This window comes from Streptomyces sp. Inha503, assembly GCF_047215865.1.
Taxonomy (GTDB): Bacteria; Actinomycetota; Actinomycetes; order Streptomycetales; family Streptomycetaceae; genus Streptomyces; species Streptomyces lycopersici.
Map to the genome: position 1 here is coordinate 857,394 of NZ_CP178360.1, position 461,373 is coordinate 1,318,766.

Below are 461,373 nucleotides of genomic sequence, written 5' to 3' on the forward strand. Positions count from 1 at the left end.
TGGAGCGGAGTGTGACCAAGGCGGCGGAGCGCGTCGAGGTCACCCAGCCCTCGATGAGCACCTCGCTCGCCAAGCTCCGCCGCCACTTCAATGAGCCGCTGCTGGTCAGGGACGGCCGCCGCATGGTGCTGACTCCCTTCGCGGAGTCGCTGGTCCAGCCGGTCACGGAGATGCTGGAGGCGATCAGGGAGGTGGTGGGTGCCAACGCGGCCTTCGACCCGACCACCGACCGCCGGGTGTTCACCGTGACCGCGAGCGACTATGTGGCCATCGTTCTGCTGCGGCCGCTGCTGCGGGAGATCGACACCGCCTACCCCCATGTGCAGATCAAGGTCGCCCCGCTGAACCACGGCATGGTCGACCAACTCCGCAGAGGCCAGTGCGATCTGGTCATCTGGCCGCCCATGATCCAGGACAAGGAGCTGGAGACGTTCTCCAGCGCCACGTTGTTCACCGATGAGTTCGTGGCCGTGGTGGACCAGGACCACCCCGAGGTCGGTGACATCCTGACCTCCGATCAGCTCTGCACCCTGCCGTACGTCCAGATCGGGGGCCCGCAGCCCACGATCGCCGACACCGTACTCGCTCGACTCGGCCTGCCCCTCCGGGCCGTCGCCGCCACCGACAACTTCACCAACGCGGCCTGTCTGCTCCCCGGCACCCGTATGGTCGCGGTGATACAGCGGCGACTGTTCGACCAGCTCGGCCCGAGTATCGGGCTTCGGACCGTGACGCTCGACGTGCCGCTGCCACGGCTCGTCGAGTCGATGTACTGGCATCCCAGGAACACCATCGACCCCGCCCACCGATGGCTGCGCGAGCGGGTCCTGCGCCTGTGCGCCACGGACCTTCCGGACCGGCCGCACGACGACACCGGTTCCGCGCGCGGCTCGCGGCCCGACGGGTGATCACCTCGCGGGCGCGGCGAGGGCGGGGGGCCGGGTGGGGCTCCGGTCCGGCGCCCGGTCCCGTTCCACCGACATGCTCAGACCGATGCCGTTCATCTCCTCGAGGAAGCGCGGATAGGAGCCGCGGTAGGCGTTCGGGTAGGTGAGCCGGGTCTCACCGTCGGCCGCCGTGCCCGCGACGGCCAGCGACATCAGCACGCGGTGGTCGTTGAACGAGGACAGCTCGGCCCCGGTCAGCCGCTCGACACCGTGACAGAGCAGTCGCTGCCCGCGCTGCTCGATCCGGGCGCCCATCCTGGTGAGCTGAAGCATCGCCTCCACCCGGTCCGACTCCTTGAGCCTGACGTGGGCCACGTTGTCCAACACGGTGGTGCCGTCCGCCAGCGCCCCGAGCACGGACAGCGCGGGCAGGACGTCGGGCGCCGCCCGGCAGTCGACCCGGGCGGGGCGCAGTCTGATCCCGTCGTGGCGGACGCGCACCATGCCGGTCGCCGGGTCGGCCGTCATCGGCAGGCCCATCCCGGCGACGATGTTCAGCAGATCCGCCTCTGGGTGGTCCACCTGGTTCACGGGGAGCGCGGGCAGCCCCCGGAACAGCACATCGGCCGGGTGCAGCGCCGTCGCGGCCAGGCCGAACGCCGCCGCGCCGACATCGGGGGGAAGCACCACCGTTGTCGGAGTGGGGCATTGGCCGGGCTCGATGTCGAACCGCCGCCCGCTCTCGGAGACATCGACCCGCAGTCCGAACCGCCGCATCATCCGGACCGTCAGATCCACATAGGAGCGTTCGTTGAACTCGCCCTCCACGGTGATGGTGCTCGGCCCGGTCGCGAACGGCGCCACCATGAGCAATCCGGAGATCCACTGCGAAAGAATGCCCTCGATACGCGTATGGCCCCCTTTCGGGCGGCGCGGCCGTACGGAAATCGGCGGGCCGCCGGTGGGCGAATCGAGGTCGACTCCGAGATCGGACAGGGCCTGTAGCAGCGGGCCTATCAGACGCCGGGGGAAAGACTTCTGCCCCACGATGGTCACCGGCGCGCTCGCGAGAGAGGCGAGCCCGGTGAGGAAATACAGCGCCGAACCCGCACCGCCCACCGAGACCTGCGATCGCAGCGGACGGTACGGACCCCCGTGCACGAGGAAGTCGTCGCCGTCCACCTCGATACGCGTGCCGAGGCCGCGCAGCGCGGTGATGGTGTGCCGGATGTGCTGCGCGTTCGACAGCCCTACGATGCGGCTGGTCCCGGGAGCGAGCGACGCCAGGATCAGGGCGCGATGCGCGTGGTATTTCGAGGTGGGAACGGCGATCTGCCCTTTGACCTGATCGGATGACCGCTTCACGAGCAGCCGCATCCCCACTCCCCCGATCCACCCGCTTACTCGAATCCACCATTGGCGGCGTCGGGTTCACGCTAGCCACCGCACAGTGCGCTCGAAAATCCCGATGTGCTTATGCCTGGCATCTCCCTCCGGGATATAACTCATTCATCCCCAGAAGATGCCGAACCCGGCACATCGGCGCGGACGCGGTCCGAGCCCGGCTCCGCCCCCAAGCCCACCCCACGTGACGGACGTCACAGTATGCGAAGGCCGCGTCTTCAGGTCATCATATGACCCGATCGCCGCAGAACAGCCCGGGGCCGATCTCGCGCCCGGACAGCACCACAGCGAGCGGCGGCGCTCCCCCATAAACACAGCAAGGACGAGGAGGGGCATGAGCGACCAGGACAGGCCGGCGCGACCGCGCGTGGGCGTGGTGGGGCTCGGGGCCATGGGACTCGGCATGGCGCGCAGCCTGCGGACGGCGGGCTACGACGTCGGGGTCCACGATCTGCGGCCGGAAGTGGCCGAGGGCTTCGCCCGCGACGGCGGAACAGCGTACGCCTCCCCCGGCGACCTGGCGGCCGCGGTGGACGTCGTGGTCGGTGTCGTGGTCAACGCGGCGCAGGTGGAGTCGGTGCTGTTCGGCGCCGACGGGGCCGCCGACCGGCTCCGCCCGGGGGCCGTCTTCGTGATGTGCTCCACGGTCGACCCGGGCTGGTCGGCGGAGCTCGGGGGACGTCTGGCCGAGCGCGGTGCGCTCTACCTGGACGCCCCCATCTCCGGTGGCGCCGCGCGTGCGGCGGCCGGTGAGCTGACCATGATGACATCGGGCCCCGCCGCGGCGTACGCGGTCGCCGACCCGGTACTGGAGGCCATGAGCAGTACGGTCTACCGGCTGGGCGAGCAGGCAGGGCTCGGCTCGAAGGTCAAGATCGTGAACCAGCTGCTCGCGGGCGTGCACATCGCCGCGGCGGCCGAGGCGATGGCGCTGGGCCTGAAGGCCGGTGTCCCGGCCGAGGCGCTCTACGAGGTCATCACGCACAGCGCGGGCAACTCGTGGATGTTCGAGAACCGGATGGCGCATGTGCTCGCCGGTGATTACACGCCACTCTCCGCGGTCGACATCTTCGTCAAGGACCTGGGGCTCGTCCTCGATGCCGCACGTCCGGAGCGGTTCCCGCTCCCCCTGGCCGCCACCGCTCACCAGATGTTCCTCCAGGCGTCGGCGTCCGGCCTGGGCACCGAGGACGACAGCGCGGTCATCAAGATCTTCCCCGGGATCGATCTGCCCCAGCCGGCGGGGGCCTGATATGGGCATCCGACTCGGCTGCGTCGCCGACGACTTCACCGGCGCCACCGACCTGGCCAACAACCTGGTGCGGGCGGGTATGCGCGTGGTCCAGCTGATCGACGTACCGCCGCCCGGCGCCGAGCGGCCGGTGGACGCGGACGCCGTGGTCATCGCGCTCAAGTCACGGACGGTTCCGGCCACCGACGCCGTGGACGCGTCGCTGCGGGCCCTCGCCTGGCTGCGGTCCGCGGGTGCCGAGCAGATCTACTTCAAGTACTGCTCCACCTTCGACTCGACGCCCGCCGGCAATATCGGGCCGGTCACCGAGGCCCTGATGGACGCGCTCGGCACCGACTTCACCATCGCCACGCCCGCGTTCCCCGACAACGGGCGCACGGTCTTCAAGGGCCATCTCTTCGTCGGCGATGTGCTGCTCAGCGCGAGCGGTATGCGCCATCACCCGCTCACCCCGATGACCGACCCCGATCTGGTCTCGGTCCTCGGCGCGCAGACCACACGAGCGGTCGGCCTGATCGACCACACGGTGGTCGGCCGCGATGCCACGGCGATCCGGGCCCGCATCGACGAACTGCGCGAGCAGGGGGCCGGAATCGCCATCGTCGACGCCGTCTCCAACGACGACCTGGTGCGCCTCGGCGCGGCGGTCCAGGGGATGCCCCTGGTGACCGCCGGTTCGGGCCTGGCCATCGGGCTGCCCGCGAACTGGGGGTTCACACCGTCCCGCGCCGCCGCCCGGCTGCCGGCGCCCGGCGGCCACCGGGCCGTCATCTCCGGATCGGTCTCCACCGCCACCAACCGGCAGGTCCAGGAGTTCCTCCGCACCGGCCGTCCCGCGTACAGCCTGGATCCACTGCGGGTCGCGGCCGGTGCGGACGTGTCCGGCGAGGCGCTCGCCTTCGCCGAATCCCATCTGGCCGACGGGCCCGTCCTCTTCTACTCCACCGAGGCGCCCGAGGCGGTCCGTACCGTCCAGACCCGGCTCGGTGCCGCCGAGGCCGGCGAGCTGGTGGAGCGCGCCCTGGCCCGTGTGGCCGAGGGCCTGGTGGAGCGCGGTGTGCGTCAACTGGTCGTCGCGGGTGGCGAGACCTCCGGAGCGGTCGTCCGGGCGCTCGGCATCACCGGACTGCGCATCGGACCTCAGATCGACCCCGGTGTGCCCTGGTGCGCGGCGGCGCTGCCCGGCGGGGACACGCTCCACATCACGCTGAAGTCCGGCAACTTCGGTGGTCCCGGGTTCTTCACCGACTCCTTCGCCCTGCTCGACCGGGAGGTCTCATGACCGAGCTCCTCGACACCGCCGTGGACGAGGCACGCCACGAGATCGTCCGGGTGGGCACCAGCCTGTTCAACCGGGGCTATGTGCACGCCAGCGCCGGGAACATCAGCGCCCGGATCGGCGACGGCCATCTGATCACGCCCACCGACGCCGCCCTGGGCTTCCTCGAGCGCGACCGCCTCGCGCTGGTCGACGCCCAGGGCGAGCAGCGCGCGGGCGACCGCGCGAGCAAGACCCTGACGCTCCATCGGCGTATCTACGCGGCCGACCCCACGGCCCGGTTCATCATCCACACCCACTCCACCCACCTGGTCGCGCTCACCCTGGCCGGGGTGTGGAGCCAGGACGACGTACTCCCGCCCATCACGCCGTACTTCGTGATGAAGGTGGGGCACGTTCCGCTCATCCCCTACCACCGGCCCGGCGACCCGCGCGTGGCCGACCTGGTGACCGCCCGGATCGCCGACCACCTGGCGAGCCACACACCGATCAGGGCCGTCCTGCTCGACCGGCTCGGCCCCGTGGTCTGGGGTCCGAACGCGGCCGCCGCCCTCGCCGTCCTCGAAGAACTCGAGGAGACGGCACGTCTCTGGCTCCTGACCGACCGTCGACCGGGGCCGCTCACCACCGACGCTATCGACGAACTGAGGACCACGTTCGGCGCCGCTTGGTGACCTGCCGCTCACCCGTTCCCTTCCCCACCCCATCCCCGTCCCCGTCGCAGAATCCCTGAGCCGCTAAAGGATTCCGTCATGCCCATGCCCGCAGTGGCGGCCGAGACGCCCGCGCTTGCCCGCGAGAACACCGTCTACCGCAAGGTCGTACGCCGCATCGTCCCCTTCCTCATCCTGTGTTACGTGGCCTCCTACCTGGACCGGGTCAACGTCGGCTTCGCGAAGCTCCAGATGTCCGATGACCTCGGGTTCAGCGAGGCGGCCTACGGCCTGGGGGCGGGCCTGTTCTTCATCGGCTACTTCCTCCTGGAGGTGCCCTCGAACCTGATGCTGCAACGCGTCGGGGCCCGCACCTGGATCGCCCGCATCATGATCAGCTGGGGCCTGGTCTCGGCGGCGTTCATGTTCGTCACCAACGAGGCGACCTTCTATGTGCTGAGGTTTCTGCTCGGTGCCGCGGAGGCGGGGTTCTACCCCGGAGTGATCCTCTACTGCACCTACTGGTTCCCCTCGCACCGCCGGGCCCGGGTGATCGCGATGTTCATGTCGGCCATCCCGGTGGCGGGCATCTTCGGCAACCCGCTCTCCGGCTGGATCATGGACAGTTTCCAGGGTGTCAACGGGTGGCAGGGCTGGCAGTGGATGTTCCTGCTGGAGGCGGTCCCCGCGCTCCTCGTCGGTGTCATCACGCTCTTCTACCTGGACGACGGCGTGCGGGACGCGAAGTGGCTGACCGATGAGGAGAAGGCGGTCGTCGAGCGGGCGGTCGCCGACGACAGCGCGCACCGGACGGTGCACGGCCGGGTCCTGGACGCCTTCCGTGAGCCCAAGGTGTGGCTGATGTGCCTCATCTACTTCTGCTTTGTGATGGGCCAGTACGCCCTGACCTTCTGGATGCCCACGTTCGTCGAGTCCACCGGCATCGAGGGCAATGTGGCGATCGGCGTGCTCAGCGCCGTGCCGTTCCTGGCCGCGCTCGTCGCGATGAACCTGTTCGGCCGCTCGGCGGACAAGCACCGCGAGCGACGCTGGCACCTGGTCATCCCGAGCCTCATGGGCGCCGTCGGGTTCTCGCTGTCCGCCGTGTGGAACGGGTCGACCGCGCTGTCCCTGACCGCCCTGTCCGTGGCCGCGGCCGGGGTGCTGACCTGCGCTCCGCTGTTCTGGTCGCTCCCCACCGCGTTCCTGGGCGGCACCGCGGCCGCGGCGGGCCTCGCCATCATCAACTCGGTGGGCAACCTCGCCGGTTTCGTCAGCCCCTACATGATCGGCGCGCTCAAGGACGCCACCGGCTCGGCGTCGATCCCGATGTACGTCCTGGCGTTCACCCTGGTCGTGGGCGCCGCCGCGGTGCTCACCACCAAGAAGCAGGTCGTCAACCGCTGACCGGGACGTCCCGGCCCGAACGCAGGAGCCAGCATGCCGAGGTTCGCCGCGAACCTGTCCATGATGTACACCGAACACGACTTCCTCGACCGCTTCGCCGCCGCGTCGGCGGACGGCTTCGAGGCCGTCGAGTACCTCTTCCCCTACGCGTACGACGCCACCGAGCTGCGCCGCAGGCTTGACGACCACGGCCTGAGGCAGGTGCTCTTCAACGCACCCCCCGGCGCCTGGGAGTCCGGCGAGCGCGGGATCGCGGCGCTGCCCGGCCGCGAGGCGGAGGTGCGCTCCGGGATCGGCCGGGCCCTGGAGTACGCGGCGGAGCTCGGCTGCCCGCGAGTGCATGTGATGGCCGGGCTGGTGGGACCGGGCGATCCGGCCGAGCACCGCGACACCTATCTGGCCAACCTCGCCTGGGCCGCGGAACGGGCCGCCGCGGCGGGCGTCGCCATCCTGATCGAGCCGATCAACGGCCGTGACATGCCCGGCTACTTCCTGAACCGGCAGTCCGAAGCGCACACCGTGGTACGGGAGGTGGCGGCCCCGAACCTCAAGGTGCAGCTCGACCTCTACCACTGCCAGATCGTCGAGGGCGACCTCACCACGACCCTGCACCGTGATCTGCCGACCGGCCGGGTCGGCCATCTACAGATCGCGGGCGTACCCGATCGCCATGAGCCCGACCGGGGCGAGCTGAACATCCGCCATCTGTTCGCCGTCATCGACGACCTGGGCTTCGACGGGTGGATCGGCTGTGAGTACGTCCCCCGCGCCGGTACGAGCGAGGGGCTCGGCTGGCGCCACGACTACCGAGGAGACAACGCATGAGGATCGTCATCACGGGTGGCTTCGGCTTCCTGGGCCGGCGGGTCGCCGCCGCACTGCTCACGTCACGGACGTTCCGCGGTGCGCCGATCGACCGGCTGGTGCTCGCCGACCGCGTGGTGCCGCCCGGCTCGGCGGCGGACGACCCCCTCGTGGACATCGTCCAGGGCGATCTGGCCGACCGTCTTGACGAGGTGTTCGCGGAGCCGGTGGATGTGCTGATCCACCTCGCCTCCGCGGTGTCGGCCGAGTGCGAGGCCGACTTCGACCTCGGTATGAGCGCCAACGTGGACACCACACGCGCGGTGCTGGAGGCCGCGCGGGCCCAGTCGGCCGCCGGCGGTCCGGTGCCGCGGGTGGTGTTCTCCAGCAGCGTCGCCGTCTACGGTTCCGATCCGGCACTGCCGCTGCCGCCGGTCGTCAGCGAGTCCACCCTGCCCACACCGCGGTCGAGCTACGGGATCCAGAAGCTCGTCTGCGAGCAGCTGATCGCGGACTACACCCGCCGCGGTTTCCTGGACGGGCGCGTCGCCCGTCTGATGACCGTGTCGGTACGGCCGGGCAAGCCGAACGCGGCCGCCTCCGGCTTTCTGTCCGGCATCATCCGCGAACCGCTCGCGGGCCTCCCCGCCACCTGCCCGGTCCACCCCGGGCTGAAGGTGGCCCTGGCCTCGCCACGGCGCACCGTCGAGGGCCTCCTCCGCGTCGCGGAGGCCGAGCGCGGCGCCGGGCCGGGCCGGATCGACGGTGGGGTGCCGGTCAACCTTCCGGCGCTCACGGTCTCGGTCGCCGACATGCTGAGCACGCTGCGGCAGGTGGCCGGTGACGCCGTCGCCGACCTGGTGACGGTCGCGCCCGACCCCGGTGTGGAGGCCATCGTCGGCTCATGGCCCGCCGTGTTCGACAACGCACGTGCCGCCGCGCTCGGGCTGGCCCCCGACCCGGATTTCGCCTCGGTGGTGCGCGCCTACGCCGAAGACCACGCCGACGCGATCGTGGACGATGCGCACGCTTAAGGGTGTCCGGCGGATCTTGACGCCTGCGGCGGGCTGTCCCCTCCCCACCCCTTCCCACGCAGCGTCGATGTGCGGCTCCGCCGCGTGGGGCTTCGCCCCAGACCCCGAGGGTCCAGGGGCGAAGTCCCTGCCACGGGGCGGGGCCGCATGGTCCGCCGGATACCCCGTAGCGGCCGGGCGACCGGGGCGGTGCCGATAAGCTGAAGACCATGTTCTCCAAGGTGAGCGGTCCCGTGCGGCTCGCGGATCGGGTCGCGGCGATACTCTCGGAAGAGATCGAGTCCGGGCGGCTGGCCGAGGGCGACAAGCTCCCGACCGAAGTGGAGCTGGTCAAGCAGCTGGGCGTCAGCCGGACCGTCGTACGCGAGGCCGTGTCCCGGCTGCGCAACGCGGGCCTGGTCGAACCCCGTCAGGGGCTCGGCGTGTTCGTGATGCCGCGCCGCACCCGGCCACTGGATCTGGAGGCGGAGGCCGCCGAGGACACCAAGTCCAAGGTGCGGCAGATCGTGGAGGTGCGGCGCCCCATCGAGGGCGAGGCGGCGTACCTCGCGGCCACCCGGGCCACCACGGCCGACCTCGCCCGGATGCGGCAGGCCCTGGAGGCCATCGACACGGCGGTGGCGGCCGGTGGCGACGGTGTGGACGAGGATCTCGTCTTCCACCGCTCCATCGCCGAATCGACCGGAAACGCGGTGATGCTCTCCACGCTGCGCTACCTCGGCGAGGTGCTGCGCGGCGGAATCCGCGTCACGCGTGCGAACGAGGCGCGCCGCGGCGACTTCCTCGAAGCGGTCCGGCAGGAGCACCACGCCATCCTGGCCGCCATCGAGGCCCGTGACCCCGAGGCCGCCCGCGACGCGGCGCTGCTCCATCTGAGGCACGCGGCGTCCCGGCTTCAGGACGCGGACGACGGGTTCTGGTCCGAGACCGAGAACCTCGAGGTGGATCTCGACGCCGCACCCTGAGGCACGAGGGTGCGGCGCGCGTCGCTCAGCGGCTCGGGCGTGGCGTCGTGGATCCGGTGGGCACCTCGGCCGCCGCGTCGGCGAAGCGGCGGGCCAGGTGCGCGAAGGCTTCCCTCAGCTCGGGCGGCCCGATGACCTCGATACCGGCGTCGAACCTGCCGATGGTGGCGGCCAGTCCGGGCCATGACCACGCGCCCAGGACGAGTCGGCAGCGGTCCGGGCCGAGTTCCTCGACGACTCCGTCCCGGGTGTAGGTGGACACGACGGAGGCGGGCAGGGCGAGGATGACCTCGCCTCGGCACGGCCAGCCGCCCGAGCCGTCGGAGCCCTGGAACCTGCTCGCGACGAAGGCGGCCACATCCCCTCCGGGCACATCGCGCGGGGTGAAGCGGGGGCCCGTTGGGGTGCGCGGGGTGATCCGGTCGACCCGGAAGGTGCGCCAGTCGTCGCGGTCGAGGTCCCAGGCGACGAGATACCAGCGCCCGCCCCGGGTGACGAGGTGGTGTGGCTCCACCCGGCGCGGCGGAGTGGCGGCGGGGTCGGCGTCCGAGGCGTCCGAGGTGCCCGGTGCGGACACGGGGGCGTAGTCGAAGCGCAGCGTCTCGCGGGCGCGGACGGCCGCACCGAGGGTCATGAGCACCCGCGGGCCGACCCGCGGACCCGGCCGGCTGCCCGCGCCGTCGACGGCGGTGACCTGGAGGGCGTCGACGCGATGGCGCAGCCGTGCGGGCATCACCTGCCGGACGGTGCTCAGCGCACGGGCCGCCGCTTCCTCGATCCCCGCCCCGGTTGCGGTGGCGGTCTGTAGCGCCACGGTGAGTGCCACGGCCTGGTCGTCGTCGAACAGCAGCGGCGGCAGTTCCGTACCGGCGCCGAGCCGATAGCCCCCGTCGGGGCCCTTGGCGGCCGCGATGGGGTAGCCGAGCTCGCGCAGCCGGTCGACATCGCGGCGCACGGTGCGCGGGCTGACGTCCAGCCGCTCGGCCAGCAGCTGCCCCGGCCAGTCCCGGCGCGTCTGGAGCAGCGAGAGCAGTGAGAGCAGTCGCGCTGAGGTCTTCGGCATGACCCCCATTCTGCTCCGAGTAGCGGCCACAACCTGTCCGCTTCCCCTGCGACTGTTGTCTCCGTCAGAGCAACCGGTACGACCAGAAGGACCGATCACCGTGACCGCCACCACCATGCCCTCCTCCGAGCTCGACAGCGAGCGGGCCGATCTGCTCGCCGAGCTCGCCGCCGCGCGATCCGCCCTCATCAAGACGGTGCGCGGGCTCGCCGACGAGCGGGCCGGCGAGCGTCCGACGGCCAGCACACTGTGCCTGGGCGGGCTGATCAAGCACGTCGCGGCCATCGAGGAAGGATGGCTGCGCTTTGTACTGGAAGGCCCTTCGGCGCTCCGTTTCGACCTGCCCGACGGTGTCACCTGGGCCGACCTCGCGGCCGGTACCGCACATGAGATCCCGCAGTGGGCGATCGACAACCAGAACAACTTCCAGATGCTGCCCGGTGAGACGCTGGCCGGGATCCTCAAGCGCTATGAGGAGGTCGCCGCCCGGAGCGAGGAGATCATCACCGCCGTCCCCGATCTGTCGGCGACGCATCCGCTGCCGGAGGCGCCCTGGAACGAGCCGGGGGCGGTGCACAGCGTGCGCCGGGTGCTGATGCACGTCATCGCCGAGACCGCCCAGCACGCCGGGCACGCCGACATCATCCGCGAGTCGCTCGACGGACAGAAGTCCGGCTGACCACCGACCGGATCTCCTCGGAACCGTGCCGGTGACGGCCGTCACCGGCACGGTTCCAGACCCCAAGAGCCAAGGAACCGAAGGGAACGGCGCGACTGTGAAGACGCGTGAGCTGGGGCGGACCGGTATCCGGGTCAGCCCCTATTGCCTGGGCACGAGGATGTCCGGCCAGGTGGGCAACCCCAAGCACGACGACTGTGTCCGGATCATCCACCGGGCGCTGGACTCGGGGATCGGCTTCATCGACACCGCCGATGTGTACGGACCCCACGGGGAGTCCGACGAGTGCGCCGCGGTGGCACGATGACCGTGCTCGGCAACCGGGCGCTGGGCCGTGCGACGCTCGCCCGGCAGTTGCTGCTCGATCGCGCCGGCCTGCCGGTCCACGACGCCGTCGCGCATCTGTGTGGCATGCAGGCGCAGGAACCGCAGGAGCCGTTCACCGGGCTCTGGTCACGGCTGCGCGCCTTCGATCCGGGCGCCCTCTCCGACCTGCTGACCGGGCGGAGCGTGGTGCGCACCCACCTCATGCGCCGCACCGTCCACCTCCTCACCGCCGATGACATCGTGGCCTGGCGAGCCCGCCACGACGCCATGCTGCGCCAGCGGGTGCTCGGGACCTACCGCCGTGAGCTGGAGGGGATAGACCTGGACGAACTCGGCGCCGCGGGCCGGGCGGTGATGGCCGACGGCGAGCCCCGCTCGATGGCCGAGCTGGTGCGGGCGCTGGCCGGCCGCTGGCCCGCCCCGGCGCCGCGGGCACTGGGCGAGATGCTGATCGCCGCCCTCGTCCCAGTGGCGCAGACGCCGCCGCGCGGGCTGTGGCGTTCCCGGGGAGGGGTGCGCAACGTCCTGCTCTCCTCCTGGCTGGGCCGACAGGTGGACCCGCCCGCCCCCGACGGCTCCGACCCGGTCGGACAGGCGCTGGTACGGCGCTATCTGGCCGCCTTCGGCCCCGCGGCCCCGGCCGATCTGCGCGCCTGGTGCGGCCTCGCCGGGCTCCCGGCCGCGGTGGCGGCGATACGGGAGGAACTGGTCACCTTCCGCGATGAACGCGGCCGGGAGCTGTTCGACCTCCCCGACGCGCCACGCCCCGACCCGGATACCCCCGCGCCGGTGCGGTTCCTGCCCGCGTTCGACAACGCGATCCTCGGTTACCACGACCGCGGCCGGATCATCGACGACGCCCACCGCGGCCTGTCGGTCGCCGGGGAGCGCGTGGTGCTGGTGGACGGCCGGGGCGCCGCGACCTGGCGGGTCGACGACGCCACCGTGTGCGTCACGCCGCTGGGCCGTCTCTCCTCGGCCGACCGCACGGCCGTCGGAGAGGAGGGCCGGGAATTGGCGTCGTTCCTCTCCGACGGCGAAAGCCACCGCGTGCGCGTCGCCACTTCGTCGGGCTGAGCGACGTGAACGGGCATCTGGGTCATGGTGCGGGGTCCTGCTGACGCAGCGGTGCGGTCCGGTCGCCGGGCGCGGGGTCGGCGGCCGGTACGGAACGGCCGCGGGGGCGGGCGAAGTGGCGCATCATCGGCACCTCGACTCCGCGCCACAGCAGCAGCGACACCGCCACACAGAACGCCGACACCACCACGGACAACAGCGCGGCGGTCACCGTGTCGAACGTCCGCCGGTCCAGCAGCACCCGGATCTCGTACAGCAGCGGGAAGTGGACCATGTACAGCGCGAACGACGCCTCGCCGAGCAGCACCGGGCCACGGCGCCCGAGCAGGCTCTCCCGCCCTTCGATGTCGCGGGCGGCGATGGCCGGGATGAGGGCGGCCATCGGCAGACAGGTCGCGGCTCCCCACAGGTACTCCTCCGGCAGCTCGGTCCGCGCCGCGAAGACCCCGGCCAGGGCGAGCAGCGGCCACCGCGGACGCAGCGTCGGCCAGCGGTCGAGCTGGACCGCCCGGGCGAGCACCAGTCCGAGGACGAACTCCAGCAGCCGCACCGGCGGGAAGAAGTAGATCAGCCACCAGCGCTCCGTCGAGAGCGGCGACCAACTCCCGGGAGCGGCCTCGTCGGTGACGGCCGTCGCCACCAGCGGCATCGTCACCACCAGCGCCGCCACCAGGGCGATCACCGGCCAGAGCAGCCGTCCCGGGAGCGCGCGCACCGGCCGGATCAGCAGGGGGAAGAGGAGGTAGAAGAACGCCTCGCAGGAGATGGACCAGGTCACCGGATTGACGCTGCTGAAATCGGCCATGTCCGGCACCCAAGCGTGCACCAGCAGCAGATTCCGGACCGCCTCCCCCAGCCCCGGGTCCGGCACCGGAAGCAGCGCGGCGGTGCCCGTGGCCATGAGCAGACCCAGCATCAGTGACCAGGTCACCACATGGTTGGGGAAGATCTTCACCAGCCGACGGCGCCAGAACCGGACGGCGGTGTCGGCCGGAGAGGCGTTCCACGCCAGTACGAAACCGCTGAGCAGGAAGAACGAGGAGACCGCCGCCGCGCTCGCCATGGACGAGGCGTCGGCGGCCTCATAGACCCGCTGGTCCTCGAAGAATCTGCCCAGCGTCAGCACATGGCCCGCCAACACCACACCGGCCAGCAGAAAGCGAAGCCCGGTCAACGACGGCAGCCGACGCCCACGCGGCAACACACCGGCCACATCAGACCCCTCCCCATACGGAACAGGCACAGCACCCACGAGCCTGCCCGTCGCACCGCCCCGGCCCCAATACCGCCCCTACGGGAACATCCGGGCGAACACCACCACCCGCGGAGGGCGCGTCAGCGTGCGCCGGGGAGCACGGGCGAGAGCCGGTAGGCGTTCTCGTGGGTGATCACATGACCGGCGGTGGGCGGTGGGAAGTGGGTGCCGAGCAGGAGGGTGCCCGTGTCGGCGAGGGTGCCGAAGAGCTGGTGGCGGGTGGCCTCGGACTGCTCGGGGGCGATGTCGACGCACGAGCCGATGGCGGGGTGGGCGAGCTGGACGGGGTGGTGGACGCAGTCGCCGGTGATCAGCGCCCGCTCGTCGCGGCTGTCGAGCTGGACGGCGATATGGCCGGGGGTGTGCCCGGGCGTGGGAATCAGCCGCAGTCCGGGGATGACCTCGGTGCCCTCGTCCGGGACGTCGACCAGGTCGAGCCGTCCCGCGTCCTCGACCGGGATCACGGAGTCGAGGAACATCTGGGCGCGCGGCTCGTCCATGTCGTAGGCCGCCCAGAACTCCCGCTCGGTGCGGGAGGTGAGGTAGCGCGCATGGGGAAAGGTGGGCACCCATGCGCCGTCCACCTCATGGGTGTTCCAGCCGACGTGGTCGGTGTGCAGATGGGTGAGGATCACCAGGTCGATGGATTCCCGGGGGAACCCTGCGGCGGCCAGACGCTCCAGGTAATCGGTCCGCAGACCGTGCCAGGCCGGGTTGGCCCGCGTCTTGCCGTTGCCGATGCCGGTGTCGACCAGGACCCGCGCGCCACCCACCTCGAAGGCGAAGCTGTGGCTGGCGATGCGCAGGGTGCCGTCCTGGTCGGCGAAGTCGGGGCGCAGCCAGTCCTGTCGCGAAACCACGTCCGTGGTGGCGTCGGGCAGCAGCCATGGTCCGGTCCGCGGCGGCAGGAGCACCTCGTCGACGCGGTGGACGGCGATGTCGCCCACGGTCCAGAAGGGGATGTCGATGGCCTGGGGTGTGTGCATGGCCCGCTCTCTCTAAACGCAATCCGTTTGCCTTAAGCCATCGTAGGCCTTACAGTCGACTAACGCAAACAGTTAGCTTTTATCTCGATAAGACCTCGTTGAGGGAGACACACCTTGTCCGCCGCAGAACTCACCCCTCCGGAGGCGGCCCGCTGGGCCGCACGCGCCGGGCTCCCGCTGCCGGCCGAGCGCCACGCCGCCGCGGCGGCCACCGCCAACCACATCCACTCCGTCGTCGCCGTCCTGCGCGAGCTGGACTTCGGCGACACCCCGCCCGCCCCGGCCTACCGCGCGGAAGAGGAGCGGCACGATGCGCCCGTATGAGCTCTCCCTCACCGCGGCCGCCGACGCGATCCGGGCCGGTCTGCTGTCCCCCGTCGAGCTGGTGGACTCCGTCCTGGACCGCGTCGAGCGGCTGGAACCCCGGCTGAACGCCTACGCCACGGTGACGGCGGAGCGGGCGCGCCGGGCGGCGCGCGAGGCCGCGGACGACGCCGCGGCCGGCCGGCTCCGCGGCCCGCTGCACGGCATCCCGATGGGCCTGAAGGACCTGATCGACGTCGCGGGCGTGGCCACCACCGCGAGCTCCCGGGTCCGCGCCGACCACCGCGCGCGGGCGGACAGCACGGTCGCCGCCCGTCTGACAGCGTCCGGCGCGGTCCTGGTCGGCAAGACCCACACCCATGAGTTCGCCTACGGGCTGACCACCCCGCAGACCCGCAACGCCTGGGACACCGGCCGGGTCGCGGGCGGCTCCAGCGGCGGATCCGCCGTGGCCGTCGCCGCGGGCACCGCGGCCTTCGCCCTGGGCACCGACACCGGCGGATCCATCCGCGTCCCCGCCGCGCTCAACGGGGTCGTCGGCCTCAAGCCCACGTACGGCCTCGTCCCCCGCCACGGCGTCACCTCCCTGTCGTGGTCGCTGGACCACGTCGGCCCCCTCACCCGCACCGTCGAGGACCAGGCCCTGGTCCTGGCCGTCCTCGCCGGGCACGACCCCCGCGACCCCGCCTCCATGGCCTTCCCCGCGCGGGACCACCGGCCGGGCGCGGCCGAGGATCTGACCGGACTGCGCGTCGGCGTGCCGCGCAACTACTACTTCGAGCACGTCGACGCGGAGGTGGAGGCCGCGGTCCGGCGGGCCGTCGACCGGCTCGAGGCCCTCGGCGCCCGCCTCGTCGAGGTCGAGATCCCCATGACCCGCTACATCCAGGCCACTCAGTGGGGCCTGATGGTGCCGGAGGCCACCACCGCCTACCACGAGCGCACCCTGCGCGCGGCGCCGGAGCTGTACCAGACGGATGTGCGCACGCTGCTGGAGGCGGGCGAGCTGATGCCCGCCGGGGACTATCTGCGCGCCCAGCGCTCCCGGACCCTGATGCGGCGGGAGTGGGCGCGCATGCTGGAGGAGGTCGACGTGATCGCCGCCCCGACGGTCCCGGCGACCGCGGTGCCGTCCGGCCAGGAGACGATCACCTGGCCGGACGGCACCGTCGAAGCCGTCTCGGACGCCTATGTGCGCCTCTCGGCCCCCGCCAACCTCACCGGAGTGCCGTCGCTGTCCGTCCCGGTCGGCCACGACACGGCCGGTCTGCCGATCGGCATGCAGTTGCTCGGGCGGCCGCTCGGGGAGGGCGTGCTCCTGAGGGTCGGTCACGCCTACGAGCGGACGCGGCCCGTCCGCGAGCTGGCGCCCGCGGCCTGACGCGTCCACTGAACGCCCCCGGGGCGCCCCACCTGCCCAGAAGCAACGGATTTGCTTTAAGGTGGTACGAATGAGCAGGCAGATGGTGCGCCCCGGGGGGCGCAGCGCCCGGGTCCAGGCATCGGTGCACACCGCCGTGCGCGAACTGGAGGCGGAGGTGGGCCGCGACGGTCTCACGGTGCCGCTGATCGCCCAGCGCGCGGGCGTCACCCCCTCCACGATCTACCGCCGCTGGGGAGACCTCGCCCAACTGCTGTCGGACGTGGCGGTCGAGCGTCTGCGGCCCGACACCACGCCCCAGGACCACGGCGGTCTGGAGTCCGATCTGACGGCCTGGGCCGAGCAGTTCCTCGATGAGATGGCCTCCCCGGCCGGCCGTGCCTACATCCGCGACGCCCTGCTAGGCGACCCGGACGGCAGCAACGCCGGCCAGTGCTCGGCCTACGCCGCCGACCAGGTCGATGTCATCCTCACCCGCGCGGCCGGACGCGGGGAGGACACCCCCGGTGTCGAGACGGTCGTCGACCATGTCGTGGCGCCGCTGATGTACCGCATCCTCTTCCGCCCCGCCGGGCTCGACGCCGCGCATGCCCGCGGACTCGTGGCGGAACTCCTCGAAAGTGACGCCGCCGGGAAGTGAGACCGGCCCCTGAGTGCCATCGGGTGAGTGCCGGGGGTGAGTCAGCCGCGCGGGGCCGGAGTGCGCAGGAAGTCCGAAAGTGCCTCCAGCAGCCGGTCCACGTCCTCGGTGCTGGTGTAGGGGGCCAGGCCGATGCGCAGTCCCCCGGTGTCGCCCAGGCCCAGCCTGCGGGATGCCTCCACCGCGTAGAACGAACCGGAGGGGGCGTCGACGCCGCGGCCGGCGAGGTAGCGGTAGGCGTCGGTGGTGTCACGGCCGTCGATGGTCAGCAGCACGGTCGGGGTGCGGTCCACGGCCCGGGAGTGGATGGTGAGCCGGTCGAGGGCGGCCAGGCCCTCGTCGATGCGCCCGCGCAGCGTGGCCTCGTGCTCCTCGAGGGCCGCGAACGACGACGCCAGACGCTCCCTGCGGCTGCCTTCGGCGCCGGGGTCCAGGGTGGCGAGGAAGTCCACGGCGGCGCGGGTCCCGGCGAGGAATTCATAGGGCAGGGTGCCGAATTCGAAGCGCTCGGGAACGGCGTTCGTCGAGGGGAGCAGCTTGTCCGGGTTCAGGGTCTCCAGGAGCTCGGGTCCGGCTGCCAGCACGCCGAGGTGGGGGCCGAGGAACTTGTAGGGGGAGCAGACGAAGAAGTCCGCTCCGAGCCGCCGGATGTCGACATGGGCGTGGGCGGCGTAGTGCACGCCGTCCACGTGGAGCAGCGCCCCGGCCGCGTGCACCCGCCGGGAGATCTCCGGGATGTCCGGGCGGGTGCCGATCAGGTTCGAGGCGGCGGTGACCGCCACCAGCCGGGTACGGTCGCCGAGCTGGGCGCTGATGTCATCGGGGGTCAGCTCGCCGGTGGCGGGGTCGAAGTCGGCCCAGCGCACGGTGGCCCCGGCGGCCTCGGCGGCCTGGACCCAGGGGCGGATGTTGGAGTCGTGGTCCAGCCGGGACACCACCACCTCGTCACCCGGCGACCAGGTCTTGGCGAGAGTCCGGGAGAAGTCGTAGATGAGGGCGGTGGCGCTGCGCCCGAAGACGATCCCGGCCGGGTCGGCACCGAGCAGATCGGCCATGGCCCGCCGGGCCGACTGGACCAGGGCCTCGGCGTTGCGCTCCCCCGCGGTGAGGTGGCCGCGGTTGGCCAGGGGGTTGGCCAGCGCGTCGGAGACGGCCTCGATGACGGGGAGCGGGGTCTGGGTGCCTCCCGGGCCGTCGAAGTGGGCCGACCCGGCCTTCAGCGCGGGGAACTGTGCGCGGATGGCGGTGATGTCGTATGTCACGAGCGGCTCCTTGCGAAGTGCCTTGGCGAGCGGGTGACCAGGGCGATCTTAGGCAGGCACCGGTGCGGAACGGCAGGGGGCGAGGACGGCCGCCACGCCGGGGGAGGACGGCCGCCGCGCCGGGGGAGGACGGGCCGCCGCGCCGGGGAGAGTGTCCGGCGCCCGGACGGCCGCCCTGATTGAATCTGTACGTAGCGGGATGAATCACCCTCCTCTTCCGCCGCGCAGAACAGGGACGCAGAAGGCGGTGGCGCCGACGTGAGCAGCGACTCTCCTCCCCCGCCCGAGCGACCGGGAGGGCGGGGCGCACGCCCTCGGCGTGGCGTGACCGGCGGACCGGCGGGGCGGGCCTCGCGGGCGGTGGCGCGGGCCCGCCGCTCCGGCTCCGCGGCGCTGACGGCGGCGGTGCGCCGGGCGGGGGACGAGAACGGACGGGTCCATCCCGGGCTGCGGCTGGCCGCCGCGTACGCATGGCGTCTGATGGTCATCGGGGTGGCCGTCTACCTGGCGTTCACGGTGCTGGGGCGGTTCGAACTCGTCGCGATCGCGGTGTTCCTGGCGCTGGTGGCCACCGCCTTGCTGCGGCCGCTGGCCGATCTGCTGGCGCGGGTGTGCCCCAGGCCGCTGGCGGTGGCGCTGGCGGTGTTCGGCACCCTGTTCGCGGTGTTGGGGCTGCTGGCGCTGGTGGGTAACGCGGCGGCCGCGGAGGCGGGCCGGCTGGTGGGCGAGTTGCGCGGCGGGATCGGACGGATCGAGCGGTGGCTGGAGGGGCCGCCGTTCCATGTGCGGCACGGTGTGCTGTCGGGGGCCCACGACAAGGTCACCGCCTTTGTCTCACGGCATCGCGCGGCGCTGATCAGCAGGGCGCTCAGCAGTGCGGGGCGGGTTGTGGAGGCGGGCACGGCGGTGTTCCTGGCCCTGTTCTGTTCGATCTTCTTCATCCATTCCGGCGACCGGATGTGGCAGTGGTTCCGGGGTCAGCTCCCCGAGCGTGCCCGGTCCCCGTGGGAGCGCGCGGCGCGGGCGGCGTGGACCACCTTCGCCGGGTACACCCGGGGCATCATCGTCGTGGCGGCCTCCAACGCGACACTGGTCGGCATCGCCCTCTTCCTGCTGCGGGTGCCGCTGGCCCTGCCGCTGACGCTGCTGGTCTTCTTCGCGACGTTCGTCCCGCTGATCGGTTCGCCGATCGCGCTGGCCGTGGCGACGGTGGTGGCCCTGGCCGGGCGGGGTCCGGCCATCGCGGCCGTGGTGCTGTTGCTGATCGTGGCGGTCGGTCAGTTCGAGGGCCATGTGCTGCATCCGCTGGTGATGAGCTGGGCGGTGCGGCTCCATCCGGTGGTGGTGGCGATCTCGGTGATCGCCGGATCCATCGTGGCGGGGGTGGTCGGGGCGGTGGTGGCCGTGCCCATGGTGTCCGTCGCCTGGTCGGTGACGCGGGCGCTGCGCGGGCGGCCGCCCGGCGAAACCTGACCGACGCCGCACACACCCTCATAAATTGCATCTGAGATTCGCATTAACGTAATCTGCCGCCATGCGGCTGACGAAGTCAACGGACCTGGCGCTCCGCACGATCATGCGGCTGGCGGTCACCGGCCCCGAGCCCTGCACCGCCCGGCAGATCGCCGGGGAGATGCAGGTGCCGTACAGCCATCTGGCCAAGGTGGCGGCTCGGCTACAGCACCTGGGCCTGGTCGAGACACGGCGCGGACGGGGCGGCGGGCTGACGCTCACCGCGACCGGGCGCACCGCCTCGGTCGGCCAGCTGGTCCGGGAGTTCGAGGGGGTCGGCGATGTCGTCGACTGCGAGGGGGACGTGCCGTGTCCGCTGCGGCAGGGCTGCCGGCTGCGGATGGCGCTGCGCCGGGCGCAGGAGGCGTTCCTCACCTCGCTCGACCCCCTCACGGTCGACGATCTGGTGGCGTCCCCGACGGGCCCGGTGCTGCTGGGGCTGGTCGGGCGCGCGCCCGGACTGTCCCCATGAGGGCGTCGTCCGGGTTACGGAGCCCGGATCCCACCCCGCCGAGCCGTGCTGACGCGGAGGTCACCATGCCCGGTTCCCCCATGCCGCTGAATGCGAATCTGAGATACCAGTTAGGCCCGTCCATGCTCTCCCAGAAGTCCGCCGAGACCGTCCGCGCCACGCTTCCCGCCGTCGGTGAGGCCATCGGCACCATCACCGAGCTGTTCTACCGGAAGCTCTTCGAGGCCCACCCCGAACTGCTGCGGAATCTGTTCAACCGGGCCAACCAGGCCGCGGGCACTCAGCGGCAGGCCCTCGCGGGTGCCATCGCCGCGTTCGCCACCGCCCTGGTGGAGCGGCCGGGCACCCGCCCCGACGCCCTGCTGAGCCGGATCGCCCACAAGCACGCCTCGCTCGGGGTGAGCGCCGCGCAGTATCCGGTGGTGCACCGTCATCTGTCCGCCGCCATCGCCGAGGTGCTCGGCGACGCGGCCACCGAGGAGGTGACCGCCGCCTGGGACGAGGTCTACTGGCTGATGGCCAACGCCCTGATCGAGATCGAGCGGCGGCTGTACGCGGAGCAGGGCGTGCTGGTCGGCGGGACCTGGCGGCAGTGGGAGGTGGTCGAGCGGGTCCGGGAGACGGCCGATGTGGTCACCTTCCGGATCCGGCCGGCGGACGGCCGTCCCTCCCCGGCCTTCAAGGCGGGCCAGTATGTCTCGGTGCAGGTGGAACTGGCCGACGGGGCGCGGCAGATCCGCCAGTACAGCCTGACCAACGGCCCCGGCGCCACGGTGCGCTCCTTCTCCGTCAAGCGCGGGCACGCGGGCGATGGCCCGGCCGGTGAGGTCTCCGGCCATCTCCACGACCACGTCCGCGAGGGCGGCGAGCTCACCGTCTCCGCGCCCTACGGCGACGTCGTGCTCGACGCCACGGACACGCCGCTGCTGCTCGCCTCCGCCGGGATCGGCTGTACCCCGATGGTGGCCATGCTGGAGGAGCTGACGGCCCGCGGACACCAGGCCCCGGTCATCGCCGTCCACGCCGACCGCTCCCCCGCCGACCACGCGCTGCGCGCCGACCAGGAGCGGCTGGTCACCAAGCTGGCGCGGGGCAGCGCCCATACGTGGTACGAACGGCCCGAGGGCGACTGGCCGGCCGAGCGCACCGGCCTCGTCGACCTGTCCGGCATCGAGATCCCGGACGGGGTGCAGGCGTATCTGTGCGGGCCGATGCCCTTCATGCGGTCGGTACGGACCCAGCTGCTGGAGCGGGGGGTGAACCCCTCCGCGATCCACTACGAGGTCTTCGGCCCCGATCTGTGGCTGACGCGGGACGACGGCGAGGGCCACTGACGCCCACCGGCGCCCGTCCGCCCGATGTTGGCCGGATGAACTCGAATGGCCCAGAGGCCGGTCGCTTTTGCCGGGGGGAACGTGGGACCGTACGGACACGGGTTCTGCCCATTCCGTACGCAACCGTACGGAATGGTCCGTCCGGTACCCCCACATCGACGAGGAACCATGGATCGCGAAAAGATCACTCTCAGCGGCGCTCAGGAGACCTTGCTCGCCACGCTGTACGGCAGGGCGGTGGACAGCCGTTCACCGGACTCCATCCTGCACGACCACGCGGCCCGGGAGGCCGTGGAGCGCGTGGCCTACGACTTCGACAAAACGGGGATGACGGACACGACGGCCGTCGGCATCGCCCTGCGGGCGAAACAGCTCGACGACTGGGCCATGGAGTTCCTGGCCGAGCATCAGAAGGCGACCGTGCTCCATCTCGCGTGCGGTCTCGACACCCGGGTACAGCGCCTCGACCCGCCGCCGTCGGTGCGCTGGCTCGACATCGACTACCCCGAGGTGATCGATCTGCGCCGGCGGCTGCTTCCCGAGCCGTCGGGGAACTACGAGATGGTCGGCGCCTCGGTGACCGATGAGGCATGGCTGCGCGAGGTCCCGGACGACCGGCCCACCGTGGTCGTCGCCGAGGGGCTGACGATGTATCTGCGCAAGGAGGAGGGCAAGCGGCTGATCCAGCGGATCACCGAGCGGTTCCCCAGCGGCCAGCTGCTCTTCGACGTCTACGGGCCGCTGGGCATCCGGCTCCAGAAGATGGTCCCCGCGGTGCGCAACGCGGGCGCCACCCTCCACTGGGGTCTGGACGACCCCCATGAGGTCGAGAGCTGGCATCCCGGGCTGACCTGCCTCGACGCGGTGCGCAGCGTGGACATGCCGGGGGTGGAGAAGATGCCGGCCTCCGGCCGGATGAGCATGCGGGTGATGGCGCGTCTGCCCGGTTTCCGGGATGTGGGCCGGATTCTGCGCTACCGCTTCTAGTGGCTCCGGCCCGGCGCCGGGTCGGTTCCGGCGCCGGGCGGGGCGGTCAGATGACCGCTATTTGATGCCCACCAGCATGGAGTAGCCGCCCGTCAGCGGTTCGATCCGGCTGCCGCTGAACCCCGTCTCCGCCAGCCAGGCGCGGCCGTCGGCGGCGGTGTACTCGAAGCCGGACCGGGTCTCAATGAGCATGTTCAGGCTGGCCAGCAGGCCGAAGGTGTTCTCCTTGCGGTCGTCGTCGATGATGGCGTCGTAGACGAGGACCGCTCCCCCGTCGGGCAGCGCGTCATACGCCTTCTTCAGCAGCAGCCGCTTCTCCTCCAGGCCCCAGCCGTGCAGGATCTGGCCCAGTACGATCACATCGGCGCCGGGCAGGTCATCGGTGAAGAAATCGCCGCCGTGGAAGGTGAGCCGGTCCCCCAGGCCGAAGGACGCCACGTACTTCTCGAAGACGGGCCGCACCCGGGGCAGTTCGAAGACACCGCCGCTCATATGGGGGTGGCGCTGGGCCACCGCCACCGGGACGCACCCCACCGCTCCGCCGACGTCCAGCACGGTCCGGTAGTCGGCCCAGGGGAACCGCTGGGCTATCACCATCGCCTTGCCCATGCTGAGCCCGGTCATTCCGTGCAGGAATCGCTCAAGACCCTCCTGGTCGTGGTAGATGGCGTCGAACACCTCGCCGCCGTGCTTGTGCTCGTTCTGCGGTTTCCCCGTTCGCAGCGCCTCGGTGAGCGACCCCCAGAAGGGATACAGCCGGCTGTTGGCCATCTCCAGGATGCCGCCCGCATAGGTGGCCTTCCCACGGTCGAGAAAGGTGTCGGCGGACGGGCTGTTGCGGTACACGCCCTCGGATCGCTCCAGGAATCCGAGGGCCACCAGCGCGTCGAGGAAGTCGGCTGCGCCGCGCGGGTGCAGTCCGAGCGCCCCGGCCAGGTCACCGCCGGTACGGGGGCCTTCGGCAAGCCGGGAGAAGAGATCCAGCTCCACCGCGGTGAGCAGCGCCTTCGACGCCATGAAGCCGAGCCCGACCTCAAGGATGGGCTCGGGGCTGATCTCGTGCCGCATAGGGCTCCCTCACTGTTCCCGGATGTGCGCTCTCGCCGTACCTGGCCGTATTCGGACCTCCTTACGCTACCGTCCCGTTGCCCCCTACACGGGTCGCCGACCGGACGGCCGCGACGGACGGGCCGGACTCTTGACACCCCGCATGACAGCGCTTTCTATTCAACGAATGACATCTGGACGACGATCCGTCAGACGCGGCCGACGGCCGCTCGGCCTTCTCGCGGCCGCCGCCCTCGGCGCGGCCACGCTGGTCGCGCACCCCGCCGCCGCACACACCGCACCGGCCGCGCGGACCGTCCCGGCGGCCAAGGGCACCACCTACTACGTCGACTCCCGCTCCGGGGACGACGGGGCGCCGGGCACCAGCGCCGCCAGGGCCTGGCGCAGCCTCGACCGCGTCGGCCGGACCACCTTCCGGGCCGGGGACCGGATCCTGCTGAAGGCCGGTGGCTCCTGGAAGGGCCAACTGTGGCCGAAGGGCTCGGGCGAGAGGAACCGTCCGATCGTCATCGGCGGCTATGGCACGGGGCCCAAGCCGCGCATCCGCGGGGAGGGCACCGTCGATGACGCGGTGCGGCTGTTCAACCAGGAGTACTGGGAGATCCGTGATCTGGACGTCAGCAACGAGGCGCCCGCGACCGGGACTCCGGGCGGGAATCTGCGGGATCTGCGCGGTATCCATGTCTCGGGCGACGACTCGCGGCGGCTGGACCACTTCGTCATCGACGGCGTCGATGTCCATGATGTGACCGGTGAGGTCAACTGGATCGGCGGCGATGTCTCCGGCAACGCCCCGGGAGTGCGCTTCAAGACCGGATGGGACCGGTCGAAGCGCACCGGGGGCATCGTGTTCGACACGACCGTCCCCGACATCACCGCACCGCCGCCCGCCGCGACCGTGCTCCACGACGTCCAGGTGCGGAACTCCACGGTGCGCGACACCTCGTTCGCGGGCATCGTCGTCAAGCAGTACACCGGCGACGCGAAGGACGCGAACGACGCCCCCGTCGCGGTGCCGACCGGCTGGGGCACCCGGACCTCACCCGATGACACCGCCTTCACCCCGCATACGGACATCACGATCCGGAACAACTACATCTCCCAGGGCGGGACGGCTTACGGCTGCAACGCGATGTATCTGACCAATGTGCGCGGCGCCGTGGTCGACCACAATGTGGTGGACGAGGCGGGGACATCGGGCATCGAGGCGTACTACGCGGACGATGTGGTGATCCAGCGCAATGAGGTGTACCGGACGGAGCAGAAGGCCGGGGGCGCCGACTCCAACGGCATCGACGCCGACAAGGGCACCACGCGGGTGCGGATCCAGTACAACTTCGTACACGACAACGGCGATGGCATTCTGCTGTGCCAGTTCTCCTTCGGCGATGTCGTGGTGCGGTACAACATCCTCAGCGGGAATTCCCGGTATCCGCTCTATCTGCACTCCGACCGGGCCGCTTCGGCCGAGGTCTACAACAACACGGTGCACAATCCGGCGAGCCGGTATGTGGTCTACGGCTACGGCTCCTCCCTGAACGCACGCTACGACCTGCACGACAACGCCTTCTCCTCGAAGGTCGCCGGCGCGAGCCTGACCACCAGTCCGACCACCACTTACACCAACAACTTCTACGGCGGTGCCCCGTTGCCCGTCCCCGCCACCGACCCCACCGCGCGCACGGGCGATCCGCTGCTGGTGAACCCGGAGGCGTCCGGGCCGTACGGCACGGCCGACAGCGGACCGCGGCTGGGCACCGCGCTGGGCTTCGCTCCCCGGCCGGGCTCACCCCTGATCGGCACCGGCACCGTCATCCCGGACAACGGCGGCCGTGACTACCGTGGCACCCCGCTCTACCGCGGCCGCCCCGATGCCGGCGCCGTCGAGGGACCGCCGGGCGGACGCGCTTGACCTTGTCGCAGCGGCAGGGTTTCTACTGGCCACATGCGCATCGGAGAAATCGCCGCGCTCGTCGGGGTCACTTCCCGGACCGTGCGGCACTACCACCACATCGGTCTGCTGCCCGAGCCCAAGCGGCGCGCCAACGGATACCGGGTCTACACCCTCCGGGACGCCGTTCTGCTGGCCCGGATCCGGCGGCTGACCGAGCTCGGGCTCGCCCTGGACGAGGTGCGGGACGTCCTCGCGGACGACGCCGGGCGTGAGCTGGCCGAGGTGCTGGGCGAGCTGGACGCCGATCTCGCCCGTCAGGAACACGAGATCCAGCAGCGCCGCAAGGTGCTGGCGGCGCTGCTGCACGGCCCGCTCACAGCGGACGCACCGCTCTCCCCCGCGCTCGTGGAGCTCCTGAAGGTGGCGCCCGCCACCTCCTCGCCGACCGCCGTCAAGGACCGCGAGCACCTGATGCTGCTCGAGGGGATGATCGGCGGGGACGCGGTGTACGCGGCGCTGCGGCCGCTGGCCGGGGACCCCGCCGTGCTCCCGATGTACGAGCGGCTGGACGAACTGGATGAGGCCACGGCGGACGATCCCCGGATCGCGCCGCTGGCCGAGGAGCTGTCCGCCGCCGTACCGGACGAGGTGCTGGCGGCCATCCCGGACAGCGGCCCCACGGCGACCGGCTTCGAGCAGGCGCTGCTCGACGACTACTCGCCCGCCCAGGCCGAGGTGGTGCGCCGGGTGATGGAGCGGCTGACCGTCCGACGGGGCGGGAGGGCGTCATGAACCGGCCGTTCGCACGGGCGGCGGGGTGGGCGAAAGGCGTGGCGGAGACCCTGATCCCGCTGGTCGCGCGCCGGCTCCTGCTGCACGAGGCGCGGGCCCTGCACAGCCTCGGGCTGTGGGTGCTGCGCCGCCGCCACCAGGTCCCCGAGGGGGCGCTGGCCGTCGCCTACACCGGGCCCCAGACGGCCATGATGTACGGGATGATCTTCGTGTCGGTCATCGAGACGGTGGGGCTGGCCCTGGTGATCCCCTGGCCGGTGGTGCACGCGATCCTGCTCGTCATCGATGTGTACGGGGTGGTGCTGATCCTCGCCCTGCACGCGGCCTGTGTGGTCCGGCCGCATGTCGTGGGGTCCGACGGCTCGCTGCGCATCCGCTACGGCGCACTGTTCGACCTGCGGGTTCCGGCCGCCACCATCGCCACCGCCCGGGTCGACCGGCGCTATCCGGACGGGCGGCTGGTGCGGCTGGGCCCGGACGGGGTGCTCGACCTCGCGGTGGGCAGCCAGACCACGGTGACGGTGGAGCTGACGGAGCCGGTGCCGTTCGTACGGCCCCTCGGGCGGCGGGGCGTGGCCCGTACGCTCCGGTTCCACGCGGACGATCCACGGGCAGCGGTCGCCGCGCTCACCCGGGCCCGGACCGAGGTGGCGCCGGACCCGCCGGCGGCGCCGAGGTGACGGCGGTTTGGTCGCCGGGCCCCGCTCTGGCATCATAAGCAAACGGAACCTGGCTCCGGTAAAGGCACGGAACGCCGTTCCGCTTGACAGGTCCGGCAGTGGAGGGAGCGGCGCGGTGAACGACGGCGACAAGGGCGCGGGACCCTCGGCCCGGTCCAAGCGGGCGGACGCCCGGCGCAATCAGGAGACCCTTCTCGACGCGGCCGCCTCGGTCTTCGTCGCCTCGGGCGTGGAGGCGCCGGTGCGCGACATCGCGGCCAAGGCCGGTGTCGGGGTGGGCACGATCTACCGCCACTTCCCGACCCGGGCCGACCTGATCATCGCCGTCTACCGGCACCAGGTCGAGGCCTGCGCCGAGGCCGGTCCGGCCCTGCTGGCGAGCAGCGCGACCCCGCATGCCGCGCTGGGCCAGTGGATCAATCTCTTTGTCGACTTCCTGGTCACCAAGCACGGCCTCGCCGCCGTGCTGCGGTCCGACAACACGAGCTTCGACACGCTCCACTCGTACTTCATCGACCGCCTCCTGCCCGTGTGCACCCAGCTGCTCGACGCCGCGGCCGACGCCGGTGAGATCCGATCCGGCCTGAAGGCGTACGAGCTCATGCGCGGCGTCGGGAACCTCTGCATCGGCGCCGAGCACGACCCCGGCTATGACGCACGCCGACTGGTCGCCCTCCTCATCGAGGGGCTGCGCCAACCCCATTGACGGCACCCCGTGTCTGAGTACGTACCTGAGTATCCGGACGGATGCGGAGCCGACCGCATCCGCCCATCCTTGTCCGCATGAGTGAGACTCCGGTCAAGCAGCAGAGCACGGCCGCGTTCTACGGTCAGGCGATCGCCTCCTTCGCCGTCGCCATGGCCGCCACCGCCGTCGGCATCTTCCAGCTGAGCGCCGACGCCTGGGTGCGCGGTTTCCTCGGCATCTCCGTGCTCTACCTGGTGACCTCCGCCTTCACCCTGGCCAAGGTGATCCGGGACCGGCAGGAGGCCGGGCAGATCGTCAGCCGGGTCGATCAGGCGCGGGTGGAGAAGCTGCTCGCGAACCACGATCCCTTCGAGAAGCTGTAGACCTGCCCGCGCCGTCCGGCGCCACTCGTCGCGCACCACGTCTCCCGGGCGGACGATCTCGCCGCCGATCAGGACGGGTTCGGCCATCGGGCCCACGGTCTCCTTGACCGTGCCCTTCATGCAAGCGTCGCTCCAGCCCCGGGTGATCGGTGAGCTCGAATCGGTCCTGACCCTGGTCAGCGCCGTGGGCGCGGAACTCGGGGCGACGGTGCTGCCCTGGTCGGCGGCGCGCGCCATCCTCGATGTGCGGAACCTGGAGGTACGGCGGATCGTCGAGCCGGCCATCCAGGTCAAGCTGTCCCTCTGCACCTCCGACCACCAACCGCTGTCGGAGCCCGCCCATGCCGTGCACGACCTGTTCCACGAGCTGATCACCGACTTCGGCCAGCCCCTCGCGCGTTCACCCGCCCGGGGGCGGTCCGCTGGTGCCCCGCACCGTCAGCTTCGGGTCCAGCACCGCCTCCCTCGGCTCCGAGACCGCGTTCTCCAGCCGCTCCACGGCGAACCGCACCGCGTACTCGGCCATGAGCACCGCGTCCTGGCGGACCGTGGTCAGGCCGATCGGCATCAGATGGGAGAGGTGGCTGTCGTCGTAGCCCACGACCGACAGATCGCGCGGAACCTCGACGCCCGCCTGCGCCAGGGTCATCAACAGCCCCATGGCACAACGGTCGTTGCCCGCGAGGACCGCCGTCGGCAGGGGCCGGCCGTGGTCGCGCTCGGCCAGCAGCAACCGCCCCGCGTCGATGCCCGACTGCTCGGTGTGCTCACCCGGGATCACCCGTAGCTCACGCTCCAGGCCATGGCGGCGCATCGCGGCCCGGTAGGCGCGGCGGCGCTCGGCCGAGCCCGGTCCCCGGCCTCCGTCGATGTGCACGATCCCGCGGTGGCCCAGTTCCACGAGATGCTCCATGGCCTGCCGTACGCCCTTGCCCTCGGCCGTGTGCACGCTGTCGACGCGGGCGTGGGGCACCCGGCGGCCGACGGAGACGGCGACCGTGCGGTGTCCCAGTGCGTCGAGGTCCACGGGCTGTGCGTCGGTGCCGAGCAGGATCACCGCCTCGCAGCGGTGGCCGAGCAGCGCCTCGACGGCCTTGTCCTCGCCACGCCCCTGGGCGGTCGCGGAGAGCAGGACGTCGTAGCCGAGCCGCTCGGCCTCGGGGTAGATGCCCTCGACGAGGTCGGCGTGGAAGGGCTGGCGCACGGTGAACATCACGCCGAGCGTGCGGCTGCGGCCACGGGCCAGCAGCCGGGCAGCGCTGTCGGGCCGGTAGCCGATCTCGTCGGCGACGCGCAGCACCCGCTCGCGGGTCCGCGGGCTCGCCCCCGGCTGATCGCGGAAGACGATCGAGACCAGCGCCCGGGACACACCCGCCTTCTCGGCGACGTCCGCCATGGTGGGCCGCTGCCTGCCCGATGTTTCCACCTGTGACCACCCTCCGACGCGGCCCAACCTTACGGGCAGTCGTGAAATCCCCCGGCAACAAGCTATTGACATGACATTCGGACAGCGGCCATCGTACTCGACTAGAGCGCACTAGTAGAGCGCACTAGCCACCCCGTTCCCCCCGATCCGCGACTCCGTCCTCCCCCTCCGCAGAAGGACCACGCCATGGCAACGGCGCCATCCCCTCTCCGCACCACCGCGGGCAACCTGTGCCTGGGCTCCGCCCCCGACTCCTGGGGCATCTGGTTCCCCGAGGACGAGCACCAGGTGGCGTACACCCGCTTCCTCGACGAGCTCGCCGCGGCCGGCTACCAGTGGCTGGAGCTCGGCCCGTACGGCTACCTGCCCACCGACCCGCGGCGGCTGAAGGCCGAGCTCGACGCGCGCGGTCTGCGGGTCTCCGGCGGCACCGCGTTCGGAGCGCTGCACCGCCCCGGCGCCTGGGACGAGGTGGTCGCCCATGTGCGTGGAGTGGCCGAGCTGACCGCCGCCGCGGGGGCGCACCACCTGGTCCTGATCCCGCCCATGTTCCGGGACGAGAAGACCGGTGACTACACCGAGCCGCCCGAGCTGACCGCCGAGCAGTGGGCGGGCTTCGGCCGGTCGGCCGACCGGCCGGGCAGGCTCCTGCTGGACGAGTACGACATACGTCTGGTGATCCACCCGCACGCCGACAGCCACATCCAGACCCAGCCGGAGATCGAACGGCTGCTGAACGAGTCCGACGGCCGCTACACCAACCTCTGCCTGGACACCGGACACGTGGCCTACGGCGGCGGTGACAACCTCGATCTGACCCGCCGCTTCGGCGAGCGCGTCGGCTACGTCCACATCAAGCAGATGGATCCCGCCGTGCTCGCCCAAGTGGCCGCCGAGAACCTCTCCTTCGGTGAGGCCGTGAAGCGGGGCGTGTGCGTCTCCCCGCCCGCAGGGGTGCCGAACCCGGCCGATGTGGTGGGTGAACTCGCCGCCCTCGACGCCGAGTTGTTCGTCATCGTCGAGCAGGATCTGTATCCGTGCGCGCCCGATGTGCCGCTGCCCATCGCCGTCAGCACCCGTGAGCACCTGGCCGGCTGCGGCCTCACCGGAACCCGACGCCCGGCTCTCGACCGGTAGGGGGACGGCCATGGACGTCAGGGACGACGCGAACATCGGCCAGGCCCGCGCCACCGAGGTGGTCTCCCCTATCGGCGCCACCGCGCTGCCCACGGCGGCAACCTGATCCACTCCCCCGGCGTGGACGCCGTCCTCGTCACCTCCTGGGGTCCGACCCACGCGGAGGCCCGACCGTGCCGGACTCCTACGTCTCCGCGATGGCGGCCCAGGACACGGCCGTCCAACCGTCATCACCGACGCCGCCGTCCAGTCCCTGGAGTCGGGCGGCCAGGTCATCACCGTCGACATGAAGCCCCGACCCACGTTCTACGGAGCCACCTCGTGAAAATCGCACTCGACCCCTATATGCTCCGCGCGCTGCCGCTCGACGAGATGGTGCGCACGGTCGCCGAACTCGGCTACGAGTACATCGAGTTGTCCCCGCGCGACGACTTCATGCCGTTCTTCCTCCACCCGCGGGCGGATGTCGAGCGCGTCGCGGAGCTGAAGCGGGCCCTGCGCACGCACGGTGTCCAGCTCTCCTCCGTGCTGCCGCTGTACAAGTGGTCCTCGCCCGACGAGACCGAGCGGCAGACCGCCGTCCGCTACTGGAAGCGCATGATCGAGATCACCGCCGACCTCGAATGCCCGCTGATGAACTCGGAGTTCAACGGCCGCCCCGAGCGCGCCGCCGAAAGCGAGGCCGCCTTCTGGCGCTCGCTGGAGGAACTGCTGCCGCTCTTCGAACGCGAGGGCATCGCCCTCAACCTCGAGGCCCACCCGGACGACTTCTGCGAGGAGAACACCCCCGCGGTCGACCTGGTCCGCGCCATCAACAAGCCGTGGGTGAACTACCTCTACTGCGCTCCGCACACCTTCCACCTCTCCGGCGCCGAGCCGACGGCGGACATCGCGGCGATGATGGCTTACGCGGGCGACAAGCTCCAGCATGTGCACATCGCGGACTCCTTCAACCACAAGGGCTCCTCCGGGCTGCGTTACATCCTCAACCCGCCCGGCACCCCGGCCCGTATCCACCAGCACCTGGACATCGGCCAGGGCGAGGTCGACTGGGACACCTTCTTCGGCACCCTCCGCGAGCTGAACTTCGACGGTGTCGCCACGTCCTGCGTCTTCGCCTGGGAGGAACGGGCGCGGGAGTCCTCCGCCTTCATGCTGAACCGCATCCGCAAGGAACTCGCGGCGTGAGACACGGCGGCCGTGCCCGGGTGGAGCGCCGCCCGGGCCCGGCCGCCGCTCCGGGCCCGGAGCGGGCGGGCGGGTCAGCCGCGCAGCGCCCGCAAGTGGGCGCTGCGGACATCCGCGGTCTGGCCCTGCACCACCAGGAACAGGCCCTCCCGGGCCAGCCGCTGGGCGGGGCTGCCGAGGCCGAAGGCCCGGCCGCCGCCCGCCACGATCGCCGCGGTGGTGGCGGCGCGCAGCATGTCGTAGGCCCGGGTCTTCACCGCGAGCCGGTCCGCCAGGCGTTCGCCCGGGGGAACCTCGTCCACCAGCGCGTACGCCTCCCGGCGCACCTCGCGCAGCCGCTCGCCCAGCACCTGCGCCGTCTCCTTCGCCTCCGCGTCCCCGGCGGCCTCCAGCAGGTCCAGGGCGGCGCCGGCCACGCCGAAGACGGCCGGGTTGGGGTTGGTGTTCTTCGGCCGGTCCGCGACCGCCCACTCCGCGTAGGGGCGGCTCCAGACCACCGCCTCCTCGGGCACCACCAGGCCGTCCAGCTCCAGGCCGACCGTACGGGTGCCGGTCAGCGCGGCGAGTTCGAGCCGCGGTGTGGGCCGCAGACCGGGCCGCTCACGGGCGTCCGCGAAGGCGAACAGCGCCTCGCCGTCGTCGGTGACACCCGCGAGCAGCATCACATCGTTCAGCCCCCAGCCGGTGTACCACGGCACCCGGCCGTCGAAGCGCCTGCCGCCCGGGACCCGGGCGACCCGCACCGGTGTGCGGGGGAAGGCCCGCAGATGGGAGAAGGCGATACCGGACAGCAGCGTGCCGTCGCACAGCGGCCGCAGCAGCCGTTCGCGCGCCGGGGAGTCGGCGGCGGCGAGCATCCTGACCGGGCTGTGGTGCTGGGCCTGGACGAAGTAGGTGGAGCAGCACGCCCCGGCGAGGATTTCGGCGATCTCGCGGGCCACCGCGTCCGGCGCCTGCGCCCCGCCGTACGCCGCCGGGCCACTCACCCCGAGCACCCCGGACCTCTTGACCTCGCCGATCGCGGCCGGGGAGACCCCCTCGCGGTCGGCGGTCTCGGCGCCGGGCGCCAGCACCTCGTGGGCGAGGCGCCGGGCCGCCTCGACCAGCGTCGTAGCCGAGGCGGTCATGACCGCCCCTGGGCCTCGGGGGACGCCAGACCGGCCAGTAGCAGGCGCATACCGCGGTGGAAGTGGGCGTCCCAGTCGTCCTCCTCGAGGAGCGGGAAGTGTCCGGCGAGGGTGGGGTATTCGTCGATGTGGTCGCGGATGTGGGCGTCCACCGCCGAGCGGGTCGCCGCCTCGTCGGAGCGCTGCCGCCACACCGCTTCGGAGGAGGCGGAGCCGATCACATAGTGGGTGATGGTGGCCGCGGCGGACGACAGGTGGATCCCCGCGAAGCCGCCGGTGGTGAGCGCGGTGTAGGTGAACTCCGAGCAGCGCAGGGCGTTGGGCCCCATGAGGGGGCGGGAGTTGGCCAGGGCGCCGGCCCATGGGTGTCGCAGCAGGACCGAGCGCAGGCCGGTCATGAACGCCTCGATGTCGTCCTGCCATGAGGCGCCGTGCCGCTCGGGGAGGTCGAGTTCGGCGAAGACCGCGTCGAGAGCGAGGTCCAGGACGTCGTCCTTGGTGGCCACGTGCCAGTAGAGGCTGGTCGCGTGGGCGCCGAGCCGCTCGGCGAGCCGGCGCATGCTCAGCTTCCGCACACCGTCGCGGTCCAGCAGTTCGACGGCGGTGGCGATGATTCGCTCATGTGACAGCTGAGGCCGTGGGCGGGAGGTCTTCCCGGTGCGGAACCACACCGCTCCCGGTGCGCCGTCCAGCACCTTCTTCCCCTGGTCCGCGTCCGTTTCCTTGTTCCCGTCCGGGTTCTCGTCCGGCTTCGCGCTCACGAGCCCGCAGCCTACCCCTTTGCGGTCACCGCTCCACCGCTCATACAGTGCTGGGTGGAATCCAACAGTGTAGGAGAACGAGGGAGAGTCATGAGCGACGAGGAAAGCCATCCGCGCCGGTGGGCGATCCTGGTGGCCCTGTGTGCCGCCCTGCTCGTGATCGTCATCGACAACACCGTCCTGCATGTCGCGGTGCCCGCCGTCGGCGATGCCTTCGACGCCTCGACGGACCAGCTCCAGGCGGTGATCGACGCCTATGTCGTGGTCTTCGCCGGGCTCCTCATCACCGCGGGGGTGCTCTCCGACCGCTACGGCAGGAGGCGCGCCCTCGTCGTGGGGCTGCTGGTCTTCGGGACGGCGTCGGCGCTGGCCGCGGCGGCCCCGTCGGTGTGGTGGCTGATCGCGGCGCGGGCGCTCATGGGGGTGGGCGCGGCGCTGGTGATGCCCGCGACGCTCGCGGTGCTCGTCGCGGTCTTCCCCGAGCGGGAGCGCCCGCGCGCCTTCGCGGTGTGGAGCGCCGTCGCCTCCGTCGGCATGGCGGCGGGGCCCCTGCTCGGTGGCGCCCTGGTGGACGCGTGGAGCTGGGCGGGGGTCTTCCTGATCAACGTTCCCGTGGTGGCGGTGGCCCTGTTCGGGGTCGTACGGCTGGTGCCGGAGACCCGGGCGCCCGACGGCCGGGGGCTGGATCCGTACGGCACCGTCCTGGTCACCGCGGGCATGACCGGCCTGGTGTGGGCCCTGATCGGGGCCCCGGCGCACGGGTACACCGCGCCCGCGGTGGTGGCCGGGGCGGCGGTGGCGGTGGCGGCGCTGGTCGGCTTCGGCGTACGGCAGCGCCGCTCCGCGACCCCGATGGTCGATCTGCGGCTCTACCGCGACCGGCGGTTCTCCGGGGCGGGTTTCGCGGTGGCGGTGATGACGATCTCCACGGGCAGCACCCTCTTCGTGCTGAGCCAGTATCTGCAACTCGTCCTCGGCTACAGCGCGTTCGAGACCGGGCTCGCCGCGGTGCCGCTCGCCGCGGGGGTCGTCGCGGGCTCGGCGGTGGGCGGCCGGGCGCCGGCCGGATTCGGTGCACGGACCTGCATCGTCGCCGGATTCACCGTCACCGCGGCCGGATTCGCGGTGCTGGCCTCGCTCTCCGAGAGCGGCGGCTTTGGGGTGGTGTCCATCGGGCTGGGGCTGGCGGGCCTCGGATCCGGTATCGCTGGCCCCTCTGCGACCAGCACGGTGCTGGGGGCGGTGCCGCCCGAGCGGGCCGGTATGGGCTCCGCGCTCAACGACACCCACCAGCAACTCGGCATCGCCCTGGGCGTGGCCGGGCTGGGCGGCCTGCTCGCCACCGTCTACCGGGGCGAGCTGCCGGACGGTCTGCCCGAGGACGCGATGTCCTCGCTCGGCGCCACCCTGTCGCACGCCCGGGGCCGCGCGGACGGCGAGGCACTGGCCGAGGCGGCCCGCTCGGCCTTCACCCACGCCCAGTCCGTCACGATGAGCGTCGGCGTCGCGGCCGCCCTGACCGGCGCGGCCGTGGCACTGCTCGCCCTGCCGGGCCGCGCCTCCCGGGCGGTGGCACCCGAGCCGGAGTCCGAGAAGGTGGGGCAGCCGGGGTCACAGCGGGACACGGAGTGAGGAGCGGCCCTTCCGCCAGGCGTCCAGGACCTCATCGGCGAAGCGGTCTTCCAGGAAGACGGTGGCATCGACGCCGAACGCCACGTCCGCGGCGAGCCCGGGTTCGCGCTTCAGGAGGTCGTCGATCACCTCATGGCGTACGACCTGCTCGTGTACGGCGTCGGCCTCCACGTGTTCGGTGTAGAAGAACACCGCCGCCTCGCCCGCGCCCAGCCGTCGCAGGGCCCGGGCCAGCCGGTCGGAGGCGGGCGAGGAGGTGATCTCGACGGTGGCGAAGTGGCCCACCAGGGCACCGCGCAGCGCCCTGTGCAGTCCCAGCAGCGACATCATGTTGACCACCGCCAGCATCCGCGCCGACGTGGCGTCCAGGTAGTGGTTGTACGTCGGGTCCAGACCCAGGTCGGCCATCAGAGCGGCGAACAGCTCCGCGTGCACCCGGTCCCCGTGCCCGGCCCCGAACTCGTCGTACTCCACGGCCGCCATCGCCGCCTTGGCCCGGCCCCGCAGCCGTGGCAGGACCCACACATGCGGGTCGGCCTCCTTGAGCTGGTAGAGCGACCGCTGCGCGATGTACTCACGCAGTTGCCACAGCTCGCCCTCGTCCCGGAGGAAGTGCGACACGCCCGTCCCGTCGGCGGGCTCCACCAGCAGCCCGGACACGGCGGCATCCGGGTCGTCGTGCGTGGTGGCGTCGGAGCGCAGCGCGGCCAGGAAACGCCGCTCCAGCGTCTGCCGCGTCCGGAGCAGCTCGGGATCCCACTCCCATGCGTCGTCAACACCGGAGAAGCCCTGGTAGTGGAGTTCGTAGCACACATAGAGCGCGAGCTGGAGATCGTCGCCGTACGGGTCGGCCGTACGGAGCGACCGGCCGCCGGGCAGCGTCGCCCCGCCGGGCTCGCGTACGAGGGCGTCGACGAGCGCGCCGGACACCTCTCCCCGCGCCGTGGGCAAGGGCAGCGGCCGGGTCGTCGTCGCGGGGTGGGTGTCGCTCACCGTTCCTTCTGCTCCGTCCGCCTCTGTCGTGGTGACCTTCGGCTTCGGCTTCGCGCCCAGCTCGTGTCAGTCGGCTCCGGGCCCCTTGACCAGGACGCGAATGGTGTCCAGCCCGGGGTCGGCCGCGTCGGGGAGGTTCATCCCGGCCTTCAGCCCGGACCGCAGATAGTCCAGGACCGGCCGCTTCAGCACCTCGCCGGGCAGCACGGCCGGTATGCCCGGCGGGTAAGGCGTGATCATCTCGGCCGCCACCCGGCCCACCGCACGGGCCACGGGCAGATCCTCCGTGGCGCCGAAGTAGGCGTCCCGCGGCAGACAGGACTGTTCCATCCGCAACTCGTCCGGCGTCGGCACTGCCACCTCGGGGGCGGACCGCAGATCCTCCGCGTGGCCGGCCAGCTCGCGCAGCGCCGTCAGCAGCGCTCCGGTCGTCGAGGGGTCGTCGGCGTGGGTGAGCTGGGTGCTGATCCGCCGGTGGTCGGCCAGATGGGCGTTGACGTCGTGACGTTCCCGGAGCCAGTCGGCAGCGCGATAGCCACTGACCCCGAGGCCGGTCAGGTCGATGACGACCGGAAACGGATCGAAGTCACTGGCCAGACCGGGACCCACGTAGTCCGCGGGCCCGTCCACGTGCAGTCCGTCGATGGCCGCGATCTCGTCGCGCACCGCATGCGCCCGGCGCAGGGCCGCGCCGAGCAGTCGCTCGCCGTGCAGCGCCATCTGCCGACGCCATCCGTCCATTCCCGCGTAGAGGAGCACGGACGGACTCGTGGTGCCGAGCAGACCTGCGCAGGACTTCAGGACGGCCGGCTCGATCAGGTCGCCACGGAGATGGAACACCGAGCCCTGCTCCAGGCCGCTGCCCATCTTGTGGATGCTGGTCACGCAGACGTCGGCACCCGCGTCCATGGCCCAGCTCGGCAGCTCGGAGCAGAACGGCAGATGCGCTCCCCACGCCTCGTCGACGATCAGCGGACGGCCACGCCGATGGCAGACCTCGGCGATCCCCGCCAGGTCGGCGCAGGATCCGTACGGAGTGGGGCTGGTCACCAGGGCTCCCCTGACCTCCGGGTGGTCATCGAATGCCCGCTCGAACGACGCGGCCGACGGCGGATGCGCGATATGCCGGCCACCGTCCCATTCGGGTTCCACCCAGATCGGCCGGACACCGGAGATGATCAGGCCGGAGACCACCGATTTATGCGCGTCCCGGCCCACCAGCAGGGTCTCGTGCGGGCCGGCCACCGCCAGCATCGCCGCCTTGACCGAGAGCGAGCTGCCGCAGGTCGAGAAGAAGGTGTGCTCGGCGTGCACCGCGTCCGCCATCAGCTCCTCCGCGCGCTCCAGCACACGGCCCGACCCCAGCCGGTCGTCGAGGCCGCCGAAGGCGAGGAGGTCAGTGCGGAACACCTCGTCCCCCAGCACCTTGACCACCTCCGGGTCGGCACCCCTGCCCTGCTTGTGCCCGGGCGGAGTGAACGGGAGGGCCCCACGCTCGTGGTAGCGGGCCAGGGCCTCCAGAATCGGAGCCTGCGTATGATCCATGGCGGACGAGTCCCCTTCCACCTGCGGAGAAAACCGTTGCTCAGCGCTCCTTGCGCGAGCGGTGGAAAAGCCACGCCGCGGGTGCGAACCAGCAGATCACGAACCAGAGCAGGGCCGCGGCCGCCAGCCAGAACGCGGTGGGATCGGCCACGACGACACGCAGGATCAGCAGCAGCGCCGACGCCACCGTGCACAGCAGCAGCACCAGCCCGGCCAGGGTGAAGCGGGAGGCCCAGTCCACCGTTTCCGGCTTCAGCCGGCGGCCGGTGACGATCCGGTGCAAGGAGACGGGTGCGATCAACGCGCCGGTGGCCGCCGCCCCCAGAAGGACGGTCACGACGTAGATGGCCCGGTCCGCCTGGTCCAGTTCGCTGAAGCGCGGCGTGAAGGCCACCGTGAGCAGGAACGCGAACAGAATCTGCACGCCCGTCTGCGTCACCCTCACCTCCTGGAGCAACTCGGCCCACTTCCGGTCGGCCCGCTCCTCGCGGCTCTCCACACGGCCGGACCGGGCCTCACGGCCGCCGTTTCCGGCCGCTTCGTGGTCGTCGTGCATCAGCGTGACCTCCTTCGCGTCCACCCCCGTGTTCCCAGCCACTCCGAAAGGCGAACATCGCCGGCGATCAGCGGCGCGAGTGCGGCCGGTCCATGCATCACCCGGGCCGTCAGGGGCACTCGGCCCCAGTCAGTGGAAAGGAGAGAGACACCATGACCCACACCGCCGAGACCGGCGAGGCCACCGGCACGAAGGACAGGGACTACAACCTCGTCTGGTACGTCGAGGCATGCCTGAGCAACGCGCTGCGTATGGAGACCTACATCCAGGACGCGGAACGGGAGAACGACACCGAGGTCGCGGAACTGTTCCGCAAGGCCCAGGCGGACAGCCGCAAGGGAGCCGAGCTGGGCAAGCAGCTCCTGAAGGCCCGCTTCGGCAGCTGATCCGCTGACGGAAAGCTGATCCGCTGACGGAAAGACCGGAAAGATCTCCGACGGCCCCCGAGAGCCTCGCCCTCGGGGGCCGTGGCATGCCGCGACGCGGGCCGCCGGTCGCTTCACCCCAGCACGGCGACCGCGAACGCGATGCAGAAGGTCACGAACAGCGCCACAAAGAGCCAAATGACGATCGTGGGCCCCTTCGACCAGCCCTTCGTGGGGTTGTACGTCTCGCGGGGGCCCGCTTCCGACAGGCCGCCCTCGGCCGGCGGGGTCTCGCCCGGGGGCACGCCCACGCTCGGCCGAAGTCCGGGAGATCCGGGAGATCCGGGAGATCCGGGAGGCCCGGGAGTGCGGTCAGGGTGCGGGTTCTGCTGGTCCATGTCCGATGCGCTCCTTTCCGCCCGCGGCGCGCCGGCTCCCCCGGTCCGCCACCCCGCTCGAGGCGCCGTCCCCGGTGGACTCTTCCCACCATACGGCGGAAGGGCGGCCGGGCACGGCCCGGCGTCCGCGGCACACCGTGAGCGTCATGGTTGCCCGGCGTTCGAGGCGGTGTCGGTGTGGAACGCCAGCTGTCCGTCCGCGACCTCCACCCGGGCCCGGTCGCCGGACGAGATCTCGCCGTCCAGCAGCAGTCGCGACAGACGGTTGTCCACCTCCCGCTGGATGGTGCGGCGCAGCGGCCGGGCGCCGTACGCGGGTTCGTGACCGCGCCGCGCGATCCAGTCGACGGCCTCCGGGGCGAACTCCACGGTGACGTCCTGGGCGTGCAGCCGACGGCGGGTCTCCTCCAGCAGCAGATCGGTGATCTGGCGCAGATGCTCGTCCGTGAGCTGCCGGAAGACCACGATCTCGTCGACGCGGTTCAGGAACTCGGGGCGGAAGTGCTCGCGCAGCGGTCGCAGGACGCGCTCGCGCCGGGCCTGCTCGTCCGTCTCGGCGTCGGCGGTCCCGAAGCCGAGGGCGCCGCGCCCGCCGATGGCCTCGGAGCCGAGGTTGCTGGTCATCACGACGACCGTGTTGCGGAAGTCGACCGTACGGCCGTGGGCGTCGGTGAGCCGGCCGTCGTCGAGCACCTGGAGCAGTGTGTTGAACACGTCCGGATGCGCCTTCTCGATCTCGTCGAACAGCAGCAGCGCGTAGGGGCGGCGGCGCACCGCCTCGGTGAGCTGTCCGGCCTCCTCGTGGCCGACGTATCCGGGCGGGGCGCCGACCAGCCGGCTGACGGTGTGCCGCTCCTGGTACTCGCTCATGTCCAGCCGGACCATCAGGTCCTCGCTGCCGAACAGCGCCTCGGCCAGCGCCCGTGCGAGTTCGGTCTTGCCGACGCCGGTCGGGCCGAGGAAGAGGAAACTGCCGACGGGGCGGCCGGGGTCGGCGAGACCGGCGCGGGAGCGCAGCACCGCCTCGGCGACGGCGCCCACGGCCTCGTCCTGCCCGATCACCCGCTCGGACAGGTGTTCCTCCAGGCCGAGCAGGCGCTGCTTCTCCTCCTGGGTGAGGCTGCTGACCGGGATCCCGGTCTGGCGGGAGACCACCTCGGCGATGTCCTCGGCGGTGACCTCCAGGCCCTGCCCGTCGTCGGGCTCGGTGCCGCCGTCGGTCTCGATGCGGCGGTTCAACTCGCTTATGCGGTCGCGCAGTTCGGTGGCCCGCTCGTACTCCTCCGCGGCCACCGCCTGGTCCTTGTCCCGGGTCAGCTGCTCGACCTCGCGCTCCAGGGTGCGGGTGTCGGTGCCCTTGGTGCGCGAGCGCAGTCGCACCCGGGCACCGGCCTGGTCCACCAGGTCGATGGCCTTGTCGGGCAGGAACCGGTCGGTGAGGTAGCGGTCGGACAGCTCGACGGCGGCGAGCAGCGCCTCATCGGTGAAGCGGACCTGGTGGTGGGCCTCGTAGCGGTCGCGCAGACCGCGCAGGATCTCCACGGCGTCGGTGGCGGAGGGCTCCGGGACCAGGACGGGCTGGAAGCGCCGGGCCAGCGCCGCGTCCTTCTCGATGTGGCGGCGGTACTCCTCCAGCGTGGTGGCGCCGATGACATGGAGTTCGCCACGTGCCAGGGCGGGCTTGAGCATGTTGCCCGCGTCCATGGATCCGCCCTCGGCGCCGCTCGCGCCCGCGCCGACCACGGTGTGCAACTCGTCGATGAAGACGATCAGCTCCTCGGAGTGGGTGCGGATCTCGTCGATGATGCCGCTCAGCCGCTCCTCGAAGTCACCTCGGTAGCGGGTGCCGGCGACGACCGCGGACATGTCCAGGGCGACCACCCGGCGGCCCAGGAGGATGTCGGGGACGCCTCCCTCGGCCACACGCTGGGCGAGCCCTTCCACGATGGCGGTCTTGCCGACACCGGCGTCGCCGATCAGTACGGGGTTGTTCTTGCCCCGGCGGGACAGCACCTCGACGGTCTGCTCGATCTCCCCCGCGCGGCCGATGACCGGGTCGATCCGCCCCGCGTGGGCGAGGTCGGTCAGATCGCGGCTGAACTTGTCGAGGGTGGGCGTGTTCCGCGGTCGGCCGGACCGCTGCCCGGCCGCCCCGCTCACCGGCGGCTGGCCCGGTGCGCTCCGCGGTCCGCCCCGGCCCGCCGCGGGGTCGGAGGGCAGGGAGTTGAGGATGCGGCCGGCCGTGGAGTCGTGGTTGGCGGCCAGCGCCCCGAGCACGTGCTCGGGGCCGATGTAGGAGGCTCCATTCGTACGGGCCAGTTCGTGTGCGTCCAGCAGGGCGCGCTTGACCGCGGGGGTGACGGACAGCTGGGTGCGCCGCGGACCCTCGCCGCTCATCCGGTCGATCTCCGCGGCCAGCGCGTCGGTGTCGGCGCCCGCCCCCGCCAGCAGCCCCCGGGTCGGCTCGGTGGCCAGCGCCGCACGCAGCAGATGCTTGGTGTCCAGATCGGCACTGCCGTGCTCGGCGGCGTAGGTGGCCGCGTCGGCGACGAGTTGCCGGGCGGGGTCGCTCATCAGGCGGCCGATGTCGATGTGGCGGAGGCCGGGGCGCGGTCCGCCGCCGAGGAACCGTGCCATGAATTCCTCGAACGGGTCTGGACCGAAGTCCCCCGGACCCATGAAACCGCTGCTCATGGCCTTCCGTTCCGCGGTCCCGGCCAGGTGTCCGGACCGGGCCCGCTCTCTTGACAGGCGTGATCCTTATCGGGGCGCGGGTGCCCGAGGGGCGCCACCGTTACACCTGCGGTCGCCGGGACGCGGACGGCCGCGGACACGATGACGCCGACGCACGGTCAGTCATCGGCCAACGACACATCGTCACCGACCTCTCGCGGTGCGACGTCCGCCTTCTTGCGAGAGCCTGGGGGCAGGGAGCGTGCCCGGCAGTCGCGCCGCACATCCGGGGTGACACCTGCACCTAGTGAGGAAGGCGGGCCGTGATGAGCGCTTCGGATACGCACGCCATGAGGCGGGTCCAGGGCGAGATGGCCCCACCCTCGGCGATCAAGCTGAACATCAACGATCAGGTGCGGCAGCTCGAGGTGGATCCGCGGACCTCGCTGCTCGACGCGGTGCGGGAACATCTGCGCCTGAGCGGGACCAAGAAGGGGTGTGATCACGGGCAGTGCGGCGCCTGTACGGTGCTGATCAACGGTCGGCGCGTCCTCTCCTGCCTGACACTCGCCGTGATGCACGAGGACGACGAGATCGTGACGATCGAAGGCTTGGGCGACCCCGACCATCTGCACCCCATGCAACGGGCCTTCGTCGAGTGCGACGGCTTCCAGTGTGGCTACTGCACCCCCGGCCAGATCTGTTCGGCCGTCGGCATGCTCGCCGAGGTGGAGGCGGGCTGGCCCAGCCATGTCACCACCGATGTGTCCTCGCCCCGGGTCGCGTTGACCGATGACGAGATCCGCGAGCGGATGAGCGGCAACATCTGCCGGTGCGCCGCCTATCCGAACATCGTCGCGGCCATCCGCGGCAGCGCGGAGGGAGGCGCCACATGAGGTCCTTCACCTATGAGCGGGCGACGGACACGCGGGCCGCCGTCGCCGCGGCCGCCCAGCCGGGCGCGAAGTTCATCAGCGGCGGCACCAATCTGCTCGACCTGATGAAGCTCGACATCGAATACCCCAGCCATCTGGTGGACATCAGCCGGCTTCCGCTGCGGGACATCGAGGAGCTGCCGGACGGTGGACTGCGCATCGGCGCCCAGGCGCGGAACTCCGATGTGGCGGCCGATCCCCGCGTGCGCGCCCGCTATCCGGTGCTGTCGGAGGCGCTGGTGTCGGGCGCCTCGGGGCAGCTGCGCAACAAGGCGTCCACCGGGGGAAATCTGGTGCAGCGCACACGCTGCCCCTACTTCTACGACACGGCCGCCGACTGCAACAAGCGCAGCCCCGGATCGGGGTGCGCGGCGATCGGAGGGTTCAACCGGATCCACGCCATCCTCGGCGCGAGCGAGTCCTGTATCGCCACCCACCCCTCGGACATGGCCGTCGCGATGACCGCGCTCGACGCGGAGATCGAGCTGCTCCGGGCCGATGGGTCGGTACGGCGCGTCGCCATCACGGACTTCTACCGGCTGCCGGGCGATACGCCGCATATCGAGAACGTGCTGGGTGACGACGAGATGATCACAGCCGTTCTGCTGCCCCCGCCCCTGCCGGGCGGGCAGGTCTACCGCAAGGTGCGCGACCGGGCGTCGTACGAGTTCGCGCTGGTCTCGGTGGCGGCCGTCGTCTCGGTCGACCAGGGAACGATCCGAGAGGCGCGGGTGGCGTTCGGCGGTGTGGCGCACAAGCCATGGCGGTCCGTCGAGGCGGAGGACGCGCTGACCGACCGTCCGGCCAGGATGGACACCTATCGCGCCGCCGCCGAGGCGGCGCTGCGGGGCGCGGTCGGGCGGGGTGACAACGACTTCAAGATCGAGCTGGCCAAGCGCACACTGTGCCGCACGCTGACGCAAGCGGCCGGGGCGAGCTGAGGAGGCGAGATGATCGGGCAAGCTGTGAACCGCGTCGACGGCCCGCTGAAGGCCACCGGCCGGGCCACCTACGCCTACGAGCACTGGGAGGCCGGTCAGCCCCTCTACGGCTTCATCGTCGGCGCGACGATCGGCAAGGGCCGCATCACCCGCATCGACACCGAGGACGCGGAAGGCGCGCCCGGTGTCCAGCTGGTGATGACCCACCTCAACGCCCCGGCGCAAGGCCCCCGCGACGAGTCCATTCCCTTCGAATACTGGCGCGCCCAGCCGATGTTGACCGGACCGGACATCCACTTCTACGGCGAGCCGGTGGCATTGGTCGTCGCCGAGACCTTCGAGCAGGCGCGGGACGCGGCCGACCTGGTCGAGGTCGAATACCGCGCCGGGCGGGGCCGGTTCGACTTCGGCGAGTTCGAGGACGACACCTACATCCCCAAGACGGTCAACGCCGGTCTCCCCACCGACACCGCGGTCGGCGATTTCGACGCCGGGTTCGCCGCCGCGGAGGTCAAGGTCGACCAGCGGTACACGACCCCGTACGAGTTCTCGATGCCGATCGAACCGAACGCGTCCATGGTGGCACCGCGCGGCGAGGATCTGGTCGTCTACGTCAGCTGCCAGATCACCGACGCGGCGCGGGACTCGGTCGCGAGCACACTGATGATGGACCCGGAGCGGGTGCACATCGTCACCCCCTTCGTCGGCGGTGGCTTCGGCTCCAAGCTGGGCATCCACTCCGAGACGATCCTGGCGGCGCTCGCCGCCCGCACACTGGGCCGGCCGGTCAAGGTCACGATGACCCGCCAGCAGGTCTTCCAGCTCGTGGGCATGCGCCCCACGTCCGACCAGCGGGTCCGGCTGGGCGCGGGGCACGACGGACGGCTGGCCGCGATCGCCCACGACGTCACCATGCACACCAACCCCGACGTCGAGTACGCCGAACAGACCGCCGCCACCGTCCGCAGCCTCTACGCCGCGCCCCACCGGCTGACCAGCCACCGGCTGACGGCGCTCGACCTGCCGCGCGGGACGGACGTACGCGCGCCGGGCGAGGCACCGGGCATGCTCTCGGTCGAGTCGGCGATGGACGAGCTGGCCCAGGCGCTCGGGATGGACCCCGTAGAGCTGCGGATCCGCAACGAGCCCACCGTGGATCCCGAGCGGAACGTGCCGTACAGCGACCGGCACCTGGTGGAGTGCCTGCGCGAAGGCGCGCGCCGGTTCGGCTGGGAGAACCGCCCGGCCACGCCCGCGAGTGTGCGCGAGGGACGGTGGCTGATCGGCTACGGCATGTCGGCCGCCATCCGGGGCCACTTCCAGGGGCCGACGACGGTGCGGGTGCGGTTGGAGCCGGACGGCACCGCCGTGATCCAGACGGACATGACCGACATCGGCACGGGCACGTACACCATCCTCACCCAGGTCGGCGCCGAGGGACTCGGCCTCCCGCTGGAACGGGTGCGGATCGACCTCGGGCGTTCGGACCATCCCTCCAGCTGGGGGTCCGGCGGCTCATGGGGCGCGACCAATTCGTCCACGGCGGTGTACCGGGCGTGCGCGGCGCTGCGCTCGAAGCTGCTGGACGCGGCCTGCGGCGACACACGCTCCCCGCTGCACGGCCAGGACCCCTCGGCGGCGGTGTTCTCCGACGGCGACGTGGCCATCGGCGGCGCGTCCGAGGCACTGCGCGAGATCGTCGCGCGCCACCATCCCGACGGTCTGGAGGCGGAGGGCCAGACCCGATTCATGGGCGACGATCCGAACTACTCGGACTACTCGATCAACACCTACGGGGCCCATTTCGCCGAAGTGGGCGTCGACGCGGACACCGCCGAGATCCGGCTGCGGCGGATGCTCAGCGTGTTCTCGGTGGGCCGTGTGTTCAACCCGAAGACGGCCCGCTCGCAGCTGATCGGCGGCATGATCTGGGGAGTCGGCGCGGCCCTTGAGGAAGAGGCGGTCGTCGACCCGCGATCCGGTGCCTTCGTCAACCGGGACTTCGCGGGGTATCTGGTGCCGGTCCACGGCGACATTCCCCCCGACATCGAGGCCGTCGTCCTCGAGGGGTACGACGACAAGGCCAATGACCTCGGCGCGAAGGGCATCGGTGAAGTGGGCATCTGCGGATCCGGTGCGGCGGTGGCCAACGCGGTGTTCAACGCCACCGGAGTGCGCGTGCGGGACTTCCCCATCACACTCGAGAAGCTGTTGCCCGGTTTGCCGGCCATGGTCTGAGGAGCTGTACGCCCCGAACTTTCCGGTTCCCGGTTGCCCGCGGGACTGCCGGTCCCGGGCCGCGGGCTTCATTATGGCTATGCCGGGGGAGCCGAGTAGTAAGCCGGTGAGGCGGGGGGAGAGACCTTATGGACCAAGGACTCGCGGCGTTCTTCGCCAGCGTGGCCGCCCTCGTCGGAGCCCTCATCGGTGGGGGCTTCTCGGCGCGGGCCGCGCGTATCGGCGGTGAGAAGACCGTGGAGGCAGCGCGCGAGCAGGTGAGGGACCAGGCACGGGCGGAGTCGGAGCGATGGCTCATGCAGGCCCGCCACGACGCCTATCAGTTGATCCTGGGCGCCATCCACGCGTACGCGGGTGCCCTGGTCCTGCCCACGGCGGAGGCAACGGCCACGGAGGCGGCGAAGCAAAGTTTCCACTCGGCCGAGTTACGGGTCAAGGTGGTAGGCCCGGACGCGGTCCGAAACGCGGCCCGTGAGCTGTCGGTCACCTTCATCAATGTGCAACGTGTCCTCGATGACGGTCAGCCGATCGAGTCGTGGATGGCGAGCCTGATCGAGGAACGTCACAGCGCCTTCGTCGAGGCCGTCACCGCCGTGTACGCGTGGGAGACCGACGCAAGTACGCCTTGACAATTTCACTTTGTCAAGGCGTACTTGCCTCATGCCTCTTCCTGATCTGGACGACCTCATCGCGGAAGTGGACAGGACCTGCGATGCCGCACACCGCCCCGGTGGACAGGAGCAGCCCGACTGGCTCGCGCTGCTGTCGACGGCGGCGAACCTGGCGGGTCAACTCCAGGCCCTGGCCGATGACTTGGTGGAGGACTATGTCGAGCACTGCCGGATGCACGGCTCTTCCTGGACGGACATCGGGGCGGCGCTCGGTGTGACCCGGCAAGCGGTGCAGCAGCGCTTTCACGCCCCACACAAGCGCTACGGCCCCGAGACCATGTCCGAGGATCTACGCCAGGCCATGACGCACATCAAGCGGGCGGCGGTACAGCACCGCAACAACTACATCGGCACCGAACACCTGCTCTGGGGGCTGACCGCGGAGGACAACAACGCCGCACGGCTCCTGCGTGCCGCCGGTGTATCACCCGAAGACGTGCACAAGGCCGTCGGGAGCCGACTCAGCATGGGAGCGTCGCAGGCAGCGGAACGCATCGCCTGGACCCCCTACTCCCGCAAGGCCATCGCGATCGCGGAGGAGCGGGCCGAGACGGCGGGTTCGGCACACATCGACTGCGACCACCTGCTCCTGGGGCTCGCTCAGATCGCCCGCGGTGTGGCCGCCACGGTGCTCGACGACGCCGGACTGGATCTGGCGACCTTCGCCGGCACCTCTTCGCCGCTCCCGGACACGGCGGGCTGAGCCACGGCGTGCGCACACCTCACACCAGGGATACTGGACACGTGGCCCACTCGCTCGAGGATCCGCGGTCCGTCCCCACCGAACTGCGGCCCTATCTGGAAGAACTCGTCCGGCGCACCCGCACGGTGTGCGGGCGCCATCTGGTGAGTGTCCTCGCGGTCGGTTCCCTCGCGCTCGGGGACTACCGGCATGGGCGCAGCGACGTCGATGTGACGGTCGTCGTGGAGCCGTCGCTGCCCGGATCGGCCCCGCACGACCTGGCCGGGGCCCTCGCCCACCCACATCTGCCCTGCCCGGCGGCGGGGCTGGAACTGGTGGTCTACGGAACGGACTTCGTCAGCCAACCCTCCGGTGCGGCCGGGTACCTCATGGACCTCAACACCGGCCCGCTGCTGCCGGACCGGGCCGACGTCGACCCGGCGCGGTCCCCGGCGTTCTGGTACGTCATCGACCGCTCCGTCGCCCATCGGACCGGGCTGACGCTCTTCGGCCGCCCGGCCCGGGAGGTGATCGCCGCACCGGACCGCCCGGATCTGCTCCATGCGATCCGGGCCTCCGTCCGTGAGCACAGCGACGGCGAAGGTCACCTCGCGGACAACCGTGTGCTGAACGGCTGCCGCTCGGTGGTGTTCTGCCGTACGGGCCGCTGGCTCGCCAAGCGCGTGGCGGCGCGGGAGGTCGCCCTGGCCGAGGAGGGGTTCCGGCCGCTCATCGAGGCCGCGGTGGGCAGCTTCGAGCGCCCCCGCTCCTCCGCGATCCCACTGCCCGCCGCCGAGGTGCGGGCCTTCCTGGCCTGGGTACGCGAACGGGTCGACCAGACCGTCCGGGCGGCCGGGGCCTGAGCCGGGTCCGCGGCCTTCGGCCACCGCGGAGCCCGCAGCACCCGGTCGTTGACCAGCGTTCGCGCTCAGGGCCGCAGCAGGATGCGAATCGGGTTGCCCTCCCGCTCACGCAACCGCCGGATGCCCTCGTTCACTTCCTCCAGGGGCAGGATCGCGCTGACCGACCCGGAGATGTCCAGACGGCCCCGGGCGGTCAACTCGACCAGGTCCTCCAGATGCTCCATGCGATACCCGGTGTGTCCGATCACGGTGTGGCGGTTGCGCACGAAGTGGAGCTCCGGGCCCACGGCCAGAGGGTCGGGCGATATGCCGACGAGCACCAGCCGGCCGCGGTGGCCGAGGGCACGCTCCGCCTGGGTGAAGGAGGGCGTACGGCCGACGCAGTCGAAGGCGACGTCCAGTCCCTTGCCGCCCGTGATCTCCTTCAGCCTGGCCTTGGTGTCACCGTCCGTCGGGTCGAGCGCGAAGTCGGCGCCCAGGGCCAGGGCGCGCTCGCGGGCGGCGGGGAGGGGGTCGAGGGCGACGATCGGGGAGGCTCCGCAGATGCGGGTGAGCTGCACGAGGTGGGTGCCCAGACCTCCCAGCCCCCAGATGCCCACGGATTCGGCGGACCGCAGCTGGGCGGTGTCGATGGCGCCGTACGGGGTGGAGACGGCGTCGGCGAGCACGGCGGCGTGTTCCAGGGGTACGGACTCGGGCACGGCGATGAGCGTGGTGGCGTCGGTCAGGACGTACTCGGCCCAGGCCCCGTCGTAGTGGAAGGCCATCACCTGGAGCTCCTCACAGGTGTTCGTGCCACCGCCGAACCGGCAGGCCGGGCACGTTCCGCACGCCTTCCCAGCGCCCAGGACCACCCGGTCCCCCGCCTTCCAGTGCCCGGCGCCGTCGCCGACCGCCGCCACCACGCCCGACGCCTCGTGCCCGGGGGTGACCACCGGCAGCCGGGGCGGGATATGGCCGTCGAGCTGGCTCAGGTCCGACTGGCAGATGCCACACGCTGCCACCTTGACCACGACCTCGCCCGCTCCGGGCCGGGGCACGGACACGTCCTCGACCGTCAACGTGCCCGCCGCCGTGTCGAACCGCGCGGCGCGCATCGTGGCCGGGAGGTCATCCGCCACCGCGCCTGCCGTGGAGTCCGCGCCGGTGGGTATCGGTCGTGCGTCCAAGGTCATCCATGGTTCCTTTCACGTACTTGTCCACGTACTTGTCACGTACTTGGCCGGTCGGCGCGCCGATCTCCGAGCCGGTGCGGGAACGGCGAGTGATCATGATGCCGCACGCAGTCTGCCCCATGCGGCACACGCCGTGTGCCACGGACGGAGTCATCATCTCGCCGCTGGGGACTCCAGGTTGGGTACGTCGGCGCTCAACAGCTCAGAGGCAGTGGCATTCACCCGGATGTACCATCCAGCACCAAAGTGCAACGTGCCCAGATGAGGGAGCTCGTAATGGACACTCCTGCCGAAAGCGCCAGCCTGAAGTCCCAGTACGCGGCTAAGGTCGCGGCCGATCTGGAACGCAACTCCGCCGAGCACGAGCGTCTCAGCTCCGAAATCGCGGCGCTGCAAGGCCAGTTGGCGACGCTGGAAGACAACCGGGCGCTGCTGGTCAGCATGCGGCAGACCCTTGGTGGCGATGCCGCCGGTGGCGCGGCGGAGAACGGTGGCGTCAGTGGCTCCGGGGCTGGTTCGTCCGCGAAGCGAGAGGTCGCGACGGCGTCCGCCACGCGCAAGGCGAGGAAGAAGGCCGACGCGGCCGGTGGCAAGCGGAAGGGGGCGGAGTCGGGCGGGAGCCGTTCCAGTCGTCAGCGGGTGCGGGAAACGGGGGTGCCCACGCTTCGGGAGCTGGTGCGTGATGACCTCGCCCAGCACGGTGAGCCCCGCTCCGCGGCCGAGGTGACCGCAGAGCTGAGCCAGGCCTTTCCGAAGCGCGAGATCAAGCCCACGGTCGTGCGCGGTACCCTCGAATCGCTTGTCGCCAAGGGGCAAGCACACCGCACCAAGCAGAAGCGGTCCGTCTTCTATTCCGCTGTCACCACGGATGCGGCATCCGACGCGGGCGGGCCCAGCGAGGCGGGCGCTTCCTGAGGCGACCAGGTGTGGTGTTCAGCGCGGGTGACGCGCGCGGCGGCGCTCCCGGAGCAGTGCCCGCGCGGTGGCCGGTAGGGGCGGACGGGCGGGGGCGCGGAGGAGGCCGGGGCCCTTGGTGGCGGCTGCCGTGGTCGTGAGGAGCTCGATCTCGATCATGGCGCGGAAGAGCGGGCGGCCCTCGGGCGGTGCGAGGCCGACCAGGTTTCGGCTGGTGGCCAGGGACTCGCGGGCCTCGCCGAGCAGATGCGTCAGAAGGCTCCGGACCGCGGGGGTGTCACGGGCGTTCTCCAGGTCGGTGCGGGTGACACCGTGAGCGTCGAGCGTCTCCCGCACCAGATTCAGGCGGCCGTCGGCGAGATCTTCGGCCAGGTCGTTGACGAAGTCGAGGCGCTGGCTGCCATCGATGTACGTACGGCACGCCTCGCGGTAGCCCGTTGCCGGATGCTCCCCGGCGATCAGGCCCGCGATCAGCATGAACGCCGGGAGCGCATAGGCGTCGACATAGCGCTGGTAGTCCGCTTCGGTGGCGAATCCGGTGAACTCCAGCTCCATGGCGGCCGCGTCGAGGAAGTCCTCGACGCGGCAGCGCATCCCGGGGTGCGCCGAGACGGTGTGCAGCAGCGGCCGTACGGCGGCATGGTCGCTTTCGCCACCGGCCAGGCCGTCACGTACCTCCTTCACCCACTCCCCGCAGGCCCCGGCGCGCTCCGCGACGGGGCCGCTGTCGAGGAGGGTGTCGGTGCGATGCATGAAGGCGGTCGCCGCGATCACATGCGGGAGCAACGGCGGAGGCAGCAGCAGGCGCACCGCGAGGTAGGCGCTGCGCCGGTAGCGCTGCCGTGTGTAGTCCTCGCGCAGATTGGGATCGCCGACCCCCGCGGCGTCCAGCGCCCTATCCCACAGGCCCATGCCCGACCCTCCAGGTTCCTCGGTCTTCCGGCGGCTGAGTCGCGTCTTCATGTGATCTTGCCTGGTGCCGCGGGTGCCGCGGGTGCCAAGCGTGCCACCGGCGGTAGCGGTGAGTGCTGCGGCGAGGCTTGGAAGGCCTGGATCACGAGCGCGGCGAAGCGCCGGGACGCCGCGATCCGGGCGGCCTTCGATGTGGTGTGGATGCCCCTGTTCGCCATGAGCATCAGGACCAGGTCGTCCAGGACGAAGTCGGGGCGCAGATGGCCGGCGTCCTTGGCACGATGGGCCAGTTCGGCGATCGACCTCAGCGCGTATTCGCGCTCCGCGACGAAGTCCATCGCATCGGGGAAGGTCGACATGAAGGCTTCGGTGAAGCCCCGGCTGCGGGCGTGCAGCTCGCAGGTCTTCTCGATCACGAGGCAGAAGCCGCGCCACGGATCCGGCTCGGCACGCCCCTTGTCGACGATGGCGCGGCATGCGCGCATCTCGTCCGTGAAGGCCTCGGTGGCCAGCATCTGCTTGGTCGGGAAACGGCGGTACAGCGTGGCGGGGCCGACCCCGGCGTGCCGGGCGATCTCCCGCATCGGCACCTTCAGCCCTTCGGTGGCGAACAGCGCGCGGGCCGCGTCGAGGATGCGCTCCCGGTTGTCCGAGGCGTCGGAGCGCAGGGTGTGAGGCAAACGGTCGGTCACCGCTCTCACTTTAGCCAAAGTGGACGGGGGCGTCCGTTAGCGTCCCTCGGGCCGGTTCCGATCGATCACGTCGATCTCACCGATCACATCCATCCCAGAGCAAGGAGACGGCCTTGAAGGCAGTCGCGATCCAGGCGTTCGGACCTCCCGAAGGTCTGGCAGTGATCGACCTCCCCGTTCCGACCCCCGCCGCCGGACAGGTGCTGATCGCCAATGAGGCGATCGGTGTCGGTGGCTCCGACGCCGTGATCCGCCGCGGGACCCTCGCCGGCTACGGCTTCAAGGAAGGCCATATCCCCGGCAGCGAGGTGGCGGGCACCGTGACCGCGGTCGGCGACGGCGTCGATACGTCATGGGTCGGCCAGCGCGTGTGGGCGTTCACCGGCGTAAACGGTGGCTATGCCGAACAGGCGATCGCCGCGGTCGAGGAGATCCTCCCCCTCCCCGCGGGCCTCTCCGCTGTCGACGCGGTGACGCTGGGGAGCTCCGGAATCGTGGCCCACTTCGGCCTCTCCCATGCCCACTTCGCTCCCGGCGAGTCGGTGCTGGTGCGGGGCGCGGCCGGCAGCCTCGGCATCATGACGGTCCAGCTCGCGGCGCGTGGCGGGGCCGGGGCGGTGGCGGTCACGACCTCGTCGGCCGAGCGTGGCGATCGGCTGCGCGAGCTCGGCGCCACCCATGTGCTGGATCGCTCCGGCGAGGGCGGCGACGACGCTCCCTCCGGCTACGACGTCATCATCGACGTCATCGCCGGTGCGGACATGCCGTCCTTCTTCGCCAAGCTCAATCCGAACGGTCGCATGGTGGTCGTCGGCGTGGTCGGAGGGATGCCACCGGAGGACTTCGGTATGACGATGATGGCGGCGTTCCAGAAGTCGATGTCGATCGCCGCCTTCAGCGCCGCCACCGTGGCCGAGCCCGATCGACGTGCCGTGCGGACCGAGCAGTTCGCCGCCGCGAGCCGCGGCGAACTGCGTACGGTGGTGCACGAGCTGCTGCCGTTGGAGCAAGCCGTATTGGCGCACCGGAAGATGGACACCGGCGAGGTGTTCGGCAGGATCGTACTGACACCGTAACCCGCGATGCGATATCGGCGACCGTGGGACACGTGGCAGCGTACGTGCCCCGGGAATCTTCCCGGCCAGGTGCGGGGAGGGCACGTGAAATCGGTGAACGGGCAGAGCGACGGCGGCACGTGGCCCACGGGGCTGGACGAGGCGATTCGCGCCACCGCGGCCGACATCGCCGCCACGCTGCGCGACGCGTCCGACACCGGGGCTCCGGTACCCGGGTCGCGATGGACGGTCGGGGAGGCGGCGGCGCATCTGGCGCAGGCCAATGAGCTGATGGCACACCTCGCGGAAGGGAAGGAACGCGGCTACGGGGACGGCACACCGCAGGGGCTGGCGGAGGCGAACCAGCGCGCGCTCGCCGCGTTCGCCGAGCGCAGGGCCGAGCCACTGGCCACCATGATCGTGGAGCAGGCCGACGCCTTCCTCCGGGCCGCGGCCCGATCCACGTCAAATACGCCACACACGTCACACACGTCACACACGTCACATGTGTCACACGGCGAACTGGTCACGCCGATGGGCCCGATGAGTCTGGAGGTACTGGGGTCGTATCTGCTGACCCATATGCTCGGCCACGGCTATGACCTCGCCCGCGCGCTGGGCAGCCCCCATATGCTCACCCGGGCCCGGGTCGAGCTGACCCTGCCCTTCCTCACCACGGCCATGCCACGGGTGCTCGACACCACCGCCGCCACCGGGCTCACCGCCCGCTACGCCATCCACCTGAGGGGTGGCGTCCGCTTCGGCGCCACCTTCACCGACGGCGCGGTGACCGTCACACCGCGCCCGCCGAGCCGCCCGGACTGCACCATCCTCACCGAGCCCGTGGCCTTCCTCCTCATGGCGCTGGGCCGCCTCGGACCGTGGAGCGCCGTCGCCAGGGGCCGCGTCCTCACATGGGGCCGCAAGCCCTGGCTCGCGCCCCGCTTCCCCGCGCTCTTCTCCCCGCCCTGATCCGCCCCGCGGCTCAGGTGGCGCAGGACGGATGGCCCCAGCCGTCGGGGTTCTTGCTGATGCTCTCGCCCTTGGCGTAGGGCGTACCACAGCGGCACCGGCCGGGGAACTTCGCCTTGATGGAACCCTTGGAGCCGGTGCCCCTCTTCGAGCCGGTGCCACTCCCCCGCCCCTGTGCCGCCGCCGTACGCGGGCGCGCCGTGCCACCACGACCGGGCGAGCGCGTCCCGGTCCGGGCCTCGGGCGGTGGCAGGGCGGAGCCGAGCGAGGTGCCCACGGGCTGCTGGGTGCGGGCCGTGTGGCTGGCCGCCCGGTCGGCGGCCGCGTTGAACGGGTCGCCGTCGACCTGGTGCGCCGGAACGTAGACGAACTCCACCGTACGGCCGTCCAGCAGTTCGTCGATGCGCATCACCAGCTCGCGGTTGGCCACCGGCGACCCCGAGGCGGTCTTCCACCCCTTCTTCCGCCACCCGGGCAGCCATGTGGTGACCGCCTTCATCGCGTACTGGGAGTCCATGCGCACCTCCAGCGGCACACCCGCGTCGGTGGACTCCAGCAGCTCTCGCAGCGCGGTCAGCTCGGCGACATTGTTGGTCGCGGTGCCCAGCGGCCCGGCCTCCCAGCGCTCCACCTCGCCGTCGGTGCCCGCGATGACCCATGCCCAGGCCGCGGGCCCGGGGTTTCCCTTCGATGCCCCGTCACACGCGGCGATGATCTGTTCAGCCATACGCCGATACTGCCAGCTCCGCTGATCCGGCCCGACGGCAGACCCGTCGGTCGGCCCTCTCCTCGGCCCCAGGGCGTTCACCGAATTCACGCGGAACGGGCACATCGCGTACACGCGTTCGGGCGTCACACATGCGAGTCTCCGAGAGCTTGTGCCTTGAACGTCCGTACTCGCGGCTCCAGTTGGCGGCCCGGGTACTCGTCTCGGAGAGGACACCCCCCACATCATGTCCACTCATCGCGCGCGCCGGTCACGGCGCCTCCCCCTGCTGGCCGTCGTGGCCGCGGCCGGCGTGGCCGCCCCTTCGCTCGCCGCCGCCAACACACCGGCCACGGCGGACACCACCCGGCCCACATCCGTACAGGCCCCCGACGACTACTACCAGGACGCCACGGGCAAGAGCGGCCCGGAGCTGAAAGCGGCGCTGCACACGATCATCAGCGAGCAGACCAAGCTGTCCTACGACGAGGTGTGGGACGCGCTGAAGTCCACGGACGAGGACCCGGACAACCCGTCGAACGTCATCCTCCTCTACTCCGGCCGTTCCCAGGCCAAGGACGCGAACGGCGGCGACCCCGACGACTGGAACCGCGAGCACGTCTGGGCGAAGTCGCACGGCGACTTCGGCACGGCCACCGGGCCCGGCACCGATCTGCACCATCTGCGCCCGGCCAATGTGAAGGTGAACAGCGTCCGCGGCAACAAGGACTTCGACAACGGCGGCGAGGAGGTGCCCGACGCCCCGGGCAACCGCACCGACGACGACTCCTTCGAACCGCGTGACCAGGTCAAGGGCGATATCGCCCGGATGATCCTCTATATGGCCGTCCGTTACGACGGAGACGACGGCTTCCCCGACCTCGAGCCCAACGACAAGGTCGACAACGGCTCCGCGCCCAACATCGGCCGTCTCTCCGTGCTGAAGACGTGGAGCGCCGAGGACCCGCCCGACGACTTCGAGAAGAACCGCAACGAGGTCATCTACGACAGCTTCCAGCACAACCGGAACCCGTTCATCGACCACCCGGAGTGGGTCGACTCCATCTGGAAGTGATCCAGCGCCCGACCCGGCGCCCCTGCCCCGGCACGAAGACGCGCCGGGGCGGGGGTGCCGGTCCTGTGGTAGGCAGTCCTCGTGCGTATCCTCCTGCCCCTGCCCGACCGGGACTTCGACGTCACCGAGGTGGCCGTGCCCTGGAAGCTGCTGACCGACCTCGGCCATGAGGTGGTGTTCGCCACCGAAGGCGGCGACGGTCCACCCGCCGCCGATCCGCTGCTGCTCACCGGAGTGCTCTTCGGGCAACTCGGCGCGGAGCCCGAGCCCAAGGAGTTCTACGAGCAGCTGACCGGCGAGACCGCCTTCCGCCACCCCGTGGCGTGGGCGGGCCTCCGGCCCGAGGCGTACGACGGGCTGATCCTGCCCGGCGGCCACGCTCCCGGGATGCGCCAGTACCTCGGCTCCGGCCTCCTGCGCGAGAAGATCGCGGAGTTCTGGCGGCTGGACCGCCCGGTGGGCGCCATATGCCACGGCGTTCTCGCCCTGGCCCGCACCCACGACCCGGCCACCGGCCGCAGTGTCCTCGCCGACCGGCGCACCACCTGTCTGCCCGGCTACATGGAGCGGACCGCGTACTACCTCACGGCCTGGCGGCGTGGCCGCTACTACCGCACCTACCCGGCCTACGTCCAGGACGAGGTCGTCGCCGCCCTGGACGACCCCGCCCGGTTCGAACGCGGGCCCATCGAGCTGCGGCGGCGCGGCACGGCCACCGATGACACCCCCGCGTTCGTCGTAAGGGACGGCAACTACCTCTCCGCCCGCTGGCCCGGCGACGCCTATCTCTTCGCGCGGCGCTTCGCCACGATGCTCGCCTGACCGGCGCGCCCGTCAGGACGGGCCTCGCGTGGCCAGTCGAAGGAGGGTGGTGGCGAGCACGTCGACACCGTGGGCGCACGCTTCGGGGGTGGAGTACTCGCGGGGGTTGTGGCCGATGCCGTCGTACTCACCACGTACGAAGATCATGGCCGTGGGACAGAGCGCGGCGATCTCCTGGGCGTCGTGTCCGGCACCGGAGAGCAGGGAGATGTGTTCCAGGCCGTGGTCGTCGGCGGCCTGGGCGATGACCGCGAGATCCTCCTCGGCACGGGCCATCCGGGCATCGTCGGGGTTGCGCAGATCGACGGTGAGCTCGGCGCGGGCCGGGACGATATTGGTCAGGTCCGGGTGGACGACCGGATGGGCAACGTCTACGGCCGCCGCGAAGGCACCGACCCCACGGCGGCCCCCGTACTGACCGGGTCGCATATCGACAGCGTGGCCACCGCCGGTGCCTTCGACGGCTGTCTCGGTGTCCTGGGCGATCCGGACCGTCAGCCCGGCCTGCTCCATCCATGCGATGACCTGACGCCGCCCGGCGGCGTCAGCGTCGGTGAGGGCCAGCCGGTTCACCCCGCGCAGACCGGTGTGCTCGTCGTCGTACGCGCCGATCTCGGCGAGGTCCATCAGCGACCGCCAGAGTCGGTGGCCGTCGACGGTGATCGTGTCGGGGGTGGGGCCGGTCATGTTCGTTCTCCCATGGGTGGTCGGACGCGGATGGGTTTTCAGTTGTCCGCGGTGGTGGTGGCGGGGTTGGCCGCGCTGCCCTCCGTGCTCAGCAGCACCACGGTTGAGGCGGGGCCGAGGCCCAGTGCGGCGCGGCGCTCGTCGGCGCCGTCGCCGGTGAGCGCGGCGCGCGGTCCGGCCAGCGAGGCGGCGCCGCAGGGGCCGCTGGAGATGCCGAGCCGGGCGAGATCGCGGACCGCACGGGCGCTCGCGGCGTCGTGGACGGCGATGGCCGCGTCGAGCCCGTCGCGCAGGCAGGGCCAGGCGATGCTGGAGGGAGTGCCGCAGTTCAGTCCGGCCATGATGGTCTCGCCGGTGGTGACGCTGACCGGTTCGCCACGCATGAGGCTTTCGATGACGCACGGGGCGGCCGTGGGTTCCACCGACAGCAGCGCCGTGGGCGGCCCGGCCGGGCGACTGCGGTAGTGGGTGACGACGGCGTGGGCCAGCGACCCCACGCCCACCGGGATGGCGATGAGACCGGGCGTCCCCGCTCCGGCGGCCGCGAGTTGCTCGTCGATTTCGGCGCAGAGGGTGGAGTAGCCCTCCACGATCCAGCCCGGTATCCGTTCATAGCCGGGCCAGGCGGTGTCCTGGACCAGGAGCGCGCCCGGTGCGGCGGCCGCCCCGGCCGCCCGGCGCACGGCCTCGTCGTACGCGCCGATGACCCGGGAGACCTCCGCCCCCTCCGCGGCGATGGCCGCCACGGCCGCCGGATGGACACCTTGTGGCACGAAGATCCGGGCGCGGTGGCCGAGCAGACGTGCCGTCCGGGCCACGGCGCGGCCATGGTTGCCGTCGGTGGCACTCACCAGGGTGACGGGCACTGTGGCATCGCCGCGCGCGGCCCGCGCGGCGAGGGCGCGGTGCACGGCCCAGGACGCGCCCAGGGCCTTGAAGGCGGGCAGGCCCAGACGGCACGACTCGTCCTTGACGAAGACCCGCCCGACCCCCAACTCGGTGGCCAGTGCCGGGAGTTCGGTCAGCGAGGTGGGAGCGTAACCGGACAGGGCGGCGTGGAAATCCCGTACCCCGGTGGGGGCGGGCGGACAGGACCAGACCCGGGCGGCGGGGCGGGCGAACCACGGCGGCTCGGCGGTGGAGGAAGCGTATGCGGGCACGCAGCCAGCGTGCGGCCCGCCCCTCCCGTCGGTCCAGCGAATGTTTCCCATCTATATTCATCGGCAGAACCGACGAATGGCGATCCCTTCACAGCGAGGAGAGCGGGACCTCGTGTTCGACCTGCACCGACTGCGTCTGCTGCGCGAACTCAAGCACCGCGGCACCCTCGCGGCCGTCGCCGCCGCCCTCTCCTACAGCCCCTCGTCCGTCTCCCAGCAGCTGTCCCAACTGGAGGCGGAGGTCGGTGTCCGGCTGCTGGAGCCGGTGGGCCGACGGGTGCGGCTCACCGAGCAGGCGGAGATCCTCGTCGCCCATACCGAGGCGGTGCTGGAGCGCTTGGAGCACGCCGAGGCGGACATCGCCACCTCCCTCACCGATCTGACCGGCACCCTGCGCGTCGCCTCGTTCCAGACGGCCATCCTCGCCCTGGTGCCCGGCATGCTGAGCCTGCTGCGCGACCGGCACCCCGGCCTTCGGGTGCACGTCACTCAGATGCCACCCGAGACGGCCCTCCCCGCGCTCCAGGCCCGCGACTTCGACCTCGTCGTCGCCGAGGAGTACCCGGGCAATCCCAACCCCCGGCCGCCCGGCCTGGAGCAGGAGGATCTGCTCGACGACCCCCTCCACCTCGCACTGCCCGCGCCGGCCGGTGGGCGGAGCAGCACCGGGCCGGACCCCAAGGGCGGGGGCGGCCCCACGGCGTCGTTGCGCTCGCTCGCCGGTCATCCCTGGGCCATGGAGCCCGAGGGCACGGCCGCCCGCCACTGGGCCATGACCCTGTGCCGGAACGCCGGGTTCGAGCCCGATGTGCGGTTCGAGACCACGGACCTCCTGATCCATCTCCGCCTCGTCGAGCAGGGCCACGCCGCCGCCCTGCTCCCCGGCCTCGTATGGAACGGAGCGCCCACGACCGTCGCCGTGCGACAGCTCCCCCGCGGGCAGCGCACCCGCCGTGTCTTCACCGCGGTACGCCGGGGCCGCGGCCGCCACCCGGCGATCGCGGCCTGCCGCGACGCGCTGCGGCGGACGGCCACGGACGTGGCCACCCAGGCCGGCGTCTGAGACCAAAGCATCGTCGGCCCCTACCGCGGACGGTCGGGGCCGACGATGAGTACGCTCAGGCTCAATCGCCCTCAGTCGTCAACGCACTTGGGGTACTTCGAGCCACGGTTGCAGTCGTGGTAGTCGTACTTGCTGACCCGGAACTTCTTCTCCTCGCCGCCCTTGGCCGGATCGACGACCAGGTAGAACTTCTTCCCGTCCTTGACCTTGTCGCTGACTGTCCCGTCAGGGCCCCGGTCAAAGTCCTGCGCGCACCCGGCGAGTGCGAGGGCTGAACATGCCAGGAGGGCAAGGGCAAGGCGACGCATGTCGTGCTCCGATCAACGTGAGGATTGCGAGACAGTCTAGGGGGCACCGGATCATGGCCCGGCCAGGGGTGGCATTCGGCGCCCGGCGGCAGACGGGTCTGACCAGCGTACGGGCGGATCGCTGAGCGGTTGGCTAGGGGCGGACGTAGGGCCGGGTGATGATCTCCATGTTGTGGCCGCCGGGATCGTCGAAGTACGCGCCACGGCCGCCGAAGAGACGGTTGATCCGGCCGGGATCGGTGTGGCTGGGGTCGGCGTAGTAGGTGACGCCGACCGCTTCCAGACGTGCGATCATCGCGTCGAACTGCTCATCGGGCACGAGGAACGCGTAGTGCTGCGACTGTATGGGCTCGTCGCGCTTCTCGTAGTAGTCGAGCGTCACGCCGTTGCCGAGATCGACGGGCAGGAACGGGCCGAACGGCGCTCCGACCTCCACCCCCAGAATCGCGGCGATGAACTCGGCGGACAACTGCCGGTCGTGGGCGTAGACGGCGGTGTGATTCAGCTGAACGGCGGTGGCCGGGGGCTCGGAGTCGTGCTGGGGCTGGGCGTGGTGTGGCATCTGTGGTGGTGTCTCCGCATCGTGGAATCCGCTGGAACGGGCGCCGCGTTCGGGCGCCGCGAGGAAGGAAACGGAGGAAGGGGCGGGCCTCTGGCCCGCCTCGGGCTCACGCCGAGGCCGGGCGCCTCACTCGTGCGTGGCCCATGGCCGACCCGGCAGTCACCTTGCCGAATTTACCATCGGCGGTCCGACTGCGTACAACCGTCGCCGAGTGCGTTGGGGTGTCGAGTGCACTGAGGTCGAGTGCGCCGGAGTCGCCCCCGGCCCGCCCCCTGCCGCGGCCGCCGCGAGCGTCATGTCCGATTTCCGCCAGCGCGGCTCCCCTTCCAGGGCGCACAGTGGAGGTGTGATGAGCGACGACAGCAGGTACGAGGCGGTGTGCAGCCGCGACGCGCGGTTCGACGGCGAGTTCTTCTTCGGTGTCGCCACGACCGGGATCTACTGCCGGCCGAGCTGCCCCGCCACCACGCCCCGGCGCAAGAACGTCCGGTTCTTCCCGACCTCGGCCGCCGCGCAGGGCGCGGGGTTCCGGGCCTGCCGCCGCTGTAGGCCCGATGCCGTGCCCGGCTCCGCCGACTGGAACGCGCGGGCGGACGCCGTCGGCCGCGCCATGCGGATGATCGGGGACGGGGTGGTGGACCGGGAGGGGGTGTCCGGGCTCGCCTCGCGGCTCGGGTACAGCGCCCGGCAGGTGCAGCGGCAGCTGACCGCCGAACTCGGCGCCGGGCCGGTGGCGCTCGCCCGCGCCCAGCGCGCCCACACCGCGCGGATCCTGTTGCAGACCACCGCGCTGCGGGCCTCGGAGATCGCGTTCGCGGCCGGGTTCTCCAGCGTCCGGCAGTTCAATGACACGCTGCGCGAGATCTACGCCGCCACCCCCACCGAACTGCGCGCCGCCCGGCCGGGGAAGTCCTCCCTCTCCGGACCCGTGGGGTCGCCCGGTGGGGTGCTGGGGACCAACGGCGGGACCAACGGTGGAACGGCCGGGGTGCCGCTGCGGCTCGCCTACCGCGGTCCGTACGACACCACGCAGGTCTTCGACTATCTCGCCCGGCGTGCCCTCACCGGCCTGGAGGAGATGGTGGGCGCGCCGGGCGCCCGGACCTACCGCCGTACCCTGCGGCTGCCGTACGCCTGCGCCATCGTCGAGGTCGACGAGCGGCCCGGCGACGGCTGGCTGGAGTGCCGGCTGCGCCTGACCGAGCTGCGTGATCTGACCACCGCCATCCAGCGGATCCGGCGCCTGTTCGACCTGGACGCCGATCCGTACGCGGTGGCCGAGCGCCTCGGCGCCGATGCCGCGCTCGCGCCCCTGGTGGCCGCGCGGCCGGGGCTGCGTTCGCCGGGCACCGCCGACCCGCATGAGCTCGCCCTTCGCGCCGTGCTCGGCCAGCAGGTCTCGGTGGCCGCCGGGCGGGTGCTGGGCGATGGGCTGATCGCCGCGTACGGCAAGCCCCTGGAGCGGACCGACGGCGGGCTCACCCATCTCTTCCCGAGCGCGGAGGATCTCGCCGGGGCGCCGCTCGCCGAGCTCGGCATGCCGGAGAGCCGGCGCGCCACGCTGCGCACGCTCGCCGCCGCGCTCGCGGACGGCACCGTGCGGCTGGACGCGGGCGCCGACCGCGACCGGACCGAGAAGGAGCTGCTGGGGCTGCGCGGCATCGGTCCCTGGACGTCCGGTTACATCAGGATGCGCGCGCTGAGCGACCCCGATGTGCTGCTGGAGTCGGATGTCGCCGTACGGGCCGGGGCCAGCGGCGCCGGGGCCCATCTGGAGGACTCCGAGGGCTGGCGGCCCTGGCGCTCGTACGCCATGCACCACCTCTGGAACGCCCCGCGGCCCCGGCCCGCATGATCCCCGCCGGAGACACCCGCTGGGAGACACCGCCAGGCGGCACCGCGCCCGCCAACTCGTCGCCGGGAGCGTCCCGGTGACATCAGGGTGAGATCGATGACCCCGGCGTGAAGAACGACGACCCATTCTGAAACCCCGGTCCCCCGCCGCTTTACGGCCCCTTTATGCCGCTGAGAGCGTGCGCGGCGAGCACTCTCGACGAGCGCGAGACGAGCGCGAACTGGGGGAGATCGTCAATGGGACACAGGAGAACGGGACACAGAAGGGGGCGGGTTGTCCAAGGGATCCTCGGTGTCGGGGCCCTGCTGGGCGCGCTGCTCGGGATCCCGCAGCAGGCCCACGCCGATCCGGCGCCGCCTCAGCCGACCGTCTGCAAGCCGTGGGTGGTCATCTCCGCCTATGGCGCGGACGCCTCGGTCGGGCCGGGTGCTCCCTGGGGCAGCCCGGTCAACAGCCAGTACATCGGCGGGATCACCAACGCTCTGAAGGCGAAGGGCATCGGCACCGCCGCTCGTGATCCGGACGGCAATCCGCGGTCGGACGACGCGGTGGACATCCGCAATCTCTCCTACCCCGCGAACGCGTTGCAGTACTGGCCCTGGGAGCCGGGCTACAACGAATCGCTGAGGCTGGGGAAGGAGAAGCTCGCCCAGGAGGTGAGCTGGTACAACACCACCTGCGGCAAGGGCACCAACCTCATCCTGCTCGGGTACTCCATGGGTGCCCATCTGATGAAGCAGGCGATGCAGGATCCGCTGCTCCAGGCCAACCAGGAGGCCGTGGCCGCCGTCGTGAACGTCGCCGATCCCAGCCGGAGCAACGGCCAGGCCGGGATGGCGCAGAGCGGTCAGATGCGGACGGTGACGCCGGACTTCGCCCCGGCGGAGGCCCAGGCGGCCGACGGCGGGCTGTTGCAGCGGGCCACGGTGCCGGAGACCTTCTCCGGCTTCCTCGGCGACGGCCGGTACCACGACATCTGCCGCACGGACGACCAGTTCTGCAACCGCCCCGGTCAGACGCTGCCCGGGGACTGGGTGGACATCGCCAAACGGGCCGCGGACAGCGAAGGACCGCACGGCGACTACGCACGTGGCGCCGACTCCACCGGCGCCCGGGCGGTGGAGTCCGCGCTGACGCACCAGGCGGAACGGAACACCGTGCCACCGGGGCCGCCACCGGCCCCCGGGACCGGTGACACCAATCCGCCGGACACCCCACCGCCCCCGCAGGGACGGCCGGACGACCCCCCGGCGCCGCCGAACGACCCGAACGACAAGTCCTGCGCACCCCACGGCGACACCGACGCGACGGGAGCCGCGGCCATCAAGGAGGCGTGCGCGGTGGTCGGGGCCGACACCTGGTACACCTGGGGCGGCGGCCACGGGGTGAATCCGCCGGGGGCCACCTTCGGCCATGTGGACTCCTCGGACCCGGAGCGGAGCAGAAACGACCCGAACCGCGAGGGCTTCGACTGCTCGGGGTTCGTCCGCTACGCGTTCTACAAGGCCACCGGCTATGACGTGCTGGGCGACCGCACGGCGGAGCAGATGTACAACGCCTCGTGGCCGGTGCGGATGACGGCGGGGCAGGGCGAGGGCGCGCTGCGCCCCGGCGATCTGGTGTTCTTCGGCACCGAGGGCAATATCCACCACACCGCGATCTATCTGGGCAACGGGCAGATCGCCGAGGCCCCGCAGTCCGATGAGAAGATCCGGGTGGCCCCGCTGCGCAGCCATGACGACTACACCGGCGCCGTGCGGATCAGTGGCGCGGGTGGCGGCGGCGGTGGCGACGCGCCCCAGTCCACCTGGGGCACCAATGTGCGCACCCACACCGAACCGTCCATCGGCTCCGCGGTGCACTCCACCTTCCCCGGCCCGACGGGGATCCGTGTCGACTGCCAGCGGCGGGCCGAGCGGGTCACCTCCGAGGGCTACACCAGCGATGTGTGGTCGCATCTGCCGGACGACGGCGGCAGTTGGGTCAGCAACATCTATGTGAAGGGGCCGGAGTGGATTCCGGGTGTCCCGGAGTGTGAGGGGGATCCGGGCCAGGGCGGTCCGCCCGGTGACGGCGCCGGATCGCGGCGCCAGACGTGGGGCACCGATGTCACACTGCGCAGCGGTCCGTCCTCCAAGGCCCAGGCGACGGACGCGCTGGCGAAGCCGACGACGGTGCGCGTCGACTGCCAGGCGCGGGGCGAGGAGGTCACCGCGGACGGTGTCACCAACGACGCCTGGGCCCATCTGCCGGACCGCGACGCGTGGGTGTCCAACATCTACGTCCGGGGCGGCGCCTGGCTGGAGGGCATTCCCGAATGCGACACCGACCAGGGCGGGGGCTACGGCGACAACGTCGACTTCCGCAACACCTGGGGCGATGACGTACGGGTCCACCGGGACCCCGCGCAGGGCTCACCGGCCGTGACCACGCTTCAGGGGCCGAGCCAGGTGCGGGTCCGGTGCCAGGTCCACGCGGAGCAGGTGACCTCAGAGGGCTACACCAACGACGCCTGGAGCTATCTCTCCGACCGCCAGGGATGGATCAGCAACATCTATCTCAAGGGCGGTGCGTGGCAGGACGGTGTGCCGCTCTGCGCGCCGGGCAATCCGCCACCGGGGAGGTGAGCGGTGGCGGCCGCCGGGGAGGTCAACGGGCTCAGCCGGCGGCCGCCGGAGAGATGAGCGAGGTCAACGGGGAGCCAGGTCGCGCACCGTGCGCAGCCCGGCGGTGACATCGGCGATGGTCGCGCAGTCGCCCACCGCCGCCCCCGCGGGCAGGACGAGGTCCGTCGGGGGTCGGCGGGTGGCGACGGCGTCGGCCAGGTCGGACAGCGCGGCCCGCAGCCGGGCGGCGAGGGCCGGATCGGGCTGCGGGGCGCCCTGGTCGAGCCGTACGCCGCAGGCCGTGACCGCGTCCACGATCTTCTCCAGGGCCAGCACAACCGGCGCCCAGGCCGCCAGGTCCCGGCCGAACGGCGGGTGTTCCGCACTGGCCACCTCCACCGCGCGGCGGGCGTCGGCGAGCGCGCGGTAGGCCTCGCGGCGCAGCCGCAGCCGGGTGGCGTACGGCGCCTCGGCGGTGAGCACCCGGTCGAGGTGGTCGCGGGTGGCGCGGACCGCGAGCGACAGCCGCACCGACACCTGGGCGCGCGGGCCGCCGAGCCCGGGCAGCGCCCCGGCGGCCAGCACCACACCGCAGGCCAGCAGCGTGTCGGTGAGCCGGGTGAACCCGGGGTCGGTGTCGCCGCCGAGGTAGACCAGGGAGAGCAGCAGCGGGGTGAGCACGGCGGTCTGGAGGGCGAAGTGGCGTACGGAGACGGGGATCAGCGCGGAGCAGACCGCCGCGACGGCCACCGGCCAGATGCCGGGGGCGCCCGCGCCGGGGGCGAGCAGCGTGGCGAGGGCGCCGAAGACGGCCACGCCCACGGCCGTGCCGAGGGCGCGGGAGAGGGCCCGCGAGACCAGCGGGCCCATGTCGGGCTTGACCAGGAAGGCGGCCGTGGCGGGCAGCCAGTACCAGTGCGCGCCCGGCAGTTGCTGGGCGAGTGCGGTGCTGACGCCCACGCACAGGGCCACCCGGGCGGCGTACTCCCGGCCCGCCGGGCCGAGCGCGCGGCGCAGCCGCTGCCGGTGGCCGGGGACCACCGCGCCGACGGGCGGCGCCGGTTCGCCGTCGAAGACCCGGGCGGCGAGCAGCACGGCCCGGTGCATGGCCACATTGCCCGCGGTGTCGGGCACGGGGGCGGGCAGCCGGCCCGGTGGCAGTCCGGTCCGTACCGAGCGGGCCAGTTGGGCGGGGGTGCGCGCGATGCGCTCGGGTACGGGTTCGTCCTCCCACAGGAGGGTCAGGATGCCCTCGCTGAGCGCCCCGGCCACCGCCAGCCGGTCGCGCGAGCGCCGCTCCTCCGCGTCGACGCGGTGCAGGGGGAGCCGATGGGCGTAGAGGGCTTCGTACGCCGCGTCATAGGCGGCGGTCAGCTTGCGCCGGGCGGCCTGGCCGTCGTCGGTGCCGACCGCGGTCATCAGGTCGGCCAGGGCGTCGTACACGGCCGCCACCGCCTCCCGTTCACCGGAGGGCGCGGCCTGGCGCGAGGGGATGACGCGTGGCAGCAGCGCGGCCATGGCGATCACCCATGCGGCGCCGATCAGCAGCAGGCCCGCCCGGACCGGCGGGGACACCGGGAGGGGCATGCCCGCGCCGACGACGGCGAGCACCATCAGCTGCACCCCGGCGGAGGAGCAGACCGGGCCGATGGCGCTCATCGCGCCGGAAACCAGTCCGACGGCGGCGAGGGCGAGCGCGATCCAGATCCCGAGGCCGAGCGTGCCCAGCCAGGCCCCGGTGAGCAGCCCGAGGGCCCCGGCGAGGGCGGGCAGTCCGATGCGCACGACGCGGGTGGCGCGGGTGGCGGGGCGGTCGTTGATATGGGCGAACATCGCCCCGAGCCCGGCGAGCATCCCGAACGGGGTGTGTCCCGACGCCACGCCGACGGCCACCACCGGTCCCACGCCCAGGGCTCCGCGGACCACCGCCGCCCAGGGCACCGGGCCCCGTAGCGCCCGCACCCCGCGCAGGGGGTGCGTCAGCCAGTCGGGCGGTGTGCGGAGCGCGCGCAAGGATCCTCCGTGCGGTGGAAATCGTGGGGCTCTTGGAACCGTACGTGAGCAATGCGGAACTTTCGTAACCTGCGTATTTCCGCCATGTGAGCCGCTGATGCCCCATCCCGCGCAAAAGCGGTCCCCGGCCCGTGGACCCGGGTGTGACCTGGCCTTTTGCCCAGTCTTCCCGGACCCGTCGGTCGGCCCGTTCGGGGCGCACATGCCAGGCTCATATGTCCCGCTCCGTGGCCAGCTTCTTGCGGAGCGTGTTGTGCTGGGTACGCGGGGGAACTAGCCTCCGTTCCGCCCGTTACCGAACATTCGTCTGGTAACCGCCTTCCGTTGATCCCCAGCGCCGGAGAACGCCATGCAGGTGACCTTGCATCAGGACAAATGCGTCGCCTCGGGGCAGTGCGTCCTCGCCGCCCAGGACGTGTTCGATCAGCGCGACGAGGACGGTCTCGCCGTACTCCTCGACGACCGCCCGCTGGCGGAGCTGCACGACGACGTCCGTCACGCGGCCGCCGTCTGCCCCGCCCTGGCGATCGCCCTGGCCGACCAGTGAGCGCACCGCGGAACGTCGTGATCGTGGGTGCCTCGGTCGCGGGGCTCACCGCGGCCGTCACACTGCGCACCGAGGGGTACGACGGAAGGCTCACCCTCATCGGCGACGAGCCTCACACCCCCTACAACCGGCCGCCGTTGTCCAAGCAGATCCTGGCGGGCACCTGGGAGCCGGACCGGATCAAGCTGCGCACCAACGAGGAGCTGTCCGCCCTCGACGCGCGGCTGCTGTTCGGCAGATCCGCCACCGGTCTGGACACCGCCACCCGCCGGGTGGTGCTGGACGGCGGCGACAGCGTCTCCTACGACGCCCTGGTCATCGCCACCGGTGTCACCCCCAACAGCCTGCCCGGCGCCCACCATCTGGCCGGGGTGCATCTGCTGCGCACCCTCGACGACGCCCTCGCCCTGCGCGCCGATCTGCGCCGCGAACCCGATGTGAAGGTGGCGGTGGTCGGCGCGGGCTTCCTCGGCTCGGAGGCCGCGGCGGCGGCCCGCAGGATGCGGCTGGACGTCACGATGATCGACCCCCGGCCGGTGCCGATGCGGCGGCAGTTCGGCGACCGGATAGCCGCTCTGGTCGGGCGGTTGCACAAGAAGAACGGGGTGTCCATGCGCTGTGGCACCGGGGTGCGCCGGTTCTTCGAATCCGGCGGTCGGGTGACCGGTCTCGAACTCACCGACGGCACACTGCTGGACGCCGATGTCGTGGTGGTCGCCATCGGTGCCGCCCCGGCGATCGGCTGGCTGGCCGGATCCGGTCTCGAGCTGCGCAACGGTGTCGAATGCGATCCCACCTGCCGCGCGGCGCCCGGCGTATACGCGGCCGGCGATGTCGCCTCGTGGCACAACAACCACTTCGGCTGCCGGATGCGGCTGGAACACCGGCTGAACGCCACCGAACAGGCGCGGGCCGTCGCCCACAATGTGCTGGGCGAGAACCAGCCGTTCGCCCCCGTGCCGTACTTCTGGACCGATCAGTACGACGCCCATATCCAGGCGTACGGCATCTTTCCCGCCGACGCCGAACTCGCCGTGCTCCACGGCGAGCTGGAGGGTGGCCACTTCGTCGTCGCCTATGGACACCGGGGCCGGGTGGTCGGGGTGCTCGGCTGGAACAGCCCGTGCGAGCTGCGCAAACTGCGTCAACTCGTGGTTGACCGGGCACCGTGGGCCTCGATACTGCCCGCTCCCCAGGCGGTATGGCCCGGCCGACACCTCTCGGCCAGTCTCCGGTGACCGCGACGTCAATTTCCGGCCATGCGCTCTCGCGAGGCTGGCCGGGTGCTGGTACGTCGCCTTCTCCGCCAACGTGTCGCCGTCACTCCTGGTCACTGCCGGCTCCTCGGGCTCGCCGGGTCGGTGGCCCTGGCAGCGGGTGGGGCGACGGCCGGAGCGCTACCGGTGGGGGACGCCCTCACCCCTGACTCCGGCAGCGAGGCGCTCGGCCTGATCAGCACCTATTTCGGGCTTGTGCTGCTGATCGCGGCGTGGTGGCTGCTGGGGCGCGAGGTGCGCGGACCGAAGCCGCCCGGGCCCCGCTCCCTGCTGATCACGCTCGCCACCTGGGCGACTCCCCTGCTGCCCGGGCCGCCGCTGTTCAGCCGGGATGTGTACAGCTACCTCGCCCAGGGCGCGATGGTGCACGCCCGCATCGACGTCTACACCCACGGCCCCATCCGCCTCGGCGGGCCGCTGGCGGACGAGGTGGCGCCGGTGTGGCAGCACACCCCGACGCCGTACGGCCCGGTCTCGCTGGCCTTCGAATCCGCCGTCGCCCACGCCTCGCGCGCCGAGCCGTCGCTCGGGGTGATCGGGCTGCGGCTGATCGCGCTGCTCGGGGTGGCGCTGATGGTGCTCGCGCTGCCCGTCCTGGCCCGCCGCTGCGGTACCGACCCGAGCTCCGCCCTGTGGCTGGGCGGCCTCAACCCGCTCCTGCTGCTGCATCTGGTGGGCGGGGCGCACAATGATGCCGTGATGCTCGGGCTGCTCGGGGCCGGGCTGGTAGCCGCGACGGGCCGATGGCCGGCCTGTGGCGCGGTGCTGGTCACGCTCGCCGCCCTGGTCAAGGCCCCGGCGGCGCTGGGGCTGCTGGCGGTCGCCACGCTGTGGGCGCGCCGGGTGGAGGGCGGCGGGCGGCGCGTCGGCGCCGTGGCGGCCACCGCCGCGCTGTCCCTGGCCACCACGGGGGTGGCGACGGCCGTGACCGGCACCGGCTACGGCTGGATCTCCGCGCTCACCACCCCGGCCTCACCGGACAACTGGGCGCTGACCAGCACGCTCGGCCGCGCCACCGGCGCCCTGCTGGAGGCCGTCGGCAGCGGTCTGGCGCCACTTGCCGCGCCCGCGTGGCACGGTCTGGGGCTGCTGGCCACCGCCGCGGCCATCGGGGCCGCCTGGCTGCGCCCGCCCCGCCCCCGGCCGGTGTACGCGCTGGGGCTGAGCCTGATCGCGGTGGCCGTGCTGGGCCCGGCGATCCGGCCCTGGTACGTGCTGTGGGGGCTGTTCGTGATCGCCGCGGCCGGTCCGGGCGGAACGGTGCGCAGGGCGGTGGTGGCCGGGAGCGGGGTGCTCGCGCTGGCCGTGCTGCCCAATGGGTTCGCGCCGGATTCGCGGCAGCTGACGTACGCCGTGTGCGGGGGTGCGCTGGCGGTGTGCGCGCTGTGGTGCGTACGGCACGCGCCGGGGTTCGCCACCGGCGACGCGCTGCCCGCCGTCCCCGGCGGCCACCGATCGGAGCGTTCGGCATGACGGGGCCCACCACCTCACGCGGACGGCTGGTGCTGGCGCTGGCCCTCACGGTGGCGGTGGCGCTGTTCCTGGCCTTCGTCCCGCTGCACCGGCACTGGTTCGACCTCAATGTCTACTACGACGCCGTGGGCCACTGGACGCGCGACGGCCGCATCTACGACTTCACCATCCCCGGCGCGGACGGGGCGGACTACGGCTTCACCTATCCGCCCTTCGCCGCGCTGTGCATGCTGCCGATGGCCCTGTTCACCTGGCCGGCCGCGATCACCCTGAGCATGGTGCTCAACGTGGCCGCCTCGGCGACCCTGCTGACCTGGCTGATCGGGCCGATCGTCCGGCGGCACGGCTGGAACAAGTGGTTCGCCTTCGTGGTGGCGGCCTGTCTGTTCGTCCTACTGGAGCCGGTGCGGGACACCTTCAGCTTCGGGCAGGTCAATCTGCTGCTGCTGGTGCTGGTGTTCTTCGACGCCTGGCGGCTGTCCACGGGGCGTGGCCGGTTCGCCGGCTGCGGTATCGGGCTCGCCGCCGCCATCAAGCTCACTCCGGCGATCTTCATCGGCTATCTGCTGATCACCCGGCGGTGGCGCGCCGCCGCGACCGCCACGGGCACCGCGGCGGCCGCCACCCTGCTGGCCCTGGCGGTGGCGCCGGGGGCCTCGCGGGTCTACTGGACCGAGGCGCTGTGGGACACCGACCGGATCGGGGTGCTCTCCTACGTCTCCAACCAGTCGTGGGAAGGGGTGCTGGCCCGGCTGGTCGATCCGGTCCCGCCGAGCGGGGCGGTGTGGGCGGTCGGGGTGCTCGCCGTGCTGGCCGTCTGGGCGCACCGGGTGCGCTCCGCGGTGGCCGTCGGGGACGAGCGGGCCGGCTTCGCGCTGACCGGGGTGACCGCCTGTCTGATCAGCCCCATCACCTGGGTGCACCATCTGGTCTGGCTGATTCCGGCCCTGGCGGTGCTGGTCGACAGCGGGCTGCGGCCGGACACGCCACCGGCCCGGCGCAGGCTGCTGCTCCAGGTCGGTGCGGTGGTGTACGTGCTGCTGTGCAGCAGTGTGGTGTGGCTGTGGCGGTTCGACTCCACCGGGGTGGACGGCTTCCTCGGCAGCAACGCCTATGTGTGGATCTGCCTCGGCCTGCTGATCGCGCTCCCGCTGCGCGGCGCGCGTTCCGCGACGATGCTGGGCCAAGAGCCGTATCCGGCACGTATCCCATGACGACAGGAGTGTCCGGACCGATGCCTGAAGCGATGCCGCGCCCCGCGGAGCGGCCCCTGGACCGGACCGCGGGGCGGTCGGAGCGCCGGTCCCTGTACCGGCTGCTGCCGCTGCGCCAGATCCTGTGTCTGCTGCCGCTGCTCGTCGTGGCCGTCTGGGTGGTCCAGCACCGCTCGCTGATCGGCTCCGGCGCCCGTCAGATGTTCACCGCCAATCCGTACTGGCTGCTGACGGCGGTGGCGACCACCGGGCTCGGCTGGGTGGCGGTGTCGTTCGCCCGGCAGGGCACGGTGCTGGAGCGGCTGCCGGCCAGGCGGCTGTTCGCCACCCAGTTCGCCGCGGGGGCGGCCAACCATCTGCTGCCGTCGGGGATCGGCGCCGGCGCGGTCAACATCCGGTTCATGACGGGCTGCGGGCTGCCGCCCGCCCGCTCCTCGGCGGCGCTCGCCCTGTACTTCCTGGCGGAGGCCACGGCCCGGGTGGGGTTGCTGCTGGTGCTGCTCGTGGCGTTTCCCGAGGCGCTGCGGCTGGGCCCGCTGCTCCCGGAGTCGGTGAGCGGGACGGTGGTGGCCGGGGTGGTGGCGGCGGCCGGGGTGCTGGTGGCCGGGGCGGCCCTGATCCGTCCGGTGCGCCGGCTCGTGGTGACGTTCCTGCGCACCGCGCTGGCCGACGCCCGGTCGCTACACACGCGGCCGTCCAGGGCGCTGGCGCTGTGGGGTGGTTCGCTGGCGTTTCCGCTGCTCCAGGCGACGGGGCTGGTGGCGGTCGCGCTGGCGCTGGAGCTCGAGGTGCGTCCGGCGCATGTGATGCTCGCGTATCTGGCCGCCACGGCGGTGGCGGCCGTCGTCCCCGCCCCCGGTGGTATCGGCTCGGTCGACGCGGCGCTGGTCATCGCGCTGGTGGCGGCGGGGGCGCCGGTCGAGTCGGCCACGTCCACGGTGCTGGCGTACCGCTTCATCACGGTGTGGCTGCCGCTGATCCCGGGGGCGCTGGTGCTGGGCGGGCTGGTGCGCTGGAAGGTCGTCTGACCCGGCGGGGTCAAGGCCCGCGCGGGGTCAGGGCCCGCCCGGGGTCAGGGCCCGCGCGGGGTCAGGGGCCGCGCAGGGTCAGGGGCCGCGCAGGGTGAGGACGTCATCGGGCCGGACGTCGATGTGCGAGCCGAGGAAGGCCCCGACCCGGTCGAGGGTTCCGCCCAGCCATGCGGCGTCGTCGTGGCCGGTGCGCTCCAGCCGCATCCGCCGTGACCGCAGGGGCACCATGCGCAGGCTCACCAGGCGGCCGGTGTCCGGGTCGAGCTCGGGGAAGTAGAGCAGCCGCAGATCGTCGCGGTACCGCTCATAGCCGCCGATGCCCTCGTAGTCGTCGACCATGTCGCCGCAGCCGTAGAGGACCAGCTTGCCGCGGTACACCTCGAGGGGGCGGGGGTGGTGGGAGGAGTGGCCGTGGACGAGGTCCACACCGCCGTCGATCAGGGCGTGGGCGAAGTGGATCTGGTCCGGTGAGATGCCGTACCCCCAGTTGCCGCCCCAGTGGACCGAGGCGACGGCGAGGTCGCCGGGGCGCTTGAGCTGCCGTACGCGGTCGGTGATTCCGGTCGCGCAGGCGTCCGAGAGCTCGGGCAGGAAGTCGATGCCGGACCGGTTCTCGGCCGCGGCCCACCGGCCCGGGATCCCGCTGGAGGCCGCGCCGAACGAGAAGACCAGCACCCGGCGGTGGTCCCCGGCCGGGACGGCGGCGGGGCGCCGCGCGGCGGCCGCGTCACGGCCCGCTCCGGCCACCCGGAGCCCGGCGGCGGCCAGGGAGTCGAGCGTCTCGTCGAGCCCGCGCCGGCCGCCGTCGAGCACATGGTTGTTGGCGAGGACGCAGACATCGGGCCGGACCGCGGTCAGACAGGGGAGGTTGTCCGGGCTCATCCGGTAGTGGACGTCCTTCCCCGGGGCGAACTCATCGCTGCGGGTGACGCTCGTCTCCAGGTTGATCACCCGTACCTCGGGCGCCTCCTCGTCCAGCACCGCCAGGGCGTCGCCCCAGGGCCAGGAGAAGTCCACCGGGCGCGGGATCGGGCCGTTCGCCTCCTCGGCCAGCTCCACATAGGCCCGGGAGTCGCGGATGTAGGGCTCGTGGAGCTCCGGATCGCCCGGATGCGGCAGGATCTGGTCGACTCCGCGGGCGAGCATCACATCGCCGCAGAGGAACAGCGTCACCGCCGTGTCGGGCATATCTCAACGATAGGCGTGCGTCGCCATGAGTGACGGTGGCCGGGGCGGGGACCCGGAGGGGCGTACGCACGGGGAGGTGCGGCGGATGAGCGGAGCTCACGCGGCGCGGGCGCCGACCTCCTGGCCCAGACGGGCGCAGGTGCGATTGATGAGCCGGGAGACATGCATCTGGGAGATGCCGAGCCGATCGGCGATCCGGCTCTGGGTCTCGTCGCAGAAGAACCGCAGGTAGAGGATCTCCCGCTCGCGCGCGGGAAGCCTGCGCAGGCACGGCTTGAGGGATTCGCGCTGGACCACCCGCTCGTAGGAGGACTCGGTGGAGCCGAGGGTGTCCACCAGCGCGTAGCCGTCGTCCGCGCCACGCAGTGCGGCGTCCAGCGACAGTGTGCGGAAGCTGTCGAGCGCCTCCATGCCGACGAGGACGTCCTCCTCGGTCATGCCGGTGTGCCGGGCGATGTCCTTGACGCTGGGCGAACGGTCGTCCGGTGAGCGGGTCAGCTCCTGGATGGCGGTGCGGACCCGGTTGCGCAGCTCCTGGACCCGACGCGGGACGTGGAGGCCCCACATATGGTCGCGGAAGTGCCGCTTGACCTCTCCGACCACGGTCGGGACGGCGTAGCTCTCGAAGGCCGAACCCCGGTCCGGCTCATAGCGCTTGACCGCCTTGACCAGGCCGACCATGGCCACCTGCCGCAGATCCTCGGGGCTTTCGCCGCGGTTGCGGAACTGTGAGGCGATGCGCTCGGCCATCGGCATCCAGGCCCGTACGACATCCTGTCGCAGGGCCTCCCTCTCCTGACCGTCCGGCAGATCGGCGATCCGGCGGAAGTCGGCGGAGGTGTCGGGGGCGTCGTCGTGTGCGTGCTTGGGGTGTGTTCGGGGGTGTGCGCGTGTGGACGTCATGGGCGGTCTCCCTTGGGCTGTCGTCGGTGTCACCACAGGTTCTGGCAATCCGGACAACTCGGGCGACCGTGAGCACGCCTTGCGCAGCCGGGCTGCTCCCATGGCGTGCCTCCGGTCCGAAGCACACTGTGCGCGTGCCCTTCCTCGGCGCGGCGAAACGGAGTTCGTCTCCATGGATGCCGGTCCATCCGGTGCGTCGTACGTCACATCCATCCGGTTCATGGCCGTATGGGCATGCGGGACCCGCGGCAAGGATTCGGCCCACGATCAAGATTTACGGAGGCTTTCCCGCCGTTTCGCCCCAGTGCCGTTGTCCGTACCGTCTTGGCGGAAGAGACTGCACCGTTCCCCCCGCTTCCCTTCGAACGCCACAGGAGACCGGAGCGTCATGACCTCCATAGACCGTCGAAGATTCATGCAACTTGCCGGTACCGGCACGGCCATGTCCCTCCTCTCCGCCAGCATCGCGCGCGCCGCGGAGATTCCGGCGAACCGCCGGACCGGGAGCCTGCGGGACATCGAGCACATCGTCGTGCTGATGCAGGAGAACCGTTCCTTCGACCACTACTTCGGCACCCTGCGCGGGGTACGGGGATTCGGCGATCCGCGGCCGGTGCGGCTGCCCAGCGGCAAGCCGGTGTGGCACCAGTCCGACGGCTCCAAGGAAGTCCTGCCGTTCCGTCCCGAGGTGAACGACCTCGGGCTGCAATTCCTCCAGGACCTGCCGCACGGCTGGGGCGACGGCCATGTGGCGTTCAACGACGGCGCGTACGACAAGTGGGTGCCCTCGAAGTCGGCCACCACCATGGCGTATCTGACCCGCGAGGACATTCCGTTCCACTACGCGCTGGCCGACGCCTTCACCGTCTGCGACGCCTACCACTGCTCGTTCATCGGCTCCACGGACCCCAACCGCTACTACCTGTGGTCCGGTTACACCGGGAATGACGGCAAGGGCGGCGGCCCGGTGCTGGACAACGCGGAGGCCGGCTACGGCTGGACCACCTACCCCGAGCGCCTGGAGAAGGCCGGGGTCTCCTGGAAGATCTACCAGGACATCGGCGACGGGCTCGACGCCGAAGGCGGCTGGGGCTGGATCGACGACGCCTACCGCGGCAACTACGGCGACAACTCGCTGCTGTACTTCAACCAGTACCGCGACGCCAAGCCCGGCGACCCGCTGTACGACAAGGCCCGCACCGGTACCGACGCCAAGAACGGCGACGGATTCTTCGACGTCCTGCGGGCCGACGTGAAGGCCGGGAAGCTGCCGCAGATCTCCTGGATCGCGGCCCCCGAAGCCTTCACCGAGCACCCCAACTGGCCCGCCAACTACGGCGCCTGGTACCTCGCCCAGGTGCTGGACGCGCTCACCTCCAACCCCGAGGTGTGGAGCAGGACCGCGCTGCTCATCACCTACGACGAGAACGACGGATTCTTCGACCACGTGGTGCCGCCGTACGCGCCCGCCGCCGAGCGGGGCGCCTCGACCGTGGACACCACCGGGGAGCTGTACCCCGGCTCCTCCTCACAGCCCGCGGGCCCGTACGGGCTGGGGCAGCGGGTGCCGATGCTGGTGGTGTCGCCGTGGAGCAAGGGCGGCTGGGTGTGCTCGCAGACGCTGGACCACACCTCCGTCATCCGGCTCATGGAGCGGCGCTTCGGCGTCGAGGAGCCCAACATCTCGCCGTGGCGGCGGGCGGTGTGCGGCGACCTGACCGAGGCCTTCGACTTCTCCCGGACCGATGTGAAGGTCCCGGCCCTGCCGGACACCAGCGGCTACCGGCCCAAGGACAACGAGCGGCACCCGGACTACGTACCGGCGCTCCCGGCGAACCCCTCGCTGCCCCGGCAGGAGTCCGGGCTGCGCCCCGCCAGGCCGCTGCCGTACGACCTGTCGGCCGATGCCACGACCGGTGCCGACGGCGGTCTGCGGGTCGACTTCGTCCACCACGGCAAGGGCACCGCCGCACACTTCCACGTGACCTCCACGAGCCATGAGCGCGGGCCGTGGGGTTACACCGTCGAGGCGGGCAAGCGGCTGTCCGGCAGTTGGCGGCGCTCCTCGGCGGACAACGGCGCCTATGACCTCCAGGTGCACGGTCCGGCCGGTTTCCTGCGCCACTTCACCGGCCACGCCACCGGTGAGGGCCCCGAGGTGAGCGCCCGTCACGACCGGGCGACCGGGGAGGTCGAGCTCACCCTCGTCAACCAGGGCGACACGACGGTGCGGCTCACCGTCACGGACGGCTACCACAAGGAGAAGCCGGCGAACTACCGGCTCCGGCCGGGCGCGCGGGTGGTGCACACCGCGCGGACCGGGCGCAGCCACCAGTGGTACGACCTGTCGGTGGTCTCCGACCACGACAGCGGCTATCTGCGCCGGCTGGCCGGGCATGTGGAGACCGGCCGAGCGGGGATGAGCGACCCCGCGCTCTCGGCGGGCTGAGCCTCCGCCACCGGTCCCTCGTCGCGCGCCCGTCCGGCTCCCCGCCGGGCGGGCGCGCGGTGCCTCTCCCCACCAGATGTGGCGCTCGGGCCGCCAACATCGCATGCGGCGCTCGGGCCGTCAGCGCCGCGCGCCCGAGGCGCGGACGCGGAACCCGGCCGGGGTCTCGCCCGAGCGCCGCCGGAAGAACTTGGTGAACACGGTGGCGTCCGGGAAGCCCAGCCGCTCGCCGATGGCCGTGGCGGACAGATCGGTGTGCACCAGCAGCCGCTTGGCCTCGAGCAGCACCCGGTCGTCGATGAACCGCTTGGCGCCGCATCCCACGGTGGCGCGGGTGGCCCGGGTCAGCGTGCGGACGCTGTAGCCCAGCCGGTCCGCGTAGTCCTCCACCCGGTGGGTGCGGGTGTAGTCGCGCTCCACGGCCTGCTGGAAGCGGCGGAACGCCTCGCTGCCCGCCGTGTCCCCGCCCTGGGCGCCGGGCAGATGGGCCAGCCGCAGCACGAGGACGGCGACGAGGTGGCGCACCACCTCGACATGCGCCTCCAGCGGTCCGGACACCGTCCGGTACTCGCTCTCCAGCAGGTCCAGGACGCCACGGACGGCCTCGGCGTCGGCGCCCTCGGGCACCACCAGCGGGGAGCGCGACGCGGGCCGGTCCAGCTGGGCGACCGCGGCGGTGGCGGCGCCGAGATAACCGGGCGGGAAGAGCACGGCGGCGCCGTCCGCCGCGCCGAGGGCGGACCGGAACTGGTGGATCTGCCCGGGGCGCACCCACATCCAGCCGCCCTCGGTCAGCTCGTGTTCGGTGAAGTCCACCGAGCAGCGCAGCGTCCCGGAGCGCACGGTGATCAGCTGGTGGAAGGCGAGCCGCATCGGGGCGTGGACATCGAGGCCATGGCTCCGGGCGCGGGCGGCGAGCCCGGGGAAGTCCAGGACGGCCGCTCCCGGCGGGGCTCCCACGGAGGGCCGGAACGGAACCTCGGTGACATCACGGTGTCCGTTTCTGTCCATAGCGCGTCTTCAGTGTACGGCTGGTGTGCCCTGGTCCGCATCTAGCGTGGAGTGCGTTGTGGTGAACGGGTGACCGAAAGAGTCCCCATGATCACCGCTTCCCCTTTCATCGAGAGCATTCCGCTTTCATCGAGAGCATTCCGCCGAGAGCAGCCGAGGGAGCGCGCCGCCATGCGATTGATCGTGGGCATGACAGGAGCAACGGGTGCCGTGTTCGGCATCCGGCTGCTGGAGACGCTGGCCGGGCTGCCCGAGGTGGAGACCCATCTGGTGCTCAGCCGCTGGGCGCGCACCACGATCGAGCTGGAGACCGGCCGGTCCGCCCGCGAGGTGGCCGCGCTCGCCGATGTGACCCACTCCCCCGAGGACCAGGGCGCCACCATCTCCTCCGGCTCCTTCCGCACCGACGGCATGATCATCGCGCCGTGCTCGATGAAGACCCTCGCCGGGATCCGCGCCGGCTACGCCGACGGGCTGGTGGGCCGTGCCGCGGACGTGGTCCTCAAGGAGCGGCGCCGGCTCGTCCTCGTACCGAGGGAGACCCCGCTCAGCGAGATCCACCTCGAGAACATGCTGGCGCTCTCCCGGATGGGCGTGCGGATGGTCCCGCCCATGCCCGCCTTCTACAACCACCCCCGGTCGGTGGACGACATCGTCGACCACCTCACGGCCCGCCTCCTCGACCAGTTCGACCTGCCCGCGCCCGCCGCCGAGCGGTGGACGGGCATGCGCGCCGCCCGCGGCCCGAAGCCCACCGCCGCCTGATCCCCCCGCCCCTCCCCCACTTGGAGTTCCCATGGCCTACGACGACTTCCGCGGCTTCCTCGACGCCCTCCGGAAGGAGGGCCAGCTGCTGCACATCGACGACGAGGTGCTGCCCGAGCCGGACATCGCCGCCGCCGCGAACGCCGCCCCGCGCCTGGGCGGCCACGCCCCCGCCCTGTACTTCGACAACGTCAAGGGCTTCACCGACGCGCGGATCGCGCTCAATGTGCACGGCTCCTGGGCCAATCACGCGCTCGCGCTCGGCCTGCCCAAGGAGACCGGCACCAAGGAACAGGTGGAGGAGTTCATCCGCCGCTGGGACACCTTCCCGGTCGCCCCCGAGTGGCGCGAGAACCCGGTGTGGGCCGAGAACACCCTGGAGGGCGAGGACGCCGATCTCTTCCGGGTGCTTCCGCTGATCCGGCTCAACGACGGCGACGGCGGCTTCTACATCGACAAGGCGGCCGTGATCTCCAAGGACCCCGCCGATCCCGAGCACAGCGGCAAGCAGAACGTCGGCATCTACCGCATCGAGGTCAAGGGCAGGCGCACGCTCGCCATCCAGCCGGTGCCGATGCATGACATCGCCCAGCACCTGCACACCGCCGAGGAGCGGGGCGAGGACCTGCCCGTGGCCATCGCGCTCGGCAACGAGCCGGTGATCTCCATCGTGGCCTCCACCCCGATGGAGTACCAGCAGAACGAGTACGAGCTGGCCGGCGCCCTGCGCGGCGCCCCCGCCCCGGTCTCCCGGGCCCCGCTCACCGGGCTGCCCGTGCCGTGGGGCAGCGAGGTGGTCATCGAAGGCGTCATCGAGGGCCGCAAGCGGGAGATCGAGGGGCCGTTCGGCGAGTTCACCGGCCACTACTCCGGCGGCCGGAACATGCCGGTCATCCGCGTCGACCGGATCTCCCACCGCACGGCCCCGATCTTCGAGCACCTCTACCTCGGCATGCCGTGGACCGAGGTGGACTACCTGATCGCGGCCAACACCTGTGTGCCGCTGTACAAGCAGCTGCGCCGCGACTTCCCCGAGGTCCAAGCGGTCAACGCGATGTACACCCACGGGCTGGTGGTCATCGTGTCCACCAAGAAGCGCTACGGCGGCTTCGCCAAGGCCGTCGGCATGCGGGTGCTGACCACTCCGCACGGCCTCGGCTACGCCGCCACCGTGATCGTGGTGGACGAGGACGTCGACCCGTTCGACCTCCCCCAGGTGATGTGGGCGCTGTCCACGAAGATAAACCCGGCGGGCGATCTGGTGCGGATCCCCAATCTGTCGGTGCTGGAGCTGGCCCCGCAGGCCATCACGCCCGGTATCACCGACAAGCTCGTCATCGACGCCACCACCCCCGTCGCCCCCGACAACCGCGGCAACTACGGGACCCAGGTGCGCGATCTGCCCGAGACGGCCGAGTGGCTGGCCCGGCTGCGGCAGCTCACCTCCGCCCGCTGAGCACCCCACCCCGCCCCACACCACCTCATGGAAGGACTTCGGATGTCCGACACCACTCCCCCGCGCCCGGCCTCCCTGTGCCCGCGCTGTGCCCACGAGACGATCGAGCACATCACCGGCTCCCCCGTCCCCGGCGTCTGGGAGGTGCTCCAGTGCGCACGGTGCCTGTACATGTGGCGCACCAGCGAGCCCGCACGGCGCACCCGGCGCGACGCCTACCCCGAGGAGTTCATGCTGACGCCCGAGGACATCGGCACCGCGCCGGAGGTCCCGGCCGTTCCGCCGCTGCTCAAGGCCGGGAGCCGGAACGGCTACCAGGTGACGGGGAGTTCATACACTCCGTAGATCACCGCGTCGTACCGGGCCAGCGGCTGGCCGAGACAGTGGTGGGTGCCCGCGCCGAACGCCTGGTGGTGGCGGGCGTCCCGGCCGATGTCCAGCCGGTCCGGGTCCGGGAAGACGGCCGGGTCCCGGTTGGCCAGTTCGCCGAGGAGGATCACCCCTCACCGGCCCGGATGGTCCGGCCGGCGATCTCGATGACCTCCAGTGCCGTCCGGCGGCGTCCGAGGTGGACGACGGGCGAGCCCGGAGAGCAGATCGTCACCGGGCCGGGCCAGCTTCTCCCCCACCAACTGGTCCAGATACCCGTACAGATTGGTGTGCGCGGCGGCCCGCTCCTCGGGCGTGGCCACGGCGGAGACGAGGACCTGGAGATGACCAGCGACGGAAGCGGCAGCGCGAGCGCCTGGACCAGGTCGGCCGGTTTGGGTCCGGCCAGCATGCGGGTGATGAAGTCGTCCACCATCTGCCGCACGACCGGGCGCATCGCCTCGACCCGCTTGATGGTGAAGGCGCCGCTGACCATGCGGCGCAGCCGGGCGTGCTCCGGATCGTCCATGCCGACGAAGCTCAGGTCAGCGGGCCCCAGCTCGCCAGCCCGCGCAGCTCCGTCTTCCTCCGAGGGTCGGTCGGGCGTGGGCCGCCGTTGATCAGTCCGGAGATTCGCTCAGCTGGATCGCGGCGGCCGGGCAGACGCTCGCGGCCTCCTGGACGGCCGTGTGGTGGACGTCGGCGGGCTCGGCGTCGAGCAGCACGACGATGCCGTCCTCCTCGCGCTGGTCGAACACCTCGGACGCGATGAGCACACACTGGCCCGCGCCGCAGCACTTCTCCTCGTCGACGGTGATCTTCATGTCCGGGCCTCCTTGGCTGGGGAACGGCTGGTGACGGGGGCGAGCAGCAGACCGGTGATGGCGTCGGTGAGCGCGCCGGCCGTGTCGTCCCAGGACGGCTGGCGGGTACTGGTCCCCGCGGCGAGGGCGCGCTCCCGTTCGGCACAGGTATGGGTGATCAACTGGCGGGCCATGTCGCCGCGTTCGGCCCGCACCTCGGCGGGCAGCGCGTCCAGGCAGCCGCCCAGGCCGTGGAGGGTCTCCCGCAGCGGCTCCCGCGTAAGGGCCTCGTCGGTGACGATCGCCCGCAGCACGGGGTCGGTCATCACCTGGACGGCGAACCGGGCGTACCAGGAGGGGACGCCCAGGGTGGCCAGGTGCTCGGTGGCGGGGCGCACCAGGCAGGCGACCCAGTCCCGGACCTCCTCGCTGCCGCAGGTCTCCTCCACCATCCGCCGCCGGATCTCCTCGATCGTCTCGGAGTGCTTGCGCATGATGGCCCACACCAGATCCGCCCTGGTGCCGAAGTGATAGCCGACCGCGGCGACATTGCCCTGCCCGGCCGCCTCGCTGATCTGCCGGTTCGACACCGCGACCAGGCCGTGCTCGGCGTACAGCCGCTCCGCCGCGGCCATGATGGCCTCGCGGGTCCCGGCGGAGCGGACGGTGCGTGCGTCGGTCACCGTGGCCTCCAGTCTCCGTGGTTCCTGTGAGCTGTCGCGGCCACTCTAAAACGCGTGAATTAAATAAAGCAACTGACTGAAGAGCCCGGCGGGAGGCCGGGCCCTTGGGAGAACGGCGATCAGCCGGCCGTACCGGGCGCGGGCGGGCGGCAGCGCAGGGCGCTCACCGGCCCGGACAGCTCGGTGGGCCCCGCGGCGTACGGAATCAGCACGGTCTGCCCAGCGCTCACCGCCAGCGGACGGCCCCGCTCATGGCCGAGCGTCCCGGCGCCGTCGAGGACCACCAGTACCGAGAAGCCCGGGTCCAGCGCGGCCGTCGGCTCGCCCCGGCACAGCTCGGCCCGGAAGGAGCTCCCGGCCTCCGGTGGCAGCACACTGGCGCCGGAGGCCACGCCCGCGCCGGGTCCGCGCAGCCGGGCGAGCGCGGCGGCGTCCACACCCGTGCGGTCCACGGCGGCCAGCGCGCGGCCGAAGCCCAGTCCCAGATGGCCCTCGGTGGCGCCGTCGATCGCATAGCCCTCCCACTCCAGCAGGACGGAGAAGTCGGTGGGCTCCTGAAGCTCCACCAGCAGCACGCCCGCTCCGATGGCATGGGGCATCCCGGCGGGGCACAGCAGCGCGTCCCCCGCGGCCACCGGCACCCGGTGCACGGCCCCGTGCAGCGCCTCCGTATCGCCGCGCTCCACCCAGTCCGCCAGCTCATCGGCGGTGACATCGCGGGTGAAACCCATGCGGATCTCGGCGCCCGGGGCCGCGTCCACCACGAACCACGCCTCGGTCTTGCCGTGGGCGCTGCCCAGATGGGCCCGGGCGAAGGCGCGGTCGGGGTGGCTGTGCAGCGGCAGCCGCTGCCCGGCGTCCAGCAGCTTGACCAGCAGCGCGGTGTCCGCTCCGTACGCCCCGGTGTGCTCAGGGCCCAGCCAGGCGCCGGGATCGGCGGCCACGGCAGCGGCCAGTCGGGTGCCGTCCGGCAGCGTGGTCAGCCCGGCGGGGGCCTGGGCGAACCGCGGGGTGGTGGAGGCGACCCAGTCCTCGGGGCGATAGCCGTCGCCGTCCGGGGCGGTGCGCCGGAAGCGGGCGATGGCGCCGGAGTCGCGGTAGAAGGAGCGCGGCTGGTTCGGTGGCAGCGGGACCGGCTCGGCGGTCATCCGGGGTCCTCCCTGGTCGGACGGGGGCGGGCGGACAGGCGGGGGCGGGTGAACGGGCGGGGGCGAGCGGACGGGCGGGGATGGGTGGACGGCTGGCGAGGAGCGGTGGGCGGGTCAGGTCCGCCCACCGCCCCCGCCACGGGGCCACGACGGGCGTCAGACGGCCGGGTGCCAGTCGTGGAACCAACCCTCGGGCAGGCGGTCCAGCGCCTGGTCGAGGGAGCGTCCGGGCAGGAACGGCCTGCCGTGCTCACGGATGACCGCGTTCAGTTCGTCCAAACGGCCCCTGGCCTGCTCAATGCCCCTGGCCCGCCCCTCGGGGTCGTGGGTGGACACCGCGTCCCGCCAGATCGACCGGCCCGCCAGATAGCCGCACGCCCCGGCCTGCGCCGAGATCCGTACCTGGGTGCGGAAGTCCTCGTAGCCCACCCCCGCGGAGAGGATCACCCAGGGGACCCGTACCGAGGAGTCCAACTCCTTGCAGGCGGCCGCGGCACGCTCCCGCCCCTGCTCGGTGTCCACGTAGCCCGGGAACTCCACCTTGAGCATGTCGACGCCCAGCCGGTCGGCGTCCACGGCGGAGCGGATGATGCCCTCGACCCGCCGCTCCTTCCACTCCGCCGAGCCGGGGTCCTCCCCGGGCAGCGGATACCAGATGGGCTCCACGACCAGGGGCAGGCTCAGCTCGGCGCATTCGGCGACCAGGTCGCGCACCACCTGGCGCTGATGTTCGGCGGTGGCCGGGTCGCCGTCCGGGCGGTACCACCACAGCAGCTTGGCGACATCGGTACCGGCCAGCTTGATCTGCCGGGTGGACCACCCCTCGCGGTGCCGGGTGCGGCGCGGCCCCTCGGGGATGCTGTAGTCCTCGTCCTCGATGCTGGCCATCAGACCGACGTCGCGGGGCAGTGCGCCGCTCGCCGTCAGATGGCCGATGCCGTAGTGGGCGTCGAGGAGTACGGCGGTCACGCTGGGCGCGACGGCCCGGATCACGGCGTCCTTCGCCCGGACCACATCCGCGAAGCTCACCGTCCCGGGGTCCGGGGCCAGCAGCTCGGCGAAGTCCGAGAGATGGTCCAGGGCGCAGATCAGAAAGAAGCCGTCCGCGCTGGTCACCCGGGTCAGGCCGCGCAACTTGCCCGGATCGGTGGTCAGGTCGGAGGTGCTCATGAGGGTCCTCTCATCAAGGGGCGTCAAGGGATCGCCGGGCGGATGCCGGCAGCCTTCGGGGGTCAACGGGGCGGGAGGTCGGGAGGGTCGGTCGTGGTGGGGGTCGGTGGCCGGTGCGACGGATCGTCCGGCGGGAGCGAGCGGGCGAGCAGCAGCCCGCCCACGAAGGTGTCGCCGAGGCCGATGGTGGCCGCGGGCCGGCAGAGGTGGGGCGCGGGTACGCAGTCCGCCCGCAGCCCGTCCCCCAGCGAGCCGTCGGCCGGGCGGTCCTCGGCGTAGCCGGCCGCGGCCGGCGGTTCGAGGTCGGCGGTGGGCTCGCCGTGGGCGGCCCGCGCGGCGGCCAGCAGACTGCCGGTCATCAGCGCGGTCCGCTGCTCGGTGGGGTCGCCGCGGTGGACGGCGAGCACCCAGCCGTCGGCGTGCACACAGACCCGCTCCAGGCGGTACGCGGTGGCGAACCGGGCCGCGGCGGTGACGGGCGAGGCGCGGGCGGAGGGCCCGGCGAGCGCGGCGAGTTCGGACAGGCTCATGCCGACGGAGTCGGCCAGCGGGGCGTACTCGTCGCATCCCGCGCGCAGGGCGCGGACGGTGGCGAACTCGGCGAGTTCGAGGTGGAGCAGCGGCAGTCCGGCGTCCCGCCAGGTGCGGACGACCTCGGTGAGCCAGGCCCGGTCGGCAGGCCCGGTGCCGTCCTCGGGCAGCCCGTTCATGCCGGACAGCAGACCCGCCGCGGCGGTGCGGGCCAGTTCGCCGGAGCGGGCGGCGAACCACTCGTCGCGCTCGATCCCGTCGTCCACGAACCGCAGGATGATCCGGGAGGAGCGCGGCAGCCCCTCCGGCAGTCCGGGCACGGGGGTGCCCGCGGCGAACTCCAGGACGCCGTGCGGCTGTTTGGCCACGCGGGGGCGGCCAGGGCCGCCGAGACCACCCGGTCCGCCGGGGCCGCCCGGACCACCCGGTCCGCCGAGACCACCCGGACCACCGGGACCCCCAGGGCCACCCAGACCACCGGGGTCACGACCACTGGGCCCGCCCAGACCGCCCGAACCACCGGGATCGCCAGGGCCGCCAGGACCACCAGGGCCACCGAAACCACCGGAACCACCATGGCCGCCCAGACCACCGGAACCCCTGGGACCCCCGGGACCACCGGGACCACCAGGGCCACCCAGACCGCCGAGGCCGCCCGGACTACCCGGTCCGCCGGGGCCGCCCGGATCGCCCGGATCGCCCGGTCCGCCAGGACCGTACGCGCCGTCCGTGGTCCGGCCGCTGCGCGTGGCGGCGTGGGCCAGTTGTCCGGCCGCGACGGTGCCGGTGGGGGTGCACAGCCGCACCTCGGGGTGGAGCACCGCCAGTTGCTCGGCGCCGCGGTCGGCCAGCGGAACGACGCTGGGCGCGCCGAGAACGGCCAGCGCCCAGGACGCCTGGGGGCCGCTACCCCCGAGCTGCACCTGGTCGGGGGCGCCGAGCAGTGTGCTCACCCAGTCGGTGCCGCCCGGCCACAGCTCGACGATCTCCCCGCCACGGCCCTGGCGGATCCGCCGGTGGACCTCGGCGGCCACCCGGCCCGCCGGTCCGGACGCGCCCGTCCAGTCGACGAGTGCGGCGATCCGGGCGGGGTCCATCCGGTAGACGTGGTCGACGCAGGCGCTGAATCCGGCGAGGACAGGTGCGGCCGTACGGGCCCTGGCGCGGACCCGCGCGGCGAGGGCACGGTACCGGTCCGCCCAGACCTCGTCCCGGCTGACCGCCCGCAGCGGCCGCGCGGTGGCCCGCCGGGTCACTCCTTCACCGCCCCGGAGGTGATGCCCGCGACGATGCGGCGCTGGAAGAGCATGACGATCAGCACCAGCGGCACGGTGACCACGACGGAGGCGGCGGCCATGTCGCCCCAGGGCACGAAGTACTGGGACTGGAAGCCCGCGATGCCGACCGGCACGGTCTGGTGCTCGGGTGAGGAAGTGAAGGCCAGCGCGAGCATGAACTCGTTCCAGTTGGTGATGAAGCCGAGCATTCCGGCGGCCGCGATCCCGGGCAGCGCGAGCGGCAGGATCACACTGCGCAGGGTGCGCAGCAGCCCCGCCCCGTCGATGGCGGCGGCCTCGTCCAACTGCGTCGGCAGGGACCGGAAGTGCGCGTACAGCACGAAGATCATCAGCGGTAGGGCGAGCCCGACGTACGAACTGGACAGCCCCGTGTAGGTGTCGAGCAGCCCGAGGGTGTTGAGCACCAGATAGAGCGGGACGACGATCGAGATCTGCGGGAACATCGACAGGCCGAGGACGACGGCGAGCACCGCGCCCTTGCCCGGCACCGGCAGCCGGGCCAGCGCATAGGTGGCCAGCGCCGCCAGCAGCAGTCCGACGGCGGTCGCGGTGACCGTGACGATGACGCTGTTGACCAGGTACTTGCTGAACTCGTAGTCGTTGAAGACGGCCCGGTAATGCTCCAGCGTGCCCGGGATGGGCAGCCAGTGCGGGGTGACCGAGGACAGATCGCGGTCCCGCTGGAACGAGGTGCTGAGCTGCCACAGGAACGGTGCGACGGACCAGAGTACGACGGCGCCGACGGCGGCCCGGAACAGCACCCGGCGGGTCAGGGCCCGGCGGCGGGCCCGGATGGCGGCGGGCGCGGCGGGGACGGGCGCGGGGATGGCGGTCATGGCTCAGCCCTCCAGGGCGCGGTAGCGCCGGCTCAGGTAGTAGGCGAAGCCCGCGGCGATGAGCACTTCGGTGACGAAGGCGGCGGTGGCGATCATCGAGCCGTAGCCCAGTTCGAGGCCGGAGAAGAGGGTCTTGTAGCCGAAGGTGGACAGCGTCTCGGTGGAGTCCGCGGGGCCGCCGCCGGTGAGGACGTACGGCAGGTCGAAGACGCGGAAGGCGTCGAGGACCCGGATGAGCGCGGCGATCAGCAGGGCGGGCGCGATCACGGGCAGGGTGACGCAGCGGAAGGTGCACCAGGGCGAGGCGCCGTCGATCTTCGCGGACTCACCCAGCTCCCTGGGCACGGTCTGGAGCGCGGCGAGCACCAGCAGCGCCATGAACGGGGTGGTCTTCCATACGTCGGCGAGCCCGATGGTGGGCAGCGCGGTGTGCGGATCGCCGAGGAAGTTGACGTAGCCGTCGGTCAGCTGGAGCCGGGTCAGCAGGTAGTTGGCGACACCGGACTGCCCGTCGAAGATCCAGCCGAACATGCGCGAGGTGACGACGGTGGGGATGGCCCACGGGATGAGCACGGCGGCGCGGGCCCATCCGCGCCCTCGGAAGGACTGGTGCAGCACGAGCGCGAAGCCGATGCCGAGCGCGGTCTCCACGAGCGTGGTGCCGAAGGCGAAGGCCACGGTGCGCCACCAGGCGTTCCAGAACAGGTCGTCGCCGAGCAGCCGGGACAGATTGGCGGTTCCGGTGAAGTGCGATCCGGTGGAGAACCCCGCGTCGTGCAGGGACAGCCACAGGGTGCGCAGCACCGGGTAGAGGGAGACGGCGAGGACGGCGGCGAGCGCGGGGGCCAGCAGGACGATGCCCACCAGGCGCGGGCCCGCGGACGAGGACTCGCGCAGTGGGAGACGGCGGCGCGGGGCGTCGGGATCGGGCGTGAGCTGCGGCTGCTCCAGGGAGGGGGCGTGCTTGCCGCGCAGCGGCGTGTGTCCGGACGTTCTGTGGAAGAAGGCGAGGTGGCCCATCAGACGATCGCCTCCAGGTCGCGCCGGGCGGAGCGGAGTGTGCCGCGCACATCGCCGTAGACCAGGGCTCGGGAGACCGCGGACTGGAGGGCGAGGCTGACCCGGGAGTAGTGCGGGGTGACGGGGCGGGGCACGCCGTTGCCGAACGCCTCCTTCAGCTTGACCATCGCGGGCTGGCCCTCGGCCAGCTTCTTCTCGTCGTAGACCGAGACGCGGGAGGGGGCGTTGCCGAAGTCGAGCGCGAAGGCGAGCTGTGCCTCGGTGCCGGCGAGCCAGTGCAGGAAGTCCATGGCGCCTTCCTTGTTGCGGGAGCCTGCCGCGACGCCGAGCTGATAGCCGCCGAGGCAGGAGGAGGACGTGCCGCCGGGGAAACTGGGCAGCGGGGCGACGTCGACCTTGCCGACGACCTTGGACTGGTCCGGGTTCTGGGAGACGCCGTAGACATAGCTCCAGTGCCGCATCATCCCGACCCGGCCCGCGGTGAAGGGGCGGCGGCTGGGCTCCTCGTCCCACGAGAACACCTCCGACGGGCTGACCTTGTAGCGGTACACCAGGTCGCGCATGAACTGGACGGCCTCGACGCATGCGGGGCCGTCCACGCGCACCGCGCCCGAGGGGTCGATGATGTGGCCGCGGTTGGAGGCGATGAACTCGACCAGGTCGCACAGGAGGATCTCGGCCTGCTTGGCCTGCCACAGATAGCCCATGGGCACCCGGCGGTGTTGCATCTCGGCCGCGAGGTCGGCCAGTTCGTGCCAGTCGGTCGGCGGCTTGCGGCCGAGCGCCCGCATCAGGTCGGTGCGGTAGTAGAGGCCGCCCGCGTCCACGTACCAGGGCAGGGCGACGAGACGGCCCCGATAGGTGCACGCCTCGACCACGCCGGGGAAGAAGGAGCGCCGCAGCGCCGCGGAGACGTCCCCGTCCAGCGGGTGCACCCAGCCCGCCTCGGCCAGTTCGGCGATCCACACCACGTCCTGCGCGAAGACGTCGACCGTGCCGTCCTTGCGGGCCAGCAGCTGGGTGAGCTGCTGATGGCATTCGGTGCTCGAGCTGGGCGGCGGCAGGTTGCGCACGGTGACCCGATAGCGGGTCTGGGCGGCGTTGTAGCGGTCGGCGAACGACTGCATTCCAGCCGCGCCTCCGGTGAACGCCGCGCAGGCGAAGGTGAGTTCTCTTCTGCGGCCGCCGCCTCCGCCGACGCTGCGGCCGGGCTCATCGCCCCCGCAGGCGGTGAGCGCGGGGGCGGCGGCGAGGCCGCCGAGGGCGGCGGCGGCGACCCGGCGGCGGGTCCAGGGCGGCTCGGGGCGTATGGGTGGGTGGTGCGGCTCCACGGCGACTCCATTGACGCGCAGAAAGGCGTACAAAGCTGCGCTGGTTTATGCGGCTCTTTGCTGCAAGCTACGGCGGCAGCACCCCACGGTCAAGGGTCGTGCTGCGGCTTCTTGCGGTAAGGTGCAAGAATCTGCGGTATTACGCAGCGTCGAGAAGGGGGACCACACGATGACGTCAGCAGAGGGCACCCGGGCGGCGAACCTGCCCGCGCGCCGCCGCGCCGACCTCACCGCCTTCATCCAGCAGCGCGGCCAGGCCACCATCGCGGAGCTGGCGAAGGAGTTCGCCGTCTCGGTCGACACCGTACGGCGGGACCTGGACCATCTGGCGGCGCGCGGACTGGTGGCGCGCACCCATGGCGGGGCCGTGCCCGGGGGCGAACTGGCCACGGCGGACAGCCCGATGACGGACCGGATGAACGAGCGCCGGGAGGCCAAGGAGGCCATCGGAACCGCCGCCGCCCGTCTGGTGCGGGACAATGAGACGCTGCTCGTCAACGGCGGCACCACGGTGCTCTCGGCGGTGGCCGCGCTCGGCGGCCACCGGGGGCTGACGATCGTCACCAACAATCTGCGGGTGCCGGGGATGGTCCCGGTTCAGGCCCTTCGCGATCTGTTCGTCCTCGGCGGCGGCTGCCGGACCACCGCACTGGTCACCATCGGCCCGATCCGCTTCCCGGACACCGCCGGGGTGAGCGCGGACACCGCCCTCATCGCGGTGGGCGGGGTCAGCGCCTCGGGACTTTCGGTGTCCAACATCCCGGAGGCCCAGATGATCCAGGAGATGATGGACTCCGCGTCCCGGGTCGTGGTGCTGGCGGACTCGGCCAAGTTCGAGCGCCGGGCACTGGCCCTGATCTGCCCGCTCAGCCGCGTCGACGTGCTGGTCAGCGAGCGGCCCCCGGGCGATGAGCTGGCCCACGCCCTGGAACGGGCCGGCGTCACGCTCGCCGGCCCGTACCTCCCCGAGGACGGCTGACCACACACGGAAAGAGACATCGGACCTGTCTCATGGAATCCACGCATTCCTGACCTTGATTTCGCCTCCAGCCGTTGACGTCATCCGATGTTTCTCCTAGGTTTCGGTCGACCCTGAACACTGGAGGCGGTAGATGAGACCCACGCTCAGGCGCATATCCCTGGCCGTCGCCGCGGCGATGGCCGTCTTCACCGCGGCATTACCGGGCACCGCGACGGCGCAGGGCGGGCAGGGGCAGCAGGGGCGTACGTATCACGTCGCCACCTGGGGCGCCGACCACGACAGCGGCAGCTCGCGCCAGCCGTTCCGCACCATCGGCCGCTGCACCGAGCAGGTCGGGCCCGGGGACACCTGTCTGATCCACCGCGGGAACTACCGGGAGCGGGTCGCCCCGCCCTCGGGCCGCGCCGACGCCCCGGTCACCCTGGCGGCGTACGGGGACGGGCCGGTCACCGTGGACGGGACGCGAGCGGTGACCGGGTGGCGGGACGCGGGCGGCGGTCTGGTGGCCGCCGATGTGGACCTCCCGCTCGACCGCAGCGAGAACGCGCTGTTCCTGGACGGCGAGCGCGCCATGGAGGGCCGCTGGCCCAACTCGGGTTCCGATCCGCTCAATCCGTCCTGGGCGGTGGCCGAGCGCTCCTCCACCGATCAGCACATCGACGACCCGGATCTGCCGGACGGCGACTTCACCGGCGCCACCGTCCACCTGTGGGCCGGTTCCAACCCGTGGAGCCAGCAGACCGGCACCGTGACCACCACGTCGGACGGCGCCCTCGACTTCAAGGGCGGCAACTACCGCTGCACCCCGCTGTGCATGGGCGACCAGAACTACCGCAACTACTACCTGGTCGGCGCCAAGGCCACGCTGGACCAGCCCGGTGAGTGGTACTACGACAAGGACGCGGGCCGCCTCTATCTGGTCCCGCCCAAGGGCGGTATCGCGGGCCACACCGTGACCGCGAAGTACCAGAGCTGGGGCGTGGACCTCTCGCACAGCTCGCATGTCACCGTCCGCGGCCTCGATCTGTGGGGCACCTCGCTGCGTACCGGCGCCGACAGCACCGGTGTGCTGGTCGAAGGGCTCCGCGCCCGCTACATCTCGGAGTTCTCCACGCTCCCCATGCCACGCGACGACGAACTGGCCATCCCGCCCGGCGAGGGCCACATCGTCGCCTCGCGGGTGCTGAACTCCGGTGTCCAGATCCTCGGCCGGGGCAACACCCTGCGCGACAGCGACATCGGCTACTCCGCGGGCACGGGTGTGCTGCTGCGCGGCAGTGGCAACACCGTCACCGGCAACTACATCCACGACGTGGGCTGGATGGGCAGCTACACCCCCGGTATCGAGGTCAACGGCAATGGCCAGACCGTCACCCACAACACCATCCGCCGCACCGGGCGCGCCAGCATCGACACCGCCTGGCAGCTGAACGGTGTGCCCTTCCACGACAACCGGATCGCCTACAACGACCTCTCGGAGGCGATGCGCACCTCACGCGACGGCAGCCCGTTCTATGTGTGCTGCAACCTGGACGCCAAGGGCACCAGCGTCGACCACAACACCGTGCATGACGCGGACGGTCAGGTCGGCTACTACATCGACAACTCCTCCGGCAACTTCCTGCTGCACCACAACGTGGCGTACAACACCGGCACCCGAGGCACCTTCTTCAACGGCCACAGCAGCGTCAGCCTCGGCAACCGCGACCACAACTCCTCGTACGGCACGGGCATTTCCACCGCCGCCGTCCGGCTGAGCGGTGCGACCGACGCCACGGGGACGTATGTGAGCAACGACGTGGCACTCACGCCGATGGAGATCTCCGGTCCCGGCGACCCCGCCCCCGTCGTACGGAACAACCTGCTGCCGCCCACCGATCCGGGCTACACCGACGCGCGCAACGGCGAGCTCTGGCCGCGCGCGGACTCCCCCGCCATCGACGCGGGCGAGAAGGTCGACGGGGTGACCGGCGAGGTCCGGGGCGACGGACCGGACCAGGGCGCGTATGAGTACGGCGAGCCCATCTGGTCGTCCGGCTGCCGGCTGGCGGGCTGTGAGACCCGGGTCCGCAACGACGGCTGGAAGGCGACCGCCTCGGGTGGCGCCGATGCCTCGGCCGCCGTGGACGGGGTGCAGACCACCCAGTGGAAGGGGGACGCTCCCCAGGCCGCCGGTCAGTCCCTCACCGTGGATCTCGGCACCGCGAAGACCTTCGCCCGGCTGGCGATCGACGCCGGTCTCGACGCCACCGGACACCCCTCCGGCTTCACCGTCTCGGTCAGCCGCGACGGTGAACACTGGGGGACGCCGGTGGCCCGGGTCAGCGGCCGCTCCTTCACCCAGGACGCGGTCTTCGAACAGCGCACCGCCCGCTATCTGCGGATCGAGCTGACGCAGCCGGGTGAGAACCCATGGGCGGTGAACGAGATCCGGCTCTACGCCGACGGCCCCGACGCGACCGCCACTCTTCAGGCGGAGCGCGCCGAGGTGGTCCGGGGCGTCGAGCGCGGCGAGGCGGCCACCTCGGTCCTCGGATCGGGGGACGCGATCGGCTTCCGGGGCGTGCGCTTCGGTGCGGGCGCGGACACGCTGACGGTGCGGCTGGCGTCCGGCGGCTGCGGGGACTGCGCCCTGCGACTGCGCCTGGACTCACCCGAAGGACCGGTGGCGGCCACGCTTCCGGTGCGCGGGACCGGTGGCACGGACCAGTGGCGGGAGCGTTCGGTGCGTCTCCCCCGTACGGTGACCGGCTCCCATGACGTCTATCTCGTCGCCACGGGTGGCCACCGGGTGGCCGCCGTGGACTGGCTGACGTTGCGTTAGCCGCCAGGAGGTGGGGTCGTGGCCGCTCCCTGGCGGACCGCGCGCCCCACCTCCGTCCGCAGCGCGATGAACTCCGGCAGCCCGCGGGTGGCGATCTGGTCGCGTTCGGCGGGCAGCGCCACCGGCAGGTCCGCCCGCACCCGGCCCGGCCCCGGAGCCAGCACCACCACCCGGTCCGCCACATAGACACTTTCGTCGATGTCATGGGTGACCAGCAGAATCGTCATTCCCTCGGCCCGGTGCAGCCGCAGCAGCAGATCCTCCAGATCCTCCCTGGTCTGGGCGTCCAGCGCGCCGAAGGGCTCGTCCATCAGCAGCAGCGCGGGCCGGGCGGCCAGGGCGCGGGCGAGCGCGACACGCTGCTGCATACCGCCGGACAACTGCCAGGGGTGGTGGCGGGCGGCGTCGGCCAGGCCCACCTGCTCCAGCATGGCCACCGCCGCCGCATGGCGCTCCGCGCGGGGCAGTCCGCGCCGCCGCAGCGGTAGGGCGACGTTCTCCCGCACCGAGAGCCAGGGGAAGAGCGAGCGGCTGTAGTCCTGGAAGACCACTCCGAGCCGGTCCGGGACGCCGTCCACCGCCTCCCCGTCCAGGGTGATCCGCCCGGCGGAGGGGCGGAGGAGGCCGGCGACACAGCGCAGCAGGGTGGACTTGCCACAGCCGGACGGGCCGACGAGGGTGAGCAACTGCCCGTCGGGGACGGTGAGTTCGATGTCCCGGAGCACATCGGGGCCGTCGCCGTAGCGATGGCTGAGCCGGTCGATCCGCAGCATGTCCGCCTCACCGGGCCCAGGGCTCGTACGCCGGGGAGTCGTCGGCGGGGACCCGGACCTGGAGCAGCAGTGGGCCGTCGTCGCGGCCGAGGGCGAGGGCCCGGTCGAGGGCCTTGGGGAGGTGACCGGGGTGCTCCACACGTTCGGCCGGGCAGCCGAAGGACCCGGCGAGCGCGGCGAAGTCGACGCCGCCGATGTCGGTGCCCGGCACGGGTGCGATGCCGATGCGGTGGCCCAGCGCCTTGACCGCGCTGTAGCCGCCGTTGTCGAGCAGGACGTAGCTCACCGGGGCGCGGTGCCGGGCCGCGGTCCACAGGGCCTGCACCGAGTAGAGCGCCGAGCCGTCGCCGACCACGCACACCACACGTTCGCCGTCCGCGAGGGCGCGGCCGACCGCGAGCGGCAGCCCCCAGCCCAGCGCGCCGCTGCCGGTGGTGAGGAAGCGGCCCTCGCCGCTGACGGGGAGGCGGGCATGGAGGGCGTCGCGGTGACTGGGGGTCTCCTCCACCAGCACGGTGTCCCGGGGCAGCCGCTCGCGCAGCAGGTCCATCACCAGCTCGGGGGAGATCTCCTCCGCCGAAGTGGCCGGCAGCGGCTCGGGGGCGGGCCGCAGCGGTGGCACTGGCCGGTCGGCGGACCGGACGAGTTCGGTGAGGGTGCGCAGGGCGGGGCGGAGGGTGGTGACGATGCTGGTGCCCACCGGGAGCCACGCCGCCTGTGCCGGATCGCAGTCGAGGTGGTACAGCTCGGTGCCGTCGGCGAGCGGCGGGGCCTCGCTGTGCACGTGGTAGGTGAACAGCGGGGCGCCGAGCGCGACCACCACGTCATGGGCGGCCAGCCGCTCCGCCAGCTGGTCGGCGACGGGTGGCAGAAACCCCTGGAAGAGCGGGTGGCGTTCGTCGAAGCCGGAGCGTCCGGAGAGCGGGCTGATCCACACCGCGGCCCGCAGCCGCTCGGCCAGTTCGGCCACTTCCCGTACGGCGCGCTCGTCGTCCACGCCCGGCCCGACGACCAGCGCGGGGCGCGCCGAGGCGTCGAGTGCCCGGGCGAGGCCGGTGAGCGCGGCGGGGTCGGCGGTGTAGCCGCCGTGCACGGTGCGCGGGGCGACCGGCTCGGCGGGGCGGTCCCAGTCGTCCTCCGGTACGGAGAGGAAGACCGGGCCCCGGGGGTGGCTCATGGCGACGCGGTGGGCCTCGGCGAGCGCTGCGGGCACATCGGCGGCCCGCTCCGGCTGCCTGCTGAACTTCACATAAGGGCGCGGGAAGCGCGCCGGTTCGTCGGCGCCGAGGAAGGGCCGCAGCGGGAGCAGCGCACGGGACTGCTGCCCCGCGATGATCACCACCGGCACCCGGTCCCGGTAGGCGTTGAACACCGCTCCCAGGGAGTGGCCCACTCCCCCGGCGGAGTGCAGGCTGACCAGCGCCGCCCGCCCGGTGCCCAGGGCATGGCCCGCGGCCATGGCGACGGCGGTGGACTCGTGCAGACCGAGCACATAGCGGAAGTCCTCGGGCCAGTCGCGGAACATCCGCAGTTCGGTGGAGCCGGGGTTGCCGAAGACGGTCGTCATCCCGGTGGCGCGGCACAGTGCCAGCACCGCCTCTCGGACCGTGGTGGTCGGGGGGTGGGCGGTGGGCCCGGCCATGGGGGCCACCTCCTCTGCTGGGTGTGGGGGGGCGTGTCCTGCGTCTGCTGGATGGGGGCGTGTCCTGCGTACGGGTGGTCAGGTGCGGTGCGCCGCGCGGTGTCTGCCGAGGGCCAGGCGTTCGACGGCGAGCAGCGCGCTGTTGAGCAGATGCCCGAGCGCGCCGAGCAGCACCATCACCGCCCACACCGTGAGCAGATCGGAGCGGGTCTGCGCGTCGGTGAGCGAGAAGCCTATGCCGTCGGCGGTGCCGGGCAGCAGCTCCGAGAACACCATCAGGATGAGGGAGAGCGACAGGCTCAGCCGCAGCCCGGCGAAGACACGCGGAAGCGCGGCGGGCAGATAGAGCAGCACGATCCGCTCGGCGCGGCGCATCCGTACGGTGGCGGCGACGTCCAGCCGCAGCGGGTCGATACCGCGTACCCCCTCGGCCGTGTTGATCAGTACCGGCCAGATGGCGCCGAAGACGATGGAGGCGAGCTGCATCGGCGTGCCGAGGTCGAAGACCACCACGAAGACGGGCACCAGCGCGGGCGGGGGCACGGCGCGGGCGAACTGGAGCACCGGATCGCACAGCGCGTACACGGTGCGCGAGCGGCCCAGAGCGAGCCCCAGCACGATGCCACCGGCCGCGGCGAGGGCGAATCCGGCGAGCACCCGGCCGAGGCTGGGCAGCAGATCGCGGACCGCCGCGTCGGTGAGGAACGCCCGTCCGGCGGGGCCGGAGAACCACAGGTGGTAGCCGTGGTCGACGATCCGGGCGGGGGTCGGGAAGAACACGCTGCCGCGGGCCCGCGCGGCGAGTTGCCACAGCACCACCGCCACCACCGGGACGCCGAGCCGCAGCGCGAGGGCCCGGGGCAGCCGTCGCGCGGCCCCGAACGGGGTGCCCGGCGCGGTCATGCGCGGCTCCCGCGGTGCTCGGGTGCCCAGCGGAACAGCCGCCGTTCGACCGCGGTGAGCGCCAGATTGATGACGAGGCCGAGCGCTCCCGCCCACACCACTCCGGCCAGCACATCGCGGGTGCCGTCGGTGGCCATGCCCGCCTGGGCGATGAAGGTGCCAAGACCCTCGCCGAATCCGGCGAGGATCTCGCTGGCCACGGCGAGGATCAGGGCGGTGGCCGCCGCGATGCGCACCCCGGCGGCGATGAACGGGGCGGCCGAGGGCAGAGCGGCCATGAAGAGGACGGCGAACCGCCCGAAGCCGAAGGCCCGCAGCGTGTCCTTGGCCAGCGGATCGGTCTCGCCGAGCCCGTAGACGGTGTTGAACAGCACTGGCCAGACACATGCGTAGGTGACGAGGGCGACCGTGGTCCCGCTGCCGGCGCCGAGCAGCAGCGACACCAGGGGGATGAGGGCCACCGACGGCACCGGGCGCAGGAACTCGATCAGCACCCGCGTGGCCTGCGCGGCGGCCGGCACACTGCCCAGCAGCAGCCCGAGGGGGATCGCGAGGGCGCAGGCGAGGGCGAGCCCGGTGGCCCATGCCTCGAGGGTGGCGCCGACGCCGTTCAGGAAGGCGGTGTCGCCGCCGAGTTCGACGGCCCGTACCAGCACCTCGGAGGCGGGCGGCAGGAAGGCGCTCCGCACCATCCCGGAGCGGCCCAGGGCCTCACAGGCGGCGAAGGCCATGAGCACGCCGACGGCGCCGAGCAGCGCGTTCCTGGTCCGCCCGGTGCGCTTCCGCCTGGCCCGGCCGGCCGTCGCGGGGCTCACTCGGCGGGCTGGTAGAGGACGGCGGCGGGGTCGAGGTCCTTGGAGAGCAGCTTCTGCGTTCGCATCAGGGAGATGAGCCGCTTCAGCTGGGCGGCGCTGGACGTGGCCGGGTAGTTGGGCAGGCCGATGGCGGCGGCCTCCGCCGGCTTGATCTTCGTATAGCCGGGCAGCGCCTTCTCCACGGCGCCACGGTCCTTGGCGGCCACGGCCTGGGCGGCGGAGATGGCGCGCTGGAAGGCGGCGGCGGTCTTGGGGTACTTGTCGATGAAGGTAGCGGTGGTGACATAGCCGCTGAGCGGCAGTCCGGCGACGGGTGCCGAGTTGCCGTCGACCACCGTACGGGCCTTCAGTTCGCGCTTGAGCGCGGTGACGAAGGGCTCGGCGGCGTGCACGGCGTCCACCTGGCCCCGCTCCAGCACCGAGCCCATCTGCGGGAACGGCACCTGCCGGTACTCGGGCCGGCCGGCTCCGGCCTTGCCGAGGGTGGCGTTGAGGGTGAGCGACTGGATGTTGTTGAGGATATTGACCGCGACCTTCTTGCCCTCGAGGTCCCGCGGCTCCTTGATCTTGGAGTCGGCGGGCACCAGCACATCCATCATGTGCGGGGCGTTGCGCGCGCCCTCGGCCAGCACCCGGGTCGCCAGGGTGCCCTTCTCGCGGGCCTGGAGGAACGTCACGAAGTTGGCGCCGCCGATGACGTCCACCTGGCCGTGGGCGAGCGCGGGCAGCGCCTGGACGCTCTGCTGGACCGGCTGGACGCGGACGTTCAGCCCTTCCTTCTCGAAGAGCCCGCGGTCCATGGCGATGTGCAGGGCGGCCACATCCGCGAGCGGCAGTCCGGCGACCGTGATCGTCTTCTTCTCCGGCCCGCCCCCGCCGCCGGAGTCCTCGTCGGAGCCGCCGCATCCGGCGAGAAGCACGGCGGTGACCGTGGCCGCCGCGGCCAACTTTGCCGGGGGTAAGCGCAGTTGGTCTCTCATGGCATTTCACGATAGGGGCCGTGCGCTGTTCACACCACGGTCGGGAACACCGGGTTCGGCGGTCGGCACCGCGGCGATTCGGTCCGCCGACAGCGAAGGCGTACCGAGTGGCCGGGCGGTGTATGGCAGAGGTGGGCGCGGCCTGGCAGAGTGCGGCCCATGGACTATTCAGCCCATTTCCACCGTGAGATCGTGGCGTTCGAGCAGGCGGCCCGTGGCGCCGCCGACGGGGCGGACGCGCCGCTGATCCCCTCCTGCCCCGACTGGACCATGTCGGACCTGGTGCTGCACCTGGGCGGGGTGCATCGCCTGGTCGCCCGCGTCATCCGGGATCGGCTCGACCGGCAGCCGGACATCACCGACCCCGCCCTCTTCGAGCTTCCCGAGGACCGCGAGGGCTGGCCGGCCCCCACGGGCGGGCCGCATCACGGGCCGGTGCCGGTGAGTCTCGTCGACTGGTTCGCCGAGGGGGCCGCGCGGCTCGAGTCGCTGTTCCGGAGCGAGGATCCGGGGCTGGCGGTGTGGACGTGGTCGGCGGAGCGGACCGCGGGTTTCTGGCTGCGGATGCAGACCATCGAGGCGGCCCTGCACCGCTGGGACGCCGAGCAGGCGGCCGCCGGGCGGGCCCGGCCGGTCGAGCCCGACCTCGCGGCGGACGCCGTGGCCCAGACCTTCGAGGTGATGGCCCCGGCCCGGCGGGCGTGGCGGGAGGCCCCGCCCGGGGCGGGCGAGCTGTTCCGGTTCCGCCGGACCGACGGGCCGGGCCTGTGGACGGTCCGCTTCGACGGCGACGACGTACGGCTCACCACCGGCGCCCCGGACGAGGACACCGACACGGCGTCCGGCGATGTCGAGCTGGCCGGGGCCGCGTCGGATCTGATGCTGTTCCTGTGGCAGCGACTCCCCGCCGACCGGCTCGACAAGGTGACCGGCGACCAGGCGGTGCTCGACCGCTACTTCACCCTCGTCCCACCCGTGTGAACCGCGTCGTCCCGCCCGTGTGAACCGCGTCCGGCGAGTCGGCACCCCGCGGCCGGGGCCGCGGGGTGCGACCATGGCCGGAGCCGACCACGAGCGAGGGAGCCGCGAATGAACAGCGCCGATCTGCTGGCCGACGCCTTCGAACGGGTACGCGAGGAGGTGCGGTCGGCCGTGGACGGGCTATCGGCGGACGAGTTGGCCGTACGGCTGGACAGCGGGGCCAATTCGATCGCCTGGCTGGTGTGGCATCTGACCCGGGTCCAGGACGACCACATCGCCGACGCCGCGGGCACCGAGCAGCTGTGGACGTCCGAGGGCTGGGCCGAGCGGTTCGGACTGCCGTTCCCGCCCGAGGCCACCGGCTACGGCCACCGGAGCAAGGACGTGGCGGCGGTGCGGGCGGACGCCGAGCTGCTCACCGGGTACTACGACGCCGTCCACGAGAACACCCTGGCGTTCGTGCGCGGTCTGCGCGACTCCGATCTCGACCGGATCGTGGACGAGCGGTGGACCCCGGCGGTGACCCTCGGCGTCCGGCTGGTCAGCGTGGTCTCGGACGATCTCCAGCACGCCGGGCAGGCGGCGTTCATCCACGGCGCGATCCGCAGGCGATAGCGCGAAATCACCGGGAACGGGGGCCGTCGCACCGCCCGCATTGACATGCAGGCAATCACCTGCATAACGTTCGGTGTGAGCTCAGAGATGGACAAGGTCTTCAAGGCGCTGGCCGACCAGACCCGGCGGTATCTGCTGGACCGGCTGCATGAGCACAACGGCCAGACGCTGGGCGAGCTGTGCCGGCGGCTGGAGATGACCCGCCAGTCGGCGACCCAGCATCTGGCCGTCCTCGAGGCCGCCAATCTGGTCAGCACGGTCCGGCGGGGCCGCGAAAAACTCCACTACCTCAACCCCGTCCCCCTCAATGAGATCCAGGAGCGCTGGATCGACAAGTTCGAGCGCCCGCGACTGCGCGCGCTGAGCCTGGTGAAGCGACAAGCGGAGGAAGCGATGGCCGACAAGCCGGCATTCGTGTACGTCATCTATATCGAGAGCACACCGGAGAAGGTCTGGCACGCGCTGACCGACGCCGACCTCACGGCCGAGTACTGGGGCCACAGCAATGTGTCGGGCTGGCGGGTCGGCTCCCCGTGGGAGCATCAGCGGACGGACGGCTCCGGCACCGCCGACGTCGTCGGCACGGTCGTGGAGAGCGCACCGCCCACCCGGCTGGTGACCACCTGGGCCGCGCCCGACGCCGATGCCACCGCCGAACCCTCCCGGGTCACCTTCGACATCCAGCCGCACGGCGACATCGTCCGGCTGACCGTGACCCATGAGAACCTGGCCGACGAGGCCGAGCGGACCGCGGCGGCCGGTGGCTGGGCCGCGGTGCTGTCCAATCTGAAGTCGCTGATCGAAACGGGGAGCCCGCTGCCGCAGCAGCCCTGGCTGATCCCCCGGTGAACCTCGGTCACCGCGGGAGGTGGGGGCTCACCGTGCGGCCCCACCGTCCCGGACCGTGATCCCCAGGGCGTCGGCGAGCATCGGCGCGAGCTCCATCAACTGCCCGCTGTCGATGGTGGCGCCGCCCAGCGCGTCATGACCGTCGGCGATCTCCAGCCGGGTGGCACCTCGCAGATCGACCTTCGCCATCCGCGCCTTGCCGAACCGCACACCCTCCAGCGCCGACCCCGGGAACGCCACCTCCGTCAGACCCGCGCCACCGAGGTCCACATCGCGCAGCAGACAGTCCACGAAGGTGACGTTCCGCAGCGTGGCGGTGCGGAGGTTCACCGATTCCAGCTTGCACCGGTGGAAGGTCACCCGGTGCAGCCGCGCGGAGAACATCTCGAGACCGGCCAGCACACAGCCGCCCAGCTCGCCGTCCTGCCAGTCGGTGTCCGCCAGATCGGTGCCCACCCATCGCACCCCGTCCAGCCACACCTCATTGAACCGGGCCCCGCGGCCACGGCCCCCGGTGAAGGTCACCGAGGAGAACGCGGACTCGAGGAACCGCGCGTTGTCGCATACGGCCCCGTCGAAGGCGTCGCCGTCCAGATGAACGGTGTCGTAGTCGCCTCCCTCCGCCAAGTCCCCGTCGAACGGCCGCAGATGTTCCGCGAAGGGCAGATCGGCGAGTTCACGGGGGGACGACACCATGCGAGGGCTCACTTTCCGGGGGCGGACCGCGTACGAGGCCGATACTGCCATCCGCCACCGACAACCCCGGTGGGACCGCTCGGAGGGGACATACGAGGGCGGCACCCGCCTCAACTGACACTGGAGGGCGATTCCGTGCGCCGGATGGCCCATTCTCCGGTGTGCTGGGCACATTCCCCCGAGGCTCTCTCCGTTAAATCGGACCGTCAGATTATTCACTCTGCGACCCGACACGGAGGAATCCATGCAGATCGCGAAGAAGGCCGCCCTGCTGGCCGCGACCGCCGGCACCCTGGCGCTCCTCGGCACCGGCACCGCCGCCGCCCACGGCCACGGCTCGAACAGAAGCGCCGACATTCCCACCACCTTCGACATCAGCAGCTTCATCTTCCAGAGCAACGACTGCGACACCCTCACCGGTGCCACCACCGTCACCTCCGCGACCGCCCCGACCGGTGAACTCAACATCGGCAGCACCTGCGCCAACGTCATCGGCGGATAACGCCGGGACGGAGGCCGACGATCACCGGCCCACCACGCGCTCCTCTCACCCTCCAGGGGAGAGAGGAGCGCGCCTGTTGCAACCCGATCGCCTGGTACGCCGAACAGGGCACTCTCCGGTGCGCTTACCCGACTTCCCCCGGGCACCCTTCGTTAAATCTGATCGTCAGACACCTCGCTCCACGACCCGACACGGAGGAATCCATGCAGATCGCGAAGAAGGCCGCCCTGCTGGCCGCGACCGCCGGCACCCTGGCGCTCCTCGGCACCGGCACCGCGGCCGCCAACGGCCACGGCTCGAACAGAGGCGCCGACGTGCCCACCACCTTCAACCTGTCCAGCTTCATCTTCCAGACCAACGACTGTGACACCGCCACCGGTGCCACCGCCGTCACGTCCGCGGCCGCCCCGACCGGTGACGTCAGCATCGGCAGCACCTGTATCAACGCCATCGGCGGCTGACACGGGGGCAGGGGCTGAGGACCGCGGTCACCGGCCCACCGCGCTCCCCTCGGACCTCCGGGTCGAGGGGAGCGCACGCCTCACCGCCGTACCTGGATCAGCGCATGGGCGCCGCTGGTGCGCCAGTGGTCCTCGTGTGCGTCCAGCGCGGCCACGGTCCGCTCGTCGAGCCCGACGACGACATCCGACTTCAGGGTGCGCAGCGCGGCCACCGGACCCGGGAAGTACCCGGTGCGGTCGGCGAAGGAGGTGGTCGGGGGCCACAGCCGGTCGCCGACGAGTCGGCGGTAGTTCAGATCGCCCTTCATGACGGTGAGCGTGGCCCCGGCGAACTCGCTCCGCAGATCGCCGGGCATCTCCTCGTACGGCAGCGGGGCGCGGAAGAAGTCGTGGGCCCGCACCGTGAGCCGCCCGTCGCGCATGGCGGCCCACAGCCGTCCGCCGGTTCCGGCCGCGGCGCCCTCCGCCCGCACCAGACGGCGCAGACAGTCGACGACATCCTCGGTGGTGGCGTCGGAGACGTAGTACGGATACGGCTTCACCTGGAGCACCACCCGCTCGGCGCGCCCGTGGTGGAGCACATGGTCGATGAGGACGAGGTCGGGGAGCAGTTCCCGCCCGGCGTTGTCCGCCACCACGCACAGCGTGGCCGGGGAGCCGACGGGCAGCAGCGACCACAGCGCCTCGGAGTCGTCCGCGACCAACGGCGGAGTGTCGGCGCCGGGCCCGTCCGCGGCCGATGAGGAGATGCGGAAGCCCAGGTCCGCGCGGTTGCCCCAGAGTGAGCCGTGCACCAGCGCGTCCGCCTGCGCCGCGGCGGGCTTGCGCAGGATGTCGTCGAGCGTGGCCAGTTCGGCCTCGGCTTCGGGGGTGTCCAGCTCGGCCTGTTTGAAGGGGCGGAACGGGTCGACGCCCCGCCAGGGGCCGTCCGCGAAGTAGCCCACGGCCTCCAGGAGCCGGCGGTAGAAGTAGCTCTCCGCCCACAGGAACGGGACGTCGAACCAGGACCGGCCGAAGTGCTCCCGGCCCCACACCGCCCACCGGTCGTGGTCGTACGCGGTGGGCGGGAGCGGGGCGATGGTGCCCTCGGCGGCGTTTTCGCGCAGCGCGTCGAGGGCGCGGTGCTGCCCGGGGCCGTACGGAAAGGCGTCGCGCACCTTCTCGATCAGTGCGGGATGGCGCTCGGCCAGCACACTCCGGGCGAACGATCCGGGCTCATCGCTGCGGATCACGGGCGCGTCGACGGTGTCGGACATGGCAGCCAGGGTCGCACACCGCGCGCCGGCGCGGCGGGGTCACCAGTGGGCGGGGCGGGTGAGGGACGGCGGCAGCCGGGTGGCGGAGTCGCCCTTGGCCGCGTTCAGCTGGGCCTGGGTGAGGAAGACGGCTCCCCGCAGGTCGGCCGCGCTCAGATCGGCGTCCCGGAAGTCGGCCCCGATCAGATCGGCCGCCGTCAGATCGGCCCGGGTGAGGTTCGCCGCGATGAGACGGGCGCCGCGGAGGTTGGCGCCCCGCAGATCGGCGCCGCGCAGATCGGCGCCGATGAGATCGGCTCCCCTGCGGTTCTTCTTCTTGCCCGGGATCCGGGCCCGCACCAGCTCGCTCGTGCGCAGCAGCAGCTGATTGACCCGGTCGCGGTGGGCCGCCACATCGAGCTCCCGCAGCTCGGAGGCGCTGCCGAGGGTGAGGCGCTCGGTCTCCCGCAGCGCCTCGCGCAACGCACCGTGGACGGGCCGGGCGGCCGGCCGGGCCAGCGCCTCGGTGAGGTACCAGAGCAGCTCGTGCAGGTGGCGCATGACGGGGAAGGCGGCGAACATCTCGGAGGCCGTCCCCGGGTGCCGCCGCCAGTCGCGGCCCTCGAAGGTGAACTGGGAGACCTTCTGCCCGGCGCCGAAGCAGTCGTAGACCGTGCAGCCCGGGAAGCCCTCCGCGCGCAGCCGGGAGTGGATTCCGCAGCGGAAGTCGGCCCGGAGGTTGCGGCAGGGCTCCCCCGCGTCCTTGTCGATCGCGAAGTCCGTGGAGGCCGCGAAGGGCAGGGCGACACAGCACAGCCCGAAGCAGTTGGCGCAGTCGGCCCGCAGGGCGGGGCGGTCCGCGGCGGCCGGGCCGGCGGAGGGGGGTTCGGTGGTATCTGACACCGTGCGTGGTCTCCCGCGTGGACAGGAGCACCGCGGTGCGGGGCGGTGCTCGGTGGCGTTCCATTGTCGCAAGCGGAGTCAGCCGGAGATGATCAGGTCGATTCCATAGGCGGCGATCGCCAGGCACGCGGCGAAGCACACCACCGCCGCGGTCGCCGCCACCGTGTCGGGACGGCCGCGGCGGGCCCCGTGGCGCGGGGTGCCGCCACCGGCGCGGGCCCAGGCGGTGACGCCGAGGGAGAACAACACCACCACCAGGACGGTGACCCCGAGGCTGACCCCGAAGACCCCGCCGATCGTGCCCCAGGTGGTGCCCATACGGATCACCTCCTCCTCGGGGGTCGCAGCCGGTCAGACGGTCGTGTCCAGGGTGCGCCCGGCGGGCTCGGGGGCACCCGGCTCGTTGACGTTGTCCGGGTTCACCGGGCGCCGGCGCGAGAGCGCGTAGAAGCCCACCGCCGCCGCGACGGCGACGCCCGCCACCAGGGCCACCCCCGTGTTGCCCTGGCCCGCCACCCAGGCCGCCACCCCTCCCACGGCCGCCGCCGCGGGCAGGGTCAGCAGCCACGACACCGCGATCCGCCCGGCGATCCCCCAGCGCACATGGGCCAGCCTGCGGCCGAGCCCGGCACCCAGGATGCTGCCCGTGCACACCTGGGTGGTGGACAGCGGGAAGCCCAGGTGCGAGGAGGCCAGGATCACCGCGGTGGCGCTGGTCTCGGCGGCGAAGCCCTGCGGGGGCTGGATGTCGGTCAGCCCCTTGCCCATGGTCCGGATGATCCGCCACCCGCCGGCATAGGTTCCGAGGGAGATCGCCAGACCTGCGCTGAGCACCACCCACCACGGTGGCCCGGAGCCATGGCCGAGCACACCACCGGCGATGAGGGTGAGGGTGATGACCCCCATCGTCTTCTGCGCGTCATTGGTGCCGTGGGCGAGGGCCACCAGGGACGCGGATCCCGCCTGCCCCGCGCGGAAGCCCTTCCGCGCCGCGGGGGCGGCCGCGCGGTGGGTGATCACATACGCGAGATAGGTGGCCAGCATGGCCACCACACAGGCCACCAACGGTGAGGCGACCGCCGGAATCACGATCTTCTGGACGATCGCGGTGAAGCGCACCGCGGATTCCCCGGCGCCCACCCACACCGCGCCGATCAGCCCGCCGAACAGGGCGTGCGAGGAGCTCGACGGCAGCCCGGCGAGCCAGGTGATCATGTTCCACAGGATCGCCCCGATCAGCCCCGCGAAAATCATGACCGGGGAGACCTTGGCGTCGTCGACGATGCCGTTGGAGATGGTCTTGGCCACTTCCGTGGAGAGGAACGCCCCGGCCAGGTTGAGCACCGCGGCGACGAGGACGGCGAGCCGGGGCGACAGCGCCCCCGTGGCGATGGACGTGGCCATCGAATTGGCCGTGTCGTGGAAGCCGTTGGTGAAGTCGAAGGCCAGTGCCGTGAGGATGACGGCCACCAGAAGGAAGGAGACGGAGTCCATTCCCGACCTCCCGCACCAGGAGTGGCCCTGCACTTCGATCGCGTCGAACCGTCTCGTGAGGACCGCTGTCTGATGTCCACGCTAAGCGCGGTGCCAGACGGGCGCCAACGCTGATGTCCGGCCCAACGGCCGGGCCGGGTCGGCGCCGTGGAATACGGCCCCGCCCGGCTCAGGTGCCGTACCGCTCCCGCCGGTCGCGGGGCTCACCGGCAGCTCAGGGAGGGGCGGGCGTTGAGCGTGCGCACATCGCCTCCCGTGGTGTCCCGGTAGGTGTCGGTGACGCGGGCGAGCTCCTCGGGGGTCCGGGCACCGGCCCGGTTCATGGCCCGGTTCGCCCGTACGACGGCCGCCGTCGCCTCGCGGCGCTCGGTCTCGTAGCGGGCCAGCGCGGTGGGCACATCGTCCGCCCGCGCGAGTTCGCGGGCGAGGACGCGGGCGTCCACGACGGCCTGGGACGCGCCGTTGGCCCCCACCGGATACATCGGATGTGCGGCGTCGCCGAGCAGGGTCACCCGGCCGCTCCCCCACCACGGCAGCGGCTCCCGGTCGACCATCGGGTATTCCAGGATCTCGTCGCAGCCGGTCAGCAGACCGGGCACATCGAGCCAGCCGAGCCGCCAGTCCTCGAAGTACGGCAGCACATCGGCCAGCCGCCCCGCCCGGTTCCAGGCCGCGTCGCCGGTGAGCGGCCCGGGCTCGGACATCCGCACCTGGCAGACCCAGTTGACCCGGCCGCCGCCGATCGGATACGCGACCAGCTCGGCGTCCCCGTCGCGCACGATCACCATCGAGCGCCCGGTCAGAAACGGCTCGGCTCGTGTGGTGCCCCGCCACATCCGGATGCCCGACCACAGCAGCGGACCGTCCTGTGGATGCAGCGCGGCGCGGACCGCGGAGTGCAGCCCGTCGGCGCCGATCAGCGCCCGCGCGGCCGTCTCCTCGGCCGTCCCCGTGGCCCGGTCGAGGACGCGTACGCGCACGCTGTCCCGCTGCTCCGAGTCGTCGAATCCCACCACCCGCGCCCCGGTGCGGACCGCGTCCGCGCCCAGGCGCTCGCGGACCGCCGCGAGGAGCAGCCGCTGGAGCTCTCCGCGGTGGACCGAGTACTGCGGCCAGCGGTAGCCCTGGGCCAGGCCGCGCGGCTCGGTGAAGATCCGCCTGCCGAACCGGTCGCAGTACACGTTCTCGGCGGTGGCCACGCCGATGGCGGCGAGCTCGTCGCCGAGGCCGAGTTCGATGAGCTCGCGCACGGCGTGCGGCAGCAGATTGATCCCGACGCCGAGCGGCCGGATCTCGCGGGCGCTCTCGACGACCGCCGTCTCGACCCCGGCGGCGTGCAGGCTCAGGGCGGTGGCCGGCCCGCCGATCCCGCCCCCGGCGATGAGCACACCCATCACTCGGCTCCGGCCTCGGGGCGGGTGCCGGAGGGGGCCTCGGGACGGATCTCGGGGCGGTCCTCGGATCGGGCCTCGGGGCGGTCGATGACGCGCAGCCAGGTGCCGTCCGGCTGGCGGCGGGCCACCTGCACCCGGCCGCCGGTGTTGTCGGCGGGGCGGGTCGAGGTGAGGGCCAGATCGCCGTGGCGAACGGTCGGCAGCGCCTCCTCCACCTGGAAGGGGCGCGGGGCGTGCGCAAGCATCCGCTCGCAAACGGCGCGGATCGCCTCACGGCCGACGGTCGTGGCGCCCGGCGGGTAGGCGAGCACCGCGTCGGGCTCGTAGAGCTCGGCCAGCCCCTCGGCGTCCCCGGCGTTGGCACGCTCCACGAACAGCCGGGCCAGATCCTCGGGGGTGGTGGCGCGGGCACGGGTCTCGGTCATGGTCGACTCCTCATCTCCGTCTCTTGTCTCCGCCTCCACCCTCCGACGGGGGCTACCAGAAGTCCAAGAGATGGTTGGTCTGGTTGCTAGAATCATCGCTTATGGAACTGCGGCAGCTTGAGTACTTCGTGGCGGTGGCCGAGGAGCGGAACTTCACCCGGGCCGCGGAGAAGGTGCATGTGGCCCAGCCGGGGGTCAGCGCACAGATCCGCCGGCTGGAGCGCGAGCTGGGCGAGCAGCTGCTGGACCGCTCGGGCCGCTCGGTGCGGCTGACCGAGGCGGGCGCGGCGGTGCTCCCCTACGCGCGGGCCGCGCTCGCGGCGGTGGAGGGCGCCCGGCTCGCGGTGGACGAGCTGACCGGGCTGCTGCGCGGGCATGTGGCGGTCGGCACGGTCACCTCGCACAGCGTGGATCTGCCGGGGCTGCTGGCGGAGTTCCACGACGCCCATCCGGCGGTGGAGATCACCCTCACCGAGGCCACTTCGGACGAGCTGCTGGAGGGTCTGCGCACGGGACGGCTCGACGCGGCGATCGTCAGCGTGGGCGCCACGACCCCGGCCGGTGTCGAGCTGGAGGTGATCACGGATCAGCCGATCGTGGCCGCGGTCGCCCCCGACCATGAGCTCGCCGCGCACTCGGCCATCTCCCTGGACACCCTGCGGGGCCGTGCGCTGATCAGCCTGCCGCGCGGCACGGGGCTGCGCACCCGGGTCGACGAGGCGTGCGCGGCCGCCGGTTTCACCCCGCACATCGCCTTCGAGGCCAGCGATCCGGAGGTGCTGGCGCAGCTCGCCGAGCGGGGGCTGGGCGCGGCGATCCTGCCCGGCGCGTTCGCCGAGGCGCGGCCGGACCGGCTGCGGTCGGTCCGCATCGAGCGGCCGGCCCTGCGGGGGCGGCTGGCCTTCGCCTGGCGGGCGGACGGCCCGAGCGGTCCGGCCGGCCGGGCCCTGGTCGAGCGCGCCCGTACCGCCCTGGCGGCCGCCTCGGCCACCTGAGGGCGCCGCCGGGTGAGCACTCGTCCTCCCGCACACACCGCACTCCCCATTGACAGCTGACCAGGGCGGATCCCACAATTGCGCTCATGATCAGGCACCGGTTCGACGCGACGGGACTTCTACGCGCCCCGGACCGGACCGGGTGTGAGCGCTCGGGCCTCTAACCGGGATCTCCGCATCCCGCGGCCACCGCCCCCGCGCCCCCCGAAGCCACGCCGGTCATTCCTCTCGCGATCGCCGGTCATCCCCTGACGGTCCGGACATCGCGACGCTCAGGACGACACTCCCGTGGTCTCCCCCGCGGCACGAGGGCACCTCCCCACCCCCGCCTGCCCCCTGTTCCGCTGTCACGCATGAGGAGACGCCATGACCGTCGTCGACACTCCACCCACGACTCTGCGCGAGGCCACCATCCCGCCGGACGGCATGTACGAGGGCGCGCGCGTTCTGCGGCGGTTGCCCGAGGGGTGGGAGGAGCGTCCGTACGAGCGGTTCGAGATCGTGCCCCTCGGACGCGTCATAGGCGCCGAGATCCGCGGCCTGAACCTGTCCCGGCCGCTGGAGCCCGCGCTGCGCGAGGAGCTGAACCGCGCCCTGCTGGAGTGGAAGGTGCTCTTCTTCCGCGGTCAGCACCTCACCTCGGAACAGCAGCGCGGATTCGCCCGTAACTGGGGCGAGTTGGAGACCAATCCGCTGCTCGCCGCCGGGTCCAGCGAGGATGTGGTCCGCTTCGACAAGGCCTCAGGCGCCACGCCGACCTTCGAGAACATCTGGCACACCGACGTCACCTTCCGCACCCGGCCCGCGCTCGGCGCCGTGCTCCAGCTGCGCGAGGTGCCGCCGGTGGGCGGGGACACCATGTGGGCCGACATGGCGGCGGCTTACGACAACCTCCCGGCGGAGGTGAGGGAGCGCATCGACGGCGCCACCGCCGTCCACGACGTCATCCCCGGCTTCATCCGCTTCTACGGCCCGGAGCGGCTGGCCCCGTTCCAGGAGATGTTCCCGCCGGTGGAGCACCCGGTGGTGCGCACCCATCCGGAGACCGGCCGCCGGATGCTGTTCGTCAACACCTCCTTCACCACCCGGATCACCGGGATGGAGCGGGAGGAGAGCGACCGGCTGCTGAGCTTCCTGTGCCGGCAGGCGCACGTCCCGGAGTACCAGGTGCGCTTCCACTGGCAGCCGGGCGACATCGCGTTCTGGGACAACCGCGCCACACAGCACTACGCGGTCAACGACTACGCCCCGCACCGCCGGGTCGCCGAGCGCGTCGCCATCGAGGGCGACCGGCCGTTCTGACCCCGGCCGTTCCGCCACGGCCCCCGATGCGGCGATTTTCGGCCAGCCGCGCGAGCCCATACTCGGCGCGAGCTTGTTCCCGGCGGATGGAACGATGCACGGCAGTGGCCACATCGGAGGTATAACCATTGCGGAGTGGTCAGTTGACGAGCCGATGGAAGGGGACGGGTGCGATACCGGGTCCTGGGGGCGCTTGAGCTGCGCACCGGCGAGGGGTGGGCCCCCCTGGGGCCGGCCAAGTGGCGGACGCTGCTCGCGGTGCTGCTGTGCCACGCCAACCAGACCGTCTCCACCGAACGGCTCCTGGACGAGCTCTGGGGCGAGGACCGGGCGCCCCAGAGCGCCACCAAGCTGCTACAGACCTATGTCTCCCGGCTCCGCCAGACCCTGGGCGACGAGGCCGGGCAGACCCTGATCACCGAGAAGCAGGGCTACAAGGCACAGGGCTACCGGCTGGCGGTGGAGGCCGCCGAGTTCGACGCCCACCGCTTCGAGCAGCTGGTCGAGGAGGGGCGGCGGGCGCTCGACCGGGAGGCGCCCGAGACGGCGGCGGAGCGGCTGCGCGAGGCGCTGGCGATGTGGCGCGGCACCCCGTTCGCCGATGTGCCTCCGGCCCCGGCGGTGGCAGCGGAGGCCACCCGGCTCGAGGAGTGCCGGCTGCAAGCCGTGGACGCCCGGATCGACGCGGACCTGCGGTGCGGGCGCCATACGGCCGTCCTGGGCGAGCTGGAGGCGCTGACCGCCGAGTATCCGTTCCGCGAGGAGTTGCGCGGCCGGCTGATGCTGGCGCTGTACCGGTCCGGACGGCAGGCCGACGCCCTGGCCGCCTACCGCGATCTGCACCGGCTGCTGAGCGAGGAGCTGGGGGTCGAGCCGACCCCGCCGCTGCGCGACCTCCACGAGCGGATCCTGAACGCCGACGCCTCCCTGGTGGCCGCGCCCGCCCCGGAGGCGGACCGGCCCGACCCGGCCGCCGCTGCCGCCGCCGCTGCCCGTAGGGCCAACCGGGGGCCCCGCCAACTGCCGCCCGCCAGCCCCGCGTTCACCGGGCGCCACGGTGAGGTCGCGGTGATCCAGGCGCTGATGGACGCGGCCGGGGACCCGGAGGCGGGCGAGGGCGGCCGGTCGGTGGTGCTCGCGGCCATCGACGGCACCGGCGGGGTCGGCAAGTCGACCCTGGCCATCCACGCCGCGCACCAGCTCGCCGACCGCTTCCCCGACGGGCAGCTCTACGTGGATCTGTACGGGGCGACCGCCGGACAGTCGGCCCTGGACCCCGGTGAGGTGCTCGGCCGGTTCCTGCGCGCCCTCGGTGTGGACGGCTCCAACGTGCCGAGCGACACCGACGAGGCGTCCGCGCAGTTCCGTTCGCTGGCGGCGGGCCGGAGGCTGCTGGTGATCCTCGACAACGCCGCAGGTGTGGACCAGGTGCGGCCGCTGATCCCCGCCGGGCCGGGTTGCGCCGCGCTGGTCACCAGCCGGGAGATGCTGACCACCCTGGAGGGCGCCACCCATCTGCATCTGGATGTGCTCCCGCAGGACCAGGCGGTGGCGCTGCTGGAGCGGGTCGTGGGCGCGGAGCGGGTGCGGGCCGAGCCGGCGGAGGCGGAAGAGATCACCCGGCTGTGCGGCTGGCTGCCGCTGGCGCTGCGGATCGCCGGTGCCCGGCTGGCCGCCCGCCCCGCGTGGCCGCTGCGCACCCTCGTGACCAAGCTGACCGACGCCCGGGGCCGGCTGGACGAGCTGCGCTTCGGCGATCTGGCCGTCCGGGTCAGCTTCCAGGTGAGCTACGAGGGCTTCCGGCTCGGCCGCCGCTCCGACGACCTGGACGCGGTCCGCGCCTTCCGGCTGCTCAGCGTGGTGCACGGGCACGATGTGAGCCTGCCGGTGGCCGCGGCGCTGCTGGACCTGCCCACCGACCGCACCGAGAACGCGCTGGAGCGGCTGGTCGACGCCCAGCTCCTGGAAAGCAGGGACTCCGTCCGCTACCACATGCACGATCTGCTGCGGCTGTTCGCGTCGGAGCAGGCGGAGCAGGAGGAGCCCGAGGCGGAGCGCTCGGCGGCCCTGGAGCGGGTGCTGACCTGCTACGCGGCCACCGCCCAGCGGGCGGTCACCCTGCTCGATCCGCTCCGCCCCTGGCCCCGGCACCCGGTCGAGGGCCCGTCGGTGCCGCTGACCGGCCAGGACGAGGCCGAGAGCTGGCTGAAGGACGAGCTGCCCAATCTGCTGGCGGCCGTCGCCCACGCCGCCGAGCCCGCCCAGCCCGAGGCGATCGCGCGCCTGGGGCTGCGGCTGGCGCGGGCGCTCCAGTGGTTCCTCTTCCCCCGGGCCCACGCCCAGGATCTCCAGACGATCAACGAGCTGGCCGTCGAGACCGCCCGCCGCCTGGGCGACCCGGAGAGCGAGGCGTGGGCGCTGGACGGCCTCTCCGCCGCGTACTGGCTCCAGCACAGCTATGACGAGGTACGGACCACCCTGGAGTCGGCGCTGGAGATCTGGCGCGAACTGGACCATCGGGAGGGCGAGTTGCGCACCGCGTGCAATCTCGCGGACGCGCTGTGCGAACTGGGCCTGTACGAGGAGGCCATCACGGTGCAGGAGCGGCAGCTCACCCTCGCCCGGGAGGCCGGGGACCTGCCGGCCGAGGTGATCGGCCTGGGCAACCTCGGCCGGGCCCACCGGGGCCTGGGCCGCCCCGAGGATGCCCTGACCTGTTTCAAGGAGAGCCTGGAGTACGCCCGTCGCACGGGCAACATCCACCATGAGGGCTTCGCCCTCTACGAGATCGGGATCACCTATATGGAGCAGGGCAGGTTCCCCGAGGGCCGGGCCCATATGGACCAGGCCCTGCCGGTGTGGAAGCGCCCCGGTACGTACGAGAGTTGGCGCGGGCACACCTGGAGCGGGCTCTTCCCCGCCTGTATGACGCTACAGATCGGCCCCGGTCCGCGCTGAGGCGGGGTCCGGGGCGTGCGTCGGACACGGGGTCCGGGGCGGGCGTCGGGCGGAGGGGCTGCCGGGGCCGCGGCTGAAGGGACGGCCGGGGCTACGGCTTGCGGGCCACCCCGCCGTAGGCCCAGACCCGGCTCGGGTCGGACTCGGCGCCGATGCCCGGACGCCACGAGGGGAGTTGCACCAGGCCCGGGGCGAGCAGGTCGAGCCCGGCGAAGAACTCCATGATCCCGGCATGGTCGCGGGCGACCAGGGACACCGGGTCCTCGAAGCTGATGACCTCCCAGTCCCGGTCGGTGTCGACGGTGAAGTCACCGGTGGCGTGCGAGAGGACCAGACAGCTGCCCGGCGCGGCCCAGTCCATGAGCCGGCGGACGATGCCGACGGGGTTCGCCAGGTCCTCGATGTAGTCGAGGACGAGCGTCAGCAGGATCGCGACCGGCTGTGCGGGGTCCAGCAGCCGACGCAGCTCCTCATGGCCCAGAAGGTCCTCGGGCGAGCGGATGTCGGCCTTGACCATCGTGGTGCCGGAGACGGAGAGCCTGGCCTGGCCGTGGCTCGCCACGATGGGGTCGTTGTCGGCGTAGACCACCCGGGCCCGGGGATTCACGGCCTGGGCGATTTCATGCACATTCGGGGTCGCCGGCAATCCCGCGCCGATATCCAGGAATTGGCTGATTCCATTGGCGGCGAGATGACGGACGGCACGGTGCAGAAATCTCCGATTGGAGAGCGCGGTGTCACGGACTTCCGGTGCGACACCGAGAAATCGCTGAGCCTGCTCGTAATCGGCGAGGTAATTGTCCTTGCCGCCGACGAGATAGTTGTAGACCCTGGCCGGGTTCGCCTCGCTGACCGCAAGACGTCCGTGGTCGGCCGGCCGCCACTCCCTCGTCCTGAGCCCGATGCCGGGTCCACTGCTCTTCATCGTGATTCCCTTACCACTAGCACTGCCTCGCCTCACCGCCGACGGTTCCGGATCACTGCGGGTGCGGAGCCGCGCCCGGACGCCACGTGACCGTCTTCCTCGGCCCCGGTTCGGCCCAGGCGACCGGATCCCGCGCCCACAGGTGGAAGGGCAGGTCGACATCCGCGGACACCCGGCTGAGCTGGCCCCAGGAGTACGCCCCGGAGTGGGCCGCGGTGGCCTGGAGTGCCGCTTCGAGGCAGGCACGGGCGGTGCGTTCGGCCCGGCAGGTGCCGCTCGGGCCGGACCCCTCCACCCCGCCGCAGAGCTGGAAGGTGCTCCAGGCGTAGAGGGGTTCGTCCTCGACATGAGGCTGATGCTGCTGGTCGACGTTCACAGGCCCTCTCCAGACGCGTCCCTGCCGGGCGGCTGTAGCGATGCGTCCAGCATGGAAGAGGGCGGATCAGCGGCGGTATACCGGCGGTAAAGCGACGGCCACGGCGGCTCGACCGGGTCAGCCCCGGTCGGGGTCCCGCCGCGGCCGCATCGCGTTCCGCGTTGGAAAAGGCCCTGGTCACATGCCGTTTGACGGTATGGCGCGCGCCCGGGGCCGCCCGGTCACCCGGTCACTCGGCGAGCCAGGCCAGAACCTCCCGGCTGATCCGCTCGGGCCGCTCCAGGTGGAGGAAGTGCCCGGTGCCGTCGACCAGTTCCATCCGCGAGCCCGCGGGCAGGTGGTCCGGGGCCCCCTGGACGACATCGGCGCCGATGCAGCCGTCGTCGGTGCCGTGCAGATAGAGGATGGGGACCTCCCCGGTCCGGGTGATGGCCTCCTGTTCGGCCGCGTAAGCCGCCACATGGCGCGACGGGTCGAACAGCGCCCGGTAGTAGCCGATCGCGGCGGCGAGGTGGGCCGGGTCCCGCAGGCTCTCCTTGACGTGCGCGATGTCCTCGGCGGCGTCCTTGTACCCGGGCGACCAGTCGCGCCACAGACCGTCGATCAGGGCCATGTCGTGCGCCGCCGCCCCGGCCTCGGCCAGCGGCGTCTGGAACAGGAAGATGTAGAAGGAGCGCTTGAACTGGCCGTAGTCATAGTTGAAGAAGTCGGCCAGTACCCCGCCCAGCGGGGGCACCGACATCGTGACCGCGCGCCGCCAGCGCTCGGGGGCGCTGGCGGTGGCGCCGTACGCGGCGATGGCGCCCCAGTCGTGGCCGATGAGCACGGCGTCGCCGTCACCGCCGAACGCCTCGTGGAGCGCGTTGGCGTCCGCGGCGATCGCACCCGCCTGGTAGGCGCCGTCGGCGGGAATGCCGCTGGGCGCGTAGCCCCTCATGAAGGGCGCCACCGCGTGGTAGCCCGCGTCCGCGAGTGCGGGAAGCAGATGGCGCCAGGAGTGCGCGGAGTCCGGGAAGCCGTGCAAGCAGAGCGCCAATGGGGCGTCGGCCGGGCCCGCTTCGAAATACCCGAAATCAAGTCCATTTGCGTTGATGTTCTTCAGCTCTGTCACGCCCGAGGATGCTAATGCACCGTCAGGACGTCGTCCATGTACGGCCGGAACGGGCTGCGCACCGGGCCGGGGAAGTGGCAGACTGCGCTATACCGTCCGGAAATTCGATGACGCACCGCGTGTTTTCGCCGGCCGAGCCCCAGGGAGGCCCGATGACCAGCCCGAGCAGCCCCGTCGCGGACCACCGCGATGCGATGATGCACCGCGGATTCCTCTACCGCGACGAGGAGGAAGTGGTCGATATCTGCGTCCCGTTCCTCCGCGAAGGCCTGGAGGCGGACGACGCCGTGGCCGTCGTCGCGGCCACCTCCAACATCGACGCGCTGCGGGACGCGCTCGGGCAGGACGCCAAGGCGGTGCAGTTCGAGGAGGCGCTCAGCTGGTACCAGCACCCGGTGAAGACCATCGCCGCCTATGACTCCTTCGTGAAGGCCGAGAAGCCGCGCCGGGTCCGGGTGATCGCCGAACCGGTGTGGCAGGGCCGCACCCCGCTCGAGGTGGTGGAGTGGGCGCGCTACGAGTCGATCGTCAACGCGGCCTTCGCCCACTCCGGCGCCCGCGCCATCTGCTGCTACGACCGGCGTCTGCTGCACCCCGAGATCCTCGCCTACGCGCGCCAGACCCATCCCGAGATCATCGACGGCCATGGGCCGGAGAAGAGCGACGCCTACACCGACCCCGGCCCGTTCAGCGCCACCTGCGACCGGCGCCCCCTGCCGTCCGCCCCGCGCACGGCCGAGTCCGTGTCGATCGTCTCGACCGATCTGGACGCCGTGCGCACCTTCGTGGCCGAGCGGGCGAGCCGGCACGGCATGGGCCATGACGCGCTGCGCAACATGGTCGCGGCCGTGAGCGAGGTGTCCACCACCGCGATCCGGCACGGCGGGGCCCCGGCGCGGCTGAGCACCTGGGTAAACGACGGCGATCTGGTCTGCGAGATCTCCGGGCCCGGCCACTGGTACCCGGACGCGCTGTGGGGCTTCGCCCCACCGGCCGACTCCGAGCCCGGGTTCGGGCTGTGGGGCGTCCGCATGCTGTGCGACGTGGTGCAGATGCAGGCCGACGCGGACGGCACCCTGATCCGGCTGCGCACCCGGCTCTGAGGTCCCGGAGGGCTGGGCCGATGGCCGGGGAATCGGGGAATCTCCTGTGGACCGTCAGGTGACGGTGACGGCCCCGGTGAGGACGGCGAAGGCGATGTAGCCGAGGGAGACAAGCACGCCCCAGCGCAGGGCGTGCTTCTGGAAGTCGCCGAGTTCGGCCTTGACGAGGCCGAGGAGGACCCAGAGCGGGGCGCTGGTCGGGCCCATCATGTGGAGGATCTGGCCGATGGCGCCGGCGCGGGCGATCTGGTTGGCGTCGATCCCGTAGTGAGCGGCGGATTCCGCCAGTACGGGGACGACGCCGAACCAGTAGCCGTCGTTGGACATGAAGAAGCCCAGCGGCAGGGCGAGGATGGCGGTGAACAGCGGAATGAGGTTCCCCATGGAGTCGGGAACGACGGCGAGGGCCGCGTCCGCCATCGCCTTGATCATGCCCGAGTCGGTCATGATCCCGGTGAACACGCCTGCCGCCAGGACGAGGATCATCACGGGGACGGCGTTGGCGGCCTGACGCTTGATGAGCTCCTGCTGGTCGCCGATGGTGCGGACGTTGATGAGCAGGGCCGGCACGAACGCCACCATGAACAGCACCAGCAGGTCGGCGGCCTCCAGGACGAGCAGCACCATCAGCAGCACCGTGAGGGCGGCGTTGCACCACATCCGCCAGTCCGCCGTCACCGGCTCGAACGCCTCACCGGAGGCGATGTCGAGCTGGAAGGCGGCGAGCGTGCCGGAGTCGAGCTTCCGGCGTTCGCGCAGGCCGAGCCAGTAGGCCACGGCGATGATGGCCAGGCTGGTCAGCGCCATCGGCCCGAGCATATGGACGAAGTACTCGGTGGCGCTCAGATGCAGGACGCTGATGCCCCGGGTGGCCGCACCTCCCCAGGGAGTGGTGCCGGAGATGGTGCCCAGCGCCATGGCCGACACGGTGGCGAGGATGAGGGGGTTCATGCCCAGGCGGCGGTAGATGGGCAGGAACGCGGAGCAGACGATCATGTAGCTGGTGGTGCCGTCGCCGTCGAGGGCGACACACAGGGCAAGGACGGCCGTGCCGACACAGACGCGGACCGGGTCGCCCCTGGAGGCACGGACGATGGCCTGGCAGACGGGCTCGAAGAGCTTGGCCTCCATCATCAGACCGAAGTAGAGGACGGCGAACAGCAGCAGCGCGGCGGTGGGCGCGACCGTGTCCAGACCGTTCATGATCATGTCGCCGAGCCTGGCGCCCTTGCCCGCGACGAGGGCGGCGGCGATCGGCGTGAGCATGATGGCGGTGAACGCGGAGAGGTGCTTCCGCATCACGAGCAGCATGAAGCTGCCCAGAGTGGCGAAGCCGAGGAGGGCGAGCATCGTTGCTCCTAGGGGCAGGGCAGGGCTCATGGGCCGCCGACCGGGCGGCGGGGAGAAGAAGACGCGGCGCAACCGGATAACCGGTTTACCGGATCGCCGGTAGGTAACTAGAATCCAGCCATCACGTCAATATCGAAGTGAGGAATTCGATGGCCGAACTCGCCAGGATCACGGTCGAACCGCGGGAACCGCTGGCCGCAGAGGTCTCGCGTCGCCTGATCGACTATCTGATGTCCGGCGAGGTGCAACCCGGCGACCGGATCCCCTCCGAACGGCGGCTCACCGAGATGCTCGGAGTGAACCGGCCCACCGTGCGCGAGGCGATCAAGTCGCTGGGCCTGCTCGGCCTGCTGGAGATCCGCCAGTCCAGCGGGACGTACTTCCGCGGCACCGACTCCGATGTGCTCTACCGCCTGTTCGAACTGGGCCTGGTCCTCGGCGAGCGGGGCGCCCGGGACATGGTCCAGGCCCGCGCGGAGCTGGAGGTCGTCGTGGCAGGCCTGGCCGCACAGGCCCGCGACGAGGCGGGCGTCGAGCTGCTGCGCGCCCGGCTGGCGGCGATGAAGCAGTGTCCGGACGAGGAGTTCCCCGAGGCGGACACCGCCTTCCACGCGGCGTTGGGCGAGTTGGCGGGCAATACGGTGCTGCGGGACATGCTCAAGGGCATGCGGGCGATGATCCACCGGGGCTGGGTCGAGCGCACGGGCGCCGTACGGCCCCGCGAGGTGGCCTACGCCGACCATGTGCCGATCTTCGAAGCGGTGGCGCGGGGGGACGCCGAGGCGGCCCGCGCGGCGATGGCCCGGCACGTGGAGGGCGCCTCCCGGCGCCTGATGGAGGCCCTCGAACAGCGCGAGGCATAGCGGACCAGGGCCGCCGGGCGCGTCCCGGCGGCCCCCTGACCACCACAAGGGACCACCGCAAGGGACCACCACCATAAGGGAATCCGGTTGACCGGTTTACCGGTTGCTTCTACAGTGACGGCGCGGCAACGCTCCGCCGGTCCCCCGGCCCACCGGAACCGGCCCCTGCCTACCGGAAGAGGAAGGAACCCGGTGATCGAACCCCCTCCCCTGGTCGCCATGATCCACGCCGTGCCGACCGGGGCCCGTATCGCCCAGGAGGCGTTCGCTCAGGAGTTCCCGCAGGCCACGGTGTGGAATGTGCTGGACGACCGGCTGCTGGACGACGCCCTCGGCGCGGGTGGCCTCACCGACGCGCTGCGTCGGCGCATGCTGCGCCTCATCGCCCATGTGCTGGACGGCGGCGCCCAGGGGCTGCTGCTGACCTGCTCCTCCTACGGAGCGGTGGTGGACACCGCCCGCACGCTGTGGGACATGCCCGTGCTGAAGTCCGACGAGGCCATGTTCAAGGCCGCCCTGACCGGCCCGTTCGAGCGCATCGCCGTCGTCGCCTCCACACCGCCCGCCGTCCCCGCCGCCATGGCCCAACTCGAGGCGCTCATCCCGGCGGTGCGGGCCGACCGTCCGGTGGACATCGTGACCGCCCTGGCCGAGGCCGACGCCGACGCCGACAGCGCGGAAGCGACCGCCCGCCATCTGGCCGACGCCCTGGGCGCCGCCGGAGCGGCCGACGCCGATGCGGTGCTGCTGGCGCAGTACTCCCTCGCCCCGGCCCGGGGCCCGCTGGCCGAGCTGCTGGGCGTTCCGGTGCTGGACGGTGCCGGAGCCGCCGTCCGGGAACTGCGCGGTCTGCTCACCGGCGGGGGCGGGCGGACGGCCACCGCCGCGACGGTCGCGCCGTGACCGCGCGCCCGCCCTGGCCGGTGGCCTACACCGTCTCCGCCGACGACTGCCGTACGCCCATGCCGCTCGGCTTCGACGCACCGCTCGCCGAAGCCGTCCGGCGGCTGGCCGAACTCGGCTACGACGGTGTGGAGGTGCAGGTGCGCGAGGCCTCGGCCCGCGACGCCGACGCCCTGCTCCGCACCGTGGAGGGCGGCGGCCTGACGGTCCTCGGCGTGGGCACCGGCCCCGTCGCCGCGCGGGACCGGCTGACGCTGACCGACCCCGCGCCGGACGTACGCCGTCACGCCCTGGACCGGCTGCTGGGCGCGGCCCGTCTCGCCGGTGCGCTCGGTGTGCCGCTCACCCTCGGTCAGACCCGTGGCACCTTCTCGCCGGGTCTGGAGGAGGCGCAGCGGGGCTGGGCCCAAGGCGCCGTCCGGCAACTGGCCGAGGAGGCGGCCGCTCGCGGCAGCCGACTGCTGCTGGAGCCACAGTCGCGGGCCAACACCTCCTTGTGGCATACGCCCGAGGAAGCCCTCGCCGTCGTCCACGCGCTCGGCCCGCCCGCCGGGCTGGTCCTGGACACCCATCACCTCGAAGCCGAAGGCATCGATCCGGTCCGGGCGGCCACCGACCACACCCGGATGACCGGCTGCCTCCAGCTCGCGGCGCCGGGCGCACGCGGCCCGCTGGCGGTCGGCGACCCCCGGCTCCCCGCCCTGCTGCGGGCCCTGGAGCAGGGCGGCTTCACCGGCTGGCTGACGCTGGAACACACCCAGGGCGGGGACAGCCGCAAGGCCGCGGCCCGCTCCTGGACCGCGCTCACCGATGCCGCGGCCACCATGGGCTGACCCTCGTACTTCCGCTGCCACCCTCCCTGACACCCGTACAACCGCGGCCACTCCGACCTGGCCTCCGCGCTCCCCCCGCCCCCTGTGACTCACCTGCTGAAAGGAACCCGCCCCATGAGCACCACGTACCGCCTCGGCGTCCTGGAGGGCGACGGCATCGGCCCCGAGATCGTCCCGTCCGCCGTCGAGATCGCCACCGCCGCCGCCCGGACCACCGGGGTCTCCGTCGACTGGGTGACCCTGCCGCTCGGCGCCGCGGCGATCGAGTCCCACGGCACCCCGCTTCCCGAGGAGACCAAGGAAGCGCTGGCCGGTCTGGACGGCTGGTACCTGGGGCCGCATGACTCCGTCGGCTACCCCGAGCCGCACAACTCCGCCCTCAACCCCTCGGGCTCCCTGCGCAAGCACTTCCAGCTCTTCGCCAACATCCGCCCCGCCAAGAGCTTCCCCGGTGCGAAGGCCGTCTGCGACGGCGCCGACCTGGTCATCGTCCGCGAGAACACCGAGGGTTTCTACGCCGACCGCAACACCTTCGCGGGCACCGGCGAGTTCATGCCCACCGCCGACACGGCCATCATGATGGGCATCGTCACCCGGGCGGCCACCGAGCGGGTCGCCCGCGTCGCCTTCGAGCTGGCCCGCTCCCGCCGCAAGAAGCTCACCATCGTCCACAAGGCCAATGTCCTCAAGCTCACCACCGGGCTGTTCCGCACCGTGTGCCAGGAGGTCGCCCAGGACTACCCGGACGTGGCGGTGGACGACTTCCACATCGACGCCATGACCGTCCATCTGGTGCGCCGCGCCCAGGACTTCGACGTCATCGTCACCGAGAACATGTTCGGCGACATCCTCTCCGACCTCGCCGGGGAGATCTCCGGCTCGCTGGGCACCGCCCCCTCGATCAACGCCTCCGCCACCACCGCCATGGCCCAGGCGTCCCACGGCTCCGCCCCCGATATCGCCGGGCGGAACCTCGCCAACCCGGTCGCCATGATCCTCTCCGGGGCGATGCTCTTCGAATGGCTCGGCGCGCGCCACGGTGACGCGGCCCTGACCGCCACCGCCGCGGTCATCCAACGGGCCGTGGCCGACACCATCGCCGCCGGTGTCTCCACCCGCGACCTCGGCGGTACCGCCTCCACCACCGAGTTCACCACCGCCGTCAGCAAGGCCGTCCACGATGGCGCGGGCCAGGGCTGACGCCCGGATCGGCCGAACGCGGCGCTGCCCCGGCCGGATGCGGCCGGGGCGGCGCGGAGCGACACTGGCGGGGAGGGCCACAGCCGTGATGCGGAGTGTGCGTATGGATGGGCTGCCATCCGTCAGGGAGAGCACGCGATGAACACGCCCCACCGGCGCCGGGGCGCCCAGGGCACCCCGAGGGTGCGGCGGGACCTGCCCACCCGCATCGACGCCACCGGCATCCGACGGGAGACGGACGCGCTGGGGACCGTCGAGGTCCCGGCCGACCGGTACTGGGGCGCCCAGACCCAGCGGGCCCTGGTGCACTTCGCGATCGGTGACGACCGCATGCCCAAGGCGGTCTACCACGCGTACGGCTATGTGAAGAAGGCCGCCGCGCTGGTCAACGGCCGGGAGGGGCGGCTGGCGGGGTGGCAGGCGGATCTGATCGCGCATGTGGCCGACGAGGTGGTCTCCGGTGCGCTGGACGACCACTTCCCGCTGTATGTGTGGCAGGCCGGTTCCGGCACCCAGACCAATATGAACGTCAACGAGGTCATCAGCAATCGCGCGATCCAGCTGGTCGGCGGCGCCGTGGGCAGCAAGGAGCCCGTGCACCCCAATGACCACGTCAATCTGGGCCAGTCCTCCAACGACACCTTCCCCACGGCCATGCACATCGCCGCGGTGCGCGTCCTGCACGACCCGCTGCTGCCGCAGGTCAGCCTGCTCCAGGAGGCCATCGCCGCCAAGTCCCGGACCTGGTACGACATCGTCAAGACCGGCCGCACCCATCTGCGGGACGCGGTGCCCCTCTCCGTGGGGCAGGAGTGGTCCGGCTACGCCGCCCAGCTCTCCGACGCGCTGGAGCGGCTGCGGGCCACGCTGCCGGATCTGTACCAGCTCGCCATCGGCGGCACGGCGGTCGGCACCGGTCTGGGCGCCCCCGAGGGCTTCGGACCGGCGGTGGCGCGGGAGATCGCCGTGGCCACCGGCCATCCGTTCAAGGCGGCGTCCAACTCCTTCGCGGCGCAGAGCGGTGTGGACGCCATGGTGGCCGCCTCCGCCGGGCTGCGCGGTCTCGCCGTCCCCCTGATGAAGATCGCCGACGATATCCGCTGGCTCGCCTCCGGCCCGCACGGCGGGATCGGGGAGCTGACGCTGCCCGCGAACGAGCCCGGCAGCTCCAGCATGCCCGGCAAGGTCAACCCGACGCAGTGCGAGGCCATGATGATGGTGTGCGTCCAGGTGCTCTCCGACGACGCCGCCGTGGCACACGCGGGCACCCGGGGCAACTTCCAGCTCAACGCGGCACGGCCATTGGTCATCAGCGACTTCCTGCACTCCGCCCGCATCCTCGCCGACGCCTGCGAGAAGCTGCGCGCGTACTGTGTCGAGGGCATCGAGTTGAACCGCGAGCGGATCGACGAGTATCTGGCCCGCTCGCTGATGCTGGTCACCGCGCTGTCCCCGCGGATCGGCCACGACAAGGCCGCCGAGATCGCCCGTAAGGCCGCCGCCGAGGGAACGACCCTGCGCGAGGCGGCCATCGCCAGCGGCCACATCGGCGCCGAGGACTTCGACCGGATCGTGGACCCCCGGAAGATGGCCCGCCTGCGCGACGGCTGAGAGCCCGTGTCATATCCCGTGCTCGGCCAGCGGTCCCACCTCCAGCCCCGCGGCCCGGCACTCCGCCACCACCACGGGCAGCGCGGCCAGCGTGGCGCGCCAGCAGCCCGTGGCCGCGGCGCGGTCGGTGTCGTGCAGCAGAACGGTGGCCCCGCCGCGCAGATCGCGCCGTACGGCGGCGGCCACCGACCCCGGGGTGGCGTCCCCGGTCCAGTCGCGCCCCCAGGCCGACCAGAGGACCGGGGTGAGTCCGGCCCGGGCCGCCGCCAGCCAGCGGCCGCCGGTGAGGATGCCGAACGGCGGCCGGTACCACCGCGGCACCGCGCCGGTGGCCAGCCGGATCGCGCGGGCGGCCCGGGCCACCTCATGGGCGTCGCGGGACACCGTGGGCAGCCAGGGGCGGCTGTGGGTCCAGCCGTGGACGGCGAGTTCATGGCCCCGGCGGACGATCTCCAGGGTGGTGTGCGGGAAGCGCGTCACGCCGTCCCCCAGGACGAAGAAGGTGGCGCGGACGCCGAGCTCGTCGAGCACCTGGAGGAAGCGCGGGGTGGTGCCCGGATCGGGTCCGTCGTCGAAGGTGAGGGCCACATGGTCGCGCCGGCCACGGCCCGCCAGGGTGGGGAACAGGACGCGCCGGGGCCCGGGCAGCCAGGTACCGGCGGGGGCGATGTGCGCGGCCGCCGCGAGCAGCGCGGCGTTGCGCACCAGGACACCGGAGCGGTGGCGCACGCTCATGGTGTTCCCTCGCCGCCGGGGCCGCTCCGTCCGCCGGGGAGTGGTGTCCCGGTGTTCCGCGGTGGTTCGGGGACGGCCTGGTCCCAGGCGCCGGACATGGCGGGCGAGCGGGTCAGGCCCACGATTCCCGCCGCCATCAGCAGGATCCCGGCCACTTCGGGCACGATGCGCAGCCCCAGCTCGATGCGTTCGCCGAACAGCATCCAGCCCAGCGCGATGCTGACCAGGGCGTCGCCGAGGGTGAGCGCGGGCTGCGAGGCGGCCAGGGTGCCCGCGCGCAGGGTGCTCTGGAGCAGCAGGAAGCTCAGCAGTCCCACGGCGCACACCGCGTACAGCGGCCAGTCGGTGAGCACCGCCACCACCCCACCGGAGAACCGTCCGGTCAGCTCCTTGATCAGCGCCGCGGTGCAGGCGAAGCAGGCGGCGGTGGCGCTGCCGAGGGCGACGGCGCGCGCGGCCCCGCGCAGCACCCGGGCCACCGCGATCAGGGCGCCCACGACGACGGCCACCACCACACCCACGGGCAGCCAGCGGCCGTTGCGCGACGTGGGCGAACCACTGGAGGGGTCGGCCGCCACCAGGAAGAGCGCGAGCCCGGCGGCGAGCATCACGAACGACAGCCAGGTCCGGCCGTCCGGGCGGTGGCGGAACACCAGACTGCCGACCACCAGGGTGAACAGCAGCTCGCTGACCAGCAGCGGCTGGACCACCGAGAGCCGCCCGACCGCCAGCGCGCCCACCTGCGCCACCGCCGACACGATCATCGCGGCGAGACCGGCCAGCCAGAACGGGCGGCGCAGCAGCCGCGCCAGCCGCAGCAGGTTCCGCAGCGGCCCGCCGTCGCCCCGCTCCTCCCGGACCTGGTCCATCGCGGCCCGCCGCTGGAGTACCGAGGCCGCGCCGTTGCCCAGGGCGGACAGCAGGGCCAGTACGACGGTCAGGGCGCTCACCGAGGGTCACCCGAAGCGTGTGGCCAACCGGCGGTACAGCCGTGGGGCCAGCGCCCGGACCACCACCGGCAGCCGCATCCAGGCCGGTACGTACACCTCGTCCCGCCCGTGCTCGACCGCGTCCCAGACCGCGTCGGCGATCCGCTCGGGCGGCAGCGGACGGGGCAGCCGACGGGTGTACGGGGCGCCGCGCCGGGCGAAGAACGGGGTGTCCACCACGCCGGGGACCACATGGGTGACGCGGACACCGGCCCGGCCCAGCTCGTGGCGCAGGGCGTCGGCGAAGACGCCGAGCGCGGCCTTGGCCGCGGAGTACACCGCCTCGCCGCGCACCCCGACGGTCCCGGCCACCGAGCCGATCAGCACGATGTGCCCGCGCCGCTCGGCCTCCATCCGGGGGACGACCATGCGGACCAGGCGCATCGCGGCGAGCAGATCGACGCGTACCACCTGGTCGATGGCGGCGGGCGGCATGGTGGCGAAGGGGCCCGCCCAGCCCACGCCCGCCCCCGCGACCAGCAGATCCACCCGTCCGGCGGCACGGAGGGCGTCCTTGAAGAGCGTCTCCGGGCCCTCCGGCGCGGCCAGGTCGGCGGGGAGGGCGAGGGCCGACGTCCTGGCGGCCACGCCGTCGAGCCGTTCCCGGTGGCGGCCGCTGACCAGCAGCCGCCATCCGCCCTCGGCCGCGATCCGGTCGGCGATGGCGGCCCCGATGCCCGAGGAGGCGCCCGTCACCAGCGCGACCCTCGTCGCGGTGGCTGCCGGATGCCCGGTGTCCCGCACCCGGCCGCGATCCAGGGGGGTGTCCGGGAGGGGGCGGATCATGGCATCTCCCTGTCTCGCCGCCGACCGGCCGCTGGTCCTGGGTCACCGGCCGTCGGGCGCGCGGTTTGACGGCATGCGGAGCGGATACCTCCAGTGAGCCATGAGGAGCCGCGCCTCGCACCATCGGAGGTGGTCATGCACCCGCTGTCGGCACGCTTTCTCGTTGTCAGCGCCGGGATGGGAGCCGGACATGACGCGGTCGCCGCCGAGCTGGTCCGCAGGCTGGAGGAGCGGGGTCAGGGGGCCGGCCGGGTGGATGTGCTGGAGTTGTTGCCGCACCGGATCGGGGCGGGGCTGCGTTCGTTCTATCGGACGACCATCCGCCGCGCCCCGGTGGTGTACGAGGGCATCTACCGGGTGTTCTTCCGCCCCGGCAGGGGCCCCAGGCCGGGCAGCGCCCCGCTGGCCGCGCTCGCCGAGGACCGGCTGCTGGCGCTGGTGGAGCGGGAGCGGCCGGACGTCGTCGTCCCGGTGTTCCATCTGGCCGCGCAGCTGACCGGCAGGCTGCGGGCGCGCGGGGCCCTGGGGGTGCCCAGCGCGGTGGTGGTGACCGATTTCGCGGTGCACCGCCAGTGGCTGCACCCGGGCAACGATCTGCATCTGTGTGTTACCCCGGACGCCGCGGACACGGTGCGCCGGGCGCTGGGCCGCCCGTCGGTGGCCACCGGGCCGGTGGTGGCGGCGCGCTTCTTCGGCCCGGCGCGGGGGGCGGCGCGGTGGCGGCGGCACTTGGGCGCGCTCGCGCCCGGTCGGCCCCCGGTGCTGCTGTCCGTGGGCGCGTGGGGCGCGGGCACACGCGTGGCGGACACCGCGCGGCTGGTGTCGGGGGCGGGCTATCTGCCGGTGGTGCTGTGCGGCCGGGACGAGCGGCTGCGCGCCGAGCTGTCGCGCCACCCGGAGGTGGCGGCCCTCGGCTGGGAGCCGGACATGCCGGGTCTGCTGGCCGCCGTACGGGCCGTGGTGGACAACGCGGCCGGTCAGACCGCGCTGGAGGCGCTGGCCACCGGGGTACCCGTGATCGGCTACCGCCCCATCCCGGGCCATGGCCGCGAGGGCGTCCGGCGGATGGCCGCGCTGGGGCTCTCGGACCACGCGCGGGACCCGTGGGAGCTGGTGCGGCTGCTCGACGCGCTCACCGAGCCCTCCGCGTGGCGGGAGCGCCGTGTCGCGGCGGGCCGCGGGCTGTTCGCCGACGACGCGGCCGTCCGGCTGACCGACGCGGTCGCGGGAACGGCGGCGAGGTGAGTCGCTGGGGGACGGCCGCGCGGTGAGTCGCTGGGTGCTGGGGACGGCCGCGAGGCGAGTCGCTGGGGACGGCCTCGACGCGAGTCGCTGGGGACGCCGCAAGGTGAGCGCCACGGCCGCGCGGTGAGCGCCGGGACGGCCGCGAGGTGAATTTCCGCGCACACGACGCCGTCCGTGCCGACCGTCCGGCGGCGAGTGGTGGCATGCTCGGCCCCGACCCATCCGACCTCGGGAACGCCGCGTGGAGCACCGCCTCCCGCGCGGGGTTGCCCCCGTGCGGTCCCGCTGGAGTTCGTGCGGTCCCGCGGGAGTTCCCGAACGACTGACGGAGGCACCGCCCAATGGGAAGTCATCTCTTCGCCGAACTCGCCCGGCGCACCCTGGACGACGCGCGCCACGAAGTGGAGGTCTACGGACAGGAGATCCCCGAGTACCGGTTCGTGGAGCAAGACGGCCGGCGACGAGCCGAGGCGCTGGACTACGCGGTCTGGCTCAGACGCCGCACCCTGGACTTAGCCCCCGAGGGAATCCCCCTCGCCCAGGAGGACCTCGACCACATCGCGTCGATGGGCGCGTCGCGGGCCAGGACGGGGATGTCCGCCGCTTCCCGGCGGCGGGTCCTCGGTCTGCACACCAACCTCATGCTCCGGGAGATCCAGGAGGCGTCCGGCCCGGAGAACACCGATGAACTGATGCGGGTCATGGTCTGGTTCACCACTCAGGGCACCCGCGGCATCGACGCCTATACCCGCGGCCATGCGGCGGAGCAGAAGCGCCGCCTTCCCTTCGTCGCCCGGGTGCGCGCCCTCACCACGGCCCTCCTCGCCGACGACTCACTGGCCCCGGGCCTCGCCCGCGCCGTCGGCATGAGCCCGGCCGCGTCGTACGAGGTGGTGGTCGTCCGCGTCGCCGGACGTCCCGCCCCGACCGCCGGAGGGCGCGAGGCGATCGTCGAAGCCCTCCTGACCCACCACCGGATGCCGATCGCCTGGCCCCGGGCGGAGGAGCTGGTGGCCCTGGTGCCCGCAGGCCAGGACCGCGCCCCTGATACGCCCCGGCCGGCACACGACCGGCCGGCACACGACCGGTCGGCGCGGGACCGGGCGCTCGCCTTCGTGCGCGACGCGGGCGAGGCGGTGGCACGGCCCTGTGCGGTCGGCACCAGTACGGGCCGCGTCCGTGCGCTGGCCGACGCGTACGCCCGCGCCCGGCGCATCAGTCTGGCGGCTCCGCTCCAGCCCGTGCCCCGCCGCCCGCACACCCTGGCCGATGTCTTCGTCGAACTGGCCGTCGCCGAGGACCGCGACATCGACGGCTGGCTGTCCGGCATGGCCCGGACCCTCGCCCGCGGACCCGAGCTGCTCACCACCCTGGAGACGTACTACGCCCACGACATGCACCGCAGGAACACCGCCGCCGCGCTCAACATCCATCCGCGGACCCTGGACTACCGTCTCCAGCGCGTGCGCCGGCTCACCGATGTCGACCCCGGATCCGCCCGTGGCGTACGCATCCTGAGCACCGTGGTCGCCAGGGCCGCCTCCGGCGCCTGGACGGCATGAGCCGGGTGCGCTGACGGGACGTAGGCCGCCCGGGAATCCCCCCCCGGCGGCCTACGAGGCCCCCTGCCGCCCGTCCTCAGAGCTCGCAGTTGATCTCGACCTCGGCGTCACACCGGTCGATCCCCGGGCCGCCGTTGGCCACGTCGTAGCCGGGACCGCCGATCAGGGTGTCGTTGCCGGAGTGGGACGCGTTGTCGGGGCTGTCGCCGAAGAGGTAGTCGTTGCCGGTGCCCCCCGTGATGTTGTCGTTGCCGTTCTGGCCGCTCACGCCGAAGTACGTCCCCACCGACACATTGGTCGGGTCGCTGGGGTTGAAGTTGTCCGAGCCGTCACCGAGGCAGACCACGGCGGAGGTGCTGATCAGGTCGGAGAAGACCCAGTCGTCCCCGGAGAAGGCGTTGACGACACTGCCCGGGGTGCCCCAGATGGCATTGGCGTTCTTGTCCCCCTCGATCGTGGCGGTGAGCGGGACGCCGGTCTTGGGGTCGGTGCAGGTGGTCGCCGTCGGCGCCTTCGCCGGAGCCGCCGCCTGAGCGGCCCCACCGGTGCTGAGGGCGGCACCGGTGAGGGCCGCGGTACAGGCCAGCAGCGCGGTGACGCGTCTGCTTCCGTGTCGGGTCATGCGGTGTTCCTCCTCGGAAGGGATGCGGAGTGACGCCGCACAGCCTTCCGCCCGGCCACCCGGCGCGTCTTCGTGAACCAGGGAGAAAACACCGCCCGCCACGACCGCGGAACTGTCAATCCGCGCAACACCGGCATGCGGCTCCGCCACGAAACCCCTAGCCCGCCTTCTTCACGAACTCAGTCGTGTACGTCTTCTTCAGATCCACCGTGGCGTTCTTCAGATTGGGGTTGAACGACTTGAGGACGCGCTCGACGGTCGCCGGGCCGTCCGCCGGCATCACCCCGTCCTTGGTGAACATCGGCAGGGTGCTCTTGATGGCCTCCGCGTAGAGCTTGGCACCGCCCTGCGCGTAGTCGCTCGGCATCTTGGCGGCGATGTCCTCGGCCGAGTGGGTGGACATCCACTTGAGGGTCTTCACGAAGGCGTTGGCCAGCTTCTGCACCGTGTCCTTGTGGCCGTTCACCCAGTCGGCGTTCATGTACAGCGAGGAGGAGGGGTACAGGCCGCCGAGGGCCTGCTTGGATCCCTCCGGTGTGCGCATGTCGATCAGGACCTTGCCGATCTTCTGCTCCACGATCTGGGCGACCGTCGGATCGGTGGTCATTCCGCCCTGGATGGAGCCCTGCTTGAGGGCCGAGATGAAGGTCTGCCCCGCGCCGACCGCCACCGGGGTGAACTCGCTGGTCTTCACGCCGCTGTCGACCGCGAGGTACTTGGTCAGGAAGTCCGTGGAGGAGCCCAGCCCGGTGACACCGAGCTTCTTGCCCTTGAAGTCCTTGGGCGACTTCAGCTCACCCGCCGCCTTGTTGGAGACCACCTCGACCTCGCCGGGGGCCTGGGCGAGCTGGACGACGGACTCCACCTGCTTGCCCTTGACCTGTAGATCGAGGGTGTGGTCGTAGAAGCCGACGACGCCCTGGACATCGCCCGCGACCAGCGAGGTGGTGGCCTGCACCCCGGCGGGCTCGGTGAGCAGCTGGACCTTGAGGCCCTCCGCCTTGAAGTAGCCGAGCCGCTGGGTGAGCATCGCGGGCATGTAGATGACCTTGTCCAGGCCACCCACCATGATCTTGACCTTGCCGTCCTCGCCGCCGGAGGCACTGGAGTCGCCGCCGCAGGCGGTGAGGGTGGTCAGAGCGAGCGCCGCGGCGACGGCGGCCGCGGAGAACTTGGCACTGCTGCGCATGAGGTCACGTCCTTGTGAGCGGTGATGAGCGGGAAAAGGAGGGAGGCTGAAGCGGGGAAAGGAGGGGCCGAAGCGGGGAGAAGGAGGACGGGGCCCGGCGGGAGCCGGGAAGCCGGGACGGAGGAGGCGGGGCTCAGCGGTCCTCACCGGGCTGGGCGGGCTTCCAGCGGAAGAGCCGCTTCTCCAGGAAGGTCAGCAGCCCCTCGGCGAGCAGGGCCACCACGGCGAGGATCACCATGGCGGCGTACACACCGGCGGCGTTGAAGGTGCCCTGCGAGGACGACACCAGCAGGCCGAGCCCTTTGGTGGCGCCGATGTACTCGCCGACGATGGCGCCGATGAGGGCGAAGCCGAAGCTGACATGGAGGCTGGTGAAGATCCATGAGGTGGCGGAGGGAATCACCACCTGGAGGGTGACCTGGCGGTTGCTCGCGCCGAGGATCCGGGAGTTGGCCACCAGGTTGCGGTCGACCTCCCGGGCGCCCTGGAAGGCGTTGAAGAAGACGGGGAAGAAGACCAGGACGACGGCCGATGCCACCTTCGAGGCCGGGCCGAGGCCGAACCAGATGAGGAAGATGGGCGCGAGGACGATGCGCGGCAGCGCGTTGAGCACCTTGATGTACGGGCCGAGCACATCGGCGAGGAAGGCGATCCGGCCGAACGCGATCCCCAGCACCACACCGGCCACGACGCCGATGCCCCAGCCCAGGAGCGCCTCGTAGAGCGTGTACCAGATCTGCTCCCACAGCGAGCCCTGCGCGGTGCCGTGCAGCGCCCACTGCTTGAGCTGCTCCCAGATCTTCGAGGGCATCGAGAAGTTGAAGGGGTCGATGACGGCGGCGCGGGCCAGCCATTCCCACAGCCCGATGACGCCGAGGAGCACCAGGGCCCGGGTGGACTGGACGAGGATGGCACGGTTGCGCGCGGCGCGCGCCCGGGCCCTGGAACGCTCGGTACCGGGTGTCTTGCCGACGGCGGGGGCGGCCGTGGCGGAGATGGTCTCAGGCATCGACGGCACCCCTCTCGCGGGTGATGCGGACCTCTTCGCCGAGCGAGGACCAGATCTCCCGGTAGATCTCCACGAACCGCGGTTCCAGCCGCACCGACTCCACCTTGCGGGGCCGGGGCAGATCGATCTCGAAGACCTCCTTGACGGTGGCCGGTCCGGCCGTCATCACCACGACCTTGTCGGCCAGGGCGATGGACTCCTCCAGGTCGTGGGTGACGAAGACGACGCACGCGCCGGTCCCCGCCCACAGCTCCAGGAGTTCGTCCGACATCAGCGCGCGGGTCTGTACGTCGAGCGCCGAGAACGGCTCGTCCATCAGCAGGATCTCGGGGTCGTTGACGAAGGTGGACGCGAGTGCCACGCGCTTGCGCTGGCCGCCCGAGAGCTGGTGGGGATAGCGGTCCTCGAAGGAGGAGAGGCCGACCCGGGCCAGCCACTCACGGGCCCGCTCCTTCGCCTCCGCCTTGGGCACACCGCGGAAGCGCGGACCGGCCATCACATTCGACAGCACGCTGCGCCAGGGGAAGACCGCGTCCTGCTGGAAGACGAAGCCCACGTTGGAGGCGATGCCGCGGACCGGCTCACCGGCCACCAGCACATCGCCCTCGGTGGGCTCCTCCAACCCGCTGACCAGCGTCAGTGTCGTGGACTTGCCGCAGCCGGTGGGTCCGACGACGGCGACGAACTCACCGTGCCCGACGGTCAGGTCCAGATCCCTGACCGCGGTGTGGAGGGCCCCGGACGGTGTCCGGAACGCCTTGCTCGTTCCCCGCAGCTCGATGGCGGGGCTGGTGTGGCTGCTCATGGCCGGGAGGGTAGGAGTGACCCGCGCCACAGCGGCAGTCTTGTGAGCACAACGCGCCCTTGCGCTCACAAACCGCGTTCTGCTCGTTTTGCTCGCGCCCGCACAACGAAAACGCTACGGAGACTGGGCATACGCCCCGGGCGCCTTTACGGTGCCTTCACAGCACCATAAACGGACGAAGCACTACCGCTCGCGTACGGGACCACACGGGACCTCGAGACGGGAGACAGGGGGCCCATCATGCGTATCCGATGGCCCCGGCGTGTCTCCGGTCAGGTGCTCGCCGCGCAGCTGTCCATCACCGCCGGGGTGATGGTGCTGGCGACCGCGCTCTTCCTGGCCCCGCTCAGCTCCGAGATCGACAACCAGGCGATGCACCAGGCGCTCGCCATCGCCCAGACCACAGCGGCCGATCCGGACATCGCCCGGGACCTCGCCGCCACCGAGCCCACCCCGTCGGGTCCGGTGCAGCGGGCGGCGGAGCGGATCCGCCGGTCCACCGGGGCGCTGTACATCGTGGTGATGGACTCCCGGGGGGTGCGCTGGTCGCACACCACCACCGCCCGGATCGGCGAACACGTCTCCACCGATCCGCGCGAGGCGCTGTCCGGCCGGGAGGTCCTCCAGATCGACGTGGGGACGCTCGGCCGCTCGGCCCGCGCCAAGGTGCCGCTGCGGGCCAGGGACGGCCGGATCATCGGGGCGGTGTCGGTGGGCATCGGCTACGGCAGCGTGCGCGACCAGCTGCTGGCGGCGGTGCCCCGGCTGCTGCTCTACGCGGGGGCGGCGCTCGCGGTGGGTGTCCTCGCGGCGATCGCCGTCTCGCGCCGACTGCGCCGCCGTACCCACGGTGTGGCGTTCGCGGACATCTCGGCGCTGCTCGACGAGCGGGAGGCGATGCTGCACGGCATCCGCGAAGGGGTGGTGGCCTTCGACCGGCAGGGCCGGATCCGCCTGGTCAACGACGAGGCCGGACGGCTGCTGGGGATCCACCCGGACGCCACCGGCCGCACCCTGGAGGAGTCACTGCCCCCGGGCCGTACCACCGATGTGCTGGCGGGGCGGGTGGACGGGGCGGATCTGCTGACCGTCAGCGGCGGCCGGGTGCTGGTGGCCAACCGCATGCCGACCAAGGACGGCGGGGCGGTGGCGACGCTGCGGGACCGCACCGAGCTGGAGTTGCTGGGCCGCGAGCTGGACAGCACCCGCGGGCTGCTGGACGCGCTGCGCGCCCAGGACCACGAACACGCCAACCGGCTGCACACCCTGCTGGGGCTGCTGGAGCTCGGACTGCACGAGCGGGCGGCGCAGTTCGTGGCCGAGCTGACCAACGCCCGGCGCGCCTCGGCCGAGCAGATCTCCGAACGGGTGCACGATCCGATGCTGTCGGCGCTGCTGGTCGGCAAGTCGGCCATCGTGGCGGAGCGCGGGGTGGCCCTGCGCATCTCCCCCGCGACGCTGCTGCCGGGGCGGGTGGTCGATCCGCGCGATCTGGCGACCGTGCTCGGCAACCTCATCGACAACGCGCTGGACGCGGTGGCCGCGCACCGCCCGCCCACCCCGCTCATCGAGGTCGAGCTGAGGGCCGAGGGCACCACGGCCGTGCTGCGGGTGAGCGACACCGGTCCCGGGGTGCCGCCCGGGATGCGCGAACAGATCTTCACCGAGGGCTGGTCCACCAAGCGGCCCGCCCCTCCCGGTTCCCCGGACGGCCCCGATCCCCACGACGGGTCCGCCGCGGTGTCGCCGCGCGGCCGGGGCATCGGACTGGCCCTGGTACGGCGACTGGCCGAGCGATACGGAGGAATGGCCCGGGTCACCGCCAGGGCGGGTGGCGGGGCGGTGTTCACCGTCGTCCTGCCCGAGGCCCTCACCGGGGACGACACACCCACCCATGAGTTCACCGCAGCAGGAGAGTCACGATGATCGACGTTCTTGTCGTGGACGACGACTTCCACGTCGCCGAGATCAACGCTGCGTATGTGGCCCAGGTGCCCGGCTACCGGGTCACCGCCCGCGCCCATACCGCGGCCCAGGCCCTCGCGACCCTCGAACGCACCCCGGTCGACCTCGTCCTGCTCGACCACTATCTGCCGGACGAGACCGGGCTGACCCTGGTGCGCCGGATGCGCCAGCTCGGCCACCACGCCGACGTCATCATGGTGACGGCGGCGTGCGATGTGGCCACCGTCCAGGCCGCCATGCGCCATGGCGCACTCCAGTACCTGGTCAAGCCGTTCAGCTTCGCCGGGCTGCGGGCCAAGCTGGACGGCTACGCGGGACTGCGCCGCACCCTCGAGGGCGTCGGCGGGCGCGGCGAGACGGGCCAGGAGAGGGTGGACCGGATCTTCGGCGCCTTCGCGGCCGCCGACACCTCCGGTCCCGCCCTCCCCAAGGGCCACTCCGCGCCCACCGTCGACCTCATACGCCGGGTCCTGGACCAGGCCGACCACCCGCTCTCCGCCCATGAAGTGGCGGAGCGCACCGGCATCAGCCGCTCCACGGCCCAGCGCTATCTGAAGTACCTCGAGCATGCGGGCCGTATCAGCCTCACGCTCAAGTACGGGGACACCGGCCGTCCCGAACACCGCTACACATGGGTGGCGGTGAACTGACGGCACCCCTCAGCTGGTGGCCGTGGCCTCGTACAGGCCACGGCCGGAGCGCTGGGCCCGGTCCGAGGAGCGCAGCCGCTCGAGGGTGTTGCGCACCGAGTTCACATTGGTGCGGGATTCCTCGCGGCCCAGGGCCTCGTTGACCTCGGAGGCCCGCATGGGGCGGCCGGCCTTGCGCAGCGCGGTCAGCACGCTGTCGGCGAGCCCGGTGGAGCGCTCGGAGGTGGTGGCCGTCTCCTTGGTGGCCTTCTCCGCCGGCTTCTCCGCTGCCTTGGTGGACTTGGCGGTCTTGGCCGTGGCCTTGGTGGCCTTCACCGTGGCCTTGGCGGACTTGGGAGCCTTCGCCGCGGCCTTCGCGGCGGTCTTCTTGGCGGCGGTCTTCTTGGCCGCCGCCTTGGTGCCCCGTCCGGTGGCCGGGGCCTTGCCCGCCTTGCCGCCACTGCGCTGACGGCCGATGGCTGCCTTGCGGGTGGTGGCGGAGGTACGGCCGGTGGTGGCCGTGTCCTCGGCGGGCTCCGGCGCGGCGGCCTCGGCCGTGGCCTCGGTGGCCGGTTCCGCGGCCGGCTGGGCCACGGGCTCCGCCACCGGGGCTCCGTTGCCGCCCTGCTCGGGCACCGCGGAGGTGGAGAGGGACTGAAGACTGCTCAGGGCGGTGCTGACCGCCTCCAGCCGCTTGGTGACGGCCTCCAAATCACCCTTGAGTGCCTCCTGTTGCTTCTGGAGCTGAGGGAGTTCGGCCTCCAAGACCTCGATGGTCGAACCAACACTGCTGTCCGCGCTCAACGCGTTCACTTCACTTCGTCCCCTTTCTGGGCGTCTGCGCCCATCGCAGCAGCGATTATGCCTGCTGTCAGTGGTGTGCGGTGCCCTGTGTGCCACTACGCAAAACAACCACACATGTCTCAGCACCCCATGAGAGGCCAACTTTCGGTGAAAAAACACGTCTGTGACACCACGCCCGCGCGGCCGATGTCATCCGGAAGGGTGGCGCCGCAAACGCGGTGACGACGTGTCAGGCCCCCCTTTCCAGGGTGCCATCACATGGGTGGTAGAAACACCGTACCTGTCCGAGGAAACCGAGGTAGTCGAGGTAGTCCCATGAAGTTGCGCTGCGCAGTGCTCGACGACTATCAGGACGTGGCGCTGTCGGCGGCCGACTGGTCGGGGGTGCTGGACGCGGTGGACGTGGTGCCGATCCATGAGCACATCGCCGGTGAGGACGCGGTCGCCGAGGCGATCGGGGACTGCGAGATCGTGGTCATCATGCGGGAGCGCACACCCTTCCCCGCGTCGCTGTTTACCCGGCTGCCACGGCTGAAGCTGCTGGTCACCACCGGAATGCGCAATGCGTCGGTGGACCTGGAGGCCGCCGCCCGCCATGGCGTCACCGTGTGCGGCACCGGCAGCGGCTCGCAACCGCCCGCCGAGCTCACCTGGGCGCTGATCCTGGGGCTCGCCCGCCATCTGGTGCCGGAGAGCACGGCGCTGCGGGACGGCGGACCGTGGCAGAGCACCGTCGGCACCGAGCTGTACGGCCGCCGTCTGGGGTTGCTGGGACTCGGCAGGATCGGCGCCCAGGTGGCGCGGGTGGGCCGGGCCTTCGGCATGGAGGTGGCCGCCTGGAGCGAGAACCTGACGGCCGAGCGCGCGGCGGCGGAGGAGGTCCGGGCGGCGGACTCGAAGGAGGAACTGCTGGAGACCAGCGACATCGTCTCGGTGCATCTGGTGCTCAGCGACCGCACCCGGGGGCTGCTGGGCGCGCCGGAGCTGAGGCTGATGCGTCCCACGGCGCTCCTGGTGAACACCTCCCGCGCCGCCATCGTGGACCAGACCGCGCTCGCGCGGGCGCTGCGGGACGGCTGGATCGCGGGCGCGGGCGTCGATGTGTTCGAACGGGAGCCGCTGCCGCCGGGCGATCCGTTCCGTACGCTGCCCAATCTGCTGGCCACCCCGCATCTCGGCTATGTCACCCGGGGCAACTACGAGCGGTTCTACGGCGATGTGGTGGAGGACATCGGCGCCTATCTCCAGGGCGCGCCGATCCGCCGTCTGAGCCCGCCCGAACCGGTCGGCTGACTCGGCCCCGAGGAGCGCCAAGGGGGCGTATTCCAGAACGGGTTGAAGCAGGCCGGCGACCTCGCCGACCGTGTACAAACGTCCCGTGCCCAGCCACTGTGCGCCTGCCGGGGCTGAAAGCGACTCATGCCCTCCGCCCGGTGGACACTATTCCGTTTCGCCTTCGTCATACCGGACAGGCTGCCTGGCACGGACAACCCATCGGCCCGCACGACAGACCGGTGCCCGGTCGATCGACCCGGCACCGCGGACGGAGGGAACGTGGCTCACAGCACATCCGGAAAGCCGACGACCGACGGGGCGCCGGCCGGGCAGGACGCCCTACGGCACGGCGGCGACGGGGGGCCGGGGGCCCCGTCACCGAGCCGGCGCGGCATGCTCTCGGTGGCCGCCGCGGCCGGGCTCGGCCTGCTCGCCGGCTGCGGCGAGGAGTCGGCCGGTTCCACCTCCGGAGCGGGCCCGCGGGGGTCCACGAAGGCGCGGCACTCCCCGTCCGCCACGCCGTCCAAGCCCTCCCCCTCGCCCACTCCGAAACCGCGGCCCGAGCTGCCCAGGGGCGGCCGGGAGCTGTCCCGCTACCGGCTGGTGGGCTACTGCGGGCTGCCCGGGGCCGCCGCGCTCGGCCGGCTCGGCGTCGGGGACCTCGACGACCAGGTGCGGCAGATCGAGAAGACCGCCCGTGCCTACGCCGCGGACCGTGAACCGCAGCCGGTGCTCGAACTCCTCGCGACCGTCGCCAACAGCGCCGCGGGCCCCGATGGCACCTACCGCTCGCGCACCTCCTCCGACACGATCCGCCGCTTCCACGACGCGGCCAAGCGCCACCGCGCCCTGCTCCTGCTGAACATCCAGCCGGGCCGGGCCTCGGTCCTCGGCGAGGTCAAGGCGCTGCGCCAATGGCTGGTCCACGCCGATGTCGGCATAGCCCTGGACCCGGAGTGGGAGATGGGTCCGGGTGAGGTGCCGGGGGACACCTACGGCCACACCAGCGGCAAGGAGCTCACCGATGTGGCCCGCTATCTCTCCGGGATCGTCGACGAACACGATCTGCCGCAGAAGCCGCTCGTCTTCCACCAGGTGGCCGTGTCCGTCGTCAGCGACCAGTCCGGCTTGCGCCCACAGCCCGGGGTGGTGTTCATCAAGAGCGCGGACGGCATAGGTTCGCCGGGGATGAAGCGGGACACCTGGCGGCAGCTGGTCAGGAATCAGCCCGAGGGCGTGCGCACCGGCTTCAAGCTCTTCTACGAGGAGGACACCGAGGGGAGCCGGCTGATGACCCCGGAGGAGGTGCTGGCCCTGCGGCCACGCCCGGACTACGTCATGTTCGAGTGACCGCGGCGGCCCGCGCAAGGAATTGGGCGGTCGGTGTCACGCATACGGCCGCCCCCGGCCGGAAGGCGGCCGGGGGCGGCTGGGGAAGGGGCGCTCAGGGGCGTGGCGCCGTCTGCACGGTGAGGGGTTCCCGGGTGGCGACGTCGCCGGGGCCACGGCGGGTGAAGCGCATGGCCACACAGGCACCCGCGTACAGCACCGCCACCACCAGCAGCAGCGCCTGATAGCCCGTGAGCAGGGCCAGATACTCCAGGGTGCCGCCGAACAGGGAGCCCAGCAGGTTGGCGCCGAACGCCGAGGTGGGGTCGGCGGCCGCCGCCAGCCGGTCGGAGAAGATGAGGTTGGCGCAGAAGATGGGGGCGAAGGCCAGCGCGATCGCGGCGGCCAGCCGGGGGGCGAAGGGCAGCCCCAGCACCACATGGGACGGGACCAGCCAGGCGACGGCGAGGCTGGCGAACAGCATCAGCTGGAGCACCAGCTGATTGACCCGGCGCAGCCTGCGCCGGACCTCCACCGCGCACAGCACCGCGAGCAGCACCCCCGCGAAGACCATCGCGTTGACCAGCCAGGTGGTGCCGAAGTAGAGGGCGAACCCGATCACGTTCTTGGTCTCAAGCAGCATGAACGCCGCGCCGAGCAGGAACATGTCCACATAGCGGGCGGTGCGCCTCAGCCGGACCCCGGTCAGCCGTACCGACACCAGCGTCACCAGCAGGATCGCGCCCAGGACCCCGATGTAGAGGGTGGGGATGGTGCGGTGCAGCAGATACGGGAAGGGGTGGTCGTCACTGGCGGCCGAGGGCACCGGGCCGGAGGGGCGCCACGCGGAGGCGGTGCAGGACTGGTCGCTGGAGGTGACACCGGCCACCAGGATGGCCGCCTTCTTGCCTCCGTAGTGGGTGATGCAGGGGGCGTGTCCGAAGACGGAGGTGAGCGTGGAGCCGAACCGGTCGATGAGCCAGTTCTGCCGGTAGTAGTTGTACATGGCGAACGCGCCGCCGGGGGCGATGTGGCGGTGTGCCGCCTCGAACGCCTGCCGGGTGAACAGATAGCTCTCCAGACGCAGGTTGCTCGCGCCCGACACCAGGGTCAGGGAGTCCGGCAGGGCGAGGACGACCAGGTCGTAGCGGGTCTTGGTGCGCTCCAGGAAGGCCCGGCCGTCGTTGATGTGCACGTGCACGCGGGGGTTGTCGTAGGGCCGGGCCGGGTGCAGTGACGCGCCGATCTCCTGGAGCCGGGGGTCGATCTCCACCGCGTCCACCCGCTGGGCGCCGTGGGCGAGCGCCATCGCCACGTCGTTGCCGTTGCCCGCTCCGATGACGAGCACCCGGCGGTGGGAGTTGCGCGGGGTCTCGCGGTAGGGCTGCTCGTACGGGGAGTCGGGGCGTCTGAGCACCTTCAGCGGGGCGATGGACTGGTGCGGTACGCCATTGGCGGAGATCTTGTAGTCCCGGCTGCCGGAGGTCGGCCTGGTGACCTCGATCTTGTAGTACGGGGACCAGGAGATGCCGCTGGCCGCCGTCTCCAGCGCCAGGATGGCCACCATCAGCGCGAGCGGCACCGAATATCTGATGGCGTTGCGGAGGCCACCGAGGGTCAGCAGCGCCGCCGCGGCGATCACCCCCCACACCACCGACGGTGCGCGCAGCCAGGACAGCAGCGCGAAGGACACCGAGCCGGTGAGCGAGCCCAGCAGGTCGAAGCGGTACGCCTCGAGCGAGGGCAGCCGGCGGAACTGATCGGCCGTCATCTTCCCGATGGCCATCATGATCAGGGCGGTGAGCCCGAAGAGCACCGGCAGGGTCACCCACTGGGGCAGACCGGTGGTCTTCACGGCGGTGAAGTAGATGACCTCGCCGCTGGTCTGCCGCACCTGCACGGGGAACTCGCGCACCAGGACGACGAGAACGGCGAGTGGGATGGGCGTCCAGCGGGTCAGCCACTGCCCACGGTCGGCGGGCAGCAGGAATCCCAGGCCGATCCCGAGGAACGAGCCCAAGAGGATGAAGTTCGAGAAATAGCTCAGATGGACGATATTGGCGCCGGTCCACCGGATCAGCGCCAGCTCGACGAAGAGCATGGTAGCGCTGGCCAGCAGCAGCCTCGCGCGCACGTTTTGCGGTCCTGGGCTGTGCTCCATGTCGGCCACGCTGTCATCCGGGGCGGGGCAGGTCGAGCACCCACCCGGCCCGTGCCGTCGGCCGGATGGCGGGCGTCCGGCGCCTCGGAAAGTGGCTCCGGCCGCTCGCGCTCCGCTCGTGCGATGAGTCGCCACCGCGCCACCGCCGCGACCGTCGGCGCTGGTCAGCGGCGTGGCTCGGGGTGCGGTGCGACGGCCGTACGGGGTGGGGTGGTCACATCGCGGCAGGTGTCCCGGGTCGGCTCCCCCGGCCACCGCCGTACGGCGTTCGGGTCATGGCCCGGCCGGTGTCCGTCACCTGCCCGGGCCAACGGCGGACGCCCGCGCGGAGGAGGCGGACCCGGATGGCGGAGCGGGGTGGCGGCGTACGCGCCTGACGAGGACCACCGCCGCGGCCACGGTGCCGGCGAGCACCGCCCAGGAGACGAGGTCGCCCGTGCGGGAGTACGGGGTGCGCGAGCCGTGGACGGGAACGTCGGCGTACCAGACGCCCGCGTCGGTGGTGGTGTCCTGCGTGGACAGCAGCCGTCCGGTGGCGTCGTAGGCGCTGGACTGGCCGTTGAAGTCCTGCCGGACCAGCGCGTAGCCGTTCTCGATCGCGCGCAGCCCGGCCATGGCGGTGTGGGTGCGCCCCATCTCGGGCCAGTCGCCGCCGGGGACGAAGACGATGTCGGCGTCGATGTGATTGCCCGCCGGGAAGTCGGCGTCGTAGCAGATGACGTTCGCCAGTCGGCCGTACGGGGTGTCGACGACGGGCACGTGGCCGTCGCCGGGTGTGTAGATCTCGAGCCCGGGGATGGGCCGGGCCTTCTCGTAGTCCCACAGCTTCCTGCCGTCGGGGCCGAAGAGATGGGTCTCGTCCCTGCCGTGGGGCGCGTCCGGCAGATAGGTCAGGTCGGCCACCAGGAGGTAGACGTCGTGCGCGTCCGCTGTCGCCGATGCCTGGCGCAGATACGCGCGGTGGTCCTCGTCGGCCACCCGCGCGGCGTTCTCCGACCAGACGACGATCCGCGCACCGGCCGCGGCCGCCCGGGCGGTCTGGCGGAAGAGGTCGTCCAGGAGCGGTCGCATGGCCCGGCGCACATCGGCCCGGTCGACGCGGCGCGGATCGGTGACGGCGAGCCGGGAGGCGCCGTGCACCGCCGTCTCGGCGTCGATGGCCGCCTGGCTCGGATTGACGCCGGCCACTTTGACGGTCTCGGCTCCCGTGTCCGTGGACATCATGCGGAGCTGGCCGCCGACGACGATCAGCGCGACGGCAGCGGCGTAGGCGGCGGCCCAGCGCGGCGCGGGCCGGTGCGGCCCGCGCTCCCAGACCAGATTGCCGATGGTCGCTCCCGCCTCGATGACGAAGGCGATGACGTACGGCCCGGTCAGCGCGGTGATCTGGAGCAGTGCGGTGTTCGCGTGCTGGGACGCGGCCCGCATGCCGTAGGCGGTGCCGAACGGGCCGTACGTGCCGAGGAGGAATTCCACGGACATGGCCGTCGCGGGGAACAGCAGCACCCGGCCGAGGGTGCCGGCGCGCGGGCCGAGCAGCCGGTCGGCCGCATACGGCACTCCGTAGGCCACTCCGAAGGCCACATCGCCCAGCAAGGTGAGCCAGGTGATGGGTACGGCGAGTTCGGCCATCCACACCGCGGCCGACGCCACCGTGACGGCGAACACCGCGGGCAGGGCCGCGAGCGGGCGGGTGTGGCGCAGGAAGCGGAGGAGGAGCAGCGGCGCCACCCATGCGGCCAGGGGCACGTCGAACCGGCCGCCGACGGACAGCAGGGACGCCGCGGCGCCGCCCCACAGATACAGCCAGGGGCGTTGCGGGGGCGGGGCGAGTCGTTCGGTCATCGGGCACTCCTGTGCGCGGGCCGCGTCCCCATGGACCGGCCCGCATCGATGTGTACGATGTCCACATTGAAGGATGGAGGTGTGGACACTGTCAACATCCACTGGCTCGGGATACCACCACGGGGATCTGCGAGCGGCCCTGCTGGACTCCGCCCTGGCGCTCCTCAACAGCGAGGGCCCGGGCGAGCTGTCGCTGCGCGCGGTCGCCCGGCACGCCGGGGTCTCCCCGAACGCCCCCTACCGCCACTACCGCGACAAGGAGGCGCTGCTCGCCGCCCTCGCCACCCGGGGCTTCACGGAGCTGGGCGAACGCCTCGCCGCGGTCGCCCCCGGGGAGGAGCCCGGCGCGGAGGTCATCTCCATGGCGTGCGCGGCGGTCGACTACGCGCTGGACCACCCCGGGGTGTACCGCCTGATGTTCGGGCAGGCGTGCAGCGGCCACCCCGACACCATCGCCGCCTCCGACGCCGCGATCGCCATCGTGGCGGAGCGCATCGCGGCCGTCGCGGAACCCGAGCGGCGCGAACCGCTGCGGGTCGGGATCTGGGCCCTCGTCCACGGGCTGAGCACACTGCTGCTGGACGAACGGCTCGGCACACCGACGCGCGCCGAGGCCGACGCCCTGGTGGAGACGGTCCTACGGACCATGCTGGGCGCCGGCCCCGAACGGCCGGACGGGGGCTCCGCGGCCCGGTGAACACCGCGCCGCTCAGCGGGTGTTCCGCCGGGTCAGCTCCCCCCGGTGGCGTAGAACGGCTTGCACACGGTGCCCACGTAGTCCGTGGCGATCTCCAGCAGTCGGCTGCCGTCCGCCGAGGGCAGCAGCGCGGAGCTGTAGTTGGGACACCAGTCGACCACCTTGGAATCCACCCGCACCGGTGCTGAGATCGAACGCCAGGCTCCGGTGCCGCCGTTGCTGTTGGTCCAGACGGTGGCACCGCTGCCGGTGGCGGTGGTGCCGTCGGCGTTGTTCAGGACCTGGCCGACGAGGAACAGCTTGCCCCGGGGATTTCCGGGCTCGGGGGCCCAGGCGAGGTTCGGCGTGTGGGTGAAGTACTTCCCGTCGGCGGTCTCGGGACGGTAGCCGAGGTGAGCGGGGTCGCCCCAGTTCCAGCCGTCCCACGAGGTCCGGTAGTGGACCACGCATGAGTACTGCCCCTGGGCGGCGCAGATCTCGTATGCCATGAAGTACTGGCCGTCGGGCAGTTTGCGCACGATGGGCATACCGGGCCGGTCGGAGGCGAGGTTGCTGGCGACGGTGGCGTGGTGGCCCGTCCAGGTGATCCCGTTCGCGCTGCGGGCGGCGACCAGCTTCTGGCTGTGCGCGGGATCGGTCTCGTCCGAGTAGTGGGCCACCAGCCGTCCACTGGAGTCGATGGAGAACTCCGGCTCCCACAGTCCCTTGGTGTTGGGGGCGGTGGCCACGGTGGACAGATAGGACCAGCTGCGGCCCCGGTCGTTGCTGCGGAAGACCCGGATGGCCATTCGGCGGTCCGGCTCGTCCTGGCCGATGGAGGCCGCCCACAGCAGGGTCCCCGCGGGCATGGCGCCGACGGCCCGCGGCAGTTCGTACAGGGTGGCGCAGCATTCGCCCTGCCCGCCGGACGCCTCGGGGTCGGCCACCTCGCCCACCTGCCGGAAGGTGGCGCCGTCGTCGGTGCTCTCGTAGATGGCACCGAGCCCGTCCGAGCCGCGGAAGGTGACCACCGAGGCGAGGACGCGGCCGTTGGCGGCGCCGTTGTGCTGGAGGCGCAGCGCGCGGGGATAGAGGCCGGTGCCGTCGCGCAGCAGGGTCCCGGAGGCGGCCGCGGCCGGGGGTGCCTGGACGGCCAGGAGAGAGCCCAGGACCGCCAGGAGGGTCAGCAGGGTGGACAGGAGGTGTCTTCGGTACCGCGTGGTCATGCACGCTCCCTCGGGAGGAGTGGTGAAGGGGGAGAGGGGCCCGGGCCCTGCGTGGCGCAACGCTAGAGATAATTTCCAACGTTGTAAATCCCTTGCGCGGGCTTCCGCGAGGGCGGGGCACCAGGCCGGGGGTGGCACGCGCCTCCGGCCCGTTGCGCCATGGCGTGACGGGGCGGTCGGGGCGGTGCGGTCAGTGCTCCTGGGCGGTGGGGCGCACCATGATCTCGTTGACGGCCGCGTGCGCGGGCTGGGTGACCATGAAGGCGATCGCGCGGGCGATGTCCTCGGGGTGCAGCCAGGACTCGCGCGGCATGCCGCGCCCGGCGGCGGCCATCGCGCTGTCGGCCGTCAGCTCCGTGGCGACCATGCCCGGCTCGACCAGCCCCACCCGGACACCGCGGGCGGTCACCTCCTGGCGCATGGCCTCGCTCATGGCGCCCACCGCGTGTTTGGTGGCCGAGTAGACGCCGTTGCCGGGACGTGCCAGCCGGCCGGCCACCGAGCTGACGTTCACCAGATCCGCCACCCCGCGCGGGCCGCCGGACGCCGTCCGCAGCAGATGCGGCAGCGCCTGCTGGGAGGTGTGCAGCACCGTCCTGACGTTGAGGTCGAGCATCCGCTCCCAGCCCTCGGGGTCGCTCTCCTCGACCTTGCCGGGCACCACGGAACCGGCGTTGTTCACCAGCACGTCGAGCCGTCCGCACCGCTCGACGGCGTCCTCGACACACTGGCGGGCCTGCGCCGTGTCCCGGAGATCCGCGGTGAGGACGGCGCTGGAGCGGCCCTCCTTCCGTACCGTGGCGGCCAGGTCCTCCAGCCGTTCGGTGCGGCGGGCCACCAGCGCGAGATCGGCTCCCTGCCGGGCCAGCGCCACGGCGGTGGCCGCTCCGATGCCGCTGGACGCGCCGGTCACCAGCGCCACGCAGCCCGACAGCGGGCCGTGGGAGGGCGCGGCCTCTCCGGCGTGCCGGTCGTTCCCGGTGTTCATATCCGTCACCCTGGGTCCCTGGTCTTACGGGGGTGGGGAGGCCACGGGGTCGGCGTGGCCCGGGGCTGGACCGGGTACCCCGGCGGAGGCCGTCCATCGCCCCGTTCTCAGCGGAAGGCGCCGCTGTAGGCGTTGAGCGCGGGCTGGCCGCCGAGGTGGGCGTAGAGCACGTTGGAGTCCTTGGGTATGCCGCCGTCGCGGACGAGGTCGATCAGCCCGGCCATGGACTTGCCCTCGTAGACCGGGTCGAGGATCACCCCTTCGAGGCTTCCGGTGAGCCGGATCGCCTCGAGGGTGGAGTCGACCGGGACGCCGTAGAGGTCCCCGGCCCAGCCCTCCAGCACGGTGATCTCCTCATCGCGCAGCTCCCGGCCGAGGCCGATCAGCCCGGCGGTCTCGCGTGCGATCTTCTCCACCTGGGCACGGGTCTCGGCCGGTTTGGCGGAGGCGTCGATGCCCAGGACCCGGCGGGGGCGGTCCTGGCCCGCGAAACCCGCGATCATGCCCGCCTGGGTGGAGCCGGTGACGCTGCACACCACGATGGTGTCGAAGAAGACCCCCAGCTCCCGCTCCTGTTCCTGGACCTCCCGCGCCCAGTTGGCGAAGCCCAGACCGCCCAGCGGATGGTCGGAGGCCCCGGCGGGGATCGGATACGGCGTGCCGCCCGCGGCGCGTACGTCCTCCAGGGCCCGGGTCCAGCTGTCCTTGAAGCCGATGCCGAATCCGGCGTCGACCAGCCGCACCCGCGCGCCCATGATCCGGGAGAGCAGGATGTTGCCCACCTTGTCGTTGACGGAGTCGGGCCAGTCCACCCAGCTCTCCTGCACCAGGACGGCCTTCAGCCCCAGCTTCGCCGCGACCGCCGCGACCTGGCGGGTGTGGTTGGACTGCACACCGCCGATGCTCACCAGGGTGTCCGCGCCCTTCCGGAGCGCGTCGGGGACGAGGTACTCCAGCTTGCGGGTCTTGTTGCCGCCGAAGGCCAGTCCGCTGTTGCAGTCCTCGCGCTTGGCCCAGACGCGCGCCCCGCCGAGGCGCTCGCTCAACCGGTCCAGGGGGTGGATCGGGCTGGGGCCGAACAGCAGGGGGTAGCGCTCGAAGTCATCGAGGGACATGGGTGGCTCCTTGTGGGTGGTGCCGGATGTCCGGCGATCCCTACCCCGGCCCTCCCCGTCGGCACACGATTCCCTCTCCACCGTCCCGTCGGCACACGAGGCCGAGCCCTCCCCGGGCACCCCCCCAGCCCCTCCCCGGCCACCTCCGTCAGTACCCGACCGGCGTATGCCAGTAGGCCGTTGGGGTCCCGCTGCTGTCCAGCCTGAGCACCCTGCCGCCGCGTCGCGGCGACTATCTGTGCCTGAGCCCTCGTACCGCCGAGACGGCGCTCGACCGCCGAGTCCACCCCGTCCGCCCCACTCGCCCAGGGAGCCGAGACCATGCCCCAGTACTTCCGCGACTCGCCCGAGTCTCTCGTTCCCGACGCGCTCGCGGGCTTCGCCGCCGCCCACGCCGACCTCGTCGCCTACAACCCCGACCACGGATACTTCCGCACCCGCCACACCGCACCCACCCGCCGCGTCGGGCTGGTCTCGGGCGGCGGCTCCGGCCATGAACCGCTGCACTCCGGCTTCCTCGGTACGGGGATGCTGGACGCCGCCTGCCCCGGCCGGATCTTCGCCTCGCCCCACAACCGGCAGATCTTCGAGGCCAGCCGGGCCGTCGCCCGGGCCGACGGGGTGCTGCACATCGTCAAGAACTACACCGGCGACCGCATCAACTTCGGCATCGCCGCCGAGCGCCTCGCCCACGAGGGCATCCGCTGCGCCCGTCTCCTCATCGACGACGACCTCGCCACCGACTCCGACGACATCGCGGTCGGCCGCCGCGGCACCGGTGCCACCCTGATCGTCGAGAAGATCCTCGGCGCCGCCGCCGACGAGGGGCGCGGTCTTGAGGACCTGGTGGCGCTCGGCACCGATGTGACCCGGCGGGCCCGCAGCCTCGCCGTCGCCGCGGCCGCCCACACCACGCCCCAGTCCGGCACACCGGCCTTCACCCTGCCCGACAACGTCCTGGAGTTCGGGGTCGGCATCCACGGCGAGCGGGCCGAGGGGACCACCCCGCACGCCCCGCTCGGCAAGCTGGTCGAGACCATGACCGACCAGTTGCTGGCCGCGCTGCCCGACAGCGCCGGGACACGGGTGCTCGCCCTGGTCAACGGGCTGGGCTCGATCACCTCGCTGGAGCTGTACGGCATCCGCCACGCGGTCGCCAAGGCCCTGGACGACCGCGGTGTCGGCCTCGACCGGTCACTGACCGGCACCTTCGTGAGCGCCCTGGACATGCGGGGCTTCTCGCTGACCCTGTTCGCCACCGACGCGGAGGCGCTGCGGCTGTGGGACGCCCCCGCCCGCACCCCCGCCTGGCCCCTGTGATCCGTCCGGCCTCCGTGACCCCGCCTCCGCCCCGAGGAGTTGCCCCGCTCATGCCCCACCAGCCCGGCCCCAAGGGCCTCACCCACACCGCCGTCATGGACTGGATGACACGGTTCGCCGCCACCGTACGCTCCGTGGAGCCCGAGCTCACCGCGCTCGACCAGAAGGCGGGCGACGGGGACTTCGGCGCCAATCTGGTCACCGGGATGGACGGTGTCCGCCGCGCGCTGGACGCCCTGGCGGCGGGCTCGGGGAACGGCGAGCGGGACCGGCGGGGCCCGGACGCACCGCTGGACGCCGCCGCGCGGGTCTTCCTCGACGACGTCGGCGGCACCAGCGGCCCCCTGTTCGGGCTGCTCTTCCAGGAGCTCGCCGACGCGCTGGGGATGGCGGCCGACCCGCCCGGAACCGCGGCGCTGGCCCTCGGCACCGCCGCCGGCGCGGCCGCGATCCAGCGGGTCGGCGAGGCCGAGGTGGGCGACAAGACGATGGTGGACGCCCTCGTCCCCGCCGCACGGGCCCTCGCCTCCTGCGAACCCACCGCCGACCCCGCGCACGCGCTCCATGTGGCCGCGGTGGCGGCCCACCGGGGCGCCCGCTCCACGACCGATCTGCGCGCCCGCCGCGGGCGCGCCAGCTACACCGGCGACCACTCGCGCGGCGTCCCCGACCCGGGCGCCCTGGCCGTCGCCCTGTTGTTCGCCTCCGCACACGCCGAGCTCACCTCGCTCGGCAGGCTCCCCGTGTCCTGAGGAGGAAGGCCGAGGCCGGGCAGGGGATCCCCGGGACGTGCCGCCCGCCGGTGAACCGCTCGGCCGAACCGCACGTACTGGGATACGAGTCCTGGGCCGCATGAGAGGAGCAGAGCGGGGCAGACGACCAGGATTCGACTGTCAACTCGATCAAAGGTGTACTGGAGAATCTGTGCAGCAGGAGACCGCCGCCCGTGTGACCGCACCACCGGCCGTACCACGGCCGCGCGATGGCGGCGCGTCCGGAGGCCGGACGCGCGACCCGTACTTCGACAACGCGAAGTACCTCACCATCGTGCTGGTGGCGTGCGGCCACGCATGGGAGCCGCTCACCTACGGCAGCCGGGCGGCCACGGCGATCTACCTGACGGTGTACGCGTTCCACATGCCCGCGTTCGCCCTCATATCGGGCTACTTCTCGCGGAGTTTCGACATGGCGCCGGGGCGGGTGAAGCGGCTGCTCACCGGCGTCGTCGTGCCGTACCTGGTCTTCGAGGTGGCGTACACGCTCTTCTACCGCTGGGCGCAGGACGATCCGGGCTATCCGATCAGCCTGCTCGACCCCTGGTATGTGATGTGGTTCCTGGCCGCGCTGTTCATCTGGCGGGTCACCACACCGCTGTGGCTCACGCTGCGCCATCCGGTGCCGGTCGCGCTGGCGGTGTCCGCGCTGGCCTCGATCTCGCCGGAGGCCGGCGGGGACCTCGGTCTCCAGCGGGTGCTGGCGTTCCTCCCGTTCTTCGTGGTCGGGCTCACCCTGCGCCCGGACCACTTCACCCGGCTGCGGACCCGGCGGGCCCGGCTGGTCGCCCTTCCGGTGGCGGCCTTCGCCCTGTGCACGGCGTACGCGGTGGCGCCCTGGATGGACGCGGAGTGGTTCTACCACCGCAAGAGCGTCGCCAAGCTGGACGGCGTACCGCCCTGGGCCGGTCTGCTCACCACGCCCGCCCTCTTCGGTCTGGCGCTGGTGCTGACGGCCTGCTTCCTGGCCTGGGTGCCGGGGCGCCGGACGTGGTTCACCGCGCTCGGCTCGGGCACGCTGTACGGCTATCTGCTGCACGGCTTCATCATCAAGTCCTCCCGCTTCTGGGACTGGTACGACCATCCGTGGCTGCACACCCCGCTCGGGGAGCTCACCGTCACGGCGGCCGCGGTGCTCATGATCACCGCACTGTGCACGGAACCGGTGCGACGGGTCCTGCGCGCCCTGGTGGAGCCACGCATGGACTGGGCGTTCCGGCGCACCGGTTCGTCAACCGGTTCCTGAGGTCGGCGGGGGGCTTCCTGAGGCAGGGGCGCTTCCCCGTCTGCGGCCGGGAAGCCCCGTCAGCGGCGGCGGACCTTCACGGTGTTGTCGATGCGGGTGGCCGGCTTTCCTTCGGGGTCGGTCGTCTTCTCCTCGTGGGCCTCGCTGACGAGGACGTCCCACTCCCCGTCCGCGAGGTCGAGCCCGGCGAGCACCTCCTCGGGGGTGGGGAAGTGGATGTCCCGATCGGGGTCCGTCACCCAGGACGGGAATCCGGCGTGTCCGGTGATCAGCAGCACTCCGCCCGGTGCGACGGCGTCCGCGGCGCTGCGCAGGATCCGCTCCCGGGGCAGCTCCAGCCAGGAGTGCAGGAAGTAGGTGGCGACCAGGTCGAAGGTGCCGGCCGGGAAGGACACGGACAGGTCGTGCGGCTGCCATTCGATGCGGTCGCCGACACCTTCCGACGCCGCGTGTCCGGCGCCGCGGTCCAGGGCCACCCGGGAGACGTCGACGGCGGTGACCCGCCAGCCCTGCCGGGCGAGCCAGATGGCGTCGGCGCCCTCGCCGCAGCCCAGATCCAGTGCGTGGCCGGGGGTCAGCCCGGTGACCTCGCGCACCAGGGCGGCGTTGGGCCTGCCGCTCCAGACGCGGTCCTCGGCGCTGTAGAAGGTGTCCCAGAACTCCCCGTGCGTGGTGTCGGGCGAGATGTCGTGCGGCTTGGTGGTCATGTCGGATGCGCTCCCTTCGTTGAGTCAGGAGAGTGCGTCCGGCCGTGGCCACTTGACAAACTTCTTTGCCGGGGTGGCAAATGAAGGTATGGCTGACGAAGACCTCAGCGAGGTGCTGACCGCCGTAGGACCCCGGCTGCGGGCGCTGCGGCGCACCCGTGGCACCACCCTCTCCCAGCTCAGCGAGACGACGGGCATCTCGCTGAGCACCCTGTCGCGGCTGGAGTCGGGGCAGCGCAAGCCGACCCTGGAGCTGCTGCTGCCGCTGGCCAAGGCGTACGGGGTGCAGCTGGACGAGCTGGTGGGAGCGCCGGCCACCGGGGACCCCCGCGTCCATCCACGGCCGTTCTCCCGGCACGGCCAGACGTTCATCCCGCTGACCCGCTATCTGGGCGGGCTGCACGCGTACAAGCAGATCATGCCGCCCCGGTCGCAGGGCGGGAGAGATGAACCGCTGGAGCAGCGGGTGCACGAGGGCTATGAATGGCTCTATGTGCTCTCCGGGCGGCTGCGGCTGGCGCTGGGTGAGCACGATCTGGTGCTCACGGCCGGTGAGGCCGCCGAATTCGACACCCGCACCCCCCATGGCTTCGCCAACGCCGGGGACCAGCCGGTGGAGTTCCTCTCCCTGTTCGGGGCGCAGGGCGAGCGCATCCATGTCCGCGCCCGCCCCGCCGGTAGCTGACCCGCCCCCGTCGCACCCGGGGCGTTCACCCCGAGGGCTCGTCCGGGACGGGCTGCTCGGGGTGCACACTCCCGGTCTGCGGCCTGCCCTCCCGTCCGGTGCCGGACTCGTCGGTCTCGGGGAGGTCGTCCACATCGTCCGGCTCGTGGCCGGCGCCCGCCACGTCCAGGTGGTCGGGCCCGTCCTGTGCCTGCTGGTCGGGGAGGTCCCTGGGGATCCCGCCCCGCTCCTCGTGCTCCTCCGGTCGCCGGTCGTCGCTCACGATGCCGCTCCTTTCGTCGATGGAGGGGGCACAGCAGAGGCGAATACCCACGAGCGCCGGGCGGATGCACGGCCGACCGGTCCGATGCGGCCGACCGGTCCGATGAGGGCGACCGGTCCGATGCGGGCGACCGTGCGCGCGGCCGGTTACTCCCCGCGCTCCAGCACATACAGCTCCGGCAGGTTGACCACGATGGCCTCCTGGGTGCTGCGGGCGATGACCACCACCGCCTCGTCGTCGGGGTCCGGGTTCTCCTCCCGGTGCGGCACATAGGGCGGTACGAAGATGTAGTCGCCCGGCCGGGTGCGCAGCCTGACCTCCTCGACATGTCCGTCCCGCTCCTCGGCGAAGACGAACTCGGGGTGGCCCCGCACCACGAAGATGGCCGTCTCGGACTCGCCGTGGTGGTGGTTGGCGGAGGCGGTGTCCGGCGCCACATGGGTCTGGCCCATCCAGAGCCGCTCGGACCCCACCGACTGGCCGCTGATCGCGGCGAACCGCCGCATGCCCTCGGTCTGGGCGGTGCCGGGGTCGACGTCCTCGGTGCGGACGTGGTGCAGACGCGACCGCAACGGACCGTCGGGGGCGGTGGCGTTCAGATGCGGATGGAACGCGTCGTGCTGCTGCGCGGGGTCGCCGCCGGGCGTCGTCATGCCACCGACCGTAGAAAGCACCGGTAATGGATGTCAACAGATGTCCTTTCGCTCACCAGGCACAACACCGTGAAATCCACGCTGCATAATGGCCGTATGCAGATCTCGGCGAAGGCGGACTACGCGGTCAGGGCGCTGGCGGAGCTGGCCGCGGACCCCGGCAGGCCGCTCACGTGTGAGGCGATAGCGACCTCCCAGGACATCCCCTTCCGGTTCCTCAAGGCGGTCTTCCGCGATCTGCGCCAGGCCGGTCTGGTGCGCAGTCAGCGCGGCTGCGAGGGTGGCTACTGGCTCGCCCGCGACCCCGGCGAAACCACCCTCGCGGACATCGTGCTCGCGGTGGACGGGGCGTTCCTGACGCTGCGCGGCGAGCGGCTGGACGACCTCGGCTACCGCGGTCCGGCGGCCGGGCTTCCCGGGGTGTGGCGCGGGATGGAGGCGCATGTGCGCCAGGTGCTGACCTCCACCGCCCTGAGCGATCTGGTCCGCGAACGGCTGGCCGCATGACGTCCGTACGCTCTGACCGCCTCCAACGCTCCGGGGCGGACGGCGACGGGGCCGTGGAGATCGTGGAGTACACCGATCCGGCCTGCCCGTGGGCGTGGGGCTCCGAGCCCGCGTTCCGCCTGCTGCGGGCGCTCACCGCGGGGCGGGCCCGCTGGCGCCGGGTGTTCGGCATCCTCTTCGACGAGGACGACGATCCGGCACCGGATCCGGCCGTGGAGACCGCCTGGTACGGCCGCTACATCGCCGATATCGCGCGCCATACCGGGGCGCCCTACGCCCACGAGCTGCGCTGGGTGGCGGCCACCAGCCGGCCCGCCTCGCTCGCCGCGAAGGCGGCCGAGCGGCAGGGCGCGACGGCCGCGGAGCGGGTGCTGCGGCGGCTGCGCGAGACCACGTTCGTGCTGGGCACTCCGGCCGATACGGCGGAGCGGGTGCGGTCCGCCCTGACCGGCCTGGACGGTGTCGACGTGCGGCGGCTCGGAGCGGAGCTGGGCGACCCGGAGGTGGTGGCGGCCGTCCGGCGGGACCACGCCGAGGCCCTCGACCCCATCCCGGAGGCGCATGCCTTCCACGCCCCGGGGCCGCATGGCACGGGGGTGAGGGAAACCGACGACGGGGTGCGCTACGCGCTGCCCACGCTGGTGTTCTCCGGCCCCGGCGGGCGCGTGGCCGCGCCGGGGTGGCGGAGCATGCCCGAATACCTGGCGGCGCTGCGCACGGTGGCTCCCCAGCAGCTCTGGGAGGCGACGCCGATCGGCCCCGGGGAGGCCCTGGCGAAGTACCGCAGCCTGACCGGGCCCGATCTGTCCCTGCTGACGGGCGGAACCACTCCCCCGCCCGCGGCCGTACGGGTCGACACGGCGGGCGGGCCACTGTGGCTGCACCCGGGCGAGGCGGCCACCCATCCGGCGCTCATCGCCGCCGCGGAGTCGAAAATCCCCAGGTCGTAGCCGTCTTGGCGAATGAGACACCGAAAGGTGTCCATTGACTTCGCCGGCCCTCCCCCCTCACCATGGGCACATGCTGACGACGCACCCCGGTGTGGTGTGCCGATACGTGGACTTCCGGCGCACCGCCAGCGCCATCTGTCGCTGATCGCCCCTTTCCCGTTCCGCGATCCGCCGCGTCCCGAGCGCTTTGTGTCGCTCGTCCCCCTCGTTCTCCTCATTTCCTCCCCGGGCCCACCGCTTCCGGCCTTCCCGGCCACTGCCCGTCCGTGTTCCCTCGCTGACGGGTGCGGCCGTGTGCGGCCGTAAACCCGCGCCGTCCGGGGGCAGTTGACACCACGAAAGGCGACGTCCAGCCATGACTCCCGCCGCCCCGCCGCCTCCCGTCCACCGTCCGCCCGATCCGCCACCGGGCCCCGCACCGGCCCCCGCACCGGACCGGCGCTCCATGCTCGGACTGGCCCTGGGGGCGGGTGGCTCCCTACTGCTGGCCGCCTGCGGCGGGATGGCGACCACCGGCGCGGGCGGCGGGGACGAGACCCTGCGCTGGGGCTGGGACCTGCCCTCCACCTGGGACCCGGTGTTCTCCTCCAAGGGCTGGGACGTCCATCTGCTGTCGCTCGTCTACTCCGGGCTGACCCAACTCGATGCCAAGGGCGGCGCCAGACCCGCGCTCGCCTCCTCCTGGCGCTACTCCCACGACGGCCGGCGGCTCACCTTCACCCTCCGCCGGGGACTGCGGTTCTCCGACGGCACACCGGTGAACGCCGAGGCCGTCAGGAAGAGCCTCGAACGCGGCAAGAACCACCCCAAGTCCCTGATCGCCTCCCAGCTGACCACCATCGACACGGTACGGGCCACCGATCCGCACACCGTGGTCCTCGAACTCACCGAGGCCGACTACCAGTTGCCCGCTCTGCTGGCCGGGAAGACCGGCATGGTGGTCAGCCCCAGCGCGTTCGGGAAGGACGAGGCGCGGCTGGCCACCAGGCCGGTCGGCCACGGCCCGTTCCGGCTGGTGTCGTACACCCAGAACTCCATGGCGAGCCTGCGCCGCGACCCCGGCTACTGGAACGCCGAGCACATCGCCGTCGAGCGCTTCGAGGCGTTCCCCAAACCCGATGAGACCACGGCGCTCGCCGCGCTCCAGTCCGGGCGGCTCAATGTGGCCCAGATCCCGTTCAGTCAGGTCGAGGCGGCACGCGAGGCCGGGTTCACGGTGCAGCTCATTCCGTCGATGGTGGTGCGCGTCCTGGATGTGAACACCTCAATGAAGCCCTTCGACGACCCGGCCGTCCTCAAGGCCCTGAAGTACGCCGTGGACCGCCGAGCCCTGCTGGACAGCGAGCAGTTCGGCCATGGCGAGGTGGACCACCAGCCCTTCCCACCCGGCTATACGGGCTTCGACCCGTCGCTCGGCGCGGTCTACCGGCACGATCCGGAGCGGGCGCGCGCCCTGCTGAAGGAGGCCGGATATCACGGCGGTGTCGAGGTGACCATCACCACCGCGCAGCCACAGGGCGCGCCCGAACAGTTGCAGGCGCAGCTGAACCGGGTCGGGTTCCGGGCCCGGATCGAGGTCATCCCCGAGGCGCGGGCGTCGCAGGTGGTGTACGTCCAGCACTCGCGCGCCCTGTACATCGACCAGTTCGCCGGGCGGGAGTCACCGGTACAGGCGATGCAGGTGCTCTTCGGCGCCGAGGGGCTGATGAACCCCTCCCGCCGTACCACGCCCGAACTGGACGCGGCCGTGGCCGCCGTGCGCCGCACCCCTCTGGAGTCGCCGCGCTATCCGGAGGTGCTGCGGGCGGCCACCGCGGTGGCGGTGCGCACGATGCCCAACGTGTTCCTCTACACGGTGCCGCGCGCCCTCGCCCGTACGTCCTCCGTCTCCGCCATCCCCTCGCTCCCGGTGGTACAGCGGTTCGAGGGGGTGACGGCCGGATGACCGCGCTCGCCGCGCACCTCGCGCGTACGCGAGGTAAGGCCGTACGCCCGGCCCGTCTCCCGCGCTCGCTCGGCCGGGTACTCGCCACGGCGGGCACGGTGTTCCTGCTGTCGTCCGCGCTGACCTTCGGTCTCGGCGCGCTCTCCGGGGCCAATCCGGCGGCGGCCGTGCTCGGCGAGACGGCGACGCCCGCCGACATCGCCCGGATGAATCATCAGTTCGGCCTCGACCGGCCGCTCTGGGAGCAGTACGTGTCCTGGCTGGGGCATGCCTCCACCGGTGACCTGGGCCGCTCGTGGTTCACCACGGTCCCGGTGGCCGACAGCATCCGGCAGGCCATTCCGGTGGATCTGTCCATCGCCGGGCTCGCGCTGCTGATGGCCGTGGTGCTGGGCGGGGCCGCCGGTGTCGCCGCCGCGCTCAGGGCGGGCGGACGGCTGGACCGCGCCGTGACCACGCTGTGCGCGCTGCTCGGCACCCTGCCCGCTTTCGTCGTGGCCATCGCGCTGGTCACGGTGTTCTCGCTGAAGCTGGGGTGGCTGCCGTCCGGTGGCTATGTGCCGCTGGACATGGACCCCGCGCAGTGGCTGCGGTACACGGTGATGCCCGCGTTCGCGCTGAGCCTGGAGGCAGCGGCCGCCATCGCCCGTCAGCTCCGTACCTCGCTGGTGGGGACGTTGCGGGAGAACTATGTGACGGGCGCGGTGATGCGCGGACTGCCCGCCCGGCGGGTGGTGTTCGGCCACGCCCTGCGCAACGCCGCGGGACCGGCGCTGACGGCGCTCGGGATGAGCGTGCCGATGCTGCTCGGCGGTGCGGTGGTCACCCAGCAGATCTTCGCGCTGCCCGGGCTCGCCCAGCTCACCCTCCAGTCGGCGGAGCAGCACGACATCCCGGTGATCCAAGGGACGCTGCTGGTGACCATCGCGGTGGTGCTGGTGGTCAATGTGGCCGTCAACGCGGCGTTGCTCGCGCTGAGTCCGGCCTCCCGGCGCCGGGAGGTGACGCGCCGATGAGGACGTTGCGACGGGCGTGGCGGCCGGCCTCCGCCAAGGTGGCGCTGCTGGTGCTGCTGGCCATCGCGCTGCTGGCGGTGTTCGGCGGCTGGCTCGCGCCCCATGACCCGCTGGCCCAGAATCCCCGGAACATGCTGCGCGGGCCCGGCCCCGGCCATCTTCTGGGCACCGACTACCTGGGCCGCGATGTACTCAGCCGGCTGCTGGAGGGCAGTGGCCGCTCGGTGGCGGGCGCCGTGGAGGCGGTGGCCGCCGCGATGGCGGTCGGGGTGCCGACCGGGCTGGCCTCGCTGTGGATGGGACGGGTGGGCGAGTGGCTCGCGCAGCGCGCCGTCGACGCGCTGATGACGCTGCCGTTCACCGTGTTCGCCATCGCGGTGGTGGGCGCGCTGGGCAACGGGATGCACCAGGCCATGCTGGCGCTCGGGGTGCTCTACGCCCCGCTGTTCTTCCGGATGACCCGCGCCGCCGGCTTGAGCCTCCGGCACGCCCAGTACGTGGAGTCGGCCGAGCTGTTCGGCGCCTCGGTGGGGCGGGTGCTGCGCACCCACATCTGGAGCAAGGTCCTGCCGACGGTCATCGTCACGGCCGCCCACGCGCTCGCCACCTGTCTGCTGGTGGTCTCCTCGCTGACCTTCCTCGGAGTCGGTGTGCAGCCGCCCGCCGCCACCTGGGGCGGCATGCTCGCCACCGATCTGGGCTTCCTCACCCAGCAGATCTGGGCGCCGGTGTTCCCGGCCGCGCTGATCGTCCTCACCGCCGGTGCGCTCAATCTGCTGGCCGACGCCGTACGGGACGCCGGGGCGGACGAGTTGCTGCCCGGCGGCGCTCCGGACCCGGCCACCGGCTCCCCCGCCGCCACCGCCGAATCCCCCGACACCACCAAGGAGCGGGCCGATGCCGCACTCCCCATCTGACCCGGCCACGCCCGGCACCGACCCGTCAGCCGCGCTGTCGGTCGAAGGGCTCGGCGTCACCGTCTCGTCCGGGCGGCTGACGGCCGTACGCGATGTGTCGTTCACCGTGGGCCGCGGTGAGGCCGTCGGCCTGGTCGGCGAGTCCGGCAGCGGCAAGACCCTCATCTGCCGGTCGGTGCTCGGGCTGCTGCCTCCGGGCTGTGCGGTGTCCGAGGGCGAGATCACGCTGGCCGGTGAGGCGCTGACCGGGCTGTCCCGCCGGGGGTGGGACCGCGTACGGGGCACCCGGGTGGGCGCCGTCTTCCAGGACCCCGCCTCGTATCTCAACCCCTCGCTGACCGTGGGGCGTCAGCTGACCGAGGTGCTGCGGGTGAAGCTCGGTCTTGACCGGGCGCGGGCCGATGCGCGGGCCGTCGAGCTGTTCGCCGCGGTCGGGCTGCACGACCCCGCCGAGGTGGCCCGGCGCCATCCGCACGAGCTGTCCGGCGGAATGCTCCAGCGTGTGCTGATCGCCGTGGCGGTGGCCTGCGCACCGGATCTGCTGGTGGCCGACGAGGCCACCACCGCGCTGGATGTGGTGGTCCAGGCCGAGGTCCTGGAGCTGCTGGCCCGGATGCGCGCCGAGCACGATCTGGCGCTGCTGCTGGTCAGCCACGACCTGGCGGTGATCGCCGAGGTGTGCGACCGCGTTCTGGTGGCCTACGCCGGGGAGTTGGTCGAGGACGGCCCGGGCCGAGCGGGTCCTGAACGATCCCTTGCATCCGTACACCGAGGCGCTGTTGCGCGTGGCCACGGTCGGCGACTGGGAGCGGCGCGAGCTGGAGATGATACCCGGCGCGCCGCCTGAGGTGGGCGCGCGGCTGCCGGGCTGCCGGTTCGCCGACCGCTGCGCTTTCGCCGCACCCGAATGCCTGAGCGGTCCGGTGCCGCTGCGGGAGACCGCCGACGGGCGGCGGGTGCGGTGTGTCCGCGGCGAGGAGCTCGATCTGTCGCGGACCGGTGGGCGCTCCACCCGGGAGGTGGCGGTATGAGCGGGCTGCTGGAGCTCTCCGGGCTGACCGTGGCCTTCGGCCGGCGGGGTGCGCGGCCGGTGCTCGATGGCGTGGAACTGTCCGTGGGCGAGGGGGAGATCGTCGGGGTCATCGGGGAGACCGGATCGGGCAAGACCACTCTGGCCCGAACGGCCGTGGGGCTCGTCCCTCCGCGCTCGGGGCGGGTGGTCTTCGACGGGCGTGAGATCTCCGGGCTGCGGGGGCGCGCGCTGCGCGCGTTCCGCCGTTCGGGGCGGCTGAGTTACGCGTTCCAGGATCCGCTGCGGGCGCTGGACCCGGGGCTGACGGTCCGGCGGGCCGTGGCCGAACCGCTCGCCGTGGCGGGGGACCTCGGCGACACGGACACCGCCGCCCGCGTGGCCGAGGCGCTGGAGACGGTGGGCCTGGACGCGGCGCGGCTCGGCGATCGGCTGCCGGGCGCGATCTCGGGTGGTCAGCGCCAGCGGGTGCTGCTCGCACGGGCGATCGTCACCCGGCCCCGGCTGCTGATCGCCGATGAGCCGGTGAGCGCCCTGGACGCCTCCAACCGCAACCGGGTGCTGCGGCTGCTGGACCGGCTGCGCACCGAGCGCGGCATGGCCGTCGTGGTCATCTCGCACGACCTCAGCTCACTGGCGGGCATCGCCGACCGGGTGGCGGTGCTCTACCGCGGCCGGGTGGTGGAACAGGGCCCCGTACGGGAGGTGTTCGGCCGGCCCCTGCATCCGTACACCGGGCTGCTCATCGCCTCCGCGCCGAGCGTACGCGCCGAGGGCGGGCCGGGCGCGGCGGCGCTGCGCCCGTCGGCCGAACCGCCCGTCTGGTCGGCGCGGGAGGGCTGTGTCTTCGCCCACCGTTGCCCGTTCGTCACCGACGTCTGCCGCACCGCGCCCGTACCCGCCCCGGTGGGCCGGGGGCGCACGGCCGCCTGCCACCGGGCGCCGGAGTGGCGCGAGCTGATCGCCGCCCCGGCCACCGCGCAGGGGCCGCCGGGAACCGGGCTGCTGGAGACGGCCCCGTAAAGATCTCCTAAATCACTCTGAACACAACTCGTGCGCCGCCCGTATCCACTGCCGGGTTGTGCTCGTCGCGGATGAGCGGATCCCGTAACCCCCCAACAGGAGGTCATGAGTTGAGCCATAAACGGGTACCCAAGCGAAAGATCGTGTTCGCGGGGGCCGGGGCCGCCGCCGTGGCGGCAGCCGCGATCATCCTGCCCAACGCCAACGCCTCACAGGACGACAAGACCGAGGCGGCGCAGCCCAAGAAGGTGGACGCCGCGTCGGCGGCGGACATCGCCGCGGAGCTCGCGTCGCAGCTGGGCGAGGCGTTCGGCGGGGCCTACTACGACAAGGACAAGCAGCAGGTCATCGTCAATGTCGTCGGCGACAACAACAATGTGAACGTCCAGGTCAAGAGTGCCGGGGCGGTGGCCAGAAAGGTCGACAACAGCACCAAGGCGCTACAGACCGCCGCGAAGACCCTCAAGACCAAGGCGACCATCCCGGGCACCTCCTGGTCGGTGGACCCCAAGACCAATGAGCTGCGGGTCACCGCGGACTCCACGGTCACCGGGGCGAAGTGGGACACCCTCGAGTCCACCGTGAAGTCGCTGGGCGACGGCATGGCCACCCTGAAGAAGTCCACGGGCGAGTTCAAGCCGTTCGTCGCGGGCGGCGACGCCATCTTCGGCGGCGGCGCGCGCTGCTCGCTCGGCTTCAACGTCACGACGGACAGCGGCGCCCCGGCGTTCCTCACCGCCGGTCACTGCGGCGTCGCCGCCGAGCAGTGGTCGGACTCGCAGAACGGCGCGGCGATCGGCACCGTGCAGGACGCCACCTTCCCCGGTGACGGGGACTTCGCGCTGGTCACCTACGACGACGCCAACACCGAGGCCCCCAGCACCGTGAACACCGGCGACCAGACCGTGGACATCACCGCGGCGGGCGAGGCCACGGTGGGCCAGCAGGTGCAGCGCATGGGCAGCACCACCGGGCTCAACGACGGCTCGGTCACCGGTCTCGACGCGACGGTCAACTACCCCGAGGGCACGGTCAGCGGGCTCATCCAGACCGATGTCTGCGCGGAGCCCGGCGACAGCGGCGGCCCGCTGTTCAGCGCGGACGGCCAGGCCATCGGCCTGACCTCCGGCGGCAGCGGTGACTGCACGGCCGGTGGTGAGACCTTCTTCCAGCCGGTGACGACCGCGCTGGAGGCGGTCGGTGCGAAGATCGGCGACGGCGGTGCGGCCGGAGGCGGCGGCGCGGCCGACGACGGTGGCGCGGCGGGCGGCGCCGCTGACGACTCCGGGGCCGCCGGTGACGGCGCGGGCGCGGACGACGCCGGTGGGGCAGCCGACAACGGCTGATCCCACGCGACCGGGTGTCCCGTGCCGTCACCGCGGGACACCCCGGGAGCCGTGACGGGCCGGGAGCCGTGACGGGCCGGGAGCCGCGACGGGCCGGGCGGCCGCTCAGCGGGCGGACGGCCCGGCGGAGAACCCGGCGGCCAGGCCCGCGGAGAGCCCCGCACGCACCCGCTCCACCGTGATCGGCAGATCGCGGACCCGCACCCCCGTGGCGTGGTACACCGCGTTGGCGATCGCCGCCGCCGTGCCGACGATGCCCAGCTCCCCGATGCCCTTGCTGCCCATCGGGTTGAGCTCGTCGTCGTTCTCCTCCAGCCAGTGCGCCTGGACATCGCGCACATCCGCGTTGGCCGCGATGTGATACGTGGCGAGGTCGTGGTTGGCGAAGTCGCCGAACCGCGGGTCCGTCTCCAGGTTTTCGTGCAGCGCCATCGACAGCCCCATGCACATGCCGCCGCGCAGCTGCGAGCCCGCCGTCCGGGGGTTGATGACACGTCCGGCGGCGAACATCCCCAGCAGCCGGTCCACCCGCACCTGGCCGGTGACGGCGTCCACCCGCACCTCCGCGAACTGGGCGCCGTAGGCGTGCCGAGAGAACGCCCGGCGCGCCTCGACGTCCTCGGTGGTGTCCGCGCGCTCCTCCAGCCCGCCGGGCGGGATCGCGCCGGAGACCTCGTCGAGCCGCTTGGTCAGCGCCCGGCACGCCTTGGACACCGCCCACCCCCAGGAGCTGAGGCCCATCGAGCCGCCCGCCCACGGTGCCTGGCCGTAGGCGCTGCGGCCGATGTCGAGGGTGACCCGGTCGATCCCCACACCGAGCTCGTCCGCCGCCACCTGGGTCAGCGCGGTGCGGGCTCCGGTGCCGATGTCGGCCGCGGCGATCCGTACGGTGAAGCCTCCGCCGGGCTCGGCGCTAGCCGTCGCGGTGGAGGGCCAGGTGAGGGCTGGGTAGTTGCCCGCCGCCACTCCGGTGCCGAGCAGCCAGCGCCCCTCCCGGCGGCCCCCCGGCGCGGGGTCGCGGCCCGCCCAGCCGAAGCGCGCCGCGCCCTCCCGCAGACAGGCCACCAGATTGCGGCTGCTGAAGGGCTGTCCGGTCCCGGGGTCCACGGACGGCTCGTTGGCCACCCGCAGATCGATGGGGTCCATGCCCAGCGCCACGGCCAGCTCGTCCATCGCGCTCTCCAGCGCGAACATCCCGGGCGCCTCGCCGGGGGCCCGCATCCACGAGGGCGTCGGCACATCCAGCTGCGCCAGGCGATGGGTGGTCCGGCGGTGGCGCGCGGCGTACATGACGCGGGTACAGGTGACCGTCTGTTCGCAGTACGGGGTCAGCGTGGAGCTCTGCTGGAGCGCGTCGTGCCAGATGGCGGTGAGCCTGCCGTCCCGTTCGGCGCCGAGCCGGATGCGCTGGAGGGTGGGCGTGCGGTACGAGACCATGGTGAACATCTGCTGCCGGGTGGCCGCCACCTTGACCGGGCGGCCCACGGCGCGGGCGGCCAGCGCGGCGAGCACGGTGGGCGGCCGGGGAATCGCCTTGGAGCCGAAGCCGCCGCCGGTGTGGTCGGCCACGATCCGGACGGCGCCCTCGGGCAGGCCGAACAGCTCGGCCACCCTGGCGGCCGTCATCCAGGGGCCCTGGTCCCCGTTGTAGAGGGTGAGCGTGTCCCCGTCCCAGACGGCGATGGTGGCGTGCGGTTCCATCGTGGCCGTGTGCTCGGGGGGTGTGGTGTACGTGGCGTCGAGGACGACCGGCGCCGCGGCGAGGGCGGCGTCCACATCGCCGGTCTCCGTGTGCCCCGGGTAGCCGCCGTTGACCGTCTCGGGGACGAAGACGCGCGGATCGCCGTCCATCAGCTCGGCGTCGTGGTCGTCCACGTCGTACTCGACCCGTACGGCGGCCGCCGCCTGACGGGCCGTCTCGAAGGTGTCCGCCACCACGGCCGCCACGATCTGCCCGCGGTAGGCCACCTCCGGGGACTGAAGAACGGCGAGTTCGGGGGTGTCGGTCGGGCGCAGCCGGGCCACGTTACGGCTGTCGAGCACGGCGACCACGCCCGGCAGGGACAGCGCCGCGGCGGTGTCGACGGCGCGCACCCTGCCGCGCGGGATGGTGGACTGCACCGCCCACGCGTACAGGGCGTCCGGCACCGGGTACTCGTACGCGTAGAGCGCGGCACCGGTGACCTTCTCGCGCCCTTCGACGCGGGTCACCTCCGCGCCCACGGTCCGCTGGAGCGTGGTCATCGCCGCTGCCCTCCCGCCAGGTCGCGCACGGCCGCGGTGATGACGTCCACGGCGAGGTCGATCTTGAACGCGTTCTGCGGCAGCGGGCGCGCCGGGGCGAACTCGGCGCGGGCCGCCTCCCGCAGCAGCTCCTCGGTCGGCTGCCGCCCGGTCAGCAGCCGCTCGGCCTCGCGGGCCCGCCAGGGGCGGGCGCCCACTCCGCCGAGCCCCAGCCGGATCTCCCGCAGTGTGCCGTCGTCCTCGGTGGCCACGACGGCGGCCACCGACACCAGCGCGAACGCGTAGGACCAGCGGTCGCGGACCTTGCGGTAGGACATGGCGGCGCCCCCGGGGGGCGGTGGCAGCTCCACACCGGTGATCAGGTCGCCGGGCTGGAGCACCGTCTCGCGGTGCGGGGTGTCACCGGGCAGCAGATAGAAGTCGTTGAGCGGCACCGTGCGGGGGCTGCCGTTCACCCGCCGCAGATGGACGACCGCGTCGAGCGCGGCCATCGCCACCGCCATGTCCGAGGGGTGGCCCGCCACACAGAAGTCGGACGTACCGAGCACGGCCAGGTCGCGGTGGAGGCCCTGGACGGCCGAACAGCCGGTCTCCGGCCGCCGCTTGTTGCAGGGTTTGGTCACGTCCTGGAAGTACACGCAGCGGGTGCGCTGGAGCAGATTGCCGCCGGTGGTGGCCACGGTCCTCAGCTGCCCTGAGGCCCCCGAAAGCAGCGCTTCGGCCAGCGCCGGGAACCGCTCGCGGATGCCCTGGTCCCCGGCGAGGCGGCTGCCCGGGACCAGCGCGCCGATGAGCACACCGCCGTCCGGGCGGTGCTCGACGGTGTCGTACGGGAGCCCGGTGATGTCGACGAGCAGGGCGGGCTCGGTCACCCCGAGCTTCATCAGGTCCACCAGATTGGTGCCCCCGGCCAGGTACACCGCCTCGGTGGAGTCGGCCACGAGCGTTGCGGCGGCCTGGGGATCGGTGGCGCGCTCGTAGCCGAAGGGCTTCATCGCGCCCCTCCCGCCGCACCGGCCCGGACGGGCGCCCCGCCGCCGTCGGCCCCGGCGACCTCGCGGATGGCGGCCACGATGCCGGGGTACGCCCCGCAGCGGCACAGGTTGCCGCTCATCCGCTCGCGGATCTCGTCGGCGTCCAGCTCATCCGGTGCGCGGACCCCGGCCGCCATGTCCTCCGTCACATGGCTGGGCCAGCCGCGCGCGGCCTCGGTGAGCGCGCCGATGGCGGAACAGATCTGGCCGGGTGTGCAGTAGCCGCACTGGAAGCCGTCGTGGTCCAGGAACGCCCGCTGCAACGGGTGGAGTTCCCCGGGGGCGGCGAGCCCGGCCACGCCCTCGATGGTGGTGATGTCCCGGCCCTGCGCGGCCACGGCGAACACCAGGCAGCTGTTGACGCGCTCCCCGTCGATCAGGACGGTGCAGGCCCCGCACTGTCCGTGGTCGCACCCCTTCTTGACCCCGGTCAGCGCCAGGTGTTCGCGGAGGGCGTCCAGCAGGGTCACCCGGTGGTCGAGGGTGAGGGGGCGGTCGGCACCGTTGACACGCAGCGCGAAGTCGCTGTGAAACGCGTGAGCTGTCACACCCCTCAGCCTGGCATCGGGGGGTGCGCCCCGCATCTTCAGCGTGGGCCGTCCGGCCCCGGCTCCGGTGGGTCGTCGGGCACCGGGGGCAGCCGCAGATGTGCCAGGTCCGGCGGGATCGGGGAGCTGGGGCGGTAGAACGGCGGGGCCACGTCGGCGGCGGGCGAGTCGGCCAGCCGGAAGCGGTCCCGCAGCCGGTGGTAGAACTGGGTCGGCGCGAGCCGTACCAGCCGCAGCCGGACCGGTGCCCGGTAGGCCGCCACCCAGTCGCCCGGGTCCAGCACTCCGCGCAGCTGCCCGTCGAGGCTGACCGCCACCCGGCCCGAGGTCGGCAGCACCCGTACGGCGACGGGTTCGTCCACCGCGGCCACCACCGTGCGGTCGAAGGCGATGTGCGGGGCGACCGGGGTGAAGACCACCGCGTCCAGGTACGGGGAGACCACCGGCCCGCCGGCGGCGAAGCTGTAGGCGGTGGAACCGGTCGGGGTGGCCACGATGATCGCGTCGGCCGAGTACGAGGCGAGCAGTTGCGCGGACACATACACGCCGAGACCGGCCTGGCGATCGCGGGCGAGCTTTTCGAAGACCACGTCGTTGACGGCGTTGACGTCCAGCGGAATACCCCAGCCCGCCTCCTCGGGGCCGCCGCGGCCGGGGCGGACCTTGGGCGGGGGCGGTACGGGGCCCCGCCCGTAGCGCAGCAGCGCCTCCATGCCCTCGGGCATCTCCAGCGGCCGGGACGCCCGCAGGGTGAGCAGCATGCACTCCTCGATCGTGGCCCGGCCCTCGTGGACGGCGTTCAGCGCGTCCTCCACCTGGTCGACGCCGATCTCGGTGAGGAAGCCGACCCGCCCCACGTTCACCCCCAGCGCCGCGGCCCCGTTCCTGGCGGCGAGCCGGGCACCGCGCAGAAAGGTACCGTCGCCGCCGAAGGTGACGATCAGATCGGGGTGGCCGGCCGCCTCCGACTCCTCCTGGGCGCTGCGCCGGGGCTGGTCACCGCGCCAGACGTCCAGCTCGAAGCAGGAGATGCCATGGGCAGCGGCCCATGCGCGGGCGGTGCGGGCCGCCGCGACGGCGGTGGGGCGGGCCTGGTGGACGACCATGCCGAGCCGGTTGACAGCCATGGCCCTTCCACCGTAGGCGGACCGGCCCCGAACCGCCCTTCGGACGGACTGGGGGCGGACGCGGGAGCGACACACGGTGGGCCCGGGGCGGGCGGCCTGGAGCCGAACATCGGCCCTGATCTATGGTGTTCAGCGGCACAGAGACCCGCGGGGGAAGCACACCGCATCCGTACGGAGCCAGGGGGATGGTGCAGCAGATGGCGAGTGAGAGACGAACCGCGCTGATCGAGGGGCTGATGGGGCGTTTCCCCCAGGTGCCCCGGGAAGCGGTGCTCAAGGAGGATCTGCTGCGCGGCGGCATGGCCTTCGACGAGTCCGCGCTCAGCGGCAACGAGGACGGCGACGTCAAGCCGAAGTCGTACTTCATCTTCTCGTTCGACCACCGCACCCTGCCGGAGCTGGGGGCCGCGGCCCTCAACCGGCCGCCCGAGGAGATCGTGCTCACCGGCGGGCCGTACGAGCTCCGCCGCACCGTGGTGTCCGTCCGCGTCAACCCCGCGTCGCCGTATGTGGTCCGGGCCGGGGAGGACGGTGCGCTGGGGCTGTATCTGGACGGTGCGCGCATCGCCGATGTGGGGCTGCCGCCGATGCCGGACTACTACCGCCACACGCTGTCGAACGGCAAGTCGGTGATGGAGGTCGCGCCGACCATCCAGTGGGGCTATCTGGTCTATCTGACGGTCTTCCGGGTGTGCCAGTACTTCGGCGCCAAGGAGGAGTGCCAGTACTGCGACATCAACCACAACTGGCGTCAGCACAAGGCGGCGGGCCGCCCGTACACCGGGGTGAAGCCGGTCGAGGAGGTGCTGGAGGCGCTGGAGATCATCGACCGCCATGACACCGCCCGCACCTCGCAGGCGTACACCCTCACCGGCGGCGCGATCACCTCGCATGTGGGCGGCCGTGACGAGGCCGACTTCTACGGCCAGTACGCGAAGGCCATCGAGGAGCGCTTCCCCGGCCGGTGGATCGGCAAGGTGGTGGCGCAGGCGCTGCCCAAGGAAGACGTCCAGCGGTTCCACGACTACGGGGTGCGGATCTACCACCCCAACTTCGAGGTGTGGGACCGGCGGCTGTTCGAGCTGTACTGCCCGGGCAAGGAGCGCTACATCGGCCGGGACGAATGGCACCGCCGGATCCTGGACTCGGCCGAGGTGTTCGGCGCCCGGAATGTGATCCCCAACTTCGTGGCGGGCGTGGAGATGGCCCAGCCGCTCGGCTTCGCGTCCGTGGCCGAGGCGATCGACTCCACCGCCGAGGGGCTGCGGTTCTTCATGTCGCACGGGGTCGTACCCCGGTTCACCACCTGGTGTCCCGAGCCGACGACACCGCTGGGCAAGGAGAATCCGCAGGGCGCCCCGCTGGAGTACCACATCCGGCTGCTGGAGACCTACCGGGCGACGCTCGAGGACTTCGGGCTGTCCTCGCCGCCCGGATACGGCCCGCCGGGGCCGGGGCGGGCGGTGTTCTCGGTGAGCTCGTTCATGGACAGCCTGCCCGCCGTGGACCCGGACCCGGAGCCGGTGGCGCCCTGACAGCCCGACGGTGTCCTGACACCGGCGGCGGCCTGACGTGGCCGCCGCCCCCGGCTCGGCGGGATCCGTTCAGCCGACGTGGACGTGGGGGCGGCGGCCGCGGTCGGGCTCGGCCTCGCGGAGCACCTCACGGGTGACGGGGGCGACCTCTCCCTGGCCGAAGAGGAAGAAGCGCAGGAAGTGGGCCAGCGGATGGCCCTCCGTCCACTCGAAGTAGATGTGCGGGCGCTGCCCGGTCAGATCCCGCACCCGCAGCAGCAGCGCCGCCAGCGCGTTGGGGATGGTGGCGCTCTGAAGGGTCAGCACGCGGTAGCGGCCGTGCACCACCTCGCCGCACACCCGCAGCTCACTCTCGAACTCGGACGGATCGGCCACCGTGACCTCGACGAAGATGATGTCGTCCTCGGGCGGGATGTCGTTGTCCCCTCGGATCTGGTGCTGTTTCTCGCGGTACTCGGCCAGGTCGCGGCTCTCCGGTTTGTTGGCGATGAAGCGGATCCTGCGGTGGGCGGTGTCGCGGAGGAATCGCTCGGCCAGGGCGTCGAACGTCACGCTGGTGACCCGTAGCTCGAACGCCCTGGCCACCCGGGACAGCAGCGATACGGCCATGATGCCCGCGATGAAGCAGGCGCCGATCTTGACGCCGTCGGGCCGCTCGATGACGTTGACCGCGGTGGTGTACAGGAAGATCAGCGAGATGACACCGAAGCCGATGGTCCAGCCGCGCTGCCGGGCGCGCCGGGCGGCGATGGTGACGGCGATGGCGGCCGAGGTGATGAGCACGAGCACCCCGGTGGCGTAGGCACCGCCCTGGGCGTCCACATCCGCTTTGAACAGCCAGGTCACCAGGAACGCGACGGCGATGAACACCAGCACCATGGGACGGACCGCGCGCGCCCAGTGGGGCGCCATGCCGTAGCGCGGCAGATAGCGGGGCATCAGATTGAGCAGTCCGGCCATGGCCGAGGCACCGGCGAACCAGAGGATGGCGATGGTGGAGGCGTCGTAGACGCTGCCGAACGCGGAGCCCAGGTACTCATGGGCGAGGTAGGCCAGGGCGCGCCCATTGGCCTCGCCGCCCGGTTCGAACGCCCGCTGCGGGATCAGCAGGGTGGTGATGAAGCTGGAGGTGATGAGGAAGACGCTCATGATCACCGCGGCGGTGGTCAGCAGCTTCCGGGCGCCCCGGACCCGTCCGGCGGGGCGCTCCTCGGTGTCACCCGGCTTGCCCTCGATATGCGGCATGACGGCCACGCCCGTCTCGAACCCGGACAGGCCGAGGGCCAGCTTCGGGAAGATCACCAGCGCCACGCCGACCATCACCAGCGGACTGCCGCGCTCGGCGACCAGCGCCTTGGACCAGTCGGGGATCACATGGGGCGCGGTGCACACATGCCACAGCCCGACCGCCACCACGACGGCGTTGAGCAGCAGATAGGCGGCGACCAGCGCCACCGCGATCCCGATGGCCTCGGTGAACCCCTTGAGGAACACCGCGCCGAGCATTCCCACCAGGATCAGGGTGACGGCCACCTCATGGCCGCGCAGGGCCGCGGTGAAATGCGGGTTCTCCACCAGGTGGGCGGTGGCGTCGGCGGCGGAGAGGGTGATGGTGATGAGGAAGTCGGTGGCCGCGAAGCCCAGCAGGGTGAGGACGAACAGCTTGCCCTTCCAGAAGGTCAGCAGCCGCTCCAGCATCGCGATCGAGCCCTGGCCGTGCGGGCTCTCCTCGGCCACTCTGCGGTACACCGGCAGCGCGCCCACCAGGGTCACCACCACCAGCACCACGGTGGCCAGCGGGGAGAGCAGCCCGGCCGCCAGGGCGGCGATCCCGGGCTGGTAGCCGAGGGTGGAGAAGTAGTCCAGACCGGTCAGGCACATCACCCGCCACCACGGCCGGCCCCGGTGTGCGCCCTCCGGCTCGGCGTGCGGGCCGGGCTGGCGCTTGGCGATGTCGGTCAGGCCCTCCAGCAGCCATGCGCGCAGCCGGTGCCGTGCCCCGCCGTCGGGGGCGGCGCCGCCAGGGGTGGAGGAGACCACGGGGTGCTCCCGTCGTGCTCGATGGGGGTCCCGGCCATCGGTGAGACCCTTCGGTCAGGGTATGTGGCGTGGTCGGCCACCACCCGGCCGGTGCCGCCGGCCGAAGGACATCGCTTTCTCAGTGAGTTCTCATCTTCGGTCCGTACGGTTGCGGCACATGGACACCACCAAGACCGACCAACCGACCGACACCGCAGCGCAGCCCGCAGAAGCCGAGGAAGCCACGGCGGAGGGTGTCCCGGACGCTGTTTCGGACCAGCGGGAAACCCCGGACGCGGAGGAGACCCCGGACCCGCTGGAAGCATCAGACCCCGCCGATGACATCGCGGCGCCTCCCCCGGCCACCACACCGGGCATCGTCCCCGGCGCCGCCTCGGTCGTCGCCGCGGGCCTCGGGCTCGCCTCGCTCTCCGGCACCTGGCTCGGCACCATGCTCCAGGAGCGCAAGCAGCTGACCGGCCAGATCAAGGCCCAGTCCGGGTCGGCCGCCGATCAGATATCCGCGGTGTACGGCACTCCGTGGCACACCACGGCCCTCGTCAACGGGCTGTTCGCGCTGGCCGCCGTGGTGATCGCCGCCGTGGTGCTGCTGCGGCAGCGGCGGCCCGTCACGGCCGGGGCCCCCTGGGTGACCGCGGTGGCCTGGGGCGCGGTGGCGCTGGGCGTGATCGGTCTGCTGATCGCCGCCGCCATGGGGCTCGACGTCTTCAGCGATCTGCCGAAGGTGCCCGCGTCCCCGAACGCCCCGGCCGGCTGACCCCATCCGAGCGCGCCCCGTGGACCGGATGGATCCGGCGGGGCGCGCTCCCTCGGGCGGGTGTGTCACGATTGAGGTCCCGACATCGGGACACACGCGAAGGGGACAGGCCGTCCGGCCGCCCCGGCGGAGAGGGCCATGAGGACGGCATGGACTTCGCGCCTACGGAGTTTCCCGCCGATGAGCCGTTCCACCACGCACTCCTCCGACCGGCACAGAACACCGCGTACGCCGCGTACACCGGACCCGCCGGAGACCTCGCGCGCACCGGACGCGCCGGAGGCTTCGCGCGCACCGGCCGCGCAGGACAGCGACCACGGGCCGGACGGATCCGGCGCCCGGCAGGGCCAGGACACCCGGACCGCCGTCACCGTCTTCGTCGCGCTCGGCGCCAATGTGGTGATCGCGCTGGCCAAGGCCGTCGGCGGGATCTTCGCCGGCTCCCCCGCGCTGCTCTCGGAGGCCGCTCACTCCGTCGCGGACAGCCTCAACGAGGTGTTTCTGCTCGCCTCCCTCAAACGCAGCAGGCGGGCCCCCGACGACCAGCACCCCTTCGGCTACGGCAAGGACCGCTACTTCTGGGCGTTGCTGGCCGCCGTCGGCATCTTCGTCATGGGCGGCTGCTTCTCCTTCTTCCAGGGTGCCGAGGCGCTGAGCGCGGGCAGCTCCGAGGACCACAGCGGCTATCTGGTGGGCCTCGCGGTCCTGGGCGTGGCGCTCATCGCCGAGGGCTCGTCGCTGGTCCGGGCGCTGCTCCAGGTGCGCGGGCACGCCCGGGAAGCGGGCCGCTCCATGGCGACCGAACTGCGCAGGGGCGACGACCCCACACTGCGCACCGTTCTGGCCGAGGACTCTACCGCCTGTCTCGGCGTGGTGTTCGCCCTGCTCGGCATGTGGCTGCACATGCTGACCGGCCAGGTGGCCTACGAGGCCACGGCCTCCTTCCTGATCGGGGCGCTGCTGGTCTATGTGGCCTACCGGCTGGCCAGGGAGTCGCGCGGGCGGCTCATCGGCGAGGCGATCGACCCGGCGCAGCGCCAGGAGCTCCGCCGGTTCCTCGAGGCTCAGCCGGAGATCGACACCGTGACCACGCTGCTGACGATGCGTCTGGGCAATGACTCGACGCTGGTGGCGGCCCGGGTCGATCTCGTTCCCGGCCTTGACAGCGAGGAGGTCGAGGAGGTTCTGGTGCGCGTCAAGACGGCGATGGCGGAGCTCTGGCCGCACGCCGACCAGGTCTTCCTCGATGTCACCGACGCCTCGGCCAAGGACCGGGCGAAGGCGCGCGCGGACCGCCAGGCGCTGGAGGAGACGGTGGCCGCCGTGGAGCGCGAGGACGGCGGGGCGTGAGATTGGCCCCGGCGGGCCTGGGTACTCGGTGCGAACCAGCCCACAACAGCGAACTCATGTACGGAGGCAGAACTGATGGGCCTCGGCGGTTGCATTTTGATGATCGCGGTGGGAGGGATTCTCACCTTCGCCACCGACTGGAACGCCAACGGCTTCAATGTCCACCTGGTCGGCCTGATTCTGATGGCAGTCGGCGTCATCGGCACATGCGCGTATGTGAGTGTCTACAAGCGTCGGCGCATCGTCGAGCCGGGCGCCGTGGCACCCCCGGTGGTGGAGGAGCCCGACCATCACCGGCACCACCACCACTACGACTACTGAGTGCCGGCCAGTCCCCCTTCCGACGAGGTGGCCCCCGCCGCGGGTGGGGGCCACCTCGTCGTTCGTACGACTCCCCCGGGCCCCTGCGGGACCTCTTGACAGTTCCCTGTTTGAAACTGTCAGAATCTGTTGCACAAAGGGCCGTTGTGGTCGGTCCACCACACAATCGAAGAGAATGGGGATCGCGATGGCGGTCACTCGCAGATCGTTACTGATCGCAGGCACCGCCGCCCCGATGGCCGGGGCACTCGTCACGGCCGCTCCCGCCCAGTCCGCCACCGCGTCCCGCGCCATGGGAGGCCGGACCGTCCCGCTCACGGACGGCTGGCGGTTCGCCCTCGTCAACCCCGGCGGCATCACCGACCCGACCGGCGCTTACGAACACGCCCACGACCCGGCCTACGACGACTCGGCCTGGCGCGAGGTCGCGGTTCCGCACGACTGGAGCATCGAGCTCACCCCCACCACCGACCACGGCACCAGCGGCGGCACCGGCTTCCTGCCCGGCGGCCTCGGCTGGTACCGCACCTCCTTCACCCTGCCGCGCGCCCTCGAGGGCAAGCGGATCTCCGTCGAATTCGACGGCGTCTACATGGACTCGTCCGTGTACTGCAACGGACGGCTCATCGGCGAACACCCCTACGGATACACCGGTTTCACCCTCGACCTCACCGAAGTGGCCCACACCGACGGCGCCACCCCCAACGTCCTCGCCGTCAAGGTGCGCAACCGGCTTCCCAGCAGCCGCTGGTACTCCGGCAGCGGCATCTACCGCCACGCCCGGCTCGTGGTCACCGACCCGGTCCATGTGGCCCGGTGGGGCACGTACCTCACCACCCCCGGCCTGGCCACCACCCTGCGCGCCGGACATGCCACCGTGCGGGCGCGGACCCTCGTGGTCAATGAGTCGGACGGCCGGAAGCCGGTGACCGTGGTCTCCACGGTCAAGGACCCCGACGGGCACATGGTGGTCCAGGCGCACTCCACCCTCACCGTCGGGGCGGGTGACACGCGTACCGCCACCCAGGAGCTGCGGATCGACCGGCCGCGGCTGTGGTCGTTCGACACCCCTCGGCGCTATGTCCTGGAGACCGAACTACGGGTGGGCCAGGACACCACCGACCGGTACCGCACCCCCTTCGGGTTCCGCCATGCCACCTTCGACCCCGAGCGCGGATTCTCGCTGAACGGCCAATACGCCAAGCTCCGGGGCGTCGACCTCCACCATGACCTGGGCGCGCTCGGCGCCGCCGTCAACGCCGACGCCGTGCTGCGCCAGCTGACCATCATGAAGAGCATGGGCGTCAACGCCCTGCGCACCTCGCACAATCCGCCCGCGCCGGAGCTGATCGAGGCCTGCGAGCGGCTCGGCATCGTGATGCTGGTGGAGGCGTTCGACTGCTGGCGCACCGGCAAGAACACCTATGACTACGGGCGTTTCTTCGACGAGCACTGCGAGGCGGACATCACCGAGATGGTGCGCGCCGCCCGCAACTCCCCCGCCGTCGTCATGTGGTCCATCGGCAATGAGATCCCCGACTCCACCAGCGCCCCGGGGCTGGAGATGGCCCAGCGGCTCATCGACGCCGTGCGCGCGGCCGATGACACCAGGCCCGTGGTGATCGGCTCGGACAAGTACCGCGCGCTGCCCGCCGAGGGCTCCCCCGCCGATCTGATGCTGGCCAAGCTGGACGGGCTGGGCCTGAACTACAACACCGCCGCCTCGGTGGACGCCCTGCACGCCCGCTATCCGCATCTGTTCCTCTTCGAGTCCGAGTCCTCCTCGGAAACCTCCACCCGCGGCGCCTATCAGGAGCCCGAGCACCTGAACACGGGCGAGAACCACACCCCCGGCAGGCGCCAGACCTCCTCTTACGACAACAACCTCGCCTCCTGGACGATGAGCGGCGAGTACGGGCTGAAGAAGGACCGGGACCGGAGGTTCTTCGCCGGGCAGTTCCTGTGGTCGGGCATCGACTACATCGGCGAGCCCACGCCGTACGACGTGTTCCCGGTGAAGGCGTCGTTCTTCGGCGCCGTGGACACCGCGGGCTTCCCCAAGGACATGTACCACCTCTTCAAGAGCCAGTGGACCAGCGAACCGATGGTCCATCTGGTCCCCATGGACTGGACCGGCCACCGGCCGGGCGAGACCGTGGAGGTGTGGGCCTACTCCAACGTCGCCACCGTGGAGCTGTTCCTGGACGGACGATCGCTGGGGGTCCGTGAGTTCGACACCAAGAAGACCACGGACGGCCGCGCCTATCTGGAGACCACCGAGCCGACCGGCGACGACAAGACCGTCACCTCCGGCCCCTACCCCGGCAGCTACACCAGCCCGGGCGGCAGCGCCGGAAAGCTCCACCTCACCTGGAAGGTGCCGTTCGCACCCGGCGAGTTGAAGGCCGTGGCCCGGCGCGGTGGCCGGGTGGTGGCCACCGATGTGCTGCGCACGGCGGGACGCCCGCACGCCGTACGGCTCACCCCCGACCGGAAGACCGTCGAGGCCGACGGCCGCTCACTGTGCTTCGTGACCGCCGAAGTCGTCGACGCCGAGGGCGTGGTGGTGCCGGACGCCGATCATCTGATCGCCTTCAAGGTCACCGGAGGCTCCCTGGCCGGGGTCGACAACGGCCGTCAGGAGAGCGCCGAGCGCTACCAGGCGAGCACCCGCACCGCCTTCCACGGCAAGGCCCTGGCCATCGTCCGCGCCGGCACCGAGGCCGGGCCGCTGACCATCACCGCCCGCTCGGCGGGGCTGCGCACCGCCACCGCCACCGTCCGCGCCACCGGCGGGACCTCGGAGCCGGTCACCCGCCCCACGCCGTTCGCGCCCGACCCCGGCCCCGGCGCCCCGCACCACCCACTGGCCGACGCGAGCTACTCGGGCGCGCCGACGACCCTGCCCTCGGCGATGCTGGACGGCGATCCGGCCACCGCCTGGTCCAACGCCTTCCGCAAGCCCGCCACGGCGCTGCTCCCCGCCTTCGACGGCGCCCGGAAGGCCGACTGGGTCTCGGTGACCTGGAGCGGGAGGCGGCGGCTGCGCCGTGTGGAGGTGTCCTTCACCGTGGACGCCACGCACACCCTGCCCGCCTCGGTCGAGGTGTCCGCCTGGAACGGCCACGCGTACGTCCCGGTGCGCGGGGCGTCCATCGCCTGGGCCACCGCCTCCGACACCCCGACGGTCATCACCTTCGACCCGGTGCGCACCTCACGGCTGCGGCTGGACCTCACCAGCCGTCGTCCCGGTGCGGCGGACGGCGCCCAGCGCATCGTCGCCCTCGAGGCCGGTGACGGCTGAGGGGGCGGACGAGCGAGCCGCCGAGTGACACGCTGAGCGGCGCCACGCCGGACGGGTGGAAGCCTCCCGCGGCCGTTTGTCCGCGATACGAAGAGGGCACCCGACTTCCCCGACGTCGTGCTGGAGGCGAGATGACTCCTTCCCGTAGCCCGGTGACCCGCGCGTGGCGGCGGTGGCGGCGGCCACGCGATCTGGAGGTGCCGCGCGGTGCCGTGGACGTCGAGGACGCCAACCGGCGGTTCCTGATGTACGGGGTGATGCCGCTGTGGTTCGTCCCGGCGGTGGCGGACTGGCTGATGCACCGCCGGACCAGGATCGAGGAGCCGTCGGGCACGAAGGAGTCGGCGATCCACGCCCTGATGATGACGGAGGCTGGTGTCCCCGTGGCGATGGGGCTGCTGGCCCGGGTCAATCCGCTGGTGCTGTCGCTGATGGGCGGGGCGGCCGTCGCCCATGGCGCCACCGCGCTGTGGGATGTGAGCCTGGCCACCGGGGAGCGCGAGGTGCGCCCGGTGGAGCAGCACATCCACAGCTTCCTGGAGGTGCTGCCGCTGTCGGCGATGGCGTTCACCTGCTGTCTGCACTGGGACCAGGTCCGCGCGGCGCTGCGCGGCGGGGACCGGCCCGAGGACTGGAAGCCGCTGCCCAAGGACAATCCGCTGCCCGCGCGCTATCTGGCGGCCATCGGGCTCGGCATCGGCGCCTGTGTGGTGCTGCCCTACGCCGAGGAGATGCGGCGGTGCCTCAGGGCCGCCAAGGCCCGTAAGGCGGTGTGAGCCCATGCCGCGCGAGCGAGCCGGTACGTGGACACGGTCCCGCGTACCGGCCGAACCGCTGCCGTGTCCGCGGGTTCTGGCGCCGGAGGCGCACGGGCCGGAACATGTCGCCGTCGACGGGGAGGGCCGGATCCTCACCGGGACGGCGGACGGAGCCGTCCGGCGGCTGACGCTGTCGCCGGACCATGAGCTGGTCCGCTCCGAAGTGCTCGCGCACACCGGTGGCCGGCCGCTGGGCCTCGTCCCCTGCCCCGACGGCGGGCTGCTGGTGTGCGACGCGCGGCGCGGACTGCTGCGGGTCGGCCCGGACGACGGGTCCGTACGGGTGGTGGCCGACGAGGTGGGGGGCAGGCCGCTGCGGTTCTCCAGCAATGTCGCCACGGCGGCGGACGGCACGGTGTACTTCACCGTGTCCAGCCGCCGCCACGGCCTGGAGGACTGGCTCGGCGACATCCTGGAGAACACCGCCACCGGGCAACTGCTCCGGCTGCGGCCGGGCGGCCGCCCGGAGGTGGTGCTGGACGGGCTGCGGTTCGCCAATGGGGTCGCTCTCGCCGCCGACGAGTCGTATGTGGCCGTGGTCGAGAGCGGCGCCTACCGGATCAGCCGGCTGTGGCTGACCGGCCGCCGGGCCGGGAAACGGGACCTTCTCCTCCGCGATCTGCCCGGCTTCCCGGACAATCTCACCCGTGGCCCGGACGGTGTCATCTGGGTGGCCATAGCCGCGCCGCGGGAGCCCGCCCTCGATCTGCTGCACCGCGCACCCGTCCCGCTCAGAAGGGCGGCGGTGCCCGTCGCCACCCGGCTCCGGCCCCGCCCGCGGCGCACGGTGCGCGCCCTGGCGATCGGCCCCGACGGCCGGGTCGTCCGCCATCTGGTGCGGCGCCGGACCCCGTACCGGATGGCCACGAGCGTGTGTGCGCTCGGCGATCTGCTCGTCATGGGCAGCCTCCTCGAGCGTGGCATCGCGGTCTGCCCGCTGCCACCGCCCCGGGAGGCCTCCGGGGCGGCTCACCCCCAGCCGGTGGAGTAGCCGCGGTAGCGGCGCCGCCGGGGCCGGATGGTGAGCGTCGACAGCAGTCCCACGAACCCCACCACGATGACCACCAGACCGGGCCCGAAGCCCTGGGCGTACGCCACGACGTCGTCGAGCGTCGACACGCCGTCGTCGCCCCCTGAACTCCCGGATGTGCCGGAGGCGATGGCCGGGTTGGGGCTCTGGGCCTTGGCGCCCGGGATGGACACCCCGAGCGCGGTCAGCGCCTTGGTCACCGGCTGGAAGAAGGTCACCCCGCCCCGGTCGCAGTCGCCGCTGCCGCCGGAGGTGACGCCGAGCGCCACGCCCTGGGCGAAGAGCGGCCCCCCGCTGTCGCCGGGCTCGGCGCACACGGTGGTCTGGACGAGCCCGGTGACCGTGCCCTCGGGGTAGTTGACCGTCGCGTTGAGCCCGGTCACCTTGCCCGAGCGCAGCCCGGTGGTGCTGCCGCTGCGGAACACCTCCTGACCCACGACCGGATCGGCCACACCGGTGACCCGGACCGTCTGGCCGCCGCCGACGTCGACCACGCTGCGCTGGTCGAGCGAGGCGTTGTCGTAGCGCACCAGCGAGAAGTCATTGCCGGGGAAGCTGCTCTGGACCGTGGTGCCGATGCGGGTGGAGCCGGTGCCGTCGGTGAACCAGGGGGTGCCGTTGGGGCCGCAGTGTCCCGCCGTCAGGATGAAACCGGTCTGGCCGTTGGTGACGTTGAAACCGGCCGAGCAGCGGCTGCCGTTGGTGAACATGGGCGAGGCACCGGCGGCTCTGGTGGTGAAGGAGCCCTCCGTCCGCTGCGCGCGCACCGTGCCGCCCACCTCCGCGGCGAGATCCTTCATCTTCGACCAGCGGGCGGTGGAGACGGTGCTGTCGCCGACCAGCACCACCTGGTTGGACTTGGGATCCACCATCCAGGCGGTGCCCGCCACCCGGGGCGCCGAGCGCAGCTTCTCGGTCGCGGAGTCCAGGTCCGCCATGCTGTAGCGCACCCGTTTGGCGGTGGCCCCGGCCCGGCTGACCTCGTCCGCCGCCGTGTCGTCCGTCACCGCGACCACCGGGCGGCCGTCGGCCCCGATCCAGTTGCCCGCCGTACGGGAGGCGCCGAGCGCGGACACCAGCCGTCCGCCCACATCGTCCGTCCGGTCCGCGCTCAGGGCTCTCGGACCGTCGCTTCCGGTCGTCCCGTGGGCCGATCCGCCCGGCCCGGCCTGAGAGACCATCACCCCGCCACAGACCAGTGCCCCGACAGCCGCGAACCGCACGACCCGGCGCACGCCGCGCCGCATGTGCTTCACCACCCTGTCTCCTTACGTCGATCCAGCCGGGGGCCCCGGACGGCGAAGGCCCGCCCCCTCATACGTAAGGAAGCGACGTCCTGCTCACTCCCCGGCCGGAGCCGCGGATCCCGGTACGGCGGACCGCGGCTCCCGGGGTCAGCGCCGGTCGCCGTAGCGCTTGCCGAGGAACCCCCCGACCAGGGCGGCCGTGCCGCCGCCGAGGATGGCCGCGCCCTGGGTGGCGGCGTCGTGGGCGAGGAAGTACGTGGCCACCCAGATGTACGCCACGACCGTGCCCGCGCCCAGGAGCGAGCCGAACGCCTGAAGCCCCGTGTGGACCCAGTCCATGCGGCGGCGGTGCTCACGCTCCCGCTGGAGCTCGGTGAGAATCCACTCCACCGTGCCGGGCCTGACCGCCTCCCACTCCTTGGCCTGCTCCACCGGCAGCCGGTCGCCCCAGGGCACCGCCGTCTCCGGCGGACCGCCCGGCACCGGGTTCTCACTCGTGTTCTCGGTCACGGGGCCTCCCCCGGGCGGTCCGGGCGGGGTGCGGGGTCCTGGCCGGCCGCCCGTGGCGGAGGCGGACCGAGCGCGGTGAGGAAGTCGGCCATGTCCCGCTCCATCTCTCGCTCCACCGGGCGTCGCGCCCGCCGGGCCGGGGGCCGGGGGATGGCCAGGGACGCCAGATATCCCTCGCGCAGCGCCCGCCAGGGCCCGGCCGGGCGGGCAGCCGCCTCCGCCGCGTCCGGGCTCAGGGCGTCGAACCAGCGCGCCCGCCGGTCCCGCTGTCTGGCCGACGCGAAGCCGCGCGCCGCGAGCCCCAGCCACAGCAGTCCGAGACACCCGGGCCCCACCCATCCCGGAACGTCGTCCCAGGAGCCCGGGCTCAGTGAGGGCAGGGCCACCGCCCCCGCCATGACGAGCAGGATCCCCAGCACGGTCGCGACCGGGGCGAGGATTCCGGTGCCCGCGCCGCTCGCCCGGGGGGCCGACCGCGTCCCGGCATCCGCGGGGGCCGGGAGGGCCATCGCCTCGGCCCCGGGGGCGGACATGGGCTCACCCCGGGCCAGGTCGCGCAGCCGCGCCTCGGCCTGTTCGGCCGTCAGCCGTCCTTCGGGATCCTTGACCAGCAGCCCCTCGATCAGCGGCCGCAGTGGGCCCGCGTATGTCATGGGCGGCGGGGCGTCGTTGAGCACCGCGTGCATCACCTCGAACACCGTCGTCCCCTGGAACGGCGCGTGGCCCTCGACGGCCTCGTACAGGGTCACGCCCAGGGACCACAGGTCGGCCTTGAGCATCGCCTCTCCGGCCGCCGGAGGGGACGGGGACGTAAGGCGTTCCGGTGCCATGTAGGCGGGTGTCCCGACCATGGCGTCCTCGTCCGCGAAGGTCAGGCCGAGATGGTCCACCAGCACCGCGGGGCCGTCCGGGCGGAAAAGGACGTTACGCGGTGCGACATCCCCATGGGCCACGCCCATCGAGTACAGCGCGCGTAACCCGCGCAGCACCTCCAGGCCGATCCGGGCCGTCTCGGACACGGGGAGCCGCCCGCCCCGATCCCTGAGCCGGTTCGCGAGCGAACGCTGGTCGAGGCGTTCCATGACGAGCCAGAGGCGGCCGTCGCTCTCGCCCAGGTCGTAGATGGCGGCCAGGTGCTGATGCACGGTCGCGGCGAGGACGCGGACCTCACGGCGCAACCGTTCGAGCCACCGACGGTACGCCTCCGGGTCCGGATCGACGCCCCGCCACAGCTCCTTGACGACGACGGGGCGGCCGAGCGTCACATCGTAGGCGTCCCAGACCATGTTCATGCCGCCGCTGCCCATGCGCCCGCGCAGCTCGTACCGGCCGCCGATCACGGTCCCCCGGGGCGACTCCGGACCACTCCCCCGCTCGTCCTCACCGGAGGTTCCCCCGGTCGTCATCCGCCTCCCCCTCCCCAGCCGACTGACGCCCACAGTAAGGCGTCGGCCGGGCCGGGCGAAGAGGTCGTGCGCGCGGATACACGTACGGTGGCGCACCGGGGCTCATGAGGCGTCCTCGCCATAGGGCGCGCTGGTGAACACCACCCTGTCGTCGGTGCCGTCGGTCACCCAGAACCGCTGCGGCTTCTCACCGTAGAGCGCGAACAGCGGGTCCGGCCCCCAGGCCAGCACGACCTCGTCCTTGCCGTCGTGGTCGAAGTCCCCGGCGCCGTAGAGCCTGACGGCACGCCGCTTCTTCGGCACCTCGTGGCCGTCCACGCGGGACGGGACGGTGCGGTCGAGGGTGCGGCGGTGGGCGATCTCTCCGGGGGCGTCCGGGCGGATCGTCAGCAGTTCCGTGCCGCCGGTGCGCAGCGAGACGGCCAGTTCGTCGGTGCCGTCCCCGTCGGTGTCGGCGGCGGCGAGCGCATCGCCGCCCAGGGCGGGGATCCTGATCGGCTCGGGGGTCGAACCGGCCGTGCGTTTGGTGTACACGCTCACCGACTGGCTGACGTCCGCGGGTTCGGTCTCATAGCCCGGTTCGTCATTGCGGCTGCCGGTGTCGGCGACCGCCACATCCCGCTTCCCGTCGCCGTCGAAGTCACCGAAGGCGATCGCGTTGCCCTTGCGGAGGGTACGGCCGGTGGAGGCGAGGCCGTCCGGGCCCGCCGTGAGCAGGGCGGACTTCGTCTGATCGCCGTCGCCCTGCTCGTGCACCACCAGATCGGTGGGTCGGTCGCCGTCGATGGCGTCGGCGTACAGCTCCGCGATCTGGCCGCTGGGGCCGAGGGGGTTGGCGTACGTCTCGGTACGGGCGGCCTTGCCGTCGCGGCCGAACGGGCCGTACAGCACATGGAAGTCCTTGCCGCTCTGGCGCACGGCGGCCAGATCGTGGTGTCCGTCGCCGTTGAAGTCGCCCGTCGCCAGGGGCCGCGAGTTCTCGAGGCCGTCGTCGGCGTCGGCCAGCCGCACCGGGGTGGCGGGGGTTCCCCGACGTGGCCCGTCGGGGCCGCCCCAGGCGATGTAGGGCAGCGTCTGGGTGGTGATGTGCACGCGCTCGCTACTGGCCGGGGCGCGCTCCTTGGTGGCGGTGGCGATCACATCGGCGTAGCCGTCGCCGTCGAGGTCTGCGGTGGTCGCGGAGTCCATCTCGCCCGCGGTGCCCTGCCACCCGGCGCTGGCGGGCAGGGAGAGGTCGTCCCGGCCGAGTACGGTGCGGACGGCGGGGTCGGGGCCCTTCGCCGAGCCGTACACATAGCCGATGCGGCGCAGGCCGCCGAGTCCCTCGTCGTCGGAGGCGATCGGGATCCTGAGCTCGGGGCGGCCGTCGCCATTGAGGTCGTCCGCCAGGGCGCTGCCCCTGCCCCGGGGGACGGGAGCGGTCGCGGTGGGGGTGACGACGGGTGCGGCCGTGCTCTTCCCGGCCCGGTCGCTACCCTTGGTCTCATCGTCGCCACCGCCACCGCCACCGCCACATGCGGTGAGCAGCGCCAGCGCGGCGGCGCAGAGGGTGGCGGTGGCGGGGCGGAGCCCGGTGGTGGGGGATGCCATCAGGACACGACAGCGCATCCGGTGGTGACACGCCATCGGAGAGATCATTTCGTTACGGCGCGCTCCCCTCGTTGCGGGGCGCTCCCCTGGTTGCGGCGCCCCCCGTTACGGCGCGCTCCCCTGGTTACGGCGCGCTCCCCGCCAGTGGGTGTCCGCAGCGCAGATTCCACCGGCCCGCGCGGCCGCTAAGCTCCGTCGCGGTCAGCGGGGCGACGTCCAGCCGCCAGAAGGCGGGCGCGGGCAGGCCGAGGGCGTGGACGAGCGCGGCCCGAACCACGGCCGGTTCCACGACGGCGAGCAGCCGCGCCTCACGGGCGGGGGCGGGCGGTGGCGGCGACGCGGCCGGGGGCGGACTCCCCCGGTGGGCCTCACCGGCGGCGGCCGGTGAGACCGGTGCCGCCGGTGCCGGACCTTCCCGCCGCGCATCCAGCCAGCCCCCGATCCGCTCCACCAGCTCCAGCAGCGTTTCGCCGCCGTGCGGCGCCGCGGCCGGGTCGGACAGCCACGCGGCGACCTCCTCCGGCGCCTCCTGCCCCACCTCGTCCAGCGAACGGCCCCGCCAGCGGCCCACATCGAGATCGCCCAGCTCCGGCGTCACGGCGGCGTCGAGCCCCAGGGCCGCGGCGGTACCGCGGCAACGCTCGGAGGGCGCGGTGAACGCCGTGTCGTGGTGGGGCAGCGCCGCGGCCGCCGCCGTGGCCCGGCGCAACCCGGCCGCGTCCGGCGGGGCGTCGTCGAACCGCACCTGCCGCAGCGCCGCGTTGACGGCGGGCGCGACCAACGTGATCCGCACCACCCAGCCCCTCCTCATCCGCACCTTCTGCCTACAGTCTCACGGCGAAGACACCGATATGACCCGGGTGGCGGATCACACCACCCGGCAAGCGCAGCCGCGGATGCACACGGCCATGAACCCCGACACGGTGGAGATATCGGACATCACCGACCGGGTTGAGGTGCTGTGGTATGCGCGTGACCGGACTTGGGCATGCTGGGCTGTTCATCGAGACCGCGGCGGGGTCGGTGCTCTGCGATCCATGGCTCAACCCCGCCTTCTTCGGCTCCTGGTTTCCGTTCCCGGACAACACCGATCTGGACTGGGCACACTACGGGCGCGCGGCGGACTATCTGTATGTCTCCCATCTGCACCGCGACCACTTCGACGCGGAGAACCTGCGCCGGAACGTGCGCAAGGACATCACCGTGCTGCTTCCGGCCTTCGCCACCGATGAGCTGGAACGCGAGCTGAGCGCGCTCGGTTTCACCAACTTCCTCCGCGCGCCCTCCGGTACACCGGTCGAGCGCGACGGGCTGCGCATCATGATCACCGCGCTGACCGGCCCCGGGGACGGCCCGATCGGCGACTCCGCGCTCTCGCTGGACGACGGCCGGACCGTACTGCTCAACCAGAACGACGCCCATCCGCTGGACATCGCGGCGATCCGGGAGTTCGGCGAGGTGGACGCGTACTTCGTCCAGTTCTCCGGGGCGATCTGGTACCCGATGGTGTACCAGCTGCCGCTCTCCGCCAAGAAGGAGTTCGCCGCGCGCAAGCGGCAGGGGCAGTTCGACCGGGCGCTGCGCTACATCGACGCGGTGGAAGCCAAGCATGTGTTCCCCAACGCGGGTCCGCCGTGTTTCCTCGACGACGAGCTCTTCGAGCACAACGGCACCGGCCAGGACGGGGAGAGCATCTTCGTGGACCAGCTGGAGTTCCTGCGCCAGCTGGGCCGGGCGCGCCCGCGGGTGGCCGCGCATCTGCTGCTGCCGGGAACGGTGGCGGAGCCGGAGGACACCGCGTGCAAGCTCACCCACCGCTACACCGAGGCGGAGATCGAGCACATCTTCGGCGAGAAGCCAGCGTACTTGCGGGAGTTCGCCCGCCGGCAGCGGCCCGCACTCGCCTCGGAACGCGCCTCACGGTCCCCCGCACTACCGCGCGAGCGGCTGCTGACCGAGCTGAAGCAGTGGTGGGAGCCGCTGCTGACCAGGGCCGACCGGATCTGCGCGGGCGTCGGCGGCCCGGCGCGGCTGGATGTGGGCGAGGTGCCGATCGTGATCGACTTCCCGGCCCGGGAGGTCCGCCTCTGGGACGGAGAGCGCTGCCGCTACACGCTGTCCACCTCGGCCGATCTGGTGGCCACCAACATCGAGCGGCGCGAGGTTGACTGGTCCAACAGCCTGCTGCTGTCGATGCGGTTCACCGCGAGCCGGGTCGGGCCGTACAACGAATTCCTGTATGTGTTCTTCAAGTGCCTGTCGATGGAGCGCATCGAGTACGTGGAGAACTACTACGACTCCTGCCAGGACGACGGCCAGGACATCGAACTGGACGGCTGGCGGGTGCAGCGGCGCTGTCCCCATCTGCGCGCCGACCTCGGCCGGTTCGGGCAGGTCGAGGGCGAGGTGCTCACCTGCACCCTGCACGGCTGGCGCTACGACCTGACCACGGGCCGCTGTCTGACCGCGGACGGACACGACATCCGCGCCTCGGCCGTGTCGTGACCCGCCTCGCCGGGTGTGGCGGCGACCGCCGCCACACCCGGCGAGTTGCCCTGGAGCGCTCTTCAACTCCTAGCGTCGTCGCACGTCATCACACGACCGACGCAAGGGGACCACCGTGCGCTGCACACTGTTCGGCAGGACCGGCCTCCGGGTGAGCGAGCTGAGCCTGGGTGCCATGACCTTCGGCGAGGACTGGGGCTGGGGAGCCGCCAAGGAGACCAGCCGGCGGCTGCTGGACCTCTACGCGGACACGGGCGGCAACTTCATCGACACCGCCAACAACTACACCGGCGGCAGTTCGGAGGCCATCCTCGGCGAGCTGCTCGAGGGCCGCCGGGAAGGTTTCGTCCTGGCCAGCAAGTACACCTGCGCCACCCGTAAGGGCGATGTGAACGCGGCGGGCAATCACCGCAAGAACCTGGTGCGTTCGGTGGAGGACAGCCTGGAGCGGCTGCGCACCGACCGCCTCGATGTCCTGTGGGTACACGCCCGGGACAACTTCACCCCCGTGGAGGAGGTGATGCGGGCGCTCGACGATCTGGTGCGGGCCGGAAAGGTGCTGTACCTCGGGGTGTCCGACTGGCCCGCCTGGGAGATCGCCCAGGCCTGCACGCTCGCGGAGCTGCGCGGCTGGACCTGCTTCGCGGGCTCACAGCTGCGCTACAACCTGCTGGAGCGCACCCCAGAGCGCGAACTCCTGCCCCAGGCGCGCGCCTTCGACCAGGCCGTGCTGGCGTGGGGCCCGCTCGCGGGCGGCAAGCTCACCGGCAAGTACCGCCGTGGCGAGCCGGGACGGCTGACCACCCACAGCACCTGGGACGACCGCACGGAACACAACGAGGAGGCCACCATCACCGCGGTACTGGAGATCGCCGAACAGGGCGGCTGGACCCCGGCCCAGGTGGCGCTGGCCTGGCTGCGCGGCCGCCCCGGCACCGTGATCCCGATCGTCGGCGTCACCCGGGAGTCCCAGCTAGCCGACGCCCTCGGATCCCTCGACATCCGGCTCGACGCCGCCGCGGTGGCACGGCTGGACGAGGTCAGCGCGGTGCCGCTGGGCTTCCCGCATGACTTCGTACGGGACCCGGGCATCACCGAGAACATCTACGGCGACCGCTGGGCCGAGATCGACGACCGCCGCTCCACCCACCGCCGCGCCACGAGCGGAATCCTCTAGGCGCCCGTGGTGGCGGCGCGCGCCGCGCCCCGGTGGCGCGGGCCGTCCCTACGATGGGTGGGGCCACCGACGATCGGTACGACAGGAGCGATCCGCCATGTCCGAAGCCCCGAAGCCGACCGGCTCCCCCGCCCGCCGACACGTCACCTTCCCCAGTGCCGGAGCCACCGCGCACGGCTACCTCACGCTGCCACCGTCCGGGCGGGGCCCCGGGCTGATCGTCATTCAGGAGTGGTGGGGCCTTGACCATCACATCGCCGATGTCACCGACCGGCTGGCCCGCGAGGGCTTCGTCGCGCTGGCGCCCGATCTGTACGGGGGCAACGTCGCCCATGACGCCGACGAGGCGTACCGGATGATGCGGGAACTGCCGGTGGGGCGCGGAGTCGAGCTGCTCTCCGGGGCGGTGGACCATCTCCTCGGCCGGCCCGAGGTCACCTCCGCCACCGTGGGGGCGGTCGGCTTCTGCATGGGCGGCGGCTTCGTGCTGTATCTGGCCGCCGCCGATTCCCGGGTCAGCGCGGCGGTGCCCTTCTACGGCGTCATCCAGGGCGAGCTGCCGGACTTCTCGGGACTGCGGGCCGACGTCCTCGGCCATTTCGGGGAGAACGACAACACCATTCCGCTGGACGATCTGGAGCGGCTGCGCCGGGTCATGCGGGAGGAGTCCGGCGTGGAGCCGGATTTCCGGCTCTACCCCGCGGGTCACGCCTTCTTCAATGACGAGCGCCCGTCCTATCACGCGGAATCCGCGGCCTCCGCCTGGCAGAGCACGCTGGGTTTCCTGCACCAGCGGCTGGACTGATGAAATCCGCTCACCTCCGGAAAGGGCCTTAAGGCTTCATGAAGCCTTAAGGCCCTTTTAAGGTCGAGCCCGGAGAACCCGCCACCGTTCAATTCTCAACCACATTTCCCCGAAAATTTCCGCCCGGCCCTGAGACGACTCCCGCATCCGCCCGTATGGCATGGCGGACAGCTCGAAAAGGAGTCGACATGACACGCAAAAGGACGCTCAGCGGCAAGAAGAAGCTTGGCCTGCTGATCGGTTCGCTGGCCCTGGCGGGCACCGGCGCCGGGGTGCTGGCCGCCACCAGTAACGCCAGCACCGAGGGCGCGGCACAGTCCTCGACGGCCTGTGCCGGACTGGAGCAGGCACTGGCCAACAACGAGAAGTTCATCGCCGATCAGCAGGCCAATCCGGATGCGCAGTCGCAGGCGCGGATAGCCAACCGGCAGGCCGTCATCGAGGAGATCAAGCGGAAGCAGCAGGCCTCGGGATGCGCCGTCGACGAGGGCGCGGGCCAGGCGGAGGGGGCCGCGGGCCAGGACGAGGCAGCCGCTCCGGCCGGGGGCGGCGCCTCCGCTTCGGCTTCCGCGCCGGCGGGGGGCTCGGACTCCGGCGCCGGTGACGCCGGCGCCTCCGGCGAGGTCGTCTGCGCGGGGTCGACCGTCACCCTGTCCGGCGAGGGCGGGGCCCCGGCCGCCTCCAGCGATGAGTTCCCGGTCGGCACCAAGCTCAAGGTGACCAATCTCGACAACGACAAGTCGACAACCGTCTCCGTCACCTCGACCTCGGGCAGCTGCGCCCTGCTCAACAACGCCGCCTTCGAGCAGGTCCGTGAGCCGGGCAAATTCCTGATCCGCAACGCGCGCATCGAACGCGTGGGCTGAACCGGCCACACCGGCCGCCGATCGCCGGGCGGCGGCCGGTGTACGGCGGCCGGTGTGCCGCGGGGGTGCACACCGGCCGTTCGGCGATCCGTCCCACACGGGCGCGAACCATCGATCTGACCGCCATGTCCGACTGTGACCGGTATCGCAGGGTGAGTCCGCCGCGCCTGGGTACCCGCTGGCCATGAACAGAAATGAGCAGCCAATGCTCACTCCCGATCTGCCGCCGGTCGTCGACGTACCGGACCTGACCTTCCCTCCTCAGGGACGTCACTCCGATGAGTCGAAGCGCGCAGCGGAGCGGGACGGTGACCAGGAAACCCCCACCTCCACCCCCGCCCCCTCGCCCTCCCCCGGCCGGCGCCGCTTGGCGGCATGACGGACACCCCCGACCCATGGCCGATCCCCTCGCAGCGCCGCCCCGGCGGCCGGAGCCGCCGGGATGATCTCGCGCACTCCCCGTGTTGACCATCCACACGGGGAAGACGCAAGGCGAGTCTTCGCACACGAGACAAGGGGACGGACATCATGCCGTTGCAGGGTGAGTACGAGCCGAGCCCGGAGAAGTTCGTACGCGATCAGGTCGAGCTGATCGAGAGTTCCGGTGGCACCGAGGGCACGACCATGCGGGGCATGCCCGTGGTCGTCCTGACCACGCTGGGCGCGAAGAGCGGGAAGATCCGCAAGACCCCGCTGATGCGGGTGGAGCACAACGGCACCTATGCCGTCGTCGCCTCGCTGGGCGGCTCCCCCAAACACCCGGTCTGGTACCACAACATCGTGGCCGACCCGCGGGTCGAGTTGCAGGACGGCCCGCTGCGGCAGGACATGACCGCGCGCGAGGTCACCGGCGAGGAGAAGGCCCGGTGGTGGGAGCGCGCCGTCGAGGCATACCCGGACTACGCCGACTACCAGACGAAGACCGACCGCCAGATCCCGGTCTTCGTGCTGGAGGCGGCGGCCACCGCGCACTGACCCCCGGGGCCCGGCGCGTTCCGGCGCGCCGGGCGCCCGTCGATCACCGGGAGCCCCCCTGTGATCGACGTCAAAGCATGCCTGTTTGATAGATCGGGTAGCCGGGAGCCGACCCGGAATCCGTACCCAAGGAAGTGCGCCACATGACCGCGACAGACAAATCAGACTTCATGCCCATCTACGACAGCCTCGTGGCGGAGCACGGCGACGTCCCCGCGGAGGCCCGGGAGGCGGCCGAGGAAATCCAGCGCGAGGCCGCAGAGGCCCTGGACTGGAGCAAGGTGCGCGGCGGCGGCTGACGCGCTCCGGCCCCGCCGCCCGGCCCCGCCGCCCGGGGCCACCGTATGCGGCTCCGTGAGCGGCCGTCCGTCATCTGCCCGGAAGGCCGCTCGACACCCCTCACCTTCGATAAGCTGCTGATGACGCACCGTGCTTGATGGCGTCGACACTTATCTCACGAGGGGAAACAGTTGACTACAGGGGTCGAGACTTTCGAGTTTCAGGTCGAGGCACGACAGCTTCTGCAGTTGATGATCCATTCGATCTACTCGAACAAGGACGTCTTTCTGCGCGAGCTCATCTCCAACGCTTCCGACGCGCTGGACAGACTGCGCCTCGAATCGCTCCGCGACGAAAACCTCCAGGCGGACACCTCTGATCTCCATATCGCGATCGAGATCGACCGGGAGTCGCGCACGCTGACCGTCCGCGACAATGGCATCGGCATGTCGCATGAGGGGGTCGTGGAGCTCATCGGCACCATCGCGAACTCCGGCACCGCGAAATTCCTCAAGGAGCTGCGGGAGTCGAAGGACGCGGCCGCTTCCGCGGATCTCATCGGGCAGTTCGGAGTGGGCTTCTACTCCAGCTTCATGGTGGCCGACGAGGTGACCATGGAGACCTGTCACGCCGGGGAGAGCCAGGGCACCCGCTGGGTCTCCAGCGGCGAGGGCACCTACACGATCGAGCCGCTCGACGACGCCCCCCAGGGCACCTCCGTGACGCTGAAGCTCAAGGCGGAGGACACCGAGGACCACCTCTACGACTACGCGTCGCCCTGGAAGATCCGGGAAATCGTCAAGCAGCACTCGGACTTCATCACCTGGCCCATCAGGATGGCCCCCGCCCAGGCCCCGGCCGCGGCGGACGAGGCGGAGCAGACGGAGGAGGAGGGCGACGAGAAGGCGCCCGAACTCGAGACCGTCAACTCGATGAAGGCGCTGTGGGCCCGGCCCAAGGACGAGGTCACCGACGAGGAATACCACGAGTTCTACAAGCACATCAGCCATGACTGGGTCGATCCGCTCGAGACCATCCGCATGCAGGCGGAGGGCACCTTCGAATACCAGTCGCTGCTGTTCATTCCGGCCCGGGCCCCGCAGGACCTGTATATGCAGGACCGCAAGCGGGGTGTGCAGCTCTATGTGAAGCGCGTCTTCATCATGGACGACTGCGAAGCGCTGATGCCGGAATACCTCCGCTTCGTCAAGGGCGTGGTGGACGCCGCGGACCTCTCGCTGAACGTCTCGCGGGAAACCCTTCAGCAGGACCGCCAGATTCAGCTGATGCGGCGCCGTCTGGTGAAGAAGGTGCTCTCCACGGTGAAGGACATCATGTCCTCCGACGCGGAGCGCTACGCGACCTTCTGGAAGGAATTCGGCCGCGTTCTCAAGGAAGGTCTCCTCAGCGATCTGGAGAACCGCGAGGCGATCCTCGAGGTGTGTTCGTTCGCCTCGACCCATGACGCCGAGCAGCCGACCACACTGCGCGGTTATGCCGAGCGCATGAAGGACGGGCAGGAGCACATCTACTACATGACCGGCGAGTCCCGGGCAATCGTGGAGAGCTCCCCCCATATGGAGGCGTTCCGGGACAAGGGCTTCGAGGTGCTCCTCCTCACCGACCCCATCGACGAGCTGTGGGTCGACGCCGTGCCGGAGTTCGACGGCAAGCAGCTCCGTTCCATCGCCAAGGGACAGGTCGACCTCGACTCCCAGGAGGAGAAGGACGAGGAGGCGGAGGCCGAGCGGGAGCAGCGGCAGAAGGACTTCGCCGAGCTGCTCTCCTGGATGACGTCGACGCTGAGCGAGCAGGTCAAGGAGGTGCGGCTGTCCTCGCGGCTGACCACCTCCCCGGCCTGCATCGTCGGGGACACCTTCGATGTCACCCCGGCCCTGGCGAACATCTACCGCTCGATGGGCCAGAACCTGCCCGAGATCAAGCGCATCCTGGAGTTGAACCCGACCCATCCGCTGGTCAGCGGATTGCGCAAGGCCCACGCCGAGCGCAAGGACGACAGCGGTCTCGGGGAGACGGCCGAGCTGCTCTACAGCATGGCGCTGCTCGCCGAGGGCGGTGAGCTGAGCGATCCGTCGCGCTTCATCAAGCTGGTGGCGGAGCGGGTGCAGCAGACGCTGTAGCCACGCCTCGGCATGCGGCGGGGCGGGCCCACTCGGGGCCCGCCCCGCTTCGCGTCGGTCACCGTCCGGGACAGGCCGCCGCGGAGGCGTCGATCAGCTGCCGCAGCGCGCCGTGGTAGACCTCGTGGTCGGTCAGGGCGGGCAGGACGACGTCCAGGTTTCCGGTGAGGGCCGGGAAGTCCTCGGGGTCCAGCGCGGCGAGCGCGGTGCGCGCGGCGGTGCGGACCCGCTTGGCGTCGCGGTGGTCGACGAAGGCCACGGCGCCGAGGGTGAGCAGATACAGCCGCCGGTAGACCCGGACCGCCGCCTCGGGGGTCATTCCGGCGGCGATGTTGTGCGCCAGCTGCGGCTCCACGAGGCGGCTCAGCAGATGCGGCCCCCACCACGCGCGGCCCGACCGCAGCGCCACAAGACCGGGGTGCTCGATCAGCACCTCGTAGAACGCGGCGAAGCGGGCCTCGGTGGCGGTGGCCCAGTCCTGGTCCTGCCCCACCAGCGGCATCCGTGCGGCCAGCCGGTCCGCGCACGCGTTCACCAGTCCGTCGAAGTCGCCGCAGCGGCGGAAGACCGTGGCGTGGGAGACCCCCAGCAGCTGCGCCACCCTGCGGAAGCTCAGCGACTCGGGCCCCTCGTCGTCGACGACGGTCAGGGCGGCCTCGGCGATGGCCTCCAGGGTGGGCTGGTCGGCTCGGTCCCGGTTGTTTCGCACACCCCGAGCGTACCAGTGGTTGTTACAGTGTTTCAGTGACTGTTTCCATTGAGGACGTAACAGCCGCGGCCCAGCGGGTCGCGGGACATATCCGACCCGTGGCGCTCGCGCCGGTGGAGCAGGGGGCGTGGGGCGCGGCCGAGGGATGGCTGGCCCTGGAGTTCCTCCAGTACACGGGGACCTTCAAGGCACGGGGCGCGTTCAACTTCATCAGGGCCCACCGGGAGGCGGGCACCCTGCCGGACGCGGGTGCCGTCATCGCCTCGGGTGGAAACGCCGGGCTGGCGTGCGCCTGGGCGGCCGCCCGGCACTCCGTGCCCGCCACCGTGTTCGTGCCCGAGACCGCGCCCGCGGTGAAGGTGGACCGGCTGCGCCGGCTCGGCGCCGAGGTCCATCAGATCGGCACCGAGTACGCCGACGCGCGGGACGCCGCTCAGAAGCACGCCGCCGAGACGGGTGCCCTGCTGTCCCACGCCTACGACCACCCGCTGATCGCCGCCGGGGCGGGCACCGTGATGGAGGAGATCCTCCAGGCCCGGCCCGACCTGGACACCGTGGTGGTGGCGGTCGGGGGCGGCGGGCTGTTCACCGGGGTCGCGGTGTCCGCCCTGGAGCGCGGGGTGGGGGTCGTCGCCGTGGAGCCGTACGGATGCCGCGCCTTGAACGCCGCGCTGGAGGCCGGTGCGGTGGTCGACGTCCCGGTGGACTCGGTGGCGGCGGACTCGCTCGGAGCCCGCCATGTGTCCTCGGCCGCCCTGGAGTGGGCCCGTAAGGACGGGGTGCGGTCCGTCCTGGTGTCCGACGAGGCGATCGTCTCCGCGCGCCAGGCACTGTGGGACGACCGCAGGATCGCGGTCGAGCACGCGGCTGCCACGGCGCTGTCGGCCCTGGTCTCCGGGGCCTACCGGCCGCGGCCCGGGGATAAGGTCGCCGTGCTGCTCTGCGGGGCCAACACCGACCCCGCGGACCTCATCCACGGCCGCTAGGCCGGACGCGCCCGTACGGCAGCCTGACCGGATGCCGTACGGGCCGCCGCCCGCCACGATGGACTACGCGCCGTCGTACGCCGCCTGAAGCGCGGCGATGTCGAGCTTGCCCATCTTCATCATCGCCTCGGTGGCCCCCTTGGCCTTCCGCGGGTCCGCGTCGGCGATCATGCTGAGCAGGGCGGTGGGGACGATCTGCCAGGACACCCCGAACTTGTCCTTCACCCAGCCGCAGGGGCCCTCCTCGCCGCCCTCGGAGAGCTTGCTCCAGTAGTAGTCCACCTCGTCCTGGTCCGCGCAGTGGACCTGGAAGGAGATGGCCTCGTTGAAGGTGAACTGCGGCCCGCCGTTGAGCCCCACGAACTTGTGCCCGTTGGCCTCGAACTCGACGGTCAGCACGCTCCCCGCCGGACCGCCGGGCTCGACCCCGGTGTAGTGGGTGATCCGTCCGAGCCTGGAGTTCTTGAAGATCGAGATGTAGTGCTGCGCCGCCTCTTCGGCTTGGCCGTCGAACCACAGGCACGTGGTGAATCCGTCGCTGGCCATCGGTACCTCCTGCGTTGGGGAGCCTTTACCCCCTACAGACCGCTCCCCCGCCGGAAACTCATCGGTCCCCGGCCGACGCGTTTTCGGTGAGGTAGTGATGCAGCCGGCAGGAGCCCTCGAGCATCGCCGTGGCGCGCTGGGCCAGCCCCTCCTGACGTCGGGCGATGACCGTGCGCAGGGCCTCGCTGCTCCCCGTGCGGCGCAGGCCGTCGAGGACGGGCCGGATCTGGGGCAGCGGATAGCGGACCTGGCGCAGCAGATCGACCATCCGGGCGTCCCGGACGTCGGACGGCCCGTAGACGCGGTAGCCGGTGCTCCGGTCGCGCCGCGGGCGCAGCAGCCCGGCGGACTCCCACACCCGCAGGGCCGAGGTGCGCAACCCCAGCCGGGCGGCCACCTCGCCGATGCGCAGCGGCCCGGAGCGTGACGGCGCCGAGGTGTCCGGGGTCTGCTCGGCGACCGCTTCGAGCGCCTTCCCCGCCGCCTCGAGGGAGAGCCGCTGCTCATGGAGGGCGGCGTGTCCGGCGTTGACCAGGGTGAGCACCAGGGCGACATCCTCGTCGTGGACGGCCCGCATGACCGCGCGGGCGGTCTCCGCGCCGTATCCCGGCATCAGGGCCCGGTAGGTCACCAGGGCTCTGCGGTGCCGGTCGTCGAGTCTGCGGTATCCGGCGGGGGTGCGGGTGGCCGGGGGCAGGATGCCGGCGTCGACGTAGTTGCGGATCTGCTGGGTGGAGACACCCGCCATACGGGCCAGATCGACGGGGCGCAGCGCGGCGTCCGTACGGCTCACGGTTCGTCACCTTCGGGTCGAGGGTTCACGGGCGAGTTGAAGGTTAGCGTCGACTCCATCGCGGTGTGTCCGGCGGGGGTTGGGCGGAAGGCCGGGAAAAGTCTCAACGTGGACTTCAATGAAACACTTGAAGGCATGGATGTCAGCGAAATCAAGGTCCGTGGCGCCAGGGAGAACAATCTCCGGGGCGTGAGTGTGAACATTCCCAAGCAGCGGCTCACGGTCTTCACCGGTGTCTCCGGATCCGGAAAGTCCTCGCTCGTCTTCGACACCATCGCCGCGGAGTCGAGGCGGCTGATCAATGAGACCTATACGGCGTTCGTCCAGAACTTCATGCCGACGCTCGGCCGTCCGGACGTCGACTCGCTGCGCAATCTGAGCGCGGCGATCATCGTGGACCAGGAGCCGATGGGCGCCAACTCCCGTTCCACCGTGGGCACCGCCACCGATGCCCACACCCTGCTGCGGATCCTGTTCAGCCGGATCGGAAGCCCGTATGTCGGCCCTCCCCTCGCCTTCAGCTTCAACACCGCCGAGGGCATGTGTCCGCGGTGCGAGGGGCTCGGCCGGGTCACCGACATCGACATCGGCCAACTCATCGACAGGGAGAAGTCGTTGAAGGAGGGGGCGATCACCGTCCCCGGATTCGAGGTGGACAGCTGGCACTGGCAGGTTATGGCGGCCTCCGGCCTTTTCGACCCCGATACCAAGCTCCGGGACTACACCCCGGACCAGTGGGAGGACTTCCTCCACAAACCGGCCACCAAGATCAAGGTGGGGAAGAACAACCTCACCTACGAGGGGCTGGTGACCAAGGTCTGCCGGCAGTACCTGGCGAAGGACCGGGAGACGATGCAGCCGCGCCTGCGCGCGTTCGCCGACCGGGCCATGAGCCTGACCGAGTGCCCCGAGTGTGAGGGCGCCCGGCTGTGCGAGGCCGTACGGTCCTGCCGGATCGACGGCCGCTCCATCGCGGACTGCTCGGCCCAGCAGATCAGCGATCTGGCGGAGTTCGTACGCGGGATCCGGGACGATTCCGTCGGGCCGGTGCTGGAGAGCCTGCGCGCGCTCCTCGACTCACTGGTCGAGATCGGCCTGGGGTATCTGAGCCTGGACCGGGAGTCCGGCACCCTGTCCGGCGGCGAGGCCCAGCGGGTGCGGATGGTCCGGCATCTGGGCTCCAGCCTGACCGATGTCACCTATGTCTTCGACGAGCCCACGGTGGGCCTGCACCCGCATGACATCGAGCGCATGAACCGGCTGCTGCTCCAACTGCGGGACAAGGGCAACACGGTGCTGGTCGTGGAGCACAAACCGGAGACCATCCGGATCGCCGACCATGTGGTGGATCTGGGGCCCGGCGCCGGGGTGGCGGGTGGGCGGATCTGCTATCAGGGCGATCTGGCGGGCCTGCGCGCCTCCGACACCCTGACCGGGCGCTGTCTGGACCACCGGGTGCGGCTGCGGGAGAAGGTGCGGCAGCCCACCGGGCGACTGCCGGTCCGGGGCGCCCGGTTGCACAATCTGCGGGATGTGAGCGTGGACATCCCGCTCGGTGTGCTCACCGTCGTCACCGGTGTCGCCGGATCGGGCAAGAGCTCCCTGATCCATGGGTCGCTGTCCGGGCGGGAGGAGGTGATCGTCGCGGACCAGTCGGCGATCCGTGGCTCCCGCCGCAGCAATCCGGCCACCTATACGGGGCTCCTCGATCCGATCCGGACGGCGTTCGCCAAGGCCAACCGCGTCAAACCGGGGCTGTTCAGCGCCAATTCGGAGGGCGCCTGCCCGCGGTGCAAGGGCATCGGGCTGATCTACACCGACCTCGCCATGATGGCCGAGGTGGCCTCGGTGTGCGAGGACTGCGAGGGGAAGCGGTTCCGGCCCGAGGTGCTGACGTACCGGCTGCGCGGGCGGAACATCAGCGATGTCCTGGGCATGTCGGTGGCCGAGGCACTGGAGTTCTTCACCACCGGTCAGGCCCGGGTGATCCTGGACCGGCTGGCCGCGGTGGGGCTGGGCTATCTGGCGCTTGGCCAGCCGCTCACCACGCTCTCCGGGGGTGAGCGCCAGCGGCTGAAGCTGGCCATCCACATGGCGCGCAGCGGCACGACATACGTCCTGGACGAGCCGACCACCGGACTGCACCTGGCCGATGTGGACCAGCTGCTCGCCCTGCTCGACCGGCTTGTCGACACGGGCAACACGGTCGTCGTCATCGAACACCACCTGGCCGTGATGGCCCATGCGGACTGGATCGTCGACATGGGCCCGGGGGCGGGGCACGACGGCGGCCAGGTGGTGTTCACCGGGACCCCCGCCGACCTCGTGGACACCGGTGGCTCCCTCACCGCCGTCCACCTGCGCGACTACGTCAAGCGAACCTGAGCCCCCGCCCCGGTGGACCCCGCCCCGGTGGTTCCGTCGGCGGGACCACCGGGGCGGCACGGCGGGTCAGGGCGCGGGCGGAGGCGCTGGAGCGCCCGCGGGCGGCGGGATCTTGGCGTAGGCGGCCGTGGTGGTGCCCGTCTCGGCGGGCGCCACCACGCTCTCGCGCGGCATCAGGGCGTCGCGCGCCGCGCCCGGGTCCCAGCCGGTGTCGACCACCCGCTTCTGGACCAGGATCGCGGCCCCGAGGACCGCGAGGCCGAGCAGCACGATGACCACGAGCCCGGCGGCGCCACCGGCCTTGTCCGCGTTGCCGATGAGCGCGCCGAACCAGCCGAAGTCGGCGTCGCCGAATGTGGTGTTCTGGTCGCCGAACGCGCCGAGCACCTTGAGCAGCAGGGCGGGGAGGAAGGTGATGAGCAGCCCGTTGAGGAACGCCCCCACCACCGCGCCGCGCCGGCCGCCGGTCGCGTTGCCGTAGACCCCGGCGGCGCCACCGGTGAAGAAGTGCGGCACCAGACCGGGCAGCACCAGGGCGAGGCCGAAGGCCGGGTTGAAAATCCAAGTGAGCAGGGCCAGCCCGATCAGCCCGCCGGTGAAGCTGGAGATGAAGCCGATCAGCACCGCGTTCTGCGCGTACGGGAAGACGATGGGCGCGTCCAGCGCGGGCAGGGCGCCGGGGACGACCTTCTGTGCGATCCCCTGGAAGGCGGGGACCAGCTCACCGAGGATCGTACGGACGCCGAAGAGGATCACCGCGACGGCGATGCCGAACTGGAGCCCCTGCATCACGGACTGCATCAGATAGTTGCCGGTGTCGGTGGCCACGGCGCCGCCGGTGCCGGTGGCGAATGCCTTGAAGGCGGCCTTCTGCCCCTCCTTGACGAGCAGGAGGACCGCCATGACCAGGTAGATCAGCAGCATCGACAGGGCGGTGGCCACCATCGAGTCGCGCAGGAAGCGCAGCCCCTCGGGCAGCTTCATCTCCTCGGTGGAGCGGCTGCGCTTGCCGACCACCCTTCCGGCCGCGCCCGCCACGATGTAACCGGCCGTGCCGAAGTGGCCGATGGCGACGGTGTCGCTGCCGGTCACGCGCTTGGTCCAGGGGTGCGCGAACGCGGGCATGGCGACCAGCATGATGCCCAGCAGCACACCGCCGACGGCCACCACGGCGATGGTCGAGCGGCCGCCGCTGGCCAGGACCACGGTCAGCAGCGTGGCCATGAAGAGCATGTGGTGCCCGGTCAGGAAGACATAGCGGAGCGGGGTGAACCGGGCCAGCAGCAGGCTGACCACGAAGCCCAGGATCATCAGCCAGGCGACCCGGGAGCCGAACTGGTCCTGGGCGATGCCGACGATGGCCTCGTTGGTGGGGATGACGCCATGGGCGCCGGTGACGCCCTGGATCATGGTGCCCAACGGGGCGAGGGAGTCGGTGACCAGCCCCGCTCCCGCGCCGATCAGCAGAAAGCCGAGGGTCGCCTTGATGGCGCCGCCGATGATCTGCCCGGTGCTCTTCTTCATCGCGATGAGTCCGACGGCGGTGATGATGCCGATCAGATACGCGGGCTCGCTCAGAATCTCATTGACGAGAAACGTGGCAAGGGTGACAAACCAGCCCATGGTGCTTCCTCAGTCCCCGTCGTTCAGACGTCGTACGTGTCCCGGAGCACCGCGTCCACCTCGGCGGTGCTGGTGAAGTCCTGGACGACCTTGACCGGCCGTCCCACATCGCCCAGGGTCCTGGCGATCTCACGGGAGGTGAGCAGCGCCACGGCCTCGGACGCCTTGCCCTTCGCGGAGATGGTGTCGGTGGCCTCCACGGTGACGAACCTCGACCAGCCCCAGCGGTCCAGCACCCGCTCCAGGGTGTTCTTGAGGAACAGGCTGGTGCCGACGCCATTGCCGCAGACGGTGAGGATCTTGTGCAACGAGCCCGCCCGGGGCTCGGCGGGTTCGGAGGTGGTGGCGGGTTCCGAGGTGGCGGCGGGTTCGGACTTCTCGGAGTCGTCCTGCGGCCGCTCCCCGGCCAGTACGGCGTGCAGCGCCTCCGGGGTGGGCGCGGCCGCCAGGGCGGCCGCCGTGCCGGGGTCGCCCAGGAGCCGCGCCAGGCTCGCCATCGCGGAGGTGTGCGCCGCGGAGTCCTGGGCGGCCAGGGCGACGACGAGGGTGACGGGGTCGTTGGACTCATGCCCGAATTCCACGGGCTCGGCGAGCCGGACCCAGGACATCCCGGTGGCCAGCACCGCCGGGGACGGCCGGGAGTGGGCGAAGGCCACACCCGGCGCGATGACGATGTACGGCCCGTTCTCCTCGACGTTGGCGACCATCTCGCGGGTGTACTCGTCGGTGGTGGCTCCCGTTTCCACCATCAGACGGCCGGCGGCGCCTATCGCCTCACGCCAGTCGGCCGCCCGTACGTCGAGCCGGACGGCCTCGACGGGGAGCAGGTCTTTCAGGTCTTCCATGCAGGCCATCCTGCCTGACATGGCTCTGTCACACAGCCCCCGGGGGCGGAAGCGGAGCGACATCCTCCGCAGTGTCCGGCAAGCATACGAAGACGAGAACCGCGAGCGCCTCGCACCCCCCGGCCGCCACCAGAGCGCCGGTCGGCGACCAGGTGGCGAGCGGCCCGGCCAGGGCCGCGCCCAGGGCGAAGCCGGTGATCTTCAGGCTGGCGCCGGTGGTGAAGACCTGGCCGCGCAGCCGCTCGGGCGCCTCCCGGTGGCGGATCGCGAACAACGCCGTGAGCTGAGGCCCCTCGGCGGCGCCGGTGAGCAGCGCGGCGGCGATCAGCGCGGCCGGATGGCCGATGGCCGCGACCAGGGGCGCGAGGACGAGCAGCAGGGTTCCGCCGAGGAGCACGGCGTCCGGGCGCGGTGGGCGGGGGCGGCGGGAGAGGACCGCGTTGGCCACGAGGGCCGATGCGGCGGTGGCGGACAGCAGCAGGGCGCCACGGTCGGCGCCGCCGAGCACGGCCGCACCCAGCGGCGGCCAGCAGGTGAGCAGCGCGCCCTGGCCGACGCAGGAGACGACGGAGGTGGCGGTGGCCCGGGCCAGGGACCGGTTGCGGACGATGGCGCGCAGCCCGGCGGTGAGCTCGGCGACGACGGATGTGGCCGATGACGGAGCCGACGGGGCAGGCCGCGCGGACGCGGGGAGGGCCGAAGACGACGGGGCCGGGGCGGGATGTACGGGCGCGGCCCGTACCGAAGACGACGAGGCCGGAGCGGGCTGCGCGGGCGCAGGCAGCACCGAAGACGACGGCGCCGGGGTGGATGGCGCGAGCGCGGGGAGCACCGAAGGCGACGAGGCCGGAGCGGGGTGCGCGGGCGCGGCCCGCACCGAAGACGACGGCGCCGGGGCGGATGGCGCGGGCGCGGGTAGTGCCCAGGCGGCGGGCAGCGCGAGGCCGATCAGCGCGATGGACACCGCCACGGCGGCCGGTGCCCCGGCCGCCCCCGCGAGCGCCCCGGCGAGCGCGGGCCCCACCAGCGTGGCGATGCTGAACGTCATCGCGTCCAGCGCGGTGGCACGGGGGAGGCCCGCCGACGGTGCCACCCGGGGCAGCTGGGAGGTCCATCCGCCGGACAGGGCCGGTCCCAGCAGCCCCGCGCCCACCGCGAGGAGAACCGTGAGGGCGAACGGCAGCCGCCCCAGGGCCAGGAGGATCACGGCCAGCCCCGCCGCGTAGAGGGCGAGCGCCGCGGCCAGCAGCCGGCCCGGCCGGGCCGAGCGGTCGAGCAGCACGCCGAAAAGCGGTCCGCCGACCGCGGCCGCGGCCATGATGCCCGCCAGCAGCACCGAGCCCGAGGAGGGTGAACCGGTCAGCACCGGCCCGGCCAGCAGCAGTGCGGGACCGGACATCTCGTCCCCCGCCCGGGCGGCGGCCGCCCCGCCCAGATAGCACCCCATTGGGTAACGCTTCACCATGCACAGGACGTTACGGGGCTAACGCAAAACCTCGCCAGGTGCGTTACATTGGCGTCGTGCCACCGCCTTCGAACGACGACTCGTCCACCCGGCATTCGGTGCGGGCCACCGCCCGGCGCACCGCCGCCCTCGTCAACGCCCTGACCGCGGAGCCGAGCCCGGACCCCGCCGCGATCGCCGGGCTTCTGCTCGACCACGGCGAGTCCGGTCCCCTCGAACTCTCCCCCGACGATGTCGCGGGGATGCGCGCCGCCGCGCTGCGGCTGCGCGAGGTGTTCGCCGCCGGTCATGTCGACGAGGCCGCCGGAGTGCTCAACCAGTTGCTGCGGGAGGGCACCGGCCCGCTCCGGCTCAGCTCGCACGACGGCCACTCGCCCTGGCACCCCCACCTGGACAGTGATGACGAGGCGCCCTGGGGCGAGTGGTTCCTCGCCTCCTCGTGCATGGCGCTGACCGTGCTGCTCTGGGAGGGGCAGCGCCCGCCCGGCGGTGTGTGTTCCTCCCCCGGCTGCGGCGATGTCTTCCTGACCATGGGCAGCGGACCCGAGCGCCGCTACTGCTCACGCCGGTGCGCGACCCGTGAGCGGGTGGCCGCCCACCGGCGCGCCAAGGCGAGGGCCGGATCCCGGACTCCGTAAGGGGTCCACAAGGGTTCCTCGCGTCAGCCGGTGTGCATCGCGTAGGGCGTATCCCCACGCGCCGGGCCCTGGACATGCCGGGCCCGCCGTCCGCGGGCCCCGAACCGGGAGCCCAGCCAGCCGAGCAGAAATCCGGCCGGAACGGTGATCAGGCCCGGATTGCGGAGCGGGAACCAGTGGAAGTCGCGCTCGGGGAAGACCGCGAGCGGGTTGCCGGAGATCGCCGGGGAGAAGGCGATGGCCACGGCGGTGAGCAGGAGCCCCCCGTACAGCGCCCAGCGCAGTCCGTCCACCGTGAAGCCGCGCCACAGGGTGCCGTAGAGCACGACCGGCAGCAGGGCCGAGGCGGCGGCCGCGAAGGTGAAGGAGATCAGGACCTGCCGGTTCCAGTGCTGGGTGACGATGGCGAGGACGACCGCCGCGACGCCGACGACCACGATGGCCGTACGGGCCGCGGCCAGCTCCCGGTTGGCCGAGAGCTGGCCCTTGAAGACGACCTTGGCCAGGATGTCATGGGCGAGGGAGGCCGCGGCGGCCAGGGTGAGTCCGGCGACCGCCGCGAGGGTGGTGGCGACGACCGCGCAGGCCACGACGGAGAAGAGCAGGCTCTGGTCGGCCTCCTGCGCCGCCGGGTCCAGGGCGAGGGTCAGCAGCAGCAACGAGTCGCTGCCGGTGGGGTCGGAGGCGCGCAGGGCGCGGGCGCCGACGACGGCGGTGGCTCCGGCGCCCACGATCACGATCAGCCCGAGGATGGTGGTGACCGCGCCCACCGCCCAGGTGGTGGCGGCGCGGGCGGCCCGCATACCGCGGATCGGGTGGAGCCGCATGGTGAGATGGGGCATACAGGCCGCGCCGAGGGCGAGGGTGAGCTGAACACTGATGACGTCCAGGCGGCCGCTGAGGGAGTCCCCGTACTGGCGGCCGGACTGCCAGAAGGCGTCGCCGTAGCCACTGGCGTCGGCCGCGGCGTCGAAGAGGGTGGCCGGGTTCCAGGAGAAGCGCTTCAGCACCAGACAGGCGAGCAGGACGAACGCGGCGAGCAGCAGCACCGTCTTGAGGATCTGGACGAATCCGGTGCCCTTCATCCCGCCGAGGGCGGCGTAGCAGACCATGAGCGAGCCGATGAAGACGGTGCAGCCGGTGACCGCGCCGCTTCCGGGGATGCCGAGCAGCAGGGCCAGCATGGCGCCCGCGCCGTTGAGCTGGACCAGCAGCAGCGGCATGACGACCACCAGCACCACGACGGCGGTGCCGATCCGGGCCGGGCGCTCGCTCAGCCGCTCGGAGAGGACGTCGCCGAGGGTGAACCGCCCCCGTCCGCACAGCGGTCCGGAGAGGACCAGCATGAACATCAGGATGGAGAGCACGGTGGAGGTGGCGATGAGCACCCCGTCGAATCCGGCCAGGGCGATGGTGCCGGTGGTGCTGAGCACGGTGGCGGCGGAGATGTAGTCGCCCGCGATGGCCAGGCCGTTCTGCATCGGGCTGAGCGCGCCGGTGCCCAGGTAGAACTCGGTGGGGTCGTCGTTGCCGGTGGCCGCGAGGATGCACAGCAGGAACGAGACGGCCATGAAGCCCGCGAAGAGCACGAAAGCGAGCGTTCTGGGGTCGAGGAAGCTCACCGCTCCCCCTCCCCCGTGGTGCCCGCCCGGCGATGGGCCCGCGCCAGGACGGTGAGCAGCACCGCCGTGTCCAGGCCGATCAGCACGGCACCCACGGTGAACCCGCCGCCCGCGCCGAGGTTGACGACGCCTTCGGCGGCGCAGTTGACCACCACGGCGGCCACATGACAGGTGAGCGCGGTGCAGGCCGCCCGCGCCGACCAGGGCCACGGCCGCTGCCACGGTGAGCGCCGTGTCGGCGGAGGCGGCGCCGCGGGGCGGGGCGGGAACGTGGCGGTGCGGGGCGCGGTGCGGGGCTCGGCGGACGGGAACGGACCCCAGGGGTGGTCGTGGTCGGACATGTCGCGGCTCCTTGTGCGGGTTCCGTCCCGGGTGGCCGGGACGGAAACGCCACGACAGCAGGTCAGAAGGGTCGCGTACAGCCCAACCGGCGGACCGTGTGACGGGCGCACATGATCGGCGCGGGGCCGTTGTGCACGCCCACATCGGCTCAGGCGGACGGGCGGTTCTCAGGGCGTCAGCAGCCGGTGCGCGGACAGCGCGAGCGACAACTCCATGACCTCGCGCGGGTGGTCCAGCGAACGCCCGGTCAACTGCTCGTAGCGGCGCAGCCGGTTGAGCACCGTGTTGCGGTGGCAGAACAGCAGCCCGCCCGCGCGGCGCGCCGATCCCCCGGCCTCCAGCCAGGCGGCCAGCGTCGTCAGCAGCAGCTCCCGGTCGGCGGACTCCAGGGCCAGGACCGGTCCGAGCATCCGGTCGGCGAGCGCGCTGCCGAGGTCCGGGGAGGACACCACCAGCGCCTCCGGATAGCGCTCCTCCAGCAGCGCCGCCGACCCGGCGGCCGGGCGGGTGCGCAGCGCCGTATCGGCGAGCCGACGGGCGGTGTTGATCGCGGCGAGGCCGGTCACGGCGGGGCTGACCCCGGCCCGTGCGCCGGGTGGCACTTCCAGCCCGCGCACGAGCCGCCCCGGGCCGCTGACGCTGCCGCTGCCGCCGTCGCCGTGTCCGTGGCCATCGCCGTCACCGTCGCAATCGCCGTCGCCGAGCAGCACGATGGCGTGGGCGGTGCCCTCCGCCGTGTGCCAGACCGTCCGGAGTCCGTCGCCCACCTCGACGGAGTGCGGCGTCCGGCACGGTGCGTCGGCGTCCTCCAGCGCCACGACCGCGTAACGCCCCCGCTCGGGCAGGCCGAGGACCTGCTCCGCCTCGGGGAAGTCGCTCACCCGGGCGGTGCCGTCGAGCAGGGCCGCGACGATGATCCGGTAACGGTTCTCCCGGTGCCAGGAGAGCTGCCGCTCGACCTCCTGGTACGCCGTGGCGACGAGGGTGCAGTGCTCGTCGACGAAGTTCCACACATCGGCGGCGACATGGACCAGCGACTGGGCGGCGAGCGGATCCTCCTTCGAGGCGGTCTCCAGGAGTTGTTCCCAGACCACGGTGCAGCCGATGCGGTACGCGTGCAGCAGCGCGTCCAGCGGAAAGCCCTGGGCGGCGCGGTCGGTGCCGATCCGCCACGCGCAGGACCGGGCCGACTCGCGCGTCTCCTTGGGGTGCACCAGCGAGCGCACATTGTGGCTGAGCGAGTCATGGACCTCCCGCCACACCTCGTGCGGGTCCACCACGGCGGAGCGGTAGGCGGGCTCCCGCTCCTTCATCAGCGCGACGATACGGTCCGTCAGCCGTGGCACCTCCTCGATGAGCACCCGGGCGGCACGGTGCAGCAGCGCCACGGTCTCGGCGTCGGCCCGCGACCGGATCGGCGGACGGGCGGCGGGCATCCGGGGCGGCGTCCGGACCCGCTCGGCGGACAGACGGGAGGCGCGGCCCATGGCGGGGACGGAAGCGCGGGAGCCGGTGACTGGGTGCATGAACGTTCCTCCACCTCTGACGGGCAATGCGCAGCTCAACACGGCAGTGAGGCCACGGCCAGGTTTGATACCAGAGCCTGCATGGCTATTGCACCATCGACATACCGGTGGGTCGGTGCCTTCCGCGAATTCTCCCTTCTACCCGCCCTGCGGCGGCGCGAAGCCGGAGCGCGGAGTGGGTCACGGCGCGGACCGGCGCCGGGGGCCACCGTACTGGTGGCCGCGGGATATGCTGTCGATCACTTGAATCTTCGGGGGGAGAGTTCCGCATGCTCGATCGTCTGGCCGTTCATGAGCTGATCCACCGCTGGTGGTTCGCCTTCGACGAGGGGCAGTTCGACGTCTGGCCCGAGCTGCTGACCGAGGACGTCCGCATCACCTCCCGCTCGGACACCGGCGACTCCCCGTACGAGGAGTTCATCGCCTCCGACAACCGGGGCCGCGAGCAGGTGATCGCCTGGCAGCGGCAGCACCGCGAGGCGGCCGGCTATCCGTTGCGCCACAACGCCTCGAACATCCACCTCGAGCGGGTCGACGGCGATGACATCTCGGTGGTGTCGTACATGTACGCCACCACCATCACCGACGGTCAGGTGACCCCGATCGCAAGCGGTGTGGTCCGCTGTGTGGTCCGCTCCGACGGCGCCGCCTACCGCCTCGCGGAGCTCCACATCGTGCTGGACACCCACGCGGTGGCCTTCGCCGAGCGTCAGGCGTAAGCCGGCCGGGGCGGCTCACGCCGCACGACGATGGCGGCGGTCACCTCGAAGAGGTGACCGCCGCTCCCCCGTGTGTTCCCCCGTCGGCTCTGCCGGCCGGGCGGCTTCGGGCTTACCAGCCCTTGGTCACGCGGTAGGCCTTCAGGGATCCGCAGTTCGATCCGTAGGTCCAGGTGGACTGGTTGTCGATGCCCCCGGCCCAGTCCACGCACTTGCCGCGCCCGTCGCCGTACACCGGGCCCGCGTACGAGGTGTACGCGCCGCCGTCCTCGGCCGACTCGTCGGCGCCCTGAACGTACAGGTAGGCGAACATGGGAATCGGCTTGCCCGTGGCGTTCCGGACGGTGACCACGCAGTTCTTGCCCTTGGCGGAGTTGTAGGTGAGGAAGACGGTGCCCTTGGAGCCGATGGGCGCCGAGTTCACCACCTTGTACCCGCTGCCGCACACCCCGTTGTACGAGGCCGTGGCGGCGGCGGACGCCTGGGGCGTCAGGGCCACGGTGCCCGCGATGGCGGTGGCGGTGGCGAGGACCGCGGTGGCGGCCATACGGCGAGAAAGATTCATTTGTCCCCCTTAATGATTCTTCATGGGCGTAGGCGCTGTTTGCGTCTGCCTAGGGAGACATATGGAGATGGCGGATGGTTGTACGCCGTCATGGCCCGGCTCACGGCGGCCCGTTGAACGCACGGGCCGGGCCTCCCGTACTCCCCGGGACGGGCGGACCGCCCGTCCCCGCACCGACCCCGGAGGGCCGCACCGGATGACCTCGTACCGCACCGCCGCCGTGGGCGCTCTTCTCGGGGCCCTCCCCTGTCTGTTCACGGCGCTGGCCGCTCCGCCCGCGCAGGCGCACGGGGCGCCGACGGACCCGGTGAGCCGGACGTTCGCCTGCTCCCCCGAGGGCGGGGGCGCGGCGCGATCGGCGGCGTGCCGGGCGGCCCGAGCCGCGGGCGACCCGGAGGCCGCGGACTGGGACAACCTGCGGATCGCGGGCGTGGCGGGCAAGGACCGGGAGCGGATCCCGGACGGAAAGCTGTGCAGCGGGGGCCTGGAGCCGTACCGGGGTCTGGACCTGCCGCGCGCGGACTGGCCTTCGACGCGGCTGTCGGCCGGGGCGGATCTCACGCTCACCTACCGTTCGACCATCCCGCACACGGGCACCTTCGAGCTGTATCTCACCAAGGAGGGCTACGATCCCAAGCGGCCGCTGAGGTGGTCCGACCTGGAGGCGAAGCCGTTCGCCACGGCCAAGGACCCCACGCTGGTGGACGACGCCTACCGCATCAAGGCCACGCTGCCCGCCGACCGGACCGGCCGTCAGCTGCTCTATACGATCTGGCGGAACACCAGCACCCCGGACACCTACTACTCCTGCTCCGATGTGGTGTTGGGGGCACCGGCGAAGGGCTCCTCGGGCGCAGCCCCGACGTCCGAGGCCGCCGCCCCACCGTCCCGTGCCGCCGCCACGCCCTCCCGTGCCGCCGCCACGCCCTCCCGGGCCGCCTCCTCCGCCGCCGACGAGGGCGACGGCAACACCGCTCCGGTGCTGCTCGCCGGTGGCGCGTCCGTGCTGGTGCTCGGCGCGGGTGTCGCCGCCACCGTACGACGGCGACGCCCGAGTCGCTGACCGGCCCGACCGGCCTGACGGACAGTCATCGGTAGCCGTGCCGGGCCGTGACGTGGCGCGGGTAGTAGCGCTCGTCGGGCGCGGGCCGGTACTCCTTCCAGCGCGGGGTGTCACCGGTGGGATGGTCGCCGAGGACGGTCACCCGCTGCCCCCTGCGGGGCCCGGTGTAGTCGTTGACCGCCAGGTGCTGGGTGGCGCGGTTGTCCCACATCGCGACGGCGCCGGGCCGCCAGTGGTAGCGGCAGTTGAACCGGGGCGACTCGGAGTGCTCGAACAGGTACTGCAACAGGGCGTCGCTCTCCGGGCGGCTGAGCTGCGGGATGTGCGAGGTCCACATGCGCGTCACGTACAGCGAGCGCCTGCCGGTCTCGGGGTGGATCCGCACCACCGGGTGTTCGGCGGAGTGCTCACCGGTCTGCGGGGTGTTGAGGACATGGACGGCGGTGAGCCCGTCGAGGAGTTCGCGCATCGGCTCGGAGAGCGTCTCGTAGACCAGGTACTGGTTGCTCCACATGGTGTCGCCGCCGGAGGCGGGGCACACCTGAAGATGGAGGATCGAGGCGACCGGCGGATTGGGCTGGAAGGTCACGTCGATATGCCACTCGTCGGCCTTGGCACCCTGGCCCGCGTCCAGCACGACGATTTCGGGATGGCCGTCGACCTTCGGCAGGAACGGATGGACCTCCAGCTCTCCCAGCCGCCGGCCCAGCGCGATATGCGCCTCCGGGGTGAGGTGTTCCTGGTCCGGGAAGAAGACCACGAGGTGCTTGAGCAGCAACTCATGGATGTGCTCGAAGAGTTCGTCGGTGAGCTCGGTCAGGTCGACACCGCGGATCTCCGCGCCGAGCGCTCCGGAGACGGGGGTCACGACCGGTTCGGGAGTGGGCATGGGAAACCGTCCTCACATGAGTTGCGGTCGGCCGGCCGGTGCGGCCGGCACTCGGTGGGCGCGCGGATCGGGGACGAGACCGAGCTGCTGAAGCCGGTCCAGCAGGGTCAGCGGGCGCGGGCCGAGGCCCGACATGTTGTGGGTGACGGTGTGCAGCAGCCGGGGGTTGGCGCCGGTGTGGCGGACGGCCCGGCGGCCCAGGACCCGGCCGCGCCACGACAGGTCGGTCACCATCCGCGCCGCGTTGCCGCTGGTCGTGGCCGCCTGGGCGAGCAGGGGCAGCTGTCGGTCGTGGTAGTCGCGCAGCGCGCCGTCCACCGCCGCGGCCGACATCTCGCCCGTGCGCTCCAACTGGCCCGACAACCGCTCGGCGAGGGCACCGGCGCTGGTGATGGCGGTGTTCATGCCCTGCGCGGCCATCGGATGGACGGCGTACGCGGCCTCACCGACCAGCGCGAGGCCGTGGCCGGCCAGCCGGGGCGACAGCAACCGTCCGACGGGCAACGTCTGACGGCTGTCGAGATGCGCGAGCAGGGACGCGGTCAGCGGCTCCAGGGCGGGCACCCGGGACAGTGCCCCGGCCGCCCAGTCGGCCAGCCCCCCGCGTGCCGTGACACCGCGCAGCTCATCGGGTCCGGCCTGGAGGTAGAGCCGCAGCCGCCCACCGGGCAGCGGATAGAGCAGCCGCAGCCCCCGGTCGGTGACATACGCGGAGAAGTCGTCGGCCCGCGCCGCCGCGTCGGCGTCGCCGATGTCGAAGGAGACCAGCCGGTGCGGGTAGTCGACCCGCCGTGCCTCGATGCCCGCCCAGGACCGCAACCGTGAGGAGATGCCGTCGGCGGCGACCACGAGCGGGGCGCGCTCCTCGTGGACCCTGCCGCCCTCGGCCAGCCGCAGTCCGGTGATCCGGCCGGAGTCGTCGCGCAGCGGCGCCTCGGCGCGTACACCCCGGCGCAGTTCCACACCCGGCCCCAGGCTCTCGGCCAGGGCGGCGAGGATGGCCGTGTGGTCATGGGCCAGCAACCACTGGTCGGGGGCGGGCAGCTGGCCGTAGTCGAGGGACATCAGCGCGGTGCCGCGCGGATCACGGACGACCAGCCGTCCGAGCCGGACCGCGCCCTGGGCGTCGAGCCGCTTCTCCACGCCCCAGGAGCGCAGCAGGCGCAGCGCGCCGGGCTGGAGCACCTCCCCCTTGGCGATCGGGCGGATCCTCGGCTGCTTGTCGACCACCAGGACGTCCAGTCCGAGGCCGCCGAGCGCGCGGGCCGCCGCGAGACCGCCGACACCCGCGCCGCACACCAGCACATCGGGGCTCATCGCCTGCCTCCTTCGTCAGTGCCGGATGCGCGGGTGCCGGTTTCTCGGGTGCCGGATGCGCGGGCGCTGATATCGCGGGTGCTGGTCTCGCGCATGCCGGTTTCACGCGGGCCAGTCTCGCGGGTGCCGGATGCGCGGATGCTGGGTTCGCGCGGGCCGGTCTCGCGCGGGCCGGATTCATCAACGCCGGTTTCGCGAGGGCCGGTTTCGTCAGTGCCGCTCTCGCGTATGCCGGTTTCGCGGCGAGAGCCGCTTTCTCGCATGGCTTCCGTGGCTTCCACGGCCTCCGCGGCCTCCGCGGCCTCCGCGGCCTCCGCCGAGCGGTAGTGGGCGAGGGCCCGCACCGCGAGGCCCGCCGCGATGCCGTCGTCGGCGTAGCGGGCACAGCCGCGGATGTACTCGTTGACCGGGGCCGGGGTCCAGCCGCCGTCCGCCCGCTGGGCGTCGACGAGCCAGCGGGCCGCCGCCGCGAGGCCCGGGTCGGTGGGGCTCAGCCCGGCGGCGAGCAGCCCGCGCAGCGCCCAGGCGGTCTCCTCGACGGTGCCCCGTCGGGTGGTGACCGGCCCGGTGCGCTCCCCGGTGCTCCACGAACCGTCGGGGTGCCGGGTGCGCAGCAGCCAGTCCCTGGCCCGGGCCGCCGCCCGGTGGTGTTCCTCGGTACGGCCCGCCCGGCTGAGCGCTTCCAGCGCCGCGGCGGTTCCGGGGGTGCCGCCGCGGTACCACATGGCCTCGTACGAGCCGTCGGGGCGCTGCCGGCCGACCAGCCAGCGCACCGCCCTGACCACGCGCGGGTCGTCGGCCCCGGCACCCGAGTCAAGCAGGGCGCCCACGACCTTGGCGGTCATCTGGGGGCAGGGTCCGAAGCCACCCGGTTTGCTGTTCCGTACGGCGAGGCTCCAGGACCCGGCCGCGTCCTGGGTGGCGGTCAGCCAGGCCAGCCCGGCCCGCACATGGCGGTCGTCCGCGCCGCCGGGCAGCCGCAGCAGGATTGCGCTGGACTCGGCCGTCTCCAGGGCCATCGGCCAGCTGCGCGGGCTGGAGAACCCCCAGTAGCCGGCCGGGCAGCCGAGGGCGCCGAACGGCTCGGGCTGCTGGTGGCGGTGGAGCATCTCGCGGGTGCCGATCAGCTGGGGGTCGTCGGCGTGACCGGCCTCGATCAGCGCGGCGGTGGCGAAGTTCGTCCAGGTCACATCGAGGGGCATCAGATCCCAGGAGCCGTCGGGGCCCGCCGCCGAGCGGAGCCAGCGGGCGGCGGCGCTCACCAGGTCGGGCGCCTGGCCGGAGTGGGCGAGGCCCAGGCAGATGAGCCCGGTGAGCCAGGGGTCGGTGCTGAACCCGCCGGTGGCGCCCTCGCGTTCATACGCGTCGCGGACGATGGCCAGGGCCCTGGGCCGGGCCAGTCGGTCCAGGGCGCGGCCGGCCGGGCCGCGGCGGCGGTGGGCGGACTGGGCGAGCGCCTGACTGGCGTAGATCGGCAGCCGCAGGCTCAGCAGGCGGCGGCTGAGGCCGGGGAAGAGCAGCAGTTCCAGGGGGAGTCGGCGCTGGGCGCCCTCGTGGGGCAGTCCGGCGAAGGTGTGGAACTGGCGGATGAGGGCGGTCATCGCGGGTTCCGGTACGGCCGCCGAGCCGCCGAGCTCCTCGAACCGGGCCCGTGCGGCGCGTACGGCCGACGCGGCCCGGCGGGGCGCGAGCAGTTGGAGCGCGGCGGCGGCGAGCGCGGTGGTGAGGGGTTCGGTGGGCACCGAGCGCATCGCCCAGCCGCCGTCGTCCCGCTGGTTCTCGCACAGCCAGGTGACACCGCGCTCGATGGTCTCCGCCGAGCCCTCGGGGTCGGCGAAGTGCAGTGCGGTGAGGGCTCCGGCGGTGTTCAGCGGGGAGGCGTGGTGGGCGCCGAAGACGAAGGCGCCGTCGTCGCGCCGGTGGGCGAGGAGCGCCTCGGCCCCCGTGGTGACGGCCGTGCCGACGCTCTCGGTCAAGGCGGAAGCGGGCATGCGATCGGACCCTTCTGCTGGTGGCGCGCCGTCTCAGGGGCGGGGATCGGGGAGGGTGGGCCCGCCGTCGGCCAGGGGCGGCGCGGGGAATTCGTGGCGGGACCGCATCCGGCTCTGGGTGATGACGCTGACCGCGAGGAGCGGCGTCAGCAGCGCCAGGGCGGGTGCCGCCCCGGCGCCCGCGGCCACCACCGCCGCGGCCAGCACCAGGCGTTCGGCGACGAGGACGGCGTGGGCGCGCAGCGCCAGCGCGGGGGCGAGGTGCCCCGGTGACCGCAGCAGCAGCCCGAAGGCGCCCGCGCCGCACAGCGCCGCCGCCGACAGCAGTACGAGATACCCGGCGGTGTCCCCGGGCACCAGCCCGGTGGCGGCGCAGGCCACGGCCACGGCGGCCAGATACAGCGCGGCGGCGGTGTGGGTGGCGCGGCGGAGGCCCCGGCGCACCGGCACGGTGGCGTAGCCGCCCTCGCGGTCGCCGTCGACGTCGCGGAGGGTGCCGACGAGGTTGGACGCGGTGTCATGGGCCAGGAACACCAGGGCGAACGGCAGCGCCCGCCACGGTGGCCACGGCTGGACGGCCATCGCGCCGAAGAGCACGGTGAGCGCGGTCAGCACGCCGCGGATGAGGTTGCCCGGCAGGCCCCGGCCCTTGAGGACGCGGCTGTAGGCCACGATGCCCGCCATGGCGGCGGCGGCCACGGCCACGGCGCGCCAGTTGGCCCACAGGGCCAGCGCGGCCACGGCCACGATGCAGCCGATGCCCGTGGCCACGGCGGTGCGTGGGCTCAACCGCCCGGAGGGTATGGGCCGTTGGGGCTTGCTGAGCGCGTCGAGGTCACGGTCGTAGTAGTCGCCGAGATAGTGTCCGGCGACCCAGCCGAGGGTCGGCGCGGCCCAGGCCACCATCAGCTGCCCGGTGGTGGGGTGGGCTGCGGCGAGGGTGGCTCCGGCCAGTCCGACCAGCCCGGGGTACCAGAGGGTGTACGGGCGCCAGGTCTGGAAATGGGCCAGGAGTACGGTGCGCGGGGCCGCCACGGCGTCACCGGTCCCGGCTGACCGACAGATCGGCCACCGCCGCGAGTACGGCGGTGGCCCGGGAGCGGGGCAGCGGCTCCAGACAGGACTTGGCACGGTCGGCCTCGGCCGTGGCCCGGTCCCGCGCGGCGGTGAGCGCGCCGGTCGTCTCCAGCAGCTCGTGCACCGTCCGCAGTGCGTCGGCGGCGGGCAGGGCGCCGCCGAGCGCCGCCTCCAGCCGGGCGCGGGCCGGGGCGTCGGCCATGGCGTGACAGAGCAGGACGGGGAAGGTGGGCCGGGCGGCCGCGATGTCGCTGAGCGCGGACTTGCCGGTGGTGCGGCTGTCGCTGGTGTACGGCAGCAGATCGTCGTGCATCTGGAAGGCCAGCCCCAGATGTTCGGCGTAGGCGGTGAGCGCGTGCCGCTGGGCGGGGGATCCGCCACCCAGGATCGCCCCGCCCCGGCAGGCGGCCCGGAACAGCGCCCCGGTCTTCAGCGCGCTCATGGTGAGGTACCGGTCGAGTCCGCAGCCGAGGTCGCCCCTGAGCTCGCCCTCCATCGCCTGGCCGCGGCACAGGTCGACACCCGCCCGGGCGAAGACCCGCACCGCGCCGAGGACCCGGCCCGGCGGCAGCCCACCGGCGTCCTCGGTGAGCGGTCCAGGGGCCTCGCCGAGCGGTCCGGCGTCCTCGGCGCCGTCGGTGAGCACGCCGAACATGCCCAGCATCAGGGCGTCCCCGGTGACGATGGCGTCGGTGGTGCCGTAGCGCGCCGCGACGGACGGACGGCCCCGCCGCATGGTGTCCCCGTCGATGACGTCGTCGTGGACGAGGGATCCCACATGGAGGTACTCCACGCTCAGCGCGGCCGGTACGACGGCGGGTCCGCCGCCGCCCACCGCCTCGGCCGACTCCATGAGCAGCAGCGGGCGCAGCAGCTTCCCGGCCGGGAGCAGGGCGTACCGGGAGATCTGGTGGAGGCGTTCGGCTCCCCGCGGCCAGCGCCGGTCGAGCTCGCGCAGCAGGAGCTCCATGGTCGGGGCGGCCTCGGCCAGCGGGTCGGCCAGCTCGGTGACCGCGGCGTCGGGCGGGGTCACCGGGCCGCCTCCCGGTACTTCCCGGCGAGCTCCGCGAACGCCTGGTTGGCCTCGGGCTCGGCGACGGTCACCCGTATCCCCTCGCCCGGTTTGCCGCACACCACCACGCCGTGGTCGGCGCAGAACTGGGTGAAGCGCTCCACGCCTGACGTCATGGGCAGCCACAGGAAGTTGCCCTGGCTCGCGGGCGCCTCCCAGCCCTGGTCGAGCAGGATCCGGTGGAGCCGGTCGCGCTCCCCGGCGGTCTCGGCGCACTGCCGGAGCACCCGCTCATGGGCGCCGAGCGCGGCCAGGGCGGCCTCCTGCGCCACCGCGCTCACCCGGTAGAAGGGCAGGATCGTGCGGAGCGGGGCGAGCACGGGCTCATGCGCCACGAGATAGCCGACCCGCAGGCTGAGCAGCCCGTACGACTTGGAGAACGTCCGCACCACGCAGACCCGTTCATCGGCGCGGTGCAGGGCGATGCCGTCGGCGATGGCGCCGGGGTCGGCGAAGTCCCGGTACGCCTCGTCGATGACGACGGTGACGTGTGCGGGGAGCCGGTCCAGGAAGCGAAGGATCCGGTCATGCTCAAGCGCGGTGCCGGTGGGGTTGTTGGGGGTGCACAGCAGGACCATGCGGGTGCGGTCGGTGACGGCGTCGGCCATCGCCTTCAGATCGTGGTCGTACCCGGTGAGCGGCACCCGGACGGTGGTGGATCCGGCGTTGGCCGCCATCATCGGGTACGCCTCCCAGGAGGGCCAGGCGTGCACCGTGTCGGTGTCGGGTCCGGTGAGGGTGGAGAAGAGCTGCTGGAGCAGCGCACCGGAGCCCGGTCCGGCGAGCACGTGCTCCGGCTCCACTCCCAGATGCGCGGCGAGGGCCTGACAGAGCCCGCCGCCGAGGGCATCCAGGGTACGGTGGGCGGTCCGCGCGGTGCGCAGGACGGCGTCCACCACTTCCGGAAGCGGAGGGTGAACGGTTTCGTTGAGCGACATCTGATGGAAGGGATTGTTCTCCGCGACCACCGGAGTCATACGATTCCAGCCATCATGCATCGGGCACCATCCATCCATTCCAGCGGGGATTCGGGCGGAGGGAGGAAAGTCACCGCGCCCGGTTCCCCCTACCGGTCCGGCCGGATCGTCGGGAAGGAAACCGTCGTGGGCGGGCTATGACCGTACGGTCGGCCAGTGCGGTTGGGGCCGTGTCCGATCGGTCAGTCCAATGGGCGAGTACGGGCGAAATCCGTCACCATGATTTTGACGGCCTATCGATCACGCGTCCAATTAAAGTCTTTCGGGAATTGATCAACGATTTTTATCTTCCTGTGGTGATCGAACTTCGCCAGCTCACCGTGCTCGCAGAGGTCTGTCGCTCCGGCTCGTACAGCGCCGCGGCGGACCACCTCGGTTACACCCAACCGGCCATCAGCTATCACATGCGCGCGCTCGAACGTGCCGTGGGCGTGCCGCTGACGGTCAAGGCGGGACGGGGGGTGCGGCTCACGCCCGCGGGCCACAGACTCGCTGAGCGCGCCCGGGGAGTGCTGGCCGGGCTGCGGGACGTGGAGAACGAGTTCGAGGCGCTCGCCGCGCGCACCCGCGGCCGGGTGCGGATGTCCTCGGTACAGAGCGTCTGCGTCGCCGTGCTGCCCGCGGCGCTGGCCCGGCTGGGCGCCTCCCGTATCGAGGTGGAGGTCGAACTGGGCCAGACCGCCTCCCATGACGCGTACCGGCTGCTGGACGCGGGCGAGACGGATCTGGCGATCGTCGCCGACGACGAGCCGGGGGCGGCGGCGGAGCCCGCGGAGACCCCGCTGCGCCGGGTCCCGCTGCTGGTCGACCGCCGCCATGTGCTGCTGCCGCGTGGCCATGCGCTCGCGGGGCGGCGCAGCGTCCGCCTCGCCGATCTGGCGCGGGAGCGGTGGATCCTGGAGCGGGACCGCGAGCGGCTGCTGCGGCGCTGCGCGGAGGCGGGGTTCGAGCCCCGGGTAGTGACCACGACCGATGACCAGGCGACGACCCTCGGCCTGGTGGGCGACGGGGTGGGCATCGCCCTGATGGACGGCCTCGGGCTGCTCCCGCGGCCCCATCCGCTGGTCGAGCCGCGCCCGCTGGTCGACTGGCCCAGGCGCCATGTCTGCGCGCTGCTGCGGCCGGAGGCGGCCAGGGTGCCCGCGGTGGCCGCCCTGCTGGAGGCGCTGCGGGCGGTGGCGGTCGAGCAGTCGGGGGGTGCCGTCGAGGCGGCGACGGCCTGACGCCGGGCCTGACGCATCCGGCGCGGGGCCTTTCGTATCCGGCGCGGGGGCCATCGCCTCCGGCGCCGGGGCTCGCTCAGCCGCCGTGGGCCGGGCTGTGGGCCCCTCTCATCCGCCGTGGGCCAGGCTCAAAGCCCCCTCATCCGCCGTGGGCCAGGCTCAGGGCACGGGCGCCGGGGGCGCAGCTCTCGCGGAGGGCGGTCAGTTCGGCGGGCGGCAGGGTCGCGGCGGCCGTGCCGCGGCGATCGCCGTCGAGCAGGGCGCGTCCGGCCGCCAGCCACTCCGGGAGGGGTTCCACCCCGAGGTGGTGGGCCAGCCGGGTGAGTTCGCGCTCGGGCGCGTCGAGAAGACCCTCGTACGACAGGGACATCCGGATCGCGGCGGGGAGCCGCGACAGGTGCCCCAGCCCCTCGACGATCGTGCTCGACCACAGCTCGCCGAACTCGGCCACGGGCACGGACCGTTCGTACAGCGGCCGCAGATCGGCCTCGTCGTCGCTGAGCAGCGCGGCGAGACCGGCGGGAAGGTCATCGGTGCTCGTGGCGCGCTCCGTCATCAGCTGGATCAGCCGGAAACCGGGGTGGCGGCTCATGGAGAGCGCGCAGTCGGCGCCGTCCCGGTGGAGGTGGACGAACCGGGCCTCGGGGAAGACCTCCCTCAGCCGGGGCACCGAGCGCAGCGAATAGCCGGACCGCTCCACGACGGCCCGTCGGCCGAACCGCTCTCCCAGCAGGCCGAACAGCGCCCGGTAGTGATCGGCCACCGGCGCCGCGGGCCGCCGGGACAGCTCCGGCTCCAGGGCGTCGAACAGCGCGTCGGGGTCGTCGGTGAGATGCGGCAGCGTCATCATGCACACCGCCGGAATGCCACCGCCCGCCACCGAGAACCGCCCCTTGACATGCGGATACCGGTATTCGGGCAGCGGGATGCCATCGCGGATGACACGGTTGGCGAACGAGCTTGGAGTGGCGAGGAGCCGCCAGAACTCCGCCCCGGTCAGCGGCGCCTCGGGCAGCGCGTCCGGCTCCAGCGAGGCGATCAGCTCGCTCACGCTGAGCAGATCCGGATGCAGCCGCAGGATGCGCGACAGAGCGGTCGAACCGCAGCGTCCGGTCCCCACGACGAAGGTCAGCGGCCGTACGGTCACCCCAGGTGCCCCTTCCGTCTCCGACGACTACCGGCCTCCCTACCCAGCGCCGCCCCCGCGCACCCCCGGCCACTTCCGTCACTCGTGACATCCCTCGTCACCGGTGGTTTCCGCAGGCGCTCTTGAGGTCGGCTCGGCGTGACCGTACGTTCCACCGGACGGCCACCGCAGGACACACCCCACACACCGCGGGGTCCGACACTTGAGGCCGTCACCGCACCTTCATGACCTTGGAGGAGCCATGCCCGCACCTGTGTTCAGCCGCCGTCACGGTATGCGCGCCGCGGCCGCGGCGGCCGTCGCGCTTCCGCTCGCCTCCCAGCCCCAGAACGTGGCCGCGGCCGCCCCCGTCACCCCGATCGCCTCCGCCGACGGTCCCCGGCTGGCCGTCATGACGTTCAATCTGCGCTACGCGAGCGACGCCGAGCCCAACTCCTGGGGGCGGCGCCGCCCCGTCATGCGGGAGCTGCTGCGCCGGGCCCGGCCCCATCTGCTGGGCACCCAGGAGGGGCTCTACGGCCAGCTGCGCGACATCGCCCACGACCTCGGACAGCGCTACTCGTGGATCGGCACCGGACGGATGGGGGGCAGCCGGGACGAGTTCATGGCCGTCTTCTACGACACCGGGCGGCTCGAACCCCTGGAGTACGACCACTTCTGGCTGTCCGACACCCCGAACGTGATCGGCTCCAACACCTGGGGCGGGGCCGTGGTCCGGATGGTCACCTGGGTGCGCTTCCACGACCGGCACACCGGCGGGGAGTTCTACGCCCTCAACACCCATCTGGACCACCAGAGCCAGCACGCCCGGGAGCGCTCCGCCGCGCTGATCACCGAGCGGCTGGGCGGTCTGGACTCCGCGCTCCCCCGCATCGTGACCGGCGACTTCAATGTGGCGGCCCACGGCAATCCGGTCTACGACGCCATGCTGAACGGCGGCACGCTGGTGGACGCCTGGGACACCGCCGAGCGGCGCGGGCCGCTGTACGGGACGTTCCACGGCTTCGGCCCGCTGGTCCCCGACGGCGACCGGATCGACTGGATCCTGACCTCACCCGGTGTGCGCACCCGCCACGCCGTCATCGACACCTACGCGCGGGACGGCCAGTTCCCCAGCGACCATCTGCCGGTGCGAACGGTACTGGAGCTGTAGCGCGAAACTCCCTCAGCGGCTGACTCGCGGCGCCCGGCCCCCTGCGGCCCCCTCAGCGGCCGGGCGCCTCCGCGGAGAGCGCCCGCAGCCGCAGCAGGGTGGCCACGGCCAGCAGGGCCACACAGCCCGTGAAGATCAGCCCGGCGGACCGCAGCCCGACCGCGACCGTGAGCGCGCCCACGCCGATCACCGGAATCGAGAGCGCCAGATACATCAGCACGAACAGGACGGAGGTGACCTCGGCGCGGTGGTCGGCCGGGCTGCGCTCCGTCACCACCCTCACGGCCGCGTGGAACGACAGCCCCTGCCCGATCCCGGCGATGACGGCGCCCAGCACCAGCAGCCCCAGTGACCCGATCGCGAGCGAGACGGCGATGGCCACCATGCCGGCCACCAGCACCGCACAGCCCCCGGGCAGCGAACGTCCCGGGCCCAGCCGCCGCCCCAGCGCCTGCCCGGCGATCGAGGCGGCGAACACGGAGAACGCCACCGCACCGGCGACCGCGAGATTGCTCTCGCCCTCCACCTCGCTCAGGAACGTGGGCGACACCGAGGTGAACAGGCCCAGCGTGGCGAAGCCCGCGAACCCCGCCATGGCCGCGGCCGCGAACGTCGAGCGCATCTCCTTGGGCACCCGCAGCCGCTGCGGCCTCAGCGGCGGGCGGCTCCGCCTCCGTACGGTCTCCGGAAGCGCGAGCACCACGGCGGCGCCCACCGCCACCAGCACCAGGTCCACCACGAACACCAGCTTCAGCGGCGCCGGGGCGTACTGCGCCAGCACCCCCGCCAGCAACGGGCCGAGCCCGAGCCCGCCCAGATTGGCCCCGGTCGCGAGGAGGGTGGCGCCACGGCGTCGACGCTCGGGCGCCAGCTCGATGACGGTCACTGTGGCGGTGCCGGTGGCCAGACCGGCGGACAGCCCCGACAGGGTGCGGCCCGCGAACAGCCCCGGCAGTCCCTGGGCGACGAGGAAGCACACCGCGCTCAGGCCCGACAGCGCCAGCGCGGCGAGCATGACGGGCCGTCGCCCGATGAAGTCGGACACGCTTCCGAGCAGCAGCAGCGCGACGATGACCCCCGCCGCGTACACGGCGAAGATCACCGTGACCATGAACGAGGAGAAGCCGAACTCCCGCTGGTAGAGCGAGTAGAGCGGGGTGGGCAGCGTCGTACCGCACATCGTGACCACGAAGGCGTAGGCGGCCGCGAGGAACGGCCATCCCCTCGCCTCGTCGTCCACGTCACCGCGGCGGCTATCCATACGACCCGATTCCACCACAAAACACCTGTGCGTCAAACGCGCTGGCGCGCCGCCCCTCACCTGGCGGGTTACATGCGGTAGCGGGGCATCCCGTCATTCGGCCCTCATCGCATACGGCAGGATGGCACCTTACGCCGGAGCCGTACACATGTGCGCCCGGCACCGCCCGTAGAACCCAGGCACGAGCAGGTGACAAGGTGATCCCACTGAACTCCAGACCGGAGGCCGCACCGACGACGGCATGCCGCACGGCCGCTTCTGACGCGCTTTCCGGGATAGCGGAGGGTGGCCGATGAACCGGGCTCTCACCTTGCACGATGTCATCGTCGTCGGGGCGGCGCTGGTCTGCGGCGCGGCCGGTGGTGTGCTGTTGCGCCTGGCGCTGCGCTGGCTGGGTGAGCGGGCCCGCTCCACCCGGTGGAGCGGTGACGACATCATCGTCGACACGCTGCGCACCCTGGCCCCATGGGCGTCGATGGCCGCCGGTGTCGCCGCCGCGGCCGCCGCGCTGCCGCTGAACCGCACGGTCGGCCATGACGTCAATCAGACGCTGGTGGCCGTGCTGATCCTGGTCACCACGGTCACCGCGGCGCGAGTGGTGGCCGACCTGGTGCGCTCGCTGGCGCTGTCCCGCTCCGGGGTGGCGGGAACGGCCAGCATCTTCGTCAACATCACACGGATCGCCGTCCTGGCGATGGGTGTGCTGATCCTGCTGGAGACGCTGGGCGTCTCGATCGCTCCCCTGCTCACCGCCCTGGGCGTGGGTGGTCTGGCGGTCGCCCTGGCCTTGCAGGACACGCTGGCCAACCTCTTCGCGGGGGTGCACATCCTGGCCTCCAAGACCGTGCAGCCCGGCCACTACATCCGGCTCAGCAGCGGGGAGGAGGGGTATGTGGTCGACATCAACTGGCGCAACACGGCCGTACGGCAGCTGTCGGACAACCTCGTCATCATCCCGAACGCCAAGCTGGGCAACACCATCATGACCAACTTTCACCAGCCCGAGCAGCAGATGTCGGTCATGGTCCAGGCGCGGGTCGGCTACGGAAGCGATCTGGACCATGTCGAGCGGGTGACCATCGAGGTCGCCGGGAAGGTGATGTCCGGCGTCGAGGGCGGGGTCGTCGACCACGAGACGAGTGTGCGCTTCCATACCTTCGGAGAGTCCGGCATCGACTTCTCGGTGTTTCTGCGGGCCCTGGAGTTCAGCGACCAGTACCTCATCAAGCATGAGTTCATGAAGGAGCTGCACCGCCGGTTCCGTGCCGAGGGCATCGAGATCCCGCTGCCCACGCGGACGCTCGTACTGCCCGACCAGGACCGGACGCCACTGCCCAGCCGACCGGCGATCTGACGTCCCCAACCGCCAGGGGTCAGCCGTCAGCCGTCAAGGCAGCAACCGCCGCTCGGTGGCCACCGCCACCGCCCCGGCCCGGGTCTCGACCCCCAATTTCCCGTAGATCCGTCCCAGATGGGTCTTGACCGTGGCCTCGCTGATGAACAGGGTCCGGGCGATCTCCCGGTTGCCCAGGCCACGGGCCAGCTGCCGGAGGATGTCGCGCTCCCGCTCGGACAGCGCGGGGCGCGGGCTGCGCATCCGGGCCAGCACCCGGTCGGCGACCGGGGCCGACAGCGCGGTACGGCCGGAGGCGGCGTTCCGGATCGCCGCGAACAGCTCCTCCGGCCGCTCGGCCTTGAGCAGATAGCCGGTGGCCCCGGCCTCGATGGCACGGGTGATGTCGGCGTCGGTGTCGAACATGGTGAGCACCAGCACACGCGGCGCGGGCGGGTCGCCGGAGACCAGTCGCCGGGTGGCGGTCACCCCGTCCATCCCCTCCCCGAGCTGTAGGTCCATCAGCACCACATCGGGCCGGAGCCGGGTGGCCATGGCGAGGGCCTCCTCGCCGCTGCCCGCCTCGCCGACCACCTCGATGCCGTCGGTGCTGGCCAGCAGCGCCCGCAGCCCGGCCCGCACCACGGCGTGGTCGTCGCAGAGCAGCAGCCGGATGGCGGGGGTGGCCGACGGCGTCGGGGGCGGGGTCGGGCTCATGGCGTGGCCTCCACGGGGCGATCGGCGACGAGGACGGGAAGGGGTTCGACGGGGATCGCGGCCGAGACGACGGTCCCCTCGCCCGGTGCGGACTCGACGGTGAGCGTGCCGCCCAGCTGCCGTACGCGGGCCCGCATGGCCGGAAGTCCATGGCCGCGCGACCGGTCCGCGCCGGGGGCGGGGACGGCGTCGGTGTCGAAGCCGCGGCCGTCATCGGCGATGTCCAGGCAGATCTGGTCGCCCAGGCAGGTCAGGGTGAGCGCGGCCCGGCTCGCCCCGGCGTGCTCCCGCACATTGGCCAGCGCGCCCTGGGCGATGCGCAGCAGCGCCGCCTCCACCCGCTCGGGCAGCGGGCCGAGCGGTCCGTCGAGCCGGAAGTCCACCGCAGAACCGGCATCGCTCTCCCGCTCGGCGAGCGCACCGAGCGCCTGGGCCAGCGAGCCCTCGGCGAGGTCGGCCGGGGCCAGGTCCTGGACGAACCGGCGGGCCTCGGCGAGGCTGCGGGACGCGATCTCCGCCGCGTTCCGCATATGTCCCCGGGCCGCCTCCCGGTCCGTCTCCCAGGTGCGGTCGGCGGCCTGGAGCAGCATCCGCTGGCTGGACAGGCCCTGGGCGAGGGTGTCATGGATCTCCGAGGACAGCCGCTGGCGTTCGGCCAGGATCCCCGCCCGCCGCTCGGTCGCGGCCAGGTCCCGGCGGGTGCGGACCAGGTCGTCGATCAGCATCCGCTGCCGCGCCGACTGGCGCCGCAGATGGATGAGGACGGCGGCGGCCACGGCGGCGATGGCGGGCGGCGCGATCAGCGCGTTGGGGTCGAAGCCGTCGTGCATGAACCGCAGTTTGGAGGCGACGACCAGCGCGGTGAGCACGGCGGCCAGGGGCACCGCGAACCGGGTGGGCAGGGTGTGCAGACCGGTGAAGAACAACGGCATGGCACACCAGGCGGCGCTCGGCGCGAGGACCAGCAGCGCGACCCAGGCGGCGAGCACCGCGGTCAGCCAGACCAGATAGCGGCCGGAGGGCCGGCCGCCGGGGCTCGGCGCGGGCGCCGGCCACCGGCCGGGCAGATAGAGCGCGCCGAAGGCCAAAAAGAGGGCGATGACCCAGCCGTTGGGCGCGCTGCCGGTGTCCCGGATCAGATAGCGGATCAGCGAGGACCCCAGCAGCAGGAAGAACGCGATGTGCAGGACCGCGGTCAGCCACCGCTCGTCCGGATCGTCCGGCCCGTCGGACCCGGACCGCCCGGACCACGCCGACCACGGTGCCGACCACACCCCCGGCCACCGGGTCCATCCGGACCGCCCGACCGCCCTGACCGCCGACCGCACCCCGGCCCCTCCCCTGCTCCTCGGTTCACTCCCTCAGCCAGTCCTAACGCGCCGGACCGGGCGCCGCATCATCCGATCGGTTGATACGGCGGTCGCCCGGACCGCCTCCTGACCGGGGCCGCTCCGCCGATCCCCGCCGCCGCCACGGCGCCGAGGCTGGTACCGACCACGACGACGCGGGAACGCATGGACCGCCAGTCCACCGCGTCCCCACCACCAGCACGAGAGAGTCCACATGCCCGCCAAGAACCTCAGCGTCAACCGCTCCTCCCTCGGCCACCGGGTCTCCTACGCACTGCGCCATCCGCAGCGCGTACCGCGCCATCTGGTCCGCGCCACCCGGGACGCCTGGCTGCGCTACCGCTATCCGGACCACGTCGCGTACTACCGGGCGGTGATGCGGTCGGACACCCGTACCAGCCCGGAGGCGGCGGTCGGCAGCCATAGCCATGAGCGGTGGCTGGCGCTGGGCGCGATGCAGTTCGACTATCTCCTCGGCCACGGGCTGCGCCCGGAGCACCGGATGCTGGAGATCGGCTGTGGCAATCTGCGGGCGGGCTGGCGGTTCATCAGCCATCTGGAGCCGGGCCACTACTACGGCGTCGACATCTCGCCCGACATCCTGGCGGCCGCGCAGGACACGCTGGTGCGCCAGGGGCTTCAGGGCCGCCTGCCCACCCTCACCCCGGTCCGCGATCTGACGCTGCGGTTCCTGCCCGACGCCCACTTCGACGTGGTACACGCGCACAGCGTGTTCTCGCACTCGCCACTGCCGGTCATCGAGGAGTGCCTGGCCCATGTCGGCCGTGTCATGGCGCCGGGCGGCTGGTTCGACTTCACCTTCGACCGCACCGAGGGCGTGGAACACCAGGTGCTGCGGGAGGACTTCTACTACCGCACCGAGACGCTCATCGCCCTGGCCGAGAAACACGGTCTGGCCGCGCGCTTCATGGCGGACTGGGAGGAGCTGCCGCACGGCCAGTCGAAGATCCGCGTCACCCACCGCGAGGGCGGACGGACGTCCTGACCCGACGGGCGGTCAGGCCCGGTGGTCCGCCTCGGAACGCCGGGGCGGATCCGGTGCTCCCGGGAACAGGCCGATTATTCGAAGACGCAATTCCTGAGGCATATGTTGCCTTCGAAGCCTGTGACACACTTCATATCGCCCTACACAGGACAAAATCGTTGCTAGTGAGTGCCGTAGACTTTTAGTACGTACTGTTGCGTGGTGGATAGACGAATACATGGAGCACCAAGAGGTCACTCATGCAGCCCTTCGTACTGAAGCACGCAATCCCCGCCGAGCGGTCGTCGGCCAGTGTTCCCTACGCCTATAACGCCGCCCTTCAGTTGAATGTCCTCTCCGACGGCCGTCCGGCCATCGCCGACCGGGCGGTGCTGCTGGCGACCGGCACGACCACGTCCACAGCCGGCTCCAAGACGCACTTCGACGACTGACCTGCACACACGTCGATGACGGTACTCATCCTGACCTGTCGCCAGGATGTCACCGCCGACTTGGTGGTGGCGGAGCTGCGCGAACAAGGCGTCCCTCTGGTGCGTTTCGATCCGGCGGACCTTCCGGATCAGGCCGCCCTGTCGGTCGAATTCGACCGTGGTGACTTCACGGGTTTTCTGTCGACCGAGGGACGCCTCGTCAGCATCCAGGGTGTGCGGTCCATCTGGGTGCGCAGGCCGGGGCGGCCGGCGGCGCACGCGGCGAATCCGTCGGAGTGGCTGACGGCCGAGTGCGGACAGGCCCTGTACGGGATGCTCTACGCGACAACGGCACGCTGGATGAACCATCCTGCGGCCGCCGAACCGGCCCGCCACAAACCGTTCCAGTTGCGGGTCGCCCAGCACAGCGGTTTCGCCGTGCCCTCGACCCTTGTCACCACCTATCCGCGCGCGGCACGCGATTTCGCCGTCCAGTACTCGGACATCGTGGTGAAATCCGCCTCCGGTCCGCCGTCCGTCGAGCCGCCGGTCGCGCTGCCCACCACCCGTATCGGACCGGACACGGATTTCTCCGATGTCGCGGCCGGGGCGACCCTTCTCCAGCGCTACATTCCCAAAGCGGCCGACATCCGGCTGATCTGCGTCGGCAGCCAGTTATTCGCGGCGCGCAAGACCGCCGCCTCCGGTCAGGTGGATGGGCGCTATGGCTGTCATGGACACCGCTGGGATCCCGTGGAGGTGCCCGCCAGAATCGTGCGCTCCGTGCATGAGTACATGACGCTCACCGGTCTCGCCTACGGGGCCTTCGACTTCGCCGAGGACGCCGAGGGAGTGTGGTGGTTCCTGGAGTGCAACCAGGGCGGCCAATTCGGCTTTGTCGAGCTCGAGACCGGTCAGCCCATCGCGGCGGCGGTCGCGTCCTGGCTCGCGGCCCCCGGCGCCGCCCTGCACTGAGGGCCGGGAGCCCCGCCGGATATCCGGCTCCCGCGGCCACATAGGGTGACGGCCGGTGACACGGAGGCGGCGCCCGTGACCGTCGGGTGCGGCGCGGGCGCCCGGGGCGGCGCCCTGGTGGGCCGGGCGCTGCGCCGGACCGGTCCGTCGGTCGTATGGTGAAGTGAGAGTCCGCGCCGCCCACGGGTTTCCAGCCCCTCCCTCCAGCGCGGGAGGTTCCGATGACCGTCGCCGAGAGCATCCGCCGCCCGACGGAAGTATCCCGCTATGTACCGATCGCCGAGCACGGGCTGATCGGCGATCTGCGCACCGCCGCGCTCGTGGACACGCGCGGCACCATCGACTGGTACTGCCCGGTCCGATTTGACGCGGCCAGCGTGTTCGCGTCGATCCTCGACGCCGACCGCGGCGGCTCCTTCCAGCTCACACCCGAGGTGCCCGCCCGGACGAAGCAGTTCTACTTCCCGGACACCAACATCCTCATCACCCGGTTCTTCGCGGACGACGGGGTCGCCGAGGTCCAGGACTTCATGCCGATCGTGGACGACTCGCGCGAGGCGGACCGGCACCGGCTGATCCGCCGGGTGCTGTGCGTCCGCGGATCGCTCCCCTTCACCGCCCGGGTTGCGCCCCGGTTCGACTACGGCCGGCAGTCGCATACGGTGCGCACCGAGAAGGGGCTCACCATCTTCGAGTCCCCGGAGCTGTCGCTGGCGCTGACCTCCGGCGTCACCGTGGAGCTCGACGGGCCCGACGCGGTGTCCACGTTCAAGCTGGTCGAGGGCGAGGCCGCGGTGTTCGCGCTGGACCGGATCGGCGGGATGGTGCAGCCGCGGCACTGTCCGCAGGCGGAGGCGGAGGAACTGTTCGACGCCACCGTCCGCTACTGGCGGCGCTGGCTCGCGCAGTCCCGTTACCGCGGGCGGTGGCGGGAGATGGTGCACCGCTCCGCGCTCACCCTCAAGCTGCTCACCTACGCGCCGACCGGCGCCATCGTGGCGGCCCCGACGACCAGCCTGCCCGAGCAGATCGGCGGCGAGCGCAACTGGGACTACCGATACGTCTGGGTCCGCGATGCCGCGTTCTGCATCTACGCACTGCTGAGGCTGGGCTTCACCCAGGAGGCGGAGGCGTTCGTGCGCTTCCTGTCCGAGGGCATCGCCCTGGGGGACGGCCCCGGCGGCCCGCTACAGATCATGTACGGCATCGACGGCCGCAGCGAGATCCCCGAGCAGATGCTCCCCCATCTGGAGGGGCATCTGGGCTCGTCCCCGGTCCGGGTCGGCAACGCGGCGGTCCACCAGCTCCAGCTGGACATCTACGGGGCGCTGGTGGACTCCCTCTACCTCTACGACAAGTGGGGGCAGCCGCTGTCCAGCGACCACTGGGACGCCGTGTGCAAGCTGGTCGGCTGGGTGTGCGACAACTGGGACCGGCCCGATATGAGCGTCTGGGAGACCCGCGCCGGTCCACAGCGCTTCCTGTACTCGCAGCTGATGTGCTGGGTCGCGATCGAGCGGGCGATGCGCATCGCCCGCCACCGAGGACTGCCCGCGGACATGTCCCGCTGGTCGACGGCGCGCGATGACATCTACCACCGGATCATGCGCTGCGGCTGGTCGCCGCAGCGGCGCGCCTTCGTCCAGCGCGAGGGCGAGGAGGTGCTCGACGCCTCGCTGCTGATGATGCCGCTGTCGAAGTTCATCTCCCCCACCGACCCCAAGTGGCTGTCCACCCTGGACGCGCTGGGCGAGGAGCTGGTGGCCGATTCGCTGGTGTACCGCTACGACCCCACGGTGAGCCCGGACGGGCTGCGTGGCGAGGAGGGCACCTTCTCGATCTGCTCCTTCTGGTACGTCGAGGCGCTGTCCCGGGCCGGCCGGGTGGACGAGGCGCGGCTGGCCTTCGAGAAGATGCTCACCTACGCCAACCATGTCGGGCTGTACGCCGAGGAGATCGGCCGCACCGGTGAGCAGATCGGCAACTTCCCGCAGGCGTTCACCCATCTCGCGCTCATCAGCGCCGCGTTCAACCTGGACCGGGCCCTGGGCTGAGAGCCTGTGTCATATCCCCGGTCGGATCAGCGTGCGGCGTCAGGGGGGCACCTCCCAGCGGTAGCTGGGGGAGCGTGCGATCGCAAGGCGCCGGAGCGCCCTCGTGGCGGAGCCACATGGGCGTTTCGGCAACGCCGCGAGAGGGGGCACCTCCCAGCGGTAGCTGGGGGAGCGTGCCAGGCGTCGCACGCCCGGCCGGGGATATGACACAGGCTCTGACGGCGCGGGCAGGCCCCCGCGGGGTCACCGGCCGCCGACGGGGTCCTCGGCCAGGACCCGGGCCATGGTGCGCTCGGCGAGGGCGGTGATGGTGACGAACGGATTGACGCCGATCGAGCCCGGGATGAGGGAGCCGTCGGTCACATAGAGCCCGTCGTAGCCGGTCACCCGGCCGTACGCGTCGGTGGCCCGGCCCAGGACGCAGCCGCCCAGCGGGTGGTAGCAGAAGTCGTCGGCGAAGGCCCGGGTGTCACCGAAGAGGTCATAGCGGTAGATGGTGACGTTGGCGGAGTTGACGCGGTCGAAGAGCGCCTTGGCCGCGGCCACGGAGGGCGCGCTCTGGGCGCGGGTCCAGCCGAGTACGGTGGTGTCCTTCGCCGCGTCATAGGTGAAGGTGGCGCGCTCGGGGTTGCGGGTGATGGCGAGGTAGAGGCTGACCCAGGTCTCGAGGCCGGCCGGCAGCGGGGCGATCTCGGCGAAGACCGGATTGGTGGCGTTGGACCAGTCGTCGATCGCCATCACGGGGATGGTGGACTGCTTGGCGCCGGTCGGGTTCCACACGTGGTTGGCGCGGCCGAGCATGACATTGCCGTTGCCGCCCCAGCCCCGGCCGACCTCCGCGCTCAGCTCGGGGAGGGCGCCGGTCTCCCGCGCGCGCAGCAGGAGTTCGGTGGTGCCGAGGCTGCCCGCGCCGAGGAAGAGCGAACGGCAGGTGATCTCGTCGGTGGCGACGACGGTGCCGGTGGTGTCGACGCGCTCCACGGTGAGCACGTAGGTGCCGTCCGGTGCCCGCCGCAGGGCGCGGGCGCGGCTCAGCGTGTGCAGGGTGACCTGGCCGGTGCCGAGCGCTGCGGCGATATAGGTCTTGTCGAGGCTGCGCTTGCCGAAGTTGTTGCCGTAGATGACCTCCTGGGCGAGCGCGGACTTGGTCGCCGTTCCGTCGGCCTCGCGCCGCATGTAGTCGAAGTCGTAGACGTTCGGCACGAAGACGGTCTTCAGGCCCGCCTTGGCGGCCTGGGCGCGGGCGACCCGGGCGTAGGTGTACCACTCCGTGGCCTCGAACCACGCCGACGGCACGGTGGTGGCGCCGAGCATGCGGTTGGCCAGCGGGAAGTAGGTGTCGTACATCGGGTCCGCGGCCACCTGCGGCAGCATCTGCTGGAAGTACGAGCGCGGCGGGGTGACCGCGATGCCGCCGTTGACCAGCGAGCCGCCGCCGACCCCGCGGCCCACGTAGACGGACATGCCGGGGTAGCGGACGCGGTCCAGGACGCCGGGGTAGGGGGTGATGTTCTTGTTGATCACGTCCAGCCACAGGAAGGTGGACAGGGGTGCCTCGGTTCTTGTCTTGAACCACATGGAGCGCTGGTCGGGTGCGGTCATCGAACAGTAGACCCGGCCGTCGGGGCCCGGGTCGTCCCATAACCGCCCCATCTCCACGACGAGCGTTCTTATGCCCGCCTCGCCGAGCCGGAGCGCGGCCACGGCCCCGCCGTAGCCGGAGCCGATGACGACGGCGGGGAAGTGGTCGGCGCTCTCGGCGGCGGCCGCCGGGGTGAGGCCGATACGAGTGAGGCCGAGGGCCGCCGCGCTCTGGAGGGCGGCCAGACCAAGAATGTGACGACGCGTCAAATTTGCTGTCATGGCGGCATGATGGGCGGAATCGTCGGAACTCGCCATGGTGTGACGCAAGGTCTTTTTCGGCCCCGAAGGCAAGCGAAGTTCTCGTAATTTATCGCTTATCCTCGCAACCGCACCCCTCCCAGGGAAGGACACCACCCGTGAAGATCGCTCGTATCGAGACATTCCTGGCCCCGCCGCGCTGGATGTTCGTCCGGGTGGAGACCGACGAGGGGGTGGTCGGCTGGGGCGAGCCGGTGGTCGAGGGGCGGGCCGAACCGGTCCGCGCCGCGGTCGAGGTGCTCACCGAGTATCTGATCGGCCAGGACCCGATGCGGATCGAGGACCACTGGCAGGTGATGACCAAGGGCGGCTTCTACCGTGGCGGACCGGTCCTCTCCAGCGCCGTCTCCGGGCTCGACCAGGCGCTGTGGGACATCAAGGGCAAGCACTACGGCGTACCGGTGTACCAACTGCTCGGCGGACCGGTGCGGGAGCGGATCCGCGCCTACGCCTGGATCGGCGGCGATGAGCCCGAGGAGATCCGCGACGCGCTCACCGCGCAGATCGAGGCGGGGTTCACCGCCGTCAAGATGAACGGCTGCGGCCGGATGACCCCGGTCGCCACTCGCGCGGAGATACGCGCCGCGGTGCGCCGCGCCGAGACCGCCCGTGAGGTCCTCGGCGACGACCGCGACTTCGGCCTCGACTTCCACGGCCGGGTCTCCCCCGCCAACGCCCGCCGGCTGCTGCCGCTGCTCGCCGAGGCGGCGCCCCTGTTCGTCGAGGAGCCGGTGCTCTCCGAGCACATGGACATCGTCCCGGACCTGGTGAACGCCTCCCCCATCCCCATCGCGCTCGGTGAGCGCCTGTACTCGCGGCGCGAGTTCATCGCCCCGCTGCGGGCCGGGGTGGCCATCCTCCAGCCGGATATCTCCCATGCGGGCGGCATCTCCGAGCTGCGGCGCATCGCCGCCCTCGCCGAGCCCCACGGCGCCCAGCTCGCCCCGCACTGCCCGCTCGGCCCGGTGGCGCTCGCCGCCAGTCTCCAGATCGCCTTCACCACCCCGAACTTCCTCATCCAGGAACAGAGCATCGGCATCCACTACAACCAGGGCGCCGAACTCCTGGACTACGTGGCCGATCCGGAGCCCTTCCGGTTCACCGCCGGGCAGCTCTCGCGCACCGACCGCCCGGGGCTCGGGATCGAGGTGGACGAGGCCGCGGTGCGCGCCGCCGGCCGCCGTGGCCACGCCTGGCGGAATCCGGTGTGGCGCCATGCGGACGGCTCGCTCGCCGAGTGGTGAGCCCGACCCCGTAGACCGTGGAGCCCCGGCGGCCCGTACGAGGGCGTTCCGGGTCCATGTACGGCACCACCCGGTGCGTCCGCGGGGCCACTCTGGGTATCCACGGGGACCATGGACGAGAGGAGCGGATGCCATGCCGCCCGCCATCCACGAGAACTCGATCACACCCCGGGCGTCCCACGTGGCAGGCGGCAGTAGGGTTCGCCGACAAGCGTGTGTGTTGGTAACGGGCAGGTAGAAGGGATCGGGCATGTTCCGCAAGGTGCTGGTCGCCAATCGTGGTGAGATCGCCATTCGCGCCTTCCGCGCCGGCTATGAGCTGGGCGCGAGAACCGTCGCCGTGTTCCCGCATGAGGACCGCAACTCACTGCACCGGCTGAAGGCCGATGAGGCGTACGAGATCGGTGAGCCGGGCCATCCGGTGCGGGCCTATCTCTCCGTCGAGGAGATCGTCAACGCGGCGCGCCAGGCGGGCGCGGACGCGGTGTACCCCGGATACGGCTTCCTGTCCGAGAATCCCGATCTCGCGCGCGCGTGCGAGGAGGCGGGGATCACGTTCGTGGGGCCCAGCGCGCAGACCCTGGAGCTCACCGGGAACAAGGCGCGCGCGGTGGCCGCGGCCCGTGCGGCCGGGGTGCCGGTGCTGGGCTCCTCCGAGCCGTCGACCGATGTGGACGAGCTGGTCCGGGCCGCGGACGAGCTCGGCTTCCCGGTGTTCGTCAAGGCCGTCGCCGGTGGCGGCGGGCGCGGGATGCGCAGGGTCGAGAGCCGGGAGACGCTGCGCGAGTCCATCGAGGCGGCGGCACGGGAGGCCGAGTCCGCGTTCGGCGATTCCACGGTCTTCCTGGAGAAGGCGGTGGTGGAGCCCCGCCATATCGAGGTGCAGATCCTCGCCGACGGGCAGGGCGATGTCATCCATCTCTTCGAGCGCGACTGTTCGGTGCAGCGGCGCCACCAGAAGGTGATCGAGCTGGCCCCCGCGCCCAACCTCGATCCGGAGCTGCGGGCCCGGATCTGCGAGGACGCGGTGAAGTTCGCCCGGGAGATCGGCTATCGCAACGCCGGTACGGTGGAGTTCCTGCTGGACCGCGACGGCCGCCATGTGTTCATCGAGATGAATCCGCGGATCCAGGTCGAGCACACGGTGACCGAGGAGATCACCGATGTGGACCTCGTCCAGTCGCAGCTGCGGATCGCGGCCGGTCAGACGCTGTCCGAACTCGGCCTCACCCAGGACACCGTGTATCTGCGGGGTGCCGCGCTCCAGTGCCGGATCACCACCGAGGACCCGGCCAACGGCTTCCGCCCGGACACCGGGATGATCAGCGCGTACCGCTCCCCGGGCGGCTCGGGCATCCGGCTGGACGGTGGCACCACCCACTCCGGTGCGGAGATCAGCGCCCATTTCGACTCGATGCTGGTCAAGCTGACCTGCCGGGGGCGGGACTTCGCCACCGCGGTCGGCCGCGCCCGGCGCGCGGTGGCCGAGTTCCGCATCCGCGGGGTGTCCACCAACATCCCCTTCCTCCAGGCGGTGCTGGACGATCCGGACTTCCGGGCCGGGCAGGTCACCACGTCGTTCATCGAGCAGCGGCCGCATCTGCTGACGGCGCGCCACTCCGCCGACCGCGGCACCAAGCTGCTCACCTATCTCGCCGACATCACGGTGAACAAGCCCCATGGCGAGCGGCCCCATCTGATCGACGCGACCACCAAGCTGCCCGCGGTGCCCGACACCGAGCCACCCGCAGGCTCCAAGCAGCGGCTCACCGAGCTGGGTCCGGAGGGCTTCGCGCGCTGGCTGCGCGAGTCGCCCACCATCGGTGTCACCGACACCACCTTCCGGGACGCGCACCAGTCGCTGCTGGCCACCCGGGTCCGCAGCAAGGACCTGCTGGCCGTGGCCCCGGCGGTGGCGCGGACCGTGCCACAGCTGCTGTCGCTGGAGTGCTGGGGCGGGGCCACCTACGACGTGGCGCTGCGCTTCCTCGCCGAGGACCCCTGGGAACGGCTGGCCAAGCTGCGCGAGGCGGTGCCCAACATCTGTCTCCAGATGCTGCTGCGCGGCCGCAACACCGTGGGCTACACGCCGTACCCGACGGAGGTGACCACCTCCTTCGTACGGGAGGCCACGGCCACCGGGATCGACATCTTCCGGATCTTCGACGCGCTGAACGACATCGGGCAGATGCGGCCCGCGATCGACGCGGTACGGGAGACCAACTCCGCGATCGCCGAGGTGGCGCTCTGCTACACCTCCGACCTGTCCGATCCCTCGGAGCGGCTCTACACCCTCGACTACTATCTGCGGCTCGCCGAGCAGATCGTGGACGCGGGCGCGCATGTGCTGGCCATCAAGGACATGGCGGGTCTGCTGCGCGCCCCGGCCGCGGCGAAGCTGGTATCCGCGCTGCGCCGGGAGTTCGACCTGCCGGTGCACATCCACACCCATGACACCGCGGGCGGTCAGCTCGCCACGTATCTCGCGGCGGTCCAGGCCGGTGCGGACGCGGTGGACGGCGCGGTGGCCTCCATGGCGGGCACCACCTCCCAGCCGTCGCTGTCGGCGATCGTGGCCGCCACCGACCACTCCGACCGGCCGACCGGGCTCGACCTCGAGGCGATCGGCGGACTGGAGCCGTACTGGGAGGCCGTGCGCAAGATCTACGCACCGTTCGAGGCGGGTCTCGCCTCGCCGACCGGACGGGTCTACCACCACGAGATCCCCGGCGGTCAGCTGTCCAATCTGCGCACCCAGGCCATCGCGCTGGGCCTCGGCGACCGCTTCGAGGACATCGAGGCGATGTACACCGCGGCGGACCGGATCCTGGGCCATCTGGTCAAGGTCACCCCGTCGTCGAAGGTGGTCGGCGATCTCGCGCTGCACCTGGTGGGGGCGGGGGTGTCGCCGGAGGACTTCGAGGCGGAGCCGGGCCGGTACGACATCCCGGACTCGGTCATCGGGTTCCTCCGCGGCGAGCTGGGCAATCCGCCGGGCGGCTGGCCCGAGCCGTTCCGCGGCAAGGCGCTGGAGGGCCGCGCCGCCGCCAAGCCGGTGGCCGCCGAGCTTTCCACGGAGGACCGGGAGCAGCTGGAGAAGGATCCGCGGGCCACGCTGAACCGGCTGCTGTTCCCCGGCCCGACCAAGGAGTTCGAGGCACACCGGCAGGCCCATGGCGACACCAGTGTGCTGGACAGCAAGGACTTCTTCTACGGGCTGCGCCCACGGCAGGAGTACACGGTGGACCTCGAGCCCGGTGTCCGGCTGCTGATCGAGCTGGAGGCCATCGGCGACGCCGACGAGCGCGGTATGCGCACGGTGATGGCCTCGCTGAACGGGCAGTTGCGCCCGGTCCAGGTGCGGGACACCTCGGCGGCCTCCGATGTGCCGGCCACCGAGAAGGCCGACCGGAGCGACCCCGGCCATGTGGCGGCGCCCTTCGCGGGTGTGGTGACGCTGGCGGTGGCCGAGGGCGACCAGGTGGAGGCCGGTGCCACCATCGGCACGATCGAGGCGATGAAGATGGAGGCCACCATCGCGGCCCCCAAGAGCGGGACCGTGTCGCGCATCGCCATCAACACGATCCAGCAGGTGGAGGGCGGCGATCTGCTGGTCGCCCTCGCCTGAGCCGAAAACACCCGCCACACGCCGCCGTCACCGGTCGCCCGGACTTCGCGTCAGGGGTGGCCGGTGGCGGCGGTTTCGTACGCCCGCAGAAAGGTGTCCACCGCGGACCGGGCGACCGTGCGCGTCTCGGCCGTGGACACCTTGTGAGTGCCCAGCCGGGACCTCACCTCCATGGGGCCGGTGAGCAGCGCGAGCAACTGCTCCGCGGCCTGCGCCGGATCACACGGCCGCAGCCGCCCGGACAGCGACAGCCGGGCCAGCCGGTCGGCCAGCGCCTCGCCGAGCCGGATGGCGGTGCGCCCCTGGACGGTCTCGATCAGATCGGGGAAGTCGGCCGCCTGGGCGTAGGTGAGCCGCCGTAGCGCACGGGAACGCTCACCGCAGCACACCTGGAGCATCCGGTACGCCATGTCCTCCAGGGCGGCGCGCAGATCGTCGCCGGGCTCGCGGAGCCGCTCGACGACGGCGAGGTTCTCCGCCATCACGGCGTCGGCAGCGGCCTCGATGGCATGGCGGAACAAGGTCTCCTTGTCGGTGAGGTGGTTGTACACCGTGGGCTTGGCCACCCCCGCCTCATTCGCGATCTCCTGGACACACGACTGTCCGTATCCCCGGCGCGCGAAGACGGTGAACGCGGCGTCAAGGATCGCCTGCCGCTTGTCGATACGCCCCCGCGGAACCTTCCGCCCGGACGAGGCTGTCACTGCCGTCATCCGCGCATCGTATCCCACCACACCTCGAACTGAACTCATTGGTTCAAAAATCCCAACCACCTTGTTCATTGACTGATGCGGCCACTAATTTGAACTCACCAGTTCACCTACGAAGGGAACTACCCATGCTGGTCAATGTGTTGCGGTTCAGCTTCAAGGACGGCACGACGGAGAAGGAGAAGGAGAAGGTTCTGGCGGTGATGCGCCGCACGGGCTCGGTGGACGCGGTCTCGTTCTCCACCGCCGGCCAGTTCCTCGGGGACTCCGCCGAGGGCTTCACCCACGCCTACTGCGCGGCGGTGGCCGATCTGGAGGCACTGGACCGGTATCTGCACGACCCGGTGCACATCGCGGGCGACGACGAGATCCTTCCCCATATCGCGAAGCTCTCGGCGTTCCAGCTGTCGGACGACATGGACCCCACACTTGGCGAACGGGTCATGGGCATGCATCTGGAGAAGGTGGCGGCGCATCCGCGGTGGGGTCAGGCGCTCGACGCGATCTCGGACCTCGGGGGTCCGTCCGGGGGCTCTTCCACCGGCTGACCCCCGGGCCGCCGCGCCGCCGCACGGCCCGGCAGCCTGGTGGCCGGCAGCACACCGGCCGCGGCCACGGCCGCGAGGACCGTCAGCGCGGGCCCCATCGCCGAGAGGAAGACATCGGCCGCCCAGCGCGGCCCGTCGCCGGGCGGCCGTCCGATGGTGTCGCCCCGCCCGGCCACGCTCATCAGCGTGGTCGCGGCGGCGACCCCCAGCGCGGGCCCGATGTTCATGGCGGTCTGCTGGAGCCCGCCCGCCACCCCGGCGGTGTCCACGGACGCGTCGCGCACGACGACGGTGGTCGCGGTGACCATCACGGTGGCGAAACCCGCGCCCAGCAGGAGGAAGCAGCCACCGATCGCCTCGGCGCCCGAGCCCCGGCCGAGACGGGACATCAGCAGCACACCGGCGGCCACCAGAACCATCCCCGCCACCGCCGTCCGGCGAGGGCCCTGGCGGCGCGCCAGCATCGCCGCCACCGGCGCGCCCAGCACCATCATCACCGCGAGCGGCAGCGCCCGCAGGCCGCTGTCGAGCGGATCCAGCGCGCGCACGCCCTGGAGGTAGTACGTGCCGAGGAACAGCGCCCCGAACAGTGCGGCCGACGCGGCCACCAGCACACCGAGCGCCGGGCCCGCGGTTCCCGACCGCAGCGCACCCGGCGGCACCAGCGGATCCACCGTCCGGCGCTCATGCCGTACGAAGACGCCTCCGGCCACCACGGCGCATCCGAGCCCGAGCGCGGTCGCCACCGTCCAGCCGGTTTCCGGGATGCCGACGAGTGTGTGCACCAGCCCGGCGAGCGCCACCGCGAGCAGACCCGCACCGGGCACATCGAGCCGCGGCCGGGCGGTGTCACGGGCCGCCGCCGGGGCGCGGACGGCGGGCGCCGCCGGGGCCTGGGCGGCGAGCGCCGAAGGGGCCCGGACGGCGAGTGCCGCCAGACCCATGGCAAGGGCGGGCGCGACATTGACGAAGAACACCGCCCGCCACCCCAGATGGGTGGTGAGCGCCCCGCCGACCAGCGGACCGGCCACGGCCGCCAGCCCGATGGCGCCGGTCCGCGCCGCGACGGGCCGGCCGAGCAGTTCGGGCGGATACGCGGCCCGCAGCATCCCGAGGGTGGCGGGTTGCAGCAGCGCCCCGAAAACCCCCTGGGCGACCCGCAGTCCGATCACCCAGCCGATGCCGCCCGCGAGCCCGATGCCCGCCGAGGCGGCGCCGAAGCCCAGCATTCCGAGGGCGAAGACGCGCCGATGGCCGTAGCGGTCGCCGAGGCGGCCCGCGAAGACCAGCAGACTCGCCACGGCGATCAGATATCCCGTACTGGTCCACTGCACCTGGGCGAACGTGGCGTTCAGGTCCCGTTGCAGCCGGGGCTGGGCGACGGTCAGCACCGTGCCGTCCAGAGCGACGATCACCGCTCCGGTGACGCTCGCGACGAGGGTGAGGCGCCGTCCGCGCGGGGAGCTCATCGGGCCTCCGGGCCGAGGTGTGCGTCGAGCGCGGCCCGCAGCAGCGGCTCGGGGTCGTCCCCTCCCACCGCGAGCTGGAGGCTGCCCCAGCACCACAGCTGGGCGATGCCGTGCAGATTCGCCCACAGCGCGCCCGCGACGATCCGTGGCTCCGCGCCGGAGTCCGGCCGCGCCCCGGCCACCAGGTCGACGAGGGTGGCGAAGAGCGGCAGGCTCGTCTCCCGCAGACCCAAGTGGCCACTTTCCAGTAGATCGTGACGGAACATCAGCTCGAACATGCCGCGGTTGGTCAACGCGAAGTCGAGCCAGCTCCGCGCCAGCGCCGTCAACTGCTCACGCGGATCGCCCTCATGGGCGGCGATCGCCGCACCGGCCTGGGCGGCCAGGCTCTCGAAGCCGCGGCGCGCGATGGCGGACAGCAGGGACAGATGCGTCGGGAAATACCGCCGCGGAGCCCCGTGGGACACCCCGGCCCGGCGGGCGATCTCCCGCAGCGAAAGCGCCCCGGCCCCCTCCTCGTCCACCAGTTCCACTCCGACGTCCACCAACCGGGACCGGAGACCCGTGTCCTGCTCACGCTCAGCCATAGACACTGTCTACCAGAAGCGCGTAGACACTGTCTACGAGTTCATAAGAACGAACAAACGCTCAAAATAAGGGACGGAAATGCCGCCATACGCACCAGAAAGCGGCAGATTTTGTTCAGCTACCTGAACCAATTCTCAGGCAAAGAACCGTCCGTGAGCCTTGACGGTCCATTTGGTCCGGTCCAATCTGCGTGGTGCGCCATGAGCACGCCACTCCTTTACCGGATCAGGAAGGAAGTCAACGACCATGGCAGAACTCCCCCCTCCCCACCCGTTGAGCCGCCGCCGGGTCCTCGGTTCGATGGCCGCGGCAGCCGTCGGAACACCGATCGCCCTGGGGCAGCTGACCTCGGGCGCCACCCAGGCCTCCGCCGCCTCGCGCACATCGGCCGCGCAGTTGCTCTGGCACCCTGACCCGTCCAGCGACGGGCTCAAGGCGTTCGAGGGCATCGAGGCCGACCGCGGCGGCGCCCACCCCGACCGGAAGTACGTGATCGTCGAGGGCGGTGACCACTACCGCTTCAACATCTGGAAGGACGACCGGGACACCACCGGGGACGGCGACCGCCAGCGCACCGAGTCCAGGGGCATGGTGCAGGGCGGCTCCAAGGTGAAGATGCGCGACGGTGAGAAGTGGAGCCTCAGCTACGAGATGTTCATGCCCACCTCGCTGCACGGCACCAGCAAGTTCACCCATATCTTCCAGACCAAGACCCCGGTGGACAACGGCGGTCCGTACATCACCCTGGACCTGGGCCGCAGCGGCAGCACGGAGCTGCTGCGGGCGCGTGCGTACGCCAACTCCGGCTCACCGGACATCGCCTCGACCAACCTCGCGCCGCTGCGCAACAAGTGGATCACCATCGAGTGGACCTTCACCGTCGGCTCGAACGGCAAGGCGGCCTGCGTGGTGCGCAACGGCACCGGGTCCGGCGCCCCGGTGGCGGTCCAGGGCAGCATGTCCAATGTGAAGATGCCCGACCAGGACGACTACCAGCGGCCCAAGTGGGGCATCTACCGCTCGGTCGAAAGCGCCTCGTCGGACATCCTCGACACCTATCTGCTGCTCCGGAACTTCCGGGCGTCCAAGGCGTAGCCGACCGGCGGATGGCGGGCCACGGAGGCGTTGAGCCGCTCCAGGTAGTCCGTCAGCCGGGCGAGGTCCTCGTCCGGCCAGTCCGCGACGGCCTCGCCCAGCAGCCGGGTCCGCCGGGCGTCCGCCAGGGCGACATTGGCCTCGACGAAGCGCAGCACCCGGTAGCCGGTCGGGGTGACACCGGCGGGCAGCCCGCCCAGGAATCACTCCCGCACCAGCGGTCCGTACAGCCCGTGGCGGGCGTGGCGCAGCTCCTGGAGCACCGCGTCCAGCCCGCGCAACCCTCGTTCCGATCGCTCACGGACACCAGCGTGCGGCGCCACCACCGCCCTATCTGTCCCAGCAGGAGGCGGTGGCGGCCTCGCCGGTGCTGTGGACCCGGCCGGAGGGGTCCGGGATGCCACCGGTGAGCGGGCCGCATCTCCAGTTCGGGGCCGACGCCGCCCGGGAGGTCGTGGTGTCCTGGCAGACACCGGTCCCGGTGAAACGGCCGCGTGTCATGCTCGGCACCCCCTCCCACGGCATGGGCACCGAGGTCACCGCGCGGACCACCTTCTACCGCGACGCCAAGTCCCGGCAGAGCGTGTATGTCCACCACGCCCGGCTGAGCCGGCTGCGCCCCGGCACCGACTATGTATACGCCGCCGTCCACGACGGGGCGACGCCGGAGGCGGGGTCGTTCCGCACCGGGCCGGGCGGCCGGGCGCCGTTCACCTTCACCAGCTTCGGCGACCAGGGCACGCCCACGGTGGGCAAGCTGAACGGCCCCAAGGCGCCGAAGATCACCGAGAAGCTCACCTATCTCAACGACAACCTCGGCTCGCCGTACGCCAACGACGTGACCACCGCCGTCGAGCGGGTGGCGCCCCTGTTCCACCTCATCAACGGCGATCTGTGTTACGCCAATCTGTCCGAGGACCGGTTGCGCACCTGGGCGGACTGGTTCGACATGACCAGCCGGTCCTCGCGGTTCCGGCCGTGGATGCCCGCGGCCGGCAACCACGAGAACGAGCTGGGCAACGGGCCGATCGGATTCGCCGCCTACCAGGCGTACTTCGCGCTTCCCGGCAACGGCGGCGACGACGAGACGCAGGGGCTGTGGTACGCCTTCACCGTCGGCTCGGTGCGCGTCGTGAGCCTGGCCAATGACGACGTGGCCCTCCAGGACGCCGGAAACACCTATGTGCGGGGCTACTCCGGCGGGGCGCAGCGGCGCTGGCTGGAGGCCGAGCTCAGCCGGGCCCGGGCCGACCGGGACATCGACTGGATCGTGGTCGTCATGCACCAGGTGGTCGTCTCCACGGCCGACCACCCGGGCAACGGCGCCGACCTCGGCATCCGGCAGGAGTGGCTGCCGCTCTTCGACAAGTACGGCGTCGACCTGGTCGTCTGCGGCCATGAACACCACTACGAGCGCTCCCACCCGATCCGCGGCCGGGAGCCCAACGACACGATGGCGCCGACCCCCGCCGCCACCCGCACCGATCTGGTGGACACCGGCGAGGGAACGGTGCACATGGTCATCGGTGGCGGTGGCACCTCGGTTCCGTCGATGGACGTCCTGTTCGACACCCCGCGGTGCAATGTCATCACCGGGGTGGGCGACACCGGTGCGAACGGCCATAAGACCCCGGTCTGTGTGACGGAGGCGGCCCCGTGGACACCTTCACGCTCCGGCGGACCCGTAGCGACGGTGAGCGGCGCCGATGACGGCCACGCCGTGGTGTGCGGACCGACCGGGGCCGGCCCGCACACCGGTGTGTCAGCGGGGCAGCCGCCCCGGGTCGGTGGCCCAGCCGGTGTCGGGCCGGTCAGCCAGGTCGAAGGAGAGCGAACCGCCCTGGCGCACGACGGAGCCGTCCAGCCATGAGGTGTCGTGCGGCCTGCCGTTCACCCGCACCGCGTGCACATAGGGCTGGGTGTCGGACGCGTCCGGGGCGTCGATGGTCAGGGCGCGCCGCTGCCCCGCCGGGGCGATCACCGCACGGGGGAAGAGCGGACCGGTGAGCAGTGCCTCGGCCCGCCCGGGGGCCTGCGGATAGAGGCCGAGCGCCGCGAACACGTACCACGCGGACATGGTGCCCAGGTCGTCATTGCCGGGCAGCCCCTTCGGCCCGGTGCCGTACACGGTGGTGACGATCTGGCGCACCGTCTCCTGGGTCTTCCAGGGCTGCCCGAGCGCGTTGTAGAGCCAGGGGGCGTGGATGCCGGGTTCGTTGGTGGGGTCGTAGCGGAGCGGGTCGCCGCCGCGGACCGACCAGGAGCCGTCGGGCTTGTGGAAGAAGCCGTCCAGCCGGGCCGCCGCCTTGTCGCGGCCGCCCATGGCCTCCGCGAGCCCCTGGACGTCCTGCGGCACCATCCAGGTGTACGTGGCCGCGCTGCCCTGGGCGAAGCCCCGGTCGGACGCGGGGTCGAAGGGGGTCACCCAGGAGCCGTCCCGGTTCCTGGCCTGGATGTAGCCCGCCGTGCCGGTGGCCTGGGGGTTGAACACATTGCGCCAGTAGCCGCCGCGCGCGCCGAGCTCGTCGGCCTCCTTCGTGCGGCCGAGCAGCCGGGCCCAGCGGGCGAGCGCGTCATCGGCGACGGAGTCCTCCAGGGTCTCCGCGGCGCCGCCCCAGCAGTGGCAGGCGTCCTGTGCGGCGTACCGGGATTCCAGGTACTGGGCGAGGCCCGGGCGCTGGCCCTCGCACTGCCCCGGGCAGCCCTTGTCGGAGAGCCCGTCGGGGTGGGGGACGGTGGCCTGGCGGTACAGGGAGTCGAAGGCGCCCTTGGCGTCGAAGTTCCGCACCCCCATGGCGTAGAAGGTGGCGAGCGTGGCGGCGGAGGGGTCGCCGGTCATCACATGTGTGGCGCCGCTGATGTGCACCCAGCGGTCCCACACCCCGCCGTTCTGCCGGGCGAAGTTGAGCAGCGACTGGGCGAAGTCCCCGGCGACCTCGGGCTGGAGCAGGGCGAGCAGCTGCACCTGGGCGCGGTACTGGTCCCAGCCGGAGAAGTTGCTGTACTGCGCCGTCTGTCCGCGCTCGATCCGGTGCGGTGTGCCGTCCATGCCCGGGTAGCGGCCGTCGGTGTCGCTGATCAGGTTGGGCTGCTGGAGCGCGTGGTAGAGGGCGGTGTAGAACGCGGTGCGGCGCGGCTCACTGCCGCCGCTGATCCGGATGGCGCGCAGCCGGCGGTCCCAGGCGGCCCGTCCCGCGGCGGCCACGTCGGCGACGCTCGCCCGGGGCGCTATCTCGGTGCGGAGGTTGGCCTCGGCGCTCGCGAGGGAGACGTACGAGATCCCGAGCCGCATCCGGACATCGTTGTCGCGCGCGGTGTCGAAGCCCACGTATCCGCCGGAGCCGCGCCCGGCCCGGTCGGCGCCGGTGAGATAGCCCTCGCCGCCGTCGGCGGTGGTGGCACCGGGTGAGAGCCGGTCGTTCTCCCAGGTGCCCACGGTGGAGAAGGCGCGGTCGAACGAGGCTTGGAAGTAGAGGCGGTAGTAGGTCTTGCGGTTGTTCTCGCCGCCATTGGCGCGCCGTCCGCAGAACGCCCCGGTGAGCACCCAGCCGGTGACCTTGTGCCGCTCGCGGTCGATCTCGATGTGGGCGTTCTCGCTGCCGTTGAGCGAGTTGGAGGTGCGGAACAGCAGCCGGGCCGGGGCGTCCCGGGGGAAGGAGAAGTCGGCGACACCGGCTCGCTCGCTCACCGCGAGATCGGCGGCCGCGCCCGAGTCGAGCCCCACCCGGTAGTGGCCGGGCTCGGCCTTCTCCCTCTCGTGCGAGAAGGTGGCGGCGTACTTCTGGTCCTTGGTGTCGGCGGTGGGAGAGCTGTCGACCTCGCCCACGAACGGCATGATCGGCACATCGCCCGCGGCTCCGGGGTGGCAGCCCGCGCCGTTGACATGGGTGAGGCTGAAGCCCCGGACCCGGGTGGTGTCGTACGAATAGCCGTTGGCGGCCGCGGTGTTGGTCTGGTCGCCGGTGGTGCTGGTCGGGGACCAGGCGATCATGCCGAACGGCAGGGTGGCGCCCGGGTAGGTGTTGCCACCGCCCGCGGATCCGATCAGCGGGTCCACGTGGTCGACGGGGTGACGTACCTCGTCGGCCCGTGGCGCCGCGCTCGCCGCGGGCGCCTCGACGAGCGGGGCGAGCAGCGCGCCGACCGCCACCGCCACTCCCCCGCCGACCAGCGCCGATCGGCTCCTGAGTCTCTTTCGCCGCGCTCTGTGCGTCTCCATCGGGGATCACGCCCTTCCTTGTGTCGGAGTGAACCTAGGGGCGTATGGTGACGCGGGAGTGAACCGGACGCCAGCGGCGTACGGCTGACGGCGGGACCGGTCCCCGGGGTCCCGCTCTACGGTTCCCGCCATGCGGATCACTTGGAGACTCGTCCTCGGCTTCCTCGCCGTCTCGGTCCTCGCCCTCCTGGCCGCCCTGGCGCGTCCGTCATGGCCCCAGGAGCGGGGCGCCGCCGGGCCGGTGGCGTCGCTCACCACCGGGAAGGGGACCGAGCGCTGCACCCTGCGCGCCGCCACCCCGCGGGAGGCGGCGCGCAGGGCGAAGCCGGGGGACACCGTCTGCTTCGACGGCGATCTGTCCGGGCGGCGACTGGTCATCACCAAGGGCGGGAGCCGGGAGCACCCGATCGTCTACGCCGGGGGCGGGGACGCGGTGGACGGCATCACCGTCGAGGCCGACGACGTGATCGTGGACAGGTTCCGGTCCGTCCGGCCGGAGGCGCCCGGAATCGAGCTGACCGGCCACCGCGTCACCGTGCGGAACAACACCGTGATCGGCCCGAGGGGCGGGGACGGCGACGGCATCCGGTTCTTCGGGGACGATCTGACCATCGCGCACAACACCGTCCGCGACACCGACAACAGCCATGGCCGGCACGCCGACTGCATGCAGACCTTCGCCAGCGACACCCCGCCCAGCCATCGTGTCCGCATCGAGAACAACCGCTGCGAGGACATCGACAACATGTGTCTGATGGCCGAGGGCCCCAACGACGGCGAGGGCGACGGCCACGGCACCACCGGCGACTTCACCATCAGGGGCAACCACTGCGAAACGCTGCGCGCCTCCCAGGCCCTGATGTTCGAGGACGTGCGGAACGCCACCATCACCGGCAATGACTTCGCCGCGCCCACCCACCACGCCATCGGCCTCGCCTACCACTCGACCGGCGCCCGGGTCGACGGCAACACCCTCCACCCCGGTATCCGCTACGAGGTGGGCATCGACGCTTCGTCCCGTCCGGGTTACCGGGGCCCGGAGCCGGGCGGCCTGCCGTAGGAGCCTCTGGGAGGAGGAGCCGGGGGGAGCGGGGGCACGGGGTTCTCCCGCTCCCCCCGGGATACGTCCTCCCGCCCTTCCCGGGGCAGACGGCGCCCGGTCATACGGCGGAACAGCGGACGCCCGGTCATGTGGCACCCGCCGCGCGGCGTGCCGCCGCCAGATCCGCCACCAGGCGCTTCTCGACCGGGACACCGGGGTCGGAGTACTGCCCGGAGAGACACACCGGGCCCGTGAAGCCGAGCTCGGCGAGTTGCCCGAGCGCCGCCGACCAGTCCGCCAGCCCCTCGGGCCCTGGCACGAACCAGGGCTTCCAGTGCCCGCCCACGGCCTCACCGGCCGGTTCGGTGCGCACATGGATGGCGTTCTTGAGGTTGACGATGCCGAGCCGCTCGGCGACCAGCGGCAGGGTGACCCGCGGATCGTCGCCCGCCAGCGCGTCATGGGCGGCGTCCCAGATGACCCGGAAGTGCTGGACCGGCAGGCCGTCGAGGAGGTCCATCACCCCCAGCGCGGAGGACACATAGCGGCCGTGGTGCGGCTGCACCCCGATCTGGACGCCGTATCCCTCGGCGAGCGGCGCCGCGTCCTCCAGCCGTCGCCGCGCCCGCCGGACCGAGGCGGCGTAGCCGTCGGGGCCCAGCCCGGCCATGACCCTGATCATCGGCACGCCCGCCTCCCGGCACGCGGCGAAGACGGGTTCGCGGAGATCGCTCGCGACGCTGATCACCTCGACGCCCTCGGCCCGCAGCCGCGCGGTGAACTCCGGCAGCAGCCTTCCCGCTTCGCCCGGGGTGACGTACGCGGTGTCCCGGACCGGGATCTCGGCACCGGTGAAGCCGAGGCCGGACACCAGCTCGCCCAGGGTTTCGCCGGGCAGCGTGGACCACGGTTTGGTGAACACGGACCAGAGAAATGTCATGGTGTCAGCGGCCTCCGAGCCCGCTCATGGTGATGCCTTTGACGAACCAGCGCTGGGTGAGGAAGAAGAGCACGATGAGCGGCACGGTGGTGATGGCGGCGGCCATCAGCAGCAGGTTCCACTGGGTGCCGTTGGTGGACTGGAACACCTGGAGGCCGACCGCCGCGGTCCTGGTGGAGTCGCTGTTGGAGATCACCAGCGGCCAGAGCAGGTTGTTCCACTGGCTGATGAACTTGAACACCGCCAGGGTGGCGATGGCCGGGACGGCGAGCGGGACGATCACCCGGATGAACGTCTGCCAGCGGTTCGCGCCGTCGAGCCGGGCGGCCTCCTCGTAGTCGCGGGGCACGCCCAGGAAGAACTGGCGGAGCAGGAACACCCCCAGCGCGGTGAAGGCGTGCGGCAGGATCATCCCGGGCCAGGTGTCCACCCCGTGCAACTTCGCCACCAGGATGAACTGCGGGATCAGCGTGACCTGGGAGGGGATCATCAAGGTGGTCAGATAGACGCCGAACAGCACGCTCCGGCCCCGGAAGCGCAACCGGGCGAAGGCGTACGCGGCCAGCGCCGCGGTGACCGTCTCCAGCAGCGCCGTACCCCCTGCGAAGAAGACGGTGTTCAGCAGATAGCGGCCCAGCGGGACGAGGTCGAAGGCGCGGCCGATGTTCTCCGGATGCCAGCTGCCGGGCCAGAACGACGGCCGTGCCGCCATCGACTCGGCGTCGGACTGGAAGGCCACCAGCACCATCATCACGATGGGGGTGAGGGTGACCGCGGTGACCAGGAAACAGGTGAACACCAGCAGCCGCCGGGCCGCCACGGGCGAGCGGCGGAGGGCCGCGAGCGCGGGCACGTCAGATGTCATAGTGCACCAGCCTCCGCTGGAGCAGGAACTGCGCCGCGGTGATGACGACGATGAAGGCGAACAGCACCATCGATTGCGCGGCCGCGTAGCCCTGCTCGTAGTTCTGGAATCCGGTCCGGTAGATGTACATCACCAGCGTGGTGGTGCTGGATCCCGGCCCGCCGTCCGTCATCACCAGCGCCTGGTCGAAGACCTGGAAGGAGCCGATGATCGAGGTGACCACGGTGAAGAACACCGAGGGCGACAGCAGGGGGAGCGTCACCGAGCGGAAGGTCCGCCAGGGCGAGGCGCCGTCCACCCTGGCCGCCTCGTAGAGCTGCTGTGGAATGGCCTGGAGCCCGGCGAGGAAGATCACCATGCCGAAGCCGAAGCTCTTCCAGACGCTCATCAGGATGAGGGCGGGCATGGCCCAGTCGTCCGAGATCAGCCAGGCCGGGCCGTCGATTCCGAAGACGCCGAGCACCGCGTTGATCAGCCCGTCGTGCGGGATGTAGAGCCAGACCCAGACGAAGGCCACCGCCACGGTGATCGTCGCGTAGGGCAGCAGGAGCAGCGACCGGAACACCGCCATGCGCCGCAGCCCCTGGTTGAGCAGCAGCGCCAGGCCCAGGCTGACCAGCAGCGTCAGCGGCACACTGACGAAGGTGAAGTACGCGGTGTTGCCGAGCGCCGACCAGAAGGTGGTGTCCGGGCCGAGCCGGGCGAAGTTGTCCAGCCCGATGAAGTGGGGCGGGCTGAACAGGTTCCAGTCCAGCAGCGAGATCACCCCGGCCGCGACCACGGGACCGACGGTGAAGACCAGGAATCCGGCCAGGCTCGGCAGCAGGAACAGCCAGGCGGCGAGGGTCTCCGAGCCGTTCCGCCAGAACCGGTGGCGGCGCGGCGGGCCGCCCGGGGTACGCCGTGGGGCCGCGGTCCCCGCGGCGGGGGTTTCGACAGCCATCGTGATCCTCCTCAGGTGGCCTGGCGTACGGCGTCCCGGTGCTGGCGCATCAGGGCGTTCAGCCGTGGCATCACACCGTCGACCGCGTCGCGGACGCTCACCTGGCCGAGGAAGGCCCGGGGCAGATCCTGGCCCAGCAGCAGCCGGACGCGGTTCCAGTTGGTGGTGACGTTGAAGGGATGGCCGCCGGCGACCTCGCCCTTCAGGATCCGCTGGACGATGCCGAGGTTGGCGGGCGGCGGTTCGAAGGCGCTCGCGGCGGAGAGCCGCGCCGGGTTGTTGCGCCCGGCCCGTGCGTAGATGTCCAGCGCGCCCGTGCTGGTGAGGGTCTTCAGCAGCCGCCACGCCAGGTCGAGGTCGTCGTCCTCGACGCCCGAGGGGATGGCGAAGCTGGAGCCCGACACCCGTGGGGTGGATCCGGCCGGTCCCGCGGGGAAGGGCACGATGTCCCATGTGAAGGGGGCCTTGCGGACATTGAGCACCTGCCACGGGCCGTTCTGCATGAACGCCACGTTGCCCTGGAGGAAGTTGGCCAGGGCGGTGCCGGAGGCGTTCTGGGCGACCAGGTTGTCGATCGGCGGGGTGACCCGGTCCTTGACGAACAGATCGACCAGATAGTGGATCGCCTCCAGGGCCTCGGGGGCGTCCAGGGGACTGGTGGCACTGTCTCCGTCGACGACGTCACCGCCGGCGCAGTAGATCCAGGACACCAGGTCGTCGATGGTCGGGGCGCAGGTGAAACCGTACTGGTCCTTCGGCTTGCTCAGCTCGACGGCCAGCTCCCGGAAGGTGTCCCAGCTCATGGGCTCGGTCGGGGACGGCGGATCGACACCGTTCCGCTCCAGCAGTGTCCTGTTGTAGTAGAGCACGGTCGGTGCCACGTCGAAGCCGATCGCGTAGGTTCGCCCGGCGAACGAGGAGATGGACCGGATGGCCGGGTAGAAGTCGTCGAGGTCGAAGTCGGGGTCCGCGGCGATGAGATCGTCCAGCGGCCGGTGTGCGCCGCGTGAGGCGTAGGTGGGGATCAGCCAGCCGTTCAGTGCGGTGACCATACCGGCCGTTCCGCTGACGAGTTGCAAATCGAGTTTGGTGGGGTAACCGTCGGAGGGGGTGAGGGTCGAGGCCGATCTGATGTGCATGCGCCGCTCGACATAGCGTCCGAAGTCGGCCCAGACCCGGTTCTCCTCCGGGCTGCTGGACCACATGGACCAAGTGGCCGTGCCCGGCGGCGGACCGGAGGAGCAGCCGCTGAGGGCTCCCGTGGCGGCGAGCCCGCCGAGGGCCGCCCCCTTGAACAGGGCACGCCGGGAAAAGCTGGAAGACATCGTCGTCTCCTCGCTGCTGGGTCTGGGTGCGCGGATGTTCAGGACCAGGCCAGGTCCAGGGATTCGGCGCGGATGCGTTCCTCGTCGACCTCGACGCCGAGCCCGGGGCCGGAGGGGACGGTGGCGGTGGCCGCGACGATGTCGAGGTTCTCCACGTAGAGGTCGGCCAGCAGCTCCGGTCCGTTCAGTTCGGCGGGCAGGGCCAGTTCCAGCTGGCTGAAGAGGTGCAGCGCGGCCGCGAAGCCGATGCCGCAATCGGTCAGCCCGCTGGCCAGCACCTCCAGGCCGCCCGCCAGTGCGACCTGGGCGGTCTTCAGCGCATTGCGCAGTCCACCGGATTTGCAGATCTTGACGACCACCAGATCGGCGGCGTCCAAGCGCAGGGTGCGGGCCAGGTCCTGGGCGGTGAAGCTGCCCTCGTCGATGGCCACCGGCAGGCCGATCAGATCCCGCACCCGGCGCAGGGCGAGGGTGTCGGTGCCCGGTACGGGCTGCTCCACGCACGTCAGATGCGGCACCTCGCGCACCGCGTCCATCAGGCGGAGGAGGGCGGTCGGCCGGTAGGACTGGTTGGCGTCCAGCCAGAGGGGTTTGCCCGCGGCGACCTCCGCGACCGCGGTGATGGCCGCGGTGTCCGCCGCGGGATCGCCGCCGATCTTCACCTTGTAGGCGGTGTAGTCCGAGGACTGGCGGGCGTGTTCGCGGACGGCGGCGGGCTCGCCCACCCCGATGGCCGAGCAGAGCGGCACCGCGTCCCGGAGCTTGCCGCCCAGCAGGGCGTGGACCGGCAGCCCGGCCAGTTTGCCGGCCGCGTCGTGCAGGGCGATGTCCACCGCGGCGCGGGCGAACGGAAAGCCGTTGGACACCGATGGGCTCAGCAGGCGGCTGGCCCGGGTATGGAACAACTCCACGTCGAACGGGGTGAGTTCGAGGAGGATGGGGGCCAGATGGCGCTTGATGACGACGGCGATCGTCTCGGCGGTCTCATAGCTCCAGCTGGGCAGGGCGCGCTGTTCGCCCCAGCCGACCACCCCGTCCTCGGTGGTCAGCTTGACGAAGATGACCGAGCCCGCCTGATCGGGGGTGCCGACGGCGCCGCTGCCCAGCACGAACCGCCGGGCGAACGGCACGGCCACGGGGAAGACCTCGACCGCCGTGATACGCGACATGGTGAAGTGACTCCTGACATGAGGTCGATGGCGGACACGGCCGGGTGCGGAGCGCGGGGGCCGGTCAGGCGGCGATGGGCCAGGAGGCGGGGTCCACGAAGCTCGGACCGCGAACACCCTTGTCCAGCCAGTCGGCCACATCCGCCAGCACATATCCGGCCAGCGCCAGATGCCCGTCCACGGTGTCCCCGGCGATATGCGGGGTGAGCAGCAGATTCGGGCAGCTCAGTACGGACTCGCCGAGCTGCGGCGGCTCGGGGTCGAAGACGTCCAGCGCGGCGAACAGCCGCCCCGCCAGCACCTGTTCGAGCAGCGCGCCCTGGTCGACGGCCGGTCCCCGGGCGGAGTTGACGACCACGGCGTGGTCGGGGATCCGCTCGATGAGCCGGGCGCTCACCAGGCCCCGGGTGTCGGGGAGGTCGGGCACATGGACGGAGACGAACGGACAGCCGAGGGCCTCCTCCAGCGTGGCGGTCCGCACCCCCAGCGCGGCGGCCGACTCCTGGTCCAGATACGGGTCGTAGACCACCACCTCGCAGCGGAACGGCCGGAGCAGGGTGATCAGGGCGCGGGCCGTGGAGCTCGCACCGAGGACGCCCACCCGCCGTCCGGTGAGTTCACCGCCCCGGAATCCGCTCTGCTTCCAGCCGCCGGCGCGCATCGCGGTGTCGAACAACGGCAGCCTGCGGGCCAGGGTGAGCATCGCCGCCAGGCAGTACTCCCCCACGGACCAGGCGATCCGCCCGGCGGCCGAGAAGACCGCGACGCCCTGGTCGAGCACTTCGCGGTCGATGAGCTTCTTCACCGTCCCGGCGGCGTGGGCCACCACCCGCGGGCCATCGCCACCGGCCCAGATCGCCCGGTCCAGACGGGGTGTGCCCCAGCTGGTCAGCAGCACGTCGCTGCCGACGGCGAGCCGGGCCACCACGTCCGCGGTCAGCGGCTCAGCGGCCCAGCTCACCTCGTAACGTCTGGTCATCAGCCGCCTGGCCTCGGCGCTGATCACATCGGCGGCACGCTGGGGGGTCATGGCGACGGCGAGTCTGGACAACCTGGCTCCTCGGAGGGGATCGGCGCGGATCTGCCCTGCGGCGGTCGTCATGACCGTAGGGGCGCGCCGCCATGCCCGTCCAAGCCCACTTTCGCATCGCCCCATACCGTGAGGGCATGAACCTCTCCCTTCAGCAGCTCCGCGGCTTCGTGGCGGTGGCGGAGGAGCAGCACTTCGGCCGTGCCGCCGCCCGCCTCAACATGACCCAGCCCCCGCTGACCCGTCAGATCCAGGCGCTGGAACGCGCCCTGGACGTCGTCCTGTTCGAGCGCACCGGACGAGGCGCCCGGATCACCGCGGCGGGCCGGGTCTTCCTCGACCACTGCCACCGGGTGCTGGCGCTGCTGGACGCCGCGCCGACCGCCACGCGCCGCGCCGCCGAGGGCCGCACCGGCACCCTGCGGCTGGCCTTCACCGCGATCGGCGCGTACGCCATCCTGGCCGACGTGCTGGACCTGGTGAAGCGGCATCTCCCGGATGTCACCGTCGAGTTGACCGAACTGGTCAGCCCCGATCAGTTCACCGCCCTCTCGGAGCTGCGCATCGACCTGGGTCTGGTGCGGCCGCCCATCCCCGAGGGGTACGCCTCGCTCCTGGTCCACTCCGAGGATCTCGTCCTCGCGGTGCCCTCCGGCCATCCACTGGCCCATGACGACGATGACACCCCCGTCGCCCTGACCGACGTGGCCGACGACTACATCGGCTACAGCCCCGAGGGCTCCCGCTATCTGCACGACATCTGCGCCGCGATGATCGGCGTGGACCGCTACGCCGTCAGCCAGTTGACCTCCCAGGTCCCCACCATGCTCGCCCTGGTCCGCGCCGGCCTGGGCTGCGCCCTCATCCCCCGCTCGATCATGACCATGGGCGTCCACGGCGTGCGCTACCGCGAACTGGCCCCGGCCGACGCCCACTCCGTCACCCTCCACGCCTGCTGGAGCCCGGACAGCCCCAACCCGGCCCTCCAGCGGCTGGTGGATGTCCTCGGCCAGGAGCGCTCGGGAGGAGGCTGTGAGATAGGCCATATGCGGCGGTAAGTAACGGTCCAAAGATATATAAACAGCCGCCAGGCCATTGAGCAGAGGGCCTTCGTGATCCGTATTCGCCGGTGCAAGCACGGGCGGACACTGCTCCGCACAACGACCGGCGTCCCCGCCAGGAGGCTCTATGCGATCCCGGTACTTCGTGACAGGTACCTCCCTCCTCATAGGTTCCGTGGTGGTCACCCTCGGTGTGATCATGTCGCCCGTCCTGACGGGTGTGCAGCAGACGAACCAGACGAACCTGGCGAAGACGAGCTCGACGCAGTACGGACCGCTCACCGGAGCCGACCGGGACTTCGTGGTCAAGGTCCGGCTCGCCGGGCTGTGGGAGTACCCCGTCGGTGAGCTGGCCATCAAGAAGGGCACCACGGCGGCGGTGAAGACGGCCGGTGAACATCTGGTCGTGGGGCACGCGCAACTGGACGACGCCTCACGGGACATCGCCCCCAAACTCGGCATCACCCTGCCCAACAAGCCCACGCCGCAGCAACAGGGGTTCCTGGACACCCTGACGGCGGCCACGGGCAAGAACTTCGACGGCCAGATGGCCCAGATCCTGCGCATCACCCACGGCCAGATCTTCAGCTCCATCGCCAAGATCCGGGCGACCAGCAAGAACACCCTGGTGCGTCAGCTCGCCACCCAGGCCAACAACACGGTGCTGGACCACATCACGCAGATGGAGAACACCGGGATGGTCGACTACGAGCGGCTTCCCGCGCAGATCACCGCGACCCCGACCCAGGGCCCGAACTTCACCAAGCCGGTGATGCCCAAGCCCGGTGAGCCCATGGTCGTCCTGAAGAAGCCCGCCTCGCTCGAGGGCAAGGGTGAACCGCCCACGGCGTCCCCGCCCGCCCCGGTCGACGACGCGCCGGGCTCGTCGGCCTCCCCGACGACTCCGGGCGCCACCTCCTCCCCCGCCATTCCGTAACACACCGTCAGGAGAGCGCGGACAAGCCGGGTGAAACGCGGGCGGTTCTCGCCACACCGGCACCGTCAAATCACGCCACTCTGTGCGCCGCGGGGGTGCGAAAAGGCTCCGGGAGAGCCCGATGACCACCCCTGGCGGGCACCGCGCCGCGCCCCGGCTCCATGCGTATGCGTACTCGACCATCGCACGACCGTCTACTGACCCATCCGCCACGCCTGCAATAGGACGGTGGAATATGCGCCCGCCCACTTGTGGCCCGGTGGGCTCCGCACCCGCTAGGAATCGTCCAGAGGACCGATGACCGGCCCGGCACGGGCCCGGGCAGGGGCGCCCGGGACCTACGGGGCCGATGGGGCGGCGGACCCTACTACGCACCACCCGCTATTTCCGAGCATTACTGGATTTGACCCCCAATAGCTGAACCGTGCGTAACCTCACCGTCACTGGCGAAGCGCCACCGGTGGGCGCCCGCCATGGGTGACGCAGGGAGGGGAGGCCGCATGCCCGGAATCGACGAGTGCTTACTGGAAGCGATGACCGTGAACGGCGCGCGCGGAGCCGCCGTGATCGAGTGGACCAGCGGACTCGCGCTCGGCATGGTCGGCGAGGTGCGTGACGAGGACCCCGAGGCTACCGCGGCGGAGACGGCGGAGCTGGCCCGGATGGCCGCCGAGCAGCGGGCGTTCGCCGCGCTGGGCCCCGGGAGCGGCAAGAGCGGCGCCGACCCGGACGAGGCGGGCCGGGAGCCCGCCGTCGAGGACGTCATCGTCACCACCCATACCTGCTACCACCTGCTGCGCTTCGTCGACACGGCCTTCGACAGCGGCGTCTTCTTCTATCTGTGGCTCGACCGCCGGGAGGGCAATCTGGCACTCGCCCGGATCCGGCTGCGCGACCTGTGCGGGCGGCTGGCGCTGATATGAGCCTGCCGCACCGGACCGGGGCGCGGACCGGGCGCGCCCCCAGCCTCATCGGGCTCGCCGACGAGCGGGCCAGCGGCGCCCTGCTGTGCGACGCGGGCACGGTCTATCTCCGGGACGGCCAGGTGGTGCACGCCGAGAGCCCCGTGGCCCCCGGCATCGAGGTGCTGCTCACCACCGGTGGGCGGCTGACCGCCGACAGCTGGCGGGAGGCGGTGGGCCGGGCCACCGGCGGGGTCGGGCGGTTCCTCGTCGACAGCGGCCGGCTGTCGGGCGCTGAGCTGGAGATCTGCCATCTGGGCGCGCTGTTCGACGCGGCGTACTTCGCGCTGGGGCACGGCAGCGGCCCTCGCGGCTTCCAGCGGGGCGCGGCCCACTGGCTCGGGCCGGTGCGCCCGGTGGGCGCGGTGGCCGTCGAGCGCGAGACCCGGCGCCGGGGCGAGCTGCTGGCCGCCCTGTGGCCGTATCCGCAGGTGGACACGGAGCCGGTGGTGCCGCGCCGGCCGGATGGCCGCGCCCCGGCCGTCACCTCCCGTCAGCGCGCGGTGCTGGCGCTGGCCGACGGGGTCCGCACCCCCGCCCGTATCGCCCACGAGCTGGGCCGTCCCGCCTTCCACACGCTGATCGACATACGGCGGCTGGCGGCGGCGGGCCATGTCGCCACCCCACGCTCCGCACGTCCGGAACATCCGGGCCGCCCCGGCCCGCCCGCCGGTTCCGCCGCTTTCGCGCCACCCGCCCCGGCCCGCGGTTCCCGCGCGGTCGTCTTCACCGATCCCGATATCGACCTGCTGCGTCGGCTCCGCGACGCCTTGGAGGCAACCCTGTGATTCCCCCGACCGACCCGCCCGCCCCGTGCGCGGCGTCATGAGACTCACCCTGCGGCAGCGCACGGAGCGGAAGTGGCTGCTGGCCGCCGAGCCCGAAGTGCTGGAGGAGCTGCGCCGACTGCGGGCCCGGGTGACCCATGTGACCGGCGCTCTCGCCGCCACCAGCGACGGCGTGGTGCTGGCGCATGACACGGCCACCGTCGAGCCCGAGGGCGTGGCGGCGCTGACCGCCGCGGCCCTCGGGGTGGCGCAGTCGCTGGCGGGTGCCACCGGGCGGGGCTCCTTCCGCGAGCTGCTGGTACGCGGTGCGGACGGCTATGTGGCCACCTACGCCGCGGGGTCCACGGCCGTGCTGACCGTACTGGCCGGTGACCGCGCCAACGTCGGCCGCCTCCATATGGAGGCCCGGCGCTCGGGCGCCCGGCTCGCCGATCTGATGGGCGTCGCCCTCAGCAGGGCCGAGCAGCCCTGACCCCATGACCTCCCCCGCCCGGCGCGCACCCGGCGCGCCGAGCTCCGACCGCACATCAGTGACATCGAAAGGAACAGCCACGATCATGGCGAACACCCAGACCGCGCTCAAAGAGGCGATGACGTCCATCGAGGGCTCCCTCGGCGCCGCGCTGGTCGACTACTCCAGCGGGATGGCCCTCGGCACCGTGGGCGGAGGGAAGGAGCTCGACCTGACGGTGGCCGCGGCGGGCAACACCGATGTGGTGCGCGCCAAGGTGCGGACCATGGAGCAGCTCGGTCTCCAGGACACCATCGAGGACATCCTCATCACCCTCGGCAACCAGTACCACCTGATCCGGCTGCTGAAGGGCCGGGAGAGCCAGGGCCTCTTCCTCTATCTGGCGCTGGACAGGAACCGGGCCAATCTGGCGATGGCACGCCACCAGCTGCGCAAGATCGAGACCGAGCTGGAGGTCTGAGCCGTACGGCCCCGATCCGGGACCTGCGAATCCGGTGGGCCGGTCCGGCCCACCGGACGGCGGCACGCTAACGCACCAGGCAGGGGCGCTTGTTGTCGAAGGTCCAGCCCGGGATGAGATAGCGCATACCGACCGCGTCGTCCCGCGCCCCCAGCGCCTTCTCCTGGTAGAGGGCGTGGGCGGCGAGGAGCCGGTCGCGGTCGAGCCGGATCCCCAGCCCGGGGGCGTCCGGGATGGCGATCTCACCACCGGCGATCCGCGGCGGCTCGACGGTCAGCCGCTCCAGCCCCTCCTGCCAGATCCAGTGGGTGTCCAGGGCGTTGTACGCGCCCGGGGCGGCGGCTCCGCAGTGGGCCACCATCGCCAGGGAGATGTCGAAGTGGTTGTTGGAGTGGCAGCCCCAGGTCAGTCCCATCTCATGGCAGAGCTGGGCCACCCGTACCGACCCCTGCATGGTCCAGAAGTGGGGGTCGGCCAGCGGGATGGAGACGGACTGGAGCGCCAGCGCGTGGGTCATCTGCCGCCAGTCCGTGGCGATCATGTTGGTGGCCGTGGGCAGTCCGGTGGCGCGCCGGAACTCGGCCAGGATCTCCCGGCCGGAGTAGCCGTCCTCGGCGCCGCACGGGTCCTCGGCGTAGGCGAGCGTGCCGAGCAGCGGCCGGCACAGTTCGATCGCCTCGCGGAGCGACCAGGCGCCGTTGGGGTCGAGGGTGATACGGGCGTCGGGGAACCGCTCCTTGAGCGCCCGTACCGCCTTGACCTCCTCGTTTCCCTCCAGGACCCCGCCCTTGAGCTTGAAGTCCGCGAAGCCGTAGAGGTCGTAGGTGGCCTCGGCCTGACGGACGATCGCCTCGGGGGTCAGCGCCTCCTCGTGGCGGACCCGGTACCACTCGGCGTCGGCGTCGGGTTCCCGGACGTACTCCAGATCGGTCCGGTCGGGGTCGCCGACGTAGAACAGATAGCCCAGGACCCGTACCGAGTCGCGCTGCTGCCCGTCGCCCAGGAGCGCCGCGACGGGCACCTCCAGATGCTGCCCCAGCAGGTCCAGCATGGCCGACTCGACGGCGGTGACGGCGTGCACGGTGGTGCGCAGATCGAAGGTCTGGGTGCCCCGGCCCCCGGCGTCGCGGTCGCCGAACCGCTGCCCGATCTCGCGCAGCACCCGCTTGTAGTCGCCCACCCGCGCCCCGACGACGAGGGATTCGGCGTCCCGCAGCGTCTGGGTGATCTTCCGCCCGCCCGGCACCTCGCCCAGTCCGGTACGGCCCTCGGAGTCCTCGAGGACCACCACGTTGCGGGTGAAGTAGGGGCCGTGGGCGCCGGAGAGGTTCAGCTCCATGCTGTCCCGGCCGGCGACCGGGTAGACGGAGAACGAGGTGACGGTCGGCTGGCTCATCGTGGCGTCCTTGGGTCGGGGGCGGTCAGACGTTACGCGTCGGACCTCGAGTGTCAGACATTGAGTGCTTCGAGGGCGGCCTCGACGGCCAGCACGCCGCCGAGACCGAGTACCGCGAGCACGGTGGTGTAGGTGGTGCGCGCCTTGATGGCGTCGATGACGGAGAGGTTGAAGTACTCCTTGAACATCCAGAAGCCGGGGTCGTTCACATGGCTGAAGGCGATCGATCCGCAGGAGACGGCGAGGACCATCAGCTCGGGGTGGACTCCGCTGTTCTCCAGGAGCGGCTGCACCACACCGGCGGCGGTGACCACGGCGACCGTCGCGGATCCGAGCGCCACCCGCAGCACGACGGCGATGAGCCAGGCGAGGACGATCGGCGAGATGGACCAGTCGTCGGTGAGGTCCTTGATGTAGTCGGATATCCCGCCCTCGACCAGGACCTGCTTGAACGCGCCACCGGCCCCGATGACCAGCAGGATCATCGCCATCGCCTGCGCGGCGGAGTTGCAGGAGGCGCTGACCTCGGACAGGCTCCGGCCGATCCGCGGGCCGAACGCCCACACCGCCAGCAGCAGGGTCAGCAGCAGGGCGATCGGCGCGGATCCGATGAAGGTGATGAAGTGCAGGACCGGGCTGGAGCCGGAGACGGCCATGTCGGTCACCGCGGCGCCCGCGATCAGCACCACCGGGACCAGGGCCACCGACAGCGACCAGCCGAGGCCCGGCATCTCCTCCTCGGTGAAGGTGCGCTCGCTGACCAGGCCCTTGGGGATCTCGGGGTCCATCCGGCGGACGAACGGAAGGCGCGGCCACACCAGGGCGATCAGCGCACCGGCCGGAATGGCGATGAACAGCCCGTAGAACAGGGTCAGGCCGACGGAGGCGTGGAAGGTCGAGGCCACCGCGGTGGGTCCGGGGTGGGGCGGCAGGAAGCTGTGCATGGTGGACAGGGCGATGGACATCGGAAGGCCGACCCACAGCAGGTTCTTGCGGGTGACCCGGACGATGGTGAACGCCACCGGCACGATGATGACGAAGGCCACCTCGTAGAACATGGTCACGCCGATGAGCATGGCGGTGACCACCATCGCCACCTGGACCCAGCGCAGTCCGAAGGTGTCGATGAGGGTGTTGGCTATGCGCTGGGCCGCGCCGCAGTCGCCCATGACCCGGCCGACCATGGCGCCCAGACCGACGACGAGCATGGTGTCGCCGATCTGGCCCCCGACGCCCTCTCCGAGGACATCGGGGATCTTCTCCATCTCGACCCCCTGCACCAGCGCGACGCCGACGGCCACGAGGAGCAGGGCGATGAAGCCGTTGAGCTTCAGCTTGGTCATGAGGAACAGCAGGATCGCCACGCTGATTCCGACGACGACTAGAGGCATGTCTTCAGTTCCCCTTTGAACTGCGGGCGGTTGAGCCGGAGACTCGAACGGCTGCCAGACGGGCCAAGGAGTCCACGTACATGCACTCCGTCTATATATGCAGATGGAGGCTAGAGGGGTGAACACCGCCGGTCAATGGGTATGGCCATGGATCCCTGACCGGCGCGGCGCGAAACGGGCTTATCGGGCGCCGAACTCCGCCTTGGCGCCGGTCCAGGCACGGGCCTGTTCGCTGAGGGTGATGCCGAGGCCGGGCCGCGCGGACACCCGCATCCGGCCGTCGCGGATCTCCAGCCGCTCGTTGAACAGCGGCTCCAGCCAGTCGAAGTGCTCCACCCACGGCTCGGCCGGATAGGCGGCCGCGAGATGGAGGTGGATCTCCATCGCGAAGTGCGGGGCGAGCTGGAGATGGTGCTGCTCGGCGAGGGTGGCCAGCTTGAGGAACTGGGTGATGCCACCGATGCGCGGTGCGTCGGGCTGAATGATGTCCGCCGCGTTGTGGCGTATCAGCTCCCAGTGTTCGGCCACGCTGGCCAGCATCTCCCCGGTGGCCACGGAGGTGTCCAACGAGGCGGCGAGGGCCGCGTGGCCGGCCGCGTCATAGGCGTCCAGCGGCTCCTCGATCCAGACCAGGCCGAACTCCTCGAAGGCGCGCCCCATGCGCTGTGCGGTGGGCCGGTCCCACTGCTGGTTGGCGTCCACCATGAGCGGTACGTCATCGCCCAGGTGCTCCCGTACGGCGGTCAGCCGGCGCAGGTCCTCCTTGCCGTCCGGCTGGCCCACCTTGATCTTGATACCGCCGATTCCGCTCGCCAGGGAGGCCGTAGCGTTCTCCAGCAGCTGCTCGGTCGGTGTGTGCAGAAAGCCGCCGGAGGTGTTGTAGCAGCGGACGGTGTCGCGGTGTGCGCCGAGCAGCTTCGCCAGCGGCAGCCCGGCCCGCTTGGCCTTGAGGTCCCACAGGGCGATGTCGAAGGCCGCGATCGCCTGGGTGGACAGCCCGCTGCGGCCCACGGAGGCGCCGGCCCACACCAGTTTGGTCCAGATCCTGGCGATGTCGCTGGGGTCCTCGCCGAGGAGCGCGGGCGCGATCTCCTGGGCGTGGGCGAACTGGCCGGGCCCTCCGGCGCGCTTGGAGTAACTGAAGCCGATGCCCTCGTGGCCCTCCTCGGTGGCGAGTTCGACGAAGAGGAAGGCCACTTCCGTCATCGGCTTCTGGCGCCCGGTGAGCACCTTGGCGTCACTGATGGGAGTGGCCAGGGGAAGGACGACCGAGGACACTCGGATCCAGGAGACCCGGTCGAGGGTCGCCTCACCTGCCTGCTGCGCGGCGTGCGTTGCCGTATGCGATGTGGTCACCACGTGTTGTCCCTGTGTGTGGGGCCCGTATGCGGGGCGAGTGGATGTCGTCGGAACCGCCCCCGGGCGGCCGACGAGCTCCTTTGCAAGCTAAGGTCGCCAGACGATCTACGTCTAACTTAAAATTGGCATGCGTTGATACCGGGAGAGCATCGTTGTTCACGCTCATGCAACTCACCAGCTTTGTGACGGTCGCCGAGGAGCTGCATTTCACCCGGGCCGCGGAGCGGCTGAAGATGACCCAGCCGCCGCTGAGCCGCCAGATCCAGCTGCTGGAGACCGAATTGCGGGTCCAGTTGCTGGAGCGCACCAACCGCTCGGTGCGGCTCACCCCCGCGGGACGCGCCTTCCTCACCGAGGCCCGCCGCATCCTGCGCCAGTCCGAGCACGCCGTGCTCGCCGCCCAGCAGGTGGCCACGGGCGAGGCGGGGAGCATCGCCATCGGCTTCACGGCGGCCAGTGCCCACTCCGTACTCGGCACACTGCTGGAGATCGCCCGTGCGGCCATGCCGGGCGCGGAGATCACTCTGCGCGAGATGGTCACCCGTGACCAGCTGGAGGCCGTCACCGAGCAGAGCCTGGACCTGGGCCTGGTGCGGCCCTCGGTCACCGGCCCTGATCTGCGCTCCCGGCCCGCGGCCCGGGAGCGGCTGCTGGCCGCCCTGCCCACCGGGCATCCGCTGGCGGCGGGCGAAGGGCCGCTGAAGGTGGCCGACTTCGACGGGCAGGAGCTGCTGATGTACTCGCCCATCGAGGCGCGCTACTTCAACGAGCTGCTCATCAGCATCTTCCGCGCCGCACACGCCACCCCGGTCTTCTCCCAGTACCTGAGCCAGGTCCACACCATCCTGGCGCTGGTGAACGGCGGCTGGGGAGTGGCCCTGGTCCCGGAGACCGCCGCCCGGCCGCGCTACCCGAACACCGTCTTCAAATCGGTGGAGTTGACCACTCCGGAGCCGGTAGAACTCAACCTCGTGTGGCGCAAGAACAACGACAACCCGGCCCTGCACGCACTGCTCCGCCACGCGGCCGCCCTTCTCCCCGACCGAGGAGCCTGACCGGCGTGACTCCCAGAACATCCGGTGGCCTGCTGCGGCGCCACCACGACTTCCGGCTGCTGTGGTGCGGTGAGACCGCGGGGAAGTACGGTTCGGCCGTCACCGGTGTGGCGATGCCACTGATCGCCGTCTCCACGTTGCACGCGGACACCTTCGAGGTCGGTCTGCTGGCCGCCACCGCATGGGCCCCCTGGCTGCTCATCGGCCTTCCGGCGGGGGCGTGGGTGGACCGGCTGCCCAGAAGGCCGGTCATGATGGCCGCCGCGGGGGTCTCGCTGGTGCTGTTCGCGTCCGTCCCGGTGGCCGCCCGGTCCGGGCTGCTGAGCGTCGGGCTGCTGCTGGCCGTCGCCCTGCTGACGGGTACGGCGGCGGTGTTCTTCCAGACCGCCTACAGCGCGTATCTCGCCGGTCTCCTGGACCCCGCCGACCAGCCCGAGGGCAATGCCAAACTGCACGGCAGCGCGTCCGCCGCGCAGATCGCCGGCCAGGGTTCCGGCGGTCTGATCGCACAGCTGGCGGGCGCGGTGAACGGGATGTTCGTCAACGCCGTGACCTTTCTGGTCTCCCTTCTCTGCCTGACCGGCATCCGCTTCCGCGAACCGCGCGTCCCCCGGGCCGAGCGCCCGCCCCGGGCGCTGGCCCGCGAGGTGGCCGAGGGGCTGCGGCTGATCGCCGGCGACCGGTGGCTGCGCACCCTGACCCTCTTCGCGGCCGCGTCCAATCTGGCGCTGATGGGATACCAGTCGATCCAGGTTGTCTTCCTGGTCCGGACCGTCGGTCTGTCACCGGGGCTGGTCGGCGGCCTCGCCGCGGCCGTCAGCCTCGGAGGCGTCGCCGGGGCGTTCTGCGCCCGCCGCGTCGCCGCCCGGGTCGGCGACGCACGGGCGACGCTCCTGTTCGAAGTGGGGCTGGCCGTGGGCGCCCTGCTCATGCCGATGACCGTCGACGGGCCCGGGATGGTGCTGTTCGTGGCGGGCGGTGTCTGCGTCACCGCCGGTGTGGTGGGCGGCAATGTGATCAAGGCGAGCTTCCAGCAACGCTACTGCCCGCCGGAGCTCCTCGGCCGGCTCACCGCCACCTCGGCGTTCGTCAGCTATGGGACGCTGCCCCTCGGGGCCCTGCTCGGCGGTGCGCTCGGCACCGCGCTGGGCCCGCGCGCCGCCATGTGGATCACCACGGCGGGCATTCCGCTGGCCGGGCTGATCCTGCTCTTCTCCCCGATCCGGCGCTCCCGGGACCTCCCGGCGGCTCCCCGTGCCCGGCGCCACGATGCCGCACCGGGCCGGGAAACCGCCCGCGGTGAGGGCCCGTTGCCGTAGGGCTCGCGTCGCCCGGCCCACCGTGCGGAGCTACGCTCGAAAGGGAGGGACTCGGTTCGCGAGGAAGGGGCTCGGTTCGCCTTCGAAAGGAGCGTTTCCGTGTCCGTCACATCACGCGCGGCAGCTCCGGCGCCGCTGCCCAGACATCGCGACTGCCCCTTCGATCCGCCCGGTGCCTACGCGGCGCTGCGGGAGGACGGCGGGGCCAGTCGGCTGGCCTTCCCGGACGGCAAGGTGGGCTGGCTGCTCACCCGGCACGAGGACGTGACGCGGCTGCTGGCGGACGACCGCTTCAGCTCGGACCGCCGCCGCACCTCCTCACCGGTGCACGCGTTTCCGGTCCGCCCGGACGACCGCCGGATGCTGGGCTCGTTCATCGGTATGGACCCGCCCGAGCACACCCGCTACCGGCGGCTGCTGAGCAAGTGGTTCACCGCCCGGGGGCTGCGGGGGCTGCAACCGCGGATCGAGGAGATCGTCGAGGACCACCTGGCCGCGATGGAGCGCGCCGGCCCCCCGGTCGACCTGGTGACGTCGTTCGCCCAGCCGATCCCGTCGCTGGTGATCTGCGAGCTGCTGGGGGTGCCGTACGAGGACCGGGCCGACTTCCAGCGGTGGGCCACCGCTCTGCTCCGGCTCGGCCGGCGCGAGGAGGAGGTCTACGCGGCCCGGGACGCGCTGTGGGAGTACATGCGGGGGCTGATCGACGCCAAGCGGCGGCGGCCGGACGAGGCGCTGCTCTCGCGTCTCGTGGGCGGCGATCACGACACGCCCGGCGGCCCCGGCAGCGCCACGGCGGCCGGGCTGACCGACGAGGAGCTGACCGGTGTGGGGCTGCTGCTGCTCGTCGCGGGCCATGAGACGACGGCGAACATGCTGGCCCTTGGCACCTACGCGCTGCTGCGCCACCCCGAGCAGTCGCGCGAGGTGCGCGAGCGGCCCGAGGTGATCGACCACGCGGTCGAGGAGCTGCTGCGGTATCTGACCATCGTCCAGTTCGGGATCGTACGGGTCGCGCGGGAAGACCTCGAGATCGCCGGGGCGCGGGTACGGGCCGGGGAGACGGTGGTGGGGGCGCTGGCCTCGGCCAACCGGGACGCCGCGCGGTTCGCCGCCCCGGACACCCTGGACGTCACCCGCGACCCGGGCGATCAGATCGCCTTCGGCCACGGCGTTCACCAGTGCCTGGGCCAGCATCTGGCGCGGATGGAGATGCGTACGGGCTACCCCGCCCTGCTGCGGCGCTTCCCCACGCTCCGCCTGGCGGTGCCGCCCGACGAGGTGCCGCTGCGCCACGACATGCTGATCTACGGAGTCCACCGGCTCCCGGTCACCTGGGACCGGGCAGGTGGTTAGGCGGCCGGCAGGTCCGCCCACCAGGTGATGCCCTCATGGCAGGTGTGGCTGCCGTGGCGCGAGGACAGCGCGGTGACGATGCCGAGCCCGCGGCCGTGCTCATCGGGCTCGATGTCCTCGTCCGCCCGCTGATCGGCGGGGATCGGGCCCCCGTCGGTGACCTCGATGCGCAGGCCGGCGCGGCCCTCGCACTCGGTCCAGCTCAGCCGCAGCACGGCCGGGGGCAGGGCGTGCAGGATCGCGTTGGTGACCAGCTCCGAGATCACCATGAGCGCCTCGTCGACCCGGTCGGCCGACAGCTCCCATTCGGACAGCAGCGCGTGCGCCCGCCGCCGTACGGTGGCGACGGCCTCGCAGATGTGCGGGACGGGCAGGACATGGTCGCCGGCCTCGTCCGCCGGGGGCGGGGCCGGGGCCTCGTCGCGCATCGCCGCCGACGGCCGGTCCGGGTTTTCGGCGCGGGCGGCCCCCGACGCCATCAGGGGGTTCGGGTCCGGCGCCTGGGAGCCGATGAGACGGACGCCGGTGAGATCGACGGCCCCCGCGGTCTGCCCGGTCACGCCGTGCCTGGTGGCACCGGGCCCGGTGACGCCGGGCGTCGGCAGGCTCAGATGTTCCGCCACGTCTCCTCCTCTCCAAGCCGGGTTGGGTCTCTCCGCCGGGCACCCTTCGGGTCACCTTTCGGCATACTGCTCTTCTTGTCCCGATACGGACGCTATTGGCGCCAACCGCCGGGGTCAACGAATCCGGGTCGGCATTGCCGAACGTTTGGCGTTCTCGCCGACAGGCTGTGCCACTGGCCGAAGAGCTACGATCGCGACATGGCCGGCCCGGTGCAGTCCATCGAGCGGGCGGCGGCGATCCTGCGGCTGCTCGCCCAGGGCTCCGGTCGGCTCAGTCTGGGCGAGGTGGCGGCCTCGCTCGGCCTCGCGAAAGGCACCGCGCACGGGATTCTGCGCACCCTTCAGAGCGTCGACTTCGTCGAACAGGACAAGGCGACGGGGAAGTACCAGCTCGGCGCGGCGCTGCTGCACCTGGGGACCAGCTATCTCGACATCAACGAGCTGCGGTCCCGCTCCATCAACTGGACCGACGCCCTGGCCGCGCGCAGCGGTGAGGCGGTCCGCCTCGGAGTGCCCCTGGAGGGCAAGGTCCTCATCGTCCACCACGTCTTCCGGCCCGATGACACCTTCCAGACCCTGGACGTGGGCTCGCTGCTGCCCCTGCACGCCAGCGCGCTGGGCAAGATCTTGCTGGCGTACGGGGCGACTCCCCTGGAGCCACTCATGGAAACCGAACTGGAGAGCTACACCCGGCACACGCTCGACTCCCCCCAGCAGCTGAGCCGGGCGCTGGCCGAGATCCGCGACACCGGGTGGGCGTTCGCGGCACAGGAAATGATGATGGGCGAGGCGGACGTCGCCGCGCCGATCCGCGGACAGGGCGGCCTGGTGGTGGGCGCCGTCGGCATCTCCGGCGCCATGGACCGCCTCTGCGACAGCAAGGGACGGCCGCATGGCTCGCTCGTCGGGCTGACGCGCGACGCCGCCCGGGCGATCTCCCGCGATCTCGGCGCGGCCCGCTGGTGATGCCCCATGCCCTGCTCCAACCCGCCCGAAGACAGGCCAGGCCATGGTTGAACGCTATGTGATGTCCATCGACCAGGGCACCATGTCCACCCGGTGCATCCTCTTCGACCACCAGGGACGGCTGGTCTCGGTCGGCCAGCGAGAACATGAGCAGCACTTCGCCAGGCCCGGCTGGGCCGAGCACGACCCCGCCGAGATCTGGTCCCATCTGTGCCGTGTGGTCGTCCCCCGGGCCCTGGAGGGCGCGGGGATCCGCCCCGAGCAGATCGCGGCGATCGGCATCGCCAATCAGCGCGAGACCACGGTGGTCTGGGACCGCCGCACCGGCGTTCCGGTGGGCCACGCCATCACCTGGCAGGACACCCGTACCAGCGGCTATGTCGAGGAGCTGCGGCGGACCACCGGTGACGACTTCTTCCTGGAACGCTGCGGACTGTCGCCCACGACCTACTTCTCCGCGCCACGGCTGCGCTGGCTGTTCGACCATGTCGACGGCTTGCGCGAGCGCGCGGAGCGCGGCGAGGTGCTGTTCGGCACCATGGAGAGCTGGCTGATCTGGAACCTCACCGGAGGGCCCGACGGCGGACTGCACCTGACCGACGCCACCAACGCCAGCCGCACCATGCTGATGAACATCCGCAGCCTGGCCTGGGACGATGAACTGCTGGCCTATTTCGATGTGCCCCGGGCGATGCTGCCGGAGATCCGCTCCTCCGCCGAGTGCTACGGCATGGCCCGCACCCTGCTGCCGGACGTCCCGATCTGCGCGGCCCTCGGCGATCAGCAGGCGGCGCTCTTCGGGCAGACGTGCTTCGCCCCCGGCGAGGCGAAGTGCACCTATGGCACCGGCAGCTTCCTCCTGGTCAACACCGGCACCGAGCTCGTACGGTCCCGGCACGGGCTGCTGACCACGGTGGGCTACAAGGTCGGCGACGAGCCGCCGGTCTACGCCCTGGAGGGCCCGATCGCCGTCACCGGCTCACTGGTGCAGTGGTTCCGCGACCGCCTGGGGCTGATCCACAGCGCCCCGGAGATCGAGACCCTCGCCCGCGGCGTCGAGGACAACGGCGGCTGCTACATCGTCCCCGCCTTCTCCGGTCTCTTCGCCCCGCACTGGCGCAGCGACGCACGCGGGGTGATCGTCGGGCTCACCTCGTACATCACCAAGGGGCATCTGGCCCGGGCCGTCCTGGAGGCCACCGGGTGGCAGACCCGGGAGGTGGTCGACGCCATCAACGCCGACTCGCCCCGGCCGCTGCGCCAGCTGAAGGTGGACGGCGGGATGACCTCGAACAATCTGCTGATGCAGTTCCTGGCCGACGTCCTGGACATGCCCGTGGTGCGCCCCATGGTCTCCGAGACCGTCTCCCTCGGCGCCGCCTACGCCGCCGGGCTCGCCTCCGGCTACTGGCCGGATCTGGAGGGGCTGCGCCGCAACTGGCACCGCGCGGCCCAGTGGATGCCCACCATGGACCCCCCGCGGCGGGAGGCGGAGTACGAGAACTGGCGGCGGGCGGTCGAGAGGTCGCTGGGCTGGGCCAGGTCGTAGCCCGGGGCATATTCCGCCACGGCCGGCGCGGGAATCGAGGCGGAACGGGACGTGTGAGTTCCCTGAGGCGGGGTATTCGAGCCAGCCGCGGCTGTTCACTCGAGCCGCTCTGGGACCCAGAAACCCATGAAGACCCAAACCCGATCCATGGACGGAATCATGACCAGCCCTTCCGATGAAAACGTCTCCGCCACCCAGCAGGCCCTAGGCGAGCTGGCGGCCGACCGGGCGGACGAGTCGGCGCTGAACACCCTTGCCAACAGTGAAGTCCTCCTCCCCTCCGCCGAGACCGGAGAGGAGACGGACCCGCAGGCCGTGACCCTGCCCGTGTTCCAGCAGGAGGACGGCGCGCAGCTGGTACCGGTCTTCACCACTCCGGCCCGGATGCACCAGGCCCTGCCGCAGATCGAGCGGTACCACCTGGTGCCGCTGGGCGCGCTGGCCCAGGGATGGCCCTCCGAAGAGCTCTCGCTGACCATCGACGCGGGCGCCCCGGAGGCCGTCACCCTCTCGGCCACCGGTGTGCGGAGCCTGCTCAGCGGCTCCGGCCCGGCCGCCTGACCCTCCCGCGGCGGTCCGTGCCCCTGCTCCGTACGGGCACGGGCCGCGGCGATGCACGCCCTCCGCGGCCGTTCGCTGATTGGCCATCGTCCCGCTCATCGTCTACCGTCCCGTGGACAACTGATCACGGAAAGCCACCGGCGGGACGGACCACGTGAGCGCGATCAACATCGGACAGGCCGTCGTTCTCGGCGTCGTGGAGGGGGTCACGGAGTTCCTCCCGGTCTCGTCCACCGGGCACCTCAAGATCACTGAGGGGCTGATGGACATCCCGGTGGACGACAAGTCCGTCGTGGCCTTCACCGCGGTGATCCAGGTCGGCGCCATCGCCGCCGTCCTCCTGTACTTCTTCCGCGACATCCGCCGCTTCGCCACCGCGTGGGCGCGGGGGCTGGTCAACCGCGAGGAGCGGTACCACCACGACTACAAGTTCGCGTGGTGGGTCATCTACGCCACGATCCCCATCGTGGTGGTGGGCCTGGCCGCCAAGCCGCTGATCGAGGGCCCGCTCGCCTCCCTGTGGGTGGTGGCCGCCTCACTGATCGTGGGCAGCGGGCTGATGTGGCTGGCCGACCGGATGGGCCGCCACAAGCGCGGGGAGGACGACACCAGCGTCAAGGACGCGATGCTGGTCGGCTCCTCGCAGATCCTCGCGCTGCTCTTCCCCGGCTTCTCCCGCTCGGGCGCCACGATGGCCACCGGCCTCATGCTCGACCTGGACCGGGTGGCCGCCACCCGGCTCTCGTTCTTCCTGGGCATTCCGTCGCTGACCGGCGCGGGGCTCTACGAGCTCAAGGACGCCATGGGCGGTGGCGTGGGCACGATGCCGCTCGCGGTGGGCACGGTGGTGTCCTTCGCGGTGGCCTACGCCTCCATCGCGTGGCTGCTGAAGTTCGTGGCCAAGCATTCGTTCAACGCGTTCGTGATCTACCGGATCGTGATCGGCGCGGCGCTGTTCGGGCTGCTCGGCGCGGGCGTCCTCAACGCCTGACGCCGTTCCGGGCGCCCCTCAACGCCTGACGCCGCTGTGGGCGCCCCTCAACGCCTGACGCCGTCGCTCCAGCGGCTCGCCGGATAGTCGACATAGCCACCCGCCCCGCCGGCGTAGTACGTGTCCGGGTCGCCCGCCGCCAGCTCGCGGTCCAGGGCGAACCGGGCCACGAGGTCGGGGTTGGCCACGAAGTGGGTGGCGTAGGAGACGGCGTCCGCGACCCCGGCCCCGATCACCGCGTTGCCGGTCTCCCGGCCGAAGCCGTGGTTGGCGATCAGCGGGCCGTCGAAGAGGCGGCGGTAGCGGGCGAAGGCCTCGTGGTCCGGGGCGGCGCCGGGCGCGACGGGGTTCGGTCCCCGCAGATGCAGATAGGCCAGGGGGTGGTCGCACAACTCCGCCACCAGCGCGTCGTAGTCGGCGAGCGTCCGCTCGTCGGCGGTGAACCGCTCGGCGGTCCAGTACGGCGACAGGCGCACGCCCACCCGGCGGCCGTCCCAGGCCGCGGCGGCCGCGTCGACGATCTCCATCAGCAGTCGCCGCCGTCCCGCCGGGTCGCCGCCGTAGGCGTCGCGGCGGCGGTTCAGCCGTGGATTGAGGAACTGCGGGATCAGGAACGAGCCGAGGGCGTGCACCTCGACCCCGTCGAAACCGGCGCGGCGGGCGTTCACCGCGGCCGCGCGGTACTCCGCGACCGTGTCCCGGATGTCGTTGATCGTCATCTCCCGTGGGGTGACCGTGGCCCTGGGCCCGCCGGGGGTGTAGGTCCGCTCCCGGGGGTCGACCGCCGACGGACCGGCCGGCAGGGCGCCCCCGAGGTGGTCGGGGTGCGAGGCGGCGCCGGTGTGCCACAGCTGGAGCACGATCCGGCCGCCGAGGGCGTGGACGAGGTCGGTGACCCGGCGCCACCCGCTGATCTGCTCCTCGCTGTAGACGCCGGGGACGTTCGGGAAGCCGATGGCCCGCTCGCTCACCCAGGTCCCCTCGGTGATGATCAGCCCGGCCCCGGCCCGCTGACCGTAGTAGTCCGTGTGCATGCCGTTCGGGACCAGCCCCTCGCCCGTGGCCCGGGCCCGGGTCATGGGCGCCATCACCACCCGGTTGGGCAGCCGGAGGTCCCCCAGCTCCGCGGGGCGCAGCAGCGGCTGGTCCAGGACGGTCGAACAGGTGGTGGTCATGGTTGTCCAGGTGGTGGTCATGGTTGTCTCTCCTCGTCACCTCTGCCGCGTGGGACACGTCGTGGTTACGTCTGGGGAAGTGACGGAGCGCGGCGAGGAAAGGTGACCGATGGACGGGCGGAAGCCGGAGAACGGACAGCACCCGCAGGACGGGCTGGCGGAGCGCTTCGAGACCCACCGCGGCCAGTTGCGGGCGGTCGCCTACCGGATGCTCGGCTCGCTCAGCGAGGCGGACGACGCCGTGCAGGAGACATGGCTGCGGCTCAGCCGCGCGGACGCCGAGGCGGTCGGGAACCTGACCGGCTGGCTGCGGACGGTGGTCTCCCGGATCTGTCTGGACATGCTGCGCTCCCGCACCGCGCGCCGGGAGGAGCCGGTCGGCGAGGAGCTGCCCGAGATGGCCCAGGAGACCGGGGACGGCGGCGGTCCGGAGGACGAGGCGGTGCTGGCCGACTCGGTCGGCAGGGCGCTGCTCGTGGTGCTGGACACGCTGGGCCCGGCCGAGCGGATCGCCTTTGTGCTGCACGATGTGTTCGCGGTGCCGTTCGACCGGATCGCGCCCATCGTGGAGCGCTCACCGGTCGCCGCGAAGAAGCTGGCCAGCCGCGCCCGCCAGAAGGTGCGGGGCATCGCGGCGGTACCCCGCGCCGAGCTGGACCGGCAGCGGCGCACCGTCGACGCCTTCCTCACCGCCGCCCGCGGCGGGGACATGGAGGCGCTGCTCGCGGTGCTGGACCCGGATGTCGTCCGGCGTGCCGACCGCGCCGCGCTGCCCGAGGGGGTGCCCACGGTGGCCCGCGGCGCGCGGGCGGTGGCCGAGGAGACCGCCGGTTTCGCGCCGAGGGCGCGGTTCGCGGAGCCCGCGCTGGTGAACGGGTCCGTAGGGGTGGTCGTGGCCCCGCGCGGTCGGCTGCTCCTCGCCCTGACCGTCACCGTCGAGGACGGGAGGATCGCCGCGTACGAGGTGATCGCCGACCCCGCGCGGCTGAGCCGTCTGGAACTCGGCCTCCTCGACGACGTACGGCCTCACGTAGCCTCGGCCCATGAGTGACTTACTCCCGTACCTGATCGTCGCCGGGGTGCTCGCCGCGCTCATGGGCTTCCTCGGCTGGGTGGCCTCCCTCGCCCGCCGCCGTGGCGCCACCGGCGCGGCCCTGCGGGCGGCCCTGGCCTCCCACGACGAGGCGTTCCGGGTCACGGCGTACGACTCCCACCAGGAGATCGTGGCCCAGGCGGAGCGCAAGGCGCCGGCCCTCTCCCCCGACGGCAAGTGGACGCCGAGCCACACCCTGGCGAGCGCGGCGGGCCGTCGAACCTCCGGGCCACGAGCGCCCCGGCCCCGGCGGGGGCCGCTGCGCCGGTGGGGCCGCCGGGTGCGGGGCCGCTGAGGGCGCGGCGGACGCTTATGTCCCCTCCCCGCCCCTTCCCGAAACCGGGGCCCTGCCCCAGGCCCCGTCCGTGGCTCCGCCCCTGAACCCCGGCGCCCGACGGCGGAGCCCCGGAACGAGGCAGAACCGCATATCGACGCTGCGGGAAGGGGCGGAGCCCCGCCCCGGAAGTCTGGGGCGGAGCCCCAGCACGGAGCCTGGGCCGAAGCCCCGGCACGGGGCCTGAGGCAGAGCCCCGGCACGGGGTCTGGGGCAGAGCCCCGGAACTGGGCCTGGGGCGGAGCCCCTGCACCGGGCCTGAGGCAGAGCCCCGGTACGGGGGGCCTGGGCGAAGCCCCGGTACGGGGCCTGGGGCAGAGCCCCAGCACGGGGCCTGGACGAAGCCCCTGCACCGGGCCTGAGCCGGAGCCCCGGCACCGGGCCTGAGGCAGAGCCCCAGCACGGGGCCTGGACGAAGCCCCTGCACCGGGCCTGAGCCGGAGCCCCGGCACGGGGTCTGGGGCAGAGCCCCGGAACAGGGCCTGGGGCGGAGCCCCTGCACCGGGCCTGAGGCAGAGCCCCAGCACGGGGCCTGGACGAAGCCCCTGCACCGGGCCTGAGCCGGAGCCCCGGCACGGGGTCTGGGGCGGAGCCCCAGCACGGGGTCTGGGGCGGAGCCCCGGAACAGGGCCTGGGGCGGAGCCCCGGAACGGGGGCCTGGGGCAGAGCCCCGGAACAGGGCCTGGGGCGGAGCCCCTGCACGGGGTCTGGGGCAGAGCCCCGGAACGGGGGCCTGGGGCGGAGCCCCGGAACGGGGGCCTGGGGCTTCGCCCCGGATTCGGGAAGGGGCGGGGAGGGGGCAGCCCGCCGCAGGCGTCACCAGCCGCCGGACGGCCCTAGGACGTCGCGGCCACCGGGTAGTCGGCTCCGAGGGTCACCTCGCGCCAGGTGTCGAAGGTGGCCCTGAGGGAGTCCAGCCGGGCCTGGGCGATGTCGTAGGCGGCCTTGCCGAGCAGCAGCCGCAGCGGGGGTTCCGCCGCCTCCACCGCGCCGATGACGGCCTCGGCCGCGCGGACCGGGTCGCCGGGCTGGTGGCCGTAGGTGGCGAGGGTGCCGGCGCGCCGTGCGCCCGCGGTACCGGCGTAGTCGTCGATGGTGGTGGCGGACTGGCGCATGGAGGGGCCGGACCAGTTGGTGCGGAAGGCGGCGGGTTCGACGATCGTCACCTTGATGCCCAGCGGGGCCACCTCGGCGGCGAGCGATTCGGACAGGCCCTCCACGGCGAACTTGGTGGCGTGGTAGTAGCCGGTGGCGCCGAAGGCGGCCAGGCCGCCGAGCGACGAGATGTTCACGATGTGGCCGGCGCGGCGGGCGCGCATGCCCGGCAGTACCGCGCGGGTGACGTCCACCAGGCCGAAGACATTGGTGTCGAACAGGGCCCTGACCTCCTCGTCCTCGCCCTCCTCGAGCGCGGCGAGGTACCCGTAGCCCGCGTTGTTGACGAGTACGTCGATGTGGCCGAAGGCGGTTTCCGCCTCCTTCACCGCCTCCGCCACCCGGTCCTTGTCGGTGACGTCGAGCGCCAGGGCCAGCGCGCGGTCCCCGTGACCGGCGACGATGTCGGCCACCTGCCGGGGGTCGCGGGCGGTGACCACCGCACGGTGGCCGTGGCCGAGTACGGCGGTGGCCAGGGCCCGGCCCAGACCGGTGGAGCAGCCGGTGATGAACCAGACGGGCGAGTCATTGACGGTCATGCGGATGTGTCCTTCGTCGTGGTGCTCATGGAGTCGTGGGGCGCCTCCACCACATCGGCGGTGAGGCTGCCCAGCAGGGCCAGCGCCTGCTCGGACGGGCTGCCCGGCTCGGCCTGGTAGACGATGAGCTGCTGACCGGGGGCGCCGTTCACGGTCAGTGCCTCGTACTCCAGCGTCAGCTCACCGACCAGGCGGTGCCGGAAGCGCTTGGTCTCATGGGTCTTCTGGCGGATGTCATGGCGGGCCCACAGCCGCCGGAACGTCTCGCTCTTCAGCGACAGCTCGCCGACGACGGCGATCAGTTCCGGGTCCTCGGCGTCGATTCCGGCCGCCGCGCGGAGCCCGGCGACGCTGTTGACCGCCACCCGCTCCCAGTCGGGGTAGAACTCCCGCGCGTCCGGGTCGAGGAAGACCAGCCGCATCAGATCCCGGCTGTGGGTGTGCCCGTCGAAGAGGGCCCCGCCCAGGGTGTTGTGGGCCAGTACGGTCAGACAGCGGCCCAGGACCACGGCCGGGGTCCGCGGCCAGCCCTCCATCATCCGCAGCAGGGCCGGGCTCACCCGCTCCCGCCGCGCGGCCGGGCGGCGCCGGCCGGAGGCCGGACGGGCCAGCCGGTGCAGATGGGCGACCGCGTCCTCCTCCAGCACCAGCGCCCGGGCCAGCGCCTCGACCACCTGCGCCGAGGGATTCCGCTCCCGGCCCTGCTCCAGCCGTATGTAGTAGTCGGTGCTGACCCCGGCCAGCAGTGCGACCTCCTCCCGGCGCAGCCCCGCCACCCGGCGCCGGCCGGCGGGCAGGATGTCCACGTCCTCGGGCCGCACCCGTTCACGGCGGGCGCGCAGAAAGCGCCCCAGAGGGTTCTCGCTGTCCATGAAAACGAGCGTAGACGGGGGAAAGCGCGGTCAGGCCCTCGTAAGGTGGCCGCGCTACTCCTACCCTGACCCGGGGGGTGCCGCCCATGGACCACTACGGGGAGCGCAGGGTCGACTACGGGGAGCGCGGGGTCGGCCGGGGGCCGGACGGAGACGGCTGCCCGGTGCGGCGGGGGCCGGACGGGATCTGGCAGGTGTCCGGCTACGAGGAGGCCCGCGCCGTGCTGCGCGCCACGGCCACCGTCCAGGCCGGGCTCGGCGTCGAGACGGTGGAGAAGCTGCCGTCCCGGTTCCGGCGGCCGGTGCTCTACCGGGACGGTCCGGAACACCGCGAGGACCGGCGGCAGACCGCCCGGTTCTTCACTCCGCGCCGGGTGGACGAGCACTACCGCGAGGTCATGGTCGAGGTGGCGGAGGCACAGCTCGACACGGTCCGGAAGACCGGCCGGGGCCACCTCGCCGAGCTGAGCTTCCATCTCGCCATCGAGGTGGCCAGTGCCGTGATCGGCCTCACGGAGAGCCGCCCCGGAATCCGGGGGCGACTCGAGCGCTTCTTCCCCGAGAAGTTCGGAACACCCGGGCTGACCAGCCTCCACGGGATCCGCTGGCTGGTGCGGCAGAACTCCAACTGGCTGCGGGTCTACTGGGGTGATGTCCGCCCTGCCGTACGGACCCGGCGGCGACGGCGGCGCGACGACCTGATCTCCCATCTGCTGGACGAGGGGTGTTCGTCCGGCGAGATCCTGGGGGAATGCCTCACGTTCGCGGCCGCAGGCATGGTCACCACCAGGGAGTTCGTCAATGTGGCCGCGTGGCATCTGTTCGGCGACAGCGCCCTGCTGGCTCGCTACCGGGCCGCCGACGAGCCCGGCCGGATCGCGGTCCTCCAGGAGATCCTGCGGCTCGAACCGGTCATCGGCCGGCTCCGCCGCCGTACCACCGCACCGCTCCGGCTGCCCGGCGACGGCCGGGGCCCGGACGCGGAAGTGACCGTCCCGGCCGGGGAGTTGGTCGACGTTCTGCTGCACCGCGCCAATCTCGACGCCCGTACGGTGGGCGAGCGGCCGGAGCGGCTGTGTCCGGGCCGCCCGATGGCCGGGGGCGCGGGGGCGCCGGGGCTGTCGTTCGGGGACGGTGCGCACAAATGCCCCGGGGCCACCATCGCGCTCCTGGAGACGGACGTCTTCCTGAGCCGGCTGTTCGCCCTGCCCGGCATCCGTATGGCGGCCCCGCCCAGGGTCGGCTTCAAGGACGGGATCGACAGCTATGAGCTGCGCGGCTGCACGGTCGTGCTCACCGACCGGACCTGACCGGACGGACCTCACCGGACGGACCTGACGAGAGACCTGGCCGGACCGGACCGGATCTGACCGGCCGGTGGCGGGCGCGGGTCACCGCGGGTACAGCCGCCGCCGTGCCGTGGTGAAACGGGCGAGGGCGTCCGGGAGCGGGTCGATGCCGATACCCGGCGCGGTGGGCACCGGGAGGTGGCCGTCCCGGAGGACGAACGGCTCGGTGATGTCCTCGGCGAAGTACCGGCCGGAGGCCGAGGTGTCACCGGGCAGGGTGCAACCGGGCAGGGCGGCGAGGGCCAGGTTGGGGGCGCGGCCGATACCGGTCTCCAGCATGCCCCCGCACCACACCGGGACGCCGTGGGCGGCGGCGAGGTCATGGATGCGGCGGGCCTCCGGATAGCCGCCGACCCGGGCCGGTTTGATGTTGATGACCCGACAGGCGTCCATCGCGATCGCGGACGCGGCGTCGCGCGCGTTGTGGATGGACTCGTCCAGGCAGACCGGGGTGGTCAGTCGCCGCTGGAGCCGGGCGTGGGCGTGGAGGTTGTTCTCCTCCAGCGGCTCCTCGATGAGCAGCAGCCCGAACTCGTCGAGTTTCCTGAGGTGTTCGGCGTCGGCGAGGGTGTACGCGGTGTTGGCGTCGACCTGGAGCGGCAGCGCCTCGCCGAACCGTTCCCGTACGGCGCGCACCGGCTCCACGTCCCAGCCCGGCTCGATCTTCAGCTTGATGCGCACGTAGCCCTCGGCGAGATACCGCTCGACGTCGTCGATCAGCTCGGGGAGGGAGTCCTTGATGCCGACGGACACCCCGGCGGGCACCCGCTCGTGGACCGAGCCGAGGAAAGTGGCCAGCGGCATACCGTGGGCGCGCAGTTCGGCGTCGAGCAGCGCGGTCTCCAGGGCGGCCTTGGCCAGCTCATGGCCCTTGACGGCGGCCATGGCGGCGGCGAGGGCCGCGGTCGTGGGCGTGGGGAGGGCGGCCACCCTCGGCAGCAGGAAGTCGCGGATCACGATCTCGGCACCGGCGATGAACTCCGCGCAGTACAGCGGCTCCGGGTCGGCGGCGAACTCCGACCAGCCCTCGGCCTGGTCGGTGACGATATGCAGCAGAAAGGTGTCCTTGCTGGTCATCGTCCCGAAGGAGGTACGGAAGGGGGTGACCAGCGGAAGGGCGACATGGAGCAGTTCGGCGCGTTCGAGCCTCATGGCCGCGGGTCCTCTCCGGGGGTGGTCGGGGTGGGGTTCCGGGTGAGCCGGTACCAGCCGTCGCGGGACATCGCGGTGGCCCGGAAGCCCTCGGCGTACGCCTCGGTGAAGACCTCGCGCACGGCGTGCCGCCAGCGCAGCGCCAGGGCCGGGTCGGCGGTGCGCAGCGCGACGATGTCCCCGGGCACCCTGCACCACAGCCGATCCGCGTGGCGGGCGGCGAGTGGGCCGCCGTCGGGGGCGTGGCGGACGACCGGGGCGGCCGCCCGGTCGTCGGTGTCATCGGCGGGTTCGGGTGCGGATGCGGATGCGGGTGCGAGTGCGGGTGCGGGTGCGGGTGCGGGTCGTGCGAGGAGGTCCCAGCGGGCAGTGAGCCGGTCGCTCTCGTCGCCGTCGTTCACCCCGTCGTTCATGGGGCCGTAGAGGTCGACCAGGTACTCGGCACCGATGGCGCCCAGTTTGACCAGGTTGAAGCGGGCGTTACGGGCGACCAGCGGGTCGAAGGTCCAGCGCATGGCGTGGGCCCCGCGCTCCAGGGCCCAGCCGCGCTGGGCCTGTTTGACGGCGTGGCCGACGCCCCGGTCGGAGGCGGTGGCGGCGGCCACGAGCGAGTACACCTCCCGGTCGGTCGGCGGGCCGAAGACCGCGACCGCGGCGCCGGACAGCCGCTCGCCCTCTCGCCCGTCGGGCCCGGTGGTGTACGCGGCGTGCACCGCGCCGCCCGCGTGGACGATGCTGTGCAGCACCTCGGCCGGATAGGGCGGGTTGCTGCGCGGCAGCCGCCACACCTCGGCGAAGAAGTCGGCCACCGCCTGGACACCGGCCACGTCGTGCACGGTGCGGACGGCGACCCCGGCGGCGCGGGCGGCGGCGGTGGCCAGCGCCTCGGCGTCCATCGTCACTGATGTCATGGGCCCGAGTCTCCCGGCGTGTGCCCGCGCTCGAGTTGTCCGGACGCACAAGCGCGTCCTAGGGTCCTGTTGCGATCAGCCAATCGCCTCGCGCGTCAGCCCCCTGGAAGGCCCGGTACCGCCCATGGACACCCGCACCCTCGGGGAGCTTCTGGACACCCTGGGCGAGCCCGCGCTGCGACTGCTCACCGCCCCGTCCGGGCTCACCACGCCCGTCACCGAGGTGCTGCTGTACGACGCCCACGCCCCGTTCCCCGACCGGGCGCCCGGTGCGCTGCTGCTGGCGGTCGGGGTGCGGGCGGAGGCGGCCGGGGCGCTGGTGGACGAGGCGGCGGCCGCGCGGATGGCGGGTCTCGTCGTACGCGGTGAGAGCGGGCCCTCGTCCGGCGGGCAGGAGCTCCCTTCCGAGCAGGCACCCTCGTCCGGGACGGGACCCTCGTCCGGGCAGGGGCAGGGGCAGGGGCAGGGGCAGGGGCTCGCTGATGCCGTAGCCCGGGCGCGGGAGCGGGGGCTGGCCCTGCTCACCGTGGACGAGGACGCCGCCTGGCACCATGTCCATCTGCTGCTGGCCGGTGCGGTCGGGGCCCGGCCCTCCCCAGCGGGTGGCGCCGCGCTCGGCGATCTGTTCTCGCTCGCGGGCGCCGTGGCCACGGCCGTGGGCGGCGCCACCGTGATCGAGGATCCGCGCCAGCGTATCCTCGCCCACTCCACCATCCCCGGCCAGCCCGTGGACGAGCCCAGGCGCCAGGGCATCCTGGGCCGTCAGGTGCCGGGCAGCCCGGAGAACACCGAGCAGTACCGGGTGCTGTTCGCATCCCATGGGCCGGTGCGCCTGCCCGCCCTCAGCGCCGAGGAACTGCCACGGCTGGCCGTCGCCGTACGGGCGGGCGGTGAAACCCTCGGCTCGCTGTGGGTCGTCGACGACGGGACCCTCGCACCGGACGCCGAGGAGGCGCTGGCCCAGGGCGCCTCCACGGCCGCCCTGCTCCTGCTGCGGGCGCGGGCGGCACAGGAACTCTCCCGCCATATGACCGGCGATCTGCTGCGCCGTCTCCTGGACGGCACCGCCGAGCCCGCCACCGCCGCCGAGCGGCTGGGGCTCGCCCCCGGCACACCGGTGCGGGTGGCCGCCTTCGCGCTGGAGGGCGCGGCGGGCGCGCCGGACGGGGAGCAGGCCGCGCTGCGGCTGCTGGATCTCGTACGGCTACAGTGCGAGGCGCGGTACGGGCGGCATGCCTGTGTGCTGGTCGATGGCGTGGTGTACGCGCTGCTGCCCGGGGCGTACGGGCGGGCCGGGGAGCGGCAGCGGCGGCTCGCCGAGGACATCGTGCGCCGCGCGGGGCAGGCGCTGAGGGTGCCGGTGCGGGCCGGTCTCGGCGATGTGGTGCCGGAGGTGGCGGAGGTCCGCGGCTCGCGGGAGGACGCCGATCTGGTGCTGCGGGTGCTCGGCCCGGAGGAGACGGTGGCCGCCATGGCGGAGGTCCGGGCCCGCGCCGTACTGCTCCGGCTCGGTGAACTCCTGGGCGAGCGGCGGGAGTTGGCGGCCGGGGCCTGGCGGGACATCGTGGCGTACGACGCCGGGCACGGCACGGACTACGCCCGGACGCTGGTGTGCTGGCTGGACGCCGGATGCGATATGGCGCGGGCGGCCCGGCTGCTGGCCGTCCACCCCAACACCTGCCGCTACCGGCTGCGGCAGGCGCGGGCGCAGCTGGGCATCGACCTGGACGACCCGGACGAGCGGCTGGTGCTCTGGCTCCAGCTCCGCACGCTCGCCGGGTTGCGGGGTGCGAGCGCCTGAGCGCTCCGCTGGAAGTGCCCCGACCTGCCGTCGATCGTCCGCGGCGGCGTCATGGCTGGTCGCGCCCGCGCGGCGGAGCCCGCGCCCCTGCGGGGCTTCAGCCGAGCCAGCCCATGAGCCGCGCCTCGCACTCCCGCAGCTGCTCCACCGGCACGTACTCGCCCGCGGTATGGGCCAGGGACGGGTCGCCGGGGCCGTAGTTGAGCGCCGGTGTGCCGAGCGCGGCGAAGCGGGCGACATCGGTCCAGCCCAGTTTGGGGCGGGGCGCCACGCCGAGGTACGCCACGAGCGAGGCGGCCGCTTCCCGGTCCAGGCCGGGGAGGGCGCCCGGGGTGTTCTCGGTGATCTCGACCTCGTACTCGGGGAAGAGGTCGCGTACGTACGCCTCGGCCTCCCGCGGTGAACGGCTGGGCGCGAAACGCAGGTTGACCGTGATCACGCACAGGTCGGGCACCACGTTCCCGGCCACGCCCGCGCGCACGGCCACGGCGCTCAGCCCCTCGCGGTACTCCAGCCCGTCGATGGTGATCCGCTCGGCGGTGTGGTCGTCCAGGCGCCGCAGGACGGCGGCGGCGCGGTGGGCGGCGTTGACCCCCTTCCAGGCGCGGGCGGTGTGCGCCCGCTCGCCGCGTACGGCGATGTCCGCCATCAGCACACCCTGGCAGCCCGCCTCGACACCGGCGTCCGAGGGCTCCATGAGGATCGCCAGATCGGCCCGGACCAGCTCGGGGCGTTCCGCGGCGATCCTGGCCAGGCCATTGCGGTCGCCCGCCACTTCCTCGCATTCGTAGAACACATAGGTGATGTCGTGCGCGGGCGCGGGGAGTGCCGCCGCGAGCCGGAGGGCGACCGCGACACCGCCCTTCATGTCGCAGGCCCCGAGGCCGTACAGCAGTCCCCCGTCCAGCCGGGAGGGGAGGTTGTCCGCGGCCGGGACGGTGTCCAGGTGCCCGGCGATGACCACCCTCCGGTCGCGGCCCAGCTGGGTGCGGGCCACGACGGAGTGGCCGATCCGCTCGACGGTCAGCCACGGCAGGGCGCGCAGCGCGCTCTCGACGGCGTCGGCGAGCGGGGCCTCGTGGCCGCTTTCCGAGGGGATGTCGACCAGGGCACGGGTGAGCGCGAGCACATCGGCGGCGGGGTCGAGCGGGGTCATGGGGTGGTCTCCGGTTCGGGGGCGGGGCGGTTGAGGGTGGAGTGCCGGATGCCGTAGAGCCCGTAGATCGCGAGTCCGACCGCCATCCAGGCGCCGAAGGCGATCCAGGTGTCGGCCCCGAGCCCGTACATCACATATCCGCAGCAGGCCACTCCCAGCAGGGGTGTCACGGGCGCGAGCGGCACCCGGAAGCCGCGTGGCGCGTCCGGCTTGCGCCGGCGCAGGATCAGTACGGCCAGGTTGACCAGGGCGAAGGCGAAGAGGGTGCCGATGCTGGTGGCGTCGGCGAGGTCGCCGAGCGGGATGAGCGCGGCGAGGAGGGCGACGAAGGCGGAGACGATGACGGTGCCCGCGCGCGGCACTCCGGTGCGCCGGTGGACCCTGGAGAACAACCCCGGGACGAGCCCGTCGCGGGACATCGAGAACAGGATGCGGATCTGCCCGTACTGCACGGTGAGGACCACGCTGGTGGTGGCGACGACCGCGCCGATGGACAGCAGGATCGGCCACAGCTCGCCACCGCCGACCGAGCTGACCAGGACCTGGCTGAGCGTGGCCTCGGTGCCCTCGAACCGCTGCCAGGGCATCGCGCCGACCGCCGCCAGCGCCACCGCGCAGTACAGGGCGGTGACCAGCCCGAGCGAGAGGACGATGGCGCGCGGCAGGTCGCGCTGTGGGTGCTTGGCCTCCTCCCCCGCCGTGGAGGCGGCGTCGAAGCCGATGTAGGAGAAGAAGAGCGAGGAGGCGCCCGCGGTCATCCCGGCCGTGCCGAGGGGGAAGAGCGGCCGGAAGTTCCCGGCGTGGAAGGCGGTGAAGGCCACCGCGCAGAAGATGACGAGCGCGGCCAGTTTCACCGCCACCATCACGGTGTTGACCACGGCGCTCTCCCGGGCGCCGCGCAGCAGCACCACCATGGCGAGGACGACGATGGCGGCGGCGGGGACGTTCAGCACCCCGCCGTCGCCGGGCGGGGCGGCGAGCGCGTCGGGCAGGGTCCGGCCGACGGTCAGCTGGAGCAGTTCATTGACGTACTGGCCCCAGCCGACCGCGACCGCGGCCACGGAGACGCCGTACTCCAGGATCAGACACCAGCCGCACACCCAGGCCACCAGCTCGCCCAAGGTGGCGTAGGTGTAGCTGTACGAGGACCCGGCGCCCGGGATCATGCCCGCGAGTTCGGCGTAGGACAGGGCGGAGAACAGCGCGGTGACCCCGGCGAGGACGAAGGAGAGCACCACCGCCGGGCCCGCCTGGGGCACCGCCTCGCCGAGCACCACGAAGATCCCGGTGCCGAGCGTGGCGCCGACGCTGAGCAGGGTGAGCTGGGTCAGGCCCAGGGTGCGGCGGAGCGGACCGCCACCGGCCTCGGCGACCAGCTCCGCCACCTCCCGGCGGCGGGTCAGCCTGCCGACCGGGCCGGGGGCCTGCCCCGGGCTCCGCCGGCCGTGCGGTTGTGTTCGCACACCGTTCACATTGCCTCCCTTGTCCGCGCCGCCGCGCTGTACGGCCCCTGATGATGCGGAAGGGAGCGGGCGGGGAGGTGCACGCATCGGCCAAAGACCCGCCCGTGACTTTGACCGTTCGGCCAAGGCCGGCCGCGGCTACGCCGTCCGCGAGCGGCCCAGCAGCGCCAGGGAGCAGACGAGGGACACGGCCACCAGCACCATCTGGTAGATCACGACCGGCACGATCGATCCGCCGGTCGAGTGCAGCAGCCACTCGCCGACCAGGGGTGCCGTACCGCCGATGAGCGCCGAGCACAGCTGGTAGGAGAGGGAGATACCGGTGTAGCGCACCGAGATCGGGAAGGCCGCGGCGAGCAGTCCGGCCAGGATCGCGTAGTTCATCGCGCCGGTGATGCCCAGGAGAGAGATGCCGAGCCCGACGACGACCGGCTGGGTCGTCGAGACACAGGCGTACATCACCGGCACCAGAGCGAAGTTGAGGCCCAGCAGGGCCGCCACGGTGCGGCGCGGGCCGAAGCGGGCGGCCAGCACCACTCCGAAGGGCTGGGTGATGAACTGGAGGACGCTGTAGACGAGCAGCACGTTCAGCATGGTGGAGCGCTCCATGCCGAGGCTGTCGGTGGACCAGGACAGGACGAAGGTGGTGATGAAGTAGGTGGCGGCGATGCCGATGGAGCTGGCGAGCACGCCGAGTGCGAGGGATCCGGGGTGGCCGGTGACCAGCTCCCGCAGGGGCACCTTCGCGACCTGCTTCTCGTCGCGCAGCCGGGCGAACTCCGGGGACTCCTCGACCTTGAGGCGCACCACCAGGCCGATGACCACCATCACGGCGGAGAAGAGGAACGGCACGCGCCAGCCCCAGGCGTCGAAGTCGTCGTCCGGAAGCTGGGAGAGCAGCGCGAACATCCCGGTGGCCAGGATCGATCCGGCCGGGGACCCCTGCTGGGCGAAGGCGCCGAACGACAGCGCCTTCTCCTTGGGCGCGTGTTCGCTGGCGATGAGGACGGCGCCGCCCCACTCGCCGCCGACCGCGATGCCCTGCACCATGCGCAGGAGCACCAGCGCGATCGGCGCGGCGACGCCGACCTCGTCGTAGCCGGGGAGCAGCCCGATCAGGGTGGTGGCGATGCCCATCATCAGCAACGTGGTGACCAGGGTCTTCTTCCGGCCGATCCGGTCGCCGAGGTGGCCGAAGACGATGCCGCCGATCGGCCGGGCGAGGAAGCCCAGCCACAGGCTGCCGAACGCCTGAAGCGCGCCGGTGGTGTCGCCGCCGCCACCGAAGAAGATCTTGCCGAGGACGAGCGCGGAGGCGGTGGAGTAGATGTAGAAGTCGTACCACTCGACGGTGGTGCCGATGAACGAGGCGAGACCGGCCTTGCGGGCGGTCCGCTCGCGGTCGGTGGCCGGGGCGCGGTCGGTGGCCGCGGCGGTGGCGGTGGGCTTGCTCATGGTCAGCGTCCAGATATGCGGTCGGCGAGACGGGCGATGGGCGATGTGGTGGTGCGGCCGTAGGACTCCGCGCGGTCGGCGGCGCGGTACGCGGCGTACATGCCGTGCACCCCGATCCACCGGAACGGTTCGGGCTCCCAGCGCCGGGTGCGGTGGCCGACCCAGGGCAGCGCGGTCAGCTCGGTGGACCGGCCGAGCAGCAGATCGCGCAGGGTGCGTCCGGCGAGGTTGGTGGCGGCCACGCCATGGCCGACGTAGCCACCCGCGAAGCCGACGCCGGTGGCGGGGTCGTAGTCGATCGAGGCGCACCAGTCGCGGGGCACGGCCAGCACCCCGGACCAGGTGTGGTCGACGGCGGTCTCTGCGGTGTCCGGGAAGAGGCCGGTGAGGATCCGGCGCAGGGCGCGCACGGTGTCCGCGCTGGTCTGCCCCGCCCGGTCGGTGCGGGAGCCGAACTTGTAGGGCACGCCGCGGCCGCCGATGGCGATCCGGCCGTCCGCGGTGCGCTGTCCGTAGGTGTACGCGTGGGTGGCGTCGCTGAGGAGTTCCTGCCCCTCCCAGCCGAGCCGCTTCCACAGCTCGTCGGGGAGCGGCTCGGTGACGATCATCGAGGAGTTCATCGGCAGCCAGGTGCGCCGCTCGCCCTCGATACCGCTGGTGAAGCCCTCGGTGGCGCGGACGATCCGGCCCGCGCGGATGGTGCCGAACGGGGTGCTGACCCGGCCTGGGGCGATGGCGGTGACCGGGGTGGACTCCAGGATCCGCACACCCCGCGCCTCCACCGCGGCGGCCAGGCCGCGCACCAGCTTGGCGGGGTGGACCCGGGCGCAGTGCGGATTGTGGTAGCCGGCCAGCGCCCCGTCCAGGCGCAGCCGCTCGGCGAGCCGGGGTGCGCTCAGCCACTCCAGGTCCTGCCCGCCCCAGTGGCTCAGCTGGTCGTACGCGGCGCGCAGCCGGGGCAGTTGGGCGGCGCCATGGGCGACGGTGAGATAGCCGCTCTTGACGATGTCGGCCTCGATGCCCTCGGCACGGGCCACCGAGATCACCTCGTCCACGGTGTGGATCATCTCCCGCTGGAGGGCGATCACGGCCTCGCGTCCGCGCTTCCTCGCATAGGTCCCGGCCGACCCGGCGATCTTGCAGCTGAGCCAGCCGGCGTTCCGCCCCGAGGCGCCGAATCCGGCGAACTCCCGCTCCACGACGGTGATGTCGAGATCGGGGGCGGCCTGTTTGAGGTAGTACGCGGTCCACAGCCCGGTGAAGCCCCCGCCCACGACGCACACATCGGTGGCGAGGTCGCCGTCGAGCGGCGGACGCCGTTCGGGGAAGCCGGTCTGGCGGTACCAGAAGGACACATTTCCGTTCAGCACTGCGGCACTCAGCCAATCGTGGTCGAACGGCCGCTGGTCGGGCGGCCTGGGATGGCCCCGGTTTCATCGCGGATCGAAGTGGTTCGAGGAGGTGAGGGATGTGCGGAGGGGTGGTCAGTAGCTGGGTGGGCTGATCACCCACAGCACCCGGGCGGCCGCCCCGGCGCTCTCGCTCAGCCGGTGGGGTACGGCCGAGGAGTAGCGGATGCTGTCACCGGCCCCGAGGGTGAAGGAGCGGTCGCCGAGCTGGAGTCCGACCGTGCCCTCGAGGACGTACAGGAACTCCTCCGAGTCGCCGTGGCTGTAGAGGGTCTCTCCCGTGGAGCCATGGGCGTCGAACTCCCCCAGGAACACTTCGAGATGGTGCTGCGGCCCCGGGGTCAGCCGGAACTTGCGCCCGCCGAGCACCCCGAGGGCGAGCCGGGGCGCCTCCTCGGCGCGCAGCACGCTCGGGCCACTGGTGAAGTCGTCGCCGAACAGATCGGCCACCTTCAGGCCGAGCGCGGCGGCGACCTGCTGGAGGGTGGCGATGCTGGGATTGGCCTGCCCGCGCTCTATCTGGCTGAGATAGCCCTCACTGATCCCGGCGGCGTCGGCGACGGTCCGCAGCGTCAGCCGGCGCGCCTTGCGCAGCGCGCGCAGCCGGTCGCCCACGGACTCGTCGCCGGTTTCCGCGGCCCGGTCCGTGGTGTGTTCGTTCTCCATGGCCGCACACGTTAAGAGCGCTGAGTGGATGGCACAAGAGTCTGAACTGAAAACTCAGAAATCTTTACTGATCGGATCCGGCGCTCAGTCCGTCCAGGGTGAGGTCGAGAAGGCGGTCCGCCTGCTCCCGCTGTTCGGGCTTCCCCGAGGCGAGGGCGATGCCGGTGAGAGCGGCGAACATATCGGTGGCGGTGATGTCCGACCGGATCACACCGGCCGCGACGGCGGCGTCCATCAGCCGTGAGAGCGCGTCCTGGATCATCTCGTGGCTCTGCGCGTACGGATTGACGCCCGACGCGACCACGCCCCGCAGCGCGTCCGCCATGCCCAGCTTGGCGTTGGCGTAGTCCATGAAGCGGGCCAGCCACGCCCGCAGGGCCTCGCGCGGGGGCAGGGCCGCCAGCAGTTCGGGGGCGGCGGCGCAGAGCCGGGCCAGCTCATTGCGGTAGGCGGCCTCGATCAGCAGCTCACGGGTCGGGAAGTTCCGATAGAGGGTGCCGGTGCCCACGCCCGCCTCCTTGGCGATGCGCTCCAGGTGGGCGTCCAGCCCCTCCTCGGCGAACACCCGCACCGCGGCGGAGAGGATCTTCTCCCGGTTGCGCTGTGCGTCGGCCCGCAGCGGGCGCCCTGGATCCCTGGCCATCGGCGGCTCTCCTCATTCCCGGTTGCTAAGTGGAGGCACACCCACTTAGTGTGGGGTGAAGTGGCGGCGCCTCCACTTCTCACTGTAGGCCATCGCCCCCTCTCCCCTGCCCCCCGCAACGTTTCCCTGGAAGGAATCCCCATGACATCGGGTATCGAAGGCAAGGTCGTCGCCATTACCGGCGCGAGCAGCGGTATCGGCGAGGCGACCGCGCTGCTGCTGGCCGAGCGCGGCGCCAAGGTCGTCCTCGCGGCGCGGCGCTCGGACCGCATCGAGGCACTGGCGGCCCGGATCGCCGGGTCGGGCGGCGAGGCCGTCGCCGTCGTCACGGATGTGAAGCGGCGCACGGATCTGTCCCGTCTGGTCGCGACGGCACGCGAGCGGTACGGAAAGCTGGACGTCCTGGTCAGCAACGCCGGTATCAGCCCGATCTCCGCCCTCGACGATCTGCGCGTCGAGGACTGGGAGGCGATGGTCGACGTCAACATCAAGGGGGTGCTGTACGGCATCGCCGAGGCCCTGCCGGTCTTCCGCGAGCAGGGCTCCGGGCACTTCGTGCACACCCTCTCCACCGCCGGGCTGACCATCGTCCCGACGATGTCGGTCTACGCCGGCACCAAGAACGCCGTGCGCGCCATCTCCGAAGGGCTGCGCCGGGAGGCGGGCGAATCGCTGCGGGTGACCACCGTCTCGCCGGGGTACACCCGGACCGGACTCGCGGATTCCATCACCGACCCGGACGCGAGGGGCGCGATCCAGGACGGCATGGACAAGATCGCGATGCCCCCGGACGCCATCGCCCGCGCCATCGCGTTCGCCATCGAGCAGCCGGCCGGTGTCGACGTCGGCGAGATCGTGGTCCGTCCCACCGCACAGAACTGAGCTCCACGCCCGGGGATCGACCGGCGGGTACGGCACCCGGCACGGCCCCCTTTCGGGCGGCGCCGAGGAATAACGGCGCGGATATTACGGTGGAATATTCGCTCACGATCGCCTTTCGTTCGGTGCGGAGTGCAGACGATTGAGGGCGTGACGTGCGCTCACGGCACCGATACCGTCCAGATCACGAAGCTGACGCGCGGAGAAACCGGAGAGCAGTTCGAGATTGTCGATACCGGCCCTGAGCAATGCGTTGGCCAAACGATGTCCGATTCTGTCGTGTCCGAGGGCATCGAAGAGTTCGCCCCCCTCACAGGAACCGCAGCGCCGCCCGGGCGCGTTCGGCGTCATTTCCCGGGCGCCGCACCCACCGCACATATCGATCACCCGACCATCCCATCGCGCCCTTGACCAGCTCATCTGGACGATGACTTCGCGAAGCGCACCGACGCTGTCGGCCGCTGAGGAGGAATGAGTGGCGCCACAGATGTCACATCGAATGGTGATCGAATGGCTCATGTGAGCATGATGGCAGAGAGCCTTTCCAGCAGCCTTCCCCGTCATCACTTTGCGGCCGCGCGGCCGCCCGTGGAACATGCGTTTCTCACAGCCGCTTGATGACAAATGCGACTGTTACCCCGCCCGGAGTGGTGAAAGCGTGAGCTAACAGTGGACAGCCAAGAGTCCGGGGGGAGTCCGCGCGAGCCGTTGTCAGCGGCTTGAATCCCGTCCGCGCGACAGGGAACGCACCAGCGACAATCCGGTATCCGGCCGAGTGCTGTCACCGCGAGCCCCACCGGGCTCACTTGACCGACAACGGAAGCGGCTGGGTGATGACAGACAACGCGACGGACAAGGGTGCGGCCGATACCAGGGGGCGCCGTCACCGGAGATGGCGCGTATCCGCGGCGCTGGGTCTGACGGCGGTGCTGGCGGGCGGCGGGATCGCCGCCCTCCGCACCGCCGGATCGCCCGCGTCCGATGCCCCGGAGCCCGCGGCCGCCGTCGCCTCACACTCCGGCCGGCTGACATCCGAGGAGTCGCGCGAGGCGTCCCGTATCGCCATCGACGCCGCCCCCGGGCCCGGGACCGCGAAGGACCGTCAGAAGGCGGCAGAGAAGAGCGACGGGGAGCGGAACGCCGCGGGCGGCTCCGGTGCCGAGCCGCTGGACACCCGCCGTCCGCCCCGCGCCAAGTCGGCGTCCTCCGACCCCGACGGCCGGGCCGAGGTCCAGCTCTACGACTACGCCTCGGACACCCTCATCACCAGGGTGGTCGATCTGCGCTCCAAGAAGGTCCTCGACTCCACCCGCCGGCACGGCGTCCAGCCGCCTCCCACCCTGGCCGAGGCACGCGAGGCGGTGAAGGTCATCCTCGCCGACCGCGGGCTCGGCCCGGGGATGCGCGAGTCCTACGCCTCGCAGACCGGGAAGCGGCTGACCTCGCCCGCCCAACTGCGGCTCCAGAGTATGTCGTTCCTCGGTTCCCGGGCCGAGGGGGTGGACGGCGCCCGGAAGGTGTCCCGGTGCGGTGAGCACCGGTGTGTGCAGCTGTTCGTGCGCGTTCCGGGTGGCAAGTGGATCGACACCAGCCGGATCGTCATCGATCTGTCGGCCAGGCGCGCCGCCGTCATCGGCCTGTGAGGGGAGCCTTGTCCGTGTCCAGTCTGTTTCGGCGTGCCCGTGTGTTTCGTGCTCGTGTGTTGCAGCGTCCCCGTGTGCTTCGGCGTGCCCGTGTGCTGATCGCCGTGGTGGGATTGCTGGCCCTGTGGGTGCCGGGCCCGGCCTCCGCCGCGCCCGCGAGGGCCGCGGCGGAGCCGTCCTGCCCCGCCGCGGATCGCATCGACACGACCCTCAAGAACGGTGCCCGGTGGCAGATGTGCTGGGACATCGACCGCAACACCGGTGCGGTGTTGAGCGATGTGATCTACACCCCGAACCGCTCCACCCCCACCCGGGTCCTCAAGAGCGCCTCGCTGGCCGAGGTGCATGTGCCCTACGACAGTGGTCAGCCCCGCTTCTACGACGTCTCGTCCATCGGCTTCGGCGATCTGGAGCAGGGCACGCTCACCCCGCTCAGCGCCAAGGACTGCCCCGACGGGCGGCTGCGCGACTTCCGTGACACCCCGGTGCTGTGCGTCGAGGAGCAGCCGCGGCCGTTCGCCTACAAGAGCGCCGTGGAGAAGGGCGTACTGCACGGCACCGATCTGGTCGTCTTCTCGGTCTCCGAGATCGGCTGGTACGACTACATCACCGAGTGGCGCTTCTCGGACGACGGCTCCATCACCCCCCGGTCGGGCGCCACCGGAAGCCTCTCGCCGTTCCAGTTCTCCGACGCGAGCAGCGGCTGGCCGACCGGGGTGGGCTCCACCCGGTTCAGCGAGAACCACTCGCACAACATCTTCTGGCGGCTGGACTTCGACGTCGACGGAGAGTCGAAGAACACCGTGGAGCAGTACGACTACCTGGGCAGCGGCACGGCCGCGCGCACCACCAAGCGCACCGTGTTCTCCCGTGAGACCGCGGCGGACCTCGCGCCCACCCGCTTCTGGCGGGTCGTCAACCCCGCCGCCGAGAACGCCGACGGCCACGCCAAGTCCTGGGAGATCGACGACCACCAGAGCGATCAGTACCGGGGTCCGCGCGAGACCGAGGAGTTCACCCACCACGACATGTACTTCACGCAGTACCGGGAGTGCGAGCGGCTGGCCTACGGCAACACCGCCCCGGACTGCGCCACCTCGGTCGACAAGTACACCGGCGGCGAGAAGCTGACCGACCCGGTCGCCTGGGTCAGTGTCGACTTCCACCATGTGCCCAGGGACGAGGACCAGGACCCCATGCCCACCCACTGGCAGGGCTTCAGGATCGTGCCCCGGGACCTCACGGCCACGAGCCGGCTGCCATGACCCGGTCCCCGTCGCCCGTCCCGTCCCCCGGCAAGGAGTGCACCGTGTTACGTCCGACCCCGGCCCCGTCCGTCGAGGAGCGGTCGAAGACACGCCGCGTCCTCGAGGACCGGCTGACCGCCCTGGCCCGCGCCCATCAGGTGCCCGGGGCCCAACTCGCCGTGCACGGCGGCGGAATGACCCTCGCCGTGGAGACCGGCGTCCTGGACGCGGACACCGGCGAGCCGTGCACCGCCGACGCGGCCGTGCCCATCGGCTCCATCACCAAGGCGTACACCGCGACCGTGGTGATGCTCCTGGTGGCGGACGACGATGTGGAGCTGGACGACCGGCTCGGCGACCATGTGCCCGAGCTGCGGCGGGCCGGTCCACCGTGCACGGTGCGCCAGGTGCTCAGCCACACCGCGGGGCTGCCGTCCGGGCCCGACTCCGACCAGGTGGCCTCGCTGAGCGCCGCGCGCTATCTGCTGGACCACTGCACGGACCGCACCCTGGTGATGCCCCCGGGGACGGACTTCTCCTACTCCAACGCGGGCTATGTGGCCGCGGGCCGGCTGATCGAGACGGTCACCGGGATGAGCTGGCAGGAGGCCGTACGGTCGGTTCTGCTCGATCCGCTGGGCACCGTGCCGTCCTTCATCGGCACGGCCGGCGCCCCGCACCGGCCCACGGCGCGCGGCCACTCGGCCAACAAGGCCACGGGCAGAACACGGCCGGTGCGGCAGAACCTCGCCCCCGCCGAGGCCGCGGCCGGTGCTCTGAGGGTCAGTGCCCTCGATCTGGTGGCGCTGGGCCGGGCCCATCTCGGCGACGCGGCCGCGGGGTTGCTGCCCCGCGAGCTCGCGGAGGAGATGCGCCGCCCGGTGCCCGGCGCCGACCCCGGGGTGCTGGCCGACGGCTGGGGCCTGGGCTGGGGGCTCTTCCGGCACGGCGACACGCTGTGGTTCGGGCACGACGGCAACGCCCAGGGCACCTCCTGCTTCCTGCGGGCCGATCCCGCCACCGGAGCGGTGGTCGGTTTCACCGCCAACGCGGGCACCGGCACCGAGCTGTGGAACGAACTGACCGATGTCCTCGGCGAGATCACCGGTGTCCGGGTGCCCCCCACACCCACCCCACGGCACCGGGCCACCCCGATGGCCGCCACCTCGCAGTGCACCGGGATCTATCTCAACGGCGACATCGAGTACCAGGTGACCATCGGCGACGGGGGCGTTCTGGCCCTGTCCGTGGACGGCGACCTCCCCGCGCCACTGGTCTGCCACGAGGACCTCACCTGCGATCTGGTGGACCCCTCCTCCGGACGCCGGCTCCCCGGCGGGCGCTTCGTCCGCGATCCGCGGACCGGCGCCGTGGACCGGATCCAGCTCTCGGGCCGGATGGCCCGTAAGAGCGCCCTGGTCTGAGGTTCCCCACCGCCCCGCACACGGCCGCTCTCCCCACGTCTCCCCCGGCCGGGTGCGGGTGCGACGGCTCGGCGCCAGCCGGCCCGAGCCGCCCCCCATATCCGCCCGTTCAACCGCTCTGAAGGGCCACGACCCACCATGACGGACCACTACGAGACCTCATCGGTGTCCGCACCCCAACCCGTCCCGGACCTCCCTCCGGAGGCGTGGAACGCCACGGACCGCGCCGTCTCCCGCGCGCCGCTCGGCGAGCTCTTCGCCGTCCGGGCGGAGCGCGCCCCCGAGGCGCCGGCGCTGGTGGCGGACGGGCGCGAGTGGTCCTTCGGGGAGGTCGAGCGCTGGGCGAACCGGCTGGCCCACCGTCTCATCGGGCAGGGCGTGGGCCCGGAGCGGGTGGTGGCGCTGGTGCTGCCCCGCTCGGCGGAGCTGGTGGTGGCCGAGCTGGCGGTGGCGAAGGCGGGCGGCGCGTACCTCCCGATCGACCCCGCGCACCCCGGGGAGCGCCGGGCCATGATGCTGGCCGACGCCCGGCCGGTGGCCGTGCTCGAAGATCCAGCGTGGATCCGGGAGGTGGGGGCCGGGGCGGGCCCGGACCACGCGCCCGGCCGGGGGGAGTTGCTCGGCCCGCTGTGCCCCGAGCATCCCGCGTATGTCATCTACACCTCCGGCTCCACGGGCGTGCCCAAGGGCGTGCTGGTGCCACACGCCGGTCTGGGCAACTTCTCGGCCGCGGCGGTGGCCCACTACCAGGTCCGGCCCGGCGACCGGGTGCTGCAATTCTCCTCGCCCAGCTTCGACGCCTCCGTTCTGGAGCTGTGCTCCTCCCTGCTCGCCGGGGCGGCCCTGGTGGTGCCCCCCGAGGGGCCGCTGCTGGGCGCCGAGCTGGTGTCGGTCCTGCGGGAGAGGCGGGTGACCCATGCCCTGATCCCCCCGGCGGCGCTCGCCACCGTGCCCCCGGAGGAGCTTCACGACGGGCTGCCCGACTTCCGCACGCTGATCGTGGGCGCGGAGGCGTGCCCCGCCGATCTGGTGGACCTGTGGGCGCCCGGACGGCGGATGGTGAACTCCTACGGCCCGACGGAGGCCACGGTCGTGGCCTCCTGGACGGACGCCCTGGCGGCGGGGACCGGCGCCCCGCCGATCGGCCGTCCGCTGCCCAATACCCGGGTGTTCGTACTGGACGAGGCGGCGCGGCAGGTACCGGTCGGGGTCACCGGAGAGCTGTGCATCAGCGGCGCGGGCCTGGCCCGCGGCTATCTCGACCGGCCGGGGCTGACCGCCGAGCGGTTCACCGCCTGCCCGTTCGGCCCGCCCGGATCGCGGATGTACCGCACCGGTGACCTGGTCCGCTGGAACGCCGACGGCGAACTGGAATTCCTCGGCCGGGCCGACCACCAGGTCAAGATACGCGGCTTCCGCATCGAACTGGGCGAGGTGGAGGCCGCGTTGGCCCGCCACCCCCGGGTGGGGTCCGCCGTGGTCACCGTGCGGGAGGACGAGCCCGGGAGGAAGCGGCTGGTCGGCTATGTGGTGCCGCCCGGCGGCGGAACCCCTCCGAAGGCCGCGGAGGTGCGTGCCGCGGTGGCCCGGATACTGCCGGCGCATATGGTGCCGTCCGCCTACGTCGTACTGGACGCGTTCCCCCTCACCCCGCACCGCAAGATCGACCGGCAGGCGCTGCCCGCCCCGCGCTCCGCGCCCGACGGCGACTCCCGCCACATCGCCCCGCGCACCCCCGCCGAGGAGACCCTGGCCCGCGTCTGGTCCGAGGTGCTGCCGGTGGACGCCGTGGGCGTGGAGGACGACTTCCTGGGCCTGGGTGGCGACTCCATCCTGGGGGTGCGGCTGCTGACCCGGATCCGGGCCGAGCTGGGCGTGGAGCTCTCACTGCGCGATCTGCTCGACGCCAGGACGGTGGCGCGGCTGGCCGGCAAGCTGCCCGCCCCGGCGGCCGAGACGCCCGAGGCGCCGATCCCGCCCGCGCCGCGCGACCGTCCGCTGCCGCTGTCCTCCGCCCAGCGGCGGCTGTGGTTCCTGGACGATCTGACCTCCGGCGGGACCGAGTACAACACCGGGGCCGGGCTGCGGCTCGACGGCCCGCTGGACGCGGCCGCGCTGCGCCGGGCGCTGGACCGGCTCACCGCCCGCCATGACGCCCTGCGCACCACCTTCGCCACCGTGGACGGGCACGGGGTGCAACAGGTGGCCGCGCACGGGACCGTACCCCTCGAACGGCTCGACCTGGGCGGGCATCCGGCGCGGCGGCGCGCCGAGGAGCTCGACGCCACGCTGACCGCCGAGCTGAACCGCCCCTACGACCTCAGCCAGGGTCCGCTGACCAGGGCGCTGCTGATCCGGCTCGCCGACGAGGAGCACGTCCTGCTGCTGGCGCAGCACCACATCGTCACCGACGGCTGGTCGGTCGGGCTGCTGGTGCGCGAACTGGCCGCGCTCTACGCCGCCGAGGTGTCCGGCACCGACGCCGCGCTCCCCGAACCCGCCCTCCAGTACCCGGACTTCGCGGTGTGGGAGCGGAGCCGTACCGCCACCGCCGGTGCGGACGCCGATCTGGAGTACTGGCGGGGCCGGCTGGCCGGGATGCAGACGCTGGAGCTGCCCACCGACCGCCCGCGCCCCCCGGTGCGCACCACGGCGGGCGCGGTGCACCGCCGTGAGCTGCCCGCCGAGCTGGTGGCGGGGCTGACCCGGCTCGGCAGGGAGCGGGACACCACGCGGTTCACCCTGCTCGCGGCCGCCGTCGCGGTGCTGTTCTCCCGCTACTCGGGCCAGCGGGACATCGCCTTCGGCACCGTGACCGCCGGGCGCCACCGCAAGGAGCTGGAGTCGGTCGCCGGATTCTTCGTCAACACCCTTGTGCTGCGCGCCGATGTGGACGGGGACAGCACCGTCGAGCGGTTCCTGGACGCGATGCGCGAGACGGTGCTTGACGCCTTCGGCCATGACCGGCTGCCGTTCGAGCGCGTCGTCGAGGAGCTGGCCCCGCGCCGCGACCCCAGCCGCAATCCGCTGGTGCAGGCGCTGGTCGTCCAGCAGAGCGCCATGGTGCCCGGCCAGGAGGCGGGGGGTGTGCGGATCACCGAGCACTCCCTGCCGCGCCCGGCCGCGCGGTTCGATCTGGTGCTGGAGTTCCTGCCCCGCGACGACGGCTCGCTGGGGCTGACCATTGAGTTCAACTCCGATCTGTTCGACGCGGCCACGATCGAGCGGATGGCCGGGCATCTGCACCGGCTGCTGGCCGCCATGGTGGCCGATCCGGGTGCCACCCTCATCGAGCTGCGGATGCTGGCCGACGCCGAGTGGCATGCGATGCTCGACGCCTGGAACGGTCCTGAGCGACCCGCGGTCGAGGCCACCCTGCCCGATCTCTTCGCCGTCCAGGTGTCGCGACGCCCCACGGCCACCGCCGTGACCTGCGGGGACACCATCCTCTCCTACGACGAGGTGAACCGGCGCGCCAACCGGCTGGCGCGGCTGCTCATCGACCGGGGCGCCGGTCCCGAGCGGCTGGTGGCCCTCGCCCTGCCCCGCTCGGCCGAGCTCGTCGTCGTTCTGCTGGCGGTGCTCAAGGCGGGCGCCGGATATCTGCCGGTGGACCCCGAATACCCGGCCGAGCGCATCGCGTTCATGCTGGAGAACGCCGCGCCCTCGACCGTCCTGGCCACCACCGGGGCGGCCGGCTGCCTGCCCGTGGACGCCGCACCGCTGCTGCTGGACGACCCGGGGGTACGCGCCCGGCTGGACGGGCTCGCGGACGGCGACATCACCGACGCCGAACGGCTCCGGCCGCTCGTCCCGGCCCATCCCGCCTATGTCATCTACACCTCCGGATCGACCGGCCGGCCCAAGGGCGTGGTGGCCACCCACCGCGGTGTGGCGGGGCTCGCGGCCTGGGCCGAGGCGGAGCTGGGGCGGGAGCGGCTGACCGACGTGGTCGCCTCGACCTCGCTCAACTTCGATGTGTCGGTCTTCGAGATCCTCTGCCCGCTGCTGGCCGGCGGCAGCGTCGAGGTGGTGCGCGATCTGCTCGCCCTCACCGATCCCGAGGGGCGGCCGCGGGCGACGGGGCTGCTCAGCGGGGTGCCCTCGGTGTTCTCCCGGCTGCTGGGCGAGGACCGCCCGGCGGACTGGGCCCGGACCGTCGTACTGGCGGGCGAGGCGCTGCCCGCCCAGACCGTACGGGACATCCGGGAGGCCATGCCGTCCTGCCGGATCGCCAATCTGTACGGGCCGACCGAGGCCACGGTGTACGCCACCGGCTGGTTCTGCGACGGCCGGGCGCCCTCGCAGGCCCCGCCGATCGGCCACCCGGTCGCGAGCACCCGCGCGTATGTCCTGGACCCGACGCTGCGGCTGGTGCCGCCCGGGGTGACCGGTGAGCTGTATCTGGGCGGGCAGGGCCTGGCCCGGGGGTATCTGCGGCGACCCGGGCTGACCGCCCACCGCTTTCTCGCGGACCCCTTCGGGCCGCCCGGCAGCCGGATGTACCGCACCGGTGACCTGGTCCGCTGGAACGGCGAGGGCCAGCTGGAGTACGTGGGCAGAGCCGACAACCAGGTGAAGATCCGCGGCTTCCGCATCGAGCTGGGCGAGGTGGAGACGGCGCTGCTGCGCCACCCCGACATCGCCGAGGCGGCGGCCGTCGCCCGGGAGACGGACGGCCATCGGCGGCTGATCGCCCATGTGGTGGCCGCCTCGGGCGCCGAGCCCGACCCGGCGGGGCTGCGGCGGTTCCTGCGGCGCTCGCTGCCCGACTACATGGTGCCCGCATCCGTCGTCGTCCTGGAGCGGATGCCGCTCAACCCCAACGGCAAGCTGGACCGCGCCCGGCTCCCCGAGCCGGACTGGGCCGGGGCCGCGGCACCGGGCTATGTGGCGCCCCGGACCGCCACCGAGCGGACCCTGGCGACGGTCTGGGCCCGGATCCTGCGGGTGGACCGCGTGGGGATGGAGGACAACTTCTTCTCCCTCGGCGGCGATTCGATCCTCAGCATCCAGCTGGTCTCCCAGGCACGGCAGGCCGGTCTCGCCGTCACCTCGCGCGATGTCTACCGCCATCAGACGATCGCCGCGCTGGCCCTGCACCTGGACACCACCACGGCCCCTGCCGAGCCCGCCGCCGAGGGGGACGGGACGGCCACCGGGGAGCTGCCGCTGACCCCCATCCAGCACTGGCTGTTCACCGCCGACGCCGAGCGGGCCGGCCACTTCAACCAGACCGTCTCGCTGGTGCTGCCCGAGGACGTGGACGAGGACGCGCTGCGGCTCGCCCTGGACGCGCTGGTGGACCACCATGACGCCCTGCGCTCCCGCTTCCACCACCGCCACGGCGGCTGGTACCAGCGGATCGAGGACGCGGCGGCCGTCCGCGTACCGCTCCAGACCACCGGCGCCGGACACCTGGGCCGCTTCGACCTAGCCGAGGGGCCGCTGATGCGGGCGGTACTCGACCGGGACGCCGGGCCGTGCCCGGTCCTCCACCTCACCATCCATCACGCGGTGGTGGACGGGGTGGCCTGGCGCGTCGTCCTGGAGGATCTCGACGGCGCCTACCGGCGGGCGGCCCGGGGCGAGGGCGCCGGGCTTCCCCCGAAGTCCTCGCCACTGCGCCGCTGGGCGCTGCGGCTCAACGCCCACGCCGGGGAAGGCGGGTTCGCGGACGAGGAGGCGTACTGGACCGGCCTGGCCGCGGCCTGCGACCCCTCGCTGCCGGTGGACCTGAACGGGACGGCCGGGGCGGACGGGGCGGACGAGGTTGACGGGGCGAACGGGGAGGCCGGGGCGAACACCTACGCCTCGGCCCGGTCGGTCACCCTCCGGCTCGGCCCGGAGGAGACCGCCGCACTCCTCCAGACGCTCCCCGAGGTCTACCGCACACAGGTCAACGACGTGCTGCTGAGCGCGCTGGCCCGGGTGCTGCGCCGCTGGACCGGGCGCGCCCGGGTGCCGGTGGACGTGGAGGGCCACGGCCGCGAGGAGCTGTTCGCGGACCTGGATCTGTCCCGTACGGTCGGCTGGTTCACCACCCGCTTCCCGGTGGCGCTCGACGTTCCGGACGGCGGCTGGGGCGACGTCCTCAAGTCCGTCAAGGAGCAGATGCGGGCCGTACCGCGGCGTGGTCTGGGCTACGGGGTGCGGCGCCATCTGCTCGATGGCGCGGGCCTCCCCGACGGCCCCACGGCCGGGATCAGCTTCAACTACCTCGGCCGGTTCGAGGCGCCGGGCGGTGGCGACGGGCTCTTCCGCGGTCTGCACCGGGAGCTGGCCCTGGACGCCGACCCCGCCTCGCCGCGTCCGCATCCGCTGGAGGTGGTGGGCCGGGCCCTGGGGGACGACCTGGAGTTCACCTGGTTCTACTCCGCGAACCTGCACCGGGAGGAGACGGTCGCCCGGCTCGCCGGGGAGTTCCGCGAGGCGCTGTGCGAGATCGCCCGGCACGGGAGCGCGCCCGGCGCGGGCGGCCGCACCCCGTCCGACTTCCCGCTGGCCGCCCTCGACCAGGCCGCCGTGGACCGGCTGGCCGGGAACGGCGGCGCGGTGGAGGACATCTACCCGCTCACCCCCACCCAGGCGGGCATGCTGTTCCACGCGCTGGCGCAGGGCGACCGGCGGGCCTACTTCCAGCAGCTCAGCTTCGTCCTCGACGGGGTGCCGGAGCCGGCGGCGCTGGCCGCGGCCTGGCAGCAGGTAGCCGACCGTACCCAGGTGTTGCGCGCCCGCGCGGTGTGGGAGGGGGTGCCCGAGCCGGTCCAGGTGGTGGAGCGCGGGGTCCGGATCCCGGTGGCCCTGCTCGACTGGCGTCATCTGTCCGGGCCGGACGAGCGCCGGCAGGAGCTGCGGAGGTTCCTCGCCGAGGACCGGGAGCGCGGCCTGGACCTGGCCGCCGCGCCGCTGACGCGGCTGGCGCTGGCCCGGCTGTCGGCGACCGAGGTCCAGGTGGTGTGGACGTTCCACCATCTGATCCTGGACGGCTGGAGCCTGTTCCAGGTGCTCTCCGACGTCTTCCACTGCCACGCACGGGCGCGTGACGGGGCGTCCGGCGCGGCCATGGCCGCCGGGCTGCCCGGCCGCCGCCCGTTCGGCGACTATGTGGCCTGGCTGCGGGAGCGCGCCGGGGCCCTGGCCGAGGAGCACTGGCGTACCCGGCTCGGCGATCTCACCGAGCCCACCCCGCTGCCGTACGACCGGGAGCCCACCGAGACCCATCACGCCGAGTCCACCGAGGAGCTCCGCGTGACCCTGCCCGCCGCCACCACCCAGCGGCTCCAGGCGCTGGCCCGGGACGAGGGGCTGACCCTGAACACCGTGGTGCAGGGCGCCTGGGCGCTGCTGCTGGCCCGGCGGTCCGGCCGCGAGGACGTGGTCTTCGGGACCACGGTGTCCGGACGGCCTCCGGAGCTGCCGGGCGTGGAGACGATGAACGGGCTGTTCATCACCACCGTGCCGACCCGCCTCACGGTGCCGGCCGGGTCCACCCTGCTGTCCTGGCTGAGGGCGGTGCAGTCCGGGCAGACCGAGGACCGGCGGTTCGACTTCGTACCGCTCACCCGGCTGCGGTCCTGGACCGGTCTGCCCGAGCGGGTGAACCTCTTCGACTCCATCGTGGTCTTCGAGAACTATCCGGTCGGCGGGGACCTCGCCGCCGCGCACGGCCTCGCGCTGCGCGAGCTGAACGGCGTCGAGACCACCAACTACCCGCTGTCCCTGGTGGTCTACCCCGGCGAGGAGCTGGCGCTGCGGCTCGGCTACGACCCGGCGCTGTTCGACGGGGCCACCGCCCGGCGGCTGGCGGAGTACCTGACGGTGCTGCTGACGGCCATGGCCGACACCCCGGACCGGGCGCCCGCACACCTTCCGATGCTCACCGCCGCCCGGCGCCACCAGGTGCTCCGGGAGTGGAACGACACCGCGGTGCCGCTGCCCGAGTCCACGGTGGCCGGGCGGTTCGCCGAGCGGGTGCGGTGTGCGCCGGAGGCGGTGGCCCTGGACGGCGGGGCGGGCCCGGTGAGCTACCGGGAGCTGGACACCCGCGCCAACCGGCTGGCCCACCGGCTCATCGGACACGGCGTCGGCCCGGAGCGCCCGGTGGCCGTCCTGATGGACCGGTCGGTGGAGCTGGTGGTGGCGCTGCTGGCGGTCGTCAAGGCGGGCGGGGTGTACGTACCGCTGGACACCCGCGCCCCCGGGGACCGGCTGCGGAGCGTGCTGGCGGAGGCGGGCGCGGAGGTGCTGCTGACCGACCGCGCGTGGCAGCGCACGGCGGCGGACGTCTCGGGCGACCGGCGGACCCTGCTTGTGGCGCCCGGCTCCTACGGTGGCGACGACGGCCCGTCGCAGCCGCCGAGCGTGGCGCTCTCCCCCGACAACGCCCTGTATCTGATGTTCACTTCGGGCTCCACCGGGCGGCCCAAGGGCGTCGCGGTGCGCCACCGCGATGTGACCGCCCTCGTCGCGGACCGCGCCTTCGCGGACCACGACCGGGTGCTGGTGCACTCGCCCCAGGCGTTCGACGCCTCGACGTACGAGCTGTGGGTGCCGCTGCTGCGCGGCGGCCGGGCCGTGCTGGCGCCCGCCGGGGACGTGGACGCGGACACCGTGCGCCGGGCGGTCGCCGAGTACGGGGTGAGCTGTCTGTGGCTGACCGCCGGGCTGTTCCGGCTGCTGGCACAGGAGGCGCCGGAGTGTCTGCGCGGCGCCCGGGAGGTGTGGACCGGCGGCGAGGCGGTGCCCCCGGGCGCGGTGCGCCGGGTGCTCGCGGCCTGCCCAGAGCTGACGGTGATGGACGGCTACGGCCCGACCGAGACCACGACCTTCGCCACCCGGCGCCCCTTCCGCGCCGGGGAGGAGCTGCCGCGCTCGCTGCCCATCGGACGGCCGCTGGACAACACCCGCACGTACGTCCTCGACGGTGCCCTCCAGCCGCAACCTCCCGGCGTTCCCGGGGAGTTGTACATCGCGGGGGCCGGGGTGGCGCGCGGCTACCACGGCCGCCCCGGCGCCACCGCCGAGCGGTACGTCGCCGATCCGTTCGGGCCGTCCGGCTCCCGGATGTACCGCACCGGGGACATCGTGGCCTGGACCGACGACGGTGAACTGCGCTTCGTGGGCCGCGCCGACGACCAGCTGAAGGTCCGGGGCTTCCGCATCGAACCGGGCGAGATCGAGGCCGCGCTGATCCGCCACGCGGCCGTGGCGGAGGCGGTCGTCACGCTCTCCCGGGTGGCCGACCGCACGCTGCTGACCGGCTACGCGGTGCCGGTGGCCGGGGCCGGGGTGCCGGACGCCGGGGAGCTGCGGTCCTTCCTGGGCGGCCTGCTGCCCGACTACATGGTGCCCTCGGCGTTCGTCGCCCTCGACGCGCTGCCGCTCACCCGCAACGGCAAGGTGGACCGCCGCCGGCTGCCCGCGCCCGACCCGGCGGCGGCCGGGACGGCCGGGTACGTGGCGCCCCGTACCGACACCGAGCGGGCCCTCGCGGAGATCTGGGGCACCCTGCTGGGCCGGGAGCGGATCGGCGCCGAGGACAACTTCTTCCATCTGGGCGGGGATTCGATCCTCAGCATCCAGGTGGCCTCCCGCGCCCGGCAGGCGGGGCTGGCCGTCACCCCCCGCGAGCTCTTCCGGCATCCCACCATCGCCTCGCTCGCCACCGTCACCACGCCCACCGCCACGCCCGCCGCCGACACCGGGCCGGTCACCGGCGAGGTGCCGCTCACCCCGATCCAGCACTGGTTCTTCGGGATGCGGACCGACCGGCCCGGCCACTTCAACCAGTCCGTGGTCGTGGAGCTCCAGCGGGAACCTGACCTCCGCGCGCTGCGCGCGGCGCTCGACGCGCTGCTGGTCCACCATGACGCGCTGCGCATGCGGTTCGAGCCGGGCGCCGGCGAAGGCCCGCGGCAGTACTGCCCGCGGCCGGATCTGACGGCCCCGGCGCCCCTGCGGGAGCACGACCTGTCGGGGCTCGACGCGGACCAGTGCCGGGCCGCCGAGGAGTCGGCGATGGCGGAGGCGCAGGCCGGGTTCGACCTGGTGCGGGGTCCGCTGCTGGCCGCGCGGCTGTTCCACCATGGCGACGGGCAGCGGCCGGCCCTCTTCCTGACCGCTCACCACCTGGTGGTGGACGGTGTCTCCTGGCGGGTGCTGCTGGAGGATCTGAACACCGCGTACCGGCAACTGATTACGGGCGGGCGGGCCGACCTCGGCCCGCGCACCACGTCCGTACGGGACTGGTCCCGAAAGCTCACCGAGCACACCGCCGCCGGTGGTTTCGACGCCGAACTCGCCCACTGGCGGGCGGTGACCGCGGAGTGCGCCGCGGGGCTGCCCGTGGACGGCGAGGGGGACAACACGGTGGCGTCCATGGCGTCGGTCACCGTCCGTCTCGACCGGGAGCGCACCGAGGCACTGCTGCGGCAGGTCCCCGAGGTCTACCGCACCCGTATGGACGATTGTCTGCTCGCGGCGCTGGGCCGGGTGCTCGGCGACTGGACCGGGCGGCGCCGGATCGCCGTGGACCTGGAGGGCCACGGCCGGGAGGAGCATCTGCTGGACGGGGTGGACCTGTCCCGCACCGTCGGCTGGTTCACCAGCCTCTATCCGGTCGCCCTGGACGTCCCGGGCGGCGGCTGGGGCGAGACGCTGAAGTCGGTCAAGGAGCAGCTGCGGGCGGTGCCCGCACGCGGTATCGGCTACGGCGCGCTGCGCCACCTCTCCCCCGGCTCCGGGCTCCTGGGCGCGGCCGAGCCCGGGATCAGCTTCAACTACCTCGGGCAGTTCGACTGGTCGGCGGCGGATGACGACACCGGTCTCGTCCGCACCGTACGGGACGGGCTCGGCGGTGACGCCGCGCCCGACACGGCCCGGGCGCATCTGCTGGACGTCGTGGCCCGGGTGGAGCGCCGGTGCCTCGAGATCACCTGGTACTACGGCTCGGGGACGCACACCGAGGACACGGTGGCCGGGCTGGCGCGGGGGATGCTCCGCGCGCTGGAGGAGATCGTCGGCCACTGCGCCGGCCCCGGGGCGGGCGGCCGTACCCCGTCGGACTTCCCGCTGGCCCGGCTGGACCAGGCCGCGGTGGACCGGATCGCCGCCGACGGCCGGGCGGTGGAGGACATCTATCCGCTGACCCCGACCCAGGCCGGGATGCTGTTCCACGGGCTGATGGACCCGGCGTCGGACGCGTATGTCAACCAGGTCCAGCTGACGCTGACGGGTGCGCGCGATCCGCGGGCGCTGGCCACCGCGTGGCGGCAGACGGTGGACGCCAATCCGATCCTGCGCACCCATCTGGTGTGGGCGGACACCCCGGAGCCGCTCCAGGTCGTGACGCACCGGGCGGCGCTCCGGATCGTCCACCACGACTGGACGCGGCGGCCCGAGGAGTGGCGCGGGGCCGAGCTGGACCGGATGCTCGCCGAGGACCGGGCCGAGGGGATCGACCTGGCCACGGCGCCGCTGATGCGGCTGGCGCTGATCCGGCTGTCCGCCGACGAGGTGCGGATCGTCTGGACCTTCCACCATGTGCTGCTCGACGGCTGGAGCGCGGCGCAGGTCTTCGACGAGGTCTGCGAGCGGTACGCGGCGCTGACCTCGGAACGGGCGCCCGTGGTGCCCGCCCGCCGACCGTTCCGCGAGTACCTGGGCTGGCTCGGCGAGCAGGACACGGCGGAGGCCGAGCGGTACTGGCGTACGGCGCTGGCCGGGTTCACCTCGCCCACCGAACTGCCGCGGGACCGGCCCGCGCCGGAGGCGCACCGCAGCGCCTCCTCGGGGTCGCACCGGGTCACGCTGGGCGCCGAGGAGTCCGCCCGGCTCCGTACGACCGCGCAGCGGGGCGGGCTGACCATGAACACGGTGGTGCAGGGCGCCTGGGCGCTGCTGCTGTCACGGTACAGCGGGGCCGACGACCTGTGCTTCGGCACCACCGTCTCGGGGCGGCCGGCCGCGCTGCCGGGAGTCGAGTCCATGGTCGGGGTGTTCATCAACACCATCCCCACCCGGGTCCGGGTGGCCGGGGAGAGCCGACTGCTGGACTGGCTGCGGGAGCTTCAGTCGGCGCAGTCGGAGTCCCGGCTCTTCGAGTTCGTGTCCCTGGCGCAGCTGGGGAGCTGGAGCGAGGTGCCCGGCGGGGTGAGCCTCTTCGACTCCATCGTGGTCTTCGAGAACTACCCGTTCGACAGCGAGGCCATCGCAGCCCATGGCCTGGGCATCCGGCAGGAGCGGGATGTGGAGCCCACCAACTACGCGCTCAGCGTGGTGGTGGCGCCCGAGGAGCGGCTGTCGATCTGCCTGGACTACGACCCCGAGGCGTTCGACGCCCCGACGATCGAGCGGCTGGGCGGCTGTCTGCGCAATCTGCTGGTGGAGATGGCGACCGATCCGGAGCGGCGGCTGGACGAACTGCCGCTGGTCGGCGAGGCCGAGACGCGCGGCATCCTCGACCGCTTCAGCGGCCCGGTCTCCGCCGCGCCGGACGCGGTGCTGCCCGCGCTGTTCGAGGCGCGGGCGGCCCGTACGCCGGACGCGGTGGCGGTGATGGGCGACGGCGGGCCGCTGACCTACCGGGAGCTGAACGAGCGTGCCAACCGGCTGGCCCGGCTGCTGATCGCCTCGGGCGCCGGGCCGGAACGCTTCGTGGCCCTGGCGCTGCCGCGCACCCCGGAGCTGGTGGTGGCCGTGCTGGCGGTGCTCAAGAGCGGGGCGGCCTATCTCCCGGTCGACCCGGCGTACCCGGCGGAGCGGATCGCCTTCATGCTCGGCGACATCGCCCCGGACACGGTGGTGACGACAGGAGAAGTGGCGGACCGGATCCCCGCCGGGGCGGGCGGCCGGATCCCGCTGGACGACGCGGAGTTCCGCGGGCGGCTGGCGCGACTGCCCGCCCACGACGTCGGCGACGCCGAGCGGCGCGGCCCGCTGCTCCCCGCCCATCCGGCGTACGCCATCCACACCTCGGGATCCACCGGTACGCCCAAGGGTGTCGTGGTCACCCATGAGAGCGTGGCGGCGCTGGCCGCGTGGGCACGGGAGGAGTTCGGCGCCCAGGGGCTCTCCCATGTGGTGGCCTCGACCTCCCTCAACTTCGATGTGTCGGTCTTCGAGATCCTCTGCCCGCTGCTGGCCGGTGGCGCCATCGAGATCGTCCGCGATCTGCTCACCCTGGCCGAGCGGACGGAAGGCTGGACGGCGAGCCTGATCAGCGCCGTGCCCTCGGCGCTCGGGCAGGTGCTCGGCAAGGGGTCGGTCTCGGTGACGGCGGGGACCGTGGTGCTGGCGGGCGAGGGCCTGGCGGCCCGTACCGTCAAGGAGGTCCGGGCGGCCATCCCCGGCTGCCGGGTGGCCAACATCTACGGCCCCACCGAGGCCACCGTCTACGCCACCGCCTGGACCTGCGACCCGGCCGATCCGGACCGCACCCCGCCCATCGGCGCCCCCGTGGCCGCCACCCGGGCCTACGCACTGGACGCGCGGATGCGGCCGGTGCCGGTCGGGGTGCCGGGAGAGCTCTATCTGGCGGGGCCGGGCCTCGCCCGGGGGTACTTCGGCCGGCCGGGGCTGACCGCGCAGCGGTTCACGGCCGATCCGTTCGGCCCGGCGGGCGGCCGGATGTACCGCACCGGCGACCTGGTCCGCTGGGACGAGCGGGGGCAGCTGGAATACCTCGGCAGAACCGACGACCAGGTCAAGGTGCGCGGTTTCCGCATCGAACTGGGCGAGGTCGAGGCGGCGCTGGCGCGCCACCCCGGTGTCGCCGAGGCGGCCGCGGCGGTCGTCGACACCGGCGGCCACAAGCGGCTGGCCGGTTATGTGGTGCGGGTCCCGGGCTCCCCGCCGGTGGACACCGCCTCGGTCCGCGCCTTCCTCGCCACGAGCCTGCCGGACCATATGGTCCCCTCGGCCGTGGTCGTCCTGGACCGGCTGCCGCTGGGGTCCAGCGGCAAGCTGGACCGGCGTGCGCTGCCCGCACCCGTCTGGGCGGCCCGCGCCACCGGCCATGTGGAGCCGCGTACGGAGACCGAGAAGGCCCTCGCCGCCATCTGGGCGGAGGTGCTGGGCGTCGAGCGGATCGGCGTGGAGGACAACTACTTCGCGCTCGGCGGCGATTCCATCCTCAGCATCCAGATCGTCTCCGCCGCCCGGCGGGCCGGGATCGAGCTGACCCCGCGCCATCTCTTCGTCCACCAGACCGTGGCGGACCTGGCGGCGGCCGCGCGGGAGGCGACGGCGACCGCGACCGAGCGGGGTCCGGTCGTCGGCGAGGTGCCGCTGACCCCGATCCAGCACTGGCTCTTCCACCAACTCGGCTCCACGGCCCGGCACTTCACCCAGTCGGTCTCGGCCGAGCTGACCGCACCGCTGGACCAGAGCGCGCTGCGCACCGCCCTGTCCACGGTGCTGACCCACCATGACGCCCTGCGGCTGCGCTTCGAGCGGACCGACGACGGCGCCGTGCGCCAGTACAACGCCCCGCCGGACGCGGAGCCGGTGCTGGACATCCACGATCTGTCCGCCGTGGCACCCGAGCGGCGGGACGCGGTGATGCGGGAGACGGCGGGGCGGATCCGGTCCGGGTTCGACCTGGCCCGGGGGCCGCTGCTGCGCGCCGTGCTCTTCACCCGGGGCGAGGGGATACGGCCCGTACTGCTGCTGACGGCCCACCACTTGGTGGTGGACGCCGTCTCCTGGCGCATCGTGCTGGAGGATCTGGACACCGCCTACCGGCAGATCGTCGCCGGCCGGACGCCGGAACCGGGCCCCAAGACCACGTCGTTCCGCACCTGGGCACTGCGCCTGACCGAGCACACCGCCGCCGGGGGCTTCGACGCCGAGCGCGACCACTGGGCGGCCTCCGCCGGCTGCACCGACCTCCCCACGGACGGCGAGGGCCCCAACACCGCCGCCTCGGCGGATGAGGTGACCGTACGGCTCGGCGCGGAGGAGACCCGGCTGCTGCTGCAAGAGGTGCCGGACGCGTACCGGACCCGGATCAACGATGTACTGCTGTGCGCCCTGGGACGGGTGCTGGCCCGCTGGACCGGCCGGGACACGGTGGCGGTGGCCCTGGAGGGGCACGGCCGGGAGGAGATCTTCGACGGGGTGGATCTGTCCCGTACGGTCGGCTGGTTCACCAGCATGTTCCCCGTCGCGCTTGAGGCCCCCGCCTCCTCAGGGCTGGAGCGGACGCTGAAGGCCGTCAAGGAGCGGCTGCGGGCGGTCCCCGGGAACGGCCTGGGCCACGGCGCGCTGCGCCACCTGTCCGTCGCGGCCGCCGCCGGGCTTCCCGCCACCCCGAAGATCAGCTTCAACTATCTGGGCCAGCAGGACTGGGAGCCCCCGGCGGGCGGTCTGCTGCACGCCCTGGCCGGTGGGCTGGAGGGCGATATGAGCCCGGATGCGCCCCGGCCGCATCTGCTCGATGTGATCGGCCGGGTGGCGGACCGGCGGCTCGAACTCAGCTGGTCCTACTCCCGGTCGCTGCACCGACGCGCCACGGTGGCCCGGCTCGCGGAGGAGATGGCCGAGGAGCTGCGGGCGATCGTCCGGCTGTGCGTCCGCCCCGGTGCGGGCGGGCGGACGCCGTCGGACTTCCCGCTGGCCGGTCTCGACCAGGAGACCGTCGACCGGCTGGCGGGCGACGGCCGGGACGTGGCCGATATCCATCCGCTGACCCCGACCCAGTCCGGGCTGGTCTTCCATGCCCTGGCCCAGCGGGGCCAAGGGCTCTATGTGGAGCAGGCGACGTTCGTCCTGGACGGGGTCGGCGACTCCGGAGTGCTGGCCGCCGCCTGGCAGCATGTCGTGGACCGCACCCCGGTACTGCGCGGCGCGGTGGTGGTGCGTGATGTGCCCGAGCCGCTGATGATCGTGCGCCGCACCGCGGCCGTACCGGTCGAGGAGCTCGACTGGAACGGCCTCACGGAGGACCAGCGCACGGCCGAGCTGGAGCGGCTGCTGGACCGGGATCGCGCCCGCGGGATCGATCTCACCGCGGCCCCGCTGCTCCGCGTCACGCTGGCCCGGCTTTCGCCCGGTGAGGTGCGGGTGCTGTGGACCTTCCACCATGTGCTGCTGGACGGCTGGAGCGTCTTCCAGGTGCTCGGCGATGTCTTCGCCGCCCATGCCGCCCTCGCCGCCGGTGAGCAGCCGAGGCTGCCGGTCCGCAGGCCGTTCGCGGACTATGTGGCCTGGCTCGCGCGTCAGGACCGCACGCGTGCGGAGGCGCACTGGCGGCAAGCCCTGGAAGGATTCACCTCGCCCACTCCCCTCCCCTTTGACCGCAGGCCGACGCCGGAGATCGCCACGCGGTCGTCGCGCTGGCTGTCGCACCGGCTCGGTGAGCGGGACACCGCGGCCCTCCAGGAGTTCGCACGGCGGCACCGGCTCACCCTCAATACGATCGTGCAGGGTGCTTGGGGCTTGCTCGTATCTCGCTTGAGCGGTGAGTCGGACGTCTGCTTCGGGACGACGGTCTCCGGGCGGCCGGCGGAGCTGCCCGGCGCGGACGACATCACCGGCATCTTCATCAACACCCTCCCGGTGCGGTGTGCGGTGGAGGGCACCGCCGGTGCCGCCGCCTGGCTGCGCGGGCTCCAGGCCGAGCAGGCGGACGCGCGCGGCTTCGGCCATGTGCCGCTGGTCCAGCTGCGGGGCTGGAGCGAACTGCCCGCCGGGGTGGACCTCTTCGAGAGCCTGGTGGTGTTCGAGAACTACCCCATCAACAGCTCGGCCGCGGCCGAGCACGGGCTGCGAGTGCGCGATCTGCACGCCCTGGAGGCCACCAACTACGCGCTGACCGTGGTGGTCTCACCCGGATCCGAACTGTCCGTGGAACTCGGCTACGACCCGCGGCTGTTCGCGGAGTCCACCGCCGGGGCGCTGGCCGACCGGCTCATCCATCTCCTCGGCGCGCTGGCCGCGGCCCCCGACGAGCTGCCGCTGGACCGGATCGACGTCCTCCCGGCCGCCGAGCGCCACCGCCTCCTGGTGGACTGGAACGACACCGCCCGGCAGGTGCCCCGGGCGACCTGGGCCGAGCTCGTCGAGGCGGCGGCGGACCGCGACCCCGACGCGACCGCGGTGGACGCCCCGGACCTCCGGCTGACCTACGCGGAGCTGGACGATCGGGCCAACCGCCTGGCCCACCACCTCATCGGGCAGGGCGTGGGCCCCGGCCGGATCGTCGCGCTGGTGCTGCCCCGCTCGGTGGAGTCCGTCGTGGCCCGGCTCGCGGTGGCCAAGGCCGGTGGCGCCTATCTGCCCATCGACCCCGGCTACCCGGCCGAGCGCGTCGCGCTGATGCTCAAGGACTCGGCGCCGCATCTGGTGATCGAGCGGACCGCCGAGGCCGAGGCGCCGGACGGGCCGGCGCACCGCCCCACGGACGAGGACCGGCTCGCCGCCGTCCACCCGGACGACCCCGCCTATGTGATCTACACCTCCGGGTCCACCGGAACGCCCAAGGGCGTGGTGGTCACCCATCGCGGGATCGCCGGGTTCGCCGCCGCCGAGGCCGAGCACTTCCGGGTGCGGCCGGGCGACCGGGTGCTGCGGTTCTCCTCGCCCGGTTTCGACGCCTCCGTGCTGGAGCTGTGCATGGCGCTGCCGTCCGGGGCCACGCTGGTGGTGCCCGAGCCCGGTCCGCTGCTGGGCGGCCATCTCGCGGACGTCCTGCGGCGGCAGCGGATCACCCACACCCTCATCCCGCCCGCCGCCCTCGCGACACTGCCCCCGGGTACCGAGCGGGAGCTGCCCGATCTGCGCACGCTGATCGTGGGTGGGGACGCCTGTGGCGCGGAGCTCGCCGCCCGCTGGGCGCCGCACCACCGCGTGATCAACGCGTACGGGCCGACCGAGACGACCGTGGTGGCCACCTGGTCCGAACCGCTCACCCCCGACGGCACCCCGCCGCCGATCGGGCGGCCCATCCCCAACACCCGGGTCCATCTGCTCGACGCGCGGCTGCGCCCGGTGCCGGTGGGCGCGGTGGGCGAGCTGTGGGTCAGCGGTCCGTCGCTCGCCCGCGGCTATCTGGGCCGCGCCGGGCTGACCGCCGCCCGCTTCGTCGCCGACCCGTTCGGGCCGCCCGGCTCCCGGATGTACCGCACCGGTGACCTCGCCCGCTACGACGCGGAAGGCCGTCTGCACCATCTGGGGCGCGGCGACCACCAGCTCAAGCTGCACGGCCATCGCATCGAGGCGGGGGAGGTGGAGACCGCGCTGTGCGGCCACCCCGCCGTCGCGGAGGCCGTGGTGACGGTGCGGGAGGACGAGCCCGGGGTGCGCCGGCTGGTGGCCCATCTGGTCCTCGCGCCCGGGGCCGACGCCCCGGCCGACACCGAGCTGCGCACCTATCTGGGCCGGACGCTCCCGGGCCCGATGGTCCCGTCGGCGTTCGCCGTGCTGGACCGGCTGCCGCTCAACCGGAACGGCAAGACCGACCGCGCGGCGCTGCCCGCGCCCGGCCCCGCCACCACCGCCGCACCGGCCGCCCACATCGCCCCGCGCACCCCCACCGAGGAGGTCATCGCGGAGATCTGGTCGGAGGTGCTGGAGGTGTCGCCGGTCGGCGCGGAGGACGAGTTCTTCGCCCTGGGCGGTGACTCGGTCCGCAGCCTGCTGATCGCCTCCCGCGCCAAGGAGGCGTTCGCCGTCGATCTGACCCCGCGGGACATCCTGACCGCGCGCACCGTCTCCGCCCTCGCCGACCTGGTCGAGGAGCACATCCTGCGCGAACTCGAAGACGCCGCCTCCGGCGGCAGCGACCACGACGACCGGTGAGGAAGGACGACATGACGTCTTCGAGGAAGGATCGCGCCGCCGCCCTGCCCGAGGAGCTGCGGGAGGCGCTGCGCCGCCGCCTCGCGGGCAAGGCCGGGCGCGCCGAGGCCATCCCCCGCGCGGACCGCGCGCGGCCGCTGCCGCTGTCCTTCGCCCAGGAGCGGCTGTGGTTCCTGCACACCCTCCAGCCGGAGGAGGCGGGGTACAACAGCGCGCTGGCGCTGCGGCTGACCGGCGCACTGGACGTGGCGGCGCTCTCCCGCGCGCTGGATGCCCTGGTGGAGCGCCATGAGGCGCTGCGGACCACGTTCGACGAACTCGACGGCCGGCCCGCCCAGGTGGTGCGCCCGGCCGCGCCCGTCCCGCTGCCGGTGGTCACCGGCGAGGACGGGGACGCCGAGGCACTGGACCGGCTGCTGCTGGCCGAGTACGCCCGGCCGTTCGAGCTGCGGACCGGTCCGGCGCTGCGGGCGCTGCTGATCCGGCTGGCCGAGGACGAGCACGTACTGCTGCTCACGGCCCATCACATCGTCACCGACGGGTGGTCGATGGGGGTGCTCCAGGACGAGCTGTGCGCGCTGTACGACGCCGGGCCGGGCGCGTATCCGCTGCCCCCGGTGCCGGTGCAGTACCCGGACTTCGCCGTGTGGCAGCGGAAGCGGCTCTCGGGGGCCGCCCTGGACCGCCAGCTCGGCTACTGGAAGGAGCGGCTGGACGGCGTCGTCCCGCTGGAGCTGCCCACCGACCGGCCCCGGCCCGCCGCGCCCACCTCGGCGGGGGCGATCCACGAGTTCACGGTGGGCCGCGCCACCGCGGACCGGCTGCGGGCGCTCGCGGCGCACGAGCGGACCACGCTGTTCACGGCGCTGGTCGCCGCCTGCCAGGGGCTGTTCGCCCGCTGGTCGGGGCAGGACGACATCGCCATCGGCACCGTCACCTCGGGCCGTGGCCGCACCGAACTCGAGCGCGCCGTCGGCTTCTTCGTCAATACGGTGGTGCTGCGTTCCGCGGTGGACACGGCCCGTTCCTACCGCGAGCTGCTGGCCGACGCCGGGGCCACGGTGCTTGACGCCTTCGCTCATGACGAGGCGCCGTACCAGCGGCTGGTGGAGGCCGTGGGTGCGCGCCGGGAGGCGGGCCGCAATCCGCTGTTCGATGTGATGGTGCTGTTGCACAGCGCCCCGGGGAGCGCGCCCCGGCTGTCCGGCCTGGCGGCGACGGGCGTGGCCGTGCCCCGCCGGTCGGCCACCTTCGACCTCAGCGTCGAGTTCGTCGAGGACGGGAAGGAGCTGCGGGGGCTGCTGGAGTACAGCACCGAGCTGTTCGACCAGGCGACCGCCGAGCGGATGGCGGGACATCTGCTGGTGCTGCTGGACGGGGTGGCGGCCGAACCGGACCGGCCGGTGCGCGAGCTGCCCCTGCTCACGGACGGGGAGCGGCGGCGGATGACGGCCGCCGGGCACGGCCCGGCGCTCGCGGTCGAACCGGCCACGTTCCCGGCGGTGTTCGAGGCGGCGGCGGCCCGTACCCCGGAGGCCACGGCGCTGGTGGCCCCCGACGCCACTTACGGCTTCGCGGAGCTGAACGCGGCCGCGAACCGGCTGGCGCACCATCTGATCGCCCAGGGCGTGGGCCCGGAGCGCGTCGTCGGGGTGAAGCTGCCCCGGACCTCCGACATGGTCGTGGCGATCCTGGGTGTGCTCAAGGCGGGCGGGGTCTATCTGCCCCTCGATCCCGGACTCCCGGCCGAGCGCCTCGCGTTCCTGCTGTCCGACGCCGAGCCCGCGCTGGTGCTCGACGAGGCCGCCCTGCGCGCGGTCCCGGCCACGCCGCCGGTGGCGAATCCCACGGACGCGGACCGGACCGCCGCGCTGCACCCCGACTGCGCCGCCTACGTCCTGTACACCTCGGGCTCCACCGGCCGCCCCAAGGGGGTGGCCGTGGAGCACCGGTCGCTGGTCAATCTGCTCGTCGGCCACCGCGAGGGCTTCGTGGCCGAGGCGGGCGGCGGGCCGCTGCGCGCGGCGCTGACCGCGTCGTTCTCCTTCGACACCTCGCTGGAGGGGTTGCTGCTGCTGGCCGACGGCCATGAGCTGCACCTCATCGACGAGGCCACCCGGCTCGACCCGGCCGCGCTGGTGGCGCGGGTCGCCGAGCGGCGCATCGACTTCCTCGACCTCACCCCCTCGTATCTGCGGCAGCTCCTCCCGGCCGGGCTGCTGGACCACCCCCGGCACCGGCCGCGGGTGCTGATGCTGGGCGGCGAGGCCATCGGTCCGTCGCTGTGGCGGCGGCTGGCGGACACGCCGGGGACGACGGCGTACAACTTCTACGGTCCGACCGAGTGCACCATCGACGCGCTCGCCGCCCGAATCGGCGGCGCGGGGCGCCCGGTGGTGGGCCGCCCGCTGGGCAATCTGCGGGCCCATGTGCTCGACTCCCGGCTCCGGCCGGTGCCGGTGGGGGTGGCGGGTGAGCTGTATCTGGCGGGTGAGCAGGTGGCTCGGGGGTACCGGGGCCGTCCGGGGCTGACCGCGTCCCGCTTCGTGGCCGATCCGTACGGGCCCGCCGGGAGCCGGATGTACCGCACCGGGGACCTGGCCCGCTGGACCGCGGACGGGGAGCTTGACTACCTCGGCCGGGCCGACGACCAGGTGAAGATCCGGGGCCACCGGATCGAACCGGGCGAGATCGAGGCGGCGTTGCTGGATCTGCCGGCCGTCGCCGAGGCGGCCGTCGTCGCGGTGACCGACGACCGCGGCCACACCCGGCTGGCCGCCTACTACGTGCCCGCGCCCGGCGGTGAGCCGCCCGCCTCCGGTGAGTTGCGCGCGGCCCTCGGGCGCACCCTGCCCGGCCATATGGTCCCCGGTGTCTTCGTCGCCCTCGACGCCATGCCGCTCAGCACCAGCGGCAAGCTGGACCGCCGGGCGCTGCCCGCGCCGCGGCTGGACGCGGACCGGCCGGAGCGGGACACCACCGCGCCGCGCACCGAGGCGGAGCGGGAGCTGGCGCGGATCTGGGCCGAGGTGCTGGGCGCCCGGACGGTGGGGGTGAACGACAACTTCTTCGAGCTGGGCGGCGATTCGATCCTCAGCATCCAGATCGTCTCCCGGGCCCGCCGGGCCGGACTCGCGCTCACCTCGCGGGATGTCTTCCTGCACCAGACCGTCGCCGGGCTGGCCGCCGCCGTGGCACCGCGCACAGCACCTCAGGACGGCGGCGAGTCGGCGGAGGTGGCGGGTCCGGCGCCGCTCACCCCGATCCAGCGCTGGTTCTTCGCCACCCATGGCCCGTTGCGCCACTTCACCATGTCGATGGTCCTCGAGCTGCCGCCCGACGTGGACGAGGGTGCGCTGGAGGCCGCGCTGGACGCCGTGGTCGCGCACCACCCGGCCCTGCGCACCCGGTTCGTCCAGGGCGACGACGGCGAGTGGCGGCAGCTGGCGGACGGCGCGCCGGGCGGCCCGGTGCTGCGCCGCCACGAGCTGTCCGGGCTCGGCGGCACCGAGGAGACGGCCGCCGCCGAGGCCGCCCGCGCCGAACTCGACCTGGCCACCGGGGCGTTGCTGCGGGGCGCCCTGCTGCGGCGCGGGGGCGGGGCCCGGCCACGGCTGTTCCTCACCGTGCACCACCTGGCCGTGGACAGCGTCTCGTGGCGCATTCTGCTGGGCGACCTGGAGAGCGCCTACCGGCAGGCCGCCACCGGGGAGCCGGTGCGGCTGGAGCCCGCCTCCACCCCCTTCGCCACCTGGGCCCACCGGCTGGGCGAGCGGGTGCGGAAGGGCCAGCTGGACGGCGATCTGCCGTACTGGGAGGGCGTACGGCGGGCGGGCGGCGCGGACCTTCCGGTGGACCGTCCCGGCACGGCCACCGCCGGGTCCACCCACACCGTGCGCGTCACGCTCGACCGCGAGGTCACCGACGGGCTGCTGCGCCGGGTGCCCGGGGTGTACCGGACGCAGATCAACGATGTGCTCCTCGGCGCGCTGGGGCGGGTGCTCGCCGGGTGGACGGGCGAGGACCGGGTGCTGGTGGCCATGGAGGGCCATGGCCGCGAGGAGCTGGACGCGGCCGTCGATCTGTCCCGGACCGTGGGCTGGTTCACCACGCAGTACCCGGTGGCGCTGACACTGCCCGGGGACGGCTGGGGCGCGGTGCTGAAGTCGGTGAAGGAACAGCTGCGCGCGGTGCCGCACCGGGGGCTGAGCCATGAGGCGCTGGCGTATCTGAGCGCCCCCGACTCCCCCGCGCGGGCGCTCGCCGACGCCCCGCTGCCGGGCATCTGCTTCAACTACCACGGCCAGTGGGACTCGGGCGGGGACGGCGTCGCGTTCACCCTCACCGGGGAGAGCCTGGGACGGGATCTGGCCGCCGACGAGCCATCGGTGTATCCGCTCGACGTGTCCGCCGTGGTGGCGGACGGTGAGCTGGAGCTGACCTGGCTGTACTCCGACCGGGTCCACGACACGGCCACGGTGCGGGGGCTCGCGGACGGCATGGTCACGGCGCTGCGGGAGATCGTGGCGCACTGCGAAGGACCGGACGCGGGCGGCCGGACCCCCTCCGACTTCCCGCTGGCCCGGCTGGACCAGGACGCCGTCGACCGGCTGGTGGGCGACGGGCGCCGGGTCGAGGACGTCTACCCGCTGACCCCGCTTCAGGAGGGCATGCTCTTCCACCGGCTGGTCGGCGGCGAGGAGGACGTCTACCTCGACCAGGCCACGCTGATCGTGGACGGGGTGGGCGACCCGGAGGCGTTCGCCCGCGCCTGGCAGCAGACGGTGGACCGCACACCGGTGCTCCGGACCGGCGTCGTCTGGGAGGGCGTCGAGCGGCCGCTCCAGATCGTCCGCCACCGGGCCGAGGTGCCCGTGACCCGGCTGGACTGGCGCGGGCTGCCGGAGGAGCGGCGCGAGGCCGAACTGGAGCGGTTCCGGGCCGAGGACCTGGCCCGGGGCATCGATCTGACCACGCCGCCGCTGATGCGGCTCGCCATCGCCCGGCTGACCGACACCCGGGTGGCGCTGATGTGGACCTCGCACCATCTGGTCCTGGACGGCTGGAGCCTGGCGCAGGTGTTCACCGAGGTGTGCGAGCGCTACACCGCGGCGGCCCGGGGCCGTGCCCCGGCGCTTCCCGCCCGCCGTCCGTTCCGCGACTATCTGGAGTGGCTGGACGGGCGGGACGGGCAGGAGGCCGAGCGCCACTGGCGGGATGTGCTCGCCGGTTTCACCGCGCCGACCCCGCTCCCCGCCGACCGCAAGGCCGTGGAGTCCCACCGGGCACGGTCCTCGGCGACCGTGGCGGTGTCGCTCACCCCCGAGGTGTCGGAGGAGCTGCGCCGTACGGCCCGCCGCGGCGGCCTGACCGTCAACACGATCGTGCAGGGCGCCTGGGCGCTGCTGCTGTCCCGGTACTGTGGCGAGGACGACGTGGTCTTCGGCACCACCGTCTCGGGCCGTCCGGCGGAGCTGGCCGGGGTCGAGTCGATGGTGGGGATGTTCATCAACACCCTGCCGACGCGGGTGCGGGTGGACGCCGCCCGGAACACCGGTGACTGGCTGCGGGACCTCCAGCTGGCGCAGTCCGCGTCCCGGCGCCATGAATCCGTCTCGCTGGCGCGGGTGGCGGGCTGGAGCGAGCTACCGGCCGGGACCTCGCTCTTCGATTCGATGGTGGCCTTCGAGAACTACCCCTTTGACGACTCCTCGGCGCGCGAGGCGGGCCTGCGGATCATCGAGGTCCGCTCGATCGACGCCACCAACTTCGGCCTGAGTCTGCGGGCCCATCTCTCCGACCGGCTGGGCTTCGACCTCGGCTATGACCCGGCGCTGTTCGACGCCCGGACCGCCGCCGCGCTCGCCGACCGGCTGCATCTGCTGCTCACCGCGATCGCGACGGACCCCGACCGTCCGCTGCGGGCGCTTCCGTGGACCACCGCCGAGGAGCGGCGGCGGATCCTGGTGGAGTGGGGCGGCGGTGGTGCGGCCCCTGAGGCGCCGGAGCGGACCCTGGTGGACCTGTTCGAGGAGCAGGCCGCCCGCGCCCCGGGGGCCATCGCCGTCTCATGTGCCGGGGTGTCGCTGTCGTACGCCGAACTCGACGCGCGGGCGGGCCGGTTGGCGCATCGGCTGATCGCCGAGGGCGCCGGGCGGGAGCGGTATGTGGCGCTGGCGCTGCCCCGTTCGCCGGAGATGATCGTGGCGATCGTGGCGGTGCTGAAGACGGGCGCGGCCTATCTGCCCCTCGACCCGGACCAGCCGTCCGGCCGGATCGCCCGGATGCTCGCCGACGCCGAACCGGTGGCCCTGCTGACCACCTCGGCCTTCGCGGCACGGCTGGGCGCGGACGGCGACGCGGACACCGCCGTGGCCCGGCTGTGTCTGGACGACCCCGCCCTGATCGCCGATCTGGAGTGCCGGCCCGCCGACCTCCCGGCCGGTTCAGGGCCGCTGCCGGAGAGCCCCGCCTACGCCATCTACACCTCCGGGTCCACGGGCGTGCCCAAGGGCGTGGTGATCCCGCACTCCAATGTGGTGCGGCTGTTCTCCCGGACCCGGGAGTGGTTCTCGTACGACGCGAGCGATGTGTGGACGCTGTTCCACGCCTACGCCTTCGACTTCTCCGTCTGGGAGATCTGGGGGCCGCTGCTGCACGGCGGCCGGCTCGTGGTGGTCCCGTACGCGGTCTCCCGCTCCCCCGAGGAGTTCCTGCGGCTGCTGGTGGAGGAGCGGGTGACGGTGCTGAGCCAGACACCGTCCGCCTTCCAGGGGCTGATGCGCGCCGACGAGGAGCGCCCCGGAGCCCAACTCGCCCTGCGCCGGGTGGTGTTCGGCGGTGAGGCGCTGGACGCGCGGCGGCTGGCGGGCTGGTACGCACGGCATCCGGACACCGCGCCGTTGCTGGTCAACATGTACGGGATCACCGAGACCACCGTGCATGTCACCTACGCCCCGCTCGACCTCGCGGCAGCGTCCGTCGCGACGAGCGCCATCGGCACCGGCATCCCCGATCTGCGGGTGTATGTGCTGGACGAGGCGCTGGAGCCGGTGCCGCCGGGGGCGGTCGGCGAACTGTATGTGGCGGGGGCCGGGCTCGCCCGGGGCTATCTGCGCCGCCCGGGGCTGACCGCGTCCCGTTTCGTGGCCGATCCGTACGGGCCCGCCGGGAGCCGGATGTACCGCACCGGTGACCTGGCCCGGTGGAGCGCGGAAGGGGAACTGGAGTATCTGGGGCGCGCCGACGACCAGGTGAAGATCCGTGGTTTCCGGATCGAGCCCGGGGAGATCGAGGCCGCGCTGGCCGCCCATCCGGGGGTCGGCGACGCGGTGGTGACCGTACGGGAGGACCAGCCCGGTGCGCGGCGGCTGGTGGCCTATGTGGTGGCCGCCGGTTCGGCCGAGCCGCCGGGGGCCGGTGAGTTGCGGGAGTTCCTTCAGCGGTCGCTGCCCGCGCAGATGGTCCCGGCGGCGTTCGTGGCGCTGGACGCGTTGCCGCTGACCGCCAACGGCAAGCTGGACCGGCGCGGACTGCCCGCGCCCGGCCTCGACGGCTTCGCGGCGAGCGCCGAGCGGATCGCCCCGCGTACCGAGGCCGAGCGCACGGTGGCGCGGGTGTGGGCCGAGGTGCTGCCGGTCGAGGAGGCCGGGGCGACGGACGACTTCTTCGCCCTGGGCGGCGATTCGATCCTGGCCATCCGGGTGGCCTCCCGGCTGCGGGCGGCCTTCGGCACCGAGGTCTCCCCGCGCGCGCTGTTCACCCACACCACCGTGGCCGAGCTCGCCGCCGCGCTGGGCGAGCCGGACACGCGCGGGGCGGCGGGGGACGGCGGGGCGGCGGAGGTCGGCGGGGCGGCTGACGTCATCCCGGCCGTGCCTCGGGACGGAGAGCTGCCGCTGTCGTATCCGCAGGCACGGCTGTGGTTCCTGGACTCCTTCGACGGCGGCACGGAGTATGTGACGCCGTTCGCGCTGCGGCTGCGCGGCCGCCTGGACACCGCCGCGCTGCGCACCGCCCTGGACGCCCTTGTGGCCCGCCATGAGCCGCTGCGGACCACGTTCGCCGACGTGGACGGCCGTGGGGTGCAGCGGGTGCACGATCCGTATCCGGTGGCGCTGCCGGTGCACGACCTCGCGGCCCGTCCCGTGGGCGAGCGCGAGCGGGAGCTTGAGCGGCTGCTGGAGCGGGAGGGCGCCACCCCCTTCGATCTGCGCACCGGGCCGCTGCTGCGGGCGTCCCTGATCCGGCTGGACGACGAGGAGCACGTGCTCACCCTGACGATGCACCACATCGTCACGGACGGCTGGTCCACGGCCGTCATCGGCACCGATCTGAGCGAGCTCTACGGCGCGGCCGTCATGGCGCGGCGGCCCGCGCTCGCCCCGCTGCCGCTGGGCTACGCCGACTTCGCGGCGTGGCAGCGCGATCCGCTCGGCGGCGCGGCGCGGATGGAGCCACAGCTGGAGTACTGGCGGGCGCGGCTGGCGGATCTGGCGCCGCTGGAGCTGCCGACCGACCGTCCCCGGCCGGCCGTGCAGACCAGATGTGGGGCGCTGCTGGAGTTCGCCCTGCCCGCCGCGCTGGTGGAGCGGCTGCGCGCGGCCGGGCGGCGCCGCGACTCCACCCTCTTCATGACGCTCCTCGCCACCTGTCAGGTGCTGCTGGCCCGCTGGTCGGGGCAGCAGGACATCGCGGTGGGCACGGTGACCTCGGGACGGGAGCGGCCCGAACTGGAGCATCTGGTCGGGATGTTCGTGAACACGCTGGTGCTGCGCACCAGCGTGGCGGCCGACGACTCGTTCGAGGAGTTGCTCACCCGGGTGCGGGGCACCGTGCTGGACGCCTTCGCCCATCAGGACGTGCCGTTCGAGCGGATCGTGGACGCGCTCCAGCCGGAGCGGGACACCAGCCGCACCCCGCTCTTCCAGGTCATGGTGGCGCTGCACAACCTGGGCGCCGAGGTGCCCGACCTGCCCGGCCTCACCGTGGAGGCCGTACGGGTCCCGGGCCGGACCGCCGGTTTCGACCTGGGCTTCGACTTCGTGGCGGGCCCCGGCGGCCTGACCGGCTTCGTGGAGTACGACACCGATCTGTTCGACACGGCCACCGTGGAGCGGATGGCCCGTCAGCTGCGGCTGCTGCTGGAAGCGGTGGCCGAAAACCCCGGGCGCCGGGTGGGCGAACTGCCGCTGCTGACCGCCGGGGAGCGGCGGACGGTGCTGGAGGAGTGGAACGACACCGCGCTCGCCGTACCGGACACCACCTTCCCCCGGCTCTTCGAGGAGCGGGCCGCCCGCACCCCGGGCGCCACCGCGCTGGTGGCCTCCGACGCCACCTACGACTTCGCGGGGCTGAACACGGCCGCCAACCGGCTGGCCCACCATCTGATCGCCCTGGGCGTGGGCCCGGAGAAGGTGGTCGCGGTCAGGCTTCCGCGCACCGCCGATTCCGTGGTGGCCCAGCTCGCGGTCCTCAAGGCGGGTGGTACGCACCTGTACGTGGACCCCGGGCTGCCCTCGACACGCGCGCGGTTCCTGCTGGAAGACGCGGCGCCCGAGGTCGTCCTCACCCCCGACGCCCTGCGGGACGCGCCCCTGGACCGGCTGCCGGACACCGATCCCACCGACACGGACCTGCTGTCCCCCCTGCTGCCCGGACACACCGCGTACATCACCTACACCTCGGGGTCCACCGGCCGCCCCAAGGGTGTCGCCGTCGAACACCGCCAGCTGGTCAACCTCTGTCTTGACCACCGGGCCGGGCTCATCGACCCGCACCAGGCCGAGGCGGGCCGTCCGCTGCGCTCTGCGCTGACCGCCGCGTTCTCCTTCGACACCTCCTGGGAGGGCGCGGTGTTCCTGGCCTCGGGCCAGGAGGTGCATCTGGTGGACGACGCGGTACGGCTGGACCCGGCCGCCCTCGTGGCGCTGGTCCAGGACCGTGGTCTGGACTTCCTCGACGTCACCCCGTCGTACCTCCATGAGCTGGTGGCGGCCGGGCTGTTCGCCGGGGACCGCCACCGCCCCCGGATCGTCATGGTGGGCGGCGAGGCCCTCGGGGCGGCGCTGTGGCGGGAGCTGCGCGCGGTGCCGGGCGTGGCGGCGTACAACTTCTACGGGCCCACCGAATGCGCCGTGGACGCGGTCTACGGCGACCTGGCGGGTCTGGGCGACCGTCCGCTCATCGGACGGCCCGGCCGCAATCTGCGGGCGTACGTCCTGGACGGCGCGCTGCGGCCGGTGCCGCCCGGCGTCCCCGGTGAGCTCCATCTGGCCGGGGCGCAGGTCGCCCGCGGCTATCTGCGCCGCCCGGGGCTCACCGCGGCGCATTTCGTCGCCGACCCGTACGGCCCTCCCGGCAGCCGGATGTACCGCACCGGGGACCGGGCGCGCTGGACGGCGGACGGGACGCTGGAGTACCTGGGCCGCGCCGACGAACAGCTCAAGATCCGCGGGTTCCGGATCGAGCCCGGCGAGATCGAGGCCGCGCTGCTGGGCCATCCGGCGGTCCAGGAGGCGGTGGTCGTGGCCCGCGAGGACACCGGCCACCGGCGGCTGGTGGCCTATCTGGTGACCTGCTCCGATCTGGTGACCCGCTCCGACGGTTCAACCGGCTCCCCCGGTCCGGTGGAGCTGCGCGCCCTGCTCAAGCGCACCCTGCCCGACTACATGGTCCCGGCCGCCTTCCTACCGCTGGACCGGATGCCCCGCACCGACAGCGGCAAGGTGGACCGGCGCGCGCTGCCCGCTCCCCCGGACCGGCCGGAGCGGGGCTCACCGTATGTGGCGCCCCGGAACGCCGCAGAGACGGTGCTGGCGGGCGTGTGGGCCGAGGTGCTGGACGTCCCCGAGGTGGGCGTGGAGGACAACTTCTTCGCCCTGGGCGGCGATTCGATCCTCAGCATCCAGATCGTCTCCCGCGCCCGCCGGGCCGGGCTGACGCTCACCTCCAAGGACGTCTTCCGCCACCAGACCGTCGCGGAGCTCGCGCTGGGCGTCGAGACGGCCCGGCGGCAGCCGCTCGCCGGGACGGCCGGGGCGGTGGCCGGACCGGCGCCGCTGACCCCCATCCAGCACTGGTACCTGGACGGGCGGCGGCCCGGCGACCGGCACCACTTCACCATGAGCCACCGGCTGGAGCTCACCGGTGACCTCGACGAGGCCGCCCTGCGGCAGGCGTTGGAGGCCCTGGTGGCGCACCACGCCGCGCTGCGCACCCGCTTCCCGGTCGTCGACGGGCGGTGGCGGCAGGAGGTTCTGCCCACCGCCCCCGGCGGTGTTCTGGAGCGGCACGACCTGTCCGGCCTTGACGACGCGGCACGCGCCGAGGCCGTACGGGAGGCCACGGTCGCGGCCCAGACGGGGCTGGACATCGCGGAGGGGGCCGTACTGCGGGCGCTGCTGTTCACCTTCGGGTCCGGACGGCCGCCGGAGTTGCTGCTCACCGCCCACCATCTGGTGGTGGACGGCGTCTCCTGGCGGATCCTGCTCGGCGATCTGGAGACCGCCTACCGCGCCGTCGCCGCCGGTGGCACGCCCACCCTGCCCCCGGCGAGCAGCGCCTTCACCCAGTGGGCCGCCCGGCTGGCGGACCATGTGCGCTCCGGCGGGCTCGACGGCGACCTGACGTACTGGACGGGCGTGGCGCGCTCCGCGCCCGCCGCGCTCCCCGTCGACCGCGAGGGCCCCAACACCCATGAGACGGCGGCCACGGTGACCACGGTCCTCGGCCGTGCCGAGACCGAGGCGCTGCTGCGCCGGGTCCCCGGCGTCTACCGGACGCGGATCGACGACGTACTGCTCGCCGCGCTCGGCCGGAGCCTGGCGCGCTGGACCGGCGGAGACACGGTGCTGATCGGCGTGGAGGGACACGGCCGCGAGGATCTCTTCGAGGATCTGGACCTCTCCCGTACGGTCGGCTGGTTCACCGCCGAGTACCCGCTCGCGCTGGCCGTCGACGCCGGGGCGGGGTGGCGTGACACCCTGCGGTCCGTCAAGGAGCAGCTGCGGGCCGTTCCGCACCACGGGCTCGGTTACGGAGCGCTGTGCCATCTGGCTCCCGAGGGCTCCCCGGCCGGGGAGCTGCGGGGCGGCCCGGCGCCGCGGATCGTCTTCAACTACCACGGCCAGTGGGAGGTGGCCGCGGACGGCGCAAGCGCCCCGGGCCTGTACCGCGCCGCGCTCCCGGTGACCGGCCAGGACGCCGCGCCCGGGGAGACCCGCCCATGTCTGCTGGAGGTCACCGGGGCGGTCCAGGACGGCCGTCTCGAGCTGGGCTGGAGCTATCCGGCCCGGATGTACGACGAGGCCACCGTGCGCCGGGTCGCGGACGACTGTCTGGCCGCGCTGAGGGAGATCGTGGCGCACTGCGCCGAGCCAGGCGCGGGCGGGCGCACCCCGTCCGACTTCCCGCTCGCCCGGCTCGGCCAGCGGCAGGTGGATCTGATCGCCGGTGACGGTGGCGGGGTGGAGGACGTGTATCCGCTGACCCCGCTCCAGGCGGGCATGCTCTTCCATGGCCTCGTGGACGGCGCTGCCGCCGGTGGCGCCTACTTCGACCAGATCGCCATCCGGATCGGCGGGATCGCCGACCCGGACGCCTTCGCGGCCGCCTGGCAGCGGGTGGTGGACCGTACGCCGGGCTTGCGCGGCTCGGTCCGCTGGGAGGGGCTGGCCGAGCCGGTCCAGGTGGTCCACCGCCGGGCCGACCTGCCCACCGTCCGGCTGGACTGGCGGGAGTTGGCGCCGTCCGCGCGGGAGGAGGCGCTGCGGCGGCTGCTGGCCGAGGACCGCGCCGCCGGGATGGAGCTCACCTCGGCGCCGCTGAGCCGGATCGCGGTGGCCGATCTGCCCGATGGCGAGGTCATGCTGGTGTGGACCTCGCACCATCTGATGCTCGACGGCTGGAGCACCGGCCAGATCTTCGCCGAGGTGTGCGAGACCTACGCGGCCCTGGTGGCCGGGCGCTCGCCCCGGCCGCCCGCCCGCCGGGCCTTCCGGGACTTCCTGCGCTGGCTGCGTGAGCAGGACCAGGAGCGTGCGGAGCGGCATTGGCGCGAGGTGCTGGCCGGGTTCGGCGCCCGTACGCCGCTGCCGTACGACCGGCCACCCCGGGAGGCGCATCGCACCACCTCGACCGCGCTGACCCGGCTGGAGCTGACCGAGGAGGTGTCCGCCCGGCTGCGGGAGACCGCGCGGGGCGGCGGGCTGACGGTCAACACGGTGGTGCAGGGCGCGTGGGCGCTGCTGCTGTCGCGGTACTGCGGGGTGCGCGACGTGGTGTTCGGCACCACCGTCTCGGGCCGTCCCGAGGGGCTGCCGGGCGTGGAGACGATGGTCGGCATGTTCATCAACACGGTCCCCACCCGGGCCGTGGCCGAGGGCGGCCGTGAGGTCGTGGCATGGCTGCGGGAGCTCCAGGAGCAGCAGAGCGAGTCCCGCCGCTTCGACTTCGTCGCACTCCCCCGGATCCAGGCCCTCAGCGGGATACAGGCCGGTGAGGCGCTCTTCGAAAGCATGGTGGTGTTCGAGAACTACCCCTTCGACGAGGCGTCGGCGGCCGGTGCCGGGATCCGGGTGCTTGAGGTGCGGGCCGAGGACTCCACCAACTTCCCGCTGTGTCTGCGCGCCTATCTCGGCGACCGGCTGGGCTTCGACCTCGCCTACGATCCGGCGCTGTTCGACGCGGCCACGGTGGAGCGGGCGGCGGCCCATCTGGAGACGCTGCTGACCGGGATCGCGGACGGCGCCGGGCGGTCGCTGGACGAGCTGCCGCTGCTGACGGAGGCGGAGCGCCTGCGGGTGGCCGGCGAGTGGAATGCCACCGCCCGGCCGCTGCCGGAGGGTTCGCTGGCGGAGCTGTTCGCCGAGCGGGTGCGCCGCTGCCCGGACGCCGTCGCCGTCACCGACGGCGCCACCTCGCTCAGCTATGCCCAACTCGACGGGTGGGCGGGCCGGTTGGCCGGACATCTGCTGCGGTCCGGGGTGCGTCCCGAGGACCGGGTGGCGCTGCTCATGGACCGGTCGGTGGAGCTGGTCGTGGCCCAGCTCGCGGTGGTCAGGGCCGGTGGGGTGTACGTACCGGTGGACGCCCGCGCCCCGCGCGACCGGCGGCGGACGCTGCTGGACCAGGCGGGCGCCGCGGTCGTGCTGACGCCGGAGGAGGTGGCCGCCGCCCGGGAGGGCGAGCCGGTGGCGGCCGCGGTGCCGGTGCACCGGGACCAGCTGGCGTATGTGATGTTCACCTCCGGGTCGACCGGTGTGCCGAAGGCCGTGGGGGTGCGCCATCGCGATGTGGCGGCGCTGGCCCTGGACCGTGCCTTCGCCGGTGGCGGACACGAGCGGGTGCCGCTGCATTCGCCGGTGGCGTTCGACGCCGCCACCTACGAGATGTGGGTGCCGCTGCTGAACGGTGGCCGGGTGGTGGTGACATCGGGCGAGCTGGACGCGGCCGAGGTGCGCCGGCTGGTGGCCGAGCAGGGGGTGACGGGGCTCTGGCTGACCGCCGGGCTGTTCCGGCTGCTGGCCAGGGACGCGCCGGACTGCTTCACGGGGCTGCGCGAGGTGTGGACCGGCGGCGATGTGGTGCCCGCGGCCTCGGTGCGCCGGGCGCTGGAGCGCTGCCCCGGGCTGACCGTGGTGGACGGCTACGGGCCGACCGAGACCACGACCTTCGCCACGTGCTTCCCGATGTCCCGGGCAGGCGAGGTGCCCGAGGTGGTGCCGATCGGCCGTCCGCTGGACAACATGCGGGTCCACGTCCTGGACTCCAGGATGCGGATCGTGCCGCCGGGTGTGGTCGGCGAGCTCTTCGTCGCCGGGGAGGGGGTGGCGCGTGGCTACCTCGGCCGTCCCGGCGCGACCGCGGCGGCGTTCCTCCCCGATCCGTACGGGCCCGCCGGGGAGCGGATGTACCGCACCGGCGATCTGGCGCGGCGACACCAGGACGGCACGGTGGAGTTCCTGGGCCGCGCCGATGACCAGGTCAAGGTCCGTGGCTTCCGGATCGAGCCGGGCGAGGTGGAGGGGGTGCTGGCCGGGCATCCGGAGGTGGCGGACGTCGCGGTGGTGGCCCGGGAGGACGGTCCCGGTGGCAAGCGGCTGGTGGCCTATGTGGTGGCCGCCGGCGATACCCCGGTGGAGGGTGACCGGCTGCGGGCGTACGCGGCCGAGCGGCTGCCGGACTACATGGTGCCGTCGGCCGTTCTTCCGCTGGAGGCGCTGCCGCTCGGCCCCACCGGGAAGCTGGACCGCGCGGCGCTGCCCGCACCGGGCCCGGACACCCGCCGTACGCCCTACCGGGCGCCGCGCGAGGGGGCCGAACGGGCCGTGGCGGCGGTCTGGGCCGAGGTGCTGGAGGTCGAGCGCGTCGGCGCCGGGGACAACTTCTTCGAACTCGGCGGCGACTCGATCCTCTCCATCCGGCTCACCTCACGGCTGCGGGAGGTGCTCGGGGTGGAGCCGTCGCCTCGCCTGGTGTTCACCCATCCGACCGTCGCCGCCCTGGCCGGGGCGCTCGACGGCGCGGACGGCCGCGGCGCGGACCGGCCCGCCCCGATCACTCCGGTGGCCCGGGACGGCGAGCTGCCGCTGTCGTATCCGCAGCAGCGGCTGTGGTTCCTGGACTCCTTCGCCCCCGACAGCGCCGAGTACATCACCCCGCTGGCGCTGCGGATGCGGGGAGCCCTCGACGTGGCCGCGCTGAGCGCGGCGCTGACCGCGCTGGTGGCCCGGCACGAGTCGCTGCGGACCACCTTCGACGCGGTGGACGGCCGCGGGGTGCAGATCGTGCACGGCCCCCGGGAGATCCGGCTCGATCCGTACGACCTGTCCCATCTCCCCGCCGCCGAGCGGGAGGCGGAGCTGCGGGAGCTGCTGGCGTACGAACGGGCGCGCCCGTTCGACCTGCGGCGCGGCCCGCTGCTGCGCACCGGGCTGATCCGGCTCGGCGCCCAGGAGCACATACTGAGCCTGACGCTGCATCACATCATCACCGACGGCTGGTCCACCGGTGTGCTCACCGGCGATCTGCGGGAGCTGTACCGGGCGGCGCTGAGCGGTGAGCCCGCGGCGCTGCCACCGCTCCCGGTGCACTACGCGGACTTCGCCGCCTGGCAGCGCACCGAACTCACCGCTCCTCGGGCGGATGAGGAACTGGCCTACTGGACACGGCAGTTGGCCGGGGTGCCGCCGCTGGAGGTGCCCACCGACCGGCCCCGCCCGGCGGTGCGCACGAAGAACGGCGCCACCGTGGAGTTCACGGTGCCCGCCGGGGTGAGCTCGCGCCTGAAGGAGCTCGGGCGGACGCGGGGCACCACCCTGTTCATGACGTTGGTGGCGGCGGCCCAGATCCTGCTGGCCCGGCTGTCCGGCGGGCGGGACATCGCCGTGGGCACCGTCACCTCCGGGCGGGAGCGCCCCGAGGTGGAGCGGCTGATCGGTTTCTTCGTGAACACCCTGGTACTGCGCTCCACCGTCGATCCGCACACCCGCTTCGGCGACTTCCTGGCCGAGGTGCGCGGCACCGTCCTGGACGCCTTCGCCCATCAGGCGGTGCCGTTCGAGCGGGTGGTGGACGAGGTGCGACCGGTGCGGGACACCAGCCGGACACCGCTGTTCCAGGCGATGGTGGTACTCCAGAACGCCCCGGGCCGGGCGCTGGAGCTGCCCGGTCTGGAGCTGGCGGACGTGGAACTCGACACGCGGACCGCCGCCTTCGACCTCACCTTCGAGTTCGCCGAGGACGAGGGGGGCGAGCTGCGCGGGCTGATCGGCTACAGCACCGATCTGTTCGACGCCTCGACCGTGGAACGGATGGGCACGGCCCTGCGGGCGCTGCTCGCCGGGATCGCCGAGGATCCGGAGCGGCCGGTGGGCGCGCTGCCGCTGACCACCCCGGCCGAGCTGCGGCGCACCCTGGTCGAGTGGAACGACACCCGCCTGGAGGTGGAGCGGGCCACGCTGCGCGAGCTGTTCGAGCGCCAGGTGGCCGTCTCGCCGGATGCCACGGCCGTGCGGTACGGGAAGGGCGATCTCACCTTCGCCGAGCTGGAGGTGGCCGCGAACCGGCTGGCCCACCGGCTGATCGGCCGGGGGGTGGGGCCGGAACGGCTGGTGGCGCTGGTGCTGCCGCGTTCGGTGGAGATGCTGGTGGCACAGCTGGCCGTGGCGAAGGCGGGCGGTGCGTTCCTGCCGGTCGACCCCGGTTATCCGAAGGAGCGGGTGGCGTTCATGCTGCGGGACGCCGCGCCCTCGGTGGTGCTCGACGACGCGGTCTCGGTATGGGCCGGGGAGGGCCCCGCCGGGCCACCGCCACTCCGTGGCCTGACACCGGACCACCCGGCGTATGTCATCTACACCTCCGGCTCCACCGGTGTGCCCAAGGCGGTCGTGGTCACCCATGCCGGGCTGGCCAGTTTCTCGGCCGCCGCGGCCGCGCACTACGACGTACGGGCCGGGGACCGGGTGCTCCAGCTCTCCTCCCCCAGCTTCGACGCCTCCGTCCTGGAGCTGTGTGTCTCGCTGCCGCGTGGCGCGATACTGGTGATCGGTGACGAGGGCCCACTGCTGGGCGAGCGGCTGGCCGAGGTGCTCGGCGGGCAGCGGATCACCCATGCGCTGATCCCCCCGGCCGCGCTGGCCACCGTGGAGGAGGCGGATCGGCGAACGGGGCTGCCGGATCTGCGTACCCTCATCGTCGGCGCCGACGCCTGCCCCGCCGAGCTGGTGGACCGCTGGGCGCCGGGCCGGCGGATGGTCAACTCCTACGGCCCGACCGAGGCCACGGTGGTGAGCACCTGGTCCGGGCCGCTGACCGCAGGGTCGGGGGCGCCGCCGATCGGCCGGCCGATCCCGAACACCCGGGTCTACGTACTGGACGAGGCCCTGCGCCCGGTGCCGGTGGGTGTGTCCGGGGAGCTGTATGTGGCGGGCGCGGGTCTGGCGCGGGGCTATCTGGGCCGCCCGGGGCTGACCGCCGCACGGTTCGTGGCCGATCCGTTCGGCCCGGCGGGCGGGCGGATGTACCGCACCGGCGATGTGGTGCGGTGGACCGGCGACGGTGAGCTCGCGTTCCTGGGCCGCGCCGACGACCAGGTCAAAGTGCGGGGCTTCCGGATCGAACTCGGCGAGGTGGAGAGCGCGCTGCGGCGCAGCCCGGAGGTGCGGGAAGCGGTGGTCGCCGTACGGGAGACCGCCCCGAATCCGGAGCAGCCCTCCGGCGGGAAGCGCCTGGTGGGCTATGTCGTCCCGGCGCCGGGTGCCTCGCCGACCGCCGCCTCGCTGCGCGACGTCCTGGGGCGGACCCTTCCGCCCCATATGGTGCCGTCGGCGTTCGCCACCCTGGACGCCCTTCCGCTCACGGCCAACGGCAAGGTGGACCGCCGGGCGCTGCCCGACCCGGACCCGGCGACCGTCACCTCCGGTGCGGGCCATGTCGCCCCGCGCACCCCGTTGGAGCGCCGGATCGCGGACATCTGGGCCGATGTGCTCGGTCTGGAACGGGTGGGTGTGGAGGACAACTTCTTCGAGCTGGGCGGGGATTCCATCCTCAGCATCCAGGTGGTCTCCCGCGCCCGCCAGGCCGGGCTGCGGCTGACCACCAAGGATCTGTTCAGCCATCAGTCGGTGGCCGCGCTCGCCACCGTGGCCACCGCCGAACGGGACGAGGGCCGCGCGGAGCCGGTGGCCGGGCCGCTTCCACTCACCCCGATCCAGCGCTGGTTCTTCGCCACCCACACCGTGAATCCGCGCCACTTCAACCAGTCCACGCTGCTCGAGCTGCACCGGGAGCCGGACGAGAAGGCGCTGGAGGGGGCGCTGGCCGCGCTCCTGGTCCACCATGACGCGCTGCGCACCCGGTTCACCGAGGACGGCGGCGAGTGGCACGGCCACGTCCCGGAGCCGGATGGCGACGGCGCCGTCCTGGATCGCCACGACCTGTCCGGTCTGCCGGCGCGGGAGGCGGACGCGGCGATGGAGAAGGCGGCCGACGCCCTCCACGCGGGCTTCGACCTGGGCCGGGGGCCGCTGCTGCGGGCCGCGCTGTTCCGCTTCGGCGAGGCCCGGCGGCCGTTCCTCTTCCTGACCGCGCACCACCTGGTCATCGACGGGGTGTCCTGGCGGATCCTGCTGGACGACCTGGACATCGCCTATCAGCAGGGCGTGCGGGGCGAACCGGTGGACCTCGGCACCAGGACCACCGCCTTCCGCGACTGGGCGCGGCGGCTCGCGGAGCATGTCGCCGAGGGCGGCCTGGACCATGAGGCCGACCACTGGTGCGAGGCCCTCGACGCCCGGCCGCTGCCGGTCGACCGTCAAGTGGCCGCGCCAGGGCCCGAGATCGGTACGGTGCCGGTCGAGCTGGACGAGCGGGACACCGAGGCGCTGCTGCGCTCGGCGCCCACCGCCTATCGCACCCGCATCAACGATGTGCTGCTCGCCGCCCTCGCGCTGGCGCTGTCCCGCTGGACCGGCCAGGAGCGGGTTTCGGTGGAGCTGGAGGGCCACGGGCGCGAGGACATCCTGGACGGTGTCGATCTCTCCCGTACGGTGGGCTGGTTCACCACCATGTATCCGGTCTCCTTCGAGCTGCCGGACCTCCCCGACGGCCGGCCGGCCGACTGGCGGGGGCTGGTCAAGTCGGTGCGGCGGCGGCTGCGGACCGTCCCCGGCAACGGTTTCGGCTTCGGGGCACTGCGCGCCTTCGGCCCACCCGAGCTGCGCGAGCGGCTGTCCCGGCACGGCGCCGGGCCGCAGATCGTGTTCAACTACCTCGGCCAGTGGGACGCCCGGTCGGCCGAGTCGCAGGGCGGTCTGGTCCACGCCGAGCACGGCTCGTTCGGCCAGGACCACGATCCGCGCGAGGGCGGCCCCCATCTGCTGGAGGTGGTGGGCGCGGTACAGGACGGCCGGCTCGGCTTCACCTGGCGCTACCGCCCCGATGTGCACGAGAGGACGACCGTGGCGGCGGTGGCCGGGACCTTCGCCGAAGCCCTGCGCCGGATCGCCGGGGACTGCCGGGGCGCCGTATGACCGCCGCCCCGCCGGTGTCGCCGCCGGTTCCGCTGTCGCGCAACCGGGACTACCGGCTGCTGTGGGGCAGTCAGGCGCTCTCGGAGTTCGGCTTCCACACGGCGCTGATCGCGTTTCCCCTGCTGGTCCTCGCCCTCACCGGCTCGGGCGCGGCCTCCGGTCTGGTCATGGGCACCATCGCCGCCGCGCAGATGGTGGCCGGGCTCCCGGCGGGTGTCCTGGTGGACCGCTACGACCGCAAGGCCATCATGCTGGGCTGTGAGGCGGCCCAGGCGGTCTCCGCCATCAGCCTGGTGGCCGCCGTGTGGGCGGGCGCGGCCACCGTCTGGCACATGGTCGTCGTGGCGGCGGTGTTCGGAGCGAGCGCCGCGCTCTTCGAACCGGCCGAGAGCGCGTCGCTGCCCGCCCTGGTGGCGGACGAGCATCTGCCCACGGCGGTGGCGATGAACACGGCACGGGCCTCGATGGGGCAGTTGGCGGGCACCGCGACCGGCGGGTTCCTGTTCGCCGTGGGACGGTTCGTGCCCTTCCTGGTGGACGCCGTGACACATACGGTCTCCTTCGTCGCGCTGCTCTTCGTCCGGCTGCCCCGGCGCGAGCGGTCCGCCGACGGGGTGGGCCCATTGGGCCGGGAGGCGCTGGCCGGGCTGCGCTGGGTGTGGCGGGAGCGCCGGATCCGGGTCACGGTGGTGTGCGCGGTGGTGCTCAACCTCTTCTTCAGCGCCTTCTACCTCGTCGTCATCGTGCTCGCCGAGGCCCGGGGGGTGCCCTCCGGGGAGGTCGGCGTGATGGCGGCCATGCTCGGGGTGGGCGGGGTGGCGGGCGCGCTGCTGGCGCCCGTACTGCACCGGCGGCTGGGCCCGTACGGCGGCATCATCGCGGTGTTCTGGGCCCTGGCCGTGCTCGCCCCGGTCACCGTGCTGATGGACAGCGGCTATCTCATCGGGGTGCTGTTCGCCCTGATCGCGCTGTTCCCGCCGACGGCGAACACCGCCATCATGACCGACCAGCTGCTGCGCACCCCGGACGAGCTGCGCGGCAGGCTCACCAGCACGCTCGTCCTGGCCTGCGGTGCCGCGGGCGCGGCGGGCCCCGCGCTGGGCGGATCGCTCGCCCAGGCCCTGCCGGGCGACCGGGCCATCCTGCTCTGCTCGGCCGGGATGGCCGCCGCGGCCGTCCTGGCCACCGTCAGCCCGACCCTGCGCACGCTGTCCCACCGCCACGAGTCCGGACGGCCGGCCGACTGACTGACTGACCGCCATCCGGCACTTCACCGACCATTTCCGATCCAACCGACCTGACCGACCTGACCGCTCATCGACAGGAGAGACCGACCATGGACGACACCGCCCGCTACCAGGTGCTGCGCAACGACGAGGACCAGTACTCGCTGTGGCCCGCCGACCTCGAGGTGCCCGAGGGCTGGCACGCCGTCGGCAAGGAGGGCACCAAGGACGAGTGCTCCGCGTACGTCGACGGGGTGTGGACCGACATGCGGCCGCGCAGCCTGCGCGAACGCATGGACAACCTGGCCTCCTGACCCGGGCCTCGCAACGCGGTGCGGCCGGCGCGTGAGGGCGCCGGCCGCACCGGGCCCCTCAACTTCCCCGTACGGTCACGCGGTTACCATCCTGAGGAACAGTCGGCCGCGGCGTGAGGGATCACGCCCGGATACGGAGGAGAACACCACGTGACCGCGCAAGGGGTAGCATCCCAGACCGGAAGCGGGCCGGAGCCCCCCAACACCCCCCTCAACCAGGGGCGACCGCACAGCGCCCGGATGTACGACTACTTCCTGGGCGGCAAGGACAACTACGTCGCCGACCGTGAGGCCGCGGCCAAGGTGCTCACCCTGTGGCCGGGTGTCATGATCGCCGCCCGGACCAACCGGGCCTGGATGCACCGCGCGATCCGGTTCCTCGCCGACGAGCGGGGCATCCGCCAGTTCCTCGACATCGGCACCGGCATCCCCACCCGGCCGAATCTCCACGAGGTCGCCCAGGGGATCGCCCCGGAGTCCCGGGTCGTCTACGTGGACAACGACCCCATCGTCCTCGCCCATGCCCAGGCCCTGCTCAAGAGCCACCCCGAGGGCCGCACCGCCTATGTGCACGGGGACATCACCGAGCCCGAGGCCATCCTCGCCTCGCCCGACCTCACCGAGGTGCTGGACCTGTCCCAGCCGGTCGCGCTGAGCCTGGTCTCGCTCCTGCACTTCGTCCCCGACGAGTGGGGCCCGTACGACCTCGTCCAGCGGCTGGTCGACGCGCTCGCCCCGGGCTCCTTCCTGGTGCTGAGCCACATCACCCCGGACTTCGACCCCGAGGCCACCCAGAAGACCGTGCAGGTCTACCACAGCGGCGGCATCCAGGGGAAAATCCGCACCCGGGACGAGGTGGAGCGCTTCTTCACCGGTCTGGATCTGGTCGAACCGGGCCTGGAGGTGCCGCACCGCTGGCGGGCCGACCTGGCCGAAAGGGACTCCCATGTGGAGACCGGCGATGTGACCGACGAAGAGGTGTCCTTCTGGGCGGGCGTCGCGCGGAAGTCCTGACGCGGCGCTTCCCGGTCGGGGTTCAGGGACGCGGTCCGACGGTTGTGGTGCCGTCGCGGATGGTGATCGCCAGCGCGGGACAGGAGTCCGCCGCGTCCAGCACCCGCTCCTCCTCCGGAACCTCCTCGCGTCGCGGCCGGGCGTGCTCCTCGTCGAGGGCGAACAGATCGGGTGCGATTCCGGCACACATGCCGGACGCCATGCACCGGCCGCCGTCGACCTCCGCCTTCCAGGTCATCCGGCTCACCACCCGATGGGCATGACGCGGGGCCCGCGGACCAGCATCTGGCCCTTCCACTCCACATCCCCGGCCAGCCGCAGATCCGGGAAGCGTGCGATCAGCGCGCCGAGCGCCTCCTGGAGCTCCAGCCGGGCCAGGGGCGCGCCCAGACAGTGGTGCACACCGTGGCCGAAGCCGAGGTGCTGGGTGGCGGCGCGGGCGACGTTCAGGGTGCCCGGCTCGTCGAAGCGCAGCGCGTCGCGGTTGGCCGAGCCGACGGCGACGAGCACGGGCTCCCCGGCGCGCACCAGGGTGCCGCCCACCTCGACGTCCTCGGTGGCGTAGCGGGGGAAGGAGGCGGCCATGCCCAGCGGGACGAAGCGCAGCAGCTCCTCGACGGCGCCGTGCAGCAGGGCGGGATCCTCGCGCAGCCGGCGCAGTTCGTCCGGGTGGTCCAGCAGCGTCAGCACGAAGTTGGGGATCTGGGTGGCGGTCGTCTCGTGCCCGGCCACCAGGATGCCCACGCACAGATCGACGAGCTCGAGCTCGGACAGCCGGTCGCCCGCGTCCCTCGCCTCGATCAGCGAGGTCATGATGTCGTCCCGCGGGCGGATGCGATGGTCCTCGATCAGCCCGGCCATATAGGCGCGCAGCTCATCGCGGTTGCGGTCGAACTCCTCGGCGCTCAGGGAGCTGGTGGACAGCGCGGCGTCGCTCCAGGTGCGGAACTTGGGGCGGTCCTCCTCCGGGACGCCGAGCATGGCGCAGATGACCCCGACCGGAATCGGCAGCGCGTAGCGGTCCACGAGATCGACGGGTGGCCCCGCGGCCTCGAGCTCGTCGAGCAGGTCATGGGTCAACTGCCGGACCCACGGGCGGAGTTTCTCCACCTGGTGGACGGTGAACGCCTTGGCGACGAGGGTGCGCAGCCGGGTGTGGTCGGGCGGGTCCATGGTCAGGATGCCGCTGTCGCGCCGGGCCTCGGACTGCCGTGGCACATCGTGGTGGAGCGCCGCGGCCCGGCTGAAGCGCCGGTCCCCGAGCACCAGCCGGGCGTCGGCGTACCGCGTGGCCAGCCAGGAGGGCTCACCGTAGGGCATGCGCACCCGGAGTAATCCGGTGTGATTCCTGGCCTGGTCGTACGCCTCGCTGAGCGCGAGCCCCTCGGCGGAGTTGAAGGGGTAGGCGATGGGTGTGGTCTCCGCTGTGGTCACCGTGACCTCCCTTGCGTAAGCACGTGCTTACAAAGCTAGGAGGCGGCGGCTGGTACGGTCAACGGCCCCTTTGCGCCGTTGATCTGACGGGCCGAAGGGAATCGGCCGGAGGCAGACGAGAGGGGTGTCGTGATGGGGACGACGGTGTCCGAGGGGCAGCGCCGGGACGCGCGGAACACACGTCGGCGGCTGCTGGAGGCCGCGGCAGCGCTGTTCGCCGAGCGTGGCTATGAACGGGCGACGGTCCGGGACATCGCCGATCGCGCCGGGGTAAACCAGGCGCTGCTGTTCCGCTATTTCGGCTCGAAGAGAGCGCTGTTCGGAGAGGTGATCGCGCACAACGGGGAGGAGCAGCTGCGCACCACCCCACCCCATGAGCTGCTGGAGGCCGCCCTGCGCGGGCTGCTGGGCCACGGCGGCAGGGAACCGGACAGCCGTGCGCTGGCGACACTGCTGCGCTCGGTGGACAGCGGCGACGAGATCGGTACCGCGGTGCGCGCCATCAGCGACGACTACGCGCGGGTGCTGGCCTCCCTGTCCAGCGCCGACAACCGCGAACTGCGGGCGGATCTGGCCCTGTCCTGGCTGCTCGGCATAGGGATGATGCGGGTGCTGGTGGGCAAGGAGCCGCTGGCGGACGCGGACCCGGACGAGGTGTGCGCGCTGGTCACGTCCGCGCTCGGCACTCTCCTGGACGGCCTTCCGGCGGCAGGCGGTAGGCGGTAGGCGGCCTTACTGAAGGAATGCCGGACCGTAGTAGCAGGCGAGGTGCTACTCGCGGAACTCCCCGCGGGGCGTGGTGACGACGCGACGGGCCCTGGCCGGGGTGACCACGTCGCGGAAGGCCGGGTCGGTGAGCAGCACGACCGGGGCGATGCGGTGCGGGGAGTCGCAGTGCCAGTGCGGCAGGGCGGCCTCGATCACGGCCCAGGACTGATCGGTGGCGCCGCGGTCGGCCAGCGCCCTGGCCAGGTCCAGGGCCTGCTGGAAGGTGCGGGACTCGGGCAGGGCGGGCGGGGCGAAGGCGGCGGCCCTGGCCATCCAGGCGGCGGGGTCGTCGCCCCCGGTGGCGGCGCCGCTCGCGGCCACACCACCCGCGCCCACGACACCGTCCACGCCGTCGGGGAGCCGCGGCAGGATGTCGCCGAGAGCCGAGAGATAGCCACCGGGGGCGCCGGTCCACTCCTCGGCCGCGCAGCGCAGATAGAGCGGGGCGGCCTCGGCCCGTAACTGCTCCATGCCGATCGTCTCGAGGACGCGCGGGTCCCCGAGGATGCCGGTGCGTATCCAGTGGTGGGCGGCGCTGATGTCGAGGAACGCCCCCAGGATGATGCCCAGATACGCCCCGGCGCCCGAGCCCTTGACCGCGGCCTGCTCGAAGGTGGCCATCGCCTTGCGCACCTCGCCCCGCAGGGCCTGCGCCCTGCCCTCGGCCACCAGGTCCTCGGCGGTCTCGGGACGCCCCATGCGCACCTCATGGGCCGCCTGGTCCTCGAAGCCGCCGCGCTCCTCGGCGACCAGCTCGGCGAACGAGGAGTGCCGGTCCCCCAGGGCCGGATACCAGCTCGCCCAGATGTACGCGGCCCACTCCCCGTCCTCGGACACATCGGCGGGGTCCAGCAGCCAGTGCTGGGCGTCGCCCTCCTCGGAGACCAGCAGCGCCCGGTCCATGAACGCGGTGTCGTCCCAGTCCTCGCCCTCGCCGCCCCGGATGACGCTCCAGGTCTCGGGGTCGGCCTCGCGCAGCCAGCCGACGGTCTTGGCCGGGCGCATCCGCCACATGAACGGGCTGATGTTCAGCCAGCCGTCGGAGGCGCCCAGGAAGGCGCGGTAGCTCGGTGGGAGCCGGGTGCCGAGTCGTTCCTCCAGGGCCAGGATGGTCTCCTCGTCCGCGCCCTCGAACCCGAGCCATCCGGCGGCCCGTTGCCCGTCGTCGACCTCGCTCAGCTCCTCCTCGTCGGCCACCCGCAGGATGGTCGCGCTGTACTCGGCCAGATAGGACCGCCACTGCTCTACGGTCCGCGGCGGCGCCGCCGTCGTGGACCCCGGCTCCGGGACGGCCGACACCGCTGTGCCTCGGTATCCGGTGGGTGCCTCGCCCGCCCGCTGGTAGTGGCCGATGAAGCCCTTCGGCTGGGGGGCGGAGGTGAAGAGGCGGACCTGGGAGAGCTGGATCTGGTCCTCGCCCGCGTTCCGGGTGATCTCCAGGCGGTAGTGGCGGTAGGCCGTGGCGGCACCGAAGGTGAATCCCCGGGGCTGATGGCGGTGCGCGAAGCTCTCCTCGACGCGGGAGTCCAGGTCCACCCAGTGCTCCGCGTCGTTCGAGCCCTTGAGGGTCCAGTCCTTCGGGTCGCGGCCCGGGACGTCGTTGGCCGAGGTCAGGACGTAGTGGCCGACGGCCACCGGCCGCCGCAGGGTGAACTCCAGCCAGGCGCGGTCGCCATGGCCCAGCCACTTGTGCCACGAGTCGTGCAGCAGGTTCTCCGCGACCTCGCCCACCTCGGCGAACTCGCTGTGCGCCCGGACCTTGGTGACCAGGTCGGTCACCTCGGCCTCCGGACCGGGCTCGGCGGCCAGCAGCGACACCGTGCCCGAGTGCCCCGACGGATCGCCCCAGATGACCCGCTCGACGGGCGGCCCGCCGTCCTCGATCAGCAGGCGCAGCTCCTGACGGAGGCCCGACCCGCCGGACCCGCGGCCCTCCACCGTACGGAAGCGGTGCATCACCTCCTCCAGCGCGCTGTCCCGCAGCGGCGAGCGGCCCTCCAGCACCCCCCGGTACTCGGTGAGCGTGCCGTCGGCGGCCCTGCGGTGTCCGTAGAACTCCGTCATCGCCGGCTGGAAGCCGATCGACGCCTCCGCGCCGTCCTGCCCGCGCCAGGCGAGCCGGACCGGCAGCGAGCCCTCGCCCCGGTCGAGATGGACCAGCAGCCGTGGGGCGGGCCGCCATTCGGCGGCGCCCGGGGCCCGCCACTCGGTGCGGTAGGCGCACACCGCCGCCTCGGCGGGGCGCTCCTCCGCCATGAGGTGCATCCGGGCGCAGATGCGGGACGGCTCGACGCCGATCCGGTACAGCCAGAGCAGCCCGCGCGCCTCGGCGCGGCCCCGGACGCACAGCGTGTTCAGGCCCGCCAGCAGCGCCTCACCGGGGACCGCGAAGGCCACCTCCCGTGGGCGGGCGCCACCGGGCACGGTGAACCGTGAGATCACCGCATGTCCGTTGACGGTGATGTCGATGGGCGCCCATCCCAGGGACTCCCCCAGCGGTGAGACCCGCGCGATCAGGGTCAGCGTCAGCTGCTCCGGCAGTTCGCCGCCGTTCAGCGCGAAGTCGAGCTCGACACGTCCGCCCGCGCCGATCGCGAGACGGTCCCGATCGGGATGGCACCGTGTGTACCGGGCCGTGCCATTGCCGAATCGAGGCGGATCGATGGTGAAATCCGCGAAAGTCGCTCGCACGCTGTGCTCCTGATGGGGCCGTCTGGTCCATTGACATGTCGTCGGGGCATGGGTGCGGGTGGCCTCACAACACCCGGATGCCGCCGATGCTAGGGCGGCCGACGGGCACCGTCCGTGATCCGCGACGATCACTAGGGGGATGCGGGTCGGCCGCTCCCTCCCCCGCGCAGCACGGCCCCGAGGACGGCGGGGCGCATCAGCGCGGTGGGCGCGGCGACCATCGACATCACCTCGTGCAGGGTCTTGCAGACCCCCGGGTCGACGGTGGCACGCCGGATGACCCGGTCCAGATAGCGGTGCTGGGCCCGCACTCCCAGTCCGGCGGGGCCGCCCGTGGTGGTGGGGAAGCGCACATCCTCGCTGGAGGACAGCAGCCACGCGGTGTCCCCGGCGGCCGCGATGCCCTTACGGGCGGTGTGCGCCGTACGGTGGCCGATGCCGCCGTGGCGCTCGGCGGCGGCCCGCAGGGCGCGGGCGCCGAGCGCGGCCACGGTGATGCCCTGACCGTAGACCGGGTTGAAGGTGCACACGGCGTCGCCGATGACGACCAGCCCCCGCGGCGCCCGGCGCTCGTAGTGCCGCCGCACACCGGGGCCGGGCCAGAAGCCGCGGACCGCACCGGCGGGCTCGGCCGCGGCCAGCAGCTCGTGCAGGCTCGGGTCCCGCAGCAGACGCAGCTGCCGGTCGAAACCGGCCGCACCCGGCTCGGCCTGCGCTCCCCGCATACTGCCGACGCTGGCGATCCACCGGCCGTCCTCCACGGGCAGCACCACGCCGAGCCTTGGCGCGTCGGGGGCCTTGGTCTGTAAATAGAGCACGTCGAAGCCCGGATCCGCCCCGGCCGGGCGGTGGTACATCCGGCTGGCGTACGACACCCCCGCGTCGACGCGCTCCTCGGGGGTGGGCGGGCAGCCCAGCCGGGCCAGCCAGGACGGGACCGAGGAGGTGCGCCCGGAGGCGTCGACCACCATCTCCGCACGCAGCTCGCGCACCCGGGCGCGGGCGTCGCCCCGCGCCCGGACCTGAACGCCCGTCAGCTCGCGCGGGGTGCCGAGGAGCCCGACGACGTCGGTGTTCTCCAGCCATCGGACCGAGGGCTCGGCGCGCACCCGGCGCAGCACCGTATGGTCGAGCAGCGGTCTGGTGCAGGAGAGGAACGCGACCTCGCTCTCGTACTTCGCGAGCCACCCGGCCGCGCTGAGCCAGCGCACACCCGACATCGGCACCCGCACCGCGCCAGCGGCCAGCAACTCCTCGCGCGCGCCGGGCATCAGCTCATCCAGCGCCCGGTGCCCGGCCTCGAGCAGCAGATGCGCGTGGCGCGCCTGCGGAACGCCCGAGCGGAACACCGGCCCCTCGGGATAGCGGTCACGCTCGACTATGACAATGCGCTCGGCATATCCCCGCAGTGCCCATGCGGCCAGCAGCCCGGCAAGACCTCCGCCGATCACCACCGCGGTCCCTCGCTCCGTACTTTCCCCCGGTACCCCCATGCTACGGAGCGTAGTGCATAATCATCCGAGCGTCACCACCCCCCAGGGTGGCAAATACAAGCGCTTCGACGGCTCAGGCCCCTTCGGCGGCCTCGGTGATGAAGGTGTCGAGGACTCCGTCGGCGATGCGCACCGGGCCCTCGGGGCGGGTCTCGCCCGGGATGGTGCGGATCTCCCCGGCCCGCCGCGCGTCGGCCGCCGCCTCGGCGAACCACCGCGCCGCCTGGGCCTCATGGCCGTCGAGACGGGCGCCCAGCGCGTCCAGGGTACGTTCGAAGGCGCGCCCCCACAGCGACAGCGCGTCCAGCCAGGGGGCGCAGTCCGCCACGAACCCCCGGTCCGCGACACCGGCCCTGATGCGCTCGGGGGCGGCGGCGAGCAGCCGGGCGTACGGGCGCAGCTCCCGCAGGGCCGCTCGCTCGTGCCCCGCCTCCCAGGCGGTGTGGAACCGGTCGAGCCGGGCGGCGAGTTCGGGGGCCTGCGGCTGCCAGGGTTCGGCGCCGAAGGTGGGTGCGAGGTGCTGGGTGTCGAAGAAGGCAAGCAGCGAGCGAACGGTCCCGTCGGTACGGCCCGGGTGCGCGCCGGGGCCGTCCCCGGCGAGGTGGCGGGCGGCCGCCTCCCAGGTGCGGGTGGCGTCGTAGCCGGTGTCGTTCCAGGCGAAGTCCGCTCCGCCGAAGAGGGCGACCTTGCTGGCAGCGGCCTGGTTCATCGGGTTGAGGACCAGGCCGGAGAGCTGCCGGTGCAGTCCGGGCTCACGGGCGTCGTAAGGCGCGAGCAGCAGCCGTCCCTCGGCCTGACCGTAGTCGTTGACCGGGTAGTTGTCCCAGACGAAGACCTTGCGCCCCCATACGGTGGCGGCCCGCTCCGCGTCGGCCACGGTGATCCGCGGCGGCACCACATCGGTTCCGGTCCACATCACCTCGACCCGCGAGTCCAGCCGCTCGCGCAGGACACGCTTGTACGGGGTCTCGGTGACGTCGCCGTACTCGGTCGGCACCATCTGGAGCGGCCTGGTGTCCGCCCGCTCGTCCAGGAAGGTCTTCTGCACCGTGTTGAGCAGGTCGGACTGGGCCTTGGCGGCGGCCTCCGACGAGGGGTCTCCGTAGGTGGCGCGGTCGGATTCGCAGTTCCAGCGGGTGTAGCTGATGTCGTCCAACGGCATGGAGAAGCTGCGCACCCCGAGGTCGTAGACCGCGTCCAGCTTGGCCTCCAGCGCGGCGAGGTCGGCGGGGTCGCTGTAACAGATGGAGTTGCCCGGGGAGACGGCGAAGGTGAACCGCACATGGTGGTCGGTGGCCTGCCGGACGAGCTCGCCCAGCTCGGCGAGTTTGGCCGCCGGATACGGCTCGCGCCACTTCTCGCGGTGGTACGGGTCGTCCTTCGGCGCGTAGATGTAGGTGTTCATCTTGACGTCCCCGTAGAACGCCAACTGGTCCATGCGCTCGGCGTGGGTCCAGGGGCTTCCGTAGAACCCCTCGATCACCCCGCGCAGCGCCATCAGCGGATGGTCGGTGACTGAGACGGACGCGATCGTGCGGTGGCCGGAAACGAGCTGACGCAGCGTCTGCGCCGCGTAGTACGTCCCGTCCGAGTCAGCACCCGCGAGCGCCACCGAGCCGCGTCCCGCGGCGAGTGCGTAACCCTCGGCGGGCAGCGGGCCGCCGGGCACTCGGCCCCCGGCGGCCCGAAGCGCCCTGGCGACCCGCGGATCGGCGACCCGGCCGACGGTCACGGTCAGCTTCGCCCCGGGGCCGTCCTGGATCCGCGAGGCCCCCGCGCGGCGCAGCACGGAGGTGACGAGATCGCGGGTCGGACGGTCCACACCGTCCGATATGACGAGGCGGACCCGGGAGGGGACGTGAACGTCCGCTCCGATACGGGACATCTGCTGCGGACGCGGGGTGACGACCGGCAGTGGCCCGGGGGTGGCGGTGGCCGCGGTGGCGACCGCGCCGGTGGGCAACAGCAGGGCGAGGAGGGTGAACAGCACCGTGACGGGTGCCAGGGTTCTGAAGCGACTGCGCATGGGACATCTCCTCCGTGGCATTCGTGGCATTCGTGGCGTTCGAGGGCCGGGCCTTCGGGGGCGGTGCGGTGCCGTGCGGTGATGCGGGGGTGCGCGGTGTGCGCGGAGCGAGCCCGCGGCGGGCCCGGCGTATCCCTACCCAGCGCTGGGCACCGATGATCGGCTACACCGTCGGCAGTCAAGCGCCGTGCCGATCCGGCCACTTACAGGGTGCCCGTCGGACCACACGGCGGAGCCGCATACCGATGCTTCCCCCCTCCCCACCCCTTCCCGCAGCGTCGATGTGCGGCTCCGCCGCGCGACAAGGGCTTCGCCCTGGACCCCGGGGCCTGGGGTCCAGGGCCCTGGAACGAAGCCCCGCCACACGGCGGAGCCGCATACCGATGCCGCGTGAAGGGGCCGGAGTCCCGGGTCGGGGCCTGGGGCGGAACCCCGGTCGAGGCCTTGGGCGGAACCCCGGTCGAGGCCTGGGGGCGAAGCCCGGGTCGAGGTCTGAGGCGGAGCCCGGGTCGAGGCCTGGGGGCGAAGCCCCGGCCGGGGCCGGGGGCGAAGCCCGGGTCGAGGCCTGGAGGCGAAGCCCCGGTCGAGGTCTGAGGCGGAGCCCGGGTCGGAGCCTGGGGGCGAAGCCCCGGCCGGGGCCGGGGGCGAAGCCCGGGTCGAGGTCTGGAGCGAAGCCCGGGTCGAGGCCTGGGGGTGGAGCCCCGGTCGGGACCTTGGGTGGAGCCCCGGTCGGGGCCTGGGGGTGGAGCCCCGGTCGGGGCCTTGGGGCGAAGCCCCGGTCGGAACCTTGGGGCGAAGCCCAGGTCGGGACCTTGGGGCGAAGCCCAGGTCGGGACCTTGGGTGGAGCCCCGGTCGAAGCCTGGGGGTGGAGCCCCGGTTGGGGTCTGGGGCGGAGCCCCGGTATCGGGGAGGGGCGGGGAGGGGAACAGCCCGCCGCAGGCGTCCCCGCGAAACCGACGCGCCCTCACCCATTCAGCAACGCGTCGACCACCCGGCCGAAGAGCAGGCGGCCGGCCCAGACCGTGGGCGGGTCGAACAGGCGGGGCAGCCCTCGGATCCGGGCCTCCTCGCGCCATACCACCTCGGATCCGCCGTCCCAGGGACTCACCTCGATCTCGGCCCATCCGAGGACCACCGAGCCGCGCTTCTCCAACCTGCAACTGCCGGGAGCGTCCCCGGTGGGCGGGTCCCAGCGCACGACCTCCATGGGGTCGTCGAATCCGGCGCGGCCGACGCCCGTGCGCACCACGACCACGGTGCCCACCCGGGTCGGCCCCGCCGGGCGGACGGTGACGCCGCTCAGCGGCACAGGGGCGCCGTGGCGCGGCCAGTCGGTGAGCCGTCGCCAGGTCTCGTCGACGGACAGTGGGGTGCGCCGCTCGATACGGAAGGGGGCCACAGCGGGATCGTAGGCGATCGACGGCCGGGGAGGCGGCCAGGAAGTCGGTCGTGGCGGCGGCACGCCGACTGCGTCGTCCCCGCCATGTGGCGACTGAGGCCATTGACAGCTCGGATCCGCCTGTTACCTTCCACAGAAAGAGAGAGATCCTACCTTTCTGGTCCGGCATAGACACAAGTCGCCCCATCAGAGGGATTCTCGCAGCTCAATCAGGTTCAGACCTTCCAACACGTCGGATCTCCACGGCTCCACGGGAGAAGGAGAACGAGAGATGAAGAGACTCGCCGCAGGCGCGGCGCTCGCCCTCGCCGCCGTCTTCGGGTTATCGCAAGTGCCCCAGGCGGCCGCCGTCCCCGCTCAGGACACGGCCACCTCCGCGGCACCGGTGTTCAGCGTGATGGACTACGGCGCGAAGGCCGACGGTTCGTCCAATGACTCAGCCGCCATCGAGAAGGCCATCACGGCGGCCAACAGCGCAGGGGGCGGAATCGTCCGCTTCCCGTCCGGACAGTACAAGTCCAAGAACACCGTCCACCTCAAGAGCGAGGTGACCCTCCAGCTGGACTCCGGGGCCACGATCCTCGGGTCGAGCGCGGACACCTACGACAAGCCCGAGGCCAATCCGAACGACGACTACCAGGACTACGGCCACAGCCACTTCCACAACGCGATGTTCTACGGCGACAAGCTCACCAACATCGGGTTCACCGGTTCGGGAACCATCGACGGCGCGGGCAACCTCATCACCGGCACCCCCGACTCCGGCGAGGCGGACAAGATCATTTCGCTGACCCGCTGCGACGGGCTGACCCTCGACGGGGTCACCCTGCGGCGCGGTGGCCACTTCGCGGCCCTCATCAACGGCTGCGAGAACGTGACCTCGGACCACCTCACCATCGACACGGCGAGCGACCGCGACGGCTGGAACATCATCAGCACCACCAATGTGACCATCACCCATGCCGACATCGCCGCCAACGACGACGCGCTCGCCTTCAAGAGCGACTACGCCCTGGGCGCCAAGCTGTCCAACGGCCATGTGAAGGTGACCGATTCACATCTCTCCGCGAAGTGCTGCAACGCCCTGATGTTCGGCTCCGAGACCTGTGGTGACTTCTCCGACTACGACTTCCAGGGCATCACCATCACCGGTGCGGACAAGTCCGGGCTCGGCATGGTCTCGATGGACGGCGCCAACATCTCCGATGTGCACTACCGCGACATCACCATGACCAATGTGCACTCCCCCATCATGCAGAAGATCGGGACCAGAAAACGGTGTGGTGGAAATCCGGGAGTCGGCCACATCAGCGACATCACCTACGACAACATCACCGGGACCGGGAACACCCCCTCCTTCAGCCCGACGCTGTGGGGCGAGTCCGGTGGCAATCGCATCAGCGGTGTGACCTTCAACCATGTGAATCTCACCGTGCCCGGCGGCAATGGCACCATGTCCACCGGCGTTCCCAGCAATGACGCCGACGACTACAACCCGAAGAGCATCGGCACCCGTCCCGCCTTCGGCTGGTATCTGCACAACGCGGATCACATCACCTTCAACGACAGCTCGGTGCGGTTCGCCAAGGACGACGGCCGTCCGGCGGTCATCGCCAACTCCGGGAGCGCGCTGCGCTTCAACCACTTCACCGCACAGCGCGGCGACGACAGCCCCGCGGACGTCATCGTCCAGAACGTGTCCGGCTACTGCGTCGCCGACAGCGCCAACACCTCCGGCGGGGCGCTGCGGGTGAGCACCAGTGGATCCAGCGAGAACTGCTCCTCGTGACCCACGACGGTGTGATCCACGACGGCTGACCACACCTCCCATCGGGGCGGGCAGCGGTTCCTGGCCACCGGCACCCGCCCCTTCCCGGCCGGTGAACACACGGCGGGGAGCGTCGGCGCCTACACCGAGGACACGGCCGGATCCGCCACGTCGGCCAGGTCGCGCAGGCCCGCCGGGAGCGGCCCGGTGTGCACCACGCCCAGCCGCTGGGTGGCCCGGGTGAGCGCCACATAGAGGTCGCTGGTGCCGAACTCCGCGGGCTCGGCCACGATCACGGTGTCGAACTCAAGACCCTTGGCCTGCCGGGGGTCGAGCAGCACCACCGCGCTGGTCAGGTCCGGGGACCGGCCGGTGGACGCCTGCGGGAGGACGGCTGACAGCGCGTCATGGCGGTCCCTCGGGGCGATCACCGCGAGACGGCCCTCGGTGCGGGTCTCCCGGGCCACGGCCGCGGCCACCGCGCCGGGCAGATCGCCGGTGTGCTCCGCCCAGGGCCGTACCCCGGTGGCGCGGACCGAGCGCGGCGGCTGGAAGTCGGGGTCGACGGTACGGGCCACCCGCGCCGCGACGTCCATGATCTCGGTCGGGGTGCGGTAGTTGACGCCGAGCCGGCTGTGTTCCCAGCGGTCGCCGACGTACGGCTCCAGGATCGAGGACCAGGAGCCACAGCCGCCCGGCTCCGCGGTCTGCGCGGGGTCGCCGACCAGCGTCATCGAGCGGGTCGGGCTGCGCCGCATCAGCAGCCGCCACGCCATCGCGGACAGCTCCTGGGCCTCGTCCACGATGATGTGGCCGAAGGCCCAGGTGCGGTCGGCGGCGGCGCGTTCGGCGGCGCTGCGGTGGTCGCGCTCCTCGGCGCGGTCGGCCAGCCGTTCGGCGTCGATGAGGTCGTGGGCGGCCAGCACCTCCGACTCCTCGTCCTCGCGGTCCTCGAACTCCAGGGTGCGGGAGCCGTAGGAGAGGTCGAGCACACCCTGTGCGTACTCGATGCGCTCCTGGCGCTCGGCCTCCGCGGCGGCGCGGGCCGCCGCGTCGTCGTGGCCGAGCAGTTCGGCCGCCTCGTCCAGCAGCGGGACATCGGCGGGGGTCCATTCGCCGTCGGTGCGGCGGATCGCGGCGGCGTCCGCGTCGGAGAGGTGGACGGGGTCGCCGAGGAAGTCGGCCACGAACTGCTGCGGGGTGAGGGCCGGCCACAGCTGCGCGATGGCCGCGTGCACTTCGGGGTTGACCGCGATCGCCTTGCCGAGCTGGGCGACGTCGTCCGCGCCGAGGAGGTTGGGCCCGCCGAAGGGGTCCGCGCCGATCCGGTCCACGAGCTGGTCGGTGAGGGCGTCGATGACGCGGAAGGCGAAGTGCGGACGGGCGAGGTTGTGCGGCAGCCCGGTCTCCCGTGCCTTGTGGCCCGCCTCGGACGCGATGTCCTTGTCCAGCACCAGTTCGCCGTCGTCGTGCTCGATGACGATCGCGGGGTCGGGCACCGTCTGCCGGTCCCGTACGAAGCGGGCCAGGGCGTCCGCCATCTCCGCGCGGCCCTTGACCTCGGCGGCCTCGGGGGTGTCGGTGCCGGTGGCCGTCACACCGGGGAAGAGCTCGCCGAGCGTGGCCAGGAGCACACCGGTCTCGCCGAGCGAGGGCAGCACCTCGCCGATGTAGCCGAGGAACGCCGGGTTGGGCCCGACGATCAGCACCGCGCGGCGGGCCAGCGACTCCCGGTGCGCGTAGAGCAGATACGCGGCGCGGTGCAACGCGACGACGGTCTTGCCGGTGCCGGGGCCGCCCTCCACCACGTGGACCCCATGGTGCGGGGCGCGGATGATCTGGTCCTGTTCGGCCTGGATGGTCTGCACGATGTCATGCATCCGGCCGGTGCGGGCGGCGTCGAGCGCGGCGAGCAGCACGGCGTCCGCGTCGGATCCCTCATGCCCGGTCCGTATGGTGTCCGAGAGGTCCAGGATCTCGTCGTGCAGCCCGGTGACCTTTGGTCCCTCGGTGGTGATGTGGCGCCTGCGGCGCAGCCCCATGGGGGTGTGCCCGGTGGCGAGGTAGAACGGACGGGCCACATCGGCCCGCCAGTCGATGACCAGCGGGGTGCGGTCCGCGTCATCGCGCCGGATGCCGATGCGGCCGATGTGGTAGTCGCGGTCGTCGCGGAACAGCAGCCGGCCGAAACACAACCCCCGCTCCCCCGCCTCGAACGCGGCCAGCAGACCGGACCGCTCGGCCACCAGCACATCGCGCTCCAGCCGCGCCTGGAAGGTGGAGCCCTCCAAGGACAGGGCCTCGGTCACCGACTCCTCGGCTCGTGCCCTGAGCTCGGCGAGGCGCCCGTTGAGCAGATCAAGGAATTCTTGCTCACGGTCCCATTCCTCGTTTGACAATTCGACTCCCGCCGGGATACGATGACTTCATCAGGTTTCCCCATGCCGTAAATGCAATGGCAAAGGAAATCCCCAATATACGCCGAGAAACGCCCCGGCCGTCAAGGCAGCCGGGGCGTTTCTCTGTTTTATGGCCTCATTTCACCTGGATGACGTGTTTGCCGCGGACACCACCGGCTTCCATGGCGCGATGGGCCTCTCCGATACCGGAGAGCGGATGGACGGTGTCGACGACCGGCCGGATGGCCCCGTTCTCCACATACGCGGCGAGGTCCGCGAAGAGCTGATGCAGGGGGTTTCCCGTGAAGAACCGCATCCGCCGGGCGCCGTGCACGGTGGAGAGCAGCATGGAGCCCAGGGAGGACAGCGGGCGGTCGGTGTCGAAGGCGATGGCCACCATCCGCCCGCCGGGCGCCAGCAGCCGGCGATAGGCGCCGAGCTCGGTGCCCACCGTGTCCAGCACGGCGTCGAACGGCCCGAGGGCGGCCGGCCCGGTGGTCCGGTAGTCATGCGCCTCATCGGCGCCGAGCTCCCGGACGAGGTCGAGTGTCTTCGCCCCGGCGAGCGCGGTGACATGGGCGCCGAGCGCGTGTCCGAGCTGGACGGCGACGCTGCCGACACCGCCGGCCGCGCCCCGCACCAGCAACCGCTCGCCGCTCATCAGGCCGATCTTGTCGCGCAGCGCCGTGATGGCCGTGGTGCCGACCCCGGGCAGGGCCGCGGCCCGGACGAGGTCAAGGCCCTCGGGGGCGTAGGAGAGCTGACGGGGGCGGACGGCCACGTACTCGGCGGCCGCCCCGAACGTCAGATGCGGCATCGCACCCCACACCCGGTCGCCCACCGCGAGATGGCGCACGGAGGAGCCCACCTCGGCGATCTCCCCGGCGATGTCGACGCCGGTGCCCTTCGGGAACCTCCTCCCGGTCACCAGCTTCAGCTTGCCCGCCCGGCCCGCGAGCTCGCCGCCGTTCACACTCGTGGCATGCACTCGCACCAGCACCTCGCCCGGCCCGGCCACCGGCTTCGGCAGTGTGCCCTCGTACAGCACCTCCGGGGGTCCGTACCGGTCGTACCGCGCCGCGCGCATCTCGCTCATCGCCCTCATCGTCCCTTTCGCACATCGGGGTTGCCGCCACGCTAATGCGCGCAAATGGGGAAACCGCCCGCTCGGCGTAAGGTGAGAAACATGCCTGCTCACGTCTCTCATATAGCGTCCGCGACCGGTGTTCGGGACACCGGAAGTCCGGGGTTGCGGTCCGACGCGGCGTCCAACCGCAGACGTGTCCTCGAGGCGGCCCGGGCGCTGTTCGTCTCGCGTGGGCTCGATGTGCCGATGGCCACCATCGCCCGTCGTGCCGGGGTCGGGGTGGCCACGCTCTACCGGCGCTTCCCCACCCGGGAGGCGCTGGTCACGGAGGTGTTCTCGGACGAGTTCGCCGCCTGTGCGACGGTCGTCGACGACGCCCTGGCCGACGACGACGCCTGGCGGGCCTTCCGCCGGACCATCGAGACGGTGTGTGCTTCGCAGACGCGGGACCGGGAGTTCAACGACGCCTTGCTGTCGTCGCTGCCCGACACGGTCGGCTTCGAGCGGGAGCGGCTGCGCGTCGAAGAGGGCTTCGCCGAGGTGGTCCGGCGTGCCAAGGCCGCGGGACGGCTGCGCGAGGACTTCGACGTGTCCGACCTGAGCCTCGTCTTCCTGGCCAACAGGGGTGTCATCGGCGACCCGGCGACGGCACCGGCCGCGTCCCGGCGGCTGGTCGCCCACCTGCTGCGGTCCTTCGAGGCGGGGCGGGCCGCACCGGCCCGCCCCCTCCCGCCGCCCGCCCCGCTGGGCCTGGGCAGGTTGCCCCGGACATCCGAGGGATGAGCTACCGGGCGGTGCCGAAGTCCTGCGTCCAGTAGTTGCCGGGCTGCGCCAGGCCGACGCCGATCTCCTTGAAGTCGCAGTTCAGGATGTTGGCCTTGTGGCCGGAGCTGTTCATCCAGCCCTCCATGACGCTCTTGGGCGAGTCATAGCCGTAGGCCACGTTCTCGCCGTAAGCGCTCCAGGAGTAGCCCGCGCGCTCGATCCGGTCGCCCGGGGAGGAGCCGTCGGAGCCGGTGTGCGACATGTTGCCGTGCGCCGCCATGTCCTCGCTGTGGTCCTGGGCGGCCTTCGTCAGCTTCTCGTTCACGGTCAGCGGCTCACAACCGGCCTTGCTGCGCTCGCTGTTGACGAGATCCACCACTTCCTGCTGGTCGGTGGCGGCCGCGGAGGTGGCGGAGGGAGAGCCGGCGGGTGCGGCGGACTGCGACGCCATCGCGGCCGAGGGCACGCCCACGGCGGCCACGGCGAGCGTGGCGATGGCTATCTTGCGGCGGTGCGTCGTACTGCTGCGGTGCTTGCTCATTCGGGACCTCACACTCGGTTGAGGCCCGTCATTCTTGGAGCCGTCCGCCACACGGGCAACACACGTGTTCGTACGACACGGGTTCGTAGCGAGGGCGGAACTTGCGCTCAGTGGCGAGTCATGCTGAACGGGTTCCGGGGCTGGCCACGTTGACCTGACGGGCCATCAGAAATCCCGGCAACCAGGAGAGTGTGCGACCGGCCCGGAGTTCCGGGGGCCGGGGTCATGCGGAATCCGCCATGTCCGACAGGACAGACAAACACCACTATGCCGCCTAGTCGATATGCACCGCTACGCCCCCTTTACTCAGGCGCTCGGTGTGAGAGATGTCATGACATGGCGGTGGGCGTTCAGCGGCGGTAGATGGTGATCGAGTGGCCGACCTCGTCGATCGGCCGACTGCCGTCGATCAGCGCCGCCAGCCGTCCGGTGGCCTGGGCGATCGAGGAGTCCGAGACCACCAGCACCCCGCGCACCCGGTCCGGAGCGGCCCGGCGTGGGTCGGAGGCGTGGATGCCGTAGGCGGACGGCACACCGCTGCCCTTGTAGACGAGCCAGATCCGCTCGCCCCGGTAGCGCTCCCGGAGGCGGTCGGCCAGCCGCCCCAGATCCTGCCCCCAGTCCACGTTCGAGTCGTGCAGCCGCAGATGGGTTCGGGACGGGCCGCCGAACGCCTCGTTGGAGTAGGGCAGGTAGTACGGATACGTCCGCAGCGAGCTGACCGCGACGAACAGGACCAGCGCCAGTGTGGCCCCGTACGCCCATCGCCGCCGTACGGCCATCAGCCCGGCCGCCGCCACCGCCAGGAACATCGGCAGGAAGATGGCGTACCGCACCCCGAGGTTGCGGGCCCCGTCCAGGGCGGCGAGCAGCAGTACGGCCGCGGGGACGAGCACATACGGCGCGGCGGGCCGCAGCCGGGGCACCACCGCCATCGTGACGGCCCCGGCCGACCAGAGCGCGAGCATGCCCAAGGGGGTCTTCACCAGCAGCGCGACGGGCAGGTAGTACCAGAGCGACCCGACGTAGCGGCGGCCGAGCAGAAAGCCGCGCCAGGTGTCCCGCTCGAAGCCGAACTGGATGCGCATCCCGTCGCGGTACGCCTCCGGGAACGGCAGCCAGTGGACGGCGAGCCCGCGCAGTCCGTGGACGGCGGGCACGGGCCCGGTGGGCGTCCACCGCAGCCGGGGGTCGACCAGCAGGTAGGTGGCCCACACCACGGCCACCGCGATCAGCGCCATGGCCACCGCCGCCGCCACTCCGACGCCGAGCGACCGCGCATGGTCGCGCGGTGCGCGGTGGCGCGTACGGCGGGCGTACCAGACGGAGAGCACGGCCAGGAGCAGCAGCACCGGGACCGCGGCCAGCATGCTCATCTTCGTGGCCAGGGCGGCGCCGAGCGCCACCCCCGCGAGTGGAAGGTGCCATCGTGGCCGCCGCCGCGCCCGCCACAGCAGCCAGACCGATGTCAGCAGGAATCCGGCCGCCGGTACGTCGAGGGTGGCGAGCGAGCCGTGCGCGATGACGTCCGGCGAGAAGGCGTAGAGGGCGAGGGCCACCGCCCCGCCCACGGGGCCGGTCAGTTCGCGGGCGAACGCGAACACCACCAGCCCGAACAGCAGCGTCAGCGCGATCATCGGCAGCCGTGCGCACAGCATCAGCCGCCAGGGGTCGTTGCCCGCCTCGTACAGCACATGCCGCCCGAGCGCCGTCTGGTCACCGGCGAAGCCGGGGTCTAGGTGCGGCCGGGCGAACGCCACCCCCGTCGCGATGATGAGCTTGCCCAGCGGCGGGTGCTCGGGGTTGTAGCGCACCTGGTGATGGTGCAGGGAGTCCACCGCCGCGCCGACATACACGGGCTCGTCGATGGTCGGCGTCTGCTCCACCGCCGTGGTCACCATCGCGACGGCCATCTGGACGAGGAGCGCCGCGACGGCGGCCACCACCAGCCACCGCCGATGCCGTACCGGCGCCGCCGACCACCGGCCCTTCGACCCGCCGACGGTCCTGGTCACGCTGTCGATCACACCGGCCCACCGCATAGCGACAGACGCTAACGCCCTCGTGCCCCCGCATCCGGCATCCGCCCGAAACTTGCGCCAAGTCCGCAAACGGGCCCGGACGTCGCGGCGGACATCACTGACCGGCCGCGGGCCAGCCGTGTTCGAGGAGGGCGAAGGCGGCCTCGATGGCCTGCCGGGCGTCGGCCCGGCCCCGGGCGAAGCTGACGGTCTCCAGCGCGAAGTGGGCGAGCGCCGCACACCCGGGGTCGTCCTCGGGGGCGCCGGTGGCCTCGGCGATGGCGGCGGCGAGCGCGACCTCGTGGCGCATCCACATGCGGCGGCCGTACTCCCGCAGCGCCGGGGTGCTCTCCGTCAGCTCCACGAACCGCGCCATCTCGGAATCGCCCGCGCCGGCCGAGAGCGTCCGCAGGGTGTGCTCGCGCAGGGCCCGGGGGATGGACATCCCCTCGGGCCGGTCGCGCACGACGGCTATGAGGGCGGCTTCCCGGTCGGAGTCCTGGTCGAAGAGCAGGGCCTCCTTGCTGGGGAAGTGCTTGAAGACCGTGGTGGTGGAGACGTCGGCGGCCTCCGCGACGTCCCGCACGCTGACCTGGTCGAAGCCACGGTCGAGGAACAGCCTCAGGGCCGCGTCCGCCAGCGCCTGGCGGGTGGCGGCCTTCTTGCGCTCACGGCGCCCCATCGTCTCGCTCACGAGGACCACCCTACCCGCAGGTGGACCGAATGGAAAAGTTAAGTCGTTGCACTTTTTTAGTCGGTGTGCTCTTCTGTTCGGGGCGGGGCCCGCCCTCTCGGCTCCCGTCTTCCGGAAAACCCCGCGCCGAGCGCGTTGAGAAGAAAGCGATCCGCCATGTCCGTATCCGACGCACCGCCGTCCGGCAGTCCCGCCCCGCCGGAGACCACCCCGAAAGGCGTCCGTCTGGCCCTGCTCGGTGTGCTGCTCGCGATGCTGCTGTCGATGCTCGACTCCACGATCGTCGGCACCGCGATGCCGACGATCGTCGGAGATCTCGGCGGCCTCGAGCACATCTCCTGGGTGGTGACCGCCTACACCCTGGCCACCGCCGCCTCCACCCCCGTCTGGGGCAAGTTCGGCGATCTGTACGGCCGCAAGCACATGTACCTGATCGCCGTCGTCGTCTTCGTGCTCGGCTCGGCACTGTCCGGCGCGGCCCATACGATGACCCAGCTGATCGTCTTCCGGGCGCTACAGGGCCTGGGCGCGGGCGGTATCGGCGCCGGTGCCTTCGCCCTGATCGCCTCGCTGGCGCCGCCCCGGGAGCGCGGCCGCTACCAGGGCATGACCGCCTCCATCATGGCCATCGGCACCATCGGCGGCCCGCTGCTCGGCGGCTTCGTCACCGGCCACCTCGGCTGGCGCTGGGCCTTCTTCATCAATCTGCCGCTCGGCGTCCTCACCCTGGTCTGGTGTCAGCTGATGCTGCGGCTGCCCGCCACCCCCGCCAAGGCCCGTATCGACTGGCCGGGCATCGCCCTGATGACGACGACCGTATGCGCCCTCACCCTCGCCGCCACCTGGGCGGGCTCCACCTACGCGTGGACCTCATGGCAGATCCTCAGCCTGTTCACTCTGGCCGCGGTGGGCGTGGCCGCCTTCGTGGCCCGGCAGCGGCGCGCGGCCGAACCGCTCATGCCGCTGCGCATCTTCACCGGGCACCGCAACTTCTCCCTGGCGTCCTCGCTGATCCTGGTGGGCGGGGTGGTGATGTTCGGCTGCTCGCTGTATCTGCCGCTGTACCAGCAGACCGTCCAGGGTGTCTCCGCCTCCCGCTCCGGTCTGCTGCTGCTCCCCCTGATGATCCCCGTGGTGATCATGTCCCAGGTCGGCGGCAAGGTCATGTCCGCCACCGGCCGGTACAAGATCTTCCCCATCGCGGGCACCGTCTGCATGGCCGTCGGGCTGTTCCTGCTGGCCACCATGGACACCACGACCTCCCGCGCGGCCACCGGGTGGTTCATGGCCCTGGTGGGCACGGGCATGGGCTGCCAGATGCAGATGGTCACCACGATCGCGCAGAACAGCGTGGAGATGCGCGACATGGGGGCCGCCTCCGCGTCGGTCACCCTCTTCCGCACCATCGGTGGCTCCCTGGGCGTGGCGGTCTTCGGCTCGCTCTTCACCGGCGCCGTGCGGGGCCACGCGCCCGCCGGGGCGGAGACGGGCGAGGCCCGGCCCGATCCGGCGGCGCTGGCGCGGCTGCCGGAGTCCGTCAGGGACGGCTATCTCCACGCGGTGGCCACCGGCACCCAGCGGATCTTCCTGACCGCGGCCGTCGTGTGCACCGTGGCCTTCATCGCCGCCCTGTGCGTGCAGGAGGTCCCGCTGCGGGGCAGGCCGGTCCCGGCGGCCCAGCCGCGGAAGGCCGAGGAGGCCGAGGAGACCGCCACCCCGGCCGCCCCGTAGCGCCGCGGACGCTCCGCCGCCCAGCCACGACGGCGCCGCAGTCGGCCGACGACGCATCGAGACGCTTCCAGCGGAGCGCTTAGAGCGTCTGACGCCGCACCAGCTCATGCAGCTTGCCGCCCGCGATGGCCATCAGCTCGGCCGGGGCGCCCTGCTCCACGATCCGGCCGTCCTCCATGACCAGTACGCGGTCGGCGTCCATGACGGTCGACAGCCGGTGTGCGATCACCAGTCGGCTGGCGTTGAGCCTGCGGGTGCTGTCGATGACGACGCGCTGGGTCTCGTTGTCCAGCGCGCTGGTGGCCTCGTCGAAGAAGAGGACGCGCGGACGGCGGATGAGGGCCTGGGCGATCATCAGCCGTTGCCGCTGGCCGCCGGAGATGGCGCCGCTGCCGGAGATCATGGTCTGGAGCCCCATGGGCATCTGCCGGATGTCCTCGGCCAGACCCGCCAGTTCGGCGGCCTCCATGGCCTCCTCGGGGGTGTACGGCTCGGCGCCGCGGATGCAGTCGAGGATCGTACCGCCCAGGGGCTGGGCGTTCTGGAGGACCACCCCGCACTGGCGGCGCACGGCGGCCTGGTCGAGGGCGGCGAGATCCTGGCCGTCGTAGAGCACACTGCCGGACACCGGCCGTTCGAAGCCGATGAGCAACCGCAGTAGGGTCGACTTGCCGCAGCCGCTCGGGCCGACGACGGCCACGAACTCGCCCGGCCGGATCTCCAGCGAGACATCGTCGAGCACCAGCGGCCCGTCGTCGCCGTAGCGGAAGGTGAGGTTGCGGGCCCGGAGGTCACCGGAGAGCCGCCCCGGCTGGGCGCTGCCGCCGCGCACCTCGGGCGGCTCGTCCAGAATCGGCTTGACCTGCTCGAACATGGGCAGGACCGCGACCACCGAGACCAGGGAGTTGGTGAGCTGTGTGAGGGAGGTGAGCAGCATGGTCACGGAGGTGTTGAAGGTCAGGAAGGCGCCCGCCGACATGCTCCCCCGGGCCGGACCGGCCAGCAGCATGAACACCGCGAGGGAGACCAGCGGGAGGTAGACGGAGTCCAGCACCTGGGTGAGGTTCTTGATGCGCCCGGTGCGCTGGTGCAGATCGCGGGAGTGGGCGAAGCCACGGGCCCAGGCCGCGTAGGCGAAGTTCTCGGCCGCGGCCACCCGCAGCTTGGGCAGCCCGCGCAGGGTCTGGAACGCCTGGTTGTTGAGCTTGTTCTCGCTCTCCACCAGCCGTCGCTGCCAGCGCACCTGCCACAGCCCCATCCCGAGGAAGACCCCGGAGACCACCAGCAGTACGGCGATCACCGCGAGCGCCAGGGAGGCGCTGTAGTACAGCAGCAGGGCGAGGTTCATCACGCCCACGGTCCCGGCCTGGAGGACCGTCGGGGCGATCCCGGACATCACCCGGCGCATGGTGCTGATGCCGAGTGCCGCGCTGGCCAGCTCTCCGGTGGAGCGCTGGGCGAAGAAGGTGGTGGGCAGCCGCAGCAGCCGGTCCCACACCGCGGGCTGGAGGGTGGACTCCAGCCGCCCCTCGAGGCGCAGCAGGGTCAGGTTCTGGAGCAGCATGAAGGCGGCCGCCACGACGCCGGCGACGATCAGGGCCAGGGAGATCTGGACGATGGGGCTCTTCTCGGCGCGGGGCACGAAGCCGCCCAGCACCTGGCCGGTGGCGAGCGGCACCAGCGCGCCGAGCGCCACCGTCACCAGCCCGCCGATCAGGAGGTTGCGGAAGTCCCCCGCGGCACCGCGCACGCTGAAGCGCATCAGCCGCCACACCGTCATCGGCCGGTCGGGCAGCGGACGGTAGAACATCACGGCCCGCGGCTCGAACTCCTCCGCGTTGCCACCGCCCACCCGGATGCGCAGGCCGGAGGCGGGGTTGACCGCCTCGTACCGGCCGCGCCGCCACAGCAGCGCCACCGGGGCCCCGGACTTGGCGCGGTAGCCCACCAGCGGTCCGGCGTCCTCCCGCCACCAGTGGCCGTCAAGCCGGACGGCGCGGGTGCGGATCCGGGCGTGGGCGGCGATGCGCTCCACCGGGTCCGTACGGTCGTCGGTGGCGCGGCCCCGCCGCGGGTCGGGCAGGGTGATCCCGGCGGCCTCCGCCACGGCGCGGCACACCGCGTGCACGGCGTCGTCGGTGCTCTCCTCCGACAGCCGCCGGTCCCGCCGGGGCCCGCCGATGGAGGCGATCAGCGCCTGGTCGGCGCGGGTGCGCACGGCCTCACCGGCCCGGATACCGGCCGCCGTACGGTCGGCGTGGGCCCGTTCCATGGTCTCGATCCAGCGGTCCACGGCGGTGCCGAGGCGGTACTGCTGGTTGACCATCCGCTGCCACAGCGCACCGTCGATCAGCAGGTCACCGGCGGCCTGGGCGCTGTACTCGGCGCCGTAGCGCACGCTGCCGGGCGGCACCGGGAGCCAGAGCAGGTCCTCGTCGGCCGCCTCCGCCTCGGACGCGGCCCCGCCGTCCAGCGGGGCCTGGAAGAGGACGCCGAGGCTGCGGCTCACCCCGAGCGCCACGGCGTGCTCCAGCGGGGTGGGCGGGGTGTCCTGGAATCCGCCGCCGTACGTGGCGTACGGATCGCCGGACTGGCCGGTGCCGTACGCGTCGTGGGCCTCCGGGCGGTACAGCTCGCGCAGCGGGATGCGGCGCACCAGGCAGTCCTGCGAGGGCCGGCCCAGCAGAGTGTGGCGCGGCCCCTCGACCGGGCCGGGGAGCGCCGCGCCCGTCTCCAGGCGGCCGAGGAAGTGCCACTGCCCCTCCTCGGCGGCGTCCACCGCGAACAGGTCCAGGGCGCCGCCGACGACGAGCCAGAGCACCTGCGGCCCCTCCAGCGGGAGGCTGCGCAGCCCGGCGCAGTCGACGGGCGTGCCGAGGGCGCCCAGCGCCTGGACCACCGCGTCGCCGCCGTCCGCGGCCACCGCCGCGGCCGGGTGAACGGACGCCATGTCAGTGCTCCTTCATCAGCTCGGCGTACGGGCCCGAAGCGGCGGCGAGGTCCTCGTGCCGGCCACGTTCGACGACCGTGCCGCGGTTCAGGACGAGGATCTCGTCGCTGTCCCGCACGGTGCTGAGCCGGTGGGCGATCACCACACAGGCACAGCCGCGGCGGCGCAGGTTGTCCATGACGAGCTGCTCGGTCCGCGCGTCCAGGGCGCTGGTGACCTCGTCGAGCACCAGCACGCTGGGGCGGCGCACCAGGGCGCGGGCGATCTCCAGCCGCTGCCGCTGGCCACCGGAGAAGTTGCGGCCGTCCTGCTCCACCCGGCAGTGGATCCCCTCCGGGCGCCGTGCGATCACGTCGTCGTAGAGCGCGGCGTCCCGCAGGGCCTCCACCACCGCCTCGTCCGGGATCGACGGGTCCCACAGCGCCACGTTGTCCCGCACGGTCCCCTCGAAGAGGAAGATCTCCTGGTCGACGAAGGAGACGGAGGCGGCCAGGGCGCCGCGGGGGATGTCCTCCAGGCGCTGTCCGTCGATGCGGATAACCCCCTCCCAGGGGGTGTAGAGGCCGGAGACGAGCCGGGAGACGGTGGACTTGCCACTGCCGGAGGCGCCGACCAGCGCCACCTGACGGCCGGGCCCGACGAACAGCGAGAAGTCGCGCAGCAGCGGCTCGTCCAGCGGGTTGTAGCCGAAGGTGATGTTCTCCAGGGTCACCTGCCCGGTCAGCCGGCGGGTGTCCTCGCGCGGCTCGTCGCGGGTGTAGAGGGAGTCCACCGGGAAGTTCTCCACGTCCTTGAGCCGGGCCACGTCGGCGGAGAAGTCCTGGATGCGCCCGGCCACCCCGTTGAGCCGGGTGATGGGCGCGGTGAAGCGGGTCACCAGCGCCTGGAAGGCCACCAGCAGACCGATGGAGATATGGCCGTCCACGGCCCGCAGCCCGCCGATCCAGAGGATGAGGGCGCTGTTGAGCGTGGCGAGGGTGGGGGCGACCACGGCCAGTACGGAGCTGGGCACGCCGAGGCGCTGCTGCTCCTCCAGGGTGATGGCGTGCTGACCGGCCCAGCGGCGGAAGTAGCCCGCCTCACCGCCGGTGGCCTTCACCGTCTCGATGAGCTGGAGACCGGTGTACGAGGTGGTGGTCAGCCGCGCGGTGTCGGCCCGCAGCTTCTGGGTCCTGGTGGCCCGCAGCCGCACCACCACCCGTATCGCCACCACGTTGAGCAGCGCCAACCCGACGCCTACGCCGGTGAGTTGAGGATCGTAGGTCCACAGCAGCATGGCGTAGAGCACCACGACGACCCCGTCGACGGCCGCGGCGGCCAGATCGCGGGCGAGCGTCTCGGCCACGGTGTCGTTGGAGCGCAGCCGCTGGACCAGGTCGGCCGGGCTGCGCTGGGCGAAGAAGGTGACGGGCAGCCGCAGCAGATGGCGCAGGAACCGCGCGCTGCTGAGGGTGGAGGAGATGATGCGCCCGCGCAGGAGGTTCGCCTGCTGGACGCCGGTCAGTACGGCGGTGAGGACCACCGCCACGGCCATGGACGCGAACAGCGGCTGGAGCGTCGAGTCCTGGCCCGCGATCAGGAAGGTGTCGATGAAGGTGCGGCTGAGCGCCGGGACCGCGGCCCCCACCGCCACCAGCAAGAGGCTGGCCAGCAGCGATGCGAGCAGGGTGCCGGTGGTGCCGCGCATCCGCGGGGGCAGGGCGCCCAGCACCCCGGGGCGGCGCCCGCCCCGGCGGAAGGACTCCTCGGGCTCGAAGACCAGGACCACACCGGTGAAGCTGGTGTCGAACTCCTCGATGGGAACGAAGCGGCGCCCCTTGTCGGGGTCGTTGATGTGGACGCCGCGCTTGCCGAACCGCCGCCCCATGCCGTCGTAGACGACGTAGTGGTTGAACTCCCAGAACAGGATGGCCGGGGCCTGGACCTCCACGAGGGCATCGGGCTCCATCTGCATGCCCTTGGCGCGCAGACCGTAGCTGCGGGCGGCCTTGAGCAGATTGCTGGCGCGCGAGCCGTCCCGGGAGACACCGCAGGCGATCCGCAGCTCCTCCAGCGGCACATGGCGCCCGTAGTGTCCGAGCACCATGGCGAGCGACGCCGCACCGCACTCCAGGGCCTCCATCTGGAGCACGGTGGGAGTGCGTACGGTACGGCGCCGGGGCTTCCTCGGCCCGGCGCCGCCGCGCGGGGCGCGCCGCCGTCCGCGGGCCGGCTGGGGGCGGCGCGCCCCGCTGCTTCCTGCGGGTGCGGGCCGGGGCGGTCCGGCCTCGTTCGTCGCGGTCACGGGAGCAGCCAATCGATGGGGTGCTGGGCGTCCAGGTGGACGGTGCCGTCGGTGAGGGTCATGGAGCCGAGGGCGAACGGCGGGCCTTTCGGGGACGACCAGCTGTACCCGGAGCGGGTGCCGCGCTCGCGGTCGAGGCGTACCTGGACGGCGACCGGCGGGCCGTGCTTGGAGAACTCCTCGCCCAGTTGCTCACTGCCGAGGTAGGAGCCGATCTGCTGGCTGGACTGGGCGGTCCGGCCGACGGCCCGCACCTCGCCGCGGAGCACACCGTAGGTCTGTGTGGGCGCGGACTGCACGCTGAGGTCGACCGACGCGCCCACCCGTACCGAGGCCGCCCGGTCCGCGGGGACGTACAGGGTCGCGACCAGGGGGTCGTCGGAGTGGCGGACCCGTTCCACGGAGGCCACGTTCGCACCGGTGTTCAGCACGGAGCCGATCGAGGCGGAGAGGGTGGTGAGCCGGCCGGCGGCGATGGTGCGCACGACGGTGGTGCCACGGGTGGTGCGGACCTTCAGCAGCGGCGCGCCCGCCGGGAGGGTGCTGCCCTCCTGTGCGAGGACGGAGGTCACCTGGCCGGCGATCGGGCTCTGTAGCACATAGCTGCCCTGGCCGTGGGTGAGGATCCCGGTGGCGTCGAGGGTGTTGGACACGGTGCCCGTGACGGCCCATACGGCGGCCCCGGCCATGACCACCACCGTGACCGCCAGCGCCAGCCATCCCTGGGGACGGGCGTAGCGCACCGGCAGGTCGATGTCCTCTGCCGACTGTGCCTTGGAGAGGGCCTGCTGGCGGAACTGCACGAGAGTCTTTCCTCAACCGCGAAGGAGTGATCGAAAACCGCGAAGGGAGTGATCAAAAAGGGCGCCGTGGACCGCCGAGTGCCCCGGACCAGGCAGGCCCGGGGCACAGGGAAGGCGGTGTGTCAGCCTCAGAGGCTGCCGACGACCCCACCGACGATGCCGGTGGTGTTCAGGCCGGTGACACCGTCAACCGTGCCGGTAACGGTGCCGAGAGCGCCGGTCACCGGGCCGGTGACGGTGTCCACGGTGCCGAGGACGTCGCCCACCGGGTTGCCGATCCCGCCGGCCACGTTGTCCAGTTCGGCGTCGGAGATCTCCTGGGTGGCGACCTTGGGCGCGTTGTTCATTGTTGCGTCTCCCTTGGGTGACTGTCTCATTGAGCTTGCAACAGCGCATGGGTGCCGAGGGGAATCGGCTCCCGCGGCATGGTCACGAGGCTCCGGAAGGAACCGGGGATCCGTGGATGCCGAGCGCGGAATGGGATGTAATCACGGGGCTCGCCACGCTGCGAATCAGCCAAGTCCGGAACCGGGCATTCCGCCACTTTCCGATCACACCACAGGCACAAGTGCGCACCCCACCGGCGCCGTTCCCTCACAGAAAGGTCACCGAACTCACCGGGCGGCGCGCCCCTTGTGCGAGGTGACGCGCGTCATGTCGGGCCTGCCCGCCACGGCCGGGGCCAAGGTGCCGCCCGGGTCGTGGCGTACACATGGGATGTGTGTAACAGGTGTGCCGATCACTTGAAGACCGGGCGAACGAAGCGACATGCGGCGCTGGGCGGCACGGGAATGCGACATGTGCGACTTCAAGCCACCCGGCCCTCCTCCGGCACCGCCTCGCCGTCCGGCACCGGCCCGGGTGCGGTGCCGTCGCCGAACGGTCGCCCGCCCAGCTCCTCCCGGTGATGCGGCGTCAGCCACCCGGAGCGGTCGGGGCCGAGCGGAACGATGCGGCGGGGGTTGATGTCGGTGTGCACCTGGTAGTAGTGGCGCTTGATGTGGTCGAAGTCGACGGTGTCCCCGAAACCCGGCGTCTGGAAGAGATCACGGACATACCCCCACAGCACCGGGTCCTCGCTGAGCTTGTTGCGGTTGCACTTGAAGTGGCCGTGGTACACGGCGTCGAATCGGACCAGCGTGGTGAACAGCCGGATGTCGGCCTCGGTGATGGTGTCGCCGACCAGGTAGCGCCGCGTGGCCAGCCGCTCGGACAGCTCGTCGAGGCGGGCGAAGAGCCGCCGGTACGCGTCGTCATAGGCGTGCTGGTGCTCGGCGAAGCCCGCGCGGTACACACCGTTGTTCACATCGCGGTAGATGCCCTCCGCCACGTCGTCGATCTCGTCGCGGTGCTCCTCGGGGTACAGATCAGGCGCGCCCTCGCGATGGAGGGCGGTCCACTCGGTGGCGAGGTCCAGGGTGATCCGGTGGTAGTCGTTGGTGACCAGTCGGCCACTGGGGACGTCCACCACCGCGGGCACGCTCACCCCGCCCGGATAGCCCGTCTCGCGGGCGTCGTACGCCTCGCTGAGGAACCCGATGCCCAGCACCGGGTCCCGGTCCCCCGGGTCCAGGGTGAAGCGCCAGCTGCGCTCGTCCTGGATGGGGTCGGTGACGGCCAGCGAGAGGACCGGCTCCAGGCCGAGCAGCCGCCGTGAGACCAGCGCGCGGCTCGCCCAGGGGCAGGCCCGGCTGACCACCAGCCGATAGCGCCCGGCCTCCACCGGCCAGCCGTCCCGGCCGTCGGCGGTGATCCGGTCGGCGAAGTGCGGTGCGGAGCGGCGGAACTCCTTGCGCTCGCGGGGTGTCTCCTGGTCAGCGGTGTTCAACGGGACCACCTACCACCTTCCGAAGTACCACGGGTGACATCTACCCGGTTCCACATCTCGGGAAGGGGTATTCCTCACGGAACGGACAGGGTGGCGATACGGAACCGGTGGCGGCGGGGCGGCGCACCAGCGTTCAAGACCGGAGGCGAGACCACGGGCAGGGTCGGGGCATGCCTGAAGACAAGGGATGGAAGAGCCCGTACCTCCTGCTCACGGTCACCATGCTGCTGTGGGGCAGCGCCTTCTCCAGCTCCAAGTCGGTGGTGGCCCAGCTGCCGCACACCGTGGCGGCGCTGCTGCGCTTCGGTGGCGGGGCGGTCGCCCTGCTGGCGGCGGTGGCGGTCTTCGGCAAACCGGCGGCCACCCCGGGTGCGGCCACCCCGGTTGTGACCAGCTCGGCTGCGACCACCCCGGCTTCCGCGCGTGGCGGCGGGCGGCGCGCGGCGCTCGCGGGCGTCCTGGGGGTCTTCGCCTACAACGGCTTCTTCTTCTGGGGGCTGTCGCTGGCGCCCTCGCTCGACGCGGGCATCGTCATCCCCGTCCTCAGCCCGGTGCTGACCAGCGCCTTCCTCCTGGTCACCGGCCGTGAGCGGGCCTCCGGGGGGCGGCTGGCGGGGCTCGCCCTCGGGCTCGCCGGGGCGGTGGTGTTCTTCTTCGGCGCGGGCGGCAGCGCACACGGCGGCACCACGCGGCTCTCGGGCGATCTGCTGTATCTGCTCAGCGCGGTGTGCTGGGCCGCGTACACACTCATCGGGCCCCGGGTGCTGGCCGGGATCGACCCGTTGCGCGCCACGACGTACGCGACGTGTGCGGGGGCGGTGCTGCTTGGAGTGCTCGCCGCGCCCGACCTCGGCGAGGTGCGCTGGGACGGGCTGCCGGCCGGCCTCTGGCTGAACGTGGTGTTCCTCGCCATCGGCCCGGCCGCCGTGGCCAATCTCCTGTACTACCGGGGAGTGGGGACGGTTGGTCCCGCGTCCGCGTCCTTGATGATGTTCATGGTCCCGGTGGTCAACACCGTGTGCGCCATGGCCTTCCTGGGCGAGTCCTTCGGCGGTCTCCAGGCCCTTGGCGCCCTGGTGCTGCTGTCGGGCGCGGTGCTCGCCGTCACTCGGGGACGTGTACCGGCACGTCCCCGAGCGCGCACCGCACCCACCGCGGGAAAGAAGCCCTCGGAGCTGTGAGCACCGTACGGCGCCGGGCTGCATCACTCCCCTCGTGGTGATACAGACCGCCCGCCACGCTGGGAGGCCGGGCTTCGTTTCCCGCGCGGTGCGGCACGAGCGACGCTAAAGCCGATCACGCGGGCGGGCAACGGTGCACGGTGCGCATCGCCCGCCCGCGACATGTGCACGGTGCGCAGTCAGTCCACCGGGTGGAGCCCGGTGATGTGCAGAGCGTGCACCAGGTCGTGGATTCCGGAGCGGGTGGTGAGCAGATCCCGGCTGAGCAGGTGTTCGGCGGCCCGCAGATGCGCCCTGACGGTGTTCCGGCTGAGACCGAGATGGCGGGCGGTCCGCTGGGCGTCGGTGTTCGCGTCGATCCAGGCGCGCAGGGTCGTGCGCAGATCGCGGCCACGGGTGTCCTGGAGCGGGCGGAGGAACTCCCGCGCCCAGGCGCGGGCGGGCTCGGTGCGGAACAGCTCCTCCAGGGTGGGCACCGGCCGCCCGCCCTGGGCTCCGAGGCCGCCCGCGGAGCCGGAGCCGCCCTCCGGGCCGAACCCGCCCTCGGAGCCGAGGCCGCCGTCCGGCTGCCCTCCGGTCAGACAGAAGGCCAGGTCGAGGGCGGCCCGGGTGCGTACCTCGCCCAGGTCCAGGCCGAGGGTGGCCTCCACCCGGCCGAGGTGGTGGGACACGGTGTTGCGGCTGATGTCCAGCAGCCGGGCCACCGCGGACCGGGGAAAGGTGACGGCAAGCCGGGTGATGTCCAGGGTGGCTCTCGGGGTGGACCCCAGTGGCCGCAGCAGTGCGCGGGCCCAGCTGCCCGCCTCCGTACGGGGCAGCAGGGGCACCAGCGGTGTCCGGCCGAGGTACGCGGCCATTCGCTCGGGCGTATGGCGCGCCGCGGCCAGGGCGTGCAGGGCCTGCCCGTACGCCTCGGCCGTGGCGCCGAGCGGATACGGGCTGCTGATGCCCAGCGCGTAGAGCGGGTTGTCCCGCACCAGACGGCGCAGCACCGCGCCCTGGCCGGGTGCCGTCCCGGGGTCGTCGGCGAAGTCATGGGGGTCGGTGTCGGGATCGCCGTCGAACCGGCCACCGGACTCGTCGGCGGGCTCGTCGTCGGATCCGTCGGCGGCCCCGTCCGCGGCTCCGTCGGCGACGAGACAAATGAGGTGCTCCTTGAAGGCCGGGCAGTGCACCATCAGGCCGGTGCCGTGATAGCCCGAGCCGTCCTGGTAGGTCTGCGCCAGCCGGTCCCGGTCCTCCGGCGGGCAGTGCAGCAGATAGACGCGCAGCCGTGCGGCGTCCAGCAGCGCGGGGACGGCGCCGGTGGTCATCCGGCGGGCCAGGGTGAGATCTCCCGCCAGCAGTGCGCTGAAGACGGCGAACCTCAGCTGCCGCGCCTTGTGCTGATAGCCGCGGAAGGTGGTGTCCGCGTCCTGCGCCCGGTCCAGGAGCGCGATGAGACTCCCGGCGTGCGAGACCAGCGACGCCGCTTCGCGGGTGGGCGCCGCGGTGCCCGCCACCACCAGCACGGGGCGTGGCGCGTGCGGGCCGAGCGCCTCCAGTCGCACCTGAAGGGCGCCGCTCTCGGTGACCGCCGCGGCCATCTGCCCGCCGGACAGCCGTGCCAGCGTCGGTTCGAGCGAGGGCAGGATCTGCCGTGGGAAGCGCGCGGTGGAGGTCTCGACCGCGCCCGCGCCGCCGACCAGCGCGACATCGGCGCCGATCTGACGGCCCAGCCAGTCGAGCACCGGCCGCGGATCCGCCCCGACCCCCCGGCTCATCTGTCGCCGCACCTCGTGCAGCAGCTCGTCCAGCCGCCCGGTGTGGGCCCGTGCCTCCACAGCCGTACTCCTCCTCACCCCCCGCGCCGCGTCGTCCCGCGCGGACCGATCGGCGATCCACGCTCCGACGTACCTTATTGACCGGTACACGGGACCTCGGACAGTGCCGTACGTATCAGGCCCCGGTTTCGAGGGGCGGGTCTGACCGATCGGGGGATGTCCGCGCAGGCCAGGGCGGTGCATGGGGGCGTGGCGGGGCCTGTTAGGTTGACGTGCTCACTTGTACGGGGAAAGGAATTCACGTGCGCAAGGCAGTGCACATGGCGGTCGCTTCGGTCATTGTCGGCCTTGTCGTCAGCGGCTGCGGAGGCGGCGACGACGGGAAGAAGGAATCGAAGCCGAGCGGCGGAGCCACCAAGGCCACTCGGGCCGCCCAGCAGTCGCCGAGCTCCGGCCCGTCGGCGCGGGGCACGATCATGGAGCGTTCGACGGGGTCCTGGAAGTCCATCGTGGCGGCGAAGTCCGCCGACGACCTGGAGACCCTCACCGTCGCGGACGGCAAGGTCACGGCGAAGGGCCCGAAGCTCGACTGCACCGGCACGCTCAAGCCCGGCCAGAAGGGCGGCGAGGACGAGCCCTCCCTGACCCTGTCGTGCAAGGGCGGCAGCGACGGAGGGCGGGGCCAGGGCACGGTCGGAATGAAGGGCGACGACGCCCTGGCGATCAACTGGAAGGGCCCCGAGGGCGGCTTCGGCGGCCCCGTCGACAGCTTCCGCAGGGTGGGCTGACCTCCAGGAGACATCAAGGTTCAGCCGCTTGACGCAGCGCCACGCGGGAATGGCTCGGGGCCGGATTCAGGCCACCGAGCGGAACAGGCCCTCCAGCGCCATCGCCACCTGGTCGGTGGAGAGCGGGTCGGCGACACCGCCCGCCGGGTAGATGCCCCGGTCCAGTTTGATGCCGCGTGTCATCGCGCCGAGCAGCGCGGCCAGTTCGGTGCCCCGCAGGGCGGGCTGGTGGCCCGCCCGGTCGAACAGGCCGTCCAGCATGGTGCCGATCCGGCGGCTGAACCGCCTCTCATGGTCCACCAGCGCGACGGCGGCGTCGCCGTCCCGGAGCGCCATCAGCCGGAATTCCAGGTGGATGAAGACCCAGCGGGTGTCCAGGTGCTCACCGTTGAAGATCTCGGCGAAGGTCCGGGCGAGCTGGGGTGCCAGGTCCCGCTCGGTGTCCATCTCGTCGATCCGCTCCCCGATGTAGTCGGCGGTGCGGTCGCCGTGCCGCCGGAAGACATCGAGGAAGAGCTTCAGCTTGCTGTCGTAGTTGGAGTAGAAGGCCCCGGTGGTCTTGCCCGCGCACTGGCAGATGTAGCCGATCGACGCCCCGTGGAAGCCGCGTTCGGCGAACGCCCGCTCCGCGCCGACGATCAGCGCTTCCACGGTCTTTGACCGCTGCGGCGGCATCGGTGTGCCCCTCTCCCCCAGCTGTTCGGAAACCTGGCCAGATCCGTACGGTAGCCGATCTGTCCCCCTGTTCAGTAGGGAACCCTATCGGTAGCGTTCCCTATCGAAGCCCGAGGCTGACGGCTCCGGGACGCTCGCCCGGGACAGTTCGAGGATCACGAAGGAGAGCCATCGTGAACGCTCCGATGCCCACGACCCATGACGACCTGCGAGACCTCCACGACCTCCCTTCGTATCCGAAAGAGCGGGACGACTACATCAACCCGGCACGCGCGCTGCTCACCGGGCCGCCGATCAGCCCGCTGAGGTTCGCGGGCGGCAGCACCGGCTGGCTGGTGACGGGGTATCACGAGGCGCGGGAGGTGCTGCGGGACGCCCGGTTCAGCGCCGAGCGCTGGCGGGGCGACGACGCGATGCGGCCGGTCCCCGAGTCGGTCCGCAGGGATCGGAGCAGCGGGGCGGGGTCGTTCCTGGCCATGGACGCGCCGCGGCACGGCCACTACCGGGGGCAGCTCACGCGGTACTTCACGGTGCGCCGGATGCGGGAGCTGGAGGCCCGTATCGAGGACATCGTGGCCGACCAGCTGGACGCGTTGGAGGCGGCCGGCAAACCGGCCGATCTGGTGCGGCACTTCGCCCTGCCCATCCCCTCGCTGGTGATCTGCGAGATGCTCGGCGTGCCGTACGAGGAGCGGGAGCTCTTCCAGTCCGTCGCCGCACGGCTGCTCCGCCAGGACCGCACCGACGCGGAGTTCGTCGCCGGTAAGACCGAGCTCGACACCTTCCTGCGCACCCTGGTCGAGGCCAAGCGCAAGGATCCGAGGGACGATCTGATCTCCCTGCTGACCGCCGTCGACGAGCTCGACGACGAGGAGATCGGTGGCATCGCGGGGCTGCTGCTGATCGCCGGTCACGAGACCACCACCAATATGCTCAGCCTCGGCACCTTCGCCCTGCTGCGCGACCCCGAGCAGCTGGAGCGGCTGCGGGCCGACGAGTCGCTTCTGCCCCAGGCCGTCGAGGAGTTGCTGCGCTACCTGAGCATCGTCAACGCCTTCCCCGTCCGTATCGCGCTGGAGGACGTCGTCGTCGGCGGTGTCACCGTCACCGCGGGCCAGTCCGTGGCCGTCTCGGTCCCGGCGGCGAACCGGGACCCGGCGCTGGTGGACGACCCGGACACGCTCGACGTCGGACGCCCCCGCAGCAGCCACCTCGCCTTCGGCTACGGCATCCATCAGTGTCTGGGGCAACATCTGGCCAGGATCGAGCTGGTGGCGGGCTACCGCGGACTGCTCCGCCGGTTCCCGGGGCTGCGGCTCGCCGTGCCCCCGGAGGAGGTCCGGATGCGCAGCGACATGGTCATCTACGGAGCGCATGAACTGCCCGTCACCTGGTGACGGCGCCGGGCCGGATCGGGCCCGGCCTCCGCACGGCCGAAATCATCACATGAGCTCCACGGACGCGGAGTTCATGTGATGATTCGGTGACCCCGGCCGTCCGGTCCGGGGGTGTGGAGGGGAAATACACGTGAAGTCAACGACCTTCAGATCCGCCGTGGGGGCCGTGCTGACGGCGGCCCTGTCCGCCGTGGTCCTGCCCGCCTCCGCCGCGAGCGCGGCGGAGAGCCCGGCGGCGGCCGGCACCGTGGACACCGCGACCGCGCGGTCCTTCGGACGGCTGGCCGACGCGGTGCTGACCCAGCGCACGGCGGCTCTGCTGGACAACGACGAGCGGTCGGTTCGGCGCGCGGCCCCGCTCGCCGAGAAGAACGTCCGTCTGTCGGCCGGGCAGACCCGGACCGAGGACACCGCGCTGTCCACGCTGCACACCCGCAGGGCGCGGCTCGCGGCCCTGGGTGAGGCGTACACCTCCGCCGCCACCCGGGTGGCGGTGGACCGGATACGGGTCGAGGCCGGGCACGCCACGGTCCAGGCCACCGAGACCACGACGCTGACCTACAAGAAGATACGCGGCGACGAGCCCGCGACCACCGGCTTCCAGGCACACCACCAGTTGAGCTTCGCCGCCACGGCGGACGGGAAGTGGCAGCTGACCGGCCTCACCTCGGCCGACGACGGCCCGCTGGCGGTCAACGAGCCCGCCACGGCGCGGGTGGCGACGGCCCGGACGACGGCCCTGCCCGAGGCGAAGCCCGCCGCCATCTCCAAGCCGTCCCAGCCGCAGACGAAGCCCGCCGGAAGCTACGACTACGCGGCGATGGCCTCGTACGCGGAGAAGTACTGGCAGAACTACAACCCCGCCTACCGGAAGTTCAACGAGGCCGGCGGGGACTGCACCAACTTCGTGAGCCAGGCCCTGAAGGCGGGCGGCTGGGCCAACAAGTCCGGCGACGCCGAGGACTACCGCAGCTGGTGGTACGACACCTCGTACCAGTCGACGTCCTGGGTGGGCGCCAACGAGTGGTCCTGGTTCACCCTGGACGCCAAGCGGGCCACCAACCTGGCGAACGTCTACTACATGGGCGTCGGTGACGTCATGCAGATGGACTTCGACAAGGACGGGTCCAAGGACCACACCATGATCGTCACCTACCGGAGCTCCAGCGGGGTGCCGTACATGACCTACCACTCGGTGAACACCTACCGGAAGTCCGTGGCGAGCATCATCGCCTCGTACCCGAACTCGCTCTACTACGCCTACCGCACCTGAGGCGTCCCGCGCGCACCCGTGTTCTCCCCGTGACAGTGGACCCCGCCCCCGGGCGGGGTCCACCGCGTTCGCGCCCTTCGGCGCGGCGCCGACCGGCGACACCCCGATCCCGAAACCCGGCGCACCCCGGCGAGCGGCCGACCCCGTGATGTGATGTCCGCCACACACGTCCTCGAGCCGCGAGAGATGGAGTGACGCCATGCCGGGCGCCCTGTCACGCCGTTCCGCCCTGTCCTTCCTGGGAGGGGCGATGGCCGTCGCCGCCACTGGTGGGAGCGGATGGCCTGCGGCCGCCACCGGGCCCGGAGCCGCCACCGGGCCCGCCCCCGCCCGCGAACCCGGCTCCCGGGTGAACTCCCTCATCGGCCGGATGACCCTCGATGAGAAGCTCGCGCTGCTGCATGGCGCGAAGGATCCCCACAGCCTCGGACAGGCGGGGTACACCCCGGGTGTCCCCCGGCTCGGTGTTCCGCCACTCCGGCTCGCGGACGGGCCGGCCGGCGTACGGGTCACCCGGCATGCCACCGCGCTGCCCGCGCCGGTGCTGCTCGCCTCCGCCTTCGATCCGGCCCTGGCACGGGAGTACGGGCGCACCATCGGGCGCGAGGGCCGTGCGCTGGGCCAGGACGTGCTGCTCTCCCCCATGGTCAACCTCATCCGCACCCCCTACGCCGGGCGCAACTTCGAGACCTTCGGCGAGGACCCCCTGCTCGCAGCCGAGCTGGTGGCCGAGGAGGTCCGCGGCATCCAGGGCGAGGGCCTGATCGCCACCGTCAAGCACTTCGCCATGAACAACCAGGAGCACGAGCGGGAGTCGATCGATGTCATCGTCGACGAGCGGACGATGCGGGAGATGGAGCTGCCCGGGTTCGAGGCGGCCGTACGGGCGGGCGCGGGCGCGGTCATGGGCGCCTACAACAAGGTCAACGGGGTCTTCGCCTGTGAGAGCGGGCCGCTGCTGACCGGGGTGCTGCGCGAGGACTGGGGCTTCGACGGCTGGGTGATGGCCGACTGGCACGCCGCCCACAGCACCGCGGCGGCCCTCGGCGCCGGGCTCGACATGGAGATGCCGGACGGCGAGTACTTCGGCGGCGCGCTGCGGAAGGCGGTGGCCGACGGGACCGTACCCGAGGCCGAGGTGGACCGCGCGGTCGGCCGCGTCCTGACCGTCATGGACCGCTTCGGTCTGCTGGACGGCGGCGCCCCGCCCCGGCCCGGCCGGGACCCCGGGGCCGGGGCGCGCACCGCGCTGAAGGTCGCCACGGCGGGCGGCGTACTGCTGCGCAATGAGCGCGGCACACTGCCGCTGACCGGGTCCGCCGCCCGGTCGATCGCCGTGGTCGGGCCCACCGGCTCCATCCCCTTCGTCAGCGGCGGCGGCAGCGCCCATGTGGTCCCCGACCACGCCGCGAACCCGCTGGAGGCGATCCGGGAGCGCGCCGGAAAAGCGGCCCGGGTGGACTACGCCCTGGGTGAGGACGTGTTCGGCAAGGAGATCCCCGCCGCCGTGCTCTCCCCGGCCACCGGGCTGGAGAAGCGGACGGTGGCGGCGGGGAGGAGCTGGGCGTATGACGGCACCCTCACCGTGGCCGAGGCCGATGAGTGGACGTTCGTCCTGCACTTCGGCGGTCCGCCCGCCGGCCGCCCGAAGGTGCTGCTGGACGGCGAGGAGCTGTTCCCGTTCCGGTCCGGCTTGGGCGAGTACTTCACCGGTGGCTTCGTCAGCGCCGCCCCGGACGGCCTCGCCGTGCGCCGGGCGGCCGTCGCGCTGACGGCGGGAAGGCACCGGCTGAAGGTCACCGCCGAGGGCGGCGGGAAGGGGCTGACCTTCCGGCTGCGCCGCACCACCTCCGCCACCCGCGCCGCCGATGTGGCCGAGGCGGTCCGCGCCGCCCGCGCCGCGCACAGTGTGGTGCTCTTCGGCTACGAGGACGCCACCGAGGGCAGGGACCGCACCACCATCGCCCTGCCCGGCCACCAGAACGCGCTGATCGCCGCCGTCGCCGAGGCCAACCCGCGCACGACCGTCGTCCTGAACACCTCCTCGTGCACCTCGATGCCCTGGCTGGAGCGCACCGCCGCCGTCCTCCAGATGTACTACCCCGGTCAGGAGGGCGCCGCGGCCACCACCGCCCTGCTCTTCGGCGACGCCAACCCCGGTGGCAGGCTCACCCAGTCCTTCCCCGTATCCGACGACCGCCATCCGATGGCCGGAGACCCCCGGCGCTACCCCGGGGTGAACGGCCGCGAGGAGTACTCCGAGGGCGTCCGGGTCGGCTATCGCTGGTACGACGCCGAGGGAGTGCGGCCCCTCTTCCCCTTCGGCCACGGCCTGTCGTACACCACCTTCGGCTATGCGGGGCTGCGGCTGCGGCGGCGCGGAAGCGGCCTGGAGGCGGTCTTCACCGTGCGCAACACCGGGCGGCGGGCCGGGGCGGAGGTGGCCCAGGTGTATGTGGGGCCCTCCCCCGATCTGCCGCTCGACCAGGCCGAGCGGTGCCTGGCGGGATTCCGGCGGATCCATCTGCGGCCCGGACAGGCGCGGAAGGTGACGGTCCGGGTGGCCGCCCGGGCGCTGTCCGCATGGGACTCCGAGCGCCATGGGTGGGTACTTGGCACCGGGCGCCGGACCGTGGAAGTGGGCTCCTCCTCGCGGGATCCGAGGCTGCGGGGGCATATCGAGGTCCGCCATGGGTCCTGAGCGGCACGGCCGTCGGCGCATCGGGCTACGCTAGTATGACGCGTGTGCAACTAAAGGCGCACGCAAGCAATAAGGCATCGACGAAGGAGCGCCGTGCAGATCGACCTTTCCGGTAGGACCGCCCTGGTCACCGGCTCCACCCAGGGCATCGGATTCGCCATCGCCGCAGGCCTGGCGCGGGCGGGTGCCCGTGTCGCCGTCAACGGGCGCCGTCAGGAGTCCGTCGAGGCCGCCATCCAGAAGCTGGAGGAGGACACCGAGGGCGGCTCGTTCCTCTCCGCCCCGGGCGACATCACCACCGATGACGGCGCCCGCCAGGTCATCGACGCCGTGCCGGACACCGATGTCCTGGTCAACAACCTCGGCATCTTCGGGACCACTCCGCCGCTGGAGATCAGCGACGATGAGTGGCGGCGCTATTTCGAGGTGAACGTCCTGGCCTCCGTCCGGATGATCCGGAGCTTCCTGCCCGGGATGAAGGAACGCTCCTGGGGCCGGATCATGAACGTCGCCAGTGACTCCGCCGTCGTCATCCCCGCGGAGATGATCCACTACGGGATGTCGAAGACCGCGCTGCTCGCCGTCACCCGCGGCTTCGCCAAGGACGCCGCCGGTACCGGTGTCACGGTCAACTCGCTGATCGCCGGGCCGACCCACACCGGCGGGGTCGAGGACTTCGTGTACGAGCTGGTGGACCCGGAGCTGCCCTGGGACGAGGCGCAGCGGGAGTTCATGGCCAAGTACCGTCCGCAGTCGCTGCTCCAGCGGCTGATCGAGCCCGAGGAGATCGCCAACATGGCGGTCTACCTCAGCTCCCCGTTCGCCTCGGCCACCACCGGCGGAGCCGTGCGCGTGGACGGCGGCTACGTCGACTCGATCCTCCCCTGACACCCGCCCCGGCGCCTCCCTGACACCCGCCCCCGCGCCTCCCCGACATCTGCTTCGGCGCCCTCCTGATCCCCGCTTCCGCGCGCCCTTCCGGTGGGAACCGTTCCGCGTGGACCGGGGTCCCTAGGGAGCGAAGAAGCAGACAACCTGGGGGGTTCTGTTGAGCAATGACGCACTCGCGCATCCCGACCGCATCAGAGCGAGCCACTGGATCACCATTCTGAGACGGCAATTCCCCGAGCTCCAGGCGGAGTTGACGCCCTCCCCGCACCGCCCCGGCCTCGGCCGGCCGCGGGGAGGCGCCGACCGTCACGGGCCGTCGGCGCCGTTACGCCTGCGGGTCTCCGACACCGTACGCGACATCACCGACGGCGTCGTGGAGCTGGAGGAGGCCGTACACGACCGGCTCGGGCTGCCGCCCACGGGCAGGGGAACGGTCGAGGTCAGACTGGCCCGCCTCGCGGGGCTGCTGGAACGGGTCGAGGCCGACCCCTCGCTGATGCGCCATCTGCTGGAGGAGGTCAGCGGAATGGCGCGGCGCTGCTCGGGCACGCTCGGGAACGCCGAGCCGGTGGTACGGCTGCGCGGCCGGTGCCCGCTGTGCGCCTCGGTCTCGCTGCGGGCCTTTCCGCTGCGCCGGGCCGTGCTCTGCATCAACCCCGGCTGCCGCTGCCCGCACACCGCGTGCGGCTGCCATGCGGACCGGGCGCATCGGCACTCCTGGCCGGAGGGCGAGTGGGCGGAGCTGGCGGCCGGCGGCGCGCTCGCCCTGGAGGAGATCACCGCCGCCCTGGACGGAGGCTCCACCGCCGTGGCGGTGAGCCGATGAGGACCACGCGGGCGCCCGAGTATCCGTTGCTGACCGCCGCCGTGGCCGCCGCGGAGGTGGGCGTCGCCCCGGCCACCATCCGCAAGTGGGTGCAGCTGAAGCATCTGCGGCCCGCGGGGCGTCAGGGCAAGGCGTTCCTCTATCGGCTGGAGGATGTGTTCGCGGCCGAGCGGGCCGCACGACGGCGTACGTGACCTGCGGGACCCATGGTCATCTCGGCATAAGTGACGACAAGTGGTTGTCAATGGGCATCCAGTGCATCACACTTGGTGCCAGCGGCGGAGCTGTGCCCCCTGAAGGGGCCACGGCCCCGCCGCTTTTCGCTGTGCGCAGCCCTGACCACAGCAAGGAGTGCGCGCATGACCGATCCCTTGGTGATCTTTCCCGACGTCGAACGCCTCGTCGTCGAGCATCTGAAGAACCGCCCCGAACTGGCCGGGGTACTCGTGGACAACCGGACCCCGCCGGACTTCGACGGAACCCAGAAGGCCGTGCTGGTCTCCCGGGCCGGCGGCGTCTGGGTCGAGGACATCCACCTGGACCAGCCGTTGGTCGACCTCGAGGTGTACGGCCCGGACAAACCCACGGCCCACACCCTCGCCACGGCCGCCCGTACGGCGCTGTTCACCGTGCGCGGCACCACGTTCGGCACCGCCTGTGTCACCGATGTCCTTGAGGTGGACGGCCCCCGGTGGCTGCCCGACTACCTGCACGCCGCCGCCAGCCGCTATGTGTCCACGGCCCGGCTCTCCATCCGCCCGGCGTAGGCCACGCACCGCCGACCGTCCGCCCTCATCACCACGCCACAAGGAGCAATCGCATGCCCGGAATGAACCCCAATGAGATCCGCGTCGCGGGCACCGGCCGCATCCTCACCGCCCCGCTCGGCACCACCGTCCCGGCCGATGTCTCCACGGCGTGGGCGGCGGGCTGGAGGGACCTCGGGTACACCACCACCGACGGCATCAAGTTCAACAAGAAGGACAAGATCGACCCGGTGGACACCTGGCAGTCGGTCAGCCCGGCCCGCTTCGTCTACTCCGACCGGGACCTCACCGTGAAGTTCCAGCTGCTCCAGCTCAACGAGGACACCCTGCCGTTCTTCTTCGGCGGCGCCGTGGTGACGGAGACGGAGGCCGAGTCCAAGGTGTACCGCTACGAACTCGCCGCCGAGCCGAAGAAGGACGAGCGGATGCTGGGCGTGGAGTTCGCCGACGGCGATGTCATCAAGTACCGGTTCGTCCTCCGCCGCGGCCAGGTCACCGAGACCGAGGAGCTACAGCTCACCCGCACCGCCGCGGTCCGGCTCGGGGTCACCTTCACGGCACTGGCCGTGGACAACGACACCCCGCTGGCCACCTGGCTGATGAATGACCCGGCGTTCGCCGGATCCTGATCCCGTCCCCCGAAGCCGATCGCGAAGGAGTCGCCGCCATGCCCGCGTTCAACGTCAACGCCGCCCGCGCCCAGCGTCTGGAGGCGCTGGGCCTGACCTGGGACTTCGAAGTGGACGGGGAGAAGTTCTCGCTGCCCACCGAGATCCCCCGCCGCTCGGCGCAGGCGCTGGCCGAGCTGAAGGACAACGACCTGGACGGGCTGCTCGCCCTCCTCATGGGTGAGGAGAGCTATCAGCGGCTGTGCCAACACGAGGTGAGCGTGCAGGACATCGCCGCGATCCTGGAGGCGTACGGCCAGGACACCGGGCTCGGCGTGGGGGAAGGCTGAGCCTCGGCGCGCTCGTGGAGGAGCACGCCGAGGCGCTGGAGGCCGATCTGCTGCGGTACTACGGCGTCGACCTGCTCGACTGGCACCGCCAGGCGCTGTCCTCGCGGCGCCTCGCGGTCCTGGTGCGCCACCTTCCGCCGGACTCGGCGTTCGTACGGGCGCGGGAGGGCGAGGCCGCGGAGTGGGGGCTGACGGACCATCTGCTGGCGGCGGTCGTGGACCACTTGGCGATCGCCAACTGGATGTTCGCGTCGGCCAACCGCGACGAGTACGCGGACCCGCCGGAGGCACCGGTGCCGGTGCCCCGTCCGGGGGCCGAGGCCGCCGATACGTCCGACGGCCCGCCCGACGGCCACGCGCCGACGGGGGCGGAGTTGGCGCGGTTCTTCGGGTGACCTGCTGGAGGGATGATGGCGGACATCGTGCGGGACCTGCTCGGTACGGTGCAGGACCTGCGACAGACACTGGACAAGAAGCTCAAGGAGTGGAACGTCGAGCGCGCCTGGGTGAAACAGGCGATCACCGGCTTGAACTCGGAGGCCAACGCCCTGAAGGCGGAGGTCACCGGTATCACCGGCGCCGCCAAGTGGGGCTCAGCCGAAGTCACCGGTGCCTCCGCCGGATTCAAGCTGTTCAACTTCGAGAAGACGCTGTTCGACGTGCAGGAGATGCGCGACAAGGCCCGCGGCGTGGATCCGGAATCGCTCAAGGCGTCCATCACCGCCGTGAAGCAGCGGGTGGCGGCGACACGGACCTCACTGGCCCGGACGATCCTCCGCGTCCGCACGGAGATCACCTCCGTCCGCACGATCGCCGAGAAGGCCGAACGGGACAGCCAGCAAGCCCTGCGAAGGGGCAAGGACGCACTACAGAAGGCCGAGGCCGCCCACCGGCGCCAGCGCACGGCCGCGAGCAACGCCCGCGGCTCCATGCCACCAGGCCGGGTGTCGGGCGTGCAGGACATCAATGAGGCAAGCCGGGCCATCAACGAGCTGGAGCGACGCCTGAACGGTCTCGTCAGGGCTCTCGGCTGAGGAGGAGGCCGCCCATGTCACTGGCACAAGCGCTCAACCGATCCGTCTCCGGCTTCCGCGGCCTGCGCAGCACCGTGGGCCAGACCGATACCAGCGTCTCCCGATTCGCCCGTACCGCGACGCAGGCGGGCTCCGCCGTCGGCCGCATCAAGGGCGATGTCGACAAGTCGGCCAACTCGATGCGCACCCTTCAGCGAGAGGCCAACGCCGCCGAGCGCAGCGTCGCCAAGAGCGGCCGCTCCATGACCGCCGCGGGCCGAGGCGCGGCCACCGGGGGTGGGCTGATGGGGCGGATGAGGACGGGGCTCCAGGGGGTGACAACGGCCCAGAAGGGCCTGAACACCGCCATGAAGTCAAACGTGTTCGGGGCCATCATGGCGCTGCTGATGCCGCTGATCATGAAGCTCGTCGACATGGCGATGCAGTCCAAGACGGTGCAGCGCATCGTCCAGGCGGCCTTCAGGATCATCGGCCAGGTCATCGGCTCCACCATGCGCGTGGCGAAACAAGTGGTGCAGACGACCTGGAACGGCATCAAGACGGCGTTCACGGTCGTGCTGAAGGTCATCTGGACCGTCGTGAAGACGTACTTCAACATCTACAAGACCATCATCACCACGGTCATCCACGCCATCATGGCCGTGGTCCGGCCCCTGCTGTCCTTCTTCTCGGAACGGATCCCGGGCGCCTTCCGCTCCGCCCGTAACGGCATCCAGCGCGCCTTCAACGGGCTGGCGGGCATCGTCCGGGGTGCGTTCAGCGCCGTGCTCGGGGCCGTGCGCGGGCCGCTCAACGGGGTGATCGGGCTGGTCAACCGGGCGATCGGCGCGCTGAACCAGGTCAAGGTCTCGGTGCCCTCATGGGTGCCGGGGATCGGCGGCCGGTCGTTCGGGGTGAACATCCCCACCATCCCCACGCTCGCCCAGGGCGGCATCGTGCTGCCGCGTCCCGGTGGCACGCTCGCGCTGCTCGCCGAGGGCGGGCAGGCCGAGGCCGTACTGCCGCTGAACCGGCTGAGCACCCTGCTCGCCCGCACCGGGCCCGCGCCCGCCCTGGCGGGATCCGGCGGGACGGGCGGCGGATTCGTCATCGAGCACTACCACGAAGCCCCGGGCGGCAGCGCCCGGCAGACCGCCGAGGATCTGATGTTCCTGATGAAGGCGAGGGGGTGACACATGGCCGACGAGACCACCGCCACCGAACCGGGGCCGCTCATCACCACCGACGGGCAGGTGCAGTGGGCCGGACTCCTCATGGGCCCCGGCACCGACTACTGGATCGCCTCCGAAGGGCTCACCGGCTGGGAGGAGTTGCCCGCGCTGGACACCTCCGACGCGGACCGCCCGGTGGGACACGGCGGCTGGCCGGGTTCGCAGTGGGCGCAGGCCCGTACGGTCACCGCGCAGGTGTGGTTCGCGCCCGACCCGGACGCCGGACCGGAGGCCGTACGGGACGCGCTGCGCGCGCTGCGCGCCGCCACCGCCGTCCGCGACGAGGAGGAGTGGCTGGCCGTGCGCCTGCACGGCGAGACGCTCGCCGTACGGGCCCGGGTCACCCAGCGCGTGGTCCCCACCGACCGGCAGTTCGCCGCGAGCCGGCTGGCCAAGATGACGCTCCAGTGGAAGGCGAGCGATCCACGCCGTTACGAGGCGGTGGGACGGCGGGACACCGCCGGGCTCCCCCAGCCCGAGGCCGGGCTGACCTGGCCGCTCAGCTGGCCGCTGGCCTGGGGCGCGCCCGGTTCCACCGGCGATCTAGCGGTGGAGAACGACGGCAGCGCACCCGCCCATCCGGTGATCGCCTTCACCGGGCCGTGCACCCGGCCGCGGCTGGCCAACCGGACCAGCGGCGACTGGCTGGAGTACGCGATCACCCTCGCCCCGGACGACGAACTGGTCGTCGACACCGCGGAGGGGACCGTGATGTTCAACGGCACCGCGTCGCGCCGCCACACCGCCACACCGGGCAGCGCCCCGGAGGAGTCTTTCACCCTGCCGTCCGGAACCTCTCAGCTGTCCTTCCGCGCGGCGTCGGGAGGGGAGGGAGCCACCGCCACGATCACCTGGCGCCGCGCCGAGTGGTGAGGCGCCGCGCCGCCCCATCATCCGCTCCGATCCTCAAACCCCGTACGAACACAAGGAGTTCTCCGATGACCGTGGGAGCCGTCCGATGACCGTCCGTTCCGCCTGGCATCCGCCCACCGGCCAGACCCGTGAGGACACCCGGCTGGCCGTCAGCCTCGGCATGGCGTCCGCCGGACCGCTGCTGACCCGGGCGGGATGCGTGTTCGGCGGGCTACAGCTCACCGGCACCGCCGCCACCGGTATGCAGGCCAAGCTCTCCCCGGGCCAGGTGTGGATCCCGGGAACCTCCACCGGATCGCAGGGCGGCTATCCGGTCACCGTCGACTCCGACACCCTGCTGACCGTCGCCGATGGGCACTCCAGCCTGGCCCGGGTGGACGCGCTCGTCGTACGGGTCCACGACACCGACTACGACGGCTCCGGGAAGTACGAGGCCGCCCTGGAACTCCTCCAGGGCACCCCGGCCGGCTCCCCCACCGCCCCGGCCGTGCCCAAGAACGCGGAGCTTCTCTACGAGATCGCCGTCCCCGCCGGGGCGTCCGCGGCCAAGGGCATCACCTGGGCCTCCGCCATCACCGACCGCCGCCGCTACACCGCGGCGCTCGGCGGCATCGTCCCCGCCGCGGGCGGCGCGCCGCACAACGGGGCGTATGCCGGGCAGTACCGCGACGCGGGCGGCCGGCTGGAGCGCTGGGACGGCGCCCAGTGGGCGAAGTACATTCCCGACACCGTGCTCCGGCACACGGCGGACTGGGGAGCCACCACCTCCGCCACCTATCAGGAGATGCTCACCGACACCGTCGCCACGCTCACCGCCACCTTCACCGCCCCGGCGTCCCGTTGGGTGTCCCTCACCTTCGGCGCCTTCACGGCCGCCGACGGGAACGCCACCGCCTACATCTCGTTCCGGCTCAGGACGCAGAGCGGCACCGAGGTGTACGCTCCGTCCGACGACCGCGCGGCGATCCTCGACGGTGCCGGACGGGCCTCCATCTCCACCTGTTTCCCGGTGGGGAACCTCACCCCCGGCGCCGTCTACACGGCGACGGCCGCGTACCGTTCCTCGATCGCGGGAACGCGTGTGCACTTCGACAACCGCTTCGTCCGCGTGGACCCGGTGGCGTGAGGCGCCGTGGACGCCCGCTACCGCGCCGTCTTCACCGATCTGCGCACCGACCAGGCCATCGACGTACTGCCCCTGCGAGAGGTGGAGTACGACGACTACCTCGGCAAGCCGGGGTCCCTGACCGCGACCATCCCGGTGCCCGACGCCCGGATGGCCCGGCGGGTCCGGGAGCTGGTGGAGGGGCGCACCGCCGTCTATCTGGAGCGGGGTGACGAGGTCTGCTGGGGTGGCATCGTCTGGACGCTGACCCCGGCCACGGACGACCGGGGCCTCACCACCGTCGGGCTTCAGGCGGCCACCTTCGACTCCTACGCGGGCCGTCGCTACATCCGCGCGAATCTGAGCTTCACCGCGCTCGACCATCTGGAGATCGTCCGCCGGCTGTGGGACTACATGCAGGGGTCCGAGGGCGGCCACATCGGCGTGGAGTACGAGCCGACGGCCCCCACCGCGGCCCGTACGGTGGCCTACAGCGACGGTGACGAGACCCTGGTGGAGGAGGCGATCACGCAACTCGCCGCGATGGAGCCGGGTTTCGAGCACCGGATCGCGGTGTACCGGGATCCGGTGACCGGACGGCGGGTGAAGCTGCTCCAGCTGGGCTCTCCGGTGATCCGGGTGGGCAGCCAGCCGGTGATGCTGGATCTGCCGGGCGATGTGCTGTCGTACTCCTTCCCCCGCGACGCCACGCGCGGCGGGACGACCGCGCGGGCCAGGGGCGGCACCCCGGAGGGCGGGTCGGGCGGTCCGGTGATGTCCGGGGAACAGGTGGCCGAGGATCTCCTCGCGGCCGGGTTCCCCCGCCTGGACACCTCGTCCGACCACAGCAACGTCACCGACAAGGCGACGCTCGACGCGTTCGCCCGGTCCGAACTCGCCGCCCTGCGCGGCACGGTGGTCATCCCCTCGGTGCGGATCCGCCTCGGCTCCGGCACCACCCCCGCGCTGCTCGGCACCACCGTGCGGCTGCGCATCAAGGACGTGTGGTTCTCCGAGGGGCTGGACGCCCGCTACCGCGTCGTCGGCATCAAGGTCACCGCCCCGGAGCGGGGACGTCCGGAGACCGCCGATCTGTATCTGGAGGAGGCAGACTGATGGCGAACCTGCCCGAGGACATCGTGGACCGGATCAGGGCCCTGGAGCGTCAGGTGCACCGGCTCACCACCTACGTCAACAGCAAGCCCGGCGGGACGCCGACGGCCCTGGCCGCCACCGAGCCGCCGTCAGCGCCGCGGGCCCAGGCCCAGGAGACCTCCGGGGAGGAGCCGTCGCGGCCCGACGACACGGCTACGGGCCCCTGACGTTGTCGTGGTAGGGATCCTTGGGCGCGGGGACACGCCGTACGGCGGTGGCGTCCAGGGCGGGGCTCGCGCCGTCCGTGCCCACCTTTCCGGTGGGATGCCAGGTGCCGGTGACGGTCACCCAGGCGTCGGCGGGCGGCGCCGACGCATCGTGCACCCGCACCTTGCGCACCTGGGCGTCGGCGGCGCAGCAGCTGATGACGAGGCGGCTGACGTACCAGGTGCCGTGGCGTCCGGGGGTGACGAAGCCGGTGAGCCGGACGATATGGCCCTTGAGGGTGCCGTCGGTGTCCCAGACCGCGCGGGAGCTGAAGTCGTTCAGCGTCATCGGCACCACACCGGCGTCCGGCAGGGCCGGGAAGAGGCTGTGGCCGCTGTCGCCCGAGGAGGAGGGGGCCTTGGGTGCCTTCGCCTCGTCACGGGAGGCGGTGTACGAGCCGAGTGCGGGCGGCGCCAGGAAGAGGATGGTCAGGGCCGGTACGTACAGCAGCCAGGCGACCTTCGGGCCGCCCGCGTGGCTGTGCCCGTGGCCGTGGTCCACGTCGTTGCCCTGGTCCTGGTCGTCGTCCTGATCCTGAGCGTCGCTGTCCGTACGGGGGCGGTTGAACGGGAAGCCGTCGCGGGCGGCACTGACTGCGCCGAGCGCGATCAGCAGCACCCCGGAGGCGATGAGCGCGGGCCGCAGCCCCGGGCGCACATAGCGCAGATACAGATCGGTCAGCAGGGAGATGTGCAGCAGCCCGACCCCGAGGAAGAGGAGCAGCAGCACCTGGATGTTGCGCTTCACAGCAGCCACCACCCCACCAGCGCGCTGCACGCCACCGCCACCACCCAGGTGGCCGACGAGAAGCGCACCGCGAAGGCGCGCCCGAAGGTGCCGGACTGGAGGGCGATGAGCTTCAGGTCCACCATCGGGCCGACCACCATGAAGGCGAGCCGGGCGGTGGGCGAGAACCCGGTGAGCGAGGCGGCGACGAACGCGTCGGCCTCCGAGCAGACCGCGAGGACCACCGCGAGCAGCCCCAGCATGGGCAGCGAGAGCCACGGGGAGTCGGACAAGAGCCGCAGTACCGAATGCGGCACCGCGACGTTGAACGTGGCGGCGGCCGCCGCGCCGACCACGAGGAAGCCCCCGGCGTGCAGGACGTCATGCTGGAGCGAGACCCGGAACTCCTCCGCGCGGCTCGCGCCGGGCGTGTGCCCGGCCGCTCCCTTCGGCAGCCGCAGCCACTCCTTTCGGCCCGCCCGGATCCACAGCCAGCCCATGGCCACGGAGGTCAGCAGCGAAGCGATCAGACGGGCGGCCACCATCCAGGGGTTACCGGGGAAAGCCACATACGTCGCGACCAGCACGATCGGATTGATGGCCGGGGCCGACAGCAGGAAGGCCAGCGCCGCCGCCGGGGCCACCCCACGCCGCATCAGACTCCCGGCCACCGGCACCGAAGCACACTCACACCCCGGCAGCACCACCCCGGCAGCACCGGCCACGGGCACGGCGAGCGCCGGATTACGCGGAAGCACCCGGGTGAACACCCACGCCGGCACGAACGCACTGATCGCGGCCGACACCACCGTGCCCAGCAACAGAAACGGCACACCCTGGATGACGATCGCGGTGAACACCGTCCGCCACGCCGCCACCGCACGGTCGTCCAGCGCTGCGGTGATCTCCGGTCTCAGGACGATGGCAACACCGCCGAGCAGCACTACCGGCAGGCCCGCGGCCAGGGCCATGGTGCTGACGCGCGCGGCCGTGCGCAGCCGTCTGGCCCCCTCGGCCTCGACTTCGCCGTGCATCTCCCCTCCCCCGGGCCCCGCAGCGGGGCCCGGGGGCCACCTTAACGGGGGCCGGGACGGGCGGAGGCATCACATCGGGCCACCACCCGATAGGCGTTGGACATCTTGCCGAGCCCGGCCAGCGGTTTGAGCAACAGGCGGTCGAGGGCCGTCGCGACCACGAGGGCGGGCACGCCCGCCAGCAGGATCGCGCAGCGCAGCAGCCAGCGGAGCCGACCGGGCGGCTTGGCGAGGGAGGGGGCGTCATCGGGCGGGGCGATCGCGTTGAGCGCCAGCCAGACGGCACCGAGCAGATCGACGGTGTCCGACGGCTCGCGGTGCTGTTCGTCGGTCACGGTGAAGCCCAGCGCGGTCAGCTCCTCGCGGAGGTTGGCCACCGGCAGGAAGTGCAGATGCTGGGGCTGGAGCCAGGGGAGCCAGAACCGGCCGAAGAGGCGGCCGAACCAGCACTCCGGGTCGGGCACCTCGATCAGCAGATGGCCGCCGGGCCGCAGGGCGCGGCGGGTGGCGCGGAGTTCGGCGCGGGGGTCCGTGCTGTGCTCCAGGTAGTGGAACATGCTCACCACGTCGTAGCCCCCGGCCAGCCGCTCCTCGGCCAGCTCGGGGAAGCTGCCGCGGATGGCCCGGTCGATGCGGCCCGTACGCTCGGCCAGTTCGACACCGGCGGTGAAGTCCAGTCCGTCGAAGCGGGTGCCGGGGAAGACGGTACGGGCCGCCTCGGGGAAGTGGCCGTGTCCGGTGCCGACATCGAGCCAGGTCTTCGGGGGCTCGGCGGAGGGCTCCTGGAACATCGCGCGCCGCCGGTACACCTTGTCGCGGCCGGAGAAGACGTTGCCGAGTTCGATCTCCCCCATCCCGTCGTAGAAGTCGCGGTAGTAGAACTCCAGGCCGTCGTCGTTCAGCCGTGGATTCTGGAAGACATGGCGGCAGTCCCGGCATTTGTCGAGCCGGAAGCGGCCGGGTTTGCTCTGGTACCGGTCCTTGGTGCGCAGCCGCCGCACCAGCCGCGTGGAGCCGCACCATGGGCAGTCCGTGCGGCGGGGTTCGAAGAACCGCTCGGTGCCCAGCGCCAGATCGGCCTGGTAGCGGGGGCGCAACTCGGCGACGGTCTCGGTGCGGGACGGCTTCTCCGGTGTGCTGGGTATGGCACTCTCGCCGCTCATCGTTCCCCTTCCGGGTTCGCGGTGGCGTGAGGGACGGCCGCTGTGGCCAGCCGCTCAAGATGGGTGGCGGCCGCGGTGGCACCGCCCGCCGCGTGGAAGGACGCCCCCACGCGCTCGGCCGCGGCGCGGTAGCGCGGTTCGTCCAGCACGGCGTCGAGTGCCTCGCCGATGGCCGCGGCCCGCGCCCTGCCGAAGCGCACCCGGACACCCGCGCCCGCGTCCACCACCTGGGCGGCCACCACCGGCTGGTCGTCCCGGATGGGCGCCACGACGAGCGGTACGCCGTGCCAGAGGGTTTCGCAGACGGTGTTGTGGCCGGCGTGGCACACCACCGCGTCCACCCTTCGCAGCAGGGGGAGTTGGGGGACGTAGCCGCGCACCAGGACGTCGTTTTCGTCCGAGGTCGCGGGCATGCCGGGGGTGGCCCGGGTGAGTACGTCGTCGGGGTCGACGATGACCGTCTGGAAACGACCCGCCCCCGCCCGTACGGCCTCCAGACACTCGGCGAGGAAGCGCGCCCCGGCGTCGGTGTTCGCGGTGCCGAGCGTGATGAGGACCGCGGGGCGCGTGGGGTCCAGCCACTCCCAGGGGAAGTCCGTCGTGGCGGGTCGCTCGGCGATCGACGGGCCCACGTAGTGGATGCGGTCACCCGCCCGGGCCGGTCGTCCGGCCAGCTCCTCGGTGGTGAAGGCCAGGACCAGATCCGGCGAGAACCGGGGGTCGGCCGTGCCGTCCGGGTCGCCGATCCGCCCCCGCACCTCGTGCAGCAGTCCGTCCAGCCAGGCGTCGATCTTGGGCATCCCGTCCAGCGCGCCGGTGAACTCCGCCGAGGTGGTGGCGGATGTCGCCCAGCGCACCCGCAGCCGTTCGGCCACCAGGGCACCCGCCACGGTCTGCTGGTCGGCGATCACCGCATCGGGGCGGAACTCCCCGATGGCCTCCGCCACGCCCGGAGCCATGGCCTCGGCCAGCGGCACCAGGAACCGCTCCCACAGGAACTTCAGCGCCGCAGGACCGCGTACGTCCGGTGGGCGGCCCGCCCCGCCCTCGCCCAGTACCGGCCCGGCACAGCGGTAGACCCTCGTCCCCTGCCCGGTCAGCCGCTCGACGACCTCGGGCATCCCGGCCCAGGCCACCTGGTGCCCCCGGGCGGTGAGTTCGGCGGCGACGCCGACGGTGGGGTTGACGTGGCCGACGAGTGGCGGCACGACGAAGAGAAAGCGGTGGGGTGGGCGGGGTGAGGTCTCCGGGGCTCTGCTCGGTTCGCTCATCAGGCATCGGCCTCCAGGGCCGCCGCCGCGGAGCCGGTGGCCGTATCGCGCCCGTGTCCACTTTGGTGTTCACTCTCGTCGATCCACGACAGCAGCAGTTCGCGGACGCGCGTGGGCGCCTCGGCGAGGACCGAATGGCCCTGCCCCGGCAGGACGACGGTCCGGGTGCCGGGCAGCACCGTCTCCAACCACCGCTCCTGCCCGGCGAGTTCGGAGTCGGCGCCGTAGACGGCCAGCACCGGGCAGCGCACCGCGCGGACCTGCTCCTCGCTCACCACCCGGCTCGCCGGTACGTCCTCGGCGATGGTGGTCGTACGGACCAGGCGGGCGGCCGACCTGGCCAGCCGGGCGGTGTGGGCGCCCCGGTTGGCGCTCACCCAGGCCAGCGACTCGGCCTCGTGGACGACCAGTTCCTCCTCGACGCGCCGGAGGATCCCGCTGATCTCGGTCAGCCAGCTCTCGGTGGCGGGCTTCGCCTCGATGACCGCGATACCGGCCACCCGCTCCGGATGGCGCATGGCGTAGGCGAACGCCACCGTTCCGCCGAAGCAGTTGCCGACGAGATGGACCGGACCGGTGATGTCCAGCCGGTCGAGCAGCCGCTCCAGATCGGTGACGAAGGTGTCCAGCCGGTAGCCGGAGCCGGGGCGCTCGCTGCGGCCGTGTCCCCGCTGGTCGTACATCACCACCTCCACTCCGGCGGCGGCGAGGTCCGGGGCCACCGTGAAGTACCAGCTGGCGAGGGAGTCGGTGAGCAGACCGTGGATGAGCACGGCGGTGGCGGTGGGCGGACGGCCGTCGGGCGGGGACAGCCGCTGGACATGCAGTCGGACGCCGTCCGTCCCGGTATGCGGGCCGTCGTGGTCGGTGGCGTGGTCGGTGTCGATCATCGCCATCGGTCAGCGCTCCCGGACGGCCCTGAGGCACCGGACGACATACTCGACGAGCTGTCCCACGGTGAGGTCGATGATCTCGTCGAGCTCGAGGTCGGCCACGAACTCGGCGAAGTTGACCTGTCTGCCGTACCGGGTCTCCAGGCTGCCGGCCAGTGTCACCAGGTCGATGCTCTCCAGCTCCAGATCCTCGGTGAACCGGGTGTCCATGGTGACCTCGATGTCGTCGAGGCCGTATTCGTCGAGCATCGTCCGGAGCATCCCGGATATCTCCGCGAGCACGGCCGGTGCGTCGGCTGGTGCGCTGACCAGTGCCTCGGCCGGTGCGTCGGCGGCTGGTGACGGGGCGGTCTGATTGACGGTGGTCACTGATCGCTCTCCTCGTCCTGTTCCTGGTGGTCCGGGCCGGTCGTCCAGGCCACGGCGTAGTCCCGGTCCGGGAGTCCGGGCGGGTTGGCGATGGTGATGGTGTGGACTTCGTAGCGGCGCGGGGGCTGTCCGGGGGCGGTGGTGGCCGCCACTTCGACGATGAGCCGGGCCGGTGGCGCGTCGGGGCGGTCCGCACCGGGCCGTACCTCGGCGATGGTCAGCTCCCGTGGCCGGTCGCGGAGACCGGTGCCCGCCTCCGCCGTGGCGACCGCTTCCTTCGCGGCCCGGAAGGCGGCGGCCACGTCATCGTGGTCGGTGACCTCTTCGAGGGCGATACCGGGGCCCGCGGCGCCGTTCGAATGGCGCGGCACCACGAGGGCGACCCCGGTCTCGGCCCGGTGTGCCAGCGACAGCGCCAGTTCGGGCAGGGTCCGGCCGTGCACGCCGATGGCGTACGGCCGCCCCTGGGCGTCCTCGCGGATCCCGATCTCGGCGGGGAAGACCGGGCCTTCGCCGTGGTCCCAGAGCCATCGGCGTACGGCGTCCTTGGCCGCGATCCTGCCCAGCAGCCACTGTCTGCGGCCGCGTGGCGGCTGGTGTTCATATGCGGTGCGCTCGTCGCCGCCCAGGTGGTTACGCATGATCAGGTCCCGGGAGGCCAGGTCCGGCCAGCGCTCATGGAGCAGCACCCAGCCGCCCGGCTGGGGCCGGGACAGCGTGTTGCGCTGCGGGAAGCGCTCCACGGGCCGGGTTTCGGGGTGGTTGTCGAACCGGCGGTCCTGCCAGCCGGACAGCTCTGCCCACACCTCGCCGCCGATCAGCAGCTGCGCGTCGGCCTCGAGCGCGGTATCGGTCAGCGAGGTGATCCTGATCAGGCACTCGACCGGTGTGCCGGGGGCCGGATGTGGTCCGAAGAAGCGCATCAGGCGCATGCCGATGGGGAAGACCACGGTCCGTTCGGTGCGGGTCGCCATGATCCAGTAGCCGAGGAGCTGTCCGACGTTGTCCAGCAGCGCTCCGGGCGCGGGGGGTGTGGTGATCGTGCCGCGAATGTGCGATGCGCCGATCGCGGTGAGTTCGGTGAGCCCCTGGAAGGCCGGGCCGTGAAACATCCAGCGCTCGGCGTAGATGAGCCGTGCGGTGTGGTCGGGGACGCGCTCGGTGGCGGGGTCGACGCTCCAGGGCGTGGGGCGGGTGTCGGGGTGGCGATCGGCCACTTCCACGGTGGCGCGGGCGCTGCGGCCGAAGGTGACGGTGTAGTGGGCCGTCCCCCGAGTGGGGGTAGCGGTGACCTGGACGGTGGTGGGTGGCGAAGCCGTCACCCACTGGTCGAAGCGGGCGCCGTGCACGGCGATGGCCACGGGGTTGGTGGCCGCCGTGCGTTCCGCCGTGTCCATGAGGTGCTGGACGATCGTGGTGGCCGGGACCACGGGCCAGCGGTCCGGCTCATCGGGCCAGCCGGGGCGCTGGGGGAAGAAGCAGTGGTCGCGGAGGTAGGGCATGGTCTCGGTGGAGACCCGCAGCTCGTGGGTGCGGGGGGTGGGTGGGCGGCTCGCCGCGATGACCGCTGTCGCGGTGGCCGCGGTCTCCCTGAGCAGTGCGTCGAGTTCGGCTGCCCAGCCAGGTGGTGGGCAATCGTTCCTCCCCCGGCTACCGCCGGGAGGTGCCCCCTGGGCGGAACGGGTGGGCACCACCCCACGATCCGACCCCGCTCTCGGGGACACCGCACGCGACAGCTCACCGCGCAGTTCGCTCAATCTCGCCTCGCCGAGCGAAATCAGCGAACCGCTCAGGTCCAACCGCACCGCGGGAAGCGCCGATCTCGCGCCCGAGGCCTCACGGGACAGCACGGGGTCGACCTCCGCCCCCTCGGCCCACAGCGCCGTGGCCACGCGCCGAAGTTGGGACACCCCATCCCGGTGGGGCGAGTTGGCGGCCACCACCAAATGGTCACGCCCCTGCAACGTGTCACCGATGAGCGACCCCAACTGCCCCGTACCGACCTGGACGAACGCACGGAACCCCGCCTCGTACAGCGCTTCCGTCAGCAGCCGGAAGCGCACCGGCTCCAGCAGATGCCGGATGAACAGTGCGCGCACCTCCGCCTCGGTCGCCGGATACGGTGCGGCGGTCGTCCCGGACCAGACGGGGGTCCTGGGCGGCAGCAGCAGCTCAAAGCGCTCCGTGACGGCTCGGATGGGGTCGAGGTAGGGCGCCAGCATCGGGGTGTGGAAGCCGGACTGGAAGGGCAGGACCTGCGCGATCACACCGTCGGCGCGCATCGCACGGACGAACTCCTCGACATCGTCGCGCGGCCCGCACACCATCGACTGGCTGGGCGCGTTGTCGTGCGAGAGCACGATCCGGCCGTCCGCCCACTCGGTGAGCGCGTCGGACACCCGCCGCGCACCCGCACCGAGGACGGCGAAGGCCAGACCGGGCACTCGCAGCGCGTCCGGGTCGAAGGAGTCGAGGAAGGCGTCGACCTCCTCGCCCGCGTAGAGACCGCCCACGGCCAGCGCGGTCCACTCCCCCACGCTGTGCCCGGCCACCGCGTCCGGTACGACCCCCATCCGCCGCAGCGCCGCGTCCAGCAGCCGCCCGACACCGAAGACGCCGACGCCATGGCGGCCGATGTCGCCCACGCGCGCCGCCTCGCCGAAGCGGTCCCCGGCGGGCCGGGAGAGCCCGAAGTACTCCGCGACACCCTCGACACGGGGGACGAACTCCGCTTCGAGACCGGGGAAGACGAAGGCGAGCTTCCCCCTCGGCGCCGGGCCCGCGCCGAGCAGGGGCGCCGGGGTGAACCAGATGTCGTTGCGGCCCCGCCACGGGCGGCCCCTGGCCACCATGCGCCGGGCGAGCGCGAGCCGTTTGGCGGTGGGCTCGACGATGCCCAGCCGGGTCCGGGCGTCCCGCCCCGTCACCGTCGTCCGTACGGTCGTGTCGTCCGCCGCCAGCAGTTCGGCCAGCCGCTCCGGGGTGTCCGCCGCCAGCGCCAGCACCCGCTCCGGTTCGATGACGAGGGTCGTGGCGCGCCGCGTCTCCGGCACCTGCGGCGGCTGCTCCAGCACCACATGGGCGTTGATCCCGCCGAAGCCGAAGGCGTTGACGGCGGCGCGCCGTACGGGAGCGTCCCACGGCTCGGCCGCGTCGAGCACCGAGAAGCGGGTGGCCGCCAGCGCCGGATGGGGGTCGTCGCAGTGCAAGGTGGGCAGCAGCCGGCCGTGGTGGACCGCGAGGGCGGCCTTCACCAGGCCCGCGACACCGGCGGCGGGCATGGTGTGGCCGATCATCGACTTCACCGAGCCGATGACGGCGCTCTCCCCCGGCGTGCCATCGGGGCCGAACACCTCCGCCAGCGTGGCGAGTTCGGCCGTGTCCCCGGCGGGTGTGGCGGTGCCGTGCGCCTCCAGCAGCCCGATGGCGCCCGGCTCGCGCGGATCGAGTCCCGCGGCCCGCCACGCCTGCCGTACGGCACGGGTCTGACCGCCCGGATCCGGGTTGACCAGGCCGGTGGCACGGCCGTCGGACGCCACGCCGGTGCCCCGGATCACCGCGTAGACGCGGTCGCCGTCGCGCAGTGCGTCGGCGAGCCGTTTGAGGACGACCACACCGGTGCCCTCGCCGATCAGCAGACCGTCGGCCGCGCGGTGGAAGGGCCGGATCCGCTGACTCGGCGACAGCGCGCGCAGCTGGGAGAAGACGCTCCACAGGGTGATGTCGTGGCAGTGGTGCACCCCGCCCGCGAGCATCACATCGCACCGCCCCGAGGCCAGCTCCCCCACCGCCTGGTCGACGGCGACGAGCGAGGAGGCGCAGGCGGCGTCCACGGTGTACGCGGGGCCGCGCAGATCGAGCCGGTTGGCGATGCGCGAGGCGGCGAGGTTGGGCACCAGACCGATGGCCGCCTCGGGCCGGTCGGGGCCGAGCCGTTCGGTGAACGCCTCGCGTACGCGGTCGAGTTGGCCGGGCCCGAGGTCGGGCAGCAGCTCGCCGAGGGTCCGTACGAGCTGGTGGGCGGTGCGCACCCGCTGGTCGAGCCGGACCAGCCCGGGGGTGAGATAGCCGCCCCGGCCCAGCACCACGCCCACCCGCTGCCGGTCGGGCAGCCGGTCCTCGCCGCCCGCGTCGGCGATGGCCGCCGCCGCGACACCCAGGGCGATCAGCTGGTCGGGTTCGGTGCCGGACACCGAGTTCGGCATGATCCCGAACCGGGCGGCCTCGACCCGGGCGAACTCGTCGACGAATCCGCCCCGTCGGCAGTACACCCGGTCGGGCGCCACCGACGTACCGCCGCCGCCGTCCGGGGCGTAGAAACCGGCGTCCCACCGCCCGGCCGGGACATCGCTGATCGCGTCCACGCCACCGGCCAGGTTGCGCCAGTACGCGTCCAGGTCCGGCGAGCCCGGCAGCAGCACGGACATCCCGACGATGGCCACTGGCGGCTGCCGGTGCGACTGCCCGTCCGTCACGCTCACCAGCCCGAGGCGGTGTAGACGACGGACCCCGTGGACTCCTCGCCCCAGGCCAGCTCGCGCAGCAGCGCCAGCGTGCCCTCCTCGGGGTCGATGAGCGAGATACCGCGCCGGGCGTACTCACGGCCGAGCTCCGGTGTCACCATCCCGCCGTGGGCTCCGGCCGGTGCCCAGGGGCCCCAGTGCACGGTCAGGGCCCGGCGACCGGTGCGGTCCCGCCACCGCGCGCCAAGGGTCTCCATCGCGTCGTTGGCCGCCGCGTAGTCCACTTGGCCGCGGTTGCCGAGCACGGCGGCGATGCTGCCGAACAACACGGCGAACGCAGGGGGTTCGGGCAGTTCGGCCAGCGCGTCCAGCAGCGTCCTGGCACCCTCCACCTTGGTGCCGTACACCCGCTGGAAGGACTCGGCGGACTTCTCCGCGATCAGCCGGTCCTCGATCACACCGGCCCCGTAGACCACACCGTCCAGCCGTCCGTGGTCGGCGTGGATCTGCTTCACCGCCTGGAGCACCGCTTCGGCGTCGCGGACATCCACCGAGCGATAGCGGACCCGGGCGCCGAGCGCGGACAACTCCCCGACGGTGGCGGCCACTTCGCGCCGCGCCAGGATCCGGGCCGCCTCCCGCTGGATCTCGGCGGGCCCCAGCCCGCCCCGGGCCGCGAGCACCGCGCGCAGCGCCGTCTCGTCGCGGGCCCCCGCGGTGGCCGGGTCCTCGGGGCCCACGGGCTCCGGCGTACGGCCCAGCAGCTCGATCCGGCAGCGGGCGGCGGACGCGAGGGTGGCGGCGAACCGCGCGGTGATGCCCCGCGCCCCACCGACCAAGGCCACCACCGCGTCCCGGTCCAGGCCGAGCGCGGCGGCCTCCGCCGCGCCGTCCCCGGCGGGCCCGGCACCCGAACCGGCGAGGGCGCCCAGCGGGGCCTCCACGAGGTCCAGCCGGTGGCGCCGCCCTTCCCCGGTGCGCACGACGACGGGCGTACGGTCCGGGGCGAGCAGTTCGTCGAGCAGCCCGTCGGCCACGGCGTCGGCGGACCCGGCGACGTGAGCGGACCCGGCCACGTCGACGGACCCGACCGCATCGGCAGACCCGGTCACCTCGACGGGTCCGGTCACCTCGACGGGTCCGGTCACCTCGGCGAGTCCGGTCACCCGGGCGGGGAACTCCACCAGCCGGGTGACCGTGTCCGGGTACTCCCTGGCCACCGTACGGAACATCCCGCGCAACCCGGCCGTGCGCGCGGCGAGCGGGTCGGCGCGGCGCAGCGCCAGCAGCCACTGCGGGGCGCGCCCCAGCGCCGACTGGACGACCGGGAACACCTCGGGCAGCACCGGCGCGCCGGAGGCGGCCAGCGGATCGAGCAGCAGCACACCGTCCACCCGGCCGTCGTCCTCGGTGAGCTGATGGCCGGCGGGAAAGCTGACGGCCTCGGCACCGCGTTCGCCGAGGCGGGCGGCCACCGCGTCGGCCACCCCCTCGCCGTCCCCGCCGAGCAGGGCGAAGCGCCTGCCGGTCAGCTCGGACGGCGCGGCGGCGCCGTCGTCCGGTGCGCCGAGTGGCACGGGCACCAGCCGCATCCGCTTGGGCGCCACGCCGGGCACGGCCACGGACACCGGCGCCGGTTCGGCCACGGGCTCGGCCACCTGCTGGGCCATCCGCACGGCCACCGGCTCCGGCTCATCGGCCGGTGCGGTGGGCGCGGGGGTCGCGGGCGCGAGACGGGCGGTGAGCCAATCGGTGACGGCGGCGGTGGTGCGCGCCTTGGCCAGCTCCTCCAGCTCCTCATCGCCCAAGGTCGCGGTGTCCGCGCCCGCGGCACCGAGTCGCCGCGCCAACTCGCCCGCGATCTCGGCGCGTTTGATGGAGTCGATGCTCAGATCGGCCTCGAGATCGAGATTCGGTTCGATCATGTCGACCGGATAGCCGGTGCGTTCGCTGATGATTTCGGAGACCGCGCGCAGCACATCGGGCCCGGTGGCGGGCGCGGGCGGGGCAGGAGCCACGTCGGCGACCGGGGCCGGGGCCTCCGAGGCGGCGGCCCCCGGGGCGAGCTCGGCGGGCAGGGACGTGGCCGGGGCGGCCGGGGACGGTGGCGCCGCGCGCCGTTCGCCCGGAGCGCTGCCGAAGTAGGTGAGGAGCACATCGCGCTGGGCGGCGATCATCTCCCGGCTGGTCCTCAGGAACTCCGAGATCAGGGCGTCTCTGTCGTTGTACTCGCCGCCACCCGTCCGATCCGTCTGGCTCACCGTAGCCTCCATGACACGTCGGGCCGGTGCCAGCGCACCGGGCAGGAGCTCACCGTTCGCGGTGCGGACGAGGTGTCCGTCGACCGTCCAGCCGGGCCGCCTCGGTGGCGGGCCGGATCCCGCCGCCACCGCGTCCCGGCCGTGGAACAGCCAGGCCGTACGCACCGGGACGCCCGCGACGGCCAGCCGGGCGAGCGCGTCCAGAAACCCCCGCGGACCGGGGGCGCCGGACCGCCGTCCCTCGCAGGCGAGGGCGAGGTGCGGACGGCCTTCGAGGATCTCCCCCACCAGCCGGGTGAGCACCGTCCCCGGACCGGCCTCCACGAAGATCCGCGCGCCCGCCTCGTACATGGCCTCGATCTGGGCCATGAAGCGGACCGGGGCGCCGATCTGGGCGGCGAGTTCGGCGCGGATGGCATCCGGCTCCGCGCCATGCGGGGCGGCGGTGCGGTTCGCCCAGACGGGGAACTCCGCCTCGCGCACCGGATGGCGGGCCAGCGCCTCGGCGAACCGCGCGCCGGCCCCGGCCACCAGCGGGCTGTGGAAGGCGCAGGCCACCGGGATCCGCTTGACCGAGTGTCCGGCCTTCCGCAGCAGCCGTACCGCTTCGTCGACGTCCTGCCGGGGCCCGGAGATCACGGTCTGCCGTGGCGCGTTGTGGTTGGCGGCCACCACGCGCCCGTCGAGTCCGGCCGCGCACAGCACCGGCTCGACCTCGTCGGGGGCCGCGGTCACGGCCGCCATGGTGCCGGGTTCCTCCCCGTCGGCCTCGGCGGCGCCGAGGATGGCGGCCGCCCGCTCGGCGCTCAGCCGCGGCAGCGTACGGGGATCGAGCGCGCCCGCGGCGCACAGCGCCACCAGCTCGCCGTAGCTGTGTCCGGCCGCCATGTCGGGCCGTACCCCGGCCGAGGTGAGCAGGGCGTACGCGGCGAGCCCGACGATGCCCAGCGCGGGCTGGGCCACCCGGGTGTCGGTGATCGCGGTGCGCTGTGCCGCCTCCCCGGCCTCGTCGAAGGTCGCGGGGGGATACAGCGCGTCGGCGTAGCCGCGTCCGTGGCGCAGATGGCGCTGGAGCTCGGGGAAGGTGACGAAGGCGTCGGCGAACATCCCGGGCCGCTGACTGCCCTGCCCGGGGAAGAGGAACGCGACCTTGCCACGCCCCGGCTCGCCCTCTGCCTCCCCGTTCTCCCCGGTCTCCCCGGGCTCGTCCGGGGCCAAGTACAGCCCATCCGCTTCGCGCGGCCCCTGGCCCGGCGGATCGCCCGCGAGTACCTGACGTAACCGTGCGGCCAGGTCGTCCAGGTCCGAGGCCACGACGGCCACCCGGACCGGTTCCCGGCCGGCGTCGGCCCGCCGGGATGCGGTCAGCGCGAGGTCGCGCAGCCGCCACGGCCGCCCCGCCGCGTCATTGGCCATGAGCTGGTCGAGTGTCTCCTGGACCACCCGCAGCGCCGCGGCCCGGTCGGCCCCGCGGAAGAGGAACAGCTCGGCGGGCCAGTCGTCCAGCCCCTGTGCGGGTGGCGCTCCGCGGCCGTGTGCGGCGAGCACCACATGGAAGTTGGTCCCGCCGAAGCCGAACGCGCTGACCCCGGCCACCCGTTCGGTGGGCGCGGCGGCCCATGGCCGGGCCCGGGTGTGGAAGGCGAAGGGGCTGCGGTCCGCGTCCCATGCCTCGTTGGGCCGGGTCAGATGCAGGGTCGGCGGTGTGATGCCCGTGTGCAGCGCCATCGCGGCCTTCACCAGCCCGGCGAGGCCCGCGGCGCATTTGGTGTGGCCGATCTGGGACTTCACCGAGCCCAGCGCACACGACCCGGGTGTGGCCCCCGACTCGGTGAACACCTCGCCCAGGACGGTGAGTTCGGTGCGGTCACCGACGACCGTACCGGTGCCGTGCGCCTCGATCAGGCCCACGTCGGCGGGCGAGACGCGGGCATTGGCGTAGGCGCGTTCCAGTGCGGCTCGCTGTCCCTCGGGGCGCGGGGCGGTCAGCCCGAGCGAGCGGCCGTCGCTGGAGGATCCGACGCCCTTGATGACGGCGTAGACGCGGTCGCCGTCCCGTTCGGCGTCGGCCAGCCGTTTGAGGACGACGCAGGCGACGCCCTCGCCGAGCGCGATCCCGTCGGCCGAGCTGTCGAAGGTCCGGGAGCGGCCCGTCGGGGAGAGGGCGTGCACGGAGGAGAAGAGCACATAGTCGTTGATGCCGTTGTGCAGATCGGCTCCGCCGCACAGCACGAGGTCGCTGGTGCCCCCGGTCAGCTCCTTGCAGGCCACGTCCACGGCCGCCAGCGATGACGCGCAGGCCGCGTCCACGGTGTAGTTGGCGCCGCCGAGGTCGAGCCGGTTGGCGATCCGCCCGGAGATGACGTTGGCGAGCATGCCGGGGAAGGAGTCCTCGGTGAGCCGGGGCAGTTGGTCCGACAGGGCCCGTGGCACCTCGTGGACGTAGGACGGCAGCACCGCGCGCAGCGTCTGGGCGTTGGACAGGTCGCTGCCCGCCTCGGCGCCGAACACCACGGAGGTGCGGGAGCGCTCGAAGGCCCGGCCGCCGTCGCCGGGGTCGCCGTATCCGGCGTCGTCCAAGGCCCGGCGGGCGGCCTCCAGGGCCAGCAGTTGTACGGGTTCGATGCTGCCGAGCGAGGCCGGGGGGATGCCGTAGCGCAGCGGGTCGAAGGGGATGGGTGGCAGAAAGCCGCCCCATTGGGAGGCGGAGGCGCCGTCCTTGTCGCCCGTGTAGTGGACGGCGGGGTCCCAGCGCTCGGCGGGCACCTCGGTGACGGCGTCCACACCGCCCACCACATTGGCCCAGAACGAGGCGAGGTCGGGTGCCTGCGGAAACATGCACGCCATGCCGACGACGGCCACGTCCAGCGGCGCGGGCGGCTCGGCCGCCGCCGGGGCCGTGGCCACGCCCAGGCGCTCGCACACCGCCTCCGCGCGTGCGGTGAGGAAGTCGGCGGCGCCGGGGCCCACCGCATGGTGCAGTGCGGCGATCGTGGTGGTGTCCGAGCGCATAACGGCCACCTGCCCGGCCATGAACATCCCGCCGCTGAGCTGGCCTTCCTCGTCCACCGGGGCCAACGCGCCATCGGGCCCACGGTCCATGCCCTTGCTGGCGATCCTCAGCCGTCCCACATTCAGCCGCTCCAGCCGCTCCCAGACCTCCCGGTCCGGCAGGCCCTCGTTCCGCAGCCGCTCCTTCACGGTGTCGAAGCTCTCCGTGAAGGGGCTGGGCACACAGCGTGTGGCGTGGCCGGGGGCGGTCTCCAGCAGCACGGTGTGCTCGGCGGCCACCACCTGGCGCTGGAAGAGCGGCTGTACGGCGCCGTGCGCCACCGCCTCCTCGGTGAACAGATACGCGGTGCCCATGAGCGAGCCGACGGCGACGCCGCGCCGGGTGAGCGGGGCGGCGAGCGCGGCCACCATCGCGGCGGAGCGTTCGTCGTGCACTCCCCCGGCGAAGAAGATCTCGATACCCGCACCGCCGGTGCCATCGGTCCCGTCCGTCCCGCCCGCGCCGCCGGTGCCATCGGTCGCGTCCGTCCCGCCCGCGCCGTCCGTGCCCGCGATGTGACGCGGGTCCTGTGCGGCCCCGTCGAGGAAGTCCTCGATGATGGCGATCTGGGCCTCCCACAGCGGAAAGCTGTTACGCGGCCCCACATGGCCGCCGCATTCGGAGCCCTCGAAGACGAACCGCCGGGCCCCGGCCTGGAGGTACTGGCGCAGCAGCCCGGGCGACGGCACATGCAGAAACGCGGCGATGCCGTCCCGCTCCAGCGCCTTGGCCTGGGACGGCCGTCCGCCCGCGATGATCGCGTGGCTCGGGCGGACCTCCCGTACGGCCTCGAGCTGGGCGTTTCTGATCTCCTCGGGTGCGAAGCCGAGGACACCGACGCCCCAGGGCCGTCCGTCCAGCGCGGCCGCGGCCTCCTCCAGCATCGTGCGCGCCTGCTCGCGTCCGGCCAGGGCGAGCGCGATGAACGGCAGCGCTCCCCCGGCGGCGACGGCGGAGGCGAACGCGCCCTGGTCGCTGACCCGGGTCATCGGGCCCTGTGCGAGGGGCAGCCGGGTGCCGAGGCGGGTGCTCAGCGGGGCGCCGGGGCGCAGCCCCGAGACGACCGCGGAGCCGTTCCGTACGGCCTCGTGCGCGGCCTCCCGGACGGCGTCCGTGATGCCCCGGACGGTGCGGCCGGCATCCCGCCACCGCTCGGCCAACCGCGTGGCCAGAAAGCCATCCTGACCTACCGTCAGGTCGGGTCCGATATGCGGACCGCGTCCCCGGCGCCGCAGGATCCGGTGTCCGTCGAGGACGGTGGTCTCGGAGCCGTCCATGGAGCGGATGGCGGTGGCGCGGTCCTCCGGGAGCCCGGATTCGGCGAGCAGGGCGAGCTGGGTGTCGAGGACGACCCCGGCCACGCCGCCGAGCACGGACGCGGCGGCGGTGCGCGGGCCGATGCCGCCGCAGGCCCATACGGGTAAGGACACCCGGGGGTCGGCGAGGAGCCGCTGGAGCAGGACGAAGGTGCCCAGCGGACCGATGCGGCCGCCGCTCTCGCTCCCCCGGGCGATCAGCCCGTGTGCTCCGGCGCGAATGGCTTCAAGGGCCTCGTCCAGGTCGGTGACCTCGGCCAGCACACGGCAGCGGTCGGCGACGGCCTCCACCGGCCAGGGCGAGTCCACACTGAGCACCACCGTATGCGGACCGGGCACGCCACCGCGCGAGCCGCCGGTGGATGCACCAGTGGAGGCGCCGGTGGGCGGGGCGTCCAGGAGGTCCGCAGGGGTGAGGCGGCAGCCCGCCGCGACCCGCACACCGTACCGGCCGTCGGCCACCCAGTCGCCGATGTCCTCCCACGCCTGGAGGGCCGCACGGCCCGTTGTTCCCAGGTCGAGGATGCCGAGTCCGCCCGCACGGCTGACCGCCGCGGCGAGTCTGGCGTCCGGTTCCCCGAACGGAGTGATGCCGATGACAAGATCGCCTGTGTCCACGGCGGCTGACATGTTTTCTCCAAAATCGCTAGCGCGGCAGGAAATGGAGATAATTCGGGCAAGGCATGTCGAACGTATGGCATGGCAATCCCGCGAAACGGCGCCGACTGAAATTAGCCACGTTATTACTGAAGAGTCAACAAGCAGTCGTTCACGCTCTCGCCTCAACGGGCTGAATCTCGCCAGGCGCGAGTACATCGGCCGCGCCGCCACCTTCTCTCCCCCTGTTAAACGTTCATATATCTCGTGCGAACGAGATCGTTTTCGAAGGTAGGCCGAGGCGCATGAGTGAACCTTGAATGCGCCTTAACCTGCGCGGACCCCGGATCTTCATTTCGCTGTCGCGAATTTCTGGTGCGGATCTCAGCCCGTCTCCGTCACTTCCCCTGCCGGGGATGTCGTCTCGAGCACCTCCCGGACCTCATCGGCGGCGATGTCCCGCAACTCCCCACCGACCAGCAGCCACCGGGTGATGCCGATCGACTCCAGGAACGGCAGATCGTGGCTGGCGACCACGAGCGCGCCCTGGTAGGAGTCCAGCGCGCTCGTCAACTGCCGCACACTGGCCAGGTCGAGGTTGTTGGTCGGCTCGTCGAGCATCAGCAGTTGCGGGGCCGGTGCGGCGAGCATGGTGGCCGCGAGTGCGGCCCGGAAGCGTTCCCCACCGGAGAGGGTCCCCGCCGGCTGCTCCGCACGCGCGCCCTTGAAGAGGAAGCGCGCGAGCTGGGCGCGGATGTGGTTGTCGGTGACACCGGGCGCCCGGCTCGCCACGTTGGCCGCCACGCTCAGCTCGTCGTCCAGGACATCCAGCCGCTGGGGGAGGAACCGCAGCGGTACGTACGTCCTGGCCTCACCGGACAGCGGGGCGAGTTCGCCGGTGAGGGTGCGCAGCAGCGTGGTCTTACCGGCTCCGTTGCGCCCGACCAGCGCGATGCGTTCGGGCCCGTGCACATGCAGGGTGGCATCGATCAACGCGCCGTACTGGGGGCGCAGTTCACTCAGGCTGAACACGGTACGGCCCGCGGGCACGGCGGTGTGCGGCAGGCTCACCCGGATCTCGGCGTCGTCGCGGACCGCGTCCGCGGCCTCCTCACGCCGCTCGCGCGCCTCGTGGAGACGGTCTTCGTGCAGATCACGGAGCTTGCCCGCCGACTCCTGCGCGGCCCGCTTGCGGGCCCCGGCGACGATTCTCGGGGCCCGCCGCTCGATGTCCATCTTCTTGCTCTGCCGCTGACGGCGGGCCAGTTTGATATGGGTCTCCTCCAGTTCGCGCTTTTGCCGCCGCACATCCGCCTCCGCGGCCCGCAGCATGCGCGCGGCCGCCTCCTGCTGGGTGGCCAGCGCCTCCTGGTAGGCGGACCAGCCACCGCCGTACCAGGTCACCGACCCGGACCGCAGTTCGGCGATGCGGTCCACCCGCTCCAGCAGCTCACGGTCATGGCTGACCACGACCAGCACACCGGAGCGCCAGGAGTCCACGGCGTCGTAGAGCCGGCGCCGCGCGAACAGGTCGAGGTTGTTGGTGGGTTCGTCGAGCAGCAGGACGTCCGGGCGCTCCAGGAGCAGGGCGGCCAGGCGCAGCAGCACGGTCTCCCCGCCGGACAGACGGCCGACGGTGCGGTCCAGTTCGACGTCGCCGAGCCCGAGTGAGCCCAGTGTCGCCAGGGCCCGCTCCTCGACGTCCCAGTCGTCGCCAATGGTCTCGAAGTGGGCCTCGTCGACGTCTCCGGCCTCGATGGCGCGCAGCGCGGCGCGCCGCTCGGCGATGCCCAGGGCCTGGTCCACGCGGAGGGTGGTGTCCAGGGTGATGTTCTGCGGAAGGTGGGCGAGGCTGCCTCCGACGGTCACCGACCCCTCGGTGGGACGCAACCGGCCGGCGATCAACCGCAGCAGGGTGGACTTGCCGCTGCCGTTGGTGCCCACGAGGCCGGTGCGGCCCCGCCCGATGCCGAGCGAGAGTCCGTCGAAGACGGGCGTGCCGTCAGCCCACTGGAAGGACATGGCCGAGCAGGTCACGGAGGCGCTGGGGGTGGGGGATGCTGCCATGGTGTTCTCGCATTCGTAAGCGCTGTGAACAAGGGGCTACGTATGCGAGCACCACGCGGCGACCAAGCCGGGGAATGGGGTGCGGCCCTCCGAAGGGTGAGGGACGGCGTATGCACCGAGGTCGCATCCACGCGGGTCACGGGCGGCAAGAAGGCCGGCTACGGCGTGACGGGCTACGGCTTGTGCCGTACCGCGCGATGATCGCGAACCTCAGATACGCAACGTCCACCTCTATCGGAGACAACAGGACCCGGGCAGTATACCCCAGCCGTGGCCTGTGGTGTCGTGGACTCGGCCGGGCGGTGGCCACGCTGCCACCTTCCTGCCAACCTTTCGCACTCCCCCGCTGCCGCCTACGGCCGCCGTTACGATCATCCGCGTGACCTGGCGGCGCATCCGCACCGAGGCGCGCTGCCCGTTTCGGATCGCATGGATCATCGGATCAAGGGGCGTGAGAAGTGAACAGCCGGTTAAGCATCGCGGCCGTGTCGGCCGTCTCCCTGGTGGCGCTCCTGGGCGGCACGACAGTGGCGGCGGCGCAGGAGTCCGACCCGGCGCCGAAGTCCTGTGACGGTGTCCGGCTGACCGGTGAGCTCCCCGCTCCGGCGCCCGGCCAGGCCGTTTCGGGGCAGATCACCATTGGCGCCGACTGCAAGCCGGAGCGGGTCTCCGTCCAGCACGGCCCGGCGTCGGCCCGCTCGGCCCGCGCCGCGACCGCCGCCGGGGGCACCACCACGTCAGCCACCGCCGCCGGCCATCAGCTGCGGGGCTGGAACGAGATGTACGACTGCTGCAACATCCGGATGACGGGCGTGTACACCACCTCCTCATGGGACACCGCGAACGGGCGCGTGACCACGGGCGGCACCACGGCCACCCAGGAGTGGAACCGCGAGCCGTGGGACGCCGGTTGGTCGCTCACCTCGCAGAACGCGAAGGACGACTGCGTCACGGACTGCGCCGAGGTCAACTCCGAGGCGCACGCCGACTTCGCGTACAAGGGGGTCTTCGACCCGACCGGCGACTGGTACGACAACACCCACCACTCGTATGTCCAGTTGAAGGCGGACGGGACGGCGAGCTGCCGCTTCGATGTGGAGCTGCGGCACACCTTCGTGGGGTGGAACTGGCGGTACGGCTGCGAGTGACCGCTCCGGCGGTGCGATGGCACACGGCGTGGCTCGCCGTGTGCCATCGGCCCCTCAGGTGTGGGGCGGGGTCACGATGCCCCGGCGCAGCCGAGCAGTATCCGGGCGAGCTCACGCGGCTGGGAGAACATCGGCCAGTGGCCGGTGTCCATCTCGACCAGCCGCCAGTGCTCGCTCTTCAGCAGCTCGGCCGCGTGGCCCATCGGCTCATCGCCGTCGAGCAGGCACTTGATGTACGTGGCCGGAAGCCCGCCGAGCGGGCGCGCCAGCACGGCAGGCTCGGAGAGTGTGGCGCCCGGATGCGGTGTGGCACCGGCCACGAACCGCGCGATCTGCTCATCGGTGAGCCCCTGGCCCTCGCAGTCGGCCTCGGTCACGGGCGCCCAGAAGCCGTCGTTCGCGGCCATCGACGCCTCCACCATGGCCCGGCCGCCGGGCAACGCCGACAGGAACGACTCACCGTCCACCGGAACGTTGGAGTCCACGAACACCACATGGGCCAGCCGGTCGCCGACACGCTCGGCGGCCTGGCCGACCGGGATGCCCGAATAGCTGTGCCCCACCAGGACCACATCGCGCAGGTCGAGGCGCTCGATCTCGCCGACGATGTCCTGGACGTGGGTCTGCTGTCCGGCCGGCACACCCTGCTTATCGGCGAGTCCGGACAGCGTGAGGGCATGGGCGCCGTGTCCGGCCGCCCGTAGCTCCGGCACCACCTCGTCCCATGCCCACGAACCCAGCCACGCACCCGCCACCAGTACGAATTCCGTCATGGTGGCAAGGTAGCGCGGACCTCTGACAACGGTCTCAGTCGTCCGACAACGGCCTCAAAGGACATCGAGGGGCACGGGCTCCGTGGGCGGTGGGAAGGCGCGGTCCAGCGCGGCCAGGTCCTCCGACGTCAGCTGGAGATCCAGCGCGGCGCGGTTCTCCTCGACATGGTCGACCCGCCCGGCCTTGGGGATCGCCATCACCCCCTGCCGGAGCACCCACGCCAGCATCACCTGCGCGGGGGTCGCGTCATGGGCCCGTGCGACCTCCCGCAGCGCGCCGGTGCGCGGCAGGCGTCCCTGCTCGATGGGCGAATAGGCCATCAGCGGGATGTCGCGCCGGTGGCACCAGGGCATGAGGTCGTACTCCACACCGCGCCGGGTGAGGTTGTAGAGCACCTGGTTGACGGCGACACCGTCGCCACCGGGGATGGAGACGAGATCCGTCATGTCAGAGGCGTCGAAGTTGCTCACACCCCAGTGGCGGATCTTGCCGCTCCCGGTGAGTTCGGTGAAGGCTTCGAGGGTCTCCTCCAGCGGGATATGCCCCCGCCAGTGCAGCAGATACAGATCCAGCCGGTCCGTGCCGAGCCGCCGCAGGCTGTCCTCGCAGGCCGCGATGGTGCCACTGCGGTCGGCGTGGCCGGGCAGCACCTTGCTGATCAGGAACACCTCATCGCGGCGGCCGGCGATCGCCTCCCCGACAAGTTCCTCGGAGGCGCCGCTGCCGTACATCTCGGCCGTGTCCACGACGGTCATTCCCAGGTCGAGGCCACGCCGCAGCGCCGCGATCTCATCGGCGCGGCGCCGGGGGTGGTCACCGATGTGCCAGGTGCCCTGGCCGAGCAGCGGGATCCGCTCCCCCGAGGGCAGCGGGACGGTGTCCGGTGCGCTGGTCATCTTGCCCGCCTCCTGGTTCTCCGGCTGCCTCCCACGGTAGGCGACGCCAGGGGCGACGCGACTGCCCGCCCCGCGTGGCCCCGGAAATCCGTCGCGGCCCTCTCCGCGCCGAGGGGCGGGCCGAATGTTCCGGCCCGCCCCTGAATGACTTCCTGACCGGAACCGGGAAATTCCGGCGCCGAGGACTTACGCGGTTTCGGGCCGCCGCGCGGTGGCGATCAGATAACCCAGCTCGGGCATTTCCATGTTCTCGCCCTCGGCGGGCTTCAACTTCTTGAAGACCTCCGGGTCGACCTTGGACGCCAGCTGTTCCATGTTCTGGGCCATGGCCTCACCGAGCCGCCGGACCGACTGCTTGGTGGTGCTTTCGCTGACGTCGAGCAGTTCCGTACAGCGCAGCCCGGCCTGGCGCAGCATCGCCGGATACGTCTCGAAAGACGCGGGCGGCTGGGTGAGGTACCGCTGGAGAATGTTCTCGATGACCGGCCGCCGCTCCTCGGAGATCTCCTCGCGCTCGTAGTTGTCGGTGAGCGCGAGGCGCCCGCCGGGGCGCAGGACGCGGGCGGCCTCCGCGAGCGCCGCCGTGCGGTCGGGCATCTGCATCACGGATTCCAGCATCCAGATGGCGTCGAATGAGCCGTCGTCGAAGGCCAGGTCCATCGCGTCGCCGTGCTGGAAGGTGACCTTGCCGCTCACCCCGGCGGCCTCGGCCAGCTCATTGGCCTTCTCGACCTGCTTGCGGCTGACGCTGATGCCCACCACCTCGGCACCCGTCTTCTGCGCGAGCCTGATCGCGGGCCCGCCGAAGCCGCAGCCGATGTCCAGGACCCGGGAGCCGGCACCGATGTGCAGCCGCGCGATCATCATGTCGGTGAGCCGGTCGGCGGCGTCCGCCAGGGTGGTGCTGTCCTCCTGGCTGTTCCAGTAGCCGACATGGATGTTCGGGCCGTACAGCGAGGCGTCGAACATGCCCACCAGCTGGTCGTAGAACTCGCCGACCCGCTCACCGACCGCGCTGACATTGGACGTCATGATGTTTCCTCCCGCAGTAATGGAAAGGTCTTCGGCGACATCAGAAATCCGCGAGCGCCTTCCCCGTTTTTTCTTCCGCGCTTCGAATGAACGCGAGCCTATCAGGATGTCAGGCAATGCGAATCACACGTTCTCCGCAAGCCAGTTGAGGACCGCTTCGGCGGCCACCCCGGCGAAATCTTCCATCATGGTGAAGTGGTCGCCGGGAACGTCGATACGGGTGAGCGTGGCGCCCCATGCCGATTCCTCGTCGTTCGCCTCTCCGGATCCCGGAAAGGATTCCTCCGCTTTCACCGTGAGAATCGGCGCGCCGATCGGCGTCGGCCCCCACTCGGAGAAGAGGCGCAGATAGCCGCCCATCGCGGTCAGCCTGCCCTCGTCCACCACGCCGAACATCTTTTCGCGGTCGAACATCTTGCCGGACAGATTCGTCTGGATCCACGGCAACGCCTCGCTGCGCGGCAGATAGGTGTCCAGCAGGACGACCGCCGAGGGCGCGCTGCCACGCGCCTCCAGCCACCCGGCCACCGCCTGGGCGATCCAGCCGCCGGACGAGCGTCCGACGAGCACGAACGGCTTCTCCCCGACACAGCGCAGCACCGCCTCCGCCTGCATCTCCACGACGACGTCGACGCTCGCCGGAAGCAACTCCCCCTTGCCGAAGCCCGGCTCGGGCAGCACGGAGACATCGCGGCGGCCCCGGAACCCGGCCGCGAAGCGGGCGTACTCGCGCGGCCCCGAGATGGCGACCAGCGACGGGAAGCACACCAGCCCCGGCGCCGTACCGCCCTTGGAGAGCCGCACCAGCTTGGGCGGTGTGGTCAGCTCCGCCGCCGTACGGAACGACGGGCGCAGCCGGGCCGCGGCCATGAGCAACTGGGTGCCCGCCACGTACTGTTCATCGGCGCACGCCTGCCGGTACAGCGCCTCGATCGTCGATCCGGTCGTGGCCTTGGCCGCGCCGGCACTCGTGGCCTGAGGTGCGGTTCGCGTGGCCGACGCTTCGCCCTGGGGCGCGGAGTCCGGGGCGCCGGGGGCCAGTTGGGCGCGCAGGTGGGCGGCGAGCGCCGCGGGTGTGGTGTGGTCGAAGAGCAGCGTGGCGGGCAGGTTGAGACCGGTGGCGAGGTTGAGCCGGTTGCGGATCTCCACGGCGGTGAGCGAGGTGATGCCCAGCTCGAGGAAGGCGTGGTCGTCCTCCACCAGGTCCGGCGAGTCATGGCCGAGCACGGTGGCGGCATGCGTGCGCACCAGTTCGGTCAGGAGCCGGGTCTGCTCCCTGGCCGACAGCCCGTTCAGGCGCTGCCCGATCGGCTCCACTCCCCCGGCGCCGGATCCGGAGCCGGAGGCGGCGTTGTGGGCGGCGCGGCGGGCCGGGACCCGGACCAGTCCGCGCAGCAGATGCGGGACGCCGAGGGAGGCGGCCTGGACTCGTAGGGCGGCGATGTCGAGCCGCATGGGTACCAGGAGCGGGTGTGCGTGGGTGGTGCTCTCCGGGTGCGTGTCAGTGGCGCCTTCCGGCTGGCCGCCGCCCCTCGCGTCGGTGCCCCCGCCCTGGCCGGGGTCCCCGGCCAGGGCAGCCCGGGCATGCGCTCGCGCCGTCGCCGCGTCGAAGAGCGCCAGGCCCTCCTCGGACGACAGTGCGGTCACTCCCGCCCGGTTGAGCCGTTCGACGTCGCTGTCGTCCATGTGCCCCGTCATGGCGCTGCGTTCGGCCCACAGCCCCCAGGCCAGGGAGACCGCCGGCAGCCCCCGCGCCCTGCGCCGCTGCGCCAGCGCGTCCAGGAACGCGTTGGCCGCGGCGTAATTGGCCTGGCCACTGCCGCCGAAGACGCCCGCCGCCGAGGAGAACAGCACGAACGCGGACAGCGGCAGGTCTTCCGTCAGCTCATGGAGGTTGATGGCGGCATCGGCCTTGGGCCGCAGCACCGTATCGATGCGCTCCGGGGTCAGCGACCCGATCACCCCGTCGTCGAGCACACCGGCCGCGTGCACCACCCCGGTCAGCGGATGGTCGGCCGGTACGGTGGCAAGCAGCCGCGCCAGCGCGGCGCGGTCGGCCGTGTCGCAGGCGGCCAGGGACACCGAAGCCCCCGACGCGGTCAGCTCGTCCACCAGCTCGGCGGCGCCGGTGGCCTCGCGACCCCGGCGGCTGGTCAGCAGCAGATGGCGTACGCCGTGCTCGGCCACCAGGTGACGCGCCACCAGGGAGCCCAGCACCCCCGTGGCGCCGGTGATGAGGACCGTTCCCTCCGGGTCCCACAGCGGGGTGGCCGCGGGCTCGCCGTCCCGCTCCCCGGCCGGCGTGGACGTGGCCGGGCGGGCCGCGGGGACCCGAGCGAGTCGTGGCACCAGCACCGCGCCACCGCGCACCGCCAGCTGCGGTTCGTCGCCCGACAGGGCCCGCGGCAGGGCGGCCAAGGACGCCTCGTGGTCGTCCAGGTCGAGCAACAGGAACCGGTCGGGGTTCTCCGACTGCGCCGACCTCACCAGCCCCCACACCGCCGCGCAGGCCGGATCCGCCACCGGCTCCCCGGGCCGGACACCGACCGCCCCACGGGTGACCAGCACCAGTCGGGACCGAACGAACCGCTCATCGGCCAGCCACGACTGCACCAGCGCGAGCGCCCGGTGCGCCGCGGCACGGACCGCCTCGGCGGTCGGAGAGGGGGGAGTCGGCGAGGAGAAGCGGGTCGGGGAGGTCAGGGAGTGTGGGGAGGTCAGGGAGGTCAGGGAGGTGAACACCAGATCCGGCGCCGTTCGCCCCTCCTCGATGGCCTCTCCCAGAGCCGACAGATCCGCATGGGTCTCGGCCAGGGCACCGGCCGTGCCCGCCGACTTCAGCGCCGCGGACAGCCCCGACAGCCCCGTGTCGCCCTCGGCGAGCACGGCCCAACGGCCGGAAGCGCCGGACGACGGGGACACCACCGCGGGCGCCGTCCACTCCAGACCGAAGAGCGACTCGTGGAAGGTGCCATGCGCCGCTCCGAGCTGGTCGCGGGCGACCGCGCGGGTGACGAGCGAATCCACCGAGGCCACCGGCCGCCCCGACTCGTCGAGCGCGGTCAGCGACACCGCGTCCGCCCCAGCCGGGGCCAGCCGCACCCGCAACGCGGACGCGCCGGTGGCATGCAGCGCCACGCCGCTCCAGGCGAAGGGGAGCCGGACCCGTCCGGTGCCGGACCCCTCGTCCCGGCGGGCGTTGCCATCGGGCTCGGGGAGGCGGACGAAGCCGCCGAACGCCATCGCGTGCAACGCGGCGTCCAGCAGGGCCGGGTGGAGGCCGAAGCGCTCGGCGTCCTGCCGTGCCTCCTCCGCCAGGCGGACCTCAGCGAAGACCTCGTCGCCCTTGCGCCAGACGGCACGCAGCCCCTGGAAGGACGGCCCGTAGCCAAGCCCGGTGCGTGCGAACCGCTCGTAGAGCCCGCCGACATCCACCGCCTCCGCACCGGCCGGAGGCCATGCCTCCGGCTCGGTGGGGCGATCGGCTACCGTCGAGGGGCCGCCGCTGCCGAGCACACCGGTGGCGTGCTGTGTCCAGGGGCCGTCCTCCGTCTGTGCGTACACACCGACCGAGCGCCGCCCCGCCTCTTCGGGACCGCCGACGGCGACCTGCAACCGGACCGTGCCCTGCTCGGGCAGCACCAGCGGTGCTCCCAGGGTCAGTTCGTCCACCCGGTCGCAGCCGACCGCGTCACCGGCCCGCATCAGCAACTCCACGAAGGCCGTGCCGGGCAGCAGCGTGACGTCCGCCACCGCGTGGTCGGCGAGCCAGGGGTGGGTACGGAGCGAGAGCCGACCGGTGAGCAGGAAACCGTCGGAGTCGGGCAGCGGCACGGCGGCCCCCAGCAACGGATGCCCGGCCGAGTCCAGCCCCACCGACGCCACATCACCGGCGGCGTCAATGGCCTCGGACTCCAGCCAGAAGTGGGTGCGCTGGAAGGCGTACGTCGGCAGATCGACGCGCCGCGCGCCCGTCTCCGCGAACATCGCCGCCCAGTCGACGGACGCGCCGCCCACATACGCCTCGGCCAGTGAGGTCATAAAACGCTCCGGACCACCTTCGTCGCGACGCAGCGAACCGACCGCGGTGACCCGGGTGCCGTGCTCCTCAGCCGTCTGCTCCACCCCCATCGTCAGGACAGGGTGGGCACTGGCCTCGATGAACACCTGGAGGCCATCGGCGAGCAGGGCGCGTACGGTCTCGTCGAAACGGACCGTCTGGCGCAGATTGCGGTACCAGTACCCGGCGTCCAGGCCCGTGGTGTCCAGCACACCGGCGGTGACCGTGGAGTAGAACGGCACCGACGACGACCGGGGAGCGATATCCGCCAGCTCCCGCAGCAACTCGCCCTCGATGGCCTCGACATGGGCGCAGTGCGAGGCGTAGTCCACGGGGATACGACGCGCCCGGATCTCCTCCGCCTCACACGCCGCCAGCAGCTCGTCCAGCGCGTCCGCGTCACCGGACACCACCACCGACGAAGGCCCGTTCACCGCCGCCACCGACAACCGCTCACCCCACCGGCCCAGCCGCTCCCGAACGGCCTCCACCGGCAGCGACACCGACACCATGCCACCCAACCCCGACAACGCCCGCAACGCCTTGCTCCGCAACGCCACCACCCGCGCCGCATCCTCCAACGACAACGCACCCGCCACACACGCCGCCGCAATCTCACCCTGCGAATGACCCACCACCGCCGCAGGCACCACCCCATACGAACGCCACACCTCAGCCAACGACACCATCACCGCCCACAACACCGGCTGCACCACATCCACCCGCCCCAACGCCACCTCATCACCCAACACATCCACCAACGACCACTCCACAAACGGCCCCAACGCCGCCGCACACTCACCCAACCGCTCCGCGAACACCGAAGACGACCCCAACAACCCCGCCGCCATCCCCACCCACTGCGAACCCTGACCAGGGAAGACCAACACCGCACGACCATCACCACCCACAACCACACCCCGCACCACACCCGTCGCCTCGCGGCCCTCGGCCAGCGCGGTCAGGCCGCTGACGAGCGCGGTACGGTCACCGCCCAGCACCACCGCCCGCCGCTCGAACGCCGCGCGCGTGGTGACCAGCGACAGTCCGATGTCCGTCACCGCCGGGCCGGTCTCCCCGGCCATGAGCGAGAGCAGTCGCCCGCCCTGCTCACGCACACCGGCATCGGACTTCGCCGACAGCACCCATGGCACCACGGCGAGCGCCGACTCCCCGCTCTTCTCGGAGCCTTCGCCCTCGGGCGACGGCGCCTGCTCGAGGATGATGTGCGCGTTGGTGCCGCTGAGGCCGAAGGAGGAGACGCCCGCCCGGCGTGGGCGGCCGGTCTCGGGCCAGGGCCTGGCCTCGGTGAGCAGTTCGACGGCTCCCGCCGTCCAGTCGATGTGCGCCGACGGTTCGTCCACGCCCAGCGTCTGTGGCAGCAGACCATGCCGCATGGCGAGCACCATCTTCATGATGCCCGCGACACCGGCCGCGGCCTGGGTGTGTCCGATGTTGGACTTGATCGAGCCGAGCCACAGGGGCTGGTCATCGGTGCGTTCACGGCCGTACGTGGCCAGCAGCGCCTGCGCCTCGATCGGATCGCCCAGCGTGGTACCCGTCCCGTGCGCCTCCACCGCGTCCACCTCGGCCGCCGACAGCCGCGCGTTCGCCAGCGCCGCCCGGATCACCCGCTGCTGCGAGGGACCGTTGGGCGCGGTGAGGCCGTTGCTCGCACCGTCCTGGTTGACGGCGGAGCCGCGTACGACCGCCAGTACCGGGTGGCCGTTGCGGCGCGCGTCCGACAGCCGCTCCAGCAGCAGCATGCCCACACCCTCACCCCAGCCCGTGCCATCGGCCGCCGCCGCGAACGGCTTGCACCGGCCGTCCGGCGCCAGCCCGCGCTGACGGCTGAACTCCACGAAGGTGGCGGGGGTGGACATCACGGCCACTCCGCCCGCCAGCGCCAGCGAGCACTCGCCCTGGCGCAGCGCCTGCGCCGCCAAGTGCAGGGCCACCAGCGACGACGAGCACGCCGTGTCGATGGTCACGGCCGGGCCCTCGAGACCGAAGGTGTAGGCGACCCGTCCCGACGCGATGCTTCCGGACCCGCCCGTGGCGAGATAGCCCTCGGCGCCCTCGGGGACGCTCCGGAGCTGGGAGCCGTAGTCGTGGTACATCAGACCCGCGAAGACACCGGTCGCGCTGCCCCGAAGGGTCGTGGCGTCGATTCCGGCCCGCTCGAACGCTTCCCAGGACGTCTCCAGCAGCAGCCTCTGCTGCGGGTCCATCGCCAGGGCCTCACGTGGCGAGATGCCGAAGAACGCCGGGTCGAACTCGCCTGCGGTGTGCAGGAAGCCGCCCTCACGCGCATAGCTCTTGCCATCCGCCTCCGGGTCGGGGTCGTACAGACCCGCCACATCCCAGCCACGGTTGACGGGGAAGCCGGAAATGGCCTCGTCGCCCGCCGCGAGCAGCCGCCACAGCTCCTCCGGGGACCGGGCGCCACCGGGGAATCGGCAGGCCATGCCGACGATCGCCACCAGGTCGTCGCCGGTGTCCGCCTTGCCGGTGGGCAGGGCGGGGTGGGCCGTGCGTAGGCCGTCGTCCCCGTCGGTCAGCTCCTGGTGGAGATGGCGGGCCAGGGCGATCGGGTTCGGATAGTCGAACACCAGCGTGGCCGTGAGGCGCAGTCCGGTGGCCGTGCCGAGGCGGTTGCGCAGCTCCACCGCCGTCAGCGAGTCGAAGCCGAAGTCCTTGAAGGCGCGGCCCGGCTCCACCGCGGCCGCCCCACCGTGTCCGAGCACGGTGGCCACGCACCGCCGCACCAGGTCCAGCACCAGGCGTTCGCCGTCCTCCGACGACGCCGCGGCGAGCCGTTCCCGCAGATCACCCGCGGCCCCGGTGCCGTCCGCCGCGGCCCGGCGTGCCATGGACCGCATCAACTCCCGCATGATGTGGGGCACTTCGCCGTCGGCGCCACGCGCCTTGGCCGGGTCCAGCCGCATCGGGATGACCACGGGCAGTTCCCCTGCACATCCCGCGTCGAACAGGGCCAGGCCCTCCTCCGGCGACAGGCCGTCCACTCCGGCCCGGCCCATGCGTCGCAGATCCGTCTCGGCCAGCCCGCCGGCCATTCCGCCGCGCTCGTCCCACAAGCCCCAGGCGAGGGACAGGGCGGGCAGCCCCGAGGCTCGACGGCGCCGTATCAGGGCGTCGAGGAAGGCGTTGGCTGCCGCGTAGTTGGCCTGTCCGGCGGTGCCGAAGGTCCCGGCGGCCGAGGAGAACACGACGAACGCCGACAGGTCCATCGCCTCGGTCAGCTCGTGCAGGGCAAGCGCCGCGTCCATCTTCGGGCGCAACACCGCGTCCAGGCGCTCCGGTGTCAGCGATGCGATGACGCCGTCGTCGAGCGTCCCGGCCGTGTGGACCACTCCGCGCAGCGGATGTGCTTCGGAGACGCCCTTCACGGCGGCGGTCAGGGCGTCCCGGTCGGCCACGTCGCAGGCGGCCCAGCTGACCGACGCGCCCGCCGCCACCAGCTCGTCCTCCAGCGCGCGGGCGCCGGGGGCGTCCGCGCCGCGACGGCTCACCAGCAGCAGATGGCGTACGCCACGCTCGGCCACGAGGTGGCGGGCGACCAGCCCGCCCAGCGTGCCGGTGGCGCCGGTCACCAGGACCGTGCCCTCCGCGTCCCACACCGCCGAGTGAGTGGCGGCTCGGGCGGTCTCGGACGTCTCGGACGTCTCGGGAGCCGGGGTGGCCCCGGTGGTTCGTACCCGGCCCAGTCGGGGTGCCAGCAACCGTCCGCCGCGCACGGCCACCTGGGGTTCGCCACTCGCCGCCGCCGCGGACAGCAGGGAGAGGGTCTTGGGGGGCAGTGGCCGACGCCCGGACTCGTGCTCCGGTGCCCGATCCCCACCGTCCAGGTCGACCAGGACGAACCGATCCGGGTGCTCGGTCTGCGCGGTCCGTACCAGACCCCATACGGCGGCCGCCGCGAGATCCACCACGGCCTTGTCGTTCTGGCCGCCCTCATCGCCCTCGACGGCCACAGCGCCATGCGTGGCGATCACCAGTCGCGATCCGGCGAACCGCTCCTCGGCCAGCCATCCCCGCACCAGCTCCAGCGCCCGCTGGAGCACCTCCCGTATCCCATCGGCCTCGGCGGCGGTCATGGATGGGACCACACACGCCACCGCCGGAGGCACGGCCCCTTCGCCGCCGAACGCCTCGCCGAACGCCGCTATGTCGGGCCAGTCAGCACCGTTCAGCGGCGCCACCTCGGCCACGGAGTCGTTCACCGAAGCCTCGGCGCCCGGCAGAACGCTCCAGTTCAGCCGGAAGAGGGACTGGTGCACCGCCCCGCGCGCCGCGTTGACCTGCTCCGGGGAGACGGGGCGCGTCGCCAGCGAGTCCACCGTGGCCACCGGCGCACCGGTCCCGTCCGCCACTTCCATCGACAGCGCCATGCCATCGGGTCCGGTGGGGGTGAGGCGTACGCGCAGCGTGGCGGCGCCCGCCGCGTACACCGACACCCCGCTCCATGAGAACGGCAGCCGGATCTCCTCCGACGCGGCGGTGGCGTCCGAGGCGCCGGTGGCCTGCGACATACCTGGGGCGGTGGCCTGCGACATACCGGTGGCCGCGGCGCCCACGGCGTGCAGGGCGGCATCCAGCAAGGCCGGGTGGAGGCCGAAGCGGCGCGGGTCCTGCTCCGCCTCGTCGGGCAGCGCGACCTCGGCGAACACCTCGGTCCCGCGCCGCCACACGCCACGCAGCCCCTGGAACACCGGCCCGTACCGCAGCCCCGTCTCGGCAAGCCGCTCGTAGTGCCCGTCCAGCGCCACGGGTTCGGCGTCCCGTGGCGGCCATACGGAGGCGGGGAGGGCGGCGCGAGCGGGGGTGGACAGCTCGGGCGCGACACTGCCCGTCGCATGCCGAAGCCACGGCCCTTCCCCGCCGTCCTCGCGTGAGTGCACGGTCAGCGCCCGGCGCCCCGAGTCATCGGTGTCGGAGACCGACACCCGCACCTGTACGCCACCGTGCTCGGGCAGGACCAGCGGTGCCTCGAGCGTCAGCTCCTCCAGCCGGGCGCATCCGACGCGGTCACCCGCGTGCAGCGCCAGCTCGACGAACGCCGTCCCCGGCAGCATCACCGCCCCCAGCACCTCATGATCGGCCAGCCAGGCGTGCGTACGCCCGGACAGCCGGCCGGTGAACAGGCATCCGTCGGAGTCGGGCAGCGTCACCGCGGCGCCGAGCAGCGGATGCTCCGCGGAACCGAGCCCCGCCGAGGCCACATCCGCCGTGGACACGGCCGACTCCAGCCAGTACCGCTCCCGCTGGAAGGCATACGTGGGCAGCTCGACGGTCCGGGGGCGCGCCGGTGCGAGGAGTGCCGCCCAGTCCACGAAGCGACCCCGGACATGGATCTGAGCCAGCGCTTCGAGCAGCGAGGCGGCCTCATCACGACCGGGGCGCAGGGCCGGGGCGAAGGTGGCGTCAGGAGCGCACTCCTGCCCCATCCCGGACAGCACTCCGTCCGGGCCCAGTTCCAGATGGGTGGTGGCGCCCTGGTCCGCCAGGCTCTTCACGCCATCGGCGAAGCGCACGGTCTCGCCGACGTGCCGTACCCAGTACTCGGCCGAGCACAGCGCCTCGGCGTCCGCCACCAGACCCGTCACATTCGACACCACGGGGATGCGGGGAGGCGCGTACGACAGCCCCTCGGCCACCCGCCGGAACTCCGCCAGCATCGGCTCCATCAACGGTGAATGGAACGCATGCGAAACCCGCAGCCGCTTCGTCTTGACGCCCCCGGCCTCCAGCAGCCCGGCGACCTCCAACACCGCCGCCTCAGCACCGGAGATCACCGTCGAACGCGGACCGTTGACCGCCGCTACGCTCACCTCAGCCTCACGACCGACTAGCAACGGCAGCACATCCGCCTCAGCCGCCTGAACCGACACCATCACCCCACCCGGCGGCAACCCCTGCATCAACCGCCCACGAGCCGCCACCAACACACACGCATCCGCAAGCGACAACACACCCGCCACATACGCGGCCACCAGCTCACCAATCGAATGCCCGGTCACGAAGTCCGGCCGCACACCCCACGACTCCACCAACCGGAACAACGCCACCTCGACCGCGAACAACCCACACTGGGTATAAGCGGTCTCATCCAACGCCGCCACGTCCCCGCTGATCACTTCCCGCAGCGAGAGCTCCAGCGCGCCCTCAAAGTGCCCACACACCTCATCGAAGGCATCCGCGAACACCGGGAACGCCTCATACAGCCCCTGCCCCATCCCGACCCGCTGACTGCCCTGCCCCGAGAACAACACCGCCAACTTGCCGGGCACCACCGAACCCTGAACCACGCCAGGCGCCGGATCGCCGATCGACAGGGCCTCCAAGCCATCGACAAGACCAGCCCGATCAGCGGCCAGTACCACGGCACGACGCTCAAACGCGCTACGCGTCGTCGCCAACGACAGCGCCACATCCGCGAGCGGCAGCTCCGGCCGCTCCCCCGCGAACGACACCAGCCGACTCGCCTGCGCTCGCAGCGCGGGTTCGGACCGCCCCGAGACCACCCACGGCACCACCGAGGGCGTCAACGCGCCCGACTCGTCCCGGGGTTCGGCGTCAGTCGGCGCCACCGGCGCCTGCTCCAGGATGACGTGTGCGTTGGTGCCACTGATGCCGAACGACGACACACCCGCACGCCGGGGACGGCCGGTCTCCGGCCACTCCACCGCATCCGTCAGCAACTCCACCGCACCCGCCGACCAATCCACATGCGGCGACGGCTCATCGACATGCAACGTCCTCGGCAACACACCATGCCGCATCGCCAGCACCATCTTCATGACGCCCGCGACACCCGCAGCCGCCTGAGCATGACCGATGTTCGACTTGACCGCACCAAGCCACAGCGGCAACTCCGCCGCGCCACGCTCCTGCCCATACGTAGCCAGCAGCGCCTGCGCCTCGATGGGATCGCCCAGCTTCGTCCCCGTACCGTGCGCCTCGACCGCGTCCACCTCAGCCGCCGACAGCCGAGCACTCTCCAACGCCGCCCGGATCACCCGCTGCTGCGACGGACCATTCGGCGCCGACAGCCCATTGCTCGCACCGTCCTGATTCACCGCGGAACCACGCACCACCGCCAGCACCCGGTGCCCGTTTCGCCGCGCGTCCGACAGCCGCTCGAGCAGCAGCACCCCCGCGCCCTCGGAGAACCCGGTGCCGTCCGCCGCGCCCGCGAAGGCCCGGCACCGCCCGTCCGCCGACAGCCCGCGCTGCCAGCTGAACTCCACGAACAGGCCCGGTGTCGACATCACCGTCACACCGCCCGCGAGCGCGAGCGAGCACTCGCCCCGACGCAGTGCCTGCGCCGCCAGATGCAACGCCACCAGCGACGAGGAACACGCGGTGTCCACCGTGACCGCCGGGCCCTCGAATCCGAAGGTGTAGGAGATCCGCCCCGAGACGATGCTGCCCGCGCTGGGGGAGCCGGGGCCACCGCCCGGGCCCTGCAACAGGCCGTAGTCGTGGTGCATCACACCGGCGAAGACCCCGGTCTGGCTGCCACGCAGGGTCGACGGGTCGATACCGGCCCGCTCCAGCGCCTCCCACGACGTCTCCAGCAGCAGCCGCTGCTGCGGATCCATCGCCAGCGCCTCGCGCGGTGAGATCCCGAAGAAGGCCGGATCGAAGTCACCCGCGTCGTAGAGGAAGCCGCCCTCGCGGGCATAGCTCTTCCCCGCGGTGTCCGGGTCCGGGTCGTACAGCCCCTCCACATCCCAGCCGCGGTCTTCCGGGAAGGCGGAGATGGCGTCCGTGCCGCGCTCCAGGAGCTGCCACAGCTGCTCCGGCGTCCGCACCCCACCAGGGAAGCGGCAGCTCATCGCCACGATCGCGACGGGCTCGTCCTGGGTCGCGAGCGTGCCCGTACCGGCGGCGCCGGACGGAGAGACCGACGGGGTGGCGCCCGGGTGCGCCTCGGCCAGCTCGGAGCGCAGATGGCGGGCGATCACCACGGGCGTGGGGTAGTCGAAGACGAGGGTGGCGGGCAGGCGCAATCCGGTGGCCGTGTTCAGCCGGTTGCGCAGCTCGACGGCCGTCAGCGAGTCGAACCCGAGCTCCTTGAACGCACGCCCCACCTCGATGGAGTCCGCCCCCGCGTGTCCGAGCACCTCGGCGACATGGGTGCACACCAGGTTCAGCAGGACTTCGTCCTGTTCGTCCGTTGGCAGGGGCGCGAGCCGCCGCCACAAGTCCGACTCGCCCGCGCCACCGCTGGACGGCCGTACGGCACGGCGCGCGGGAACCGACAGCAGATCGCGGAGGAGGGCGGACACCGCACCGGACGCCGCCTGGGCGCGGAGCGCCGGGAGGTCCAGGCGTATGGGCAGGAGGACGGGCTGCGCCATGGTCCCGGAAACGTCGAACAGTGCAAGGCCCTCTTCCGACGTCAGCGGGGCGATGCCGCCGCGCCGCATGCGCCGTACGTCCTCGTCGGCCAGGTGGCCCGTCATTCCACTGCGCTCGGCCCAGAACCCCCAGGCCAGCGAGACGGCCGGCAGTCCGAGCGCGCGTCGGTGTGCCGCCAGGGCGTCGACGTAAGCGTTCGCCGCGGCATAGTTGCCCTGTCCGGCGCCGCCGAACGTGCCGGCCGCGGAGGAGAACACCGCGAACGCCGTCAGATCCAGGTCCCGGGTCAGCTCGTGCAGGTGGAAGGCGGCATCGACCTTGGGGCGGAGCACCGTGTCGATACGCTCGGGAGTCAGGGTTTCGATGACGCCGTCGTCCAGCACACCGGCCGCGTGCACCACACCACGCAACGGACGATCCGCCGGAATACCCGCCAACACCCCCGCCAACGCCTCACGGTCGGCGGCATCGCAGGCCACCATGGTCACCGACGCACCCAGCTCCGCCAGCTCGGCCTCCAACTCCACCGCACCAGCGGCCTCCCGGCCCCGCCGAGAGACCAACACCAGATGCCGCACCCCGCGCTCGGCCACCAAATGCCGCGCCACCAAACGCCCCAGCGTGCCCATGGCGCCGGTCACCAGCACCGTGCCCTCGGAATCCCAGGCATAGCCTGAGCCAGCGCCCTCAGCAGAAGCCGCAGGAGCAACGGCACGCGACAGCCGAGGCACCAAAGCCTTCCCGGAACGGACGGCCACCTGAGGCTCCCCACACCCCAGCACCGCCTGAAGCACACCGGCCGACACCGGCACATCATCCACGTCCACCAGGACGAACCGATCCGGATGCTCAGCCTGCGCCGACCGCACCAAACCCCACACCACAGCCGCCGCCACATCCGACACACCCTCACCCACCACGGCCGCCACCGCACCCCGCGTCACCACCACCAACCGCGCACCGGCAAACCGCTCCTCCCCCAACCACCCCTGCACCACACCCAGAACACGATGGGCCATCCCCCGTGCCTCGCTCGGATCGCCAGCGGAGGCTCCGGATTCGGCCTCGATGGAGACCACAACGGTGTCGGGGGTGGCCGCGCCGTCGTCCATGGCCTGGATCAGATCCGCCAGTTCCGGATATGTGGTGTCATCCGCGCCGCTCAAGGCGTCAAGGTGCGGTGCCACGCTCCCGAGCAATGCCCACTGGCCGGTGGCAGCGGGGGCTTCATGCTGGGCGGGAACCTCATGCCATGTGGTGTGGAACAGCGCGTCATGCGTCACGCTCCGCGCGGCGCGGAGCTGCTCGGGGGTCACCGTACGGGTCACCAGCGATGCCACCGAGGCTACCGGCGCCCCGGTGGTGTCTGCGACGAGGAGCGAGACCGCATCCGGTCCGGCGGGAGCGAGCCGTACGCGCAAGGTGTCCGCGCCCGTTGCGTACAGGGACACACCGTTCCAGACGAATGGAAGTCCGGGGCCCGGGCGGGCGGAATCCTGTTCCGAGTCGTTCCCTCCCAATACCGCGGTATGCAGGGCGGCGTCGAGGAGTGCCGGGTGGAGACCGAAGCGGCCCGCCTCCGCACGCTGCTCCTCCGCAAGCGCCACCTCAGCGAACACCTCATCACCACGACGCCACGCAGCCCGCACCCCCTGAAACACCGGCCCATACTCCAAACCCACCCCAGCCAACCGCTCATACACCCCACCCACATCCACCGACACCGCACCAACCGGCGGCCACACACCCAACCCATCCACCACCACCGGAACATCAGCCGACAACACCCCCCTCGCATGCCGCCTCCACACCCCCTCACCCTCACCCTCCACCTGCGAAAACACACCCACCACACGCCGGCCCACCCCATCCGGCGCCCCCACCGACAACTGCACCCGCACCCCACCACGCTCCGGCACCACCAACGGCGCCTCCAACGTCAACTCCTCCAACCACCCACAACCCACCCCATCACCCGCACGCAACACCAACTCCACCAACGCCGCCCCCGGCACCACCACCACACCCCACACCACATGATCAGCCAACCAACCATGCGAAACCAACGACAACCGCCCCGTCAACAACACCCCGTCTTCGCCCGCCAACCCCACCACCGCACCCAACAACGGATGATCAGCCGAACCCAAGCCAAGCCCAGCCGCCGCACCCTCGCTGACGGCCACACCCGCTGACTCCAGCCAGTACCGCTCCCGCTGGAAGGCATACGTGGGCAGCTCAACGCGGAGCGCACCCGTCCCCACGAAAGTCCGAGCCCAGTCGACAGAGGCCCCACCCACATACGCCTCGGCCACGGAAGTCAGGAAGCGGTCCAGGCCACCTTCGTCGCGGCGAAGCGAACCGACCGCGGTGACCCGGGTGTCGTGCTCCTCGGCCGTATGCTCGATACCCATCGTGAGCACCGGATGGGCACTGGCCTCGACAAACACCTGGAAACCGTCGGCCAGCAGGGCGCGGACGGTCTCATCGAAACGCACCGTCTGGCGCAGATTGCGGTACCAGTACCCGGCATCCAGCACAGCCGTATCCAGCACCCCACCGGTCACCGTCGAATAGAACGGCACCGACGAGGGCCTAGGACTGATCCCGGCAAGCTCCCGCGACAACTCACCCTCAATGGCCTCCACATGAGCACAATGCGAGGCGTAGTCCACGGGAACGCGCCGCGCCCGGATCTCCTCCGCCTCACACTCGGCCAGCAACTCGTCCAACGCTTCCGCGTCGCCGGACACCACCACGGCCGAGGGCCCGTTCACCGCGGCCACCGACAACCGCTCACCCCACCGGCCCAGCCGCTCCCGTACGGCCTCCACCGGCAGCGACACCGACACCATGCCCCCACGCCCCGACAACGCCCGCAACGCCTTGCTCCGCAACGCCACCACCCGCGCCGCATCCTCCAACGACAACGCACCCGCCACACACGCCGCCGCAATCTCACCCTGCGAATGACCCACCACCGCCGCAGGCACCACCCCAAACGAACGCCACACCTCAGCCAACGACACCATCACCGCCCACAACACCGGCTGCACCACATCCACCCGCCCCAACGCCACCTCATCACCCAACACATCGCCCAGCGACCAGTCCACAAACGGCGCCAACGCCGCCGCACACTCACCCATCCGCTCCGCGAACACCGAAGACGACCCCAACAACCCCGCCGCCATCCCCACCCACTGCGAACCCTGACCAGGGAAAACAAGCACCGCACGACCATCACCACCCACAACCACACCCCGCACCAACCCCGGAGCACCACCACCCTCAGCCACCGCACCCAAACCCCCGACCAGAGCCGCACGATCGCACCCCAACACCACCGCACGATGCTCGAACGCACTACGCGTCACCGCCAGCGAGAACCCAACATCTTTGGCCGACAGCTCCGCCCGAGCACCCAGGTGGGCGAGCAGCCCTTCTGCCTGGGCACGCAGGGCGCTCTCGGACTTCCCCGAGACCAGCCACGGCACGATGCAGGAAGGCAGTTGCCCCGTCTCCTCCGGCGCTTCGCCCTCCGGGTCGGCCGGAGGCTCCTGCTCCAGGATGATGTGGGCATTGGTGCCGCTGATCCCGAAGGACGAGACGCCCGCCCGGCGGGGCTCGTCGTCCTCCGGCCACGGCGTGGCCTCGGTCAGCAGCCTCACCCCGCCCGCCGACCAGTCCACATGGGGTGTTGGCTCGTCGACGTGCAGGGTCCGCGGCAGCAGCCCGTGCCGTATCGCCTGCACCATCTTGATGACGCCGGCCACGCCCGCCGCCGCCTGCGTATGGCCGATGTTGGACTTGATGGAGCCCAGCCACAGCGGCCGCTCGTCGGGCCGGTCCTGCCCGTACGTGGCCAGCAGCGCCTGCGCCTCGATCGGGTCGCCCAGCGTCGTTCCCGTGCCATGTGCCTCGACGACGTCCACCTGCTTGGCGGAGAGTTTCGCGTCGGCCAGGGCCTGACGGATGACTCGCTGCTGGGACGGGCCGTTGGGCGCGGTGAGGCCGTTGCTCGCACCGTCCTGGTTGATGGCGGAGCCGCGTACCACTGCCAGTACCGGATGGCCGTTGCGGCGCGCGTCCGACAGTCGCTCCAGCAGCAGCATGCCCACGCCCTCGCCCCAGCCCGTGCCATCGGCGGCCGCCGCGAACGGCTTGCACCGGCCGTCCGGCGCCAGCCCCCGCTGACGGCTGAACTCCACAAAGGTTCCGGGGGTGGACATCACCGTGACACCGCCCGCGAGGGCGAGTGTGCACTCCTGGCGCCGAAGGGCCTGACCGGCCCAGTGCAGCGCCACCAGGGACGAGGAGCACGCCGTGTCGACGGTGACCGCCGGGCCCTCGAGGCCCAGGGTGTAGGCCACCCGGCCGGAGGCGATGCTGCCCGCGGTGCCGTTGCCCAGGTAGCCCTCCACACCTGCGGGCAGCGAGGTCAGACCGGTGCCGTAGTCGTGGTACATCACACCGGTGAAGACACCGGTCTTGCTGCCCCGCACCGACTCCGGGTCGATACCGGCCCGCTCGAACGCCTCCCAAGCCGTCTCCAGCAGCAGCCGCTGCTGGGGGTCGGTCGCGAGCGCCTCGCGCGGGGACATCCCGAAGAAGGCCGGGTCGAATTCACCGGCGCCGTGCAGAAATCCGCCCTCGCGCGCATAGCTCTTGCCGACCGCGCCCGGGTCGGCGTCGTAAAGCCCCTCCACGTCCCAGCCGCGGTCCTGGGGGAAGCCGGAGATGGCGTCCTCGCCGGCGGCCACCGACCGCCACAGCTCCTCGGGGGAACGCAGCCCGCCCGGGTAGCGGCAGCTCATCGCCACGATCGCGATCGGCTCGTGGTCCGCCGACTCCGCCTCCTGGAGGCGCTGACGCGTCTGGTGGAGTTCGGCAATGACTCGCTTGAGGTAATCCCGGAGCTTGTCTTCGTTGCTCATCGTGCTTTCCCAATCACAAGGCTGTCGGCAGATCGCGGAGGGCTATTGCTTCAAATTGCTTTAGATCGCCTCAGAGAATTCCGAGATCCTCGTCCACCATCTTGAAGAGTTCGCCATCCGTCGCCGATTCGAGTTGGTCGACGAGAGCAGCGCCGCTGCTCGGGACTTCCTGCGCGTCTCCGTACTTTGCCAAGAGCTCCCGCAGGCGTGACACCACATCCGTGCGGCCGATCTCCTCCCAGGTCATCGCCGAAAGACCGGCTTCGAGCTGATCGAGTCCCACGGACACGGGCACCGAGGTGGCGGCGGATCCGGCGTCCCGCGCCAGCTCGTGGTGGAGGTGCTGGGCCAGGGCGGTCGGGGTCGGGTGGTCGAAGACCAGCGTCGCGGTCAGACGCAGTCCGGTCGCCGTGCCGAGCCGGTTGCGCAATTCCACCGCCGTCAGCGAATCAAAGCCGAAGTCCTTGAACGCGCGGCCGGGTTCCACGGTTTCGGGGCCGCCATGGCCCAGCACGGCGGCGACATTGCGCCGTACCGTGTCCAGCACCAGGCGTTCGCCTTCCGCGTACGAGGCTCCGGCCAGGCGTGTCCGCAACGCCTCCGCCGCCCCGGACGCCCCGGACACTCCGGTGGATTCCGCCGTCGCCCGGCGGGCGGGCACTCGCACCAACTCCCGCATTACATGCGGTACTTCCGCGATGCCGTCATGTGCGGCGGACCTCCAGACCGTCGTGTTCAGGCGTGCGGCGGCGATGACCGGGCCCTCGCCCGCACAGGCGGCGTCGAACAGGGCAAGCCCCTCGGCCGACGACAGGGCGGAGATGCCGACCTGGTCCATCCGCCGCCTGTCCACCTCGGCCAGCCCCGCGGTCATTCCGCTGCGTTCCTCCCACAGGCCCCAGGCCAGCGACAGGCCGGGGAGACCGCGCGCCCGGCGCTGTGAGACCAGCGCGTCGAGGAAGGCGTTGGCGGCGGCGTAGTTGCCCTGTCCGGCGGCCCCGAACATGCCCGCCACCGAGGAGAAGACCACGAACGCCGACAGGTCGAGCCCGGCCGTCAGTTCATGCAGCGCGAGGGCCGCCTCCGCCTTCGGCCGCAGCACGGTGTCCAGCCGCTCCGAAGTCAGCGACGCGATCACACCGTCGTCCAGCACCGCGGCGGCGTGGACGACGCCCTTGAGCGGATGTGCGGCGGGGATGTCCGACAACACCGCGCCGAGGACATCCCGGTCGGCCGCATCACAGGCCGCCCAGGTCACCGACGCCCCGGCCGAAGCCAGCTCATCGGCCAGCTCTGCCGCGCCCTCGGCCGCCGAGCCCCCGCGGCTGAGCAGCACCAGATGCCGCACACCATGGTCGGCCACCAGGTGCCGGGCCAGCAGACCGCCCAGGGTGCCACTGGCCCCGGTGATGAGGACCGTGCCCTCGGGATCCCATGTCGCCGAACGGCCGTGTTCCCCCTCCCCGTCGGCTCGGACCAGCCTCGCCGCCAGTACGCGCCCACCTCGTACGGCCAACTGCGGCTCGCCCGAGGTGAGGGCCGCGGCCAGCGGAACGGAGCCGAGCTCCATGGGTTCGGCCACATCGAGGAGGAGCAGTCGGCCGGGGTGTTCGGCCTGTGTGGATCGCACCAGGCCCCATACCGCCGCCCCTGCCAGGTCGTCCACGCCCTCGGTGGAGGTGGTGGCCACGGCGCCACGCGTGGTGATGACCAGGCGGGAGTCGGCGAACCGCTCCTCGGCCAACCACTCTTGCACCCGCTCCAGTGCCCGATGCGACGCACCACGTAGACCCCGGCGGGTATCGCCACCGGTACCGGTCGCGGAGGCCAGCAGCACCCACTCCGGCAGAGATTCGCCCTCGGCGCCGGACCGGGCAAGTGTCTCCAGATCAGGATGCGTTCGCACCTGCCAGCCCGCCGACCGCAACGCCATGGCCAGCTCACCGTCCTCCGCACCGATCACCGCGCAGCGGGCGGTGATCGGCTCGTCGGCCGGGAGCGGCATGGCGTTCCAGCGCAGTCGGTACAGCGACTCATGGGAGGTGCCGCGCGCGGCGTCGATCTGCTCGGCGGAGACCGGGCGCGTCACCAGCTCTGCCACCGAGGCCAGCAACCGGCCCGTCTCATCGGCCACGGCGAGCGACAGCCCATCGGCCCCGGCCGCCGCCAGCCGTACGCGGACCGTTGTCGCACCGGTGATGTGCACCGACACCCCGTTCCAGGCGAACGGCAAGCGGACCCGCCGCGCGTCCGAGGCCACCAGACCGCCGGGCCCCGCCATGTGAAGGGCGGCGTCGAGCAACGCGGGGTGCACACGGAACCGCGCGGCGTCCGGCCACTGCTCCTCGGCCAGTGCCACCTCGGCGAAAACCTCCGTAAAGGCCTCGCCTTGGCGCCGCCAGGCGGCCCGCACGCCCTGGAACGCCGGCCCGTACGCGAGCCCGCCCAGCGCGAAGCGCTCGTACATGCCGCTGATGTCGATCGCCTCGGCATCCGCGGGCGGCCACACGCTCAGCTCGGCCGAGACCGCCGCCTCCGGCCCCTCGGCCTGGGTCAGAACGCCGGTGGCGTGGCGCGTCCAGGGTCCGTCCTCATCGCCGGATTCCTGCCGGGAGTAGACGGTGACGGGACGGCGGCCGTCGTCATCGGCTCCGGCCACCAGCACCTGGAGCTGAATCGCACCGCGTTCGGGAAGGACCAGCGGCGCTTCCAGCACCAGGTCGTCCACCTGGTCACAGCCGAAACGGCCACCGGCATACAACGCCAGATCCACGAAGGCCGTCCCCGGTACCACCACCGAGCCCAGCACGGCGTGGTCGGCCAGCCAGGCGTGCGTACGAGCGGACAGCCGACCGGTGAACACACATCCGTCGGAATCGGGCAGTCTCACGGCGGCACCGAGCAGGGGATGTTCCTCGGACCGCAGCCCCGCGGAGACCACGTTGCCCGCCGCCCCACCGGCCTCGAGCCAGTACCGCTTCCGCTGGAAGGCGTAGGTCGGCAGCTCCACGTGGCGTACGGGGGTCGGCGCGAGCAGCGCCGTCCAGTCTACCGGGACGCCACGGACGAAGATCCGAGCCATTGCCTCCTGGAGCGTGGCGCTCTCACCTCGGCCGCTGCGCAGGGCGGAGACGAACTCGACGTCCGTCGCACACTCCTGTCCCATGCCGGAGAGCACCCCGTCCGGGCCCAGCTCCAGGGAGGTCGTGACACCCGCCTCCGCGAGAGCCGCCATGCCGTCGGCGAAGCGCACGGTCTCGCGGACGTGCCGTACCCAGTACTCGGCCGAGCACAGCGCCTCGGCGTCCGCCACCAGACCCGTCACATTCGACACCACGGGGATGCGCGGAGCCGCGTACGACAACCCCTCGGCCACCCGCCGGAACTCCGCCAGCATCGGCTCCATCAGGGGCGAGTGGAACGCATGCGAAACCCGCAGCCGCTTGGTCTTCACACCCTGAGCCTCAAACCGCCCGGCAACCTCCGTCACCGCTTCTTCCGCCCCCGAGATCACGGTCGAGTACGGACCGTTGACCGCAGCTACGCTCACCTCAGCCTCACGACCAGCCAGCAACGGCAGCACATCCGCCTCAGCCGCCTGCACCGACACCATCACCCCACCCGGCGGCAACCCCTGCATCAACCGCCCACGAGCCGCCACCAACACACACGCATCCGCAAGCGACAACACACCCGCCACATACGCCGCCACCAACTCACCAATCGAATGCCCCGCCACACAATCCGGCCGCACACCCCACGACTCCACCAACCGGAACAGCCCCACCTCCACCGCGAACAACCCACACTGCGTAAACCCGGTCTCATCCAGCCCCTCCACACCCCCACGAATCACATCCCGCAGCGAACACCCCAACACCCCATCGAACTGCCCACACACCTCATCGAAGGCCTCCGCGAACACCGGAAACGCCTCATACAACTCCAGTCCCATCCCAACCCGCTGACTGCCCTGCCCCGAGAACAACACCGCCAGCTTCCCCGGCGCCGCCGCACCCCGCACCACACCGGCCGCCGGTACGTCATCCACCAGCGCTTCCAGCCCGGCCACGAAGCCCTGACGGTCACCGGCCAGCACCACCGCCCGGTGCTCGAAAATCGAGCGCGTGGTCACCAGCGACGAGGCCACATCCAGGACCGATGTCCCGGCCTCCAACTCTCCACGCACGGATGACGACAACCGCTCCGCCTGCGCCCGCAACGCACCCTCGGACTTCGCCGACACCACCCACGGCACCAGCGCCGACTCCTCAGGCGCGCCGTTCACCGGCTCGGCGACGGGCGGCTCCTCGGGGGCCTGCTCCACAATCACATGCGCATTGGTCCCGCTGGCGCCGAAGGAGGAGACACCCGCACGCCTCGGCTGCCCCGTCTCCGGCCATTCCGTGGTATCCATGAGCAACCGCACCGCGCCCTCGGACCAGTCCACATGCGGCGACGGCTCATCCACGTGCAGCGTCTTCGGCAGTACGCCGTGCCGCATCGACAGCACCATCTTCATCACACCCGCCACACCGGCAGCCGCCTGCGTATGACCGATGTTCGACTTGATCGAGCCGAGCCACAGCGGCCGCTCCTCGGTGGCCCGCTCGCGCCCGTACGTCGCCAGCAGCGCCTGGGCCTCGATGGGATCGCCGAGCGTCGTGCCCGTACCGTGTGCCTCGACCGCGTCCACCTGGGCAGCCGACAGCCCGGCACTCGCCAGCGCCGCCCGGATGACTCGCTGTTGCGACGGGCCGTTGGGGGCCGTCAGCCCGTTGGACGCGCCGTCCTGGTTGACGGCGGACCCACGGACGACGGCGAGTACCCGGTGGCCATTGCGCCGCGCGTCCGAGAGCCGTTCCAGCAGCAGCATGCCGACGCCCTCGGAGAACCCCGTACCGTCCGCGGCCCCCGCGAACGCCTTGCAGCGACCGTCGGCCGACAGTCCCCGCTGTCGGCTGAACTCCACGAACAGGGCGGGGGTCGACATCACCGTCACACCACCGGCGAGCGCGAGCGAGCATTCGCCCTGGCGCAGCGACTGGGCCGCGAGATGCAGCGCCACCAGCGACGACGAGCAGGCGGTGTCCACCGTCACGGCGGGCCCTTCGAACCCGAAGGTGTAGGAGACGCGGCCCGAGGCGATGCTGCCGGCGGTGCCGTTGCCGATGTAGCCCTCGACTCCTTCCGGCACCGTGGCCGACCCGTAGTCGTGGTGCATGATTCCGGCGAAGACGCCGGTCTGGCTGCCGCGTACCGACGCCGGGTCGATACCGGCCCGCTCCAGCGCCTCCCACGACGCTTCCAGCAACAGCCGCTGCTGCGGATCCATCGCCAGCGCCTCACGCGGCGAAATCCCGAAGAACTCCGGATCGAAATCACCCGCGTCGTACAGGAAACCACCCTCACGCGCATACGCCGTGCCCCGGTGATCGGGATCCGGGTGATACAGACCCTCCGGGTCCCAGCCGCGATCGTCCGGGAAGGCCGCGATGGCGTCTCCGCCGTGGGCCAGCAGCCGCCACAGATCCTCGGGGGACTTCACCCCGCCGGGGAAGCGGCAGCTCATGCCCACGATGGCGATCGGCTCGTCCTGAGAGGCGGCCACCGGCACCCGACGTCCTGCGTCGGCGGCGGCCTCGCCGTCCCTGCCGAGCAGTTCATCGCGGAGGTAGCGGGCGAGCGCCAGGGGCGAGGGGTAGTCGAAGACCAGGGTGGCGGGCAGGCGCAGCCCGGTGGCCGTGTTCAGCCGGTTGCGCAGTTCGACGGCCGTCAGCGAGTCGAACCCGAGCTCCTTGAAGGCGCGCTCCGGCTCGACCTGTTCCACATCCGAGTAGCCCAGCACCGCGCCGACCCCGCCACGCACGAGATCCAGCAGCGTCTGCTTCTGCTCGGCCTCCGAGCGCCCCGCGAGCCGGACGAGGTCACCGTGCAGGGGGGTGTCCATACCCGGCGCGGCGTCCGCAAGGGCCCTTCGCGAGGGGGTACGCACCAGCCGTCGAAGCAACGGCGGTACGGCCCCGGCCCCACCACGGAGCGCTGCCGGGGCGATCCGCACGGGAACCAGCAGCGACTGGTCCATGGCACTCGCCGCGTCGAGGAGCGCAAGGCCCTCGTCCGACGACAGCGGGATGACGCCGCCGCGCTCCATCCGGGCGACGTCGGCGTCGGCGAGGTGGCCGGTCATATCGCTGCGTTCGGCCCAGAAGCCCCAGGCCAACGACACTCCCGCGAGCCCATGCGCCCGACGCCGCGCCGCCAGCGCGTCCAGGAACATATTCGCCGCCGCGTAGTTCCCCTGCCCCGCCGCACCAAAAGTGGCGGCAGCCGACGAGAACATCACAAACGCCGACAGCTCCAGATCCCGCGTCAACTCATCCAGATACACCGCCGCATCGACCTTCGGCCGCAACACCACATCGATGCGCTCCGGCGTCAACGACTCCACCACGCCGTCGTCCAGCACACCGGCCGCATGCACCACACCGCGCAACGGACGATCCGCCGGAATACCCGCCAACACCCCCGCCAACGCCTCACGGTCGGCGACATCGCAGGCCACCATAGTCACCGACGCACCCAGCTCCGCCAGCTCGGCCTCCAACTCCACCGCACCAGCGGCCTCCCGGCCCCGCCGAGAGACCAACACCAGATGCCGCACCCCGCGCTCGGCCACCAAATGCCGCGCCACCAGACGCCCCAGCGTGCCCATGGCACCGGTCACCAGCACCGTGCCCTCGGAATCCCAGGCATAGCCTGAGCCAGCGCCCTCAGCAGAAGCCGCAGGAGCAACGGCACGCGACAGCCGAGGCACCAAAGCCTTCCCGGAACGGACGGCCACCTGAGGCTCCCCACACCCCAGCACCGCCTGAAGCACACCGGCCGACACCGGCACATCATCCACGTCCACCAGGACGAACCGATCCGGATGCTCAGCCTGCGCCGACCGCACCAAACCCCACACCACAGCCGCCGCCACATCCGACACACCCTCACCCACCACGGCCGCCACCGCACCCCGCGTCACCACCACCAACCGCGCACCGGCAAACCGCTCCTCCCCCAACCACCCCTGCACCACACCCAGAACACGATGGGCGAAACGGCGCGTGGCGGACTGAAGATCCTGCGCACCCGAATCCGACTCGGACGCACATGTCACGAGGACGACATCCGGGGAGCCGGCCAGGGTGGCCAGTTCCGGGCTACGCACTACATCCTGTTCCGCCGCCTCCAATGCGGCGGTGAGGCCGAGATCGTCCGATCCGACTATCGCCCACTGAACCTGAGAGGTCGCTCCCCGCACACCTTCTGCGGGCACACGGTCCCATTCCACGGTGAACAGCGAGTCCCCGGCCACCTGCGGGGACGCGGTGAGCTGCTCTGCCGCCACCGGTCGCCCCACCAGCGAGTCGACCGAAGCCACCGGCACTCCGTCGGCGTCCGCCACCAGCACCGAGATCCCCTCGGCACCCGACGGCGACAGGCGCACCCGCAGCTCCGTCGCACCCGTGGCGTAGAGGGAGACACCTGTCCACGCGAACGGCAGACGAGCGGGGCCCGTCTCCTCGTCTTCCGGGCCCACCCCGGCCATATGCAGGGCGGCGTCGAGGAGTGCCGGGTGGAGACCGAAGCGGCCCGCCTCCGCACGCTGCTCCTCCGCAAGCGCCACCTCAGCGAACACCTCATCACCACGACGCCACGCAGCCCGCACCCCCTGAAACACCGGCCCATACTCCAAACCCACCCCAGCCAACCGCTCATACACCCCACCCACATCCACCGCCACCGCACCAACCGGCGGCCACACACCCAACCCATCCACCACCACCGGAACATCAGCCGACAACACCCCCCTCGCATGCCGCCTCCACACCCCCTCACCCTCACCCTCACCCTCCACCTGCGAAAACACACCCACCACACGCCGACCCACCCCATCCGGCGCACCCACCGACAACTGCACCCGCACCCCACCACGCTCCGGCACCACCAACGGCGCCTCCAACGTCAACTCCTCCAACCACCCACAACCCACCCCATCACCCGCACGCAACACCAACTCCACCAACGCCGCCCCCGGCACCACCACCACACCCCACACCACATGATCAGCCAACCAACCATGCGAAACCAACGACAACCGCCCCGTCAACAACACCCCGTCTTCGCCCGCCAACCCCACCACCGCACCCAACAACGGATGATCAGCCGAACCCAGACCGGCGGATGTCACATCGCCGACGGTCGGCGAAGGAGTCTCGATCCAGTAGTGCTGTTGCTGGAAGGCATAGGTCGGCAATTCCACCTGCCGAGCACCCGTCCCCCGGAACGCCATGGACCAGTCGACGGAGGCCCCGCCGACATACGCCTCGGCCAGGGAGGTCACAAACCGCTCCAGGCCGCCCTCGTCGCGGCGCAGCGAACCGACCGCGGTGACCCGGGTGCCGTGCTCCTCGGCCGTCTGCTCGATACCCATCGTGAGCACCGGATGGGCACTGGCCTCGACAAACACCTGGAAACCATCGGCCAGCAGTGTGCGGACGGTCTCCTCGAAACGCACCGTCTGGCGCAAATTGCGGTACCAGTACCCGGCATCGAGACCGACCGTATCCAGCACCCCACCCGTCACCGTCGAATAGAACGGCACCGACGACGAGCGCGGAGTGATCCCGGCGAGGGCCCGCTGAAGCTCATCCTCGATGGCCTCCACATGAGCACAATGCGAGGCGTAATCCACCGGAACGCGCCGCGCCCGGATCCCGTCGCCCTCGCATACGTTCAGCAACTCGTCCAACGCATCCGCGTCACCGGACACCACTACGGCCGAGGGCCCGTTCACCGCCGCCACCGACAACCGCTCACCCCACCGGCCCAGCCGCTCCCGTACAGCCTCCACAGGCAACGACACCGACACCATTCCACCCAACCCCGACAACGCCCGCAACGCCTTGCTCCGCAACGCCACCACCCGCGCCGCATCCTCCAACGACAACGCACCCGCCACACACGCCGCCGCAATCTCACCCTGCGAATGACCAACCACCGCCGCAGGCACCACCCCAAACGAACGCCACACCTCAGCCAACGACACCATCACCGCCCACAACACCGGCTGCACCACATCCACCCGCCCCAACGCCACCTCATCACCCAACACATCCACCAACGACCACTCCACAAACGGCCCCAACGCCGCCCCACACTCACCCAACCGCTCCGCGAACACCGAAGACGACTCCAACAACCCCGCCGCCATCCCCACCCACTGCGACCCCTGACCAGGGAAGACCAACACCGCACGACCATCACCACCCACAACCACACCCCGCACCAACCCAGAGGCATCCCGGCCCTCCGCCAGCGCAGCCACCCCACTGACCAAACCGCCCCGGTCCCCCGCCAGCGCCACCGCGCGACGCTCGAAGACCGTACGCGTGGTCGCCAGCGACCATCCGACATCCCCGGTCGGCAGCTCCGCCCGCTCCTCCGCGTACGACACCAGTCGACCGGCCTGCGCCCGCAAGGCCGCCTCGGAGCGGGCCGACAGCACCCACGGCACCACCGCCGAGTCGCCCCCGCTCACCCCCTCGCCCGCCGCGCCGTCGTCATCGCCGACCGGCGCCTGCTCCAGCACCACATGGGCGTTGGTGCCGCTGACGCCGAAGGCCGAGACACCGGCCCGGCGCGGTTCGCCGCTCTCCGGCCATGCCATCTGCTCGGCCAGCAGCTCGACCGCGCCGGCCGACCAGTCCACATGCGGTGTCGGCTCATCGACGTGCAGCGTCTTCGGCAGTGCACCGTGCCGCATGGCCAGGACCATCTTCATCACACCGGCCACGCCCGCCGCCGCCTGCGTATGGCCGAGGTTGGACTTCACCGACCCCAGCAGCAGTGGCCGACCGTCCGCGCGGTCCTGCCCGTACGTGGCCAGCAGCGCCTGCGCCTCGATGGGGTCGCCCAGCGTCGTACCGGTGCCATGGGCCTCGACCGCGTCCACCTCGGCGGCCGACAGCCGCGCGTCGGTGAGGGCCTGAAGGATGACGCGTTGCTGGGAAATGCCATTGGGCACGGTCAGACCGCTGCTGCTGCCGTCCTGGTTGACGGCGGAGCCACGTATCACCGCCAGTACCGGGTGGCCGTTGCGGCGCGCGTCCGACAGCCGCTCCAGCAGCAGCATGCCCACGCCCTCACCCCAGCCCGTGCCATCGGCCGCCGCCGCGAACGCCTTGCACCGGCCGTCCGGCGCCAGCCCCCGCTGACGGCTGAACTCCACGAAGAGGCCGGGTGTGGCCATCACCGTCACGCCTCCGGCGAGGGCGAGCGGGCACTCGCCCTGCCGCAGGGACCGCACCGCGAGATGCAGCGCCACCAGCGACGACGAGCAGGCGGTGTCCACCGTCACCGCGGGCCCTTCGAAGCCGAAGGTGTAGGAGAGCCGACCCGACATCACACTGGCCGCACCGCTGGTGGCCAGGAAGCCCTCGACGCCCTTCGGGGCCTGCCGCAGGGCGACGGTGTAGTCCTGACCGTTGGTGCCCACGAAGACACCGGTCTTGCCACCGCGCAACGACGCCGGAGTGACACCGGCCCGCTCCATGGCCTCCCACGAAGTCTCCAGCAGCAGCCGCTGCTGCGGATCCATCGCCAGCGCCTCACGCGGCGAGATCCCGAAGAAGGTGGGATCGAACGCGCCCGCGTCGGAGAGGAACGCGCCCTCCTTGACGTACGAGGTGCCGGGGCGGTCGGGGTCCGGGTCGTACAGCTCCTCCAGGTCCCAGCCGCGGTCCTCCGGGAACGCGCTCACGGCGTCCTCACCACGGGCGAGCAGCCCCCACAGATCTTCCGGAGACCGCACACCGCCGGGGAAGCGGCAGCTCATCGCCACGATCGCGATCGGCTCCCGGGACTTCTCCTCGACATCGCGGAGACGCCGCTGCGTCTGGCGCAGATCGGCCATGACGCGCTTGAGGTACTCGACGAGCTTCTCTTCGTTTGACACTTGGCCCTGCCCCCTCGAAGAAACCAGGTGGTTCTCGTTCATGTCAGGCGTCTCCGAGTTCTCGGTCGATGACGTCGAAGAGCTCGTCCACCGATGCGCTTTCCAGGTCGTCGTTGGCGTTGTCGTCCCGTACGGCGCTCCCGCCCCCGCCGACGGGTTCGCTCAGCTTGGCCAGCACCGACTGGAGCCGGATGATGGCCTTCGTACGGGTGATGTCGTCCTGCGGCATGGCCGTAAGGACGGTTTCGAGTCGGTCGATCTCGGCGGGCAGCGCCTTCTCCGGGGCGGCCTCGTCCTCGACCAGCTCCCCCTTGAGGTGGCCGGCCAGCGCGGACGGCGATCCGTAGTCGAACAGCGCGGTCGGCCGCAGCCGCAGCCCGGTGGCCGCGTTGAGACGGTTGCGCAGTTCCACGGCGGTCAGCGAGTCAAGCCCCATGTCGAAGAAGCCACGCTCGGCGTCGATTCCCTCGTGCGAGGCGTATCCGAGGACGGCCGCCGTATGCGTACGCACCAGGTCGAGCAGGGCGGGTTCGCGTTCCGCCGCCGGAAGCTCCACGAGTGTCGTGGCGAGCGTCGGCCGGTGAGTGCCGGCGGTCTGCCGCCCGTCCGAGGTGGCGTCGGCGGCCTGCCGTGCCGTCCTGACCTCGGCGATGTCGCCGAAGAGGAGGCCGAGCCGGGTGCCGTCGACACCGGCGGTGAACCTCGGCCAGTCGATGTCGGTGATGACCGGGCAGGTGTCGGACTGGTTGACGGCACGCGCCATCGCGGTCACGGCCAGCTCGGGTTCCATCGCGGGGAGGCCGAACCGCTCCATGCGGCCGCTGATGGCCGAGTCCTCGGTGGCCATGCCACCGTCGGCCCACGGCCCCCAGGCCACGGAGGTGGCGGGCAGGCCCTCGGCGCGGCGGTGTTCGGCGAGCGCGTCCAGGAAGGCGTTCGCCGCCGCGTAGTTGCCCTGTCCGGCGCCACCCACCGTCGCGGAGAACGAGGAGAACAGCACGAACGCCGAGAGGTCCAGCTCGTGCGTCAGCTCGTGCAGATGCCACGCCGCCTCGGCCTTCGCCCGCAGCACACCCTCGAACCGGTCGGCCGACAGCCCGTCCAGCACACCGTCGTCCAGCACACCCGCCGTATGCACCACAGCCGTCAGCGGGAACTCCTCCGGCACCCCGGCCAACACCCCGGCCAACGCCTCGCGGTCGCCCACGTCACATGCCGCAACCGTCACCCGGGCGCCCAACTCGGCGAGCCGCGCCCGCAACTTGTCCACGCCCTCGGCCGCTGGACCGCGCCGCGAGACCAGCACCAGATGCTCCGCACCGGCCTGCGCCAGCCATCGCGCCACGTGAGCGCCCAGAGCACCCGTACCACCGGTCACCAGCACCGTGCCCGACGGCTGCCACGCCTCCCCGCTCTCGGCGCCCACGGCCGCACGGACCACCCGGCGAGCGAACAGACCCGACGCCCGCACCGCCACCTCGTCCTCACCGGTGGCACCGCTGACGACGGCCGTCAGCCGCTCCAGGGCCCGGCCGTCCGGAGTCCGAGCCAGGTCGACCAGGCCGCCCCAGCGCTCCGGGGCCTCCAACCCCGCGACCCGGCCCAGCCCCCACACCGCCGCCTGCTCCAGGCTCGACGGGCTCTCCGAACCGCCCGTCGCCATCGCACCGCGCGTCACACACCACACACGGCCACCCACACCCGCGTCCCCGATCCCCTGGAGCAGGGACAAGGTCAGTGCCAGGCCCGATGGCACCGCCGCATTCCGGCTGTGTCGCCCTTCGGCCAAGGCCAGCAGCGACAGCACCCCCGTGACGTCGGCGGCCTGGTCCGCGCCGCCCAGGGCCTCGCGCAGCCGTGCCGCCACCGCCTCACGGTCGGCGTCGGCATCCTCGATCTCGACGACCACGGGCAGGGCGCCACGCGTGGCCAGGGCGGCCACGCAGTCCGCGACCCATTCCTCGTCAGCCAGCCCGGCGGGGACCACCACCAGCCACGATCCCGTCAGCGACGCAGCCGCCACGTCCGAGACCGGCGACCACGCGATCCGGTAGCGCCACGCGTCGACCTGCGACCGCTCACGGCTACGACGCCGCCACGACGACAGGACCGGCAGCAACGCCGCGAGCGACTCACCCGTGTCGGCCTCGCTCTCGACGGCCAGTGTGTCCGCGAGCGCCGACAGGTCCTCGCGCTCCACCGCTTCCCAGAAGTCGGCGTCGGCGGACTCGCGTTGAGTATCTGCCGTGCCGGGGTGAGTTTCCGGCGCCGCGCCTGTCGCAACCCAGTAGCGCGTGCGTTGGAATGCGTACGTCGGCAGCTCCACCCGCCGTGCCGGTCGTGCGGCGGCGGCCGCGAGCACGGTCGTCCACTCCACCGGCACACCTCGGACATAGGCCCCGGCCACGAGCGTCAGTGCGGTCTCGACCTCGTCGCGACCGGAGCGCGCGGCGGGTAGGAAGACGGCGGCATCCGCTGTCTCCTCCGGCAGGCACTGCTCACCCATCGTGGACAGCACCTCGTCCGGGCCGAGCTCCAGGTAGGTGGTGACTCCCGCGTCGGCCAGGGTCCGCACCCCGTCCGCGAACCGCACGGACTCACGCACATGCCGTGCCCAGTAGTTGGCCGAGCACAGCGCCTCGGCGTCCGCCACCAGACCCGTCACGTTCGACACGACGGGGATGCGCGGAGGAGCGTACGACAACCCCTCGGCCACCCGCCGGAACTCGGCCAGCATCGGCTCCATCAACGGCGAATGGAACGCATGCGAAACCCGCAGCCGCTTCGTCTTGACGCCCTCGGCCTCCAGCAGCCCGGCGACCTCCGCCACCGCTTCTTCCGCCCCCGAGATCACGGTCGAACGCGGACCGTTGACCGCAGCTACGCTCACCTCAGCCTCACGACCAGCCAGCAACGGCAGCACATCCGCCTCAGCCGCCTGAACCGACACCATCACCCCACCCGGCGGCAACGCCTGCATCAACCGCCCACGAGCCGCCACCAACACACACGCGTCCGCAAGCGACAACACACCCGCCACGTGCGCGGCCACCAGCTCACCAATCGAATGCCCGGTCACGAAGTCCGGCCGCACACCCCACGACTCCACCAACCGGAACAACGCCACCTCGACCGCGAACAACCCACACTGGGTATAAGCGGTCTCATCCAACGCCGCCACGTCCCCGCTGATCACTTCCCGCAGCGAGAGCTCCAGCGCGCCCTCAAAGTGCCCACACACCTCATCGAAGGCATCCGCGAACACCGGGAACGCCTCATACAGCCCCTGCCCCATCCCGGCACGCTGACTGCCCTGCCCCGAGAACAACACCGCCAACTTGCCGGGCACCACCGAACCCTGAACCACGCCCGGCGCCGGATCGCCGATCGACAGGGCCTCCAAGCCATCGACAAGACCAGCCCGATCAGCGGCCAGCACCACAGCACGATGCTCGAACGCACTACGCGTCGTGACCAGTGACGACGCCACATCGGCCACCGACGTCTCCGCCCCGGCCTGACTGCGCGCGTACGACAGCAGCCGCTCCGCCTGGGCCCGCAGCGCACCCTCGGACTTCGCCGACACCACCCACGGCACCAGCGCAGACTCCTCAGGCGCGCCGTTCACCGGCCCGGCGACGGGCGGCTCCTCGGGGGCGTGTTCCAGGATGACGTGTGCGTTGGTGCCACTGATGCCGAACGACGACACACCCGCACGCCGGGGGCGGCCGGTCTCCGGCCACTCCACCGCATCCGTCAGCAAATCCACCGCACCCGCCGACCAATCCACATGCGGCGACGGCTCATCGACATGCAACGTCCTCGGCAACACACCATGCCGCATCGCCAGCACCATCTTCATCACGCCCGCGACACCCGCAGCCGCCTGCGCATGGCCGATGTTCGACTTGATCGCACCCAGCCACAGCGGCCGGTCCTGGGCCGCCCGTTCCTGGCCGTACGTCGCCAGCAGCGCCTGCGCCTCGATGGGATCGCCCAGCTTCGTGCCCGTACCGTGCGCCTCGACCGCGTCCACCTCAGCCGCAGACAGCCGAGCACTCTCCAACGCCGCCCGGATCACCCGCTGCTGCGACGGACCATTCGGCGCGGTCAACCCGTTTGACGCACCGTCCTGGTTGATGGCGCTGCCGCGTACCACCGCGAGCACCTGGTGACCGTTCCGCCGCGCGTCCGACAGCCGCTCCAGCAGCAGCATCCCGACGCCCTCGGCCCAGCCGGTGCCGTCCGCGGCTCCCGCGAAGGGCTTGCAGCGCCCGTCCGGGGCCAGTCCGCGCTGACGGCTGAACTCGACGAACGCCAGCGGGCTGGCCATGACCGTGGCGCCGCCCGCGAGGGCCAGCGAGCACTCGCCCTGCCGCAGCGCCTGGGCGGCCCAGTGCAGCGCCACCAGGGACGAGGAGCAGGCGGTGTCCACGGTCACGGCGGGTCCCTCGAAGCCGAAGGTGTAGGAGATCCGCCCCGAGGCGACGCTCCCCGCGTTGCCCGTCATGAGGTAGCCCTCCGTGGCCTCGCCGGCCTGCTGCACCGCATCGGTGTAGTCGTGGTACGTCAGGCCGCAGAACACACCGGTCTGGCTGCCGCGTACCGACGACGGGTCGATACCGGCCCGCTCCAGCGCCTCCCACGACGTCTCCAGCAACAGCCGCTGCTGCGGATCCATCGCCAACGCCTCGCGCGGCGAAATCCCGAAGAACTCCGGATCGAAATCACCCGCGTCGTACAGGAAACCACCCTCACGCGCATACGCCGTGCCCCGGTGATCGGGATCCGGGTGATACAGACCCTCCAGGTCCCAGCCCCGATCGTCGGGCAGCCCGGAGACCGCGTCCCCGCCGCTGATGAGCAGTTGCCACAACTCTTCGGGCGTACGGACACCGCCCGGGAAGCGGCAACCCATTCCGACGATGGCGATCGGCTCATCATCGGTCTTGGCCTGGAGCGCCGACGGCATGGCCCGGGTCCGGTCGAGGGCCGGGGTTTCGGCCCCGACCTGGGCAGAATCCATCACCTCGCCGAGGATGTGGCGGGCGACCGCGGTCGGTGTCGGATAGTCGAAGACCAGCGTGGCCGGAAGCCGAAGCCCGGTGGCGGCGTTGAGCCGGTTGCGCAGCTCGACCGCGGTGAGCGAGTCGAAGCCGATGTCGCTGAAGGCGCGGCCGGGAGCGATCGCGTCCGATTCCGTATGGCCGAGCACGGCTCCCGCGTGATCGGTCACCAGCTCCAGTAGGGCGTCCTCCCGCTCGGACCGGGGCAGATCCGCGAGACGGCGTACGAGGGCGGTGGCGCCGCCCTGGTCGTCGGTGGTGGCGTCGATCACCCGTCGGGCCGGGGCGCCGATGAGGTGGCGCAGCAGAGCGGGGGTGGTTCCGGGCCGGGCGTGCGCGCGGAGCACCGCGACGTCCATACGCGTCGGCACCAGCAGGGAGTCATCGGCCGTGTGTGCCGCGTCGAAGAGCGCCAGCCCCTCGTCGGCGGTCAGCGGGGTCATCCCGAACCGTGCCATCCGGGCCATGTCGACCTCGCCCAAGTGGCCGGTCATATCGCTGCGTTCGGCCCAGAAGCCCCAGGCCAACGACACTCCCGCAAGCCCATGCGCCCGACGCCGCGCCGCCAGCGCGTCCAGGAACATATTCGCCGCCGCGTAGTTCCCCTGCCCCGCCGCACCAAAAGTGGCGGCAGCCGACGAGAACATCACAAACGCCGACAGATCCAGATCCCGCGTCAACTCATCCAGATGCACCGCCGCATCGACCTTCGGCCGCAACACCGCGTCGATGCGCTCCGGCGTCAACGACTCGATCAGACCGTCGTCCAGCACACCGGCCGCATGCACCACACCACGCAGCGGCCGATCCGCCGGAATACGCGCCAGCACCCCGGCCAGCGCCTCACGGTCGGCGACATCGCACGCCTCGAACACCACGCGTGCGCCGATGTCGGCGAGCTCGGCCTCCAGCTCCGCCGCACCCGCCGCGTCGCGACCGCGCCGCGACACCAACACCACGCTGCGCACCCCGTGGCGGGCGACCACATGACGCGCCACCAAACCGCCCAGCACACCACTGGCGCCCGTGATCAGCACCGAACCACCGGGCTCCCACACCACCTCTCGCCGAGGCGCCACGGGTACCAGGGCCCGGGTCAGCCTGGGGGCGTACGCACCGCCCCTACGCACGGCGATCTGAGGCTCTCCGGTGGCCACCGCCGCACCGATCGCCTCGGCGGCCCACTCCAGGCTCTCCAGATCCACCAGGACGAATCGGTCCGGATGCTCGGCCTGCGCCGACCGCACCAGACCCCAGACCGCGGCAGCCGACGCGTCCGGCACATCCTCACCCGCCACGGCCGCCACCGCACCCCGCGTCACCACCACCAACCGCGAACCGGCGCACCGCTCATCTGCCAGCCACGCCTGAAGCCCGTCCAGGGCGCGGTGTGTCGCCTGGCGAGTCGCGGACACCAGGTCGTCCTGCGCCGCGACGGAGTCGGTTGCCGAATCGGTGTCGGTTGCCGAATCGGTGTCGGTTGCCGAATCGGTGAGGAACGGCAGGAGTACGAGGTCGGGCATTGTCCCGGCCGGTGCGTCGGGCCGGAGCAGGGCGCCCATGTCGTCGTACTCGTCGATCCGCCCACCGCTCGTTTCGAGCGCGGTCCGCAGTTCGGCGCCGTCAGGGCCGACGATCGACCAGTGGGCACGGTCCGGCTCGACACCGGCGGAGCCTGCCGGGACACTCATCCACTCCACCCGGAACAGCGACTCATGGGGCCGATGCCCCCCGGTGAGCTCTTCCGATGTGAAGGCGCGGGTCGCCACCGCAGCGACATCGGCCACCGCGTGGCCCGATTCGTCGGCCAGCAGGATCGCCATGCCGTCCGGCCGTTCCGTGGAGAGCCGTACGCGCAGGGTCGTCGCACCGGTGGCGTACAGGGACGTCCCGGTCCACCGGTACGGGAGCCGGGCGCGGCCACCGTCGTCGGCGGTCAGATCGGCCACGGCGTGCAGGGCCGCGTCGAGCAGCACGGGATGCAGACCGAAGCGACCGGCCTCCGGGCGCATGTCCTCCGCCAACACCACCTCGGCGAAGATCTCCGCACCGCGACGCCACGCGTGGCGCAGGGCGCGGAACGCCGGACCGTACTCGATACCGCCGAGCGCGGCCGCGCTCGGGTACCGGTCGGCGAGGTCGATCGGCGAGGCATCCGCCGGCGGCCACTGGCCGAGCCCGGTCTCCGCCGGCGCCGTGGACCCCTCCGTGGTCAGCACACCGGTGGCATGGTGGGTCCAGGGCAGGTCGGCAGGGCCGTCCTCGAAGCGCGAGTAGAGGTTCACGGTGCGTCGTCCGGAGTCGCCCGGGCCGCCGACCGTCAGTTGCAGTTGGACGGCGCCACTCTCGGGAAGGGCGAGGGGCGTTTCCTGCGTCAGCTCCTCCAAATGGCCGCAGCCGACCGCGTCACCGGCCCGCAGCGCCATCTCGACCAGTGCGGCCCCGGGGAGCAGCGCGGTGCCGTGAATGGTGTGGTCGGCCAGCCACGGGTGGGTACGGAGCGAGAGCCGACCGGTGAACAGCTGCCCGCCGAACTCGGGCAGCGCGACCGCCGCGCCGAGCAGGGGGTGGTCGGCGGAGACCAGCCCGGCCGATGACACATCGCCCGCCATGGCCGAGGGCTCGACCCAGAAGCGCTGGTGCTGGAAGGCGTACGTCGGCAGATCGACGCGCCGCGCGCCCGTCCCCGCGAACGTCCCCGCCCAGTCGACGGCGGCGCCGCCCACGTACGCCTCGGCCAGTGAGGTGACGAACCGGTCGAGCCCGCCTTCGTCACGCCGCAGGGACCCGACGGCGGTCACCCGTGCCCCGTGGTCCTCGGCGGTCTGCTCCACGCCCATGGTGAGCACCGGATGGGCGCTGGCCTCGATGAACGTATCGAAACCATCGGCCAGCAGGGCGCGTACCGTCTCGTCGAAGCGCACGGTCTGGCGCAGATTGCGGTACCAGTACCCGGCGTCCAGGCCCGTGGTGTCCAGCACACCGGCGGTGACCGTGGAGTAGAACGGCACCGACGACGACCGGGGAGCGATATCCGCCAGCTCCCGCAGCAACTCGCCCTCGATGGCCTCGACATGGGCGCAGTGCGAGGCGTAGTCGACGGGGATACGACGCGCCCGGACCCCGTCCGCCTCGCACGCCGCCAGCAACTCGTCCAGCGCGTCCGCGTCACCGGATACCACGACCGCCGAGGGCCCGTTCACCGCCGCCACCGCCAACCGCTCACCCCACGCCGCAAGCCGCTCGCGCACCGAGTCCACGGGCAACGGCACCGACACCATGCCGCCCAGCCCCGACAGCGCCCGCAACGCCTTGCTCCGCAACGCCACCACCCGCGCCGCATCCTCCAATGACAACGCACCCGCCACACACGCCGCCGCGATCTCACCCTGCGAGTGACCAACGACCGCCGCAGGCACCACCCCGTACGAACGCCACACCTCAGCCAACGACACCATCACCGCGAACAGAGCAGGCTGCACCACATCCACCCGCTCCAACGCCACCGCAGCACCCTCACCACCCCGCAGCGCATCCCCGAGCGACCAGTCCACGAACGGCGCCAGCGCCGCCGCACACTCCCCGATCCGCTCCGCGAACACCGGCGACGACTCCAACAACCCCGCCGCCATCCCCACCCACTGCGAACCCTGACCAGGGAAGACCAACACCGCACGACCGTCAGCACCGGCCACTCCCCGGATCAGTCCCGGAGCGTCCCGGCCCTCCGCGAGTGCCGCCACGACATCGACCAGACCGTCCCGGTCCCCGGCCAGCACCACCGCACGGTGCTCGAACGCACTGCGCGTGGTCGCCAGCGACAGGCCGATGTCATCGGCCGAGAGCTCCGTACGCTCGCGCACATGCGCCAGCAGCCGGTCCGCCTGTGTGCGCAACGCGGCCTCGGACTTGCCCGAGACCGGCCAGGGGGTGACGGGCAGCCGCCCCAGGTCGCCGGCGGGCACGTCCACGGCGGCCCGCTCGGGCTCCGGTCGCGGCGAAGGCGCCTGTTCCAGGATGACGTGCGCGTTGGTGCCGCTGACGCCGAAGGAGGACACGCCCGCCCGCCGCGGCCGGCCGGTCTCGGGCCACGGCGTGGCATCGGTCAGCAGCTGGACCGTGCCGGGCGACCAGTCCACGTACGGGGAGGGCTCGTCCACGTTGGGCATCCCGGGCAGCAGACCGTGCCGCATGGCCAGCACCATCTTCATCAGGCCCGCCACACCGGCGGCCGCCTGTGTATGCCCGATATTGGACTTGATCGAGCCGAGCCACAGGGGCTGGTCATCGGTGTGTTCCCGGCCGTAGGTGGCCAGCAGCGCCTGTGCCTCGATCGGATCGCCCAGCGTCGTACCCGTCCCGTGCGCCTCCACGACGTCGACCTGCCCGGCCGGGAGCCCGGCGTTGGCCAGTGCCTGGCGGATCACTCGCTGCTGGGACGGGCCGTTGGGCGCGGTGAGGCCGTTGCTGGCACCGTCCTGGTTGACGGCGGAGCCGCGTACCACCGCGAGAATCTGGTGGCCGTTGCGGCGCGCGTCGGACAGCCGTTCCAGCAGCAGCATGCCCACGCCCTCGCCCCAGGCCGTGCCGTCGGCGGCCGCCGCGAACGGCTTGCACCGGCCGTCCGGCGCCAGGCCCCGCTGACGGCTGAACTCCACGAAGCCACGCGGTGACACCATCACCGAGACGCCACCGGCGAGCGCGAGGGAGCACTCACCCTGTCGCAGCGCCTGCGCCGCCAGGTGCAGCGCCACCAGGGACGACGAGCAGGCGGTGTCCACCGTGACCGCCGGTCCCTCGAAGCCGAAGGTGTACGAGATGCGGCCGGAGACGACGCTGGCCGCGTTGCCGGTGGCCACATAGCCTTCGGTGGTCTCCGGGGCCCGGTCGACCAGGGACACGTACTCCTGGCCGTTGGTGCCCATGAACACGCCGGTACGGCTGCCGCGCACCGCTTCCGGGTCGATTCCGGCCCGCTCCCACAGCTCCCATGACGTTTCCAGCAGCAGCCGCTGCTGGGGGTCCATCGCCAGCGCCTCGCGCGGCGAGATACCGAAGAAGGACGCGTCGAAGCCGCTCACCTCGGAGAGGAAAGCCCCCTCGCGTACGTAGCTCTTTCCGATCGCGTCAGGGTCCGTGTCGTACAGCCCCTCGAGGTCCCAGCCACGGTCCGTGGGGAAGGCCGAGACGGCGTCTTCTCCGGAGGCCAGCAGCCGCCACAGATCGTCGGCGGAGCGTACGTCGCCGGGGAAGCGGCAGCTCATCGAGACGATCGCGATCGGCTCGTCCGCCGTGGTGGACGACGCGGTCGTGGCCACGTCCGTCGTCGCGCCGTCCGTCGTCGCGCCGTCCGTCGTCGCGCCGTCCGTCCGCTCGTGGCCGCCGAGCAGTTCGGTGAGCAGATATCCGGCCAGCGCGGTCGGTGTGGGGTAGTCGAAGACCAGGGTGGCCGGGAGCTGGACGCCCGTGGCCTCACTGAGCTGGTTGCGCAGGCCCACCGCGGTCAGGGAGTCGAAGCCGATCTCCATGAAGGCGCGGGCGGGGCCGATGGCGTCCACACCGCCGTGGCCGAGCACGGCGGCCACGTGGGCACGCACGAGCTCCAGCAGGGTGCGCCGCCGTTCGGCCTCGGACAGGCTCTCCAGGCGGCGGACGAGTGCCGAGGACTCCTCGGTGTGCGCGGGGCCGGTGTCGCCTGGCCGGGCGGTCTCGGTCAGCCTCCGGACCTCCGGGACTCCGCTGAGCAGCCGGGACAGCCGCCGAGCCTCGAAGGTGTCGGCGAAACGCTCCCAGTCGGCGTCGACGACGGCGATGGCGGCGTCCGGGTGGGTGACGGCGCGCTCCAGCGCAGCCAGGGCGAGCCGTGGATCCATCGCGGTCATGCCATTGCGCCGGATGGTACGGCTGACCTCGGCGCTGCTTACGGCCATGCCGTTGTCGGCCCACGGACCCCAGGCCACCGACGTGGCCGGGAGCCCCGCACCACGCCGCCACTCCGCCAACGCGTCCAACATCGCGTTCGCCGCCGCATAATTCGCCTGCCCAGCGGCACCCACCACCCCCGAGAACGACGAGAACAGCACAAACGCCGAAAGCTCCAACCCCCGCGTCAACTCATGCAGATGCCACGCCGCCTCCCACTTCCCCCGCAACACACCCTCGAACCGGTCCACCGACAACCCGTCCAGCACACCGTCATCCAGCACCCCCGCCGCATGCACCACCGCCGTCAACGGCAACTCATCCGGCACCCCGGCCAACACCCCGGCCAACGCATCCCGGTCACCCACATCACACGCCGCAACCGTCACCCGAGCACCCATCCCCCCGAGCTCGGCACACAACTCATCCACCCCCACGGCCTCAAGCCCACGACGCGAAACCAACAGCAGATGCTCCGCACCCGCACCCGCCAACCACCGCGCCACATGAGCACCCAACGCACCCGTACCACCGGTCACCAACACAGTCCCCGACGGCTCCCAGCCCTCGACCCCATGCCCACCGGCCAACGCCCGGACGATACGGCGCGCGAACACCCCCGAGCCGCGCACGGCGACCTCACTCTCGCCCGTACGACCACTCACCACATCCACGAGGCGATCCGCCACCCGCGCATCCCACACCTCGGGAAGATCCACCAGACCGCCCCAGCGCTCGGGCACCTCCAGACCGGCCACCCGGCCCAGGCCCCACACCGCCGCCTGCTCCACCGCGCGTACGCCCTCGGCACCAGCGACCGCGACCGCACCGCGCGTCGCACACCACAGCGGAGCGGCCAAGCCGACATCACCCACCGCCTGCACCAGCGACAGCGTCAAGGCCACGCCCAGGGGCACCGACCGATACTGGCCGTGGCGTCCCTCGGCCAGCGCCAGCAGGGACAACACGCCCGCGGCATCGGCCGCTTCGGTCCCGTCCAGACCCTCGCGGAGCCGCGCCGCCACCAGCTCACGGTCGGCGTCATCGGGCCCCAGCTCGACCATCACCGGCCGCGCACCACGCCCGGCGAGGGCGTCCGCACACGCCGACACCCACGGGTCGGCGGTCATCCCCGCGGGGACCGCGACCAGCCACGGACCGGTCACCGTGCCCGGCCCGTCGGACATCGGCGACCACGACACGCGGTAGCGCCACCCGTCCACCGTGGCGCGCTCACGTCCACGGCGACGCCACGACGAGAGTACGGGCAGCACCGCCGCCAGCGATTCACCGGCGCCGTTCCCGTCCGCGACGGCCAGCGCGTCCGTGAGCGCGGGCAGATCCTCACGCTCCACCGCGTCCCAAAAGTCGGCGTCCACCGCGTCCGTGGGGCTCGGCTCAGCCGTGGGGACGGACGACTCCAGCCAGAAGTGTTCCCGTTGGAAGGGGTACGTGGGCAGCTCGACGGTCCGGGGGCGCGCCGGTGCGAGGAGTGCCGCCCAGTCCACGGCGCGGCCCCGCACATGGATCTGGGCCAGCCCCTCCATGACCGAGGCGATCTCTTCCCGACCGCTGCGAAGAACGGGGGCGAAGACGGCGTCGGGCACACACTCCTGCCCCATCCCGGAGAGGATCCCGTCGGGGCCCAACTCCAGGTAGGTGACGACGCCTTGCCCGGCCAGGCACTCCACACCGTCGGCGAAGCGCACGGTCTCGCGGACGTGCCGCACCCAGTACTCGGCCGAGCACAGCGCCTCGGCGTCCGCCACCAGACCCGTCACATTCGACACCACGGGGATGCGGGGAGGCGCGTACGACAACCCCTCGGCCACCCGCCGGAACTCGGCCAGCATCGGCTCCATCAACGGCGAATGGAACGCATGCGAGACCCGCAGCCGCTTGGTCTTGACGCCCTCGGCCTCCAGCAGCCCGGCGACCTGCAACACCGCCGCCTCCACACCGGAAATCACGGTCGAGTAGGGACCATTGACCGCCGCTACGCTCACCTCAGCCTCACGACCAGCCAGCAACGGCAGCACATCCGCCTCAGCCGCCTGAACCGACACCATCACCCCACCCGACGGCAACCCCTGCATCAAGCGCCCACGAGCCGCCACCAACACACACGCATCCGCAAGCGACAACACACCCGCCACATACGCCGCCACCAACTCACCAATCGAATGCCCCGCCACACAATCCGGCCGCACACCCCACGACTCCACCAACCGGAACAGCCCCACCTCCACCGCGAACAACCCACACTGCGTAAACCCGGTCTCGTCCAGCCCCGACGCATCGCCGAACACCACATCCCGCAGCGGCCGCTCCAACTCCACGTCGAACAGCGCGCACACCTGGTCAAACGCGTCCGCGAAGACCGGGAACGCCTCATACAGCTCCCGGCCCATCCCGGCACGCTGGCTGCCCTGCCCCGAGAACAACACCGCAAGCTTCCCCGGCACCACCGACCCGCGCACCACACCGGCCGCCGGTACGCCATCCACCAGCGCTCGCAACCCAGCGGCGAGCCCTTCACCGTCGCCCGCCAGCACCACCGCCCGCTCATCGAGGGCCGACCGGGTCGTGACCAGCGACGACGCCACATCAGCCGGCGACGCCTCCGCTCCGGCCTCGCCCCGGGCGTAGGGCAGCAGAAGCTCCGCTTGCGCCCGCAGCGCACCCTCGGACTTCGCCGACACCACCCACGGCACCAGCGCCGGCTCCTCAGGCGCGCCGTTCACCGGCTCGGAGACGGGCGGCTCCTCGGCGAGGTGTTCCAGGATGACGTGTGCGTTGGTGCCGCTGATCCCGAACGACGACACACCCGCACGCCGCGGCCGATCCGTCTCCGGCCACTCCACCGCATCCGTCAGCAGCTCCACCGCACCCGCCGACCAGTCCACATGCGGCGACGGCTCATCCACGTGCAGTGTCCTCGGCAGCACACCGTGCCGCATGGCGAGCACCATCTTCATCACACCCGCCACACCCGCGGCGGCCTGTGTATGACCGATGTTGGACTTCACCGACCCCAGCCACAGCGGCCGGTCCTGGGCCATCCGCTCCTGGCCGTACGTCGCCAGCAGCGCCTGCGCCTCGATGGGATCGCCCAGCTTCGTGCCCGTACCGTGCGCCTCGACCGCGTCCACCTCAGCCGCCGACAGCCGAGCACTCTCCAACGCCGCCCGGATCACCCGCTGCTGCGACGGGCCGTTCGGCGCCGTCAGACCGTTCGACGCACCGTCCTGGTTGACCGCGCTGCCCCGCACCACGGCGAGCACCCGGTGCCCGTTCCGCCGGGCGTCGGACAGCCGCTCGAGCAGCAGCACACCGACGCCCTCCGCGAGCCCCATGCCATCCGCGGCCCCCGCGAACGCCTTGCAGCGGCCGTTGAGCGCCAGGCCGCGCTGGCGGCTGAAGCCGATGAGGGCACCGGGGTTCGGCATGACGGCGACGCCACCGGCGAGCGCCAGTGAGCACTCCCCGTTCCGCAGTGCCTGCGCCGCCAGGTGCAACGCCACCAGGGACGACGAGCACGCGGTGTCCACCGTCACCGCGGGGCCCTCGAAGCCGAAGGCGTACGCGACGCGTCCGGACACGACGCTGGCCGCGCTTCCCGTCATCAGGTGGCCTTCGGAACCCTCGGGCGCCTCATGCACCCGCGGCCCGTACTCCTGGTAGTTGGAGCCGATGAAGACGCCGGTGCGGCTGCCGCGCAGCGCGAGCGCGGGCACTCCGGCACGCTCGAACGCTTCCCATGAGGTCTCCAGCAGCAGCCGCTGCTGGGGGTCCATGGCCAGCGCCTCACGTGGCGAGATACCGAAGAACGCCGGGTCGAAGTGGCCCGCGCCGTAGAGGAAACCGCCTTCGCGCACATACGTCTTGCCTGGCGCGTCCGGGTCCGGGTGGTAGATGCCCTCGATGTCCCAGCCACGGTCGGTGGGCAGCCCGCCGATCGCGTCACCGCCGGACATGACGAGCTGCCACAGCTCGTCGGGGGAGGACACCCCGCCGGGGTAACGGCAGCTCATCGCCACGATGGCGATGGGGTCGTCGTCGGAGTCCACGGGCACGGCCCGCGCCATCTCCGCCCCCGCCGCCGTCCGCGGGAGGGCGGGGAGGCCCGTCTCGTCGGCCGCCGCCCCCGTCAGCTCGGTGAGGATGTGGTGGCTGAGGACGGCGGTGCTGGGGTAGTCGAAGGCCAGCGTGGCGGGCAGGCGCAGCCCGGTGGCCGCGTTCAGCCGGTTGCGCAGTTCGACGGCGGTCAGCGAGTCGAAGCCGAGGTCCTTGAACGCGCGCTCGGAATCCACCGCGTCCGAGGTGGCGTGTCCGAGGACGGAAACCACCTGCGCGCGCACCAGTTCCAGGACGGTGTGCTCACGCTCGGTGGCAGTCAGTCCGGTCAGCCGCTGCCGCAGGCCCGAGGAGGCGTCGGCCGACGCGTTCGCGACCGCCCCGGCGGTTTCGGTGCCCTCCTGGACGCGTCGCATCGCGGGCAGTTCGTCCAGCAGCGGGCTGGGGCGGGCGGAGGTGAAGACCGGGATGAAGTTCTCCCAGTCGATATCGGCGATGGCCAGGTGGGTCTGGTCGTGGTCGAGGGTCTGCCGCAGCGCGGCGATGCCGAGCTCCGGGTCCATGAACCGCAGTCCACGCCGCCGCAACTGGTCCAGGTCCAGGGCCTCGGGCATGTTGTCGCCGGTGGCGTCCCACACTCCCCAGGCCACCGAAGTGGCCGTCAGGCCGTTCGCCCGCCGCCGCTCGGCGAGCGCGTCCAGGTAGGCGTTGGCGGCGGCGTACGCGCCATGGTCGCCCACGCCCCACAGCCCGGACACCGAGGAGAACAGCACGAACGCGTCCAGCGGAGTGTCGTCCAGCAGCTCGTCCAGATGGGCCGCGCCCGCCACTTTCGCGTCCATGACCTGGGCGAACTCCGCCGAGGTCGTCGCGCCCAGCCCGGCCAGGTCGATATGGGCCGCGGCGTGGATGACGGCGGTGAGCGGCCGGTCGTCGGGTATGGACGCGAGGACGCGCTGGAGCGCGGCGCGGTCCGCCACGTCGCAGGCGGCGACGGTGACCCGGGTGCCCTGTTCGGCGAGTTCGGCGACCAGGTCTTCGGCGCCGGGGGCGGCGAGGCCGCGGCGACTGGTCAGCACCAGGTGTTCGGCGCCGTTGTGTGCCAGCCACCGGGCCAGGCGGGTGCCGAGGGCGCCGGTGCCACCGGTGATGAGGACCGTGCCACGGGGCTTCCAGGTGCGCCGCGCCGGGGTGTTCCCCAGGGGTGCGGGTTCGAGCCGCCGCAGCATCACGCCCGAGGCGCGGATCGCGGTCTGGTCCTCGGGGCCGCCGTCCGCGAGCACTCCGGCGAGCCGGGCCCCGGCCCGTGTGTCCATGGCGCGCGGCAGGTCGATCAGCCCGCCCCAGCTGTCCGGGTACTCCACTCCGGCCACCCGGCCCAGACCCCACACCGCCGCCTGGGCGGGGCTGGTGAGCGGATCGGAGCTGCCGATGGACACCGCGCCCTGGGTGGCGCACCACAGTGGCGCTCGGACGGCGAGGTCGTCGAGGGCCTGGATCAGGGCGAGGGTCAGGGTCAGGCCGGTGGTGGCCACGGGATGTGCGGGGTGCGGGTGTTCATCGAGCGGCAGCAGCGACAGCACGCCGGACAGCGTGTCCAGCGGGTGGTCGGCGGTGGCGGCGCGCAGCCGCTCGGCCACCGTGGCGCGGTGTGCGTCGTCCGCGCCCAGCTCGACGAGTACGACATCGGCTCCGTGTGCCGCGAGCGCCTCGCGGGAGGCCGTGACCAGCGGGTCGTCGGGGCGGGAGCTGGGAGCCAGCAGCAGCCATGGCCCGGGGAGCGAGGCGGCCGGGGTGCCGCTCTTGGGGCGCCAGATCACTCGGTAGCGCCACTCGTCGACGGTCGATTCGGAGCGCCGCTGCCGACGCCACTGTGCGAGGGCGGGCAGGACGGTGTCCAACGAGGCGTGCTGCTCGGTGGATTGGACCTGGAGCGTGGCGGCCAGTGCCTCGGTGTCCTCGCGCTCCACGGCCTGCCAGAAGTGCGTGTCCGCGCTGTCTTCGGCCGACGTGCCCTCGGTGGGGCGCGCGGTGGTGGCCGAGGTGAGCCAGTAGCGCTGGTGCTGGAAGGCGTAGGTGGGCAGGTCGACGGGGTGCGCACCGGTTCCGGTGAACACCGTCCGCCAGTCGATGGCGATGCCGCCGACGTGGGCCTCGGCCAGGGAGGTCAGGAACCTTTCCGGGCCGCCTTCGTCGCGGCGCAGCGAGCCGACGGCCACCACGGGGGTGCCGTGGTCCTCGGCCGTCTGCTCGACGCCCATGGTGAGCACCGGATGCGCGCTGGCCTCCACGAACGTCTGGAAACCCGCGTCGAGGAGCACCCGTACGGTCTCGTCGAAGCGCACCGTCGCGCGCAGATTGCGGTACCAGTAGCCGGCGTTCAGCTCGGTGGTGTCCAGCACACCGCCGGTCACCGTGGAGTAGAACGGCACCGAGGAGGACCGCGGAGCGATCCCGGCGAGGGTGCGCCGGATCTCGTCCCCAAGACTCTCGACGTGGACGGAGTGCGAGGCGTAGTCCACGGGGACGCGGCGCGCCCGGATCTCCTCCTCCTCGCACGCCGCCAGCAGCTCGTCCAGCGCGTCCGCGTCGCCGGAGACCACGACCGCCGAGGGGCCGTTCACCGCCGCCACCGACAGCCGCTCGCCCCATGCCGCGAGCCGCTCCCGTACGCGCTCCACGGGCAGCGACACCGACGCCATGCCCCCGCGCCCGGACAGCGCCCGCAGTGCCTGGCTGCGCAGGGCCACCACGCGCGCGGCGTCCTCCAGCGACAACGCACCCGCCACACACGCCGCCGCGATCTCACCCTGCGAATGGCCGATGACGGCCGAAGGCTCCACACCGTACGAGCGCCACAGCTCCGCCAGGGACACCATCACCGCGAACAGGGCGGGCTGTACGACGTCCACCCGCTCCAGCGCCACGGGGTCGCCGAGCACATCCACCAGCGACCAGTCCACATGCGGCGCCAGGGCCGCCGCGCACTCCTCGATCCGCCGGGCGAACACCGGCGAGGATTCCAGCAGCCCGGCCGCCATGCCCACCCACTGCGACCCTTGGCCGGGGAAGACGAAGGCAACCCCGGCACTGCGTGTGGCGACGCCTTCGACCAGCCCGGAGGTGCCCCGCCCCGCGAGGTGATCGGCCAGGATCCGTACGGCCTCCGCACGGTCCGGAGCCAGTACGACCGCGCGGTGCTCGAAGGCGGTCCGCGTGGTGGCGAGGGACAGTCCGATGTCCTCGGCCGTGACCTCCGGGTGGCGCTCCACGTGGTCCAGCAGCCGGGTGGCCTGGGCGCGCAGCGCGGCCTCGGACTTACCGGCCAGCCGCCAGGGGACGAGTGGCAGCGCCGTGCGTGGCGCCTCCGCCTCCTCCGCCTCCTCCGCCACGTCCGCACCGGAAGCGGTGTCGGTGGCGGCCGGTGGCGGCGCCTGCTCGATGATGGCGTGGGCGTTGGTGCCGCTGATGCCGAACGAGGACACACCGGCCCGGCGCGGCTCCTCACCCTCGGGCCACGCGGTGGCCTCGGTGAGGAGTTCGACGGTGCCCGCCGTCCAGTCCACGTGCGGGGACGGCTCCTCGATGTGCAAGGTGGGCGGCAGCACGCCGTGCCGCATCGCCAGCACCATCTTCATCACACCCGCCACACCGGCGGCCGCCTGCGTATGACCGATGTTCGACTTGACCGACCCCAGCAGCAGCGTGTGGTCCGTGGCGCGCTCACGGCCGTAGGTGGCCAGCAGTGCCTGTGCCTCGATCGGGTCGCCCAGCTTCGTTCCCGTCCCGTGTGCCTCGACGGCGTCGACCTGCCCGGCCGTGAGCCCGGCGTTGGCCAGCGCCTGGCGGATCACCCGCTGCTGGGATGGGCCGTTGGGAGCGGAGAGCGCGCTGCTCGCGCCGTCCTGGTTGGTGGCCGTGCCCCGGACGACGGCCAGCACGGGGTGCCCGTTGCGGTGTGCGTCGGAGAGCCGCTCCAGGAACAGCATGCCGGCGCCCTCGGCGGCCCCGAAACCGTCGGCCGCCGCGGAGAAGGGCTTGCACCGGCCGTCGGGTGCGAGCCCGCGCTGCCGGCTGAAGCCGATGAAGGTGCCGGGCGTGGCCATGACGGTGACGCCACCGGCCAGAGCGAGGGAGCACTCCCCCTGGCGCAGGGCCTGTACGGCCAGGTGCAGGGCGACCAGCGACGAGGAACACGCGGTGTCCACCGTCACGGCCGGGCCCTCCAGGCCCAGGGTGTAGGCGACGCGCCCGGATACGACGCTGATGGCGCTGCCGGTCACCAGGTGGCCCTCGACACCGTCAGTGGCCTCGTGCACCCGCGGCCCGTAGTCGGGGGCCACGGCGCCGACGAACACTCCGGACCGGCTGCCCCTGAGCGAGGTCGGGTCGATACCGGCCCGCTCGATGGCCTCCCACGAGGTCTCCAGCAGCAGCCGCTGCTGGGGGTCCATCGCCAGCGCCTCACGCGGCGAGATCCCGAAGAAATCGGCGTCGAAGTCGCCGACGTCGTGCAGGAATCCGCCCTCACGTGCATAGGACGTGCCCGGCCGGTCGGGGTCCGCGTCGTAGAGCGGGCCGAGGTTCCAGCCGCGGTCCTCGGGAAACGGTGTGATGGCGTCCTCGGCCCCGCTCAGCAGCCGCCAGAACTCCTCGGGGGAGCGCACCCCGCCGGGGAACCGGCAGCTCATCCCGACGATCGCGATCGGCTCCCGGGCCGCGGACTCCACGTCCTGGAGACGCTGCCGCGTCTGGTGCAGATCAGCCGTCACCCGCCGGAGATAGGCCGCCGCAGTCTCCAGGTGGTCGGCGACGTCGTCCGTGCCACCGGAATCCGTGGTGGTCGGGCCATCCGGCGCCGAAACGCCACGACCGCCGTCCCACCCGCCACCCGACGGAAGGCCCTTCAGCCGACCGGTCACCATCGCCCCGGTGGCGTCGTCAGCTGCCGTGTCCGTGTCGAGCAGTGTGGCTTCCAATCGGTCGAGTTCGGCGGCCGCCGGGTCGTCCGCGGCCACGGGGGCGATCTCCGCAACCAGATGTGCGCCCAGCGCGGCGGGGGTCGGGTAGTCGAAGATGAGCGTCGCGGGCAGCCGCAGCCCGGTGGCCGCGTTCAACCGGTTGCGCAACTCGACCGCGGTGAGCGAGTCGAAGCCCAACTCCAGGAAGCCACGATCGGTGACCACCGCGGACGCCGTCCCATGGCCGAGGACCGTGGCGGCATGCTCCTGGACCAGACGCAGCAACGTCCGCTGCCGCTCCCCCTGGCCGCGCCCGGCCAGCCGCCGCGCCAGTGGCGCCTCCTGGGTGCCGGGGTCTTCCTGGGCCGAGGCGCGCCGTGGCGGTGCGGGCCGACGTACGAGTGCGTTCAGCAACGGGGGTACGGGCGAGGCATCGGCGGTGGCCGCCAACTGGCCGAGATCGAGCCGGGCGGGCACCACCACCCCCTCGGCCAGCCGACCCGCCGTGTCAAACAGCCGCAGCCCCTCCTCGGAGGAGAACGGCACCAATCCGCCCCGCGTCATCCGCGAGATGTCCGCCTGGCCGAGGTGTCCGGTCATCCCGGAGCGCTCGGCCCACAGACCCCAGGCAAGCGACACCCCGGGCAGACCCATCGCCCGGCGCCGCTGAGCCAGCCCGTCCAGGAACGTATTGGCGGCGGCGTAGTTGGCCTGCCCCGCGGACCCCAGGACCCCGGCGGTCGACGAGAACAGGGCGAACATGGCCATATCGAAACGGCGCGTCAACTCGTGCAGATGCCACGCCCCATCGACCTTCGCCCGCAACACCGCATCCAGCCGCTCCGGCGTCAGCGACGTCACCGTGCCGTCATCCAGCAGACCCGCGGCGTGAACCACACCAGTCAGACCACGCCCATCCGGCAGCCCCGCCAGCACATTGGCCAGCGCATCACGGTCGGCGACATCACAGGCGGCAATCGTGACCGAGGCACCCAACGCCGTCAGCTCCGCCTCAAGCTCCGTCAGACTCTCGGCCGCCCGGCCACGACGGCTGACCAGCAGCAGCCGGCGCACGCCGTGCTCCGCCACCAGATGCCGGGCGACCAGACCCCCCAGAACACCACCGGCACCGGTGATCAGCACCGTCCCTTCCGGATCCAGCGCGGCCGGAACACTCAGCACCAGCTTGCCCACATGACGCGCCTGGCTCATGAACCGGAACACCTCAGGAGCCCTGCGCACATCCCACACCCGTGCGGGCAACGACTCCAGCTCACCTCGTTCGAAGAGGGCCACGATCTCCGCGAGCATCTCCCCGATACGCTCCGAACCCGCCTCGGCCAGGTCGAACGCCCGGTACATCACCCCCGGATGCGCCGCGGCCACCTCCTCGGCCGACCGCACATCCGTCTTGCCCATCTCGATGAACCGCCCGCCCTCACCCAGCAACCGCAGCGACGCGTCCACGAACTCACCGGCCAGCGAGTCCAGAACCACATCCACACCACGACCACCCGAAGCAACCCTGAACCGCTCCTCGAACTCCAACGTCCGCGACGACGCGATATGCGCATCGTCCAACCCCAGACCACGCAGAACATCCCACTTCGCCTCACTCGCGGTCGCGAACACCTCCACACCCCACGCCCGCGCCAACTGCACCGCCGCCATCCCCACACCACCAGCAGCCGAATGCACCAACAGCGACTCACCACGCCGTACGCCCGCCAGCTCCCGCAGCGCGTACAAAGCCGTCACGAACACCACGGGGACGGAGGCGGCCTCGGTGAAGGACCAGCCATCCGGGATCCGTACCAGGCTGCGATGGTCCACCACGGCCAGCGGCCCGAAACCACCGGACCACAGCCCCATCACCTGGTCGCCGACGGCGAGAGACGTCACACCCGATCCGGTGGTCACGACCACACCGGCTCCCTCGCCGCCCATCGTGGCGCCGGGGTCCGGGTACATGTTCAGGGAGATCAGGACATCGCGGAAGTTCATGCCCGTAGCCCGCACGGCGACCCGGACCTCGTGCTCGCCGAGCTCCGCGGTGACATCCGTGGCCGGGGCCAGCCTCAGCCCCTCCAGCGTGCCCGCTCCCGACGACTCCAGCCGCCACGCCTCCCCGCCATCCGGCGGCGTCAGCACACCCCTCGCGGCGCCGGGGGCCAGACGGGGCACCAGCACCTCCGCATCGCGCACCGCGAGCTGCGGCTCCCCGGTCGCCACCGCCTGGTGCACCACGGCCAGCGACGCCTCGACACCGTCCACATCCAGCAAAACGAACCGGCCCGGATGCTCCGCCTGCGCCGACCGCACCAGCCCCCAGACCGGGGCCGCCGCCAGGTCACGCGGATCCACACCATCCTCGGTCGCCAGCGCACCCCGGGTGACCACCACCAACCGCGCCCCGGCGAACACGTCCTCCGCCAACCACGCCCGCACCATGTCCAGGGTCCGGTGTGCCACCGCCCGCGCCGCCGGGACGACATCCTCACCGGGACCGGAGGACACCGTCACGAACACCAGACCCGGCATCGGGGCGCCGGATCGCACGTGTGCGGTCAGAGCGGCCAGGTCGGCATATTCCTCAACCGATCCATCGGCCGCCTCCAACACCCTGGCCAGACCGAAGACGTCCGGTCCAGCCATGGCGCATCGGTCGGTGGCGGGGGCCGAGGCGGTTGCGGGCCCCGCGATCCACACCACCCGGTACAGCGACTCGTCGTCGGCGGACGACGCGAGCTGCGCCTCCGAGACCGGCCGGGTGACCAGCGCCTCCGCCGACGCCACCAGCTCACCGGCGGCATCCGTCACGAGCACCGACATCCCCTCGGCGCCCGTACGGGTCAGCCGTACCCGCAGCGAGGTCGCGCCCGTGGCGTACAGGGACACGCCACTCCACACGAACGGCAGCCGGATTCCCTCCGCCTTCCCGCTTCCCTCGGCGGCGGACACCAGCCAGGCGTGCAGCGCCGCATCGAGCAGCGCCGGGTGCAGCCCGAACCGGGCCGCCTCCGCCCGCGACTCCTCCGGCAGCGCCACCTCCGCGAAGACCTCATCACCCTTGCGCCACACGGCGCGCAGCCCCTGGAACACCGGCCCGTACACCAGCCCGGTGGCCGCCACCTCCTCGTAGAAGCCCACGGTCTCAACCGCTTCCGCGCCCGCCGGAGGCCATGCCTTCAGGTCCGCAGGGCCGGCCGTATCGTCGATCGCGGTGGAGTTCAGTGCCAGGACGCCCTTCGCGTGGCACGTCCACGAGGCGTTCGGAACGTCGTCACGGCGGGCGTGCGCGCTGAACTCGCGCAGCCCATCCTGTACCGGCCCGCTCACGACCAGCTGCACCTGGACCGCCCCCTCCTCGGGCAGCACCAGAGGCGCCTCGAGCGTCAGCTCCTCCAACCGGTCACAACCCACCGCGTCACCGGCCCGCGACGCCAGCTCGACAAACGCCGTACCGGGCAGGATGACCCGGCCCAACACCGCATGGTCGGCGAGCCAGGGATGCGTACGGAGCGACAGCCGACCGGTGAGCAGGAAACCGTCGGAGTCGGGCAGCGGCACGGCGGCCCCCAGCAAGGGGTGCTCGGCTGAGTCCAGCCCCACCGACGCCACATCGCCAGCGGTCTCGATGGCCCCGGACTCCAGCCAGAAGTGGGTGCGCTGGAAGGCATACGTCGGCAGATCGACGCGCCGCGCGTCCGTGCCCGCGAAGAGCCCTGCCCAGTTGACGGACGCGCCGCCCACATACGCCTCGGCCAGGGAGGTCATGAAGCGCTCCAGACCGCCCTCGTCGCGACGCAGCGAACCGACCGCGGTGACCCGGGTGCCGTGATCCTCAGCCGTCTGCTCCACACCCATCGTCAGGACGGGGTGGGCACTGGCCTCGATGAACACCTGGAAACCGTCTGCCAGCAGGACACGGACGGTCTCGTCAAAGCGCACCGTCTGACGCAGATTGCGGTACCAGTACCCGGCATCCAGGTCGACCGTATCGAGCACGCCCCCGGTCACCGTCGAATAGAACGGCACCGACGACGACCGGGGGCTGATCCCCACGAGCGCTTGCCGCAGCTCGTCCTCAATGGCCTCAACGTGAGCGCAGTGCGAGGCGTAATCCACCGGAACGCGCCGCGCCCGGACCCCCTCGCCCTCGCAAACCGCCAGCAACTCGTCCAACGCGTCGGCGTCGCCGGACACCACCACGGCCGAGGGCCCGTTCACCGCCGCCACCGACAACCGCTCACCCCACCGGCCCAGCCGCTCACGTACGGCCTCCACCGGCAGCGACACCGACACCATCCCGCCACGCCCTGACAACGCCCGCAACGCCTGACTCCGTAGCGCCACCACCCGCGCCGCATCCTCCAACGACAACGCACCCGCCACACACGCCGCCGCGATCTCACCCTGCGAGTGACCAACAACCGCCGCAGGCACCACACCGTACGAACGCCACACCTCAGCCAACGACACCATCACCGCCCACAACACCGGCTGCACCACATCCACCCGCTCCAACGCCACCTCACCGCCCAGCACATCGCCCAGCGACCACTCCGCAAACGGCGCCAACGCCGCCGCACACTCACCCATCCGCTCCGCAAACACCGAAGACGACTCCAACAACCCCGCCGCCATCCCCACCCACTGCGACCCCTGACCAGGGAAGACAAGCACCGCGTGGTCCCGGGCGGCCGCCATCCCGCGTACCACACCGGGGGCCATGTTCCCCTCGGCCAACGCGCCCAGGCCGTTGACGAGGCCGTCCCCGTCCCCCGCCAGCACCACCGCGCGGTGTTCGAACACGCTGCGCGTGGTCGCCAACGACAGCCCGACATCGGCGGGCGAGACCTCTCCGCGCTCGCGCACATGGGCAAGCAGCCGCTCCGCCTGCGCCTCCACCGCGGTGTCCGACCGTCCGGAGATCACCCATGGCGTGATCTCCGGCAGTCCCCCGGCCGGGGTGTCGTCATCGACACCACGGCCGGGGGCGTCGTCGAGCGGGGCCTGCTCCAGCACGGCGTGGGCGTTGGTGCCGCTCATCCCGAAGGAGGAGACCGCCGCACGACGCGGCCATCCCGTCTCCGGCCAGGGCATATCGTCCGTCAGCAGCCGCAACCCGCCCGCGGACCAGTCCACATGCGGCGATGGCTCATCCACGTGCAGGGTGCGTGGCAGCACGCCGTGTCGCATGCCGAGCACCATCTTGATCACACCGGCCACACCCGACGCCGCCTGCGTATGCCCGATGTTCGACTTCACCGAGCCCAGCAGCAGCGGCCGTTCTTCGGGGCGCCCCCTTCCGTACGTGGCGAGCAGGGCCTGTGCCTCGATGGGGTCGCCCAGTTTGGTGCCGGTGCCATGGGCCTCGACCGCGTCCACCTCGGCCGCCGACAGCCGGGCGTTCTCCAACGCGGCCCGGATCACCCGCTGTTGCGAGGGTCCGTTGGGCGCGGTGAGGCCGTTGCTCGCGCCGTCCTGGTTGATGGCGGTGCCCCGTACGAGGGCGAGCACACGGTGTCCGTTCCGGCGGGCGTCCGACAGCCGTTCCAGCAGCAGCACACCGACGCCCTCCGCCGGGCCGAAGCCATCGGCGGCGGCGGAGAAGGGCTTGCAGCGCCCGTCCGGGGCCAGCCCCCGCTGGCGGCTGAAGCCGACGAACGTCCACGGGGTGGACATGACGGCGGTGCCACCGGCCAGGGCCAGGGAGCACTCGCCCTGCCGCAGCGACTGCGCGGCCAGGTGCAGCGCCACCAGCGACGACGAGCACGCCGTGTCGACGGCTACGGCGGGCCCTTCGAAGCCGAACGCGTAGGCGAGCCGCCCGGAGGTGACGCTGAGGGCGTTACCGGTGAGCAGATAGCCCTCGACACCGCTCGACGGCCGGATCGGGCCCGCGCCGTATCCGTGTGATCCGGCACCCACGAACACACCGGTCTGGCTGCCGCGCAGGGAGGCCGGGTCGATGCCCGCGCGCTCGAAGGTCTCCCAGGACGTCTCCAGCAGCAGTCGGTGCTGCGGATCCATCGCCACCGCCTCACGCGGTGAGATGCCGAAGAACGCCGCGTCGAATTCACCCGCGCCGTCGACGAAGCCGCCGTGGCGCGTGTAGGTCTTCCCGGGGGCGTCGGGGTCGGCGTCGTAGAGTCCGTCGAGCTCCCAGCCACGGTCCTCGGGGAAGCCGGATATCGCGTCACGGCCCTCGGTCAGCAGGTCCCACAGTTCCTCCGGGGACCGGACGCCGCCGGGCAGACGGCACCCCATGGCGACGATGGCGATCGGATCGTCGTCCGGCTCGGCCCGGGTGACGGGCGCGGGTGTCGAGGGGGCATCGCCCTCCCGGAGGCCGAGCAGTTCCGTGCGGAGGTATTCCGCGAGCACGGTGGGGGTCGGGTAGTCGAAGACGACCGTGGCGGGCAGCCGCTCGCCCGTGGCCGCGTTCAGCCGGTTCCGCAGCTCCACCGCCGTGAGGGAGTCGAAACCGTGCTCCTTGAAGGAGATCTCCGGCTCGACCGCGTCCGGTGTGCTGTGGCCGAGGACGGTGGCGGCCTGGTCCTGGACCATGCGCAGCACCATCCGCTCCCGCTCCGCGTCGCCCACCCGGCGCAGCCGCTGCCGTAGTGATGCCTCCTCCGCCGCGGGCGCCGTCCGGGCCAGTGCGCGGCGGACCACGGTGGCCCGTTCCGGTCGGCCGTCGCCGGACTCCGCTGTCGCGGCCGCGAACCGCTCCTCCGTCACCGGCCGTGCCACCAGCGCGTCCACCGTGGCCACCGGCGTTCCGGCCGGGTCGGCGACCAGCGCGGACAGGGTGTCGGTGCCCTTGCGGGTCAGCCGTACGCGGAGCATCGACGCCCCGGTCGCGTGCAACGACACACCACTCCAGAGGAACGGCAGGCGGACGCCGTCCACATCGCCCGAGAGGGGCGCGAGACCCGGCTGCAAGGCGGTGTCCAGCAGGGCCGGGTGGATGCCGAACCGGGACACCTCGCCACGGGCTTCCTCGGCCAGCACCACCTCGGCGAAGAGCTCGTCGCCGCGGCGCCATACCGCCTGAAGGCCGCGGAAGACGGGCCCGTACGCCACCCCGGCGTCGGCCAACCGCTCGTAGAGACCGGCGGTGTCGACGGCCTCCGCACCGGTCGGCGGCCATACGCCGAGGTCCGTCGCCTGGCTCCGGGCCTCGCCATGCGCCTCGCCATGGGCCTCACCGTGGGCTTCGCCATGGGCCTCACCGTGGACCAGCGTTCCCGAGGCATACCGGGTCCATGGCCGGTCCGTGGTGTCCTCCGGCCGCGCGTACATCCGTACGGGACGTCCGCCGTCCTCCCCGGGCCCACCGACGGTCAACTGGAGCTGTACGGCGCCCCGTTCGGGAAGCACCAGAGGCGCCTCCAGAGTCAGTTCCTGCACGCGGTCGCATCCGGCCGCGTCACCGGCGCGCAGCGCCAACTCCACGAATGCGGACGCGGGCAGCAGGGCCCGGCCGTGCACGGTGTGTTCGGCGAGCCAGGGATGCGTACGGAGCGAGAGGCGGCCCGTCAGCAACCACCCGTCCGAGTCGGGCAGCGCGGTCGCCGCGCCGAGGAGGGGGTGGTCGGCGGAGGTCAGTCCGGCCGATGACACATCGCCCGCCACGGCTGAGGGCTCGACCCAGTAGCGCTGGTGCTGGAAGGCGTACGTCGGCAGGTCGACGCGCCGGGCGCCCGTGCCCGCGAACATGGCCGCCCAGTCGACGGCGGCGCCACCGACGTATGCCTCGGCCAGGGAGATGGCGAACCGGTCGGGCCCGCCCTCATCGCGGCGCAAGGATCCGACGGCGGTGATGTGCGTGCCGTGGTCCTGGGCCGTCTGCTCCACGCCCATCGTCAGGACAGGGTGGGCGCTGGCCTCGATGAACGTATCGAAGCCGCCGGCCAGCAGGGCATGGACGGTCTCGTCGAAGCGCACCGTCTGACGCAGATTGCGGTACCAGTACCCGGCGTCCAGTTCCTGGGTGTCCAGCACACCCGCCGTGACCGTGGAGTAGAACGGCACCGACGACGAGCGCGGGGCGATCCCCGCGAGGGTCTGCCGAAGCTCGTCCTCGATGGCCTCGACGTGAGCGCAGTGCGAGGCGTAGTCCACGGGGATGCGACGCGCCCGGATCTCATCCGCCTCGCACGCCGCCAGCAGCTCGTCCAACGCGTCCGCGTCACCGGAGACCACGATCGCCGAGGGCCCGTTCACCGCCGCCACCGACAACCGCTCGCCCCACCGGCCCAGCCGCTCCCGCACCTCCTCCACCGGCAGCGACACCGACACCATGCCGCCGAGCCCCGACAGCGCGCGCAACGCCTTGCTCCGCAGGGCCACCACACGTGCCCCGTCCTCCAGCGACAACGCACCCGCCACACACGCCGCCGCGATCTCACCCTGCGAGTGACCGATGACGGCCGTGGGCTCGACACCATACGAACGCCACAGCTCCGCCAACGACACCATCACCGACCACAAGACGGGCTGCACCACATCCACCCGCTCCAGCGCCGCGGGGTCGCCGAGCACATCCACCAGCGACCAGTCCACGAACGGCGCCAGCGCGGTCGCGCACTCCTCCATCCGTTCCGCGAACACCGGAGACGACTCCAGCAACCCTGTCGCCATCCCCACCCACTGCGACCCCTGACCGGGGAAGACAAAGGCGACGCGGTCGGAGGTGCCAGTAGCCGCCCCGCGCACCACGCCCGTGGCCTCGCGCCCCTCGGCCAGCGCGGTCAGGCCACTGACGAGCGCGCTGCGGTCGGCACCCAGCACCACCGCCCGCCGCTCGAACACGGCGCGCGTGGTGACCAGCGACAAACCGACATCCACCGGCGCCGGGCCGGCCTCGTCCCCCACGGTCGACAGCAAGCGCGCGGCCTGGTCCCGTAGCCCCGCCTCGGACCGCGCCGATACCACCCACGGCACCACGCCACTCGGCTCGGAGGTGGCGTCCGTGGCGGCATCGGACACCATCGGCCCCTGCTCCAGGATCACATGGGCGTTGGTGCCGCTCACGCCGAAGGAGGAGACACCCGCCCGACGGGGCCGACCGGTCTCGGGCCATGCCATCGGGCCGGTCAGGAGCTCCACCGCGCCCGCGGACCAGTCCACGTGCGCTGATGGCTCATCGATGTGCAGGGTCCGCGGAAGCACGCCGTTGCGCATGGCCAGCACCGACTTGATGACCCCGGCCACACCGGCCGCGGCCTGGGTGTGACCGATGTTGGACTTGATCGAGCCGAGCCACAGCGGCCGCTCGCCGGGCCGCTCCTGTCCGTACGTGGCCAGCAGCGCCTGCGCCTCGATGGGATCGCCCAGCGTCGTACCCGTGCCGTGCGCCTCGACCATGTCGACGTCGGCGGCCGACAGCCGGGCGTTCGCCAGGGCGGCCCGGATCACCCGCTGTTGCGACGGGCCGCTCGGTGCGGTGAGGCCGTTGCTCGCGCCGTCCTGGTTGACGGCGGAGCCGCGTACCAGCGCCAGCACCTGGTGGCCCTTGCGCCGCGCGTCCGACAGCCGCTCCAGCAGCAGCAAGCCCACGCCCTCGCCCCAGCCCGTGCCGTCCGCGGCCGCCGCGAACGCCTTGCACCGGCCGTCGGCCGCCAGACCGCGCTGTCGGCTGAACTCCACGAAGAGCTCGGGGGTGGACATGATGGTGACCCCGCCGGCGAGCGCGAGCGAGCATTCGCCCTGGCTCAGGGACTGCGCCGCCAGATGCAACGCCACCAGCGACGACGAACAGGCGGTGTCCACCGTGACCGCCGGGCCCTCGAAACCGAAGGTGTAGGAGATACGGCCGGAGACGACGCTGGCGGCGCTGCTGGTGACCAGGTGTCCCTCGACGTGCTCCGCTGCCGCCTGGCGCAGGCTGGTTGCGTAGTCCTGGCCGTTGCTGCCCACGAAGACCCCGGTCTGACTGCCCCTGAGCAGCGTGGGATCGATCCCGGCCCGCTCGAACGCCTCCCACGACGTCTCCAGCAGCAGCCGCTGCTGCGGGTCCATCGCCACCGCCTCACGCGGTGAGATGCCGAAGAACTTCGGGTCGAAGTCGCCCGCTCCCTCGAGGAATCCGCCCTCGCGGACATAGCTCTTGCCGTGCTCGTCCGGGTCCGGCCCGTAGAGCGTGTCCAGGTCCCATCCGCGGTCGGCGGGGAACTCGGTCAGCACCTCGCGCCCGGCGAGCAGTAGCTGCCACAGGTCTTCCGGACTCCGCACCTCGCCTGGGAAACGGCAGCTCATGGCCACAATGGCGATGGGCTCGTCATCGGTGGCCACGGCGACGGGCAACGCGGCGTCCGCGCCGTTCCCCAGTCCGAGCGCCTCGGTGCGCAACAGGTTGACCAGCGCCGTCACGGTGGGATGGTCGAAGAGCAACGTGCTCGGCAGACTCAGCCCGGTGGCCGCGTTCAGCCGGTTGCGCAGAGTCACCGCCGCGAGGGAGTCGAAACCCAGTTCCTTGAAGGCCCGGTCGGCGTCGATGGCCTCGGGACGGCGGTGTCCCAGGACGGCCGCCACATGGGAGCGCACGAACTCCAGGAGGATGCGGTCCTGTTCCCCCGTTCCCAGCCCGGCGAGTCGGCGCCGAAGCGACCCCTCGGTGGTGGTGACCTCGTTGGCGGTGTCGGGTGAGCCGTGGGCGATGAGGTCGTGCAGGAGTCGGCGCGAGCGGGTGTCCGCCATCGTCCGGGCCAGGGTGTCCCACTCGACGTCGGCGACGATCAGAGCCGCTGCCGCCGGGTCGTTGACGCTCTGCGCCAGGGTGGCGACGGCCGACTCGGGCTCCATCGCGGGGAGGCCATGGCGCCGCCACCGGTCCGCGACGGCCTCTGCCATGCCGTTGTCGGCCCACGGACCCCAGGCCACCGACGTGGCCGGGAGCCCCGCACCACGCCGCCACTCCGCCAACGCGTCCAACATCGCGTTCGCCGCCGCATAATTCGCCTGCCCAGCGGCACCCACCACTCCCGAGAACGACGAGAACAGCACAAACGCCGAAAGCTCCAACCCCCGCGTCAACTCATGCAGATGCCACGCCGCCTCCCACTTCCCCCGCAACACACCCTCGAACCGGTCCACCGACAACCCATCCAGCACACCGTCATCCAGCACCCCCGCCGCATGCACCACAGCCGTCAACGGCAACTCCTCCGGCACCCCGGCCAACACCCCGGCCAACGCATCCCGATCACCCACATCACACGCCGCAACCGTCACCCGAGCACCCATCCCCCCGAGCTCAGCACACAACTCAGCCACCCCCACGGCCTCAAGCCCACGACGCGACACCAACAGCAGATGCTCCGCACCCGCACCCGCCAACCACCGCGCCACATGACCACCCAACGCACCCGTACCACCGGTCACCAACACAGTCCCCGACGGCTCCCAACCCTCGACCCCATGCCCACCCTCAACCGCACGCACCACACGGCGGCCGAACGCACCCGATGCCCGCACCGCCGCCTCGGTCTCGCCCGCGCGGCCACTCACCACACCCACCAGCCGGTCCGCCATCCGCGCATCCCACACCTCGGGCAGGTCGACCAGGCCGCCCCAGCGCTCCGGGACCTCCAGCCCGGCCACCCGGCCCAGCCCCCACACGGCCGCCTGCTCCGCGCTCAGCGGGCTCTCCGAACCGCCCACCGCCACCGCGCCCCGCGTCACACACCACACACGGCCACCCACGCCCGCGTCCCCGATCCCCTGGAGCAGGGACAACGTCAGCGCCAGACCCAACGGCACCGACCCGTACTCGCCGTGCCGCCCCTCTGCCAGCGCCAGCAGCGACACCACACCCGCGGCGTCGGAGACTTCGGCCTCCTCCAGGACCCGGCGCAGCCGGTCCGCCATCACCACGCGGTCGGTGTCGTCCTGCCCCAGCTCGACCACGACAGGCAGGGCGCCGCGCCCAGCCAACGCGGCCACACAGTCCGCGACCCACTCATCCCCGGCAAGCCCTGCCGGGACCGCCACCAGCCACGTTCCCGTCAGCGCTGCGCCCACCACGTCCGAAACGGGCGACCATGACACCCGATAGCGCCGGCCGTCAGCCACCTGTGTCAGCGCCGGGGCCGTGCCGCTACGGACCGGCTCAAGCCAGAAGCGCTCCCGCTGGAACGCATACGTCGGCAACTCCACACGGCGGGAGCGGACCGGCGCCAACAGGGCTGTCCAGTCGACGTGCCGCCCCCTTACGTAGATCTCGGCGAGCGCCTCGTGCAGCGAAGGGAGCT

The 461,373-nt window shown here is 72.1% G+C and carries 325 protein-coding genes and 4 pseudogenes (2 of these 329 running past the window's edge); 169 read left to right on the forward strand and 160 right to left on the reverse strand.

The features are described 5' to 3' along the window. On the forward strand, positions 1 to 908 hold the 3' portion of the coding sequence (locus ACJX2R_RS03890; RefSeq protein ID WP_413098765.1) for a LysR family transcriptional regulator. The gene continues 61 nt to the left of window position 1, outside the view; the window shows 908 of its 969 coding nt (coding positions 62-969); its start codon lies off the left edge, out of view; the stop codon is at positions 906 to 908. On the opposite strand, the gene aroA is transcribed toward ACJX2R_RS03890, so the two are convergent. Continuing rightward, positions 909 to 2,264, reverse strand: a complete 1,356-nt coding sequence (gene aroA, locus ACJX2R_RS03895; RefSeq protein ID WP_413098766.1) for a 3-phosphoshikimate 1-carboxyvinyltransferase — start codon at positions 2,262 to 2,264, stop codon at positions 909 to 911. It lies immediately after the preceding gene. A gap of 361 nt (positions 2,265 to 2,625) precedes the next feature. On the opposite strand from aroA, the gene ltnD reads away from it, so the two are divergent. From ltnD to ACJX2R_RS03930, 7 genes are all read left to right on the forward strand, one after another. Further along, positions 2,626 to 3,543: an L-threonate dehydrogenase gene (gene ltnD / locus ACJX2R_RS03900; RefSeq protein WP_413098767.1), complete on the forward strand. Its 918-nt coding sequence runs from the start codon at positions 2,626 to 2,628 to the stop codon at positions 3,541 to 3,543. A 1-nt stretch (position 3,544) separates the two neighbouring features. Then, the gene (gene otnK, locus ACJX2R_RS03905) at positions 3,545 to 4,825 is read left to right on the forward strand and encodes a 3-oxo-tetronate kinase (RefSeq protein ID WP_413098768.1); all 1,281 of its coding nucleotides are present in this window, start codon (positions 3,545 to 3,547) and stop codon (positions 4,823 to 4,825) included. Next, complete coding sequence (locus ACJX2R_RS03910; protein WP_413098769.1) at positions 4,822 to 5,496, forward strand: aldolase; 675 nt, start codon at positions 4,822 to 4,824, stop codon at positions 5,494 to 5,496. The genes otnK and ACJX2R_RS03910 overlap by 4 nt, the downstream gene beginning before the upstream one ends. A gap of 78 nt (positions 5,497 to 5,574) precedes the next feature. Next, the gene (locus ACJX2R_RS03915) at positions 5,575 to 6,882 is read left to right on the forward strand and encodes an MFS transporter (RefSeq protein WP_413098770.1); all 1,308 of its coding nucleotides are present in this window, start codon (positions 5,575 to 5,577) and stop codon (positions 6,880 to 6,882) included. A gap of 33 nt (positions 6,883 to 6,915) precedes the next feature. Continuing rightward, entirely contained in the window at positions 6,916 to 7,707 is a 792-nt protein-coding gene (gene otnI / locus ACJX2R_RS03920) for a 2-oxo-tetronate isomerase (RefSeq protein WP_413098771.1), read from the forward strand. Next, the gene (gene denD, locus ACJX2R_RS03925) at positions 7,704 to 8,720 is read left to right on the forward strand and encodes a D-erythronate dehydrogenase (RefSeq protein ID WP_413098772.1); all 1,017 of its coding nucleotides are present in this window, start codon (positions 7,704 to 7,706) and stop codon (positions 8,718 to 8,720) included. Before otnI ends, denD begins: the two co-directional genes overlap by 4 nt. Before the next feature lie 209 nt (positions 8,721 to 8,929). Then, on the forward strand, positions 8,930 to 9,685 hold the full coding sequence (locus ACJX2R_RS03930) for a FadR/GntR family transcriptional regulator (RefSeq protein ID WP_413098773.1): 756 nt from the start codon (positions 8,930 to 8,932) through the stop codon (positions 9,683 to 9,685). 25 nt (positions 9,686 to 9,710) lie between these two features. Here ACJX2R_RS03930 and ACJX2R_RS03935 read toward each other — a convergent pair whose 3' ends face one another. Then, entirely contained in the window at positions 9,711 to 10,748 is a 1,038-nt protein-coding gene (locus ACJX2R_RS03935; protein ID WP_413098774.1) for a helix-turn-helix transcriptional regulator, read from the reverse strand. 115 nt (positions 10,749 to 10,863) lie between these two features. On the opposite strand from ACJX2R_RS03935, the gene ACJX2R_RS03940 reads away from it, so the two are divergent. The 3 genes from ACJX2R_RS03940 to ACJX2R_RS03950 all read left to right on the forward strand — a co-directional run bounded on the left by ACJX2R_RS03940 (position 10,864) and on the right by ACJX2R_RS03950 (position 12,831). After that, positions 10,864 to 11,427: a DinB family protein gene (locus tag ACJX2R_RS03940; RefSeq protein WP_413105767.1), complete on the forward strand. Its 564-nt coding sequence runs from the start codon at positions 10,864 to 10,866 to the stop codon at positions 11,425 to 11,427. Positions 11,428 to 11,524: 97 nt separating this feature from the next. Next, positions 11,525 to 11,734, forward strand: coding sequence for an aldo/keto reductase (locus tag ACJX2R_RS03945; RefSeq protein ID WP_413098775.1), 210 nt, complete (start codon positions 11,525 to 11,527; stop codon positions 11,732 to 11,734). After that, complete coding sequence (locus ACJX2R_RS03950) at positions 11,731 to 12,831, forward strand: winged helix DNA-binding domain-containing protein (protein ID WP_413098776.1); 1,101 nt, start codon at positions 11,731 to 11,733, stop codon at positions 12,829 to 12,831. Before ACJX2R_RS03945 ends, ACJX2R_RS03950 begins: the two co-directional genes overlap by 4 nt. Positions 12,832 to 12,853: 22 nt before the next feature. Here ACJX2R_RS03950 and ACJX2R_RS03955 read toward each other — a convergent pair whose 3' ends face one another. Together ACJX2R_RS03955 and ACJX2R_RS03960 are read right to left on the reverse strand one after the other, a co-directional pair. After that, on the reverse strand, positions 12,854 to 14,044 hold the full coding sequence (locus ACJX2R_RS03955) for an acyltransferase family protein (protein WP_413098777.1): 1,191 nt from the start codon (positions 14,042 to 14,044) through the stop codon (positions 12,854 to 12,856). A 122-nt stretch (positions 14,045 to 14,166) separates the two neighbouring features. Then, a complete protein-coding gene (locus tag ACJX2R_RS03960; RefSeq protein ID WP_413098778.1) occupies positions 14,167 to 15,072 on the reverse strand; it encodes an MBL fold metallo-hydrolase in 906 nt (301 codons plus the stop codon). A gap of 114 nt (positions 15,073 to 15,186) precedes the next feature. On the opposite strand from ACJX2R_RS03960, the gene ACJX2R_RS03965 reads away from it, so the two are divergent. From ACJX2R_RS03965 to ACJX2R_RS03975, 3 genes are all read left to right on the forward strand, one after another. Then, entirely contained in the window at positions 15,187 to 15,396 is a 210-nt protein-coding gene (locus tag ACJX2R_RS03965; RefSeq protein ID WP_413098779.1) for a hypothetical protein, read from the forward strand. After that, complete coding sequence (locus ACJX2R_RS03970) at positions 15,383 to 16,777, forward strand: amidase (RefSeq protein WP_413098780.1); 1,395 nt, start codon at positions 15,383 to 15,385, stop codon at positions 16,775 to 16,777. The genes ACJX2R_RS03965 and ACJX2R_RS03970 overlap by 14 nt, the downstream gene beginning before the upstream one ends. Before the next feature lie 70 nt (positions 16,778 to 16,847). Then, positions 16,848 to 17,417 (forward strand): TetR/AcrR family transcriptional regulator, encoded by a 570-nt coding sequence (locus ACJX2R_RS03975; RefSeq protein WP_413098781.1) that lies wholly within the window; start codon positions 16,848 to 16,850, stop codon positions 17,415 to 17,417. 41 nt (positions 17,418 to 17,458) lie between these two features. Here ACJX2R_RS03975 and ACJX2R_RS03980 read toward each other — a convergent pair whose 3' ends face one another. Continuing rightward, entirely contained in the window at positions 17,459 to 18,679 is a 1,221-nt protein-coding gene (locus tag ACJX2R_RS03980; protein ID WP_413098782.1) for a cysteine desulfurase-like protein, read from the reverse strand. 324 nt (positions 18,680 to 19,003) lie between these two features. Here ACJX2R_RS03980 and ACJX2R_RS03985 point away from each other — a divergent pair, with 324 nt between their 5' ends. From ACJX2R_RS03985 to ACJX2R_RS04000, 4 genes are all read left to right on the forward strand, one after another. Next, complete coding sequence (locus tag ACJX2R_RS03985; RefSeq protein WP_413098783.1) at positions 19,004 to 20,152, forward strand: AI-2E family transporter; 1,149 nt, start codon at positions 19,004 to 19,006, stop codon at positions 20,150 to 20,152. Between the two features lie 61 nt (positions 20,153 to 20,213). Beyond that, positions 20,214 to 20,663 carry an RrF2 family transcriptional regulator gene (locus tag ACJX2R_RS03990; RefSeq protein ID WP_413098784.1) on the forward strand — a complete coding sequence of 150 codons (450 nt, stop codon included), beginning with the start codon at positions 20,214 to 20,216 and terminating at the stop codon, positions 20,661 to 20,663. Between the two features lie 122 nt (positions 20,664 to 20,785). Beyond that, entirely contained in the window at positions 20,786 to 21,997 is a 1,212-nt protein-coding gene (locus tag ACJX2R_RS03995; RefSeq protein ID WP_413098785.1) for a globin domain-containing protein, read from the forward strand. 168 nt (positions 21,998 to 22,165) lie between these two features. After that, entirely contained in the window at positions 22,166 to 22,984 is an 819-nt protein-coding gene (locus tag ACJX2R_RS04000; protein WP_413098786.1) for a class I SAM-dependent methyltransferase, read from the forward strand. A gap of 57 nt (positions 22,985 to 23,041) precedes the next feature. Here the strand turns inward: ACJX2R_RS04000 and ACJX2R_RS04005 are convergent, their stop codons facing one another. Continuing rightward, positions 23,042 to 24,052 carry a methyltransferase gene (locus ACJX2R_RS04005; protein WP_413098787.1) on the reverse strand — a complete coding sequence of 337 codons (1,011 nt, stop codon included), beginning with the start codon at positions 24,050 to 24,052 and terminating at the stop codon, positions 23,042 to 23,044. Between the two features lie 166 nt (positions 24,053 to 24,218). Between ACJX2R_RS04005 and ACJX2R_RS04010 the strand changes: the two genes are divergently transcribed. The 6 genes and pseudogenes from ACJX2R_RS04010 to ACJX2R_RS04035 all read left to right on the forward strand — a co-directional run. Continuing rightward, complete coding sequence (locus tag ACJX2R_RS04010) at positions 24,219 to 25,964, forward strand: right-handed parallel beta-helix repeat-containing protein (protein ID WP_413098788.1); 1,746 nt, start codon at positions 24,219 to 24,221, stop codon at positions 25,962 to 25,964. Between the two features lie 33 nt (positions 25,965 to 25,997). Further along, positions 25,998 to 26,738: a MerR family transcriptional regulator gene (locus tag ACJX2R_RS04015; RefSeq protein WP_413098789.1), complete on the forward strand. Its 741-nt coding sequence runs from the start codon at positions 25,998 to 26,000 to the stop codon at positions 26,736 to 26,738. Next, positions 26,735 to 27,418: a hypothetical protein gene (locus tag ACJX2R_RS04020; RefSeq protein WP_413098790.1), complete on the forward strand. Its 684-nt coding sequence runs from the start codon at positions 26,735 to 26,737 to the stop codon at positions 27,416 to 27,418. Before ACJX2R_RS04015 ends, ACJX2R_RS04020 begins: the two co-directional genes overlap by 4 nt. A gap of 115 nt (positions 27,419 to 27,533) precedes the next feature. Continuing rightward, positions 27,534 to 28,124, forward strand: a complete 591-nt coding sequence (locus ACJX2R_RS04025) for a TetR/AcrR family transcriptional regulator (RefSeq protein WP_413098791.1) — start codon at positions 27,534 to 27,536, stop codon at positions 28,122 to 28,124. 77 nt (positions 28,125 to 28,201) lie between these two features. Continuing rightward, a complete protein-coding gene (locus tag ACJX2R_RS04030; protein WP_262698358.1) occupies positions 28,202 to 28,489 on the forward strand; it encodes a YiaA/YiaB family inner membrane protein in 288 nt (95 codons plus the stop codon). Between the two features lie 118 nt (positions 28,490 to 28,607). Further along, positions 28,608 to 28,796, forward strand: a pseudogene (locus ACJX2R_RS04035) (LysR substrate-binding domain-containing protein); the annotation flags it as partial. Between the two features lie 93 nt (positions 28,797 to 28,889). Here ACJX2R_RS04035 and ACJX2R_RS04040 read toward each other — a convergent pair. Then, complete coding sequence (locus tag ACJX2R_RS04040; protein WP_413105768.1) at positions 28,890 to 29,885, reverse strand: LacI family DNA-binding transcriptional regulator; 996 nt, start codon at positions 29,883 to 29,885, stop codon at positions 28,890 to 28,892. 216 nt (positions 29,886 to 30,101) lie between these two features. Between ACJX2R_RS04040 and ACJX2R_RS04045 the strand changes: the two genes are divergently transcribed. Both ACJX2R_RS04045 and ACJX2R_RS04050 read left to right on the forward strand, forming a co-directional pair. Continuing rightward, a complete protein-coding gene (locus ACJX2R_RS04045; protein ID WP_413098792.1) occupies positions 30,102 to 31,052 on the forward strand; it encodes a TIM barrel protein in 951 nt (316 codons plus the stop codon). A 321-nt stretch (positions 31,053 to 31,373) separates the two neighbouring features. Then, positions 31,374 to 32,240, forward strand: a complete 867-nt coding sequence (locus ACJX2R_RS04050; protein ID WP_413098793.1) for a sugar phosphate isomerase/epimerase family protein — start codon at positions 31,374 to 31,376, stop codon at positions 32,238 to 32,240. Between the two features lie 74 nt (positions 32,241 to 32,314). Here ACJX2R_RS04050 and ACJX2R_RS04055 read toward each other — a convergent pair whose 3' ends face one another. Then, positions 32,315 to 33,367 carry an acyl-CoA dehydrogenase family protein gene (locus ACJX2R_RS04055; protein WP_413098794.1) on the reverse strand — a complete coding sequence of 351 codons (1,053 nt, stop codon included), beginning with the start codon at positions 33,365 to 33,367 and terminating at the stop codon, positions 32,315 to 32,317. Beyond that, a complete protein-coding gene (locus ACJX2R_RS04060) occupies positions 33,364 to 34,128 on the reverse strand; it encodes a TetR/AcrR family transcriptional regulator C-terminal domain-containing protein (RefSeq protein WP_413098795.1) in 765 nt (254 codons plus the stop codon). The genes ACJX2R_RS04055 and ACJX2R_RS04060 overlap by 4 nt, the downstream gene beginning before the upstream one ends. 90 nt (positions 34,129 to 34,218) lie before the next feature. Here ACJX2R_RS04060 and ACJX2R_RS04065 point away from each other — a divergent pair, with 90 nt between their 5' ends. After that, a complete protein-coding gene (locus ACJX2R_RS04065; RefSeq protein ID WP_413098796.1) occupies positions 34,219 to 35,760 on the forward strand; it encodes an MFS transporter in 1,542 nt (513 codons plus the stop codon). Here ACJX2R_RS04065 and ACJX2R_RS04070 read toward each other — a convergent pair. From ACJX2R_RS04070 to ACJX2R_RS04080, 3 genes are all read right to left on the reverse strand, one after another. After that, a complete protein-coding gene (locus ACJX2R_RS04070; protein ID WP_413098797.1) occupies positions 35,740 to 36,753 on the reverse strand; it encodes an iron-containing redox enzyme family protein in 1,014 nt (337 codons plus the stop codon). The two genes, ACJX2R_RS04065 and ACJX2R_RS04070, sit on opposite strands and share 21 nt — an antisense overlap. Positions 36,754 to 36,819: 66 nt before the next feature. Beyond that, on the reverse strand, positions 36,820 to 38,298 hold the full coding sequence (locus ACJX2R_RS04075; RefSeq protein ID WP_413098798.1) for an aminotransferase class I/II-fold pyridoxal phosphate-dependent enzyme: 1,479 nt from the start codon (positions 38,296 to 38,298) through the stop codon (positions 36,820 to 36,822). A gap of 40 nt (positions 38,299 to 38,338) precedes the next feature. Beyond that, complete coding sequence (locus ACJX2R_RS04080) at positions 38,339 to 38,854, reverse strand: DUF6328 family protein (protein WP_413098799.1); 516 nt, start codon at positions 38,852 to 38,854, stop codon at positions 38,339 to 38,341. Between the two features lie 152 nt (positions 38,855 to 39,006). Here ACJX2R_RS04080 and ACJX2R_RS04085 point away from each other — a divergent pair, with 152 nt between their 5' ends. After that, positions 39,007 to 39,240 (forward strand): hypothetical protein, encoded by a 234-nt coding sequence (locus ACJX2R_RS04085; RefSeq protein WP_413098800.1) that lies wholly within the window; start codon positions 39,007 to 39,009, stop codon positions 39,238 to 39,240. 113 nt (positions 39,241 to 39,353) lie between these two features. Here ACJX2R_RS04085 and ACJX2R_RS04090 read toward each other — a convergent pair whose 3' ends face one another. Together ACJX2R_RS04090 and ACJX2R_RS04095 are read right to left on the reverse strand one after the other, a co-directional pair. Then, positions 39,354 to 39,617: a DUF6480 family protein gene (locus ACJX2R_RS04090; RefSeq protein WP_413098801.1), complete on the reverse strand. Its 264-nt coding sequence runs from the start codon at positions 39,615 to 39,617 to the stop codon at positions 39,354 to 39,356. 144 nt (positions 39,618 to 39,761) lie between these two features. After that, positions 39,762 to 42,311, reverse strand: coding sequence for an ATP-dependent Clp protease ATP-binding subunit (locus ACJX2R_RS04095; protein WP_413098802.1), 2,550 nt, complete (start codon positions 42,309 to 42,311; stop codon positions 39,762 to 39,764). 305 nt (positions 42,312 to 42,616) lie between these two features. Between ACJX2R_RS04095 and ACJX2R_RS04100 the strand changes: the two genes are divergently transcribed. The 6 genes from ACJX2R_RS04100 (at position 42,617) to ACJX2R_RS04125 (ending at position 48,620) form a co-directional block, all read left to right on the forward strand. Then, complete coding sequence (locus tag ACJX2R_RS04100) at positions 42,617 to 43,186, forward strand: 2Fe-2S iron-sulfur cluster-binding protein (RefSeq protein WP_413098803.1); 570 nt, start codon at positions 42,617 to 42,619, stop codon at positions 43,184 to 43,186. Then, positions 43,183 to 44,166, forward strand: coding sequence for an FAD binding domain-containing protein (locus ACJX2R_RS04105; protein ID WP_413098804.1), 984 nt, complete (start codon positions 43,183 to 43,185; stop codon positions 44,164 to 44,166). Before ACJX2R_RS04100 ends, ACJX2R_RS04105 begins: the two co-directional genes overlap by 4 nt. A gap of 9 nt (positions 44,167 to 44,175) precedes the next feature. Continuing rightward, complete coding sequence (locus tag ACJX2R_RS04110) at positions 44,176 to 46,404, forward strand: molybdopterin cofactor-binding domain-containing protein (RefSeq protein WP_413098805.1); 2,229 nt, start codon at positions 44,176 to 44,178, stop codon at positions 46,402 to 46,404. A 128-nt stretch (positions 46,405 to 46,532) separates the two neighbouring features. Beyond that, positions 46,533 to 47,033 (forward strand): hypothetical protein, encoded by a 501-nt coding sequence (locus ACJX2R_RS04115; protein ID WP_262698343.1) that lies wholly within the window; start codon positions 46,533 to 46,535, stop codon positions 47,031 to 47,033. Positions 47,034 to 47,064: 31 nt separating this feature from the next. Beyond that, positions 47,065 to 47,778, forward strand: a complete 714-nt coding sequence (locus ACJX2R_RS04120; RefSeq protein WP_413098806.1) for a Clp protease N-terminal domain-containing protein — start codon at positions 47,065 to 47,067, stop codon at positions 47,776 to 47,778. A 41-nt stretch (positions 47,779 to 47,819) separates the two neighbouring features. After that, positions 47,820 to 48,620, forward strand: coding sequence for an aminoglycoside adenylyltransferase domain-containing protein (locus ACJX2R_RS04125; protein WP_413098807.1), 801 nt, complete (start codon positions 47,820 to 47,822; stop codon positions 48,618 to 48,620). Between the two features lie 65 nt (positions 48,621 to 48,685). Here the strand turns inward: ACJX2R_RS04125 and ACJX2R_RS04130 are convergent, their stop codons facing one another. Further along, positions 48,686 to 49,795: a zinc-binding dehydrogenase gene (locus ACJX2R_RS04130; RefSeq protein WP_413098808.1), complete on the reverse strand. Its 1,110-nt coding sequence runs from the start codon at positions 49,793 to 49,795 to the stop codon at positions 48,686 to 48,688. A gap of 276 nt (positions 49,796 to 50,071) precedes the next feature. Between ACJX2R_RS04130 and ACJX2R_RS04135 the strand changes: the two genes are divergently transcribed. After that, positions 50,072 to 50,710 (forward strand): hypothetical protein, encoded by a 639-nt coding sequence (locus tag ACJX2R_RS04135; protein ID WP_413098809.1) that lies wholly within the window; start codon positions 50,072 to 50,074, stop codon positions 50,708 to 50,710. Positions 50,711 to 50,728: 18 nt separating this feature from the next. Here the strand turns inward: ACJX2R_RS04135 and ACJX2R_RS04140 are convergent, their stop codons facing one another. Together ACJX2R_RS04140 and ACJX2R_RS04145 are read right to left on the reverse strand one after the other, a co-directional pair. Then, positions 50,729 to 51,622 carry a squalene/phytoene synthase family protein gene (locus ACJX2R_RS04140; RefSeq protein WP_413098810.1) on the reverse strand — a complete coding sequence of 298 codons (894 nt, stop codon included), beginning with the start codon at positions 51,620 to 51,622 and terminating at the stop codon, positions 50,729 to 50,731. Positions 51,623 to 51,669: 47 nt separating this feature from the next. Beyond that, a complete protein-coding gene (locus tag ACJX2R_RS04145) occupies positions 51,670 to 52,314 on the reverse strand; it encodes a TetR/AcrR family transcriptional regulator (RefSeq protein WP_413098811.1) in 645 nt (214 codons plus the stop codon). Positions 52,315 to 52,427: 113 nt separating this feature from the next. On the opposite strand from ACJX2R_RS04145, the gene ACJX2R_RS04150 reads away from it, so the two are divergent. Then, entirely contained in the window at positions 52,428 to 53,390 is a 963-nt protein-coding gene (locus tag ACJX2R_RS04150; protein WP_413098812.1) for a zinc-binding dehydrogenase, read from the forward strand. An 84-nt stretch (positions 53,391 to 53,474) separates the two neighbouring features. After that, positions 53,475 to 54,341 carry a maleylpyruvate isomerase family mycothiol-dependent enzyme gene (locus ACJX2R_RS04155; RefSeq protein WP_413098813.1) on the forward strand — a complete coding sequence of 289 codons (867 nt, stop codon included), beginning with the start codon at positions 53,475 to 53,477 and terminating at the stop codon, positions 54,339 to 54,341. Between the two features lie 13 nt (positions 54,342 to 54,354). On the opposite strand, the gene ACJX2R_RS04160 is transcribed toward ACJX2R_RS04155, so the two are convergent. Next, on the reverse strand, positions 54,355 to 55,068 hold the full coding sequence (locus tag ACJX2R_RS04160; protein ID WP_413098814.1) for a ribonuclease H family protein: 714 nt from the start codon (positions 55,066 to 55,068) through the stop codon (positions 54,355 to 54,357). 226 nt (positions 55,069 to 55,294) lie between these two features. Between ACJX2R_RS04160 and ACJX2R_RS04165 the strand changes: the two genes are divergently transcribed. Both ACJX2R_RS04165 and ACJX2R_RS04170 read left to right on the forward strand, forming a co-directional pair. Further along, positions 55,295 to 56,122 carry an endonuclease I family protein gene (locus ACJX2R_RS04165; protein ID WP_413098815.1) on the forward strand — a complete coding sequence of 276 codons (828 nt, stop codon included), beginning with the start codon at positions 55,295 to 55,297 and terminating at the stop codon, positions 56,120 to 56,122. An 81-nt stretch (positions 56,123 to 56,203) separates the two neighbouring features. Further along, a complete protein-coding gene (locus tag ACJX2R_RS04170) occupies positions 56,204 to 56,944 on the forward strand; it encodes a type 1 glutamine amidotransferase domain-containing protein (protein WP_413098816.1) in 741 nt (246 codons plus the stop codon). A 12-nt stretch (positions 56,945 to 56,956) separates the two neighbouring features. Here the strand turns inward: ACJX2R_RS04170 and ACJX2R_RS04175 are convergent, their stop codons facing one another. After that, positions 56,957 to 57,631, reverse strand: a complete 675-nt coding sequence (locus ACJX2R_RS04175) for a M20/M25/M40 family metallo-hydrolase (RefSeq protein WP_413098817.1) — start codon at positions 57,629 to 57,631, stop codon at positions 56,957 to 56,959. A gap of 38 nt (positions 57,632 to 57,669) precedes the next feature. Then, a complete protein-coding gene (locus ACJX2R_RS04180) occupies positions 57,670 to 58,791 on the reverse strand; it encodes a diaminopropionate ammonia-lyase (protein WP_413098818.1) in 1,122 nt (373 codons plus the stop codon). Positions 58,792 to 58,903: 112 nt separating this feature from the next. On the opposite strand from ACJX2R_RS04180, the gene ACJX2R_RS04185 reads away from it, so the two are divergent. Further along, the gene (locus ACJX2R_RS04185) at positions 58,904 to 59,854 is read left to right on the forward strand and encodes a LysR family transcriptional regulator (protein WP_413098819.1); all 951 of its coding nucleotides are present in this window, start codon (positions 58,904 to 58,906) and stop codon (positions 59,852 to 59,854) included. Positions 59,855 to 59,925: 71 nt separating this feature from the next. On the opposite strand, the gene ACJX2R_RS04190 is transcribed toward ACJX2R_RS04185, so the two are convergent. Both ACJX2R_RS04190 and ACJX2R_RS04195 read right to left on the reverse strand, forming a co-directional pair. Further along, on the reverse strand, positions 59,926 to 60,162 hold the full coding sequence (locus ACJX2R_RS04190; protein ID WP_413098820.1) for a hypothetical protein: 237 nt from the start codon (positions 60,160 to 60,162) through the stop codon (positions 59,926 to 59,928). 133 nt (positions 60,163 to 60,295) lie between these two features. Then, positions 60,296 to 60,724, reverse strand: a complete 429-nt coding sequence (locus ACJX2R_RS04195) for a VOC family protein (RefSeq protein WP_413098821.1) — start codon at positions 60,722 to 60,724, stop codon at positions 60,296 to 60,298. 349 nt (positions 60,725 to 61,073) lie between these two features. Between ACJX2R_RS04195 and ACJX2R_RS04200 the strand changes: the two genes are divergently transcribed. Together ACJX2R_RS04200 and ACJX2R_RS04205 are read left to right on the forward strand one after the other, a co-directional pair. Next, on the forward strand, positions 61,074 to 62,579 hold the full coding sequence (locus ACJX2R_RS04200) for an AlkA N-terminal domain-containing protein (protein WP_413098822.1): 1,506 nt from the start codon (positions 61,074 to 61,076) through the stop codon (positions 62,577 to 62,579). A 236-nt stretch (positions 62,580 to 62,815) separates the two neighbouring features. Further along, positions 62,816 to 65,206, forward strand: coding sequence for an NlpC/P60 family protein (locus tag ACJX2R_RS04205; RefSeq protein ID WP_413098823.1), 2,391 nt, complete (start codon positions 62,816 to 62,818; stop codon positions 65,204 to 65,206). Positions 65,207 to 65,269: 63 nt separating this feature from the next. On the opposite strand, the gene ACJX2R_RS04210 is transcribed toward ACJX2R_RS04205, so the two are convergent. Further along, entirely contained in the window at positions 65,270 to 67,198 is a 1,929-nt protein-coding gene (locus tag ACJX2R_RS04210) for an FUSC family protein (RefSeq protein ID WP_413098824.1), read from the reverse strand. 349 nt (positions 67,199 to 67,547) lie between these two features. Between ACJX2R_RS04210 and ACJX2R_RS04215 the strand changes: the two genes are divergently transcribed. From ACJX2R_RS04215 to ACJX2R_RS04235, 5 genes are read left to right on the forward strand one after another with little or no spacing between them, the layout of a single operon-like run. Further along, the gene (locus tag ACJX2R_RS04215) at positions 67,548 to 67,745 is read left to right on the forward strand and encodes a ferredoxin (protein WP_413098825.1); all 198 of its coding nucleotides are present in this window, start codon (positions 67,548 to 67,550) and stop codon (positions 67,743 to 67,745) included. A 23-nt stretch (positions 67,746 to 67,768) separates the two neighbouring features. Beyond that, positions 67,769 to 68,983, forward strand: a complete 1,215-nt coding sequence (locus tag ACJX2R_RS04220) for an NAD(P)/FAD-dependent oxidoreductase (RefSeq protein ID WP_413098826.1) — start codon at positions 67,769 to 67,771, stop codon at positions 68,981 to 68,983. A gap of 21 nt (positions 68,984 to 69,004) precedes the next feature. Then, positions 69,005 to 70,495 carry a polyprenol phosphomannose-dependent alpha 1,6 mannosyltransferase MptB gene (gene mptB, locus ACJX2R_RS04225; protein ID WP_413098827.1) on the forward strand — a complete coding sequence of 497 codons (1,491 nt, stop codon included), beginning with the start codon at positions 69,005 to 69,007 and terminating at the stop codon, positions 70,493 to 70,495. Continuing rightward, the gene (locus tag ACJX2R_RS04230; protein ID WP_413098828.1) at positions 70,492 to 71,709 is read left to right on the forward strand and encodes a glycosyltransferase 87 family protein; all 1,218 of its coding nucleotides are present in this window, start codon (positions 70,492 to 70,494) and stop codon (positions 71,707 to 71,709) included. The genes mptB and ACJX2R_RS04230 overlap by 4 nt, the downstream gene beginning before the upstream one ends. 20 nt (positions 71,710 to 71,729) lie before the next feature. Beyond that, a complete protein-coding gene (locus tag ACJX2R_RS04235) occupies positions 71,730 to 72,737 on the forward strand; it encodes a lysylphosphatidylglycerol synthase transmembrane domain-containing protein (protein ID WP_413098829.1) in 1,008 nt (335 codons plus the stop codon). Between the two features lie 78 nt (positions 72,738 to 72,815). Here the strand turns inward: ACJX2R_RS04235 and ACJX2R_RS04240 are convergent, their stop codons facing one another. Beyond that, positions 72,816 to 73,928, reverse strand: a complete 1,113-nt coding sequence (locus ACJX2R_RS04240; protein ID WP_413098830.1) for a CapA family protein — start codon at positions 73,926 to 73,928, stop codon at positions 72,816 to 72,818. 96 nt (positions 73,929 to 74,024) lie between these two features. Further along, entirely contained in the window at positions 74,025 to 74,831 is an 807-nt protein-coding gene (locus tag ACJX2R_RS04245) for a SigB/SigF/SigG family RNA polymerase sigma factor (RefSeq protein ID WP_413098831.1), read from the reverse strand. A gap of 388 nt (positions 74,832 to 75,219) precedes the next feature. Here ACJX2R_RS04245 and ACJX2R_RS04250 point away from each other — a divergent pair, with 388 nt between their 5' ends. After that, a complete protein-coding gene (locus ACJX2R_RS04250) occupies positions 75,220 to 77,280 on the forward strand; it encodes a phosphocholine-specific phospholipase C (protein ID WP_413098832.1) in 2,061 nt (686 codons plus the stop codon). 120 nt (positions 77,281 to 77,400) lie between these two features. Here ACJX2R_RS04250 and ACJX2R_RS04255 read toward each other — a convergent pair whose 3' ends face one another. Then, a complete protein-coding gene (locus ACJX2R_RS04255; protein ID WP_413098833.1) occupies positions 77,401 to 78,291 on the reverse strand; it encodes an AraC family transcriptional regulator in 891 nt (296 codons plus the stop codon). A 171-nt stretch (positions 78,292 to 78,462) separates the two neighbouring features. Here ACJX2R_RS04255 and ACJX2R_RS04260 point away from each other — a divergent pair, with 171 nt between their 5' ends. The 3 genes from ACJX2R_RS04260 to ACJX2R_RS04270 are packed head-to-tail and all read left to right on the forward strand — an operon-like array spanning position 78,463 to position 80,857. Continuing rightward, the gene (locus ACJX2R_RS04260) at positions 78,463 to 79,056 is read left to right on the forward strand and encodes a non-oxidative hydroxyarylic acid decarboxylases subunit B (protein WP_413098834.1); all 594 of its coding nucleotides are present in this window, start codon (positions 78,463 to 78,465) and stop codon (positions 79,054 to 79,056) included. Positions 79,057 to 79,087: 31 nt separating this feature from the next. Next, positions 79,088 to 80,512, forward strand: a complete 1,425-nt coding sequence (locus ACJX2R_RS04265; RefSeq protein ID WP_413098835.1) for a non-oxidative hydroxyarylic acid decarboxylases subunit C — start codon at positions 79,088 to 79,090, stop codon at positions 80,510 to 80,512. A 42-nt stretch (positions 80,513 to 80,554) separates the two neighbouring features. Continuing rightward, the gene (locus ACJX2R_RS04270; RefSeq protein ID WP_413098836.1) at positions 80,555 to 80,857 is read left to right on the forward strand and encodes a non-oxidative hydroxyarylic acid decarboxylases subunit D; all 303 of its coding nucleotides are present in this window, start codon (positions 80,555 to 80,557) and stop codon (positions 80,855 to 80,857) included. Here ACJX2R_RS04270 and ACJX2R_RS04275 read toward each other — a convergent pair. The 9 genes and pseudogenes from ACJX2R_RS04275 to ACJX2R_RS04315 form a co-directional block, all read right to left on the reverse strand. Beyond that, positions 80,824 to 81,437 (reverse strand): annotated as a pseudogene (locus tag ACJX2R_RS04275) (cytochrome P450); the annotation flags it as partial. The gene ACJX2R_RS04270 and the pseudogene ACJX2R_RS04275 overlap by 34 nt on opposite strands. A gap of 64 nt (positions 81,438 to 81,501) precedes the next feature. Then, a complete protein-coding gene (locus ACJX2R_RS04280) occupies positions 81,502 to 81,705 on the reverse strand; it encodes a ferredoxin (RefSeq protein ID WP_413098837.1) in 204 nt (67 codons plus the stop codon). Beyond that, the gene (locus ACJX2R_RS04285) at positions 81,702 to 82,319 is read right to left on the reverse strand and encodes a TetR/AcrR family transcriptional regulator (protein ID WP_413105769.1); all 618 of its coding nucleotides are present in this window, start codon (positions 82,317 to 82,319) and stop codon (positions 81,702 to 81,704) included. Before ACJX2R_RS04285 ends, ACJX2R_RS04280 begins: the two co-directional genes overlap by 4 nt. Positions 82,320 to 82,486: 167 nt before the next feature. After that, positions 82,487 to 83,515 (reverse strand): class I mannose-6-phosphate isomerase, encoded by a 1,029-nt coding sequence (locus ACJX2R_RS04290; protein WP_413098838.1) that lies wholly within the window; start codon positions 83,513 to 83,515, stop codon positions 82,487 to 82,489. Positions 83,516 to 83,671: 156 nt separating this feature from the next. After that, a complete protein-coding gene (locus ACJX2R_RS04295; RefSeq protein ID WP_020874364.1) occupies positions 83,672 to 84,685 on the reverse strand; it encodes a tagatose 1,6-diphosphate aldolase in 1,014 nt (337 codons plus the stop codon). A 62-nt stretch (positions 84,686 to 84,747) separates the two neighbouring features. Further along, positions 84,748 to 86,472 carry a hypothetical protein gene (locus ACJX2R_RS04300; RefSeq protein ID WP_413098839.1) on the reverse strand — a complete coding sequence of 575 codons (1,725 nt, stop codon included), beginning with the start codon at positions 86,470 to 86,472 and terminating at the stop codon, positions 84,748 to 84,750. Continuing rightward, positions 86,469 to 87,350: a carbohydrate ABC transporter permease gene (locus tag ACJX2R_RS04305; protein WP_413098840.1), complete on the reverse strand. Its 882-nt coding sequence runs from the start codon at positions 87,348 to 87,350 to the stop codon at positions 86,469 to 86,471. The genes ACJX2R_RS04300 and ACJX2R_RS04305 overlap by 4 nt, the downstream gene beginning before the upstream one ends. Positions 87,351 to 87,353: 3 nt before the next feature. Beyond that, a complete protein-coding gene (locus tag ACJX2R_RS04310; protein WP_413098841.1) occupies positions 87,354 to 88,370 on the reverse strand; it encodes a carbohydrate ABC transporter permease in 1,017 nt (338 codons plus the stop codon). Beyond that, a complete protein-coding gene (locus tag ACJX2R_RS04315; RefSeq protein WP_413098842.1) occupies positions 88,370 to 89,701 on the reverse strand; it encodes an ABC transporter substrate-binding protein in 1,332 nt (443 codons plus the stop codon). The genes ACJX2R_RS04310 and ACJX2R_RS04315 overlap by 1 nt, the downstream gene beginning before the upstream one ends. Positions 89,702 to 89,870: 169 nt before the next feature. Between ACJX2R_RS04315 and ACJX2R_RS04320 the strand changes: the two genes are divergently transcribed. Together ACJX2R_RS04320 and ACJX2R_RS04325 are read left to right on the forward strand one after the other, a co-directional pair. After that, positions 89,871 to 90,680: a DeoR/GlpR family DNA-binding transcription regulator gene (locus tag ACJX2R_RS04320; RefSeq protein ID WP_182472771.1), complete on the forward strand. Its 810-nt coding sequence runs from the start codon at positions 89,871 to 89,873 to the stop codon at positions 90,678 to 90,680. Between the two features lie 133 nt (positions 90,681 to 90,813). Then, the gene (locus tag ACJX2R_RS04325; protein WP_413098843.1) at positions 90,814 to 93,507 is read left to right on the forward strand and encodes a carbohydrate-binding protein; all 2,694 of its coding nucleotides are present in this window, start codon (positions 90,814 to 90,816) and stop codon (positions 93,505 to 93,507) included. On the opposite strand, the gene ACJX2R_RS04330 is transcribed toward ACJX2R_RS04325, so the two are convergent. The 5 genes from ACJX2R_RS04330 to ACJX2R_RS04350 form a co-directional block, all read right to left on the reverse strand. Next, a complete protein-coding gene (locus tag ACJX2R_RS04330; protein WP_413098844.1) occupies positions 93,504 to 94,280 on the reverse strand; it encodes an ABC transporter ATP-binding protein in 777 nt (258 codons plus the stop codon). The genes ACJX2R_RS04325 and ACJX2R_RS04330 overlap by 4 nt on opposite strands. 7 nt (positions 94,281 to 94,287) lie before the next feature. Further along, positions 94,288 to 95,922 (reverse strand): benzoylformate decarboxylase, encoded by a 1,635-nt coding sequence (gene mdlC, locus ACJX2R_RS04335; protein WP_413098845.1) that lies wholly within the window; start codon positions 95,920 to 95,922, stop codon positions 94,288 to 94,290. Between the two features lie 78 nt (positions 95,923 to 96,000). After that, positions 96,001 to 96,825: an ABC transporter permease gene (locus ACJX2R_RS04340; RefSeq protein ID WP_413098846.1), complete on the reverse strand. Its 825-nt coding sequence runs from the start codon at positions 96,823 to 96,825 to the stop codon at positions 96,001 to 96,003. Further along, positions 96,822 to 97,640, reverse strand: a complete 819-nt coding sequence (locus ACJX2R_RS04345) for an ABC transporter permease (RefSeq protein ID WP_413098847.1) — start codon at positions 97,638 to 97,640, stop codon at positions 96,822 to 96,824. Before ACJX2R_RS04345 ends, ACJX2R_RS04340 begins: the two co-directional genes overlap by 4 nt. Beyond that, a complete protein-coding gene (locus tag ACJX2R_RS04350; RefSeq protein WP_413098848.1) occupies positions 97,637 to 98,620 on the reverse strand; it encodes an ABC transporter substrate-binding protein in 984 nt (327 codons plus the stop codon). The genes ACJX2R_RS04345 and ACJX2R_RS04350 overlap by 4 nt, the downstream gene beginning before the upstream one ends. 159 nt (positions 98,621 to 98,779) lie before the next feature. Here ACJX2R_RS04350 and ACJX2R_RS04355 point away from each other — a divergent pair, with 159 nt between their 5' ends. From ACJX2R_RS04355 to ACJX2R_RS04365, 3 genes are all read left to right on the forward strand, one after another. Beyond that, complete coding sequence (locus tag ACJX2R_RS04355) at positions 98,780 to 99,601, forward strand: maleylpyruvate isomerase family mycothiol-dependent enzyme (RefSeq protein ID WP_413098849.1); 822 nt, start codon at positions 98,780 to 98,782, stop codon at positions 99,599 to 99,601. Between the two features lie 108 nt (positions 99,602 to 99,709). After that, positions 99,710 to 100,216, forward strand: a complete 507-nt coding sequence (locus ACJX2R_RS04360) for a mycothiol transferase (protein ID WP_262698295.1) — start codon at positions 99,710 to 99,712, stop codon at positions 100,214 to 100,216. An 87-nt stretch (positions 100,217 to 100,303) separates the two neighbouring features. Beyond that, a complete protein-coding gene (locus tag ACJX2R_RS04365) occupies positions 100,304 to 101,065 on the forward strand; it encodes an ArsR/SmtB family transcription factor (RefSeq protein WP_413105770.1) in 762 nt (253 codons plus the stop codon). 27 nt (positions 101,066 to 101,092) lie between these two features. On the opposite strand, the gene ACJX2R_RS04370 is transcribed toward ACJX2R_RS04365, so the two are convergent. Next, entirely contained in the window at positions 101,093 to 101,761 is a 669-nt protein-coding gene (locus tag ACJX2R_RS04370; RefSeq protein ID WP_413098850.1) for a pentapeptide repeat-containing protein, read from the reverse strand. A 244-nt stretch (positions 101,762 to 102,005) separates the two neighbouring features. Between ACJX2R_RS04370 and ACJX2R_RS04375 the strand changes: the two genes are divergently transcribed. Together ACJX2R_RS04375 and ACJX2R_RS04380 are read left to right on the forward strand one after the other, a co-directional pair. Continuing rightward, entirely contained in the window at positions 102,006 to 102,263 is a 258-nt protein-coding gene (locus ACJX2R_RS04375) for a hypothetical protein (protein WP_413098851.1), read from the forward strand. Positions 102,264 to 102,466: 203 nt separating this feature from the next. After that, positions 102,467 to 102,724, forward strand: coding sequence for a hypothetical protein (locus ACJX2R_RS04380; protein WP_413098852.1), 258 nt, complete (start codon positions 102,467 to 102,469; stop codon positions 102,722 to 102,724). A gap of 80 nt (positions 102,725 to 102,804) precedes the next feature. Here ACJX2R_RS04380 and ACJX2R_RS04385 read toward each other — a convergent pair whose 3' ends face one another. The 6 genes from ACJX2R_RS04385 to ACJX2R_RS04410 form a co-directional block, all read right to left on the reverse strand. Continuing rightward, complete coding sequence (locus tag ACJX2R_RS04385) at positions 102,805 to 103,980, reverse strand: damage-control phosphatase ARMT1 family protein (protein ID WP_413098853.1); 1,176 nt, start codon at positions 103,978 to 103,980, stop codon at positions 102,805 to 102,807. 39 nt (positions 103,981 to 104,019) lie between these two features. Further along, positions 104,020 to 104,862 carry a pentapeptide repeat-containing protein gene (locus tag ACJX2R_RS04390; RefSeq protein ID WP_413098854.1) on the reverse strand — a complete coding sequence of 281 codons (843 nt, stop codon included), beginning with the start codon at positions 104,860 to 104,862 and terminating at the stop codon, positions 104,020 to 104,022. A gap of 78 nt (positions 104,863 to 104,940) precedes the next feature. Continuing rightward, positions 104,941 to 105,180 carry a hypothetical protein gene (locus ACJX2R_RS04395; protein WP_413098855.1) on the reverse strand — a complete coding sequence of 80 codons (240 nt, stop codon included), beginning with the start codon at positions 105,178 to 105,180 and terminating at the stop codon, positions 104,941 to 104,943. A gap of 33 nt (positions 105,181 to 105,213) precedes the next feature. Next, positions 105,214 to 106,356 carry an inorganic phosphate transporter gene (locus tag ACJX2R_RS04400; protein WP_413098856.1) on the reverse strand — a complete coding sequence of 381 codons (1,143 nt, stop codon included), beginning with the start codon at positions 106,354 to 106,356 and terminating at the stop codon, positions 105,214 to 105,216. A 203-nt stretch (positions 106,357 to 106,559) separates the two neighbouring features. Then, positions 106,560 to 107,750, reverse strand: coding sequence for a flavin-dependent oxidoreductase (locus tag ACJX2R_RS04405; protein WP_413098857.1), 1,191 nt, complete (start codon positions 107,748 to 107,750; stop codon positions 106,560 to 106,562). Continuing rightward, positions 107,750 to 108,175, reverse strand: coding sequence for a YybH family protein (locus ACJX2R_RS04410; RefSeq protein WP_413098858.1), 426 nt, complete (start codon positions 108,173 to 108,175; stop codon positions 107,750 to 107,752). The genes ACJX2R_RS04405 and ACJX2R_RS04410 overlap by 1 nt, the downstream gene beginning before the upstream one ends. A 101-nt stretch (positions 108,176 to 108,276) precedes the next feature. On the opposite strand from ACJX2R_RS04410, the gene ACJX2R_RS04415 reads away from it, so the two are divergent. From ACJX2R_RS04415 to ACJX2R_RS04425, 3 genes are all read left to right on the forward strand, one after another. Then, the gene (locus tag ACJX2R_RS04415; RefSeq protein WP_413098859.1) at positions 108,277 to 109,170 is read left to right on the forward strand and encodes a LysR family transcriptional regulator; all 894 of its coding nucleotides are present in this window, start codon (positions 108,277 to 108,279) and stop codon (positions 109,168 to 109,170) included. Between the two features lie 366 nt (positions 109,171 to 109,536). Continuing rightward, positions 109,537 to 110,472 carry a TauD/TfdA dioxygenase family protein gene (locus ACJX2R_RS04420; RefSeq protein WP_413098860.1) on the forward strand — a complete coding sequence of 312 codons (936 nt, stop codon included), beginning with the start codon at positions 109,537 to 109,539 and terminating at the stop codon, positions 110,470 to 110,472. Between the two features lie 168 nt (positions 110,473 to 110,640). Continuing rightward, on the forward strand, positions 110,641 to 113,430 hold the full coding sequence (locus ACJX2R_RS04425; protein ID WP_413098861.1) for a BTAD domain-containing putative transcriptional regulator: 2,790 nt from the start codon (positions 110,641 to 110,643) through the stop codon (positions 113,428 to 113,430). A 91-nt stretch (positions 113,431 to 113,521) separates the two neighbouring features. On the opposite strand, the gene ACJX2R_RS04430 is transcribed toward ACJX2R_RS04425, so the two are convergent. The 3 genes from ACJX2R_RS04430 to ACJX2R_RS04440 all read right to left on the reverse strand — a co-directional run bounded on the left by ACJX2R_RS04430 (position 113,522) and on the right by ACJX2R_RS04440 (position 115,842). Further along, positions 113,522 to 114,355 (reverse strand): SAM-dependent methyltransferase, encoded by an 834-nt coding sequence (locus tag ACJX2R_RS04430; protein WP_413098862.1) that lies wholly within the window; start codon positions 114,353 to 114,355, stop codon positions 113,522 to 113,524. A 52-nt stretch (positions 114,356 to 114,407) separates the two neighbouring features. Beyond that, positions 114,408 to 114,731, reverse strand: a complete 324-nt coding sequence (locus ACJX2R_RS04435) for a hypothetical protein (RefSeq protein ID WP_086881829.1) — start codon at positions 114,729 to 114,731, stop codon at positions 114,408 to 114,410. Between the two features lie 229 nt (positions 114,732 to 114,960). Next, positions 114,961 to 115,842 (reverse strand): alpha/beta fold hydrolase, encoded by an 882-nt coding sequence (locus ACJX2R_RS04440; RefSeq protein WP_413098863.1) that lies wholly within the window; start codon positions 115,840 to 115,842, stop codon positions 114,961 to 114,963. 152 nt (positions 115,843 to 115,994) lie between these two features. Here ACJX2R_RS04440 and ACJX2R_RS04445 point away from each other — a divergent pair, with 152 nt between their 5' ends. After that, complete coding sequence (locus ACJX2R_RS04445) at positions 115,995 to 116,945, forward strand: anti-sigma factor RsbA family regulatory protein (protein WP_413098864.1); 951 nt, start codon at positions 115,995 to 115,997, stop codon at positions 116,943 to 116,945. A 54-nt stretch (positions 116,946 to 116,999) separates the two neighbouring features. On the opposite strand, the gene ACJX2R_RS04450 is transcribed toward ACJX2R_RS04445, so the two are convergent. Continuing rightward, positions 117,000 to 118,295: a CitMHS family transporter gene (locus ACJX2R_RS04450; RefSeq protein WP_413098865.1), complete on the reverse strand. Its 1,296-nt coding sequence runs from the start codon at positions 118,293 to 118,295 to the stop codon at positions 117,000 to 117,002. A 149-nt stretch (positions 118,296 to 118,444) separates the two neighbouring features. Here ACJX2R_RS04450 and ACJX2R_RS04455 point away from each other — a divergent pair, with 149 nt between their 5' ends. The 5 genes from ACJX2R_RS04455 to ACJX2R_RS04475 all read left to right on the forward strand — a co-directional run bounded on the left by ACJX2R_RS04455 (position 118,445) and on the right by ACJX2R_RS04475 (position 123,705). Next, on the forward strand, positions 118,445 to 119,158 hold the full coding sequence (locus ACJX2R_RS04455) for a FadR/GntR family transcriptional regulator (RefSeq protein WP_413098866.1): 714 nt from the start codon (positions 118,445 to 118,447) through the stop codon (positions 119,156 to 119,158). Between the two features lie 192 nt (positions 119,159 to 119,350). Then, positions 119,351 to 120,061, forward strand: a complete 711-nt coding sequence (locus ACJX2R_RS04460) for an aspartate/glutamate racemase family protein (protein WP_413098867.1) — start codon at positions 119,351 to 119,353, stop codon at positions 120,059 to 120,061. After that, entirely contained in the window at positions 120,058 to 120,894 is an 837-nt protein-coding gene (locus tag ACJX2R_RS04465; RefSeq protein WP_413098868.1) for a sugar phosphate isomerase/epimerase family protein, read from the forward strand. The genes ACJX2R_RS04460 and ACJX2R_RS04465 overlap by 4 nt, the downstream gene beginning before the upstream one ends. A gap of 114 nt (positions 120,895 to 121,008) precedes the next feature. Then, positions 121,009 to 122,094, forward strand: a complete 1,086-nt coding sequence (locus tag ACJX2R_RS04470) for an isocitrate/isopropylmalate dehydrogenase family protein (protein ID WP_413098869.1) — start codon at positions 121,009 to 121,011, stop codon at positions 122,092 to 122,094. 138 nt (positions 122,095 to 122,232) lie between these two features. Then, positions 122,233 to 123,705 carry a class II fumarate hydratase gene (locus ACJX2R_RS04475; protein WP_413098870.1) on the forward strand — a complete coding sequence of 491 codons (1,473 nt, stop codon included), beginning with the start codon at positions 122,233 to 122,235 and terminating at the stop codon, positions 123,703 to 123,705. A gap of 9 nt (positions 123,706 to 123,714) precedes the next feature. Here ACJX2R_RS04475 and ACJX2R_RS04480 read toward each other — a convergent pair whose 3' ends face one another. From ACJX2R_RS04480 to ACJX2R_RS04490, 3 genes are read right to left on the reverse strand one after another with little or no spacing between them, the layout of a single operon-like run. Next, positions 123,715 to 124,440 (reverse strand): polysaccharide deacetylase family protein, encoded by a 726-nt coding sequence (locus ACJX2R_RS04480; RefSeq protein WP_413098871.1) that lies wholly within the window; start codon positions 124,438 to 124,440, stop codon positions 123,715 to 123,717. Further along, on the reverse strand, positions 124,437 to 125,390 hold the full coding sequence (locus tag ACJX2R_RS04485; RefSeq protein ID WP_413098872.1) for a DMT family transporter: 954 nt from the start codon (positions 125,388 to 125,390) through the stop codon (positions 124,437 to 124,439). Before ACJX2R_RS04485 ends, ACJX2R_RS04480 begins: the two co-directional genes overlap by 4 nt. A gap of 6 nt (positions 125,391 to 125,396) precedes the next feature. Next, positions 125,397 to 126,215, reverse strand: coding sequence for an SDR family NAD(P)-dependent oxidoreductase (locus ACJX2R_RS04490; RefSeq protein WP_413098873.1), 819 nt, complete (start codon positions 126,213 to 126,215; stop codon positions 125,397 to 125,399). Positions 126,216 to 126,350: 135 nt separating this feature from the next. Here ACJX2R_RS04490 and ACJX2R_RS04495 point away from each other — a divergent pair, with 135 nt between their 5' ends. Both ACJX2R_RS04495 and ACJX2R_RS04500 read left to right on the forward strand, forming a co-directional pair. Then, a complete protein-coding gene (locus ACJX2R_RS04495; protein ID WP_413098874.1) occupies positions 126,351 to 127,460 on the forward strand; it encodes an MGDG synthase family glycosyltransferase in 1,110 nt (369 codons plus the stop codon). 341 nt (positions 127,461 to 127,801) lie between these two features. Next, positions 127,802 to 129,022, forward strand: coding sequence for a PucR family transcriptional regulator (locus ACJX2R_RS04500; RefSeq protein ID WP_413098875.1), 1,221 nt, complete (start codon positions 127,802 to 127,804; stop codon positions 129,020 to 129,022). A 76-nt stretch (positions 129,023 to 129,098) separates the two neighbouring features. On the opposite strand, the gene ACJX2R_RS04505 is transcribed toward ACJX2R_RS04500, so the two are convergent. From ACJX2R_RS04505 to ACJX2R_RS04520, 4 genes are all read right to left on the reverse strand, one after another. Further along, positions 129,099 to 129,644 carry a hypothetical protein gene (locus ACJX2R_RS04505; RefSeq protein WP_385207064.1) on the reverse strand — a complete coding sequence of 182 codons (546 nt, stop codon included), beginning with the start codon at positions 129,642 to 129,644 and terminating at the stop codon, positions 129,099 to 129,101. A gap of 157 nt (positions 129,645 to 129,801) precedes the next feature. Beyond that, on the reverse strand, positions 129,802 to 130,833 hold the full coding sequence (locus tag ACJX2R_RS04510) for an ABC transporter substrate-binding protein (RefSeq protein ID WP_413098876.1): 1,032 nt from the start codon (positions 130,831 to 130,833) through the stop codon (positions 129,802 to 129,804). Between the two features lie 133 nt (positions 130,834 to 130,966). Next, a complete protein-coding gene (locus ACJX2R_RS04515) occupies positions 130,967 to 131,842 on the reverse strand; it encodes an ABC transporter permease (RefSeq protein WP_413098877.1) in 876 nt (291 codons plus the stop codon). Continuing rightward, the gene (locus ACJX2R_RS04520; RefSeq protein ID WP_044580123.1) at positions 131,835 to 132,647 is read right to left on the reverse strand and encodes an ABC transporter ATP-binding protein; all 813 of its coding nucleotides are present in this window, start codon (positions 132,645 to 132,647) and stop codon (positions 131,835 to 131,837) included. The genes ACJX2R_RS04515 and ACJX2R_RS04520 overlap by 8 nt, the downstream gene beginning before the upstream one ends. 240 nt (positions 132,648 to 132,887) lie before the next feature. Here ACJX2R_RS04520 and ACJX2R_RS04525 point away from each other — a divergent pair, with 240 nt between their 5' ends. Together ACJX2R_RS04525 and ACJX2R_RS04530 are read left to right on the forward strand one after the other, a co-directional pair. Next, entirely contained in the window at positions 132,888 to 134,573 is a 1,686-nt protein-coding gene (locus ACJX2R_RS04525) for an ATP-binding protein (RefSeq protein WP_413098878.1), read from the forward strand. Beyond that, entirely contained in the window at positions 134,570 to 135,262 is a 693-nt protein-coding gene (locus tag ACJX2R_RS04530; RefSeq protein ID WP_137976266.1) for a response regulator, read from the forward strand. The genes ACJX2R_RS04525 and ACJX2R_RS04530 overlap by 4 nt, the downstream gene beginning before the upstream one ends. A gap of 9 nt (positions 135,263 to 135,271) precedes the next feature. Here ACJX2R_RS04530 and ACJX2R_RS04535 read toward each other — a convergent pair whose 3' ends face one another. Beyond that, a complete protein-coding gene (locus ACJX2R_RS04535; RefSeq protein WP_413098879.1) occupies positions 135,272 to 136,054 on the reverse strand; it encodes a prephenate dehydrogenase in 783 nt (260 codons plus the stop codon). A gap of 306 nt (positions 136,055 to 136,360) precedes the next feature. Here ACJX2R_RS04535 and ACJX2R_RS04540 point away from each other — a divergent pair, with 306 nt between their 5' ends. After that, positions 136,361 to 137,338 (forward strand): D-2-hydroxyacid dehydrogenase family protein, encoded by a 978-nt coding sequence (locus tag ACJX2R_RS04540; RefSeq protein WP_413098880.1) that lies wholly within the window; start codon positions 136,361 to 136,363, stop codon positions 137,336 to 137,338. 261 nt (positions 137,339 to 137,599) lie between these two features. After that, a complete protein-coding gene (locus tag ACJX2R_RS04545; protein WP_413098881.1) occupies positions 137,600 to 138,670 on the forward strand; it encodes a hypothetical protein in 1,071 nt (356 codons plus the stop codon). 94 nt (positions 138,671 to 138,764) lie between these two features. On the opposite strand, the gene ACJX2R_RS04550 is transcribed toward ACJX2R_RS04545, so the two are convergent. Both ACJX2R_RS04550 and ACJX2R_RS04555 read right to left on the reverse strand, forming a co-directional pair. Next, positions 138,765 to 140,783, reverse strand: a complete 2,019-nt coding sequence (locus ACJX2R_RS04550) for a spermidine synthase (protein ID WP_413098882.1) — start codon at positions 140,781 to 140,783, stop codon at positions 138,765 to 138,767. Between the two features lie 321 nt (positions 140,784 to 141,104). Continuing rightward, complete coding sequence (locus tag ACJX2R_RS04555) at positions 141,105 to 142,655, reverse strand: nitrilase-related carbon-nitrogen hydrolase (RefSeq protein WP_413098883.1); 1,551 nt, start codon at positions 142,653 to 142,655, stop codon at positions 141,105 to 141,107. Positions 142,656 to 142,734: 79 nt separating this feature from the next. On the opposite strand from ACJX2R_RS04555, the gene ACJX2R_RS04560 reads away from it, so the two are divergent. Then, entirely contained in the window at positions 142,735 to 143,352 is a 618-nt protein-coding gene (locus ACJX2R_RS04560) for a TetR/AcrR family transcriptional regulator (protein WP_262698262.1), read from the forward strand. Positions 143,353 to 143,384: 32 nt separating this feature from the next. Here the strand turns inward: ACJX2R_RS04560 and ACJX2R_RS04565 are convergent, their stop codons facing one another. The 3 genes from ACJX2R_RS04565 to ACJX2R_RS04575 form a co-directional block, all read right to left on the reverse strand. Next, positions 143,385 to 144,557: a sialidase family protein gene (locus ACJX2R_RS04565; protein ID WP_413098884.1), complete on the reverse strand. Its 1,173-nt coding sequence runs from the start codon at positions 144,555 to 144,557 to the stop codon at positions 143,385 to 143,387. Positions 144,558 to 144,747: 190 nt separating this feature from the next. Further along, entirely contained in the window at positions 144,748 to 145,545 is a 798-nt protein-coding gene (locus tag ACJX2R_RS04570) for an SDR family oxidoreductase (protein WP_262698260.1), read from the reverse strand. 107 nt (positions 145,546 to 145,652) lie between these two features. Then, positions 145,653 to 146,660 (reverse strand): 1-aminocyclopropane-1-carboxylate deaminase, encoded by a 1,008-nt coding sequence (locus ACJX2R_RS04575; RefSeq protein WP_413098885.1) that lies wholly within the window; start codon positions 146,658 to 146,660, stop codon positions 145,653 to 145,655. Between the two features lie 321 nt (positions 146,661 to 146,981). Here ACJX2R_RS04575 and ACJX2R_RS04580 point away from each other — a divergent pair, with 321 nt between their 5' ends. The 3 genes from ACJX2R_RS04580 (at position 146,982) to ACJX2R_RS04590 (ending at position 149,999) form a co-directional block, all read left to right on the forward strand. After that, a complete protein-coding gene (locus ACJX2R_RS04580) occupies positions 146,982 to 147,980 on the forward strand; it encodes a dihydroxyacetone kinase subunit DhaK (RefSeq protein WP_262698258.1) in 999 nt (332 codons plus the stop codon). Between the two features lie 50 nt (positions 147,981 to 148,030). Continuing rightward, positions 148,031 to 148,732 (forward strand): DAK2 domain-containing protein, encoded by a 702-nt coding sequence (locus tag ACJX2R_RS04585; RefSeq protein ID WP_413098886.1) that lies wholly within the window; start codon positions 148,031 to 148,033, stop codon positions 148,730 to 148,732. Positions 148,733 to 148,904: 172 nt separating this feature from the next. After that, positions 148,905 to 149,999, forward strand: a complete 1,095-nt coding sequence (locus ACJX2R_RS04590) for an acyltransferase family protein (protein WP_413098887.1) — start codon at positions 148,905 to 148,907, stop codon at positions 149,997 to 149,999. 59 nt (positions 150,000 to 150,058) lie between these two features. Here the strand turns inward: ACJX2R_RS04590 and ACJX2R_RS04595 are convergent, their stop codons facing one another. Beyond that, positions 150,059 to 150,706, reverse strand: a complete 648-nt coding sequence (locus ACJX2R_RS04595) for a class I SAM-dependent methyltransferase (RefSeq protein WP_413098888.1) — start codon at positions 150,704 to 150,706, stop codon at positions 150,059 to 150,061. A gap of 88 nt (positions 150,707 to 150,794) precedes the next feature. Between ACJX2R_RS04595 and ACJX2R_RS04600 the strand changes: the two genes are divergently transcribed. Beyond that, positions 150,795 to 151,391: a helix-turn-helix domain-containing protein gene (locus tag ACJX2R_RS04600; protein WP_262698255.1), complete on the forward strand. Its 597-nt coding sequence runs from the start codon at positions 150,795 to 150,797 to the stop codon at positions 151,389 to 151,391. Positions 151,392 to 151,416: 25 nt separating this feature from the next. Here the strand turns inward: ACJX2R_RS04600 and ACJX2R_RS04605 are convergent, their stop codons facing one another. Together ACJX2R_RS04605 and ACJX2R_RS04610 are read right to left on the reverse strand one after the other, a co-directional pair. Then, positions 151,417 to 151,653, reverse strand: a complete 237-nt coding sequence (locus tag ACJX2R_RS04605) for a hypothetical protein (RefSeq protein WP_413098889.1) — start codon at positions 151,651 to 151,653, stop codon at positions 151,417 to 151,419. A 146-nt stretch (positions 151,654 to 151,799) separates the two neighbouring features. Next, the gene (locus ACJX2R_RS04610; protein WP_413098890.1) at positions 151,800 to 152,306 is read right to left on the reverse strand and encodes a cupin domain-containing protein; all 507 of its coding nucleotides are present in this window, start codon (positions 152,304 to 152,306) and stop codon (positions 151,800 to 151,802) included. 96 nt (positions 152,307 to 152,402) lie between these two features. Between ACJX2R_RS04610 and ACJX2R_RS04615 the strand changes: the two genes are divergently transcribed. From ACJX2R_RS04615 to ACJX2R_RS04655, 9 genes are all read left to right on the forward strand, one after another. Then, a complete protein-coding gene (locus tag ACJX2R_RS04615) occupies positions 152,403 to 152,813 on the forward strand; it encodes an RrF2 family transcriptional regulator (protein ID WP_413098891.1) in 411 nt (136 codons plus the stop codon). After that, the gene (locus ACJX2R_RS04620; RefSeq protein ID WP_413098892.1) at positions 152,810 to 153,763 is read left to right on the forward strand and encodes a DsbA family protein; all 954 of its coding nucleotides are present in this window, start codon (positions 152,810 to 152,812) and stop codon (positions 153,761 to 153,763) included. Before ACJX2R_RS04615 ends, ACJX2R_RS04620 begins: the two co-directional genes overlap by 4 nt. Positions 153,764 to 154,118: 355 nt before the next feature. Then, complete coding sequence (locus tag ACJX2R_RS04625) at positions 154,119 to 155,708, forward strand: ABC transporter substrate-binding protein (protein WP_413098893.1); 1,590 nt, start codon at positions 154,119 to 154,121, stop codon at positions 155,706 to 155,708. Then, positions 155,705 to 156,724: an ABC transporter permease gene (locus ACJX2R_RS04630; RefSeq protein WP_413098894.1), complete on the forward strand. Its 1,020-nt coding sequence runs from the start codon at positions 155,705 to 155,707 to the stop codon at positions 156,722 to 156,724. The genes ACJX2R_RS04625 and ACJX2R_RS04630 overlap by 4 nt, the downstream gene beginning before the upstream one ends. Beyond that, positions 156,721 to 157,641: an ABC transporter permease gene (locus tag ACJX2R_RS04635; RefSeq protein ID WP_413098895.1), complete on the forward strand. Its 921-nt coding sequence runs from the start codon at positions 156,721 to 156,723 to the stop codon at positions 157,639 to 157,641. Before ACJX2R_RS04630 ends, ACJX2R_RS04635 begins: the two co-directional genes overlap by 4 nt. Then, the gene (locus ACJX2R_RS04640) at positions 157,622 to 158,488 is read left to right on the forward strand and encodes an ABC transporter ATP-binding protein (RefSeq protein WP_413098896.1); all 867 of its coding nucleotides are present in this window, start codon (positions 157,622 to 157,624) and stop codon (positions 158,486 to 158,488) included. The genes ACJX2R_RS04635 and ACJX2R_RS04640 overlap by 20 nt, the downstream gene beginning before the upstream one ends. Next, positions 158,421 to 158,672: an oligopeptide/dipeptide ABC transporter ATP-binding protein gene (locus tag ACJX2R_RS04645; RefSeq protein WP_413098897.1), complete on the forward strand. Its 252-nt coding sequence runs from the start codon at positions 158,421 to 158,423 to the stop codon at positions 158,670 to 158,672. Before ACJX2R_RS04640 ends, ACJX2R_RS04645 begins: the two co-directional genes overlap by 68 nt. Further along, positions 158,669 to 159,694 carry an ABC transporter ATP-binding protein gene (locus tag ACJX2R_RS04650; protein ID WP_413098898.1) on the forward strand — a complete coding sequence of 342 codons (1,026 nt, stop codon included), beginning with the start codon at positions 158,669 to 158,671 and terminating at the stop codon, positions 159,692 to 159,694. The genes ACJX2R_RS04645 and ACJX2R_RS04650 overlap by 4 nt, the downstream gene beginning before the upstream one ends. 110 nt (positions 159,695 to 159,804) lie before the next feature. Further along, entirely contained in the window at positions 159,805 to 161,040 is a 1,236-nt protein-coding gene (locus ACJX2R_RS04655; RefSeq protein WP_413098899.1) for a S1 family peptidase, read from the forward strand. Between the two features lie 105 nt (positions 161,041 to 161,145). Here ACJX2R_RS04655 and ACJX2R_RS04660 read toward each other — a convergent pair whose 3' ends face one another. The 4 genes from ACJX2R_RS04660 to ACJX2R_RS04675 are packed head-to-tail and all read right to left on the reverse strand — an operon-like array spanning position 161,146 to position 165,993. After that, positions 161,146 to 163,284, reverse strand: a complete 2,139-nt coding sequence (locus ACJX2R_RS04660; RefSeq protein ID WP_413098900.1) for a xanthine dehydrogenase family protein molybdopterin-binding subunit — start codon at positions 163,282 to 163,284, stop codon at positions 161,146 to 161,148. Beyond that, entirely contained in the window at positions 163,281 to 164,279 is a 999-nt protein-coding gene (locus ACJX2R_RS04665; protein ID WP_413098901.1) for an FAD binding domain-containing protein, read from the reverse strand. The genes ACJX2R_RS04660 and ACJX2R_RS04665 overlap by 4 nt, the downstream gene beginning before the upstream one ends. Next, positions 164,276 to 164,902, reverse strand: a complete 627-nt coding sequence (locus tag ACJX2R_RS04670) for a 2Fe-2S iron-sulfur cluster-binding protein (protein ID WP_262698242.1) — start codon at positions 164,900 to 164,902, stop codon at positions 164,276 to 164,278. The genes ACJX2R_RS04665 and ACJX2R_RS04670 overlap by 4 nt, the downstream gene beginning before the upstream one ends. Positions 164,903 to 164,904: 2 nt before the next feature. Beyond that, positions 164,905 to 165,993 (reverse strand): NAD(+)/NADH kinase, encoded by a 1,089-nt coding sequence (locus ACJX2R_RS04675; protein ID WP_413098902.1) that lies wholly within the window; start codon positions 165,991 to 165,993, stop codon positions 164,905 to 164,907. Positions 165,994 to 166,190: 197 nt separating this feature from the next. Here ACJX2R_RS04675 and ACJX2R_RS04680 point away from each other — a divergent pair, with 197 nt between their 5' ends. Further along, complete coding sequence (locus tag ACJX2R_RS04680; protein ID WP_413098903.1) at positions 166,191 to 167,528, forward strand: radical SAM protein; 1,338 nt, start codon at positions 166,191 to 166,193, stop codon at positions 167,526 to 167,528. A 69-nt stretch (positions 167,529 to 167,597) separates the two neighbouring features. On the opposite strand, the gene ACJX2R_RS04685 is transcribed toward ACJX2R_RS04680, so the two are convergent. After that, positions 167,598 to 169,568, reverse strand: a complete 1,971-nt coding sequence (locus ACJX2R_RS04685; RefSeq protein ID WP_413098904.1) for an amino acid transporter — start codon at positions 169,566 to 169,568, stop codon at positions 167,598 to 167,600. A gap of 157 nt (positions 169,569 to 169,725) precedes the next feature. On the opposite strand from ACJX2R_RS04685, the gene ACJX2R_RS04690 reads away from it, so the two are divergent. From ACJX2R_RS04690 to ACJX2R_RS04715, 6 genes are all read left to right on the forward strand, one after another. Continuing rightward, on the forward strand, positions 169,726 to 170,325 hold the full coding sequence (locus tag ACJX2R_RS04690; RefSeq protein ID WP_262698238.1) for a hypothetical protein: 600 nt from the start codon (positions 169,726 to 169,728) through the stop codon (positions 170,323 to 170,325). Positions 170,326 to 170,505: 180 nt separating this feature from the next. After that, positions 170,506 to 171,675: a cation diffusion facilitator family transporter gene (locus ACJX2R_RS04695; RefSeq protein WP_413098905.1), complete on the forward strand. Its 1,170-nt coding sequence runs from the start codon at positions 170,506 to 170,508 to the stop codon at positions 171,673 to 171,675. Positions 171,676 to 171,750: 75 nt separating this feature from the next. Next, the gene (locus ACJX2R_RS04700; protein ID WP_262698236.1) at positions 171,751 to 171,996 is read left to right on the forward strand and encodes a hypothetical protein; all 246 of its coding nucleotides are present in this window, start codon (positions 171,751 to 171,753) and stop codon (positions 171,994 to 171,996) included. A gap of 187 nt (positions 171,997 to 172,183) precedes the next feature. Next, positions 172,184 to 175,300, forward strand: a complete 3,117-nt coding sequence (locus ACJX2R_RS04705; RefSeq protein ID WP_413105771.1) for a glycoside hydrolase family 2 TIM barrel-domain containing protein — start codon at positions 172,184 to 172,186, stop codon at positions 175,298 to 175,300. A 131-nt stretch (positions 175,301 to 175,431) separates the two neighbouring features. Beyond that, positions 175,432 to 176,076 carry a diguanylate cyclase gene (locus ACJX2R_RS04710; RefSeq protein WP_413098906.1) on the forward strand — a complete coding sequence of 215 codons (645 nt, stop codon included), beginning with the start codon at positions 175,432 to 175,434 and terminating at the stop codon, positions 176,074 to 176,076. A gap of 4 nt (positions 176,077 to 176,080) precedes the next feature. Then, a complete protein-coding gene (locus ACJX2R_RS04715) occupies positions 176,081 to 177,109 on the forward strand; it encodes an SMP-30/gluconolactonase/LRE family protein (protein ID WP_413098907.1) in 1,029 nt (342 codons plus the stop codon). Here the strand turns inward: ACJX2R_RS04715 and ACJX2R_RS04720 are convergent. The 5 genes from ACJX2R_RS04720 to ACJX2R_RS04740 all read right to left on the reverse strand — a co-directional run bounded on the left by ACJX2R_RS04720 (position 177,088) and on the right by ACJX2R_RS04740 (position 182,697). After that, positions 177,088 to 178,404, reverse strand: coding sequence for a S1 family peptidase (locus ACJX2R_RS04720; protein WP_413105772.1), 1,317 nt, complete (start codon positions 178,402 to 178,404; stop codon positions 177,088 to 177,090). The genes ACJX2R_RS04715 and ACJX2R_RS04720 overlap by 22 nt on opposite strands. Positions 178,405 to 178,542: 138 nt before the next feature. Continuing rightward, positions 178,543 to 178,905 (reverse strand): hypothetical protein, encoded by a 363-nt coding sequence (locus ACJX2R_RS04725; RefSeq protein ID WP_413098908.1) that lies wholly within the window; start codon positions 178,903 to 178,905, stop codon positions 178,543 to 178,545. After that, a complete protein-coding gene (locus tag ACJX2R_RS04730) occupies positions 178,902 to 180,311 on the reverse strand; it encodes a serine/threonine-protein kinase (protein ID WP_413098909.1) in 1,410 nt (469 codons plus the stop codon). Before ACJX2R_RS04730 ends, ACJX2R_RS04725 begins: the two co-directional genes overlap by 4 nt. 102 nt (positions 180,312 to 180,413) lie before the next feature. Continuing rightward, positions 180,414 to 181,901: an FG-GAP repeat domain-containing protein gene (locus ACJX2R_RS04735; RefSeq protein WP_413098910.1), complete on the reverse strand. Its 1,488-nt coding sequence runs from the start codon at positions 181,899 to 181,901 to the stop codon at positions 180,414 to 180,416. A 124-nt stretch (positions 181,902 to 182,025) separates the two neighbouring features. Continuing rightward, complete coding sequence (locus ACJX2R_RS04740; RefSeq protein ID WP_413098911.1) at positions 182,026 to 182,697, reverse strand: histidine phosphatase family protein; 672 nt, start codon at positions 182,695 to 182,697, stop codon at positions 182,026 to 182,028. Positions 182,698 to 182,867: 170 nt separating this feature from the next. On the opposite strand from ACJX2R_RS04740, the gene ACJX2R_RS04745 reads away from it, so the two are divergent. The 8 genes from ACJX2R_RS04745 to htpG all read left to right on the forward strand — a co-directional run bounded on the left by ACJX2R_RS04745 (position 182,868) and on the right by htpG (position 190,649). Further along, positions 182,868 to 184,406: a Rieske 2Fe-2S domain-containing protein gene (locus ACJX2R_RS04745; RefSeq protein ID WP_413098912.1), complete on the forward strand. Its 1,539-nt coding sequence runs from the start codon at positions 182,868 to 182,870 to the stop codon at positions 184,404 to 184,406. A 115-nt stretch (positions 184,407 to 184,521) separates the two neighbouring features. Beyond that, entirely contained in the window at positions 184,522 to 185,583 is a 1,062-nt protein-coding gene (locus ACJX2R_RS04750; RefSeq protein WP_413098913.1) for an aldo/keto reductase, read from the forward strand. Positions 185,584 to 185,680: 97 nt separating this feature from the next. After that, positions 185,681 to 186,388 (forward strand): dienelactone hydrolase family protein, encoded by a 708-nt coding sequence (locus ACJX2R_RS04755; protein WP_413098914.1) that lies wholly within the window; start codon positions 185,681 to 185,683, stop codon positions 186,386 to 186,388. 188 nt (positions 186,389 to 186,576) lie between these two features. Then, positions 186,577 to 187,254: a hypothetical protein gene (locus tag ACJX2R_RS04760; protein ID WP_413098915.1), complete on the forward strand. Its 678-nt coding sequence runs from the start codon at positions 186,577 to 186,579 to the stop codon at positions 187,252 to 187,254. Between the two features lie 205 nt (positions 187,255 to 187,459). Next, the gene (locus ACJX2R_RS04765) at positions 187,460 to 187,633 is read left to right on the forward strand and encodes a hypothetical protein (protein ID WP_413098916.1); all 174 of its coding nucleotides are present in this window, start codon (positions 187,460 to 187,462) and stop codon (positions 187,631 to 187,633) included. Between the two features lie 149 nt (positions 187,634 to 187,782). After that, a complete protein-coding gene (locus ACJX2R_RS04770) occupies positions 187,783 to 188,229 on the forward strand; it encodes a nitroreductase family deazaflavin-dependent oxidoreductase (RefSeq protein ID WP_413098917.1) in 447 nt (148 codons plus the stop codon). A gap of 143 nt (positions 188,230 to 188,372) precedes the next feature. After that, complete coding sequence (locus ACJX2R_RS04775; RefSeq protein ID WP_413098918.1) at positions 188,373 to 188,528, forward strand: hypothetical protein; 156 nt, start codon at positions 188,373 to 188,375, stop codon at positions 188,526 to 188,528. Positions 188,529 to 188,699: 171 nt separating this feature from the next. Then, complete coding sequence (gene htpG / locus ACJX2R_RS04780; protein ID WP_413098919.1) at positions 188,700 to 190,649, forward strand: molecular chaperone HtpG; 1,950 nt, start codon at positions 188,700 to 188,702, stop codon at positions 190,647 to 190,649. 58 nt (positions 190,650 to 190,707) lie between these two features. Here the strand turns inward: htpG and ACJX2R_RS04785 are convergent, their stop codons facing one another. Further along, positions 190,708 to 191,358, reverse strand: coding sequence for a TetR/AcrR family transcriptional regulator (locus ACJX2R_RS04785; protein WP_413098920.1), 651 nt, complete (start codon positions 191,356 to 191,358; stop codon positions 190,708 to 190,710). A gap of 35 nt (positions 191,359 to 191,393) precedes the next feature. Between ACJX2R_RS04785 and ACJX2R_RS04790 the strand changes: the two genes are divergently transcribed. After that, positions 191,394 to 192,344 (forward strand): threonine/serine dehydratase, encoded by a 951-nt coding sequence (locus tag ACJX2R_RS04790; RefSeq protein WP_413098921.1) that lies wholly within the window; start codon positions 191,394 to 191,396, stop codon positions 192,342 to 192,344. A 63-nt stretch (positions 192,345 to 192,407) separates the two neighbouring features. On the opposite strand, the gene ACJX2R_RS04795 is transcribed toward ACJX2R_RS04790, so the two are convergent. Both ACJX2R_RS04795 and ACJX2R_RS04800 read right to left on the reverse strand, forming a co-directional pair. Next, complete coding sequence (locus ACJX2R_RS04795) at positions 192,408 to 192,890, reverse strand: VOC family protein (protein WP_413098922.1); 483 nt, start codon at positions 192,888 to 192,890, stop codon at positions 192,408 to 192,410. 58 nt (positions 192,891 to 192,948) lie between these two features. Then, the gene (locus tag ACJX2R_RS04800) at positions 192,949 to 193,683 is read right to left on the reverse strand and encodes a MerR family transcriptional regulator (RefSeq protein ID WP_413098923.1); all 735 of its coding nucleotides are present in this window, start codon (positions 193,681 to 193,683) and stop codon (positions 192,949 to 192,951) included. A gap of 135 nt (positions 193,684 to 193,818) precedes the next feature. Here ACJX2R_RS04800 and ACJX2R_RS04805 point away from each other — a divergent pair, with 135 nt between their 5' ends. Then, the gene (locus tag ACJX2R_RS04805; protein ID WP_413098924.1) at positions 193,819 to 196,068 is read left to right on the forward strand and encodes an ATP-binding cassette domain-containing protein; all 2,250 of its coding nucleotides are present in this window, start codon (positions 193,819 to 193,821) and stop codon (positions 196,066 to 196,068) included. Positions 196,069 to 196,134: 66 nt separating this feature from the next. On the opposite strand, the gene ACJX2R_RS04810 is transcribed toward ACJX2R_RS04805, so the two are convergent. Genes ACJX2R_RS04810 through ACJX2R_RS04820 form a run of 3 tightly spaced genes read right to left on the reverse strand, consistent with a single transcriptional unit; the run spans position 196,135 to position 200,001 of the window. Further along, entirely contained in the window at positions 196,135 to 197,691 is a 1,557-nt protein-coding gene (locus ACJX2R_RS04810; protein ID WP_413098925.1) for a PTS ascorbate transporter subunit IIC, read from the reverse strand. 23 nt (positions 197,692 to 197,714) lie between these two features. Next, the gene (locus ACJX2R_RS04815; protein ID WP_413098926.1) at positions 197,715 to 198,536 is read right to left on the reverse strand and encodes a PTS sugar transporter subunit IIA; all 822 of its coding nucleotides are present in this window, start codon (positions 198,534 to 198,536) and stop codon (positions 197,715 to 197,717) included. A 28-nt stretch (positions 198,537 to 198,564) separates the two neighbouring features. Then, positions 198,565 to 200,001 (reverse strand): MFS transporter, encoded by a 1,437-nt coding sequence (locus ACJX2R_RS04820; protein WP_413098927.1) that lies wholly within the window; start codon positions 199,999 to 200,001, stop codon positions 198,565 to 198,567. A gap of 56 nt (positions 200,002 to 200,057) precedes the next feature. On the opposite strand from ACJX2R_RS04820, the gene ACJX2R_RS04825 reads away from it, so the two are divergent. Then, positions 200,058 to 200,639: a CGNR zinc finger domain-containing protein gene (locus ACJX2R_RS04825; RefSeq protein WP_413098928.1), complete on the forward strand. Its 582-nt coding sequence runs from the start codon at positions 200,058 to 200,060 to the stop codon at positions 200,637 to 200,639. Positions 200,640 to 200,662: 23 nt separating this feature from the next. On the opposite strand, the gene ACJX2R_RS04830 is transcribed toward ACJX2R_RS04825, so the two are convergent. The 3 genes from ACJX2R_RS04830 to ACJX2R_RS04840 form a co-directional block, all read right to left on the reverse strand. Beyond that, a complete protein-coding gene (locus ACJX2R_RS04830; RefSeq protein WP_413098929.1) occupies positions 200,663 to 202,261 on the reverse strand; it encodes a cation acetate symporter in 1,599 nt (532 codons plus the stop codon). Then, positions 202,258 to 202,602: a hypothetical protein gene (locus tag ACJX2R_RS04835; protein WP_413098930.1), complete on the reverse strand. Its 345-nt coding sequence runs from the start codon at positions 202,600 to 202,602 to the stop codon at positions 202,258 to 202,260. The genes ACJX2R_RS04830 and ACJX2R_RS04835 overlap by 4 nt, the downstream gene beginning before the upstream one ends. 168 nt (positions 202,603 to 202,770) lie before the next feature. Next, complete coding sequence (locus ACJX2R_RS04840) at positions 202,771 to 204,129, reverse strand: PucR family transcriptional regulator (protein WP_413098931.1); 1,359 nt, start codon at positions 204,127 to 204,129, stop codon at positions 202,771 to 202,773. 269 nt (positions 204,130 to 204,398) lie between these two features. Between ACJX2R_RS04840 and ACJX2R_RS04845 the strand changes: the two genes are divergently transcribed. Beyond that, entirely contained in the window at positions 204,399 to 204,848 is a 450-nt protein-coding gene (locus ACJX2R_RS04845) for a nuclear transport factor 2 family protein (RefSeq protein WP_413098932.1), read from the forward strand. A gap of 112 nt (positions 204,849 to 204,960) precedes the next feature. On the opposite strand, the gene ACJX2R_RS04850 is transcribed toward ACJX2R_RS04845, so the two are convergent. Then, a complete protein-coding gene (locus ACJX2R_RS04850) occupies positions 204,961 to 205,413 on the reverse strand; it encodes a spore-associated protein A (protein WP_262698210.1) in 453 nt (150 codons plus the stop codon). Positions 205,414 to 205,609: 196 nt separating this feature from the next. Here ACJX2R_RS04850 and ACJX2R_RS04855 point away from each other — a divergent pair, with 196 nt between their 5' ends. Continuing rightward, complete coding sequence (locus ACJX2R_RS04855) at positions 205,610 to 206,476, forward strand: lytic polysaccharide monooxygenase (RefSeq protein ID WP_413098933.1); 867 nt, start codon at positions 205,610 to 205,612, stop codon at positions 206,474 to 206,476. A gap of 25 nt (positions 206,477 to 206,501) precedes the next feature. Here the strand turns inward: ACJX2R_RS04855 and ACJX2R_RS04860 are convergent, their stop codons facing one another. Genes ACJX2R_RS04860 through ACJX2R_RS04885 form a run of 6 tightly spaced genes read right to left on the reverse strand, consistent with a single transcriptional unit; the run spans position 206,502 to position 213,799 of the window. Then, positions 206,502 to 207,365: a TauD/TfdA dioxygenase family protein gene (locus ACJX2R_RS04860; RefSeq protein ID WP_413098934.1), complete on the reverse strand. Its 864-nt coding sequence runs from the start codon at positions 207,363 to 207,365 to the stop codon at positions 206,502 to 206,504. Positions 207,366 to 207,377: 12 nt separating this feature from the next. Then, a complete protein-coding gene (locus ACJX2R_RS04865) occupies positions 207,378 to 208,682 on the reverse strand; it encodes an FAD-dependent oxidoreductase (RefSeq protein ID WP_413098935.1) in 1,305 nt (434 codons plus the stop codon). Next, the gene (locus tag ACJX2R_RS04870) at positions 208,679 to 210,673 is read right to left on the reverse strand and encodes a prenyltransferase/squalene oxidase repeat-containing protein (RefSeq protein WP_413098936.1); all 1,995 of its coding nucleotides are present in this window, start codon (positions 210,671 to 210,673) and stop codon (positions 208,679 to 208,681) included. The genes ACJX2R_RS04865 and ACJX2R_RS04870 overlap by 4 nt, the downstream gene beginning before the upstream one ends. Before the next feature lie 33 nt (positions 210,674 to 210,706). Further along, positions 210,707 to 211,708: a UbiA family prenyltransferase gene (locus ACJX2R_RS04875; protein WP_413098937.1), complete on the reverse strand. Its 1,002-nt coding sequence runs from the start codon at positions 211,706 to 211,708 to the stop codon at positions 210,707 to 210,709. A 4-nt stretch (positions 211,709 to 211,712) separates the two neighbouring features. Further along, positions 211,713 to 212,783, reverse strand: a complete 1,071-nt coding sequence (locus ACJX2R_RS04880) for a polyprenyl synthetase family protein (protein ID WP_413098938.1) — start codon at positions 212,781 to 212,783, stop codon at positions 211,713 to 211,715. Beyond that, positions 212,780 to 213,799 (reverse strand): aminotransferase class I/II-fold pyridoxal phosphate-dependent enzyme, encoded by a 1,020-nt coding sequence (locus ACJX2R_RS04885; RefSeq protein ID WP_413098939.1) that lies wholly within the window; start codon positions 213,797 to 213,799, stop codon positions 212,780 to 212,782. Before ACJX2R_RS04885 ends, ACJX2R_RS04880 begins: the two co-directional genes overlap by 4 nt. Before the next feature lie 296 nt (positions 213,800 to 214,095). Between ACJX2R_RS04885 and ACJX2R_RS04890 the strand changes: the two genes are divergently transcribed. Beyond that, complete coding sequence (locus tag ACJX2R_RS04890) at positions 214,096 to 215,022, forward strand: LysR family transcriptional regulator (RefSeq protein WP_413098940.1); 927 nt, start codon at positions 214,096 to 214,098, stop codon at positions 215,020 to 215,022. A gap of 139 nt (positions 215,023 to 215,161) precedes the next feature. On the opposite strand, the gene ACJX2R_RS04895 is transcribed toward ACJX2R_RS04890, so the two are convergent. Next, complete coding sequence (locus ACJX2R_RS04895) at positions 215,162 to 216,169, reverse strand: sulfotransferase (protein ID WP_413098941.1); 1,008 nt, start codon at positions 216,167 to 216,169, stop codon at positions 215,162 to 215,164. A gap of 241 nt (positions 216,170 to 216,410) precedes the next feature. On the opposite strand from ACJX2R_RS04895, the gene ACJX2R_RS04900 reads away from it, so the two are divergent. Next, positions 216,411 to 217,322: an endonuclease/exonuclease/phosphatase family protein gene (locus ACJX2R_RS04900; protein WP_413098942.1), complete on the forward strand. Its 912-nt coding sequence runs from the start codon at positions 216,411 to 216,413 to the stop codon at positions 217,320 to 217,322. Between the two features lie 52 nt (positions 217,323 to 217,374). On the opposite strand, the gene ACJX2R_RS04905 is transcribed toward ACJX2R_RS04900, so the two are convergent. Beyond that, positions 217,375 to 218,583 carry an MFS transporter gene (locus tag ACJX2R_RS04905; RefSeq protein ID WP_413098943.1) on the reverse strand — a complete coding sequence of 403 codons (1,209 nt, stop codon included), beginning with the start codon at positions 218,581 to 218,583 and terminating at the stop codon, positions 217,375 to 217,377. A 292-nt stretch (positions 218,584 to 218,875) separates the two neighbouring features. On the opposite strand from ACJX2R_RS04905, the gene ACJX2R_RS04910 reads away from it, so the two are divergent. Beyond that, the gene (locus ACJX2R_RS04910) at positions 218,876 to 219,937 is read left to right on the forward strand and encodes a mechanosensitive ion channel family protein (RefSeq protein WP_020874245.1); all 1,062 of its coding nucleotides are present in this window, start codon (positions 218,876 to 218,878) and stop codon (positions 219,935 to 219,937) included. Between the two features lie 33 nt (positions 219,938 to 219,970). Here ACJX2R_RS04910 and ACJX2R_RS04915 read toward each other — a convergent pair whose 3' ends face one another. Together ACJX2R_RS04915 and ACJX2R_RS04920 are read right to left on the reverse strand one after the other, a co-directional pair. After that, positions 219,971 to 220,633: a response regulator gene (locus ACJX2R_RS04915; RefSeq protein WP_413098944.1), complete on the reverse strand. Its 663-nt coding sequence runs from the start codon at positions 220,631 to 220,633 to the stop codon at positions 219,971 to 219,973. Then, the gene (locus ACJX2R_RS04920) at positions 220,630 to 221,907 is read right to left on the reverse strand and encodes a sensor histidine kinase (protein WP_413098945.1); all 1,278 of its coding nucleotides are present in this window, start codon (positions 221,905 to 221,907) and stop codon (positions 220,630 to 220,632) included. The genes ACJX2R_RS04915 and ACJX2R_RS04920 overlap by 4 nt, the downstream gene beginning before the upstream one ends. A gap of 289 nt (positions 221,908 to 222,196) precedes the next feature. Between ACJX2R_RS04920 and ACJX2R_RS04925 the strand changes: the two genes are divergently transcribed. The 4 genes from ACJX2R_RS04925 (at position 222,197) to ACJX2R_RS04940 (ending at position 226,427) form a co-directional block, all read left to right on the forward strand. Continuing rightward, entirely contained in the window at positions 222,197 to 222,988 is a 792-nt protein-coding gene (locus ACJX2R_RS04925; RefSeq protein ID WP_413098946.1) for a class I SAM-dependent methyltransferase, read from the forward strand. A 239-nt stretch (positions 222,989 to 223,227) separates the two neighbouring features. Beyond that, positions 223,228 to 223,419 carry a putative ATP-grasp-modified RiPP gene (gene tgmA, locus ACJX2R_RS04930; protein ID WP_020874241.1) on the forward strand — a complete coding sequence of 64 codons (192 nt, stop codon included), beginning with the start codon at positions 223,228 to 223,230 and terminating at the stop codon, positions 223,417 to 223,419. Positions 223,420 to 223,434: 15 nt separating this feature from the next. Next, on the forward strand, positions 223,435 to 224,373 hold the full coding sequence (tgmB, locus tag ACJX2R_RS04935) for an ATP-grasp ribosomal peptide maturase (RefSeq protein WP_413098947.1): 939 nt from the start codon (positions 223,435 to 223,437) through the stop codon (positions 224,371 to 224,373). A 221-nt stretch (positions 224,374 to 224,594) separates the two neighbouring features. After that, positions 224,595 to 226,427, forward strand: a complete 1,833-nt coding sequence (locus ACJX2R_RS04940) for a glycoside hydrolase family 15 protein (protein WP_413098948.1) — start codon at positions 224,595 to 224,597, stop codon at positions 226,425 to 226,427. Positions 226,428 to 226,670: 243 nt separating this feature from the next. Here ACJX2R_RS04940 and ACJX2R_RS04945 read toward each other — a convergent pair whose 3' ends face one another. Then, positions 226,671 to 228,290 (reverse strand): GMC oxidoreductase, encoded by a 1,620-nt coding sequence (locus ACJX2R_RS04945; protein ID WP_413098949.1) that lies wholly within the window; start codon positions 228,288 to 228,290, stop codon positions 226,671 to 226,673. A 137-nt stretch (positions 228,291 to 228,427) separates the two neighbouring features. On the opposite strand from ACJX2R_RS04945, the gene dgoD reads away from it, so the two are divergent. Both dgoD and ACJX2R_RS04955 read left to right on the forward strand, forming a co-directional pair. Next, complete coding sequence (gene dgoD / locus ACJX2R_RS04950) at positions 228,428 to 229,573, forward strand: galactonate dehydratase (RefSeq protein ID WP_413098950.1); 1,146 nt, start codon at positions 228,428 to 228,430, stop codon at positions 229,571 to 229,573. 250 nt (positions 229,574 to 229,823) lie between these two features. Continuing rightward, entirely contained in the window at positions 229,824 to 233,201 is a 3,378-nt protein-coding gene (locus ACJX2R_RS04955; RefSeq protein WP_413098951.1) for a pyruvate carboxylase, read from the forward strand. A gap of 50 nt (positions 233,202 to 233,251) precedes the next feature. Here ACJX2R_RS04955 and ACJX2R_RS04960 read toward each other — a convergent pair whose 3' ends face one another. Continuing rightward, positions 233,252 to 233,914, reverse strand: coding sequence for a TetR/AcrR family transcriptional regulator (locus tag ACJX2R_RS04960; RefSeq protein WP_413098952.1), 663 nt, complete (start codon positions 233,912 to 233,914; stop codon positions 233,252 to 233,254). Positions 233,915 to 234,039: 125 nt separating this feature from the next. Here ACJX2R_RS04960 and ACJX2R_RS04965 point away from each other — a divergent pair, with 125 nt between their 5' ends. After that, positions 234,040 to 234,459 (forward strand): Dabb family protein, encoded by a 420-nt coding sequence (locus ACJX2R_RS04965; RefSeq protein ID WP_262698189.1) that lies wholly within the window; start codon positions 234,040 to 234,042, stop codon positions 234,457 to 234,459. On the opposite strand, the gene ACJX2R_RS04970 is transcribed toward ACJX2R_RS04965, so the two are convergent. Together ACJX2R_RS04970 and ACJX2R_RS04975 are read right to left on the reverse strand one after the other, a co-directional pair. Beyond that, on the reverse strand, positions 234,399 to 235,928 hold the full coding sequence (locus tag ACJX2R_RS04970) for an MFS transporter (RefSeq protein WP_413098953.1): 1,530 nt from the start codon (positions 235,926 to 235,928) through the stop codon (positions 234,399 to 234,401). The two genes, ACJX2R_RS04965 and ACJX2R_RS04970, sit on opposite strands and share 61 nt — an antisense overlap. Next, a complete protein-coding gene (locus ACJX2R_RS04975) occupies positions 235,925 to 236,515 on the reverse strand; it encodes a TetR/AcrR family transcriptional regulator (protein ID WP_413098954.1) in 591 nt (196 codons plus the stop codon). Before ACJX2R_RS04975 ends, ACJX2R_RS04970 begins: the two co-directional genes overlap by 4 nt. 247 nt (positions 236,516 to 236,762) lie before the next feature. On the opposite strand from ACJX2R_RS04975, the gene ACJX2R_RS04980 reads away from it, so the two are divergent. Further along, complete coding sequence (locus ACJX2R_RS04980; protein WP_413098955.1) at positions 236,763 to 237,611, forward strand: hypothetical protein; 849 nt, start codon at positions 236,763 to 236,765, stop codon at positions 237,609 to 237,611. Here the strand turns inward: ACJX2R_RS04980 and ACJX2R_RS04985 are convergent. Both ACJX2R_RS04985 and ACJX2R_RS04990 read right to left on the reverse strand, forming a co-directional pair. After that, complete coding sequence (locus ACJX2R_RS04985; RefSeq protein ID WP_413098956.1) at positions 237,572 to 237,769, reverse strand: hypothetical protein; 198 nt, start codon at positions 237,767 to 237,769, stop codon at positions 237,572 to 237,574. The two genes, ACJX2R_RS04980 and ACJX2R_RS04985, sit on opposite strands and share 40 nt — an antisense overlap. 45 nt (positions 237,770 to 237,814) lie before the next feature. Then, on the reverse strand, positions 237,815 to 237,937 hold the full coding sequence (locus ACJX2R_RS04990; protein ID WP_413098957.1) for a hypothetical protein: 123 nt from the start codon (positions 237,935 to 237,937) through the stop codon (positions 237,815 to 237,817). Positions 237,938 to 237,963: 26 nt separating this feature from the next. Between ACJX2R_RS04990 and ACJX2R_RS04995 the strand changes: the two genes are divergently transcribed. Next, positions 237,964 to 239,481 carry a purple acid phosphatase family protein gene (locus ACJX2R_RS04995; RefSeq protein WP_413098958.1) on the forward strand — a complete coding sequence of 506 codons (1,518 nt, stop codon included), beginning with the start codon at positions 237,964 to 237,966 and terminating at the stop codon, positions 239,479 to 239,481. On the opposite strand, the gene ACJX2R_RS05000 is transcribed toward ACJX2R_RS04995, so the two are convergent. Beyond that, positions 239,374 to 241,830 (reverse strand): GH92 family glycosyl hydrolase, encoded by a 2,457-nt coding sequence (locus tag ACJX2R_RS05000; RefSeq protein ID WP_413098959.1) that lies wholly within the window; start codon positions 241,828 to 241,830, stop codon positions 239,374 to 239,376. The genes ACJX2R_RS04995 and ACJX2R_RS05000 overlap by 108 nt on opposite strands. A gap of 130 nt (positions 241,831 to 241,960) precedes the next feature. Here ACJX2R_RS05000 and ACJX2R_RS05005 point away from each other — a divergent pair, with 130 nt between their 5' ends. After that, complete coding sequence (locus tag ACJX2R_RS05005; RefSeq protein ID WP_413098960.1) at positions 241,961 to 242,890, forward strand: right-handed parallel beta-helix repeat-containing protein; 930 nt, start codon at positions 241,961 to 241,963, stop codon at positions 242,888 to 242,890. A gap of 127 nt (positions 242,891 to 243,017) precedes the next feature. Here ACJX2R_RS05005 and ACJX2R_RS05010 read toward each other — a convergent pair whose 3' ends face one another. The 6 genes from ACJX2R_RS05010 to ACJX2R_RS05035 form a co-directional block, all read right to left on the reverse strand. After that, on the reverse strand, positions 243,018 to 243,812 hold the full coding sequence (locus ACJX2R_RS05010; protein ID WP_413098961.1) for a sugar phosphate isomerase/epimerase family protein: 795 nt from the start codon (positions 243,810 to 243,812) through the stop codon (positions 243,018 to 243,020). Positions 243,813 to 243,816: 4 nt separating this feature from the next. After that, positions 243,817 to 244,677, reverse strand: coding sequence for a carbohydrate ABC transporter permease (locus ACJX2R_RS05015; protein WP_044580054.1), 861 nt, complete (start codon positions 244,675 to 244,677; stop codon positions 243,817 to 243,819). Beyond that, positions 244,667 to 245,620, reverse strand: a complete 954-nt coding sequence (locus ACJX2R_RS05020) for a carbohydrate ABC transporter permease (RefSeq protein WP_413098962.1) — start codon at positions 245,618 to 245,620, stop codon at positions 244,667 to 244,669. Before ACJX2R_RS05020 ends, ACJX2R_RS05015 begins: the two co-directional genes overlap by 11 nt. An 11-nt stretch (positions 245,621 to 245,631) precedes the next feature. Next, positions 245,632 to 246,945 (reverse strand): ABC transporter substrate-binding protein, encoded by a 1,314-nt coding sequence (locus ACJX2R_RS05025; RefSeq protein WP_413098963.1) that lies wholly within the window; start codon positions 246,943 to 246,945, stop codon positions 245,632 to 245,634. Positions 246,946 to 246,983: 38 nt separating this feature from the next. Then, positions 246,984 to 248,114 carry a mandelate racemase/muconate lactonizing enzyme family protein gene (locus tag ACJX2R_RS05030; protein ID WP_413098964.1) on the reverse strand — a complete coding sequence of 377 codons (1,131 nt, stop codon included), beginning with the start codon at positions 248,112 to 248,114 and terminating at the stop codon, positions 246,984 to 246,986. 64 nt (positions 248,115 to 248,178) lie between these two features. Then, complete coding sequence (locus ACJX2R_RS05035) at positions 248,179 to 249,165, reverse strand: hydroxyacid dehydrogenase (RefSeq protein ID WP_413098965.1); 987 nt, start codon at positions 249,163 to 249,165, stop codon at positions 248,179 to 248,181. 116 nt (positions 249,166 to 249,281) lie between these two features. Here ACJX2R_RS05035 and ACJX2R_RS05040 point away from each other — a divergent pair, with 116 nt between their 5' ends. From ACJX2R_RS05040 to ACJX2R_RS05065, 6 genes are all read left to right on the forward strand, one after another. Further along, positions 249,282 to 250,202 (forward strand): LysR substrate-binding domain-containing protein, encoded by a 921-nt coding sequence (locus tag ACJX2R_RS05040; protein ID WP_413098966.1) that lies wholly within the window; start codon positions 249,282 to 249,284, stop codon positions 250,200 to 250,202. A gap of 130 nt (positions 250,203 to 250,332) precedes the next feature. Next, a complete protein-coding gene (locus ACJX2R_RS05045; RefSeq protein ID WP_413098967.1) occupies positions 250,333 to 251,142 on the forward strand; it encodes a DUF4142 domain-containing protein in 810 nt (269 codons plus the stop codon). A gap of 500 nt (positions 251,143 to 251,642) precedes the next feature. Beyond that, on the forward strand, positions 251,643 to 252,065 hold the full coding sequence (locus tag ACJX2R_RS05050; RefSeq protein WP_413098968.1) for a hypothetical protein: 423 nt from the start codon (positions 251,643 to 251,645) through the stop codon (positions 252,063 to 252,065). Then, on the forward strand, positions 252,062 to 252,892 hold the full coding sequence (locus ACJX2R_RS05055; protein ID WP_413098969.1) for a transcriptional regulator: 831 nt from the start codon (positions 252,062 to 252,064) through the stop codon (positions 252,890 to 252,892). Before ACJX2R_RS05050 ends, ACJX2R_RS05055 begins: the two co-directional genes overlap by 4 nt. A 37-nt stretch (positions 252,893 to 252,929) precedes the next feature. Beyond that, on the forward strand, positions 252,930 to 253,364 hold the full coding sequence (locus ACJX2R_RS05060; protein WP_413098970.1) for a roadblock/LC7 domain-containing protein: 435 nt from the start codon (positions 252,930 to 252,932) through the stop codon (positions 253,362 to 253,364). A gap of 85 nt (positions 253,365 to 253,449) precedes the next feature. Further along, entirely contained in the window at positions 253,450 to 253,824 is a 375-nt protein-coding gene (locus tag ACJX2R_RS05065) for a hypothetical protein (RefSeq protein WP_413098971.1), read from the forward strand. Between the two features lie 67 nt (positions 253,825 to 253,891). On the opposite strand, the gene ACJX2R_RS05070 is transcribed toward ACJX2R_RS05065, so the two are convergent. From ACJX2R_RS05070 to ACJX2R_RS05080, 3 genes are all read right to left on the reverse strand, one after another. Beyond that, positions 253,892 to 255,220 (reverse strand): enolase C-terminal domain-like protein, encoded by a 1,329-nt coding sequence (locus ACJX2R_RS05070; RefSeq protein ID WP_413098972.1) that lies wholly within the window; start codon positions 255,218 to 255,220, stop codon positions 253,892 to 253,894. Positions 255,221 to 255,273: 53 nt separating this feature from the next. After that, a complete protein-coding gene (locus tag ACJX2R_RS05075) occupies positions 255,274 to 256,611 on the reverse strand; it encodes a gluconate:H+ symporter (protein WP_262698169.1) in 1,338 nt (445 codons plus the stop codon). A 180-nt stretch (positions 256,612 to 256,791) separates the two neighbouring features. Continuing rightward, positions 256,792 to 257,970 (reverse strand): L-talarate/galactarate dehydratase, encoded by a 1,179-nt coding sequence (locus tag ACJX2R_RS05080; protein ID WP_413098973.1) that lies wholly within the window; start codon positions 257,968 to 257,970, stop codon positions 256,792 to 256,794. Between the two features lie 152 nt (positions 257,971 to 258,122). Here ACJX2R_RS05080 and ACJX2R_RS05085 point away from each other — a divergent pair, with 152 nt between their 5' ends. The 3 genes from ACJX2R_RS05085 (at position 258,123) to ACJX2R_RS05095 (ending at position 261,700) form a co-directional block, all read left to right on the forward strand. Next, a complete protein-coding gene (locus ACJX2R_RS05085; protein WP_413098974.1) occupies positions 258,123 to 259,025 on the forward strand; it encodes a LysR substrate-binding domain-containing protein in 903 nt (300 codons plus the stop codon). A gap of 5 nt (positions 259,026 to 259,030) precedes the next feature. Further along, positions 259,031 to 260,344, forward strand: a complete 1,314-nt coding sequence (locus ACJX2R_RS05090) for an MFS transporter (RefSeq protein WP_413098975.1) — start codon at positions 259,031 to 259,033, stop codon at positions 260,342 to 260,344. Between the two features lie 99 nt (positions 260,345 to 260,443). Further along, positions 260,444 to 261,700: a cytochrome P450 gene (locus tag ACJX2R_RS05095; protein WP_413098976.1), complete on the forward strand. Its 1,257-nt coding sequence runs from the start codon at positions 260,444 to 260,446 to the stop codon at positions 261,698 to 261,700. Here the strand turns inward: ACJX2R_RS05095 and ACJX2R_RS05100 are convergent. Then, the gene (locus tag ACJX2R_RS05100; protein WP_413098977.1) at positions 261,697 to 262,323 is read right to left on the reverse strand and encodes an ATP-binding protein; all 627 of its coding nucleotides are present in this window, start codon (positions 262,321 to 262,323) and stop codon (positions 261,697 to 261,699) included. The two genes, ACJX2R_RS05095 and ACJX2R_RS05100, sit on opposite strands and share 4 nt — an antisense overlap. A 198-nt stretch (positions 262,324 to 262,521) precedes the next feature. Between ACJX2R_RS05100 and ACJX2R_RS05105 the strand changes: the two genes are divergently transcribed. The 4 genes from ACJX2R_RS05105 (at position 262,522) to ACJX2R_RS05120 (ending at position 266,390) form a co-directional block, all read left to right on the forward strand. Continuing rightward, complete coding sequence (locus ACJX2R_RS05105) at positions 262,522 to 263,289, forward strand: IclR family transcriptional regulator (RefSeq protein ID WP_413098978.1); 768 nt, start codon at positions 262,522 to 262,524, stop codon at positions 263,287 to 263,289. Between the two features lie 43 nt (positions 263,290 to 263,332). Beyond that, entirely contained in the window at positions 263,333 to 264,838 is a 1,506-nt protein-coding gene (glpK, locus tag ACJX2R_RS05110) for a glycerol kinase GlpK (RefSeq protein WP_413098979.1), read from the forward strand. 159 nt (positions 264,839 to 264,997) lie between these two features. Beyond that, a complete protein-coding gene (locus ACJX2R_RS05115; protein WP_037964666.1) occupies positions 264,998 to 265,399 on the forward strand; it encodes an SseB family protein in 402 nt (133 codons plus the stop codon). 154 nt (positions 265,400 to 265,553) lie between these two features. Further along, a complete protein-coding gene (locus ACJX2R_RS05120; RefSeq protein ID WP_262698161.1) occupies positions 265,554 to 266,390 on the forward strand; it encodes an undecaprenyl-diphosphate phosphatase in 837 nt (278 codons plus the stop codon). A gap of 47 nt (positions 266,391 to 266,437) precedes the next feature. On the opposite strand, the gene ACJX2R_RS05125 is transcribed toward ACJX2R_RS05120, so the two are convergent. Then, a complete protein-coding gene (locus ACJX2R_RS05125) occupies positions 266,438 to 267,586 on the reverse strand; it encodes an alkene reductase (protein WP_413098980.1) in 1,149 nt (382 codons plus the stop codon). Between the two features lie 88 nt (positions 267,587 to 267,674). Between ACJX2R_RS05125 and ACJX2R_RS05130 the strand changes: the two genes are divergently transcribed. After that, the gene (locus ACJX2R_RS05130) at positions 267,675 to 268,616 is read left to right on the forward strand and encodes a sigma-70 family RNA polymerase sigma factor (RefSeq protein WP_413098981.1); all 942 of its coding nucleotides are present in this window, start codon (positions 267,675 to 267,677) and stop codon (positions 268,614 to 268,616) included. Beyond that, positions 268,609 to 268,953 (forward strand): hypothetical protein, encoded by a 345-nt coding sequence (locus tag ACJX2R_RS05135; RefSeq protein ID WP_413098982.1) that lies wholly within the window; start codon positions 268,609 to 268,611, stop codon positions 268,951 to 268,953. Before ACJX2R_RS05130 ends, ACJX2R_RS05135 begins: the two co-directional genes overlap by 8 nt. Positions 268,954 to 269,828: 875 nt before the next feature. Here the strand turns inward: ACJX2R_RS05135 and ACJX2R_RS05140 are convergent. Further along, positions 269,829 to 270,686: an oxidoreductase gene (locus ACJX2R_RS05140; RefSeq protein WP_413098983.1), complete on the reverse strand. Its 858-nt coding sequence runs from the start codon at positions 270,684 to 270,686 to the stop codon at positions 269,829 to 269,831. Further along, complete coding sequence (locus ACJX2R_RS05145; protein WP_413098984.1) at positions 270,683 to 271,558, reverse strand: helix-turn-helix transcriptional regulator; 876 nt, start codon at positions 271,556 to 271,558, stop codon at positions 270,683 to 270,685. Before ACJX2R_RS05145 ends, ACJX2R_RS05140 begins: the two co-directional genes overlap by 4 nt. A gap of 86 nt (positions 271,559 to 271,644) precedes the next feature. Here ACJX2R_RS05145 and ACJX2R_RS05150 point away from each other — a divergent pair, with 86 nt between their 5' ends. Beyond that, entirely contained in the window at positions 271,645 to 272,868 is a 1,224-nt protein-coding gene (locus ACJX2R_RS05150) for a cytochrome P450 (protein WP_413098985.1), read from the forward strand. A gap of 81 nt (positions 272,869 to 272,949) precedes the next feature. Here the strand turns inward: ACJX2R_RS05150 and menC are convergent, their stop codons facing one another. Continuing rightward, positions 272,950 to 274,059 carry an o-succinylbenzoate synthase gene (gene menC, locus ACJX2R_RS05155; RefSeq protein WP_413098986.1) on the reverse strand — a complete coding sequence of 370 codons (1,110 nt, stop codon included), beginning with the start codon at positions 274,057 to 274,059 and terminating at the stop codon, positions 272,950 to 272,952. Further along, positions 274,056 to 274,970 carry a chorismate synthase gene (locus ACJX2R_RS05160; protein WP_413098987.1) on the reverse strand — a complete coding sequence of 305 codons (915 nt, stop codon included), beginning with the start codon at positions 274,968 to 274,970 and terminating at the stop codon, positions 274,056 to 274,058. Before ACJX2R_RS05160 ends, menC begins: the two co-directional genes overlap by 4 nt. A 124-nt stretch (positions 274,971 to 275,094) precedes the next feature. Here ACJX2R_RS05160 and ACJX2R_RS05165 point away from each other — a divergent pair, with 124 nt between their 5' ends. Next, complete coding sequence (locus ACJX2R_RS05165) at positions 275,095 to 276,771, forward strand: PucR family transcriptional regulator (protein WP_413098988.1); 1,677 nt, start codon at positions 275,095 to 275,097, stop codon at positions 276,769 to 276,771. A 97-nt stretch (positions 276,772 to 276,868) separates the two neighbouring features. Here the strand turns inward: ACJX2R_RS05165 and dapE are convergent, their stop codons facing one another. The 6 genes from dapE to ACJX2R_RS05195 form a co-directional block, all read right to left on the reverse strand. Beyond that, entirely contained in the window at positions 276,869 to 277,927 is a 1,059-nt protein-coding gene (gene dapE / locus ACJX2R_RS05170; protein ID WP_413098989.1) for a succinyl-diaminopimelate desuccinylase, read from the reverse strand. Continuing rightward, on the reverse strand, positions 277,924 to 279,399 hold the full coding sequence (locus ACJX2R_RS05175; RefSeq protein ID WP_413098990.1) for an amino acid permease: 1,476 nt from the start codon (positions 279,397 to 279,399) through the stop codon (positions 277,924 to 277,926). The genes dapE and ACJX2R_RS05175 overlap by 4 nt, the downstream gene beginning before the upstream one ends. A 129-nt stretch (positions 279,400 to 279,528) precedes the next feature. Continuing rightward, on the reverse strand, positions 279,529 to 280,845 hold the full coding sequence (locus tag ACJX2R_RS05180) for an MFS transporter (protein WP_413098991.1): 1,317 nt from the start codon (positions 280,843 to 280,845) through the stop codon (positions 279,529 to 279,531). 2 nt (positions 280,846 to 280,847) lie between these two features. Continuing rightward, on the reverse strand, positions 280,848 to 282,215 hold the full coding sequence (locus ACJX2R_RS05185; protein WP_413098992.1) for an NAD(P)/FAD-dependent oxidoreductase: 1,368 nt from the start codon (positions 282,213 to 282,215) through the stop codon (positions 280,848 to 280,850). Between the two features lie 114 nt (positions 282,216 to 282,329). Continuing rightward, positions 282,330 to 282,920 carry a helix-turn-helix domain-containing protein gene (locus ACJX2R_RS05190; RefSeq protein WP_413098993.1) on the reverse strand — a complete coding sequence of 197 codons (591 nt, stop codon included), beginning with the start codon at positions 282,918 to 282,920 and terminating at the stop codon, positions 282,330 to 282,332. A gap of 64 nt (positions 282,921 to 282,984) precedes the next feature. Further along, the gene (locus ACJX2R_RS05195; protein ID WP_413098994.1) at positions 282,985 to 283,563 is read right to left on the reverse strand and encodes a TetR/AcrR family transcriptional regulator; all 579 of its coding nucleotides are present in this window, start codon (positions 283,561 to 283,563) and stop codon (positions 282,985 to 282,987) included. Between the two features lie 141 nt (positions 283,564 to 283,704). On the opposite strand from ACJX2R_RS05195, the gene ACJX2R_RS05200 reads away from it, so the two are divergent. After that, a complete protein-coding gene (locus ACJX2R_RS05200; RefSeq protein ID WP_413098995.1) occupies positions 283,705 to 284,445 on the forward strand; it encodes an SDR family oxidoreductase in 741 nt (246 codons plus the stop codon). A 102-nt stretch (positions 284,446 to 284,547) separates the two neighbouring features. Here the strand turns inward: ACJX2R_RS05200 and ACJX2R_RS05205 are convergent, their stop codons facing one another. Then, complete coding sequence (locus ACJX2R_RS05205) at positions 284,548 to 284,961, reverse strand: hypothetical protein (RefSeq protein ID WP_413098996.1); 414 nt, start codon at positions 284,959 to 284,961, stop codon at positions 284,548 to 284,550. Positions 284,962 to 285,275: 314 nt separating this feature from the next. Between ACJX2R_RS05205 and ACJX2R_RS05210 the strand changes: the two genes are divergently transcribed. From ACJX2R_RS05210 to ACJX2R_RS05245, 8 genes are all read left to right on the forward strand, one after another. Beyond that, on the forward strand, positions 285,276 to 286,085 hold the full coding sequence (locus ACJX2R_RS05210) for a hypothetical protein (protein WP_413098997.1): 810 nt from the start codon (positions 285,276 to 285,278) through the stop codon (positions 286,083 to 286,085). Between the two features lie 74 nt (positions 286,086 to 286,159). Next, the gene (locus ACJX2R_RS05215) at positions 286,160 to 287,350 is read left to right on the forward strand and encodes a copper amine oxidase (RefSeq protein WP_413098998.1); all 1,191 of its coding nucleotides are present in this window, start codon (positions 286,160 to 286,162) and stop codon (positions 287,348 to 287,350) included. A 44-nt stretch (positions 287,351 to 287,394) separates the two neighbouring features. After that, entirely contained in the window at positions 287,395 to 288,756 is a 1,362-nt protein-coding gene (locus tag ACJX2R_RS05220; RefSeq protein ID WP_413098999.1) for a serine hydrolase domain-containing protein, read from the forward strand. A gap of 138 nt (positions 288,757 to 288,894) precedes the next feature. Then, positions 288,895 to 307,557 carry a non-ribosomal peptide synthase/polyketide synthase gene (locus ACJX2R_RS05225; RefSeq protein ID WP_413099000.1) on the forward strand — a complete coding sequence of 6,221 codons (18,663 nt, stop codon included), beginning with the start codon at positions 288,895 to 288,897 and terminating at the stop codon, positions 307,555 to 307,557. 11 nt (positions 307,558 to 307,568) lie between these two features. After that, complete coding sequence (locus tag ACJX2R_RS05230; protein ID WP_413099001.1) at positions 307,569 to 327,590, forward strand: non-ribosomal peptide synthase/polyketide synthase; 20,022 nt, start codon at positions 307,569 to 307,571, stop codon at positions 327,588 to 327,590. Next, positions 327,587 to 328,837: an MFS transporter gene (locus ACJX2R_RS05235; RefSeq protein ID WP_413099002.1), complete on the forward strand. Its 1,251-nt coding sequence runs from the start codon at positions 327,587 to 327,589 to the stop codon at positions 328,835 to 328,837. Before ACJX2R_RS05230 ends, ACJX2R_RS05235 begins: the two co-directional genes overlap by 4 nt. A gap of 89 nt (positions 328,838 to 328,926) precedes the next feature. Then, a complete protein-coding gene (locus tag ACJX2R_RS05240; protein ID WP_413099003.1) occupies positions 328,927 to 329,130 on the forward strand; it encodes an MbtH family protein in 204 nt (67 codons plus the stop codon). Between the two features lie 150 nt (positions 329,131 to 329,280). Further along, positions 329,281 to 330,144, forward strand: coding sequence for an SAM-dependent methyltransferase (locus tag ACJX2R_RS05245; RefSeq protein WP_413099004.1), 864 nt, complete (start codon positions 329,281 to 329,283; stop codon positions 330,142 to 330,144). Positions 330,145 to 330,166: 22 nt separating this feature from the next. Here ACJX2R_RS05245 and ACJX2R_RS05250 read toward each other — a convergent pair whose 3' ends face one another. Both ACJX2R_RS05250 and ACJX2R_RS05255 read right to left on the reverse strand, forming a co-directional pair. Further along, positions 330,167 to 330,382, reverse strand: a complete 216-nt coding sequence (locus tag ACJX2R_RS05250; protein WP_037953950.1) for a ferredoxin — start codon at positions 330,380 to 330,382, stop codon at positions 330,167 to 330,169. Positions 330,383 to 330,387: 5 nt separating this feature from the next. Further along, positions 330,388 to 331,578 (reverse strand): cytochrome P450, encoded by a 1,191-nt coding sequence (locus ACJX2R_RS05255; RefSeq protein ID WP_262703074.1) that lies wholly within the window; start codon positions 331,576 to 331,578, stop codon positions 330,388 to 330,390. 132 nt (positions 331,579 to 331,710) lie between these two features. On the opposite strand from ACJX2R_RS05255, the gene ACJX2R_RS05260 reads away from it, so the two are divergent. Next, positions 331,711 to 332,304 carry a TetR family transcriptional regulator gene (locus ACJX2R_RS05260; RefSeq protein WP_413099005.1) on the forward strand — a complete coding sequence of 198 codons (594 nt, stop codon included), beginning with the start codon at positions 331,711 to 331,713 and terminating at the stop codon, positions 332,302 to 332,304. A 45-nt stretch (positions 332,305 to 332,349) separates the two neighbouring features. Here ACJX2R_RS05260 and ACJX2R_RS05265 read toward each other — a convergent pair whose 3' ends face one another. The 4 genes from ACJX2R_RS05265 to ACJX2R_RS05280 form a co-directional block, all read right to left on the reverse strand. Next, positions 332,350 to 335,037, reverse strand: a complete 2,688-nt coding sequence (locus ACJX2R_RS05265; RefSeq protein ID WP_413099006.1) for an SMI1/KNR4 family protein — start codon at positions 335,035 to 335,037, stop codon at positions 332,350 to 332,352. A gap of 131 nt (positions 335,038 to 335,168) precedes the next feature. After that, complete coding sequence (locus ACJX2R_RS05270; RefSeq protein ID WP_413099007.1) at positions 335,169 to 336,530, reverse strand: NAD(P)/FAD-dependent oxidoreductase; 1,362 nt, start codon at positions 336,528 to 336,530, stop codon at positions 335,169 to 335,171. 73 nt (positions 336,531 to 336,603) lie between these two features. Next, positions 336,604 to 338,556, reverse strand: a complete 1,953-nt coding sequence (locus tag ACJX2R_RS05275; protein ID WP_413099008.1) for a beta-N-acetylglucosaminidase domain-containing protein — start codon at positions 338,554 to 338,556, stop codon at positions 336,604 to 336,606. A 965-nt stretch (positions 338,557 to 339,521) separates the two neighbouring features. Then, entirely contained in the window at positions 339,522 to 339,956 is a 435-nt protein-coding gene (locus ACJX2R_RS05280; RefSeq protein ID WP_413099009.1) for an SRPBCC family protein, read from the reverse strand. Positions 339,957 to 340,227: 271 nt separating this feature from the next. Between ACJX2R_RS05280 and ACJX2R_RS05285 the strand changes: the two genes are divergently transcribed. After that, positions 340,228 to 341,745: a glycoside hydrolase family 28 protein gene (locus tag ACJX2R_RS05285; protein WP_413099010.1), complete on the forward strand. Its 1,518-nt coding sequence runs from the start codon at positions 340,228 to 340,230 to the stop codon at positions 341,743 to 341,745. A gap of 119 nt (positions 341,746 to 341,864) precedes the next feature. On the opposite strand, the gene ACJX2R_RS05290 is transcribed toward ACJX2R_RS05285, so the two are convergent. Both ACJX2R_RS05290 and ACJX2R_RS05295 read right to left on the reverse strand, forming a co-directional pair. Further along, positions 341,865 to 344,123 carry a HelD family protein gene (locus ACJX2R_RS05290; protein WP_413099011.1) on the reverse strand — a complete coding sequence of 753 codons (2,259 nt, stop codon included), beginning with the start codon at positions 344,121 to 344,123 and terminating at the stop codon, positions 341,865 to 341,867. A gap of 136 nt (positions 344,124 to 344,259) precedes the next feature. Beyond that, entirely contained in the window at positions 344,260 to 345,219 is a 960-nt protein-coding gene (locus ACJX2R_RS05295; protein WP_413099012.1) for an NAD(P)-dependent alcohol dehydrogenase, read from the reverse strand. A gap of 90 nt (positions 345,220 to 345,309) precedes the next feature. Between ACJX2R_RS05295 and ACJX2R_RS05300 the strand changes: the two genes are divergently transcribed. Next, positions 345,310 to 345,993: a TetR/AcrR family transcriptional regulator gene (locus ACJX2R_RS05300; protein ID WP_413099013.1), complete on the forward strand. Its 684-nt coding sequence runs from the start codon at positions 345,310 to 345,312 to the stop codon at positions 345,991 to 345,993. Between the two features lies 1 nt (position 345,994). Here the strand turns inward: ACJX2R_RS05300 and ACJX2R_RS05305 are convergent, their stop codons facing one another. The 3 genes from ACJX2R_RS05305 to ACJX2R_RS05315 form a co-directional block, all read right to left on the reverse strand. Beyond that, entirely contained in the window at positions 345,995 to 346,516 is a 522-nt protein-coding gene (locus ACJX2R_RS05305; protein WP_413099014.1) for a CAP domain-containing protein, read from the reverse strand. A gap of 350 nt (positions 346,517 to 346,866) precedes the next feature. Beyond that, a complete protein-coding gene (locus tag ACJX2R_RS05310) occupies positions 346,867 to 348,558 on the reverse strand; it encodes a phospholipid carrier-dependent glycosyltransferase (protein WP_413099015.1) in 1,692 nt (563 codons plus the stop codon). Positions 348,559 to 348,652: 94 nt separating this feature from the next. Further along, the gene (locus ACJX2R_RS05315; protein ID WP_413105773.1) at positions 348,653 to 349,219 is read right to left on the reverse strand and encodes a TetR/AcrR family transcriptional regulator; all 567 of its coding nucleotides are present in this window, start codon (positions 349,217 to 349,219) and stop codon (positions 348,653 to 348,655) included. Positions 349,220 to 349,387: 168 nt separating this feature from the next. Between ACJX2R_RS05315 and ACJX2R_RS05320 the strand changes: the two genes are divergently transcribed. Next, complete coding sequence (locus ACJX2R_RS05320; RefSeq protein ID WP_413099016.1) at positions 349,388 to 350,962, forward strand: MDR family MFS transporter; 1,575 nt, start codon at positions 349,388 to 349,390, stop codon at positions 350,960 to 350,962. Positions 350,963 to 351,041: 79 nt separating this feature from the next. Here the strand turns inward: ACJX2R_RS05320 and ACJX2R_RS05325 are convergent, their stop codons facing one another. From ACJX2R_RS05325 to ACJX2R_RS05345, 5 genes are all read right to left on the reverse strand, one after another. Continuing rightward, positions 351,042 to 353,912 carry an NHLP bacteriocin export ABC transporter permease/ATPase subunit gene (locus ACJX2R_RS05325; protein ID WP_413099017.1) on the reverse strand — a complete coding sequence of 957 codons (2,871 nt, stop codon included), beginning with the start codon at positions 353,910 to 353,912 and terminating at the stop codon, positions 351,042 to 351,044. 1 nt (position 353,913) lies between these two features. Then, positions 353,914 to 356,196: an NHLP family bacteriocin export ABC transporter peptidase/permease/ATPase subunit gene (locus ACJX2R_RS05330; protein WP_413099018.1), complete on the reverse strand. Its 2,283-nt coding sequence runs from the start codon at positions 356,194 to 356,196 to the stop codon at positions 353,914 to 353,916. Then, entirely contained in the window at positions 356,193 to 356,999 is an 807-nt protein-coding gene (locus ACJX2R_RS05335; RefSeq protein ID WP_413099019.1) for an HlyD family efflux transporter periplasmic adaptor subunit, read from the reverse strand. Before ACJX2R_RS05335 ends, ACJX2R_RS05330 begins: the two co-directional genes overlap by 4 nt. 128 nt (positions 357,000 to 357,127) lie before the next feature. After that, positions 357,128 to 357,346 carry a type A2 lantipeptide gene (locus ACJX2R_RS05340; RefSeq protein WP_198275467.1) on the reverse strand — a complete coding sequence of 73 codons (219 nt, stop codon included), beginning with the start codon at positions 357,344 to 357,346 and terminating at the stop codon, positions 357,128 to 357,130. Positions 357,347 to 357,807: 461 nt separating this feature from the next. Next, entirely contained in the window at positions 357,808 to 358,827 is a 1,020-nt protein-coding gene (locus ACJX2R_RS05345) for a glutathione S-transferase family protein (protein WP_413099020.1), read from the reverse strand. Between the two features lie 170 nt (positions 358,828 to 358,997). Here ACJX2R_RS05345 and ACJX2R_RS05350 point away from each other — a divergent pair, with 170 nt between their 5' ends. Then, the gene (locus ACJX2R_RS05350) at positions 358,998 to 360,008 is read left to right on the forward strand and encodes a DMT family transporter (RefSeq protein ID WP_413099021.1); all 1,011 of its coding nucleotides are present in this window, start codon (positions 358,998 to 359,000) and stop codon (positions 360,006 to 360,008) included. Positions 360,009 to 360,187: 179 nt separating this feature from the next. Here ACJX2R_RS05350 and ACJX2R_RS05355 read toward each other — a convergent pair whose 3' ends face one another. Then, the gene (locus ACJX2R_RS05355; protein ID WP_413099022.1) at positions 360,188 to 361,831 is read right to left on the reverse strand and encodes a helix-turn-helix domain-containing protein; all 1,644 of its coding nucleotides are present in this window, start codon (positions 361,829 to 361,831) and stop codon (positions 360,188 to 360,190) included. A 242-nt stretch (positions 361,832 to 362,073) separates the two neighbouring features. Between ACJX2R_RS05355 and ACJX2R_RS05360 the strand changes: the two genes are divergently transcribed. Continuing rightward, positions 362,074 to 362,559 (forward strand): hypothetical protein, encoded by a 486-nt coding sequence (locus ACJX2R_RS05360; RefSeq protein ID WP_413099023.1) that lies wholly within the window; start codon positions 362,074 to 362,076, stop codon positions 362,557 to 362,559. A gap of 66 nt (positions 362,560 to 362,625) precedes the next feature. Here ACJX2R_RS05360 and ACJX2R_RS05365 read toward each other — a convergent pair whose 3' ends face one another. Further along, positions 362,626 to 363,234 (reverse strand): TetR/AcrR family transcriptional regulator, encoded by a 609-nt coding sequence (locus ACJX2R_RS05365; protein ID WP_413099024.1) that lies wholly within the window; start codon positions 363,232 to 363,234, stop codon positions 362,626 to 362,628. A 173-nt stretch (positions 363,235 to 363,407) separates the two neighbouring features. Between ACJX2R_RS05365 and ACJX2R_RS05370 the strand changes: the two genes are divergently transcribed. The 16 genes from ACJX2R_RS05370 (at position 363,408) to ACJX2R_RS05445 (ending at position 377,592) form a co-directional block, all read left to right on the forward strand. Next, positions 363,408 to 364,631, forward strand: a complete 1,224-nt coding sequence (locus tag ACJX2R_RS05370) for a cytochrome P450 (protein WP_413099025.1) — start codon at positions 363,408 to 363,410, stop codon at positions 364,629 to 364,631. Positions 364,632 to 364,761: 130 nt separating this feature from the next. Then, positions 364,762 to 365,904: an amidase domain-containing protein gene (locus ACJX2R_RS05375; RefSeq protein ID WP_413099026.1), complete on the forward strand. Its 1,143-nt coding sequence runs from the start codon at positions 364,762 to 364,764 to the stop codon at positions 365,902 to 365,904. Positions 365,905 to 366,103: 199 nt separating this feature from the next. Beyond that, positions 366,104 to 368,605, forward strand: coding sequence for a beta-glucosidase (locus tag ACJX2R_RS05380; protein WP_413099027.1), 2,502 nt, complete (start codon positions 366,104 to 366,106; stop codon positions 368,603 to 368,605). A 93-nt stretch (positions 368,606 to 368,698) separates the two neighbouring features. Then, positions 368,699 to 369,493 carry an SDR family NAD(P)-dependent oxidoreductase gene (locus ACJX2R_RS05385; protein WP_413099028.1) on the forward strand — a complete coding sequence of 265 codons (795 nt, stop codon included), beginning with the start codon at positions 368,699 to 368,701 and terminating at the stop codon, positions 369,491 to 369,493. A 160-nt stretch (positions 369,494 to 369,653) separates the two neighbouring features. Beyond that, a complete protein-coding gene (locus ACJX2R_RS05390) occupies positions 369,654 to 370,322 on the forward strand; it encodes a hypothetical protein (RefSeq protein WP_413099029.1) in 669 nt (222 codons plus the stop codon). Beyond that, on the forward strand, positions 370,319 to 370,516 hold the full coding sequence (locus ACJX2R_RS05395; RefSeq protein WP_262703037.1) for a helix-turn-helix domain-containing protein: 198 nt from the start codon (positions 370,319 to 370,321) through the stop codon (positions 370,514 to 370,516). Before ACJX2R_RS05390 ends, ACJX2R_RS05395 begins: the two co-directional genes overlap by 4 nt. Positions 370,517 to 370,681: 165 nt before the next feature. After that, on the forward strand, positions 370,682 to 371,089 hold the full coding sequence (locus ACJX2R_RS05400) for a hypothetical protein (protein WP_413099030.1): 408 nt from the start codon (positions 370,682 to 370,684) through the stop codon (positions 371,087 to 371,089). 53 nt (positions 371,090 to 371,142) lie between these two features. Continuing rightward, positions 371,143 to 371,718 carry a phage tail protein gene (locus tag ACJX2R_RS05405; protein WP_262703034.1) on the forward strand — a complete coding sequence of 192 codons (576 nt, stop codon included), beginning with the start codon at positions 371,143 to 371,145 and terminating at the stop codon, positions 371,716 to 371,718. 38 nt (positions 371,719 to 371,756) lie between these two features. Continuing rightward, positions 371,757 to 372,047 (forward strand): hypothetical protein, encoded by a 291-nt coding sequence (locus ACJX2R_RS05410; RefSeq protein ID WP_262703033.1) that lies wholly within the window; start codon positions 371,757 to 371,759, stop codon positions 372,045 to 372,047. Positions 372,048 to 372,061: 14 nt separating this feature from the next. Continuing rightward, complete coding sequence (locus tag ACJX2R_RS05415) at positions 372,062 to 372,442, forward strand: hypothetical protein (RefSeq protein WP_413099031.1); 381 nt, start codon at positions 372,062 to 372,064, stop codon at positions 372,440 to 372,442. Between the two features lie 12 nt (positions 372,443 to 372,454). After that, positions 372,455 to 373,081, forward strand: a complete 627-nt coding sequence (locus ACJX2R_RS05420) for a hypothetical protein (RefSeq protein ID WP_413099032.1) — start codon at positions 372,455 to 372,457, stop codon at positions 373,079 to 373,081. Positions 373,082 to 373,095: 14 nt separating this feature from the next. After that, entirely contained in the window at positions 373,096 to 374,253 is a 1,158-nt protein-coding gene (locus tag ACJX2R_RS05425; RefSeq protein ID WP_413099033.1) for a hypothetical protein, read from the forward strand. A gap of 3 nt (positions 374,254 to 374,256) precedes the next feature. Further along, entirely contained in the window at positions 374,257 to 375,165 is a 909-nt protein-coding gene (locus ACJX2R_RS05430) for a phage distal tail protein (RefSeq protein WP_413099034.1), read from the forward strand. 85 nt (positions 375,166 to 375,250) lie between these two features. After that, positions 375,251 to 376,291 carry a hypothetical protein gene (locus ACJX2R_RS05435; RefSeq protein WP_413099035.1) on the forward strand — a complete coding sequence of 347 codons (1,041 nt, stop codon included), beginning with the start codon at positions 375,251 to 375,253 and terminating at the stop codon, positions 376,289 to 376,291. Between the two features lie 6 nt (positions 376,292 to 376,297). Further along, complete coding sequence (locus ACJX2R_RS05440) at positions 376,298 to 377,386, forward strand: hypothetical protein (protein WP_413099036.1); 1,089 nt, start codon at positions 376,298 to 376,300, stop codon at positions 377,384 to 377,386. After that, complete coding sequence (locus ACJX2R_RS05445; RefSeq protein ID WP_413099037.1) at positions 377,386 to 377,592, forward strand: hypothetical protein; 207 nt, start codon at positions 377,386 to 377,388, stop codon at positions 377,590 to 377,592. Before ACJX2R_RS05440 ends, ACJX2R_RS05445 begins: the two co-directional genes overlap by 1 nt. Here ACJX2R_RS05445 and ACJX2R_RS05450 read toward each other — a convergent pair. The 10 genes and pseudogenes from ACJX2R_RS05450 to ACJX2R_RS05495 form a co-directional block, all read right to left on the reverse strand. Continuing rightward, entirely contained in the window at positions 377,579 to 378,379 is an 801-nt protein-coding gene (locus tag ACJX2R_RS05450) for a TIGR03943 family putative permease subunit (RefSeq protein ID WP_413099038.1), read from the reverse strand. The two genes, ACJX2R_RS05445 and ACJX2R_RS05450, sit on opposite strands and share 14 nt — an antisense overlap. Beyond that, complete coding sequence (locus tag ACJX2R_RS05455) at positions 378,376 to 379,392, reverse strand: permease (RefSeq protein WP_413099039.1); 1,017 nt, start codon at positions 379,390 to 379,392, stop codon at positions 378,376 to 378,378. Before ACJX2R_RS05455 ends, ACJX2R_RS05450 begins: the two co-directional genes overlap by 4 nt. A gap of 41 nt (positions 379,393 to 379,433) precedes the next feature. Continuing rightward, positions 379,434 to 380,555 (reverse strand): methyltransferase domain-containing protein, encoded by a 1,122-nt coding sequence (locus ACJX2R_RS05460; RefSeq protein ID WP_413099040.1) that lies wholly within the window; start codon positions 380,553 to 380,555, stop codon positions 379,434 to 379,436. Beyond that, positions 380,552 to 381,826, reverse strand: coding sequence for a glycosyltransferase (locus tag ACJX2R_RS05465; RefSeq protein ID WP_413099041.1), 1,275 nt, complete (start codon positions 381,824 to 381,826; stop codon positions 380,552 to 380,554). The genes ACJX2R_RS05460 and ACJX2R_RS05465 overlap by 4 nt, the downstream gene beginning before the upstream one ends. Beyond that, positions 381,826 to 382,722, reverse strand: a complete 897-nt coding sequence (locus ACJX2R_RS05470) for an alpha/beta fold hydrolase (RefSeq protein ID WP_413099042.1) — start codon at positions 382,720 to 382,722, stop codon at positions 381,826 to 381,828. The genes ACJX2R_RS05465 and ACJX2R_RS05470 overlap by 1 nt, the downstream gene beginning before the upstream one ends. 3 nt (positions 382,723 to 382,725) lie before the next feature. Then, the gene (locus ACJX2R_RS05475) at positions 382,726 to 383,088 is read right to left on the reverse strand and encodes an acyl carrier protein (protein ID WP_413099043.1); all 363 of its coding nucleotides are present in this window, start codon (positions 383,086 to 383,088) and stop codon (positions 382,726 to 382,728) included. Continuing rightward, a complete protein-coding gene (locus ACJX2R_RS05480) occupies positions 383,085 to 387,515 on the reverse strand; it encodes a beta-ketoacyl synthase N-terminal-like domain-containing protein (protein ID WP_413105774.1) in 4,431 nt (1,476 codons plus the stop codon). Before ACJX2R_RS05480 ends, ACJX2R_RS05475 begins: the two co-directional genes overlap by 4 nt. Before the next feature lie 50 nt (positions 387,516 to 387,565). Then, positions 387,566 to 394,810 (reverse strand): SDR family NAD(P)-dependent oxidoreductase, encoded by a 7,245-nt coding sequence (locus ACJX2R_RS05485; protein WP_413099044.1) that lies wholly within the window; start codon positions 394,808 to 394,810, stop codon positions 387,566 to 387,568. 557 nt (positions 394,811 to 395,367) lie between these two features. Further along, positions 395,368 to 396,109, reverse strand: a pseudogene (locus tag ACJX2R_RS05490) (ATP-binding cassette domain-containing protein); the annotation flags it as partial. Between the two features lie 123 nt (positions 396,110 to 396,232). After that, a pseudogene (locus ACJX2R_RS05495) lies at positions 396,233 to 396,844 on the reverse strand (ATP-binding cassette domain-containing protein); the annotation flags it as partial. Positions 396,845 to 397,302: 458 nt separating this feature from the next. Between ACJX2R_RS05495 and ACJX2R_RS05500 the strand changes: the two are divergent. Further along, on the forward strand, positions 397,303 to 397,992 hold the full coding sequence (locus ACJX2R_RS05500; RefSeq protein WP_413099045.1) for a hypothetical protein: 690 nt from the start codon (positions 397,303 to 397,305) through the stop codon (positions 397,990 to 397,992). Positions 397,993 to 398,063: 71 nt separating this feature from the next. On the opposite strand, the gene ACJX2R_RS05505 is transcribed toward ACJX2R_RS05500, so the two are convergent. From ACJX2R_RS05505 to ACJX2R_RS05530, 6 genes are all read right to left on the reverse strand, one after another. After that, the gene (locus tag ACJX2R_RS05505; protein ID WP_413099046.1) at positions 398,064 to 398,765 is read right to left on the reverse strand and encodes an alpha/beta fold hydrolase; all 702 of its coding nucleotides are present in this window, start codon (positions 398,763 to 398,765) and stop codon (positions 398,064 to 398,066) included. Between the two features lie 54 nt (positions 398,766 to 398,819). Beyond that, the gene (locus tag ACJX2R_RS05510; protein WP_413099047.1) at positions 398,820 to 399,662 is read right to left on the reverse strand and encodes an aldo/keto reductase; all 843 of its coding nucleotides are present in this window, start codon (positions 399,660 to 399,662) and stop codon (positions 398,820 to 398,822) included. 186 nt (positions 399,663 to 399,848) lie between these two features. Next, positions 399,849 to 400,694 (reverse strand): SAM-dependent methyltransferase, encoded by an 846-nt coding sequence (locus ACJX2R_RS05515; RefSeq protein ID WP_413099048.1) that lies wholly within the window; start codon positions 400,692 to 400,694, stop codon positions 399,849 to 399,851. Between the two features lie 123 nt (positions 400,695 to 400,817). Continuing rightward, the gene (locus ACJX2R_RS05520; RefSeq protein WP_413105775.1) at positions 400,818 to 418,112 is read right to left on the reverse strand and encodes a type I polyketide synthase; all 17,295 of its coding nucleotides are present in this window, start codon (positions 418,110 to 418,112) and stop codon (positions 400,818 to 400,820) included. A gap of 37 nt (positions 418,113 to 418,149) precedes the next feature. Continuing rightward, positions 418,150 to 429,084 (reverse strand): SDR family NAD(P)-dependent oxidoreductase, encoded by a 10,935-nt coding sequence (locus ACJX2R_RS05525; RefSeq protein WP_413099049.1) that lies wholly within the window; start codon positions 429,082 to 429,084, stop codon positions 418,150 to 418,152. Positions 429,085 to 429,127: 43 nt separating this feature from the next. Beyond that, positions 429,128 to 461,373: the 3' portion of a type I polyketide synthase gene (locus ACJX2R_RS05530; RefSeq protein WP_413099050.1), read on the reverse strand. 5,599 nt of this gene lie beyond the right edge of the window; 32,246 of the gene's 37,845 nt are visible here — the last part of the coding sequence; its start codon lies beyond the right edge, outside the window; the stop codon is at positions 429,128 to 429,130.

Bases quoted from the DNA above. Each gene is read 5' to 3' on its own strand.
- aroA (WP_413098766.1), bottom strand. From the start codon at position 2,264: ATGCGGCTGCTCGTGAAGCGGTCATCCGATCAGGTCAAAGGGCAGATC.
- ltnD (WP_413098767.1), top strand. From the start codon at position 2,626: ATGAGCGACCAGGACAGGCCGGCGCGACCGCGCGTGGGCGTGGTGGGG.
- otnK (WP_413098768.1), top strand. From the start codon at position 3,545: ATGGGCATCCGACTCGGCTGCGTCGCCGACGACTTCACCGGCGCCACC.
- ACJX2R_RS03910 (WP_413098769.1), top strand. From the start codon at position 4,822: ATGACCGAGCTCCTCGACACCGCCGTGGACGAGGCACGCCACGAGATC.
- ACJX2R_RS03915 (WP_413098770.1), top strand. From the start codon at position 5,575: ATGCCCATGCCCGCAGTGGCGGCCGAGACGCCCGCGCTTGCCCGCGAG.
- otnI (WP_413098771.1), top strand. From the start codon at position 6,916: ATGCCGAGGTTCGCCGCGAACCTGTCCATGATGTACACCGAACACGAC.
- denD (WP_413098772.1), top strand. From the start codon at position 7,704: ATGAGGATCGTCATCACGGGTGGCTTCGGCTTCCTGGGCCGGCGGGTC.
- ACJX2R_RS03930 (WP_413098773.1), top strand. From the start codon at position 8,930: ATGTTCTCCAAGGTGAGCGGTCCCGTGCGGCTCGCGGATCGGGTCGCG.
- ACJX2R_RS03935 (WP_413098774.1), bottom strand. From the start codon at position 10,748: ATGCCGAAGACCTCAGCGCGACTGCTCTCACTGCTCTCGCTGCTCCAG.
- ACJX2R_RS03940 (WP_413105767.1), top strand. From the start codon at position 10,864: ATGCCCTCCTCCGAGCTCGACAGCGAGCGGGCCGATCTGCTCGCCGAG.
- ACJX2R_RS03950 (WP_413098776.1), top strand. From the start codon at position 11,731: ATGACCGTGCTCGGCAACCGGGCGCTGGGCCGTGCGACGCTCGCCCGG.
- ACJX2R_RS03960 (WP_413098778.1), bottom strand. From the start codon at position 15,072: ATGCACACACCCCAGGCCATCGACATCCCCTTCTGGACCGTGGGCGAC.
- ACJX2R_RS03970 (WP_413098780.1), top strand. From the start codon at position 15,383: ATGCGCCCGTATGAGCTCTCCCTCACCGCGGCCGCCGACGCGATCCGG.
- ACJX2R_RS03975 (WP_413098781.1), top strand. From the start codon at position 16,848: ATGAGCAGGCAGATGGTGCGCCCCGGGGGGCGCAGCGCCCGGGTCCAG.
- ACJX2R_RS03990 (WP_413098784.1), top strand. From the start codon at position 20,214: ATGCGGCTGACGAAGTCAACGGACCTGGCGCTCCGCACGATCATGCGG.
- ACJX2R_RS03995 (WP_413098785.1), top strand. From the start codon at position 20,786: ATGCTCTCCCAGAAGTCCGCCGAGACCGTCCGCGCCACGCTTCCCGCC.
- ACJX2R_RS04000 (WP_413098786.1), top strand. From the start codon at position 22,166: ATGGATCGCGAAAAGATCACTCTCAGCGGCGCTCAGGAGACCTTGCTC.
- ACJX2R_RS04005 (WP_413098787.1), bottom strand. From the start codon at position 24,052: ATGCGGCACGAGATCAGCCCCGAGCCCATCCTTGAGGTCGGGCTCGGC.
- ACJX2R_RS04010 (WP_413098788.1), top strand. From the start codon at position 24,219: ATGACATCTGGACGACGATCCGTCAGACGCGGCCGACGGCCGCTCGGC.
- ACJX2R_RS04015 (WP_413098789.1), top strand. From the start codon at position 25,998: ATGCGCATCGGAGAAATCGCCGCGCTCGTCGGGGTCACTTCCCGGACC.
- ACJX2R_RS04020 (WP_413098790.1), top strand. From the start codon at position 26,735: ATGAACCGGCCGTTCGCACGGGCGGCGGGGTGGGCGAAAGGCGTGGCG.
- ACJX2R_RS04030 (WP_262698358.1), top strand. From the start codon at position 28,202: ATGAGTGAGACTCCGGTCAAGCAGCAGAGCACGGCCGCGTTCTACGGT.
- ACJX2R_RS04040 (WP_413105768.1), bottom strand. From the start codon at position 29,885: ATGGCGGACGTCGCCGAGAAGGCGGGTGTGTCCCGGGCGCTGGTCTCG.
- ACJX2R_RS04045 (WP_413098792.1), top strand. From the start codon at position 30,102: ATGGCAACGGCGCCATCCCCTCTCCGCACCACCGCGGGCAACCTGTGC.
- ACJX2R_RS04055 (WP_413098794.1), bottom strand. From the start codon at position 33,367: ATGACCGCCTCGGCTACGACGCTGGTCGAGGCGGCCCGGCGCCTCGCC.
- ACJX2R_RS04065 (WP_413098796.1), top strand. From the start codon at position 34,219: ATGAGCGACGAGGAAAGCCATCCGCGCCGGTGGGCGATCCTGGTGGCC.
- ACJX2R_RS04075 (WP_413098798.1), bottom strand. From the start codon at position 38,298: ATGGATCATACGCAGGCTCCGATTCTGGAGGCCCTGGCCCGCTACCAC.
- ACJX2R_RS04080 (WP_413098799.1), bottom strand. From the start codon at position 38,854: ATGCACGACGACCACGAAGCGGCCGGAAACGGCGGCCGTGAGGCCCGG.
- ACJX2R_RS04085 (WP_413098800.1), top strand. From the start codon at position 39,007: ATGACCCACACCGCCGAGACCGGCGAGGCCACCGGCACGAAGGACAGG.
- ACJX2R_RS04090 (WP_413098801.1), bottom strand. From the start codon at position 39,617: ATGGACCAGCAGAACCCGCACCCTGACCGCACTCCCGGGCCTCCCGGA.
- ACJX2R_RS04095 (WP_413098802.1), bottom strand. From the start codon at position 42,311: ATGAGCAGCGGTTTCATGGGTCCGGGGGACTTCGGTCCAGACCCGTTC.
- ACJX2R_RS04100 (WP_413098803.1), top strand. From the start codon at position 42,617: ATGAGCGCTTCGGATACGCACGCCATGAGGCGGGTCCAGGGCGAGATG.
- ACJX2R_RS04105 (WP_413098804.1), top strand. From the start codon at position 43,183: ATGAGGTCCTTCACCTATGAGCGGGCGACGGACACGCGGGCCGCCGTC.
- ACJX2R_RS04110 (WP_413098805.1), top strand. From the start codon at position 44,176: ATGATCGGGCAAGCTGTGAACCGCGTCGACGGCCCGCTGAAGGCCACC.
- ACJX2R_RS04115 (WP_262698343.1), top strand. From the start codon at position 46,533: ATGGACCAAGGACTCGCGGCGTTCTTCGCCAGCGTGGCCGCCCTCGTC.
- ACJX2R_RS04120 (WP_413098806.1), top strand. From the start codon at position 47,065: ATGCCTCTTCCTGATCTGGACGACCTCATCGCGGAAGTGGACAGGACC.
- ACJX2R_RS04130 (WP_413098808.1), bottom strand. From the start codon at position 49,795: ATGACCTTGGACGCACGACCGATACCCACCGGCGCGGACTCCACGGCA.
- ACJX2R_RS04135 (WP_413098809.1), top strand. From the start codon at position 50,072: ATGGACACTCCTGCCGAAAGCGCCAGCCTGAAGTCCCAGTACGCGGCT.
- ACJX2R_RS04140 (WP_413098810.1), bottom strand. From the start codon at position 51,622: ATGGGCCTGTGGGATAGGGCGCTGGACGCCGCGGGGGTCGGCGATCCC.
- ACJX2R_RS04160 (WP_413098814.1), bottom strand. From the start codon at position 55,068: ATGGCTGAACAGATCATCGCCGCGTGTGACGGGGCATCGAAGGGAAAC.
- ACJX2R_RS04165 (WP_413098815.1), top strand. From the start codon at position 55,295: ATGTCCACTCATCGCGCGCGCCGGTCACGGCGCCTCCCCCTGCTGGCC.
- ACJX2R_RS04175 (WP_413098817.1), bottom strand. From the start codon at position 57,631: ATGACCGGCCCCACCCCCGACACGATCACCGTCGACGGCCACCGACTC.
- ACJX2R_RS04190 (WP_413098820.1), bottom strand. From the start codon at position 60,162: ATGCGTCGCCTTGCCCTTGCCCTCCTGGCATGTTCAGCCCTCGCACTC.
- ACJX2R_RS04195 (WP_413098821.1), bottom strand. From the start codon at position 60,724: ATGCCACACCACGCCCAGCCCCAGCACGACTCCGAGCCCCCGGCCACC.
- ACJX2R_RS04200 (WP_413098822.1), top strand. From the start codon at position 61,074: ATGAGCGACGACAGCAGGTACGAGGCGGTGTGCAGCCGCGACGCGCGG.
- ACJX2R_RS04205 (WP_413098823.1), top strand. From the start codon at position 62,816: ATGGGACACAGGAGAACGGGACACAGAAGGGGGCGGGTTGTCCAAGGG.
- ACJX2R_RS04215 (WP_413098825.1), top strand. From the start codon at position 67,548: ATGCAGGTGACCTTGCATCAGGACAAATGCGTCGCCTCGGGGCAGTGC.
- mptB (WP_413098827.1), top strand. From the start codon at position 69,005: ATGCGCTCTCGCGAGGCTGGCCGGGTGCTGGTACGTCGCCTTCTCCGC.
- ACJX2R_RS04230 (WP_413098828.1), top strand. From the start codon at position 70,492: ATGACGGGGCCCACCACCTCACGCGGACGGCTGGTGCTGGCGCTGGCC.
- ACJX2R_RS04235 (WP_413098829.1), top strand. From the start codon at position 71,730: ATGCCTGAAGCGATGCCGCGCCCCGCGGAGCGGCCCCTGGACCGGACC.
- ACJX2R_RS04240 (WP_413098830.1), bottom strand. From the start codon at position 73,928: ATGCCCGACACGGCGGTGACGCTGTTCCTCTGCGGCGATGTGATGCTC.
- ACJX2R_RS04245 (WP_413098831.1), bottom strand. From the start codon at position 74,831: ATGACGTCCACACGCGCACACCCCCGAACACACCCCAAGCACGCACAC.
- ACJX2R_RS04250 (WP_413098832.1), top strand. From the start codon at position 75,220: ATGACCTCCATAGACCGTCGAAGATTCATGCAACTTGCCGGTACCGGC.
- ACJX2R_RS04255 (WP_413098833.1), bottom strand. From the start codon at position 78,291: ATGGACAGAAACGGACACCGTGATGTCACCGAGGTTCCGTTCCGGCCC.
- ACJX2R_RS04260 (WP_413098834.1), top strand. From the start codon at position 78,463: ATGCGATTGATCGTGGGCATGACAGGAGCAACGGGTGCCGTGTTCGGC.
- ACJX2R_RS04265 (WP_413098835.1), top strand. From the start codon at position 79,088: ATGGCCTACGACGACTTCCGCGGCTTCCTCGACGCCCTCCGGAAGGAG.
- ACJX2R_RS04270 (WP_413098836.1), top strand. From the start codon at position 80,555: ATGTCCGACACCACTCCCCCGCGCCCGGCCTCCCTGTGCCCGCGCTGT.
- ACJX2R_RS04280 (WP_413098837.1), bottom strand. From the start codon at position 81,705: ATGAAGATCACCGTCGACGAGGAGAAGTGCTGCGGCGCGGGCCAGTGT.
- ACJX2R_RS04285 (WP_413105769.1), bottom strand. From the start codon at position 82,319: ATGGCCGCGGCGGAGCGGCTGTACGCCGAGCACGGCCTGGTCGCGGTG.
- ACJX2R_RS04290 (WP_413098838.1), bottom strand. From the start codon at position 83,515: ATGACCGCCGAGCCGGTCCCGCTGCCACCGAACCAGCCGCGCTCCTTC.
- ACJX2R_RS04295 (WP_020874364.1), bottom strand. From the start codon at position 84,685: ATGAGCACCTCCGACCTGACCACCGATCCGGGCAAGTTGCGCGGCCTG.
- ACJX2R_RS04305 (WP_413098840.1), bottom strand. From the start codon at position 87,350: ATGACCGCCATCCCCGCGCCCGTCCCCGCCGCGCCCGCCGCCATCCGG.
- ACJX2R_RS04310 (WP_413098841.1), bottom strand. From the start codon at position 88,370: ATGGGCCACCTCGCCTTCTTCCACAGAACGTCCGGACACACGCCGCTG.
- ACJX2R_RS04320 (WP_182472771.1), top strand. From the start codon at position 89,871: ATGACGTCAGCAGAGGGCACCCGGGCGGCGAACCTGCCCGCGCGCCGC.
- ACJX2R_RS04325 (WP_413098843.1), top strand. From the start codon at position 90,814: ATGAGACCCACGCTCAGGCGCATATCCCTGGCCGTCGCCGCGGCGATG.
- ACJX2R_RS04330 (WP_413098844.1), bottom strand. From the start codon at position 94,280: ATGCTGCGGATCGACCGGCTCAGCCATCGCTACGGCGACGGCCCCGAT.
- mdlC (WP_413098845.1), bottom strand. From the start codon at position 95,922: ATGGCCGGGCCCACCGCCCACCCCCCGACCACCACGGTCCGAGAGGCG.
- ACJX2R_RS04340 (WP_413098846.1), bottom strand. From the start codon at position 96,825: ATGACCGCGCCGGGCACCCCGTTCGGGGCCGCGCGACGGCTGCCCCGG.
- ACJX2R_RS04350 (WP_413098848.1), bottom strand. From the start codon at position 98,620: ATGAGAGACCAACTGCGCTTACCCCCGGCAAAGTTGGCCGCGGCGGCC.
- ACJX2R_RS04355 (WP_413098849.1), top strand. From the start codon at position 98,780: ATGGACTATTCAGCCCATTTCCACCGTGAGATCGTGGCGTTCGAGCAG.
- ACJX2R_RS04360 (WP_262698295.1), top strand. From the start codon at position 99,710: ATGAACAGCGCCGATCTGCTGGCCGACGCCTTCGAACGGGTACGCGAG.
- ACJX2R_RS04365 (WP_413105770.1), top strand. From the start codon at position 100,304: ATGGACAAGGTCTTCAAGGCGCTGGCCGACCAGACCCGGCGGTATCTG.
- ACJX2R_RS04370 (WP_413098850.1), bottom strand. From the start codon at position 101,761: ATGGTGTCGTCCCCCCGTGAACTCGCCGATCTGCCCTTCGCGGAACAT.
- ACJX2R_RS04375 (WP_413098851.1), top strand. From the start codon at position 102,006: ATGCAGATCGCGAAGAAGGCCGCCCTGCTGGCCGCGACCGCCGGCACC.
- ACJX2R_RS04380 (WP_413098852.1), top strand. From the start codon at position 102,467: ATGCAGATCGCGAAGAAGGCCGCCCTGCTGGCCGCGACCGCCGGCACC.
- ACJX2R_RS04385 (WP_413098853.1), bottom strand. From the start codon at position 103,980: ATGTCCGACACCGTCGACGCGCCCGTGATCCGCAGCGATGAGCCCGGA.
- ACJX2R_RS04395 (WP_413098855.1), bottom strand. From the start codon at position 105,180: ATGGGCACCACCTGGGGCACGATCGGCGGGGTCTTCGGGGTCAGCCTC.
- ACJX2R_RS04400 (WP_413098856.1), bottom strand. From the start codon at position 106,356: ATGGACTCCGTCTCCTTCCTTCTGGTGGCCGTCATCCTCACGGCACTG.
- ACJX2R_RS04405 (WP_413098857.1), bottom strand. From the start codon at position 107,750: ATGGGTGTGCTCATCGCCGGGGGCGGGATCGGCGGGCCGGCCACCGCC.
- ACJX2R_RS04410 (WP_413098858.1), bottom strand. From the start codon at position 108,175: ATGACCGAGACCCGTGCCCGCGCCACCACCCCCGAGGATCTGGCCCGG.
- ACJX2R_RS04415 (WP_413098859.1), top strand. From the start codon at position 108,277: ATGGAACTGCGGCAGCTTGAGTACTTCGTGGCGGTGGCCGAGGAGCGG.
- ACJX2R_RS04420 (WP_413098860.1), top strand. From the start codon at position 109,537: ATGACCGTCGTCGACACTCCACCCACGACTCTGCGCGAGGCCACCATC.
- ACJX2R_RS04430 (WP_413098862.1), bottom strand. From the start codon at position 114,355: ATGAAGAGCAGTGGACCCGGCATCGGGCTCAGGACGAGGGAGTGGCGG.
- ACJX2R_RS04445 (WP_413098864.1), top strand. From the start codon at position 115,995: ATGACCAGCCCGAGCAGCCCCGTCGCGGACCACCGCGATGCGATGATG.
- ACJX2R_RS04450 (WP_413098865.1), bottom strand. From the start codon at position 118,295: ATGCTCGCCCTCCTCGGCTTCGCCACTCTGGGCAGCTTCATGCTGCTC.
- ACJX2R_RS04455 (WP_413098866.1), top strand. From the start codon at position 118,445: ATGGCCGAACTCGCCAGGATCACGGTCGAACCGCGGGAACCGCTGGCC.
- ACJX2R_RS04470 (WP_413098869.1), top strand. From the start codon at position 121,009: ATGAGCACCACGTACCGCCTCGGCGTCCTGGAGGGCGACGGCATCGGC.
- ACJX2R_RS04475 (WP_413098870.1), top strand. From the start codon at position 122,233: ATGAACACGCCCCACCGGCGCCGGGGCGCCCAGGGCACCCCGAGGGTG.
- ACJX2R_RS04480 (WP_413098871.1), bottom strand. From the start codon at position 124,440: ATGAGCGTGCGCCACCGCTCCGGTGTCCTGGTGCGCAACGCCGCGCTG.
- ACJX2R_RS04490 (WP_413098873.1), bottom strand. From the start codon at position 126,215: ATGATCCGCCCCCTCCCGGACACCCCCCTGGATCGCGGCCGGGTGCGG.
- ACJX2R_RS04495 (WP_413098874.1), top strand. From the start codon at position 126,351: ATGCACCCGCTGTCGGCACGCTTTCTCGTTGTCAGCGCCGGGATGGGA.
- ACJX2R_RS04500 (WP_413098875.1), top strand. From the start codon at position 127,802: ATGGGAAGTCATCTCTTCGCCGAACTCGCCCGGCGCACCCTGGACGAC.
- ACJX2R_RS04505 (WP_385207064.1), bottom strand. From the start codon at position 129,644: ATGACCCGACACGGAAGCAGACGCGTCACCGCGCTGCTGGCCTGTACC.
- ACJX2R_RS04510 (WP_413098876.1), bottom strand. From the start codon at position 130,833: ATGCGCAGCAGTGCCAAGTTCTCCGCGGCCGCCGTCGCCGCGGCGCTC.
- ACJX2R_RS04515 (WP_413098877.1), bottom strand. From the start codon at position 131,842: ATGCCTGAGACCATCTCCGCCACGGCCGCCCCCGCCGTCGGCAAGACA.
- ACJX2R_RS04520 (WP_044580123.1), bottom strand. From the start codon at position 132,647: ATGAGCAGCCACACCAGCCCCGCCATCGAGCTGCGGGGAACGAGCAAG.
- ACJX2R_RS04525 (WP_413098878.1), top strand. From the start codon at position 132,888: ATGCGTATCCGATGGCCCCGGCGTGTCTCCGGTCAGGTGCTCGCCGCG.
- ACJX2R_RS04530 (WP_137976266.1), top strand. From the start codon at position 134,570: ATGATCGACGTTCTTGTCGTGGACGACGACTTCCACGTCGCCGAGATC.
- ACJX2R_RS04540 (WP_413098880.1), top strand. From the start codon at position 136,361: ATGAAGTTGCGCTGCGCAGTGCTCGACGACTATCAGGACGTGGCGCTG.
- ACJX2R_RS04555 (WP_413098883.1), bottom strand. From the start codon at position 142,655: ATGACCGAACGACTCGCCCCGCCCCCGCAACGCCCCTGGCTGTATCTG.
- ACJX2R_RS04565 (WP_413098884.1), bottom strand. From the start codon at position 144,557: ATGACCACGCGGTACCGAAGACACCTCCTGTCCACCCTGCTGACCCTC.
- ACJX2R_RS04570 (WP_262698260.1), bottom strand. From the start codon at position 145,545: ATGAACACCGGGAACGACCGGCACGCCGGAGAGGCCGCGCCCTCCCAC.
- ACJX2R_RS04575 (WP_413098885.1), bottom strand. From the start codon at position 146,660: ATGTCCCTCGATGACTTCGAGCGCTACCCCCTGCTGTTCGGCCCCAGC.
- ACJX2R_RS04580 (WP_262698258.1), top strand. From the start codon at position 146,982: ATGCCCCAGTACTTCCGCGACTCGCCCGAGTCTCTCGTTCCCGACGCG.
- ACJX2R_RS04585 (WP_413098886.1), top strand. From the start codon at position 148,031: ATGCCCCACCAGCCCGGCCCCAAGGGCCTCACCCACACCGCCGTCATG.
- ACJX2R_RS04595 (WP_413098888.1), bottom strand. From the start codon at position 150,706: ATGACCACCAAGCCGCACGACATCTCGCCCGACACCACGCACGGGGAG.
- ACJX2R_RS04600 (WP_262698255.1), top strand. From the start codon at position 150,795: ATGGCTGACGAAGACCTCAGCGAGGTGCTGACCGCCGTAGGACCCCGG.
- ACJX2R_RS04610 (WP_413098890.1), bottom strand. From the start codon at position 152,306: ATGACGACGCCCGGCGGCGACCCCGCGCAGCAGCACGACGCGTTCCAT.
- ACJX2R_RS04615 (WP_413098891.1), top strand. From the start codon at position 152,403: ATGCAGATCTCGGCGAAGGCGGACTACGCGGTCAGGGCGCTGGCGGAG.
- ACJX2R_RS04620 (WP_413098892.1), top strand. From the start codon at position 152,810: ATGACGTCCGTACGCTCTGACCGCCTCCAACGCTCCGGGGCGGACGGC.
- ACJX2R_RS04625 (WP_413098893.1), top strand. From the start codon at position 154,119: ATGACTCCCGCCGCCCCGCCGCCTCCCGTCCACCGTCCGCCCGATCCG.
- ACJX2R_RS04630 (WP_413098894.1), top strand. From the start codon at position 155,705: ATGACCGCGCTCGCCGCGCACCTCGCGCGTACGCGAGGTAAGGCCGTA.
- ACJX2R_RS04635 (WP_413098895.1), top strand. From the start codon at position 156,721: ATGAGGACGTTGCGACGGGCGTGGCGGCCGGCCTCCGCCAAGGTGGCG.
- ACJX2R_RS04640 (WP_413098896.1), top strand. From the start codon at position 157,622: ATGCCGCACTCCCCATCTGACCCGGCCACGCCCGGCACCGACCCGTCA.
- ACJX2R_RS04650 (WP_413098898.1), top strand. From the start codon at position 158,669: ATGAGCGGGCTGCTGGAGCTCTCCGGGCTGACCGTGGCCTTCGGCCGG.
- ACJX2R_RS04660 (WP_413098900.1), bottom strand. From the start codon at position 163,284: ATGACCACGCTCCAGCGGACCGTGGGCGCGGAGGTGACCCGCGTCGAA.
- ACJX2R_RS04665 (WP_413098901.1), bottom strand. From the start codon at position 164,279: ATGAAGCCCTTCGGCTACGAGCGCGCCACCGATCCCCAGGCCGCCGCA.
- ACJX2R_RS04670 (WP_262698242.1), bottom strand. From the start codon at position 164,902: ATGCGGGGCGCACCCCCCGATGCCAGGCTGAGGGGTGTGACAGCTCAC.
- ACJX2R_RS04675 (WP_413098902.1), bottom strand. From the start codon at position 165,993: ATGGCTGTCAACCGGCTCGGCATGGTCGTCCACCAGGCCCGCCCCACC.
- ACJX2R_RS04680 (WP_413098903.1), top strand. From the start codon at position 166,191: ATGGCGAGTGAGAGACGAACCGCGCTGATCGAGGGGCTGATGGGGCGT.
- ACJX2R_RS04690 (WP_262698238.1), top strand. From the start codon at position 169,726: ATGGACACCACCAAGACCGACCAACCGACCGACACCGCAGCGCAGCCC.
- ACJX2R_RS04695 (WP_413098905.1), top strand. From the start codon at position 170,506: ATGAGCCGTTCCACCACGCACTCCTCCGACCGGCACAGAACACCGCGT.
- ACJX2R_RS04700 (WP_262698236.1), top strand. From the start codon at position 171,751: ATGGGCCTCGGCGGTTGCATTTTGATGATCGCGGTGGGAGGGATTCTC.
- ACJX2R_RS04705 (WP_413105771.1), top strand. From the start codon at position 172,184: ATGGCGGTCACTCGCAGATCGTTACTGATCGCAGGCACCGCCGCCCCG.
- ACJX2R_RS04710 (WP_413098906.1), top strand. From the start codon at position 175,432: ATGACTCCTTCCCGTAGCCCGGTGACCCGCGCGTGGCGGCGGTGGCGG.
- ACJX2R_RS04715 (WP_413098907.1), top strand. From the start codon at position 176,081: ATGCCGCGCGAGCGAGCCGGTACGTGGACACGGTCCCGCGTACCGGCC.
- ACJX2R_RS04730 (WP_413098909.1), bottom strand. From the start codon at position 180,311: ATGACGACCGGGGGAACCTCCGGTGAGGACGAGCGGGGGAGTGGTCCG.
- ACJX2R_RS04735 (WP_413098910.1), bottom strand. From the start codon at position 181,901: ATGGCATCCCCCACCACCGGGCTCCGCCCCGCCACCGCCACCCTCTGC.
- ACJX2R_RS04745 (WP_413098912.1), top strand. From the start codon at position 182,868: ATGCGCGTGACCGGACTTGGGCATGCTGGGCTGTTCATCGAGACCGCG.
- ACJX2R_RS04755 (WP_413098914.1), top strand. From the start codon at position 185,681: ATGTCCGAAGCCCCGAAGCCGACCGGCTCCCCCGCCCGCCGACACGTC.
- ACJX2R_RS04760 (WP_413098915.1), top strand. From the start codon at position 186,577: ATGACACGCAAAAGGACGCTCAGCGGCAAGAAGAAGCTTGGCCTGCTG.
- ACJX2R_RS04765 (WP_413098916.1), top strand. From the start codon at position 187,460: ATGCTCACTCCCGATCTGCCGCCGGTCGTCGACGTACCGGACCTGACC.
- ACJX2R_RS04770 (WP_413098917.1), top strand. From the start codon at position 187,783: ATGCCGTTGCAGGGTGAGTACGAGCCGAGCCCGGAGAAGTTCGTACGC.
- ACJX2R_RS04775 (WP_413098918.1), top strand. From the start codon at position 188,373: ATGACCGCGACAGACAAATCAGACTTCATGCCCATCTACGACAGCCTC.
- ACJX2R_RS04795 (WP_413098922.1), bottom strand. From the start codon at position 192,890: ATGGCCAGCGACGGATTCACCACGTGCCTGTGGTTCGACGGCCAAGCC.
- ACJX2R_RS04805 (WP_413098924.1), top strand. From the start codon at position 193,819: ATGGATGTCAGCGAAATCAAGGTCCGTGGCGCCAGGGAGAACAATCTC.
- ACJX2R_RS04810 (WP_413098925.1), bottom strand. From the start codon at position 197,691: ATGGGCTGGTTTGTCACCCTTGCCACGTTTCTCGTCAATGAGATTCTG.
- ACJX2R_RS04815 (WP_413098926.1), bottom strand. From the start codon at position 198,536: ATGGAAGACCTGAAAGACCTGCTCCCCGTCGAGGCCGTCCGGCTCGAC.
- ACJX2R_RS04820 (WP_413098927.1), bottom strand. From the start codon at position 200,001: ATGGTGAAGCGTTACCCAATGGGGTGCTATCTGGGCGGGGCGGCCGCC.
- ACJX2R_RS04835 (WP_413098930.1), bottom strand. From the start codon at position 202,602: ATGTCCGACCACGACCACCCCTGGGGTCCGTTCCCGTCCGCCGAGCCC.
- ACJX2R_RS04840 (WP_413098931.1), bottom strand. From the start codon at position 204,129: ATGCACCCAGTCACCGGCTCCCGCGCTTCCGTCCCCGCCATGGGCCGC.
- ACJX2R_RS04845 (WP_413098932.1), top strand. From the start codon at position 204,399: ATGCTCGATCGTCTGGCCGTTCATGAGCTGATCCACCGCTGGTGGTTC.
- ACJX2R_RS04850 (WP_262698210.1), bottom strand. From the start codon at position 205,413: ATGAATCTTTCTCGCCGTATGGCCGCCACCGCGGTCCTCGCCACCGCC.
- ACJX2R_RS04855 (WP_413098933.1), top strand. From the start codon at position 205,610: ATGACCTCGTACCGCACCGCCGCCGTGGGCGCTCTTCTCGGGGCCCTC.
- ACJX2R_RS04860 (WP_413098934.1), bottom strand. From the start codon at position 207,365: ATGCCCACTCCCGAACCGGTCGTGACCCCCGTCTCCGGAGCGCTCGGC.
- ACJX2R_RS04865 (WP_413098935.1), bottom strand. From the start codon at position 208,682: ATGAGCCCCGATGTGCTGGTGTGCGGCGCGGGTGTCGGCGGTCTCGCG.
- ACJX2R_RS04870 (WP_413098936.1), bottom strand. From the start codon at position 210,673: ATGCCCGCTTCCGCCTTGACCGAGAGCGTCGGCACGGCCGTCACCACG.
- ACJX2R_RS04885 (WP_413098939.1), bottom strand. From the start codon at position 213,799: ATGACTCCGGTGGTCGCGGAGAACAATCCCTTCCATCAGATGTCGCTC.
- ACJX2R_RS04900 (WP_413098942.1), top strand. From the start codon at position 216,411: ATGCCCGCACCTGTGTTCAGCCGCCGTCACGGTATGCGCGCCGCGGCC.
- ACJX2R_RS04905 (WP_413098943.1), bottom strand. From the start codon at position 218,583: ATGGATAGCCGCCGCGGTGACGTGGACGACGAGGCGAGGGGATGGCCG.
- ACJX2R_RS04910 (WP_020874245.1), top strand. From the start codon at position 218,876: ATGAACCGGGCTCTCACCTTGCACGATGTCATCGTCGTCGGGGCGGCG.
- ACJX2R_RS04915 (WP_413098944.1), bottom strand. From the start codon at position 220,633: ATGAGCCCGACCCCGCCCCCGACGCCGTCGGCCACCCCCGCCATCCGG.
- ACJX2R_RS04925 (WP_413098946.1), top strand. From the start codon at position 222,197: ATGCCCGCCAAGAACCTCAGCGTCAACCGCTCCTCCCTCGGCCACCGG.
- tgmA (WP_020874241.1), top strand. From the start codon at position 223,228: ATGCAGCCCTTCGTACTGAAGCACGCAATCCCCGCCGAGCGGTCGTCG.
- tgmB (WP_413098947.1), top strand. From the start codon at position 223,435: ATGACGGTACTCATCCTGACCTGTCGCCAGGATGTCACCGCCGACTTG.
- ACJX2R_RS04940 (WP_413098948.1), top strand. From the start codon at position 224,595: ATGACCGTCGCCGAGAGCATCCGCCGCCCGACGGAAGTATCCCGCTAT.
- ACJX2R_RS04945 (WP_413098949.1), bottom strand. From the start codon at position 228,290: ATGACAGCAAATTTGACGCGTCGTCACATTCTTGGTCTGGCCGCCCTC.
- ACJX2R_RS04955 (WP_413098951.1), top strand. From the start codon at position 229,824: ATGTTCCGCAAGGTGCTGGTCGCCAATCGTGGTGAGATCGCCATTCGC.
- ACJX2R_RS04960 (WP_413098952.1), bottom strand. From the start codon at position 233,914: ATGACGGCAGTGACAGCCTCGTCCGGGCGGAAGGTTCCGCGGGGGCGT.
- ACJX2R_RS04965 (WP_262698189.1), top strand. From the start codon at position 234,040: ATGCTGGTCAATGTGTTGCGGTTCAGCTTCAAGGACGGCACGACGGAG.
- ACJX2R_RS04970 (WP_413098953.1), bottom strand. From the start codon at position 235,928: ATGAGCTCCCCGCGCGGACGGCGCCTCACCCTCGTCGCGAGCGTCACC.
- ACJX2R_RS04975 (WP_413098954.1), bottom strand. From the start codon at position 236,515: ATGGCTGAGCGTGAGCAGGACACGGGTCTCCGGTCCCGGTTGGTGGAC.
- ACJX2R_RS04980 (WP_413098955.1), top strand. From the start codon at position 236,763: ATGGCAGAACTCCCCCCTCCCCACCCGTTGAGCCGCCGCCGGGTCCTC.
- ACJX2R_RS05000 (WP_413098959.1), bottom strand. From the start codon at position 241,830: ATGGAGACGCACAGAGCGCGGCGAAAGAGACTCAGGAGCCGATCGGCG.
- ACJX2R_RS05005 (WP_413098960.1), top strand. From the start codon at position 241,961: ATGCGGATCACTTGGAGACTCGTCCTCGGCTTCCTCGCCGTCTCGGTC.
- ACJX2R_RS05010 (WP_413098961.1), bottom strand. From the start codon at position 243,812: ATGACATTTCTCTGGTCCGTGTTCACCAAACCGTGGTCCACGCTGCCC.
- ACJX2R_RS05015 (WP_044580054.1), bottom strand. From the start codon at position 244,677: ATGACATCTGACGTGCCCGCGCTCGCGGCCCTCCGCCGCTCGCCCGTG.
- ACJX2R_RS05020 (WP_413098962.1), bottom strand. From the start codon at position 245,620: ATGGCTGTCGAAACCCCCGCCGCGGGGACCGCGGCCCCACGGCGTACC.
- ACJX2R_RS05025 (WP_413098963.1), bottom strand. From the start codon at position 246,945: ATGTCTTCCAGCTTTTCCCGGCGTGCCCTGTTCAAGGGGGCGGCCCTC.
- ACJX2R_RS05030 (WP_413098964.1), bottom strand. From the start codon at position 248,114: ATGTCGCGTATCACGGCGGTCGAGGTCTTCCCCGTGGCCGTGCCGTTC.
- ACJX2R_RS05040 (WP_413098966.1), top strand. From the start codon at position 249,282: ATGAACCTCTCCCTTCAGCAGCTCCGCGGCTTCGTGGCGGTGGCGGAG.
- ACJX2R_RS05045 (WP_413098967.1), top strand. From the start codon at position 250,333: ATGCGATCCCGGTACTTCGTGACAGGTACCTCCCTCCTCATAGGTTCC.
- ACJX2R_RS05050 (WP_413098968.1), top strand. From the start codon at position 251,643: ATGCCCGGAATCGACGAGTGCTTACTGGAAGCGATGACCGTGAACGGC.
- ACJX2R_RS05055 (WP_413098969.1), top strand. From the start codon at position 252,062: ATGAGCCTGCCGCACCGGACCGGGGCGCGGACCGGGCGCGCCCCCAGC.
- ACJX2R_RS05060 (WP_413098970.1), top strand. From the start codon at position 252,930: ATGAGACTCACCCTGCGGCAGCGCACGGAGCGGAAGTGGCTGCTGGCC.
- ACJX2R_RS05065 (WP_413098971.1), top strand. From the start codon at position 253,450: ATGGCGAACACCCAGACCGCGCTCAAAGAGGCGATGACGTCCATCGAG.
- ACJX2R_RS05070 (WP_413098972.1), bottom strand. From the start codon at position 255,220: ATGAGCCAGCCGACCGTCACCTCGTTCTCCGTCTACCCGGTCGCCGGC.
- ACJX2R_RS05075 (WP_262698169.1), bottom strand. From the start codon at position 256,611: ATGCCTCTAGTCGTCGTCGGAATCAGCGTGGCGATCCTGCTGTTCCTC.
- ACJX2R_RS05105 (WP_413098978.1), top strand. From the start codon at position 262,522: ATGGCCGGCCCGGTGCAGTCCATCGAGCGGGCGGCGGCGATCCTGCGG.
- glpK (WP_413098979.1), top strand. From the start codon at position 263,333: ATGGTTGAACGCTATGTGATGTCCATCGACCAGGGCACCATGTCCACC.
- ACJX2R_RS05115 (WP_037964666.1), top strand. From the start codon at position 264,998: ATGACCAGCCCTTCCGATGAAAACGTCTCCGCCACCCAGCAGGCCCTA.
- ACJX2R_RS05125 (WP_413098980.1), bottom strand. From the start codon at position 267,586: ATGACCACCACCTGGACAACCATGACCACCACCTGTTCGACCGTCCTG.
- ACJX2R_RS05130 (WP_413098981.1), top strand. From the start codon at position 267,675: ATGGACGGGCGGAAGCCGGAGAACGGACAGCACCCGCAGGACGGGCTG.
- ACJX2R_RS05135 (WP_413098982.1), top strand. From the start codon at position 268,609: ATGAGTGACTTACTCCCGTACCTGATCGTCGCCGGGGTGCTCGCCGCG.
- ACJX2R_RS05140 (WP_413098983.1), bottom strand. From the start codon at position 270,686: ATGACCGTCAATGACTCGCCCGTCTGGTTCATCACCGGCTGCTCCACC.
- ACJX2R_RS05145 (WP_413098984.1), bottom strand. From the start codon at position 271,558: ATGGACAGCGAGAACCCTCTGGGGCGCTTTCTGCGCGCCCGCCGTGAA.
- ACJX2R_RS05150 (WP_413098985.1), top strand. From the start codon at position 271,645: ATGGACCACTACGGGGAGCGCAGGGTCGACTACGGGGAGCGCGGGGTC.
- menC (WP_413098986.1), bottom strand. From the start codon at position 274,059: ATGAGGCTCGAACGCGCCGAACTGCTCCATGTCGCCCTTCCGCTGGTC.
- ACJX2R_RS05160 (WP_413098987.1), bottom strand. From the start codon at position 274,970: ATGACATCAGTGACGATGGACGCCGAGGCGCTGGCCACCGCCGCCGCC.
- ACJX2R_RS05165 (WP_413098988.1), top strand. From the start codon at position 275,095: ATGGACACCCGCACCCTCGGGGAGCTTCTGGACACCCTGGGCGAGCCC.
- dapE (WP_413098989.1), bottom strand. From the start codon at position 277,927: ATGACCCCGCTCGACCCCGCCGCCGATGTGCTCGCGCTCACCCGTGCC.
- ACJX2R_RS05180 (WP_413098991.1), bottom strand. From the start codon at position 280,845: ATGAGCAAGCCCACCGCCACCGCCGCGGCCACCGACCGCGCCCCGGCC.
- ACJX2R_RS05190 (WP_413098993.1), bottom strand. From the start codon at position 282,920: ATGGAGAACGAACACACCACGGACCGGGCCGCGGAAACCGGCGACGAG.
- ACJX2R_RS05195 (WP_413098994.1), bottom strand. From the start codon at position 283,563: ATGGCCAGGGATCCAGGGCGCCCGCTGCGGGCCGACGCACAGCGCAAC.
- ACJX2R_RS05200 (WP_413098995.1), top strand. From the start codon at position 283,705: ATGACATCGGGTATCGAAGGCAAGGTCGTCGCCATTACCGGCGCGAGC.
- ACJX2R_RS05205 (WP_413098996.1), bottom strand. From the start codon at position 284,961: ATGAGCCATTCGATCACCATTCGATGTGACATCTGTGGCGCCACTCAT.
- ACJX2R_RS05210 (WP_413098997.1), top strand. From the start codon at position 285,276: ATGACAGACAACGCGACGGACAAGGGTGCGGCCGATACCAGGGGGCGC.
- ACJX2R_RS05225 (WP_413099000.1), top strand. From the start codon at position 288,895: ATGACGGACCACTACGAGACCTCATCGGTGTCCGCACCCCAACCCGTC.
- ACJX2R_RS05230 (WP_413099001.1), top strand. From the start codon at position 307,569: ATGACGTCTTCGAGGAAGGATCGCGCCGCCGCCCTGCCCGAGGAGCTG.
- ACJX2R_RS05235 (WP_413099002.1), top strand. From the start codon at position 327,587: ATGACCGCCGCCCCGCCGGTGTCGCCGCCGGTTCCGCTGTCGCGCAAC.
- ACJX2R_RS05240 (WP_413099003.1), top strand. From the start codon at position 328,927: ATGGACGACACCGCCCGCTACCAGGTGCTGCGCAACGACGAGGACCAG.
- ACJX2R_RS05250 (WP_037953950.1), bottom strand. From the start codon at position 330,382: ATGACCTGGAAGGCGGAGGTCGACGGCGGCCGGTGCATGGCGTCCGGC.
- ACJX2R_RS05260 (WP_413099005.1), top strand. From the start codon at position 331,711: ATGGGGACGACGGTGTCCGAGGGGCAGCGCCGGGACGCGCGGAACACA.
- ACJX2R_RS05270 (WP_413099007.1), bottom strand. From the start codon at position 336,530: ATGGGGGTACCGGGGGAAAGTACGGAGCGAGGGACCGCGGTGGTGATC.
- ACJX2R_RS05275 (WP_413099008.1), bottom strand. From the start codon at position 338,556: ATGCGCAGTCGCTTCAGAACCCTGGCACCCGTCACGGTGCTGTTCACC.
- ACJX2R_RS05285 (WP_413099010.1), top strand. From the start codon at position 340,228: ATGAAGAGACTCGCCGCAGGCGCGGCGCTCGCCCTCGCCGCCGTCTTC.
- ACJX2R_RS05295 (WP_413099012.1), bottom strand. From the start codon at position 345,219: ATGAGCGAGATGCGCGCGGCGCGGTACGACCGGTACGGACCCCCGGAG.
- ACJX2R_RS05300 (WP_413099013.1), top strand. From the start codon at position 345,310: ATGCCTGCTCACGTCTCTCATATAGCGTCCGCGACCGGTGTTCGGGAC.
- ACJX2R_RS05305 (WP_413099014.1), bottom strand. From the start codon at position 346,516: ATGAGCAAGCACCGCAGCAGTACGACGCACCGCCGCAAGATAGCCATC.
- ACJX2R_RS05310 (WP_413099015.1), bottom strand. From the start codon at position 348,558: ATGCGGTGGGCCGGTGTGATCGACAGCGTGACCAGGACCGTCGGCGGG.
- ACJX2R_RS05315 (WP_413105773.1), bottom strand. From the start codon at position 349,219: ATGGGGCGCCGTGAGCGCAAGAAGGCCGCCACCCGCCAGGCGCTGGCG.
- ACJX2R_RS05320 (WP_413099016.1), top strand. From the start codon at position 349,388: ATGTCCGTATCCGACGCACCGCCGTCCGGCAGTCCCGCCCCGCCGGAG.
- ACJX2R_RS05325 (WP_413099017.1), bottom strand. From the start codon at position 353,912: ATGGCGTCCGTTCACCCGGCCGCGGCGGTGGCCGCGGACGGCGGCGAC.
- ACJX2R_RS05340 (WP_198275467.1), bottom strand. From the start codon at position 357,346: ATGAACAACGCGCCCAAGGTCGCCACCCAGGAGATCTCCGACGCCGAA.
- ACJX2R_RS05350 (WP_413099021.1), top strand. From the start codon at position 358,998: ATGCCTGAAGACAAGGGATGGAAGAGCCCGTACCTCCTGCTCACGGTC.
- ACJX2R_RS05365 (WP_413099024.1), bottom strand. From the start codon at position 363,234: ATGCCGCCGCAGCGGTCAAAGACCGTGGAAGCGCTGATCGTCGGCGCG.
- ACJX2R_RS05380 (WP_413099027.1), top strand. From the start codon at position 366,104: ATGCCGGGCGCCCTGTCACGCCGTTCCGCCCTGTCCTTCCTGGGAGGG.
- ACJX2R_RS05395 (WP_262703037.1), top strand. From the start codon at position 370,319: ATGAGGACCACGCGGGCGCCCGAGTATCCGTTGCTGACCGCCGCCGTG.
- ACJX2R_RS05400 (WP_413099030.1), top strand. From the start codon at position 370,682: ATGACCGATCCCTTGGTGATCTTTCCCGACGTCGAACGCCTCGTCGTC.
- ACJX2R_RS05405 (WP_262703034.1), top strand. From the start codon at position 371,143: ATGCCCGGAATGAACCCCAATGAGATCCGCGTCGCGGGCACCGGCCGC.
- ACJX2R_RS05410 (WP_262703033.1), top strand. From the start codon at position 371,757: ATGCCCGCGTTCAACGTCAACGCCGCCCGCGCCCAGCGTCTGGAGGCG.
- ACJX2R_RS05420 (WP_413099032.1), top strand. From the start codon at position 372,455: ATGATGGCGGACATCGTGCGGGACCTGCTCGGTACGGTGCAGGACCTG.
- ACJX2R_RS05425 (WP_413099033.1), top strand. From the start codon at position 373,096: ATGTCACTGGCACAAGCGCTCAACCGATCCGTCTCCGGCTTCCGCGGC.
- ACJX2R_RS05430 (WP_413099034.1), top strand. From the start codon at position 374,257: ATGGCCGACGAGACCACCGCCACCGAACCGGGGCCGCTCATCACCACC.
- ACJX2R_RS05435 (WP_413099035.1), top strand. From the start codon at position 375,251: ATGACCGTCCGTTCCGCCTGGCATCCGCCCACCGGCCAGACCCGTGAG.
- ACJX2R_RS05445 (WP_413099037.1), top strand. From the start codon at position 377,386: ATGGCGAACCTGCCCGAGGACATCGTGGACCGGATCAGGGCCCTGGAG.
- ACJX2R_RS05455 (WP_413099039.1), bottom strand. From the start codon at position 379,392: ATGCACGGCGAAGTCGAGGCCGAGGGGGCCAGACGGCTGCGCACGGCC.
- ACJX2R_RS05460 (WP_413099040.1), bottom strand. From the start codon at position 380,555: ATGAGCGGCGAGAGTGCCATACCCAGCACACCGGAGAAGCCGTCCCGC.
- ACJX2R_RS05465 (WP_413099041.1), bottom strand. From the start codon at position 381,826: ATGAGCGAACCGAGCAGAGCCCCGGAGACCTCACCCCGCCCACCCCAC.
- ACJX2R_RS05470 (WP_413099042.1), bottom strand. From the start codon at position 382,722: ATGGCGATGATCGACACCGACCACGCCACCGACCACGACGGCCCGCAT.
- ACJX2R_RS05480 (WP_413105774.1), bottom strand. From the start codon at position 387,515: ATGTCCGTGCTGCTGCCGGGCTCGCCGGACCTGGACGCGTACTGGCGC.
- ACJX2R_RS05485 (WP_413099044.1), bottom strand. From the start codon at position 394,810: ATGTCAGCCGCCGTGGACACAGGCGATCTTGTCATCGGCATCACTCCG.
- ACJX2R_RS05505 (WP_413099046.1), bottom strand. From the start codon at position 398,765: ATGACGGAATTCGTACTGGTGGCGGGTGCGTGGCTGGGTTCGTGGGCA.
- ACJX2R_RS05510 (WP_413099047.1), bottom strand. From the start codon at position 399,662: ATGACCAGCGCACCGGACACCGTCCCGCTGCCCTCGGGGGAGCGGATC.
- ACJX2R_RS05515 (WP_413099048.1), bottom strand. From the start codon at position 400,694: ATGACGTCCAATGTCAGCGCGGTCGGTGAGCGGGTCGGCGAGTTCTAC.